The sequence below is a fragment of the Mycolicibacter sp. MU0102 genome (assembly GCF_963378105.1).
In the GTDB taxonomy this organism is placed as follows: Bacteria; Actinomycetota; Actinomycetes; order Mycobacteriales; family Mycobacteriaceae; genus Mycobacterium; species Mycobacterium holstebronense.
Genome location: NZ_OY726398.1, coordinates 456,320 through 912,440 on the forward strand (window position 1 = coordinate 456,320; position 456,121 = coordinate 912,440).

Consider the following 456,121-nt stretch of genomic DNA (forward strand, 5'->3'; position numbering starts at 1 on the left):
TCGCGCCGAGTTCCGCAGCGCGCTGGGTGCTGGGCATCGGGAGGGGCAACATGTCGGCTCCCTCGACGGCACACCGGTGGGGCTCAATCCCCTGCAGTACCTCGACGAGAAGTTCAGCGGCTACCTCACCGAGCGACGGCGGGAACCTCGTGGTGACGTTCTCAGTACCCTGGCCGCCGCCACCTACCCCGACGGTTCCACGCCGGAACTGCTGGAGGTGGTGCACCCGGCCACCTTCCTGTTCGGTGCCGGTCAGGAGACCGTCACCAAGTTGCTGGGGGCGGCGGTGCAAACCCTGGGCGATCAACCCGAGCTCCAGCAGACGTTGCGCGACAACCCCGCACTGATCCCCGCCTTCATCGAGGAGGCGCTGCGAATTCAGAGTCCCACCAAGATCGACTTTCGGCTCGCCCGTAAGACCACCACGTTAGGTGGGGTGCCGATCAAAGCCGGCACCGTGCTGATGCTGTGTCTGGGTGCGGCGAACCGGGATCCACGCAAGTTCTCCAATCCCGACGAGTTCCGACTGGACCGCAAGAACGTGCGTGAGCACATCGCTTTCGGCCGTGGCATCCACACCTGCGCCGGCGCTCCGCTGGCCCGGGTCGAGGGGCGTATCACGATTCACCGGATGCTGGACCGGATGCGTGACATCAGGATCAGCGAGGCCCACCACGGGCCCGCCGGTCAGCGGCGCTACTCCTATGAGCCCACGTTCCTGCTGCGCGGGCTGACGGCGCTGCACATCGAATTCGACCCGGTGGGCTAGTTCCCGGCGGCCCACTCCTGCGTGACGCGCTGCTTCTGTTCCTCGATCACCTGCATCAGCCGGGAGGCTTTTGCCCAGCCGTAATACGCGCCGAAATGCAGTGCAACCTCGTCTATCTCGTCGAACGAGACGTCCCTGCTTTTCAGTGCGGCATAGACGTGGCTGAGGATCGGGTACGGCGCGTCCTGGAACGCCACACACGCCACGGTCACCAGGCGCCGCTGTTTCATGCCCAGTCCGGGCCGCAGCCACATCTCGCCGAAAACGAAATTCAGAATGCCCGCTCCCGAATACGGGTCGTCTCGCACCGGCGCGAAGGGCAGACAGTTGACGTCGCGGAAGGCCTGCTCGCCGGTCTGTAGCCGCGCCTCGGGGTCACTTGGCGTGGTCAGCGGCAGCAGTGGCGCCGCAGGCGGAATGGGCTCGCCGCGCTCGCCATGGATGCGTGCCCATTGCTCGTCGACGGTCATGTTGAACAGTGATGCCTTGGGCCAGCCCGAATACACCGCGAAATGCAGGACGGTTTCGCGCATCTCCTCGATCGTCACGTCGCCGTTGATCAGGGCGGCGTAGATGTGGTCGCGCAACGGCTGCTCGGTGTCGGCGGCGGCAACGCATGGCAGCGCGACGAACCACCGGTCCCGGCGACTCAATCCTGGACGTTGCCAGACCTGCGCGAACACGAAATCCAGCAGGGTCGCCGCCGCGGTCGTGGTGTCCGCGGGAACCGGCAGCTTCAGCAGCTCGGCGAAGGCGTGGGCACCGTGCCCCGCCTCACCGCAGGGTGACGCCGGCATCGACTTTGAATTCCAGTCCGGTCACGTGCCGAGACTCGTCGGAGACCAAGAACAGCACCGCGTTGCTGACATCGCGCGCCTCGGTCATCACGATCGGCAAGGCGTTACTGAAGATCGGGGCCAGATCGGAGCGCGTCTCGGCCAGCAGCCCGTGCAGCCCGTCCGGGCGCATCCCGGTCTCCACCCCGGTGGGGTGCACGGTGTTTACCCGAACGTTCACCGCGGCAAGCTCATTGGCCAGTGCCCGGCTCATGCCGACGACACCGTGTTTGGAGGCGGTATAGGGCGTATGCAAAGGGCTGCCCTTCAGCCCGGCCACCGAGCTGATGTTGACCAGGCTGCCGCCGTGGGAAACCAGATGCGGCAGCGCCGCCGCACAGGTATTCCACGTGCCGATCAGGTTCACATCGACAACGGTGCGCCACTGCGCCGAGGTGGTGGTGTCCCAGGTCCCCGCGGTGATCACGCCGGCATTGGCGATCGAGGCGTCCAGGCCGCCCAACTGGGCGACACCCTCGGCGACCGCAGCGGTCAAGGCCGCGGCGTCGCGCACGTCCACGACGTGGGTGACGGCGCGGCGGCCAAGCTGTCGCACCAAATCTGCGGTCTCGTCGAGATCTTCGATCGTGGCCAGCGGATAGTCGACCTCGGGCAGTGATGCGCAGACGTCGACCAGGATCAGGTCGGCGCCCTCCTCGGCCAGGCGCACCGCGTGGCTGCGTCCCATCCCCCGTGCGGCTCCGGTGACCAACACCTTCTTGCCGGTTACGCGCCCGGTCATAGCTTGTTGCAGAACCCTGCGTCGACGGGCAGCGTGACCCCGGTGACGTACTTCCCGGCGTCGGACACCAGGTAGGCGATAGCGGCGCTGATGTCCTCGGGCTCGAGCAACTGCACCGGCAGCGGATTCTGAAGGTGTGGTCCGCCGCCGGGATAGTTCTCGAGGAATTCGGTCATCGCCGGGTTGGTCGCCATCATGGTGTTCACCCCGGTCGGGTGCACGCTGTTGACCCGAATGCTGTGCGGGGCCAGAGCATTGGCCAGCGTGCGCATCAGGCCGACGATGCCGTGCTTGGACGCGGCGTAGCCCAGGCCGCCGCCTTGCATGCCGCCGAATCCGATCAGCCCGGCAGTCGAGCTGGTGAACACGATCGAACCGCCCCGATTGCCGGCGATCAGGTGCCCAATCGCGGCCTTGGCGGTGTGGAACGCGCCGACGAGATTGACGTCGAGCACGTCGGTCCACAGCTGTAGATCTTCGTCGTCGGTCAGCTCGCGAAACGCCATCGTGGCGATACCCGCGTTGGCGCAGACGATGTCGAGGCGGCCGAAGTGCTCGACGCCGGCATCCAACGCAGTCTTCAGGGCCGGAAAGTCGCGGACGTCGGCGACCGATGCGAGCATCTTGCCGCCCTGGGCTTCCACCAAAGCCACGGTCTCGTCGAGCTCTGCTGCCGAGCCCATCGAATAGCCGGTGGAAGAGATATCGGCGCAGATATCGACCCCGATGATGTCGGCGCCCTCGGCGGCCAGTCGCACCGCATGACTGCGGCCCTGCCCTCGCGCCGCGCCGGTGATGAACGCAACCTGCCCACTCAGAGAACCCATGCGGCTACGGTAACCTGGTTACTCATCGGCGGCAAGGGGTGATTGATGGACAGTGCGGAAGGCCGGATCTTGGCCATCGTGGTCGAGATTCTGGAGACCGAGGGCTATGACGCGGTGCAGCTGCGTGAGGTCGCCCGGCGCGCCCGGATGTCACTGGCGACCATCTACAAGCGCTATGCCACCCGCGACGAACTGATCCTGGCGGCGCTGGACACCTGGATGCAGCAGAACCGCTACTCGGGTATCGCGCCGCACGCACGCGAGCCCGGCGAATCCATCTATGCGGCGCTGATGAGCTTGTACCGCACCATCTTCGAGCCCTGGGAGCGGCATCCGGCGATGCTGACGGCTTACGTGCGGGCACGGTCGGCCCCCGGCGGTGACGCCTTGGTTCGCCGCGGCCTGGACGCGGTGGGACCGGCAATGCTGGCGGCGATGTCCGGCGTCGACGAATCCTTCATCGCCGACCTGGACGTCATCATCTCCAACCTGGTGTACGGGTTGTCCGCGCGGTTCGCCGCCGGCGAGATCGCCATCACCGACATGCTGCCCAGCCTTGATCGGGCGGTGTATTGGCTCACCAGCGGATACGAGCAGCAGCGCGGCCGCTAGCCGTTGGTGCCTCGACGTACGCTGACGCTATGGCCGACATCGAGTTCACCTCGGTCGCACCGATCATTCCCGTGCGAGACCTCGACGCTGCGCTGGAGCGCTACCGCCGGCTCGGCTTCACCGTCAATCACTACAGCGGCCCGGCCCGATACGGATTCGCCGATCGCGGACCGGTTTCGTTGCACCTTTCGGAGTGGGCCGAGCATGATCCGCTGCGCACCGCCGCCAGTGTGTACTTCTATGTCGACGACGCCGACGCGCTCTACGCGCAATGGTCGGCGTCGGGCGTGCCGGGGCGCTTCGTCGAACCGGTCGACACTGACTACCAGCTCAGGGAATTCGCCTATGTCGACCCCGAAGGCACCTTGCATCGGGTCGGCTCGGCACTGCCGGCGAAGGTCGTCAGCTCCAGCAGGGTGATCGCGGCGCCGGCGAAGCTGATCTTCGACTTCATCGCCGACCCGGCCCGGCAGCCACGCTGGGACGGCAACGCGAATCTGGCCGAAGCCGCACCGGGCCAACGAGTTCATGCCGTCGGGGACGTTTTCACCATGACGCTGACCATGGGAACGGTCCGGGAGAACCACGTGGTGGAGTTCGAGGAAGGACGCCGTATCGCCTGGCGCCCAGCGGCCCCCGGGTGTGCGCCGCCGGGCCACCTGTGGCGGTGGGAGCTCGAGCCGCTCGGGCCGGCGCGCACTCGAGTAACCCACACCTACGACTGGTCGGAGCTATCCGACCCGAACCGCCTCGCTCGCGCCCGGGCCACTACCGCGGACAAGCTCGCGGCCTCATTGTCCCGGCTTGCCGCGCTGGTCGAAGTGTCCTGAACTCGCCGTACTGAGAGCTCAGCGGTTGTCTGCGAACGAACGCAGCGCGTCGACCTGAGCGGAATCCAGTGAGGGACGGATATTTTCGCGTGCCGCAGCGATGTCGGCTACGGTGACGTCGGCGGCGTCGATACTGCGCCGCATGGCCGTCAGTGCGGCTTCGCGCAGCAGTGCCACACAGTCCGCGGCGCTGTAACCCTCCAGATCCGCGGCCAGCGCGTCGAGGTCGACGTCACCATGCAGGGGAACCGATTTGCCGGACACCCGCAGGATCTGGCGGCGGGCATCGGCATCCGGCGGTTCGACGAACACCAGCTTCTCCAGCCGGCCCGGACGGGTCAGCGCCGGGTCGATCAGCTCGGGGCGGTTGGTGGCGCCGACCACCACTACGTCGCGCAATGGGTTGACGCCGTCGAGTTCGGTGAGCAGCGCGGCCACCACCCGGTCGGTGACCCCGGAATCGAAGCTTTGCCCGCGCCGCGGTGCCAGGGAGTCGATTTCGTCGAGGAACACCAGCGAGGGCGCCGAATCGCGGGCGCGCTGGAACAGATCCCGTACCGCTCGCTCGCTGCTGCCCACCCATTTGTCCATCAGCTCCGCGCCTTTGACCGAATGCACGCTGACGCGACCAGACCCCGCCAGGGCGCGCACCACGAAGGTCTTGCCGCAGCCGGGCGGGCCGTAGAGCAGCACGCCGTGTGGCGGGTCGACGCCCAGGCGGGTGAACGTGTCCGGGTGCTGCAGCGGCCACAGCACCGCTTCGGTCAGTGCCTGTTTGGTGGCGACCATGTCGCCGACGTCGTCGAGGGTGACCGAGCCTACGGAAACCTCGGCGGCCGCCGAGCGCGACAGCGGCCGGATCACGCTGAGCGCTCCGAGCAGGTCCTCCTGGGTGAGTTTGGGTTCCTCATCGTTGTCGCTGGCCCGCGACGCCGCCCGCAGCGCCGCCTCGCGTACCAGTGCGGCAAGGTCTGCGGCCACGAAACCCGGTGTGCGTTCGGCGATCTCACCCAACGTCAGCTCCGCGGTGGGCACCGAGATGAGTAGGGTGGCCAACAGCGCTGCCCGGGTCGCGCCGTCGGGAAGACTCAGCCGGATCTCGCGATCGCACAGTTCGGGCGCCCGCAGTCGGGGATCGACATGGTCCGGAAGCGCCGAGGTCGCGATGAACGCCACCCCTTCGGTGGACACCACGTTGCGCAGTTCGGCGAGGATCAGCGTTGCCACCGGCTCCGACGGTTCGGGCAACAGCGTGTCGACATCGGCGATCAGCAGCACCCCGCCGCCATCGCAGACCTGCGTAGCCGCCGAACGCACCGCGGCCAGCCGCTCATCGGCGGCCAGCGCCCCGATCTCGGGGCCGTCCAGCTCGATGAGCCGGCGGCCCTCGCACACCGCCCGGACCAGGGTCGTCTTTCCCACCCCGGCCGGACCCGACACCAGCACACCGAGGTTCGTTCCCGCCCGCAGGGTTTTCAACAGCTGCGGTTCGTCGAGCGCGAGCTTGAGCCACTCGGCGAGCTTGGCGGCCTGCGCCTCGCAGCCCTTGAGTTCATCGATGGCGACGCGGGCCGGGACGGGCGGCTTGGCGATGGTCGTCACCGGGGCGGTGGGGGCGCTGCCAAAGGTGACCAGCGAGTTGGGCTGCACGCTGACCGGCCCGGCTGGATCCACCCCGGTGACCGTCAACAGTTCCGAGGTCCAGCTGATGCCGACCGCCGACGCCAATGCGGTGGCAGCCGCCCTGGAACCGGGGATAGTGGACGTGCCGGGCCCGAGGTCGCGGGGCAGCAGGGAGACCGCGTCGCCGACCGTCATCACCTTGCCCAGCAGCGCCTGGCGCAACGTGGTGGGCGATAACGTCTGGGAGGCCAGCGCTGACCCGCTCAGCGTCACCGACCGGGCGCCGTAGACGGTCACCGCGGCCACCACGACCTGGGTGCCGTCACGCAGGCCGGCGTTGGACAGCGTCACGTCGTCGAGCAGCGCCACGCCGGCAGGGGCGTTCGGCCCCGTCAGCCCCGCCACCGCCGACGTCGTGCGCGAACCGGCCAGCGAGACCGCATCCCACTCCCGGATGCCCAGGGCAGCAACGGCTTCGGGGTGCAGCCGTACCACCCCGCGGCGGGCGTCGACGGCGGAGGTGTTGAGCCGGGCGATCAGCGTCAGGTGCCGGGATGAGGTCCGCGAAGCATCGCCGCTCCGGTGCTCTTCAATAGAACCCATGCGGTCATTATCGACATACGCCCGCCCGCTGACGCTGGCGATCGGCGCGGTTGCGCTGCTCGCGGCACCGCCAGCGGCCCGCGCCGACAGCACGCTGGCCGACCTGGTGGACGCCGCCGCCCAGCGGCTGCAGGTCGCCGACGACGTGGCGGCGATCAAATGGCAGACCGGCGGCGCCATCGAGGACCCCGCGCGGGTCGACCAGCAACTGGCGAAGCTGGCGACTGAGGCCGCCGGGAAAGACCTCGACCCCGACTACGTGCGGCGGATCTTCGCCGACCAGATCGCCGCGACCGAAGCCGCTGAGCACTACCGGTTCTCCCAGTGGAAGCTGGACCCGGCGACCGCCCCATCCACCGCTCCCGAACTGGTGGCCTCGCGGGCGCGCATCGACGGCTTCAACCAGGTCATGCTGGCCCAGATCGGCCAACGGTGGGGGCTGTTGCACTCAGCGGATTGCGCCGGGCAACTCGACGAGGCAACCCGAGCCGTCAGCGAGGCGCGCCAGCTCGATGAGTTCTACCGGCGCGCATTGGCGTCGGCGACGCAGGATTACTGCGCCCGGTAACGGCGCCGCTACCGACCCGGCTTGCGCAGTCGCAACCGGGCCATCGACTGCCCACTGGGCCGTCGGATGCCCCGCCGCACGCCGGGGCGGCGGCTCGGCTGCGCCCGGCGGATTGCCCGCCGCGCTGCCCGGCGCTCCTTGGGGGCGTCTTCCCACGCCTCCGGATGTGCGGCAACCCAGCGCTGGCTGCGGACCGAGAACGGAATGGTGCACAGGTAGGCCCCGATCAGCACCAGGACCAGCACGTAGGGGAACAGGAACGCGGCGGCGGCCACCAGCGCCAGCACCGCCAGCAGCGCGGCGGCCAGGTGCGGCGGTACCGAGACGGCGTGCATCTTGCGCATCGGGATTCGGCTGACCAACAGCATCGACGTGCCCACCACCCAGGTGCAGGTGAACCATTGCGACGTCCACCATCCGTCGCCGAACTCCAGCTTGGCGGCCAGCAGGCCCATCAGTGTGATGGCACCGGCCGGGGCGGGCATGCCGACGAAGAACTCCCGGGTGTAGGCCGGCAGGGTGGCGTCGTCGAGCAGGGTGTTGAACCGGGCCAGCCGCAGCACCACGCACACCGCATACAGCAGCACCACGATCCAGCCCGCCGGCTGCGTCGACAGCAGCGTCACATAGATCACCACCGCGGGCGCCACCCCGAAGTCGACGGCGTCGGCCAGTGAATCGATCTCGGCGCCCATCCGCGACTCGGCGTCCAGGATGCGTGCCACCCGGCCGTCCAGGCCGTCGAGGATGGCCGCGGCGGCGATCAGGGCCATCGCGAGGTGCGGCTGCCCGTCCAGCGCGTACTTGATCGAGGTCAGTCCGGCGCAGATCGCCAGCACCGTCATCGAACTGGGCAGGATGTGCAGACCCACCGGGCCCCGGCTACGGGCCTGCTGGGCAGGAGTGGTCATGACAGGTCGGCCAGGACGGTCTCGCCGGCGACCATGCGCTGGCCGACGCCGACCAGCGGCTGCGTCCCGACCGGCAGGTAGACGTCGAGTCGCGAACCGAAGCGGATCAAGCCGTAGGTATCGCCGATCGCCAGATGATCACCGGGCCGGGTTTCGCAGAGGATGCGCCGCGCCACCAGCCCGGCGACCTGCACGGCGATCACCTCGGCACCGTCGGCGGTGCGGATCCGCACGCTGTTGCGCTCGTTGTCTTCGGCGGCTTCGGCGCGGTCCGCGGACCCGAACCGGCCGGCCCGGTGCAGCACCTCGATCACCTCACCGCCGATCGGAGCCCGTTGCACGTGGGCGTCGAAGACCGACATGAAGATGCTCACCCGCGGCAATGGAGTATCGGGCAGGTCCAGCTCCGGCGGCGGAGGTGCCGAATCGACCAGGCAGACCACACCATCGGCGGGGGCCACCACCACACCGGGACGGGTGGGGGGCACCCGGTGCGGATGCCGGAAGAACCCGGCGCAGGCGCCCGCGGCCAGCAGCCCGGCACCGCGCAGCCAAGGCCGTTTGCGGCCCAGCAGAGCCACGCCCAGCGCACTGCCGACGAACGGCAGCCCGGCACTGTGCATCGGCGGCACCGTCGAGCGCACCAGCTCGATCAGGTGCCGAAGACCGCCGGGATCATCTGCTGCGCGGGGGCGTCTGGCCATTGGGCCATCTTAGAAGCTGGGCGGTTCAGCCGGTGAGGTCCCAGACTTCCACCTCGGTGCCCACCGGCAGCTCGGTCACTTCGTCGGCGATGTCCAGGAGGCAGTTGGCCGAAGCCAGGTAGCGCAGATGGTGCGAAGCCGGCGGCCCATAGTTGGTGACCGTCCCGGTTTCGTAGTCGAGCAGCCCGCGCCGGAACTGCCGCTTGCCGGCCGGTGAGACCAGTTTCTCGCTCAGTATCGCGGTGCGGCGCGGGCGATCCGCCTTGGACAGACCCATCGCGCGGCGCAGCGCGGGCCGGACGAAGACCTCGAAGGACACTTGGGCGCTGACCGGGTTGCCCGGCAGCGTGATGATGGTGGCTCCGGACCCAGGCGAGCCGACGCGGCCGATGCCCTGCGGCATCCCGGGCTGCATCGCCACCTTGACGAAGTGCACTCCCTGGTCGCCGTCGCGGCCGAAGACGTCCTTGACCACCTCGTAGGCTCCTGCGCTGACTCCGCCGCTGGTGATCACCAGATCCACCGCCCCCTCCCGCACGCCGTAGCGGTTGAGGACGTCGGTGAACGCGGCGGTGTCGTCGGCGACCGTCACCGCGGCCACCACCTCGGCGCCGGCGTCACGTACCGCGGCCGACAGCATCACCCCGTTGGATTCATAGATCTGGCCGGGCGCCAGCGGCGTGCCGGGTTTGATCAGTTCGGAACCGGTGGAGATCACCAGCACGCGTTGGCGGGGCCGCACCGTGAGCTCGGCCAGACCCAGTGCCGAAGCCAGGCCGGCCGCCGGCGCGCTGACGAGTTGCCCCGCCCAGAGCACGGTGGCGCCCTCGGCGACATCTCCACCGGCCCGACGGATGTGGCGGCCCTTGGCGGTGGCGGCGTTGATCTGGACCACATCGATGCCGCCGTCGGTGGCCTCGACGGGAATCACCCCGTCAGCGCCGTACGGGATCGGTGCCCCGGTCATGATGCGGTGCGCGGTGCCCGGTGTCAGCGTGGGGATATCGGTGCGTCCGGCCGGAATGTCTTCGGTGACAGGCAAACTCACCGGCGATTCGGGTGTCGCGTCGGCGATGTCATCGGCGAGCACGGCATAGCCGTCCATCCCGGAGTTGTCGAAGACCGGCAGCGAGATCGGTGCGATCACGTCCGCGGCCAGTACCAGTCCCTCGGCATCGGCCAGTGCGACCGTGACCGGTGGTCGGGCCGCGATCAGGTCGGTGACGGCCCGTTGGTGCTCTTCGACGGATCGCATCCCGACAGTCTGACTCAGACCGGGAAGGTGATTCCTGTCAGCTCCTGCGAGACCGTCCACAACCGCTGCTGCAATTCGACTTCGTGCGCCTGCTTGCTGGCGTCCACCAGCTTGGGATATCCGCGCTGCTCACCGATGCCGCTCGGACCGTAGTACTGCCCGCCGGTCACCTCTGCGTCGGTGGCGGCGCGCAGCGTGGGCAACGCGCCCATCGCGGCGCTCTGCACGACCAGAGGCATCAGCAAGCGGTCCGCGGGACGCAGTAATGGCGGCAGGTGCCGGTTCAGTTCGGTGTTGGCGGTGCCGGGGTGCGCCGCGACGGCGATGGTCGAGCGGCGTTTGGCGGCCAGTCGGCGCTGCAGTTCGTAGGTGAACATCAAGTTGGCCAGCTTGGACTGCCCGTAGGCGGCGATCCGGTTGTAGCCGTGCTCCCACTGCAGGTCGTCGAAGTGGATCGCGGCCATGATCCGGTGCGCCATGCTGCTGACGGTCACCACGCGGGACCCCTTCACCCGCATCATCCGCGGCAGCAGCAGGCCGGTCAGCGCGAAGTGCCCCAGATGGTTGACGCCGAACTGCAGCTCGAAGCCGTCGTCGGTGCGCTGTTTAGGGGTGTACATGACGCCGGCGTTGTTGATCAGCAGATCGATCCGGGGATGGGCGGTGCCCAAGGCCTCGGCGGCTTCGCGGATCGACGCGAGCGAACTGAGATCGAGTTCCTGGACCTCCACGCGTGCCTGCGGGCTGGCGCTGTGGATCCGTTTCGCCGCCGCGTCGCCCTTCTCGAGGTCGCGCACCGCCAGCACCACCAACGCGCCGTGCCCGGCGAGTATCTCCGCGGTGTGATAGCCGATTCCGGTGTTGGAGCCAGTGATTACCGCGACGCGGCCGGTTTGATCCGGCACGTCTTCCGCAGCCCACTTATCCCGGCTACTCATGTGACAAACGATACTCACGTGACGCATCGTGCGCCGGATGGTTTTTCGCCGGTCGCGCGGTCGCGCGGTCGACGGTGCGGCCGGGCCTGCGTCCTGACATCCTCTCCTACATGGCGCAGCACGCAGACGGGTCCCCGGCGATCAGCCTGGTCGATCCCACCAATAAGCCCAGCTCCCGAGCGCCGTTGGTCTGGGCGCTGGTCGGTGCGGTGCCCTGGTTGTTTCTGGCGCTGTTACAGGTGGGTTGGGCGCTAGCCGATGAGCGGTTGGCCTGGCTGCACACCGCCGCTCTGGCGGTCACCGCGCTGGGGCTGCTGGTGTCGGCGGTGATCGCCCCGCTGTGGCGCTACCGGGTGCACCGGTGGGACGTCAGTGACCAGGCTGTGTTCACCCGCACCGGCTGGATGGTGCAGGAGCGCCGGATCGCGCCGATCTCGCGGGTGCAGACCGTCGACACCTACCGGGGCCCGCTGGACCGGCTGCTGGGGCTGGCCAATGTGCGGGTCACCACCGCGTCGTCGGCGGGCGCGGTGCACATCGTGGCGCTGGATGCCCCCGTCGCCGACCGCATCGTGGCGCAATTGACCGACATCGCGGCGCTGGGTCCCGAGGACGCCACGTGATGGTCAGGGCCGAATTCGGCGGCTAGCCACAACGAGCAAGCTTTCCCCGATCACTCCATCGAGCGATCACCTGGCCGGCGAAATCGAGCATCTCGTCGAGGGTGGGAAACATGGCGAAGGCGTCCACGATCGCCTCATCAGCACCGGTGCCGGCGAGGCGCTCGAGTTTGCCGGCAACCGTGTCAACCGATGTGCCCGGTTCGAGGTTGATCCGCATGGCTGTTCTGAGCGCGTCCGGATCGCGGTCCGCGTCCTTGGCGGCATGGCGCGCGATCGACCACAGGTGGTCGGTGACCTCGTCCTGCAGCCCCTCGACACCGAGCCAGCCGGTACCGCTGCGGCCGACCCTGCGCATCGCGGCCTCGCTGGCACCGCCGATCCAGATGGGCGGACCACCGGGCTGCACCGGGCGCAGGTCGGCATGGACCGGAGGCAGCGAGAAGAACTCGCTGTCCCAGGACACCGGGGTGGTCGTCCACCACTCGTGCAGGAACGCCAGCACGTCATCGAGCATCTGCCCGCGTCGGTGCCAGTTCGCGCTGCGGGCGATGTCGTGTTCGTCCTTCATCCATCCGATTCCCACACCCACGTCGAGGCGGCCTTCGCTGAGTACGTCGAGTGTGGTCAGCAGCCGGGCCAGGTGCACCGGCTCGTAGTAGAACGTGCTGAGCGTGCTGGCGTTCAGTCGAATCCGGCTGGTCGCCGTCGCGGCGACGGTCCACACCAGCACCGGGTCGAGGTAGCGGGTCATCTGCGGCGGGTACGGCTGCTCTTTGCCCGGATAGGTGCTCTGCATATCGACCGGCGTCACCAGGCGATCGCCGACCCACAGCGTGTCGTAGCCAAGGTCCTCGAGTCCACGGCAGAACTCGCCCAGCCCGGCGGCGCTGCTGACAGCGGGTCCGACGAACGGAAGTGCGAAACCAAGTTTCATCATAAATCCTTTCAGTGATTCATCAACCATTGCTGGGGCGTGCAACGCCCCTGCTCGCTCATGGCTTGGATCGGCGGCGCTGCGGTTCAGGCGGCGGCGGTGGCGCCGAGGGCGAAGTCGTAGTTCCCCACCCCGTGGCGGGCCAGGCCCATCATGACCAGGCCCGTTCCTTCCAGCCAGTGCGCCATGTTCAGGCCGCCGACATCCAGCGGGCGCAACGCCAGGCTCTCGATGAACTCCGCGACGGCCGCCTTGGCGCGCGCGTCGTCGCCGGCGAGGAAGACGTCGAGCGGCCGGCCCTGGGTCAGGACAACACCGAAGATGGTGTTGAAGGCCTTCACCACGCTGGCGCTGGCCGGGGCCGCCTTGGCGACTTGCTGCGCGATCGAGGTGCCCTCGGGGGTGGCCAGCCCGTCGGCCGCAGGGTTGAAGGGGTTGCTGATGTCGACGATGACTTTGCCTGCCAGGGCGTCGCCGTACTGGGCGACGACCGGAACGACGTTGGCGTACAACAGCGAAACGATGACGATGTGCCCGGCCGGTACGGCGCCGAACTCTCCAGTTGTGGCGCCGCCGCCGAGAGTCTTGGCCAGGTCGGCGGCCTTGGCCTGATCGCGGCCGATGATCTCGACGGTGTTGCCGCCCGCTACCGCGAGCTCGCCGATGGCGCGGGCCATGTTCCCGGTGCCGATGATGCTGATGCTGTTCATGAGGTGTCCCATCTATACTGACGCTCGAAAAGGTTGATTCTTCAACCTTAAGTCCGGTTTGGTGATGTGTCAACAAATATGGGGGAGGTGCGGAGACCGATGGAACCGAACTGGCTCAACCCGCGTGAAGACCGCGCGTGGCGGGCCTTCGTGCACGCGCATCAACAGATCGAGGCTCACCTCAACCGCCGCCTGCAGAAATCAGGCCTGTCCGGGGCCGACTACGAGGTTCTGGCGGTGCTTTCGGCTCTCGACGAAGACCGCATGCCCGCCCATGCACTGTGCAAAGCACTGAGCTGGGAGAAGAGCCGTCTCTCCCATCAGGTGCGGCGCATGCAGAAAGACGGGCTGATCAGTCGGGAGCCCAACCCCGAGGACGCCCGCAGCACCATGGTCTGCCTGTTGCCGGCTGGCCGCGCCGCCATCGAGAAGGCAGCGCCCGGCCACGTGGAGGACGTGCGCCGAAATTTCATCGATCTGCTCACTCCGGCTGAGCTCGACATGTTCGCCGCTCTCAACGAACGAATCCTGCACCACCTGGCCACCGACGACGATGCCGCCGGCGAAGACGAGGCCTCGTAGCCTTCGTGCGGTTACGGTTCCATGCAGGGCGCGGCGAGATGCCGACCGGCAGGCGGATTTTGCCCAGGTACGGAGAAGGCGAATGAACAGCACACAGCGCGCTGATCAGTGGCAGCGGCTGAGCCCCCGGATGCTGCTGGTGCATCCGCTGCACGAAGTGCTGCGTGAACTGCCGCTGCTGATCGCGGTGGTGGTGTTCGGTTCGGCGACCGACAACCGGCCCTGGGTGCTGGCGGTGGTGTCGGTGATCGCCGTGGTGGGTGTGACGCGCTGGTTCACCACCACCTACCGCATCGAGCCTGACCCTGAGGCCGGCCGGGTGCAGCTGCGCTCCGGACTGTTGCGCCGCAAGGTGCTCTCGGTGCCCCGCAACCGGATTCGCTCGGTGGAGACCGACGCCCGGCTGTTGCATCGGATCCTGGGACTGACGGTGTTGCGAGTCAGCACGGGTCAGCATGCCGCCGCGGATAGCGCCTTCGAGCTGAACGCGGTCGAGAGCAGCGAGGTCCCTCGACTGCGCGCGACGTTGCTGTCCCACACCGGACAAGCCGCGGGGGCTGCGACCGGAGCGGCGCCCGCCCCAGCGACGGTGCTGGCGCGGTGGCGGCCGTCGTGGTTGCGCTACAGCCCGCTGAGCCTGTCCGGGCTGGTGATGGTCGGGGCCGCGGTGGGGGCGCTGTACCAGAGCGGAGTCTGGGCGGCGCTGGAGGATTCGCCGGTGAGCCGGTCTTGGCTTCAGGCCGCTGAACAGTTCGGTGTCCAGCAGAGCCTGACGCTGATCGCTGCCCTGCTGGTGGTGCTCTCGATGCTGTTGGCGGTGCTGCGCTCTTTGGTGACCTACGGAAACCTGGTGTTGTCCCGCAGTTCCGGGACAAGCGGTGATGTCCTGGCGTTGAGCTACGGCCTACTGCGGGTGCGCGAGCACAACTACGACATGCGCCGGTTGCGCGGCGGAACGCTACGCCGGCCGCTGCTGGTGCGGCTGTTCGGCGGCGCGCGGCTGGACGCGGCGATGACCGGGGTCAACGGGGAAGGGGAGTCATCGATCCTGCTGCCGCCCTGCCCGCGGGCCACCGCCGAGGGCGTCTTGACCGGCTTGGTCGCCGACCCCGTGGTGGTCACCGGCCCGCTGCGCAAGCACGGCCCGGCGGCGACTCGTCGGCGCTGGACTCGGGCGCTGCTGCTGCCGGTGGCTATTGGGGCCGGCCTCGCGATCGCGACGGCATTCGTTGAGCTACCGACGTGGTGCTGGCCGGCTTGGGGGGTAGTGACGGTGGTTGCCGCGCTGCTGGCCGTCGACCGGGTGCGCGCCCTGGGGCACAGCGTCGATGCGCACTGGCTGTCGGCGCGCACCGGCAGTTGGGAGCAGCGGCGTTACTGCATCGCCACCGCGGGCATCGTCGGTTGGACGGTGCGCCAGAGCTGGTTTCAGCGCCGCGCCGGGGTGGCCACCCTGATCGCGGCCACCGCCGCGGGCGTCAAGGCCTACCGGGTGATCGACGTGCCGCAGGAGTGGGCGTGGTCGGTGGCCGCGCGGGCATCGCCCTGGGTGGCGCATAGCGCCTGGGCGCGACAGGGCTGAGCCCTCTTCAGCCTGGTGGCGCCCACTCACCGGGTTAGGGCGTGCCGTCGGATCCCTGGCTTCCCGGGGCGGCGTCGCCGGTTCCGGAGGTAAATGCGACACCGCCCCGACCGCCGATGCCTCCGCCTGCCGCGCCGTTACCGCCGTCACCGCCGACGGCGTCCTGCGTCGATGCGCCGTTGCGGATGGTCGCGTTGCCGCCGTTGCCGCCGTTGCCGCCGTTGCCGCCGGTTCCCGCACCGCCAGCAGCGCCGTCTGCTCCGTTGGCGGCGATGGCCTTACCCTTCCCGTAGGTCTCCGCGTTGCCGCCGTTGCCGCCGTTGCCGCCGCCGGCTGCACCGCTCCCGGCGGTACCGGCTTGGCCGCCGACGGCGTCCTGCGTCGATGCGCTGTTGTGGATGTACGCACTGCCGCCGTTGCCGCCGTTGCCGCCGGTTCCCGCACCGCCAGCAGCGCCGTCTGCTCCGTTGGCGGCGATGGCCTTACCCTTCCCGTAGGTCTCCGCGTTGCCGCCGTTGCCGCCGTTGCCGCCGCCGGTTGCACCGCTCCCGGCGGCCCCGGCCTGGCCGCCGACGGCGTCCTGCGTCGATGCGCTGTTGTCGATGGCCGCGGTGCCGCCGTTGCCGCCGTTGCCGCCGGTTCCGGTGCCACCGTCAGCGCCGGCTGCTCCGTTGGCGGCGATGGCTTTGCCTGTGCCCTCGGTGTACGCGCCACCGCCGTTGCCGCCGTTGCCGCCGCCGGCTGCACCGCTCCCGGCGGCCCCGGCCTGGCCGCCGACGGCGTCCTGTGTCGAGGCGCTGTTGCGGATGGTCGCGTTGCCGCCGTTGCCGCCGTTGCCGCCGGTTCCCGCACCGCCAGCAGCGCCGTCTGCTCCGTTGGCGGCGATGGCCTTACCTTTCCCGTAGGTCTCCGCGTTGCCGCCGTTGCCGCCGTTGCCGCCGCCGGCTGCACCGCTCCCGGCAGCCCCGGCCTGGCCGCCGACGGCGTCCTGTGTCGAGGCGCTGTTTTCGATGGCCGCGGTGCCGCCGTTGCCGCCGTTTCCGCCGGTTCCCGCACCGCCTGCGCCGCCGTCTGCTCCGTTGGCGGCGATGGCCTTGCCTGTGCCCACGGTGTACGCGTTGCCGCCGTTGCCGCCGTTGCCGCCGCCGGCTGCACCGCTCCCGGCGGCCCCGGCCTGGCCGCCGACGGCGTCCTGTGTCGAGGCGCTGTTGCCGATGGTCGCGTTGCCGCCGTTGCCGCCGTTGCCGCCGGTTCCCGTACCGCCTGCGCCGCCGGCTGCTCCGTTGGCGGCGATGGCCTTACCGGTCACGCTGGAGGTGTACGCGTTGCCGCCGTTGCCGCCGTTGCCGCCGCCGGCTGCACCGCTCCCGGCGGCCCCGGCCTGGCCGCCGACGGCGTCCTGCGTCGAGGCGCTGTGGATGGCCGCGTTGCCGCCGTTGCCGCCGTTTCCGCCGGTTCCGGTGCCACCGTCAGCGCCGGCTGCTCCGTTGGCGGCGATGGCTTTGCCTGTGCCCTCGGTGTACGCGTTGCCGCCGTTGCCGCCGTTGCCGCCGCCGGCTGCACCGCTCCCGGCGGCCCCGGCCTGGCCGCCGACGACGTCCTGCGTCGAGGCGCTGTGGATGGCCGCGTTGCCGCCGTTGCCGCCGTTGCCGCCGGTTCCCGCACCGCCTGCGCCGCCGGCTGCTCCGTCGGTGGCGATGACCTTACCCATCCCGTAGGTGAGCGCGTTGCCGCCGTTGCCGCCGTTGCCGCCGCCGGCTGCACCGCTCCCGGCGGCCCCGGCCTGGCCGCCGACGGCATCCTGCGCCGATGCACCTTTGTAGATGTACGCGCCGCCGCCGTTGCCGCCGTTGCCGCCGGTTCCCGCACCGCCTGCGCCGCCGGCTGCTCCGTCGGTGGCGATGACCTTACCCATCCCGTAGGTGAGCGCGTTGCCGCCGTTGCCGCCGTTGCCGCCGCCGGCTGCACCGCTCCCGGCGGCCCCGGCCTGGCCGCCGACGGCGTCCTGCGTCGATGCACTGTTGTAGATCTCCGCGTTGCCGCCGTTGCCGCCGTTGCCGCCGGTTCCGCTGCCCCCGTCGGCACCGGCTGCTCCGTTGCTGGCGATGGCCTTGCCCGTCCCGGTGGTGTTTGCGTTGCCGCCGTTGCCGCCGTTGCCGCCGCCGGCTGCACCACTGCCGGCGGCCCCGGCCTGGCCGCCGACGGCATCCTGCGCCGATGCACCTTTGTAGATGTACGCGCCACCGCCGTTGCCGCCGTTGCCACCGGTTCCCGCACCGCCTGCGCCGCCGGCTGCTCCGTCGGTGGCGATGACCTTACCCATCCCGTAGGTGACCGCGTTGCCGCCGTTGCCGCCGTTGCCGCCGCCGGCTGCACCACTGCCGGCGGTACCGGCTTGACCGCCGACGGCGTCCTGCGTCGAGGCGCTGTTGTAGTTGTACGCACTACCGCCGTTGCCGCCGTTGCCGCCGGTTCCGCTGCCCCCGTCGGCACCGGCTGCTCCGTTGCTGGCGATGGCCTTGCCGGTCCCGGCGGTGTTTGCGTCACCGCCGTTGCCGCCGTTGCCGCCGCCGGCTGCACCACTGCCGGCGGTACCGGCTTGACCGCCGACGGCGTCGTGCGCCGAGGCGCTGTTGTGGATGTACGCGACACCGCCGTTGCCGCCGTTGCCGCCGGTTCCGGCGCCACCGTCAGCGCCGGCTGCTCCGTTGCCGCCGATGGCCTTGCCCGTCCCGGTGGTGTCTGCGTTACCGCCGTCGCCGCCGTTGCCGCCGCCGGCTGCACCACTGCCGGCGGTACCGGCTTGACCGCCGACGGCATCCTGCGCCGAGGCGCTGTTGTAGATGGACGCGACACCGCCGTTGCCCCCGTTGCCGCCGGTTCCGGTGCCACCGTCAGCGCCGGCTGCTCCGATGCCGCCGATGGCCTTGCCCGTCCCGGTGGTGTATGCGGCACCGCCGTCGCCGCCGTTGCCGCCGCCGGCTGCACCACTGCCGGCGGTACCGGCTTGACCGCCGACGGCATCCTGTGTCGAGGCGCTGTTGTAGATCTCCGCGCGGCCGCCGTTGCCGCCGTTGCCGCCGGTTCCGATACCACCCGCACCGCCGTGGCCGCCGTTACCGGCGTGGGGTCGTGCATCGCTACCGAAGGCGCCGTTGCCGCCGTTGCCGCCGCGGATTCCGGTCGCGGCGCTCGGGGTGCCAGCGGCGCCCTGTGCGCCGTCTGTTCCGCCGGTGCCGCCAGCACCACGGAGTCCCCCTAGTCCGGCTTCACCAGCTGCGCTAGTGCCGGCATTGCCGCCGTCACCACCGGCACCGTTAGCACCTTCGGAACCAGTCTTGCCCCACTGCCCGGCGGCCCCGTCGCCGCCGCTGCCGGGTGTGCCCGCGTCACCACCACTGCCGCCGTTGCCGCCGTCACCGCTGACCCCTGCAGTGCCGAACAGGCCCCGGCCACCGCCGGCACCACCGGAACCGCCGTTGCCGCCGCCGCCGCCGGTCCCGCCGTTGCCGCCGTCCTGCCCGGCCCCGTCGCCGGTGACAAACGACCCCATTGCTCCGGTGATGCCCTCGCCGCCCGTGCCGCCGTTGCCCCCATGGCCCCCGGCCCCACCGTTGCCGCCGGCGCCGAACCACCAGCCGCCGTGTCCACCGGAACCGCCGTTGCCCCCGACAACGCCGGCCAGCCCGTCGCCTCCGGAATCCCCGGCAAACACGCCATCGATACCATCGGCACCGGTCGCCCCAGCCCCACCGGTTCCCCCGTCACCGCCATTGCCGAACAGCCAACCGCCGGACCCACCCGTCCCGCCGTCACCGGCGACATCGTTGTTGTCCCAGGCGTTTAGGCCGGAGCCCCCGTCACCACCGTTGCCGAACATGCCGGCCATTCCACCGACGCCGCCGGTGACGCCGAGGCCGCCGTCCCCGGCCAGGAATCCGCCGTCGCCGAGGTCGCCGAACCACCCGGTCCAGCCCAACAGGGAGGTGTTGGCCCCGTCGAATTCGTCGATACCGTCACCGATCAGATCCCGGCCGAACACCCACACGGAGGGCATGTTGATCAGGTCCAGCCACCAGGAGTTGGCGGAATTGGCGAGCAACGCATCTACTTGGCCATGCAGATCCAGGTAGAGGTCACCCAGCCAGTCGGTGTCGGCCGCCGGCAGGGCATCGACTGGCAGCGTCTCCACCGGGGGCGCCCAGGCCGAGGGATCCATCCAGGTGGACCACACAGTCGGGTCGAACAGGTCATCCAGAAAATCCGCCTGGGCCTGCGGTGCACCGGTGGTCAACGGCACCATGCCCAGTGCTAGGTATGCCCCGAGTGCCGTACCGGCACCTGCCACGCGCACACCACGACGTCCCCTGCGGCTATCGGCCATGCTGCCTGCCCCTATCCTCGAATCCTAAGAATCCCTGAGCGAAAACTAGCGGCGAAGACGCAGCAGGGATACAGGGATTTCCCTGGACTTACCTAGGAACCATGGCTTCCGCCGCGGTTCGAAGGGGCACATTGATCCTCTGGCATTCCAGCGGGCTATATGGGCGGTGCATGCTTCGAATGTGCGGATTGGTCGGCAAAATCAGCGAATTGGCAAACGAATCCGCACATTCGGAGGGCAGTGAGGTGCCAGTCGAGAGCTACGACTCGCGATTGAACTGCCGAATGGCCACGATCCGCGCCCGCAGCTGATCCGATGTCGCGGCCGCCACCGGGGGGCCGCCGCAACGCCGGCGCAGCTCGTTGTGAATCCAGCCGTGCGGCTTGCCGAGCCGATGATGGGCCGCCGACACCAGCGCGTTGAGTTCGTGGCGCAGTTCGCGCAGCTGACCATGCGTGGTGACCGGCACCGGAACCCCGCCGCCGTTGACTGCCTTGGATCGCCGGTCCAGCTGCTCTTCCTGGCGCTGACGCAGCAGGTCACGCATCTGGTTGGCGTCCAGCAACCCGGGGATACCCAGGTAGTCGGCCTCCTCGTCACTGCCGGCCGGGGTCGCGGTGCCGAAGGAGGCGCCGTCGAAGATCACCTGGTCCAGCTCGGCGTCGGCCCCCAACGACTCGAACTTGTTCTCCATCTCCGACGGCTCGTCGCGCCGGCGCTGCGCTTCCTCGAACTCGTCGCGTTCGGATTCCCGGTGCGGTTTGCCCAACACGTGGTTGCGTTGCTGCTCCAGCTCGCTGGCCAGGCCCAGCAGCGACGGCACCGACGGCAAGAAGATGCTGGCGGTCTCGCCGGGCCGGCGTGAGCGGACGAATCGGCCGATTGCCTGCGCGAAGAACAACGGGGTGGAGGCACTGGTGGCGTAGACCCCGACCGCCAGGCGCGGCACGTCAACACCCTCGGAGACCATCCGCACCGCCACCAGCCAAGGGCTGGTGGCCGCGGAGAACTGGGCGATCTTGTCCGACGCGGTCGGATCGTCGGAGAGCACCACGGTGGGTTCCTCGCCGGTGTGCCGTTTCAGCAGCACCGCATAGGCGCGCGCGGCCTTCTGGTCGGTGGCGATGATCATGCCGCCGGCGTCGGCCATGCCGCCGTCGCGCAGCTGGCGCAGCCGGGTGTGCGCGGCGGTGATCACCGCGGGCATCCATTCCCCGGTCGGATCCAGCGCGGTGCGCCACGCCCGGGCGGTGTGCTCGGCGGTCAGTGGTTCGCCGAGTCGGGCCGCGTGCTCCTCGCCGGCGCTGTCGCGCCAGCGGGCCTCGCCCGAGTAGGCCATGAACACCACCGGGCGCACCACGCCGTCGGCCAGCGCGTCGGTGTAGCCGTAGCTGTCGTCGGCTACCGAGCGCAGGTGGCCGGCGCCGTCGGGCTCGTAGTTGACGAAGGGGATGGGGCTGTCGTCGCTGCGGAACGGGGTTCCGGTCAATGCCAGCCGGCGGGTCGCGTCGTCGAACGCCTCGCGGATGCCGTCGCCCCAGCTTTTGGCGTCGCCGCCGTGGTGGATCTCGTCGAAGATCACCAGGGTCTTCGCGGCCTCGGTACGCACCCGGTGCCGGCTGGGGTGGCTGGCGACCTGCGCATAGGTGACGACCACGCCGTGGTACTCCGAGCTGGTCTGCGAGTCGGAGTTGGAAAACCGCGGATCCAGCGCGATGCCGTGGGAGGCAGCGGCCGAGGCCCACTGCACCTTGAGGTGTTCGGTGGGCACCACGATGGTGATCCGCTCGACGGTGCGGTCGGCCAGCAGCTCGGCGACGATCCGCAGCGCGAACGTCGTCTTACCGGCGCCAGGGGTCGCCACCATCAGGAAATCTCGCGGCTTGGCGGTCAGATAGCGCACCAGAGCCCGGCGTTGCCAGCCCCGCAAAGCCCGGGTGCTGGGCGCTGCTTCAGCCCGCACCCGGTCTCCTATCTGATCGAGATGCAGTCTAGGGCAAGCCGATAGGATCGCTGGCGTGTCCACCCCGCGCGAGCCGGAATCCGTCCGTGTCGAGCGGCTTCGCGACGCGCAGGCCAAGGCCGTCGCACTGTTCGACGAGATCGAGCGCCGCGGCATGGTTCGCCCCGGAGTCGGCGAGCGGCAGCTCTCCGATGAGATCCGGGACCTGGCCGCCGACATGTTCGGGGTGACGCGGCACTGGCATCGGCGGGTGGTGCGGGCGGGGGAGAACAGCCTGCTGCCGTTTCACGCGGACCCGCCCGACCGCGTCATGGCCGACGATGACATCGCCTACCTCGACCTGGGTCCGATCTTCGAGGAGTGGGAGGCCGACTTTGGTCGCACCTTCGTGCTCGGTGACGATCCGGACAAGCTGGCGCTGCGCGACGCGCTGCCGCGGGTGTGGAACGCCGGCCGGGCCTTCTTCGAGACACACGCCGAGATCACCGGTGCGCAGCTGTTCGACCACGTCGTCGGCCTGGCCCAGGACGAGGGCTTCGAGTTCGGCGCTCCCATCGCCGGGCACCTGCTCGGGGAGTTTCCGCATAAGAAGATCTCCGGAGACGACGCCCGGTTCTACGTCGCGCCCGGATCCGACGAGCCGATGCGCCGCACTGACCCCACCGGCCGGGTCTGTCACTGGATCCTGGAGGTGCACCTGGTGAACCGGGCCCTCGGGTTCGGGGGCTTCTACGAGCAGTTGCTCGACATCGAGTGAGACCGAGTCAGCTGATCGGGTAGATCACCCCGGTCAGTTCCTCGGAGACGGTCCAGAGGCGTTGTTGGACGTCCACGTCGTGTGACTTGCTGCTCGACTCGACCACCTTGGGGTAGCCGCGCTGCTGACCCCAGCCGTCGGGGCCGTAGTACTGCCCGCCACGCACAGCGGGATCGGTTGCGGCACGCAGCGTCGGCAGAGCGCCCATGTCGGCTCCCTGGAAGAGGGGCTCGATCAGCGGCGTGATCCGCGCGAGCAGTGGGGGCAGGTTGCGGGTCAGCTCGGTGCGGGAGCCTCCGGGGTGCGCGGCTGTCGCGATAGTCGTGGCTTGCGGGGCCAAGCGCCGCTGCAGTTCGTAGGTGAACAGCAGATTGGCGAGCTTGGCCTGCCCGTACGCTGCCACCCGGCTGTAGCTCCGCTCCCACTGCAGGTCGTCGAAGTGGATGTCGGCGCGGATGCGATGACCGATGCTGCTGACCGTCACGACCCGCGAGCCGGGGACTGGCAGCAGCCGATCCAGCAGCAGCCCGGTGAAGGCGAAGTGGCCCAGGTGGTTGGTTCCGAACTGGAGCTCGAAGCCGTCCTCGGTGGTCGACTTCGGCGTCCACATCACCCCGGCATTGTTGATCAGCAGGTCGATGCGGTCGTGGTCGGCGCGCAACTGTGCGGCGGCGGTGCGGACGGAGTCCAGTGACGTCAGGTCGAGTTCCTGCAGCGCCACGCTGGCTCCGGGGCTGCGCTTACTGATCAGGGTCGCGGCGTCCTTGCCCTTGTCGAGATTGCGCACGGCCAGCACCACGTGGGCGCCCCGAGCGGCGAGCGCCAAGGCGGTTTCGTAGCCGAGGCCGGTGTTGGCTCCGGTGATCACGGCGACCCGACCGGTCTGGTCGGGGATATCGGTGGTTGTCCATTTGGCCATGGGAGGCTCCTGAGCGGTAGGGTAAACGGGGCGGGCGCTCCGGTTGATTCGACTATACGGAACGCACGCCCCGTTTTGTCAACCGATTGGGGCTGTCACGTGGCTGAGCAGGCACGACCGTTGCGCGCCGACGCGGCGCGCAACCGTGCGCGTGTGCTGGAAGTGGCCTACGAGACCTTCGCGGCCGAAGGCCTGTCGGTGCCGATCGATGAGATCGCCCGGCGCGCCGGAGTCGGGGCCGGGACCATCTACCGCCACTTTCCGACCAAGGAAGAGTTGTTTCGCGCGGTGGTCCAAGACCACATCCGGCGCCTCATCGAGGGGGGCTACGCCCTGCTGGAGTCCGACGGTCCAGCTGAAGCCCTCTTTGGCTTTCTGCGCTCGATGGTGAGGTGGGGGGCGAAAGACCGCGGCGTGGTCGAGGCGCTTGCCGGACTCGGCATCGACGTAGGGCAGGAGGCCGAGGAGGCATTTCTTGCCCTGCTTGGGGAGCTGCTGCGATCTGCCCAGAATGCCGGCACCGCGCGCCGCGATATCGGCACGCGCGACGTGAAGTCGCTCCTGGTCGGATGTCAGGCGATGGAGTCGTACAACCCGGAGTCTGCTGAACGAGTGACCGACGTCGTCATCGACGGTCTGCGCGCTCCGAGGTAGGGCCCTCCGACCTTGCACTCTCCATAGGCGAGTGCTAAAAATGACGTTGGCACTCGCGACCAGTGAGTGCTAGGTCGGGACGGTGAGGTACGGGGCCGCACCTGCGGAGCACACCCAAAGCCGTCCGTCGCGGGCACTGCACCCGACCAACAAGACGTGCACCCCCTAACCGGAGGAATCACTTCGCAATGGCTAAGCAAATTGCGTATGACGAAGAGGCCCGTCGCGGCCTCGAGCGGGGCCTGAACGCCCTCGCCGACGCGGTCAAGGTGACGCTGGGCCCCAAGGGCCGCAACGTCGTCCTGGAGAAGAAGTGGGGCGCCCCCACGATCACCAACGATGGTGTGTCCATCGCCAAGGAGATCGAGCTGGAGGACCCGTACGAGAAGATCGGCGCCGAGCTGGTCAAAGAGGTCGCCAAGAAGACCGACGACGTCGCGGGTGACGGCACCACCACCGCCACCGTGCTGGCCCAGGCCCTGGTCAAGGAAGGCCTGCGCAACGTGGCCGCCGGCGCCAACCCGCTGGGTCTGAAGCGCGGCATCGAGAAGGCCGTCGAGAAGGTCACCTCGACCCTGCTGGCTTCGGCCAAGGAGGTCGAGACCAAGGAGCAGATCGCGGCTACCGCCGGTATCTCCGCGGGCGACCAGACCATCGGTGACCTGATCGCCGAGGCCATGGACAAGGTCGGCAACGAGGGTGTCATCACCGTCGAGGAGTCGAACACCTTCGGGCTGCAGCTGGAGCTCACCGAGGGCATGCGCTTCGACAAGGGTTACATCTCGGGCTACTTCGTCACCGACGCCGAGCGTCAGGAAGCCGTCCTGGAGGACCCCTACATCCTGCTGGTCAGCTCGAAGATCTCGACCGTCAAGGACCTGCTGCCCTTGCTGGAGAAGGTCATCCAGTCCGGCAAGCCGCTGCTGATCATCGCCGAGGACGTCGAGGGCGAGGCCCTGTCGACCCTGGTCGTGAACAAGATCCGCGGCACCTTCAAGTCCGTTGCCGTCAAGGCCCCGGGCTTCGGTGACCGTCGCAAGGCGATGCTGCAGGACATGGCGATCCTCACCGGTGGCCAGGTCATCAGCGAAGAGGTCGGTCTGTCGCTGGAGAGCGCCGACGTCGCCCTGCTGGGCACCGCCCGCAAGGTCGTCATCACCAAGGATGAGACCACCATCGTCGAAGGCTCGGGTGACTCCGACGCCATCGCCGGTCGGGTGGCTCAGATCCGCGCCGAGATCGAGAACAGCGACTCCGACTACGACCGCGAGAAGCTGCAGGAGCGCCTGGCCAAGCTGGCCGGCGGTGTTGCGGTGATCAAGGCCGGGGCTGCCACCGAGGTGGAGCTCAAGGAGCGCAAGCACCGCATCGAGGACGCAGTGCGCAACGCCAAGGCCGCCGTCGAGGAGGGCATCGTCGCCGGTGGTGGCGTGGCCCTGCTGCAGGCCGCTCCCTCGCTCGACGAGCTCAAGCTCGAGGGTGACGAGGCGACCGGTGCCAACATCGTGCGTGTCGCGCTGTCGGCTCCGCTGAAGCAGATCGCCTTCAACGCGGGCCTGGAGCCCGGCGTTGTCGCCGAGAAGGTCACCAACTCCGCCTCGGGCACCGGCCTCAACGCCGCCTCTGGCGAGTACGAGGACCTGCTCAAGGCCGGCGTTGCCGACCCGGTGAAGGTGACCCGCTCGGCGCTGCAGAACGCGGCGTCCATCGCGGCACTGTTCCTGACCACCGAGGCCGTTGTCGCCGACAAGCCGGAGAAGGCGGCCGCACCTGCGGGCGACCCGACCGGTGGCATGGGCGGCATGGACTTCTAAGTCTGAGCACGAAAGAGCCCGGCTCCCCGCGGTGGGGGCCGGGCTTTTTCGTACCTGTGCCGGCCGTGCGCGAGGATGAGTGCATGGAGATCCTGCTGCTGGGCACCGGCAGCGCCGACGGCTGGCCGAATCCGTTCTGCCGCTGCGCGTCCTGCACCTCGTCGGCGACGCAGGTGCGCGGCCAGACCGCCGCGCTGGTCGACGACGTGCTGCTCCTGGACTGCGGCCCGGAGGCACCGCGCGCCGCGATGCGCTTGCGGCGGTCACTGGCGAACGTTCGCCACATCCTTTTCACCCACGGCCACCCCGATCACGTCGGCCCGGCGGCGCTGCTGATGCGGCACTGGACCGGGGCGGTCGAACCACTGGACCTGGTCGGCCCGGCCAGCGCGCTGGAACAGTGCCAGCACTGGGTGGGACCCGACGATCCGGTCCGATTCGTGACGGTGCAGGCCGGTGACCGGATTGCGCTCGGGGACTACGACGTGCGGGTGTTGGCCGCCGCCCATGGCGCCGACATCGGCGGTGACGCAGTGCTTTACGACCTGGAATCGGTTGGCGGCCGGATCTTCTGGGCCACCGATACCGGGCCACTGCCTGAGGAGACACACGCTGCGGTGGCCGGGGCCGGCTACGACGCGCTGTTTTTGGAGGAGACGTTCGGGACCTACACCGACCACGGCACCGAACACCACGACCTGCCGGCGTTTGCGGCAACCGTGGCGCGGCTGCGCTGCTCGGGGGCCGTCACCGACACCACCGATGTCGTCGCGGTACACCTGAGTCACCACAATCCTTCCGAGCCGGAATTGACTGCCGTACTGTCGGATTCAGGCGCCCGACCCGGGCGCGACGGTGAGGTGGTGCGAGTGGGCGCAGCAGACGGTGGTGCCACCCGCACCCTGGTGCTCGGCGGCGCGCGCTCGGGCAAGTCCGCGCACGCCGAGGCGCTGCTGGCCGGGGAGCCCGCGGTGACCTATTTGGCCACCGGCGGCGTCCGCGAAGGCGATCCGGAATGGGCCGAGCGGGTGCGGCTGCACCGGGCGCGGCGGCCCGACTCTTGGCGCACCGTCGAGACCACCGATGTCGCGCAGGAACTGCGGTCAGCACCCCATGCGCTGCTGCTGGACTGCCTCGGTACCTGGCTCACCGCGCGGATGGATCTGCACCACGTGTGGGACGGTGGCGACGGATTGGACGCCGTCTCGGCCGATATCGACGAACTGGTGTCGGCGTGGCAGGCCTGCCCGGCGCCGGTGGTGGCGGTGAGCAACGAGGTGGGCAGCGGGGTAGTCCCGGCCACCGCGTCAGGTCGGCTGTTCCGTGATCTGCTGGGAGTGCTCAACGCGCGGATCTCCGCGGCCTCCGACGAGGTCGTGCTGATGGTGGCCGGGCGACCGCTCAGGCTCCCTGCGGACTGACTTTAAGGTCGACGCAGTCGCTGTAACAGGGTGTCTCGCCGGGTGATTCGGGCGTGGCGACCCTGATCAGAACGGCACGGGTGGGGGAGATCGTCACACTGGCCAGCTCACCGGTGTCGGACACCGCGGCGGTGCCGTCGACGATGACGGTGTAGCCGCCCGGGACCGGAGGCGGCCACATCACGGTCACCTCCGCGGTACGTGCCAGATTCGCCCGGCTGCGCCGACCGCCCAGCGCACCGATATGCACGGTGTCGCCGCGCAGCACCGGCATCACCGGCACCGGATGCGGACGATTCTCCGCGTCGACGGTGATCAAGTAGGCGTAGTCGTGGCCCGCCAGCTTCTTGGCGAGTCGATCGAAATCCACGGTAGAACTCATGAATTCGAGCCTAAACCTGCGGGCTGTCAATCCGCCTTGAGTTGTACGCAATCGTGGGCGGTGCCGACCGCCTGCTGGGTACCGGGTTCGAACACCGGCCGGTGCAGCAAGGCCTTGGTCGGGGTCACCAGTACCGGGCCGGCCGGATCCTCGGGAAGCTCGGCCTGGCCGTCGACGAGCAACGAGTATTCGCCGACGTCGCGGGCTGGCCAGACCAGGCTGACGGCGGTGCGGCGCGACAGATTCGCCCGGCCGTGCGACCCCACCGGCCCGATGTTCAGCCGGGTGCCGTCGAAACTGGGGGTGATCGCGGTGGTGCGGACCCGGTAGTCGTCACCGACGGTGACCAAGAACGCGAACCGATAACCGCCCAGCAGCTCGGCCAAGCGTGCGAGGTCGACGGAGCGAGCCATGGGTCCAGGATAGTGATCGACGCACGAGACATGTCCCAGTGTCGTGAGCCATGATGGCTTTATGGAATTTCGCTACCTGGGCAACTCCGGCCTGCAGATTTCGGAAATCACCTACGGCAACTGGCTCACCCATGGTTCACAAGTCGAGAACGACGTCGCCACCGCGTGCGTGCACGCCGCGCTCGATGCTGGAATCACCACCTTCGACACCGCCGACGTCTACGCGAACGGGCGTGCCGAGGAGGTGCTCGGCGCCGCGCTGAAGGGGCGCCGGCGTGAATCGCTGGAGATCTTCACCAAGGTCTACTGGCCGATCGGGCCGGCCCCCTTGGGCCGCAACGACACCGGCCTGTCCCGCAAACACATGCTGGAGGCCATCGACGGCTCGCTGCGCCGGCTGGGGACCGACTACGTCGACCTGTACCAAGCGCACCGCTATGACTCCTTCACTCCGCTGGAAGAGACCATGCAGGCCTTCGCCGACATCGTCCGGGCGGGCAAGGCGCTCTACATCGGCGTCAGCGAGTGGACCGCCGAACAGATCCGCCAAGCCCACGGAATGGCCCGCCAGCTCGGCATATCGCTGATCTCCAGCCAACCGCAGTACTCCATGCTGTGGCGGATCATCGAACCCGAGGTGGTGCCGACCTGCCAAGAACTCGGCCTGAGCCAGATCGTGTGGTCACCGATGGCCCAGGGCGTGCTGTCCGGCAAATACCTGCCGGGTCAGCCGCCGCCGGCCGGCTCGCGTGCCACCGACGAGAAGGGCGGCGCGAATTTCATCAAACGGTTCATGACCGACGAGGTGTTGACCCGGGTCCAGCAGTTGGCGCCGATCGCCGCGGAGCTGGAGCTGACCACAGCGCAGTTGGCGATCGCCTGGGTGCTGCAGAACGACAACGTCGCCGCCGCTCTGGTCGGGGCGTCGCGCCCGGAACAGGTCACCGAGAACGTCAAGGCCGCCGGTGTGCGGATCCCTGCGGAACTGTTGGCTCGCATCGATCAGGTGCTGGGCGATGCGGTGACCAGCGACGCCGAACTGGTCGCGCGCTCCACTCCACCGAACCGGCTGATCTAGGGAGTCATACCCGGCACAGCAGCTGGCTGTGCAACAGCGCCAACCAGCCGTCGGGGTGGGCGGCCCAGTTTCGCCAGGCCTGCGAAATCGCCTGCAGCTTCGCCTGATCGGCGGCACCACTGTCGAGCAGTTGCTCGGCGATGGCCGATTGCAGGATCCGGTCGGCCCACATGCCGCCCCACTGCTCCCGGTCGGCGGGTGTGCCGTAACAAGTCGCGCTCGTGGTCGGGGTGATGTCGGTGAACCCGGCCGCGTGCGCCCAGGCCAGTAGGTGCCGGCCCGCGTCAGGCTCGCCGCCGTTGGCTCGGGCGGCGTCGCGGTAGAGGCGAAGCCAGTCGTCCAGCTCCGCCGACGCCGGATACCAGGTGAACGCCGCATAGTCGCTGTCGCGCACGGCCACCACCCCGCCGGGTTTGCAGACCCGACGCATCTCGGTCAGCGCGGTCACCGGGTCGGCAACGTGCTGGAGTACCTGATGGGCATGCACCACGTCAAAGCTGTTGTCACCGAACTGCAATGCGTGCACATCGGCAACCACGAAGTCGATATTGTGCTGCCCTCGCTCGGCTGCGAAGGTGCGGGCCAGATCCAGTGCCTCGGGGACCGGCTCGATGGCGGTCACCCGCCCCGGCGCCACCAGGGCGGCTAGATCCGCCGTGATGGTTCCCGGTCCACAGCCGACATCGAGTAGCTGCAAGCCGGGCGCCAGCGAACCCAACAGATAGGGCGCGGAGTTCTCCGCCGTGCGGGTGCGGTGGGCGCGTAGTACCGATTCGTGGTGGCCGTGGGTGTATTTGGGCTCAGCGGGCTCAGTCACATGGGAAACGGTACGCCGAGTGGACTCGGCGGGCGGTCAGGACGGCGCGGGTTGACGGCCGCGCACCAGCCTGCCGGGCCGGGCCGCGGTGGGCTTGCCGTTCTCGGCGATGACCTCGCCGGAGACGATGGTCGCGACGTAGCCGTCGGCGGTCTGATCCAACCGGCGTCCACCGGCGGGGAGGTCGTAGGTGACCACCGGCTTGTGCAGCCGCAGGTTCTGGTGGTCGATGACGTTGAGATCGGCCTTGTAGCCCACCGCGATGCGACCCCGATCGTCGAGTCCGGCGATCCGGGCCGGTGTGGACGTCAGTTCGCGGATCGCCGCTTCGACGCTGAGTCGGCCGGACGTGCGGTCCCGGGCCCAATGGGTCAGTACATAGGTGGGAAAGCTTGAGTCGCAAATCATTCCGTAGTGCGCGCCGCCGTCTCCCAAGCCCAGAACGACGTCGTCACGACGCATCAGAGCGCTGACGGTGTCCAGCGAATTGTTCTCGAAATTGGCCAGGGCATCGAGCAGGATCGCGTGCCCGTCATCGTCGAGCAGCCGATCGTATGCTTCCTCGACCGGGGAGACGCCGCGTGCTCTGGCCCGTGCCGCAATGCTTTTCGACGGGTCCGGTTCATAGTCGGGGTCATCGCCGAGCGGGAAAGTCCACTCCCAGGACTGGGCCAGGTAGGCGAGCGGATTGGTCGGGACGATCGTCGGGCGATCGGACAGAATCTGTTGCCGCACCTCCGGTTTGCGCATCTCGGCGACTCGCTCCGTCAGCGGCATGCGAGCGATCTTCTGGTAGCTCGGGTACAGCACGAACGGGTGGATGCTCAGGTCCAATCCGACCATCAGTCCGATCGGGCGCGGAAAAATCTGTGCGGTGATCGCGGCTCCGGATCCGTTGGCCTTCTCCACCATGGCCATGGCGTCCCGCCAGAGCTGCGCACCGGCGTTGCCGATCAGCAAGCTGAACGTGACGGGCAGCCCCGCTTCGGTAGCCGCGTCGAAAACCTGTTGCAGGACAGGCTGGTAGGTGCCTTCGGGCAGATCCGGAACGAACTGGATCAGCCCGCCCCCGCCGTCGGCCAGGCCGCGGCTGATCGCGAGGATCTCGGCATAGGAGGCGTCATAGCTGGGGATCTGGGTGCCGGTCTTGGTGCGGTGAGTCATCAACCGTGAGGATGAGAACCCCAGTGCGCCAGCCTCCGCGGCCTCTTGGGCCAATCGGCGCATCTGCGCCAGATCTTCTGGTGTAGCCGGTTCGCGGTCCACGCCGCGCTGGCCCATCACGTAGACGCGCAGCGGTGAATGCGGCAGGAACGCCGCTACATCGATATCGCGGTGACGCTTGTCAACGGCATCCATGAACTGCGGAAAGGTCTCCCAGGTCCACGGCAGACCGTCGGTCATCACCACGCCGGGAATGTCCTCGACGCCGGCCATCAGATCCACCAGCACGTCGTGGTCGGCGATTCGACACGGTGCGAAACCCACTCCGCAGTTGCCCATCAGGGCCGTCGTCACGCCGTGCGCCGAGGAGGGATTGAGCCGATCCGACCAGATGGACTGTCCGTCGTAGTGCGTATGCAGGTCGACGAATCCCGGTGTGACCAGCAGTCCCGTGGCGTCGATGACCTGGTGCGAATCGTCGGCTATCTCGCCGATCTCGGTGATGACGCCGTCACGGATCGCAACGTCGCCGACGTAGGGTTTCCCGCCCAGTCCGTCGACAATCGTGCCGTTGCGGACCACGACGTCGGGGCTCATCTAGTTAATCTACGACCCGGCGCTTCCTCATGCCAGGATGTATTCCGTGATCGACCACGTGGGCATCAACTGCATCGACTACGCCAAATCGCAGAAGTTTTACGACGCAGTGCTTGGCGTCCTGGGCTATTCGCGGCAACTGGATGTCGGTGTGGCTCTCGGCTACGGACGAGACGGAAAGCCGACGTTCTGGATCGCCGACGCCGGCGCGGGTGATGCCTCGGGCCCCAACCGCGAGGTCCACGTCGCGTTCAGCGCCGCTGACCCCGCGCAGGTGCAGGCGTTCTACGACGCGGCCGTGCAACTGGGTGCCGAGTCCCTGCACGCGCCGCGGCTGTGGCCCGAGTACCACCCCGGCTATTTTGGCGCCTTCGTCCGTGACCCGGACGGCAACAACATCGAGGCGGTCTGCCACCAGGCGTAGCGTCGGGCGGTATGACGGAGAACGACACAAACGCCGCTCTGCAAGTGCTGCTCCGCGACGCATTCACCCGGCTGATCGAGCACGCCGACGACCTCACCGACGGGCTCACCGATGAGGTGGCCGACTATCGGCCGACGGGGCAGGCCAACAGCATCGCGTGGCTGCTTTGGCACAGCGCGCGGGTGCAGGACATTCAGATTGCCCAGGTCGCCGGCGTCGAGCAGGTGTGGACCCGCGACGGCTGGGTGGACCGGTTCGGCCTGGACCTGCCGCGTGATGACAGTGGCTACGGACATAGCCCCGACGATGTCGCCAAGGTTCATGCCCCGGCAGACCTGCTGGCGGGCTATTACCGCGACGTGCATCAGCTGACCCTGGGCTACCTCGACGGCATCACCGCCGACGAGCTGGCCCGGGTCGTCGACACCCATTGGGATCCGCCGGTGACGGCGGGGGTCCGGCTGGTCAGCATCATCGATGACTGCGCCCAGCATCTGGGGCAGGCCGCGTACCTGCGGGGCTTAAGAAGCTAGGTTTCCCCAGACTTGACACGTGTCGAGGCCCGGTGCGATCCGGGTCACAGCTCGGACTAGCATGGCGCCATGACCGCCACCAACTCAGTTGCCGCCTTCACCGGCACCGGAACCGTGTTCAGCCCCGCCACCGGGGAGACTGCCGGCGAGGTCCAGTGGACCGACCCTGCTGACGTCGAAAAGATCGCGGCCGGGCTGCGCACCGCCCAGCGGGAGTGGGAGCACCGCGGCGCCAAGGGCCGGGCCAAGGCCCTGGCCCGTTTCGCCGTGTGGCTGGGCGAGCACCGGGATGAGATCGAGAAGCTGCTGATCGCTGAGACCGGCAAGTCCGGCACCGACGCCGCGCAAGAGGTGCCGCTGCTGATCATGATCCTGTCGTACGTGATCAAGGTGATGGAGAAGGCGGTGGCCCCGGAGACCCGGCCAGCGCCGCTGCCGGTGATGAGCATCAAGAAGATCGCCATCCATTACCGTCCCCGCGCGGTGGTCGGCGTGATCGCGCCGTGGAACTACCCGGTGGCCAACGCGCTGATGGACGCCATCGGCGCTTTGGCGGCCGGCTGCGCGGTGCTGCTCAAGCCGTCCGAGCAGACCCCGCTCACCGCGGAAGTCCTGCGCCAGGGCTGGCTGGCCTCCGGCGCGCCGGACGTGTTCGCGGTGGTACAGGGTGCGCGCGAAGTGGCCGAAGCGGTGATCGACAACTCCGACTACGTGCAGTTCACCGGCTCCACCGCCACCGGGCGCAAGGTCGCCGAGCGGGCCGCAAGCCGGCTGGTGCCGGTCAGCCTCGAACTCGGGGGCAAAGACCCGATGATCGTGTGTGAGGACGCCGACATCGACCTGGCCGCGCACGCCGCGGTGTGGGGCGCGATGTTCAACGCCGGGCAGACCTGCGTATCGGTCGAGCGGGTGTACGTGCTGGAGCCCGTCTACGACAAGTTCGTTGCCGCGGTCGTCCGCGATGTCGAGGCGCTGCAGATGGGCACCGGCGAGGGCAAGCACTTCGGGGCTCTGATCAGCGACCAGCAACTCGCCATCACCGAGCGGCACGTCAAGGAAGCCGTGGCCGCCGGGGCGCGCGCACTGACCGGTGGAGAACGCGCGAACGGTCCGGGCAGCTTCTACCCTCCCACCGTGCTGGTCGACGTCGACCACTCGATGGCCTGCATGACCGAGGAGACCTTCGGCCCGACCCTGCCGATCATGAAGGTCGCCAGCGTCGACGAGGCGATCCGACTGGCCAACGACAGCTCCTACGGGTTGAGCGCCTCGGTGTTCTCCCGCGACGTTGCACGGGCCAAAGACATTGCCCTGCAGCTGGACTGCGGAGCGGTGAACGTCAACGACGTGATCTCCAACCTGATGTGCACCACAGCGCCGATGGGTGGCTGGAAGACCTCGGGCATCGGAGCGCGCTTCGGCGGTGCGGACGGCATCCGCAAGTTCTGTCGGCAGGAGACCGTCGTCGTGCCGCGCACCAACGTCGGCGCGGGCGGGAACTTCTACCACAACTCGCTGAAGACGCTGGCCCGAACCAACCGGATGCTCACCAAGCTGGCGCTGGCGCGGCCGCGCCGCACCGCAAAATAGTGCGCGTCTTCACCGCGACGCTGTTCTGGCTGCTCGCCACCGCAACTCTTGCGGTGGCGCTGCCGACGGCGTGGGCGCAGTACAACCTCATCGATGCCGACGGGTACGCGCGGTTGGCGGCCCGTGCCGCGGCTCAACCGGCCCTACAAGACGCGGTGGCGGCTGAACTCAGTGCTCAGACGGTGCAGCTGATCCGGGGGAGCGGCTTTAACATCGACCCGTCGGAGGTACGACAGGCCGCCCGCCAATTCACTGCCGGGCCGTCGTTTCCGGCGCAGTTCGTCCGGGTCAACCGGGACGGACATGCGTGGTTGCTCAACGTCGGCGATCCCGGTCCCTGGGAGATCGACGTGATACCGATGCTGCGCGACGACGCGTTTGCGTCGCTGTTGTCCGACTACCCCATTACGTTGCCCGCCTCGTTGACGGTGCCGTTGACCTCGACGTCCACTGAGGTGATGCGTCCCGGTGGGTTGCACCGACTCGCGGTGTGGGGGCCGCTGCTCACCGTCGTACTGGGGGCAATGGCCGCACTGTGCGCGGTCCTGACGCTGATCTCGGCACGGCACCGTGGCAGGGCCCTGGCGAGCCTGGGTGTGTCGGCGCTGCTGGTGGGCGCGGTCGGATGGTCGGGAGTCGAAGTGGCGCGGCGCCTGCTGAACCAGGTGCTCAGCCAGGCGACCGGCGACATTCGCCGGATCGCCGATGCCCTGGCCGATGTGGCCGAAGGGAGCCTGCACCTGTGGCTCAATCTGACCCTGGCGACCGGTGCGGTATTGGTACTGGTTGGGGTGGGAATCGCGCTGGTCGGCGGCCTGCGCAAGTCCTGACATTCTAAGCCCGCGGCCGGGTGACCGGCGTTGTCAGTCCTGCCTTCCCAGCATCCGCCAGAGGAACGAAAAGCTCAGCGCCGACTTGAACGCCGCCTGCGCGTTGTCGGCCGCCCCGCCGTGCCCGCCCTCGATGTTCTCGTAGTACCAGACCCGATGCCCGGCGTCCTGCAGCGCCGCTGTCATCTTGCGGGCATGCCCCGGATGCACCCGGTCGTCTCGGGTGGAGGTGGTGATCAACACCGGCGGGTAATCGGCATCGGCTGAAATGTTCTGGTACGGAGAGTATTTACTGATGAAGTCCCACTCGTCGGGATCGTCCGGGTCGCCGTACTCGGCCACCCAGGACGCTCCGGCGAGCAGCAGGTGGTAGCGGCGCATGTCCAGCAGCGGCACCTGGCACACCAGTGCGCCGAATAGGTGTGGGTAGGCGGTGAGCATGATGCCCATCAGCAGCCCGCCATTGGAGCCGCCCACCGCGCCGAGCTGCTCGACACGGGTGATGCCGCGGTCCACCAGATCGGTTGCCACCGCAGCGAAATCCTCGGCCACCAGGTGCCGGCCGCCACGCATCGCCTGGGTGTGCCAGCCCGGCCCGTACTCGCCGCCGCCCCGGATGTTGGCCAGCACGTAGGTCCCGCCGCGCTGAAGCCACAGCCGGCCCAGCACGCCGTCATAGCCCGGGGTGCGCGCCACCTCGAATCCGCCGTAGCCGCCCAGCAGTGTCGCGCCGGTGGCGTTTGCCGGGCGCACCACGAAGTACGGGATCGCGGTGCCGTCTTTGGAGGTGGCGAAGTACTGGCGGACGTCGAGTCCGTCGGCATCGAAAAACGCCGGAGCAGACTTGATCTCGGTCAGCGTCCCATCCACGGCGCCGTGTAACAGTCGCGACGGGCGATCGAATCCGCTTGAGTCCAAGAAGATCTCGTCGCCGGTGTCGTGAGCTGCCGCGATCACGGTGTTGGTGTTGGCCGGTACCTCAGCGATGGGTCGACGCTGCCAGTCGCCGGGCCTGACCACCTCCACCCGGCTGGCGACGTCGTGCAGGGTGACCAGGATCAGTCGATCGCGGGTCCACGCATAGTGGTGCAGCGCGGTGTGGTCGTCCGGTTCGAAGATGACGCTGCACTGCGCTGTGCCGGCAAGGAATTCCTCGTAGTCAGCGGCCAACAGTGAGCCGGCCCGATATGTCGCGGCGCCGGTGTCCCAGTCGGTGCGCAGATCGATCAGGATCCATTGCCGGTGGACCGACACCGAGGCGTCGGCAGGCGCGTCGATGCGGATCAGCTCTTGCTGACCGGGGAGGCCGCGCAACTCGTAGACTTCGTCGTTGAAGAAGTCGATCGCCCGCGACACCATGGTTCGTTCGAATCCCGGGGTGCGGTCGCGGCCCGCGGCGACCACCACATCGGTGGCCGACCCGGTGAACACCGTCTCCGCCTGCGCCAGATCCTGGCCGCGGCGCCATCGCTTCACCATCCGGGGGTAGCCGGACTCGGTCAGCGAGTCGACGCCGAAATCGGTGCCAACCAAGACGGTGTCGTCGTCCTCCCAGCCGATCCGCGTCTTGGCCTCGGGCAGTTCGAAGCCTTGACCGTCGGGTCCGACGAATTCCCGTGTTGTCATGTCGAATTCACGAACCACCACGGCATCCGATCCGCCGCGCGACAGCGATATCAGGGCCCGAGTGTGGTGGGGTTCGATCACATTGGCGCCGCCCCAGACCCAGTTCTCGTCGTCGGTGCGGGCCAGCTCATCGAGATCGATCACCACATCCCACTCCGGGCTGTTGGTGCGGTAGCTGTCCAAGGTGGTGCGTCGCCACAACCCGCGCGGGTTGGTGGCATCACGCCAGAAGTTGTAGAGGTACTCGCCGCGACGTCGCACGTAGGGGATCCGGGCGTCGGTGTCGAGCACCTCGCGCGCGGTGGCGCGCATCGTCTCGAAGTCGTCGCCGGCGAACTCCTCGACGGTCGGATCGTTGTGGGCGCGCACCCAGTCCAGTGACTGCTCACCGGTAACGTCCTCCAGCCACAGGTACGGGTCGTCGAAGTCCTTAGCAGGCTGAGTAGACATAGCAGTCATTGTGACCGCGACGGTAATGTGAGTTGAGTAACACCCACGGCTAAGGAGCAGCATCGATGACCGTTTTCGCACGTCCGGGTTCCGCAGGCGCGCTGATGAGCTACGAGTCCCGCTACGGGAACTTCATCGGGGGGCAGTGGGTGGCGCCGGTCGGCGGTGAGTACTTCGAGAACACCACACCGGTCACCGGTCAGCCGTTCTGCGAGATCCCCCGCTCCACGGCGGCCGACATCGATCTGGCGCTCGACGCCGCGCACGCCGCCGCCCCGGCGTGGGGCAAGGCGTCCCCGGCCGAACGGGCGGACGTCCTGACCAAGATCGCCGACCGGATCGACCAACACCGCGAGCAGCTGGCCGTCGCCGAGGTGTGGGACAACGGCAAGCCGGTCCGGGAGACGCTGGCCGCCGACATTCCGCTGGCCGCGGATCACTTCCGCTACTTCGCCGCGGCGATCCGCACCCAAGAGGGTGCGCTGAGCCAGCTCGACAACGACACCGTCGCTTACCACTTCCACGAACCGCTGGGCGTCGTCGGACAGATCATCCCGTGGAACTTCCCGCTGCTGATGGCTGCTTGGAAGCTGGCGCCGGCCCTGGCTGCCGGCAACGCGGTGGTGCTCAAGCCGGCCGAGCAGACCCCCGCCTCGATCCTGTTCCTGATGAGCCTGATCGGCGACCTGCTACCGGCAGGAGTCGTCAACGTGGTCAACGGATTCGGTGTCGAGGCGGGCAAGCCGCTGGCGACCAGCAACCGGATCGCCAAGATCGGCTTCACCGGCGAGACCACCACCGGCCGGCTGATCATGCAGTACGCCAGCCAGAACATCATTCCGGTCACCCTGGAGCTGGGCGGTAAGAGCCCCAACATCTTCTTCTCCGATGTGCTGGCAGCCAACGACGACTTCCAGGACAAGGCGTTGGAAGGGTTCGCCGGGTTCGCCCTCAACCAGGGCGAGGTGTGCACCTGCCCGTCGCGGTCGTTGGTCCAGGCCCCCATCTACGACGAATTCCTGGAGCTGGCCGCGATCCGCACCAAGGCGATCCGCCAGGGCGATCCGCTCGACATCACCACGATGATCGGGGCGCAGGCCTCCAACGACCAGCTGGAGAAGATCCTGTCCTACATCGCGATCGGCAAGGAGGAGGGCGCCACCACCGTCACCGGCGGCGAACGCGCCGAGCTGGGCGGTGAGCTGTCCGGCGGCTATTACGTGCAGCCGACGATCTTCGCCGGCCACAACAAGATGCGGGTCTTCCAAGAGGAGATCTTCGGTCCGGTGGTGTCGGTGACGTCCTTCACCGACTACGCCGACGCCATCGCCATCGCCAACGACACCATCTACGGGCTGGCCGCCGGGGTGTGGAGCCGCGACGGCAACACCGCCTACCGGGCCGGCCGCGACATCCAGGCCGGGCGGGTGTGGGTCAACTGCTACCACGCCTACCCCGCGCACGCGGCGTTCGGCGGTTACAAGCAGTCCGGCATCGGCCGGGAGAACCACAAGATGGTGCTCGACCACTACCAGCAGACCAAGAACCTGCTGGTGTCCTACTCCCAGTCGGCGAACGGTCTGTTCTGATGGGCGCACCGGACCGGGTGCTGATCACCGACGTGGCCGCCGAACTGGTGGCGCGGTTGGTGGCGCGCCACGGTCCGGTGATGTTCCACCAGTCCGGCGGCTGCTGCGACGGGTCGGCGCCGATGTGCTACCCCGACGGCGACTTCATCATCGGTGATCACGACGTGCTGCTGGGCATCCTGGACCTGGAAAACGGGGGAGCCGGCATCGAAGTGTCGGTCTGGATCTCCGGTCCACAGTTCGCCGCCTGGAAGCACACCCAGCTGATCATCGACGCGGTCCCGGGCCGCGGGGCCGGGTTCAGCCTGGAGGCACCTGAGGGCATCCGGTTCCTGACGCGCAGCCGGGCCTTCACCGAGGACGAGAACACGCTGCTGGAAACAATGCCGGTGATTACCGGGTCGTTACCGCGCTGACCGGCGCGATCGCCGTAAAATCTGGTGGTGTGATTCCGCTGCCACGCCCCTGGTTGTTGAGCAGCGCCATGCTGGTCGGGGTAGCGGTCGGCGTCTTGGCCGGGATCGGCTTGAGCCTGGTCATCACCGCTCCGCTGCGCCCCGACGTCGCGATCACGCTGGTGCTCGGTGCGCCCAGCATCGCGGGCCTGGTGCTGGTGTTCGTCTCCTCGCGTCGGTGGGTAACCGCCCTGGGTGCGTTTTTGCTCGCGATGGCGGTCGGGTGGTTCGGCGCACTGGCCGCGATTCAGGTGGTGTCGGGTGCCTGAGACCACCGACACCGGGTCACTGCCCATGACCGAGCCGCATATGGCTCCGATCTTCGACACCGGGCCGCACCCGGTCCCGCTGCCCGGGCCGGCCGAGGCGCTGGACGAACCGAACACCGGTGACGAGCCGATTCCGTGGCCTGAACCGGAGAGCCCCACGCCGGCGTCCGCGTCGTTGCCGGCCAAACCGCCCAAACCGGTGGTCCTCACCGGCCAATACCAATTCCTGAAGTGGTGGCAGCTGGCCCTGGTGCTGTTGGCGGTGTGGATTCCAGCAGCCGGGATCGGACTGGGACTGTTCTCCTGGTGGTACAGCCTGGCCGACAAGACACCGGCCGTCTTCGTGGTGCTGATCTTCGCCGCGGTGTGTGTGGTCGCCGGGCTGATTGTGGCGATGGTGGGGGAGAAACCGCTGGTGTCGGCGGTGGCGATTGCGCTGATATCGGCGGTGTTCGCCGCCGCGGTCGCCGCGGCGCCGCTCTACGGGCACTACTACTGCCAGCATGTGGAGCGCTGCGCCGCCGGGGTTCTGCCGTACTGAGCTGACGGGCAGCTCGTTCGCAATACCTATTTCACCAGGGTGAATTGATTGACGTCGACCTGACGCTGCCGGAACATCTTCGCGCAGCCCGTCAAGTACTTCATGTAGCGGTCGTAGACCTCCTGCGACTGGATTGCGATGGCCCGCTCACGATGCGATTCCAGCGCTTGCGCCCAACAGTCCAAGGTCCTGGCGTAGTGCGGTTGCAACGACTGCACGCGGGTGACGGTGAAGGCGGCCTCGGTAGCGCGCTCCTCGACCATCGAAACCGACGGAAGCCTGCCTCCGGGGAAGATCTCGGTCATGATGAATTTGATGAATCGGGCCAGCTCGAACGTCAGTGGAATGCCTAGTTCTTTGGCGTACTTGGGATTGGGGCCGCAGATGGTGTGCAGCAGCATCACGCCGTCGGCGGGAAGCGCGTCGTAGGCCATCGAGAAGAACGCGGGGTAGCGGTCGTGGCCAAAGTGCTCGAAGGCCCCGATAGAGACAATCCGATCTACCGGCTCGTCGAACTGTTCCCAGCCCTCTAACAGCACCCTCCTGCTGCAGGGGCTTTCCATCGCGTCGAAAGTCTGCTGAACGTGGGCGGCTTGATTCTTTGAGAGAGTCAGGCCGATGACGTTGACGTCGTAGCGTTCGATCGCCCGGCGCATGGTGGCGCCCCAGCCGCACCCGACATCGAGCAGCGTCATTCCGGGCTGTAACCCGAGCTTGCCCAGTGCCAGGTCGATCTTGGCGAGCTGGGCCTCTTCGAGTGTCATGTCATTACGTTCGAAGTAGGCGCAACTATAGGTCTGCGACGGGTCCAGAAACAGCCGGAAGAAGTCGTCGGACAAGTCGTAGTGCGCCTGGATGTCCTCGAAATGGGGGCGCATAGGCCTATTGCGAATCGATTCCTTAACCATCGACCGACTTCCTTTCGGAATACCGCGAACGTGCCGGAGTGCTATTTCTGGCAGGTGAACTGGCAGACGTCGGTGTTGCCATTTCGAAACAGGTCGGCGCAGCCGGTGAGATATTTCATGTAGCGCTCGTAGACCTCTTTGGACTGGATTGCAATCGCCTCGTCCTGGTGGGCTTCCAACGCCGTCGCCCAACTGTCCAAGGTGCGCGCGTAGTGCAGTCGCAGCGGCTGAACCCGGGCGATGCGGAAGCCGGCGGCGGCCGCATGCCGCTGCACTTGTGCCACCTGTGGCAGCCGGCCCCCCGGGAAGATCTCTTCCATGATGAACTTCACGAACCGCAGCAACGGCATCGTCAACTTGAGCCCACGCTCTTGGAACTCTTCGCTGCTGGCCGCCACGATCGTGTGCAGCAGCATCACCCCGTCGGCCGGCATTGCGCCGTAGGCGAACTGGAAGAAGTCGTCGTAGCGGTCGTAACCGAAGTGCTCGAAGGCTCCGATCGACACGATCCTGTCGACCGGCTCGTCGAACTCTTCCCAGCCCTGCAGCAGCACGCGCCTGCTGCGCGGACTGTCCGTCGCGTCGAAAGCTGCCGCTACGTGGACGGCCTGGTTCTTGCTCAAGGTCAGCCCGATCACGTTGACGTCGTAGCGCTGCACGGCTCGGCGCATCGTGGCCCCCCAACCGCAGCCGACGTCAAGCAGCGTCATCCCGGGCTGCAGCCCGAGCTTGTCCAGCGCCAGATCGATTTTCGCGAGCTGGGCCTCCTCCAGACTCATATCGTCGCGTTCGAAATAGGCGCAACTGTAAGTCTGCGTCGGATCCAGAAACAGCTGGTAAAACTCGTCGGACAGGTCGTAATGCGACTGCACATCCTCGAAATGCGGTCTCAGTGAACTCGTCATGAAAGTGTTCCCCCTCAAATTGTTTACGCGGTCGGTCAGACAAGTGACCGCGACTTCCCCCCGCTCGGCGGCGCCGGGCTATCTGTGATGCATGCAGCCCCCGCAGCAGCAGTTCGAATCGGATACCGGGTCAGGCGGGCGCCGTTCCGGCGAAGTCCAGAGCGCACGGCGGCTCTCCCGCAGCCGCCCGCCCACTCCTCGCCGGGGGCGGCCGATGGCTGCGGGGCCCGGCGGCGGGCAGTCGCTTCCCGCTAGGGTGAAGCCGTGACCCACTATGACGTCGTCGTTCTTGGAGCCGGCCCTGGCGGATATGTCGCGGCCATTCGTGCCGCCCAGCTGGGCTTGAACACCGCCATCATTGAGCCGAAGTACTGGGGCGGGGTCTGCCTCAATGTCGGCTGCATTCCGTCCAAAGCGCTGCTGCGCAACGCAGAGCTCGCGCACATCGTCACCAAGGAAGCCCAAACCTTCGGGATAAGTGGCGAAGCCACGTTCGACTACGGGGCGGCATTCGACCGAAGCCGCAAGGTTGCCGAGGGCCGGGTGGCCGGCGTGCACTTCCTGATGAAGAAGAACAAGATCACCGAGATCCACGGCTACGGCACGTTCACGGATCCGAACACACTGTCGGTGGCTCTCAATGACGGTGGCACTGAGACGGTTACGTTCACCAACGCGATCATTGCCACCGGGTCGAGCACCCGGTTGGTGCCGGGCACGTCGCTGTCGGACAACGTCGTCACCTACGAGCAACTGATCCTGAGCCGGGAGCTGCCGAGCTCGATCATCATTGCCGGCGCCGGCGCCATCGGCATGGAGTTCTCCTACGTGCTGGCCAACTACGGCGTGGACGTCACCGTGGTTGAGTTCTTGCCCCGGGCGCTGCCCAACGAGGACGCCGACGTGTCCAAGGAGATCGAAAAGCAGTTCAAGAAGCTGGGCGTCAAGATCCGCACCGGAACCAAGGTCGAGTCCATCGTGGACAGTGGCGCCGGCGGCCAGGTGACGGTCACGGTCAGCAAGGACGGTCAGACCGAGGAAATCAAGGCCGACAAAGTGTTGCAGGCCATCGGATTTGCCCCCAACGTCGACGGCTACGGGCTGGAGGCGGCGGGCGTCGCGCTGACCGAGCGGCGCGCCATCGGTGTCGGCGAATACCTGCAGACCTCGGTGCCGCACATCTATGCCATCGGTGATGTCACCGGCCTGTTGCAGCTGGCGCACGTCGCCGAGGCGCAGGGCGTGGTGGCCGCCGAGACCATTGGCGGGGCCGAAACCATGTCGCTGGGCGATTACCGGATGATGCCGCGGGCCACCTTCTGCCAGCCACAGGTGGCCAGCTTCGGGCTCACCGAGGAGCAGGCCAAGGCCGAGGGCTACGACGTCAAGGTGGTCAAGTTCCCGTTCACTGCCAACGGCAAGGCGCACGGTGTCGGCGACCCGAGCGGGTTCGTGAAACTGATCGCCGACGCCCGTTACGGTGAACTGATCGGCGGTCATCTGATCGGCCACGACGTCTCCGAGTTGCTGCCCGAACTGACCCTGGCGCAGAAGTGGGATCTGACGGCCAACGAATTGGCCCGCAATGTGCACACGCACCCGACCATGTCGGAGGCGCTGCAGGAATGCTTCCACGGGCTGACCGGACACATGATCAACTTCTGATTCCCTGTCAGCCCTTGACGAGCGTGAACTGGGCGACATAGCTGACATTGCGTTGAAAGAAGTCTGCGCAGCCCAGCAGGTACTTCACGTACCGCTCGTAGATCTCTTGAGAGGTCACTGCGATCGCCCGCTCACGGGCCGCTTGCAGCCTGGTCGCCCAGGTGTCCAGAGTGCGTACGTAGTGCGGCGTCAGATCCTGGCGGTCGGCGATGGAAAACCCCGCGGCGCCGGCGAATTCGACGATATCCTCGTCGCACGGTACCGAGCCGCCGGGGAAGATCTCCTTGCCGATGAAGCGCATGAACCGCAGGTCCGTCATCGTGATCGGGATGCCCAATTCCGGCCAGCGCTTGAGCGGGTGGCCCATGATGGTCTGCAGGACCATCCGCCCCTCCTCGGGCATCAGGCGGTGGCACATCTCGAAGAACGCGGCGTAGCGCTCTTTGGGGAAAGCTTCGAAGGCTTCGATGCTGACGATACGGTCGACCGGTTGGTCGAATTCCTCCCATCCGCGCAGCAGAATCTGGCGTGAGCGCTCGCTGTCGACGTCGTCCAGCAGTCGCTGGCCCAGGCTGCACTGGTTTCTGCTCAACGTCAGCCCCAGCACGTTGACGTCATGGGTTTCGATTGCCCGCTGCATGGCAGAACCCCATCCGCACCCGACGTCGAGCAGCGTCATCCCCGGTGCGAGATCCAGCTTGGACAGGGCGAGATCGATTTTGGCGAGCTGGGCCTCTTGTAGCGACATGTCCTCGCGCTCGAAGTAGGCGCAGCTATAGGTCCGGGTCGGGTCTTGGAACAAACCGAAGAAGTCGTTCGAGATGTCGTAGTGAGCCTGCACATCGGCGTAGGCCACCGCCATCTTCGGTGCACCGGTATCGGCCATCTGCCGACCTCCTATCCGCCCCGGTGAACCCGGAAGCCACCGCCAAACCCGGTCATGCGGGCGCCTTCTCACAGGTGAACTGGACGACGTCGGTATACCCGGTATCGAACAGTTCGGCGCAGCCGGTGAGGTACTTGTGGAACCGCTCGTAGATCTCTTCCGACGTGATGGCGACGGCCTCGTCCTTCTTGGCCTCGAGGTTGGCCGCCCAGGTGCTCAAGGTGCGAACGTAGTGCGGCTGCAGGTGCTGCTCGCGGGTCACGGTGTAGCCGGTGTCGGCCGCGTGGTCGGTTATCTGCGCGGCCAAGGGAAGGCGTCCGCCGGGGTAGATCTCGTCCATGATGAACTTGATGAACCGCAGCCGCGACATCGTCAGCGGCAGCTTCTTGGCCTTGATCTCCTCGTCGCTGGGGATGACGATGCTGTGCAGCAGCATCACCCCATCGTCGGGCATCCAGCTGAATGTCTTCTTGAAGTAGTCGTCGTATTTGTTGAAGCCGAAGTGCTCGAACGCACCGATCGACACGATCCTGTCGACCTGCCCGTCGAACTCCTCCCAGGGCTGCAGCCGCACTTCCATGTGGCGCGTGCTGGTCGAGTTCGCGAACACGTTGTCCTCGATGTGCTGCTTCTGGTTCTCCGAGAGGGTCAGACCGATGACGTTGACGTCGTAGCGCTCGGCGGCCCGCCGAATCGTCGAACCCCACCCGCAGCCGATGTCGAGCAACGTCATCCCGGGTTCCAGGCCCAGCTTGCCCAGCGACAGGTCGACCTTGGCCAGCTGCGCTTCTTGCAGCGTCATGTCCTCGCGCTCGAAGTAGGCGCAGCTATAGGTCCGGGTCGGGTCTTGGAACAAACCGAAGAAGTCGTTCGAGATGTCGTAGTGAGCCTGCACATCGGCGTAGGCCACCGCCATCTTCGGTGCACCGGTATCGGCCATCTGCCGACCTCCTATCCGCCCCGGTGAACCCGGAAGCCACCGCCAAACCCGGTCATGCGGGCGCCTTCTCACAGGTGAACTGGACGACGTCGGTATACCCGGTATCGAACAGTTCGGCGCAGCCGGTGAGGTACTTGTGGAACCGCTCGTAGATCTCTTCCGACGTGATGGCGACGGCCTCGTCCTTCTTGGCCTCGAGGTTGGCCGCCCAGGTGCTCAAGGTGCGAACGTAGTGCGGCTGCAGGTGCTGCTCGCGGGTCACGGTGTAGCCGGTGTCGGCCGCGTGGTCGGTTATCTGCGCGGCCAAGGGAAGGCGTCCGCCGGGGTAGATCTCGTCCATGATGAACTTGATGAACCGCAGCCGCGACATCGTCAGCGGCAGCTTCTTGGCCTTGATCTCCTCGTCGCTGGGGATGACGATGCTGTGCAGCAGCATCACCCCATCGTCGGGCATCCAGCTGAATGTCTTCTTGAAGTAGTCGTCGTATTTGTTGAAGCCGAAGTGCTCGAACGCACCGATCGACACGATCCTGTCGACCTGCCCGTCGAACTCCTCCCAGGGCTGCAGCCGCACTTCCATGTGGCGCGTGCTGGTCGAGTTCGCGAACACGTTGTCCTCGATGTGCTGCTTCTGGTTCTCCGAGAGGGTCAGACCGATGACGTTGACGTCGTAGCGCTCGGCGGCCCGCCGAATCGTCGAACCCCACCCGCAGCCGATGTCGAGCAACGTCATCCCGGGTTCCAGGCCCAGCTTGCCCAGCGACAGGTCGACCTTGGCCAGCTGCGCTTCTTGCAGCGTCATGTCCTCGCGCTCGAAATATGCGCAGCTGTAAGTCTGCGACGGGTCCTGCCACAGCTTGAAGAAGTCGTTGGAGATGTCGTAGTGGAACTGGACCTCGTCTTTGTCTGATCCGCGGGTCTGCGCCGCGGAGTTCGACAGCCATTGGGATTTGGCTTTGGGTCCGGCGCTTGGGGAATGTGCCACCGTGGGTCCTCCCGGGAGAGACCTATGTCAGAGAAACGACGTGCTGGTGGCTCAACACTTGGGCCGACACTACGCCCCCCAAGGTAGGAGTGCCCTGTGAGTTTTTGGCCCGAGCGCGCCGGGTAAACGGTGCTGAGGCGGGATATTGCCGGGCGATGCTCGGACGAGCGAAACACCGTCGGCGGCCGGCGAGCCGCCGAATCAACCCCCGAACAGCTCGAAAACCCCGAATCCCACCACCATGCCGGCCACGTTCGCGCAGGCGTTGACCGCGTCGTTGCCCATCCATCGCCAGCCTGTGGACGCCGTTGCCGGCACGCCGCAGTGCAGGCCGTCCTCTACGGTGGCGCCGCACGTGGCGCAATGGAAGCGGGCCTGCACGGTGGCCCCGATCAAGGTGTCGACCAGGGAGCCGACAACGCCGGCCGCTAGGCCCACCGGCACCATCGCGAGACCACCGAACAGGGCTCCGAAGGCGCCGACGGCCAGTGCCCCCAGCACCGTCGCGGCCGAACCCAGTGGGGAGACCGCCCCCGAGGTGCCCTTGGGCACCCGCGTCCAGGTGCGCAGCGACAGCGGCTCTCGGGAGGAGAAGCGGCCGATCTCCGAGGCCCAGGAGTCGGCGATGCCGGCCGCGATCCCGCCGATCGACACGGCGTACCAGAGCGGGTCGCGGGTGAACGCATAGCCGATCACCGGAATCAGCACCGGCAGGCCGGCATTCACCGCCACCTGGCTCATGGCGCGCATGCCCCCAGTCCGGACGGGGCGGCGATAGGCGGTGAGCAGGCTGGTCAGCGAGAAGAACAACGCGGCTGGGATGATCCAGGCCCACCCGCCGAGGCCGACGGCCACTGCCGCGATCAGGCCACCGCTCAGTGCGCCGGGTAGATCCAACCACCGCATCCGCAGCATGAAAGGCACGATGGCGCAGCCGAATACCACTGCGGCCAGCCACCGTAGCGCGTCGTCGGTCGACAGCTCCCGCGCCACGTGCAGTAGCAGCGCAACCCACGGTGTGATCAGCAGGTTGTCCGCCGCGGGTAGCACCAGAAGTTCCACCGCGGCTGTGGTCATCGCAACGAACAGCGAAACCGACACCGCCATAAACATATTCAGTTCAAGGCCGACACGGCAGAACACCCACGACACCGCGAACGCGATGACCACGAAGGCCACCGACCCCTCCAGTGAGCGCACCCCGCCACCGGCTTCGACCCGGTGCCTGCCGTAGCGGTCCCCGATCAGTGCCGCACCGGCGTCGGCCAGCCCCAGCACCACCACACCTGCTGCGATGGCGACCCGATCCGGCCAGAACGCCAGCACCGCGACCAACGCCCCGGCGGCGAAACCCACCAGCCCGTAGTCGCGCGACCGTGTCCCGTCGAAGACGCCGGGCACCGGGATCAGGCCGCGCTCCACGATGATCGTCAAGGCCACCGTCGCTGCCGCCAGTACGCCGGCCACCACCACTCCGTGCGAGAGCTGGAAGGCCGCCAGGGCGGCGAACAACCCGCACAGCGCGTGGGGGATCTTGCGGGTGACCAAGGGGCTGGCCCCCCGTCGTGCCAGTGCGCGCCCGACCACGATCAGGACCGCTGCGATCAGCAGCACCCCGCCCCCGGCGACGGCCAGGTCGTGGCTAACGGTAGCGGTCACGCAGGACTACTCATCGAAGTCCAGCGGAACCCGCAGTGCGCTCAAGGTGGCGGCCAGCGCATCGTATTGGCTGGCCAGCATGACGAATTCGATCAGCCGGGGACGATCCAGATGTTCGGCCAGCTGCGCCCAGGTGGCATCGGAGAGCGTGCGGGTCTGCACCAGTTCGTCGACCCCGGTCAGCAACACGCGCTGCCGGTCGGTGAGCCCGTCCGCGCTGGGCCCTTCGAAGATCCGTGCCTGGGTGGCGTCGTCGAGACCGACCGCCCGGCCCATCCGGCGATGGTGCTGCAGTTCGTATTGACTGTCGCGCAGGTGCCCCACCCGCAGGATCACCAACTCGGTGTCGCGGTTCGGCAGCTTGCCGCCGCGCATCAGCACCCCGCCGAACGGCAGCCAGGACCACATCAGCCGCCGGTGCTGGCCGAGGGTGGTGAACAGGTGCGCCCGGGGTACGCGTTGGCGCAGGGCGACGACTTTGCAGACCAGCCAGTTGGCGACACCGAGGTCGCGTAGGCCGGGGGAATCGGGGATACGAACAGTCACCGCTGTTGCTTTACCAGATACGGAGAGACAGTGCTGCGATGTTCGTTGAGATCCAGGTCACGGCCGAGCGCGGGGAAGGCCCGCTGTGGGCAGTTGTCGTGGTCACATACTCGGCAGCCCACCCCGATCGGGGTGGCTGGGACGTCGTGGCCTGCCGCCAGATCCAGGCCTTCGGAATAGACCAGCCGGTGGGCGTGGCGCAGTTCGCAACCGAGCCCGATCGCGAAGGTCTTGTCCGGCTGGCCCCAGCGGGAGGCCCGGCGTTCGACGGTGCGCGCCACCCACATGTACTTGCGGCCGTCGGGCATCTCGGCGATCTGCACCAGGATCTTTCCCGGGTTGCCGAACGACTCGTAGACGTTCCACAGTGGGCAGGTACCGCCGCTGGAAGAGAAGTGAAAGCCGGTGGCTGACTGCCGTTTTGACATGTTGCCGGCCCGATCGACCCGGACGAAGGAGAACGGCACACCCCGCATCGACGGCCGCTGCAGGGTGGACAGCCGGTGGGCGATGGTCTCGTAGCTGACCCGGTAGAAAGCCGACAACCGTTCGATGTCGTAGCGGAACGTCTCGGCACTGTCGTGGAACTGCCCGTACGGCAACACGATCGCCGCCGCGAAGTAGTTGGCCAGCCCGAGCCGGGCCAGCGTGCGGGAGTCCTTCGAGGTGAACTTCCCCTCTTCCACCATGGCCGAGATCTGATCGTCGAACTCCAGGTAGGCCAGTTCGGCGGCCATCTTGAACACGCGCTGCCCCCAGGACAGGTGGTTGGAGATGTCCAGGGTGCGAGTTTCCGCGTCGTAGCGGTGTAGCACCCTTTCGCCCAGATCAATGCGACGGTTGATGTGCACCCCGTGCACCTCGGTGAGCCGATTGGCCAGCTCGACGGCCAATTCGCCCTGGTGCCTGCGCATCCTGGTGGCCAGATCTTCTGCGGCGGTGTCCAATTCGTGCAGGTAGTTCTGGCGTTGATAGAAGTAGTCCCGGACTTCCTCGTGCGGCATGGTGATCGCGCCGGTGCCGCTGCCGTCGGAGAAGCGCTCCTCGGTGGCCGCGGCGAGTTGGGCTGTGGTGATGCGGTAGCGGCGGTGCAGGTTGACCATCGCGTGGGCCAATTTGGGGTGGGCACTGACCATTTCGGCCACCTCGGCCAGGTCCACGTCGATGTCGAGGTCGCGATCCATGGCGACCTCGCGCAGCTCGGCGACCAGCCGGGTGTCGTCCTGGGAAGCGAAGAAGCTGGCGTCCACACCGAAGACCTCGGCGATTCGCAGCAGTACCGCGACGGTCAGCGGACGAACGTCATGCTCGATCTGGTTGAGGTAGCTCGGTGAGATCTCCAGCATCTGGGCCAGTGCAGCCTGGCTGAACCCGCGTTCGCTGCGCAGCTGGCGCACCCGGGCGCCGACATACGTCTTGGCCACCCCATCGAGCCTACCTGCTGCGAAGGCCGCATTCGCATTGTTGGCATGGCATGATCCGCTCAGGGAGAGACCACGGGAGCACCGATGCACCAGACACAGGAGCCGACCGGCCTGGCCAAGGCTTTGATGCCAGTGCCGGACCCACATCCCGACGTGTTCGATCGGCAGTGGCCGCTGCGGGTCGCCGACATCGACCGCCTGGGCCGCCTGCGGATGGATGCGGCCGCCCGCCACATCCAGGACATCGGCCAGGATCAGTTGCGCGAAGGCGGATATCAGGAGACCCACCCGCTGTGGATCGTCCGGCGCACCATGATGGACCTGATCCGTCCGATCGAGTTCCAGGACATGCTGCGGATACGGCGTTGGTGTTCGGGCACCTCCAACCGCTGGTGTGAGATGCGGGTTCGCATCGATGGCCGCAAGGGCGGGCTGGTCGAATCCGAAGCGTTCTGGATCAACATCAACCGCGAGACGCAGGGACCGGCGCGGATCTCCGAGGACTTCCTGGCCAGGCTCAAGCGCACCACCACCGTCGACCGGCTGCGCTGGAAGGCCTACCTGAAGGCCGGTGGTCGTGAGGACTCGGACGAGATCCACGAATACCCGATTCGGTTCACCGACATCGACCTGTTCGACCACATGAACAACTCGGTGTACTGGAGCGTGGTCGAGGACTACCTGTCGGGTTACCCCGAGCTGCTCGACGCGCCGCTGCGGGTCACGCTGGAACACGATGCGGCGGTCGCACTGGGCGACAAACTAGAGATCGTCTCCCACGTCCACCCGGCTGGATCGACTGATCAGTTCGGGCCTGGACTGGTCGATCGCACTGTTAGAACGCTCACATACCTGGTGGGTGAAGAGGTCAAAGCCCTCGCCGCAATCTTCCCGCTGTAACACGTTCTAGTCAGTACGGGCGTACTGCTAAAACGTGCGCTGACCAGTGTGGATATGTTACCGGCCGGTAGCTTTTGGGCTGATTTCGCGACGGGGTTTCCCTATGGTTCTTCGCAAACTTTGCAATTTGTTCGCGATGCATGGCTGAACTTGGCAATGGAAACGGCTGGACCTGGGGAGATGTCCTGTGCCAAGGTCGCATTAACACACCAGTGAATCGATCGGGGTGTTAGCAAAGCCGGGAAGCAATTCTCGGGTCCGGCGACCCCGGCCGATCGAGAACGCAAAGGAGCGCATCCTATGTCGACCGTTGGCACGCCGAAGAGCCCCGAGCAGATCCAGCACGACTGGGACCACAACCCGCGTTGGAAGGGTGTCACCCGCACCTACTCCGCAGCGGATGTTGTCGCGCTCCAGGGCCACGTCGTCGAAGAGCACACCCTGGCCCGTCGTGGCGCCGAGGTGCTCTGGGAGCAGCTGCACGACCTGGACTACATCAACGCCCTGGGCGCGCTGACCGGCAACATGGCCGTCCAGCAGGTCCGGGCCGGCCTGAAGGCCATCTACCTGTCCGGTTGGCAGGTCGCCGGTGACGCCAACCTGTCCGGCCACACCTACCCCGACCAGAGCCTCTACCCGGCCAACTCGGTGCCGCAGGTGGTGCGCCGGATCAACAACGCACTGCTGCGTGCCGACGAGATCGCCAAGGTCGAGGGCGACACCTCGGTGGACAACTGGCTGGCCCCGATCGTGGCCGACGGCGAGGCCGGCTTCGGTGGCGCGCTCAACGTGTACGAGCTGCAGAAGGCGATGATCGCCGCCGGTGTCGCGGGTTCGCACTGGGAGGACCAGCTGGCTTCGGAGAAGAAGTGCGGCCACCTGGGCGGCAAGGTGCTGATCCCCACCCAGCAGCACATCCGCACCCTGACCTCGGCCCGTCTGGCCGCTGACGTCGCCGACGTGCCGACCGTGGTGATCGCCCGGACCGACGCCGAGGCCGCCACCCTGATCACCTCCGATGTCGACGAGCGCGACCAGCCGTTCATCACCGGTGAGCGGACCGCGGAGGGCTTCTACTACACCAAGAACGGTCTGGAGCCGTGCATCGCGCGGGCCAAGGCCTACGCGCCGTACGCCGACCTGATCTGGATGGAGACCGGTACCCCGGACCTGGAGCTGGCCAAGAAGTTCGCCGAGGGCGTCAAGTCGGAGTTCCCGGACCAGATGCTGGCCTACAACTGCTCGCCGTCGTTCAACTGGAAGCAGCACCTGGACGACGCGACCATCGCGAAGTTCCAGAACGAGCTGGGTGCCATGGGCTTCAAGTTCCAGTTCATCACCCTGGCCGGCTTCCACGCCCTGAACTACTCGATGTTCGATCTGGCCCACGGCTACGCCCGCAAGCAGATGAGCGCCTACGTCGAGCTGCAGGAGCGCGAGTTCGCCGCCGAGGAGCGGGGCTACACCGCCACCAAGCACCAGCGCGAGGTCGGTGCCGGCTACTTCGACCGGATCGCCACCACCGTCGACCCGACCTCGTCGACCACGGCGCTGGCCGGCTCGACCGAAGAGGGCCAGTTCCACTAGGCCGCAAGGGAAGAGATTTCCCGGGGTGGAAGTCGGATTGCACCGCGGGGGAGTTGACAGCGCAGGCCCCGCCCAGCCAGCCTGGGCGGGGCCTGTTGCTGCCGTTGACTGAAAGGGAGACCGTGTCGATCCAACGAGTAGGTGTTATCGGGGCCGGGCAGATGGGCGCCGGAATCGCCGAGGTGTCGGCGCGTGCCGGCGTCGAGGTGAAGATCTTCGAGACCACCGACGCGCTGGTCACGGCGGGTCGCAACCGGATCGTCAAGTCGCTCGAGCGCGGTGTGAGCGCCGGCAAGATCACCGAGCGCGAGCGCGACGACGCCGTCGGCAACCTGACTTTCACCACCGACCTCGGCGAGCTGGCGGACCGCCAGCTGGTCATCGAGGCCGTCATCGAAGACGACACCGTCAAGGCGAAGATCTTCGCCGAGCTGGACCGGGTGATCACCGACCCGGACGCCGTGCTCGCATCAAACACTTCGTCTATCCCGATCATGAAGATCGCCGCTGCCACGCAGAACCCGCAGCGGGTTTTGGGTCTGCACTTCTTCAACCCGGTACCGGTGCTGCCGCTGGTCGAGCTGGTCAGCACGCTGGTCACCGACCCCGCCGCCGCCGACCGCACCGAGCAGTTCGCCAGCGCGGTGCTGGGCAAGCAGGTGGTGCGCTGCTCGGACCGCTCCGGCTTCGTGGTGAACGCCCTGCTGGTGCCCTACCTGCTGTCGGCGGTTCGCATGCTCGAGTCCGGGTTTGCCACCGTCGAGGACATCGACAAGGCGATCGTCGCCGGCCTGTCGCACCCGATGGGCCCGCTGCGGCTGTCCGACCTGGTCGGCCTGGACACGCTGAAGCTGATCGCGGACAAGATGTACGAGGAATTCAAGGAGCCGCTCTACGCCGCGCCGCCGCTGCTACTGCGCATGGTCGAGGCCGGCCAGTTGGGCAAGAAGTCCGGTCGGGGCTTCTACACCTACTGATCCGCTAGTGCGTGGGGCTCACGCCGAACGCGAACCAGCACGGTTTGCCTTCCATGGGTGAGTCGAACGGCGACGCAGTGCGGGTCAAGCCGCTCGGCGGTATCAGGGTCGGAACCCCGTTGAAGATGATGCAGGCGGAGTTGGTGATGAGGTCCTGTGGGGGCCGGTCACCGGGCGAGTTGGTTTGGCCGTTCTGACCGTTCTGGCCGGCAGCGCGGGCTGCCTGGTCGGCGGCGTTCTGGGCCTCACCGATGGCTCGATTGGCGATACCGGCGCCGCATGCCTGCGGGTCCTGCATTTGCTGGCCCTGGTCGCCGCTTGCGCAGGCGTCCTGCCCTTGCCCGCCCGGCTGCTCGGGGTCGTCCGCGTAGGCCGGTGCGGGACAGCTGAGGAATGCTCCGGCAGCGATCAGTGCCGCCAGGACCGTCTTGGCGGGCAGCCTGTAGTCCTTCGTCGACATCGTTCAGTCGCCTTTCATGCTTAGCGGATCTACTCCGCGTCGCTATTTGCGTCGAGAGTGGAAATCAGCCGACCTTGGCAAGCTGAAAAGAATTGCCGTTGGCAGATCCGCTCAGAGTGTTGTTGTCGATCACCACCTGATCGCCGCCGTCCACACCCGGAGCGATCCAGGAGTCGCCTTGTAGATGAAGCTCCGTAGCCCCGTATGGGCCAACGATCTGGCCCACCTTGCAGCCGGCACCACATGAGCTGACATTGAGAATGCTCGGCTGTTGCGCCGGGTTTCTCAAATAGGTCAGCTCGTAGCTGCCGTCGACAAGCTCGGCCGACGCCGGAGCCGCCAGCCCTAATGTCCCTGCAACGGCTATCGCTGCCAGAGTCAGAATTCGTGTCATCTGCATGTCAGTTGCCCTCCCACCGGACGGCGATCCGCGTCGCCCCACCCCCTGCGACGGTAGGAGATTGCGCCGCCCAAGAGATACAGGGATTTCCCTGGTAATTGGCGGTGCCTCGTTGGGCAGATCAGCGCGCAGATTGCGCGCGGGACGCCCGTCGCCACGGCAGCACCGGCGACGGATGCGGGCCCGCATTGAACTTCTCCAGCGATCCACCCACCTCGACGATGCCGCACAGTGCATTCCAGCTCAGCATCGTCAGGTAGTCGATCAGGTCGTCGGCGCTCATTCGGGGATCCAGCAGCCACGAGTGGGTGGCCAACTGCACCCCGCCGACGATCATGTAGGCCCACGGATCCACGCCGTGGGTGTCCATGCCGACCGATTTCATCCGGCGGCGCAGCATCACCGCGAGCATCCGCGCGATGATGCGCTCGGAGTCGGCGATCACCTTGCTCTTGCTGGCCGAGCTGTTGGCCATCACGAACCGGTAGGGCTCGGGCTCGTTGGCCACGGTCTGCACGTACACCCGGATGATCTCGCGAACCAGGTCGAACCCGTCCAGGTTCGCCGACAGCGCCGCCGCCATATTGGGGATCAGCGTGGTCTGCGCGAAGCGCATCATCACCGAGGTGGTGAGGTCGTTTTTGTCGACGAAATACCGGTACAGGACCGTCTTGGACACGCCGATCTCTGCGGCGATCTCGTCCATGCTGACATAGCGGCCGCGGCGCCGGATCGCCTCGATCGTTCCGTCGATGAGGTCGTTTCGGCGGTCGACCTTGTGCTGGTGCCAACGCCGTTTGCGACCGTCGGTCTTGGCGGTGCTGGCCTTGAGCTGTTCTGCCACTATCGCGGATTCCCATTCCCTAGACGCAATAGATAATACGGGCTTGTCCAGCAAACTTTGTGGACCGGTAACAGTTACCGGTGGTTTAGCGAGGCTCGCCGGAGGCGAGTCGAAGCTGGAACCGCCGCATATACCCGGTGGTTTAGCGAGGCTCGCCGGAGGCGAGTCGAAGCTGGAATCGCCGCATATACCCGGTGGTTTAGCGAGGCTCGCCGGAGGCGAGTCGAAGCTGGAATCGCCGCATATACCCCGCCGGGCAGATGGCGGATGATGGTGGAGTGGTGCATCCAGAGAACCAGTCGAGTTGGCCGGGCGCTGCGCAAGCCGTGCAGTCGTTGGCGGAGTCGTTCGCGGGCGCCGACCCAGACGCGGACGCGGTCCGATTGCGTGATCTGCGCCGGATGAAAGTGGTGGCGCTGAGTTTCCTGCTCGGCGCCACTGTGGTCTTCCTGCTGTGTCGATGGGCAGCCACCCACGGGGTAGAAGGCACAGCCCCCACCTGGGTGGGCTACGTCGGTGCGGCGGCCGAGGCCGGCATGGTCGGCGCGCTGGCGGACTGGTTCGCGGTAACCGCACTGTTCAAGCACCCGCTGGGGATACCCATCCCGCACACCGCGATCATCAAGCGCAAGAAAGATCAGCTCGGGGAGGGGCTGGGCACGTTCGTGCGGGAGAACTTCCTGTCACCACCGGTGATCGAGACCAAGCTGCGGGACGCGCAGGTCGCCGGCCGGGTGGGTAAATGGCTGTCGGAGCCGGCGCATGCCGAGCGGGTGGCCGCCGAGACCGCGACCGTGCTGCGGGTCCTGATCGAGATGCTGCGCGACGACGACGTCCAGGACGTGATCGACCGGATGATCGTTCAGCGCATCGCCGAGCCGCACTGGGGTCCGCCGGTCGGCCGGGTGCTGGGTTCCCTACTGGCGGAGAACCGGCAGGAGGCGTTGATTCAGCTGTTGGCCGACCGGGCCTTCCAGTGGTCGCTCAATGCCGGCGAAGTCATCCAGCGGGTGGTGGAGCGTGACTCGCCGACCTGGTCGCCGCGATTCGTCGATCACCTGGTCGGCGACCGCATCCACCGTGAACTGATGGATTTCACCGACAAGGTGCGCCGTAATCCCGATCACGAACTGCGGCGCAGCGCGACCCGGTTCCTGTTCGAATTCGCCGACGATCTGCAGCACGACCAGGCGACCATCGCGAAGGCCGACGCGGTCAAAGAGCAGCTGATGGCGCGCGAAGAAGTCGCCAACGCCGCGGCCACGGCCTGGCGGACGCTCAAGCGACTGGTGCTCGAAGGCGTCGACGACCCGTCCAGCGCGCTGCGGACACGGGTGGCTTCGACTGTGGTCCAGGTCGGAGAGTCGTTGCGCGACAAGGCCGAACTGCGCGACAAGGTCGACAACTGGATCGTGCGGGCCGCCCAGCATCTGGTGGGCCATTACGGCGTGGAGATCACCGCGATCATCACCGAGACCATCGAGCGCTGGGATGCCGCCGAGGCGAGCCGACGCATCGAACTGCACGTCGGGCGTGACTTGCAGTTCATCCGGATCAACGGCACGGTGGTCGGCTCGCTGGCCGGCCTGGCGATCTACGCCATAGCTCAACTTATGTTCTGACCTGCGCTAGCAAGTGCTTGCAAAAGTTAGCACTGGGCCGTATCGTGGCACGTGTCAGCACTCGCCAGTCCACGAAAGGGGTCACCGGTGTCGCAGGATGACAAGCTCACCGCGGTGGTCTCCACGGCTGCGGCGGATATCGGTAGCTTCATTCGGTCCCAGCGCGAAGCCGCGCAGGTGTCCATGCGTCAGCTGGCCGACAAGGCCGGCGTCAGCAACCCGTATCTGAGCCAGATCGAACGTGGACTGCGCAAGCCTTCCGCTGACGTCCTCAACCAGATCGCCAAGGCCCTAAGGGTTTCCGCCGAGGTGCTCTACGTCCGGGCGGGAATTTTGGAGCCGAGCGAGAAGAGCGAGGTCCGTGACGCCGTCATTGCCGATGCAGCGATCACGGAACGGCAAAAGCAGGTTCTGCTCGACATCTACACCTCCTTCGTCCAGCAGAACGAAGCCGACGGTGAGGAGACGCCAGCTGACTGATCCTCTGTCGTTCTCCTGACCGATCTACCTACGCACGATTTCAACCCGAAAGGAACCCGACATGGCCGAGAACCCGACCATCGAAGAACTGAAGGCCCCGCTGCTCGCCGCGCTCGGCGCAGCCGACCTGGCGCTGGCCACCGTGAATGACCTCGTCGCCAACCTGCGTGATCGCGCCGGCGAAGCCCGCGAGGACGCCAGCACCCGGGTTGAGGAGAGCCGCGCTCGCCTGACCAAGCTGCAAGAGGACCTGCCCGAGCAGCTCGCCGAGCTGCGGGAGCGCTTCACCGCCGACGAGCTGCGCAAGGCCGCCGAGGGTTACGTGGAGGCTGCCAGCGACCGGTACAACGACCTGGTGGCGCGCGGCGAGGCCGCTCTGGTGCGCCTGCGCAGCCAGTCCGGTCTGGACGACGCCTCGGCCCAGGTGGAGGGCTACGTCGACCAGGCCGTCGAGCTGACCCAGGAGGTGCTGGGCAACGTCGCGTCGCAGACCCGCGAGGTCGGTGAGCGCGCCGCCAAGCTGGTCGGCATCGAGCTGCCCAAGAAGGACGAGCCCGCGCCGGCTCCCGCCAAGAAGGCTCCGGCTGCCAAGAAGGCCGCCCCGGCTGCCAAGAAGGCTCCGGCCAAGAAGGCCCCGGCCGCCAAGAAGGCACCGGCCAAGAAGGTCACCCAGAAGTAGTCGCAGTTCGACGCCCGGGACGGTGCCCGCCTAGGCTTGCAGCGTGATCGCTGCGAACCTGGTGGGTACCGTCCTTGGCGTTTTGCAGATCGCCGTCTTCGCGACGTCGGTGTACGCCTTCGTCCACGCCGCGATGCAACGCTCTGACGCCTACACCGCCGCCGACAAGCTCACCAAGCCGGTCTGGCTGGTGATTCTCGGGGTGTGCGGGCTGCTGGCATTGGTGTTGCAGGTGATGGGGATGGCGATCGCGGCCTGCGCGGCCGGGGTCTACCTGGTGGACGTGCGCCCCCGACTCCTTGAGGTCCAAGGCAAGTCCCACTAGCCCCATGCTGCGTGCGTTCGTCCTTGCGGCCTTGGGTGCCGCGGCCGCGGTGCTGGGTGCGGCGCCGGCCACCGCTGACACCGGGTTGTTCGGCTTTGTCGACCACACCGAGTGGGTCAGCTACGACGGCCGGTCGAGTCTGCGGGTGTACCCGACCTCCTCTGCGCGGGCGGCGGCGCTGCGGCTCGACACCGACGGCGCGGGTGAACAGGCTTGGCGGGAGGTGCTCGTCAGCGCCCCCGACGCCGATACCCCCGGCATGCGCGACCAATTCCTCTGCCACTTCAGCTACGCCGAGTTCGCCCGACCCGGCAAGACCAGCTGGAACCTTGAGCCGTGGCGCCCCGTCGTCGACGGCGTGACCATGCTCGAATCCGGATGCAATCCGGGTGCCGCCGAGGAGGCCTTCTGATGCCCACCACCCGCTGGGACCGCGACCAGGTGGCCAAACTGGTCGACCACACCCTGCTCAAACCCGAAGCCACCGCGGAGCAGGTGATCGCCGTTGTCGCCGAAGCCGCCGAACTCGGGGTGGCCGCGGTGTGTGTATCGCCGTCGATGGTGGCCACTGCGGCTGGGGCCAACCCCTCCGGCGTCCCGATCGCCGCGGTCGCAGGATTCCCGTCCGGCAAGCATCTGTCGGTGGTCAAAGCCCAGGAGGCCGCATTGGCCGCAGCGGACGGGGCGGCCGAGATCGACATGGTTATCGACGTCGGCGCGGCACTGGCGGGTGATTTCGCCGCGGTGGACGCCGACATCGCCACCGTGCGCGCCGCGGTGCCCCAGGCGGTGCTCAAGGTGATCGTCGAATCCGCCGCGCTGCTGGAGTTCGCCGGCGACGCCGCTCTGGTCGCTGCCTGCCGGGCCGCCGAAGATGCCGGCGCGGATTTCGTAAAGACCTCCACGGGATTTCATCCGTCCGGCGGGGCGAGTGTGCACGCGGTGGCACTGATGGCCGGCACGGTCGATGGCCGGTTAGGGGTCAAGGCCAGCGGCGGTATCCGCAATGCCGACGATGCGCTGGCCATGCTCGAGGCCGGAGCGACTCGACTGGGACTATCCGGCACTCGTGGGGTGCTCGACGGACTGGGGTAGCCCGGCTGGGTGACTACCCAAGTCGGGCGACCGCCGATAGCCTTTGCGGCTATGCCCGATGCGCGTGGTGCATTCGCCGATGCCGCGCGTGCGCGCGAGCAGGATTTGGCGCAACGCCTGGCGACGGCTGTCGAGGTGGATCGCGCTTTCGTCGAGGCGCTGAGTGGGGCGTGCCGAAAGGCGGTGTGGGGACGGCGACGCCTGGACGCCATTGGGGTCGAGATCAGCGACGTCGTGGCCCGGCAAGGCGTACTCGGCCTCGACACCCCGGCGGGCGCTCGGCAGTTCCAGGCATTCCTCGCCACAAAGGCCAGAGAGATCCACCGGGTCGTGGACGAGGTCTCCGCTGACAGCACGAGCAGAACGGGGACGCTGCGGTCGCTGCGGTATCCGATGGGTGACGGCGCGCCGCTGTCTCCCCCGATCGATACGCTCGGCGGCCAACACCGGTGGACCGACAAAGATCTATACCCGCACGACCCGACCGCCGCCGACGTGAAGCAGGACAGCGTCGGGGATTGCTATCTGGACGCCACCATGGGCGCCATCGCCAACGCCAACCCGCACGGATCAAAGATCGCATTCAATTCGACGACCAGACGGGGACTTTCGACGTCACCCTCTGGGATGGGCGGGAGTGGAAGCACATCGGCGTCACGCAGGCCGACATCGACACCGACATCAAACACAACGGCGCAAGCTGGCTCGACAACGGCCGGCCCGACGCGGCGTTGTGGCCGACGGTGCTGGAGTCGGCGTACGCGAAACTCAAATACCCGGACCGGGACCTCGGCGACGCCCTCGGCAACGACGTGGGGATCGGGCAGGGTGGCTATGCCAAGGATGCGCTGGAGGCGCTGACCGGCAACCGCGGCACGGTAATCAACCCCGAGAGCGTCTGGTTGACCAATCAGCATATCGACCAAGCGATTTCCGGGGCGTTGTCCAATCATCAGCCGGTGACGATCTCCACTTCTCCTGAAGGAGCACCGTTGACGCAAAGCCATGTCTATGTGGTCGAAGGCATCAGCGGTGTCGGCAGCGATGCCATGGTGACGCTGCGAAATCCGTGGGAGACCAATATCGGAACGCCGATCGACACCCCCGATGCGCTGGTCACCGTCCGGCTCGGCGACCTGATCGGGTCCGGGCTGCCCGGTCCCCTCGGCAAGCACCCGATGTCGGGCGTCAACATCGGTTCACTCGGATGAAGGCAAGCAAGGCGATGGTGATAAGCGCAGCGGTGGTCGTGGGGATCGTCATAGTCCTTGCCGGATATGTCTTCTGGCAGTACCGAAGCGCTGCGCCGCCCGCGCTGGGTGACAGTCGGGTGTACGCCCAGAGCGCCGACATTCCCGTCACATCGGTGCCGGATCATGCCGGCGCCGAGAAGCAGTTGCGCGAATTCGCCGACGGCATAGCGCCCGGCTACCGGGTGGCCGACGAACGGTTTCTCGCTTCCGGGGTCCCACTGGTGTGGGATGCGTTGCGGCACTTCGTCGGGCCGGACCTCTCGCGGTCCGGCTACGCGCTGACGGCGGATGGTTTCGCTACCGACTTCGCCATCGAATACAGCGTGTACGGACACAGCGGCGGAATTCGGCGTTGGTTCAACGACGACCTGATCCTGATCGCGGGCTTCAACCGCCCTGCGGTACCGGCAGCGGCAGACCCGGACGCCTACCTCTACGGATACTTCCGGCTCGCCCGGACCTGATGACTTACAGCGAGTCGAAGCATTGACTCGACGAAGACCCCTGCTGGATGGCGGCATTCTGGGTCGAGAATTTCACCACCACACCGGAATCGGTGACTGCCACGCTGTCGAGGTGGATGCCCAGCGGAAGGTTGTCGGTCACCTTTGCGGTCAGTTCGTCGAGGCGGCGCTGCACGGTATCGGTGTCGAGGTCGTGGCCCAGCGCCTCCAGATCGACCACCTGCAGCGACAGCCCGTTGTTCACCAGTTGCGGCTTGACGGTCGCCTTGTTGAGCAGGCCCTTGAGTTGGACGGTGCCGGCACCCGGGTCGGCGGTGACACTGCCGGTGACGATGCTGCCGATCATCGGGACCACGTCCTGAATCGACTGCTTGATCCCGTCGGCCGGCCAGGTGATGGTGCCCTCCAGTGACCCGATGGTGCCTTTGGAGTCCGAGGCACCCGCGCCCTTGTTCAGCCGGACGTTGCGGATGTCCAGATCGAGCTGCATGCCCTTGGCCTGCCGGATCTGGTTACCGGCGGTCTTGACCGAGATGTGGGAGTACTCGCCGTTGAAGTACTGCGCTAGCACCGGGGGAGTGGTCCCGAAGGACACGGTGGCGTCGTCCTGCGCCTCGCATTTGACGGCTTCGGCGACCAGGGTGTTCGCACGGTGGCGGGCGTAGAGCTCACCGCCGAGCATTCCTACCAGTGCTATTGCGAGCACCGCGGTCAAGGCCAGCATGATCGCCGGCAGGCCGGAAAACCGATGTGTGGGTCCGGGTGCGCTCATTGTGCAAGGTTACAGATGCGCGAAGCAGGGGTCATCCGTCCGCGGAATCGAGGCGTTATGGGTGGAGAACCGCGCCACCACACCGGTATCGGTGACCTCGATGCTGTCGGCGCGCAGACCGAGCGGATAGCGCTTGGTCAACTCCGTGGCGAACCGGTCCAACTCGGGTTGCAGCGACTCTCGCGGCAGAGTCAGGGCGCCTAGGCCGGTCAGTTTCTGCACCTGCAGGGATAGACCCCCGTTGACGACTTCGGGCTTGACCACGACGGTGGCCAGACCGAACGCACCGCGCAGCTCGACGGTGCCGTCCTGTGCATTGGTCTTGAGGTCGGAGACCAGGTTGCCCAGGATCGGCACCATGTTCTGCACGGTCTCTTTGATCCCGGCCGACGGCCAGGTCAGCGTCGCCTGCAGGGAACCGATGGTGCCCCGCGAGTCGCCGGTGCCGTGCAGATCGACATCGGAGATGCTCAGGTCGGCGGTCATCTGCTTGGCGTCTTTGACCTGATTGCCCGCAGTGTGGATGGAGATGTTGGTGTAGTTGCCGGTGATGTGCTGCCACAAGAACGGCGGCGTCACCCCGAACGAGGCGCTGGCCTTGTCGTTCACCACGCACTCGGTTGCCTTGGCCACCTTGCTGTCGCCGATACGGCGGGCGATCAACTCGGCGCCGATCACCCCCGCCAGCGCCAGCGCGATCACTGTCACCAAGATCAGGACCAGGGCCAGCGGGTCACGTAGCACCGAAGCCGACCGTGACGGGGCGTCCGGGGCTTCGATCACGGTGGTGGGCGCCTCAGCGGCCTGCGTCGGCGCCGGCTGCGGCACCGGGTCCGTGGGCGGCGACCCGGCGCCCTGCGCGGGCGCCGGGGTCTGCGGCGGCACGGGAGGGTGTGCAGGTGCCGCGGGAATCCGGGTGGTGGGCTCTTCACGCCCGCCCGCCGGCATCTGCTGGGTGGGCGAGGCGGACGGCTCCGGCGGACGGGGCGGCGTAGCGCTGCCTTGGGGTTCGGGCTGGCCGGTGGGGCGAGCCCAGGGTGACTCGTCTTGGGGAGGTCCGGGCGGATTGCTCACCCGCGCGATTGTGCCTTACCGACCTGAAGGAAGCTCGCACGATTGCTCAACACCGCTAGCGTCCGGCGGGCGGTGGAGACCGCGTCGAGGTCGATGTCGCAGACCAGTAGCTGCGGCGATGCGCCGGCAGCGGCGATCACCTCACCCCACGGCGAGGTGATCATGCTGTGGCCCACTCCGGTCGGCGCGCCCGAGGAATCCTCGGCAACGCCTGGGTCGGCCTGCCCTACCGCGACGACATAGCTGGTTGAATCCAGCGCCCGGGCCCGAGCCAGCAGCTCCCACTGGGACAGCTTTCCCGGGCCGGCGCCCCACGAGGCGCAGACCGCGATCAGCTGTGCGCCGCGGTCGGCCAATTCGGTGTACAGCGCCGGGAACCGGATGTCATAACAGGTCGACAACCCGACGCCGACGCCGTTGACATCGATCACCACCGGCTCGAATCCCGGTGCCACCGTGCGTGATTCGGTGAAACCGAAGGCGTCGTAGAGGTGGACCTTGTGATAGTGCGTGTCGGTTCCGGGGCCGACCGCCAACAACGTGTTGGTGACGCGTCCACCATCGGCCGGGGTGAACATTCCGGCGACCACGGTGATCTGAGCTCGCGCGGCGACTTCGCGAACCTGCGTGGCCCACGGCCCGTCGAGAGGCTCGGCAACCGGGCCCAGCGGCACCCCGAACCGGCACATCGCCGCCTCCGGGAACACCACCAGCGACGCCCCCTGCTCGGCGGCCCGTTCGGTGTAGTCGGTCACCAGTTGCAGATTCGCGGCCGGGTCGGCGCCGCTGAGTATCTGCGCACAAGCAATCCGCATGGATCCAGCCTATGCCGTCGGTGTTGCGCCGCCCTGCCGCAGCCACGTCGCGGTGAACCGCTGCTCGCTGGTCATCAGCTCGGCCAACTGCCCGCCGATGAAACTCTCGATCTTGCCGCCCACCAGCGGGATGTCGACCTGCACGGTCGCGGTCAGCCGCAGCTCACAGCCGCCGGATGCCGGCGCCAGGATCGCGTCGCCGGACAGCTTTGCCGGTGCGCCGACGACCTTGCCGGTCACCTGGGCGCGTGCGCGCCCGTCGCGCACCGGATGCCATGTCTCGTGCCGCGCCACATCCAAATTGCCCGGATGAAACTGGGCCGCCAGCGCGGGCAGCTTCTCCCGGTGAATGCCCTGCGTGGTGGCGACGTCGACGCCGCCATCGGGGCCGACGGTCATCGCGTCCAACGCCACGACATCGGCTCCGGAGTCGGCCAGCCGGGCTCGCCAGTAGTGCTCGTCGGCGAAGACGGCATACACCTGCTCGACGGTTGCCGAGTAGTGCTCGGAGAGCGTGAATGTACGCGGCATAGCTGGTCACGCTACCGTTACCGGCCGTGGCGGGTTCCGAGTTCGCGGGCGCGCGTGTCGCTGAGGCGGTGCCGCTGGCGCCCTTGACCACCCTGCGGGTGGGACCGGTCGCCCGACGGGTCATCACGTGCGCCGACACCGAGCAGATCGTGGCAACGCTGGGTCAACTCGACGCGGCCGGTGACCGTCCGCTGCTGCTCGCTGGCGGCTCCAACGTGCTGATCGCCGACGACCTCGAAGACCTGACCGCCGTCGTGTTGGCCAACGACGGCATCACCATCAACGGCACTCTGCTGCGCGCCGAAGCCGGCGCAGTCTGGGACGAGGTCGTCGCCCGCGCGGTCGCTGCGAACCTGGGCGGGCTGGAGTGCTTGTCGGGCATTCCCGGCTCGGCGGGCGCTACCCCGGTGCAGAACGTCGGGGCCTACGGCGTCGAGGTCGCCGACCGCCTGACCCGGGTTCTGCTGCTGGATCGGCGCAGCGGCGAGGTGCGCTGGACACCGGCGGCCGAGCTGGAACTCGGCTATCGCACCAGCGTGCTCAAGTACTCCGATGCGGTGGTGGTGCTGGAGGTCGAATTCGAACTGGATGCGGGTGGGCGCAGCGCGCCGCTGCGATACGGCGAGTTGACCACCGCGCTGCAGGCCGCCGACGGCGAGCACCGCGACCCGGCAGCGGTCCGCGCCGCGGTGCTGGCGCTGCGCGCGGCAAAGGGCATGGTGCTCGACGCCGATGACCACGACACCTGGAGTGTCGGCTCGTTCTTTACCAATCCGGTTGTGTCACAAGATGTCTACCGCGGCGTGGCTGATCGGGAAAGCGGATCGGTGCCGCACTGGGAAGCCCCGAGTGGGGTGAAGCTGGCGGCCGGCTGGCTGGTGGAGCGGTCCGGTTTCAGCAAGGGCTATCCCGGGCCGGATGCGCCGGCGCGACTGTCCACCAAACACGCGTTGGCGTTGACCAACCGGGGCGGGGCCACCTCCGCCGACATCCTGAGCCTGGCCCGCGTCGTGCGTGACGGGGTGCGGGACGCGTTCGGTATCACCCTGCACCCCGAGCCGGTCCTGGTCGGGTGCGCGCTGTAAACCGGGTGTAAGCAGCATCGCAGGTGGTCAGGCGGCTGGGCCGGTATCTTGGAATGCCGTGACCCTGAACCGGCGACGTGCGTTGGCGGCGCTGGCTGCCGGGGTTGTGGCGCCGACCACATTGGCCGGATGTTTCGGTCAGCCCGGGAAGAGCGCCGAGAAGGCGCCACAGTCTGCGCCTGCCCTGACGTTTGAGCCCGCCCTGGAACACGGAGCGGTGGCCGACGTGCTGCCCACCGCCGCCGTCGCCGTCACGGTGCGCGACGGCTGGTTTCAGCGGGTGGCGCTGACCAGCCCGGCCGGAAAGGTGCTCAGCGGAACGTTCAACCGGGAGCGCAACCGCTACACCGTCACCGAGCCGTTGGGCTATGACTCCGTCTACACCTGGAGCGGGTCGGTGGTGGGGCACGACGGCAATGCGGTGCCGGTCAGCGGCAGCATCACCACGGTCGCGCCCGCCGTCGTCATCGACGGTGGCTTTCAGCTGGCCGATGGACAGACGGTGGGCGTCGCCGCGCCGGTGATCTTGCAGTTCGACGGGCCGATCGCCGACAAGGCGGCCGTCGAGCGGGCATTGACCGTCATCACCGAGCCGCCGGTGGAAGGCAGCTGGGCCTGGTTGCCCGACGAGGTGCAGGGGGCCCGGGTGCACTGGCGCAGTCGGGACTATTTCCCGGCCGGAACCAAGGTCAGCGTCAACGCCAAGCTGTACGGACTGGCGTTCGGCGACGGCGCCTACGGGGCCCAGGACATGTCCCTGGACTTCGCGATCGGCCGGCGCCAGGTGGTGCGCGCGGAAGTCTCGTCGCACCGCATTCAGGTGGCCCGCGACGAGGGCGTGATCATGGACTTCCCCTGCAGCTACGGCGAAGCCGACAAGCCGCGCAACGTCACTCGCAACGGCATCCACGTGGTCAGCGAGAAGTACGCGGACTTCTACATGTCCAACCCGGCCGCCGGCTACAGCAACATCCATGAGCGCTGGGCGGTCCGCATCTCCAACAACGGCGAGTTCATCCACGCCAACCCGGCCAGTGCGGGCGCTCAGGGCAACACCAACGTCACCAACGGCTGCATCAACTTGTCGACAGACGACGCCGAGCAGTACTTCCACAGCGCGATCTACGGCGACCCCGTCGAAGTGACCGGCAGCTCGATCGAGCTGTCCTACGCCGACGGGGATATCTGGGACTGGGCGGTGGACTGGGACACCTGGGTCTCGATGTCGGCTTTGTCGAGTTCCGAACCACCCCGGACCTCACTGCCCCGCACCGCGCCGGCCACCCCGACCGACGCGCCGACACTGTCGGGCACGCCCACGACTACGACGAGCTCGAGTCCTTCACCCGGCGGTTAGCCCGGGTCGCAGATGCCTGGTCGCGGGGGCGGATGACGATCTGGTCGAGGTCGACGTGCGGCGGCCGGGAGGACACGAACCCGATCACCTCGGCGATGTCGGCCGCCGTCAGCGGCGTCAGGCCGGAATAGACGGCGTCAGCGCGGTCGCGGTCGCCTTCGAAGCGCACCAGCGAGAACTCGGTGTCCACCATGCCGGGAGCGATTTCGGTGAGCCGCACCGGCTTTCCCAGCAGTTCGCCGCGCAGCGTGCGGTGCAGTGCGCTTTGAGCGTGCTTGGCCGAGGTGTAGCCGGCGCCACCGTCATAGATTTCGAACGCCGCGATCGAAGTCACCGTGACCACCAGGCCGTCCCCGGACGCGACCAGTTTCGGCAGCAGCGCACGCGTCACCTGCAGGGTGCCCAGCACATTGGTCTCCCACATCCAGCGCCAGTGCTCGAGATCGGCCTGTTCTACCGATGCCAGACCCTTGGCGCCGCCGGCGTTGTTGACCAGCACGTTTATTGAACCGGAGAGCGACTCGCAGACCTGTTCGCACCTCTGGGCCAAGTCGGCGACGGCGGCCGGGTCAGTGACGTCGGTCACTACTGCGGTGCCGCCGATCTCGTCGGCCAGCGCGGCGATCCGATCGGCGCGGCGGGCCGCGACGATGACGTGAAAGCCTTGTCCGGCAAGGGTTCTCGCGGTCGCCTCGCCGATGCCTGAGCTGGCGCCGGTGACCACCGCAATGCGCTGAGCGTGCGCAGATGTCGTCATCGCGTCAACCTTAGTGATCGTGATAGATTCTCAGCTATGTCTCGCAGTGCCCGCTTTCTGACAGCGGTCTGTCTGGTCGCCCACGGCGCGTGTTGTCGCGCGTGTTGCTGCGCCTGACCTGCTGCGAGTAGCGCTCCTTAGGAGAATCCGCCGGGTCGTAGGCGTAAACGGCCCTCATTCGGATTTTTCTCCAGACAAGGACATCTCGTGCGTACTACCTCTCTCACCGCTCACCTGGCCAGCCACCGCAACGGTCGCCTCCGTTCTCACCCGCGCGTGGTAGCCCCGGCCCTGCAGCTCGCCGACAGCGCCGGCGCCGAGGTGTTCGCCGCGGTTCGCCAACATGGCCCGGTCGCGCGGGAGGCCATCGCCGGCGTCACCTCGCTGAGCGTGGCCACGGTCAACCGCCAGGTCAGTGCGCTGCTGGAAGCCGGATTGCTGCTGGAGCGCGCCGACCTGGCCACGTCCGGGGCGATCGGGCGGCCGCGTCGGCCGGTGGTGGTCAACCACGAACCGTTCCTCACCCTGGGCCTGCACATCGGGGCCAAGACCACCAGCATTGTGGCCACCGACCTGCTCGGACGCACGCTGGACGTCGTCGAGACCCCGACACCGAACAATGGCGCGACGCCGGCGCTGGCATCGCTGGCCGCCAGCGCCAGCCGGTACCTGACCCGCTGGCAGAAGCGCCGGCCGCTGTGGGTCGGCGTGGCGACCGGTGGCGCAGTCGACGGGGCCACCGGCCACGTGGACCACCCGCGGCTGGGCTGGACGGCAGCGCCGGTCGGACCCGTGTTGGCCGAGGAGCTGGGCCTGCCCGTATCGGTGGCCTCCCACGTGGATGCGATGGCCGGGGCGGAACTGCTGTTCGGGGTGCGGCGGCCGACGGCCAACAGCACCACCAGCCTCTACGTCTACGCCCGCGAAACGGTCGGCTACGCCCTGGTGATCGGCGGCCGGGTGCACAGCCCGGCCAGTGGTCCCGGCACCATCGCCGGGCTGCCGGTGTACTCGGAACTGCTCGGGGGCACCGGGCATCTGGAGTCCACCGTCAGCGATGAGGCGGTACTGGCCGCGGCTCGTCGGTTGCGGCTGCTGCCCGAGGGCAAGGGCGCCGTGTCGGCGGCGGTGACCACCCTGGTGCGCGAGGCGCGCGGCGGTGACGAGCGAGCGGCGGCACTGCTGACCGAGCGGGCCCGCGCACTGGGCGAAGCGGTCGCGCTGTTGCGCGATGTGCTCAACCCCGATGACCTGGTGGTCGGTGGCCAGGGTTTCACCGAATACCCCGAGGGCATGGTCGAGGTGGAGCGGGCATTTACGCAGCGCTCAGTGCTCCCGCCGCGCAGCATCCGCGTCACCGCGTTCGGCAACCGGGTTCAGGAGGCCGGCGCCGGCACCGTGGCACTGGGCGGACTCTACGCCGACCCGGTCGGGGCGATGCGTCGCTCCCGCGGGCCGGTCGCCCGCGTGGTCCCGGAAGTGTCCGCCTGACCGCACCTGTAAAGATGGCGGGGTGGGCTATGGCGTCGGAGGGGTCGGAGGCAGCAGAGCCGATGTGCACCGGGTAGCGCTGCTGTCGGTACACACCTCGCCGCTGGCCCAACCCGGCACCGGCGATGCCGGCGGAATGAACGTCTACGTCCTGCAGAGCGCGCTGCATCTGGCGCGCCGCGGGGTCGCAGTGGAAGTGTTCACCCGCGCCACATCGTCGATCGACCCGCCGGTGCAGCACGTCGCGCCCGGCGTGCTGGTGCGCAACGTCGTGGCCGGGCCGTTCGAAGGCCTGGACAAGAACGACCTGCCCACGCAGCTGTGCGCGTTCGCCGCCGGGGTGCTGCGCGCCGAGGCCGCTCACGAGCCCGGCTACTACGACGTCGTGCATTCGCACTACTGGCTCTCGGGTCAGGTCGGCTGGCTGGCCGCGGACAGGTGGGCGGTACCACTGGTGCACACCGCGCACACCCTGGCCGGCGTGAAGAACGCCGCCCTGGCTGCCGGGGACGCCCCGGAACCGCCCCTGCGCGCGGTCGGCGAGCAGCAGGTCGTCGATGCGGCGGACCGGCTGATCGTCAACACCGACGACGAGGCACAGCAACTCATCGCCCTGCATGAGGCGGACCCGCGCCGGATCGACGTGGCGCACCCGGGCGTCGACCTGGAGGTGTTTGAGCCCGGCGACAAGTTGGCAGCGCGGCAGGCGCTGGGGTTATCGGCAGGCGAACCGATCGTGGCGTTCGTCGGCCGCATCCAGCCGCTCAAGGCGCCCGACATCCTGCTGCGTGCGGCCGCGAAACTGCCCGGGGTACGCGTGGTGGTGGCCGGCGGACCGTCGGGCAGCAGCGGTTTGGCGGAACCGGGCGGTCTGGTTCGGCTGGCGGCGGAACTGGGTATCAGTGACCGGGTGACATTCCTGCCACCGCAGTCCCGCGCGGATCTGGCGACGCTGTTCCAAGCCGCCGACCTGGTGGCGGTGCCGAGCTACTCCGAATCGTTCGGTCTGGTGGCGCTGGAGGCGCAGGCCTGCGGGACGCCGGTGGTTGCCGCGGCCGTCGGCGGGTTGCCGGTGGCGGTGCGCGACGGGGTCACCGGGCGACTGGTCGACGGGCACGGGATCGAGGCGTGGGCAACCGCTCTCGACGAGCTGCTGCGGCTGTGTTCGGGACCTCGCGGATGGGCGATGCGCCGGGCCGCCGCCAGCCACGCGGCGCAGTTCTCCTGGGAGCGCACCGTGGACGCCCAGTTGGCCAGCTACTCCCGCGCGATCGAAGACTTCGCCGCGGCCCGGGGTGGGCGGATGCGGGTGCTCGGATCGGCACGCCGGCCTCGCCGCTGGCCCACCCGGCGCGGGGCACGCGCGTGAGCTGCCTGGCAGCACTGCGCGTCCTATCGGCGCCGAGTGTGCGGTTTGCGAGGTGCGCCCCGGTGTATTGCCGAGTAAACCGCACAGTCGACGCGCACAGGAGGCAGTGGTGGGCGTGAACCGGGGCGATGTCCAGGAGCTCATCGAGAGCACGCTGCAGGCCGCCGAGCTGATCTACTCGCCGACGCCGGGCTCCCACGGCGGGCTGCCGGGGCTGATCGTCGAACTGCCCGGCGAGCGCAAGCTCAAGACCAACACCATCCTCAGCATCGGGGAGCACTCGGTGCGCGTCGAGGCGTTCGTCTGCCGCCAGCCCGACGAGAACCACGCCGGTGTCTACCGCTACCTGCTCAAGCGCAACCGCCGCTTGTACGGGGTGGCCTACACCCTGGACAACGTCGGCGACATCTACCTGGTCGGCCGGATCTCGCTGACGTCAGTGACCGCCGAGGAGATCGACCGAGTGCTCGGGCAGGTGCTCGAAGCCGTCGACTTCGACTTCAATACGTTGCTGGAGTTGGGATTTGCCACCTCGATCCAGAAGGAATGGGAGTGGCGGGTGTCCACCGGACAGTCGCTGAAGAACCTGCGGGCGTTCGAGCATCTGCGCCCGACGACGATTCAGAGCGCGCAGCGCGATGCGGAGGAGTCGGGCAGTGACATCGACACGGATGGTGACGACGCGACGTCGTAGCCAGCCGACCACCGGTCAGTGCAGGGTGACGTCGCGATTCGCGTTGGCTTCGATGCGGCGGGCGGCGACCGCCGCGGCGTCGGCGGGCATGCTGTTCGTCGGGTAATCCAGATGCCCGAACGGGATGCCGTCAGTGCCGTCGCAGACGGCGTCATTGTGAGCGCAATACTCGCGGGTCTTGGCCGCGTACAGCGGGCCGACCTGGACCGGCGGCGCGTCGTAGCGCCGGATGAACGTTGCCGAGGGCTTCCCGAACAGGATCACCGCCGCGACGTGGTCGGCCACCACATCGGGCATCGGCCGCGGCAGATCCGGCACCAACTCGTCCGGTAACCCGGTCGGCACCGACTGCGCCGTCGCATAACCGGTGACCGCTGCGCCCTGGGAGTAGCCGCCCAACACGATCTGGGTGTCCGGACAGTCCAGGGCTGTCCACTCGATGTGGCTGACCTCGTCGCGGATCCCGGCGATGACGCTTCGGTCGAAGTCGAGACCGCTGGAAAAGCCACTCGCGGCGGCGTAGTTGACCGGATATACCGCCAACGATCGGTCGGTGAGCGTGGCGCGCAGCGCCTTGACGAAGGCCTGCCCGACCTTGCCGACGCCGGGCGGTTCCTCGCTGCCCCGGGCGAAGACCACTTCGACGTCGGCGCACGGTGTGGCGCGCGCAGCTGGCGACGCGCCGGTCAGCGGTACTGCCGCGATCGTCAGCAGCGCGGCGGCCAGGAGGCAGGGAAGCGGCCGCAGTCGGGGCACGTGCACACCACACCCCCGATCCCGGTTGTCGGACCTTCCTTCGACGGTAACCCGAATCAGTGCCCGTGAGACACTGACGCCCATGTCTGACACTGCCACCTTGGTGCTCCTGCGCCACGGCGAAAGCGAATGGAACGCCAGCAACCAGTTCACCGGCTGGATGGACGTCAACTTGACCGACAAGGGCCGCGCCGAGGCGGTCCGTGCCGGTGAGCTGCTGGTCGAGCACAACTTATTGCCGGACGTGCTCTACACGTCGCTGCTGCGCCGGGCGATCACCACCGCGAACCTGGCGCTGGACGCCGCCGACCGGCACTGGATCCCCGTGCACCGCACCTGGCGGCTCAACGAGCGCCACTACGGGGCGCTGCAGGGCCTGGACAAGGCCGCCACCAAGGCGCGCTACGGCGACGACCAGTTCATGACGTGGCGGCGCAGCTACGACACTCCGCCGCCGTCGATCGAAGCCGGCAGCCGGTACAGCCAGGACACCGACCCCCGTTACGCCGACATCGGCGGCGGCCCGCTGACCGAGTGCCTGGCCGACGTGGTGGCGCGCTTCCTGCCGTACTTCACCGACGTCGTCATTCCGGACCTGCGGTGCGGCAAGACGGTGCTGATCGCGGCGCACGGCAACTCGTTGCGGGCGCTGGTGAAATACCTCGACGGAATGTCCGACGAGGAAGTCGTCGGGCTGAACATCCCGACCGGCATCCCGTTGCGGTACGACTTGGATGCCGACCTGCGCCCGAAGGTTGCCGGCGGCGTCTATCTGGACCCCGAGGCCGCAGCTGCCGGGGCTGCTGCGGTCGCGAGCCAGGGCGCCAAGTAGCGGTTTTGGGCCGCCCAGCGTGAATGCCGGGTGGAGCCCGGGTGAAATCTTCGCGTTGAATTCACATTCGGCGCACGTCACGGTCGAACGCTGGTCAGCTCACGGTGCCGGACTGCGTACGATTTTGCCGTGGCTGCGACCTCGGCGCTGACGCTTGCTGCAGCGTCGGCGATTCCTGCGCTGGCGGCAGGCGTGGCGGCTGGCGTGTGGCTATCGCCGCGGCTGGCCGAACGACGCCGCAAGGCCGCGACCGAGCGATCCGGGATCACCGTCGCGGAGATGCTGCAGCAGATCGTGTCGCACGCCTCGCTGGGGATCGCGGTCGTCGACTCCCACCGCGACGTCGTCTACCTCAACGAGCGCGCCACCGAGCTGGGACTGGTGCACGGCCGGTTGCTCGACGACGAGGCCTGGGCGGCCGCGCAACGCGCTCTGGACGGCGAGGACGAAGTCGTCTTCGACTTGACGGTGGCCAAGCGGGCGCCCGGGGCCACCCGGTCGGATCTGTCAGCCGTGCGTGGTTACGCCCGGCTGCTCTCGGAGGAGGATCGCCGGTTCGCCGTGGTGATCGTCGATGACCAGTCCGAGCAGGCCCGTATGGAGGCCAGTCGGCGCGACTTCGTGGCCAACGTCAGCCATGAGCTGAAGACCCCGGTGGGGGCGATGGGGCTGCTCGCCGAGGCGCTGCTGGCGTCGGCGGACGACCCCGAGGCGGTGCGGCCGTTTGCCGAGCGCGTGTTGGTGGAGGCCAACCGGCTCGCCAGCATGATCGGTGAGCTGATCGAGCTGTCCCGCCTGCAGGGCGCCGACCCGCTTCCGGACCTCGGCGTCATCGACGTCGACGCGGTGGTCAACGAGGCGATCTCCCGGCACAAGGTGGCCGCCGACAACGCCGAGATCACGATCACCACCGATGCCCCGAGCGGGCTGCGCGTACTCGGCGATGAACCATTGTTGGTCACCGCGCTGGCCAACCTGGTGTCCAATGCGATCGCCTACTCGCCGCACGGTTCGCCGGTATCGATCAGCCGGCGTCGCCGGGAGGGTTTCATCGAGATCGCCGTGACCGACCGGGGCATCGGTATTGCGCCCAAGGATCAGCAGCGCGTGTTCGAACGGTTCTTCCGCAGCGACAAGGCCCGATCGCGGGCCACCGGGGGTACCGGGCTGGGGTTGGCGATCGTCAAACACGTGGCGGCCAACCACAACGGCACCATCACGTTGTGGAGCCAGCCGGGCACCGGTTCGACATTTACCTTGGCGATTCCCGCTTACCAGGGCAGTCTGAACCCAGAGAAGGAGGAGCAGTGATGACACCCGCTGTCGACCACACAGAGGGTAGCTACGGGGAAGGGCAGCGTCGATGACACACGTCTTGATCGTTGAGGACGAGGAATCGCTGGCCGACCCGTTGGCATTTCTGCTGCGTAAAGAGGGTTTTGAGGCCACCGTGGTCGGCGATGGAACCGCCGCCCTGGCCGAATTCGACCGGGCCGGCGCCGACATCGTGCTGCTGGATCTGATGCTGCCAGGGATGTCGGGCACCGACGTCTGCAAACAATTACGCGCGCGTTCCAGTGTGCCGGTGATTATGGTCACTGCCCGCGACAGTGAGATCGACAAGGTCGTCGGACTGGAGTTGGGCGCCGACGACTACGTGACCAAGCCGTATTCGGCCCGCGAACTGATTGCCCGGATCCGGGCGGTGCTGCGCCGCGGCGGCGACGACGAGGGCGGCGTCGGCGAGGGCGTGCTGGAGTCCGGCCCGGTGCGCATGGACGTCGAACGGCACGTGGTCATGGTGAACGGCGAGCAGATTACCTTGCCGCTCAAGGAGTTCGACCTTCTCGAATACCTGATGCGCAACACCGGCCGCGTGCTGACCCGCGGCCAGTTGATCGACCGGGTCTGGGGTGCGGATTACGTCGGCGACACCAAAACATTGGACGTCCACGTCAAACGACTTCGGTCCAAGATCGAGGCCGATCCTGCCAATCCAGTGCACCTGGTTACCGTGCGCGGACTCGGGTACAAGCTGGAGGGCTAAACCCTCTCGCGCCCTCCTGCACCCCCTCGGTCGCCCCTTGATGGGGTCTCCTAACTTGCTCGGCGGGGTCTTCGTCGCCGAAAATCACGGACTGGACGTCTGACTTCTTAAGGTAGCCTTAATCAAGGTTGCCTACGGAATCCTTGGGCCCCATCCAGAACCCTTCTTCGTCAGTTACACGGGAGACGCGATCGATGAGCGGGCCGGACGGCACAGTGCACACCCTGCGCACGTTGGTTGATCTGCTGACGCAGCGCGCGGCGAAGTACGGCGAAAACTTGGCGTTCACCTTCTCGCGTGACGGCGACGAGAACGAGATCAGCCAGGTGACCTACCGGGAACTGGATCGGCGTGCCCGCCAGATCGCCGCTGACCTGCAGAGTCAGGGCGCCACCGGGCAGCGCGTGCTGGTGTTGTGTCCCCCGGGGCTGGACTTCCTGGCCAGCTTCTTCGGCTGTCTGTACGCCGGAGCCATCGCGATCCCTGTGCATCCGCCCATGCGCGAACACTTGCTGCCGCGCGTCGAGTCGATCATCGCCGATGTCAAGCCCGGCTATGCGCTCACCACCAGCGAGATCGAATCCAAGATCAAGCCCGCGATCGACGGCCTGCCCGGCGGCCAGGCGCTGCGCTGGACGATCATCGACAGCGACGTCACCAGCAGCGAGGCGTCCTGGGTGGAACCGCAGATCGATGGTGACAGCATCGCGATGCTGCAGTACACCTCGGGGTCGACCAGTGCGCCCAAGGGCGTCGTGCTGACCCACGGCAACCTGGTGCACAACCTGACGACCATCGCCGAGGCCTGGGGCGCGAACCCCGACATGCCGTACGTGACCGGCGTCTTCTGGCTGCCGCCGTACCACGACATGGGCCTGATCGGCGGTTTGTTGGGCACGATGTATGTCGGCGGCAATTCGATCCTGATGCCGCCGACGGCGTTCATCAAGCGGCCGATGCGGTGGCTGGAGGCCATCTCGCGGCACCGCGCCATGATCACCGCCGCGCCGAACTTCGCCTTCGACCTGTGTGTCGAGCTGAGCACCCCGCAGGAGCGGGCCGCACTGGACCTGTCCAACTGGTCGGTGGCGCTGTGCGGTGCCGAACCGGTGCGCACCGCAACCCTCGACGGGTTCGCCGAGTTGTTCGCGCCGTCCGGCTTCCGGGCCGAGGCGTTCTACCCCGTCTATGGACTGGCCGAGGGCACCCTGCTGGTGTCGGGTGGTTCGGACCTGCCGGTGCCGATGGTGCAGCACGTGGACCGGGTCGCGCTCGGCGACAATCGGGTGATCGACGTCGCTGCCGACGACCCCAACGTGGCGACCATGGTCGGGTGCGGCAAGCCGCGCGGTGGCCAGCGGGTGATCATCGTCGACCCCGAGACCCGGCTGGAGTGCGCCGGCGACCAGGTCGGCGAGATCTGGGTGTCCGGGGGCAGCGTCGCGCACGGTTACTGGGGCGCCCCCGAGCTGTCCGCGGAGACGTTCGCTGCGACGTTGGCCGACACCGGTGAGGGTCCGTTCCTGCGCACCGGCGACCTTGGATTCCTGCATTCCGGCGAGCTGTTCGTCACTGGACGTCGCAAAGACCTGATCATCATCCGCGGCACCAACCACTACCCCAACGACATCGAGCTGACCGTCCAGAACACCAACCCGGCGCTGCTGCGCGGCCGCGGCGCAGTGTTCTCGATCGCCCCCGAACCGGGCGCGGCCGAGCAACTGGTCGTGGTCCAAGAGGTGGACCCGAGCCGCCTGGCCGGCGAGCAGGCCGACGAGGCCATGCAGGTCATCCGCACCGCGGTCACCCAGAACCATTCGGTGCGCACCCACGCCGTCGTGCTGGTCCAGCCGCTGCAACTACCCACCACCTCCAGCGGCAAGATCCAGCGCAGCGCCTGCAAACAGCAATACCTCGACGGCGAGCTGCCGGTGGTGGCCCAGTGGCCGTCGGCGGCCGGCGCGGCGCAGCCAGAGGCTCAGCTCGAACCGGCCCCAGTGGCGGCGCAGGCCCAGCCGGGCGCCCACAGTGCGGCCCAGATCAGTGCCTGGCTCATCGAGCGGCTGGCCCAAGACCTCGAGCTGCCGATCGCCGAGATCGACCCGGCCAAACCGTTCGCGTTCTACGGACTGGACTCCATCCACGCGGTGCGGCTCTCCAGCGCCCTCGAGGAGTGGCTGGGCTTCGAGCTGGTCCCCACCATCGCCTACGAATACCCCTCGATCGACATCCTGTCGGCGCATCTGGCCCGGGTCGCCGCGAAAACTCCGGCGGTTCCGGGTGCCGGGGCCGCCACTGAGAGCACCGAGCGGCCGGCCGCCGACGAGCCGATCGCGATCGTCGGTATCGGCTGCCGTTTCCCGGGTGCTGACGGTCCCGAGGGTTTCTGGCGGCTGCTCTCGGGCGGTTCGGACGCCACCAGCGACGTCCCGGCCGACCGGTGGGACGTCGACGCCTTCTACAACCCCGACCCGTCGGTTCCAGGAACCGCGGTCACGAAGCGGGGTGGCTTCCTGGGGCAGGTCGACCAGTTCGATTTTCAGTTCTTCGGGATCTCGCCGCGCGAGTCGGCGCAGATGGACCCGCAGCAGCGGCTGCTGCTCGAGGTGGCGTGGGAGGCGCTGGAAGACGCCGGTCAGGTACCGGACGAGCTGGCCGGCAGTCGCACCGGCGTGTTCGTCGGCATCTCCACCAACGACTACGGCTTCCTGCGGCTGGGCCAGCCGCAGCTCGTCGACGCCTACACCGGCACCGGCAACGCGCTGAGCATCGCCGCCAACCGGCTGTCTTACACGTTCGACTTCCACGGGCCGAGCATGTCGATCGACACCGCCTGTTCGTCCTCGCTGGTGGCCGTCGACTTGGCGTGCCGCAGTCTGCGCGACGGCGAGTGCTCCATGGCGCTGGCCGCCGGAGTGAATGTGATCCTGTCGCCGGCGCTGGCGATCAACTTCAGCAAGGCTCGGGTGATGGCGCCCGATGGCCGCTGCAAGACGTTCGACGCCGACGCCGACGGCTACGTCCGTGGCGAGGGTGCCGGAGTGGTCGTGCTCAAGCCGCTGAGCAAGGCGCTGGAGGACAACGACCCGGTGTACGCGGTGATCCGCGGCAGTGCCACCAACTCTGACGGCCGGACCAACGGCCTGATCGCCCCCAGCGGGCGGGCGCAGGAGGGTGTGGTCGCCGAGGCGTTCCGCCGGGCGGGCCTGCCGGCCGGCGCGGTCCAGTACGTCGAGGCGCACGGCACCGGCACATCGATCGGCGACGCCATCGAGGCCAACGCTTTGGGTACCGCGCTGGCCGAAGGCCGGCCGGAGGGCAGTCGCTGTCTGGTCGGCTCGGTCAAGACCAACATCGGCCACCTGGAGGCGGCCGCCGGTATCGCCGGCCTGATCAAGGTGGCGCTGTCGTTGCAGCACCGGGAGATCCCGGCCAGCCTGAACTACACCGAGCCCAACCCACACATCGGATTCGACCGCCTGCCGCTGGAGGTGGTCGAGAAGCTGACCCCGTGGCCGTCGGGCAGCCGCGCGATCGCCGGGGTCAGCTCGTTCGGGTTCGGTGGCACCAACGCCCACGTTGTGCTCACCGAGGCCCCACAGGCCCGCAGCAGCTACCACGACGACACCGCGGCACCGCGCGCCGAACTGCTGGCGCTGTCCGCACGATCGCCGGAGGCGCTGACGGCGTTGGTCGGCGAGTACGAGATGGCGCTCTTCTCGGGCGGACTCATGGGCGGCGCCGCGCTGACCGACCTCTGCTACACCGCCGGTGCCCGCCGCGGCCACCACGACTACCGGCTCTCGGTGGTCGGGGACTCCCCGGCGGCGATGTTCGAATCGCTGTCGGCATACCGGCAGGGCGAATCGCGGCCCGGATTGTCGGTGGGGCACTGCGCCCCGAGCCGACCCGGCCCCGGCGTGACGTTCGTGTTCTCCGGCCAGGGTTCGCAGTGGCACGGCATGGCACGACAGCTGCAGGCCGACGAGCCGGTGTTCGCCGACGCCCTGGCGGCCTGCGACAACGCGCTGTTCCCGCATCTGGGGCATTCGATCCTCAAGGAGCTGGCCGCGCAGGACGGTCCCGAGGAGCGCTCCAAGCTCAAAGACATCGGCATTCTGCAGCCGACCATCTTCGCGATTCAGGTGGCCCTGGCGGCGCTGTGGCGGTCCTGGGGCGTCGAGCCCGCCGCGGTGGTCGGACACAGCCTCGGCGAGGCCGCGGCCGCCCATGTCGCGGGTGCGCTGAGCCTCGATGACGCCGCCCGGGTGATCTGCGCCCGTGCCCGGATGCTGCGCGGCGTTCGTGGCCGCGGGGCGATGATGGTCACCGAGACCACCATGGCCGAAGCGCAGGACCTCATCGCCGGCCACGAGCGCGAGGTGGCCGTCGCGGCGAGCAACAGCCACCGATCGACGGTGCTCGCCGGCGAGCGCAAGGTGCTCGAACAGCTCATGACGAAACTGCAGCAGCGGGATCGGTTCTGCCGCTGGATCGATGTCGACGTCGCCTCGCACAGCCCGCAGATGGAGGCCCTCGGCGCCGGCCTGCGCGGCAGCCTGGTGAAGCTGAAGCCGACCGTGCCGACCGTGCCGATGTACTCGACGGTCACTGGGGAACTGGTGGGCGAGAGGCTGCTGGACGCCGACTACTGGGTGGCGAACCTGTGCTCGCCGGTGCGGTTCTCGCCGGCGCTGCGGCGGCTGCTCGAGACCGGGCACAACACGTTCGTCGAACTCAGCCCGCACCCCATCCTGCTGACCGGAGCCCGCGAGGACGCCGAGCATCTGCACCGTAGCGCCACCCTGCTGCCCTCGATGCGCCGCGACGACGGGGTTTTCAGTGGCCGCTCCACCATGCTCGGCTCGCTGGGCACTCTCTACACCCTCGGGCACCGGGTGGCCTGGGAGCAGATCTACCCGCAAGGCAGCCGCTGCGTTCCGGCTCCGACCTACCCGTGGCAGCGGGTGCACTCCTGGCTCAACGCCGGCTCCATCGCGGCGCCGCGGCGAGGCGGCGCCGGCGGCAACGGCGGCGGCTGGCGCGGACCGATCCGGTCGGCCGCACAGCCTGGGACGGTGTTGGCCGAGGTGGACATCACGGCCGTGACGGCACTGTCGGCCGAGCAGTTGAGCGAGTTGGCACTGACCGCGGCCGAAGTCGCGTTCGGTCCCGGCACCCGCTCGGTTGCCGAGCTGACCCTGCGAGACGGTCTGGATCAGGCGCGCACCGTGCAGTTCGCCCTGACCGGAGACGCTTTCGACTGCTACGGCAGCGCTGGTGCGGACTGGTCGCTGCTGGCCACCGGCACCCTTTCTGCCGACCAGGCGCATGCCCCGGCCGTCAGCACCGCTCCGGTGGACCCGCGCGGCCGTAGCTACCGGATGCGTTGGCAGCCGGCCTCGTTGACCGACGGCGAGGGTCGACCCGCCGAGTCCGGCAGCTGGCTGATCCTGTCCGACGGCCCGGTCGCCGACAGCCTGCGCGACCACCTCGAGGCGCAGTCGCAGTCCTGCGTGCTGGTGGAGCCGGTCGTTGGGCTGGCCGAGATTCAACGGGTGAGCGCCGACAGCTACCGGGTAGACCCGGCCCGGCCCGAGCACTTCGCCGAGCTGCTGCGCGCCGCGTTCGGCGGCGATCGGCCGCACTGCCGCGGCGTGGTGCACCTGTGGAACCTGCTGACCGCACCGTCGGCTGACACCACCGAAGCGTCGCTGGCGACGGCCACCGACGTCGGATCGCTGAGTGTGGTCCACCTGATCCAGGCGCTGACGCTGGCCGGTTGGCCGGAGTCGCCACGGCTGTGGCTGGTGACGCGCGGGGCCCAGCCAGCCGGGTGGGAAGAATCTGAGTCCGGCCCACTGTCCGTCGCGCAGGCTCCGGTCTGGGGGCTGGGACGCTCCATCGACCATGAGTACCCCGAGCTGCACGCCACCGGCGTCGACCTGTCCGTCGACGGCGGCCCCGAAGAACTGCGGGGCCTGTTCAGCGAGATCTGGTCGGACAACTCCGAGACGGACGTGGCCCTGCGCGGTCAGCGCCGCTATGTCGCCCGGCTGGAGCCCCATGCGGCACCGTCGGCGCAGCCGAGCGAACTTACGCTGCGTGCTGATGCCACCTACCTGGTCACCGGCGGGCTCGGTGCCGTCGGCGGCGAGGTGGCCGGCTGGCTGGTCGAGCGCGGTGCCCGCCACCTGGTCCTGATGGGCCGCAGTGCGCCTTCGGCGGCGGCGCAGGCGACGCTGGAGGGCCTACGGGCCGCCGGCGCCGAGGTGACCATCGCCCAGGGCGATGTCACCAAGTCTGCCGACGTTGCCGCGGCACTTGCCACCATCGGTGCCTCGATGCCGCCGCTGCGCGGTGTGGTGCACGCAGCCGGCACCGTCGACGACGCGATTTTGGCGCGCCTGGACGCGGAGAAGCTGCGTTCGGTGATGGCGCCCAAGGTTCAAGGTGCCTGGAACCTGCACACCTTGACCGCCGATGCGGAGCTGGACTTCTTCGTACTGTTCTCCTCCGCGGCCTCGGTGCTGGGTTCGCCCGGCGCCGCCAACTACGGGGCTGCGAACGCCTTCCTGGACGCGCTGGCCTGGCATCGCCAGGCGGCGGGACGGCCGGCGTTGAGCGTCAACTTCGGCCCGTGGGCCGGGTTGGGCATGTTCACCAACTCGGAGCTGCACCGGCATTTCTCGCACTACGGCGTGGAAGGCCTGTCGGCGGAGAGCTACTTCGCGGCGCTGGCGGCACTGCTGGCCGATGGCGCGACCGAAGCGATGGTGCTCGACATCGACTGGTCGCGGTGGCGCCCGAGCGCACAGTCACCGCTGCTGCGCGACCTGCAGGTCACGGCGGATGTCGAGCAGGGTGTCGGCGTGTCCGGCAGTGGTCTGTTCGAGGCGGTGCAGGCCGCCGACGCGCAGGAACGCCAGCGGCTGCTGGAGACCTATCTGCGTGACCTGGTCGCGGGCAAGCTGGGCCTGGCTCCGGCCAGCCTGGACATCAACGCACCGCTGAACAGCCTCGGGGTGGACTCGCTGATCACCCTGGAACTTCGTATCCAGGTCGAGCGCGAGCTCGGTATCGTGGTTCCCGTTGCCCGGCTGTTGGACGGGCCCAGCGTGGTCAGTCTGTCCAGCTGGCTCGGTGAGCAGCTGGCCGCCGCGCCGGAGCGGGCCGTGGCTGACGAAGAATCCGCTGCACCGGATGTCGCCGAGGCGGCGTCCGCGCAGGAGATGGAGCTGCTGGCACAGGTCACCGAGCTCTCCGATGAAGCAGTGGATGCTCTGCTAGCGAAAATGATGGCCGAGGATGGGGGCAGCGCGTGACGGATCGTCCGGACGTGCCCACTGACCTCTCCAGCCTCTCGCCGGAGAAAAAGCGTGAGCTGCTTGCCCAGTTGCTGAGGGCCAAGGCGCAGGACGCGGCATCCGAGCACGAGCTGTCCTACGGGCAGCGCTCGATGTGGTTCATGCACCGGCTCGCGCCCGACAGCGCGGCCTACACCGTCGCCTACGCCGGACGCATCGACGGCGGCCTGAATGTGCCGGCCCTGGAACGGGCCGCTCAGGCGTTGGTGGACCGGCACCCGATGCTGCGGACCACCTACACCGAACGCGACGGCCAGCCCGTCGCCCTGGTCCACGCGCACTGGCCGCTGCGGATCGCTACCCACAGCATCGGTGCGGATGAGTCTGAACTCGACCAGTGGGTCCAGGCCGAGATCGACCGGCCCTTCGACCTGCGCACCGGCCCGGTGCTGCGGCTGACTCTGCTGGCGCGCCCGGACGACCACGTGCTGCTGTTGACGGTGCACCACATCGCCGTCGACTTCTGGTCCATCGACATCATCCTCGACGAGCTGCGTGCGCTCTACGCGGCCGAACACGGCGCCAACGCGCCAGAAGCGACCGCGGACCGCTACGTCGACTACTCCGCGCAGCAGTCCCGGATGCTGGCCGGCCCCGAAGGCGAGCGGCTCTGGGAGTACTGGAGCGAGACGCTGGGCGGCGAACTGCCGACCCTGACCCTGCCCACCGATCGGCCGCGGCCCGCCATCCAGACCTACGACGGTGCGCTGCACCGGTTCAGCGTCGACGCCCAAGTCACCGCCGGGATCAAGCAGGTGGCGCGGACCGTCGGAGCGACGCCCTACATGACCCTGCTGGCGGCTTACGCGGTGCTTTTGCACCGCTATAGCGGGCAGGACGACCTGGTCATCGGTTCGCCGTTCGCCTGCCGCGACCGGGCCGGGCTGATGGGCATGGTCGGCTACGTCACCAACCCGCTGCCGCTGCGCGTCGACGTCAGTGACGACCCGAGCTTTGCTGCGCTGCTGGGGCAGGTCAAAGACACCGTGCTGGGCGCGATCGGCCACCAGGAGTACCCGCTGCCGCTGCTCGTCGAGCGGCTGCGGCCGGTGCGCGACGCCGGGCGCACACCGCTGTTCCAGGTGTCGTTCGCCTGGCAGCAGGTCCGGTTGTTCGAAGACGGTGCGGGATCCGGTGACCCCAGTGTCCTGCACCTGGAGACCCTCTACATCGGCCAGGGCGGCTCACCGTTCGACATCACCATGCAGGTCGGCGAGCAGGAAGGCGAGCTTCAGCTTGCCCTGCAGTACAACACCGACCTGTTTGACGCCGCGACCATCGAGGCGCTGGCACAGCACTTCACGTTGCTGCTGACCGGGCTGGCCCAGCCCGGGGCGGCGCAAGCCCCGGTCTCGCAGCTGACGCTGCTCTCCGACGCCGAGCGCGCCGCGCTGGCGGCCTGGAACGACACCGCGGTCGACTACCAGTCCGCCCCTTCGACTCTGCACGAGATGGTCGCCGCCAGCGCCGCGCGCACCCCGGACGCCGTGGCGGTCAGCTACGACGGCCGCGACATCAGCTACGGCGAACTGGATCGGCGGGCCAACGGCCTGGCGCACCGGTTGCGCCAGTTCGGTGTTGGTGCCGGCCCGGGACCCGCTGTGGTTCCGGTGCTGCTCGAGCGCTCCGAGGACCTGGTGATCGCGCTGCTCGGCGTGCTCAAGGCCGGCGGCGTGTTCCTGCCGCTAGACCCCGCGCAGCCCACCGGCCGGATGGAGGCGATGCTCGCCGACATTCCCGAGGCCCCGGTCTGTGTCACGCACCGCGAGAATTTGCCGCACGTACCAACGGGTTTCACCGGAGCCCGGCTGTGCCTCGACCAGCCGTCCACGGCGCCTGCCGAGGAAGCCACAGCCCCCGAGACGGGCGCTACGTCAGCGGACCTGGCCTATCTGATGTACACCTCGGGTTCCACCGGGGCGCCGAAGGGCGCGCTGAACACTCACGCCGGCATTCGCAACCGGCTGCTGTGGATGCAGGACGCCTATCAGCTGACCGCCGAAGACCGGGTGCTGCACAAGACCCCGATCAACTTCGACCCGTTCGTCTGGGAGATCTTCTGGCCGTTGACGGTCGGCGCCCGGGTGGTGATCGCCAAACCCGAGGGGCACAAAGACGCCGCTTACCTGGCGCGCACCATCGTCGAACAGCGCGTCACCACAATGCATTTCGTTCCGTCGATGCTGCGCCGTTTCCTCGCCGAGCCCCAGTCGGCCTCCTGTACCGGCCTGCACAAGGTGTTCTGCAGCGGCGAAGCGCTCACCGCCGACCTGCGCGATGCTTTCTTCGCTGCGCTTCCGGCCGAGCTGTACAACCTGTACGGCCCGACCGAAGCTGCCATCGACGTCACCCATTTCCACTGTGTGCGTGGGGAAACCGAGCCGATCATTCCGATCGGACGGCCGATCGCCAACATCGCGATCCACTTGCTGGACGCGGCGGGCAACCCGGTTCCGGTCGGAGTGCCCGGCGAACTGCACATCGGCGGCGTGGGCGTGGGCCGTGGCTACCTGAACCGGCCCGAGGCCACCGCGGCAGCGTTCCTCGACGACCCGTTCAGTTCCGTTCCAGGTGCTTCGCTGTACCGCACCGGCGACCTGGCCCGCTACCGGCCCGACGGCAACATCGAGTACCTGGGCCGCCGCGACGACCAGGTGAAGATCAACGGCTTCCGGATCGAGCTCGGTGAGGTGGAGGCCGCACTGGCCCAGCACCCCGGTATCGCCGAGAACGCCGTCGTGGCACGCAAAGACGCCTCCGGCAGCACCCAACTGATCGCACACATCGTGCCGGTCGCGGCGGCTCCCGGCACTGCCGAGCTGCGCCGCTTCCTGCTGGACCTGGTGCCGGCGGCGATGATTCCCGCGGTGTTCCACACCACCGACCTGCTGCCGTTGTCCGCCAGTGGCAAGGTGGATCGCCGGGCGCTGCTCGCCCTCGACAAGGACCTCGACGCCGCACCGGTGGAGTTTGTGGCGCCCCGCGATGAGACCGAACAGGCGCTCGCCGAGATCTGGCGCGAGGTGCTCGACGTGGACCGGGTCGGCGTCACCGACGACTTCTTCGCCCTCGGCGGCGCCTCGACCCAGGCGCTGGAAGTTGCAGTGCGAGTGGGGGAGCTCGGCCTGGAACTGCGGCCGGAGTCGTTGTTCGTCTATGGCACCATCGCCGAATTGGCAGCTGAGTTCGGTCCGATCGGCGGGGCCGCCAAGACCGAGCAGACCGCCGAGAAGCCTGCGGCGCAGCCCGAACCCGTGGTGGCCGCGCCCCAACCGGCTGCGGCGCCCAAACCCGCACCGGCACCGGTGATCAAGCCCGTGCAGAACGGTCCGGCGCGCAACATCGTGATCGAGAGCCTCGGCGTGTATCTGCCGCCGCGGGCGGTCTCCACCGAGCAGGTGTTGGCGGACTGCGTCAACGAGGTGAAGATCCCGCTGGAGCGACTCACCGGCATCAAGAACCGACGGATGGCCGGTCAAGACGAGTTCTCGATCGACTTGGGCCGCAAGGCGATTGCCGACTGTTTGTCACGGTCGAGCTACGCCCCCGAAGAGATCGACCTGGTCATCGCCTGCAACATCTCGCGTTGCGACGGCCCGGAGCACATGTTCACCTTCGAGCCGAGCACCGCGTCGCAGTTCCGTGATCAACTGGGGCTGACGGGCGCCGTCTGCTTCGACATCAACAACGCCTGCGCGGGTATGTTCACCGGCGTCAGTGTGGCCCAGGACTTCCTCAAGACCGGCTTGGTGCGTAACGCGCTGGTGGTCAGTGGCGAATACATCAGCCACATCACCGAAACCGCACAGCAGGAGATTGAAAGCGCGATGGACCCGAGGCTGGCCTGCCTGACCGTCGGCGACGCCGGCGCGGCTGCGGTGCTCGAACTCGGGCCCAACGACCGGGTCGGTTTCCACGACCTGGACCTGGCCACGTTCAGCGAATTCGCCAAGCTGTGCATCGCCAAGGCCACCGAAGGCCCGCACGGCGGCGCCATCATGGTCACCGACTCGGTCACCCAGACCGCGATCGCGGTGAAGCACTCGGTTCCCTATGTCGCGGCGGTTATGCAGCGCCACGGCTGGCGGCCCGAGACGGCCGATCAGCTGCTGATGCACCAGACCTCCGAGGCGTCGATCAACGACGCCATCTTGACCATCAATCGGGTCTTCGGTGCCGGTGCCGCAAGCCGGGCTAATACCATCTGCAATCTCGCTGAGCGTGGGAACACCGCTACGACAACGCATTTCGTCGCGCTGTACGACTACATCAATGCGGGTCGGATCAATTCCGGCGACAATGTCGTGCTGTCCATCACCGGCTCCGGACAGACCATCGGCACCGGCCTCTACACGTTCGACGACCTGCCCGACCGGATGCGCCGGGCCGCGGGCGGCCAGGCGGCCCACGGCACGCGCAGCGGCCGCTCTGGCGGCGGCCGTCGGGAACTGCCGGCGACGCCGCGGGTGCGCATCGAAGGCATCGGCATGGCCTCCGAAGGGCAGGCGCCGCCCAGCTCCATCCAGTTCGCGGTCGACGCGGCCACCGCCTGCCTGGCCGACAGCGGAGTCGAGCGGACCGACGTCGGGCTGGTGATTCACGCCGGCATCTACCGCGACGACTTCCTGTCCGAGCCGGCGGTGGCCACCCTGGTAGCCGGCGAGGTCGGGATCAACGCCGAGCCGGAATCCGCGGACGCCCCCAAGACCTTCGCGTTCGACGTTCTCAACGGGGCGGTCGGTTTCCTCAACGGCTGCCATGTGGCGGCCGGCATGATCGGCGCCGGGCGGACCGGGCATGCCATGGTGCTGGCCTCCGAAGTGGAGAACAACACCCCGGAGAGTGGCTACCCGCGTAACGGCATCGCCGAGACCGGTTCGGCGATCATGCTGAGCCCCAGCCACGGCCCGGAAGGCTTCGGCCGGTTCGTCTTCGGCCACCACCCGGAGTACCGGGGCGCGCTGGCCACCTACACCCAGGAGCGCGACGGCCGGATGTGGCTGCGGATCGATCGCGACCCGAACCTGGCCGCGATCTACGTCAGCTGTCTGCCGTCGTCGGTCAAGGAGTTGCTGACGCTGGAGGGGCTGGCACCCGAGGACATCGCGCTGGTGTTCCCGCCGTACCTGCCCGGTGCCGCTCTCGATGAGCTGGCCGCGCACATCGGCGTGGATCGCTCGCGGTTCGTCGACCTGGAGGCGCAGGGCCAGACCAGTGACCCGTTCACCTCGACGCTGCCCTTCCAGATCGCTGACGCCCGCCGGCGCGGCCTGGTCAAGCCCGGCGACGTCGCGCTGATCATGGCGGTCGGCTCGGGCGTCGAGGTCGGTTGCACGACCTACCGGTTCTGATCGGCATGCGCGCATTCGTCACCGGGGGAACCGGATTCGTCGGCTCGAACCTGGTTGCCGCGCTGTTGAAGCAGGGTATGCAGGTGCGGGTGTTGCGCCGCTCGACCTCGCCGATGGCCGCGCTGGAGGGTTTGGACTGCGAGACCCGGATCGGCGACGTCAACGACGGCGTCGACGCACTCACCGAGGCGATGGCCGGCTGCGACTGGGTATTTCACACCGCCGCGATCTCGGACTACTGGCGCTACCGGACTCAGACCCGGCTCTACCGCACCAACGTCGACGGCACCCGTGACATGGCCACCGCCGCTGCGCGCGCCGGGGTCAAGCGTTTCGTCTACACCAGTTCGCTTGCCGCACTGGGGGTCCCGGATCGAGGTCACGAGCTGGTCGAGACCGACGAGTTCAACATCCGCCCCAGGCAGTTCCCCTACGGCCACAGCAAGCACCTCGCGGAGGCGGAGCTGCGCAAGGCCGCCGCGGCCGGTCTGCAGGTTGTGATCGTCAACCCGTCGGTGGTCATCGGGCCTCGCGACGTCAACCGCATTGCCAGCGCGATGCTTGTCGAAGCCAAGCAGGGCCGGCTGTGGTTCGCCGCTCCCGGTGGCACCAACTTCGTCTCGGTCGACGACGTGGTTGCGGGACATATCGCTGCCGCCGAACGCGGCCGGATCGGAGAGCGCTACATCCTCGGCGGGGAGAACCTGTCGTTCCGCGAGGCGTTCACCGGTGCCTGCGAGCTCTTCGGGCGGCGTGGGCCGTCGGTGATGTTGCCGCGCTGGTTCATTCCGGTGGCAGCGGCGGGAGTCAGCGTCGCCCGCGCCGTGGTGGGACCGCGGCTGCCGATCGACGCTCGCCAGATGAGGCTGTCGACAGCCGAGATCTTTGCCGATCCCAGCAAATCCCGCGAGGAGCTGGGGGTGCCGTTCACGCCTTTCCGCACCGCGCTTCGGGCCGCCCACGACTGGTACCGCGACAACGGCTATCTGGGTTAGCTGGGTTGACCTGAGATACAGACGGTTGACCGCCGAGTGCGGAGTGGTCCGTTGCAGCCACCGTGGGCATCGTGCGTCGTGGAGACGACTTTTATGGACGTGAGATTAGGAAATTCTTAGTCGGTGGACTATTAAGGAAAAATGCAGTGGCAGTGCGCTTCAGCGCGGATCGGTGACTCGGCTGTTGCGAGTCCACGCCTTTCAGAGCCGCAGCCGGCGATGAGTGCGGATGGCACGGCAACCGCGACTGGGCACAAGCACGGTATGCAACCGGCGGAGTTGGCGCAGGCCGCCATGACAGCGGCACTGATGACCGCCGTCGCGATCGGGTCGATGGTCCTGCCGGGTGCGGTCATCTTCGGCTGGCTCGGTGCGGTGCCGATGGGGGTGCTCTGTTATCGGCACCGCCTGCGGGCCGCTGGCGTGGCGTTCGCCGTCAGCTGCCTGATCAGTTTCATGATCGCCGGTTTCGGCGCCGCGGTGGCAGCGGTGACGGCAGCTTACATGGGCGTGATCACAGGCCAGGTCAAACGCCGCGGGCGTGGCGCGGCAACGATGTTGATCATCGCCGTGGTGTGGGGCGTGGCGATGGCCGAGATCTGTCTGGGGGTGTTCGCGGCGCTGGCCGACATGCGTGCGGTGGTACTGAATACCGTGGCCGCCAATGTCGGCGGATTCGCGGCACTGCTGCACGGTGTGCCGGTCCTCGGTGGCGCCGCGGCTGGTCTGGAGGCCGCCGTAGCGGGGTGGAGCGTGCACTGGGGCTGGTTCCTCGGCATCTCGGTCTGGTGCATTGTCGTCTTCGGCACTTCCTTCGGATGGCGCGTGCTCAGCCCGGTCCTGCGACGACTGGAGGCGGTGACGGACCTGTCGCCGGCGAACCTGCTGCCGTCCATCCCCGATGAGGGCGCACCCGGGCCGTTGCCGACGGTCCTAACCGGCGCAGGCTATCGGTACCCGGGAGCCGATCGTGACGCCCTGGCCCCGGTGACAATGCGGGTCGACGTGGGCACCCACGTGGCGGTGACCGGCGCCAACGGCTCCGGCAAGTCCACTCTGATGCGCATCCTGGCCGGTCTGGCACCGACAACCGGTACCGTCGAACGCCCGGCCGGAGTAGGCCTTGGCCGGGTGGGAGGCACCGCGCTGGTCTTCCAGCATCCCGAGAGCCAGGTGCTGGGATTGCGCGTCCGTGACGATGTCGTGTGGGGATTGGCGCCCGACCGCGAGATCGATGTCGAGGGCCTGCTGGACGAAGTGGGCCTGGGAGGGATGGGCGACCGGGACACCACCGGACTCTCGGGCGGTGAACTGCAACGGCTCGCGGTCGCCTCGGCGCTCGCCCGGGAGCCCGCATTGCTGATAGCCGACGAGGTGACCACCATGGTCGACCAAGCCGGACGCCAGACCCTGCTCAAAGTCCTCGACGGCCTCACCGCACACCACCGTTTAGGTGTGGTGCACATCACTCACTACCCCAGCGAAGCCAACACGGCCGATCGGGTGGTCGCTATCGCCGGCGGTGAGCGCGAGCCCACCCGCGCCGTACCGCGGGTGGGCTTGGAGGCAGTGTCGGGCCGGGGACCGATCCTCGATGTGCAGGACGTTTCATTCGACTACGCCGCTGGAACACCCTGGTCCACACCGGTCCTGCGCAATGTCTCGTTCCGTGTCGACTCCGGAGACGGAATCTTGCTCTACGGCGCCAACGGTTCGGGCAAGTCCACCTTGGCGTGGATCATGGCCGGCCTGCTGGAGCCATCGGCCGGTCGGTGCCTGCTCGACGGACGCCCCGCCGCAGAGCAGGTCGGCGCGGTCGCGCTATGTTTCCAGGCTGCCCGACTGCAGCTTCACCGAGGTCATGCCGGTGCGGCGGTGGCCGCGTTGGCGGGCTGGGCGGCCACTGACACAGAACAGATCCTCGGCGCGCTGGCATCGGTCGGCCTGGACTCCGACATCGCCGGGGTGCTGATAGATCGACTCAGCGGGGGACAGTTGCGCCGAATTGCGCTGGCCGGACTGCTGGCCCGCTCGCCGCGCCTGCTCATCCTCGATGAACCATTGGCCGGTCTGGATGTCGACGCCCAGGCCGATCTCATCGACCTGCTCGTCGGCATCCGCAGTCAAGGGCAGGCCATGGTGGTGATATCGCACGACACCGACAGCATGTTGCGGCTGTGCCCCCGTACCTTGCGCTTGGACCGGGGAACACTGACGCCCACCGAACCGGGCCAGCAGCCGTGAGTCGCCGCCCGCTGATGCTGATGCGCCCTGTTCCCGGGCCGTCACCTGTCCACAGCCTTTGGGCTGGCACGAAACTGATAGCGGTGCTGGCTATATCGATATTGCTGACCATCGCGCCCACCTGGTCGGTGATTGGGCTGATAGGTCTTCTGGCTCTCGGCACCGCTGCCCTCGGAGGGATCTCGCTTCGCTGCATACCGTCGGTACCGCGCGGGATCTGGCTGATCTTCGCGGTGGGCAGCCTGCTGACGATCGCCAACGGCGGCGCCCCGGAAATCGCCGTCGGGCCGGTAGCCATGGGGGTTGGCGGGTTCCTGGAGTTCCTGCGCATCACCTGCTTGGGGCTGGCCTTGATCAGCCTCGGCGCGCTCACCTCGTGGACGACCCAGGTAGCCGACATCGCCCCCGCGGTAGCGCTGCTGCTCCGACCGCTGCGGGTGCTTCGACTGCCCGTCGACGAAGTCGCGGTCGCCACTTCTCTAGCCTTGCGGATGTTGCCCATGCTGGCCGAAGAATTCCGGCTTCTGGCCGCTGCCCGCCGCCTTCAGCCCCCGCAACCGCAGAAGCCGACCCGGCGTGCCGAACTCGTCGACCTATGCACGGCTGCCATGGTGGTCGCGCTGCGCCGAGCAACCGAGACAGGCGATGCCATCACCGCCCGCGGTGGTACCGGCCGAATCGCCGATCACCCCAGCCGGCCGGGCTGGCGTGACGCCGTCGCGGTGGTGGTGCTCGGCGGTTTCCTAGCGCTCGCCGTGGTGCTTGCCTGACGGCGGTGCACGTCGCCGGGGCGGTGCCGCGGTGCTGCACCCATCCCCAAATCCGGGCCTCCACCTGCATCGACAGCCTGCGGAAGCGGCTCAGGCGCCAAGGGTCATGCCGTCGACAGCTGCACGGTATGTGGGCTGGTTGCTTGGTTTTAGGGAGGTAGGTCTGCAATTTAGGTTGTGGGTGTACTAAAGGGGCTGTTAGTCTCCCTGGTGATTGTCATGTTTTCTTCAGTTTTTTCCCAGGGAGGGTTCCTTTATGACGCTGTCGCCGCGTAAGTACACGTCTGCTTCTGTGACGGGGCGCGGTGTGCGTCGTCGGGGGGTGGGCGCGGTCAGTGCGGTGGTGGCGTTTCTGGCGTTTGGGGTGTCGCCGGTGGTGGCGGTGCCAGTGGCGTCGGCGGAGGTGTGGGATTGGGGCGTGGATTTCGGTGACCCGGGTGCTGCTGCCGCTGGTGATGTGTGGGGTGGGTTGGATCTGGCGGAGTTCGATTTCGGGGACGTTTTCAGCCAGCTGATCTACCTGCCGTTGCACGACGAGCTTCAGTCGTGGCTGGCCAGTGATCTGGGTGCGCAGGTCGCCACCTTCATCAACGAGGCCTCGGGGCTGTATCTGATCGGTAACGGCGTCGACGGCACCGCCGAGCATCACGACGGCGGCAATGCGGGGTTGCTGTTCGGTGATGGTGGCGCCGGGTTCGGCTATGACGGGTCCGGGGGTAACGGCGGTTGGTTGTTCGGCAACGGTGGTGACGCCGGCAACGCCGCCGATATTCCCGGTAGTGGTGCGGGTGCGGTGCTATTGGCGGCCTCGGCGGCAGCCACGCTGCCGGGTTCTGCTGAGGCGTCGGGCCCGATCAATGGGGCACCCGGGCATGGCGGCAATTCAGCATTCTTATTCGGCAACGGCGGCAACGGCTCCAACGGTGGGGACGGCCAGTTCGGTGGCAATGGTGGTGCCGGTGGCGCCGGTGGCGATGGCGGGGCCTTGTTCGGCAATGGCGGCCATGGTGGTGGCGGCGGCAATGGTGGTGAGGGCAGTGCACTGCATACTGCGGGTGGCAATGGTGGTGCCGGTGGTGCCGGGGGCAGTGCGGGCTTGTTCAGTACCAGTGGCAATGGTGGTGCCGGAGGCCGTGGTGGTGCCGGGTTCGCTGGTGTTGACGGTGGCGCTGGTGGTGTGGGCGGCAATGGTGGTAACGGTGGTGTCGGCGGCAACGGTGGCATCCTCAACGCGGGTGGACTCGGCGGCGCCGGCGGCAGTGCAGGTGTCGGTGGTGCCGGTGCTGAGGGCACCATGGCTGGCGGTAACGGTGGCCACGGTGGTGTGGGCGGCAATGGTGGTGCCGGTGGTGGCGGTGGCTTCCTCTACGGGGCCGGCGGCAATGGTGGTGCCTCGGGTGCCGGAGCAGCCGGTGGGCTTGGTGGCGCCGCCACCGATCCCGAGGGCATCGCCGGGTCTGCAGGTCTAACCGGTACCAGTGGACACGCCGGTGCCGGTGGCGGTGGGGGTCTGTTCGGCGGGGGAACAGGTGCAGCGGGCACGGTCACCCCGACCGACCCCGGCAACAACCCCGGCGACGGTGACGGCGACGGTGACGGTGACGGCGGGGTCAACCCCGGTGACGGCGGTGACGGCGGCGCCGGCGGATTCACCGCCGCCCAGATCGCCGAGTGGAACCGCCAGATCGAAGCGATCGGCGGCACCGCACTCACCAACGACCAATACGGCATCCTGGGCTTTTGGCTCATCAATAACGCCGTCGACGACTCCGGCGATGGCTTCACCGATGTAAACGCAGCGCTGAACCACTTTGTGGACTATGACGGCACGTACGACCTCTGTGGGATCGTCTGCAACGGCCTCGACGGCACCATGGAACACCCCGACGGCGGTAACGGCGGTCTCTTCTACGGTGACGGTGGACACGGCTGGAACAGCACCCTCGCCGGCGTCAACGGCGGCAACGGCGGCACCGCACTACTCTTCGGCGACGGCGGCGACGGCGGCAACGGCGGACTCGGAGCCAACGGCGGCAACGGCGGTACCAGCGGCGTCCTTCCGGTCATCGACCCCGACACCGGCCGCCCCGTCACTGACGTCGGATTCGGTAACGGCGGTAACGGTGGTAACGGCGGCGACAGCACAACCGGCGACGGCGGTAACGGCGGTGTCGGCGGAACGAGCAGGGCGGGTCATGGTGGTGATGGTGGTGATGGCGGTGATGGCCTCACCACTGGCGGCGCCGGGGGTGCTGGCGGCTTCGGCATCGTCATGGGCGGCAATGGCGGTAACGGTGGTAACGGCGGCGTCACCGGCGGTGCGGGGGGTGCTGGAGGCTACGGCCTCACCACTGGTGGCGGTACCGGGGGTAACGGCGGCGACGGTGGACGCGATGGCGGCGCTGGCGGATATGGAGGTTACGGGCTCGGGGCGGCTGGAAACGGTGGCGACGGCGGCGCTGGGCTCACCGGCGACGGTGGTCCAGGCGGCCACGGCGGCATTGGCGGCAACGGCCAGGCTGGCTGGCTACCGGCCGAACTTCGTGACGACCCGATCTACCAGGCGTTTCCATACAACAGTGCCGGTGACGGCGGCGCCGGCGGCCACGGCGGTGCCGGCGGCACCAACGGCGGTGCCGGCGGCGACGGCGGCTTTGGCGGTAACGTCTTTGTCCGCGTTCCCGCGACGACCCCCGGCCCCGACGATGCTTACGTGGCCCCAGGGGTTCCTGGAGTAGGGGGCGCCGCCGGCCAGGGCGGCCACGGTGGCACGGGGAGCAACGGTGCGGACGGCGCCGCCGGCCACAACGGCATCACCCAGGAAATCCACGAGGATTAGCTGCGCCCAGATCAGTCAGGCCGGGCCGGCCTTGCCAGGACATCTCGATCGGCTTGTTCGGCGCGACCGGCAAATCGGGAGTCACGGCGTCCACCGTGGCGCCTCCGTCGACGGCATCCGTGAACTGCTCGGCACCCGCCGTCGGCGACAGTGAGTCCTTCGAATTCTGGTGGGATTTCTCGGCCAGCCTTTGGTGATCTCTGATGCCCACGCCGGTCTCAAGTCGCGGTCGCCCGGCGGTTCACCGGATCACCGTGGCAAGTCGCCTGCCGCTGCCGTCTGACATCTCTATAGCCGAGCTACGCAAGGTCATCGCCGCTAGACACGCCGCGATCACCGAACCGACAGAGGAGTAGTCGCCGAATCGCAAAGCAGCCAGCATCGCTCGTTACCCATATAGCAGACCCCGAACCACCTACTATGTTGATTTGAAGTTCGTAATATGGGAATGTTGGCTGGATTCGACGACGGGGTTACCACTGATGAAGAAACTTCTATCAACAGTTAGCGCGGCCGCGGCCACTGTCGGCTTCGGTGTCGTAATAATTTCGCCCGCGCAGGCGGAGCCATTTATCCCTTGCCCTTATGACCCGGCAGTACCAGGGGCTCAGATGCAGTATTTCAACCAAAAAACTGCCGAAATCGTGGCTATGCAAAACGCTGTCAATACTAAGGTATTGGGCCCCCTTACTGGACCGGAGCGTGCAGCGTGGGCGGCAAGTCCTGAGGGTCTTGCGGAGGTCGCGCGGGAGAGGCAGGTCGTACAGGACAGAGATCACCCGCCCTTGGCGTGCTTTTCGCTGCAACCGGTTGCAGCGGCGCCAGAGTTGAATCCGCCACCACTGCAACCTGTTCCGGGTAGTCCGCTTATCGATGATATCCAGTCGGGACCGGATTCAGAAGTTGCTGCACCTGTCGACTGCACGAAACTCAGAGGTGCCTACGACGCACTTGGTCCCGTGGCGGATTCGGCGGATGCAGCTGCCAAGTTGAACCACTTGAAAATTCCTGGCATAAGTCAGGTGACAGGTACATCTCTTGCTTTATGCGGGCTCGATGCGATCCCTGCCGCTATCGCGAACCCGAGTCAAGGTAATCAGCAGAGAGTTTTTGATGGCGCTTGCGGAGCGGTCGATCAGTTCACTGGTGGCATAATCAATCCTTGTGGCGACACCCCCGTCGGTTCACATTAGTCGAGGCGGTACTCGGCCAGTATTTTTGAGAAATTTTCGATGGAACTGCGCTGGGGCACCCCGCCTCACGGACCTCTAGATATCGATACCGTTGTGGTGACATCGATATAGGTGAGATGGACGGTCTGCTGCACGGGGTAGGTCAGGTCAAGATGTCACCCATTCACGCAGCAGACACCATTTCCCAAGGTGGTGCAGATGATGGCCGAAGCCAATACCGATGTCCTGGCGTTAACCGCATTTCCGAGGGTGAACTGGCAAAAGTTCTGGTCGAACAACCTGATCGAACGGCTCAACAAGGAGATCGAGCGCCGCGCTGACGTCGTGGAGATCTTCCCGAATCCGGGGGCGTTCCTGCGCCTGGCCGCCGCCGCGGTCATCGAAGCCCACGACGGATGGCAAGTCACCCGCCGCTATCTGTCCGACATCTCCCTGGCTGAACTTTGCAACGTCATCGCCGCCAAACACGCCGCCATCACCGAACCGCTAGCCGAGCAACGCCAAAGCGCCTGGCGTCCAGGATGACTCGTTGATCGCTACGCGTGACGCACGCTGGTCCGAAGTTCGCCATCCCACGGGGCACCATCTTCGGCGCCTGTCGCCTCGGTGGATACGGGCGTCATCCGAAGTGGCGCAACGTAGAACGTTGCACTCCGGTCAACGGGTGGGGCTCGTCAACCCACCTGCGACAGCAGCGACTCGGTCGGCGGCCGGCGATGAGTCCACGGCTGCACCGACTCGATCTGGCAGGCCAGCGACACCAGGGTTGCCTCGTCGTTGGCCCGCGCCACCAGGTGCACCGCCTCGGGCACACCGTCGGCGGCGATCCCGGTCGGGACTGAAATGGCCGGCTGACCGCTGTAGCACTGCGGGAAGGTGAACGGGATGAACTTGAGCATCTTCAGCATCGCCCTGGTCGGCCCGAGTCCCTCGAAGTAACCCACCCGCACCGGCGGGATCGCCAGCACCGGGGTCATCAGGATGTCGAAATCGGCGATCCTGCGCTGCGAGCGGGCGGTGATCCGCGGTTCCGCGGCGACAGCCCGGCGAGCCAGCCAATCCGGCACCAGCCGACTGGTTCGGGCCTCTGCCTGCATACGCCGTTCCAGCAGTTCGGTTTTCGGGAGCCGCTCGATCTCGTGGGCGAACCCGTTCATGAACAGTGCGAGCACTGCGGCGATCCCCATCACCGGATAGACCGGGTCGCGCTCGATCACCTCGTGGCCCACCGAGCGCAACAACTCTGCGGTCTCCAGCACCGGGCGGCGCACCTCGTCGCTGACGGGCACCGGAACAACAGGCTTGAAGGACATCGCGATCCGTAGCCGTCGCGGATGCGCCAGCAGTGCCTCCATCAGCGGTGGCGCCGGCGGCGGCGAGGGAATCTCGTCGTCGGGTTCGGGTCCGGTCATCGCGTCGTGCAGCAGGGCCGCGTCCATGACGCTGCGGGCCAACGGCCCAATGTGGTTGAGCCCGTGGAACCGATATGCCCGCTCCGGTGACTCCTTGGTGCTCACCCGGCCGCGTTGGCCCTTCAGCCCGACCAGCCCGCAGCAGGCGGCCGGAATGCGGACCGAGCCGCCACTGTCGCTGCCGGTAGCACCGGGCACCATGCCGGAGGCGACTGCCGCGGCGGAGCCGCCGCTGGAGCCGCCCGGGGTCCGGTAGAGATCCCACGGGTTGCGGGTCACTCCCCAAGTCGCCGATTCGCTCACCGGGTAGGCGCCGAACTCCGAGAGATGGGTCTTGCCGATGATCACCGCGCCGGCAGCCCGCAGCCGTCGCACCGCGGCGCTGTCTGCACTCGCCGGGCCGACGTCAATTCCGGTGCCGCACATCGAGGAAACACCCGCGACGTCGGTGTCGTCCTTGACCGCGATCGGCACACCGGCCAACGGCAGTGCTTCTCCGGCAGCCAGTCGCTGCTCGACGTGCGCCGCCTCGGCCATCGCCTGATCACCCATCACGGTGCGGAAGACGTTCAAAACCGGGTCAAGGCGGGCGATCCGATCCAGATACAGGGTCACCAGCTCGCGCGGCGACACCTCCCGCGCGCGCACCAACTGCGCCAAGCGCGCGACGCCGGCGAAGGCCAACTCATCATCGTGCGCGGCAGACATCATTGCGTCCTTTCCCCCGCGGACAACAATACCCACCGTGCGTTGGCGTAAAAGTGTGTCGGCGTTGGCGACACACTGAGAACTACTGAGTGATCAGTTCCCCGCCGCGGGTTCGATGTTGTGATTCAAGGTGAACCGGTTGGCCGGGTCCAGGCGTGCCTTGAGTTCGGCGAGACGTTGGTATCCGGCGTCACCGAAGGTGGCGCGGATGCGGTCCTGTCCTTCGTCGCCGACGAAGTTCAGGTAGGCGCTGTCCGGGCCCAGCGGCCGCAGGATCTCGAAGGCCTGCCGGGCCCACGCCGTGCAGCGTGCGCTCTCGGCGGGGTCGGTCCACGTCGCCATCAAATGAATGATGTAAGGGTGCTGGCGGGCGACGATGGCCGTCGACTCCTCCGGAACCCGGCTGGCGTACCCGCCGAGCCGGATCAGGTGCAGCCGGGTCTGCGCCGAGGGCCGCGACCGCCCCAGCAGGGCGATGCGCCGGATCGCCTCGTCGGTGAGCTCGGTGACAAACAGCGACTTCCAGTAGTTCAGCCAGCCGTAGGGGGCCGTGTAGTCCAGGGCCTGCTGCCAGGTCGAGTAGTCCAGCTTGTGCTGCAGGGCCACCACCGGCTTGGCCGCCACGCCGCGAACGTTGAGCAGGGCGCTGACGTCGTCGCTGCCGATCTGGTCGGTCCGCGTCGAGCAGGCCAGCACATTGACCAGCGACTGGCCCGTCGTGAGGTCGGTGGAGAAGTCGAGGATGGACGCCAGGTGGTCGGGTGCGTTGTCCATCTGGGCGCGGAAGTGCCGCAGCGCCGCCTCGGCGTCGGCGTCGGGGTAGGACTGCACGCCGGCCACCACACCGTCGATCGGGTGCAGGCGCAACACGAACTGCGCCACCACGCCGAAGTTGCCACCCCCGCCGCGCAGGCCCCACAGCACGTCGGCGTTCTCGGTCTCGCTGACCGTCAGTACCTCGCCGGATGCGGTCACCAGGGTTGCGCCGATCAGGTTGTCGCAGGTCATGCCGTGGGCACGGGAGAGCCACCCGATGCCGCCGCCGAGCGAAAATCCCCCGACGCCCGTCGTCGAGACCACCCCTCCGGGGCAGGCCAGGCCGTGCCTGCTGGTGACCGGGTCCACGTCGCCCCAGGTGGCACCGGCGTCGACGTAGGCGATCCGGGCCTGCGCATCCACCCGCACCCCGCGCATCTGCGTCAGGTCGATGACGATGCCGCCATCGGTGGCCGAGTGGCCGGCGACGCTGTGACCGCCGCTGCGCACCGCGATCTGGGCACCGGAGTCCACGGCGTAGCGCACAGCGGCGACGATGTCGTCCTGCGAGCGGCACTGCAGCAACACCCGCGGCCGCTTGTCGATCAGGCCGTTGAAGACCTGGCGCACCTCGTCGTAGCGGGCATCGCCCGGGTAGACGGCGTCCCCGGTGAAACCCGGCACGGTGGGAGTGGTGGCTGTCATCGCATCCTTAACGGGTCAGCGCGGCGAGCTCACTCGTCGCGGAGTTCGGTCGCCGGAGTGGACCGAGTGCTCTTCCAGGCGGGAATGATGGCCGCGAAGACCGCGGCGACAGTGGCCAACACGGCGTAGACCACCGCGTCGGTCCAGGGGAACACCAGCGGGGTGACCAGCCCGACGTTGACGACGGCCGCCCGGCGCACCGCCTCGGAGATGGCGATCGCGAGCACCGCGCCGAACAGTCCGCCGGCGGCGCCGGCAACCACGGCCTCGATGGTGGTGATGCTGAACACGCGCAGCCGGGTGGCGCCCAGCGCCTGGATCAGCGCCACCTCGCGCCTGCGGCGGATACCGACCAGCAACAGCGTCGAGAGCACCGAGATGAAGGCGATCGCGAGCAGGCCGTACTTCAGGGTGTTCAGCGGCGTCAGATAGCGACCGATGGAGGCCGCGATGTCGGCGGCATAACCGTCGGTGTCCACCGCCGTCACCGGCTGATCGAACTGCGCGGCCTTGATGTTCTCGATGACCTGACCAGCGCTGACCCCGGACTCGGGGGTGGCGAAGATCAGACCGGCGGGCTGAGGGCCGTAGATCTGCTCGGCGATCGTGTAGGGCATGTAGATGCGGCGTCCGCCGTACTCGGGCGTGGCCACAATGGTGCCGATACTCATCGCCTGCGCGTCAAGTCCACTTCCAAATACCAGAGTGTCACCGATGTGGAGATTCTTCTCGCGTGCCAGGACGCTGCCGATGACGACCTCATTGGCTTTCTGGCTTGCCTCCGGGGATTGCCCCGCGAGTAATCCGAACGGAAATGTCGGCCGATCCTGCGCCTGAATGTGCGCCAGCGACCCGTCTTTGAGGCTGATTTCGATTTCAGCCATCCGCTCGGTCTTTTCCACCCCGGCCACCGAGTTCAGTTTGTTGACGGTCTGCGGAGCGAATCGGGCATCAATGGGGCCGTAATCGGCGAACTGTGTCGTGGTGATGGCAATGCGGCCGTCCGCCTGCGATTCGGCGACCTTGGTGGCGCCGATGTGGATCGCCACCAGGAACCCGGACAGCAGGATCGCGACCACGACGGGCACCGCGATAGCTCCCGAGATGGCCGCGGTACGTGACCGGTCCGAGCGCAGCGCGTTGAGCGCGATGGTCAGCGTGGCCCCGCTCGACTTGTCCGGCCGCGGGCGCAGGCTGGTGATCGCCTGCGCGCTCAGGTACGCCGTGGCCAACAGGAGGCCGATGAGGGCGACGACCGCCCCGATGTCGGCGATGATGGCCTGCCAGGCGACCAGCGCGCCGGACAACGTGGCCAACCGCGCCGCGATCACGCCGGTCAGTCCGATCGCCAGCAGCAGCAGTGCCTTGAACCAGATCTTGCGTTGCGTGGTCTGTTCCTGCGCCGCTCGCCCCGACAGCTCGGCTGCGATGGGAGTGTTCGACGCCGACAGGGCGGGGCCGATCGCGGCCCCCACCGCCAGCAGGATGCCGGCCAGGACGCCGACCACCAGGATCGCCGGCTTGAGGATCACCGGGACGGTGACGCCGACGAAGCGTTCGGTCAGTTCGCTGGCGCTGGCCACGATGGGTTCGGAGATCACGATGCCGGTCAGCACGCCCATCGCTGAGCCCACTGCGCCCAACAGCCCGGCCTCGCTGAGGAATCCGGTCATGATCGACGCAGGCGAGGCCCCCAATGCGGACGCGATCGCGATTTCGCGCCGGCGCTCTTCCACCGAGAGGCGGGTGATCTGGGTGATCAGGATGACCCCGACACCGATCGAGATCAGGGCGAAGATCCCCAGCAGGGGCAGCAGCACGTCGTTGACGTTGTAGCCCTTGGCCGGCTCACTGCGGGGCTGCACGCTGTAGGTGGGGCCCAGGGTGGTCTTCAGTCGCTGCTGGACCTCGTCGGCGTTGGCATCCTTGTCGAGGGTCACGTACAGCATGTCCACCCGGTCCCCGCGGGCGAACTGCACTTTCGCCATGCTCAGCGGCAGCACCGCCACCAGGCCGTTGTTGACGTCGTCGAGGTCCGATACGCGCTGGAACTTCTCCACCGACAGCTGCCCGACATCGGTGACCAGGGTCGCCGACGCGTCCAGGGAGTCGCCCAGGGTCTTCGAGATCGCCGGCGGGGGTTCGGCCTGCCCGGTCTGGCAGACCTTCGGGTCGACGATCCACTGAGCGGAGCAGTCCACGCCCAGGCCCAGCCCGAAACTCTCTTTGCCGTCGTTGCGGATCATGGTCACCCCGCGGATGACCGGCACCACGGCTGCCACCCCGGGCACCGCCCGGGAGTCTTCGACGACGGCGGGACTGACGCCACCGCGGGTGGCCGCCCCGACCACGCGCAGTGGGGCGGGCCCGGCGATCTGGTAGCCGACATCTTCGACGGCCTTGGAGACGCTGGTGACCTCGATCATGACGGCCACGACGACTGCCACACCGCCGCCGAGCGAGAATGCCGCCAGTGCGGCCCGGAATGCGTGTTTACGGACGGCGCGGAAGTTGATTATCCGCAGCAGGCCGAAAGTCGCGGCTAATGTTCCGCGAGCCATGTCACATTATTTGCCGCGTGAGCCATTCCGGTGTCGGTCTCAACTTCACCGTCGAGCAATGAAATCAGACGCGGGGCGTCATCAGCTATTTTCCGGTCGTGGGTCACCAAAACAATTGTCTGGCCGGCCGCATTCAAGTTATACAACGCGTCAATAACCCGCTGGCCATTTACGGTGTCGAGATTACCGGTCGGCTCGTCGGCGAGAATCACGTCGGGCTTCATGAAAAGCGCCCGGGCGACGGCCACGCGTTGCTGTTCGCCGCCGGACAATTCCGACGGGACGCGCTTGGACTTGGCGGCCAGGCCGACCTGGTCGAGCAGGCTCATCGCATGCGCGTGCTGGGTGCGGCCGGATTTACCTGCCAGCAGGCCCGGGAGCATCACGTTCTCGACTACCGAGAGGCCGGCCAGAAGGTTGAAGGCTTGGAAGACATAGCCGAGTGTCTGACATCGAACAGCGGCCAGCTGCTTGCGTGAGAGCTGCGAGACGCTCTGGCCGTTGATGAGGACGTCGCCACTGGTAGGCATGTCCAACAGGCCGAGGATGCTGAGCAGGGTGGACTTGCCCGAACCCGACGGGCCGACCATGGCGACGAATTCGCCGCGAGTTATCTGGATATCGATGTTGCGCAAAATCGGCGTGGCAGTATCGCCCTCACCGAACTGTTTGTTGAGTTTGCGCGCTTCAAGGACCACGGGAGGCCTAAGGACGACCGGCGGCGTGTGTCCGTTCCGGTTGAGCTCCATATCCACGGTATGCATGTCGGTCCTGATCATGAATCTCCGGCGGGCGTCGTAAAATACCGATCATGCCCGCGTTGGGCGCGTTTCTCAATTCAGTACGCACTCCGCGAAGTTGATGCGCTACGCGGCGCTATGGGCCGATCATACCGGCGTCGGTCGCCTGCCGAAAATCGTTCGGTCGTGACCCCGACCACCCGCGGCCGCCGCGCTACCTGGCCGATCCGGCTGTCAGCGGGGGTTTCCGGCGACCTTGTGCCGGCGAGAAAGTGTCTGCTGACCTGCGGCGATCCGAGTCATGAATTTGCGGCCATCCAAGTGCACGATGCTCCGGTCAGGTGTGCCGAGCCGCCCGGGTGGCGGGGTGAATAGCGACCAGGCCGAGTTCGTTACGCCGCTCGCAGATCGCTGCCAGCTCCGCATAGGCCTTGGCCCCGAGCAACTCGGTCAGTTCGGGGGCCAGACTCTGCCAGACCTGCCGGGCGCCGACGTGTGCCGCCGGGTCGCCGGTGCAGTACCAGTTCAGGTCTTCGCCGCCGGGGCCCCAGCCGCGCCGATCGAATTCGGTGATCGTGGTCTTGAGGATTTCGGTGTCGTCGGGCCGGGTGACCCAGTCCTGGGTGCGCCGGATCGGCAGCTGCCAGCACACTTCGGGCTTCATCGTCAGGGGTTCCACGCCGAGCCGGACGGCCTTGATGTGCAGGGCGCAGCCCGCGCCGCCGGCGAATCCCGGCCGGTTCAGGAAGATGCAGGCGCCCTTGACGGTGCGGGTGCGCAGTTGTTGCTCACCGTCGTTCTCGTCGTATTCCAGGTAACCCTTGCGGCCCAGACCTTTGTCGCGCAGCTGCCAGTCCTCGTCGGTGAGTTGGGCGACCGCGTCATCGAGGTTGGCCCGGTCGTCGTCGTCGCACAGGAAGGCGCCGTGTGAACAGCACCCGTCGTCGGGGCGGCCGGCCACGATGCCCTTGCAGGCGGCGGTGCCGAAAACACAGGTCCACCGGGACAGCAGCCAGGTGAGGTCGGCGGCGATCAGGTGTTCGGGGTTGTCGGGGTCGTAAAACTCCACCCATTCGCGGGGGAAGTCCAGATCGACTTCACCGGGATGGGAGCGGTGCTGCGCGGGGGTCACGAAAGTCCACGCTAGACCAGAAATTCACGTTGCCTCACCATGTCCGGGCCTCGCCCCACTAAGTTGGGTGGGTGCGATTAGGGGTGCTCGACGTCGGCAGCAACACCGTCCACCTGTTGGTGGTTGATGCCCACCGTGGCGGTCACCCGACTCCGATGAGCTCGACCAAGGCCACGTTGCGCCTGGCCGAGGCGACTGACAGTTCCGGCAAGATCACCAAGCGCGGAGCCGACAAACTGGTGTCGACGGTGGGCGAATTCGCCACGATCGCAGCGAGTTCGGGCTGTGCGGAGTTAGTGGCGTTCGCCACCTCGGCGGTGCGAGATGCATCCAACTCTGAGGAAGTGCTGGCCCGGGTGCGGTCGGAGGCCGGTGTCGAGTTGCAGGTGCTCGCCGGCGAGGACGAATCCCGGCTGACGTTCCTGGCGGTGCGGCGCTGGTTCGGCTGGAGTGCCGGGCGGATCAACAACCTCGACATCGGTGGTGGCTCGCTGGAGATGTCCAGCGGTGTCGACGAGGAGCCGGACGTGGCGCTGTCCCTGCCGTTGGGTGCCGGGCGGCTCACCCGGGAGTGGTTGACCGAAGACCCGCCTGGGCGGCGTCGGGTGGCCATGCTGCGGGACTGGTTGGACACCGAGCTGGCAGGTGCCGCTGCGGCCGTGTTGGAAGCCGGGCCGCCCGATCTGGCGGTCGCGAGCTCCAAGACGTTTCGTTCGCTGGCGCGGTTGACCGGGGCGGCGCCGTCGGCCGCCGGCCCGCGCGTCCGGCGCACATTGACCGCCACTGGCCTTAGGCAGCTCATATCATTCATCTCTAGGATGACCACGGCTGATCGGGCCGAATTGGAAGGGGTGAGCGCCGAGCGAGCGCCACAGATCGTGGCGGGTGCTCTGGTGGCGGAAGCGAGCATGCGAGCGCTGTCGATCGAAACGGTGGAGATTTGCCCGTGGGCGCTGCGGGAGGGCTTGATCCTGCGCAGGCTCGACAGTGAAGCCGACGGTGTCACCCTGTTCGGATCTCCAGCGGCGGGCATGGCCGCGGCACGGTCAAAGGGAGGGCACCGATGAGTGGACCCAAGCCTGACCCCCGCGATGCCGAGACGCGACCCATCTCCGTTGCCGAACTGCTCGCCAAGAACGGCAATATCGGTGCCCCGCCGGTCACCGGGCGACGCCGGCGCCGGCGCGGCAATGCCGACGCGGTGACGGTCGCCGAACTGACGGGGGAGATCCCGATCATCCGCGACGAGGCTCCTCCCGAGGTTGACGCCGCGTCCCCGCCCTCACCAAGTACCGACAGCGAGCCGAGCGGCGCTCTGCCCGTCGGTCCGGCACCCGGCTTTGTCGAGGAGGACCGACCTGCGACCGGGCCGCGTCCCGTGCAGCGGGTGGAAGCAGCCAAGCGGCCGGAAGCCGAGCCGCGCTGGCCCAAGTCTCCACCGCAGGCGCCACGTGGCAGTGGGCCTGAGCAAAGTGCCTACCCCCGACCCATGCGTCGGTCCGACCCGCCGGCCGCAGAGAACGACCAACCGGACGAAACCCGACCGACAGGCTCCGGTGCCGAACGGATGCGTCCGGATCCGGTTGATACCTATACCGATATCGCTGTCGACGTCATGGAGGGCGACGTTCGCGATGCCGATCTGCCGACCGGGGACTCCGCATTCGTGCGGTCGTTCCTGACCAAGGGTCGCTCCACCGGACGAGCGGGCGGCTCAGCCCTGGTTGCCGACGCTGACGGAGACACCGAGGTTGCCGGCGCCGACAGCGCCGAGGCTGCCGCTGAGGCCGAGCCCGACGACCAGTACATCGGCCGCCCGGGCGTGGTGGGCGGCTTGCTGGTGGTGCTCCAGTCGATCCTGGCGGTGGCGTTCGGCGGCGGCCTGTTCATCGTTTTCGACCAGCTGTGGCGGTGGAACAGCATCGTGGCCCTGGTGCTCACGGTCCTGGTCACACTCGGTTTGGTGGCCGCGGTGCAGGCGGTCCGCAAGACCGTCGACATCGTCAGTACCTTGATCGCGGTCGCGGTCGGTTTGCTGGTTACGTTGGGGCCGCTGGCGTTGCACGCTAATTAGCCGTTCACTATTACTTCGTGCGCCCTGCCATCAAGGTCGGATTGTCGACCGCTTCGGTCTACCCCCTGCGGGCCGAGGCTGCCTTCGAGTACGCGGCCCGGCTCGGCTACGACGGCATCGAACTGATGGTGTGGGGCGAGTCGGTCAGCCAGGACGTCGGTGCCGTGCGGCGGTTGTCGCGTAAGTACCGGGTGCCGGTGCTCTCGGTGCACGCACCGTGTCTGTTGATCTCGCAACGGGTGTGGGGCTCGAACCCGATCTCCAAGCTGGAGCGCAGCGTCCGTACCGCGGAGCAGCTCGAGGCCCAGACCGTGGTGGTGCATCCGCCGTTCCGCTGGCAGCGACGCTATGCCGAGGGCTTCAGCGATCAGGTCGCCGAATTGGAGGCGACCAGCGATGTGGCGGTAGCGGTGGAGAACATGTTCCCGTTCCGCGCCGACCGGTTCTTCGGCGCCGATCAGTCGCGGGAGCGGATGCGTCGCCGCGGAGGCGGTCCGGGAGCGGGGATCTCGGCATTTGCGCCGTCCCACGATCCACTCGACGGAAACCATGCGCACTACACGTTGGACCTGTCGCACACCGCGACCGCCGGCGCCGACGGGTTGGAGATGGCCCGCCGGATGGGCTCGGGGCTGACGCACCTGCACTTGTGTGACGGCACCGGCCTGCCGGCCGATGAGCATCTGGTGCCCGGCCGCGGTGACCAGCCCACCGCCGAGGTGTGTCAGCTGCTGGCCTCCAGTGACTTCACCGGTCACGTGGTGCTGGAAGTGACCACCTCGCAGGCGCGCTCGCCGCACGAGCGTGAGGCGCTGCTGACCGAATCGCTGCAGTTCGCTCGGACGCATCTGCTGCGCTGATCACCTGATCGCTGAGATACAAGGAGCCCCCGCGTGACCTCATCCACGTTGTTCACCGATGCCATGACCCTGGTGCGCACCGGCGGCCATGACGACAGTGACGACGTCGCGTCATTTACCGGTGAGCTCAACGAGCACTGGACCATCGGCCCGAAGGTGCACGGCGGCGCGATGCTGGCGTTGTGCGCCAACGCCGCCCGCACTGCCCACGGTGGCGGGCTGCAGCCGGTCGCGGTGTCGGCCAGCTATCTGTGGGCGCCCGATCCCGGTCCGATGCAGCTGGTGACCACGATCCGCAAGCGTGGCCGCCGGGTCAGCCTCGTGGACGTCGAACTCAACCAGGGCGAGCGCACCGCGGTGCGCGCCGCCATCACGCTCAGTGAGCCTGAGCACCACGCGCCGCCACTGCTGTCGTTCAACCCGGTGGTGCCGCTGATGACGCCGGAGCCTCCGCCCGGCTTGGAGCCGATCGGTCCGGGCCACCCGATGGAACACATCGTGCACCTGGCGCACGGCTGCGATATTCGGCCGGCGCTGACGACGCTCGGCCCCCGCTCGGACGGCGGCCCGCCGGTGATCGAGATGTGGGTGCGACCCAAGGACGCCGCGCCCGACGTGCTCTTCGCGCTGCTGTGCGGCGATGTGTCGGCTCCGGTGACCTTCGCCGTCAACCGCAATGGCTGGGCGCCCACCGTGCAGCTCACCGCCTACCTGCGGGCCATCCCGGCCGACGGCTGGCTGCGCGTGATCTGCAGCTGCGTGCAGATCGGCCAGGACTGGTTCGACGAGGACCACACCGTGGTCGACTGCGAGGGCCGAATCGTGGTGCAGACCCGCCAGTTGGCGATGGTGCCGGCGCGTTAGCGGACGACCCGCTGCGCCCGGCTCCGCCGCGCTTGCGATCGCCCGGTCCGCTAACGGACGACCCGCTGCGCCCGGCTCCGCCGCGCTTGCGATCGCCCTGGTCTTATTTGCCGGGCGACCCGCCTGCGGACTGGGCTTCACCGCACTGGCGAGCCGGGTCTGAAATGCTGTCGCCATGACCAGAATCGCGATCATCGGTGGCGGCAACATGGGCGAAGCGTTGCTGGCGGGGCTGCTGGCTGCCGGTCGCCCGGTCAAGGACTTGGTGGTCGCCGAGCGATACGGCGAGCGGGCCCGTCAGCTGTCGGAGAAGTACTCGGTCTTGGTGACCTCGGTCGCCGACGCGATCGAGAACGCCTCCGTCGTGATCGTCGCGGTGAAGCCACAGGATGTGGACGCGGTGGTCGAGGAATTCGCCCGGAGTGTCACCGCTTCCTCCGGGGACAGTGCCGAACAGGTGCTGGTCACGATCGTGGCCGGCCTCACCACCGGGTATGTGGAGTCCAAGCTCCCGGCCGGAGCCGCGGTGGTGCGCGTGATGCCCAACACCCCGGTCAAGGTCGGCGCCGGCGCCAGCGCGCTGGCAAAGGGCCGGTTCCCCACCAACGAACAGGTCAGCGAGGTCGCCGCGCTGTTCGAGTGCGTCGGGACGGTGGCAATCGTTCCGGAAGAGCAAATGGACGCCGTCACCGCGGTATCGGGCTCTGGGCCGGCCTACTTCTTCTTGGTAGTCGAGGCGCTGGTGGATGCCGGGGTTGCGGCCGGATTGAGCCGGCAGGCGGCCACCGACTTGGCGGTGCAGACGATGGCCGGTTCGGCGCAAATGCTGTTGGAGGAGCGCGGTGAGGGCGAGGGAGCGCCGAATGCGGGCATCGACACCGCCCCGACCCGCCTGAGAGCGATGGTGACTTCGCCCGGGGGGACCACCGCGGCCGCATTGCGGGAATTGGAGGCCGGTGGCCTGCGGACCTCGATCGATCGGGCGGTCCAGGCCGCAAAAACACGCTCTGAGCAGCTAAGAATTACACCAGAGTAATTCACTTATTTTTCACATATTGGCTCTCAGTAGTCGCAGGAACCCCATCCGTCCCGCTATTCTCCTCTATGTCTGTGCGTGTGGGCGCAGCGGAGGGGAAGCCGCTGAGACTGCACGTGCCTGATTGAAATGGGTAACGATGACGTCTGCGAACGGGCCTTCGGCGCGTGACACGACACAATTTCTCACCGTGGCCGAGGTGGCCGCGTTGATGCGGGTCAGCAAGATGACGGTGTACCGCCTGGTGCACAACGGCGAGCTGCCCGCGGTACGGGTAGGACGGTCTTTCCGGGTGCACGCCAAGGCGGTGCACGACCTGTTGGAGACCTCCTTCTTCGACGCGGGCTAAAAGAGCCGGTCGACAAGTAAGCGCCCCCCGGGCGTCGCCGCACGGCGACGCCCGGGGTCGGCTGTCTTGGCGGCCTTCTGGTCGGGGCCAGGTGCGGTTTTCCGGTCCGTGCCTGCCTACGGGTAAAGTAACCGGGTCGATCAAGTTCAGCAGCGCCCATTCGTCGGCGCGGGCAGAAGCAGATAGCGGAGTTCATGGGTTCAGTCATCAAGAAGCGGCGCAAGCGCATGTCGAAGAAGAAGCACCGCAAGCTGCTTCGCCGTACCCGCGTGCAGCGCAGAAAACTCGGTAAGTAATTCCGCCTAGGCCCGTCCGGGCCCCCGAGCCGCGCCGAGCGTGAAGTTACCTTCACGCTCGCGCACCGGGTGTGACGTTAGCTTCACGCTCGACAACGCGCCGATCGCCGGTATTGCTTTTCCGGCGTGGCCGTTAGGCTGGCGGGGTGGACGAGGCCGGACCCCCGAGCGACGGCACGCGAAGTGACGCCCGGCATTACCCCAAGGTTGTGTTGGTCACCGGTGCGTGCCGGTTCCTGGGTGGATTCCTCACCGCGAGGCTCACACAGAACCCGTTGATTAACCGGGTGATCGCTGTGGATGCGGTCATGCCGAGCAAGGACATGCTGCGCCGGATGGGGCGCGCTGAGTTTGTCCGTGCCGACATCCGTAACCCCTTTATCGCCAAGGTGATTCGAAACAGCGAAGTCGACACCGTCGTGCACGCAGCAGCGGCGTCGTACGTGCCGAGGTCCGGTGGTGGGGCGGCGCTCAAAGAGTTCAACGTGATGGGCGCGATGCAGTTGTTCGCCGCCTGCCAGAAGGCGCCTTCGGTGCGGCGGGTGGTGCTCAAGTCGACCTCGGAGGTCTACGGGTCGTGCTCGCGCGACCCGGTGTTGTTCTCCGAGGACAGCACCAGTCGCCGACCTCCGACGCAGGGGTTCCCCCGCGACAGCATCGACATCGAGGGCTATGCCCGTGGGCTGGGTCGGCGTCGGCCCGACATCGCGGTCACGATCCTGCGGATGGCCAACATGATCGGCCCGGCCATGGACACCGCCCTGTCGCGTTACCTCGCCGGCCCACTGGTCCCGATGGTGCTGGGCCGAGACGCGCGCCTGCAGCTGCTGCACGAGCAGGACGCGCTGGGGGCCTTGGAGCGGGCCACCATGGCCAGCAAGGCCGGCACCTTCAACGTCGGTGGCGACGGGATCATCATGATGTCGCAGGCGATCCGCAGGTCAGGGCGTATTCCGATGCCACTGCCGGGTGTCGGGCTGTGGGTTATGGATTCGCTGCGCCGGGCCAACAACTACACCGAGATCAACCGGGAACAGCTGGATTATCTGAGCTTTGGCCGGGTGATGGACACGACTAGAATGCGAACCGAACTCGGGTACAGCGCCAAGTGGACCACCGCCGAGGCTTTTGATGACTACGTGCGGGGTCGGGGGCTGAACCCGATTGTCGATCCCAAGTGGGTCCGTTCGGTGGAGCGGCGAACAGTGAGCGCAGCGCAGCGCATGGGGGATATCAGCTTCACCAGGGTGCGGGGAGGTTAGCGCTATGGCTGATGATTCGAAGGCGAAAGTCATTCCGCTGCATAAGCATTCGAGTTCATCATTGCGCAGGCATCCGTCGGCGCTGGGGGGGCCGGCAGAACATGCTTCGGCCAAGCAGGTCGCCGCGGTCGTCCGTGAACTCGGCGACCGTCGCGGCACCGCGGGGACCACCGCCGCCGCGCCCACCCCGAGCGAATTTACCCGCCGGGTGAGCGCGGTCGCCGCGTTCCTGCGGGAGCGGATCACCGGGGACTACCAGGTCGACGAATTCGGTTTCGACCCGCACTTCAACGAGGCCGTGGTGCTGCCGTTGCTGCGCGTGTTCTTCAACGACTGGTTCCGCGTCGAGGTCAGCGGCATCGAGAACCTTCCGATCGATGGGCCCGCGCTGGTGGTGGCCAACCACGCCGGGGTGTTGCCGATGGACGCGCTGATGCTCTCGGTGGCGGTGCGTGACCATCACCCCGAACAGCGGAACCTGCGGATGCTCGCCGCCGACCTGGTATTCGACCTGCCGATGATCGGCCCGACCGCCCGCAAGGCGGGCCACACCATGGCCTGCACCGCCGACGCCAACCGGTTGCTGGAGGCCGGTGAGCTGACCGCCGTCTTCCCGGAGGGCTACAAGGGTCTGGGCAAGCGGTTCAAGGACCGCTACAAGCTGCAGCGGTTCGGTCGCGGCGGATTCGTCTCGGCGGCACTGCGCACCCAGGCGCCGATCGTGCCCTGCTCGATCGTCGGCTCCGAGGAGATCTACCCGATGATCGCCGACGTTAAGCTGTTGGCCCGGTTGCTCGGCGTGCCTTATTTCCCGATCACGCCGCTGTTTCCGCTGGCCGGGCCTGCCGGGCTGGTGCCGATGCCGTCGAAGTGGCACATCGCCTTTGGTGAACCGATCGCGACTACCGACTACGAGGCCGGTGCCGCCGACGACCCGATGGTCACCTTCGAGCTGACCGACCAGGTGCGCGAGACCATTCAGCAGACGCTGTACCGGCTGCTCGCCGGTCGCCGCAACATGTTCTTCGGCTGAGCGCCCCGCAGCCGCTCTTTGAGATTGCCGTCAGGGCTGTGCATGTCGCCCCTGGGCTCAGGGGGTGGTTGCAACACTTCGTAGTTGGGGGTGTTGATGACTGGTCAACCGCAGGTGTTGTCGGTGCAGCGTCGGTTCTGGGATTTGATCGCTGCGGGATGCTCGTCGTCAGACGCTGCTCTGTTGGTCGGCGTGTCGGTGACCTGTGGCGGTAAATGGTTCCGCAGATTCGGTGGTGTGAACCCACGAATGCAGGATCCGCAGGGACGCAAACGACCGCGACTGTCACCGGACGACCGTGAACAGATCATGATCGGCACCGCTGGCGGGGAGTCGATCCGTTCAATCGCCGGCCGGCTCAACCGGGCTCCGTCGACGATCATGCGCGAGATCCACGCCAATGGCCGGTGCCGTACCGCGCCAGGTCGTTACCGAGCGAAGTACCGGTTCGGTGCTCGCCGAGCGGGCTGGGATGCCAAGTCCGGCTATTCGGCACGGATCGCGCAACGCCGCAGCGAAGAACGGGCGCGGCGCCCCAAAGCGGGAAAGCTGGCCCGCCACCGGGCGCTGCGCGAGGAGGTGCAAGCGTTGTTGGTCATGAAATACAGCCCGCAGCAGATCGCTGGGCTGTTGGCCAAGACCTACCCTGACCGCCCGGAGATGCAGGTGTCCCACGAGACCATCTACAAGGCGCTCTACGTGCAAGGACGCGGCGAGCTGCGCCGTGAGCTGACTCAGTGCCTGCGCACCGGGCGAGCGCTGCGCAAACCCCGTGCACGTACCGGCCGCCCCACCTCGCAGGGCCGGATTGCGGGCATGGTCAATATCAGCCAACGTCCCGCCGAGGCCGCCGACCGTGCCGTCCCCGGCCATTGGGAAGGCGACTTGATCATCGGCAAGAACCAGGCCTCCCAGATCGGCACCCTCGTGGAGCGCTCCACCGGATTCGTCCAGTTGCTGCATCTGCCGGCACGTCGCGACCCCGAAACGGTGGCCGAGGCGATGATCGCTGCGATCAAAACCCTGCCTGAAGCCCTACGTCGGTCCCTGACCTGGGACCAAGGCAGCGAAATGCATCACCATGCCCGTATCAGCTTCGAAGCCGACATCGACATCTACTTCTGCGACCCGCACTCACCATGGCAGCGCGGCAGCAACGAAAACACCAACGGGCTACTGCGCCAATATTTCCCGAAGGGCACCGACCTGTCAGTGCACTCCGCCGACTACCTCGCCGAAGTCGCCGCCGAACTCAACGGACGACCCCGCAAACGCTTCGACTGGGACAGCCCCGCCCAAGTCCTCAAGCGACTACTGTCACCCCCGACAGAAACCACTGTTGCAACCAAACCATGAATCCGCCGCCGCGTCCACGACCCTGGACGCAATCTCAACGAGCTTGGACGCCTACTTTTTACCCAGCGCCCGATCGCGCATCGCCTCGAGGGCGGCGATTGTCTTGGCCTCGGTGTCGGCGTCCTGGTTGACCGACTCGCCGAGCATGGTGACCACACTGGTCACCACCGGATCGCCGTTTTCGTCGGTCACCTCACTGCGGACCTCGCTGACCACCGTGCCGTGCGATTCGATGACCGAGTCCAGGTAGGTGTCGAAGAACAGCTTGTCGCCGGTCACGATCGGCCGGTGGAAGGTGAACTTCTGATCGCGGTGCAGCACCCGGGCGATGTTGATCGGGAGGTCGAACTTCTCGAAGATCTCCAGCTGCACCTGGCGCCCGGCAACCGCCAGGAACGTCAGCGATGCCACCAGCCCCGGATGCCCGGCTTCGGCGGCAGCGGCCTCGTCGAAATGGGCCGGGTGGTCATCTTTGACGGAGCGGGCGAACTCCCGGATCTTCTCCCGGCCGACCTCGAAGTAGTCCGGGAACCGGTAGTGGGCTCCGACCATCCGCTGCGATTCGGTGTGTACTGACATGCCGGTTTACCCCTCCGCTCGCCGTGGTGCTCGGCGGCGGAAGCCTATCAGCGAGCAGGTCAGGTGCGCTCGCTCCGGTGCGTCACGGTGCTTGATGCGGTCGACCGGCCTTCGCGCAATCCGCTTCGCTACCCGCGCTCGTTCCGGTGCGCCACGGCCGCAGCCAGGGCCCCGCCGACAGCCCCCAGCGCCAGCGCCGACGGCACACCGATCCGCGCCGCCCGCCGTGCGGTACGGAAGTCACGGATCTCCCATTCCCGCTTCCGTGCGGTCTCCCGCAACGCGGCGTCGGGGTTGATCGCCACCGCCGTGCCGACCAGCGAGAGCATCGGCACGTCGTTAAAGCTGTCGGAGTAGGCGGTGCAACGCCGCAGGTTCAGGCCTTCGCGGATCGCCAGTGACCGCACCGCGTGGGCTTTGCCCGGCCCGTGCAGGATCTCGCCGACCAGCCGGCCGGTGAACACCCCGTCGACCGACTCCGCGACGGTGCCCAGCGCGCCGGTCAATCCGAGCCGGCGGGCGATGGTTTCGGCCAGCTCGTAGGGGGTCGCGGTGACCAGCCACACCTGCTGCCCGGCGTCGAGGTGCATCTGGGCCAACTCGCGGGTGCCGGGCCAGATCTTGTCGGCGATGATCTCGTCGTAGATCTCCTCGCCCAGATCGACCAGCTCGGACACCGGCCGGCCTTCGATGAATGCCAGCGCTTTGCGCCGGCCGGCCGCGACGTCGTCGCTGTTCTCCTTGCCGGTGAGCTGAAACTTGGCTTGCGCGTAGACGAACCCGATGACATCGCGGTAGGTGAAGTAGTTGCGGGCGGCCAGCCCACGGCCGAAGTGCACCATCGAGGAGCCCTGGACCAGGGTGTTGTCGACGTCGAAGAACGCGGCGGCGGTCAGATCGACCGGTGCGGGCGTGTCGGCGTCGGCCACATCGGCGAGCGCCCGCTCTGCGCTGGCGTCGACCAGCGATGCGACCTCGGCCGCGGAGGCCCGGTCGGCCGGGTCCGGTGATGCCATCACCCGACTCCTTCCGCGTCTGGGCTGTAGGGCCGGTGCTCCGGCCGTCATCAACCCTATCCGGCAGCAGGGCCGATGACCCCTAGGTGATCGCGTAGATCACCTTTGAGGTCGAACATCGAGTAGTCGCGGAAACTGAACCGCCAGACGTCGTCGACCCGCTCGAACGTGTCGTGATAGCGCCCGGCGGCGATCACCTGCAGTGCCACCGCCTCGGTCTGCTGCAACACCGTGTAATACGACCGGCAGGATGCGGTCCCGGCGACCTCGTCGATGTCGAGGATCGGGTTGGTGATCACGTGCTTGGTGCGCGGCGTGCCGTCGGCGTGGATGGTGACGAGCCCGCGCCACAGCTGGAGGATTCCGGCGCTGTCGAGGATGACCGTGCCTTCGGGGTCGGCTTTGATCCTGGCGTGGGCGAACAGTGCCGCAGCACCGTCGAGGTCACCGGAGTCCATCAACTCCGCATAGCGATACAGCAGGTTGGTGATCGAGACCGCGCTGGGGTTCATGGCTTGCTCTGTCCGCCGGGGTGAGGGAGATGCGGCTTGTGGCCGGTCACACCGTAATTCAATTCAGCTGGGGTCGCCGTGACAATCCAGAGAACCCGGTGGCCGCCGCGGGCCGGCGACTGCCCTGCAACACTGGAACCATGACCCGCCACCAGGTACAGCTGCTCACCCGGGAGGGCTGCCCGGTCTGCGTACAGGTGTACGACCAGCTGACCCAGCTGGCGGCCGAGCTCGCGTTCGACCTGCAGGCCGTCGATGTCGACGCCGCCGCGGCGGCCGGTGACACGGGCCCGCGAGCCGAATTCGGCGACCGATTGCCGGTGGTGCTGCTCGACGGACGAGAGCACAGTTACTGGGAGGTCGACGAGGCCCGCCTACGTGCTGATTTGGCGGGTTCATGAGGCGGTTCCAGCTTCGCCTCTCCTTCGTCGAGCCTCGCTGAACCGCCGAATTTGGTAGGCCAGCGCTTTAGCCTCTACCGTGGAGAGAAGTTTCTTCACGGGTGACAGCAAGGAGCGGACCAGGTGATATTGCCGTGAGCGTCCTGCTCTTCGGGGTCTCGCACCGTAGCGCCCCCGTCTCCGTACTCGAGCAGCTCAGCACCGCTGAATCCGATCAGATAAAGATCGTCGAGCAGGTGCTGCAATCGCCGCTCGTCACCGAGGCGATGATCCTGTCGACCTGCAACCGGGTTGAGATCTACGCCGTCGTCGACGCCTTCCACGCCGGATTGTCGGCGATCGGACAGGTGCTCTCCGAACACTCCGGCATGTCGATGGCCGACCTGACCAAGTACGCCTACGTCCGCTACAGCGAAGCAGCCGTCGAGCACCTGTTCTCGGTGGCCAGCGGCCTGGACTCCGCGGTCGTGGGCGAACAGCAGGTGCTGGGCCAGGTACGGCGCTCCTACGCCTCCGCCGAGGCCAACAGCAGTGTCGGCCGGGTGCTGCACGAACTGGCGCAGCGCGCGCTGTCGGTGGGCAAGCGGGTGCACTCCGAGACCGGAATCGACGCCGCCGGCGCATCGGTGGTCTCGGTCGCCCTGGGCATCGCGGCCAAGCAGTGGGGCTCTGAGTTTGGCAACGACGCGCTGCAGGGCCGGACCGCAGTGGTGATCGGCGCCGGGTCGATGGGCGCGTTGTCCGCGGCACATCTGGTGCGCGCCGGTGTCGGGCACATCCACGTCGTCAACCGTTCGCTGCCGCGCGCTCAACGGCTGGCCCGCAAGATCCGCGAGAGCGGTGTCACGGCCGACGCCGTCGCCCTGGACCGGATGGCTGCCAGCCTGACCAGCGCCGACATCGTGGTGTCCTCCACCGGAGCGGTCAGCCCCGTCGTCTCACTGGCCGACGTGCACCACGCGCTGGCCGGGGGCACCCGCGACGAGGTGACTCAACCGCTGGTGATCTGCGACTTGGGCATGCCACGCGACGTCGATGCTGCGGTCGCTGGATTGCCCGGGGTGCGGGTCATCGACATGGAGCGGATTCAGCGCGAGCCCTCGGCGCAGGTCGCCACCTCCGACACCGAGGCTGCACGCAGCATCGTGGCCCGCGAGGTCGCCACCTATCTGGCCGGGCAGCGGATGGCCGAGGTCACCCCGACCGTGACCGCGCTGCGCCAGCGTGCCGCCGACGTGGTCACCGCGGAATTGCTGCGGCTGGATCACCGGCTGCCGGACCTGGAGACCGCCCAGCGCGAGGAGGTGGCGCGCACCGTGCGGCGCGTCGTCGACAAGCTGCTGCACGCGCCCACTGTGCGGGTCAAACAGCTGGCCAGCTCGCCGGGCGGCGACAGCTACGCCGAAGCGCTACGCGAGCTGTTCGAGCTCGATCCGACCGCCGTGGACGCCGTCGCGACCGCCGGTGAACTGCCAGTAGTGCCGGGAGGACTTGATGTCAGCGCCGAAACCGGGTCGGCCGGGTAGACGCTTTGGGTGAAGTAATCCGCATCGGGACCCGGGGCAGCTTATTGGCCACCACCCAGGCCGGGACCATTCGCGATGCTTTGGTGGCTGCTGGGCACCCCGCTGAACTGGTCGTGATCAGCACGGCCGGGGATGTCACGTCCGGTCCTATCGCCGACATCGGCGTGGGGGTGTTCACCGCTGCGCTGCGGGAGGCGATCCTCGACGGCCGAGTCGATGCTGCCGTGCACTCGCACAAGGACCTGCCGACCGCTGCCGACTCCCGGTTCCTGCTCGCCGCAAATCCGCCTCGTGAGGACGCTCGGGACGCGCTGGTGGCGCGTGACGGATTGGTACTGGGTGAGTTGCCGGCGGGTGCTGTGGTGGGCACATCGTCGCCGCGACGGGCGGCACAGCTTAGAGCACTGGGTCTCGGTTTGGAAATTCGCCCCCTACGAGGCAACCTAGATAGCAGGTTGAACAGGGTAAGCAGCGGCGAACTCGACGCCATCGTGGTAGCCCGGGCGGGTCTGGCCCGGCTGGGACGCCTCGACGCGGTCACCGAGACGTTGGAACCGGTACAGATGTTGCCGGCTCCGGCTCAAGGGGCACTGGCCGTAGAGTGCCGCGCCGGTGATACGGCACTGGCGGAGCTGCTGGCGGAGTTGGACGACGCCGACACCCGCCTGGCGGTTACCGCCGAGCGTACCCTGCTCGCCGAACTGGAAGCGGGTTGTTCCGCACCGGTGGGCGCGATCGCCGAAGTGGTCGAGTCCATCGATGAGGACGGCCGGGTCTTCGAGGAGCTGTCGCTGCGCGCCTGCGTAGCGGCGCTGGACGGATCCGACGTGATCCGCGCGTCCGGCATCGGCAGTCCGGACCGAGCCCGGGAACTGGGCGTGTCGGTCGCAGCGGAACTGTTCGAGTTGGGTGCGCGCGAGCTGATGGCGGACGCACGGTGAAGACGTGCGTCGGAAGTGAGTGAGAAGTGACGGGGAGTACGAAATGGCTCGCCAAGTGAGCGTGCGAGGGCAGAAGCCCAAGCCGGGTCGCATTGTTTTCGTCGGCTCGGGTCCCGGCGACCCGGGTCTGCTGACGACGCGGGCACGGACGGCGCTGACGAATGCCGCGCTGGTGTTTATCGACCCGGATGTGCCCGAGGCGGTGCTGGCGTTGGTCGGCACGGACCTGCCTCCGATCGTCGGTCCGATGCCCCCGGCCCCCAAAGCGGACAAGGTCGACGACGACGCGGCCCACCCCGACGCCGACGCCGACGATGACGCTGCCGACGAGGCTGCCGCAACCGTTCCGGGCGGCCCCGACATCCGCCCGGCGCTGGGCGAGCCGGCCGAGGTGGCCAAGATCCTGGCGGCCGAGGCACGCTCGGGCACGGACGTGGTGCGGCTGGTCGCCGGTGACCCGCTGTCGATCGACGCGGTCATCACCGAGGTAAACGCGGTGGCCCGCACCAACGTTGCGTTCGAGATCGTGCCGGGACTGCCCGCCACCAGTGCGGTGCCCACCTACGCCGGTCTGCCGCTCGGTTCATCGCACACGGTGGCCGACGTCCGCGACCCGAACGTGGATTGGGGCGCGCTGGCTGCCGCTCCGGGGCCGCTGATCTTGCAGGCCACCACCTCGCACTTGCCGGAGGCGGCCCGCACCCTGATCGAGTACGGCCTGTCGGACGGCACGCCGTGCGTGGTCACCACCTCGGGGACCACCTGCGCGCAGCGTTCGATCGAGTCCAGCCTCGGCGGCCTGACGGAGGCGTCGGCGCTGGCGAGCATCGACCCGGTCATCCTGCCCAACGGCCAGGAGACCTCGGCCGGGCCGCTGGTGGTGACCATCGGCAAGACGGTGAGCAACCGGGCCAAGCTGAACTGGTGGGAGAGCCGCGCACTGTATGGCTGGACGGTTCTGGTGCCGCGCACCAAGGACCAGGCCGGGGAGATGAGCGACCGGCTGATCGGGCACGGCGCCTCACCGATCGAGGTTCCGACCATCGCCGTCGAGCCGCCGCGCAGCCCGGCCCAGATGGAAAGGGCCGTCAAGGGTTTGGTGGACGGCCGCTACCAGTGGGTGGTGTTCACCTCGACCAATGCGGTGCGCGCCGTGTGGGAGAAGTTCGCCGAGTTCGGTCTGGACGCGCGTGCGTTCTCCGGGGTGAAGATCGCCTGCGTCGGCGAGGCCACCGCAGAGCGTGTCCGGGCGTTCGGGATCAGCCCCGAGCTGGTGCCGTCGGGTGAGCAGTCCTCGCTGGGCCTGCTCGACGAATTCCCGCCCTACGACGATGTTTTCGACCCGGTGAACCGAGTGCTGCTGCCGCGTGCGGACATCGCCACCGAGACGCTGGCCGAAGGCCTGCGCGAGCGGGGCTGGGAGATCGAGGACGTCACCGCGTACCGCACCGTGCGGGCGGCTCCGCCGCCGGCGACCATCCGCGAGATGATCAAGACCGGTGGGTTCGACGCGGTGTGCTTCACCTCCAGCTCGACGGTGCGCAACCTCGTCGGCATCGCCGGCAAGCCGCATGCCCGGACCCTGGTCGCCTGTATCGGCCCCAAGACCGCCGAGACGGCAGCCGAATTCGGCCTGCGGGTCGACGTGCAGCCGGAGACCGCTGCGGTGGGTCCGCTGGTCGATGCGCTGGCCGAGCACGCTGCGCGACTGCGGGCCGAGGGTGCGTTGCCGCCGCCGCGTAAGAAGAGCCGCAGGCGCTAACGGTGACGGCGAGCGCGGTGGCCCGATGACTGCATTTCCTCGCCAACGTCCCCGTCGGCTGCGTTCCACTCCGGCTCTGCGCCGGCTGGTGGCTCAAACATCGCTGGAGCCCAGGCATCTGGTGTTGCCGATGTTCGTCGCCGACGGCATCGACGAGCCGAGGCCGATCGCTTCTATGCCCGGGGTGTACCAGCACACCCGCGATTCGCTGCGCGCCGCGGCCGCCGAGGCGGTGGCGGCCGGCGTCGGCGGGCTGATGTTGTTCGGGGTTCCGGCAGAGGCGGACAAGGACAGCACAGGATCGGTCGGCGCGGCTCCCGACGGCGTGCTCAACACCGCCTTGCGCGATCTCGCTGCCGATCTCGGTGATTCCACCGTGCTGATGGCCGACACGTGCCTGGACGAGTTCACCGATCACGGCCACTGCGGGGTGCTCGACGAGCGGGGTCGGGTTGACAACGACGCCACCTTGAAGTGCTACGTGGAACTGGCCGTTGCCCAAGCGGATTCGGGCGCCCATGTGGTGAGTCCGAGCGGCATGATGGACGGCCAGGTGGCCGCGATCCGCGATGGACTGGATGCCGCCGGGCACAGCGACGTGGTGATCCTGGCCTATGCGGCGAAGTTCGCATCGGCGTTCTACGGCCCGTTCCGTGACGCGGTCGCCTCGACGCTGGCCGGGGACCGTCGCACCTATCAGCAGGAACCCGGCAACGCCCGTGAGGCGCTGCGGGAGGTCACCCTCGATCTCGCTGAGGGCGCCGACATCGTCATGGTCAAACCCGCCATGGGCTACCTGGACGTGATCGCGGCGACCGCCGCGGTGTCCTCGGTTCCGGTCGCCGCCTATCAGGTGTCCGGCGAGTACGCGATGATCGCGGCGGCCGCTGCCAACGGCTGGATCGACGGACGATCCGCGGCACTGGAGTCTCTGATCGGCATCCGGCGGGCCGGCGCGGACATCGTGCTGAGTTACTGGGCGGCCGAAGCGGCCGGTTGGCTGGCGTGACGGCTCCGCCCGAGGGGCCGCGGCCCCCGGCCGAGGCTCCACCGGACCGTCCCGCGGACGTCGACACCGCGTTTTGGCTGTGGCTTGCTGCCCTGCCGCTGATGACGTGCGGATACGTGGTGAACCTGCTGACCGCCCCGGAGATCCCCGCGGCGGCGGTCACCTACCCGATCGTCGCGCTGACGGCGATCGTGGTGATCGTGGTGGTGGCGACGTTTCTGATGTTGATGCGCTCCGGATATCGCTGGGCCCGCACCGTGTTGACCGGCGGAGGGATCGCCGCGGTGGTCAATGCGGTCAGCGCGCTGTGGCATGCCGATGCGAGGCCGACGGTCGCGCTGGTGGTGGCGGTCACCGGCATTGTCGGATCGGTGCTGATCGCCGCGGGCACCGTTCTACTGCACCGATCCGAGGCGCACACCTACTTCGTCCGATAGCCGGTTACCCGCTGCCTCCCGCGGCCGTCACGGTGACGGTGACGCTGGTGGCCCCGCTGTCCGAGGCGATGACGAGGACAGGGGCGCCCGGCGCGGAGACGACGTGTCCTCCGGTGACGCTGACCTGGTAGCCGTCGGGGTATTGCAGTGCAGGTACCGAGATCTCGGTTTGGGTGCCGGCGGCGAAGTGTCCTGAGCCGCTGGCCATCTCGGTGGAGTAGCTGAATTCGAAGGTGCCGTTCGCGAACGACCAGGAGTCCGGGGTGCCGCCCACGGCAAGCGGATACGGCTCGGACAGTTGCGTCAGCAGGTCCATGTTGATGTTGTCTTCGGTCATCGGCTGGTTCAGATCCCAGTACCGGAGCATGGTGTAGTCCCAGAACATCCAGTTGTAGCCGTAGCTGTTTGCCGCATTGAGGGTGTCGGCGATCGAGCCGGCGTTGGTGGTTCCGCCGTACTCGGTGATCGCCACCGGTAGGTCGTATCTTGATGCGTAGTCGTCGGCGTTGCCGTGCACGATCGTCTCCCACAGTGAGCAGCCGAAGTTGCTGTCCATGAAAGCCGTTGTGGTGCAGTAATCGTGGAACGCGAAGACGACGCGCGGATCGTCCACCTCGCCTAGGTAGGTCGGGATGGGCAGGTTGCCGGACAGGACGCTGGGTTCGATGTACAGCGGCGTGGCCGGATCGACCGAGCGGACCGCTGCGGCCAGCTGGTTGTAGAACGGGGTCAGCTGCTGGCCTTCGAAGAACGAGCCGCCGAAGATCGTCGACAACCATGTTGAGCCCGGCCACGGCTCGTTCATCAGCTCGTAGCCGATCACGTTGGGGTCGTCTTTGAAGTAATTCGCAACGACTTGCCACATCAGCGCGTAGTGGTTCTGCAGCCCAACACCGTCGGGTCCGTCGGCATTGGTCCAGAACGCATCCCAGGCGTAGTTCTCCGCGGGGCTCATGACGTAGCGGAATGGGAATGGGGTGTGGGGGTTGGGCAGGCCGCCGTCCTGGGCCGCCCACGCCGGTGCGCCATCGCCCCAGAAGGTGGTGCCGTAGTTGTCCTGGTGCATGTCCAGGACAACGCGGATGCCGTGGTTGGACAGCGTCTGGGCGGTCTGGTTGATCAGGTCCAGATACTCGTAGTCGTAGACGCCGGGTTCGGGCTCGACTCCGGCCCAGAGGATGCCGAGCCGCACCACGTTGAAACCGTTGGCGGCCAGCAGCGCGGCGTCGGCGTCGCCGAATCCCTCGGAGGCGGGGTAGAACGGCGGGTCTTTCACTACCTCGCCGAATCCGTGCAGGACTACGACTCGTCCGTCGTTGTCGACCAGCCAGCTGCCGGCGGTGGTGATGTCGGAGAGGCCGCCGGCCGGGGCGCCGTCGAGCGTGCCGAAGTGACCGTGGTCGCCGTGTGCGCCGAGTAGGCCTCCGCCGCCGCCGGCTCCGCCGAGGGCGGGTAGATCGCGTGGGCCGCTGTGGACGCCGTCGCCGGCATCACCGCCGTGGCCGCCGCTGCTGAACAGGCCGACAGCACTACCGCCGTCACCGCCGTGACCACCCACGACGCGGGACCCGCCGGTAGCGCCGTCGCCGCCGTTTCCGCCGTGGCCGCCGCTGCCGAACAGCCAGCCGGCGGCGTCGCCGCCTGCGCCGCCGGCCCCGCCGGCTCCGCCATTGAAGCCGAGGTCGCCGTCACCACCGTCGCCGCCGACGCCACCGATGCCCATCACCACTCCGCCCGCGCCACCGGCACCGCCGGAAGCACCGAGGCCGCCGTGCCCGCCGGCCCCGCCGAAGCCGAACAAGCCGCCGCTGCCACCGTCGCCGCCTGGTGTGTGGTCCACGGTGCTGTTCCAGCCGGCACCGCCGTCGCCGAACAGCCACCCACCGTCGGTGCCGTTGACGTGCAAAGGATCCCCGTCGACGCCGTCGCCGATCAGGCCACGGCCGGTCAGTGCGAGGAACGGCTCATTGATGAAGTTGTTGACCTGCTGGCCGAGATCGCTGTGGATCCAGGCTTCGATGCCGGTGTGGATCGGGGTGTAGATGTTGTGCTGGATCCATGCGGTCAGGTCAGCCGGATCGTAGGCGGCCGGGCCGGCAGCTGGACCCGGAATGCTGAGTTCACCGAAGATGGTGTTCCAGTGCGCGGGGGCGAAGAAGGTGTTCCAGGCGGTGGGGGAGAGCACCGCGTCCCAGTCGAGGTCGTTGGTGGAAGTGTCCAGGAAGGGTGCGACGGCTGCTTCGATCGCGTCGTCGAAGTCGGCTTGGGCCGCGGGTGCGGCGGCCAGTGGCGCCATCCCGAAGGTCAGAAACGCGCCTGTGGCAGTGGCAAATCCGACGGTCCGGCCGCTCCTGCGGTCTGTCATGGTGACGCGTATCTCCTAGTTTGCGGGGGTGACTGTGACGGTGATGGTGCTCGCAGCGCTGTCTGAGGCGATGACGAGGACAGGGGCGCCCGGCGCGGAGACGACGTGTCCTCCGGTGACGCTGACCTGGTAGCCGTCGGGGTATTGCAGTGCAGGTACCGAGATCTCGGTTTGGGTGCCGGCGGCGAAGTGTCCTGAGCCGCTGGCCATCTCGGTCGAGTAGCTGAAGCTGAACGTGCCGTCCGCGAACGACCAGGCGCCCGGGGTGCCGGCCACCGCCAGCGGGTAGGGCTGGGCAAGCGTGGTCAAGGTGGCGTAGTCGACGGTGTCGCCGGTTATCGGGGTGTGCAGGTCGTGGTTGCGAATCAGGGTGTAGTCTCAGAACATCCAGCTGTAGCCATAGCGGTTGGCCTCGGTCATGGTGTCGGTGATCGAGCCGGTGTTCGTGGATGCGCCGAACTCGGTGATCGCTACCGGGAGATCGTATTTCGACGCGTAGGCGTCGGCGTAGCCGTGCACGATCGTCTCCCACAGTGAGCAGCCGAAGTCGGTGCCGAACAGGGCCGTCATGGTGCAGTAGTCGTGGAATGCGTAGACGACGTTCGGGTCGTCCACCTCGCCCAGGTAGGTCGGGATCGGCAGGTTGCCCGACAGCGTGCTCGGTTCGACGTACAGCGTGGTGGTCGAGTCGACGGATCGGATCGCCGAGGCCACCTGGTCGTAGAACGAGGTCAGCTGCTGGCCTTCGAAGAAGGAATTGCCGAAGATGGTCGACAGCCACGTCGAGCCCGCCCACGGCTCGTTCATCAGCTCGTAGCCGACAACGTGGGGATCGTCCTTGAAGTAGTGCGCAACGGCTTGCCACATCTGCGCGTAGTGGTTCTGCAGACCGATGCCGTCGGGTGCGTCGGAGTTCCGCCAGAAGGCATCCCAGACATGGTTCTCCGCCGGGTTGAGCGCATATGTCCACGGCCAGCCGGTGTCGGGATCGGGCATTCCACCGGTTTGTACGGCCCAATCCGGTGCACCGTCGCCATAGCCCATGGGGCCGCCGAGCCCGGCGGCGTAGAGGTCCTGGTGCATGTCGAGCACGGTGTAGATGCCGTGGTTGGACAGTGTCTGGATGGTCTGGTTGATGGCGGCGAGGTAGTCGTAGTCGATGACGCCGGGCCGGGGCTCCACGCCTTCCCAGAGGATGCCGACCCGCACCACGTTGAAGCCGTTGGCGGCCAACAGCGCCGCGTCGGCGTCGCTGAACCCCTCGTTGTCGGCGGCGGGATAGAACGGTGCCCGCTTGTTGACCTCGCCGAATCCGTGCAGGACGACCACCCGTCCGTCGCTGTCGGTGATCCAGGAGCCGGTGGTGCCGAGGTCAGCGACGCCGCCGGGAGGCAAGCCCTCAAGGGTGCCGAAGTGACCGTGGTCGCCGTGTGTTCCGAGCAGCATGCTGCCGTTGCCGCCGGCGCCGCCGAGGGCGGGCAGTTCGCGGCCACCGGTATACACGCCGTCGCCGGCGTCGCCACCGGCGCCGCCGGTGCCGAACCATCCGGTTGCGCTACCGCCGTCACCGCCGTAGCCACCGACACCACTGTCGCTGCTGCCGCCGTCGCCACCGTCACCGCCGATGCCGATCAACCATCCGCCGTCACCGCCGTGGCCACCGATGGCGCCCGCGCCGCCGTCACCGCCCGTCCCCCCGGTGCCGAAGAGCCCGGCCGCGCCGCCATCACCGCCGGCGACGCCGACCTCGGTGCTGTCCCAGCCTGCGCCGCCGTCGCCGAACAGCCATCCACCCGCGGTGCCGTCGGGGATCGCTGCTGTTCCGTCGACGCCGTTGCCGATCACCAGCGAGCCGAACACCGTGTTGATCGCGTCGTTGACCGATTTGCCGAAGTCGCTGGTGATCCAGGCCTGCATACCGGCGTGCATTGGGGTGTAGAGGTATTGCTGTGCCCAGTCAGCGAGGTCTGTCTGATCGAAGCTGGCCGTTCCGGGCACTGCGAGGGCACCAAGTTCGGCCAGCACGCCGTCCCAGTGAGTCGGGGCCAGGAAGGTGTCCCAGGCGGTGGGGGAGAGCACGGCGTCCCAGTCGAGGGTATTGGTGGTGTCGTCCAGAAAGGGGGAGATGGCTGCTTCGATCACGCCATCGAAGTCGGCCTGGGCCGCGGGGGCGACAAGCGGTGCCAGCCCGAACGCCAGGAACGCGCCCCCACTGACACCCAAACGGACTAGGCGACGTCCGGCGTGGGCTTGGCTCCACCGGTGAGTTCGCGTAGCGGAACGCTGACGAGTCATCAACTAAACCCCTGGCGACGTAACTTCTCAGGTAATCATGACCCTGAGCAGGAATTCTAATAATTCCCTGCGCCAATCCTGGCAATCGTCAGTCGTGAACTGAAACACCAAACCGCCGCCTCATTGACAACGCCGGCGTGCTGAATCAGGCGGTTGTCGGCCGGCTCTCGATGGTGTGAACGAGCTCGGTCTCCCGGTCCCGCACTGCGAGCGCGACCTCGAGAAACTGGGCGACCAGGGGAGAGCGCTCGTCGCGGTGCCAGCCCAGGGCGATAGCCGAGCCGGGCCAGTCGTCGATCGCCAGGAATTGCACGCCCGGCAGCGGCATGAAGTTCATGACCACCGCGCTGGTCACCGCGATAGCTGCCCCGGCCGCGACCACTTGTGCTTCCTCGGTGATCGAGGTGATAGGAACCAGGCGGGCCTTGGTGGACTCGTCGCGTGCCGCCTCCAGACACCAGAACGCGCGGTAGGCCTCGTCCACGGTGTCCCCGTTGGTGATCGGATCATTGACGAGATCCCGCGCGGACACCGAACCCCGTCCGGCGAGGTGATGCGAACCCGCCACCATCGCCACGACCGGATCGACGAACAAGACCTCTGTCTCGATGTTGGGTATGCCCTTCGGCAGCCGCACAAATGCCACGTCAGTGGCACCTGATGCCAGGCCCGCCGATGAATCGTGGACCGGAAACTCTTGCATCTCAACGACTACGGCAGGGTGGCGTTCCCCGAACTCGGCCAGGATCAACGGTGTCAATTCGAGGGCGGCACCGGGGACGTAGCCCAGCCGTAGTGTGCCGGCCAGCCCGCGCGCGGCCCGTCGGGCGGCGGATGCGGCCTCATCAAGGACAGCGAGCGCGGTGCGCGCTCCCTCAAGAAAGGCTTCACCGGCGGGTGTCAACGTCACCTTGCGGGTGGTGCGCTCCAGCAACTTGGCGCCGACCAGGCTCTCGAGCTCCTTGATTTGCCGGCTAAGGGCCTGCTGGGCAAGGTGAACGCGCTCCGCGGCCTTGCTGAAGTGCAGCTCTTCGGCCACGGCCACGAAGTAGCCCAACTTGCGGGTGTTGATCTCGATGGGGCTCAGCATAGCTGGGACGGCTTGCCTAGGGGGGTCAAGCTACGCGGGTGGGCTGCCTGCAGCGCCGGTCACGGTGACGGTGACGGTGGTGGCGCCGCTGTCCGAAGCGATGATCAGCACCGGCGCGCCAGGGGCGGAGACCACATGCCCGCCGGTGACGGACACCTGATAGCCGTCCGGGAACTGGATCGGTGGTACCGAGATTTCGGTCTGGGAGCCGGCAGCGAAGTGTCCTGTGCCGCCGGCCATCTCGGTAGAGTAGCTGAGCTGGAAGGTGCCGGAGGTGAACGACCAGGAGGTCGGGGTGCCGGCAACGGCCTGCGCGTAGGGCGCCGACGTGGCTTCCAGCCTGGACCAATCGACATTGTCGCCGACGGGCGGCTTGCCCGGGTCGAAGACCAGGGCATTGCCTGGGGCGGTGCCGGTGATGGCGGGTACTCCGTTGTACGCCCACTGCGACCAGCCCCACATGCGCTGGTCGGCGGCGTTCATGACCATGATCGCTTCCGCAGCGCCGTTCCCGGATCCGAACTCCGAGATGAGTCCGGGCACGCCGTACTTGGTCGTGTATGCCTCACCGTTCTCGGCCAGTAGCTCGATGTAATCCGGGCACAGTGGTGAGAGGGCCGCACTGATGCTGGTCAACATGCAGTAGTCGTGGAATGCGAAGACGCCATGTGGGTCGTCCACCGCACCCAGCTGCGTCGGCACCGCTTCGTTGAACAGGGTGTTCGGCTCGTAGATAAACGGCGTGGTCGGATCGACGGAGCGGATGGCCGCGCTGACCTGGTTGTAGAACGGGGTCAGCTGTTGAGCTTCGTAGAAGGAGTTGCCGAATATCGTTGAGAGCCAGGTGGAACCGGCCCACGGCTCGTTGATGATTTCGTAGCCGGCGATGTGGGGGTCGTCTTTGAAGTAGTCCGCGACGGCTTGGGTCATTCGCGCGTAGTGGTTCAAAAGGCCCACTCCGTCTGGCCCTTTGGCGTTGGACCAGAACATGTCCCAGGCATGGTTCTGGGCGGGGTTGAGCGGGTAGTTGAGGCCGAAGCCGATGTCGGGGTTGGGCAGCCCGCCGGTCTGGGTGGCCCACTCCGGTGCGCCTTCGCCGCCGAAGACGGGGCTGAAGTCGTCCTGGTGGAAGTCGATGATGCTGACGATGCCGTGGTTGGCCAGGATCTGCACAGTCTGGTTGATCGAGGCCAGATAGTTGTAGTCGATGACGCCGGGCTGTGGTTCCACTCCCGCCCAGATGACGCCCAGCCGGACCGAGTTGAAGCCGTTGGCGGCCAGGAACGCCGCGTCATCGTCGCTGAACCCGCCGGCGGACGGCTCATACGGCGGAATCTTGTAGACCTCATTGAACCCGTGCAGATTAAGGACACGACCGTCGGCGTCGGTGATCCAGGTGCCGGCCGTAGTGATCCCGGCGACGGCTGCCGGGGCGCCGTCGAGGGTGCCGTAGTGGCCGTGGTCGCCGTGGGTGCCCAGCAGCATGCTGGCGTTGCCGCCGGCGCCGCCGAGGGCGGGCAGGTCGCCGGGGCCGGTGTAGGTGCCGTCGCCGGCGTCGCCGCCGGTTCCGCCGTTGCCCATCAGCCAGCCGCCGTTGCCGCCGTCTCCGCCGTGGGCGCCGAGGCCGCCGTCTGCGCCGTTGCCGCCTTGCCCGCCGTTGCCGAACATGCCGGCGTTGCCTCCGGCTCCGCCGGTGCCGCCGGATTCGGTGTTGTCCCAGCCTTTTCCGCCGTCGCCGAAGAGCCAGCCGCCATCCGTGCCGTCGTGGTGTTCGGCGGTGCCGTCGATGCCGTCGCCGATCAGGGGACGCCCGGTCAGGTCCTGGAAGGGTTGGTTGATGAGGTAGTTGACCTGTCGGCCGAGGTCGCTGTTGATCCAGTCTTCGATGCCGGTGTGAATGGGGGTGTAGAAGTACTGCAGCAGCACGGTGTTGGGGTCGGTGACCGATGGGCCGGCCAGGGCGGCGCCGCTCAGTTCGGCCAGGACGGTATCCCAATGGGCCGGTGCTAGGAAGGTGTCCCAGGCTGACGGTGAGAGCACCGCGTCCCAGTCGAGGGTGTTGGTGCTGGTGTCCCAGAAGGGTGCGAAGGCTGCGCCGATCGCGTCATCGAAATCGGCCTGCGCCGCCGGAGCAACAGTCATCGGCCCCAACCCCAACGCCAAGAACGCGCCTGTAGCAGTGGCGAATCCGGCAGCACGATGATTCTGACGTGTCTTCATGGTGGCGTGTTCCTCCTAGCCTGCGCGCGTAACGACGACGGTGATGGTGCTGCTGGCTCCGCTGTCTGAAGCGATCACGAGGACCGGGGCTCCTGGCGCGGAGACGACGTGTCCTCCGGTGACGCTGACCTGGTAGCCGTCGGGGTATTGCAGTGCCGGTACCGAGATCTCGGTTTGGGTACCTGCGTCGAAGTGGCCTGAGCCGTCGGCCATTTCGGTGGAGTAGCTGAACCGGAAAATGCCGTCGGCAAAGGACCATGACTCCGGGGTGCCGGCGATCGCCTGTGGGTAGGGCTGAGAAAGGGCAACCACGACTGGGTTGTCGGCTTGGTTGCCGACCAGGGGATCATTCAGGTTCTGGTTGAGAGCGAGTCCGTAATTCCAGAACATCCAGCCGAACCCCTGACGGTTGGCCTCATCGAAAGTCGTGGTGAGGCTAGGGATGTACCTGGTGTTGCCAAACTCAGTGATCACCGCGGGCATGTCGTTGGCCTGGGCGTACGACGCCGCGTTGCCCATGACGACCTGTTCCCACAGTCCGCAGCCGAAGATCGTGTCGCCGAACAGCGCTGTAGAGGTGCAATAGTCGTGGAACGACAGCACCGTGTTGTCGTCGTCGATCGCGCCTAGATGGGTGGGTATCGGTAGGTTGCCGACCAGCGTGCTCGGCTCTATGTACAACGGCGTGTGCGGGTCGACCGATCGGATGGCCGATCCGACCTGGTCGTAGAAGGCGGTCAACGACTGGGCTTCGAACTGCGAACTGCCGAAGATCGTTGCCAGCCACGGGGAGCCCGGCCAGGGCTCGTTCATGATGTCGTAGCCGAGCACGGAGGGGTCGCCCTTGAAGTAGTTGGCGACGTGCCCCCACATCAACGCGTAGTGGTTCTGAAGCCCCATACCGTCGGGTGCTTTGGCGTTGGACCAGAACGCATCCCACGCGTGGTTCTGCGCCGGGCCAAGGTAGCTGAACGGGAAACCCCAGTCGGGATTGGCCAGTCCGCCGGTCTGTGTCGCCCAATCTGGCGCACCGTCGGCCCCCAGCGAGGCGCTGTAGAGGTCCTGGTGCATGTCGATCAGGCTGTAGATGCCGCGGCTGGCCAGCATCTGGACGGTCTGGTTGATCGAGTCCAGGTAGTCGTAGTCGATGACGCCTGGTTGTGGCTCCACTGCTTCCCAGATGACGCCGACTCGCACGACGTTGACACCGTTGGCCGCCAGGAACACGGCATCGTCGTCGTCGAACCCCTGGGCGGACGGGTAGAACGGTGCGCCCTTATTCACCTGGTTGGTCCCGTGCAGGATGATGACGCGCCCGTCGCTGTCGGTGATCCAAGTGCCGGTTGTCGACAGCCCACCGTCCGCCACGGCGGGGGTGCCATCGAGGGCGCCGTAGTGGCCGACGGTGCCGTGGACGCCAAGGATTCCGGCGTTACCACCGGCACCGCCCAGGGCGGGCATGTCCCTGGGGCCGGTGTAGGTGCCGTTGCCGGCGTCGCCGCCGGCGCCGCCGTAGCCCATCAACCAACCACCGTTGCCGCCGTCGCCACCGTGGGCGCCGAGGCCGCCGTCTGCGCCATCGCCGCCGCGGCCACCGTCGCCGAACATGCCGGCTGCGCCGCCGGCTCCGCCCATGCCGCCAGACTCGGTGTTATTCCAGCCGTTTCCGCCATTACCGAACAGCCAGCCGCCGTCGCCGCCGTTGTGGTGTTCGGCGGTGCCGTCGGCGCCGTCGCCGATCAAGGGTCGCCCGGTGAGCAAGAGGCTGGGGCTGTTTATCAGGTCGGTGACCTGTCGGCCGAGGTCGGTGTTGATCCAGTCTTCGAGGCCGTCGTGAATCGGGGTGTAGAGATACTGCTGGATCCAAGTGGCGGGGTCGGCGACCGCGGCACCGGCAAGGGCCGGACCGCTCAGTTCGGCCAGAACGGTATCCCAGTGCACCGGGGCCAGAAAGGTGTTCCAGGCTGACGGTGAGAGCACCGCGTCCCAGTCGAGGGCCTGCGTGGTGGCGTCCAGGAAGGGCGCGAAGGCTGCGTCGATCGCGTCATCGAAGTCGGCTTGGGCCGAGGGCGCGGTGGTCAGTGGCGCCAGCCCGAAGGTCAGGACTGCCCCGGCGGTCGCGGCAACACCGACGACGTGGCTGCTCACGAGGCGATTTGCGGCGGGGCTGCTATGACGCATCATCCTGGTTTCATCTCCAAGTTCGCGGCAAACCTGTGTAAAACATGTATGTAGGCGGAAATCTAACTCTGCTTACTGACGCGTAACTTAAGAATCGCCAAAACCGGCCGGACGTTGCGGCCAGGTGCTGGGGCCTTCCGGGCCGCGTTAGGCTGACCCGACATGTCTGAGCCCCAGCCGCAAGCCGCACCGCTGTTCTTCGAGCGCGGTGCCAGCTGGTATTGGGTGCTGTTCGGGCCGATCTCCGCGGGACTGCTGGTGCTGATCCAGAACTCCGGCGGCTACGGCTTTCAGCCCTTGGTTCCGACCGTGTTGTTGGTGCTGGTTTCGACGATGCTCGCCATCCAGGTGAAGGCGGCGCGTATCCACACCTCCGTCGAGCTGACGGCAGACACGTTGCGGCAGGGCACCGAAACCCTGCGGGTCGCCGACATTCTGGCGATCTACCCCGAGGCTGAGCGCCCCACCGGCTGGGGCAAGCAGGAACCGAAGAAGTGGCAGGAATCCCGCGCGCTGGGCGAGCTGAGCGGGGTGCCCCGACGCCGGGTGGGTGTCGGGCTGAGGCTGACCGGGCGGCGCACGGTGCAGGCCTGGGCTCGGGATCATCGCAGGCTTCGTGCCGTGCTCAGCGAACTGATTCCGGAGACGGTGCCGCCAGGTGGGCCCGCTGAAACCGATGTCGAGGACGGATCGTCCTGGTGAGGGCAGCCCCGATGCTCCGGTCCGTGGTCGAGCTGGCCTTGGCCGCCGTCGCGGCAGTGGGCTGCGCGGTGAGCTGGCTGCAGGTGCGCTATCTGGTGCTGGTCGCCCCGGTCATCGACGGAGAACCGGCCACCAGCTCGGTGACCTACCACCCACGCATGCTGCTGTTGGTGTGGGTGTTGGCGACGGCTGCCGGGGTGCTGGCAGTGGTCGGCGCCGCGCGCCTGCGCCGGGCCCGTCGCGCCCCAGCGTCTGGATACCCCACTGGGGTATAGGGTATCGGGGGTATCATCGGCGAGGTGATCACTACCGACCTCGAGCTGCGGGGAATGACCTGTGCGTCGTGCGCGGCGCGGGTAGAGCGCGGCCTGAACGCGCTCGACGGGGTGCACGCCACGGTGAACTTCGCGGTCGAACGGGCCCGCGTCGAACACGATCCGAATGTTTCGGCAGCGGATCTGGTGCGCGCCGTGGAAAGCACCGGTTATCAGGCCGCGGTGGTTGGGGCGGCCGACGAGCACGCCTCCGAGCATGCCGAAGTGCCGGCCGGTCGGTTGCTTCCCAGGCTGGTCGGCTCGGCATTGCTGGCTGTGCCGGTGGTGGCGCTGTCGATGGTGATGCCCTGGCAGTTCAGCGGCTGGCAGTGGGTGGTGTTCGCACTGACCACCCCGATCGTGGCGTGGGGCGGTTATCCGTTCCACCTCGCCGCGTTGCGCACCGCGATCCATCGCGCCGCCACGATGGACACCCTGGTTTCGCTAGGCACCCTTGCGGCCTATCTGTGGTCGGCGGTCGCGGTCTTCACCGGTGCGGGCCATCTGTATTTCGAGGTGGCCGCGGTCGTCACGGTCTTCCTGTTGGCCGGCCGCTACGCCGAATCGCACGCGAAACGTTCGGCGGGCGCTGCGCTGCGGGAACTGCTGGAGCTGGGGGCCAAGGACGCCGCGGTCATGCGGCGCGAGGACGGAGTGCTGACCGAGATCCGGGTGCCGATCGCGGATCTGCGGGTGGGCGATGTCATCGTGGTCCGGCCGGGGGAGCGGGTCGCCGCCGATGGTGTGGTCATCGACGGCACCACCGCCCTGGACACCTCCGCGATGACCGGCGAATCGCTGCCCGTCGACGTGGGAGTCGGCGCCGATGTGCTGGGCGGTTCGCTCAACACCACCGGGCTGGTACTGGTCCGTGCCACCAAGGTTGGCGCCGACACCCAGCTGGCCCGGATGGCCACGATGGTCTCCGATGCCCAGGCCGGCAAGGCGTCAGTCCAGCGACTCGCCGATCGGGTCTCGGCGGTGTTCGTGCCCGCCGTGTTGGGGATCGCCGCGCTCACCCTGGCCGCCTGGCTGCTGACCGGTGCATCCGTCGCGTCGGCGTTCACCGCGGCCGTCGCGGTGCTGATCATCGCCTGCCCGTGCGCGCTTGGGCTGGCCACGCCGACCGCCATCTTGGTGGGCACCGGCCGCGGCGCGCAGCTCGGCATTCTGATCAAGAACCCCCAGGTGTTGGAGGCCGTCAAGGACATCGACACCGTCGTGCTGGACAAGACCGGCACGGTCACCACCGGCGTCATGGCTGTCGGTGGTCTCGCGGCCGCCCGCGGCGAGGACCCCGACACCGTGCTGGCCCGAGCCGCCGCCGTCGAATCGGGGTCCGAGCACCCGATCGCCGCGGCCATCGTCACCGGAGCCAAGGCCGCCGGCCTGGAGATCGGCCAGGTGACCGAGTTCGCCAGTCATCCCGGCCACGGCGTGACTGGGTTGGTCGACGGCGTGCGGGTGGAGGTCACCCGATCGGCCACCGCGCACGAGACCGGGACCGCCGTCGAGGTCTCCTGGGATGGGCTGGCGCGCGGGACGATCACCCTGACCGACACCGTGCGACCCACCAGCGCGGCCGCGGTGGCGGAGCTTCAGGCCATGGGCATCACTCCGATGCTGCTCACCGGTGATGGTGCGGCGGTGGCGCGCATGGTGGCCGGCGACGTCGGCATCGACCCGGCCAACGTCATCGCCAACGTCTTACCCGCGGACAAGGCCGAGGCGGTCAAACGGCTGCAGGCGCAGGGCCGGCGAGTGGCCATGGTCGGCGATGGCGTCAACGACTCGGTGGCGCTGGCCACCGCCGATATCGGGATGGCGATGGGGACCGGCACCGACGCCGCCATCGAGGCCGGCGACGTGACGCTGGTGCGCGGTGACCTCGGCACGGTTCCGACAGCGCTGCGGCTCTCGGCACGCACACTGCGGATCATCCGGCAGAACCTGATCTGGGCGTTCGGCTACAACATCGCGGCGATCCCGCTGGCGGCGGCCGGGCTGCTCAACCCGATGATCGCGGGCGCGGCGATGGCGGCCTCGTCGGTTCTGGTGGTGACCAATAGCCTGCGGCTTCGACGTTTCGCGCGGTAAGGTCCGAAAAAGTCGAACAGGGGGTTTGCTCCATGTCTGCACGCAACGTTTCTTCTGGGGTAATTGTGAAGGCTGGGGCGGTGTGCGTCGGTCTGGCGACGTTTGCTCTGGCGGTGTCCGGGCCGGCCGGTGCGGATCCGGCCAATCCCAGCCCCAGCCCCAGCGACTGCATCGCCAACGCGAGTGCGGTCTGCAACGCCGGTCCTTACGGCCCGGACAGCCTGACCAATCCGGCCAACATCAACAGTCCGCTGAACCCGGCGAACCCGGACAACCCGGCCAATCCGATGAACCCGGCGAACCCGGAAAGCCCGATGAACCCGATGAACCCGGCGAACCCGGCCAGCCCGATGAACCCGATGAATCAGGCCCAGTAGATCAGGAATCCAGCCAGGCCAACTCGGCCGGAAGCTGCTCGCGCCAATAGGTCACGTCATGTCCGCCGGGGGAGAACCCGCCAGCCGGCGGCGGATTCAGCTGGCCGATGAAGCTCTTGGTCGCGTACGCGAAGGGGTCCGCGGTCCCGCAGTCGACGCGCAGCGGGAACGGGGCCAGCCGCGGCGCCAGGTTGAACACTGAGTTCGTCCGCCAGTCATCGACGCTGTCGAATGCGCCGGCGGGCGCGCCGAAGTAGGTCATGTAGATCGCCGGGCTGATGGCGCAGATTCCTGCGGTGCGCGACGGACCCAGGCGGGTGGCCAGCTGCAGCGCGCCGTAGCCACCCATCGACCAGCCCATGAACCCGACTCGGGTGATGTCGATGCCCTTCTCGGGCAGCATCGGGATCAGCTCACCCAGCACCATCGCACCGGCGTCCTCCCCGGAGCTATGCCGGCGCCAATAGGTGTTGCCGCCGTCGACGGCGACCACCGCGAACGGCGGCCGGCCTGCTGCGGTCAGCTTCGCCAGCTCTTCTTCCACACCCAGATCCATCACCCAAGCCGCGTCGCCGTCCTTGCAGTGCAGGGCGATCACCGGCCGCAAGGGGGCGGTCTGTCCCGGCGGCCGGGCGATGATCCAGTTGGTCTCCACCCCGCCGCGGGCCGCGGACACGAACGAGCCGGATTCCCGGGTCGGATAGGTATTGCCGGTCGCTCGCGACTCGGCCGGGTGCCGCCCCACACCCACGCCGAACAGGCCTGCTGCCCCCGCGGCACCGACCCCGAGGCGCAAAGCAGCCCGGCGGGTCAAATCTGCCATGTACAGCATCATCGCGTGGCGCACGCTCGGTTCGGCCCGGCACGCCGCGGTGTTGATCAGGTTGATGCCGGTTCGTTAGGAACATCGGGAAGCGGTGGGCGGCCGAACTGTTGGCGAAACGCGTCCACCGTGTAACTGACGACGGTTGCCTCACGAGGGGCACGGACCGTCGCCGAGCGCGGGATCCGCACCATGGGGCCGAGCTGGCCGGCGTACTGGTCCGGTTTGCCGATCTTGAGCAGCCCGTCGCCGGCGCCCGCCGAGTCGGGGGCGATCTCCACCTCGCCTTCGGTGACGACGTAGATCAGGTCCTCGACGGTGCCCTGCTCCAGCAGTACCGAGCCCGGCCCCAGCCGGACCGGCGCCTGCTGCGGGCGCGTCGGTACGGCGGTCGGCGACAGCTGAATGACGATGTCGGCCAGCGGAACGATCCGGGTGTCGTGGGTCGCGACCACCACGACGCGATCACCGGCCGCCAGCACCCGCAGCAGTTGCACGACTTCGCCGGCCCGGACGTAGTCCAGTTGCGCGGTGGGTTCATCAGCCAGGATCAGCGGCGGATCCAGTGCCAGGGCACGCGCCACCGCCACTCGCTGCTGCTGGCCGCCGCTGAGCTGCCCCGGCCGGTGGTGGGTCCGGTCGGCCAGACCAACCCGTGACAGCAGATCCCGGGCACGTTCCTGGGCGGACCACTGGGTCCATCCCGCCGCCCACATCGGCACCATCACGTTCTCCAGGGCGGTCAAGCTCGGCACAAGATTGAACGCCTGGAAGACGATGCCGACGGTGCGCCGTCGGTAGGAGGTGATCTCGCGTCGGCTCAGTCCGGTCACTTCGGTGGCGCCGAAGTGGATCTGACCGCTCGTCGGACTCAAGATGCCGCCCAGGCACGACAGCAGCGTGGTCTTGCCGCAGCCGCTGGGACCGAGCACCACCACCAGTGACCCGGCCGGAACGTCCAGGCTCAGGCCGTGGATGGGACGGATCGGCTCCCCGCCGCCGGTGGCGTATTCGATGACCAGATCACGGATCTGCAGGTCCCCCATGCGCTACGGCCCCCCGAACGCCAGTACCGGGTCGACGGCCACCGCATGCCGCAGACCCGCCAGGCTGGCCAGCAGGCCGATCCCCACCGCGGTCAGGACCAGCAGCGTGAACGACGACCCGGTCACCGCCACCAGCATCGGGAACAGCGGTCCGATCGCCACCGCCAGTACGCCACCGAGCACTGCTGCGGCCACCGCGACGACCACCGCCTGCAGCGCCAGTCCGGCCAGCACCATCCACGTCGTGACGCCCAGCGCTTTGAACACCGCGAAGTCGCGGGTGCGTTCCAGCGCCGACAGGTAGATCAGCGAGCCCACGATCAGTGCGGCGACGCCCCACAACAGCACCGACATGTACGACAGCGCCATCTGCGCACCCGCCAAGGGGCGAACCATATCGTCGACGGCGGCGGTTCGGTCGACGACTCGGTAGCCCTCCGGCACCCGAGCGGGGCTGCCCCGCAAGCCGATAGCGGAGGCCACCGGCTGCCCCGAATACATCAGTCGTTGAGCGCCCGCCACGGTCAGAAAACCATTGGGTTGGCCGGCCAGCGTGGTCGACTTCTCTACGAGTCCGACGATCCGCAACTTTTCCGCGCCCAGTTCGACGTCGTCGCCGACGGCACGCTTGAGCGTGGTCGACATGGCGATCTCGTTGGGCTCGGTCGGAGCTCGCCCCGCAGTGAGTGGCGGCATCGCGGCTTTGGGCACACCGTAGATATTCACGTTCAGCGGTGCCTTGCCGTCCTGCAGGATGGTGTTGCCGTAGACCACGGGCATCGCCGCTTCTACGCCGGAAATCCGGGCGACGTCCCCGGCTTCGGCCTGCGGGAACCGCGATGAGCCCATGAACGGTCCTACCGCAGCCGTCTGGATCAGGTAGCCGTCGATGCCCAGCGAATCGACCACGTTCTCCGCCTCAACCCGGAACCCGTGGGTCAACCCGGCCAGCACCAGTGTCAGTGCGAACACCATCGCAGTGCCCACGGCGGCAACGATGAACCGGCGCAGTCGCCACTGCAGGTCACGAAACGCGGTGATCAACATCCGCACGCGCGAATGTTATCGCAGCGTGCGGATCTGATCGCCCGCTCGGTGCGCAGCCGGACGGGCCTCCGCAAATCCGGAATGCCCGGTCAACGGCTAGCTTTTGGGCTACAAATACACACACGCCGCTTTTTGTGAGCCCGGTGTACGCCCCAGGGAGGGGGTCGGTGATGAATTACGCTGCCCTGCCACCGGAGATCAACTCGTTGCGTCTCTACACCGGGCCGGGCTCCGCCCCGATGCGCGCCGCTGCCGCTGCCTGGGGCGGACTCTCCGCCGAACTGCACTCGGCGGTTGCGTCGTACGAATCGGTGACCGCCGAGCTCACGGCTCAGGCCTGGCTCGGGCCGTCGTCGGAGGCGCTGACCCGGGCCGCGGCGCTGTATGTGGCCTGGATGACCGCCACCGCGGCACAGATCGACGAGACGACCGCCCAGGCGAACGCGGCGGCGGCGGCCTATGAGGCGGCGCACAGCGCGACGGTGCCGCCCTCGGTGGTGGCGGCCAACCGAGCGCGATTGCTACTACTGATCGCCACCAATGTCTTGGGCACCAACACCGCGGCGATCGCCGCCAACGAGGCCGAATACGGCGAGATGTGGGCCCAGGATGCGGCCGCGATGTACGCCTACGCAGCGGCTTCGGCCGCCGCCACCGGGCTCACGCCGTTCCAGAAACCGCCGCAGACCAGCAATCCCGCCGGACCGGCCAGCCAGGCCGCCTCGGTCGGGACCGCCGAGGCCACCTCGTCCTCGTCCGACGTCCAGTCCCTGCTCAGCCAGTTGGCCTCGGGGATCTTCGGGTCGCCGAACAGCTCGCTGCTGCAGACGGCGGCGGCCACGCTGCCCGGGATCGCGCAGGGCCCCGAGGACCTGCTCGTGTGGCCGAGCCTGTCCGATCTGTTGGGCGTCAGCGCGGTGTCGATGCTCTCGGTGGTGATGTCTGCCGGCGCCTGGGCGGCGGGCGATGCCAGCACCCGGGAGATCTTGTCCGAGCAGGATCAGCTGCAGATGGTGGAGTACGAGATCCTGCGCAACATCGACCTGTTCTCCCCGTTGACCCCGTCGCGGCCGATGGTGCCGGGGGCGTCGTCGATGTCGGCGGCGATGGGCGAGGCGATCACCGCCGGGAACCTGTCGGTGCCGATCAACTGGGCGGCCAACGCCCCCGAGATTCGGAGCCTGTCCTACTCCAAGCCGCTTGCCGGGCCGGGCTTCGGCGGTGCGCCGCCGGCATCGCTGGGCGCTGCCGGCACCGCGTTCAGCCAGATGGCGCTGGCGGGCATGGGCGGCAGCGCCCTGGCGGGCTCGGTCAGTCGCGGCCGCGGGGGCGCCGACGCGGCCGCGTCTGCGCAAGTGCAGATGCCGCAGCGCGCCGCGGGCGACGCGGCGGCTGATTCGCAGGCTGGTGACACCGAGGGAGCCCCAGGCCCGTCGATGATGGGCATCGCCGCGGAGATCCGCGAATTCGCCGAGCTGCGTGACCGTGGGTTGATCACTAATGACGAGTACAACGAACAGAAGATGCGCCTGTTAGGGCACTAAACAGATTCCGTGTTTGCGGCTGTTTTTCCGTCTAAATCCCGCCCTTGTGGCTCCAAGTCTCGATGGCTAGGCTCCGGGCCACTCAGTTGTTGCTCAGGGGTGCAGTCGAGTCAGTCGGAGGGGCGGGAAATGGTTGATCGGGGCAGTCAGGGGCGTCTTGGCAGGAACCGTCACACCCTGGTGGGGGCCTGCCTGGCGCTAGGGTTGGCGCCCGCGGCACCGGCATACGCCGATTTCGACGACCTGTTCGGGTTCGATCAGCTCTTCGATGCCGCAAGCCTGGGGGCGGCGGTGCCCGACGTCGCCGCCGCGACCGACACGTTGGACCTTTCGCAGGTGGTGGGCGACGACATCTACACCTGGGCATCGGTGGTCGAGGTCGTCTTCGCCGGGCTGTTCCAGAACCAGCTCTACGCGACCGTTCACGACCTCGGTGAGATGTGGATCCAGGGCCCAGGTGTGCTGTTGGACCCGATCATCAACCCGCTCTTCGCTTTTGATGGCGCGTGCGGCCTGATCTGCAACGGCGTGAATGGCACGGTGGATCACCCCGACGGTGGCGACGGCGGCTGGCTGTTCGGTGACGGGGGCAGCGGCTACAACCCGGGCGCCTCCGAAGACACCGAACTCGGCGTCAACGGCGGGGCCGGTGGCGACGCGAAGATGATCGGCAACGGCGGCTGGGGCGGCGATGGCGGGGCCAGTGCCGACGGCGGTGTCGGCGGTGTCGGCGGCTGGCTGATGGGCAACGGCGGTGACGGCGGCTGGGGCGGCGACGGGCTCGACAGTGTGTCGGGCACCGCCGGCAACGGGGGTGACGGCGCGCTGGGCGGCGACGCCATCTCGCTGTTCGGGGCGGGCGGACGCGGCGGTGATGGCGGTGACGGCGGCTGGGGCAACGACGGCGGTGACGGCGGCAACGGCGGCGCCGCGGGTGATGGCGGCAATGCGGTGGCCGGCTTCGGCGGCCCCGGTGGGTCTGGCGGCTACGGCGGTAACGGCGGCGCCGGCACCGCCGAACACCCGAGCGGCGGTAACGGCGGAGACGGCGGCGCCTCCGGAAACGCCGGCAACCTGATGATCATGGGCAATGCCGGACCCGGCGGCTTCAGCGCTCCCGGCGGCAACGGCGGAGACGGCCTGGCCGGCTCAGCCCAGGGCAACGGCGGCAACGGCGGCCGCGGCGGCGACAGTGGCTCCGGCGGCTACGGCGGCAACCCGAGCCACGCTCGTGCCGGCGGTGCCGGCGGCAACGGCGGGGCAGCGGGATCGCCCACTGCCACCGCAGGCAACGGCGGTGACGGCGGCAATGGCGGCGACGGCATGCTCGGCCATCCCAACGGAGGTGAAGCCGGCGGAGGCGGCGCAGGCGGAACCGGTGGCGCCGGTGGCGCGGGAACGGCCGCTCACCCCGACGGCGGAGCCGGCGGGAAGGGCGGCAACGGGGGTAACGCCGGCGACGGTAACGCCGCGGCGGCCGGTGGGGCCGGGGGCACCGGAGGCGCCGGTGGCGCGGCCGGCCCCGGTGGGTCGGTCGGTCGCGGCGGCGACGGCGGCAATGGCGGTACGGGCGGTCAGGCTCCCACGCCGGGGGCGGGCGGTAAGGCCGGTAGCGGCGGAGTAGGTGACCCCGATGGCGGCGCCGGGCAGTCCGGGGCGCCCGGTAGCTGAAGCGGGTGACCAGATCCGGGTCAGTCGAGCTGATCCGGATCTTCGGGGACCTCCCAGGTGCGCGGCAGCATCGGGATGGCGGGACCCGTGGCGCTCTCGGCAAAAGTGGTCAAACCGGTTACCGCAGAGTCGGTCTCATGACGCACGGTGCCTGGGAAACCGATCGGTCCCGCGCCGTGTTGTGCGGCCGCGGTGTCCCCGGAGTCAAGGTATTCATAGCGGTTACCAGGATCGGTCAGTGCCGTGCGCTGTCGGCGCCGGCGTACCTGAACCGCGGGAGCGGCGCTGGCCGCCACCGCCTCGGCCGCGTCGCGGCGCTGATCCTGCGCGGGAGCACCTGCGCGCACCTTCATGCGCGCGCCGCTGGTCGGGCCGCCTCCTACCAGGTACGGGACGAACGCTGCCTCGGTGCCGGTGAACGGCGGCGGAAGAGTCGGGGGGCCGGCGACGCCGGCGGCCGGGGCCAACGTCGGCGGAGCCATGGCCGGGGGAGCCGCCGGGGCGGGAGCCGGCGGCGCCGACAACGCCGGTGGCGCGGCGGCGGCAGCGGGCACGGGCTGTGCTGGGTTCAGGGCGGGCAGCGCCGGTGCGGCGGGAGCGTTGATGCCCGCCAAGCCGGCCAACCCGGCGACACCGACAAAACCGCCCAGCGGCGACACGGGTGCGACCAAACCGAGCATGGTCTCGGTCAGCGCCGTGACGGCCGGCGCCATCCCGAGCACGATCTCACCCGCGTAGTGCGGTGCGATCGTCATCAGCACCGGATCGCTGATCAGGCTGGTGAACGGATTGTTGCTGGACAAGTCGGCCTGGATGGCCTCGTTGATCTCGGCGATGCGGGTGGTCCACCAGCTCTCCTGGTAGATATTGCCGAAGTCCTGGGTGGGTGCCTGGCCGCTCCGATGCTGGTGGTCGCGGTGCTGGGGGGTATCGGGATTGAGCACCGTCGGTGCGGTCGAGGCCGCCGGCGACGACGCCACCGCAGCGCCGGCCACCTCCTGATACGTCGACATCGTGGTGGCCGCCTGGACCCACATCCGGGTGTAGTCGGCCTCATTGAGCGCGATCGGAATCGCGTTGATCCCAAAGAAGTTCGTCGCCACCAGCACGGCGTGAATGGTGTGATTGGCGGCCAGTTCGGCCAGCGTCGGCATGGCGGCCAACGCGGAGGTGTAGGCGGTCGCGGCGGTCTGGTGCTGAGCGGCCAACGTCATACTGTCCGCGCCGGCTTTCGTCAGCCAAGCCAGGTACGGAACATTCGCCGCCACATAGGATTCCGCGCTCGGCCCTTGCCATGATCCCGCCTGCACCGTCGCAAGCATGGTGGAAAGTTCCTCTGCCACTTCGGTGTATTCCGTGCTCAACGCATCCCACATCGCCGCGGCCGCCAACAATGGCCCCGCGCCCGGACCGCTACTCAGCAGGGCTGAGTACACCTCCGGTGGTGACGCCATCCAGATCGGCTCCGTCATTGCCGCCTTTCGCGGGGTGATTAGACAAAAGCCTAAACCTCAAATCTTGGTCATTCCCTGGAAGTTTCCTCGGAATGCGGGACCCATATGCGGATTCGTCCGCATTTATGGAAGGCTATGTACCTCGGCGGGTTTATCGGGCGGGTGGGCGCACCAGAAAGCCGCTCATGATCAGACTGCGGGCCAGCTCAATCTGTTGTGCGGCGGCCAGTTCCGGCAGTTCGCCGACCCGGAACGGCTCGGTTCGTTCCGACACAAATCGCATCGCGGCTTCGTGGTCCAGGCGGGCGGTGACGATGAGCTGGGCGAACTGCAGGCCGACACCGTCGGGCGTCGTGGTCACCCGGGAGTACAGCGGTTGTTGCTTGCGCACCCAGGTGTCGATGTCGAGCCCGACGGTGTCGCTGACCTGCCCGACGATCGGACAGCGTGCACGCCGCACCAGGAAATCCTGCATGGCGCCAAGGCCTTCCGCGAGCGAGTCGGGGGACTCGACCGCGGCCAGGCCGGCATGGATCAGTGGGTCCAGGCTTGCCCGCACCTGCGCATCATCCAGGTGCCTCGCGGGCAACCGGGTGTGCACGACGTCGTCGCGCAGACTCAACAGGTGCAGGGCGTGGGTCAGCAGCGTAAGCACCGTCGGGACGTGGATGCCGACGGTCAGGTGCACCGACGGCTCGCCGCCCGTCTCGGCGGAGTGCACTCGGCCTCGCGGCAGGTAGAGGGTGTCCCCAGCTTCCAGCCGCAGACTCGTCGGCTCGGGAAGACCAGCCGGGTCGACCTCGTACATCTGCTGCATCCGGTGTGGCGGCACCGGATCGTCGCCGTAGAAATACCAGGTCTTGCTGCCCTGGATCTGCAGCACCAGCACGTCGTGGTGGTCGTAGTGCGGTAGGAAGCCGGTGGCGGCCGGCGGGGTGACGTAGGCGTTGACGTGAGTCGGAAAGTTCAGCTCGACCTCGACCCCATGGGTCAACGTCGACATGGCGCGCAGGTACTTCTCGATGTTGTTGCAGATGATCGTGTAGCCGTTGGCCAGCTCGGCCCGGACCCGCGCCGCGTCCAGGGTGCCATCGGGCAGCGTGTACTGCGCGGGTTCCAGGTGATCGGCGCCGCGCACCAGGCGTACCCCGGCCGGCTCGGCGACCAGCGCCGCCAGCAGCTGATCGAGCGCCGACGGGCCGCCCAGCAGCCGGTCGAAGTAGTCGGTGCGGGCCCGGGCGATGTGGTGCGGGGCGGCGCCCCACAGCTCGTCAAGGAAGGTCTGCACCGTCACCGGCGCCAGCAGCCAGGCGAGTGGGGCTTCCGGGAGCTCCCGAACTTCGAAGCTCGACACCGGCCTCAAGCGCGGGTCAGCAACAAGGTGTGCGGCACCCCGGCGCGTCCGAGCAGCTGGCGCCACGGCGCCTTCAGCAGCTCGATTGCCTCCTCGGTAGGCACCACGTGCGGGTTCTTGACGGCGAACGTCTTCCCGCCGACCTTGACCCGCCCCCCATCGGCGGCCTGCAGATTCTTCACCCAGTCGCGGCCGGTTCCGTACGGAAGCAGCACCGCGACGCCGTCTGCGGTGTGGAACATCGAGACCGGGGTGCGGTAGGTCGCGCCGGAGCGCCGGCCGGTGTGCTCGACGATCGACCACATCGGCACCCAGCCGCAGATCGGGCGGAACAGCGGATTCGTCACAACGCGGTTGAACCGGGCGCGCCGGTCCGAGAACTGCACCGCTCAGCCCTGCCGGGTGAGCAGCACCGCCTGCTCGAACGGCAGCCGGGCGAAGACCCGCCGCGCTCGCGGACTCACGTGTTCGGCCGCTTCTGCCTTGCTGACCACCCGCGGTTCGGTGACGCCGAAGGTCTTGCCGTGCCGACGCATGGTGCCCCCGCCGGCGGCCGTGATGTTCTTCAGCCAGTCGCGGTCCGGGCCATAGGTGAGCAGGATGGCCACCCCGCTATCGGTGCTGAAGACGGTCAGGGGAGTGCGGAAGGGCTTGCCGGAGCGCCGCCCGACATGCTCGAGGATTCCGAACGTCGGCGCCCAGCCTGCCCACATTCTCTGGATCGGATTGGTGACATGCCGGTTGAACCGGGCCAGCCGCTGCGGTAGTTGCATGACTGCCATCCAACTCCGAGACCTGGGTCACCTCAACCCCCAACAACTACACCCTGTAGTCGGTGACGCCGCGCGAGCTGGGACACTGGTCGTCGTGGGTAATGCGGATCGAGCCACGGCGGTATCGGAGCGGTTGTTCTCCGAGGCCTGCGCGGTGATCCCCGGCGGGGTCAACTCGCCGGTCCGGGCTTTCGCGGCGGTGGGGGGCACGCCCCGCTTCATCGCCGAGGCGCAAGGCTGCTGGCTGACCGACGTCGACGGCAACCGCTATGTGGACCTGGTCTGCTCCTGGGGGCCGATGATCCTGGGCCACGCTCACCCCGCGGTGGTCGAAGCGGTCCGCGACGCCGTCGGGACTGGCCTGTCCTTTGGGGCGCCGACCCGCAGCGAGACCGATCTGGTGACCGAGATCATCGCCCGGGTGCCCGCGGTGGACAAGCTCCGGCTGGTCAACTCCGGCACCGAAGCCACCATGAGCGCGTTGCGGCTGGCCCGCGGCTTCACCGGCCGGGCCAAGGTCATCAAGTTTTCCGGCTGCTACCACGGCCACGTCGACGCCCTGCTCGCCGACGCCGGTTCCGGGGTCGCCACTCTGGCGCTGCCGTCCTCGCCCGGGGTCACCGGCGCCACCGCCGCCGACACGATCGTGTTGCCCTACAACGACATCGACGCCGTCCGTAATGCTTTCGCCGAATTCGGCACCGAGATCGCCGCGGTCATCACCGAGGCCAGCCCCGGCAACATGGGCGTGGTGCCGCCGGGGCCCGGCTTCAACGCCGAACTGCGGACGCTCACCAGCGAGCACGGGGCGCTGCTGATCATCGACGAGGTGATGACCGGCTTCCGGGTGAGCAGAAGTGGTTGGTGTGGAGAAGGTGGTATCGATCCCATCTCTGCCGACCTGTTCACCTTCGGCAAGGTGATCAGCGGCGGGCTGCCGGCCGCGGCATTCGGCGGCCGGGCCGAGGTGATGGATCGACTGGCCCCGCTGGGGCCGGTCTACCAGGCCGGCACGCTGTCGGGGAACCCGGTGGCCACCGCCGCCGGGCTGGCAACGCTGCGCGCCGCCGACGATGGTGTCTACGCCGCACTGGACAAGAATGCCGACCGGCTGACCGCGATGCTGGCCGAAGCGCTGACGGACGCGGGTGTGCCGCACCAGATTCCGCGCGCCGGAAACATGTTCAGCGTGTTTTTCGGCGAGCAGCCCATCACCGACTTCGCTGCCGCTCGCGCCAGCGAGACCTGGCGTTTCCCGGCGTTCTTCCACGCCCTGCTGGAAGCGGGCGTCTACCTGCCCTGCAGTGCGTTCGAAGCCTGGTTCGTCTCGGCCGCCCTGACCGACGAAGCATTCGACCGGATCGCCGCTGCGCTACCTGCCGCGGCACGTGCCGCCGCCACCACCGGAGAGCCGAAACCCTGATGGCAGAAGAAACCCGCGTCCACCTGATCCGCCACGGCGAGGTCCACAATCCCGACGGCATTTTGTATGGCCGGCTGCCCGGTTTCCGGCTCTCGGACACCGGCCGCGCCCAGGCGGTCGCCGCCGCCGATCTGCTGGCCGGCCGCGACATCGTCGCGGTGATCGCCTCGCCGCTGCAGCGCGCCCAGGAGACCGCCGCCCCGATCGCCGCCCGGCACGACCTGGCCATCGACACCGACGATGACCTGATCGAGTCGGCCAACTTCTTTGAGGGCAAGCGTGTTTCACCGGGCGACGGCGCCTGGCGCAACCCGCGGTTCTGGTGGCACCTGCGCAACCCCTTCACCCCGTCGTGGGGCGAGCCCTACGACCAGATCGCGGCTCGGATGGCCACCGCGGTGAGCAAGGCCCGTGCTCGCGCCGCCGGCCACGAAGTGGTGTGCGTCAGCCACCAGCTGCCGGTCTGGACTGCGCGCCAGCATCTCACCGGCAATCGACTCTGGCACGACCCGCGCCGGCGCGAATGCGGCGTGGGTTCGGTGACCACGTTGATCTATGACGGAGATCGTCTCGTCGACGTCGATTACCAGGTTCCGGCCGGCGGCTGACGATGCGGGCAGTGCTGATCGTCGGGGCAGTGCTGGCCGCGCTGATCTCGGGCTGCGCGGTCGGCGACGACGCCGTCACCCACGGCGGCACCTTCGAGTTCGTCTCGCCCGGCGGCAAGACCGACATCTTCTACGACCCCCCGCAGGACCGCGGCCGGCCCGGCCCGATCTCCGGGCCCGACCTGATGGACCCGTCGCGCACCATCAGCGTCGACGACTTCGCCGGCAAGGTCGTCGTCGTCAACGTGTGGGGGCAGTGGTGCGGACCCTGCCGTACCGAAATCAGCCAACTGCAAAAGGTTTACGACGACACCCGCGCCCAGGGTGTGGCATTCCTGGGGATCGATGTCCGCGACCCCGAGCCGCAGGCTTCCCGCGACTTCATCTCCGACCGTCGCATCACCTATCCCTCGATCTACGACCCGGCGATGCGCACCATGATCGCGTTCGGCGGCCGCTATCCCTCGTCGGTGATCCCGGCGACCATGGTGCTCGACCGCCAGCACCGGGTCGCGGCGGTGTTCCTGCGTGAGGTGCTCGCCGAGGACCTGCAACCCGTCGTGCAGCGGCTGGCTGCCGAGGCGGCGTCGTGAGCAGCTTTACCGCCACCGCCACCACCGGTCCGCTGCTGTTGGCCGTCGCCGTGTCGGCCCTGGCCGGACTGGTGTCGTTCGCCTCGCCGTGCGTAGTGCCGTTGGTACCGGGCTATCTGTCCTACCTGGCGGCCGTGGTGGGCGTCGACGAGACTCCACGGGCCGGTGCGCTTGAGCCCCCGCCCGGAGCGAGGTGGCGCGTCGCCGGGTCGGCAGCATTGTTCGTCGCCGGGTTCACCGCGGTGTTCCTGTTGGGCTCGGTGGCCGTGCTGGGCATGACCACCACGTTGATCACCAACCAGGTGCTGCTGCAACGGGTCGGCGGCGCGGTGACGATTCTGATGGGCCTGGTGTTCATCGGATTCGTTCCCGCACTGCAGCGCCAACTGCGCTTCACCCCGCAGCAGTTGTCCACCGTGTTCGGTGCACCGCTGCTGGGCGCGGTGTTCGCGCTGGGTTGGACACCGTGCCTGGGGCCGACCCTGACCGGGGTGATCGCGGTCGCCTCGACCACCGACGGCGCCGGGGTGGCCCGGGGCGTGGTGCTGGTGATCGCCTACTGCTTGGGCTTGGGCATCCCGTTCGTGGCGCTGGCGTTCGGGTCGGCCAGCGCGGTGGCCGGGCTGGGTTGGCTGCGCCGGCACACCCGGGCGATCCAGGTCCTGGGCGGGGTATTGCTGATCGCGGTCGGGCTCGCCCTGGTCACCGGCGTGTGGGACCACTTCGTGGCCGCGGTCCGCGACGGCCTGGTCTCCGATGTCAGGCTGCCGATCTGATGACCGCCACCACTTCGCTGCTCGCGTGGATCCGCAACACCTGGCGAGCGCTGACCTCGATGGGCACCGCGCTGGTGTTGCTGGTGCTGCTCGCACTGGCCGCCATCCCCGGAGCACTGCTGCCGCAACGCAGTCTCAACGCCGCCAAAGTCGACGAATACCTGGCGCTGCACCCGGTACTGGGGCCCTGGCTGAACCGGCTGGAGGCATTCGACGTCTTCTCCAGCTTCTGGTTCACCGCCATCTACGTGCTGCTGTGCGTGTCACTGATCGGTTGTCTGACCCCGCGGACCTTCGAGCATCTGCGCAACCTGCGTGCCACCCCGGTGGCTGCACCACGCAACCTGTCACGGCTGCCCAAACACGCCACGGCGCAGCTGGTCGGTGACGCCGCCGAGCTCGGCGCCCAGATGGCCGCAGAGTTGCGCGGCTGGCGTCGGACCACCCGCTCGTCGGACAGCGCCCCCGGTGGCATTGAGATTTCGGCGGAGAAGGGCTATCTGCGCGAATTCGGCAATCTGATCTTCCATTTCGCGCTGCTGGGGCTACTGGCTGCCGTCGCCCTCGGCCGCATGTTCGGCTACGAGGGCAACGTGATGGTCATCGCCGACGGCGGACCGGGATTCTGCTCGGCGTCGCCGGCCGCGTTCGACTCGTTCCGGGCCGGCGCCACCGTCGACGGGACCAAGCTGCACCCGCTGTGCGTGCGGGTCAACGACTTCACCGCCGACTACCTGGCCTCCGGGCTGGCGACCTCCTTCACCGCGCATATCGACTACCAGGCCGGGGAGGACCTGCGCACCAATGAGTGGCGGCCCTACCTGCTGGAGGTCAACCATCCACTGCGGGTCGGCGGCGTGCGGGCGTACCTACAAGGGCACGGCTACGCGCCCACCTTCACCGTGACCTTCCCGGACGGACAGACCCGCACCCAGACGGTGCAGTTCCGCCCGGACAACCCGCTGACCCTGTTGTCGTCGGGCGCGATCCGCATCGACCCCCCGGCCGGGGTCTACCCCGACGCCAGCGAGCGCCGCAAGCACCAGATCGGCATCCAGGGCCTGTTCGCTCCGACCGAACAACTCGACAACCGGCTGCTGTCGTCGGCGTTCCCCGCCATGAACGATCCCGCGGTCGCGATCGACGTCTACCGCGGCGACACCGGGCTCGACACCGGCCGGCCGCAGAGCCTGTTCACGCTGGATTCCCGGTTGATCGACCAGGGCCGGCTGACCAAGGTGGCCCGGTCCAACCTGAAGGCCGGCGAACAGATCAGCCTCGATGACGGCACGAAGGTGCGCTTCGACGGCGCGGTGCCGTTCGTCAACATCCAGGTGTCGCACGATCCGGCCGAGATCTGGGTGCTGGTGTTCGCGATGACGATGATGGCGGGGTTGGTTGTGTCGCTGGTGGTGCGCCGCCGCCGGATCTGGATCCGGATCACGCCAACGGCGCCCGTGGGGCAGGCCGGTACGGTGAACGTCGAGCTGGGCGGGCTGGCTCGCACCGACAACTCCGGCTGGGGTGACGAGTTCGAGCGATTGAGCACGAAGCTCTTCGGCAAGGAGACATAGGTGAACACGAGTCATATCGACATCGGGCTGGCGCGCTACTCCGACTGGGCGTTCACCTCGGCGATGATCGTGCTGGTCATCGCACTGCTGTTGCTGGCCGTCGAACTGGCCTCCAGCCGCGCCCGCACGCCCGCCGAGACCGAGCTGGTTTCCGCCGGCGGTGTGCGCTCCGACAGCGCCACGCCAGGGGTGGTGGTCCCCGCGCAGCGACGGCCCCTGGGTGAGCGGGTGGGCCGCGCCGGCCTGGCCCTGGTCTATTTGGGCATCGCGCTGCTGCTGGCCTGCATTGTGTTCCGCGGCGCTGCCACACTGCGCCCGCCGTGGGGCAACATGTACGAGTTCATCAACCTGACCTGCTTCTCCGGGCTGGTGGCTTCCGCCGTCGCGCTGCGCCGGCCACAACACCGCAGCCTGTGGGTATTCGTGTTGCTGCCGGTGCTGATCCTGCTGACGGTTTCCGGGCGCTGGCTCTACGCCACCGCCGCACCGGTCATGCCTGCGCTGCAGTCCTACTGGCTGCCGATCCACGTGTCGGTGGTCAGCATCGGCTCCGGGGTGTTCTTGGTGGCCGGGGTGGCCAGCATCCTGTTTCTGATCCGCTCGTCGCGCCTGAGCGACCCCGACGCGCCGGGGGCCCTGGCGCGCCTGGTGCGCCGGCTGCCCGATGCGCAAACCCTGGACCGCATCGCCTACCGGACCACGATCTTCGCTTTCCCGGTGTTCGGCTTCGGTGTGATCTTCGGCGCGATCTGGGCCGAGGGGGCCTGGGGCCGCTACTGGGGTTGGGATCCCAAGGAGACGGTTTCGTTCATCGCCTGGGTCGTCTACGCCGCCTATCTCCACGCCAGGTCGACGGCCGGGTGGCGCGATTACAAGGCGGCGTGGATCAACGTTGTGGGGTTCGCGGCGATGATCTTCAACCTGTTTTTCGTCAACCTGGTGACCGTCGGCCTGCACTCGTATGCCGGAGTCGGCTAATCCAGCTGACAGATTCCTTTATGACAGCTGCGCTACCCTGCGGTTACCGACGTCCATTGACGTCCTAACCAGTGTGACAGGGGAGATACCAGTGTCCGACCATGCACCCGGTGATGTCACTGCGAGCCATGACGTGACGGATCATCCGACCACCCAGTTCCGGCCGCTTCAGCACGTCAACGAGGGGGCTGACGGTCCCGCGGACGCTGCGGAGGCCGGGGCCGGCGGGTCGTTCAACCAGCGGCCCGAAGGCGAGGAGACCCGCTCCTTCGGCGGCTTCCGCACCGAGCGCCGGTTCTCCGAACCGGTCGACCCGTGGCCGCCGGCGGCTGCGGAGACCCCGTCGGGGCAGCAGTCCTGGAACGCAGGCGCATCGACCACCTGGGTTCCGCAGCCGATGGATAACCCTGCTCCGGTGTACTTCGGCGGCAGCGCCGGCGGTGGTTCCGGGCAGGCGCCGTATCGCGCCTCTGAGCCCATCGCCCCGTTCTCGGATCTGTCCACCACGTCCTTGTTGCGACAGGTCAAGCCGCCGCCAACGTCGGGCTGGCGCCGCCTGCTCTACGTGCTGTCCGGCCAGCTGATCAACGTCGGCGAGAGCCCGCGCACCATCCGTTTCAACGACTTGGTGGTCCAGGTGAACCGGCCACTACAGGGCTGTCACCGGATCGCGGTGCTGTCGCTGAAGGGCGGGGTTGGCAAGACCACCATCACCGCGACCCTGGGGGCCACGTTCGCTTCCATCCGAGGTGACCGGGTGGTGGCCGTGGACGCCAACCCCGACCGCGGCACGCTGAACCAGAAGGTGCCGATGGAGACCTCCGCGACGGTGCGGCACCTGCTGCGCGATGCTGACGGTATCCAGCGCTACAGCGATGTCCGCAGCTACACCAACCAGGGCCCCAGCCGCCTGGAGGTGCTGGCCTCCGACAGCGACCCCGCGGTCTCGGAAGCGTTCAGCGCCGAGGACTACGCCAGCACGCTGCAGGTCTTGGAGCGGTTCTACAGCCTCGTGCTCACCGACTGCGGCACGGGTCTGATGCACTCCGCTATGTCAGCGGTGCTCGCCAAGGCCGACACCATGATCGTGGTGAGTTCGGGCTCAGTTGACGGCGCCCGCAGCGCCTCGGCGACGCTGGACTGGCTCGACGCGCACGGTCACGAAGACCTGGTGCGCAACTCGATCGCGGTGATCAACGCGGTGCGGCCTCGCTCGGGCAAGGTCGACATGCAGAAGGTCGTCGACCACTTCTCCCGGCGCTGCCGCGCGGTGCGGTTGGTGCCGTTCGATCCGCACCTGGAAGAAGGCGCGGAGATCGACCTGATGCGGCTGAAGCGCGAGACCCGCGAGGCGCTCGTCGAGCTGGCTGCGGTGGTTGCCGAGGCGTTCCCCGGCGACGACCGGTTCAACCAGCACTTCGTCTAGTTCGGGGGTGTGGCAGCCCTAGGGCTGGTTGTCGCCGTGGCTGATCCGCCACAGGAACTCCGGGTCATCATCCGGTCCGATCACGCGCGTCTTCGGCCGGGCACGAACGGCACGCAGGCTGAGGTACAGCAGCGTTCCCAGAGTCAGGACGAGGAGCAGGTAGAGCACTCGCGACACCTCCTGGCGCCGAATATACCGTTAGCGTCGTTCTCGCCGGTCCAGCCCGCCAGTAGGCTTGATGACCGTGGCGACAGGTCGGGCCCCGTTGGGCCGTGCGGTACTCGATGTAGCGGTGTACACCGCGGCGCGGCTGGCGCTGGTGGTGGTGCTGACGGGGGTGATCTACGGAGTGGGCCGGCTGCTCGGGCTCAGCGATTTCCCGCCGATCATCGCGGCGATGCTGGCGCTGATCGTCGCGCTGCCGTTGGGCATGTGGCTGTTCACACCGCTGCGTAAGCGCGCGACCGAGAGCTTGACCGTCGCCGGCGAACGCCGCCGCCAGGAACGCGAGAAACTGCAAGCCCGACTGCGCGGGGAGTAAACCGCCCAGAGTCAGTGCAGGGATAGCGCCAAGGCCTCCGCGATTGCCCACACCAGCATGGTCAACCCGGTGTCGCGCAGCACCGGAATCAGTGCGGTGCCACCGAGCCCGGAGCGCACCGGTGCCGCGGCCCGCAGCGCCAGCGGCGTGGCGATGAACCCGACCGCGCACCACGGGGTGGCCCGCATCAGGGCCAGCGTCAGCACCCCGGCCAACGCCACCAGCAGCTGAAACAGCACCCGGGTGCGCGCGTCGCCGAGGCGTACCGCGAGGGTGATCTTGCCGGCCGGCTTGTCGGTCGCGATATCGCGCAGATTGTTGGCCACCAGCACCGCCGACGACAGGGCACCGACGCCTACCGCCAGCGCGCCGCCGACCCAGTCCACCCGCAACGCCTGGGTGTACTGGGTGCCCAGCACCGCGACCAGTCCGAAGAACACGAACACCGCGATCTCGCCGAAGCCGGCGTAGCCGTACGGCCTCGACCCGCCGGTGTACAGCCAGGCGCCGGCGATGCAGGCCGCGCCCACCGCCAGCAGCCACGGCGCGCTGACCAGGGCCAGGGCCAAGCCGGCCAGCGCTCCGACCGACAGCGCGGCGATCGCTGCCGTCAGCACCGCGCGCGGGCTCGCCAGCCGAGCGCCCACCAGGCGCACCGGACCGGTCCGGTCGTCGTCGGTGCCACGGATGCCGTCGGAGTAGTCGTTGGCGTAGTTCACCCCGATGATCAGCGCCACCGCGACGGTCAGCGCCAGCAGCGCCTTCCACCACACCGCGGCACCCAGCCATGCTGCCGCGCCGGTTCCGGCGATCACCGGAGCGATCGCGTTGGGCAGGGTGCGGGGACGAGCCCCCTCTATCCACTGTGCGAAGCTGGCCACCGCACGATCCTTGCATGCGGGAGGAGCAGAAGTTGCTGGGCGTGATCGGCGGTAGCGGTTTCTACTCGTTCTTCGGTGACGATGCGCGCCGCGTCAGCTGCGACACCCCCTACGGGGCGCCCAGTGCAGAGATCACGGTCGGTTCCGTCGGCGGCCACGAAGTGGCATTTCTGCCGCGGCACGGGGCCGCCCACGAGTACTCGGCCCACACAGTGCCCTACCGGGCCAACATGTGGGCGTTGCGGACGCTGGGGGTGCGACGGATCCTCGCGCCTTGCGCAGTCGGCAGCCTGACCCCGGAACTGCCCCCCGGCTCGGTGGTGGTGCCCGATCAACTGGTCGACCGCACCCGGGGCCGCGCCGACACCTACTTCGATGACGGCGGCGTGCACGTCGAGTTCGCCGACCCGTACTGCCCGACGCTGCGGACCGCGGTGACCGGCTTGCCCGACGTGGTCGATGGCGGAACCATGGTGGTTATCCAGGGGCCGCGATTCTCCACCCGCGCCGAAAGCCAATGGTTCGCCGCGGCCGGATTCCGACTGATCAACATGACCGGATATCCCGAAGCAGTGCTGGCTCGTGAACTGGAAATGTGTTATGCCGCAGTAGCTCTGGTCACCGACTTGGATGCCGGAGTCGACGTCGGCAGTGGTGTGAAGGCCGTCGATGTGTTCGCGGAGTTCCAAAAAAACATCGAGCCGTTCAAGAAGCTGGTGCACGAAGCCATCGAGCGGATCGACGACGAACGGACCTGCACGCACTGCTTGCCGCACGAAGGCATTCAGTTGCCGTTCGAGCTGCCCTGAATCAACGGAGCGCTCAGAGGTGGGCGGCCGCGTACTCGGCGCCCTGCTCCGTCATGCCGTTGACGCCGTACGACGCGTGCGCAAAGGGCGGTCCGCCCGCCGGGGCGCCGTTGCAGATGGTGTCGCCGTCGGCGCACAGCTCCAAGGCCTTGGACGCATACCGCGGACCGATCCGCACCGGTGGCGCGCCGTTCGGCTGGAGGAACTCCGCTGAGGGCGTGCCGAACAACACGACAGCGGCAACGTGGTCGGCCACCGACGACGGCATCGGCTTGGGGATGTAGGAGAGGTAGTCGGCGGGGACTTCCTTGGGGATCTCGGCCGACGTGGTGTAGCCGGCCAGCGCCGCACCTTGCGAGAAGCCGCCCAGCACGATTCGGGTATTGGGGCAGTTCGCCGCGGTGTTCTCGATGTGGCTGCCGGCGTCTCGGATACCGTCGACGACGGTGCGGGCGAAGTCGACACCGCCGCCGAAATCGTTGCTGGCGGCGTAGTTGACCGGATACACCTCGAAGGAACGCTCACCCACCTTGGCGTGCAGCGCATCGACAAAGGATTGACCGATGCCACCGACCCCGGGTGGCTCGCCGGTGCCGCGCGCGAACACCACCTCCACGTCGGGACAGGGCTGCGCCGAGGCGGACGGGACGCCGGGGACCAGCAGGCCGCCGCCCAGCACCATCGCTGTAGCCAGGTACCCGGTGATGCGCCGTGTCTTCCATGCGGCCAATGCAGTGATGTCCATCGTGACCCTCATTCGTATCGTTCGCCCGACCCGGGCTCAAAAGCGGAAACGCAGTTTCGGCTACCCGCCGTCGGCGTCGGATAAACGCCTGGGTGCAGCCGTACTTGTGCTTGCCGCAGGAAGGGGCTCAGTTGCCGTTCGAGGTGCCCTGAACGACTTCGCCGTTTTGGGCCGAATCGTCGCTTCCCCGATAGATCTTCGGTCCACCCGCGGGAGCGACGGCGGGGGAGTCCGCGGACCGGAAGATCCGGGGCGTGCCCGGCTCGCCGGGCCTGGGGCGGTCGTCGGCGGGCACCGTCAAGCGTCCGACGACGATTGCCACCACCAGGCCGCACAGCGCGAGGCCACACACCACCACGTCGAACGTGCTGGTGATCTGCTGCGCGAGGCCGTTGCCGTACACCGGGTTCGCCCATGCACTGGCGCGCTGGGCTTCCGCGAGTCGTGGAGCCAGACCCACACCCACCACGACGCGGGCGATGGTGAAACCGAACAGGACGGCGCTCACCGACCAGACGGCCGCCGCCGGCACGGAGCGATTACCCAGGTTGAGCCGTAGCCAGATCGCGATGACCGCGGCCACCACGTCGAAGGAGGCCATCGCCGCGCTGTCGTACGGCGAATACGGCAGGTCCAGGCCGACCGCGACGCTCAGATCGACGATGCGCATGAGTGCCGACCCCAGAGTCCAGATCGCAATGAGCAGCAACGTGTTCCGGATGGCTCCCAGCCACGTCGTCGCCGACGCGTCGCGCGCCGCCGCCACCGCCAAGAGGGCCGCGGCGGCCACCCACACCAGGTAGCCCTCGAAGCCGACCCCGGCCGTGGAGGTGTTCTGTGCGATCCCGTGAAAGCCGTCGATGTCGCGGCCGATCGGCAGCACCCACACCAGGATCCCGGCGACCAGAGCGGCCCCGCCGAGCAGCACAACAGCGAGCTGGGACGCTTTGTCCCGCTGCAGAACCCACCGCGAGGCGACGACTACGGCGGCCCACGCCACCGCTCCGTACACCAGCGCGGTCGCAATGATCGCGACTTGTTGGCGGCCGAATCCGGTCGTGGAGTGGGCCTCCGGCAGGGCGTAGCGCACCCGCCAATACAGGTTGAACAGCACACTCAACGTGGCACCGACGATCGCTGCGTAGCCGAGCGCCCGGACCGTGCGCCGCCACAGGCGTACCGGACCGGCGAGCACCGGCTGCGCAGCGAGCAACGCCCCGGCGACGCCCGCCAACGCGCCCGGCCCGACGCCGCCCGGGGGTCGGGGGCTTCCGCCGTAGCGGACGGTCTGCACCACATCGGCGGCCACCACACCGAGCAGCAACACCAGGTACGGCGCGCAGAGCAACAGCCGCAGCCGTCCCGCGACGGCGGGATTGTTGGGCACGCGCAAGATCCGCCAGGGCCCGACGTAGGTCGCGGCGATCGCTGTCAGCGCGAGCACGGTGGCCGCAGCCAGCGCGATGAACAGTCCGGGCTTGCCAGTCGGGATGCCGGCACCGAAGTACAGGCTCCACGGCAACGCCGGCGCCGCGAGCAGCAGTGCCGCAGCGGTCGCATCGCGGCCGATATTCCAGCTCCTGGTCGACTCGGCGATCACCTGCTCACCATAACCGCGGGAGGGGCATACGCCATTGAACTGCGCAGATCGGTCCGCTCGATGGTCGATCCGCGCGGCTAGAGTGTCTAAGGAGTGGCCGCGGAAGGAGACGCGCAATGGATGTCGCGCTCGGAGTGTCGGTTACCGGCGCGCTCGCCCGCTTGGCGCTCGTCGAATCGGACGCCTACGGCGATGCCGTGCTCGACGAGTCCATGCTTGATCTGACGCGCGATCCGGTCGAAACGCTGGTCGACACGGTGACCGGAACCCACCGCATGTTGGCCGACGAGGGACACCGGCTGGCTGCGACGCGACTGTGCTGGTCGGACTCGGAATTGATGGCGCAGGTTCGCCAAGCCCTTGAGGAGGCGGGGGTCGAGAACGTCTCCGAGCAGCCCCAGGCGCGTTCGGCTGTGGCGTTGGCGCGCAACGCCTCGGGGGAGGACGGCGAGACGACGTGGCTGCCCGCTCCGGCCGGTGACGCGACGATGGCTGCGCCGGCGCTGCCGGATACCGGCGCCCCGGAGGGAACATCCACGGTGCTGGCTCCGGCGGTTGAGGGCGAACAGTCGGAACAACAGCTCGCGTACTCGATGACTGACGATGACTCCGAACTGCTGCCGGTGGAGTACGCCGAGGGCGACTACGAAAGCTACGAGGGCTACGACGACTACGGCGCCGAATACGGGGGAGACGGCACCGAAGCCGACGAGCAGGCGGCGCCACCGCCGCCGGTGGGACGGGCACTTCTGGTGGGCAGCTCGGTCGGTGGGATTCTGGTGGCTGGGTGCGCGGCGTTGGCCGTGGCCGTGACCATCGGCATTCGCCCGACGGCCGCATCCACGCCGGCGCAGCCTCCGGTGATGGCGCAGCCGCCGCAGGCCCAGCCGGTGCCCGGCAATTTCATGCCGGTACTGCCTGCCCCGAAGCCGGCGCGGATACCCGCTCTGCAGGCCCCGGCCCCTAATCCTGTTGTAGCCCCGGCAAACCCGGCCCCGGCCATCGTCGCTCCGGCGCCGGTCATTCCGGCACCTCCGGCGGCGCCCGCGCCCGCGCCGCCCGCGGTGATTCCGTTCCCGATTCCCATCCCGATCATCACCGGACCTGTTGGTGGTGGCGGCGGTTGGCTGCCCGGATCGGGCGGCAGTGGTAGCGGCGGAAGCGGGTCTGGTCGTGATCACGGCGGCGGCAGTCATTCCGGCGGCGATGCCGGTTCGGGCGGCACTGGCACAGGCGGCGCGGGCGGCAATGGTTCCGGTGGCACCGGTACGGGTGGCACCGGTCCCGGCGGCACGGGTTCGGATGGCACGGGTTCGGGTGGCGTTGGTTCCGGCGATAACGGTTCCACCGGTGGGCATTCCGGCGGCAGTGACTCTGGTGGCGGGCATTCGGGCGGCACCGGAGCGGGCGACGGCAGTACTGGTGGCCCCGGAAGTAATCCGGGCGGGTCCGGCAGTGGTTCTGGCGATAGCGGTTCGGGGGGTCATTCCGGCGGGTCAGGCGGCACCTCTGGCGGGTCCGACGACAGCGGTGCGGGCGGCTCCGGAGCGGGCAGCGGTTCGGGCGGGTCCAGTTCGGGGGATCGAGTTCGGGCGGATCCGGCAGCGACGCGGGGGATCCGGCGGTGCGGGTTCTGGTGCGTCCGGGTCGGGCAGCGGTAGTTCCGGCGGCTCTGGCAACAGTGCGGGCGGTGACGCCGGAGGCTCCGGGGGCAGCGGCCCTGGAGGCGCGTCCTCCGGTTCCGGCAGTAGCTCTGGCGGATCTGCCGGCAGTTCCGGTGGCGGGTCCAGTTCCTCGGGTTCGAGCGGTGATTCCGGGGGCAGTTCCGGCGGCGGGTCGAGTGGGGGCTCAAGCGGCGGATCGAGCGGCGGGTCGAGCGGCGGGTCTGGTGGTTCGGGCGGTGGCTCGAGTGGCGGGGCTGGTGGTTCGGGCGGCGGCTCCAGCGGCGGATCTGGCGACTGAGTCGCGGCTCCCACGACAGTCACGGCCTGATACGCGCAACCATTGCCTCTATCTGCTTGCGGTCGAGCACAACCGTTGACCCGTCAGGCAATCCGAGGATTCGGTCCGTCGCGATGCCGTGTAGTTTGACCCGCTTTACGCAGTCCTCGATGGCATGACGACGCACCTTCGCGTCCGGCGCATCGAGTATCTGCATCAGGTTTCTGCGCAAGCTGGCCGCAAAACCCTGGATCATGTCGCCGACCCCCTCGGGATCGAAGGTATTGAACGCGCCCTCGTCGACGCCTTCGCTGATGAGCTGGGTCAGCACCGGTCGGAACAGGTCCTCCCAAGTCTCCACGATCTTGGCGAACAGCCCCCGGTTGTGCGGCGCGAACAGTGCCGTCATCGCCGCGATCTGCTCGGGAGCCCCCATCGCCATCTTGACGTCATAGCTTGCCGCCAGACCGTCATTGAGGCGCTCCAGCGCGCCCGTCCCCGGCTGGTCGAAGACTGGACGCAGCGCCTCCAACGCTGCGTCGGCGCTGCGCTCGGCCAGCGCGATCACCAACGCGTCCTTGGACGGAAAGTAGTGGTAGAAAGCACCTTTCGGTATGCCCGTTGCTGCGAGGAGGTCGTTGAGGCTGACGTTGTCGTAGCCGCGTTCGAGAAAGAGCGCCAGTGCCTGGTCGAGCAACTCGGCTCGCCGGATCTCCCGAGGCTTCACGGCGCGACGCATGACGGTATTGAATCAGTCGGACTTCTTGAGCCATCCGACGTAGGTCAGGTAGACGCCGCACAGTGCAAGCAGCCCGAACCCGGCCCGCACCGTAGCGATGGCCCCACTTGATGTGCCGGTGGCGGCCTCGGCTCCCTTGACGATCAACTGTGGCGCGGCAAGCAGGACGAAACCCCGCAGCAACAGGAACCAGCCGAACAGCGAAATGATCACCGCCGCCACGCCACGCCAATATTGGTGAAACGCAATGATGAACAGCCCACCGCCGAACAGCAGTGCGCCCAGCACCCACGGCCACATCGGGTCGGCCGAGAAGCTGGACAGCTGGTCGCCGATGCTGCCGGCCCTGACCGCGATGATGGCAGGAACCACGGCGATGAACGGTCCCAGGACGCGCGCAAAGGAACGCGTGCGCTCGGCGGACGTGGTGGGTGTGTGCATGGTTCGCGTCCCCTTTCGCCAGCAGCGGCGAAGCAATTAGACCACCGGTCTATAAATTAGACCAATGGTCTAATTCGGCGCAATACCCTCGGCAGAAAACTGCTGTGCCAGTGCTTTTCGGTCGAGCTTGCCGATTCCGCGGCGGGGGAGTGCCGCAACGACATGTACCTCGCGTGGCGCTGCCGTGATGTCCAGAGACTCCGCGACGTGGGCGCGTAACTCCTCCAGCGTTGGTGGCGTCACGCCGGCTACGACGACCGCGGCGACGACACGCTGACCCAGCCGGTCGTCGTCGATCCCGAACACCGCGCACTCGGCCACGGCGGGATGCGTCGACAACACCGCCTCCACCGGACCCGGAAGAACCGTCAATCCACCGGTGCTGATCGCGTCGTCGGCGCGACCCAGCACGGTCAGGCATCCCGAGGAATCAAGGGTGCCAAGGTCATTGGTGGTAAACCAGCCTGGCTCGGCGAATGGGTCCGGCTCGACAGGATTGCGATAACCCTGGGCCAGGGTCGGGCCGCCGACCCTGATCCGTCCGTCGTCTCCGATGCGTAGCCGGACACCCGGCAACGGCACACCGTCATAGACACAACCGCCGGCAGTCTCGCTCATGCCATAGGTGCGCACCACCCGCACTCCGGCGGCCGCTGCCGTGTCCAGGATCGGTTGCGGTGCCGGACCTCCGCCCAACAGCACCGCGTCTAGCTCGGCCAGCGCGGCTGCGGACGCGGGAACGGCCAGCGCCTTGGCTAATTGGGTGGCGACCAGTGAGGTGTAGCGCCGGCCGGAACCGAGTGCTGCCACCGCCGCGGGCAACCGTGTGACATCGAAACCCGTTGCGACATCGAGCTGTACGGGGGCGGTGCCGGACACCAGGCTGCGCACCAGGACCTGGATTCCGGCGATATGGTGCGGGGGCAGAGCCAGCAGCCAGCTGCCTGGTCCGCCCAACCTGTCATGCGTGGCGGTGGCACTGGCCACGAGTGACGTCCCGGTCAGCAGGGCGCCTTTGGGTATTCCGGTGGTTCCCGACGTCGCCACCACCAGCGCGATGTCATCGCCGATGGGATCGCCCACCCGCAGCGCGGTCAGGGCAGACGGGTCGGTGTCGGGGCCTACCGGCGTGAACGCGGCTTCGTGGCCGTCCAGAACGCCCTGCAAGGAGGGCAGGAGCGTGGTGAGGGCATCACCGAGTGGGATGGCCAGCGCACGCAGGCGTGCTATGGGTTTCCTCCGTTGGAAGAGGCGTCGTTGGTGGGAGCGTCGTCCAGCAGCCAACCCTTTGCCGCCAACCGTTCTCGCACCCGTTCGACGTCTTCTGGAGCGGGCAGTTCGTTGGTCAAGCGGGCGATCAGTACCCCGATGTCGATGCGGTCGAACTCGCCGCGGCCGATCAATTCCCGGGCGACGTCTTTGACCTCATCGTTGGTCAGCCGTCGCGACAGCAGCGCCAACAGCGGAACGTAGTCGTTCTGTGGCACACCATCGGGATACCCGGCGCGCAGCCAGGCGACGATCGAGGTGAGAAATTTGTTCATACTGCGTCAACTTCCCCGCGCCGACACCGGAAGGAACATGTCAGCTGCAATATTACGTCTATTCAAGGCTCCAAACACCTCGTCCCAACGGCCCCAGTCATCCCACTGCCAGCCGATGCGGTGTTCGATGAAGTCGCGGGCAATGAACAGCACGCCGGCCAGCACCACGGTGAGCAACAGCGCGAAGATCATCCACCGCAGCAGGGTCAACTCCCGACGGTGCTCAGTCGACCCGTCGGCTGCGGCACCCAAGCGCACCCCGATGGCGAACAAGGCCGGCAGCGCGGTGCCGACCAGTAGGCCGAAGATCAGGATCTTGGCGGTGGCCACGTAGTCGAACCAGGTGCTCACGGTGGTCACGCACCGCCCCCCTCCGTGCCGATCTCGCGAGACGGACTAGGGGTAGTGGGTTGCGGTGCAATCACTTCGAGGCCATCGGTCATATGTGCACCCCACTCGGCGGTGACATTGGTGTGGTCGACCGGGACCTTGCGGGACTGCAGCCAGATGAGCGCGGAGACGCCCACCAGCAGCACCAGTCCGGTGATGGTGCCGGGGTAGCCGCCGATGCGGTGGATCAGGTGGTAGGTGCCCGCGCCGATGGCCCCGGCCAGCGGCAGGGTGATCAGCCAGGCGGTCGCCATCCGGCGGGCAACAACCCAGCGCACGTTGGCCCCGGGCTTACCCAGGCCCGAACCCAACACCGATCCCGTCACCACCTGCGTGGTCGACAGCGAGTAGCCGAAATGACTGGACAGCAAAATGATGGCCGCCGAGGATGATTCGGCGGCCATGCCCTGGGGGGATTCGATCTCAACGAGCCCCTTGCCCAGGGTGCGGATGACCCGCCATCCACCGAAATAGGTGCCGGCGGCCATCGCCACCGCACACGACACGATCACCCACAGTGGCGGCGTGACGTCGGTCTTGGAGGCCGCGCCGTAGGAGATCAGTGCGAGGAAGATCACGCCCATGGTCTTCTGGGCATCGTTGGTGCCGTGCGCCAGCGACATCAGGGCGGCAGAGAACACCTGACCCCGTCGGAAGTCTCGCAGGGTGCGCCCACGGGGGACTCCCTGCGTCAGCCGGTAGACCAGCCAGGTCCCGACGGTGGCGACCAGGGTCGCGGCGAGCACGGCGATCACCGTCGGCACCAGCACCTTCGAGACCACCCCGGGCCAGCGCACCCCGGCCGTGCCGGCCGCGGCCAGCATGGCCCCCACCACGCCGCCGATCAGGGCATGCGAGGAACTCGACGGGATACCGAACAACCAGGTCGCCAGGTTCCAGACGATGCCGCCGACCAAACCGGCGAACATGACTTCCAGCGTCACCAGGTTGGTGACCACCAGATCTTTGGCCACCGTGGCCGCCACCTGGGTCGACATGAACGCGCCGACCAGGTTGAGGGTGGCGCAGAGCGTTACCGCGGTCTTCGGCTTGAGCGCACCGCTGGCGATCCCGGTGGCGACAGCGTTGCCGGTGTCATGGAAGCCGTTGGTGAAGTCGAAAGCCAGGGCGGTGATCACGACCGTGATCAACAGGAACAGCTCCAAGGTCACCGTGCGGATTTTTGCAGCCGCACGGTGACCTTGTCGAACCGGGTTAGGCGGGCTTGGCCCCGAGCAGGTACCAGCCCAGGTGGTGCCCCAGGAAGTCGCGGGCGATGAAAAGCACGCCGACGACCGCCACGGCCAGCACTAGCAGGAAGATCGCCCAGCTGAGCGCGAGCAGCAGCGGCCGGCGCCCGCCAGTGGTGCCGGCAGTGCCGCCGGCGACCGCGGGAACGCTGTTACCTGCCACATTGACCCGCACCCCGACCGCGAACAGCGCCGGCAACAGGCCGCCGACCAGCAGTCCGAAGACGAGGATTTTCAGGGTGGCTGCAAGGTTGAACCACTGACTCATGACCGGATGACCTCACGTGAATTGGGGTCGTCGGTGGAGACGACAGTCAACTTGGCTCCCTCAGGGTCGGCGTCGAATGCCGACCGGAGGGCGTTCTCGACTTCGCGGCCGGCTTCTTCGGGTTGCACGCCGGGGGCGTCGAGACCGCCGGTGAGGGTGCCGTCCCATTCGGCGTTGACGTTGTTGTGGTCGATGCGCGCCCGGCGCGACCGCAGCCAGATCGCCAGCACCGCGGTGATCAGCAGGGCTACGCCGATGATGATCCCGGGGTAGCCGCCGATACCGTGCACCAGGCCGTATGCGCCCGAGCCGACCCCGCCGGCCATCGGCAGCGTCACCAGCCAGGCGGCCACCATCCGTCCGGCAACGCTCCAGCGCACCTGCGCGCCCGGCTTGCCGACACCGCTGCCCAGCACCGAGCCGGTGGCGACCTGGGTGGTCGACAGCGAGTAACCGAAGTGGCTGGAGAGCAGGATGACCGAGGCAGCTGCCGACTCGGCGGCCATGCCCTGCGGCGGCTTGATCTCGACGAGGCCCTTGCCCAGGGTGCGGATGATCCGCCAGCCGCCGGTGTAGGTGCCCGCCGACATGGCCAGCGCGCAGCTGACGATCACCCACAGGGGCGGCAGCGTGGCCGAGGTGCTCACCGCGCCGTAGGACATCAGCGCGAGGAAGATCACGCCCATGGTCTTCTGCGCGTCGTTGGTGCCGTGTGCCAGCGAGACCAGCGCGGCCGAGCCGATCTGACCGTGCCGGAACACCCTCTCGGACTTCTTCTCGTCGACGCCGCGAGTGATGCGGTAGACCAGCCAGGTACCGAAGGAGGCGATCACCGTGGCGATCACGGTGGCGACCACGGCCGGGACCAGAACCTTGGAGACCACCCCGTGCCAGATCACCCCGTGCCCGCCGACGGCGGCGATCATCGCTCCCACGATGCCGCCGATCAGGGCGTGCGAGGAGCTCGACGGGATACCGAGCAGCCAGGTGAGCAGGTTCCATACGATGCCGCCGACCAGGCCGGCGAAGACGATTTCGAGGGTCACCAGGTGGGCGTCCACCAGGCCTTTGGCGATCGTTGCGGCGACCGCGGTCGACAGAAAGGCGCCGACCAGGTTCAGGCATGCCGACATGCCGACCGCTGCCTTGGGCTTGAGTGCACCGCTGGCGATCGAGGTCGCCATCGCGTTGCCGGTGTCATGGAATCCGTTGGTGAAATCGAAGGCTAAAGCCGTGATCACCACAATGATTAGGAGGAGCAGTTCGAGGCTCACGGGAACATCACGGATAGATTCTGGGGCTTGCGCGGACCCTTGTCTAACGATTGTGCAGGCGAAACGCCGGTGTATGTCGAGACGTATCGAACTGTTTCCCCGTCGTTCACCTCAAGGCTTCCGGGGGCTGTCCTGGCGGGTATCGCGGCGCAGCGGATGGTCCTCGGGGATCTCCACGAAGATCAAGGTCAGGCCGTCGGGATCGGTGACATGCATCTCACGCAACCCCCACGGTTCGCGGCGCGCTTCCCGGGTGATGGGGACGCCGCGGCTCTCCAGTTCGGCCTGGGTGGCGGCGACGTCGCGGACCTGTAGCCACAGCGCCCCCGGGAAGCTCGCGGCCGGATGTTCGGGGTTGCCGTGCCCGGCGAGTTCGATCAGCGATTGTCCGGCGTAGAAGACCATTCCGGCGCCGTAGTCGCGGGCGATCGCCAGCCCAATCTCGTCGCGGTAGAACCGCAGTGAGCGTTGATAGTCGGTGGGCCGGAGCAACACCCGGCTGGCCAGAATCTCCATCAGTCCGCCATCACTCGTCGATGGGCTCGATCCGGTTCCGCTTGACGATGGCGGTGGCCCAGCCGGCGTTGAGGTTGTCCAGTGCGCGGAATGCCAGCGCCAGCCGCGGCGCGATGCGGATCGGGCGGTAACGGGCCGCGTCGATCATCCACGCGCCGGCCTCCTGCGCGGTGAGTCCGGGCTTGCCCTGGAACGCCGCGGTGGGCGCGATCATCGGGGTCTTCACCAGCGGGTAGTACAGCGTGGTGGACTGCACGCCGTAGCGGGCCCACTCGCTGTCGATGACCCGGCTAACGGCGCTGAGCGCGGACTTGGAGCCGTTGTAGACGCCGAACAGCGGCGAGGAGTCGGTGAACACGCCCCAGGTGGCGACGTTGATGATGTGGCCGTCGCCGCGCTCGCGCATCGCCGGGGCGAACCCGCGGATCAGCCGCAGCGGCGAGTAGTAGTTCAGCTGCATGGTCCGCTCGACGTCGTGCCAGCGGTCCAGGGATTCGGCCAGCGGACGGCGGATGGACCGCCCGGCATTGTTGACCAGGATGTCCACTCCGCCGAACCGCTCGTCGACGTCCTTGACCAGCTGATCGATCGCCGCGAGGTCCGACAGGTCGCACGCGATCGCGTGGGCGGTGCCGCCCGCGGCGGTGATCCGCTGGACCAGTGCGTCGAGGTTTTCCTGGCGGCGGGCGACCGCGATCACGGTGGCGCCCGCTGCCCCGAACTGTTCGGCGCCGGCTTCCCCGATGCCCGAGGACGCCCCGGTCACCAGCACCCGCTTGCCGGTCAGGTCGATGGTCTTGGCGCCGGGCCGGTGCATCAGCTGCGCGGCGACCGGGGGGCGCATGGTTGCGAGCGTGATCTGGTCGGACAGGCGGCGCAGCGGGCTTCGGCTCATGGTTAGCCAGTCTATTCGTGGATTTCGCGCCGAGCTTGGGGGCACCTTCAGCCTCGCGGAAGCTCAGAAGTAGCGGGGGAACCTGCTCCAGTCCGGATCGCGCTTCTCCAGGAAGGAGTCCCGGCCCTCGACGGCCTCGTCGGTCATGTAGGCCAGTCGGGTGGCTTCGCCGGCGAACAGCTGCTGACCCACCAGCCCGTCGTCGAGCAGGTTGAAAGCGAACTTCAACATGCGTTGCGCCTGAGGCGATTTGCCGTTGATCTCCTTGGCCCACTGCACACCGGTGGCTTCCAGCTCGGCGTGGTCGACGACCTCGTTGACCGCACCCATCTGGTGCATCTGCTCGGCGGTGTAAGTGCGGCCCAGGAAGAAGATCTCGCGGGCGAACTTCTGGCCGACCTGCCGCGCCAAGTACGCCGACCCGTAGCCGCCGTCGAAGCTGCCCACGTCGGCGTCGGTCTGCTTGAATCTGGCGTGCTCGCGGCTGGCCAGGGTCAGGTCGCACACCACGTGCAGGCTGTGCCCGCCGCCGGCCGCCCAGCCGTTGACCAGGCAGATCACCGGTTTGGGCATGAACCGGATCAGCCGCTGCACCTCCAGGATGTGCAGCCGCCCGGCGCGGGCGACGTCGACGGTGTCGGCGGTTTCCCCGGACGCATACTGGTAGCCGCTACGGCCGCGAATGCGCTGATCCCCGCCGGAGCAGAATGCCCAGCCGCCGTCCTTGGGTGCCGGTCCGTTGCCGGTGAGCAGCACCACGCCGACGTCGGGAGACATCCGGGCATGGTCCAGCGCCTGGTACAGCTCGTCGACGGTGTGCGGCCGAAATGCGTTGCGCACCTCCGGACGGTTGAACGCCACTCGCACCGTCGCGTCGGTGACGTGGCGGTGATAGGTGATGTCGGTCAGGTCGGCGAAGCCGTCGACAGTGCGCCAGATGCTCTCGTCAAAAGGGTTGCTGCTCACGACTGCGACCGTACCGGGGCGGCGCCGTCAGGTTGCCGGAGCTTGCCGGAACGCTTCGCGCAGGGTCGCGGCGTAGTCCGGCCCCTGCCCGGGGGCGGTGATCGCGTCCAGTCGGGCGACGGCGTCGTCACTGAGCACGATGTCGGCCACCTTCATGTTCTCCTCCAGATGCGCGATCGATCCGGTGCCGGGGATCAGCAGCGTGTTCGCCGAGGTGGTCAAGAGCCAGGCCAGCCCGATCTGGGCCGGGGTGGCACCGGTTTCGTCGGCGATCTCGCGGACGACGGCGTGGTCGGTGACCTTGGGGAAGCCGGGGAACGCCGAACCGAGCGGGAAGTACGGGACCCAGGCGATGCCTTCGTCGGTGCAGAAATCGAGCGTGTCTTCCTGGGTGCGATCAAGCAGGCTGTAGGCGTTCTGCACGCAGACGATCCCGGCCGGCAGGGCCCGCTGCAGTACCTCCAGTCCCACGCTGCTGATCCCGATGGCGGCGATCTTGCCCTCATCGCGCAACGCGATCATCTCGGCCAGCTGGTCGTCGAGGTCGACGTTCTGATCGCCCGCGGGGGCCGGGGCGGGACCGAGGTCATAGCGCCGCAGGTTGACCACCGGCACGGTGTCCAGGCCCAGTTGGCGGAGGTCGCTCTCGACCGCAGCGCGCAGTTCGGCTGGCTTCTGGGCGGCGGTCAGTGGCACCGGGCCGACGCCGGTGTAGGCGGCTCCGACCTTGCTGACGATGACCAGCTCGTCGCGGTAAGGCGCCAGCGCCTTACGGATGCGGTGGTTGACCTCGCCTCCGGCGTAGAAGGACGCGGTATCGATGTGGTTGACGCCCAACTCGAGCGCACGGCGCAGGACCGCGCTGGCGTCGTCGGTGGAAACCTTCTCGTCGAGCTGCATGGCGCCGTAGCCGACGCGGGCCACCTGATCTGTGCCGATTCGGGCGAGGCCGCCGGGCTGGAGTTGGTCTGTCATGGTGCTCCTAGTGAGACACTGGCAAAGATGCGGAGGGCCCTCCGCTTAAGCAGCGTAACAGAAACGGAGGTTCCTCCGCTTTGTCTGGGAGATCCGATGCCCGCCGCAACCGAGAACGGCTGTTGGCGGCCGCCGCCGCCGCGTTCGGCGACTCCGACGGGAGTCCGGTTCCGCTCGAATCGATCGCCCGCGATGCCGGCGTCGGTATCGGCACGCTCTACCGGCACTTTCCCAATCGCGAGGCACTGGTCGAGGCCGTTTACCGCGCTGAATTGGGCGATGTCGCGGCCGTCGCTGAACAGCTGGCCACCCGCCACCCGCCGAAGGTGGCGCTGCGTCGCTGGATGGACCGCTACGCCGGCTTCGTGGCGGCCAAGCGGGGGATGGCCGAGTCGTTGCGCGCCATCGTCGAGTCCGGCGCGATGGAGCCCAACGAGACACGTGAGCGCATCGTCGGCGCGGTCGATCTGCTGCTGCGGGCCGGCGCGCGCGACGGCAGCCTGCGCGCTGATGTACGCGCCGACGACGTCGTGTCGAGCCTGATCGGGATCTTCTTGACCAGCGGCTCGCCCGAGCAGACCGGACGCCTGCTGGATCTGCTCGTTGCCGGAGTGGCCGCCGCCGGCTGACCCGGTGGTTCAGCGAGGCTCGACGAAGGAGAGGCGAAGCTGGGACCGCCGCAAAAGCCCGAGCTGTCTACGGTGGGGACGATGACCATCGACGTGTGGATGCAGCACCCGACCCGGCGGTTCCTCGATCACGACATGTTGGCGTCCCTGCGACGCTGGACCGGCGGCGCGATGCCCGATGAGGAGATCCCCATCGAGGCCACCGTGTCGGCGATGGACGCCGCAGGCGTAGATTTCGGCCTGCTCAGTGCCTGGCGTGGACCCAACGGCATGGACCTGGTCTCCAATGAAGAAGTCGCCGAATGGGTCGCAGCACACCCGAATCGGTTCGCGGGACTGGCCACCGTCGACCTGGACCGCCCGATGGAGGCCGTCCGCGAACTGCGGCGCCGGGTCCGCGACGACGGATTCGTCGGGCTTCGTGTGGTGCCCTGGTTGTGGAACGCGCCTCCCACCGATCGGCGCTACTACCCACTGTTCGTCGAATGCGTGGAACTCGGAGTGCCGTTCTGCACCCAGGTCGGGCATACCGGCCCGCTGCGACCGTCGGAAACCGGTCGCCCGATTCCCTACATCGACCAAGTGGCACTGGACTTTCCGGAACTGTCCATCGTGTGCGGACACGTCGGCTACCCGTGGACCGAAGAGATGGTTGCGGTCGCCCGCAAGCATGAGAACGTCTACATCGACACCTCGGCCTACACCACCAAGCGGCTCCCGGACGAGCTGATCCGATTCATGCGAACCCGCACCGGGCAACGAAAGGTGTTGTTCGGCACCAACTATCCGATGATCATTCACGCCCATGCTTTGGACGGCTTGCATGAGCTCGGTCTCGAGGATCAGGCGCGCGTGGATTATCTGCGGGGGAACGCCGAGCGGGTGTTCAAGTTGCGAGGCGAGAACTCGGCAGTGCAGGTGACTGGCGGTAATTGCGGTTAACTTGCTAGCTTTTGCTCGGGGCTCCAACGGGAGGGGTGAGCATGGCTTCGGTGCCGATTGATCCCGCCATGATCTCAGTGCAACCAGCGCTGCTGGATACCCACGCCTCGCGGGTGGCCGACGCGACCGATGTGGCAAACGCATTCTCGGTCCGGCACGCCGGCTACCTGGGGGAATGTGCCACGGCGTGGGCCGGAAGCTCGGCGGAGGCTCTGGCTGAGTTGGCTGCGCACTGGGAGGCGGCCGACGCGGAATTGCACGGACGGGTGAGCGCGTTCTCCGAAGCAATGCGTGAGGGCGGTCGTCGCTATACGGCGATGGAGCAGGAGCACGCCAGGATGTTCACCGTGCTCGTTCCCAAAGGAACCGGCGCTTCGTAGCGCATGACGATCACCACCGACGGCATCGAGAAGTGGAATCTCGAAACCCTGGACACGGCATTCGAGATCGCCACGGAACGCTCCGCGCGTAAGGCCGATTTCGGCGGGGCGTTGGGCGATGCCGGCAAGGGGCTCAAGGACTGGGAGGGCCACGGCGGCGACGCCTTTCGCCGACAGTTGGGCAAACACCGCGCTGACATCACCGAGCACCAGACAGAGGCAGCCGCGATCGCCAACGCTTTCCATGCCGCACGGGCTGAGGTCGCGGCGTGTAAGGCGGAATGGTCCTCCATCAAATCAACTGCGTCGAGCAATAACTGGTCCATCAGTTCGGCTGGACGGTTGAGCGGGGAGGTCGTCGACAAGAAGCGTAGCGACTTCGACGCCCTGCAACGTCGGCTGACCAAGCTGATGGCCGACGCCAGCAGGACCGACCAGGATCTGGCCACTGCCATCCGGGCGGTGGTCGGCGACACCAATGTCAACGCGGACGGTCGCGCGATATTCGGCCCGCCGATGCCGAACTGGGAGGCTGGCGCATCCGGTGATGCGGCGGCCGGAAGTCTGTCGTGGCTGCTGAATCAGACGCGGCAGGGCGGTGGCTCGGTCCCTCCAGTGCTGTCGAATCCCATGGACGTGGAGTCCTTCAAAGTTCTGGCCCGGCAGGTTTTGAGGAATGACGGTGTTCCACCGGATCAGATCGAGGCGCGGATCAACGCGGCCGTGGTCGCCGCCCGACAGCCGCTGCCGCGCTATATCCCCCCGGAAACGCAGCGGGCCGCGGCACCCGGCTACGGCGACGGACTCGGTGACCGTTGGAGAGCCACTGAACAAGCCGTCAAGAATCTGCTGGGTCAGGGTGGGCCGGGCGCCCCGGGTGTTCTGGAATCCTGGGGCGGGATGGCCAAGGGCGTGGGTAGTGCCATGATCAACCCCGTCGGCGCCGGTGTGGCAGAAATCAAGGAGGCGCTCGAGGCGCCCAGCCTCGCTTACTACCTCGGCGAGAAGACCTTTGACGCCGGTTCCGCCGCGGTCACCCTTCCGTTCGCTGGGGAGGGTGCCATGGTCCGGGCAGGGCTCGGCGACATCGGCCCTGGCGTACTCGACACCGGGCCAGCCGTTTCGTCGTACGCGGAGATCGGTCTCGATACCTCGGCCGCCTACCATCCCTGGGCGGAAGGTTCGGCGATGGACCTCAATCATGCAAGTCTGCACGGAGGGCCGACCGCAGGTCTCAGTCAGGAAGTCGCTGACATGTCGACCCACTACGTCGGCCCCAATCCGGACCGGGCAGTCCTGGGCAGATTCGACGGTCAGGAGGGCGGCTACATCGGCGAGGCCAGGGCCAACGGTGGGATCTACTTCGACACCGGGAGTTCGACATGGGACGCGCTCACCAGTGGGCTCGGCACGTCCCAAGCGGACAACCTTGCGTGGCAAGTAAACGAACAGTTCCTGCTTACCCAAATGGAAAGCGGCGTGTCCCGCATTGAATACGTCCTGAGTGACGAATGCCCGTCACTTGAGTCCGTTCTTCTGAAGTTTCCAGACTCGTTCTCCGCGAGAGAGATTGAGTTCCTGGTAGGGAACGCGCCAGAGTACGGCTATCAGCGAGTTGGCAACGCATGGGTGAAGGGTTGATGTTGGTAAACGAATTCATAGAAGAAGTCCGGAGAATTGTGGATCCTTTCCTCTCGGGACTGGGATTCGCGGTCGAAGAGGTTGATGAGTTCGTTGACGAGGGGGGGCTGACGAGCTCGGTTGCTTATTACCGCGGTCCTGACTGCAAGATTCAGGTTTACCACTATTCACGCGAGGGGGAAATCAATGCGATGATCGCTCCCTTGAGCGCACCGAATGAGCTTGGCGCCTACGGTCGATCGAAAAAGTGGCGCCACCTCAGCGATTTCGCAGACACAGCTGATCTGCCGCTAGAGGTACTCGTGCGGAAGCTTCGCGAGGAGCGTGCAGCCTGCGACACGACGTCGAAACGCCTCGAATGGCTTACTCGGCGCATAGCAGAGGACTTGGATTCGGCGCGCACGGCTATCGTGCAGAGTTGATGAAGTGGTCCCTTCATTCGACGGCAATTCCGTGAACTTCAGGTCGAGATCGATCGGTTGTCCGAGGAGCTCGGAGTCCCTTCCATCCCAGTCGGACTGCGAACTAACGACGGCTAGTAGCGCACCTCACCACCCGACCGGCACCATAGACCGATGCCGCCGCCTCTAGACGACATCCTCGACCGCCTACACGTGGTGGCGCTGCCGATGCGCGTCAAGTTCCGCGGCATCACGGTGCGCGAAGTGGCCCTGATCGACGGCCCGGCCGGCTGGGGGGAGTTCGGCGCGTTCGGTGAGTACGAGCCGCTCGAGGCGACGCACTGGCTGGCCGCGGCACTCGAGAGCGCCTATCACCAACTGCCACAACCCCTGCGCGACCGCATTCCGATCAACGCAACCGTGCCCGCCGTCGACGCCGAACGAGTTCCCGAGGTGCTGGCCCGGTTCCCCGGCGCCCGCACCGCCAAGGTCAAAGTCGCCGAACCGGGCCAGACCCTGGCCGACGACGTCGCCCGCGTCGAAGCCGTCCGCGCGCTCATCCCCACCGTGCGCGTCGATGCCAACGGCGGTTGGACGCTCGATCAGGCGGTTGAGGCGGCAAAGGCATTGGGCGCATTGGAATATCTCGAACAACCCTGCGCCACCGTCGCCGAACTCGCGGAGCTGCGCCGTCGCATCGATACGCCGGTGGCCGCCGACGAGAGCATCCGCAAAGCCTCCGACCCGCTGGCCGTCACAAAAGCCGGGGCCGCCGATATCGCCGTGCTGAAAGTCGCACCACTGGGCGGCATTTCAGCGCTGTTGAAGATCGCTGAGCAGATCGGCATCCCGGTGGTGGTCTCCAGCGCGATCGACTCGGCAGTCGGTATCGCGACCGGCCTGCGTGCAGCGGCCGCGCTGCCGGAATTGCAGCACGCCTGCGGGCTGGGCACTGGATCGCTGTTCGTCGACGACATCGCCGAGACCCCTGCGCAAAAGGACGGCTACCTGCCGGTACAGCCCATAGCTCCGGACCCCGCCCGCTTGAAGGCCCTGGCCGCTTCGCCGCAGCGGCGGCAGTGGTGGATCGAACGTATCAAGGCCTGCCACCCGCTGCTGGGTGACCGCTGAATCGTTCGTCGAGTGTGCGTTTTGGTGGGCAAAACCGCGGAATCGCCTACCAAGCCGCACACTCGGCGCGTACACGGGCTTGCCGCCAAGGGCTCACACGCTGGGCAGCCGCGCGTCGATCCCGTTGGCGATCGTGACGGCCTCGTCGCTGACATAGAGCTTGCACGCCAGCACGTCGATCGCAACGTTGTTGGTCACCCGCAGGGCCCGTTGACACGACCAGCCCGCGCTGTCGTCCTGATGCTGGGTCATCCACACCGTTGAGTCGACGTCGGCCACCGTGTCGAACGTCCAGTACGTGTCCGGATAGCCGTCCTTGGCGGTCGCGAATGTCCGCTCGCCGCAGGAGTTCCAAGCGCGGGCGGTGGCGTCGAAGAAACTGCGTGCCGCATCGCGGGTGGCGAACACCGTCGCGGACTGAATGACGAAGTGGTCTTGTGCGCTCTCGCTGAGGGATTGGGTGAGGGTCGCGGTCCAGTCGGCATCGGTATACACCGACTTCTCGACGGGCATCCACGCCGCCAGGCAGTCGTGGTCGGGAAACTGGCGGCCCGAATCGAACATCCGCGTCCGGGAGTCTTTGATGCGCATACCCCGCGCACCCATGATGTCGCTGACGGTGGTCGCCTTCAGCAACAGTTCCGGCAGCATCGCGGCTGTCACCGGGCGGGGCCCGTCCTGGTCGGCTGGTACCGCCACGCCGCCGGTCACCCGTGCGCAGTCGGCCATGACGGCGGCGGCCAGCACCAGCGTGCATGCCAACCCGACGCTCCGTATCCGCATCACCGTCCCCCAGCTGCGCAGTTGCGATCCTGACACCATAAAGCGTCGAGGGGTCGCGTACCTTCACTCTGGTGACCAACCTCGCCTACGACGACCGTAATCAGGATGGGGAGCCGGTTCTGTTCATCGCCGGGCGTGGCGGCGCCGGCCGCGGCTGGCACCTGCACCAGGTGCGCGAATTCCAGCTCGCCAGATACCGCCCGATCACCTTCGACAACCGCGGCATCGGTGCTACCGAGAACGCCTCGGGATTCACCACCGAAACCATGGTGGCCGACACCGCCCAGCTGATCGAATCGCTGAACATCGGCCCGGTCCGCATCGTCGCGGTATCGATGGGCTCGTTCATCGCTCAGGAATTGATGCTGGCCCGGCCCGAATTGGTGAAATCCGCTGTCCTGATGGCCACCCGCGGCCGCCACGACCGCGCCCGGGAGTTCTTTTATCAGGCGGAGGCGAAGCTCGCCGAGTCCCGTGTGGAACTCCCCGCCGAGTATGAAGCCAAAGTGCGTCTGCTGGAGAGCTTTTCGCCCAAGACGCTCAGCGATGACGCCGCGATCAAGGACTGGATCGCGATGTTCACCATGTGGCCGGTCAAAAGCACCCCGGGGCTGCGCTGCCAGCTCGACGTGGCGCCGCTGACCAACCGGCTGCCGGCCTACGCCAACATCACCCAGCCGGTGCTGGTGATCGGTTTCGGCGACGACGTCGTGACCCCGGCGCACCTGAGCCGCGAGGTCGCCGACGCGATCCCGGGTGCGCGCTACCTGGAGATCCCGGACGCCGGGCACCTCGGTTTCATCGAGAAACCCGACCAGGTCAACAAGGCAGCCCTGGAGTTCCTTGCCGAGGTCGATGGCAAGCCCTTCCGGTGGGCGCCGATGCCTGCGGCGCACGACTAACCTGGTACCAATGACCAACCCCTCGACGGCACAGGCCCGCATCGTCGTCGACGAGCTGATCCGCGGCGGTGTCCGCGACGTGGTGCTGTGCCCGGGATCACGCAATGCGCCGCTGGCCTTCGCGCTGCACGACGCCGACCGGGCCGGCCGGCTGCGTCTGCATGTGCGCATCGACGAACGCACCGCCGGTTACCTGGCGATCGGGCTGGCGGTCAGCGCCGGAGCCCCGGTCTGTGTGGCGATGACCTCGGGTACCGCGGTGGCCAATCTGGGTCCGGCGGTGGTCGAAGCCAATTACGCGCGGGTGCCGCTGATCGTGCTGAGCGCCAACCGTCCCTACGAGCTGCTCGGTACCGGCGCCAACCAGACCATGGAGCAGCTCGGCTACTTCGGCACACAGGTGCGCGCCGCCATCAGCCTGGGGCTGGCCGAGGACGCCCCCGAGCGGATGGATGCTCTCAACGCCACCTGGCGTTCGGCGGTGTGTCGAGTGTTGGTCGCTGCCACCGGATCTCGGACCGCGAATGCTGGTCCCGTGCAGTTCGACATCCCGCTGCGCGAGCCGTTGGTACCCGACGCCAGAACAGACGGGCCACCGGAGCCGCCGGGCCGGCCAGACGGGCGTCCCTGGACTCTCACGCCGCCGGTCAGCTTCGACCAACCCCTGGACATCGACTTGTCTCCGGACACCGTGGTGATCGCCGGGCACGGTGCGGGGCCGCACCCGAACCTTGCGGCACTGCCCACCGTCGCCGAGCCGACGGCCCCGATACCGGAGAATCCGCTGCACCCGCTCGCGCTGCCGCTGCTGCGCCCGCAGCAGGTGATCATGGCCGGCCGGCCTACCTTGCATCGTCCGGTGTCGACGCTGCTGGCCGACCCGAGCGTGCCGGTGTACGCGCTGACCACCGGGCCACGCTGGCCGGACGTGTCGGGTAACTCCCAGGCCACCGGCACCCGAGCCGTCACTTCCGGGAAACCCGATCCGGCCTGGCTGCGCCGCTGCACGGAGCTGAACGCCCAGGCCAATGCCGCGGTGCGCTCGCAGCTGGCGGCGCATCCGCTCACCACCGGCCTGCACGTGGCCGCCGCCGTGGCCGACGCGCTGCGCCCCGGGGATCAGTTGGTGCTGGGCGCTTCGAACCCGGTGCGCGACGCCGCACTGGTCGGGCTGGGCAACGCCACGAGCGCCCGGGGTGTCACCGTGCGATCCAACCGCGGGGTCGCCGGCATCGACGGCACGGTGTCCACCGCGATCGGTGCCGCCCTGGCTCACGAACAACAGCACCCCGACGCCCGCACCATTGCGCTGATCGGGGATCTGACGTTCGTCCACGACAGCTCCGGTCTGCTGATCGGGCCCACCGAACCGAGGCCCCAGGAGCTGACGATCGTGGTCTCCAATGACAACGGGGGCGGCATCTTCGAGCTGCTAGAGCAAGGAGATCCACGGTTCGCCGACGTCTCGTCACGCATCTTCGGCACCCCGCATGACGTCGACATCGCCGCGTTGTGCCACGCCTATCACGTCGAATTCCAGCAGGTTGAGGCCGACGACCTGGCCTCCTCGCTCGCCGAACCCGCCGGCGGCGTGCGGGTGCTTGAGGTCAAGGCCGACCGCTCATCGCTGCGGACACTGCACGCCGCGATCAAGGCCGCGTTGTGAGACTGCCTGATTGTCGGTCCAATAGGGCCTATCGAACGTTGAAGCCGTTGCTGCGCACCTTGATTCGCGGCAATGGCGCACTGCCCCGCAACACCTGGCCCGCGCGTCTCCTGCGGTGGGCACGCACCGGAGTGGTGATCCTGGTGTCGTTGGTGACGTTGCAGTCGGTGTTGTTGGTGGCGGGTGCGTGGCGCAACGACATCACCATCGAGCGCGACATGGGCGTGGCCGAGGCCGAGGTGCTCAACGCAGGCTTTCGGCGCTCCACCATCGAGTTCGTCACGCCGGAGCGGATCACCTATCGCCCCGAGCTTGGTGTGCTGTATCCCTCCGAATTGGCCACCGGGATGCGGATTTACGTCGAATATGACAAGTCCGATCCGGACCTGGTGCGGGTCCAGCACCGTACCGCGGTACTGGCGGTCATCCCGGCAGGATCGGTGGCGGTGATCGCCTGGCTGATCGGGATCGCGGCGTTGGCGGGATGCAATGTCGCCGAACGACGGTGGGCCAGAGCGCAGTCGTAACGCGGGGTGGGGCCAAAAGTCCTCAAATTCACGCGAACGCCGATTTTTGCTGACGATCGCCAAAGTGCTTGTTAGGCTGCTGCGGATTTCGCGTTGTTCGTTTACTGCCACACGGTGGTCCTCAACGGTGAGGAGACGTTTAATGATCCGTCGCGCTGTGGTGCTTGCAGGCATTTTCGCGTTCGGGGTGGGTATCGCAACCACTCCCGTCGCCGCTGCAGAGCCGTACTACAAGAACTGCACTGAGGCCCGTAAGGCCGGTGCGGCGCCGATTCGCGAGGGCGAGCCCGGCTACCGCAGGGCGCTGGACCGCGATGGTGACGGAATCGCCTGCGAATAAACAGCGGTGGGCAGCGCTGACCGGCTAGCGCTCATTCACCAGCCGGTCGAGCCAGCCGGCGTCGTCGGTGTCCACCACGGTCTTGGTCGCCAAGTCGTAGACCGTCGGGGTGCCGGGACTCTCCGGGTTCGCCGACAGCAGCTGTACGCGATTGAACGCGTTCATCGACGTGGCGTCCACGACCTGCTGCCCGGCGGCGATCCGATCCACCACGTGATCGGGCAGGCCGCTTTCGCGCGCGGTGGTCGCGATGTCCTCCACGCTGGGTGTGCCGCCGTGGCGGTACAGGTCGGTCACGAAAGCTTGGTAGGCACCGGCCGAGGTAGCCGGATCGGCCGCTGCCATCAGCGCGTTGCCGACGCGCGCAGAGGTGTCGTTTTTGCGCCGGGCATCCAGAAACGTCATCCACCGGTAGGTCACCGCGACGTCGCCGGCGGCCAGGTGCCGGCTCAGGGCGTCACTGGAGGCCGCCTCGAACTTCGCGCACTCGGAGCACTGCGCATCGCAGAAGATCTCCAGCTGCACCGGGGCCTCTGCAGACCCCGCGCGAACACCGAAGTGATCGGCGGTGAGGGCGGTGTCGGCAGCTGTGGCGCGGGCGACGCCGGTCGCCGGCATCAGCGCGCACAGCGCGATCGTCACGACGAGCATCAGGGACCGCATGGCTGCCAGCCTAGCGACGGGCTCAGCCCTGCGCCTGTTCGGAGACCGGTTGCCACGCCTCCCAGGTCTTGAGCCGATTCTCGTAGTCGGCCTTGGCCAGTTGCAGCGGCAGCGCGCCGAAGAACACCCGCAGCGGCGGGTTCTCGGCGTCGACGACTTGCAGCAGCGCCGCGGCTGACGCCTTCGGATTGCCTTGATAGACCGCGCGGGTGGCCCGCGCCGCGTCGGCTGCGGCATGGGCCTCGGCGTACGCCGGCAGTGCGTCGGCGCGATTGGCCGACGGCCCACTCCAGTCGGTGTCGAAACCGCCCGGCTCGATCAACGTGACGTGGATACCGAACGGCGCCACCTCCTCGGCCAGCGACTGCGAGAAGCCTTCCAGCGCCCATTTCGACGCGTGGTACATACCGAGGTTGGCGAACGCGGTGATGCCGCCTATCGACGACACCTGGACGATATGACCGCTGCGTTGTTCACGCAGATATGGCAGGACAGCCTGCGTGATCCACAGTGCGCCGAACACATTCGTCTCGATCTGGTCGCGGGCCGCCCGTTCGGAAAGCTCCTCGATGAAGCCGAACTCGGCGTACCCGGCGTTGTTGACCACGATGTCGAGCCGACCGAAATGCGCGTGGGCCTGCCGCACAGCCGCAAAGTCCGCGTCGCGGTCGGTGACGTCCAAGGCGATCGGCAGTATCGCGTCGCGGTAGGTCTCGACCAGGTCGGTCAGTGTGGTGATGTTGCGGGCGGTGGCGGCGACCTTGTCTCCGCGTTGCAGTGCGGCGATCGCCCACTCCCGGCCGAATCCGCGAGACGTTCCCGTGATGAACCAGACTTTTTCGGTCATGAACGTGTGCAACGTCGTCGTCGTCGCCCCATTCCCGGATCGCGGGGGTTCACAGGTAGCGTCAAACAGATGAGCCGCGCCAGCCTGGACAAAGACCCGCACGCCGTGGCGTCGATGTTCGACGGCGTCGCTCGTCGCTACGACCTGACCAACACGGTGCTGTCGCTGGGACGCGACCGCTCCTGGCGTAAGGCCACCCGGAGAGCACTTGAGTTGCAGCCGGGGGAGAAGGTGCTCGACCTGGCCGCCGGTACCGCTGTGTCGACGGTCGAGCTCGCAAAATCTGGTGCCTGGTGTGTGGCGGCGGACTTCTCGGTGGGGATGCTGGCCGCCGGTGCCGGCCGGCCCGTGCCCAAGGTCGCCGGGGACGCCACCAAGCTGCCGTTCGGCGACGAGGTGTTCGACGCCGTGACCATCAGCTTCGGGTTGCGCAATGTCGTCGACCACACCGCGGGACTGCGGGAGATGGCCCGGGTGACCCGGCCCGGAGGCCGGTTGGTGGTGTGCGAGTTCTCCACCCCGACCGTGCCGGTGTTCGCCACCGCGTACAAGGAGTATCTGATGCGGGCGCTGCCGGCGGTGGCACGCGCGGTGTCATCGAACCCGGAGGCCTACGTCTACCTCGCCGAATCGATCCGCGCCTGGCCGGATCAGGCCGCGCTGGCCCAGCAGATCGGCGCGTCGGGCTGGTCGGACGTGACCTGGCGCAACCTCACCGGGGGCATCGTCGCGCTGCACTCGGCCCGCAAACCGCGATAGCCCTGCTCGGCCTAGGAAGCCGGGTCGAACCGGAACACCGCGATCCGGCCGGCGAGCGCCTCGACCTCGTCGGGGGTGCCCTTGTCCACCAGTCCGGCCTGCTTGAGGAAGCGGGCGCCGACGGGCACCTGCACCGGGAACGCCCGCAACACCGGGCGCGCCGCCTCCGCGGACAGCTCGACGATGCGCACCGGCCGTTCGCGGCGACCGTGGCGCAGCAGACCCGCACCGGCCGCCCGGGCATTGAGCGCCCAATCGGCCTTGGGGAAACCCGCCACCGTGTAGAGCTGCCCGTCGACGGTGAACGGCGTCATCGGGGTGCTGCGCGGTTGACCGGACTTGCGGCCCGGCACCGTCAGCACCATCGGTGGCCCGGTCGGGATGCCCAGCTTCTGCAGGCCGATCATCACCTTGTTGACCGGTTTGAGCCAGCGCGGCGGCTTCGGGTCACTCATGGCGGCGCTCCTTTTCAGCCCAGGTGCGCCGAGAGCAACCAGCCCGCAGCCGACTTGCGCCCGCCTGGCTCGTCGCGCAGTGGGACGCCGCCGAACCCGGGAAACTCGTCGGGGAACACCGCGTGCAGCCGGGCCGGCTTGATCTCGTCGATCACCCAGTACTTCGACACCACCTCACGCAGCTCGTCGGCGGTCACCGCGAACGGCGGGCCCTCGGGGATGGCGGCCTTGTCGAAGACCAGCACGAAGTACGACGCCCCGGGCGCGGCGGCCCGAACGATGGAGCGCTGGTAACCCTCGCGGGCCTCCACCGGGATCGAGTGGAACAGCGTGCTGTCGACGATGGTGCCGAAGCGTCCGTCGTAGCCGGTGAAATCGCTGATGTCGGCGACGTCGAAGGAGGCGTTGGCCAAACCGCGCCTGGCCGCTTCACGGCGGGCCAGGTCGATCGCGGTGGGCGAACTGTCGAGGCCCACTGTGGTGTGCCCGTGCTCGGCCAGATATAGCGAGATGGCGGCCTCGCCGCAGCCGACGTCGAGGACATCGCCGTGGAACTTGCCCTCGGCGATCAGGGTGGCCAACTCGGGCTGGGGCTCCCCGATGCTCCACGGGGGCTTGGTGCCCACCCCCAGCTCTTCGGATTCACCCCGGTAGACAGCGTCAAACTGGAATTCCATTGAATCGCTCATTACCCCGGTATAGCAACGCCGCTGATATATGTCAATGATGTTGATATACCTATGGCGCGACCCCCGGCGTTAGGAGAACGGGCGGCGGCGGTCGATCAACCGGGACAGCCGTCCCCCGCCGCGCCAGGCCCGCGCCACCAGATCCGCGTCGTCGTCGGTGACCAGGTTGGCCATCACCCGCACCGCCACCCGCATCAGCAGCGTCGAGCGCATCGCCAGCGGGCCGGTGGCGGGCAGGAACCGGGGGAACGTCAGCAGCAACGCCAGTCGCCGGGCGACCGAGAAGCCGCGCGCGTAGTGGGCTGCCAGCAACTCCGGCCACGCCTGGGTAAGGTCGGCGCCGCCCGCATTCTCCAGTAGCTCGACGGCCAGCCGCCCGGTCTCGAGGCCGTAGTCGATGCCCTCGCCGTTGAGCGGGTTGACGCAGGCCGCGGCGTCGCCGATCAGCATCCAGTTAGGCCCGGCGACACCCGAGACCGCGCCGCCCATCGGCAGCAGCGCGCTGGCCGGCGCACGCACCGGGCCCTCGAATCCCCACTCCTCGCGACGCAGGTCGGCGTAGTAGGACATCAACGGCCGCAGCGCCACATCGGCGGGCCGTTTGACGGTGGCCAGTGCGCCGACCCCGATATTCACCTCGCCGTTGCCCAGCGGGAAGATCCAGCCGTAGCCCGGCAACACCTCGCCCTCCGGGGATCGCAACTCCAGATGCGATGTCAGCCACGGTTCGTCGCTACGCGGTGAGGCCAGATAGCCGCGGGCGGCCACCCCGTACACCGTCTCCTGGTGCCACTGGCGACCCAGCACGCGGCCCAGCGTGGAGCGGGCTCCGTCGGCAACGATCAGCGCCGTACAGGCGATCTCCGTACCGTCGGCCAACACCACCGAGCGCACTCGTCCGGCCGCGTCGTGGTGGGCGCCGACGGCCTTGACGCCCAATAACATTCGGGCACCGGACTCCTCGGCGACCTTGCGGATGCGTTCGTCGAGTTCGGTACGCGGCGCCGCGCTGCCGGTTGACGGGAACGAGGGGCCGGGCCAGTCCACTTCGATCTCGCCGCCGAAGCCGGCCATTCGCAGACCCCGGTGCCGGATATGGCTGTCCAGCCACTCACCAAGCCCCAGCAACTCCAGCTGTTCGACCGCCCGCGGGGTCAGTCCGTCACCGCACGGCTTGTCCCGCGGGAACGCCGCGGAATCGATCACCAGCACGTCGCGGCCCGCTCGCGCCGCCCAGGCGGCTGCCGCCGACCCCGCCGGCCCCGCACCGACTATCACCACCTCGGCCACCGTCTCAGCGCTGGAATTCACACTGACCAGTATGTTGGAGCCGTGAGGACACCGGCGAACGTGGTGGCGGGGTTGGATTTCGGCGGCTTGGGTGACCCGGGTTTCGCGGACCGGGTCCGCGATGGGGTTGCCCGCATCGAAGAGCTGATGGACACCGAGTTGCGCGGTGGAGACGGCCTGATGACAGAGGCTGTGACGCACTTGTTCGACGCTGGCGGAAAGCGGTTCCGTCCGCTGTTCACGGTGCTGTCGGCGCAGCTGGGGCCCGAGCCGGATGCCTGGCAGGTGACGGTGGCCGGTGCGGTGATCGAGCTGGTGCACCTGGCGACGCTGTACCACGACGACGTGATGGATGAGGCGCAGATCCGCCGCGGGGCGCCCAGCGCCAACGCGCGGTGGGGCAACAACATCGCGATCCTGGCCGGTGACTATCTGTTCGCCACCGCTTCACGCCTGGTGTCGCGGCTGGGTCCGGATGCGGTGCGGATCATCGCCGAGACCTTCGCCCAGCTGGTGACCGGACAGATGCGCGAGACGCGCGGGGCGGCCGAAGGTATGGACTCGATAGAGCACTACCTCAAGGTCGTCTACGAGAAGACGGCCTGCCTGATCTCGGCGTCGGGCCGCTTCGGTGCGACGTTCTCCGGTGCCGACGACGGTCAGATCGAGCGACTGGCCCGGCTGGGTGGGATCGTGGGCACCGCCTTCCAGATCTCCGACGACATCATCGACATCGATTCCGATCCCGATGAGTCCGGCAAGCTCCCCGGCACCGATCTGCGCGAGGGCGTGCACACCCTGCCGGTGCTCTACGCGCTGCAGGAGACGGGTGCCGACGCCGAGCGGCTACGAGTGCTGCTGGCCGGCCCCGTCACCGAGGACGCGGCGGTCGAGGAGGCGCTGGGGCTGTTGCGGGCGTCGGCCGGCATGGTCAAGGCCAAGCAGACGGTGGCCGACTATGCCGCGCAGGCCCGCGCGGAGCTCGCTGAGCTGCCCGAGTGCGTCGGTCGCGCGGCATTGGCCAGCCTGGTCGACTACACCGTCAACCGGCACGGCTGACCACGATTGCGGAACTCGTGCGCCCCCGGCGGCGTTTAATGAGCACGATGGTCGTTCTCCAAGGAGGAAGTCGATGACCTGGCACCCGCACCACAACACGGCGAAGACGTTCTTTCTGCTGTTCGTGATGTCGGCGTTGATCGTCTTGGTGGGCCGGGCGTTCGGACCGCAGATGATGTGGGTGGCGGTGCTGTTCGCCGTGGGGATGAACGCCTACACCTACTTCAACAGCGACAAGCTGGCGCTGCGGGCGATGCGGGCCCAGCCGGTGACCGAGGTCCAGGCGCCGGAGATCTACCGGATTGTGCGGGAACTGGCCACGACCGCCCACCAGCCGATGCCGCGGCTGTACGTCAGCGACACCAACGCGCCCAACGCCTTCGCCACCGGCCGCAACCCGCGCCACGCCGCGGTGTGCTGCACCAGCGGAATACTGCGGCTGCTCAACGAGCGTGAGTTGCGCGCGGTGCTTGGTCATGAGCTGTCGCACGTGTACAACCGCGACATCCTGATCTCGTGTGTGGCTGGCGCACTGGCCTCGGTGATCACCGGTTTGGCCAACATGGCGATGTTCATGGGCAACCGCCGCGACGGCAACCCGTTGGCGATGCTGCTGGTCGCCTTGGTGGGGCCGTTGGCGGCCTCGGTGGTGCGGATGGCTGTGTCCCGGTCGCGCGAGTACCAGGCCGACGAATCCGGTGCCGTGCTCTCGGGTGACCCGTTGGCGCTGGCGTCCGCGCTGCGCAAGATCTCCGACGGTGTCCAGGCCGCCCCGCTGCCGCCCGAGCCGGAACTGGCCAGCCAATCGCACCTGATGATCGCCAACCCGTTCCGCGCGGGGGAGAAGGTCGGTCAGCTGTTCGCCACCCACCCTCCGATGGCCGACCGGATTCGGCGCCTGGAGGACATGGCCCGCGGCTAACGCGGTCCGCCTGCTGGCCCCCGCACCCCATCTGCCACTTTCGCACCCGCGCTTGGGGATAGATGTCTTGTCGAATCGGATAGCGCATGCGCTACTACCGGGCATGAACCATTACACCTACCGCGCCGAATGGTCTCGCGAGCACGACGAATACGTCGGCCGCTGCCTGGAACTGCCCTTCTTGAAGCATTGGGCCCCGACGCTGCGGGAGGCTATCGCCGGTGTTGAGCAGGCCGTCGATGAGCACCTGGCCGAGTCTGAGGGCGATGACCTACCGCCTCCCATCACCGACCGGAACTTCAGCGGCAACTTCGTGGTCCGTACCTCACCGTCGCTGCATGCCCGGCTCGCCGTCGAGGCCGCTGACCAGCACGTGTCAATGAACCACTGGATCGTGCAGAAGTTGGCCGACCGGCCGCCGAGCAGCCTGCTCGACTGGTGATACCGGATGCGCTATCCGATTCGCACTCATCTCACCCCCGCCGCGATGGTGCGCACGAGGCACACGGGTCGGCTGCGTCCGCCGTGGAGTCGGATTCGCTGGGGACCAGCACCGTACCGCCGGTAGCGCAATGCTGCCGCAGCCAATCTTCAAGGGCCTGCTCGGCGGCGTGATCGATGTAGGTGGTCTTGATGGCGAGCGTGACGTGCGTGCCGGCGGGAATGTGTGCCAGCACATTGGTCAGCCGGGGGAGCGCCAGGAAGGTGCACGCCCCGGACACGGTCACCAGCCACTCGTCGTCCCTGCCCACGGCGGTGATCTTCATCCGGATCACCCGCCAACCGGTCAAGGCCATCGCCAGCACCAGCCCGATCAGCACCCCGTGCAGCAGGTTGAGGAACACCACGCCGGCCACCGTCGTCACGTAGACGACGAGATCGCCGCTGCGCCAGGCCGTCTCGATGTGAATCATCTTGATCAGTTGAACTCCGACGGTGATCAGCAGGCCTGCCAGCGCCGCAGTGGGAATCTGCTGCACCAAGCCCGCGAACGGCAGAGCGAACAGCAGGATCCACACGCCGTGCAGGAAGGCCGACGCCCGCGACTTAGCGCCGGCGTTGACGTTGGTGGCGCTGCGGACGATCACCCCGGTAATCGGCAGCCCGCCCAGGAAACCCGAGGCGACGTTTGCCGTGCCTTGCCCGATCAGTTCGCGGTTGAAATTGGTACGCGGCCCGGTGTGCATCCGGTCCACCGACACCGCCGAGAGCAGGCTCTCCACGCTGGCGATCAACGCCACGGTGACCACCCCGACGAAGGCGGCAGCCCAGTTGCCCTCCGGCAGCGCGGGCAGCTGCACGGCATCCAGCAGTGATCCGTCCAGGGTGATGCGACGCACCTCGAGCGAGAAGACCAAGGACAGCACCGTTGCTCCGGCGATTGCGACCAGCGGCCCGGGGATCCGGCCGAGCGGACCCGTCACCGATCGCCAGGCAAGCATGATGATGATCACCAGGATGCCCAGGATCGGCTCGGCCCCATGAGACTCGATCAGCCCCTCCGGCAGGTTGGCGAGGTTTTCCCAGGCCGAACTCGCCGAGCGGCCGCCGAGTAGGACGAGCAGCTGCTGCAGGGTGATCGTGATGCCGATGCCGGCCAGCATCGCGTGCACCACGACCGGCGAGATCGCCAGCGCGGCCCGCGCCACCCGGCTCAACCCCAATAGGACCTGCAGCACCCCGGCGCCGACGGTGATAGCGCAGGTCACCTTCCAGCCGAAGCGCCCCACCAGATCCGCGACGATGACTGTCAGTCCGGCCGCCGGTCCGCTGACCTGCAGCGGTGACCCGCCCAGGGCGCCGACGACGAGCCCGCCGACGATTGCGGCGATCAGACCGGCCAGCACCGGTGCGCCCGAAGCCACGGCGATACCCAGTGACAGCGGTAGAGCGACTAGAAACACCACCAGGGAGGCAGGCAGGTCATACCGCAGAATCGAGCGGGACCAGGCTGTTCGTGATTTGAGGCGTGATTTGACGTTGGCTTGCGCGGTCAGCATCCGGTAGTTCCCCTGCCCTCATAAGATATTGCTGAGATGCAGAGAAGTTATTCATGTCTTATTGCCAAAGGCGTAATGCGACATGTCCAGGAAGTAAACACAAGTTACACATTCGGAGCGAACGCACAGGAACCATACAGTTAGAAGCCAGAGCCGGTGACCTCATGCCCGGGCGCCTCGGCGATCAGGCCACGGTAGGCCTGCTCCACCGTCGAACCGTGGTTGATCACGCCGTCGACCTCGCGTGCGATCGGCATGCTCAGCCCATACTGCGCGGCGAACTTCATGATCACGCTGGCGGCCCGCACACCCTCGGCCACCTGATTCATCGACGCGATGATCTCGTCGATCGGCTTGCCGGAGCCCAACTGCTCGCCGACAAAGCGGTTGCGGCTGCGCTGGCTGGTACAGGTGACGATCAGGTCGCCCATCCCGGCCAGGCCCGCGAAAGTGTCGCGGGCGCCGCCCATCGCCTCGCCGAGCTTGGACATCTCGCGCACTGAACGCGACATCACCATCGCCCGGGTGTTCTCCCCGATTCCCAGCGAGTAGCCCATGCCGACCGCGATCGCGTAGACGTTCTTCAATGCGCCGGCCATCTCGACCCCGACCACGTCGTCGGTGGTGTAGACCCGGAATCGCTTGGTGCGGAACAGCGACGCCAGCTCGCACGCCAGGCCCGGGTCGGGCATGGCCAGCACCGCCGCCGCGGCATAACCCTCGGCGACCTCGCGGGCGATGTTCGGGCCGGCCAGGATGCCGGCCGGATGCCCGGGCAACACCTCGTCGACAATCTGCGACATCCGCATGTTGGTGCCCTGCTCGAGACCCTTGACCAGCGACACCACCGGCACCCAGGGGCGCAGCTCGGTGGCCAACTCCTCGAGCACTCCGCGGAAGCCGTGCGACGGTACCGCCATCACGACGACGTCGGCGCAGTGCGCGGCTTCGGCGAAATCGGTGGTGGCGCGCAGCGTGCTGGACAGTTCCACATCGTTGCCCAGGTAGCGGCTGTTGCGGTGGTTGTCGTTGATGTCGGCGGCGGTCGCCTCCGATCGCACCCACTGCAGCGTCGGCGCACGGCGCGAGCAGATGGACGCCACCGTGGTACCGAACGATCCGCCTCCGAGCACGACGACATTGGGTGTACGAGTAGCAGCAGGCATGAGCGACAGCGTATTGCCGTCGTCACGGCTGTACCCCCGGTTTGTGAACATGTCGCCTAAACGGCGGACCAGCCCCCGTCGACCGAAAGCGTGGTGCCGTGGATATTGGCGGCGTCGTCGCTGGCCAGGAACACCACGGCGGCCGCGACCTCGGCCACGGTGCTCATTCGCCGCGACGGAATCCGGGCCAGCACGGGTGCCACATGCTCTTCGAACTCCGCGCCGCGTTCGGTCCGGATCGGTCCGGGGGCAACGGTATTGACGCGCACGCCGGAGGGGCCGTATTCGTCGGCCCATGACTTGGTCAGCGAGTGGACGGTGGCCTTGGTCGCGCTGTATAGCGCTGAATTCGCCGACCCGATCAGCCCGCTGATCGAACCGACGTTGACGATCGCGCCGCTGCCGCGCTGTGCCATCGCGGGCGCGAGCGCGCCGGTCAGCAGGAACGGGGCGAACACGTTGATCGCGAACGCGTCGCGGATCTGTTGCTCGGGAACCTCCGCGGTGGGCGTCGGCATCAGCAGCATGGCTGCGTTGTTGACCAGGATGTCGATCGCACCGCCAACGGCGGCTGTTGCCTCGGCGGCCAAGCGGGTGACCTCCGCTCCGCCGGCACCCAGATCGGCGCCGATGAACGCAGCGCGGCCACCCGCTGATTCGATGCGCTTCACCACATCGGCTCCGCGTTTCGGATCGCGTCCGCTGATGAGGACCGACGCGCCGGCCTCGGCCAGCGCGGTGGCGATGCCGGCCCCCAGTCCGGCGGTAGAACCGGTGATCAATGCTGTGCGGCCTGCAAGCCGCGTACTGTTTGGACCCATGAGTCCAGATAGTTCACCTATCAAAATGGACCCGCAAGTCCAGAAATTGACCAGCAAAGGGGCGGCCACCCGCTGGCGGATCATCGAGGGCGCCGCCGCGGAGATCCGCACCGCCGGGGTCTCGGCTACCACGCTCGATGACATCCGGGCGCGCACCCAGACCTCCAAGAGCCAGTTGTTCCACTACTTTCCCGGCGGCAAGGAACAGTTGCTGCTCGCCGTCGCCGAACACGAGGCCGAGCTGGTGCTGGCCGACCAGCAGCCCTACTTGGGCGAGCTCACGTCCTGGGCGGCCTGGCAGCGCTGGCGTGACGCCGTGGTCGACCGCTACCGCCGACAGGGGCAACACTGCCCGCTGGCGGTACTGATGTCCGAACTCGGGCGGACCACGCCCGCGGCCCAAGCGGTCACCTCGTCGCTGATCCGGCAGTGGCACGCCGAGATCGCGGCGGGGATCCGCGCCATGCAACAGGGCGGCAAAATGGCGGGGCGCATCGACGCCGACTCAGCGGCAGCCGCCCTACTGGCGGGCATCCAGGGCGGCGTCGGCATCTTGCTCGCCACCGGTGATCTCGGCTTCTTGGAGGCCGCCCTGGACCGCGGCATCGCCGCGCTACGTGCCGAGACGTGACCTATCCGGCCAGCGGGATGGCCTCCCCGGCCCGCCCGAACACCATTGATTCGGTGATCTGGTCGAACCGGAAGTCCAGGGCGTCTGCGAAGTAGTTCTGCCGCACATTCCAGGGTCGTTTGGTGCCGGAGCGCGGCAGCGCGTGCGGCGCGCGCAGCACATAGCCGGCCTGGATATCCCACGCCGACTTCTCGGCCATCGGCTCGTCACCCAGGTGCGGGTAGGCGTGGGTGTAGCCGCGAGAAGTCATGTACGCCAGCAGTTTGGCGGTGGCCCGGGCGGTGATGTCGGCCCGCAGCGTCCAGGAGGCGTTGGTGTAGCCGACGCACCAGAACAGGTTCGGCACGTCTTCGAGCATGTGCGCCTTGTAGACGAATCGGTCGGTGGACTTGATCTCGGTGCCGTCCAAGCTGATCCGCACCCCGCCGAGCGCCTGCAACTGCAGGCCGGTGGCGGTGACGATGATGTCGGCATCCAGATGCGCCCCGGACTGCAAGGCGATCCCGGTGGCGTCGAAGTGGTCGATCCGGTCGGTGACCATCTCGACGCGCCCGGCGCTGATCTCGGCGTACAGATCGGCGTCGGGAATCAGGCACAGGCGCTGGTCCCACGGTTGATACGGCGGCTTGAAGTGAGTGTCCACGGGATAACCCGGCGGCAGATTCTGCACAGCCGTGCGACGCAGGATCCACTTCAACAGCGGGGGAGTCTTGCGGGCCAGGAACCAGACGTAGCCCTCGAACAGGGCCATCACAAACCGGATGATCGGGTGACCCACCTTGCGGGGCAAGAGCTTTGCGACCACGTCAACGAAGCGGCTGTACATGCTCGCCGAGACCAGATAGGTGGGCGTGCGCTGCAGCAGGGTCACGTGACCGGAGCGCTGCGCCAACGCCGGCACCAGGGACATCGCAGTGGCGCCGCTGCCGATCACCACCACCTTCTTGCCGGTGTAGTCCAGATCTTCGGGCCAGTGCTGAGGATGCACCAGCGTCCCCGCGAACGTCTCCGATCCCGGGAAGTCTGGGGTGTAGCCCTCGTCGTAGTTGTAGTAACCGGAGCCGAAGAACACGAACCGGCCGCGGTAGGTCCGCTGCGTCCCGTTGTCGTCCGCCGTCACCGTCCAGGTGTCGGTCGCCGAATCCCAGTCGGCCGCGGTGACGTGGTGGTTGAACCGGATGTGGTCGTCGATGCCGTGCTTGCGCGCGGTGTCGGTCAGATAGTCGCGGATCTCGTCGCCGTTGGCGACCCGTTCGCGGCGGGTCCACGGTTCATACGGCAGGCACAGCGTGAAGATGCTGCTGTCCGAGCGCACCCCGGGATAGCGAAACAGGTCCCAGGTCCCGCCGATGCGCTCACGCCGTTCCAAGATGACGTAGCGGGTGCCGGGGTTGCGCTCGGCGATGCGATACGCCGCGCCGATACCGGAGATGCCGGCTCCGATGATGACGACGTCCACGACCTCTTCGGTAGTCACGAGCCCCAGCCTAAGCACGCAGCGGCGGCCGGACCAGCGGTACCGGTTACCGGTAATTCACGAACTGCAAGGCCACATCCAGGTCGGCGCCCTTGAGCAGCGCCTGGACCGCCTGCAGGTCGTCGCGCTTCTTCGAGGACACCCGGATCTCGTCGCCCTGGACCTGGGACTTGACGCCCTTGGGGCCCTCGTCGCGGATCAGCTTGTTGATCTTCTTGGCGTGCTCGGCGTCGATGCCCTGCTTGAGGCTGCCGCTGACCTTGTAGGTCTTGCCCGACGGCTGCGGGTCCCCGGCGTCGAACGCCTTCATGGAGATGTCGCGTCGGATCAGTTTCTCCTTGAACACATCGACAGCGGCCTTGACCCGCTCCTCGGTGGAGCTGACCAGCTCGATGTTCTCCTCGCCCTTCCAGGCGATGGTGGTGTCGGTGCCGCGGAAGTCGAACCGGGTGGCCAGCTCCTTGGCGGCCTGGTTCAAGGCGTTGTCGACCTCCTGCCGGTCGACCTTGCTGACGATGTCGAACGATGAGTCCGCCACGAGACCTGTCCTCTCCTTGAGTTGTGCTGGCCGTTTGTGTCTGAGGTACATCCTCGTTGTAGTCTGCTAGGCGCACTACGGCAGGTTGCCCGAGCGGCCAATGGGAGCGGACTGTAAATCCGTCGGCGGAAGCCTACACAGGTTCGAATCCTGTACCTGCCACACCTGATCAGGCCCCCTTTCGAGGGGGCCTGATTGTTTTCACCGAGAACTGGCCGGCCTGATCCCGTGGTGTAGTTCGGCGACGTCGGGGTGGGCCCGGGTGCGGGACTTCCACGCGTTCTCACCGTAGGTGTCGAAGATGGGGTTGTCCGGATCGGTCTCCACACCCCGCGCCAGCACTGCGAGCTCAGCGGGCAGGGTGATGCGCGGAACGGTGGCATCCAGGGCCGGGTTGAGAAAGTACGGAACAGATATCCGGTCGGTGCCGGGCCCAGGCGAGCGCACCCGGTGCCGGGTGGCCCGCAGGTAGCCGTCGGTCGCGACTTCGAGCAGTTCGCCGATGTTGACGATGAAGGCACCGGCCAGCGGGGGAACATCGACCCAGTCGCCGGGTGAGATTTCCACTTGAAGCCCTTCGGAATCCGGCTCGACGAGCAGCAGGGTCAAGACGCCCGAATCCTTATGAGCGCCGACCCCTTGGCCAGCCTGCGGGCTTGCCGGATAGCGAACGACCTTGATCAGGGTCGCCGGCGATGCGGCGAATGCGTCGTCGAACAGGTCTTCGGCGGCTCCCAACGACGCCGCCCAGTGCCGGAGCAGTTGCAGGCCCACCGAAGACAGCGATCGGTCCCACGCTTCGAACGCCGAGCGGAAGGCTGCGGGCCGCGCGGGCCACAGGTTCGGGCCCTGCAGGTGCCAGTACCCCTCCGCTGCGGGTAGAACCGGACGTTCAGGGCCGATGTCGATCTGCTCTCGCCAGTCGACACGCCCGTTCGTCAGCTCTCCGCCCAGACGTGAATAGCCCCGGAAATGCGGGCTTTTCAACTGGCTGATCTGGTTCTTCTCCGCCTCGGGCAGTCCGAAGAACTGCCGGGCCAGCTGGAGGATCTCGGTGCTCTGCTCCTCGGGTATGCCGTGGCCGGTGAGGTAGAAGAAGCCGCAGGTGTGCGCGGCCTCCCGTAAGGCCAGACGAAACACCGCGGTGTCGGTATCGGCGTCGGCCAGGTCCAGCACAGGCAGCATCGGCCAACCGCCTACAGGTCGCCGGAGAAGTCGGCGGTCAGCCAGCGGTCGGGCCGGATGGTGAAGAGCACGCTGGATGCACCGTCCATGTTGGCGGCGAATGCCCGGCCGCCTTCTTGGCCCAGGTAGCGGATCGCGATGGCCTCGCGCTGCGGCAGCGGAGCCGGCGTGACCGCATTGACCACGGTGCCTTCGACGATCACATATTGGTAGGGCAGTTCTTCGCGCTGCACCACCAGCGTCACCGCACCGGCCTGCTCGATGAGCTTGGCTTTTCGTCGGCCGGCGCCGGTATTGACCAGGATGTCGCCGCCGGGGGTGTAGTCGTACCAAATCGGGACGCTGGCCGGCGGGCGGCCATCGGCGGCGGCGACGGATAACACGGCCACGTGCTTGTCGGCGAGAAACTGCTGGCGTTCGTTCTCGGTAAAAGGTTTGGGCATACCGGGTCGAACAGTGCGGGGCTGGGGGCTATTCCACTTACACTCCGGCGATGTCTGCCGAGAAGGAGCCCGGAATGCCCGTAGCGGATCTCGTCGTCATCGGCACGGTGCTCACCGTCAATGACGCGCAACCGACCGCCGAGGCGCTGGCCGTCGCCGACGGGCGCATCGTCGCGGTCGGCGACCGCAAGGACATGGACGGCCTCATCGGCCCTGACACCCGGGTGCTCGACATCGGTGACGGTTGCCTATTGCCCGGTTTCGTCGAGGCGCACGGGCATCCCCTGATGGAGTCGGTCGTGCTGTCCGGCCGGATGGTCGATATCCGGCCGGTCACCCTGACCGATGCCGACGCCGTTGTGGCACTGATCCACCAGGAGGTCGCCGCCCGCGGCGCCGACGGGGCCTACGCGATCGGCTGGGACGCGCTGCTGCAGCCCGGGCTTCCCGAACCCACCCTGGCTTGGCTGGACGCCGTCGCCCCGGAGCACCCGCTGGTGATCGTGCACAACTCGGGCCATAAGGCGTACTTCAACGGTGCGGCCGCCCGACAGGCCGGGCTGAGCCGCGACACCCCCGACCCGATCGGTGCGAAATACGGCCGCGACGCCACCGGCGAACTGGATGGGACCGCCGAGGAGACCGCGGCGCTCATTCCGCTGCTGGGTAAGGCGATGCTGCCCGGCGACGCCCCGGCGATGCTGCGCGCCGAATGCGCGCGGCTCAACCGGGCCGGCCTGACAACTATTTCGGAGATGGCGTTTTCGCCGCAGTTCCGGCCGCTGGTTGAGCACCTGCGCAACGAGCTGACCGTGCGGCTGCGCACCTACGAGATCTCCAACGAGGCGTTGCACACCGATGCTTCGCCCGGGGACGGCGACGACATGGCGCGCCAGGTCGGGATCAAGATCTGGGTGGACGGCTCACCCTGGATCGGCAACATCGACCTGTCGTTCCCGTACCTGGACACCGACGCCACCCGCACCATCGGCGTCGAGCCCGGATCGTGCGGGCACGCCAACTACACCGGTGCGGAACTGACCCGCATCGTCGAGGCGTACTTCCCACGCGGCTGGCAGATGGCCTGCCATGTCCATGGCGATAACGGGGTCGACACCATCCTCGATGTCTACGAGGACGTGCTGGCGCGGCACCCGCGGCCCGATCATCGGCTGCGCCTCGAACACGTCGGCGCCATCCAGCCCGCGCAGTTGCGCCGCGCCGCCGCGCTGGGCGTCACCTGCAGCCTGTTCGTCGACCACCTGCACTACTGGGGTGATGTTCTGGTCGACGGACTGTTCGGCGAGGAACACGGCTCGCGGTGGATGCCGGCGGCGTCCGCCGTCGCGACGGGTATGCGCATCTCACTGCATAACGACGCGCCGGTCACCCCCGAAGAGCCGTTGCGCAACATCAGCGTCGCCGCCACCCGGATTGCGCCCAGCGGGCGGGTCCTGGCGCCCGAAGAGCGGCTCACCGTCGAGCAGGCGATTCGGGCGCAAACCCTCGACGCGGCCTGGCAGCTGTTCGCCGACGAGGTGACCGGCTCCCTCGAGGTGGGCAAGTACGCCGACCTGGTGGTGTTGTCGGCCGACCCCCGCACCGTCGCCCCGGAAGCGATCGCGGATCTAGAGGTGCGCGCCACCTTCCTGGCCGGCCGCCAGGTGGTCTGAAACGACAGGCCATCCGGCCATTTACAGGAGATTTAGGGGTCTAAAGTCCCCTAGCGGGCTCAAGGCTGGTAAGGCTAACCTTCGTTGCATGAGCCTGCCGATGCCCGACCGCAAAACCGCTGATCTGCCCGGCCACTGGCTGTTCGCCCGCCTGGGCAAACGGGTGCTGCGGCCCGGCGGGCTGGAGCTGACCCACCGGATGCTGGCCGATGCGCAGCTGGCCGGCGCCGACGTCGTAGAACTCGCACCCGGCATGGGGCGCACCGCGAAGGACATCCTGCAGAACAGCCCCGGCACCTACACCGGCGTCGAGGCCGATGAGAACGCTGCCGGCGTGGTCCGCTCGGTGGTCGGCGAACGGGGACGCGTGGTCACCGGCGAGGCATCGAAGACCGGCCTGGACGCCGACAGCGCCGACGTCGTCATCGGCGAAGCGATGCTGACCATGCAGACCAACGCGCACAAGGCCGAGATCATCGGGGAGGCCTACCGAGTGCTGCGCCCCGGCGGCCGCTACGCCATTCACGAGATGGTCCTGCAGCCCATCGACGTGCCCGAGGCCGTCAAGGACGAGGTCCGCACCGCGCTGGCCCGCTCCATCAAGGTCAACGCCCGCCCGCTGACCGCCGCGGAGTGGACCGAATTGCTCACCGAGGCCGGCTTCACCGTGGAGAAGATCTCGTATGCGCCGATGGCACTGCTGGAGCCCCACCGGCTGATCGCCGACGAGGGTCTGGTCGGGGCGCTGCGTTTTGTGTTCAACGTGCTGCGCGATGCCGACGCCCGGGCCCGGGTGCTCAACATGCGCGCGACGTTCCGTCGCCACCGCAACAACATGGCCGCTATCGAGGTGATTGCTGCCAAGCCCGCCTGACCGCGCCACCTCTGCCACCTCTGCGCCGAGCCGGAATCTGGCGACGCGACACGCCAGTTGGGCGTCGCCAGATTCCGGCTCGCGGCATGATGAGCCCATGACAACCCGCGACCGCGACGATTCGGGCCGCCCCCGTAACGCCCGCCCGCGTGATCGGCTGGGCCGCCCGCTGCCCCGCGGCAGCCAGGGCGGGGTCGAAGGTGTTCCCGACGACCTCGATCTACCGCCGACCCAGATGCTCGCCTATGCGCAGCTGTTGCTGGACGATGGGCTGGCGTTCAACGCCCACGAGGTGCTGGAAGCCGCCTGGAAGCATCGGCCCGCCGCCGAGCGTGAACTGTGGCAGGGCTTGGCGCAGCTGGCCGTCGGCGTCACCCACGTGCAGCGGGGCAACGTCGCCGGCGCGGTCAGTCTGTTGCGCCGCGGTGCCGAACATCTGGCGACGGTGGCGCCCCCGGCCCCGTTCGGGATCGATCTCGCCGGATTGCTGGGCTTCGCCGCGCATTTGGCCGACGACCTGGCGGCCGGCGTCGAGATCGCCCCGCAGCGGCTGCATCCGCGGCTGGTCGCGTGAGCGCCCCGATTCGCTGGACGCTTGCCGACGGCCGCGACCTCTTGTTCTTCGCCCTGCCCGGCCGTGCCCCGGTGCCGGTGGCAGACCTGCGGCCGCTGTCGCCTCGTGACCCCGAGCCGTCGCAGTTGCGCTTCGACCGGACCACCGGCCAGTGGGTGATCATCGCCGCGCAGCGCCAGGACCGCACCTACAAGCCCCCCGCCGAGGCCTGCCCGCTGTGCCCGGGACCGAGCGGTGAGACCAGCGAGGTGCCGGCGCCCGACTACGACGTCGTGGTCTTCGAGAACAGGTTCCCGAGCCTGGCGGGATTTCGGCGCGATAATGACCGATCAGCGGGAGAAACCGCGCCGAATTCGTTCATCTCGGCCCCCGGCAACGGCCGTTGCGAGGTGATCTGCTTCTCCGCCGATCACACCGGTTCGTTCGCCGACCTGCCGGCGGCACATGCCCTGCTGGTGGTGCAGGCGTGGCGGCATCGCACCGCTGATCTGTTGGGCCGTGCGGGTGTCGAGCAGGTGTTCTGCTTCGAAAACCGCGGCGAGGAGATCGGGGTGACGCTGGCTCACCCGCACGGCCAGATCTACGGCTACCCCTACCTGACCCCGCGCACCGCCGCGATGCTGGATCAAGCGCGTGCGCATCGAGTTACGCACGGCACCAACCTGTTCGCCGATCTGTTGGCAGCCGAGCGTGCCGAGGGCACTCGGATCGTGGCGCAGACCGACCACTTCACCGCGTTCGTGCCGTTCGCCGCTCGTTGGCCGGTGGAGGTGCACCTGTATCCGAATCGGTGGGTGCACAACCTGACCGACCTGACCGATGACGAGCTCGACGACTTCGCGGCCGTCTACCGAAACCTGTTGGGTCGCTTCGACCGTATCTACGACGCCCCGCTGCCCTATATGGCCGCACTGCACCAGTACCGCAGCGACGGTGCGCAGGCCGACGGCTATTTTCACGTCGAGCTGATGTCGATCAAACGCAGCGCCACCAAGCTGAAGTTTCTGGCGGCCTCGGAGTCGGCGATGGACGCGTTCATCGCCGATGTCACCCCGGAGTCGGTGGCGGCTAGGCTGCGTGAGCTGTGATCACCTACTCCGCGCCGGGCCGGGTCAACCTGATCGGCGAACACACCGACTACAACGGCGGTTTCGCGCTGCCCATCGCGTTGCCGCAACGCACCAGCGTCACCTTCACCCCGGCCGAGACCGACACGCTCACCGTGCTCAGCGACCGCGCCGACGCACCGGTGAACATTCCGCTGAACACCACACCCGGGAAGACCCCCGGCTGGGGCGCGTATGCCGCCGGGGTGATCTGGGCGCTGCGAGACAGCGGGTTTGCGGTCCCCGGCGGAACCATGGATATCCGCAGCGACGTACCGATCGGCTCGGGCCTGTCGTCGTCGGCGGCGCTGGAATGCGCGGTGCTCGGCGCCTTGGCCTCGGCCGCTGGGCTGAACATCGATCGGATCGAGCAGGCCCGGATCGGCCAGCGCGCCGAAAACGACTATGTCGGGGCGCCAACGGGGTTGCTGGATCAGCTGTCGTCGCTCTTCGGGGAGGTGTCCAGCGCGCTGCTGATCGACTTCCGCGATGTCGCCGTACACCCGGTGCCATTCGACCCGGACACTTCGGGGGTGACCCTGCTGCTGCTCGACTCCGGGCAGCGGCACGGCCACGTCGACGGTGAATACGCTGCCCGGCGCGCCTCGTGTGAGCGGGCCGCCGCAGCATTGGGAGTCGCATCGCTGCGCGAGGTCCAGCACCGCGGTGTGGAGGCGCTGGATGTGCTCGCCGATCCGGTCGATGCCCGGCGCGCTCGGCACGTGCTGACCGAGAACGAGCGAGTGCTGGATTTCGTTGCGGCGTGCGCCGAGCTGGATTTCGCCTCGGCCGGAGCGTTGTTCACCGCGTCGCATGCCTCGATGCGCGACGACTTCGAGATCACCACCGAGCACATCGACCTGATCGCCGACAGTGCGGTGGCCGCCGGCGCGCTCGGCGCCCGGATGACCGGCGGCGGGTTCGGTGGCTGCGTTATCGCGCTGGTGCCCGCCCAGCTCACGTTGAAGGTGGGCGACGCGGTGCGCGCGGCGGTCAGCGATGCCGGATACCCCGAACCGGAGGTGAGTCGGGTGTATGCGGCGGCGGGGGCTGGATAGCCTTCCGGCTCAGATCATTTCGTTTTCGGTCAGCCACCGCATCACCGGCCAGCCGATGAAAACCGGCAGCCAGCAGGTCAGGACCCGGTAGAGCAGCACGGACGGGACCGCCAGCGCGGCGGGCACACCGAACGCGGCCAGCCCACCGATCAGAGCGGCCTCCACGGCTCCCACTCCGCCTGGTGTCGGCGCCGCGGAGGCCAGGGTGCCACCGACCATCGTCACCACCGTGACCGTCACGAACGACGTGTTGCCGCCGAAGGCCTCCACGCTGGCCCACAGTGCCAGCGCCGCACCCAATGTGGTGCCGGCTGCCCCCAGCACGATCAACGCCAGCCGCTTGGGCTCGCGGGCCAGATCCATCAGGTCCCCGGTGACTTCCTTGAGGCGCGGCCGCAGCGCCGTGGTCAACCACCGGCGCAGGTTGGGTACCAGCAGCACAATGCCTGCCAAACCGAGCGCCACACCGGCGATCAGGTACAGCATGGTCGCGCCGGGTACGAAGTGGGACAGGTCCGTTGAGGCGCCCGCGGCGGTGGTGAAGATGACCAGCAGGATCACGTGCACGATCACTTGCACCGACTGCTGCAGCGCGACCGCGGCGGTGGCGCGCAAGGTGCTCAGGCCACCCTTTTGCAGGAATCGGGTGCTCAGCGCCAGACCGCCGACCCCGGCCGGGGTGGTGGTGGCCGCAAAGGTGTTAGCCACCTGCATGATCGCCAGATTGCGGAAGCTGACCAAGCCGTTGGCGCAGGCCCACAGAGCGCCCGCGGCGCCGACATAGGTCAGCGACGAGACGATCAGCCCGACCAGCGCCCACCACCAGTTCGCCTGCCGCAGTTGGGAGAAGAAGGTGGGCACCTGGCTGATGAAAGGGTAGGCCACATACACCAAGGCAACGAGCAGGATCAGCTGAATCAGCTGGCTGCGGGTGAACCGGGTGATGGTCTTGGTCTGGATCTGATCGGTGTTGGTCTGACGCTTGACTTCCTCGCGGGCGGCGGCGATCACGGTGCCGACATCGGGGACGGCACTGCGAAGCCGCGCGGGTACCGCGGATTTGGTGAGGCGTCGGGAGGCGGCCAGCACCGAGGTGCGGCCGAAGTACTCGATCGCCGCCTCCACCGCCGCGGCCGCGTCGTACAGCGATGATGTCGTCACCAGAAGCTGGGCGATGTCGGATTGCAGCTGGGTGTCGGTGGCGCCGTACTCGGCGTTGCCGAAGCCGCCGAACAGCACCTGGCCGGCATCGACGGTCATCTCCTTGGCGCGCAGGTCGCCGTGTGAGATCTGCTGGTCGTGCAGGCGCCGCAAGGATTCCCAGGGCTGGGCCACCGGCGTGGTGGCGGTGCAGTCAGCGATCGGCGTGCCCCGGGGCGGGGTGTGGGCGTACAGCGTCCAGCCCCGGTCGAGGGAGGCGACCGCGACGGTGTTGGTGTTGGCGAACCCGGCGTCGGCGATGGAGATCGCCATCAGTGCGCGATGCTCCACGGCCCGGTGCAGCGAGGCGTGCAGCGGCGCGGTCTCGGTGGTGCGCAATCGGAATTTGCGCCAGAGCTGGCGCAGCGCGCCGCCGCTGCGCTGGTTGGGGCCGTACAACTCGATGATCACCTGGTGGGCGCCGACGGTGGACAGCACCAGCGGGCCGGGCCCGGCCGGCCGGATGACGGCGAGTTCGGAGACGGTGTGACCGCGGCGGGCCAGGGCGCGGACAGTGCCGTCCAGCGGCACTTCCAGCGCGGGGGTGCCGACGATCAGGATCACCAAGGCCCCGACGAACCAGCCGACGGCCAGCCCCAACAGCGAGCGCGCCGGGACGATCGCGCTGACCACCAGGTGGATCGGTACGAACGCCAGCAGCAGTGCCCACCACCAGCGTCGCCAGCGGGCCGGCAGCCAGGGGCCGGAGACGGTGAGCATGGCGGCGAGCATGGCGATCCACCGCGGGTCATCGAGGAACTGCGCCAGCGTGGTGGCCAGCCGATCAGAGAGGTCGAAATGCCAGTTCGGTGCGGCCATGCCGGTGCTGCGGATCGACAGTGACACCACCGCGAGCAGTCCGGCCACGGCATAGGCTCCGAGCAGCTTCCATTGCTGGGAGACCACCAGCCCGATCAGAATCGCGAACGGCAACACCAGGATCGCGATGCCGTAGGCGAGGTAGACAAGGTTGGCGTGGACGGGCGAGAGCACCCCGACGATCTGGGATACCGACCGCTCGAGTGCCACCCACTCGTAGCGGGTGACCAACGAGCTGGTGATGACGGTCGCGAGGAAAAATGCGGCCAGCACCAGACGCAGAATGTCGTTGGTGCGTCGGGTCAGCGGCTGCAGCAGGTTGCCGGTGACGGCGACGTCGCGCCCCTCAACTCGCATGATCTCTTTCGGTCCGTCTCATGCCGCATCACGCGGCGGCTCGCCACAACTTAACCGGTGAGCTGCGGTATCACGGTGGATTGTCGGCGACATTGGGGCCGCGTCGGCCCGCGTGAGTCCCATGCGTCACACCCGTCACCACCGGGACCGGCATGAGGGGTGCCCGGCTTGCAGCGACGCGCGGTTCAGAGCGGGTAGCTGACCCCGGTCATCTTCTCCGACTCCTCCCACAGCCGCAGCCACAGCCGCTGATCCTTCGAGAGCTTGTTCGACGGGCACGGTCCCATCGCGCCGCGAGATTGGTTCAGCTTGGTGGGGCCCCAGTAGGTGTCCGGGTCGGCGTCGGGCACGGTCGCGGCAAACAAGGTCGACTCGGCGCCCCGCTCCGGCGGCTGGCCGACCAGCGGTAGGCCGTACTTGGCGATCAAGCCGACGACGGTCTTGTCGTTGTCGAACAGGTCGGTGGTCGACACCCCGGGGTGCACCGCGTAGGAGCGCAGCGGCGAGCCGGCCGCGACCAGCCGCCGCTGCAGCTCGCGGGCGAACATCAGGTTGGCCAACTTGGACTGTGCGTAGGCGAGGTTGCGTTGGTAGGGGCGGTGCTCGTAGTTGAGGTCGTCGACCCAGAACTTGGGGGTCTGCTTGTGCGCGATGCTCGACACCGTGACCACTCGGTCGCTGATCCGGTCCAGCAGCAGGCCGGTCAGCGCGAAGTGGCCCAGGTGGTTGACCCCGAACTGCGTCTCGAAGCCGTCCACGGTGCGCCGCATCGGGATGTTCATGATCCCGGCGTTGTTGACCAGCACATCGAAACCGCCCTGCTGCGTGGCGAAATCGCGCACCGAGGCCAGACTGCCCAGATCCAGCGCCGCCACCCGGACGTCACCGTCGATGCCGTCGGCGATCTCCTGGGCCTTGGTGGTGTTGCGGCAGGCCATCACCACGCTGGCGCCCTTGGCGGCCAGGGTGCGGGTGACGACCTCACCCAGACCACCGTTGGCGCCGGTCACCACGAAGGTGCGGCCGGACTGATCGGGGGTGTCCGCGATTGAAAAAGACATGCTGGTCACCGTACCTGCCGGTGGCGCTCACGCCGTAGCGCTGTTCGGTAGCCGGACAGCTCAGATGGTGTCTACCAGCGACAGGAAAATCAGTGCCCATGGCACGCCGCCGGCCAAGAGTGTCAGGCCGGATCCACCGACGGCCAGCCCCAGGCCGCGCCGGCGCGGTGACTGCGAGCGCAGCATCCACGCACCGATCAGCAGTGATGCGAACGCCGTGATGGTGAATGTGGCGGCGAACATGATGCGATATCCGGCGTGGCTGTCTATCGGAAAATGACCCAGTAGCCAGCCGACGCCGAAGGCCGTCGCGAACACGACCTGGACGACGATCGGCGCTGATCGGGTGGCCGTCCGCCAGACGTCGTTGTCCTGTACACGAATTCGTGCCCGCAGTTGATTGAACATGCCCGAGTCCTCTCAGTGCAGGTGCTGCAGCAGCTGGTAGATCACGGTGGCGGGGATGACGGTGACGGCGATGGTCAGGGGAGTTGCGAGGTAGCCGATGAGGATGCCGCGCCCGACCTGGCCAGCCTCGCCGGGCAGTTCGCGCATGAACAGTCCAGTCGGCACCACCACTACCGTTGCGATAACAAAGAAGAAAACGCTGGCGAACCAGAGCGGCAGCCAAGCCCACGTCGCAGTCTCAACGATCGCGATGGTCGCCAACGCGGCCAGGAAGCCGCGCGGTCCGTAGCGAGCTGCCGGGTCAGGGGTGGTCATGACGGCTCCTTCAACGGTGCTTAGCTGATTGGTCTCGACGAGACGAAAGGCGGAGCATAGACAGGCCCGAATTCGCGGGCCGTCGCATCGTCGAACGCGGCGAAGCGCGAACTGCCGACGCCGATCTCGTGGTGGATCGGCAGATTGGTGACCGGGCCCAACCAAGTGTTGCCGGAGTGTGCCGGATCGATCAACACCGTGCGGGTGCCGCCGCTCGGCAGATCCTGGTAGACCTCCAGCGACGGGTAATTGGTCCGTGTTCCGTCGATATAGACGCCGTCGTGTCCCGGAGTGAACACCAGATCGCCGTTGACGCTGAGCCGATTGTCGCGCAGTGGGCCGTGCGCATCCGTTGTGAAGCCGGGCACCAGCGGGTTCCCGGCGTCGTATTTGATGCGCACCGACCCGTCAGCGGCTTGCGCGATGCTGCCCTGGGGGACGCCGACTGCCACTTTTCCAGGGCCGCCACTGCCGTTGAGTTCAACCGACGGGTTCTGTCGCATCACCACGATTCCGTTCTCGTAGTCGATGTAGGTGGTGACCTTTGTGTCCTCGGGATCAAAGTGCGCATTAGGTCCACGATCGTTCCCAAAATCGCGAGAAAGTAAACCGCTCTTGACATCTCGCTGTGGGATCCATTGCGATGCACGCACAACTCCTTGCCCCGGCACCGGATCGATCCGGGCCACCCGAACCTCGGAGTTCACCCCCTGGAACTTGGAGTCGTAGGTGCTCGGGTCCAAGGCCGCCGCAGTAGCCCAGTCGGAGGCTGATACCGGGTCTCGCCCGAAGACCTCCCGGAAGGCGTCGATCTGGTTGAGCCGGCGTTCCTCATCGGTGGCCGGGCCTCGTTTGAAGGAGTGGTCTACAGCCTGGATGGTCGGCCGGTGCTCGACCGAGTAGCCGCCATTCAAGGTGCGCACCGACTGCGCGCGGGCCTGACTGTCAGCGGCGGTGTCGGCGATCACCTGGTGAATGTCATGGGTCTTGGCGGTCAAGAACCGCTGGAACTGCCGGGCTCCGGCGGGAGTGTCCAACGCGAGTGCGCGATGGTGGGCCAACGCCTCGCGGATCTCGGCCTCGATGCTGTCGAGACGCCGGTGTCCCTGCAGGGCTACCTGCGTGGCACCGCGCACCGTCGCCAGGAAGGCCCGGTCGGCCTGTACGGACTGCCGCAGTCGCCGCGCCAGGACATCCTCGCGTGCTCGCGCGGCATCGGCATGGGCGCCGAGTTCCTCGGGCATACCGGCGACGCTAGTTCAGTGACGATGATCCCGGTATTCACCCGAGGTCGAGTCGTGAGCGTCAGTCCTTGAAATACACCAGCTGATGTGTGCTGGCCAGCAGCTGGCCCGCCCGCGACCACAGGTGCGCACTCTGATCGAAGTAGCCGCGCGAGAAACGATTGGCGTGCGCGCTGGCCAGCAGGAAATCGCTTCCAAGCGTATCGATTTCGCCTTGGTCGGCGTGAAAATAGGTGGTCAGCGAGATGGTGCCGGCCGGCAGGAAACGGCCGCTGCGCAAAAACACCCGAGGAAAGAACACGTCCGACAGGCACGCCAACGCCGCGAAGTCCAGCGGCCGATCCTCGGCGTCGCGCACCCACAACGTGGTGGTCGACGAAGTGCTGGGCTCGACCGTCTTGAGGGGCACCGGGCCGTCGGTGAAGCGCATGTCGTAGCGCTTGGCCCAGACGATGGCATCGACGAACGCGCCGGGGGCGACGTCCTCGGGAGCGGGCGCACTCGGCGGGTGGGACTCGTCGTCGGCCCAGGTGTCGCGATGCAGGCCGAACAGTGCGGTGGCGGTGGTCTTGACCTCGTCGCCCTGGCGCAGCTCGAGCACCCAGTGCTGGTTGCTGCGGTTGGTCCGGGCGGGGCGCAGCGAGATGTCGAACTCGCCATCGGCGATCGGTGCGGCGAAGTTGACAGTCAGCGCCAGCGGGTCACCGATGCGCTCGGGGTGAGATTCGACGGCGCGCAGCAACACCGCCGCGGTGATCCCGCCGAATGGCCCGACCATGTTGGCCCACTCCGGGTGGGTCACGCCACGAAAAGTGCCGGCGTCGACGGTCTCGAGCTGCATGGCACGGTCGAAGGGGTGTGCTGTCACGGGAGTCCTTACCGGTGATCGGAGCGGTCCCGATCACGCTATCGCGGTGACCACCCAGGTGCGGCCCGGGAACTGCACCACACCGTCGACCCGTTGGCGGCGCAGCTCGTCACGCAGTTCCTCGACCGCCCCGGCCCAGCCATCGGCACCCAGCCTGGCTTCCAGTTCGGCGCGGGCCTGCTGCCCGGTGCGGTTTGCCAGGATCAACGCCAGTCGTTCCTCGACGCCGTCACTACCGTCGATCCCGAAATTGCAGACCCCGTCGAAGGCTTCCAACGCAATGTCATTCCAGCCGGCGTTGGTCAGGATTGCTCGCACCCGCTCGGGATTGCCGAATGCCAGCGGACCCGGCGCCGTGGGATCCAGCGCGGCAGGAGGTGACTCCAGCTTGGCGGCAAGCACATCGGTGCCCGCGGTGAACATCGGATTGTCGCCTTCGCGCCAGCACACGAACGCCAGCCGGGAGCCCGGGGCAGTGGCGGTGCGGATGTTGGTGAACGCCGCCACCGGATCGTCGAAGAACATCACTCCGAACCGCGAGATGACCCGATGAAACGATGCCCCACCCGCAGCCCGGTGCAGGTCCATGGTCTGGGCGTCCCCGAGGATCACCGTGGCCTCGGGAACCCGCCGGCGCGCCGCGTCCGTCATCGGCTCGGAGATGTCCACGCCGAATGGAATGGCGCCCAGGTCGGCGGTGCGCTGCAGCAATGTGCCGGAGCCGCAGCCGATGTCGAGCACCCGCTGACCTGCGGTGATGTCGGCCGCCTCCATGACCGCGTCGGCGAATGGTGCCAGCACCGCCTCGAAGGTCGCCGCGTTGTCCACCCAGTCGATGCCCTGGGCCGCCCAGGCCTGCTGCTGTTCCTCGTTCGCCATTCGTTCAGCGTAGGGAGCGGCGGGCGGCGGGAAGGATTAGGGGAGTCGCCCGCCTTGCAGCGACAACCGACGTTATGTCAGGCCCGCGACCGGGATTGTCGCGCAGAGGCGGGCATCACCCCACATGGTCCCGCCGCGTCGCACGCGACCCAGCCCGAGGCTTGTGGATCGCGCGTCGCCCATGATGTTGTTCTAGGTCAACACCCCGGCGAAGGAATCCCACATGCCCGACGCTCCGCTGCGTGACGATCACCTTGAGCTGCTGCGCCGTCGCGCACTGACCGAGGACGCGGCCCGACCGCACGCGGTGCAACGCCGACACGACGCCGGGGCCCGTACGGCCCGCGAGAACATCGCCGACCTGGTCGACCCCGGGACCTTTGTGGAATACGGGCGATTCGCGATCGCGGCCCAACGTGCCCGCCGCGACGTCGACGATCTCATTGCCAACACCCCCGGCGATGGCCTGCTGGGGGGAACCGCCACGATCAACGGCGCGCTGTTCGGACCCGAACGTGGCGCCTGCGCCGTGTTGTCCTACGACTACACCGTATTGGCGGGCACGCAGGGCGCGATCGGCCACTTCAAGAAGGACCGTCTGTTCGAGCTGATCGAACGGATGCGCCTGCCCACGGTCTTCTTTGCCGAGGGCGGCGGTGGCCGGCCCGGTGACACCGACTATCCGACGGTGTCGTCACTGGGTGTGCCGGCATTCGCCTTGTGGGCCAAGCTGTCCGGGCTGGTGCCGCGTATCGCGGTGGTCAAGGGCCGCTGCTTTGCCGGCAACGCTGTGATCGCAGGCGTTTCGGATCTGATCATCGCGACCGCCGACACGTCGATCGGCATGGCGGGCCCGGCGATGATCGCCGGCGGCGGATTGGGCCACGTCGCACCCGATGACGTGGGCCCGTTGTCCGTGCAGGCACCCAACGGCGTCGTCGACGTTGTGGTGGCCGACGAAGCCGAAGCCGTCGCGGTGACCAAACAAGTCCTGGGCTACTTCCAGGGCGCTACCGCCCCCGGCTCGGCGGCAGACCAGACCGCCTTGCGCACCATGACTCCCGAGCGGGCACGGCGGGCCTATCCGCTCAAGCCGATCATCGAGACCCTCGCCGACGTCGAGTCGGTGACTTTCCTGCGGGAGAAGTTCGCGCCCGAGATGGTCACCGCACTGGCTCGTATCGACGGCCGCCCGGTCGGGATCATCGGCAACAACACCATGGTGATGGCCGGAGCCATCACCGCCGCCGCCTCCGACAAAGCCGCACGTTTCCTGCAGTTGTGCGACGCCTTCGGACTGCCCATCGTGTCGCTGGTCGACTGCCCCGGCTACATGGTCGGGCCCGCCGCCGAAGCAGAAGCACTGGTACGGAGGGCATCTCGGCTGCTGGTGGCCGGCGCGGCGCTGCGGGTGCCGCTGATCGGGGTGATCCTGCGCCGTGGCTATGGGCTGGGCGCGCAAGCCATGCTCGGCGGCAGCCTGCACCAGCCGGTGCTGACGGTCGCCTGGCCGGGCGCGCATCTGGGCCCGATGGGGCTGGAAGGCGCGGTGCGTTTGGGGCTGCGCAAGGAACTCGACGCCATCGCCGATGACGACGAGCGCGAAGAACGCGTCCGCCAAGCCACCGCTGCCGCCGAAGAACACGCCAAAGCGCTCAACGCCGCAACGCTTTTCGAAATCGACGATGTCATCGACCCCGCCGAGACTCGCGGTCTGATCGTCGCAACGCTGGCGGCGTCAGCCGGGTTCGGCCAAGACGTGCCACCCCGGCGGTTCGTCGACACGTTCTGAGGAGCCGCCTGCATCAGAGCAACCGGCCGAGCACCACGAACGCCGCCACAGCGAACAGCACCGCGTTCAGCGCCACGCTCTTGGGCTCCTGCAGTCGGGAATGCGCCCAGGCCGCCCCGACCATAACGACGCACAACCCCGCGGCGGCCAGCGGTGTCAGCGCCTGACCCATTCCCGTGAGGCCGGGCGCTACCAGCCCCAGGGCCGCCAGAAGTTCCATCGCCGCGGTGAAACGCACCACCGGCATGGGAAACATCGCCACCCCGGTCTGGCCGGTGTCCAGCAGCCGCTGGCGCGTCATGGTGAGTTTGGCGCCACCGGAGGCGGCGAATATCGCGGCCAGCGCGAATTGGGCTGTCCACAGTGCGATGTTCATGATCTCGGTCCTTCCTGTTTTCGGTGTTCATCTGCTAGGACGGAAGGAGGCCGGCGAATGTGACAGTTCGCTGGTGTCACACTCGCCCACGCGGAATCGTCTACATGACATGAGCAGGTACCAGACCATTCGCTATGACCGCAGCGAACACGTCGGAGCCCTGACGTTGTCGCGACCCGAGAAGCGCAACGCGATCAACCCGGCAATGCGCGCGGAATTGAACCACCTCGGCAGGCAATTGCTGTCCGACGAGACCCTTCGCTGTCTGATCGTGACCGGCGACGGCCCGTCCTTCTCTGCGGGCATCGACCTGGTCGAAGACATGGCCGGGACGTTGACCGCATTCGCCGATCGACCCCTCGATGACGAGACTGTGGAGCTCGGGCTCCGGGTGGCGGGGGCCTTCGAGTGGATTCCCCGGCTCGGCTGTCCCAGCGTCGCAGCGGTCCGGGGGCACGCCTACGGGGCGGGCCTACAGCTGGCACTGGCCTGCGACTTCCGCATCTTCGCCCACGATGCCCGGGTCGGTTTGACCGAAACCCGCTACGGCCTGTTGCCCGACATGGGTGCCACGTTTCGACTCCCACGACTCATCGGGGAGGGGAGAGCACGCGAGCTGATCCTGTTCGGCGAGGTCATCGATGCCGCCGAGGCGCTGCGCATCGGACTGGCCAACCGTGTGGTCGGCGACGACGAACTCGATTCCGCGGCCGGTGAATTCGCTCAACGTCTCGCGAGTCAACCGCCGATCGCGGTCCGTGGGGCGCGGCGTGCCATCGAGGCCGGCCGAACCCTCGACGACGCCGCCAGCCTACGAGCCGCAGTCACCGAACAGGCCCGCTGCCTGGCGTCCGACGACTTCCAGAAAGCCACCCCAAAGCAGACAAGGTGATCCCATGACCATCGACCTGCCCTACATCGACGAGCACACGCTGCGGATCGACGCGCCCCGCAATCGGGTTTGGAGCGCCCTGCAACGCTACGTCGAGGCCATGTTGCGTGACAACGAACGCAATCGGATGCTCGCGCCGCTTGGCCTGCAGCCCCGCGCCGGCTTCGAAGTGGCTGAAAGCGTTGAACCGCAACGGATCGGATTGGTCGGACAGCATCGCTTTTCGCGCTACCGGCTGGTGTTCGAGCTCACCGACGACCAGGCAGGCGCGACGCGCGTGCACGCCCACAGTTACGGGGCCTTCCCCGGACTACACGGTGGCATCTATCGCGCCCTGGTCATCGGGACACGGATGCACGTCGTTGCGACGAACCACTTGTTGCGCGGGATTCGCGCCGCGGCAGAAACGGGATAGAAGTCGCGTTCGCCGATCACGCCGCCGAGCGCAGATCCGGCCGATTCCGCAGCGGCGCCCATCCCACGTAGGTCAGGTACAGTCCGACCAGCGCGAACAGGACGTAGGCGGCGCGCGCCCAACCCTCGGCGCGCATCGCGATGTTCACGCTCGATAAACCGGCGTAGGGAAACACCGTCAACGCAAGCCCCTTGAATAGGGTGATCCAGCCCGTCACCGAGACGCAGATGGCCGCTGCGCCGCGCCAAAGCGGGTGCAGGGCCACCACCACCAATCCGGCCAGCAGGGTGAACGCCCCAGCCTCCCAGAGCAACAACGGATCGGGTCCGAAGTCCGAGGCCTGCGCCCACACCTGCGGGATACGAGATAGGGCCGCCACAGTGACGATGACCAGGAACGGACCGATAACGCGGGCGAACAGCCGCGTCCGGGTCGAAGATTGCTCTGACACGCTCATCGCCCTGCCCTCCTGGACCTTGTTTCACCAGGTTACGGGCATTGTGTGACGGCCACCACCACTGGCCGTATCAGCGGCCGGTGGTGGTGTCCAATGTCAGGTCCCAGGCCGACAGCCATGGCGTGATGGTCTGGGCGATCGAGAAAGGGTGCGGATCTTCGCACTTGGGCTCGGAATAGGTGCCGTCGGACACCGCGATATAGATGCCGACCGCCTCGGCGGCGCCGTCGTCGCGCAGTCGGTAGACAGGCCCGCCGGAGTCGCCGCAGGTACCGCCGGCTTCAAACCGGACCTTGTTCGCCTCGCTGGCCACCACCGGCCCGCACACCGGCCCGCCGCTGCGGATTCCGTAGTGACACAGCACATCACCGACCGATACATATTCGGCTACCCCGATCACCGGATGCCCATCGATCAGCGAAGTCAAGGGAATCTTGCCCGGATCGTCCAGGGTGATCAGCCCGATGTCGTAGTCATCCCAGTTGCTGCCGTCGCTGACGGTCTCGGTGAAGGTGCCGATGGTGCGGTAGGCGAAGGCGCCGCCGTGGCGGATCACCGCCTGCCCGGGCCCGCCGCCCGGGTTGCAGTGCCCGGCCACCAGCAGCCCGGATCGGCCGTCGCGGGTGTGCACCAGGAACCCGGTGGTGCAGCTGACCGCGCGTTCGTCGCCGCCGGGGGAGACGTTGATGCCGATGCCCGGCCCGATCGCACGCGCCATCGGGACCGGGATCACCGGGTGCGCCGGGTGGGTGCGGTTCACCTGGTACAGGCCGATGAAGATCGCGGCGACGACGACGGCGGTCCCGATCCGCCACGCCGCCGTCTTCAGCGTCTCCCAGCGGCCCCGTTCCGTCACCGTGGCAACGGTAGCGGGTGCGTAGGCTGGCCAGATGGCGTCCCCGATATTGACCGCCGACTTTGCCCGCGAGTTCCCCGAACTCGCCCAGCCCTGGCAGGCCGCCACTCCACCGGAGCCGAAGCTGCTGGTGCTCAACGAGAAGCTGGCCGCCGAACTGGGCCTGGATCCGGCCTGGCTGAAAAGCGCCGAGGGCCTAAAGCTGTTGACCGGGACCAACGTTCCCGACGGCGCTACCCCGGTGGCCCAGGCCTATGCCGGACACCAATTCGGCAACTACGTGCCACTGCTCGGCGACGGGCGCGCACTGCTACTCGGCGAACTCGCCGGCGACCATCGACACGACATCCACCTCAAGGGTTCCGGGCCGACTCCCTTCGCCCGCGGCGGCGACGGTTTGGCCGTCGTCGGCCCGATGCTGCGCGAATACGTCATCAGCGAAGCCATGTACGCGCTGGGGATCCCCACCACCCGCTCGCTGGCCGTGGTGGCCACCGGAGCCCAGGTGCAACGTGAGGCGCCGGTGCCCGGGGCGGTACTGACCCGCGTTGCCGCCAGCCACCTGCGGGTCGGCAGCTTCCAGCTGGTCGCCCAGCAGGCCCGGGCCACCGGTGACCTGGGGTTGCTGCGCCGGTTGGCCGATTACGCGATCGCCCGGCATTATCCCGATGCCGCACAGGCCGAGAACCCTTACCTCGCACTGTTTCAAGCGGTCGTCGAAGCCCAGGCGTCGCTGATCGCACGCTGGATGCTGGTCGGCTTCGTGCACGGCGTGATGAACACCGACAACATGACGATCTCCGGGGAGACCATCGACTACGGGCCGTGCGCATTCATGGAGGCCTACGACCCGGCGACGGTGTTCAGCTCAATCGACCATGCCGGGCGCTACGCCTACGGCAACCAGCCGCTGGTCGCGCAGTGGAACCTGGCCCGATTCGCCGAAACCATCCTGCCGCTGTTTGCCGCCACCGAGGAGCTGGCGCTGTCGGTGGCGGTGGAAACCCTCGAAGGGTTCATGCCGCGCTATCACGGGCTCTGGTCGGCGGGGATGCTGGCGAAGTTCGGGCTGGCCGGCAGTGTGGAAGCTGCCGCGCTGATCGACCAGGCGTTGGCGCTCATGAATGAAAACCACGTCGACTACACCTCGTTCTTCCGGCAGTTGGCACGGGCCGGACGGGGCGACCCCGACGCACTTCCGGTGGTGTTCGCCGACTGGCTGGGGCGCTGGCGGGCCATGCAGCCCGACGTCACCGCGATGGACCAGATCAATCCGGTCTACATCGCGCGCAATCACCTGGTGGAGCAGGCGTTGACCTCCGCGATGCGCGGCGACCTATCGACGGTGGAACAGCTGCTGGACGTGATCGCCGAGCCCTACCGGCAGCGCGATGGGTTGGCGGCATACGCCGCGCCGGCACCGCCGGAATTCGGGGCCTACCGCACGTTCTGCGGGACCTGACTAGTGTCGGCCGCGAGCTGAGCACCAAGGTACCATCTGAGAGGTAGAAAGGTACCAATCATGGCGTTGAACATCAAAGATCCTGCGGTTCACAATGCGGTCAAAGAAATCGCCAGTATCACCGGCGAATCCCAAGCGCAGGTGGTCGCCGTCGCGGTACGGGAGCGCCTGGCCCACCTGCAAGCCGACGCCGCTGCAGCGCGGTTCCTCGACATCGGGCGCCGTGCCGCAGCTCGGATGACTCCGGAGACCAAGCGGCTGGACCACGGCACACTGCTCTACGACGAGCGCGGCATGCCGGCATGATCGTCGACACCTCGGCGATCATCGCGATCCTTCGCGATGAAGACGATGCCCCTGCCTACGCCCACGCCATCGCGAATGCGACCACACGCCGACTGTCTGCTGCCTCCTACCTCGAATGCGGGATTGTCCTGGACTCCCAACGTGATCCGATCATCAGTAGAGCATTGGATGAACTCCTCGACGAAGCCGAATTTCGCATCGAACCGGTAACCGAACGGCAGGCGCGGCTCGCGCGTCGGGCCTACGCGGATTTCGGCAGGGGAAGCGGCCATCCGGCCTGTTTGAACTTTGGGGACTGCTTGTCGTATGCCCTGGCGGCAGATCTTCGTGAACCATTGCTGTTCAAGGGCGACGACTTCGAGCACACGGGAATCCGTTCCGCTCTCGACGAATAGGCCGGAGAACAACTCGACAGAGTCCTGGCCGGCCAGCGAAATTCGTGCTCACTCCGGCGTCGACAACGCGGCCTGATGGCTTCCGTGAGCAGCCCGATGCGCGCCATGATGCGACGGCACGTGCGGGCTCCGGAGCCCCGGGGGCGCGGCATGGCGCCCCGTTGAACCGCCGTTCTCGCTGATCTCGAATCGCCGCGCCAGCCGGGCCAGCGGTGCGGGCGCCCACCAGTTCCAACTGCCCATCAGGTGCATGAAAGCCGGCACCAACACCATCCGGATCAGCGTGGCATCCACCAGCACCGCCAGCGTCAGACCGAGGCCGAGCATGCGCATGAACGACACCTGTGCGGCGATCAGCGCCGCGAACGAGATCGACATGATCAGTGCCGCGGCGGTGATCACCCGAGCGGTATGCGCCAAGCCCTGCGACACGCTCTCGTCGTTGTCGGCGCGGGTGCGCCCCGAGGCCAGCCAGTACTCCCGGATCCGGGACACCAGGAATACCTCGTAGTCCATTGACAGCCCGAACGAGATGCAGAACAGCAGCACCGGCACGTTGGCGACCAGCATCCCGGTGGGCGTCGTGCCCAGCGCTCCCAGGTGCCCGTCCTGGAATATCCAGACCAGCGCCCCGAACGCGGCGCACAACGACAACACATTGAGGATCAGCGCCTTGATCGGCAGCACCACGCTGCCGGTCAGCAAGAACAGCAGCGCGAACGTGATGGTGGCGATCAGCCCCAACACCAGCGGCAGCCGGTCGGTGATCGCGTCGACGCTGTCCCGGTTGATCTGCGCCAGTCCGCCCATCTGCACCGTCCGCTGACCGGGTGTCGGCACCTGATGCAGCAGGTCGAGCTGGGTGTCGGAACGCTGCGAAAACAGCGGGGCGGCGCTGGCGACGGTCAGCAGCACGGTGTCGTCCTTGATCCCGGTTGCCGCCGAGGGATCGCCCACCCGTTCGCCGCCGACGAAGGTGCCGGTAGGTGCCGACACTGAGGACACCTCCGGCACCCGGGACAGCTCGGCGGCGTAGCGGTCCAGCTCCTGCGGCGCGATGCCGTTCGCGTCACGGACCACGATCGGTACCGCCCGGTCGGAGTCGTCGGCGAACTGCTCGCGCAGCGCGTCGCCGACCTGATGCGCCGACGCGCTTCGCGGCAGCACCCGGTCGTCGGGGTAGCCCCACTTCACCCCGAGGAAGGGCACTCCGACCGCCACCAACAGGGTGACCACCGCGAGACCGATCGGCACTGCGTGGCGGGAAACGAATCTTGTTGAGCGGTACCAGAATCCCTCTTCGATCGGTTTTGCGACGGGTTCAGGACGCCGCAGCAGCCGCCGAATCGGGCGGCGCAGGTTCAGTGCGTCGAGCCGGGGCCCCAGCAGGGCGATCGCCGCCGGGGTCACCACGATCGCCGCGATCGCCACGAACGTCACCGTCGCCACTCCGGCGTAGGCGAACGACTTGAGGAAGTACATCGGGAACAACACCATGGCCGCCATCGACAGCGCGACGGTGATCGCCGAGAACAGCACGGTGCGACCCGCGGTGGTCATCGTCCGGATCAGCGCTCGATCGGGGGCAACACCCCCGGCCAGTTCGTCGCGGTAGCGGTTGATGATCAACAGGGTGTAGTCGATCGCCAGCGCCAAACCCATGGCGGTGGTGAGGTTCATCGCGAAGATCGACACATCGGTGCCCAGGGTGATCAGCCGCAGCACCGCCATCGAGCCGACGATCGCGAGTCCACCGAGCGCGACCGGCAACGCCGCCGCCAGCAGACCGCCGAAAACCCACACCAGCACCGCGAAGCTCAGCGGGATCGCGATCGACTCCATCAGCAGCAGATCATGTTGATTCTGGTGATTGATCTGGGCATAGACCATCGCGCCGCCCCCGGCGCGCACGCTCACCCCGTCCCGGTCGTGGGTCACCTGGTCGGCCAGGGTGCGGGCGTACTTCTGCGCGTCGTTCTCGCCGCCGCGCAGGTTGGCCACGATCAGACCGGCGGAGCCATCGGTGCTGGTCAGTCGGGCGGCCGCCGACGGCGGATCCGTCCACGGCGAGGCGACGTTGAAGACGTGCGGCGAACGCTGCAGGACTCCGGCGATCTCGGTGCCTACCGAGCGGGCCCGCTCGCTGTCGGCTCCGTCGGGCGAACTCACCAAAATCAGCAGCTGCTGGTCACTTTGGCCGAACTTGTCGGTCAGCAACGCGGTGGCCTGCGCGGACTCCGAACCGGGGTCCTGAAATCCCCCCGCGGACAGGCTGTCGGCCACGGGAATCCCGAACACCGCGGCGGCGACCATCACCAGCCCGGCCAGCGCTAGGACGCGGCGTGGAGCGGCGAGGGCCAGCAGGGCGATCCGGTGCAGCACGTAGTGACCTTCCGCTGAAATGGTCCACCGAAGGTACCTACGGCACCCCTACGGACAAGATACGTAGTGGATGGCCCAACCGTTCAATATTCGCCGGCTGCGCCGCGCCGTTGAACCACGGCCGCGGCGGCACCGTGACCTCGACATGGACAACACTCCGACCGTGGCCGCCGTGGCCGTGGAATTCCCGTCTCACCAACACCGTCAAGGTGAGGTGATGGCCGCCCTGTCGGACTTCGCCGGCCCCGACTTTCAGCGCTTCGCCGCCCACAGTGGCGTCGCGACCCGTCAGCTGGCGCTGCCGTTGGCGCGGTACTCCAAGCTCAGTGGCTTCACCGAGGCGAATGACGAATACCTAGACATCGCACTCGATCTGAGTGAACGGGCGCTGCTGGCGGCGCTGGATCGCGCCGACATCGCGCCGGGTGATATCGATGTGGTGTTCTCGACGACGGTCACCGGCCTGGCCGTACCCTCGCTGGAAGGCCGATTGATGTCGCGGGTCGGGCTTCGGCCCGACGTCAAACGTGTCCCCCTGTTCGGCTTGGGCTGTGTCGCCGGCGCGGCGGGCCTGGCCCGGGTCCACGATTACCTCCGGGCGTTCCCGACTCACGTGGCGGCCCTTATCGCGGTCGAGCTCTGCTCCTTGACGGTTCAGCGCGAAGACCTTTCAGTACCAAATCTTGTTGCCGCCAGCCTGTTCGGTGACGGCGCCGCCGCGGTGATCGCAACAGGCGCCCGACGGTACGCGAGCGGGCCCAGGCTCTTGGCCACTCGAAGCCAGACCTATCCCGACACCGATGACATCCTGGGCTGGAAGATCGGCAGCGAGGGATTCAGCATCGTGTTGTCTGTGGAGATCGCCACTGTCGTGGAGAAGTACCTCGGTGACAACGTCCGTGAATTCCTGGCTGATCATGGATTGGTCAGCGACGACATCTCGACCTGGATCGTGCATGCCGCCGGCCCGAAGATCATCGATGCGGTCGAGAACGTGCTTCGCCTGCGGTCGGATGCGCTGACGCCCACCCGAAATTCGTTACGTGACCACGGGAACCTGTCCTCGGTGTCGGTCCTGGATATTCTTGACGGCATCGAGTCCAATCCGCCGCCGCCTGGATCCCTTGGCCTCATGATCGCGATGGGGCCGGGCTTCTCCGCCGAACTCGTACTGTTGGAGTGGTAGGCATGTACTACTTACTGGTCCTGGCGGTGGGCGTTGAACGGCTCATCGAATTGGTGGTGGCCAAAAACAACGCACGGTGGGCGTTCGCCAACGGCGGCGTCGAATTCGGGCACAGCCACTATCCGGTGATGGTCAGCATCCACTCGGCGCTGCTGGTCAGCTGCGTTGCCGAGGTGTGGGTGCTGCACCGACCGTTCATTCCCTGGCTGGGCTGGCCCATGTTTGCGGTCGCGGTCTTGAGTCAGGTGCTGCGCTGGTGGTGCGTGCGCACGCTCGGCCGGCGTTGGAATACTCAGGTGATCGTTCTGCCGGAAAGCCCGCTGGTGCAAGGCGGGCCGTATCGCTGGATCCGTCATCCCAACTATGTGGCAGTGGTACTCGAGGGGTTGGCGCTGCCGTTGATCCACACCGCCTGGCTGACCGCGCTCTGGTTCGGCCTGGCCAACGCGGCGGTGTTGCGGGAACGGATTCGGGTGGAGAACGTCGCGCTGGGGTACCGGTGATCGGCTTCGACACCGACCTGCTGATCGTCGGTGGCGGGCCGGGGGGAATCGCCGCCGCGTTATGCGCTCGGCAGCAGGGACTTTCGGTAGTCGTTGCCGATCCCCGGGCCAGCCCGATCGACAAGGCCTGTGGGGAGGGCCTGATGCCGGGCGGGCTGGCCGTGTTGAAGTCGCTCGGGGTGGATCCGGTCGGTATGCCGCTGCGCGGCATCAACTATCTCGACGAGCAGCGCCGGGCCGAGGCGCCCTTTCGCAACGGCCCGGGGCGCGGCGTGCGGCGTACGACGTTGCACGCCGCCATGACCGATCAGGCCAAGCAGAACGACGTCGACTGGATCGCGACGAAGGTGGACGACGTACGCCAAGATGCTGAGGGCGTCACGGCGGGCGGCATTCGGGCCAGATGGCTGATCGCCGCCGACGGACTGCACTCTGTTGTTCGCCGCGCCGTCGGGATCTCCTGTGTCGCGGGCTCTCCGCGGCGCTACGGGCTGCGCTGGCACTACCAGGTTCCGGCCTGGTCCGAGTTCGTCGAGGTCTACTGGTCACGGTGGGGCGAGGCCTACGTGACGCCGGTGGAGCCGGGCCTGGTGGGGGTGGCCATCTTGTCGCCGCACCGCCCGCAGCTCGACTGGTTTCCGTCCCTGGCCGCCCGCCTCGCCGACTTTCAGCGCGGCCCTGCTCGCGGCTGCGGACCGATGCGGCAACTGGTTTCGCGCCGCGTCGCCGGGCGGGTGCTGCTGGTCGGTGACGCCGCCGGCTACGAGGATGCGCTGACCGGTGAGGGCGTGAGCCTGGCCGTCAAACAGGCCGAGGCCGCGGTGGCGGCGATCGTCGGTGACAACCCCATGTCCTATGAGCGCGCCTGGCACTCGATCACGCGCCGCTATCGCCTGCTCACCCGCGGTCTGGTGCTGGCCAGCGCGTGGCAGCCGGCCCGACGCGCTGTGGTTCCCGCCTGTTGTGCACTGCCGGCGGTGTTTGACCGCGCGGTGCATCTGCTGGCGCACTGAGTGTCCGCATTGAGGCGCTACTCGATGGCGGACAGCACCATCTGAGTGGAGCCGCGGGAGCCGACGGTGATGCGCACGGCTCCGTCGGGATAGTTCCGCACCCGCAGTCCGCTGTCGGCGAAGACCTCGCTCCACGGCCGGCCCGCCGCCGGCAGGTACACAAAGTTCGCGTGGGAATCGGTGGTGTACACCCCGGAGGCGCGCAGCCGGGTCCGCAGGTAGCTGCGTTCGGCGACGATATGGGCGATGCGCTGCTCCAGTTGTGCTTCTGCCTGGTAGGAGGCGGCCACCGCCACCGTGCAGCCGGCGCTGATACCGAACGGCAGCTGCATCGACCACAGCAGGCCGGCCAGCTCCGGTGCCGCCAATGCGTAGCCGATTCGGAGCCCGGCCAGACCGTAGGCCTTGGAGAAGGTGCGCAGCACAATCACATTCGGGAAGCGCGCAATGAGCCGCGGGACGTCGATGCGCTGGTGCGGGGCGACGAATTCGATGTAGGCCTCGTCGAGCAGCACGATGGTGTCGGCAGGAACGTCGGCAACCAGCCGTTCGACGTCGGCGATGGTCTCCAAGGTCCCGGTCGGATTGTGCGGGCGGCATAACACCACCACCCGGGCATCGTCGGCGGCCCGGGCCATCGCGGTCAGATCGAGATGCCCATAGCCGTCGAGGGGGACGTCCACCGCGGTCAGACCGGCCATCTGGGCGAAGGCGGGATAGCCCTCAAAAGTGGGCTTGCTCAATACGATCCGTTCGCCAGGAGTCGCCGCCGTCTGCAGCACCCGCATGGCCAGCCCGGACGCCCCCGGGCCCAGCGCAACATTCTCCTCGCTCACCCCGGCATGCTCGGCCACCAGTCGGCGTAGCCGGGTGGGCAGGAATTCCGGATACCGGTTGGCGGCGCCGATGAAGTCAACCAGCGCTGCATGCACCGCTGGCAGCGGCGGTAGCGGGTTCTCGTTGAGGGCCAACGCATACGGGTCGACGGCCGGCGGGAGTGCGTTGTCAGGATGCGTGGTGGCCGAATCCGCTCGCGCTGCCGAGGTCATTGCGGTCGTCCGCCCCAGCGGATGGCCGCCGCGCCGGCGAAGTCGCCGGCGTGTGCGAAGCCGGCCATCACCACCACCTGGCCCGGCTGCACCCGGTTGCCGGTGATCGCCCGATCCAGATTGATCGGGATGCCGGCGCCGAACAGGTTGCCGCACTCATCGAAGGTGTCGACGTGTCGTGATTCGGGCACTTCGAGCGCTTCGCGCCAATTGCGCAGAAAGACCCGGTTGGGCTGATTGGTGACCAGGAGTCCGATATCCGAAGGAGACAGGCGGTTGCGATGACAGACCGCGAGCGCGACTTCGGGAACCTGCCGGTTCCCTCGTGCGAGCACCTTGGTGATCTTGTCTTCGGTGAATCCGATGTAGGCGGCGCCGGGACCGGGCTGCCACCACTTGCGGGGCGGGTCGGTGTTGTAGGTCATGTCGCCGGCGTACTGGCCGTAGGTCCGGCACTCGACGTCGATGATCGGGGACTGATCTGATCGGGTCAGCAAGCCGACGGCGGCGCCGTCACCGGGAACCGACGCCTGCGATTTGCCGCGCACGGCGGGCTGATCGAAGACCTGGCCGGCGGCGTTCTGCGCAATCGCGATCAACGCGGTTTGCCCCGCGCCGGCCGCCAACAACTGCCGGGCCACGTTGATCCCCAGCACGAAAGCGGCGCATCCGCCGTTGTGCAGGTCCAGCACCGTAGACGGGCGCATCCCCAACCGGTGGGCGACGCCGCCGCCGGCGCCGCAGAACGGGATGTCCGGCAACTGGGTGTGGGTGATCAAGATATCGACGTTCTCTATGACCTCGCGACCGTGGCGCTCGATGATTCCCTGCGCCGCCCGCTCGATCATGTCGGCCGCGGTCTCGTCTTCTCCGACGTGATGGCGGAATCGGGGCGCGCGGAACATCAGGTTGTCGCGCAACGTGTCGGACTCGGCGAACTCCGTGTAGTAGTCGGCGGCGATGGGCTCGCCGGGAAGGTAGCTGGAGACGTCGATCAGGCTGACTTCGGTTTCGCTGGATTGATTCATGATCGCCTCATCGCATCCAGAACGGGGTGACCGGCAGGTCATTGTGATGGCGGTATTCGGCAATCGCCTTCAGGTTCTTCATTTCCAGCAGGTGGCCGGCACTGAACATGTCCCAGAAGTCGCCGACCCAGACCGGGCGCTCGGGCGGAGCAGCGTCCGGATAGGGGTTGTGGTCGTAGAACGGGTGGTGGCAATTGGTCCACAGCACAACCGATCCGGGCTTGTTCAGTACGACCTGGGCGTCGACGATTCGGATCAGGTAGATCATCCACAGGTGGTCGGGCTGGTCCCATGCGCAGTGGTAGTCCACCGTGAGGGCTTCCCGGTTGGAGACGGTGCGGGTGTAGATCTTGGTCTCCGAACCCAGCCGGTCGTAGGCGAGCCAGAGGCCCTCCTCGTCGGTGGGGGTGAAGCCACGCAGGCTGTAGGTCCACTCTTCCAGGCATCGCGTATCGGAGAGATAGTCGAACAATTCGTCCGGCGGACAGTCGATGTAGTCGTTGACGGTGCAGTAGTCGCCGAACACCACATCGTGGGGGTAGACCGAATGCATCATCTCCATGATGATCGGGGTGGCGACCTCCCGGGGGCTGGTCTCGACCCGGACCAAGCCGTCGATGGGACCGGGCGTACCGGCGTGAACGCTGATATCAGCGAGGGCGGGCAGCGACATCGAATTGATCCTCCTCGTCGGTTGGAACATTGCCGTTATGACTAACTGAAGCAGTGGATTTCGCCGACGCGTCGGCCGAAAGGAACGGCGCGAACGGTGGAATCTCGTCGGCGGCGCATTCGATGCTGATCACCGTGGGCCCTTCGCGGTCCAAGGCCGAGGCCACGGCCGCGTGAAATGTTTCGGCGTCGTCCACGTCGATCGCGCTGAGCCCGGGAAACATCGACGCCAGGCCGTCACCGAGCTGGCTGGGAGTGAAGCGGTTGTAGCTGTAGAAGCCGTCGTAGAACAACTGCTCGCGGGTGACGCACATGGCGTGCGCGTTGTTGTTCAGCAGTACGAACAGCACCGGAAGCCGGTACTGCACGGCGGTGTGGATCTCCATGCCGTGCATGAAGAACGCACCGTCGCCGGCGATCACCACGGTGCGCCGGCTGCGGCCGAAGGCCATCCCGATCCCAGCCCCGAAGCTGTAGCCCATGCCGCCCATCCCCAATGCGACCAGGAAACGCCCGTCGCGCCGCGGCGGCAGGTAGTGGATGGCCGCAGCGCCGGTGTTGCCCGCATCGACGACGATGTCGGTCCCGGCCGGCAACGCTCGGTCCAGCACGGCCATCGCGTCGCGATAGCGCACCCCGGGGCCGGTGTAGGGCGGGGGACTCAATTCGGTGTGCGGCACCGTCTCGGGCACCCGCAGCCACCGGGGGCGCCCGGCTCCCGAGAGCTCTCGGCAGATCGAGCGCAGGGAAACCCGCAGATCGGCTGTCTGCACGTGCGTACACGGAACATAGGGCGGTGCCGAACCGATCGAGACCGTGTGGATGGAGCTCAGTGCCGCCTCGAGGCCGGCGCGGGCAGTCATCGTCAACCGGGTGCCCACCACCAGGCACACCGCACTGCCGGTCAGGGCATCGGCGACCGCGGGGTGGCCCATGATGCCGGCCACGCCCAGTGTCGACGACGACCCCAGTCCCGACGTGCCCGAGACGTCCTTGGCGTCGGGAACGCACACCACTCGAGCCCGCAACAGTGCCCGCAGGTTCTCGAGGTCGGTGCGGGCGTCGTCGCGGGCCACCTGTTCGCCGGCGATGATCGTGACCGGTCCATGGGCGTTGCGCAGCGCGTGGATGATCGGATGCGGGTCGCTGATAACGACGGGATCGGCCTGGGCGTCGCCGTTGCGGTACGGACTGGCCGTCACGAAGCCCTGCTGAACGTCCTTGGGCAGCAGCAGCACCGCGGGCCCGCCGCCGCGTGCCGCGGCGATCGCGCGGGGCAGGGCAGTCACGATGTCTTCGGGGTTCATCACCCGCTCGCAGAAGACCGACACCGCCGAGAACAAAGCCTGCGCGTCGAGCGCACCGTTGCGACCACTGGTGTCTTGGAAACTGCCTCGACCGTCCAAGACGATCGGGGCCTGGCCCACCAGGGCCAGCACCGGAACTCGGCTGGCCAATGATTCCCCGAGTCCGGCAATCAGGTTCAGGGCGCCGCCACCCGACGTCGCGGCGACCACACCCAACCCGGCACCGCTTCGGCTGTAGCCGTCGGCCATGGTGGCGGCCGAGAACTCATGCTTGGCCAGCACCGCCGTGATGTCCGGACGGAAATACGCCGCATCGTAGAGATCTTCGATGTTCGCGCCGTCGACGCCGAAGATGTGACCGACCCCCATTGCCGCCAGCTGGGCGACGATGAAATCGACCACGGAAGCGATCCTGGACATCTGCCCACCTAACTCGTGACGATGTCATTGACACGGTTTCCGTCGGGCATTGGTTCGAAGGAGGCAACGGCGGGGCCGATTCCCCGGGGTTGTTACAGCGTGCGCTCCAGCAGGACCTGGCCGTTGTCTGCGGACACCACCTGAACCGAGGCGATCTGATCTGACGGTGTCGAGATGCTGGCGGCCGGCGTCGCGGTGCGCCCGGGTTCGGCGACCCAGGTCGCCAGCCGGGTCTGGCTGCCATCGCGGCCGACCACCACCAGCGCCAGGGTGTCGTGGTGAGCGTTCACCGGCGCCAGGCAGACACAACTCAAATCGATGTAGCTGCCCCAGGATTCATCCTTGACCGCGACCGTCGAGGCGAGCGCCGTCGTCCCGACCTGTGCCATCGGCACCGCATCGTGATGTGGGGACGGCGTGGTCACCGAGCCGATGCCGAGCAGGACACCGACCCCGAGTACGGCGGCTGCCGCAGCCGATGCCGTCCACGTCATCAGCCGGGTACGCCGGCGCCGCCGGTGGACCTCGGTCAACAGGGCCGGGAGCAGGTAGGCCGGCGGGGGCGGCTCTATCGCGTCGGACTCGCTGATCGCAGCCACACACGTGCCGTCGAGCTGCGAGAGCAGGGCGGGCACGCCGCTGATCTCGGTCACGGCGTCCCGGCACTGCGGACAGCCGGCCAGATGCCCCTCGAATTCCCGGCGGTCGGCCGCAGACAGCGAACCGAGCACGTAGGCGGCATCCCACATTGCGTAAGGGTGTTCAGTCTCGACCGACCCGCAGGCCGAGCCGAACTCTCGCGGCGACGTCATCGTGTCACCCCCATCTCCTGCAGGGCGAGTCGCAGAGCCCGCACCGCGTAGTGCAGGCGTGATTTCACCGTTCCCTCGGCGATCCCGAGGTCCGCGGCAGTCTGGCCCGTGCTCCAGCCACGGTAGTAGGACCGTTCGATCACCGCCCGGTGCTCCGCCGACAGGTTGGTCATGGCGTCGGCGATCAACATCCGGTCCAGGGCGGTGTCCACCTCGTCGCGGGTGGGTTGCTCGGGCACGGTCGAGTCATCGAGCGGCGTGGCAACGGCATGGCGGTACTGCGCGCTGCGCCGTTCGTCGATGATCATGTTGCGCGCCACGGTGCACATCCAGGCCCGTGGTGACCGTTCGGTGTCGCCGATGACCTCCGGGTGCTGCCAGGCGCGCAGCAGCGTCTCCTGCACGACGTCTTCGGCGCGGCTGGCGTCACCGGTCAGGCGCAGCGCGTAGCGCCACAGCACCGCGGCGTGCTCGTCATAGAGCGCCTTCATCAGCGCGGCTTCGTGATCTGGCGGTATGCCAATGCGAGGCAATCTGATCACCTCCTGCCTAATGACACGACGTGGGTGCCCGTCGGGTTCATACGGTTCCTGCTCGATCAGGGATCCAGCTCCCGTGAAAACCGTGCGGAACGCGCCGCGGAAGCCGCACCCGGGCCACCGGTTCGGCGTCGAACTCCGACGCGCTCAGGATCACCAGTTCGCTGCACTTGCGGACGGGGCTGTAGACGTAGGTCAGATACCAGCCGGCCGATTCGTCCGTGTACCCCGGTGCTGGAGCGAACACCGCCTCATCCGGTGCGCCTGCCATGCCGTTGACGCCGAACCGGTGGACTTCGGCGCTGTCGCGGGCCAGGTCGTAGCGGACCAGTCCGTCTGTGCCGACGGCGACGGCGTAGCGGGCCTGTGCGCCGACGCGCCGGTCGTCGACGCGGGGGAACTCGATGTCACGGTCGTCGAGCTGAACCTCCTGCACGACGCCCGTGTTCAAGTCGATCGTCCAGCGCCACAGTGCGGCGTCGGTCTCAAAATCACTGTTGCCGCGCCAGATTTCCGGGTAGCGAACCACCTGCATGACGATCGCGTCGCCCTGGGCCGACGCCACATCGAACGCGTTGGCGACGTGGAAGACGTAACACGGGTTGATGTCGAACCACCGAACCGGGCCGAAGGGGTCATCGCGGCGCAGCACGCCCAGGCGGGCGCCGTAGTCGTCGTCCCACCGGTACGGCAGGTCGCGCTCGATGGGCCGGGTGAGCGCAACCTGCGGATTGAACACCAACGGCAGGTCCAGGAACACCACATGTTGTGCGGTCAGGGCGAAGTCGTGCATCAACGTCAGACCGGGAACATCGATCGGACGGCGAACCTGGACGGCGCCGTCGGCGCCGGCGCGGTAGTAGTTGATGTGCGGGTGGCTGAGGTCGCCGTATCCGAAGAAATGCAACTCGCCGGTGACGGGACAGACCTTGGGATGCGGCGCCATGGAATCGATCAGCTTGCCGGCGAAGTCGTAGGCACCCAGCGTGTCCAGATCGGGGGTGAGCTCATAGGGCAATGCGGTGTCCATCAGCGCCAGGGTCTTGCCGGCGTGCCGGATCACGTGGGTGTTGGCCGCGCTGGAGTGCAGATTGCGGCTGCCGTCCGGGTTGAACAGCGGCAGGGGGCGATCGAAGCTCTCGGTGCGCACCCAGCGGTTGCGATACCAGGCCGCTCGGCCGTTCTCCAGCCGAACCCCGTGCACCATGCCGTCGCCGGTGCACCAATGACCGCCCGCTTCGCGGGGGTTGGGCCCGTTGCGTAGGTACCAGCCGTTGAGTTCGGGCGGGATGTAGCCGTCGACGGGCAGATCGAAGGCGGTGAGCTCGTCGGGGACCGGAGCGTAGTTGCCGGGGCGAAAGACTCCGAAGACCGTCTCGGGCGGCTGAATGACCGCTACCGCTGCGTGGGACTTGCGGTGGTCTTGCGCTCCGTTGGCCCGATGGACGACGCCGGCCGCCGCGAGACTTCTGCTGAGTTCGCTGTCGATGGCTGCTGTCACGTCGGTGGATTCCAGGTCGGGTTCGGTGAAGTCCTCTTGATCCAGCAGCGACAGCACCGCCGGCATCTCGGACAGTTCGGTGACGGAGTCCTGGCATAGCGGACACTCGTCGAGGTGCGTCTCGTACTCGCGATAGTCGGAATCCGAGAGTGACCCCAGCACGTAGGCGGCATCCCACATGCCGTACTCGTGGTCAAACGTCATTGCACCGTTCCCATGATTCGCAGTGTCTGTTGCAGTGCCCGTAGCGCGTAGTGCAGTTGGGTCTTCACGCTGCCTTCCGCGATCTCCAGATCGACCGCGATCTGCTCGGTGCTCCATCCGTAGTAATAGGCACGACGTAGCAAAGCCCGGTGTTCAACGGAGAGCCGCGCCAGCGCGGCGGCGACCGTGGCTCGATTCGGCGTGAGGTCGCGGTGCAGGGCACTTGAAGCGCTGTCGAAGCGGAGCCGGGCCTGGTCGTCGGTGGTCATGGCGGCTCAGGCCCTGCCGGTACGCGCAGACGTGTCCGGCCGTGGTGTGCCCGCGGTCGCGAATCGATCTTCCGCTGGTTTTCCTCTACCCATGCACCAGCCTCCCGGAAGTGACACGGCGCAGCGTCCCGTCTGGTTCAGTGTCGCGCGTGCGGGACGGCCGCGGTAGAGGCTTTTAGGTGGTGGTGACCAGCGTCAGCTGCCAGGCCTGCAGCCACGGCTTGATCAGCTGCGCGACGGAGGACTCTTGCGGGTTGTCGCAGGCCGCCTCGGGATCCTCACCGTCGGAATCCACGGTGAGGATGCCGACCGCTTCGGCGGTGCCGTCCGGGCGCATCCGGTAGGCGGGGCCACCGGCGTCGCCGCAGGTGGTAGTCGCGCTGAACCTGACCTTGCCCTTTTCGCTGGCAGATACCGAACCGCACATCGGCTCGCCGCTGCGGACTCCTAAATGACAGAGTGTGTCGCCGATGTCGACGCGCTCGGCCACGCCGCTCACCGGATGCCCATCGACCTCGGAGGTCAACGGGAACTTGTCGGGGTCGTCCAAGGTGATCAGGCCGATGTTGTTGCCATCCTTGCCGTCGTAGACGCTCTCGGTGAAGGCGCCGACGGTGGGGTAGAGGGCACCGTTGTGGATGGACACCGTGCCGGAGCCTCCCGGCTTGTTGCAGTGCCCCGCCGACAGCAGTCCCGGCCGGCCGTCCTTGCTGCGTACCAGGAAACCCGCGGTGCAGCTGGTGGCCTCGGAGCTGCCGGTAGAGGACACATTGATGCCGACCCCGGGACCGATCGCCTCGGCCGGCGGCTGCGGGATGAGCTGCTGCACTGGCTGAGCACGGCTGACCCAGACCATGCCCGCCAGGACTGTGAGTACGCCGGCCGCGATGGACAGGCGCTTGAGCAGGGTTTTGGGCGGGGGTCGTCGGAAGGCGGCCATTTAGGCGAGGGTACCGAGGGTGGGGGAGTGTGCGGGTGGGGCGGTTACGCGGAGGGCGAACAAGGGGACGTTGTGAACGGCGTCATCGGCCCTCTACGCCGAGCCCTGACCGATCGCTGATCATCCCGACGCCGGATTCCGTCCGGGCCTGCCGCAGTTGCGGTCACGTATGAACACAGCGCTGAAGCGGCGGGCGACGTAGTGTGCAACGCGCTACGCGGGGTCGGAGTAGTGGACCACCGTAGTCGGTCGTGGCCGCTAATCTCCGTCGCATGGACACCGGCGTCTACGAATCCCTGCTCACCGAGCAGTTGACGGCGCAGCTCGCGCGCCGCACCGACCTGCTCGGCGATTTTGGCACCGTCGACGAAGCCGAGCACTCATTGACTATCGCCCGCTACCTCGCGCCTATCATCGAACGGTCCCTGCACGCGGCGCGCACCGTCGAAGACCGCGTGGCCCTGACCCACCGCATCCTGGACGTACTACCCGACACCTACACCGACGGTGCCGCACTCCATGCGGGCGAGCCAAGCAAGATCATTCGCCTCGACGAAGTTCGACGGGCAACGGCGCTGAGCGCCACCAGACTCCCACGTCCAGCCACCCCGTTCTCCGACGCCGCGCTAATGACTAATGGCCGTGGTGAGCCGACCCTGGCTGCCGAGCTGCGCGCTGAGCTGGCCAGTGCCGACCAGGTGGATCTGCTGTGCGCCTTCGTCAAATGGCAGGGCCTGCGCCTACTGGAGAAGGAACTGACGGAGCTGCGCGAGCGGAACATCCCGCTGCGCGTCATCACCACCACCTATCTCGGCGCTACCGACGCCCGCGCCCTGGACGCGCTGGTGACCGAGTTCGGCGCCGAGGTCCGGGTCAACTACGACACCGCCATCACCCGCCTGCACGCCAAGGCGTGGTTGATGCGGCGCAACACCGGCTTCCACACCGCCTATGTCGGCTCCAGCAACCTGTCGCACGCCGCCCTGGTAGACGGGCTCGAATGGAACGTGCGCCTCTCGGCAATCGGCACCCCGCACCTGTTGGAGAAATTTCGGGCCACCTTCGACTCCTACTGGGAAAACCGTGATTTCGAGCCGTACCGGCCCGGCCAAGACGGCGAACGGCTCCGCCAAGCCCTGCAGACCGCATCCGGGGAGCCCAAGCGCGATTCGCTGGCGGTTACCTTGTCCGGTCTGGAAGTGCGACCGAAACCTTTTCAAGCCGAGATGCTGGAACAACTCGATGCTGAACGCACCCTGCACGATCGGCACCGCAACCTGATCGTGGCCGCTACCGGAACTGGCAAGACCGTGATGGCCGCGCTGGACTACCGCCGGCTGGCTCGCGACATCCACAGTCGCGACCTCACCCTGCTGTTCGTAGCTCACCGCAAGGAAATCCTCGGGCAGGCACAACGCATGTACCGCGAGGTCCTCACCGACGCCACCTTCGGCGAACTCCTCGTCGACGGCCAGCAGCCGACCAAGTGGCGGCATGTGTTCGCCAGCATCCAATCGTTGGCGGCGAGCCGGTTGGCTGGCATCGATCCCGATCACTTCGACGTCGTCGTGGTCGACGAATTTCACCACGCAGAAGCCGCTTCCTATCAACGACTGCTCGATCATGTACAGCCGATCGAGTTGCTGGGTCTCACCGCCACCCCGGAGCGTGCCGACGGTGCGGACGTGCGCGCCTTTTTCGACGGCCGCATCGCTGCTGAACTGCGCCTCTGGGAGGCGCTGGAACAAAACCTGCTCTGCCCGTTCCACTACTTCGGGATTCACGACGGCACTGACTTGGAAACGGTCCAGTGGAAGCGCGGGGGCTATGACCTCGCCGCACTGAGCAGCGTTTACACCGCCAATGACGCCCGCACGCGCATCGTGTTAAAGCAACTGCGCGACAAGGTTGGAGACGTTGCAGCGATGCGCGCGTTGGGATTCTGTGTCAGTATCGACCACGCCCACTACATGGCGCAGTGTTTTAACGATGCCGGGATCCCGGCCTTGGCGGTCTCGGGCGAGACATCCGCAGATGAGCGTCGCGCTGCCCTTGCCGCGCTGCGCAACCGCGAGATCAACATCGTCTTCGCCGTCGACTTGTTCAACGAGGGGTTGGACATCCCCGAGGTCGACACCGTGCTGTTTTTGCGCCCTACTGAGAGCGCTACTGTCTTCCTGCAGCAATTGGGTCGCGGACTACGACTTACCCACGGCAAGACAGTGCTGACCGCGCTGGATTTCGTCGGTCACCAGCGCCGAGAGTTCCGCTTCGACCAACGCTTCCGCGCCCTGACCGGTACGGCTGGCAAGGCGCTGCAGCATCAGGTTGAGCAAGGCTTTCCGTTCCTGCCATCTGGCAGCCAGATCGTGCTCGACCAAGTCGCCCAGAAACTGGTGCTGGACAACATCAAACAACAGGTTGCGCCTCGCTGGTCGGCGTTGCTCTCCGAAGTTCGGACACACCCGGATGACCGGCTCGCGGGCTACCTCAACGAGTACGGCCGGAGCCTGCCCGACGTCGTGAAGAACAACCGGTCTTGGACCACACTCTGCCGTGAGGCCGGCAAACTATCCGCCGACGCCGGTCCCCGCGAAACGGAACTGGTCAAACGAGTCCGTGCTCTCGCACACGCCGATGATCGGCTGCGCTGGCAGACGTATCAGGCCATCCTTGATGGAACCGTCGACCTGAGCGGCCCGATCCAGCGACGACTAGCTGCGATGCTGTTCTACTCGCTGTTCCCCAACGGAGGCGGGTTCGCTGATATCGCAACCGGGTTCGATGCCCTGGTCGGAGAGCCTGTTGTCGACGAGATGCGCCAGGTCATTGATATGGCCTTCTATACCGCCCGGCGCACCACCTACGATATGGGTCGCCTCGTCCCGTCGCTGGCTGAGGTTCCGCTGCAGGTGCACGCCACCTACTCGCGCGAGGAGATTCTCGCTGCGTTGGACTACGCGTCGCAGAACCGCACCCCGAGCACCATGCGTGAGGGTGTCGTTTGGCGCCGGGATCTCAACACCGATGCCTTCCTGATCACGCTGAAGAAATCCGAGACTGACTACTCGCCGACTACCATGTACCGCGACTTTGCCCTCAGTGACCAGTTATTTCACTGGGAGTCCCAATCAACCACCTCGGTGGCCTCCCCGACCGGGCAGCGTTATATCCACCACCGCGAAAACGGCTCGCATATCCTGCTGTTCGTGCGCGCTGCGAAAACCAACGCGCTCGGTGCCGCGCCCTATGTATTCCTTGGCCCGGCTGACTACGTTTCGCACGAGGGGGAGAAGCCGATGGCGATCACCTGGCAATTACGCCAGCAGATGCCGGCTGAAATTTTCCAGGCGTCGAGCGTGGCGGTGGCGTAGGTCTACCGCCATACACTCACTCGCCGGTAGAACCATCTGATCGAGCCGGCAATAGTGCGTTGCCAGCTGCCTACATCCTCGGGCCGGTGTCGCGATGCGCCGCGCCCAGCCCACCAACACCCACCCGAATCCACCACTGCGGGTGGCTAATGTCCAAACGCGCGCTCTGCTGGTAGCCCTCCCACGTCGGAACCCCCGGCGCCTGGCCGCGGTAGATCCCCCGCGCGGCGGCGACCACCCGCTCGAATTGGGTCGGCCAGCTGATGTCGGAGGCGATCTGCTCGAGCACCGCGCGGTCCCGTCCGAGCACCCGGTCCACGATCTGCAGCGACGGCAAGGCGTGCCGCTTGTCGCCATTACACCGCGGGCAGGCCAACACCAGGTTGGCCAACCCATCGATGCCGACCAGTGACCACGGCAATACATGGTCGATCGGATTGTCGGCCCGTAACGCACTGTCGCAGTAGAAGCATCGTGCTCCAAACACATCTTTAAACGGTTCGCGCACTGCGGCCATCGAGATCCGTCCTCGCCCGAACAGGTGGCCGCTTACGTCCGGTACGTCAGCATCGAGGAACTTGTTCATCCGGCGCACATCGTCGACCCACATGATCTCCAGTGCGGGTTTGAGCAGCCCGGCCAACCGCGCCAAGGCGTAAGCGACGCCGGGCTTGAGTTCGACGGCGTCACCGTGAGCACGCAGCGCGGCCCGGGAGATATGGTCGTGCAGAAACGAGTCGTCGTAGAGGAACCGGTCACCGGCGGCGCCGCCGGGCAGATGCTGCAAACGGTGCAAGGGTTGTTGGGCCAAACACAGGGTGATGTCGTCGATCGCTGCGCGGTAGGGCTGCGGGGCGCGTTCCATCGTGACCGCGAGTGCCGAACCGCTATGGCCGGCGCCGGACTCCTCACGAAACCTTGTGGTGGCGGCGAGGATCCGTGCGCGCGGCTGTGTCGACTGACGAAGTTCGTGGCCGTCGAAGGGCCGCACTTGCCGCCAGTAGATCTCCAGGACGCGGTGCGCCAGGTCGGGGATCGGCACCGTCAGCGGTGCGTCCGGCTCATCGGGGAGGTGCTCGATGCAGTGCTCGATCAGCGCCGTGATGGTGGCGAGTTTGTAGGTCGCGGTCCGCAGGCCGGTCTCCAGAATCGCGACCACCCGCTGGCCGAGCAGTAGCGGGTCGATCAGCCCGTCAGCCACCGCAGGTCCTGGTACCGGTGCGACGTCGAGCCGGCTGCGCTGTCTGGGCACCGGCGATAGGACGACACGAAACGCAGTATGGCAGGAAGGGGCGATGCCCACTGGCAAGCTGGTGCGGGCCAAGCAGGCGCGAAACGCGGCCCAGAAGGTCGTCGGCGTATCGGTAGATGAACACCGCGTTCCCGCGCCCCGCTATCCCCCAAGTACCCCGCCCTCACCCCTGCGACCATGTACCGATGACCGCAACACTCGTCGCCAAGAACATCGCAGGCGGCTTCGCGCACCGCACCCTGTTCGAGGGCGTTGACCTCACCGTGGCGCCGGGCGACGTCGTCGGCGTCGTGGGCGCCAACGGCGCCGGCAAGAGCACCCTGTTGCGGATCCTGGCCGGCGATCTGGAGCCGCTCGAGGGTGCGGTCAACATCGCTCCGGCCGATGCGTTCGTCGGTTGGCTGCCGCAGGAGCACGAGCGGGTCGAAGGGGAGACCGTCGCCGCCTACATCGCTCGCCGGACCGGCTGCGCACAGGCGGCGCAGGCCATGGACGCCGCGGCCGCCGCCTTGGCCGATCCGGATCTGGCTCCCGCGCATACCGATCCGGCCGAGGCCTACTCCATCGCGCTGGACCATTGGCTTGTCACCGGCGCGGCGGACCTCGACGACCGGCTACCGGCAGTGCTGGCCGACCTCGGACTGGACTCCGAGGCGGTGCAGCCCGAGTCGACGCTGATGACCGGCTTGTCGGGTGGCCAAGCCGCCCGGGTGGGCTTGGCCGCGCTGATGCTGTCGCGGTTCGACATCGTCCTGCTCGATGAGCCGACCAACGATCTTGACCTGGACGGATTGGCTCGGCTGGAGCAGTTCGTCCGTGATCTTCGTGGCGGGGTGGTGCTGGTCAGCCACGATCGGGAGTTCCTGGCCCGCAGCGTCACTCGGGTCCTGGAATTGGATCTGGCGCAGAACACCACGACCGTCTTCGGCGGCGGATACGACAGCTATCTCGAGGAACGCGAGATCAACCGCCGGCACCGCCGTGACCAGTACGAGGAGTTCGCCGAGAAGAAGGCCGACCTGGTCGCGCGCGCCCGCGTCCAGCGGGAATGGTCCAGTCAGGGCGTCCGTAACGCCATACGTAAGGCCCCGGACAACGACAAGATCCGCCGCCGCGCCGCCACCGAGTCCAGCGAGAAGCAGGCGCAGAAGGTGCGTCAGATGGAGAGCCGGATCGCCCGCCTGGAGGAGGTCGTCGAACCCCGTAAGGAATGGACGCTGCAGTTCACCATCGGGGAGGCACCACGGTCGAGTTCGGTGGTTGCGACGCTCGACAATGCGGTGGTGCGGCAAGGCGATTACGTCCTCGGACCGGTGTCGCTGCAGGTGGATGCCGGCGAGCGGATCGGCATCGTGGGCCCCAACGGGGCGGGAAAGTCGACGTTGCTGCGCCTGCTACTCGGCCGTCAGCAGCCTGACGCGGGCCGCGCAAGCCTGGGCGCCAGCGTCGCCATCGGTGAGATCGACCAGGCGCGCGCCGATTTCACCGGCCCCGCCCGGCTGGTCGATCGCTTCGAGCAACGGGTCCCGGACTGGTCGACCGCCGACGTGCGAACCCTGCTGGCGAAGTTCGGGCTGACCGCCGACCACGTGGAGCGCGCGGTCGACGACCTTTCGCCCGGGGAGCGCACTCGCGCCGGCCTGGCGTTGCTGCAGGCCTGCGGCACGAACGTGCTGGTCCTCGACGAACCGACGAATCATCTCGATCTGCCCGCGATCGAACAGCTTGAGCAGGCGCTGGACACCTACGACGGCGCGCTGTTGTTGGTGACTCACGACCGCCGGATGTTGCAGAACGTCCGGTTGGACCGCACGTGGCGGGTCGAAGCCGGGGGTGTTACCGAGCTGTAGGCGGGAGGGCGTTGCCGCGCTCATGGAGTGGTTGCCGATGTCAGCAGCGACACCCCTGAAGCGTCTACGTTGATCACCCCCAGAGTGAGCAGATCGGCGCGGCGACAACGCGATCGGCAAGCGGATAACGGCGAGGCCCGGAGTGCAACACCGCACCGCCGAGGAATCGCTCGCCTAGCTCATCGCGGAGCCAGCACAGGTGCTTGGCATCGTCAGCACTTGGCCCGCTACTGGACTTGATCTCGAATCCAAACACGGAGCCGTCGGCGTACTCAACGACGATGTCGACCTCGTGGCGACCTTGTTCGGAGCGCAGGTGATACAGGGTGGGTTCTGTTTCGCTCACGGCAGCGTCGGCACGCAGTTGCGCCATGACGAAGGTATCCAACAAGCGTCCCAGCAGGTCGCCGTCGCGGCGGACGCCCGCGAGGTCAAGACGGAGCTGCGCTGCAACGATGCCTGGGTCGAGGACGTATCTTTTCGGGGTCCGCACCAGCCGCTTGAGTCGATTAGTCCACCACGCCGGCACTTCCTCGATCACCAGCAGATTGGTGAGCAGCCGGTCGTAGGCCAGTGCGGTCTTCCGATCTACACCGGCGCTTTCGTAGATGGTTTGGGCAGCAACGACACCCGCAGTGTTCAAACACAGCGCATGGAAGTAGCGGCGCAGCCGTATCGGGTCGCGACCGTGCTCGACCGTCTCGGCATCCCGCGTGAGCAACTGATCGACGTAGGCTCGAAGCCATTGGCGGCGAAGCCGATCCGAGGCGGCCAGCACCGCATCGGGAAACCCAGACCGCAACGCACGCGCGATGTACTCGTTGAGGACGGGTGACTCCTCGGAGGTTGGCAAACCATCGACGCCGTGGGCCGGGAGCCGATCGAGTAGTGATCCCGTGGTGCAGTCACCATGGATCTCACGCTCGGTCATCCCATACATTTGCACCCGCAACGCGCGGCCGGTCAGTGGCCACCCCGAACTCTCCAGATCGGAGCGCACCGATCCGGTGATCAGGAAACTGCCGGACCCCGGGCGTGCGTCGACCGCCCGCTTCACGGCGGCCAGAATCGCGGGTGCCAGCTGCCACTCGTCGAGCAGCACGGGCCGTGCAACGTCCAACGCGCCATCGGGATCAGCGCGAACCGCCGCAGCTTCTGCTTCGCGGTCGAGCCGAACAATGGTGCGAGCGTGTCGGGCTGCCGTTGTCGTCTTCCCGCATGCTCGTGGTCCCACCACCAGCACAGCGGGAAAGCCGGCCAGCAGCTCGGCGATCATTGAATCGACCATCCGGGGTACATACGGCGTGGTCATGCCGGGAGAGTACCAGTTATCGGGCGCTGATTCCCGATATTACGCAGCTTCTAGTACCGGTTTACCGCAGCTCTTGATACCGATATTCCGCGCTGGGCGTGGCAGAGATCTGGCACGCGGCCGCATCGCCGTGGCGTTCCCTCGTGCCGATACGGAAGCTGGCCGTAGCGGCGGCGAGTTTGACGGGACTGGCATTTTCCTTAGAGATATGATGTGGTGTAGACCACGTTGGAATCGTAGATGTGATGCACACCACAGGAGATAGGGCGATGACCACTTTTCTGAGCGGCTTGGCTGCCACCGCTGCCACCGCGACCGTCGGCGCCGGCATGATGGGTCACGCCACCCTGGCGTTGTGTGTGGGCCTGGTGTCGGCCGCCTTCTTCGCCGGCCAAATCTGCTGATTCACGAGATGGGCACGCTTTCCCGCGCGTGACCTACCGGCAGCCATAGGCCGCCGGCATATATCCGATGCCCCGCCGTGGTGTGAGGCGCCGACAACTATCGTCGAGCGATGACACCCGAGGAGCGGCTGACCGCGCTCGAACAGATCGAGGCGATCAAAGCCCTCAAGCACCGCTACTTCCGGGCCTGCGACGCCAAAGACCCCGAGACCTTCCGGGCCTGCTTCATCGCCCGCGGTGCCGACATCCACTACGGACCGCTGGGCGGGTTCGACGACGCCGACCAGATCGCAGAGGTCTTCACCCGGATCGCGCTGCACAAGGTGGACGGCAAACCGGCGATCCTGGACATGCACCACGGCATGCACCCCGACATCACCATCACCGGCCCCGGCACAGCCACCGGACGATGGACGCTGAAATTCCGCCAGCTCAACATGATTGAGCGCACCGAACGCCTGCTCACCGGCGAATACGACGACGACTACGTGATCGAGGACGGCGCCTGGAAAATGGCCCGCAGCCACTTCCGCCAGCTCTGGGTGATCACCCGACCGCTCGGCGACGACACGATTGTGGAGGCCTAGAGATGACCACCCGCATCGCCTTGGTCACCGGCGCCAGCCGCAGCGTCGGCAAGGGCATCGCGTTGGCGCTCGGCTCGCACGGCTGGACCGTCTACGTCACCGCGCGGCATCAGGGCCCGCTGGACGAGACCGCCCAAAGCATCACCGAACGCGGCGGGCGCGGCATCGCCGTGCAGTGCGACCACCGCGACGACGACCAGATCGCCGCGCTGTTCGCCCGCATCGCCGACGAGCAGAACGGCCGGCTGGATCTGCTGGTCAACAACGTCTGGGCGGCACCCAAGGGGTTCGGTGGATTCGCCGAGAAGTTCTGGCAGCGCCCCCTATCGGACTGGGACACCCTGATCGGGGTGGGCCTGCGCGCCCACTACGTCGCCTCGGTGCACGCCGCGCAGCTGATGGTCCCGCGCGGTGCCGGCCTGATCGCCAACATCTCCTCGTTCGGAACCCGCGGGCACCTGCACTCGGTGCTCTACGGCATGTCCAAGGCCGGGCTGGACAAGATGGCCGCCGACATGGCCGTCGAACTGACCGGAACCGGGGTGAGCGCGGTATCGCTGTGGCCCGGACTGGTGAAAAACGAAGTCATGCAGGGCTTTATGGCCCGTGGCCTGGACAACTTCCAAGGCTTCCCGCTGGCCAACGCCGAAACCCCGGAGTTCATCGGCCGCGTCGTCGCCGCCCTGGCCAATGACCCCGACCTAGCCGCCCGCAGCGGCCACACCCTGATCACCGCCGAGACCGCGCTCGACTACGGCATCACCGACCTCGAGGGAAACCAGCCGGACTCGCACCGCGAACTGTTCGGCGGCGGGCCGCTGTACTGACCGGCTACCAATTACTCGGCGCGTAATCCTTGAGGAAGCACCCGTACAGATCTTCGCCGGCTTCCCCGCGCACGATCGGGTCGTAGACCCGGGCGGCGCCGTCGACCAGATCCAGCGGGGCGTGGAAGCCCTCCTCGGCCAGGCGCAGCTTGGTGGGATGCGGGCGCTCATCGGTGATCCAGCCGGTGTCCACCGCGGTCATCAGAATGCGATCGTTCTCCAGCATCTCGCCGGCGCTGGTGCGGGTCAGCATGTTCAGCGCTGCCTTGGCCATGTTGGTGTGCGGGTGGCCCGGACCCTTGTAGCGACGGCTGAACTGTCCCTCCATCGCCGACACATTCACCACGTACTTACGGCGGGCGGGAGCCGCCGCCATGGCGGGCCGAAGCCGGCTCACCAGGATGAACGGCGCGGTTTGGTTGCACAGCTGCACCTCGAGCAGCTCCAAGGCGTCGACCTCGTGCACCCGCTGGGTCCAGCTGTTGATCGGGGCGGTGTCGGGCAACAGCCCGCCCGCGTCGATCGCGGTACCGGCGGCGATCCGCTCCGGCGACGCGCTGCGGGCGGTCAGGGCCAGTTCGGTCAGTGCGTGCGGTGTCTGGTGCTCGGCGAGGCTACCGGCCAGGGCCGCCGGGTGGGCGTCGCTGACGTGGTCGAAGGTGATCACGTCCACCAGCTCGCCTGCGGGGGTGCGCTCGGCCTCGACCAGGGCGGCATACGAGCCGGGTGCGCGCCGCACCGTCTGTGCCGCGTTGTTGATCAGGATGTCCAACGGGCCCTGGGCGGCCACCGTGTCCGCCAGCGCGACGACCTGCGCCGGGTCACGCAGGTCAATACCCACCACCTGCAAGCGATGCAGCCAGTCGGCGCTGTCGGGCATCGCGGCGAAGCGCCGTACCGCATCGTTGGGGAACCGGGTGGTGATGGTGGTGTGCGCGCCGTCGCGCAGCAGCCGCAGCGCGATGTACATGCCGATCTTGGCGCGCCCGCCGGTGAGCAGGGCGCGTCGTCCGGTGAGGTCGGTGCGAGCATCACGCTTGGCCCGGCTCATGGCGGCGCAGCCCGGGCAGAGTTGGTGGTAGAACGCGTCGACCTGCGTGTAGTGGGTCTTGCAGATGTAGCAGGCCCGCGAGCGCAACAGCGTGCCCGCCGACGCCCCGACGGCGGCAGACACCAGCGGAATGCCCTGCGTCTCGTCATCGATGCGGCCCGGTGCTCCGGTGGCCGTGGCGGCGATGACGGCCTGGTCGGCGGCGGCCACCGCGTCGCGTCGGGCGGTCCGGCGGGCCTTCTTGACCGCCTTGAACATGCGGGCGGTGGCCCGGCGCACTGCGACGGCGTCGGGGTGCTCGGCCGGCAGCGAGTCGATCTCGGACAACACCTGCAGGCAGGTCGCGAGTTTCTCCGGGTCGATGACGGTCACGCCTGGTAAGGGTACGGCCCCGTAACGACCGGCAAAAACACGACAGACCCACGAACAGGGTCAAGGTAGTGCCACGCGGCCAGATCGTCAGGTAATCTAACGACCGTTCTACGCGCGGAACTCAGGTTCCGTATGGGTTGGCGACAGGTTTTCTTCGCCTGAATTGGGCGTTGCGCGAGCCGGGTTGCCCCGTCTGGATCTGATCGACCCGAACGACCGAGAGGCATGCACCCGGTGTTCCGATTAATGAGGCGGTTCTGGATTCCGCTACTGCTGGTGGTTGTCGTGGCACTGGGTGGGTATGCCATTTCCCGGATTCGCGCATCTCTGGGCCACCAAGGCCCGAACCTGGCAGAGGGTTCGGCAATCACCGAGAACTTCAATCCGAAGCACATCACCTACGAGGTCACCGGGACCGGTGGGACCGCAAACCTCAACTACCTCGACGAGAACGGGCAACCGAATCTCATCGAAAACGCGTCGCTGCCTTGGTCGTTCACGATCGTGACAACGCTGCCGTCGATGTCGGCCAACATCATGGCCCAGGGCGATCGCAACACCCGCGACCTTCGATGCCGGGTGACCGTCGACGACGAAGTGCGCGACGAGCGCGCCAGCGACGACACCATCAAACCGTTCATCTACTGCTTGGTGAAATCCGTATGAGCGAGCCGCAGACCCGCCGCCCCTTCTTAGGCCGGATGGTCCGGGTCTTCTCGCTGCCGATCATCCTGTTCTGGGTGCTCCTGGTGATCGTCCTGGGTGCGGTGATCCCGTCACTGGGCGAGGTCGCGGCCACCCGGTCGGTCCCGATCAGCCCTACCGGCGCGCCGTCGTACGCGGCAATGCTCAATATCGGCAAGGTGTTTCAGCAGTACGATTCGGACTCCACGGCGATGGTCGTGCTCGAAAGTGATGAGCCGGTCGGGGAGGCCGCGCACGAGTTCTACGACCAGATCGTCGCCAAACTCGAGGCCGATCACGAGCACGTGCAAAACGTTCAGGACTTCTGGAGTGATCCGCTGACCGCGGCGGGTTCACAGAGCGTGGACGGCAAGTCCGCCTACGTGCAGATCTTCCTCAATGGCTCGCAGGGCACCACCGAAAGCCATGAGTCGGTGGCGGCGGTGCGCGACATCGTTGCGTCGGTGACCCCGCCGCCGGGTATCAAGGCCCATGTCGCGGGCAACACGGTCCTCAATGCCGACACCAGTGTGGCCGGTCATCAAAGCATGCATCGGCTGGAGTTTGTGTCGGTCGCCATCATCATCGTGATGCTGCTCGCCATCTACCGCTCGGTGGTGACGATGCTGATCTCCATGGTCGCGATCGGCCTGGGACTGTTTGCCGCAATGAGCGTTACGGCCGCCGCCGGCAACATGAACATCATCGGCCTGACCCCGTATGCGGTGAGCATGGTGACGATGTTGTCCATTGCCGCGATCACGGATTACCTGATCTTTCTGCTCGGCCGATATCACGAAGAGCGAGCGAAGGGCCTCGATCCCGAAGAGGCGTTCTATGTTTCCTATAGCGGTGTCTCGCACGTCATCCTGGGCTCGGGGTTGACCATCGTCGGTGCCCTGATGTGCCTGAGCATGACCACGTTGCCCTACTTCCAGACCATGGGTCCGCCCTGCGCGATCGCGATTCTGGTCGTCATCGCCGCATCACTGACCCTGGCCCCGGCGATACTCACCGTCGCATCGAAGTTCGGGCTGCTCGACCCCAAACAGAAACTCTCGACGCGGAACTGGCGCAAGGTCGGTACCGTCACGGTCCGCTGGCCCGTCCCGGTCATCCTGATGAGCAGCGCCCTTGCCGTCGTGGGCTTCATCAGCTTGCTGACGTATGTGCCGCAGTACAACGATCAGAAGTTCACCCCTGCCGACATGCCGGCCAACCTGGCCATGGCGGTCGCGGACCGGCATTTCTCCCAGGCCCGGATGAACCCCGAACTGTTGATGCTCGAAACCGATCATGATCTGCGCACTCCCGCGGACATGCTGGTGATCGAGAAGGTCGCCAAGAGCGTCTTTCGCATGCGGGGCATCGATCGGGTGCAGACCATCACCCGCCCACTGGGCGCGCCGATCGAACACAGCTCGATCCCATTTTTGCTCGGTGCGCAGAACGCCGGCACCCTGCAGGCCGCGAAGTTCAACAACGACAACTCGGCTCAGATGCTCGAGCAGGCCGACGAAATGAGCAAGACCGTCGCCAACATGGAGCGCATGTACGCGATCACCAAAGAGATGACCGAAGTCACGCACAGCATGGTCGCCAGGACCCACGACATGGCGGACACCACCGATGAATTGCGCGACCACATCGCCGATTTCGATGATTTCTTCCGGGTGTTCCGCAACTACTTCTACTGGGAACCGCACTGCTTCGACATTCCGATCTGCAACTCGCTGCGATCGATCTTCGACACCATGGACGGCATCGACCAACTCGACGAACAGATACAAGGTCTCACCGTCGACATGGACCGTCTCGATAAGTTGCTGCCGCAGATGTTGCCGGTTCTGCAGAACACCATCGACTCGATGACGACGATGCGCGACTTCATGCTCGCGACCCACAGCACCATGGCCGGAACCCAGGCCCAGCAACAGGAATTGGCCAAGGGCGAGACGGAGATAGGTCTGTACTTCGATCAGGCCAAGAACGATGATTTCTTCTACATGCCGCCGGATGTGTTCGACAATCCTGATTTCAAGCGTGGCATCAAGATGTTCATGTCGCCCGATCACCAGTCGGTCCGGATGATCATCACCCACCAGGGCGACCCGGCCTCGGTGGAGGGCATCGCACATGTCCGGGACCTCAAAGACGTTGTCGCCGACGCCCTCAAGGGCACCCCGCTGGCCAGCGCGAAGGTCTCGCTCGCCGGTACTGCATCGCTGTACGCCGATATGCAGGACGGCGTCGTCATCGACCTGATGATCGTGCTGATCGCGTCGCTGATCCTGATCTTCGCGATCATGCTGATCATCACCCGCAGTGTGGTGGCCGCCCTGGTGATCGTCGGCACCGTGGCCGCGTCCTTGGGTATCGCGTGCGGATTGTCGGTCCTGCTCTGGCAGGACATCCTGGGCCTGGGCGTGCAGTGGATCGTGATCCCGTTGTCGATGGTGATCCTGCTGGCAGTGGGTTCGGACTACAACCTCTTAGTGGTCTCGCGCCTGCGGGAAGAGATCACCGCCGGGCTCAACACCGGCATCATCCGAGGTGTGGGGGCTACCGGGCGTGTCGTCACCGCGGCGGGCCTGGTGTTCGCCTTCACCATGATGGCGATGATCGTCAGTGACCTGCGCGTGGTCGGCCAGCTCGGTACCACAATTGGTATCGGCCTGATCATCGACACGTTGATCGTCCGGGCATTTATGACACCGTCGATCGCTGCGGCGCTGGGTCGGTGGTTCTGGTGGCCGCTCAACACTTTTGAGATCACCCGGCGGGGCCGCGGCGGTCCCGGACCGCGGCCGGCCGATGACAACACCGCGCCCATTCCGCAACCCACATCGTAGGTGTCGAGCGATGGCAGACACCGAATCGAAATTGCGCAGGCGCACCGATGGGCGACTCGATCGGTCGCGTGATCCCGCGATCCTCGATGCCGCGTTGGCCGCCTTGGCCGAGAACGGCTACGACGACACCAACATGAACGACATCGCGGCGCGAGCCGGTGTAGGCAAGGCCGCCATCTACCGCCGTTGGTCGTCGAAGGCTGCGTTGATCGCCGATGCGCTGGTGTACTGGCGGCCCGACCTGATGGACGACGACGTCGCGGACACCGGCAGCCTTGCCGGCGATTTCGACGCGTTGGTGGGGCGGATGGCGCGCACCGACGAGGCGATGATCCCCAACGACGTGGTGTTGCGGGTTGCGGTCGAGGCCGCCCATGATCCACACCTGGCCTCGGCGCTCGACGACATGCTTCTGCTCAAGGGCAGGCGGGTGGTGACCACCATCCTGCAGCGGGCGGCGGACCGTGGCGAGGTGGCACCCGGGCGTGACTGGTCGCTGGTCGCCGATGTGCTGGCCGGGGTGGGTCTGATCCGGGTCATGAGCGGTCAGAGCTTCGACGCGAAGTTCGCCCGGCAGGTCATCGACACGCTGGTCCTTCCCGCTGTCCTCGCGGCGAGCGCCGATTAGTGATTCGCTCAAGGTCGCAAATACAATCGCTGGCGCAATGACCGAGATCTCCGCTGAAGCGGGCCGACGCCGCACCTTCGCCGTGATCAGCCACCCCGACGCCGGCAAATCGACTTTGACCGAGGCTCTGGTGCTGCATGCCAAGGCCATCACCGAGGCCGGCGCGGTGCACGGCAAATCCGGTCGTCGTGCCACGGTGTCGGACTGGATGGAGATGGAAAAAGCGCGAGGCATCTCCATCACCTCGACGGCCCTGCAGTTCCCGTACCGCACCCCCAAGGGGCAGGACTGCGTCATCAACCTGCTCGACACTCCCGGCCACGCCGACTTCTCCGAAGACACCTACCGGGTGCTGACTGCCGTCGACTCCGCGGTCATGCTCATCGACGCCGCCAAAGGCCTCGAGCCGCAGACCCTCAAGCTGTTCCAGGTGTGCCGCCATCGCCGGATCCCGATCATCACGGTGATCAATAAATGGGACCGCCCCGGCCGCCATGCCCTGGAATTGATGGACGAGATCCACACCCGCATCGGACTACGTCCCACCCCGCTGACCTGGCCGGTCGGCATCGCCGGAGAATTCGACGGGGTGCTCGATCGCCGGTCCGGAAACTTCATCCGGTTCACCCGTACCGCCGGTGGCGCCACCGCAGCACCCGAGGAGCACATCGCCGCGGCCGACGCGCACGCCGCGGCCGGAGCCGACTGGGACACCGCGGTCGAAGAGTGCGAGCTGCTGTCCGCCGACGGATCCGACTTCGACCGCGAGGCGTTCCTGGACTGCACGGCGACACCGGTTCTGTTCACCTCGGCGGCCTTGAACTTCGGCGTGAATCAGCTGCTCGACGTGCTCACCGAGCTGGCGCCGGCGCCCAGCGGGGCGCTCGACGTCGACGGCGGCCGGCGCGCCACCGATGCACCGTTCAGTGCCTTCGTGTTCAAGGTGCAGGCCGGAATGGACTCCGCCCATCGCGATCGCATCGCTTTCGCGCGGGTGTACTCGGGAACCTTCGAACGTGGCGATGTTCTCACCCACGCTGCGAGCGGCAAACCCTTTGTCACCAAGTACGCCCAGTCGGTGTTCGGCCAGCAGCGTTCCACCTTGGACACCGCCTGGCCCGGTGATGTGATCGGGTTGGCCAACGCCGCCGCCCTGCGTCCCGGCGACACGTTGTATTGCGATGTGCCCGTGCAGTACCCGCCGATCCCGAGCTTCTCGCCCGAGCACTTCTCGGTGGCGCGCAACGTCGATCCCAGCAAGCACAAGCAGTTCCGCCGCGGCATCGAACAGTTGGACCAAGAGGGTGTCGTGCAGGTGCTGGTCTCCGATCGCCGCGGTGAGCAGGCGCCGGTGCTTGCCGCGGTAGGCCCGATGCAGTTCGAGGTGGCCGCACACCGGATGGCCGGCGAAATGGGTGCGCCGATCACGCTGGAGCCGCTGCCCTATCAGGTCGCGCGGATCGTGGACGCCGGCGATATCGACTTCTTGAGCAAACAGTCGTTGGCGGAAGTCTTGACCCGCACCGACGGCGTGCACCTGGTGCTGTTCTCCAACGCGTGGCGCTTGCAGGGTTTCCAGCGAGACAACCCCGACGTGCAGCTGCGGTCCTTGGTGGCCGCAGAGGGGTAACTGAACCGCCGCTGTCAGCGGTCAATCACACAGCGCGGCAAGCAGTTCGGGAAGCGGCACGGTGGCGATGCCGATGGCGGCGTCGCCGATACCGTAGGGCAGTACCAGGGTGTCGGCATGGACCAGAGCGCCACAGGAGTAGATCACATTGGGCACATAGCCGTCCTGCTCGTCGGTGGCGGGGCTCAGCAGCGGTTGGCGTAGCCGACCGACAATCCGAGTCGGATCGTCGAGATCGAGCAGGATCGCTCCGATGCGGTAGGTACGCATCGGGCCCACGCCGTGGGTGAGCACCAGCCAGCCCGCCTCGGTCTCGATGGGAGGACCGCAGTTCCCGAGTTGCACCGCCTCCCACGCCTGCGCCGGTCGCTGGACGGGAACCGCGCTCGGCCACACGGATAAATGATCGGAGTAGGCGATCGCATTCGACTCGCGGTCGGCCCTCGACAGAGCCGCGAATCGCCCGTGGATCCGGCGCGGAAACAACGCCAGACCCTTGTTGGCTGCGGCGCGTCCGACGATCGGTGTAGAGGTAAAGGATCGAAAATCCTTTGTCTCCAACAGCTGTTGGTTGATATGGGTTCCGCTGTAGGCCGTGTAGGTGGCTAGCCACCTGATGGTTCCGTCATCGTCGATGAAGCGGACGAAACGGGCGTCTTCCATCCCGGCCTGCTCAACCTCGATCGCCGGCCATAGCACCCGTTCGGACAGCGGCATGCTGTCAGCGAAATCGACCGCGTAGGTTCGCTCGGCGACGGCGCGGATCACCGAGATCGTTTCTCCAGCACGTCCACGGGTACTCAGTCGGGTCTCCATCGTGGCGAGTCGCTGATCGAGTTCCGCGCGGGTGAATCGATCACCGAGCGCATCGAGTACGTAGCGACTGGCTTCGCCCGCGTCGTCGAGGCGGGCGAGCTCACTACGGAAGACGGCCGCGTCCAGCAGGGTCGGTCTGGCTGTCCCGGCGCTGGCGAAGTGGCTCCGATCGTCGAGGGTGGCGCATCCCGCCGCGTCGATGACGCCGGTGCGAAACTCGATCGAGGAACGGTGTCCTTCCCCGATGCCCCTCATGCTCATAACGAATCGCAGGCAGCCCCCTGCCGTTCCCGCCTGGTCGGGGTGCGCCACGATACTGGGGTTGCACAACGCGGCACCCTCAATGGCGTACTCGTTGGTGAACGCCGCACCCAGTAGCAGCATCCGTATTTCGGAGAGATAGCTGTTGGGGTCAAGCCGGTCGGCGAGTTCCCGGGCGTGCCGGGCGAAGGTACCGACCAGATCGCGGTGCCGTCCGTCGAAGCGGGACACGACGTCGTTTAGTGACGCCAGCACCTCGTCCTCGTCCAAGGCCAGGATCCGGGCCAGCACTGCGCCTGCGCGGGACTCCTGGTACTCGAAACCTTCCTGGCCGGGCACGAAGAGCCGGGTGATGACCCGAGAAGGGTCGGCCGCGAGCCGCCGGGGGCTGCGCACGATCAGTCCGTCAAGGACCGAAGTCATTGTGGCACAGTCGAGAAGTGCTGAGCCTGCTGCAGGGTAGACAGCACAGCCAGGGTCGACTCCGCGCCCTGATTACGGTTCACCCCGCAGGCCTGCAGACCGTCGAATCCGCCGCCTGTCACGGGATCCCACATCGGCTGTCCCGCGTCGTTGGCGCCCTGGAACCAAGCCGCAGCTGCTCGGACCCCGTCCGGCCAGATCTGCCTGGCGTCGACGCCAGCGGCGCGTGCACACGCGTCGGCGAGGGTGGACACCTCGATCGGCTGCTGGTCGAATCCGGGTCGAAGGTCGGTAGGGCCCCGTCCCGCCGCCGGGGTGGGGGAAAGGTGCCCGTCGCTCGTTTCGTATCCGACCAGCCACTCCAACAGATCCAGACCGCGCCCCCACAGCGCCGGCGTGTCGAGCGCAACGCCTGCGGCGATCATCGCGTCGGCTAAGACCGCATTCGCGTAGGTCAGTCGTTCCTCGGGCCAAGGCCAGGCGGGGTTGCCGTTTGGTTCGGCGACGGTGGCGGCGTAGTCGGTGACGAGTTCGCGGGCCGCGCGATGGTCGGGATTGACGGTCAGGAGTTCTGCAGCCCCCAACGTCGCGAAGGCCATGGCCCGCGGCCAGTTCGACCGCCCCTGTGCGGCGCGCTCGAACTGCACGATGGCCGACTGGCGCACCCAGCCCACTTCGCTGTGCGCGGCGGCCGTCCCGAGTCCCCAAACGCACCTGCCCCAGCAATCCTCCAGGGTCGGCTCGTCGGTCCAACCGCCGGAGCTGTCCATCCGATTGCGGCACGCGCCGGTGAGGGACTGCGCCTCGTTCAGGAACCGCACCGCAACACTGGCGAGGCGATGCACGTCCCCGTCCGCATGGGGCTGGCGGGCGGCAACGACGAGAACGCGGCTCATGTCGTCGGCGCAGTAGCCGTGGTCGCGCCGAGGCTCGGCGAAACAAGCGTGCTCGAAGGTGCCTCTATGATCCGTCATGCGCAGCAGATGGTCGAAGATCGGGGCTGGTGCGGTGGTGGTCATACCGATGCCGGCCGCTGCGCGATATGGCGGCGCGCCAAGCCCAGATACGCAGTGGCGACGCTCGTCCAGGCCATGGTCGGGGCCAGTCGGCGGGCCTCGGCGGCCATCGAGCCGGCCACGCGTGGGTCGGTCAGCACTCGGCGCAGGGCCGCAGCCAGTGCGTCGGGATCATCGTGCCCGACGACGATGCCCGCCCCGGTGCCGAGAAGCTCAATGGCGTGCGGGAAGGCGGTGGCGACCACCGGCCGGCCACACGCGATCGCGTCGACCAGCACACCGGACGTGACCTGATCGGTGGAGTCATAGGGCAGGACGACCGCCGCCGAGGACTGCACCAGTGCGACCAGTGAGGAAACGCCGCGATAGGCGGGGTCGAACGACACCGAGTCTTCTACACCGCTGCTGCGTGCCTGTGCGGCGCGCGCGTCACGGTAGGCCTCGCCATCGGCGGCCAGAACCTTCGGGTGCGTCCGACCGGCTACCAAGTAGCGCGGACGTCCAGGCAGATCATGCAGGGAACCCATCACTTCGATCACCCGCTCGATGCCCTTGCCCGGCCCTAGCAGCCCCCAGGTCAACAGGGTGGGTCGGCCCGAACGCTTTAATGCGGCATGTCTTGGCACGGCCGCGCCATGCGGGATCGTGGTGACCTTGCGGCGATCGATGTTGAAGTCGTTGCGTAGACGCTGACTGGCGACCTCCGACATGACGACCACCTGATCCGCCCTGGCCGCGATCGCTTCGAATACCGAACGCTGATGTGGGGTAGGGCTTTTGAGGATCGTGTGCGCGACGACGATGGAAGGGATACGCAACCCACCGATCAGGTCCAGCACTTCTTCCCCGTCGGCGCCGCCATAGATCCCGTACTCGTGTTGGATGATCGCGACATCGCTCTGGTTGAGCAGTTCTGCGCAGGCCTCCACCGAGCCCGCCGACCCGTTGACCAGCTCCCCGACGACCCGGGCACTACTGGACGGCATTCCGTCCGCAATGCGCACGACGCTGACCTCGGCGCCATGGGCGGACAGTCCGTCGCACAAAGCAGCGGTGAAGGTCGCCAGCCCGCACGGGGTCGGTGGATACGTACTGACGATGCCGTAACTGGGGGGACTCGAAAATCGTTGTTCCGTCTTAGGAGCGGCAAAAGGTTGGCAAGCGAACAGAGCATTCATGGTGATCCCGACGTACTGTCGTCACCGGTATGCCCGGTGCGAGCGATTGCTCTACAAGATCAACGGCGAAATGCTGACTCATCCCGGACTGGCTCGGCTCCCAACATTCTCGAGCGTACACCCAATTCAGCCGGCTTATCCGCGAAGCCGTACCTTCCGCGTCGTCGAACTCTCGTCGAGCTCCACCAGGTCCGAGTACGACCGCAGGAAGTCGCTGAATGACTTATAGCCCAGGGTCTTCTCGCTGAACGACGGATCCATGCGCTTCATCTGCGCCTTGACCGACGAGTTGTGCAGCCACTCGACGTCGTCCTTCTCCAGGCCGATCCGCAGCGCGCGGATGAGAAGTGCGGTGGCGGTGTCCTGCGGATCCGGTTGTGGCAGCTCCTCGGGCTCCCCTTTGGCTTGGCGGGCGCGCCGCTTCGGCTCGGCGTCTGCGTCGGCAGTGACTGGCGCGGGCTCGAACACCGGCACGCCGGGCAGCGCGTCGTAGCTGACGAAGTCGTCGCAGGCCGCGGCCAGTGCGCGGCTCGTCGAGCCGGCCACGCCGATGCCGACGACGTAGCGGCCCAAGCGTTTACAGCGCTGCGCCAACGGGATGTAGTCAGAATCGCCGGCCACGATCACCACGTGGGTCAGATCCGGAAGCCGGAACATGTCCTCGACCGCGTCGACCGCTAACCGGATGTCGGCGCCGTTCTTGCCGTAGGCCGCGGCTGGGAACAGCTGCACCAGGTCGACCGCTCGCCCCACCAGCTGCGCGCGGTAGCCGGTGTTGACCTCCGCCGACCAGTCGGCGTAGGCGCGGGTGAGCACCAGCGTCCCGAACGACGAGGCGAAGTCGATGATCGCCCCGACATCGACGGTGGCCCGGGCAAGGCGCTCCGGCTGCTTGGCCAATCCCTTGGACTTGTCCTTTTGAAACGAACCACGGCCGTTGACCTGGTCGTAGCGCGAGATCACGATGTTGTCGAAGTCGAGGTAGACCGCGACCCGGGTATCGCCGGATTCCGTCATGGTCCCAGTGTGGCGCACCACCGGCCCCATCCATAACGGCTTGGCGGGGATGGGGGAGGTGCCCGCCTTTGAGCGACAAGCCCGCGGGTCGCGCGGGGTGGGTGCGACTTGTCGCTCAAAGGCGGGCAACGGTCCACATGGTCCGGCCCGGCAACGCGCCTAACAGCCCGGCACCAGCGACTAACCGGCCCGGTACCAGCGCGGAATCAGCTCCGGGCCCGGCACCGGGTACTGCCCGAGAAACCTCACGCCTCCCGCAGCCGCAACGCCAGCCCGGACGCGCGCACCACCCGACGGCCCAGCGCCGCCCGCACCGAGGCCTCCGACCCCACCACCCGCACCTTCGTCTTGGCCCGGGTCACCGCGGTGTAGAACAACTCGCGGGTCAACAGCCGCGACTCGACGGGCGGCATCAGCACGGTCACCTCGCCGGCCTGGCTGCCCTGGCTCTTGTGGATCGTCATCGCGTACATGGTCTCGACCTCGGCGAGCCGGCTGGTGGCGAACTCCAGTGGCCCGGACGCCGTCGAGATCACCGCGCGCAGCCCCTCGTTGCGGACCACCACCGCCCCGGTATCGCCGTTGCGCAGCCCAAGCCCGTAGTCATTGGCGGTCACCAGCAACGGCCGTCCCGCATACCACTCGGTCCACATCGGATCACCGGTCTGCTCGGCCACCAAGCGGCGGATCTGCTGGTTCCAGTGCCGCACCCCATGCAGGCCCTCCCGGTGCGCACACAACAGCCGGTGCTCGTCCAGCGTCGCCGCCGCTGCCGTGGCATCACCGAGCAGCGCGGCCTGGCGCACCGCCAACGCGTGGGGCACCACCAGCACCGCCAACCGCTCGGCCACGTCGCCCGCGTGGTCGGTATCGATCCACTCCACGTGCTCGCCGCCGGCGGCCAGCAGCGCGATCGCCTGGTCGGCGTCGCCGTCGCGGATCGCCACCGCCAGCGCCCCGATCGACTCGCCGAATCGGTGCGAGGTCCGCAGCGTCGCCACCCGGGTGTCCGGTCGCGCCGCGAGCCCGTCGACCAGATCGGCCAGCACCGCACCGGCTTCCACCGACGCCAGCTGGTCGGCGTCGCCCACGAGAATCAGCCGGGCATCCGGGCGCATCGCCTCCAGCAGCCGGGCCATCAGCGTCAGCGACACCATCGACGTCTCGTCGACGACGATCACATCGTGCGGCAGCCGGTTGGCCCGATCGTGGCGGAACCGCACCGAGCTATCCGGCCGCGAACCCAACAGCGTGTGCAGCGTGGTCGCACCCAGTCCGGCCAGCCGCACCTGATCCACCGGCTCCAGCTCGGCCACCTCGGCGGCAACCGCCTCGGTCAGGCGGGCCGCGGCCTTACCGGTCGGGGCGGCCAACGCGATCCGCAGCCCGGGCGTCCCCGACCGTTCGGCGTGCTCAGCCAACAGCGCCAACAAGCGCGCCACCGTGGTCGTCTTGCCGGTGCCCGGCCCGCCGGTGAGCACCGTAACCGGCTGCGACAACGCGATTTCGGCGGCCGCACGCTGCTCATCGAACTTGCCGGGCGGAAAAAGTCGCTCAAAGGCCGGCAGTTCCGCCGGTACCGTCCCCGGCGCCGACAACGCCAACAGGTCCGCGCAGACCTGCTTCTCCTCGCGCCAATACCGGTCGAGGTAGAGCAGCCCGCCAGAGGGAATGTCATAGACCCTCAGCACCTGTGCCTGCACCAGCTGGCTGTCTCGCACCGCGGCCAGCCAAGCCCCCGGCTCGGGCCAGGACACCTCTGCGTCGTCGGTGTCGGCGGCCACCGACGCCAGATCCAGGCACACCGAGCCGTGCCGCAGCGCCCGCACGGTCAGCGCGAGCGCCAAGCCCACGGTCTCATCAGGTTCACCACCTAACGCCGTGATGCGTTGCGCAGCATGCACATCGGCGGCATCCAGCACGCCAGCCTGATTGAATTCCCGCAACAGCCCGGTGGCGCGCGCGGCCACTCGCCACTCCAACAACTCGCTCATGCCGCCCGCCTTGCGTGCAACAGGTCCGACAATGCCACCACCAGCGCCGTCGGCGGCCGCCAGTCGAACACCCCGGCACGATGCCCATCGACCACCGGGGTGTCCGGCCCGCACATCCCGCGCACGAACAAATACAGCACCCCACCCAGATGCTGCTCGGGGTCGTAGCCGGGCAGTCGCCAGCGCAGGAACCGGTGCAGCACCGCGGTATACAGCAGCGCCTGCAGCGGATAGTCCGAATGCAGCATCGCCGCGGTGAGCCGATCGAAGCCGTAGTCGGCTGCGGTGTCGCCGAGCCGGTTGGTCTTGTAATCGACCACCAGGAAGCGCTGCTCGGGCACCCGCAGCACCACATCGATCGACCCGGACAGATAGCCGCGCAGCGGCTGGCCACCCAGTGCCTCGGTCGCCAGCCGGTCGGCATACGGAGCGAACGGATCGTCGGCGGACAAATGCTCGCGCAACAGCATCCCGACCTCGGCCAGCCGCACGTCCGGTGCCACGCCCCGAACGTCCCCGCCGGCCAGCGGAATCTCGAAGTCCAGCTCCCGCAACCGGTCTCGGGTGCCAATGTCGCGCAGGGTCAGCCCGCCGGCCAGCGGCCCCAACGGGGTGTCGTGCAAGGGCACCAGCGCGGCGGCCAATACGGCAGGCTCGGCGTCCACCGACCACCAGGCCGCGTGCTCGCGTACCTGGGCCTCCAGCTCGGCCGCCAGGTCGGCGGCGAACGGATCGGCGGTCTCCAACACGGCGTGCACCAGCGAACCGAACGCCGCCCCCGCGGGCAGCTCGGCCATCGGCGAGACGAGATCGGCGCCGACCGGCGGCGCCGCCACCGCCACGGGAACGTCGTCGGCCTCGTCGTCGCGGGCGGTCAACTCCGGTTCGCTGTGCACCCCGGACGCCGCACCTGCCACGTCCTCACTGGCATGCCGGATCAGCCCGGAATACGACGTGCGCCGCCAGCCGGTATCGATGTGCCGGTGGAAGTGTCGTGCTTCCAAGTTATCTGGAGGCTGCGGCGGGGCGACCGGGGCCAACGGGGCGATCACCGATTCCTCGATGACCAGACCCCCGGCGGCCTCCCACTCCCGAAAGCAACTCAGGGCCTCGTCATCGGAGGGCTTCGGCTCGCAGCGGTCCGGCACCGGCGCCTCACCGCGGCACCGGCCCCGCAGCAGCCGAGATAGGCCGCCGTTGGGCTCGTCGTAGGAAGCCGACCACCACGCCACCACCTGCGACTGCGCCCGGGTCAACGCCACATAGGCGAGCCGAATGTCGTTGCGGGCGGCCTCGGCCAGGCTCAGCCGCTGCACCTCGGTGTGATCGGAACTGTCCGGGCCGCCGACATGCCGGCAGCGGACACCGGCTTCGTGGTAGAGCGGGATGGCCTCGTCGAACATGTGCCGGTTGAATGCGAACGGCAGGTACACGATCGGGAACTGCAAGCCCTTGGAGCCCCACACCGTCAGGATCTGCGCGGCGGCGGCGTCGGAGTCCAGCCGACGGTTGTGCTGCCCGCCGCCCGTACCTTCCGTGCACCGGCGACGTAACCAATCCCGCAATGCCGGCAGGCCGAGCCGATCGCGGTGCGCGGCCTCGTGCAGCAGCTGCGCCACATGCGCCAGATCGGTCATGGTGCGTTCCCCGCCGTACTCGCCGAGCAGCCGGCGCTTCAACCCGGCCAACTGCGCCGCCTCGAATACCGCGGCCGGCCCGTGTAACCGCAACTCGTCGGACCAATCCCGCAAGGTCGACGCCACCTGGTCGGTCAACGCGTCACCGCCCTCGGCCAGTGCGGCGGCGGTGTGGCCGAAGAACACCGTCGCCGCGGCGGCCCGCACCAGCCCGGCGCGGTGGGTCGCTTCGAACGCCTCCAGCAGACACAACCAGTCGGCGGCCGCAGCCGAGGAGAACACGTCTGCGTCGCCGGTGAACACCGCAGGAATCCCGGCCCGCAGCAAGGCTTCTTGGCAGGCGGCCGCATCCTTGCTGTTCTCGACGATCACCGCCACGTCACCCGGGCCGATCGGCCGGCCGTCGAAAGTCGCGCCGCTGGCCCACAAGGCGGCGACGTCGGCGGCCAGATCATCGGGGATGTGGCGACGCAGCTTGGGCATGGGCACCACCCGGTCCGCACTGACGCCGAAAGTCGCGCGGCCGACCACCCGCAGCCGGAACGGCGCGGTGCTGGGCGCGCCGGCCAGCCGGGACCCGCCGACCGCGGCCTCGACGTCGTGGACCACGATCTGCGGATCGCCCAGTGCCGCACCACCCATCACGGTCTGCAGCGCATCTACCAGCGCCGAGTCGCTGCGCCAGTTCACCGCCAGGGTGCGCTGCTGCCCGGCGGTGCGGGCCGCCCGCAGATAGGTGTAGATGTCGCCGCCGCGGAACCCGTAGATCGCCTGCTTGGGGTCGCCGATCAGCACCACCGCCGAATGCCCGACGAAGCCGCGTTCGATCACCTGCCACTGGATCGGGTCGGTGTCTTGAAACTCATCGACCATCACGATCGGCCAGCGTTGCCGCATCCGTTCGCGGGCCGGCGAATCTTGAGGTTCCAACGCACCAGCCAGCCGACGCAGCAGGTCGTCGTATCCCAACACGCCGAGCTGGCGTTTGCGCAGCTCCAATTCGGTGCAGACCGCGTCGACGAAGCGCAGCCGCACCTCGGCCATCGTGTCGGGTTCGGGATCCTGCGGGCGCAGTTGGGCATACGGGTCGGAGACCACCACCCGCGCCAGTTTCAGTGCGTCGGCGTAGCTCAGTGCCACCTCGTCGCGCTGCGTGCCGAACTTGGCCAGGTACAGGTCGTCGACGACCCGGATCACCAGGTCGTCAAGGCTTTCCACCAACTCGACGCCGGCGCTGGTGTCACCGGCGATACCCAGCGATTTCAGCACCAGATGACAGAACTGGTGGGTGGTGGCGATGGTCGCGGCATCGAAACCGGCCAACGCATCACGCAATCGGCGCCGGCGCAGCTCCCGCTCGTCGGCGCTGCCGCTGCACAGATGCGCGACCAGATCGTTGGGTTGCTGCGCGGCTGTGCCGTCGAGGGCGGCCAATGTCTCCACCAGTTGGCGACGCACCCGGTCACGCAACTCCCGGGTGGCTGCGCGGCTGAAGGTGATCAGCAGCATCTCGTCCAGCGTGGCGTGCCCCTCGGCCAGATAGCGGGTCACCAGGCCGGCCAGCGTGAACGTCTTGCCGGTGCCGGCGCTGGCCTCCAGCACCGTGGTGGTGCCGCGGGCCGGCAGCGGGCCCAGCAGATCGAAGCGTTCCATCAGCGCATCCGCCGTTCCGCGCGCAGCAGCGGCAGCCACAGCCGGGCCGCCAGGGCGCCCAGCCGGGTGTCCTCGCCGTCGATCTCCTCACCCGGGCGTGGCGGGCCAGCCAGCACGTCGAACGGTGCGCGCGGTCCCCAGACCCGGACGCTGGCGGGTTCGGCGTCCTCGCCGGGATAGCGCTGGGTGGCCCACTTGCTGCTGGCATACCAAACCGGGTCGCGACCCGCGTGACGTTTCTCGGCCCACGCGAACGACGTCTTGATCGGCAGCGGCAGCGGTTCGCAGCGCCCGATGTCGTAGAGCCACAACAGCTCCCGCAGCGTTTCGACCGGGTTGGGTGGCGGCCCGAACACCCGCTGCAGGGCGCGTTCGCCGCCTCGGTCCCGGCCGATGCAGCGAGCGGTCCACTCGACGTCGGGACGCTGGGCGGCCAGCGCCACCAGCGGAATCCAGGCCTGCAACAGGTGGGTGTCCCGCAGCTTGGAGTAGTTGACCGACACGGTGGTGGCGTCGAATACCGGGGTGACGGTGCCGGTCAGCCGGCGCCCACCCCCAAGGTCCAGATCGATGTCGTAGGTCGCCGGAGCACCTTGGCGATGCTCGAGCGCCGCGGCCGCCAATTGCACCACTCGGTCCCGGATCTGTTTGGCGGTGCGCCAGCCCAGTTGCCCGGGCGGCAGGCTGCCGCGCCGCCACTCGGCCGCGATGGCATTGGCGGGGTCGGTGCCCAGCAGCATGTCGTGCAGCATTCGATTGCCCACCGCCCATTCGCCAAGCGCGTCGATCTCGACGGGCATACCGTCTTCGACCTCGTCGACCTCCCACGGCAGCGTGTAGTTCAGCGCACTGAAGAAGCCCTTGACCGGGTCCTTGAAGAACTTCAGCAGGTCGACGAGCGCAACGTCTCCCGGCGGCGGTGCAGGCAGCGGCTCGGCAATGAACCGCGGTGCGGCACGGCGGGTTCCGGCGGCGGCTCTGGCGGCCAGCGGCACGGTCGGGTCGAACGTGAACGGCACATCGGGGATCAGCCGGCCGGGTTCGACGTTCTTGACGTCGAACGGCTGCAGCGGATGCTCCACAACAAGGTGTTCGCGCACCGGCTGCGGCGTGGTCTGGTCCAGGGCGTCGATCAACTCGGCCAGCGGGACGGCGGGCGGACGCGGGTGGCCGCTGTGTTCGTCGGCGCCGGTGTAGGTGATCACCAGCTTGTCGGTGGCGGCGGTGATCGCATCCAACAGCAATTGCCGGTCCTCAGAACGGATGTCACGTTCCCCGGTCATCGGGCGCCGCGCCAGCACGTCGTCGCCGTCGGGCAGGTCCAGCCGGGGGAACACCCCGTCGTCGACCCCCAGCAGGCACACCACCCGGTGTGGCACCGACCGCATCGGCACCATGGTGCACACCGTCAGTGTTCCGGTGCGGAAGTTGGCCCGGGTCGGGCGCCCGGCCAGATGCCCGGCCATCAACACCCGCACATCGGGCAGCCGCAGCTCGGTGTCGCTACGGGCCGCGGCGTCGTCGAGCACCTGCGCCAACTCCCGCTGCAGATGCGCGCTCTGCCAGGCATCCGTGCCGGCATCGGCCAGCTCGGCGACCCCGTCGCGCAGCGCGGCGATCCACTCCGCCAGCGGGCGCGTGCCGTCCAGCTTGTCGACCACCGACTGCAACCGTGCGACGAACTCGGCTAGCTTTCCGGCCAGCTCCACCTGACTGCTGCCGACGTCGTCGAGGGGGAGCGCGGTATCCAGCCAGGCCTGCGAATCATCGGACATCGCCACCCCGGTCAGGATGCGATCCAGGCCGAAACGCCAGGTGTTGTGCACGATGTGCGACAGCCCGTAGCGCTCGCGGGTGTGCGGGTCAAAACCCCAGCGGATGTTGGCGGTACGCACCCAGGTGGTGATCTGGGCCAGATCGTTGTCGGTGAAGCCGAAGCGTGCCCGCACCGGGTCGGTGTGGGCGAGGTTGAGCACCGCCGTGGCGGTGGCGCGACTGCCGGCGATCTCGAGCAGTTCGGCCGCCACCGCCAGCAGCGGATTGGTCTGGGTCAATGCCCGGTCGGCGAGCTGCACCCGCAACCGATGCGCCGGGTGGGTATCACCGGCCAGCTCGCCCAGCCCGAAATCGGCGACGATCAACGGCGCATAGGTTTCGATGTCGGGGCACATCACCACGATGTCACGGGGCTCCAGCGTCGGATCGTCGTGCAGCAGCCCGAGCAGGACTTCGCGCAGCACGTCGACTTGGCGGGCCGGGCTGTGACAGCTGTGCACCTGTACCGAGCGGTCGGATGCGGCGCGGTTGCGGCCCTCGGGGCGCAGTGCGTTGGCGCCCAGATCGGATTGCAGCCAACCCAAGAGCGTGTCCGGTCGCGTTGTGGCACGCAGGTATTCGTCGCTGTCGGGCGCAGCGGGCAGGCCGCGCTGCAACTCCCGCAGATCGCGGCCCAGGGTCTCCAGCAGCGGATGGTGTGCCCGGTGCCGGGTTTCGTCGTCGCTACGCGCAACGGCGCCGTGCACGTCGCCGAGCGCGCGCCACAGTGCATCGGAGGGATGCGGCAACCACAGATGCAGGTCGTGATGGGCGGCCAGCGCTTCCAGCAACTCGATGTCGGTGCACGCCAAGCGGGTGTGGCCGAACAACGACAGCCGGGCCGGCAGCGTGTCGGTCGGCGTCCGGCGCAGCCGCTCGACCGTATCGCGATGCCGAACGTGCGGCGGATCGATCCCGATGGCAGCCACCAGCGCCCGCCACAGTGGCGGTTGCCAGCCCAAATCGTCGTGCAACGCGCCGCCGGCACCGTCGGTGGCCTGGCCGGCGCTCCAGTCGACGAGCAACTGCGGGCGCTGCCGGGCATAGGAGGCGAACAATCCGGCCAGCCGGCGCGCCACCGCATAGCGCCGGCCGCGGCGCAGCTCACCTTCTTCGCTGGGGTCGTCGTGGCCCAAATGCTTTGCCAGCGTGGCGCACCAGGGCGCCTGCAGGTTCGCGTCGATCACCGCTAGCAGCGGCCAGGTCATGGCATCCGGCGACCACGGATCGTCGTCGCCGGCGCCGGTGATCTCGGCGATCAGCGAGCTCGGATTGCGAAACTCCACGCCGGCGCACACCCCGTCGCCGCCGGGACCGGCACCCAACACATGGGACAGGCGCTGGGACAGCCAGCGCTCGACCCCGCGCGCCGGCACCAGCACCAGTTCCTGGGCGAACGGGTCGGCCGGCGGCGTCGCCAACAACGCACCGAGGCCGTCGGCGAGGACGTCGGTGCGCTCGGCGCGGTGCAGGTGCAGTGCCATCGCGGCCACCCTAAACCGCGGCCCCGACGCTTGGGCTGAACCATCGGCCGGTCGGGTTCGTGGTGCCTTACATGAGGATCTACACGCTGGTACTGGCCGCTGTCGCCGCACTGATTGTCGGGCTGGCCGCCCCGCCGTCCGCCACCGCCGCCGACGACCGGTTGCAGTTCACCACCACAACTATTGATGGGGCTCCATTCAATGGCGCCAGCCTGCAGGGCAAACCCGCGGTGCTGTGGTTCTGGAGACCGAGTTGCCCGTTCTGCAACGCCGAGGCGCCTTCGGTGAGCCAGGTCGCTGCCGCCAACCCCCGGGTGACCTTCATCGGGGTGGCGGGGCGCTCGGATGTGGCGTCGATGCAGGACTTCGCGGCCAAGTACCACCTGAACTTCACCAATCTCAACGACGCCGACGGCTCGATCTGGGCGCGTTTCGGCGTGCCGTGGCAGCCCGCGTACGTCTTCGAGCGCTCCGATGGCACCTCGACCTTCGTGAACAACCCGACTTCGGCGATGTCGCAACAGGAGTTGGCCGACCGGGTAGCGGCGCTGACGTAGGTGAACCAGAACCTGCCGGCACTGGCGTTCGCCGCAGGCTTGGTGGCGGCCCTGAACCCGTGCGGCTTCGCCTTGCTGCCCGCCTACCTGGCGTTGGTGGTGCGCGGCGAGCGGGCCAGTGGGTGGGAGGCAGTGGGTCGGGCCTTGGCGGCTACCGCGGCGATGACCCTGGGCTTTCTGGCGGTGTTCGGCACCTTTGGGCTGCTCACCGTCACGGTGTCCACGCGGGTGGAGCGCTACCTGCCGTACGCCACGGTGGTGATCGGCATCGTGCTGGTCGCGCTCGGGGTTTGGCTGCTGGCGGGCCGCCGGCTCGCGGTCGCCTCGTTCGGCGGACGATGGGCGCCCACCGCCCGGATCGGGTCGATGCTCGGCTACGGGGTGGGCTACGCCTGCGCGTCGCTGGGCTGCACGATCGGCCCGTTTCTGGCGGTCACCGGCGCGGCCTTGCGCGGTGGCCGCGACGCGGTGACGGTCTATCTGGCGTATGCGGCCGGGTTCGGACTACTGGTCGGGGTATTGGCGATCGCGGTGGCGCTGGCTCGCTCCGCGCTGATCGATCGGATGCGCCGAATCACCCGCTACGCCAGCCGGATCAGCGGCGCGCTGCTGGTGGCCGTCGGACTCTACGTCGGCTACTACGGCTACCACGATGTTCGCCTGTTCGAGAGCGACGCCCGCGCCGACGATCCGGTGCTGGCCGCCGCCGGACGGCTACAGGGCACGCTCGCCGGGTGGGTGCACCACTACGGAGCCTGGCCGTGGCTGGCGGTGTTGGCGATCCTCCTGGTGGGCGCCCTCGTAGGCTGGAAATTGTGAAAGCCGTCAGCTGCAGCAACAGCGAACTCGAGCTCGTCGACCTACCCACTCCGATCCCGGCCAGAGGCCAGCTCCTCATCGACGTGCTGCGGTGCGGCATCTGCGGATCTGATCTGCACGCTCGCCAGCACTGCGACGAGGTCGCCGATGTCATGGCCGCGACCGGATACGACGGCTTCATGCGCTCGAACCAGCAGGTGGTGCTCGGGCACGAAGTCTGCGGCGAAGTGCTCGATCACGGTCCCCGCACCCGCAAGGCGCCGCGGCCCGGCACCCGGGTGGTCGCGATCCCACTGTTGCGGCGCGGCGAGGACGTCCATGCGGTCGGGCTGTCGGAATCGGCGCCGGGCGGCTACGCCGAACAGATGCTCGTCGAGCAGTCGCTGGCCCTGCCGGTTCCCAACGGGCTGTCGGTGGACGCGGCCGCCCTCACCGAGCCGATGGCGGTCGCCTGGCATGCCGTGCGGCGCGGCGAGGTGCGCAAACGCGACGTGGCGATCGTGATCGGCTGCGGACCCATCGGCCTGGCGGTGGTGTGCATGCTCAAGGCGCGCGGCGTACGCACGGTGATCGCCAGCGACTTCTCGCCCGGTCGGCGCGCGCTGGCCACCCGATGCGGCGCCGACATCGTCGTCGACCCGGCACAGGACTCGCCGTATGCGGCGGCAGCGGGCCACGGGCACCTGGAGAAAGCGCCGGATGCGCTGGGCCTGGCGGTGGGCACCGTCGAAAAGCTGTACAAGGCGCGGTTGCCGTGGTGGCACGTCTGGCGGGCCGCCGAAGCCGTCGGCGCCGCCACCCCCAACCGCCCAGTGATCTTCGAATGCGTGGGGGTACCGGGTGTCATCGACGGCATCATCGCCGGCGCGCCACTGTTCTCCCGGGTGGTCGTGGTCGGGGTCTGCATGGGAACCGACGCGTTCCGGCCGGCGATCGCGATCAACAAGGAAACCGACCTGCGGTTCGTATTGGGATACACACCAATGGAATTCCGCGACACCCTGCACATGATCGCCGAGGGCAAGGTCGACGTTTCACCGCTGATCACCGGCACCGTCGGACTGGGCGGGGTGGCGAACGCGTTCGACGTGCTCGGTGACCCGGACCGGCACGCCAAGATCCTGATCGATCCCAAGAGCCCGGTGGGGGAGGTCCAGGGGTGACGGCGAGCATCAAGCGCATCGCGATCAGCACTGGTGGCGGTGACGCGCCCGGCCTCAACGCCGTCATCTACGCCGCCACCCTCGCCGGCCGAAGCCGGGGCTGGGACGTGGTCGGGATCCGCGACGGCTACAACGGGCTGCTGCTGGGCGACGAATACCCCGACGGCGGACTGATCGAGCTAACCCGTAACCGAGTGCGCGGCATCATCCACCAGGGCGGCACCATCTTGGGCAGCACCAACCGCGGCAACCCGATCGCGTACCCGGTACAGCAGCCCGACGGCAGCTGGAGTGAACAGGACCGCACCGACGAGCTGCTCGAGCGCATCGCAGCGCACGAGATCGATGCGCTGATCACCATCGGCGGCGACGGTTCCCTGGCGATCGGCAACCACCTGCACGAGGCTGGGCTGCGGCTGGTCGGGGTGCCCAAGACCATCGACAACGATCTGGAAGGCACCGCGGCGACGTTCGGCTTCGACAGCGCAGTCGGTTTCGCCTCGGAGTGCATCGATCGGTTGTTCTCCACCGCGACCTCGCACAGCCGGATCATCGTGGTGGAGGTGATGGGTCGCTACGCCGGCTGGATCGCGCTGCACGCCGGGCTGGCGTCCGGGGTGCATGCCATCCTGCTCCCGGAGATCCCGTATCGGCTTGAACCGGTGGCCGAGCTGATCAGCGAACGCGCACAACGGGGTTCGACGTACTCGATTGTCTGCGTCGCCGAAGGCGCCAAGCCGGTGGATGGCGAGCTCACGGTGGCGGGAAAGGCGGTGGGCCAGGCCGAACGCCTGGGCGGGGTGGGCGCCAAGGTTGCCGCCGAACTCGAGGCGCTCACCGGGCGCGAGTCTCGTGCCGTGGTGCTCGGGCACCTGCTGCGCGGCGGTTCGCCGACATCGGTGGACCGGCTGTTGGGGCTGCGGTTCGGCGCTGCCGCGGTGCGGGCCCTCGACGAGGGGCACAGTGGCGTGATGGTGGCGCTCAACCCGCCGACAGTGGATTACGTGCCGTTGGCTGATGCCACTCGGCAGCAGAAAACCGTTCCGCTGGATTGTGATTCGATCCAGACCGCCCGCGACCTGGGTATCAGGTTCGGCGACGAGAGCCTTCGCCGGGACTGAGGTGGGCCGGCGTGGCGGTGACTGCGGCATCGACGGATCGTTTCACCGGGTGCCGCTGGGCTGGCGAATGTGGTACGGCGGGCCGTGGACTTCGACCCGGTTGGTCACCGCGACGAAGCCGGGCTGAGCGCCGGGGCTCGGTCACGTCTGCCTCAGGCGTCACGCGTGGGCGGCGGTGTGGTGTGTGCCCGCCTCTGAGCGACAAGCGGTGTTATGTCAGGCAGAAGAAGGGCCCGGGCGGGAAAGTGGGCGCCGGCGCGCCAAACGTCAGTTGACATAACCGACGTTGTCGCTCAGAGCCGGGCACACGCCCGCATCCCCCGGGCCTGTGACGGGTGGGGCGGTCGGTCTCGGGCTCAGTACGCGACGGTAAACCCGTGCCGCAGTATCAGATCCGCGGTCACCTCCGGTCGTTCGGCGAGCGGCCAGCACTCGACCGCGAATGCGCCGACGTCGAAGAACGCGTAGTTGACCGAAGTCTCCGGGGTGGTGCGCGAGCGGTAGACGATCGCGTCCGGGCACTCGTCGGGCTCGGGCCACCAGCGCCGCAGGGCATCTGCCAGGTGCTGGCAGGTGGCCCACACCGCGTCGTGCTGGCCGGTGCTGATCTGGTCGTCGACGCCGAGCGCATCCAGATTGCGCTCGGTGCGCAGATCGAGCACCCGCAGGTGTCGGACGGCGGTGAGTCGCACCAGGTGGTGGCGGGCGTGATCGCCGGGGATCATCAGCCCGGTCAGTCGGTAGCGTTCCCGGAACGCGCCGACGAGATCGGTTGCCGCGTAACGGGTGCGGAACCCACCCGACGGTGGATCGAAGCGATAACGCGGTTGACCGAAACCGCCCCAGGTCCACTGGTCGGGATGCTCGGCGTCGAGGCGCCACAGCTCTGAGCCGGCAGCGATCCGCCGGCGGCGCAGCCCGCTGGGCCGGGCATCGGGCAGGGGCGCCCGATAGCCGGCCGGGAGTTCAGGCACCGAGCGAGGTGAGCAGTCGACGCGCGGCCGGCGCGGTCTCGCTGTGGCGCAGCGCCTCGGCGATCGAGACTCCGCCCAATTCGTCATGAGTGAGCCGCATGATGCGGTCGGCGGCCAGCGGGTCGGTGGTGAACCGGCCGAGCAGTTCCAGGATGTCGGGCAGCTCCGGGCGCAGCCGGGCGTCGTCGAATTGCCAGGCCGGGAACCAGGTCTGGTTGCCCACGGCCGCGCCGATCAGCTTGCCTCGGCTGCGCAGCCGGTGCACCGCCTGCGGTGTGCCCAGCCGCAGGAGATCCTGGACCTTCGGGGTGGGCAGCGCCCCGGCCACGAAGTCATCGACGAGGGCCGCGCGGCGCTGGTCGTTCAGGGCGTGGGCGGCGATGCGCTCCAATGTGCCCTGCGGTGCCGTGGGTGCCTCCAGCAGCGCGTCGAGGACCAGGGCGAACCCGGCGTCGGTGCGGGCGCGTTCGGCGACCTGACGGGCGATCGGGGCGACGGCGGTGGGCATGCGCCCAATACTACCCGTCGCTACCCAAGATTGAAACAATCGAAACAATCAGTCGGGCGTGGCCCGGTGCCGGCGTCGCAGCGCTCGCCAGCCTAGTGCGCCGGCCACCAGCGCCACGATCGCACCCAGCAGCGGCCAAACACCCAGTGCGTCGACCTGATCGGCCAACCAGGACTGCACGGCACCCGCCGCGCCGACCACCGGATCATCGGCATCGCCCCCGGCGAAGTACAAGCGGATTTCGTAGTAGCCGTAATAGCTGACGTACAACCCGGTCAGCAGCACAATCACCCCGGCGATGCGTCCCACGTACGGCAGCACCCGCCGCAACGCGGAGCTGGCAGTAGACCCCGTCACAGCCACCGCCAGCGCCGCAACGCCGACGGTGATGCTCATACCCGCCGCGTAGGCGATGAACGCCAACACCCCGGCCACCGTCGAACCTTGCCGAAACGTCGTGCTGATCACCGCCAGAAACGGCGCGATCGTGCAGGACAGTGACGCCACGGCGTAGCCGACGCCGTAGCCGTACATCGACCCCAGACGTGCCGTGGGTGTCCCGCCCGCCGTCCCGGGCAGCAGCAGTGGGATCTCGCGGCCGGACAACAGCCAGACGCCCATCGCCAGCAGCGCCATGCCGATCACCACGGTGGCGAACGGCAGATACTGCTGCGCCGAAGCGATCAACGGCGAGACGGCCAATCCGAAGATTCCGAACACCGTCAGGAATCCGGTAGCCATCACCATCGTCGCCAGCGCTGCTCGGGCTAGTGCGACCGGTCGTGAGGTGTCACGGCTGGTGGCGATCACCAGACCCAGATAGCCGGGGAGAAAAGCGAATCCACACGGGTTCAGCGCCGCCACCAGCCCTGCCCCCAGGGCAAAGCTGAGTGCGGCGGTGTCGATCACGAACCCGTCAGGGCCTGCAGCCGCCTGTTCAGCTCGGCTTCGGCCAGCGAGCCCGTCACTACCTCGATGCGGCCGTCCGGTCTGATGAAGGCGTACGCCGGCTGTCGCGTCACGCCGAACCGGGCCCACACCGCGGCGTCGGTGTCGGCCAACTCGGTGAACTCGTCGACGCCGTACCTGTCGACGAACGCCCGTAACGCGTCGAGCCGGTCCTGCGCGCCCACGCCGACGAACGTCACCTTGGGGTGCGCGGCGGCCAGCCGAGCGACCATCGGTGCATCCCGTTGGCACAGCGGACACCAGGGCGCCCAGAACCACAACACGGCCGGCCGGCCGACCAGGCTCGCGCCGGAAAATGGTCGGCCGTCGAGGGTTTGGGCGGCGAAATCAAGTTGGGTGTTCTCGGCCCGGGTTTGCGATCCGCAGCCGAAGAGCAGTACGGCTATCGCCGCCACAGCCATGAGCAGTACGGCCGATTGGCGACGCCCCGAGGCCTTGTCGTGCGGCATACCGGCGAGTATGCCACCGCAACCTGCGGGGCTAAGGTGCTGCCATGGCACGCGGACGCCTAGAGCACACCGCCGACATCGCTGCGCCGCCCGAGGCCGTTGCGGCGTTTCTGGCCGATCTGGTCAACTACGAAGCCCTGCACCCGATGTTGGTGGACGTGCGGCAGATCCCTGGCGGCGCCGACGGCGTCACCCGATACCTGGCCCCGCATCGCATGCGTCTCTACGGAATACCGATCCGGTTCACCTGCCGGGTGGACCTGCGCAAAAGCGCGCCCGACGAGATCCGCACCCACACCCTGCAGCGGCCGGGTATCGAGATGTGGTCGACCATGGCGGTGCGCCCGCATGCCGGCGGCACCCGTCTGCACGAACTGGTCGACATCAGTGCCCCACGGATGTTGATGAAGACCGTGCTGCGCGACGGCGGCAGTTCCCACGCCGCGATGTGGGAGAACCTGCGTCGCTATTTCGAACAGTGAGCGCGGCAGGCATGCTGGAAGCCATGAACCGAAGCCAGATCACCGAGCAGATCATCGCCGCCCGCCTCGCCAAGGGACTGACCTGGCAGGAGTTGGCCGACGCGATCGACAAGCCGGTCGTGTGGACCACCTCGGCTCTGCTGGGCCAGCATCCCATTCCCGCCGAATCGGGCAAGGTCCTCGCGAGCCTGCTCGGACTGGACCCGGCGGTGGTGCCGGTACTGGCCGCGGTACCGGTGCGCGGCGGGCTCACTGGGCCGCCCACCGACCCGACCATCTACCGGCTCTACGAAGCGGTGGGCGTTTACGGCCCGGCGATCAAGGAATTGATCCACGAGCAGTTCGGCGACGGCATCATGAGCGCCATCAACTTCAGCATGGACATCGAGCGCAAACCGCACGCCGGCGGTGACCGAGTGGTCATCACCTTCGACGGTAAATTCCTTCCCTACGAATGGAATTCAGCGGACTAGCGCCAGTCGATGGCCACTCGTCGAGCGCGTGACACCCAACCGCTGACCGCCGACCTGGTGCTGTCCGGTGGGGGAGTGCGCTTCGTCGGGCTGGTCGGAGCGGTGGTCGCGCTGATGGAGGCCGGCTACTCGGTGCAGCGCATCTCCGGGGTGTCCGGCGGCTCGGTGGTGGGCACGATTCTGGCCGCCGCGGCCCAGGGCGACCAGCTGACCGCGGCACAGGTCAAAGACCTGGCGCTGTCGGTACCGCTGCACACCTGGCGCGACGCGGGGCCGATCCCGGTGGTCGGACCGGTGTGGGGGTTCCTGCGCGACAGCGCCCTCTACCGCGGCGACGTCGCTCACGAGTGGATCCGCAGTGAGCTGGCGAACCTGGGGGTGAGGACCTGGGGAGATCTGGCCTACCCCGCCGACAACCTGATGCCCGAGCGCCGCTACCGCGCCGTGGTCACCGTCACCGACGTGACGACCGGGCAGCTGGTTCGGCTGCCATGGGACTACCGGCGGGTGTACGGGCTCGATCCCGACGAACAGTCCGTCGCCGACGCGGTGCGCGCCTCGATGGCCGTCCCGTTCTTCTACCGCCCGGTGACGCTGACCAGCGCAGCCGGGTTGCGCTCCACCCTGGTCGACGGTGGGGTGCTGTCGAACTTCCCGATCTACACCTTCGACCGGCTCGACGGCCGAGCACCGCTGTGGCCCACGTTCGGGGTCACCGTGGTCCCGGAGATGTCCGACGGGATCGGCGCCATGGTTCCGGTGCTGCGGCCGCTGCGGCTGTTCGGACAGTCACTGCTGCTGGAGAACCTGATCAGCACCATGCTGGTCGGCCACGACCAGACCTACCTGAACCAGCCGTGGGTCAGTGTGCGCGCCATCAAGGTCAACTCCACCGATGTCAGCGTGCTGGACTTCGACATCTCCCGCGACCGGCTCGAGAAGCTCTACGACAACGGCTACACCGCAGCGAGCGAGTTCTTGTCGACCTGGGACTGGGACGCCTACCTGCGCCGGTTTCGGGCGTCGCACTACCCAAGCCAGGGCTCAGCCAGAAGCGACTGATGCCGGTGCTTGTGCGGCGGTTCCAGCTTCGGGTCTACGGGCGGTGCTTGCCCAACTCGGCGCTGGCGTCACCGAGCCGCACCGTGATGTCGGTGTTGCCGGCCGCTTCCAGCTGCTCGCGACCGCGCAATCGGTCCTGGATCTCGCGGGCTGCGCCGTTGATCCGCTCGATCTCGCCGCGGAACACGTCCGGGCGGGTCTCCTTGCTGGCGTAGTGGAAGTAGCTGAGCAGACTGCGCAGCAGCTCCAGCTTCTGCTTCTCGCGCTTGGCCAGGTCGTGCGTCGTCATCAACTCGACCCGCCGCACCGGGGGCAGGTCACCCCAGTCGAGGACCACCTTGTTCTCGTACCGCGGCTGCTTGCCCCGCCGCCCGAACCAGCCCTTGGGCTCGTCGGGGCTGTCTGCGTAGCTGATCGTGCCGGTGAACCGTGACTCGATGCCCTCACCAAGCTCGGCCCGGTCGATCGCCGAGTCCCACACCGTTCGCCATTCCTGGTTTGGCGCCAGCAGCGTCAGTTCTTCGGGCAGTTGCAGCGCGACGACGTCGGCGTAGCCGTCCGAGGCGGTTTCGTAGCGGGCCACCGTCGGTGGCTGGTCGAACGCGAATCGGATGTCGTAGGCGGCGGTCTTGCCGAAGTTGCGGACCACCAGCTCGATGACGTGCCAATCGGCGGCGTGCGGCTCCATGAACATCGCCACGTGCGGGCGGGTCTGCTCGGCGGCCAACCGGCGGTTGCGCTGCAGTTGACGGTTCAAATAGAACAGCGCCAGCACGGTGATGGCGATGGCCAGCCAGGCGGCCCAGGCCAGCCAGGTGTCCGCGCCCGCGTGCGCGACGTCGTACAAGCGGTCCTCAACTGATCCCATCAGCTATCCCCTCATCCGCCCATCAGCATGCGCCACCGGTCCAGGCTTCCGGCGCTGAATACGTAGTTGGATCGCTTCACCTCGGAAAGTGCCGCGCTCGGGTCGGCCGAATACCAGTGGCCGGGGAACACCGTCGGGTCTCCCGGCAGGGCGGCCAACTGCTGCAGACTGCGGTACATCTCGTCGGAGTCGCCGCCCGGGAAGTCGGTTCGCCCGCAGCCCTCCAGGAACAAGGTGTCGCCGGCGACCAGTCGACCGTCCAGCAGGAAGCACTGGCTGCCGGGAGTGTGGCCGGGTGTGTGCAGCAGCTCGATCTCGATGTCGCCGATGCTCACCTTGTCGCCATGTTCGTGCGCGGTCAGATCCGACATCGGAATTTCGGTCACCCGCGAAACCCACTGTGCTTCATGGGTATTCACGTGAACTGGGACGCAGACTCGTTCCAGCAGTTCGGCCAGGCCCTTGAGTTCGAAGCCCATCATCTTGCCGCCGACGTGATCGGGGTGGTGATGGGTGACCAGTACGCCCGACAGGTGCATACCGTCGGCCTCGATCGTGTCGAGCAGATCGCCGGCGGCGTAGGCCGGGTCGACCACGACGGCGTCGCCGGTCTGCCGGTCGCCGATCAGGTAGGCGAAGTTGCGCATCTGGGCGGCTATCGGGTCACCGGCCGCGAAATCGCGTCCGGAGAGCAGCTGGCGGAAATACAGCCGGTCGGATTCGGGCACGCCCTCCAGCCTAAGGCAGCGGCGATTGCAAGCGCGGCGAAGCCGGGCGCAGCAGATCGCCGCCATAGGACCAGGCGATTGCAAGCGCGGCGAAGCCGGGCGCAGCAGATCGCCGCCATAGGACCAGGCGATTGCAAGCGCGGCGAAGCCGGGCGCAGCAGATCGCCGCGCTAAGTCCCCACTAAGCCAAACGGGCTCTGGCCAGCGCCTGTCGTCGCGGTTTGGTGACCTCGTGGGCAAGGTTGTAACCTTCTACAGGCTTGCAGCACCCGAAAGGGTCGCTGTGGGTGACCGCCCCCTTAGCTCAGTCGGCAGAGCGTTTCCATGGTAAGGAAAAGGTCAACGGTTCGATTCCGTTAGGGGGCTCGGTGGACGCCAGTCGGTGCGCCGACTAGCGCCGATCGGGGCGGTGTAGCTCAGCTGGTTAGAGCGCACGACTCATAATCGTGAGGTCGGGAGATCGAGCCTCCCCACCGCTACTGCAAGCAATTCGACATGTGAAGAAGGACGACAGACGTGGCCTCCAGTACTGATGTGCGGCCGAAGATCACCTTGGCCTGTGAGGTGTGCAAGCACCGCAACTACATCACCAAGAAGAACCGCCGTAACGACCCCGACCGGCTGGAGCTGAAGAAATTCTGCCCCAACTGCGGCAAGCACGAGTCGCACCGCGAATCTCGCTAAGTAGGTCGAGTCGTGTCGTTGGCCGACCGCCTCGTCGGGGCGCACTACCGCTATCCCGACCACTACGACGTGGAACGGGAGAAGATCCGCGAATACACCCGCGCGGTCAAGGCGGTGGACCCGGCCAGTCTTAACCTGCGGGCGGCAGCTGACCTCGGCTACGACGGGCTGGTGGCCCCTCTGACCTTCATCTCGGTGTTCGGCCACATGGCGATTTCGGGTTTCTTCGAATATTGCGGTGTCACCACCGACGACGCTCAGATCGTCCAGGTCGACCAGAAGATCGAGTTTTACCAGACGATCAAGGAAGGCGACCGACTGTATTGCGACGTGTCGGTCGACTCCGTTCGCCGCGCGCACGGCACCGACATCATCGTGACCCAGCAGGTGGTCACCAACCACGCCGGTGAAATCGTGCAGAAGACATATACGACGTTGGCGGGCCGCGCCGGCGAGGGAGATAAGGGTTTCACCGATGGCGTTGCGTGAGTTCAGTTCGGTCAAGGTCGGCGATCAGCTGCCCGAGCGGGTCATCCCGCTGTCGCGGCAGGATCTGGTCAACTACGCCGGCGTGTCCGGCGACCTGAACCCGATTCACTGGGACGACGAGATCGCCCAGCAGGTGGGCCTGGACACCGCTATTGCTCACGGCATGCTGACCATGGGGCTCGGCGGCGGCTACGTCACGGCTTGGGTCGGCGACCCGGGCGCGGTGACCGAATACAACGTGCGTTTCACCTCGGTGGTGCCGGTGCCCAACGATGGCAAGGGCGCTGAGATCACCTTCAGCGGCCGGGTGAAGTCTGTCGACACCGAATCGAAGCTGGTGACCATTGCGATCACCGCCACCACCGGTGGCAAGAAGATCTTCGGGCGGGCGGTCGCCTCGGCCAAGCTGGCCTAGGGGCGCGCAGCGATGGCGATCAAAACTGATATCCGAGGCATGATCTGGCGCTACCCCGAGTCGTTCGAGGTGGGGCGCGAGAAGATCCGCGAATTCTCCCGGTCTATCAAGGCTGAGGACCCTGCCTGTTTCGACGAGGCGGAGGCGGCCAAGCTGGGCCACGACTCGCTGGTGGCGCCGCTGACCTTTGTGGCGATTCTGGCGAAGCTGGTGCAGTCCGACTTCTTCCGCCATGTCGACACCGGGTACACCACCATGCAGATGGTCCAGGTCGACCAGGGCTTCAAATACATCAAGCCGATCAAGGCCGGCGACACGCTGTACGCCCGAATGGAGATCGCCTCGGTCGTTGAGCGTTTCGGTGCTGACATCGTGACGACCCGCAACATCTTGACCAACCAGCATGGCGATGTGGTGCTCGAAGCGTTCACCACAATGATGGGTCACGACGGCGACGATTCGGTCAACCTCCGGTGGGACGCCGAATCCGGTCAGGTCGTCCGAACAGCCTGATTAGTAACTGGCCGTAGCGGCGAGGTACACTCGGACTTCGGGGTTTTCCCAGCATTAGCGCGCTTTCCGTGATGCGAACGGGGGGCGCGCGAATTGTGTGAGCCGGAGACGGTGAACAGGTGAAGCATCCGAACCCGCAGGTTGGTGCGCCAACCGCGAAGGGGCGTAGCTCAACTGGCAGAGCAGCGGTCTCCAAAACCGCAGGTTGCAGGTTCAAGTCCTGTCGCCCCTGCTGACGTGCCATGGTGGACACTGGACACCATGCGCGGTACGGCAATGAGGTAAGCGCGAACAACGAAGGAGCATGCGGTGACCGACGAGCTCGACCGTCCCGACGCCGCAGCCGACGGCGATCGCGATGCCGAATCCGGCAGCAGCAGTCGCACGGCCGTGGTGAGCAGGCAGGTCGGCGACCCGCTGCGGCCAACCGGCAAGCGTTCGCGGCGTCGTGGTGCCGATGATGGCGCAGGCGACGTGGAATCCACGGCTACCGAATTGGACGCGGAAGACGCCGCGAAGGCCAAAAAGAAGGCTAAGAAGCAGCCTGAAGGGCCTTCGCGCAACCCGTTCGTCTTCATTCTGAATTTCCTCAAGCAGGTCGTCGGCGAACTTCGCAAGGTGATCTGGCCGAACCGCAAGCAGATGGTCACTTACACCGCGGTGGTGCTGGCCTTCCTGGTCTTCATGGTGGCGTTGGTCGCCGGGGCAGACTACGGATGGGCCCGGCTGGTGCTGCTGGTGTTCGGCGAGTGAAGTTATAGGAAGGACTGAAACCGTGACTACCTTCGACGGCGATACGCCCGCGGGCGAGCCGGTCGACGTGGCGGAGACCACCGAGGTTTCCGCTGAGGACTCCGCACTGGAGGCCACCGAGTCCGCCGAGACCGAGGCCACTGAGGCTGAGGACACCGAGGCCCCCGAGGATGCCGAGGCGGCCCAGGACGAGCCGGCCGAGGAACTCGACCCCGCGGTGGCGCTGAAGGCCGAACTGCGCTCCAAGCCGGGTGACTGGTACGTAATCCACTCCTACGCCGGGTACGAGAACAAGGTGAAAGCCAACCTCGAGACCCGTGTGCAGAATCTCGACGTCGGCGACTACATCTTCCAGGTGGAAGTGCCCACCGAAGAGGTCACCGAGATCAAGAATGGCCAGCGCAAGCAGGTCAATCGCAAGGTGCTGCCGGGCTACATCCTGGTTCGGATGGACCTGACCGACGACTCGTGGTCCGCGGTGCGTAACACGCCGGGCGTCACCGGGTTCGTCGGCGCCACTTCGCGGCCGACCTCGCTGCCACTGGACGACGTGGTCAAGTTCCTGCTGCCGCAGGGTGCGGCGAAGAAGCAGGCGCGTGGCACGGCGAGCACGGCGGCGGCGGCCTCCGAGGGCGGTCTGGAGCGGCCGGTCATCGAGGTCGACTACGAGGTCGGCGAGTCGGTCACCGTCATGGACGGCCCGTTCGCCACGCTGCCCGCCTCGATCAGCGAGGTCAACGCCGAGCAGCAGAAGCTCAAGGTGCTGGTGTCCATCTTCGGTCGCGAGACACCAGTGGAACTGGGCTTTACCCAGGTCTCCAAGATTTAGTACGTAGGAAAGGAAACACCCCCTCATGGCCCCGAAGAAGAAGGTCGCCGGGCTTATCAAGCTTCAGATCAAGGCTGGCGAGGCCAACCCCGCGCCGCCGGTCGGACCCGCGCTTGGTCAGCACGGCGTGAACATCATGGAGTTCTGCAAGGCGTACAACGCCGCGACGGAAAGCCAGCGCGGCAACGTCATCCCCGTGGAGATCACCGTCTACGAGGACCGCAGCTTCACCTTTGCGCTCAAGACCCCGCCCGCGGCACGGATGTTGCTCAAGGCTGCCGGCATCGCCAAGGGCTCGGCCGAGCCGCACAAGACCAAGGTCGCCAAGGTGACCTGGGACCAGGTGCGCGAGATCGCCGAGACCAAAAAGGCCGACCTCAACGCCAACGACATCGAGGCCGGCGCCAAGATCATCGCCGGTACCGCCCGCTCCATGGGCATCACTGTCGAGTAGTAGCAGTACCCCGTGGGAGGGCCAGCTTCGGCCCGTTAACCACAACCAACCACCTGAGATTGGATAACCAATGAGCAAGACCAGTAAGGCTTACCGCGCCGCCGCCGAGAAGGTGGACCGCGACAACCTCTACACCCCGCTGCAGGCGGCCAAGCTGGCCAAGGAGACGTCCTCGACCAAGCAGGACGCCACCGTCGAGGTCGCCATCCGGCTCGGTGTCGACCCGCGTAAGGCCGACCAGATGGTCCGCGGCACCGTCAACCTGCCGCACGGTACCGGTAAGACCGCCCGCGTGGCGGTGTTCGCGGTCGGTGAGAAGGCCGAGCAGGCCATCGCCGCCGGCGCCGACGTGGTCGGCAGTGACGACCTGATCGAGAAGATCCAAGGTGGTTTCCTCGACTTCGACGCCGCGATCGCCACCCCGGACCAGATGGCCAAGGTCGGCCGTATCGCCCGCGTGCTGGGCCCGCGTGGTCTGATGCCCAACCCGAAGACCGGCACCGTCACCCCCGACGTCGCCAAGGCCGTTGCCGACATCAAGGGCGGCAAGATCAACTTCCGTGTCGACAAGCAGGCCAACCTGCACTTCGTCATCGGCAAGGCGTCGTTCGAAGAGGCCAAGCTGGCGGAGAACTACGGCGCCGCCCTCGACGAGGTGCTGCGGCTCAAGCCGTCGTCGTCCAAGGGCCGTTACCTCAAGAAGGTCACCATCTCGACGACCACCGGCCCCGGCATTCCGGTGGACCCGGCCGTCACCCGCAACTTCGCGGCTGAGTAAGACTCCACGAAAAAGCCCCCGCACGCTTCGGCGTGGCGGGGGCTTTTTCGTGTGGCTTCTTGCGCCGTTGCCCGTGGCTAGGGCGCTTGCTTGGTGTAGGTCACCAGGCTGACGTCCAGCGCTTCATCGGCGAAGTAGTACTCGCAGCCGCGCAGGTACTTCATGTAGCGCTCGTAGACCTCTTCGGACTGGATGGCGACCGCTTCGGCGTGGTTGGCCTCCAGTGCGTCGCCCCAGATCCTGAGCGTTTTGATGTAGTGCGGCCGCAGCGAAAGCGCTTCGGGCACAGTGAAACCCGCCTTTTCGCCGTGTTCCACCATCATCTGGGTGGTGGGCAGCCGTCCGCCCGGGAAGATCTCCGTCAGCATGAACTTGATGAACCGCGCGGTCTCGAACGTCAGCTTCTTGCCGCGCGCGTTGAGCTCGTAGGGGTGGAAGCCCACGCTGCTCTGGATCGTCATCCGGCCGTCGTCCGGCATGATGTCGTAGCAGTTCTTGAAGAAGCTGTCGTAGTTCTCGAAACCGAAGTGCTCGAACGCCTCGATCGAGACGATCCGGTCCACCGGCTCGTCGAACTGTTCCCACCCCTTCAGCAGGACCCGACGTGACCGGTCGGTGTCGATGGCGTCCAGCAGGCTCTGCGAGTAGGCGTGCTGATTCTTCGACAGGGTCAGGCCGATGACGTTGACGTCGTACTTCTCTACGGCGCGCTGCATGGTCGCACCCCAGCCGCAACCGATGTCGAGCAGCGTCATCCCCGGGCGCAGGTCCAGCTTGTCCAGGTTCAGGTCGAGCTTGGCCAGTTGGGCTTCTTCCAAGCTGGCGTCCGCCGGCTCGAAGTACGCACAGCTGTACATGCGGGTCGGGTCCTGGAACAGCGCGAAGAAGTCATCGGATAGGTCGTAGTGGGCCTGGATGTTCTCAAATTTCGGGCGCATGTCCGCGGTCGGAGTCGATTTGTCCACCATCTGTGACTGATTGCCTTCCTGATGAAACCCGCTGTGACCGGCCGTGATAGCCGTTCTGTAGTTCCGTGCCGGTCAACTGTTGCAGCTTAGCGGGTCGAGGGTGAATCGGTTGATGTGAAATGTGGCCAAGCCTCGCGGCAGGCCGATCCGACTATTTCTGCAGGGTGTACTGGTGGACGCTGGTGTTTCCGTTGCGGAACAGCGCCACGCAGCCGTTGAGGTACTTGTCGAAGCGGTCGTAGGCCTCCTGGCCCTGCACCTCGATCGCCCGCTCCTTGTTGGCCGCCAACATCGCCGCCCAGTCCTCCAGGGTGCGTGCGTAGTGCGGCCCGATTTCGTCGTCGCGGGTAACAGAGAAACCGGCGTCGGCGGCGTACTTGCGCGGCAACCACGCCGACGGAAGCTGCCCGCCGGGGAAGATCTCCCTCATGATGAACAGCGTGAACTTGGCCAGCGACATGGTCATCGGAATGCCCTTGGCCTGCGCCTCGTCCTGACCGCTGATCGCGGTGATGGTGTGCAGCAGCATCCGACCGTCGTCGGGCAGCGCGTTGTAGGTGATGTCGAAGAAGGCCGGCCAGCGGTCACGGCCGAAGTGCTCGAACGCGCCGATCGACACGATCCGGTCCACCTTGTCAGTGAACTCCTCCCAGCCCTGCAGGCGCACCTCCACGTTGCGGTTGGTGTCCACCTTGGCCAGCTTGTCGATGGCGTACTGGCGCTGCTCGCCACTGAGGGTGAGCCCGATGACGTTGACGTCGTACTTCTCCAACGCGTGCTGCATGCAGGCCCCCCAACCGCAGCCGATGTCGAGAAGGGTCATGCCGGGCTCCAGGCCCAGTTTGCCCAGCGCCAGGTCGAACTTGGCGATCTGGGCCTCGTCGCAGGTGGTGTCCTTGTTGGGGTAGAACCCGCAGGTGTAGCCCATCGTCGGACCTAGGAACAGCTCGTAGAACTCATTAGAGATGTCGTAGATCGACTGCAGTTCCTCGTACTTCGGTTCCAGCTTGGGCATGGCTCAGTTCACTCGCGATCTTCTAAATGAGGGGAGGGTGTGCATAGACTACCGTTGCCGGTCTGTCATGGGCACTTCGGTGTGGTCTTGGACACCTCGACGCTACTCGGCAGTAGCAAATGTCGTGGTCAGCTCGCTGATCACCGGATCCCACAGCTCTTCGGGCAGGTCGTGGCCCATGCCCTCGAACAGCACCAGCCGGGCGCGGTCGATGGCGTCGGCGACGGCCCGTCCTCCCGAGGGGCGCATCAGCTTGTCGGCCAGGCCGTGGATGACCACAGTCGGCGCGGTGATCAGTCGGTCATAGGCGGCCAGGCTGCCGCTGGCCAGGATGGCGCCGAACTGCCGGGCGATGCCCCAGGGGTAGTAGCTGCGCTCGTAGGCCTCGATGATGTTGGCCCGAAGTTGGTCCTCCGGTGCCGGGTAGCGCGGACTGCCGATGATCCGGCTGGCCCGCACCGCGTTGTCGATGATCACGTCGCGGGGGGAGTCCGGTGACGGACCGGTCAGCAGCGCCATCAGCGCGCGCGGCGCCGGCGGGGGAAGGAAACGCCGGTTGTTGCTGGAGAAGATGACGGCCAGCGAACGGGTCCGGGGCGCGAACCGTGCGGCGAACACCTGCGCGATCATGCCGCCCATGGATGCGCCTACGACGTGCGCTTGCTCGATTCCCAGGTGATCTAGCAGGGCGGCGGCGTCGTCGGCCATGTCTTCGAGGGTGTAGACGGCCGGGCTGGGCTTGCCCAGCCAGAATCGCGCCATCCGCGGGACCAGCGCGCCACGGGCATGTTCGCGACCCAGCTTGCTGGACAAGCCGACGTCGCGGTTGTCGTAGCGGATCACGCGCAGGCCCTGGGCGACCAGCTTCTCGCAGAACCCGGTGCGCCACAGCAGCAGCTGGGCGCCCAGTCCCATCACCAGCAGCACTGGCGGATCCTCGGGGCTTCCCAGGTCTTCGTAGAAGATCTCCAGATCGCCCGAGCGGGCGGTGCCGCTGCGCATCTCCACCAAGGTCATACTCCCGGGTCGTCGTCGTTGGTGTCTTTGTGCTCGCGGCTGACGTCGACCATGAAGTTGGCGAAGTAGCCGGTCAGCTGCGGGTCGGACATCATCTGCCAGCGCGGCGCCAGCAGTTTCATGTAGCGCTCCACGTAGAGGAACTGCTTGCCGATGAGCACCAGCTCGCGGGGCAGCTTGACGTCGTAGGCATCGGCCAGCGCTCCGAGCTGCTTGCCGATGTCGGCGTAGGACATGTCGCCCAGCGACTTCATCGTCAGCGGGGTCGCGAACGCCTCGAGATCCTTGGCGGCCTGGCCCTCGGGTTTGACGGTGCCCACCGCACCCATCAGCACCACGATCTTGCCGGCCGCGGCGTGGTCCTTCTTGACCAGCAGCGCGTAGACCAGCTCGCGCAGCAGCCACCGGGTGCGCGGGTCGATGCGGCCCATGATCCCGAAGTCCAGGAACACCACCCGGCCCTCGTCGTCCACCAGCAGATTGCCGGCGTGCAGGTCGCCGTGGAACAACCCGTGCCGCAGCCCGCCCTCGAAGGTGGAGAACAGCAGCGCTTTGACCAGTTCCACGCCGTCGAAGCCGGCTTTGCGGATGGCGGGGGCGTCATCGATGCGGATGCCCGCCACACGCTCCATCGTCAGCACCCGTTCGCTGGTGAAGTCCCAGTGCACGTCGGGCACCTTGATGTTCTTGCCCAGCGGGGAAGCATGCAGGTGCGACACCCAGGTCTGCATCGACTGGCCCTCGATACGGAAGTCCAGTTCCTCGGCGAGGTTGTCGGCGAAGTCGGCGACCACATCGCCGGCCGACAGTCGCCGACCCAGCTTGGCCAGCTCCACCAGCTGGGCGAAGCGTTTGAGGATCTGCAGGTCGGCCGCGACCCGTCGGCGGATGCCGGGCCGCTGGATCTTAACCACGACCTCCTCGCCGCTGTGCAGGGTGGCGAAGTGCACCTGGGCGATCGAGGCCGACGCGATCGGGGTCTCGTCGAACTTGGCGAACAGCTCCTGCGGCTGCGCGCCCAATTCCTCGACAAATAGGGCATGTATCTCGGCCGGGTCGGCCGGCGGCACGGAGTCGAGTAGTCCGCGGAACTCCCGCGACAGCGGTTCACCGAACGCGCCGGGGCTCGAGGCGATGATCTGGCCGAACTTGACATAGGTGGGTCCCAGGTCGGCGAACGTCTGCGGCAGCTCGCGGATCACCTTCTGCTGGATCGGCCCGGGCCCGAGCAACCGGGTGAAGACTCGGGCGGCCGCGCGGGTGAGCTGCCAGCCCGTTGCGCCGATGCGGGCCGCCTCAACCGGCAACGGCACCCGGTCCAGCTGGGCCACCTGGCGGGGTGGGGTCGAACTCATTGCTGCAGTCTGCCAAATCACCGGCGGAAGTTCTCCGCCAGCGCACCGCCTTAGGCCGTGGCGCCCGGTTGCCAGGGGGTCAGCCATGCGGTCGGTTCGGCGCCCTCGAACGCCGCGATCAGTTCGTACATGGTGGCGCCATCAATGCTTTCCCGCATGATGTCGGCGTGCCCGGCATGCCGGGCGAGCTCGTTGATCAGGTGATGAAACACCCAGCGCACCGTCCACGCGTCGACGTCGGTGGGGAACCACGGTGCGTCGCGCGGCACCGGCACCGCGGCGTCGAGGTCTGCGGACTCCAACAGGCGTAGCGTCTCGGCGTTCTGCGCCGCGAACGCCTCCAACGCCCCGGCCAGGGTTTCGTCCTGGCGCAGCAGGTACTGGTCCTGATATTCGCGGGCCCTCTCCTCGCCCGGGCGGCTGTCCGCGGGCGGCGCGGCCGGGGCGGCGGCGACCCGGGACATCCAGGTGTGTTGCATCCCGGTGGCATGTTTGATCAACGCGCCGATCGACAAGGCGCTGGCCGTCGGGGTGGCCCGGGCCTGCTCATCGGTCAGGCCGTAAGCCACCGCGAAGTAGGCGCTTTGGTGGTAGGCCACAAATTCGCGCAGCGCGTGCCGTTCGTCGGTCACCGGCGGGGCAAGTCCGGGCATGGTCAGTCCTTTCGATCCGGCCGGTGCGCGTACAGATCGCGCAGGCAGGCGATTTCGGCTCCGTGATGGATGGCTTCGCGGTGGATGTGCAAGACCAGCTCCGCCATGGTGCGGTCGGCCCACGGCCCCTCCGCCGCGCCGACGGGCCGAGCCAATGCGGATTCATCGAGGCCACGCACCCCGGCGATCCAGCCTGCGTAGGCGTCATCGAGCTGGCGCAGCGCGGTGGCGACGTCGAGGGCGTACGGCCAGCTCTGGTAATCGGCCGGCGGCCCGCCGAAGTGGTGGTGGTTGCGCACCGCGAACACGCCGACGATCACGTGCGCCATCCGCCAGGCGATGGTGGTGAACGGCGCCGGCTCGGGCGCCGGGAAGGCAAAGTCGATGCCGTCGGGGCGTACCGACCAGCAGCCGGCCACCGGCTCCCACCGGTACTCGTCGTCGGTGAGGCCGTCCAGCCGCGAGCGCAGCTGGTTTGTCCAGTGCCAGTCGAGCTGATCGGCCAGCAAGTCACTCCAGGCGGGCATGACCCGAGCCTGCCAGCCCCGTCCGACATCGGCCACGCACACCGAAATATGGCCGGTCACCGAAAGGCTCCGCTCGGCGGGCGCGCATCCGTAGGTTTGTGTCATGCGGATCCTCGACGTCGAATCGACCGAGAAGTTCGTGGGGCCGGCCGACTCGCCCGCGCAGCTGGTCCGGGTCGACTATCGCGACGCCGACGTGGCGACCCCGCTGCGTATCGACGGTGACGGACTGGCCGGGGAGGCCATTGCCGAGCCCGGAAGCGGTGTCGTCGAGGTGCCGGTGATCGTCGACAACCCGGTGCCGGGGCAGCAGCGGGCCGCCCAGGTCAACGGCAACCGTTTCACGTTCACCGTGGCCGAACCCGGCTGGACCATGTTCATGATCGGCCACTTCCACTACGACCCGGTGTGGTGGAACACCCAGGCCAACTACACCAGCGTGTGGACCGAGAACCCGCTTGGCGCGTGCCGGCAGACCAACGGCTTCGATCTGGTACGCGGGCACCTGGACTGGGCCCGCGACAACCCCGAGTACAAGTTCGTGCTGGCCGAAGTCGACTACCTCAAGCCGTATTGGGACACCCACCCGCAGGACCGGGCCGAGCTCCGCCGGCTGATCGCGCAAGGCCGGGTCGAGGTGATGGGCGGCACCTACAACGAACCGTCGACCAACCTCACCGACGCCGAGACCACGATCCGCAACCTGGTGGCCGGGATCGGCTTTCAGCGCGACATCATGGGCGCCGCACCGGCGACGGCCTGGCAGCTCGACGTGTTCGGCCACGATCCGCAATTCCCCGGGCTGGTCGCCGACGCCGGACTGTCCTCCAGCGCCTGGGCGCGCGGGCCGTTTCATCAATGGGGTCCGATGGCCGATCGGGGCGATCCGCGCCGCATGCAGTTCGCATCCGAGTTCGAATGGATTGCGCCGTCCGGGCGCGGCCTGCTGACCCACTACATGCCCGCGCACTACGCGGCCGGCTGGTGGATGGACGCGAATACGACCCTGGCCGCCGCCGAGGACGACGTCTACCGCTTGTTCACCGAGATGAAGAAGGTCGCCGCCACCCGCAACGTGCTGCTGCCGGTGGGCACCGACTTCACCCCGCCGAACCGCTGGATCACCAAGATCCACCGGGACTGGAACGCCCGCTACACCTGGCCGAAGTTCGTCTGCGCCGTGCCGAGCGAGTTCTTCGCCGCGGTACGCGCCGAACTGGACCAACGCGGTGTGCACGCGTCCCCGCAGACCCGGGACATGAACCCGATCTACACCGGCTGCCACGTCTCCTATATCGACACCAAGCAAGCCAATCGGGCCGCCGAGCAGGCGGTCCTGGGCGCCGAGCGCTACGCGGTGTTCGCCGCGGCGCTGACCGGCGTGGACTACCCGGAGGCGGCACTGGCCAAGGCCTGGGCGCAACTGTCCTACGGCGCCCACCACGACGCCATCACCGGCTCGGAAGCCGACCAGGTCTACCTGGACCTGCTGACCGGCTGGCGCGACGCCTGGCAACTGGGCGCCGACGCCCGCGACAGCGCACTGACGGTGCTGTCTGCTCTGGCCGATACCGGCCAAGGCGACAGTGCAGTGGTGTGGAATCCGGTGGCCCGCGACCGCACCGACATCGTCACCGTGCACCTAGAGACACCGCTGTCGGGCGGGGCGCGCGTGGTTGCTCCCGACGGCACCGAACTGCCTACCCACGTCGAGCACGGCGGCAGCACCGTCAGCTGGCTGGCCCGCGGCGTGCCGTCGCTGGGTTGGCAGGCCTACCGGCTCATGCCCACCGCGGACGCCGACGGCTGGCACCCGGTGGCCCGCACCCGCATCAGCAACGAGCACCACCAGCTGACCGCGGATCCGGATCGCGGCGGCGGGATCACCTCGTGGCGCCACCAAGGCCGCGAAATGATCATCGACGGAGGCTTGGGCAACCAGCTCGCCGTCTACGACGAATACCCACGGCACCCGCAATCCGGGGAAGGCCCGTGGCACCTGGTGCCCAGCGGCAACCTGTTCACCTCCGCGGTCGCACGTGACGTGACGGTGCAGGCCTACCGCGGGCCGTTGGGGGAGCGGCTGGTGGTGTCCGGACGGATCCGCAACGTGCTGGCCTACACCCAGACCCTGACGCTGTGGCACGGCGTCGACCGGGTGGACTGCTCAACCACCATCGATGAGTTCGCCGGCGCCGACCACTTGCTGCGGCTGCGCTGGCCCTGTCCGGTGCCCGGCGCCCTGCCGGTCGCCGAGGTGGCCGACGCCGTCATCGGCCGCGGCTTCGGCCTGCTGCACGAGCCCAGCGGACGCTCGGTGGACACCGCGCAGCATCCGCGGACCCTCGACACCCCCGCCCACCGCTGGTTCGGGCTGTCGGCCACCGCGCGGATCAGCGTCGGCGACGGCAGCAGGGCGGTCGCGGTGGCGGAGATAGTCACCGCGGGCACGCCGGCGCGGGAGCTGATGGTCGCCCTGGTGCGTGCCGGGGTCACCGCCACCTGTTCGGACGCCGACGGACCCCGCTACGGCAACCTCGACGTCGACTCCAACCTGCCCGACACCCGTATCGCGCTGGGCGGGCCGGACCGCAACGCCTTCACCCGGGCTGTGCTGGACGCCGCCGATCCGGCCTACACCGCCGAGCTGCGACGCCAGCTCGATCGCCACGGCCGGGCCCGGGTGTGGGTGCCGGCGGCCAAACCCCTCACCGAGGTCTGGCTTCCCGGGGCGGACCTCACCGGCCCGCGTGCCCTGCCGGTGCTGGTGATCGCCGGCCGCGACGACGACAGTTTGGTGGCCGAGATCGCCGGGGTGGCCGACGACCTGGCCGACGCCGAGATCGTGGTGGACCAGGACGCCCGCGCCGAGATGGAGCCCTTCGAGGCGCGCACCGTCGCACTGATCAACCGTGGCGTGCCCAGTTTCGCGGTGGACTCCGCGGGCACGTTGCACACCGCCCTGCTGCGATCGTGCACCAGCTGGCCGTCGGCGGCCTGGGAAGACGACCCGCGCCGCGCCGCGCCCGACGGCAGCGCCTTTCAACTGCAGCACTGGACGCACACCTTCGACTACGCGCTGGTGGCCGGCGACGGCGACTGGCGGCAGGCGGCAATCCCCGAGCGCAGTGCCGAGTTCGCAGACCCGTTGCAGGCCGTGGCGGTGACCGGGGGCCACGGCCGGCTCCCGGCGAGCGGCTCGCTGCTGCGTATCGATCCCGCCGACGGGGTGGGTCTGGGGGCACTCAAGGCGGCCGGCAACCCGATGGCGCGCGGCAGCGTGCAGCCCGTCGACCCCAACACCGTCACGCTGCGTTTGGTCGAGACCCGCGGCGCCGACGCCGCTGTCACGCTGCGCAGCGACCTGGGCCCGGTGACCGTGTTGGGGCGGGCCGACCTGCTGGAGCAGCCGCGCGAGCACCCCGCGCCGGACCGGCTGCACGGCTACGAGATCGCCACCGTCACCGCTCGCCTCGATGTCGAAAACGTGGGCGCCGCTGGGTCTTTGGGGCCCGAATCCGAGGCAGCCCAACCGCTCTACGCCCGCTATTGGCTGCACAACCGCGGGCCGGCCCCGCTGGGCGCCCTGCCGGTCACCCCGGCGCTGCACCCGCACCGGGTCGACGCGGACGCGGGCGCACCGCTGAACCTGGACCTGACGGTGGCCAGCGACTGCGTCGACGCGACCCTGTCCGGTGCGGTGACGTGGCAGTGCCCGGCCGGCTGGGCGGTCACGCCGGCCGAACAATCAGTGCAGCTGGCGGCCGGGGAGCACACGCTCATCCCAGTGCGGGTGACGGTCCCCGCCGACGCTGATCCGGGGCTCTATCCGCTGCGCGCTCGACTGGACCTGTCCGGCGACGTGCCGCGGGCTTGGCGCCAGCCGGTCGAAGACGTGGCGGTGGTGCGCGTCGGCGATCCGGGTCCCGACCGGCTGCTGTATGTGGACGACCCGTCCGCCATTGAAGTCACCGCCGGACGCTCTGCCCGGCTGAGCGTCCTGGTCGGCACCGACGCACACGCCGACCTGGCGGTCGAGGCCCACCTGATCAGCCCCTGGGGCACCTGGGAATGGGCCGGGCCGGCGGCGCGGGGTGCGGTGGTGCCGGCTCGTGGCCAGGTGGAGCTGAGCTTCGACATCGCCCCGCCGGTGTGGGCGACACCAGGCACCTGGTGGGCGCTGGTTCGGGTGGGCGGAGCGGGTGCGCTGGCCTATTCGACCGCGGTGCGACTGGCGGTGCTGGCGCCCGTCACGGTGGGTGTCGACTGATGGCCGCGGTCCTCGCGCTGGATGTCGGTGGCACCAAAATCGCCGCCGGCCTGGTCGATCCCGACGGCTCACTGACCTACTCCGTCACCTTGCCCACCCAGGCTGATCAGGGCACCGAGGTGGTGTGGGCGGTGGCCGCCGAGCTGATTGAGAACGCCCTGGAACGAGCCGGTGGGCGGGTGGATGCCGTGGGTATCGGCTCGGCCGGACCCATCGATGTCGACGCCGGAACGGTCAGCCCGGTCAACATCGCGGGTTGGCGCGGGTTCGCACTGCGTGACCGGGTGGCCGCCGCGGTGCCCGGTGTTCCGGTCCGACTGGGCGGCGACGGCGTCTGCATGGCGCTCGGCGAATACCGGCACGGCGCCGGGCGCGGCACCCGATCCATGCTGGGCATGGTGGTCTCCACCGGCGTGGGCGGTGGTCTGGTGGTCGACGGCGCGCCGTTGCACGGCCGTACCGGCAACGCGGGCCACGTCGGGCACGTCATCGTCGATCCCGACGGTGAGCGGTGCCGCTGCGGTGGCCGCGGCTGCGTGGAGACCATCGCCTCCGGCCCGGCGATGGTGCGCTGGGCGCTGGCCAACGGTTGGACGCCGGAAGCTTCCGCAGCAGACGCCAAGGCCCTCGCCGCGGCCGCCGACTCCGGGGACCCCGTGGCGCTGCGGGCATTTCGGCGTGGCACCGATGCGCTGGCGGTGATGATCACCTCGGTGGCGGCGGTGTGCGACCTGGATCTGGTGGTGATCGGTGGGGGAGTCGCCCGCTCCGGTGCCTTGTTGTTCGGCCCGTTGCGGGCGGCGCTGGCCGAGCGTGCCGGGTTGGACTTCCTGGTCGGCCTGCAGGCGGTGCCCGCCGAACTCGGCGGCGACGCCGGGTTGGTGGGGGCGGCCGTGCTGGCCACCCTGGTCTGACTCGGCTTAGGGGGTTTGCGTCGTCGCGTGGCTCGGGAGGGCGCAGATCGCGTCCAGGCCGAAGACCCTGTTCAAGCGGCCGAAAGCCAGCCAGGCACCCAGGGACATCGTCAGTTCCACGGCCTCACGCTGGTCGTAGTGGGCCTGGAAGCGGGTCCAGAACTCGTCGTCCAAGCCGTGATGGTCCAGGACGTAGCGTTCCGCGTACTCCGCGGCCAAGCGTGCCCTGTCGTCCAGGAGGTCTGTGGTGCGCCAGTGCTCGACTGCCTCGGCGAACTCTTCTTCCACCTTGAGGCCGTCGCGTTCCGTTCTCCAGTCCTGGCAGAACAGGCAGCCGTTCAACTGGGCTATGCGCAGTCGCGCGGCCTCGAATTCGCGCAGGCCCAGCGTCGAGTGGGCGTAAACAGCCAGGGAGAAGTTCGCCGCCGCCGGGCCGATTCCGGGGACCAAGGAGCCCCAGACGTACTCGATGGCGTCCTGGCCCTCGGGGATGTCGATGTTCACTTCGTGCCTCCGAAGGTTCGGCCGGGGATCCAGCGCAGCGGGACGTCGAGGGCGTCGTACAGGCCGGGCTCGGCGGCGACCAGCCAGTCGATGGCGCCGACGATGCGGCCGACCGCGGTGGCGTTGCCGCCTTCGGAGCGGTTGCCGTTCTCGGTGGCCTCGACGGTCACCTCCACCCGGGGGCTGCCTTCGATGATGACGCGGTGCGCGCCGTCGTCGCCGTCCGGCGGCTGCGGCCAGTCGGGCGCGCAGGACGGGTGAATGCGGGTGACATGTTCGATGACGATGCGGGCCTCGCCGTCGACGATGCCCTGGACCTCGAACCGCACGGCGCCCTGGGTGCCCGCTTCGAAGTCGCCCATCGCGACGGTCGTGACGGTGGCGTCGAGGGCGCGGCGTTCGACGTGCTCGCGTACGTCGTCGAGTTCGATGCCCAGCGCGCGGGCGATCAGCCGGATCTGCCCACCCCACACCATGGACGGGACGGTCGCCATCAGCATCGGCGGCTGGTAGTCGAGCGGGTGCCCCATGCCGACGAGGTGGCGGACGGAGTCCGGCTGGTCGTAGGTCGTGTAGTCGAAGATCTCCTGGCAGCGGATCCCGTCGACACGGGCGGCGAGCCCGCTGACGAGCAGCGGCAGGATGTCGTTGCCCCAGCCGGGGTCGATGCCGGACACGAACAGCGAGCCGCCACCGTCGGCGATGGCCTTCTCGACGGGTTCGCGCACTTCGGGCGGGGCGCTTCGGTGGTCGTACAGGGCATAGAGGGATGGTGTGACGACCACAGCGCCGGCGCGGATCGCGCGGCAGATGTCGGCGAGGGCGTCGTCGGGGCGGATGTCGCCGGAGGCGGCGTAGACGACGGCGCGGGGGCCCGCGGCGAGCGCGGCTTCGACGTCGTCGGTGGCGGCGACGCCGAGCGTGCGGTCGAGTCCACCGAGATCGCCCGCGTCGCGGCCCACCTTGGCCGGGTCGTGAACGATGACGTGGGCGAGTTGGAGTTCGGGGTGGGCGTCGACGGCGCGGATGGCCAGTCGTCCGACGTTCCCGGTGCCCCAGACGAGGGTGGGGATAGTGTCGCTCATCACAGGAGCCTAGCAAGCGATTGGTTGGTCACCTCGAGCCCTGAGTTAACGCGAAAGGTGGATGCGGCCCCAGTCGCACAGCTGGCCCAGCACCGGGGCCAACGTCTTGCCGTATTCGGAGATCGAATAGTGCACACAGGGCGGCACGGTGCCGGCGTCGTGACGTTCGATGATCCCGTCGGCGACGAGCTCGTGCAGATGGCGGATGAGCATTCGTTCGGTGATGCCCGGGATGCTGCGACGGAGCTCCGCGGTGCGCAGGGGCCCGTCGGCCAGCCGCCAGAGGATGGTGCCCTTCCAGCGGCCGTTGATGACCGACAGTGCGGCGTCGATCGGGCAGTCACTGACGATTGTCTTCGATGCCGCCACCAGCGCTCCTTATGCTGACTAATTTGTCAGTACCTTGTTTTTTGTCAGCATAGCCATCACAGTCGATTGTCGTGAAGCAGATTCTGGAGACACTTGCGCTGCTGGTGGTCGGGACCCTGGTCGGTTCGGAGTTCGCGGTGGCGGCGTTCGTTCGCCCCATCCTCGGGCGCCTGCCCGACGACGCCTTCTGGGCCGCCCGCGGTGACGGCGCCGGGCTGCTGGGGAAGGTGATGCCGTTCTGGTACCTGGCCTCATTCGCGCTGTTGGTGGGGGTCGCCGCCGTCGCGGGCTCGCAGCGCTGGCTCATCGGTGCCGGCGCAGGCTTGATGGTGGCGGTCGTCCTGCTTTCCGTGCTGGTGCTGGTGCCGATCAACAACAAGATCGCGGCGTGGCGCACCGCCGACGACGTGTCCCGGGGGCTGACCGCGCGTTGGGATCGGCTGCACTGGTTGCGCGTGGCGCTGCTGGCGGTGATCTTCGTGTTGCTCGCGATCGGCGTCGTGAATGCCTAGCTGCCGCCGGGCCGGTGGACGCCGTTTTGGCTGATCGGCCCTCGTCACGCTATGGTGTGTGGCGATCCACCACAGACCGTCGGTCACCGAGCAATCGGTTGAAGGTCCGGGAACATCCCGGCGGCCCACGCAGGAGGACGAGGCACCGGCACCGCCGGCACACATTGTGACGCCCCGACCGCATCCTGCGTCGGGGCGTTCGTTATTTCCCGGGTGGAACAAAACTTGAGACAACAACAGCGACACCGAGGAGGTATGCATGGCGCGGGCTGACAAGACCGCCGCCGTCGCGGAGATCGTCGAGCAGTTCAACGGCTCGACTGCCACCGTGATCACCGAGTACCGCGGTCTGACGGTTGCGAACCTGGCGGAGCTGCGGCGCTCGCTCAGCGGTGCGGCAACCTACGCGGTGGCGAAGAACACCCTGGTCAAATTGGCCGCGGCCGAGGCCGGAGTCGAAGGACTCGACGAACTGTTCGCCGGCCCGACGGCCATCGCGTTCGTTCAGGGCGAGCCGGTCGACGCCGCCAAGGCGATCAAGAAGTTCGCCAAGGACCACAAGGCGCTGGTCATCAAGGGCGGCTACATGGACGGTCGCGCGCTGACCGTCGCCGAGGTGGAGCGCATCGCCGACCTGGAGTCGCGCGAGGTGCTGCTGGCCAAGATGGCTGGTGCCATGAAGGCCAACCTGTCCAAGGCCGCCGGCCTGTTCGCCGCACCGGCGTCGCAGATGGCTCGCCTGGCAGCCGCACTGCAGGAGAAGAAGCCCGCGGAGGCAGCACCTGCTGCCGAGGCTCCGGCAGAGGCTCCCGCGGAGGCCGAGGCCCCGGCCGAGACCGAAGCTCCGGCGGAGACCGCCGAGGCTCCGGCCGAAGCCGCCGAGTAACTAGGCACAACCCCAACCCAACTTCCCTAACCGGAATCAGAAAGGACCGAAATCATGGCCAAAATTTCCACCGAAGAGCTGCTCGACGTCTTCAAAGAGATGACCCTGCTGGAGCTGTCGGAGTTCGTGAAGCAGTTCGAGGAGACCTTCGACGTCACCGCTGCGGCTCCGGTCGCCGTGGCCGCCGTCGCGGGCGCTGCCCCCGCCGCTGAGGCTGGCGAGGAGCAGAGCGAGTTCGACGTCATCCTGGAGTCGGCTGGCGAGAAGAAGATCGGCGTCATCAAGGTCGTCCGCGAGGTCGTGTCCGGCCTGGGTCTGAAGGAAGCCAAGGACCTGGTCGACAGCGCTCCCAAGCCGCTGCTGGAGAAGGTCGCCAAGGAGGCTGCCGAGGACGCCAAGGCCAAGCTCGAGGCGGCTGGCGCCACCGTCACCGTCAAGTAGCTTCGACTACAGCACTGAACAGGGGAAGCCCCCGGGACCCGCGAGGTCCCGGGGGCTTCTGCTATTTCCGGCTATTGCGGGCTGTTCAGCTCGGCCTGTGCGGCCGCCGCGGCCAGCGACTGTGCCGCCCGCTCCGGGGTGTCGCCCAGGGCAACCAGCAGACTGAGCGTCATCGGGCTCAACACCTGGATTGCCGCCGCTAGCCCGTCGTTCACGTCGCCGAAGAAGCCGGCCAATTCCAACATCATGAAGCCGTGCATCACCGTCCAGAACTGCGCAGCGGCCGCCACCACGGCGGTATCGCCGTGATCCACTGTGAGCCGGCCGGCCGTTATCGATCGGTGTACGCCCCGAACCAGGTGCGCGAAGCTGGGCACCTCGACGTCGATCTGGGCGGTGTCGAGCGTGAGCATGTTGTGAGCCGGCGCGTTGATGCCGTGCGCGCTGGTGCTGCCGAACATCAGCCGGTAGAGGTGCGGCCGTTCGATCGCGAAATTGCGGTAGGCGATCCCGGTGGCCAGTAGGTCGGCGACCGGATCATCGGTGGCGGGGATCGTCAACGCCACATCGAACTGGCGCAGGCCCTCCTCGGCGATCGCGGCGATCAGCTGCGGCATTCCGCCGAAGTGGGTGTAGACCGCCATCGTCGAAGTCCTAGCGGTGCTGGCTACTCTGCGGGTCTGCAACGCGTCGGGTCCATGCTCGTCGAGCAGCCCGAGGGCCGCGGCAAGCAGGTCCTCGCGTACGGTCCGCTCGGGCTGCGAAGTCACGGTTGCCATCGTTTCACAGCCAGCGTACGGTACCTATAACGTTGAAATAACAGTGTTATAGGAGCGGGTATGACCACCAGTGAGGCAGCCCCCGTCGCCAACCCTTATTTGGAGGGCGTCATGGGGCCGGTGCAGACCGAGCTGACCGTCACCGACCTCCGCGTCACGGGCCAGATCCCGGACTATCTCGACGGCCGCTACCTTCGCAACGGTCCGAACCCGGTGGCCGAGGTCGATCCGGCCACCTACCACTGGTTCACCGGCGACCCCATGGTGCACGGCGTGGCGCTGGGCGACGGCCAGGCCCGCTGGTACCGCAACCGCTGGGTGCGCACGCCGGCGGTCTGTGCCGCGCTGGGCGAACCGCGACCGGCCCGGCTGAACGTGCGGGCCGGGATGCAGTCCGTCGGGCCCAACACCAACGTGCTCGGCCATGCCGGCAAGACGCTGGCGCTGGTAGAAGGTGGCGTCGCCAACTATGAGCTCACCGAGGACCTCGACACGGTGGGCACCTGCGACTTCGACGGCACCCTGGCCGGGGGCTACGCGGCGCACCCGCACCGCGACCCGCTCACCGGTGAGTTGCACGCCGTGTCCTATTCGTTTGCGCGGGGCAAGACCGTGCAGTACTCGGTGATCGACTCCGCCGGGCGGGCGCGGCGCACCGTCGACATCGAGGTGACCGGGTCGCCGATGATGCACGACTTCTCCCTGACCGAGAAGTACGTCGTGGTCTACGACCTGCCGGTCACCTTCGACTCGGCGCAGGTGCTGCCGGTGAGCATGCCGCGCTGGCTCAAGGCGCCCGCGCGGATGGTGCTGAGCAGCCTTGTCGGCAGGGTTCGGATGCCCAGTCCGATCACTGCGATGGTCAACCGCGACAGCCGGCCGCCGGGCGGGCTGCCGTACTCCTGGAATGCGGACTATCCGGCGCGCATCGGAGTCATGCCGCGCGAAGGTGAGCCGACAGTGCGGTGGTTCGACGTCGAACCCTGCTATGTCTTCCACCCGCTCAACGCCTACACCGAGGTCTCGCCGACCGGGCAGGAACTGCTGGTGCTTGACGTGGTGCGCTACGCGAAGGTCTTCGACGTCGACCGGCGCGGCCCCGGTGACGCCCCGCCGACCCTGGACCGCTGGACCATCAACCTCGACACCGGCGCGGTGCGCGCGGAGTCTCGTGACGACCGGCCGCAGGAATTCCCCCGGATCAACGACTGTCTGCTGGGGTCCAAGCACCGCTTCGGTTACACGGTCGGGATCGACGGCGGCTTCATCGGAGACGTCCAGGCGGAGATGTCGACAGCGCTGTACAAACACGACTACCTGACCGGCTCGAGTATCACCGCGCCGATCGACCCGCAGCTGGTGCTCGGCGAGATGTCGTTCGTGCCAAGGCCTGGTGGGCGCGACGAGGACGACGGCATTCTGATCGGGATGGGCCACCACCGCGGCCAAAACGAGGGACAATTAGTGATACTCGACGCCGCGACCTGTGAGTCGGTCGCCACCGTGCACCTGCCGCAACGGGTTCCGATGGGCTTCCATGGCAATTGGACACCCACCGACTGAGGCGGACCGCCGATAAGGGTCGCACCTGTGCGCTACAGTGGCCCAAGCCACAAGCCAGTCGTGGCACGAACGACGTTGCGGAAGGACCTCACTAATGGGTGTCGCCATCGAGGTACAGGGGCTTACCAAGTCCTTCGGATCGGCCCGGATCTGGGAAGACGTCTCCATGACGATTCCCGAGGGAGAGGTCAGCGTTCTGCTCGGGCCCTCCGGTACCGGCAAGTCCGTGTTCTTGAAGTCGCTGATCGGCCTCTTGCGCCCCGAGCGCGGTTCGATCGTCATCGACGGCACCGACATCCTGCAGTGTTCGGCCAAGGAGCTCTACGAGATCCGCACGCTGTTCGGCGTGCTGTTCCAGGACGGCGCGCTGTTCGGCTCGATGAACATCTACGACAACACCGCCTTCCCGCTGCGTGAGCACACCAAGAAGTCCGAGAAGGAAATCCGTGACATCGTCATGGAGAAGCTCGAGATGGTCGGTATGCCCAACGACGGCTACAAGTTCCCGGGTGAGATCTCCGGCGGTATGCGCAAGCGTGCCGGCCTGGCCCGCGCCCTGGTTCTCGACCCGAAGATCATCCTCTGTGACGAGCCGGACTCCGGTCTGGACCCGGTCCGCACCGCGTACCTGAGCCAGCTGTTGATCGACATCAACGCCCAGATCGACGCCACCATCCTCATCGTCACGCACAACATCAACATTGCCCGCACCGTGCCGGACAACATCGGGATGCTGTTCCGCAAGGAGTTGGTGATGTTCGGGCCCCGCGAGGTGCTGCTGACGTCTGAGGAGCCGGTGGTCCGCCAGTTCCTCAACGGACGGCGTATCGGACCGATCGGTATGTCCGAGGAGAAGGACCAGGCGACCGCGGCGGCCGAGGAGGCCATGATCGCCGCCGGCCAGAGCGACGGCGGCGTCGAAGAGATCGAGGGCGTGCCGCCCCAGCTCAGCGCGACCCCCGGCCTGCCGGAGCGCATGGGCGTGGCACGCCGCAGGGCTCGGGTGCGCGAGATTCTGCACACCTTGCCGCCCAACGCTCAGGCGGCCATCCGGGACGATCTCGAGGGCACCCACAGGTACGCCGTGCACCAGTTCCCGGCCGACGAAGAGGCTCCCACTGCATCGATCCCGACCCCGCCCGGCTAAGACTTTGCCGTCCCTGCCGGTCCTGCGCCGTGTCAGCTCTTGACGGACGGACCTAAACGGTCCAATCTGGTCACCAGTACACGTGCGGAGAGCCCGGCGGAGATCAGCCAGCGCCGATAGGGTCCCGGCACATCGCAGTTGAGGATTGCGCCAGCCTGCGCTATTGTTGGACGTTGCGCTGGCTTCCTCCTGCCCATCCCTTACCCGCACCCGAACACCGCAGTACAGCCTGAGTCACGTTTATTGATTCGTTTAAGGCCTGTTACCTCGTGGTTTGGCTGTGCGTGAGACCGGACAGATTGTTCGCCAGCCGAACCAACGGTCGAATATTCGCAGCGAACGGGATCCGGTGAGAGCCGGGATCCGCTGGCCGCATTAGGTGCTGGAAGGATGCATCTTGGCAGTCTCCCGCCAGAGCAAAAAGAACGCTTCAGGTACTACCACCCAGAATTCTCCCAATAGTTCTGTGCCCGGGGCCCCGAACCGGGTCTCCTTCGCCAAGCTGCGTGAACCCCTCGAGGTTCCGGGTCTGCTCGATGTGCAGACCGACTCGTTCCAGTGGCTGATCGGGGCGTCGGAGTGGCGCGAGAAGATGGCCGCGCAGACCGGTTCTGCGCCCAAGGGTGGCCTCGAAGAGGTTCTCGAAGAGCTGTCCCCGATTGAGGACTTCTCCGGCTCAATGTCGCTGTCGTTCTCTGACCCGCGGTTCGACGAGGTCAAGGCCCCCGTCGAGGAGTGCCGCGACAAGGACATGACGTACGCGGCCCCGTTGTTCGTCACCGCGGAGTTCATCAACAACAACACCGGCGAGATCAAGAGCCAGACGGTGTTCATGGGTGACTTCCCGATGATGACCGAGAAGGGCACCTTCATCATCAACGGCACCGAGCGTGTCGTTGTCTCCCAGCTGGTGCGTTCGCCCGGTGTGTACTTCGACGCCAACATCGACAAGTCGACCGAGAAGACGCTGCACTCGGTGAAGGTGATCCCGGGCCGCGGCGCCTGGCTGGAGTTCGACGTCGACAAGCGCGACCTGGTCGGCGTTCGTATCGACCGCAAGCGCCGTCAGCCGGTTACCATCTTGCTCAAGGCGCTGGGCTGGACCTCCGAGCAGATCCGCGAGCGCTTCGGCTTCTCCGAGATCATGATGTCGACGCTGGAGAAGGACAGTGCCGCCAGCCCCGACGAGGCGCTGCTGGACATCTACCGCAAGCTGCGTCCGGGCGAGCCCCCCACCAAGGAGTCCGCGCAGACTCTGCTGGAGAACCTGTTCTTCAAGGAGAAGCGCTACGACCTGGCGCGCGTGGGTCGCTACAAGATCAACAAGAAGCTGGGCCTGACCGCCAACCCGGGCGAGTCGCAGCCGACCACGCTGACCGAAGAGGACATCGTGGCCACCATCGAGTACCTGGTGCGTCTGCACCAGGCCGCTCAGGAGGGCGTGTCCGCCACCATGACGGTGCCGGGCGGCGTCGAGGTGCCCGTCGAGGTCGACGACATCGACCACTTCGGCAACCGGCGTCTGCGCACCGTGGGTGAGCTGATCCAGAACCAGATCCGGGTCGGGCTGTCCCGGATGGAGCGCGTGGTCCGCGAGCGGATGACCACCCAGGACGTCGAGGCCATCACGCCGCAGACCCTGATCAACATCCGCCCGGTGGTCGCCGCGATCAAGGAGTTCTTCGGCACCAGCCAGCTCTCCCAGTTCATGGACCAGAACAACCCGTTGTCGGGTCTGACCCACAAGCGCCGTCTGTCGGCGCTGGGGCCGGGTGGTCTGTCGCGTGAGCGGGCCGGCCTGGAAGTTCGTGACGTGCACCCGTCCCACTACGGCCGGATGTGTCCGATCGAGACCCCGGAAGGCCCCAACATCGGTCTGATCGGGTCCCTATCGGTGTACGCGCGGGTCAACCCGTTCGGCTTCATCGAGACCCCGTACCGCAAGGTCAACGACGGTGTGGTCAGCGACGACATCGAGTACCTGACCGCCGACGAGGAGGACCGCCACGTTGTGGCGCAGGCCAACTCGCCGCTGGAGGACGACGGCCGCTTCACCGAGGACCGCGTTCTGGTCCGCCGTAAGGGTGGCGAGGTCGAGTACGTGTCGTCGGCGGAGGTCGACTACATGGACGTCTCGCCGCGCCAGATGGTTTCGGTGGCCACGGCCATGATTCCGTTCCTCGAGCACGACGACGCCAACCGTGCCCTGATGGGTGCCAACATGCAGCGTCAGGCGGTTCCGCTGGTGCGCAGCGAGGCACCGCTGGTCGGTACCGGCATGGAGCTGCGCGCCGCGATCGACGCCGGCGACGTGATCGTCGCCGACAAGACCGGTGTCATCGAGGAGGTGTCCGCCGACTACGTCACGGTGATGGCCGATGACGGCACCCGGCAGACCTATCGGATGCGCAAGTTCAACCGGTCCAACCACGGCACCTGCGCCAACCAGCGTCCGATCGTCGACGCCGGCCAGCGTGTCGAGGCCGGCCAGGTGATCGCGGACGGCCCGTGCACCGACAACGGCGAGATGGCCCTGGGCAAGAACCTGCTCGTGGCGATCATGCCGTGGGAAGGGCACAACTACGAGGACGCGATCATCCTGTCCAACAGGCTGGTCGAGGAGGACACGCTGACCTCGATTCACATCGAGGAGCATGAGATCGACGCCCGCGACACCAAGCTGGGCGCCGAGGAGATCACTCGGGACATCCCGAACGTCTCCGACGAGGTGCTGGCTGACCTCGACGAGCGGGGCATCGTCCGCATCGGCGCCGAGGTCCGCGACGGCGACATCCTGGTCGGCAAGGTCACCCCCAAGGGTGAGACCGAGCTGACGCCCGAGGAGCGGCTGCTGCGTGCGATCTTCGGCGAGAAGGCCCGCGAAGTCCGCGACACCTCGCTGAAGGTGCCGCACGGTGAGTCCGGCAAGGTCATCGGCATCCGGGTGTTCTCCCGCGAGGACGACGACGAGCTGCCCGCCGGGGTCAACGAGCTGGTGCGCGTCTACGTCGCGCAGAAGCGCAAGATCTCCGACGGTGACAAGCTGGCCGGTCGCCACGGCAACAAGGGCGTCATCGGCAAGATCCTGCCGGCCGAGGACATGCCGTTCCTGCCGGACGGCACCCCGGTCGACATCATCTTGAACACCCACGGTGTGCCGCGACGTATGAACATCGGTCAGATCCTGGAGACCCACCTGGGCTGGATCGCCAAGACCGGTTGGAACATCGATGTGGCGGCCGGTGTGCCGGACTGGGCGGACAAGCTCCCCGAGGAGCTGTACTCCGCCGGAGCCGACACCCGCACCGCGACCCCGGTGTTCGACGGTGCGCGGGAGGCCGAGCTGCAGGGCCTGCTGTCCTCGACGCTGGCCAACCGCGACGGCGAGGTCATGGTCAACGGTGACGGCAAGGCGATGCTGTTCGACGGTCGCTCTGGTGAGCCGTTCCCGTACCCGGTGACCGTCGGCTACATGTACATCATGAAGCTGCACCACCTGGTGGACGACAAGATCCACGCGCGTTCCACCGGTCCGTACTCGATGATCACCCAGCAGCCGCTGGGCGGTAAGGCGCAGTTCGGTGGCCAGCGGTTCGGTGAAATGGAGTGCTGGGCCATGCAGGCCTACGGTGCGGCGTACACGCTGCAGGAGTTGCTGACGATCAAGTCCGACGACACGGTCGGCCGTGTCAAGGTCTACGAGGCGATCGTCAAGGGCGAGAACATCCCCGAGCCGGGTATCCCGGAGTCCTTCAAGGTGCTGCTCAAAGAGCTGCAGTCGCTGTGCCTCAACGTTGAGGTGCTGGCGAAGGACGGTGCGGCGATCGAATTGCGCGAAGGCGAGGACGAGGACCTGGAGCGGGCAGCCGCCAACCTGGGAATCAACCTGTCCCGCAACGAATCCGCTTCGGTGGAAGACCTCGCTTAATTACCAGCTACTAAACCCGCAAGGGGAAAGGGAGTTACGTGCTCGACGTCAACTTCTTCGATGAGCTCCGCATCGGCCTGGCGACCGCGGAGGACATCCGGCAATGGTCCTACGGTGAGGTCAAGAAGCCGGAAACGATCAACTACCGCACGCTCAAGCCCGAGAAGGACGGCCTGTTCTGCGAGAAGATCTTCGGACCGACTCGCGACTGGGAGTGCTACTGCGGCAAGTACAAGCGGGTGCGCTTCAAGGGCATCATCTGTGAGCGCTGTGGCGTCGAGGTAACTCGCGCCAAGGTGCGTCGTGAGCGGATGGGCCACATCGAACTGGCCGCCCCGGTCACCCACATCTGGTACTTCAAGGGCGTTCCGTCGCGCTTGGGCTACCTGCTGGACCTGGCGCCCAAGGACCTCGAGAAGATCATCTACTTCGCGGCCTACGTCATCACCAGCGTCGACACCGAGATGCGCCACAACGAGCTGTCCACGCTGGAAGCCGAGATGGTCGTCGAGAAGAAGTCGGTCGAGGACCAGCGGGACGCCGACCTGGAAGCCCGCGCCCAGAAGCTGGAGGCCGACCTGGCCGAGCTGGAGGCCGAGGGCGCGAAAGCCGATGTGCGCCGCAAGGTTCGCGACGGCGGCGAGCGCGAAATGCGTCAGCTGCGCGACCGCGCCCAGCGTGAGCTGGACCGCCTCGACAACATCTGGGACACCTTCGTCAAGCTGGCTCCCAAGCAGCTGATCATCGACGAGACCGTCTACCGCGAGCTGGTGGACCGTTACGGCGAGTACTTCACCGGTGCCATGGGTGCGGAGTCGATCCAGAAGCTGATCGAGACCTTCGACATCCACGCCGAGGCCGAGCTGCTGCGCGACATCATCAAGAACGGCAAGGGGCAGAAGAAGCTTCGTGCTCTCAAGCGCCTCAAGGTGGTCGCCGCATTCCAGCAGTCGGGTAACTCCCCGATGGGCATGGTCCTCAACGCGGTGCCGGTGATTCCGCCGGAGCTGCGTCCGATGGTGCAGCTCGACGGTGGCCGCTTCGCGACCTCCGACCTCAACGACCTGTACCGCCGGGTCATCAACCGCAACAACCGCCTCAAGCGACTGATCGACCTCGGCGCTCCCGAGATCATCGTCAACAACGAGAAGCGGATGCTGCAGGAGTCCGTCGACGCGCTGTTCGACAACGGCCGTCGCGGCCGGCCGGTCACCGGCCCGGGCAACCGCCCGCTGAAGTCGCTCTCCGACCTGCTCAAGGGCAAGCAGGGCCGGTTCCGTCAGAACCTGCTCGGTAAGCGTGTCGACTACTCGGGCCGTTCGGTGATCGTGGTCGGTCCGCAGCTCAAGCTGCACCAGTGTGGTCTGCCCAAGCTGATGGCTCTGGAGCTGTTCAAGCCGTTCGTGATGAAGCGACTGGTTGACCTCAACCACGCGCAGAACATCAAGAGCGCCAAGCGGATGGTGGAGCGGCAGCGTCCCCAGGTGTGGGACGTCCTCGAAGAGGTCATCGCCGAGCACCCGGTGCTGCTCAACCGTGCACCCACGCTGCACCGCCTGGGTATCCAGGCCTTCGAGCCGCAGCTGGTGGAAGGCAAGGCCATTCAGCTGCACCCGCTGGTGTGTGAGGCCTTCAACGCCGACTTCGACGGTGACCAGATGGCAGTCCACCTGCCGCTGAGTGCCGAGGCGCAGGCCGAGGCCCGCATCCTGATGCTGTCGAGCAACAACATCCTGTCGCCGGCCTCGGGTCGTCCGCTGGCCATGCCGCGACTGGACATGGTTACCGGGTTGTACTACCTGACCACCGAGATCGAGGGTGAGACAGGCGAATACGCCCCGGCTGCCAAGGACCGTCCGGAGACCGGCGTGTACTCCTCGCCGGCCGAGGCGATCATGGCCGTCGACCGCGGTGCGCTGAGCGTGCGGGCCAAGATCAAGGTGCGTCTGGACCAGCTGCGGCCGCCGGCCGAGGTGGAGACCGAGCTGTTCGGCGTGAACGGCTGGCGTCCGGGCGGCGCCTGGATCGCTGAGACCACGCTGGGCCGGGTGCTGTTCAACGAGCTGCTGCCGACCGGGTACCCGTTCGTCAACAAGCAGATGCACAAGAAGGTTCAGGCCGTCATCATCAACGACCTGGCCGAGCGCTACCCGATGATCGTGGTCGCCCAGACCGTCGACAAGCTCAAGGACGCTGGCTTCCATTGGGCCACCCGTTCGGGGGTCACGGTCTCGATGGCCGACGTGCTGGTGCCGCCGCGTAAGAAGGAGATCCTCGACTCTTACGAGGAGCGTGCCGACAAGCTGGAGAAGCAGTTCCAGCGTGGCGCTCTCAACCGCGAAGAGCGCAACGAGGCGCTGGTGGAGATCTGGAAGGAAGCCACCGAGGAAGTGGGTCAGGCGCTGCGTGACCACTACCCGGCCGACAACCCGATCATCACGATCGTCGACTCCGGTGCTACGGGTAACTTCACCCAGACCCGGACGCTGGCGGGCATGAAGGGTCTGGTGACCAACCCGAAGGGTGAGTTCATCCCGCGCCCGATCAAGTCCTCGTTCCGTGAGGGCCTGACGGTGTTGGAGTACTTCATCAACACCCACGGCGCCCGAAAGGGCTTGGCGGACACCGCGCTGCGTACCGCTGACTCGGGTTACCTGACGCGTCGTCTGGTCGACGTTTCGCAGGACGTGATCGTGCGCGAGCACGACTGCGGCACCGAGCGCGGCATCATCGTCGACTTGGCCGAGGCTCAGGCCGACGGATCGCTGATCCGCAACGCGTTCATCGAGACGTCTGCCTACGCCCGCACGTTGGCCGTTGACGCGGTCGACGAAAAGGGCAAGGTCGTCATCGAGCGCGGTCATGACCTCGGCGACCCGTCGATCGAGGCGCTGCTGGCTGCCGGCATCACAGGCGTCAAGGTGCGTTCGGTGCTGACCTGCGCCACCGGTACCGGGGTCTGCGCCACCTGCTACGGCCGATCGATGGCCACCGGCAAGCTGGTCGACATCGGTGAGGCGGTCGGCATCGTCGCCGCCCAGTCCATCGGTGAGCCCGGTACTCAGCTGACCATGCGTACCTTCCACCAGGGTGGCGTCGGTGACGACATCACCGGTGGTCTGCCGCGTGTCCAGGAGCTGTTCGAGGCCCGAATTCCGCGTGGCAAGGCGCCGATCGCCGACGTCGCCGGACGGGTGCAGCTGGAAGAGGGCGAGAAGTTCTACAAGATCACGATCGTGCCGGATGACGGTGGCGAGGAAGTGGTCTACGACAAGCTGCCCAAGCGTCAGCGGCTGCGTGTGTTCAAGCACGAGGACGGCTCGGAGCGGTTGCTGTCCGACGGCGACCACGTCGAGGTCGGCCAGCAGCTCATGGAGGGCTCGGCTGACCCGCACGAGGTGCTGCGCGTGCAGGGCCCGCGTGAGGTGCAGATCCACCTGGTCAACGAGGTCCAGCAGGTCTACCGGGCCCAGGGTGTGTCGATCCACGACAAGCACATCGAGGTGATCGTCCGGCAGATGCTGCGCCGGGTGACCATCATCGACTCGGGTGCCACGGAGTTCCTGCCCGGTTCGCTGACCGAGCGGGCCGAGTTCGAGACTGCGAACCGTCGTGTGGTGGCCGAGGGCTTGGAGCCCGCGGCCGGACGTCCGGTGCTGATGGGTATCACCAAGGCGTCGCTGGCCACCGACTCGTGGCTGTCGGCGGCTTCCTTCCAGGAGACCACCCGCGTGCTGACCGATGCGGCGATCAACTGCCGCAGCGACAAGCTGCAGGGCCTGAAGGAGAACGTGATCATCGGCAAGCTGATCCCGGCCGGCACCGGCATCAACCGGTACCGCAACATTGCCGTGCAGCCCACCGAAGAGGCCCGGGCCGCTGCGTACACGATCCCGTCCTACGAGGATCAGTACTACAGCCCGGACTTCGGCGCCGCCACCGGTGCCGCGGTTCCGCTGGACGACTACGGATACAGCGACTACCGCTAGTCATCAACGAGAAAGGCCCCGGGGCGTATACCCCCGGGGCCTTTTTCGTATCTGGGCTCCGAAACGGAGAACGGCGACGTCGCCGCGGCGTGTCGCGTCGCAGGATTCCGACTCGACGCGCCCGCAGGTTGCGGCCTGCCAGCAGACCAGGTTGCATCGTTGAGATGGGGGACGAAGTCGACCGCACCAGCTACTCGCGCACCCAGCGCCGCCAATACCGGCTCAAGATTCAGCAGTGCCTGGATGTTTTCGAGACGATGCTGGCGCAGGCCAGCTTCGAGTGTGAGCCGCCGCTGACGGGCATGGAGATCGAGGGCAACCTGATCGACGACGACCATCGGCCGGCTATGTCGAATGCCGGTGTGTTGTCCTCGATCGACGATCCGGCGTTCCAACGCGAATTGGGTTCCTACAACATCGAATTCAACGTGCCGCCCCGTCAGTTCACTGCGCGCGCGGCGCTGGAACTGGAAGCCGAGGTGCGTGCCAGCCTCAATGAGGCGCAGGCCAAAGCCCGCGCAAACGACGCAGGCATCGTGATGATCGGCATCTTGCCCACCCTGATGCCCGAGCATCTGGCCGGTGACTGGATGAGTGATTCGGCGCGATACGCGGCACTCAACGACTCGATCTTCGCCGCGCGCGGCGAAGACATCGACATCGACATCGACGGCCCCGAGCCGCTGAACCTGCATGCCGAGAACATCGCACCGGAATCGGCGTGCACCAGCATGCAGTTGCACCTGCAGGTTTCGCCGGCCGACTTCGCCAACCACTGGAACGCCGCCCAGGTACTGGCCGGCCCGCAACTGGCGATCGGCGCCAACTCGCCCTACTTCTTCGGCCACCGCCTGTGGGCGGAGACCCGGGTGGAGTTGTTCGCGCAATCCACCGACACCCGGCCCGACGAACTGAAGAACCAGGGGGTGCGGCCCCGGGTGTGGTTCGGCGAGCGGTGGATCACCTCGATCTTCGACCTGTTCGAGGAGAACGTGCGTTACTTCCCGTCGCTGCTGCCCGAGGTCTCCGAGGAGGACCCGGCCGACGAACTGGCGCAGGGACGCACCCCGCAACTGGCCGAGCTGCGTCTGCACAACGGCACGGTGTACCGCTGGAATCGCCCGGTCTATGACGTCGTCGACGGACGGCCGCACCTCCGGGTGGAGAACCGGGTCCTGCCCTCGGGTCCGACGGTCGCCGACATGGTGGCCAATGCGGTGTTCTATTACGGCCTGTTGCGCAGACTGGCCCGCGATCAGCGCCCGCTGTGGACACAGATGAGTTTTGCGGTGGCGCACGACAACTTTCGGCGGGCCGCGCGCCACGGTATGGACGCCCGACTGTTCTGGCCGGAGCTGGGCGAGGTGAGTGTGCCCGAACTGACCCAGCGCGAGTTGTTGCCGCTGGCCCGCCAAGGGCTTGACGAGTGGGGTGTGGCTGCCGAGGTGACCGACCGGTTCCTCGGCATCATCGCCGACCGGGTGGCAACGGGACGCAACGGCGCTACCTGGCAGGTGTCGACGGTCCGAGCGTTGCAGGCGCAGGGCCTGAGCCGGACGGCCGCGCTGGCGGAGATGCTGAGCCGGTACTGCACGCACATGCACACCAACGAGCCGGTGCACACCTGGCCGACCGACATGGGTTGACTAGGCTGGCCGCCGTGTTGATCGGATCCCATGTGCGCCCGCAGAATCCGCTGGCCGCCGCCGAGGCCGATGGCGCCGACGTGGTGCAGATCTTCCTCGGCAACCCGCAGAGCTGGAAGCCCCCCAAACCACGTGAGGACGCGGCGCAGCTTCGCGCGGCGGCGCTGCCGATTTACGTGCACGCGCCGTACCTGATCAACGTGGCCTCCCCGAACAACCGGGTGCGCATCCCGTCGCGCACCATCTTGCAGCAGACCTGCGACGCCGCCGCCGACATCGGCGCAGTCGCGGTGATCGTGCACGGCGGCCACGTGACCGCCGATGACGACGACCCGCAAGCCGGATTCGCGCGGTGGCGCAAGGCGCTGGACCGTCTGGAGACCACCGTCCCGGTGTACCTGGAGAACACCGCTGGCGGCGACTATGCGATGGCGCGGCACTTCGACACCATCGCCAAGCTGTGGGACCACATCGGCGACACCGGCGTCGGGTTCTGCCTGGACACCTGCCACACCTGGGCGGCCGGGGAATCGCTGCCCGACGCCGTGGAGCGCATCAAGGCGATCACCGGCCGCATCGACCTGGTGCACTGCAACGACTCCAAGGACGCACCCGGCTCCGGACGGGACCGGCACGCCAACTTCGGTGACGGCCAGATCGACCCGGACCTGTTGGTCGCGGTGGTCAAGGCCGCCGACGCCCCGGTGATCTGCGAGACCGCCGAAGAGGGCCGCAAGGCCGACATCGCGTTCCTCAAAGACCGACTGCGTTAACCGCACCCGCGCGCGTGGTGGTTGCCGGTGCGGCCGACTGGCGCTGGTGGGTCCGCGTAGGTGGACGCATATCAACCCGGGCGCCGGACCCACCTGGCAGCTGAGAGGTGCCTGGCCGGTACGCCAAAAAACATCCGATTTGGACCATTTTCCGCTTAGGAGGCGACATTGGGTCGGTTGTGTGCTACAACTTTGCTAGGCGCCGTGACCGCGGCAACTGCGCACACGACTCAGGACTGGAGGGGGTCCAAATGCCTGAGCGACACCAACACGGTGTGGGGGGAGTGCGCAGCCCATAGTCCGGCGCCCCAAAACGACGGCGGTCACAGCCTGGAACCTCCCGACTCCGGGCCGTGACCGCCGTTTTTTGTTTGCCGGACACCAATTTGATTACACCCATTGTGCGTGCGTGCAAAAACTGTAATATTCGGCTATGGCCGACACGCATATCGTCACCAACCAGGTCCTTCCGCTGGAAGGCTATAACCCGGCGTCGTCCCCGGTCCTCATTGAATCGCTGATCCGTGAGGGCGGCCAATGGGGCGTCGACGAGGTCACCGACCTTGGGGCATTGTCCGGGTCTAAGCAGGTGCAACGCTGGGGCGAGCTCGCCGACCGCAACCGGCCGGTGCTGCACACCCACGACGTCGTCGGTAACCGGATTGACGAAGTGGAATACGACCCGGCGTACCACGAGCTGATGCGCACCGCGATCGCCCACGGCCTGCACGCCGCTCCGTGGGCCGACCCGCGCCCCGGCGCGCATGTCGTCCGCGCCGCCCAAACCGGGGTGTGGACCGCTGAACCGGGTCACGTCTGCCCGATCTCGATGACGTATGCGATCGTGCCCGCGCTGCGTAACAACGCCGAGCTCGCCAAGACTTACGAGCCGCTGCTGACCAGCCGGGTCTACGACCCCGAGCTGAAGGTGCCGGGCACCAAGGCCGGTATCACCGCGGGCATGTCGATGACCGAGAAGCAGGGCGGCTCCGACGTGCGCGCCGGAACCACCCAGGCCGTGCCGAACGCTGACGGCAGCTACACCCTGACCGGGCACAAGTGGTTCACCTCCGCGCCGATGTGCGACGTGTTCCTGGTGCTGGCGCAGGCTCCCGGCGGGCTGAGCTGTTTCTTCCTGCCCCGGATCCTGCCCGACGGCACCCGCAACCGGATGCGGCTGCAGCGGCTCAAGGACAAGCTCGGCAACCACGCCAACGCCTCCAGTGAGATCGAGTACGACGGCGCGACCGCCTGGCTGGTGGGCGAGGAGGGCCGCGGGGTCTCGGTCATCATCGAAATGGTCAACCTCACCCGCCTGGACTGCGCATTGGGCAGTGCCACCAGCATGCGGATGGGTCTGGCCCGCGCCATCTACCACGCTCAGCACCGCAAGGCGTTCGGCGCTTACCTGATCGATCAGCCACTGATGCGCAACGTGCTGGCCGATCTGGCCGTGGAGGCCGAAGCCGCCACCATGGTGTCGATGCGGATGGCCGGTGCCACCGACAGGGCGGTCCGCGGCGATGAGCGAGAGGGGCTGCTGCGCCGGATCGGGCTGGCGGCCACCAAGTACTGGGTGTGCAAACGCGCCACCCCGCACGCCGGCGAGGCGATGGAGTGCCTGGGCGGCAACGGCTACATCGAAGATTCCCTGATGCCGCGGCTATACCGCGAGGCGCCGTTGATGGGAATCTGGGAGGGCTCGGGCAACGTCAGCGCCCTGGACACGCTGCGCGCCCTGGCCACCCAGCCCCAATCGGTAGCCGTGCTCTTCGATGAGCTGGCCGAGACCGCCGGGCAGGATCGCCGCCTCGACGCCCACGTCGACGGGTTGAAGACCCAACTGGCGGGCCTGGGCGCTGACGTGGTCGCCGCCCAGTACCAGGCGCGCAAGATCGCCGAGGACATCTGTCTGGCGTTGCAGGGCGGGTTGCTGGTGCGCCACGGCCACCCGGCCGTCGCCGAGGCGTTCCTGGCGACGCGGCTCGGCGGCCAATGGGGTGGTGCGTTCGGCACCCTGCCGGCCGGCCTCGATCTCGGGCCGATCATCGAGCGTGCGCTGGTCAAGGGCTGACCCCGGCATGCGCCATCACATCGCCCCGGTCGAGTTCGACAACCTGCGGACGATGACCTACGAGGTCACCGACCGCATCGCCCGGATCACCTTCAACCGCCCGGAACACGGGAACGCGATCACCGCTGACACCCCGCTGGAATTGTCGGCGCTGGTGGAACGCGCCGATCTGGATCCCAACGTGCATGTGATCCTGGTGTCGGGCCGCGGCGAGGGATTCTGCGCCGGTTTCGACCTGGGCGCCTACGCCGAGGGCTCGTCGTCGGCGGGCGGGGAGAACTACCGGGGCAGTGTGCTCGACGGTAAGACGCAGGCCACCAACCACCGCTCGGATCAGCCGTGGGACCCGATGATCGACTACCAGATGATGAGCCGATTCGTCCGCGGCTTCGCCTCGCTGATGCACGCCGACAAGCCCACCGTGGTCAAGATCCACGGCTACTGCGTCGCCGGTGGCACCGACATCGCCCTGCACGCCGACCAGGTGATCGCGGCGTCCGACGCCAAGATCGGCTACCCGCCGATGCGGGTGTGGGGGGTGCCGGCGGCCGGCCTCTGGGCACACCGGCTCGGCGACCAGCGCGCCAAACGCCTACTGCTGACCGGAGATTGCATCACCGGAGCTCAGGCCGCCGAGTGGGGGCTGGCGATCGAGGCTCCCGAGCCCGCTGATCTCGACGAGCGCACCGAACGCCTGGTGGCCCGGATCGCCGCGATGCCGGTCAACCAACTGATCATGGCCAAACTCGCCCTCAACACCGCACTGCTGCAGCAGGGCGTGGCCACCAGCCGCATGGTCAGCACCGTGTTCGATGGGGTGGCGCGACACACGCCGGAGGGGCACGCCTTCGTCGCCGACGCGGTGCAGCATGGGTTCCGTGACGCGGTGCGACACCGCGACGAGCCGTTCGGGGATTACGGCCGAAAGACCTCCGGGGTCTAGGCGGTCACCCGATGTCCGACACAGTGCGTATGACGGCCCGCTCGGTAGTTCTGTCGGTGCTCCTGGGCGCCCACCCAGCGTCGGCCACCGCAGCTGAATTACTGCGATTGACAACAGATTTCGGTATCAAAGAAACAGCCCTGCGAGTAGCCCTGACCCGGCTGGTCGCTGCCGGCGACTTGGTCCGATCGGTCGAAGGGTACGGACTGTCCGAACGTCTGCTGGAGCGTCAGCGTCTACAGGACGTGGCGCTGAATCCGCAGACCAGGCGCTGGGACGGCAACTGGCTGGCCGTGGTGATCACCACCATCGGCTGCGACGCGCGAACCCGGGCCGCCTTGCGCTCGGGGCTGACCGAACGGCGGTTCGCCGAGCTGCGCGAGGGATTCTGGATGCGTCCGGACAACATCGACGTCGAGTTGGGTGAGGGTCTCAGGGGGTATACCCGGCTGCTCACAGCGCGTGACGAGAAGCCCGCCGAACTGGCAGCCACGCTGTGGGATCTGACGGCGTGGGCGCAGACGGGCCACGAGCTGCTTGCCGCGATGGCCGACGCCGAGGACGTGCCAAGCCGCTTCGTCATTGCCGCGGCCATGGTCCGCCACCTGCGTCGTGACCCGGTGCTACCGCCCGGACTACTTCCGGCGGACTGGCCGGGGGAGCGAATCCGCAGTCGCTACGCGGAATTCGCCGACGAACTGGTCGCGCGACGCGACGCGGACCGAGAGGCGGTGCTGCGATGAGTGCGGTGCGCGTGGAGCGCAATGGCCCGGTCACCACGGTGATCTTGGATCGGCCGCATGCCCGCAACGCCGTCGACGGCCCGACCGCCGCCGCGCTGTATCAGGCCTTCGAGGAGTTTGACCGCGATGCGAGCGCGTCGGTGGCCGTGCTGTGGGGCGACCACGGAACTTTTTGCGCCGGTGCCGATCTCAAAGCCTTGGGTACGCCGAACGCCAATCAGACCCATCGCAGCGGGCCGGGGCCGATGGGACCAACTCGAATGATGTTGTCCAAGCCGGTGATCGCCGCGGTCAGCGGCTACGCGGTTGCCGGTGGCCTGGAGTTGGCGCTGTGGTGCGACATGCGGGTGGTTGAGGCCGACGCGACCTTCGGCGTCTTTTGCCGGCGCTGGGGCGTTCCGCTCATCGACGGCGGCACCGTGCGATTGCCCAGACTGATCGGCCACAGTCGCGCCATGGACATGATCCTCACCGGCCGAGCGGTGAACGCCGAGGAAGCGCTGGCGATCGGACTGGCCAATCGTGTTGTCCCGACCGGAGATGCGCGAGGCGCAGCCGAGCAGCTGGCCCTCGAACTGGCCGAGCTGCCGCAGCGTTGCCTGCGCTCGGATCGGTTGTCGGCGCTGCGACAGTGGGGCATGACCGAATCCCACGCGCTGGACTCCGAATTCGAAAGCATCGAGCGGGTAGCCGACGAGGCGCTGCGCGGGGCGGGCCGCTTCGCCGGCGGGGCCGGCCGCCACGGCGCTAAAGCCTGACTCCCCGTCAGCGCTTGTCGGCGACGGTGTTGCCCGACCCGCGGTTGTCGACTTTGGGATCGCCGCCGCGATAGGTGATGGAGTTGTTGAGCCCGGTGATCGTCAGTGTCTTGTCGATACGCTCGATGGTGATGCGATTGTCGGCACCGCCTACGTTCACCGCTTCGCACCGGCCGCGTACCGTCAGCTTGTTGTTCGAACCGGCCACGTTCAGCGATTTGCCGTCGGCGCAGTCCAAAGCCGATGTCGCGCCGAACGACTCGTATCGGATCGTGTTGGCGAACCGGCCGTCGTAGTTCTGCGAGATCCGCGAGGACTTGGGCGGTGCGTCTGCCTCGCAGCCGGTGAGCGCGACTGCGAGCAGCGTCATTCCGCCGGCCAGCAGCGAGCAGAGGTTTACCCGGAGAACGGGGGTCACGCCGGTACGCGTTGGAGCCGGTTCGTCATCCCCAACTCGCGTCCGCGGTCGAACAGCAACGGGTCGCCGTTATGGAAGTACACGGTCGTGTCGTTGCCGTAGACGGTGACGTCGTTGACGATGGTGTCGGCGATCACGGTGTTCTGCGAGCCCTGCGTGGTCACCGCGTAGCAGGTGCCCATCGCGTGGATGGTGAGGTTGACGCCGTTGATGAACAGCGTCCCGCCGTTGCAGTCCAGGGTGTGGGTCTCGTGCACCCCGTAGATGTGGATGTCGCCCGGCACGGCGCCCGCCGTCGCGGCTGCCCCCAGTGAACCGGCGGCCAGACCCAGCAGCGCACTAGCCAGCGCGGTCCATTTCATCTCCGAGCCCCTCTCGCCGGACGCAATCTCGGCAAAGCTTACGTCGCACCGGCTGGCGCGTACTCGGGTTCCCCTACTAATCGGTCGATTAGAGTTCTGTGCTGTTCTCCTCCTGCCGCACCCTACGAAGGGCCTACGCCATGTCAGCTCGACCAGACCCGCCCGCCGCGGGGGGTCGCTCGCGCGCCAACGGCAAAGCGGGGGCGCGCCCGGTCAAGCTGAGTCGCGAAGTCATCGTCAATGCGGCCCTGAACTTCCTGGACCGCGAGGGCTGGGACGCTTTGACCATCAACGCGTTGGCAACCCAGCTGGGCACCAAGGGCCCGTCGCTGTACAACCACGTGCACAGCCTGGGCGACCTGCGGCGCGCCATGCGGATGCGGGTGATCGACGACATTCTGGAGATGTTGACCCAGGTCGGGCAGGGCCGCGCCCGCGACGATGCGGTGCTGGTGATGGCCGGCGCCTATCGCAGTTATGCCCATCACCACCCGGGCCGGTATTCGGCGTTCACCCGGATGCCGCTGGGCGGCGACGACCCGGAATACACCGCCGCGGCCACCCGGGCCGCCGCCCCGGTCATCGAGGTGTTGGCGTCCTACGGACTCGAAGGGGACCGGGCGTTTCACGCGGCCCTGGAGTTCTGGGCGGCCATGCACGGATTTGTCCTGTTGGAGATGACCGGCGTGATGGATGACGTGGACACCGACGCCGTCTTCTCCGACATGGTCCGCAGGCTGGCCTCGGCGATGGACAGCCGTACCCAGTAGTCGCGGAGCGGGCGGGAGGGGCTGCGTCGACGCGCTTTGACCTGCCGGAGTGCTGCCGGGTATTGTGGTAGCTCGTGCCTGGCCACCGAGGCGCGTTTGGTGACATAACGCGCGCGCCTGGCCCAATTCGCATGTCCATTATGCAGCGGAGGAATCCGCAGCGGCCCATGCGACACGCCCGACCGCGGGGTAGCGGTGGGGCACAGACCGCGGATTTACGACAGTTTTGAACAGCGATACAGGAAGCCGGTAGATGCCAACCATTCAGCAGCTGGTCCGTAAGGGCCGCCGCGACAAGGTCGCCAAGGTGAAGACCGCGGCCCTCAAGGGCAGCCCGCAGCGACGGGGCGTGTGCACCCGCGTGTACACCACCACCCCGAAGAAGCCGAACTCGGCGCTTCGCAAGGTGGCGCGCGTGAAGCTGACCAGCCAGGTGGAGGTGACTGCCTACATCCCGGGTGAGGGTCACAACCTGCAGGAGCACTCGATGGTGCTGGTGCGTGGTGGTCGTGTGAAGGACCTGCCGGGTGTGCGCTACAAGATCATCCGCGGCTCGCTGGACACCCAGGGAGTCAAGAACCGCAAGCAGGCCCGCAGCCGCTACGGCGCTAAGAAGGAGAAGAGCTAATGCCGCGCAAGGGCCCCGCACCTAAGCGTCCGCTGGTCAACGACCCCGTCTACGGGTCGCAGCTGGTCACCCAGTTGGTCAACAAGGTGCTGCTGGACGGCAAGAAGTCGCTGGCCGAGCGCATCGTCTACGGCGCTCTCGAGCAGGCTCGGGACAAGACCGGTACTGACCCGGTCGTGACGCTCAAGCGTGCAATGGACAACGTCAAGCCGGCCCTCGAGGTTCGCAGCCGCCGCGTCGGTGGTGCCACCTACCAGGTTCCGGTCGAGGTGCGCGCCGAGCGCTCCACCACGCTGGCGCTGCGCTGGCTGGTGAGCTTCTCGCGGGCTCGCCGGGAGAAGACCATGATCGAGCGCCTGGCCAACGAGATCCTGGACGCCAGCAATGGCCTGGGTGCCGCCGTCAAGCGGCGCGAAGACACCCACAAGATGGCCGAGGCCAACCGGGCGTTCGCGCACTACCGCTGGTGATCACCCCGGCGTAACTGCCGGACACTTGCGACAACAAGCAATTGAAGTAACCGAAAGAGTGGGAAGACTGCTGTGGCACAGGATGTGCTGACTGACCTGAACAAGGTCCGCAATATCGGCATCATGGCGCACATCGATGCGGGTAAGACGACGACGACCGAGCGGATCCTGTACTACACCGGCGTCAACTACAAGATCGGTGAGACGCACGACGGTGCCTCCACGACCGACTGGATGGAGCAGGAGCAGGAGCGCGGCATCACCATCACCTCCGCCGCGGTGACCTGCTTCTGGAACAAGAACCAGATCAACATCATCGACACCCCGGGCCACGTCGACTTCACCGTCGAGGTGGAGCGCTCCCTGCGGGTCCTTGATGGCGCCGTTGCCGTGTTCGACGGCAAGGAGGGCGTGGAGCCGCAGTCCGAGCAGGTGTGGCGGCAGGCCGACAAGTACGACGTGCCCCGGATCTGCTTCGTCAACAAGATGGACAAGCTCGGTGCGGACTTCTACTTCACCGTGCGCACCATCGAAGAGCGCCTCGGTGCTCGCCCGCTGGTGATCCAGCTGCCGATCGGCGCGGAGAACGACTTCGAGGGCATCGTCGACCTGGTCGAGATGAACGCCAAGGTGTGGCGCGGCGAGACCAAGCTCGGTGAGACCTACGAGACCATCGAGATCCCGGCCGACCTGACCGACAAGGCCGACGAGTACCGGACCGCTCTGCTGGAGGCAGTCGCCGAGACCGACGAGGCCCTGCTGGAGAAGTACCTCGGCGGCGAGGAGCTCTCGATTGAGGAGATCAAGGGCGGCATCCGCAAGCTGACGGTCTCCTCCGAGCTCTACCCGGTGCTGTGCGGCAGCGCGTTCAAGAACAAGGGTGTCCAGCCGATGCTGGACGCGGTGATCGACTACCTGCCGTCGCCGCTGGACGTCGAGTCCGTGCAGGGCCACGTGCCCGGCAAGGAAGACGAGGTCATCAGCCGCAAGCCCAGCATCGACGAGCCTTTCTCGGCGCTGGCGTTCAAGATCGCGGTGCACCCGTTCTTCGGCAAGCTCACCTACGTTCGGGTGTACTCGGGCAAGGTCGAGTCCGGCACGCAGGTGGTCAACTCGACCAAGGGCAAGAAGGAGCGGCTGGGCAAGCTGTTCCAGATGCACTCCAACAAGGAGAACCCGGTCGACTCGGCGTTCGCCGGCCACATCTACGCGATGATCGGCCTGAAGGACACCACCACCGGCGACACCCTGTGCGACCCGAACAACCAGATCGTGCTCGAGTCGATGACGTTCCCGGCTCCGGTCATCGAGGTGGCCATCGAGCCCAAGACCAAGAGTGACCAGGAGAAGCTGAGCCTGGCCATCCAGAAGCTGGCCGAAGAGGACCCGACCTTCAAGGTCCACCTCGACCAGGAGACCGGTCAGACCGTGATCGGCGGCATGGGCGAGCTGCACCTGGACATCCTGGTGGACCGCATGCGCCGCGAGTTCAAGGTCGAGGCCAACGTCGGCAAGCCGCAGGTGGCCTACAAGGAGACCATCCGCCGCAAGGTGGAGAAGGTCGAATACACCCACAAGAAGCAGACGGGTGGCTCGGGCCAGTTCGCGAAGGTCCTCATCGACATCGAACCGTTCACCGGCGAAGACGGTGCGACCTACGAGTTCGAGAACAAGGTCACCGGTGGCCGCGTGCCCCGCGAGTACATCCCCGCGGTGGACGCCGGAGCCCAGGACGCCATGCAGTACGGCGTGCTGGCCGGCTACCCGCTGGTCAACATCAAGGTCACCCTGACCGACGGTCAGTACCACGACGTCGACTCCTCCGAGATGGCCTTCAAGGTGGCCGGCTCGCAGGCGCTGAAGAAGGCTGCCGCTGCCGCGCAGCCGGTGATCCTGGAACCGATCATGGCCGTTGAGGTCACCACGCCCGAGGACTACATGGGCGATGTGATCGGCGACCTGAACTCCCGCCGTGGCCAGATCCAGGCCATGGAGGAGCGCAGCGGTGCGCGCGTCGTCAAGGCGCAGGTGCCGCTGTCGGAGATGTTCGGCTATGTCGGAGACTTGCGGTCGAAGACCCAGGGCCGGGCGAACTACTCCATGGTGTTCGACTCCTACGCCGAAGTGCCGGCGCAGGTGGCGAAGGAGATTATCGCGAAGGCAACGGGCGAGTAACCAGCTTCCCGCCCGTGCCGCTACGGTGGCACAAACCCAAAAAGATCAAACCTGCTGTAACTCAGCACCAACAAGTCCAGGAGGACAAGAAGTGGCGAAGGCGAAGTTCGAGCGGACGAAGCCGCACGTCAACATCGGGACCATCGGTCACGTTGACCACGGCAAGACCACGCTGACCGCGGCTATCACCAAGGTTCTGCACGACAAGTACCCGGCCCTCAACGAGTCGCGTGCGTTCGACCAGATCGACAACGCGCCCGAAGAGCGTCAGCGCGGTATCACGATCAACATCTCCCACGTGGAGTACCAGACCGAGAAGCGGCACTACGCCCACGTCGACGCGCCGGGCCACGCTGACTACATCAAGAACATGATCACCGGTGCCGCCCAGATGGACGGCGCGATCCTGGTGGTCGCGGCCACCGACGGCCCGATGCCGCAGACCCGCGAGCACGTGCTGCTGGCCCGTCAGGTCGGTGTGCCCTACATCCTGGTGGCGCTGAACAAGTCCGACATGGTCGACGACGAGGAACTCCTCGAGCTCGTCGAGATGGAGGTCCGCGAGCTGCTGGCTGCCCAGGAGTTCGACGAGGAGGCCCCGGTGGTCCGGGTGTCGGCTCTGAAGGCGCTCGAGGGCGACGAGAAGTGGGTCAAGTCCGTCGAGGACCTGATGGAGGCCGTCGACGAGTCCGTTCCGGACCCGGTTCGCGAGACCGACAAGCCGTTCCTGATGCCGGTTGAGGACGTGTTCACGATCACCGGTCGTGGCACCGTGGTCACCGGTCGTGTCGAGCGTGGCGTGATCAACGTGAACGAGGAAGTCGAGATCGTCGGCATCCGTCCGGAGACCACCAAGACCACGGTCACCGGTGTGGAGATGTTCCGCAAGCTGCTCGACCAGGGTCAGGCCGGTGACAACGTCGGTCTGCTGATCCGTGGTATCAAGCGTGAGGACGTCGAGCGTGGCCAGGTTGTGGTCAAGCCCGGCACCACCACCCCGCACACCGAGTTCGAGGGTCAGGCCTACATCCTGTCCAAGGACGAGGGTGGCCGCCACACGCCGTTCTTCAACAACTACCGTCCGCAGTTCTACTTCCGGACCACCGACGTGACCGGTGTGGTGACCCTGCCCGAGGGCACCGAGATGGTTATGCCCGGTGACAACACCGAGATGAGCGTCAAGCTGATCCAGCCTGTCGCCATGGACGAGGGTCTGCGGTTCGCCATCCGTGAGGGTGGTCGTACCGTCGGCGCCGGCCGGGTCGTCAAGATCATCAAGTAGTTCCTGCGCTAGCAGTCGTAAGGTCCCCCTTTTCCTTCGGGAAAAGGGGGATTTTGCGTTTGCGCGGCAACGCAGTGTTAGACGCTGGTCACGTGATGTTGTGGCGATACGTCAAGGCCCAGTTGCTCGTCCTGCTGTGCGGGGGCTTGGTCGGGCCCATTTTCCTGATTGCCTACTACGCCATCGGCGAATACGAGATGACGCGGTGGATGTACTACAGCGGTATCGCGATCACCGTGGTCGACGTGCTGGTGGCCCTGGCGCTCGCGTACTTCGGAGCGCGATCGGCCAGCGATGCCGCAATGCTGGAGCGCGACGGGGTGTTGGGGCTCGCGCAGATCAACGGCATCACCGAGACCGGCACGCGGATCAACGACCAGCCGCTGGTCAAACTGCAGTTGCACATCACCGGTCCGGGCTTGACGCCGATGGACACCGAGGAACGGGTCATCGCCAGTGTCAGCCGATTGGGCAACATCACCGCCCGCAAGCTGGTGGTCCAGGTAGACCCGGTCAGCGGCAAGCACCTGATCGACTGGGAACGCAGCGCGGTGGTCAACGGGCTGGTGCCTGCGCAGTTCAACGTTGCCGAAGACGGCCAGACCTACGATCTGAGCGGTCAATCCGGCCCGCTGATGGAGATCCTGCAGCTACTGAAGTCCCACGGCGTGGGTCTGAACCAGATGGTGGACGTGCGGTCGAATCCTGCACTGCGACAGCAGATCAGCGCGGTGGTGCGCCGAGCGGTCGACCAGCGGTCGGCGGCGGCCGAGCCGCCAGTCGCACCCGGTGAGCAGCCGTCCGTCGGTGAGCGGTTGCAGGAACTGACGGCACTGCACGCGGCGGGCACGGTGACCGACGAAGAGTACGCCCAAAAGCGGGCCCAGATCATCGCCGACCTCTGAGGGTACGGAATTAGAACACGTTCCATATGTAGCTGCTAGCCTCGTCGAGTGAGCGAGAGCCAGAACCACAATCTGCAGGGCAAGGTGGCCTTTGTTACCGGTGCGGCGCGCGGCCAGGGCCGTTCGCATGCGATCCGGCTGGCGGCCGCCGGCGCCGACATCATCGCCGCCGACATCTGCGCCCCGGCGTCTGACTGCATCACCTATCCGGCGGCCACGCCCGAGGAATTCGCCGAGATGGTCGCCGGGGTCGAGGCCCACGGCCGCAAGGTGCTGGCCCGCGCGGTCGACGTTCGTGACGATGCCGGGCTGCGCAAGCTGGTCGACGACGGTGTCGAGCAGTTCGGACGCCTGGACGTGGTGGTGGCCAACGCCGGCGTGCTGAGCTGGGGCCGGCTGTGGGAGCTCACCGACGAGCAGTGGAACACCGTCATCGACGTGAACCTGACCGGCACCTGGCGCACCATCCGGGCGGCGGTGCCGGCAATGATCGAGGCCGACAACGGCGGTTCGATCGTGATCGTCAGCTCATCGGCCGGGCTGAAGGCCACACCGGGCAACGGACACTACGCGGCGAGCAAGCACGCCCTGGTGGGTCTGACTAACACGCTGGCTCTCGAGGTCGGAGCACACCGGATCCGGGTCAACTCGATTCACCCCTACTCGGTGGACACCCCGATGATCGAACCGCAGGTGATGGCCCAGATCTTCACCGAGCGCCCCGACTACCTGCACGCCTTCCCCCCGATGCCGCTGCACCCGCAGTCCTTCATGACCCCTGACCAGGTCTCCGACGTGGTGGTTTGGTTGGCCGGCGATGGCTCTGGAATCCTGACGGGAGTCCAGATCCAGGTCGACAAGGGCGCGCTCAAGTACTGATCGCCCCTGGCCGGGAGAAACAGGGGGATCGTGGTGCCCGACAACGGGATCGTTATCGTCGGTGGCGGCCTGGCGGCTGTCCGCACGGCCGAGGAATTGCGGCGCGAAGAGTACGCGGGGCCGATCACGATCGTCTCCGACGAGACTCGCCCGCCCTATGACCGGCCGCCGCTGACCAAAGAGGTGCTGCGCGGCGAGCGCGACGACACCACGCTCGAGCCCCCGGAGTTCTACGAATCCCACGACATCAGCCTGCGGCTGGGTTGCGGTGCTCGCAGTGTCGACACCGCGGCGCAATCGGTGACGCTGGCAGACGGCACCGTGCTGGGTTATGACCACCTGGTGATCGCCACCGGTCTGGTGCCGCGGCGTATCCCGAGCTTCGGCGACCTGGACGGCATCCGGGTGGTCCGGTCCTTCGAGGACAGTCTGGCGCTGCGCGAGGACGCGGCCGGCGCCAGTCGCGCCGTGGTGATCGGCGCCGGATTCATCGGCTGTGAGGCGGCGGCCAGCCTGCGCAAGCTGGGCGTGGACGTCGTGCTGGTCGAGCCGCAGCCCACCCCGCTGGCCGCCGTCCTCGGTGAGCAGATCGGCGAACTGGTGGCGCGGCTGCACCGGACCAACGGCGTCGATGTCCGCAGCGGTATCGGTGTCGCCGAGGTTCGCGGCACCGGCCGCGTCGAGACCGTGGTGCTCACCGACGGCACCGAGCTGGCCGCCGACGTCGTGGTGCTGGGCGTGGGTTCGCGGCCGGCGACCGAATGGCTGGACGGCAGCGGGATCGACATCGACAACGGAGTGCTGTGCGATGCGACCGGGCGCACCAGTGCGCCGAACGTCTGGGCCGTCGGCGACGTGGCGTTCTGGCGGGGCCGCGACGGGCACCAGGTGCGCGTCGAGCACTGGAGCAATGTCGTCACCCAGGTGCGAGTGATGGTCCCGACCATGCTGGGTCGGGAATCACTGCATGACGTGGCGGTGCCGGCGTACTTCTGGAGCGACCAGTACGACGTGAAGATCCAGTGCCTCGGTGAGCCGGAAGCCACCGACACCGTGCACCTGGTCGAGGACGACGGTCACAAGTTCCTGGCCTACTACGAGCGCAACGGCGTGCTGGCCGGCGTGGTCGGTGCGGGCCGGCCCGGCAAGGTGATGGGTGCACGGGCCAAGATCATCGCCGGCGCGCCGATCTCCGAGGTGCTTACCTGACGCACGTCAGTGGGGATCGGATCGCCCCACAAACACCACCATTACCAATCAATCGTTGAGATTGCCTCCAGGGCTGTAGATTTCGTCGATCCACGACCCTGGGCGCAATTTCAAACGTGGTCTGGTGCTGTCGCTTGGAGAACGCTATTCTCTGCACAGAGATTGCGAGGTGCATGCGATGGCGGATGGACAGGCGGCACAGCTCGACAGCGGCGCGTTGGGGCGATGGCTCGACGCCCGTGGTGCCCCCGGCTGCGGTGAGCAGCCGATACTGGAACCGCTCAGCGGCGGCTCGCAAAACACCCTGTACCGGGTGCGTCGAGGCGAAGCCACGATGGTGCTGCGAATGCCGGACGCCCGGGCGGACTCCGCCCGCATCGACGGGCTGCGGCGTGAGATCCGCCTGGTACGGGCGCTGTCGGGAACCGATGTCCCGCACGCCCAATTGATTGCCGCCGACGACAGCGGTGAGCTGCTCGGCACGCCGTTCTACGTGATGGCCGAGGTGGACGGCTGGAATTCGACCGGCAACGCCTGGCCGGGGCCGTACGACGCCGACCTGAATGCGCGCCGCGGCCTGGCCTTCGAGCTGGTTGAGGGCGCCGCGCGGCTCGGTCGAGTGGACTGGCGGGCGCAGGGCCTCGACGGGTTCGGCCGCCCGGACGGCTTCCATGAGCGCCAAGTGGACCGCTGGCTGGCCTTCCTGGACAGCTATCGGGTGCGGGACCTGCCGGGCCTGGACGAGGCCTCCGACTGGTTGCGCCGCAACCGGCCGGCGCACTACACGCCGGGCATCATGCACGGCGACTACCAGTTCGCCAACGTGATGTACGCCCACGGCGCCCCCGCGAAGCTGATCGCGATCATCGACTGGGAGATGACGACCATCGGCGATCCGCTACTGGACCTGGCTTGGGCGCTGCTGGGATATGACGGCGAAAACCCGCGCACCCAAGGGTATTACGCCGACCTCGCGGGTATGCCGACCCGATCGGAGTTGCTGGAGCGCTACGAGCAGGTCAGCGGCCTGTCCACCGAGAACATCGACTACTACCTGGTGCTGGCCAACTGGAAGTTGGGCATCGTGCTGGAGAAGACCTACGCCGCCTCGGTCACCGGTGATCGGGTCGACCCGAAGATCGCCGCCGCGATGGGCCCGATGATCCCGCAGTTGATCAGCGCCGCGGCCGAACTCGCCCGTTCCCTGCCGGCAAAGCGAGGTTGACATGGGGTATGCGGATTCGCTCTTCGACCTGACCGACCGGGTGGTGCTGGTTACCGGCGGCAGTCGCGGCCTGGGCCGTGAGATGGCGCTGGCGGCGGCCCGGTGCGGCGCCGATGTGGTGATCGCCAGCCGCAAACTCGAGGCCTGCCAGGCCACCGCCGCCGAGATCGAGGCCGAGACGGGCCGCGCAGCCATGCCATACGGGGTGCACGTCGGGCGCTGGGATCAGCTCGACGGCTTAGTCGATGCGGCCTACGAGCGGTTCGGCCGGGTCGACGTGCTGGTCAACAACGCCGGTATGTCGCCGGTCTACGACAAGCAGACCGACGTCACCGAGAAGATGTTCGACGCAGTGGTGAACCTCAACCTCAAAGGCCCATTTCGGTTGTCGGCGTTGATCGGTGAACGGATGGTGGCTGCGGGCCGGGGATCGATCATCAATGTCAGCACCCACGGCTCGGTGCGCCCTCATCCGTCGTTCATCCCCTATGCCGCGTCCAAGGCCGGCCTCAACGTCATGACCGAAGCGCTGGCCCAGGCGTTCGGCCCGACGGTGCGGGTCAACACCTTGATGCCCGGGCCGTTCCTCACCGATATCTCCAAGGCGTGGAATTTCGGTGAAGCCGACAACCCGTTCGGCGCCGCCGCATTGCAGCGTGCCGGGAATCCGCCGGAAATCGTCGGTGCGGCACTGTTTTTGATGTCGGACGCCTCCAGCTTCACCACTGGATCGATCGTGCGGGCCGACGGCGGCTCGTGATCTGCGAGCCTGAGCACCCCCGATAAGGAGCAGATGATGGCGTGGGACTTCTCTACTGAACCGGATTTCGAGGCGAAGCTCGAATGGATCCGGGCGTTCGTGCGCGATGAGGTGGAGCCGCTGGAGGTGCTGTTTCCCGGCTGCGAATACCTGCCGCTGACCGAGGAACGCCGCCGGATCGTCGACCCGCTCAAGGCGCGGGTGCGCGAACAAGGCTTGTGGGCACCGCATCTGGGGCCGGAGCTCGGCGGCCAGGGATTCGGGGCGGTCAAGCTGACCCTGATCAACGAGATCCTGGGCCGGTCCAGCTGGGCGCCGATCGTGTTCGGCACCCAGGCCCCCGACACCGGCAATGCCGAAATCCTGGCCCGGTTCGGCACGACCGAGCAGAAGGACAGCTACTTGGCCGGGTTGCTGTCGGGGGAAATCTTCTCCTGCTTCTCCATGACCGAGCCGCAGGGCGGCGCCGACCCGCGGGTATTCACCACCCGCGCGGTCCGTGACGGCGACGACTGGGTGATCACCGGCCGAAAGTACTTCTCCTCCAACGCCTCGGTGGCGTCGTTCTTCATCGTGGTCGCCATCACCGACCCGGACGTGCCGGTGCACCGCGGCGCATCGACGTTCCTGATCCCGGCCGGAACCCCGGGCCTGGTCATCGAAGCCACCCACCACCTGGTGGGATCGCATCCGCACGAAGCCGGCCATTCACTGGTCCGCTACGACAATGTGCGGGTGCCGGCCGATGCGATCCTGGGTGAGCCCGGTCAAGGCTTCCTGATCCTGCAGAGCCGGCTGGCCGGCGGCCGTCTGCATCACGCGATGCGCTCGATCGGGGTGGCCCAACGTGCCATCGACATGATGGCCCGGCGCGCGAAAAGCCGCTTCACCCAGGGTAGTTCGTTGGCCGACAAGCAGCTGGTGCAGGCGTTCATCGCCGACTCCTACGCCGAGCTCATCCCGTTCCGGCTCACGGTGCTGCACGCGGCATGGCTGATCGACTCCGGAGACGAGAAGGCGGCCCGTGCCGAGATCGGGGTCTGCAAGATCCTGGCGTCGCAGGTGCTCAAGTCGATCGGATTGCGCGCCATCCAGGTCCACGGTGCGATGGGCCTGACCGAACAGTTGCCGCTGACCAATGTGCTCCTTGGCGGGGTGGCGCTGGGCCTGGCCGACGGCCCCACCGAGGCGCACAAGGTGAACCTGGCCCGGTTGCTGCTCAAGGACTACGACGCCGAGGACCCGGAGTGGCCCAGCGAATTCCTGGACAACCGCATCGAGGCCGCCCGCGCGAAGTACGGCGACCGGCTCGACCGGATCCCTGCGGTGCCATGACCACACGTGTCGACGCCGCGGTGCACCGCGCGCTCGACGACCGCCAGCGCGAGGCCACCGCCGAGGTGGAACGGATCCTGGCCGCGGCGGTGACGGTGTTGCAGCGCAGTGCGCCCGACCCGCCCCGGGTGTGCGACATCGTCGTCGAGGCGGGCTCGTCCAACAAGGCGTTCTATCGCTACTTCGCCGGTAAGGACGACGTGATCCTGGCGGTGATGGAGCGCGGTGTCGCGCTCGTGGTGTCCTACCTGGAGCATCAACTGGCCAAGGAGCCCACACCGGAAGCCAAGGTCGCGAGTTGGATCCGGGGCGCCCTGGCGCAGCTGTCCGACCCGCACCTGCTGAGCTTGAGCCGCGCCGCCAGCACCCAGCTGGCGGGCAGTGCCGACCGGCCGCGCTCGGATGAGGACATCCTGGCGCCGTTGCGTGATCTGCTCACCGCACCGATCAGCGAACTCGGCGGCGACGACCCCCACCGGGATGCCGATCTGGTCTTTGGCGCTACCTTGTCGACCATGCGTGGCTACCTCAATGCCGGCCGGCGACCGAAGCGGGCCGATGTGGATCACCTGGTGTCGTTCTGCCTTCGTGGGCTGGGGGTGGCCTGATGCGCGCGATCGTCTGCGAGCAGTACGGGCCGCCGGAAGATCTGGTGCTGCGGGAGCTGCCCGACCCGACACCCGGACCCGGCACGCTGGTGGTCCGGGTTCGGGCCGCGGCGGTCAACTTCCCCGACGTGCTGCTGATCGACGGCAAGTACCAGCTGAAGATCCCGGCACCGTTCACGCCCGGCAGCGAACTGGCCGGTGACGTGATCGCGGTCGGCGATGGCGTGCCCTTCGCGCCCGGCGACCGGGTGGTCGGCACATCGTTCGTGGGTGGCTTCGCCGAGCAGGCGCTGGTGCCCGCCGCGGCAGTGAGTGCCATCCCCGACGGCATCGACTACGCGGCCGCGGCCGGATTCGGAGTCACCTACCGCACGGCGTATCACGCGCTGCGATCGGTTGCCCAAGTGGCAGAAGGTGATTGGGTGGTGGTGCTGGGCGCGGCCGGCGGTGTCGGGCTGGCCGCCGTCGACCTGGCAGTGGCGATGGGCGCCAAAGTGCTTGCCGTGGCGTCCAGCCCGGAGAAGCTGGAAGTGTGCCGCCAGCGCGGTGCGGCCGCGACGGTCGACTACGACCGGGAAGACCTCAAGGCGCGGATCCGTGAGATCACCGGCGACGGCGCACAGGCCGTGCTCGACCCGGTCGGCGGTTCCTACGCCGAGCCGGCGCTGCGCAGCCTGGCCCGCGGCGGACGCTTCATTACCTTGGGTTATGCCGCCGGATCGATTCCGGCGATCCCGCTGAACCTGGTGATGCTCAAGGGCATCACGGTGCAGGGCATGGAGATCCGGACGTTCGCCACTGACTTCCCGGCGGAGAACGAGCGCGACCTGGCCGAACTGCAGCAGCTGTTCGCCGAGGGCAAGGTCAGCCCCTACATCGGCGCCCGCTTCCCGCTCGCGCAGACCGCGACCGCTTTGCGCTACGTCGCCGACCGCAAAGCGGTCGGCAAGGTCATCATCGACGTCTGACCCAGACCAGGGTGTTGTGCGTCGTCACACCGTCGTTGGTGGTCGTCGCCGACAGCGTCAACCGATCGCCGTCCACGCGTGCCTGCCGCAGCTGCGGGCTCGCCAGCAGCTCCGGCAGCATCGAGACGCTGACTTCGTGATGCACGGTCGCGGTGTCCTCGTCGACGCGGAATCGGCCACCGTAGGCGATGTAGGCGGGTAGGGCGGCGTCGGCACTGCCGGTCAGCTGCGCGGACATATAGCCGTCGGCGGTGTAGAGGATCAGACCGCGCGGCGCGGTGCCCAAGGGGTGTGACACCGCGCCGGTGCCGGCATCGACGGGCTCATGCCGCGGTCCCAGCTTCGCCTCTCCTGCGTCGAGCCTCGCTGGACCGCGGGACTCGAACGACGACAGCTCCCAGCCGCCCAGCAGCGCTTCTCGCAGAGTGCTCATCAGGGCATGATGACGGTTCGGGTCACCGGCTCGGCGGCGGCCTGGCGGCTGCGCAGCCCGCGCTGCAGGGCGGACAGCAACGCGTCGCGGGTCTCGCGGGGATCGATGAGCTCGTCGAAGCCGAGCTGCTGGGCGGAGTGATACGACGCCTGAAGTTCGGTGTCGCGCAGTTTCGCGGCCAGGTCCTCCCCGGCGTGCGTGGCCGAGCTGAGGGCGGCCGCACTCATCGCGCCCATCGTCGCCCCGGGATAGGCGAACGTCGCCACCTGGGAGTCGAATCCCAGCAGCGACATCACCATGGAGCCGAAGCCGTAGGCCTTGCGCAGGGTCAGATGCAGTTTCACGGTGCTGGCTGCGGTCTGGGCGGCGAACATCCGCGCGCCGGCCCGCAGCACCCCGGCTCGCTCGGAGCGGCTACCGGGCAGCATGCCGGGGTTGTCGGCCAAGAACACGATCGGCAGGTGGAAGGAATCGGCCACCATGATGAAGTGCGCCGCCTTGTCCGCGGCATCGGTGTCGATCGAGCCGGCCAGCACCTGCGGCTGGTTGGCCACCACCGCGACCGGGTGGCCACCGAGATGGGCCAGCGCGCAGATGATCGCCCGGCCGAAGCGCGGCTGCACCTCGAACCAGTCGGGCCGGTCGAAGACGACGTCGAGCACCGACCGCATGTCGTAGACCCGGCGGTTGTCGCGCGACACGATGTCGAGCAGCTCGGGAGTGGGCCGCGATTGCGCGGCCGCGTCCGGCGACAGCGCCGTGGGGTAGGACCATGCGCTGGACGGGAAGTAGGACAGATACCGGCGGATGTCGTCGAGCACCGTCTCGTCGTCGGCGCCGAAGTTGTGCACCACACCGCTGTTCAGTGCGACCTCGGGACCGCCGAGGTCCTCCTTGGTGATGTCTTCGCCAGTGGACTCTTTGACCACTGGCGGGCCGGCGGTGAAGATCGCGCCGTGCGGGCTCATGATCCGGAAGTCGCAGACCGGACCGACCAGGGCGCCGTGCCCGGCTGAAGGACCCATTACCGCGGCGACGGTCGGCACCTTGCCCGAGCATTGCGCCTGGGCAAGCAGGTCGGTCGGGGTGCGCCCGTAGTGCTCACCGGTGGGACGGAATCCGGCGCCCTCCAACAGCATTACCAGCGGGATCTTGTCGCGCAGCGCCAGTTCGGCGATCCGGTAGCGCTTGGCGTTGCCGCCGGGTCCGATGCTGCCCGCCAGGGTGGTGAAATCTTCGGCGCCCACCATCACCGGGGAGCCGTTGATCAGCCCCGAGCCCACCACGATGCCGTCGGCGGCGATCTGCCCGCCGACCATGGTGCCCAGTTCGCGGAAGCTGCCCGGGTCCAGCAGGTGCCCGATTCGGGCGCGGGCGTCGAGCTTGCCCTTGCCGTGGTGTTTGGCGACCCGCTCCGGACCGCCCATGGCCCAGGTGTGCTGGCGCCGCCGGTCGAGGTCCTCCAGGGTCTCCTGCCAGCCGTTCGTCATCTGCGGCGCCTCATTTCGTTGACCATACTGAAATTCTTACTGTAGCGTCTCCCGGCGTGGGCGGAATTGGCCGCCCGGACGGGCTTTGACTATGAGTTCCCTTGCGCCGGAGTGCGACCGATGACTTCCGTACGACAGATACCGCGCCATCCGCACGACGTGACCAGTCAGTGGCTGTCGGCCGTGTTGAGCTCCCGCGGCGAACCGATTGAGGTGGCCTCGGTCGACGTCACCCCGGTCGGCACCGGCCAGACCGGGGCCACCTATCGGGTGGCGGCCCGCTACACCGACAACCCGGGCGGCCTGCCGGCCAGCTTCGTGATCAAGCTGCCGGCCGGCGACGACGCCGTCCGCGATCGCGTCGTCCTGGGCTATCGCAGTGAGTGCGCTTTCTACAGTGAGGTGGCCGGCGGCGTCAAGATTCCGATACCGCAGTGCTTCCACTGCGAAATCACCGATGACGCAACCGAGTACGCCCTGCTGCTCTCCGATCGAGCGCCGGCGGTACAGGGCGATCAGCTGGCCGGTTGTGGTGAACGCCAGGCCCGGCTGGCGGTGACCGCCCTGGCCGGGTTGCACGCGCCCACCTGGTGCGACCAGCGCTGGCTGACCTTCCCGGGGCTGGCTATGACCCAGCTGGACGAGGCCGGCGCCAAGGGCATGGGTGACATCGCCCGGATGTGCGCCGAGACCACCGTGCAGCGGCTCGGCGCCCAGCTCGGCGACGCCGACTGCGCGACGTTGACCGCGGCGCTGGACCTGATCACCCCGTGGGTGTCGGCGCCGCTGGGCCGGTTCGCGTTGATCCATGGCGACTATCGGCTGGACAACATGCTGTTCAGTCCCGACGGGGACCAGGTCTGGGTGGTCGATTGGCAGACGCTGGGTGTGGGGCTGCCGGCGCGCGACCTGGCGTTCTTCACCGGCACCAGCTTGGCGCCCGAGCTGCGCAAAGAGATCGAAGCCGACCTGGTGACCGACTATCACAGCGCGCTGCTGAGCCACGGCGTCAGCGATTACGACCGGGAAACCTGTTGGCAGGACTACCGGTTCGGTGCGCTGCAGGTGCCGCTGATCTGCGCGCTCGGGTTGGTGTTCGCAACCGATACCGATCGCGGTGACGACATGTTCGTCACGATGCTGCAGCGCGGATGCCAGGCCATCCGCGACCTGGCCACGCTGGAGCTGGTGGGCGAGCTGGCCGGCTGAGCCCGGGTCGTCCGCGCCGAAGAAGGAGAGATCGGGGTCTGATGGAAGCTCACGCACAGGGGCAGGCCTCGTCGGGCCCGCCCGCCGGTGATTGGCTGGGAACGCCGTACCTGACGTTTCGGCGGGAGGGCCCGATCGCGGTCTGCACCCTGGACCGCCCCGAGGCCCGCAACGCGATGACGCCGGCGATGTACTTCGGCCTGCGCTATGCGGTGGGCCGAGTCAATCAGGACCCGGAGCTGGCCGGACTGCTGATCACCGGTACCGCAGACGTATTCGCTCCTGGTGGAGACATGGGCGGCGGCGGGGCGGACGACTGGCTCACGTTCGGGGCTGCACTGGGCATGGACATCACCCCGTTCGACACCCTGCGCAGCTCGGTCAAACCGGTGGTCTCCGCGGTCAACGGGCTGTGCCAGGGCGGCGGGCTACAGATCGCACTCTGCAGCGACGTCGCCGTCGTCAGCGACCGAGCCATCTTCCGGGTGCCCGAGCTGTTCCGCGGCATCGCCGACACCTATTACAGCCAGATGCTGGCGCGGGTGATCGGGCCCGTGCGAACCCGCGACCTGATGTTCACCGGCCGCACCTTCGGCGCGCAGCAAGCCCTCGACTGGGGCATGGTGGCACGTGTGGTTCCGCACGAGGAACTGGCTGACGCCGCGCGCGACGTATTGGAGCAGTGCTGCCGCACCGCGCCGGCCGCGCGCGCCGTGGTCAAGTCCAGCCTGGATTCCTACCTCGGCCTGTTCGACCGGATCGGGATGAACACCAGCCTCGGTGCACCGGAGGCCGTCGAAGGGTTCCGCGCCTTCAAAGAGCGCAGGTCACCGGCGTGGGTGCATCCCGAGCTGAGGATCGACGGACGATTATAGATGAATTGCGTGCTCTAAATTGAGAATGAGTGTGCACAAAAATTAGAAGCCGGTATCGCACAATCTGCTAATCGGATAGTATCCACACGCATCGTTAGCGCCCGTTCGGAGGAGCCTGCCCCATGGGGATGAAGGACCTGATCCGCTGGTCCCCGGAATCGGCGATGGTTCGCCTGGCTGGGCCGATGGAGGCAGTCGGCGGGCTCTTCACCATGTCGGTGGACGCCGTCAGGTTCTTGTTCAAGCGCCCGTTCCAGGCCCGGGAGTTCATCGAGCAGTCCTGGTTTGTCGCGCGCGTGTCGCTGGCGCCCACGTTGCTGGTGGCCATTCCCTTCACGGTCCTGGTCAGCTTCATCCTCAACATCCTGTTGCGCGAGCTCGGCGCGGCCGATTTGTCCGGTGCCGGTGCGGCGTTCGGCGCGGTCACCCAGGTCGGGCCGATGGTGACGGTGTTGATCGTGGCGGGGGCCGGGGCCACCGCGATGTGTGCTGACCTGGGGTCGCGCACCATTCGCGAAGAGATCGACGCCATGGAGGTCTTGGGTATCAACCCGGTGCAGCGGCTGGTGACACCGCGGATGCTCGCCGCCGGACTGGTGGCGTTGCTACTCAACAGTCTCGTGGTGATCATCGGCATTCTCGGCGGCTACGTGTTCTCGGTCTTCGTTCAAGACGTCAACCCGGGCGCATTCGCGGCCGGGATCACCCTGTTGACCGGGGTGCCCGAGCTGGTCATCTCCTGCGTCAAAGCAGCACTGTTCGGGCTGATCGCCGGAATGGTCGCCTGCTACCGCGGCCTGACGATCTCCGGCGGCGGCGCCAAGGCCGTCGGCAACGCGGTGAACGAGACCGTGGTGTACGCCTTCATGTCGCTGTTCGTGGTCAACGTGGTGGTCACCGCGATCGGCATCAAGATGACGGCGCGCTGAGCCGTGGCGCTTCGTGCCCTGGCCGCCGTCTATCCCGGTGTCACCCGGCAGCTTCGACGACCGATCGCCGCGATGGGGCGCATCGGCGACCACACCCTGTTCTACGGCAAGGCGATCGCCACCACCCCGTTCGCGTTCGCGCACTACCGCCGCGAGGTCATCCGGTTGATCGCCGAGATCAGCATGGGCACCGGCACGCTGGCGATGATCGGCGGCACCGTGGTGATCGTCGGCTTCCTGACCCTGGCGGCCGGCGGCACCCTGGCGGTACAGGGATACAGCTCGCTGGGCAACATCGGCATCGAGGCCCTGACCGGATTCCTGGCGGCGTTCATCAACGTGCGCATCTCGGCCCCGGTGGTCGCCGGGATCGGCCTGGCCGCCACCTTCGGCGCCGGTGTCACGGCGCAGTTGGGGGCCATGCGGATCAACGAGGAGATCGACGCGCTGGAATCGATGGCCATCCGCCCGATCGCCTACCTGGTCAGCACCCGGATCGTCGCTGGGCTGGTGGCGATCGTTCCGCTGTATGCCATCGCGGTGATCCTGTCGTTCGTGGCCAGTCGTTTCACCACGGTGTTCTTGTTCGGGCAGTCGGCCGGCCTCTACGACCACTATTTCCGCACGTTCCTCAACCCCATCGACCTGTTGTGGTCGTTCCTGCAGGCCTTCTTGATGGCGATCACCATCTTGTTGATCCATACCTACTTCGGCTATTTCGCCGCCGGTGGCCCGGCGGGGGTCGGTGTCGCGGTGGGCAACGCGGTGCGGACCTCGTTGATCGTCGTCGTCTCGGTGACGCTGTTGGTCTCGCTGTCGGTCTACGGGGCCAGTGGCAACTTCAATCTGGCCGGGTAGCTGTCGGCATTTCCGCACGTCGCGCTAGTGGTATTGGCATTCTCCTTTTTTGCAAGTACCGTATCCATCGATGAGCGACCCAGTGCAGACCTCCTCAGGGATCCCGCTGAAACCGGTGTACGGCCCGGACGACCGGCGCGAAGAGCCGCCGGCGCCGGGGACGTATCCCTTCACCCGCGGAAACTTCGAGTCCGGCTACCGCGGACGGTTGTGGACCTTCCGTCAGTACTCCGGCTTCGGCACCGCCGAGGAGTCCAATCGGCGCTACCAATACCTGCTGAGCCAGGGCGGCACCGGACTGTCGGTGGCGCTCGACCTGCCGACACAATGCGGCTACGACTCCGATGACCCCGAGGTTGGCGAAGAGGTCGGCCGGGTCGGCGTGGCGGTAGACACCCTGGCCGACGCCGAGGTCCTGTTCGACTCCATCCCGCTGGACAAGATCAGCACCAGCTTCACCATCAACGGCACCGCCGCCATCCTGCTGGCGTTCTACGTGGCAGCCGCCGAGCGTTCCGGAGTGCCACGGGCCAAGCTCACTGGCACCATCCAGAACGACATCCTCAAGGAGTACGCCTCGCGCGGCACCTGGATATGGCCGCCCGAACCGTCGCTGCGGCTGATCGCCGACACCATCGAGTTCTGCGCCGCCGAAGTACCGCGGTTCAACGCGATCTCGGTGGCCGGCGCGCACTTCCGCGACGCGGGCGCCAATGCGGTGCAGGAGATGGCGTTCACGCTCGCCGACGGCGTCACCTACTGCGACACCGTCGTAGAGCGCGGCCGGATGAGCATCGAGCAGTTCGCCCCGCAGGTCTCGTTCTTCTTCTACACCCACGGCGACTTCTTCGAGGAGGTCGCCAAGTACCGGGCCGGCCGGCGCCGGTGGGCCACGATCGTGCGGGAACGCTACGGCGCCGAGGCCGACAAGGCATCGATGTTCCGCTTCGGCTGCGTGGCCGGCGGTGCCTCACTGTTCGCCCCGCAAGCCCAGAACAACCTGGTTCGGGTGGCCTATGAGTCGATGGCCGCAGTGCTCGGCGGGGTCCAATCGATGTTCACCGCCGCCTGGGATGAACCGTTCGCCCTGCCCAGCGAGGAGTCCGCGACGCTGGCGCTGCGCACCCAACAGATCCTGGCCTATGAGACCGGAGTGACCCGGGTGGCCGATCCGCTCGGCGGCTCCTACTTCGTCGAGGCGCTCACCGACGCCACCGAAGAACGCATCATCGAGATCATGGCCGACCTGGAGAACCACGGCGGCATGGTCCGCGCCATCGAAGACGGCTATCTGCAGGGTCTGATCGCCGACGAGGCGTTCAAGATCCACCACGAGATCGAGTCGGGCACAAGGCCGGTCGTGGGCGTCAACAAGTTCACCAGCGACGAGCCAGCGCCGGAGATCGCCACCTACGAACTGGACGCCGAAGGCCGTGACGTCCAGCTCAAGCGGCTGGCGCGGGTCAAGGCCGAACGCAACGCCGACGACGTCGCCGCCACCCTCGCGGCGCTGTCGCGCGCCGCCGAGGGCGACGTCAACCTCATGCATCCCCTGATCGACTGCGCCAACGCCTACTGCACTGTGGGTGAGATGGTCTCGGCGCTCAAGAACGTCTGGGGCGAATTCCAGCAACCGGTGGTGTACTGATGACTTCTCCGCATTCCCCCTCCGCAGCAGCCGTCCCGGCCCGTGTCCTGGTCGCCAAACCCGGTCTCGACGGCCACGATCGCGGGGCCAAGATCGTCGCCCGCACCCTGCGTGATGCCGGTTTCGAGGTCATCTACACCGGCATCCGGCAACGCGTCGAGGACATCGTCGCCACCGCACTGCAGGAGGACGTGGCGGTGGTGGGGCTAAGCATCCTGTCCGGCGCGCACGTGGCCTTGACCGGTCGCATCGTCGAAGCGTTGCGTGCCGCGGACGGCGGGGACATCGCCGTCGTGGTCGGCGGCACCATCCCGCAGGGCGACGTACCCAAACTGTTGGAAGCCGGTGCCGCAGCGGTCTTTCCCACCGGAACGTCTTTGGATGATCTGGTGACCGGGGTGCGCGAGGTGGTCGAGAAGGCGGAGGCGCGCTAGTTATGCGACTTGGGGTGATGATCGGCGCCGAACGCGGCGATATGGCGCGCAAGGTCAAAAAGCTGATCTCCGACATCGAATGGGCTGACTCGGCGGGGCTGTCCACCGCGTGGATGCCGCAGGTGCCCGATGATTTCGACCTGCTGACCATGGTGGCGCTGATGGCATCGCACAGCACCCGAATCGAACTCGGCACTGCCGTGGTGCCCTTGCAAGCCCAGCACCCCATCGCGCTTGCCCGCCAGGCGCTTTCGGTGCACGCCATGTCCGGCGGCCGGCTGGCTCTGGGTGTGGGGCCGTCGCACCACTGGATCATCCGCGACATGCTCGGTCTGCCGTATGACAAACCGGCCGCTTACACCCGCGACTATCTGCAGGTGCTGAATGCGGCCATTGCCGGCCCGGGGCCGGTGGAGGTGGAGAACGACCACTTCACCGTGCACAACCCGACCGCACTGGGCGCCGACACCAAGATGCCGGTGCTGGTGGCAGCGCTGGGCCCGGTGATGTTGCAGATCGCCGGCGAGCACGCCGACGGCACATCGCTGTGGATGGCCGACGAGAAGGCGATCGCCGAGCACATCGCGCCGAAGATCAACAAGGCCGCGGCCGATGCGGGCAAACCGCAACCGCGCATTGTCGCCGGTATCCCCGTCACCCTGTGCGCCAATTCCGAGATCGAGGCCGCCAAGGATCGCGCCAACCGCATCCTGGCCGAAGCCGAGACCTCGCCCAACTATCAGCGGCTGCTGGACCGCGGTTCGGCCCGCAATGTCGGCGACCTGTGCGCGGCCGGCGACGAGGAATCAATCCTGAAGCGGTTCAAGCAGTTCGCCGACGCCGGAGTGACCGATCTGTCGGTGCGGCTGCTGCCGATCGGCGACAACCGCGACGAGCTGATCGCCTCGAAGTACCGCACCCGCGAGGTGATCGCCGAACTCGCCAAGGCGGTCTAGGTGAGCGGACCGCTCGCGGGGATCCGCATCCTCGAGGTGGGGGTGATGCTGGCCGGGCCATACGCCACCATGCTGCTGGCCGACCTCGGTGCCGAGGTCATCAAGATCGAACCGCCTGGCGGGGAAATCTCCCGCCAGGTCGGCCCCAGCTACTTCGCCAGTCTCAACCGCAACAAGACCAGCATCCAGCTCGATCTGGCGTCGGAGGCCGGGCAGGCCGCGCTGGGCGAACTCGTTGCCGAATCCCATGCGCTGCTGGTGAATATGAAGCCGTCAGTGATCCGCCGCCTCGGGCTCACCTATTCGGCGCTGTCGCGCTTCAATTCGAAGATCGTCTGCGTTGCGCTGACCGGGTTCGGCCTGGACGGCGGTGACGAGCCGGCCTTCGACTACGTGATCCAGGCCGCCACCGGGATCGCGGCGATGACCGGCGACCCGGATGCGCCACCGACCCTGCCGGGCTACTCATCGGCCGACAACTCCACCGGACTGACGGCGGCGCTGGGTCTGCTGGCGCAGATCGTCAGCGGCCGCGGCGGGCAGGTGGAGGTGTCGCTACTGGATGTGATGCTGTCGCAACTGAACTACCGCGCGTCGGCCTACCTCAACGACGGCGTCGAACCCCAGCGGCACCCGCACGGTGCGCACTCGTATTACGTACCCGCGCAGCTATTCCCGACCGCTCAGGGGTATCTGGCGTTGTTCGTCACCCATGACGGGTTCTGGGAGTCGTTCGCCACCGAGGCAGGTATCGACGGTTTCACGACGATGGCCGAGCGCGCGGCCCGCCGTGACGAGGTGCTCGCGGTGGTCACCGCCGCGCTTGCCGGCGACACCGCGGCGGGCTGGGAGGCGCGGCTGCGTCCCCTAGGCATCCCGGCGGCAGCGGTGCGCACGCTGCCCGAAGCTCTCCAGGCGCATCCGGAAATGGTCGTCACCGCAGGCGATTTCCGCCTGGTGGGCAGCCCGATCCGAATCGCCGGGTATGAACCGTCCTACCGGCCGCCGCCGGGGTTGGGCGATTAGCGCTTCGGCGCCGGCTCAGACCGTGACGATCGATGCCGACGCCGTGCCGGGCGCGCCGTAGACCTGCGCGAATCCCACCTTCGGGTCCCCAGGCACCTGACGGTCACCGGCCTGGCCGCGCAGTTGCAGCACCAACTCGTGCAGCTGACGCAGTCCCGAGGCGCCGATCGGTTCGCCGTTGGCGATCAGCCCACCATCGGTGTTGACCGGCAGTGACCCGCTGATCTCGGTGGCGCCGTCGGCGAGCAGCTTCTCCTGGTCGCCGTCGGCGCAGAAGCCGCACTCTGCCATGTGGATGATCTCGGCTCCGGCGTCGGTGTCCTGCAACTGGACCACGTCGACGTCGTCCGGTGTCACGCCGGCCTTTTCGAAAGCGGCGCGGGCGGCGTAGACCGTCGGTGATACGTCTTCGGTGATCGGAGCTGACGTCCCGTGGACTTCGTAGGCGCCGTAGGTGCGGGTGCGGATCTCGGTGGCCTGCAGGTAGACCGGCTTACCGCTGAAACGGTGTGCGATGTCGGCGCGACACATGATCACTGCGGCCGCGCCCTCATCCGGTGCGCAGAACATGAACTGGGTGAGCGGGTAATTCAGCACCGTCGAATCGAGGATGGCGTCCTCGGACATCGGCTTGCGCCGAAATGCGTTGGGGTTCAATGCGCCGTTGCGGAAGTTCTTGGCGGCGACCTTGGCCAGCGTGCGCGCCGAGATGCCGTGGTTATGCAGGTAGCGGTTCGCTTTCATGCCGAAGAACTTGGTGGTGACGAACTGCCCGTTCTCGGCGTACCAGGCCGGCAGGGCCAGCTTGGCCGGGTCGTCGGTGAACGCGCCGCGGGGGTGCTTGTCCATGCCGATCGCGATGCCGATGTCGTACTTGCCGGACCGGATGTTGTCGGCGCAGACCTGGGTGGCGGTGGCCGCGGTGGCGCAGGCGTTGAACACGTTCGTGAACGGGATGCCGGTCAGGCCGACCAGCCGTGTGACCGCATCGGGATTGGAGATCTCGTAGCTGCCGCCCACGCCGAACTGGATGTCCTTCCACTGCGCCCCGGCATCGGCCAGGGCCAGGTGGATGGCCTCGGCACCCATCTGCATCGCGGACTTGTCGAAGCGGCCGAAGGGGTGCAGGCCGACCCCGATGATCGCCACATCGTTGTTCGCTACCGTCATTGTCCAGGTCTCCTTAGACGGGCTGGAATGCCCAGGTGAGAATCTCGGTTCCGTCGTCGTCGACATAGAACGGCACCATGGTCAGTTCGACGTTCATGCCGAATTTCAGCTTGGCGGGATCGGATTCGGTCAGCCGAGCCTCGACCTGGACCACGTCGCCGAGTCGGACCAGCCCCACCCCGTAGGGAGCGAAGCCCTCAGCGGTCTCGCCGCCGGCATAGGGCAGCTTCGGGACGAAACCCTGAGTGGTCCAGGCCTCCAAGGTGCCCTGGCGGGGCAGCAACAGGTCCTGCATCTGCGGGCCGCTGCATCGCGGACAGTGATCCTGGCGGGGCCACACCGTGGCTTGGCAATCCGTGCACTGGCTGCCGATCAGGGCCAGGTTCTCGTCGGGCCAATTCGTGACGTCGGGGGCGAGGGCCTTACGCATTGGCGGCGGCCTTCCAGGCGGACACGCACAAAGTGGAAATCACATTCTCGATTAGAGCATACGTGCGTACTGCTAGGGAAGCCCGAACGAACCGTCCAGGATTCGCGGGTGGGTGTACCGGGCGCGCGAGCGTGCGCAAAATGTCAATTCTTCGCGGCGTGTCGCGTGCACGCTCGCGCCAGAAAGCGGGAAGGGCCCAGCTCGCGTCAGGGAAGCAGGGGCTACTTGGCGAGGCCGTGGGCGCAGAAGTCCCAGACCTCATCGGCGGTGATCGGGTGGGCCGCCGGGTCGTCGGAGTCGGCACTGGACTGCGCCACGAACATGACGGTCTGCATGATCATGGCCGCCATACGCCGGGCGTTGACGCCCTTGCGCAGCTCGCCGGCCGCGTCGGCGGCTTCCATCAGTTCGGTGAGCAGCGTCAACAGCGGCGTGAAGGCCACCCGCACTTCGGTGGGGTGGGAGACCAGCAGGCGCGGCGCGAAATCGGTGAACAGCGGTCGCTTGGCGGAGGGGTCCGGTCGAGACAGCTCGAAGAGCAGCTCGATCGCCACTTTCAGCTGCTCGAGCGGCTTGGCCTGGCCCTCAGTGGCGGCACGGATCTGGTCGGATGTGCGCACCAGGGCGTCTTCGAAGAGGGCCAGCAGCAGCTCGTGCTTGCCGTTGAACTGCAGGTAGAAGCTGCGCAGCGACTGCCGGGAGCGCTCGACGACCTCTTGGACGGTGAAGTCGGTGCTGCCCTTTTCGATGATGATGGCTTGGGCTGCGTCCAGGAAGCGTTGAACGCGCTGGGCGGCCCGCAACCGGGCGGTCTTGATCGACCGCTCGACCGCCCGCTGCTTCCAGACGGGCTCTTCTTCCGGGTTACTCACCAGCGGCTCCGATGGTTGCCTTTTTGGGAGAACACGAATGCACCCTACCGGAGAACAGGCCCGGATTGACGTGGGCTGTCGCGGCGCTGCCATCCCGGTGGGGAAGATGGTAACTTCCCTGGTATGAGAAGGGCATTCTCATCAGTTGTCGGCGCAACCTGAAGGACGCTCATGTACATCGACTACGAGGTCGCCGATCGGATCGCGACGATCACCCTGAACCGGCCCGACGCCGCCAACGCCCAGAACACCGAGCTGCTCGACGAGCTCGACGCGGCCTGGACGCGCGCCGCCGACGACGATGACGTCGCCGTCATCGTGTTGCGCGCCAACGGCAAGCACTTCTCGGCCGGTCACGACCTCAAGGGCGGCGGCCCGGTGCCGGACAAGATCACGCTGGAGTTCATCTACAAACACGAGTGCAAGCGCTACCTGGAATACACGCTGCGGTGGCGCAATGTGCCCAAGCCGTCGATCGCCGCGGTGCAGGGCCGCTGCATCTCGGGCGGGCTGATGCTGTGCTGGCCGTGCGATCTGATCATCGCCGCCGACGACGCGCAGTTCTCCGACCCGGTGGTGCTGATGGGCATCGGCGGCGTCGAATACCACGGGCACACCTGGGAACTGGGGCCACGCAAAGCCAAAGAGATGCTGTTCACCGGTCGGGCCATGACCGCGCAGGAAGCCGAGCAGACCGGCATGGTCAACCGGGTGGTTCCGCGTGAGCAGCTGGACGCCGAGACCCGCCAGCTCGCCGAGCACATCGCCACCATGCCCTCGTTCGCCCTGCGCCAGGCCAAACGCGCGGTCAACCAGACACTCGACGTGCAGGGTTTTCATTCGGCGATCCAGTCCGCGTTCGACATCCACGAAACCGGTCACGGCAACGCGCTGTCGGTGTGCGGATGGCCGATTCTGGTGAACCTGGACGAGATGAAGTCTCAGGTCAAATAGTCACTCCGCCGGATCCGGCCTCGCGATTTGGTTCTCGGGGAATCTAACGATTGAGGCGAGCGGCACCTCATGGCACGGTGGTACCCACATGTACCGACTGTGTGGAAGGTGTTGGAGTGGCCGAGAAGACGACCGAGCCGGTGCGGCTGCCGCCGGTAGCGCCGATCCCGAAGCCGCTGGCGGCACTGCTGTTTCTGACCGCTCGCAAGACTGCGATGCGGGCATTGGGGAAGCGCTACGGTGGCGCGTTCTCGCTGCGGCTGCCGATCGTCGGACATGCGGTGGTGCTCAGCGATCCGGTGTTGGTCAAAAGCCTGTTCACCACCCATAGCGACCTGGTAGGTCGACCCGGCAATCTGGGGGCGGTCCTGGGGCCGGGTTCGACCTTCAGCCTGAACGGTGCCCCGCATCTGCGGCGCCGCAAACTGTTGGTGCCGCCGTTTCACGGCAAACGGATGAGCGGATACGAATCCATCGTCGAAGAGGAGGTGCTGCGCGAAATCGCAGCGTGGCCGCAAGGCCGCGAGTTCGCCACCCAACCGTCGATGATGCGCATCACGCTCAACGTGATCCTGCGTGCCGTATTCGGGGCTCAAGGAGCAGAATTCGACGAACTGCGCGAAGTGCTCCCAACACTGGTGGAGTTGGGCTCCCGGCTGGCGGTGCTGCCACCGCGGGCGCGACGCGATTATGGCCGACTGAGCCCGGGCGGGCGCTTCCACGACTATCGCCGACGCTACGACGCATTGATCGCGAAACTGATCGACACCGCGCGCAACTCGCCCGACTTTGCCGAACGAACCGACGTGCTGTCCCTGCTGTTGACGGCCCGCTACGACGACGGGCAGCCGATCAGTGACGTGCACATCGCCGATGAGTTGCTGACGTTGCTGGCTGCCGGTCACGAGACGACGGCGACCACGCTGGCGTGGGCGGTGGAACGACTCCGCCGCCATCCGGACGTCTTGAATCGTTTGGTCGCCGAAGTCGATTCCGGCGGCTCGGACCTGCTCCAGGCGGTGATTTGGGAAGTGCAGCGGACCCGATCTGTCGTCGAGGGGACCGGGCGCATCACTCGTACGCGGATCAAACTGGGCCCGTGGGTCATTCCGGAGAACCACGCGGTGGTGGTGGCTTTCCGGTTGGTGCACTTCGCCGAGGGCAACTTCGTCGACCCCGAGGTCTTCGATCCGGATCGGTTCGTCGGCAATCCGCCCGACACGGCACTGTGGATCCCCTACGGCGGCGGGGTGAACCGTTGCGTGGGTGCCGCGTTCGCCAACATGGAGATGCTGGTCACGCTACGTACGCTCTTGCGCCACTACGAACTCGTTCCGACCACGGCCAAGGGGGAGCGTCACCACTCCCGAGGTGTCACTACCGCCGCGGGACGCGGGGGTCTGGCGGTGGTGCACCGGCGCGAAACCGGCTGGCCGGTGGTCGCCGACCTCACCGCAGCTGGGAACGCAGCTGGCGTTTGAGCACCTTGCCGTAGCTGTTCTTCGGTAGCGCGTCGACGAACTCGTAGCGCTTGGGGCGCTTGAAGCGCGCGATACGTTCCAGCAGGTGACTGTCCAACTCGGCAACCGAGGCGTCGCCCACGATGAACGCGACCACGATCTCGCCCCACTCGGGGTCGGGGGCTCCCACCACGCCGGCCTCGCTCACGCCGGGATGGCTCAACAGTGCCTCCTCGACTTCACGGGGGTAAATGTTGCTGCCACCGCTGATCACCACATCCTTCGAGCGGTCGCGCAGGGTGAGACACCCGCGGAGGTCGAACGAACCTTTGTCACCGGTGAACAGCCAGCCGTCCCGGATGGCCTCGGCGGTGGCGTCCGGATTGTTCCAGTAACCGGCCATGACGACGTCGCCGCGACAGACGATCTCGCCGACTTCGCCGGCGGGTGCGGGGGTGCCGTCGTCGCGCAGAACCGCGACCTCGACGCCGGTTCGCGGCCAGCCGACTGAGCCCAGGATCGCGTCGTCGCCCAGGTGGTCGGCGCGGCTGAGGCCGGTGATCGTCATCGGGGCTTCGCCCTGGCCGTAGAGCTGGGCGAACACCGGACCGAACGCGGTCATCGCCCGCTTCAAGTCCCCGAGATACATCGGCCCGCCGCCGTAGACGATGGTGCGCAGGTTGGCCGGGCGTCCGCGGCCGGCGGCTACCAATCGGCTGACCATCGTCGGCGCCAGAAAGGCGGTGGCGCCGCGATGATGCCCACACAGGTCGAGGAATTCGGTCGCGTCGAACGAGCCCGATGCCGGTACCACTTGGCGGGCTCCGCGCAGTACGTAGGGCGCGATGTAGAGCCCTGATCCGTGCGACATCGGCGCGCCGTGGATCAGGCTGCAGTCAGCGTCGGGGTCATCCAGGTCGGCCAGATGCGCCAGCGTCATCGCCATCAGGTTGCGGTGGGTGAGCATGGCGCCCTTGGAGCGCCCGGTGGTGCCGCTGGTGTAGAACAGCCACGCCAGCCGGGACGGATCCGGGTTGACCTCTGCAATGGGAGGGCCGGCAAACCGGTCCAGATATGTGGCGCCGCCGATGATCTCGACGGGTGCGCCAACGGCCCCGGCCAGCGCAGAGGTCAGCCCTGGGGCCAGTTTCGGGGACGCGAAGACCAGTGCGGCACCGGCATCGTCGATGATCTGTGCCATTTCCCGCGGGTGCAGCTTGTAATTGAGCGGAACCACAACGCAACCGGCCGCCCAGGTGGCGAACATCAGCTCGAGGAGCTCCGGCCGGTTCTCGCTGGCGATCGCGATCCGGGCGCCGGCTCCCGCCACCCGACGCAGCGACGTCCCCAGCCGCCGTGCGCGATCGGCCAGCTCGCTCCAGGTGTGCAGCCGGCGCTCGCCGTGATACACCGCGCCCCGCTCGCCGAACCGGGTCGCGGCCTGATGCAGCACCGTGAACAGGTTCACCGCTGCACCCAGTCGGAGTCGAGGCCGAAGTCGGACAGGTATTTGGTCGAGCTCCAACCCCCGTCGACGACGATGGTCTGGCCGTTGATGAAGGAGCCGGCCTCCGAGCACAGGAACGCCACGGTGCCCGCGATGTCGTCCACCCGGCCCAGTCGCGGAGACGGCGTCATCTCGGCGTTGAGCTTGCGGAACCGGTTGTCGGACAGGCGTTGCTGCACCATCGGGGTCACGGTGACTCCGGGGGCCACCGCGTTACAGCGGATGCCCTGGGCGCCGTACTGGCAGGCGATGTGGGTGGTCAGCGCGGTCAGTCCGCCTTTGGCCGCCGAGTACGCCCCACCGCGTAGCCCGCCCACCACGGCGAAGGTGGAGGTGATGTTGATGATCGCCGATCCGGGCTGCAGGTGCGGCAGCACGTCGCGTGCCAGCCGGAACGGCGCCCGCAGCATCAGATTCAGGAAATGGTCCAGGGCCTCGTCGTCGGTCTCGTGCAGCGGTTTGGGGCTGCCGATACCGGCGTTGTTGATCAGGTAGTCCACCCGGCCCCACCGGGACAGCGCGGCCTCGATGATCTGCTGTGGCGCCTGCGTCGTGGTCAGGTCGACGGCCACGGTGGCGATTCGGTCGGGCTCGACTCCGGATTCCTGTAGCTCCGCCGTCAAACCGGCCAGACGTTCGGTGTCGCGGCCGGTTGCCAGCACCGCCATCCCGGCCTCGGCAAGTTTTGCCGCGCAGCCGAACCCGATACCACTGCTGGCCCCGGTCACGATCGCCACCTGCATGATCTACTCACCTACCTCTGCGTGGGACAGCTCTGCCCGGATCTGCTGCTTGACCACTTTGCCGGCGGCGTTCTTGGGCAGCGCATCCCAGATCAGCACCTGCTCAGGGGTTTTGAACAGCGCGACACCGTGTTCGGCCAGCATGGCGCGCAGCTCGGCGACACCCGGAGGGGTCTGGCCGGCCGGCACGATCACCGCGCAGGCACGCTCACCGGTACGGGCATCGGGTATCCCGACCACCGCGACCTCAGCGATCTGCGGATGACCGATCAGGATGTCCTCCACCTCGCGCGCGGAGATGTTCTCGCCGTTGCGAATGATCACGTCCTTGAGCCGCCCGGTGACGAGCAGGTAGTCCTCATCGACCCACCGGCCGAGATCGCCGGTCGCGAAGTAGCCCTGCTCATCGAAGCAGTCGAGCTCGTCGTCGCGGTGCTGGTAGCCCAGCAGCATCTGCGGGCCACGGACGTAGATCTCTCCCTCGCCGGGCGGAGCGCCGGGGTGAGGGACCAGCTTGATGTCGGCGATCCCGGGTCGACCGTCGGTCTCCGCGGCGTGGGCAAGGTCGCGGGCGCCCAACGATCCCACCGTGCTGACCGGAACCTCGCTGGACCCGTACACGCGGGTGACGACGGCGGTGTGAAAATAGCCCGCCGCGTCGCGGATCAATGATGCCGGGACCGAGGCACCGCCGCAGATGAAGAGCTTGAGATCGGGCAAGCGGGTACCGGCATCGCGTGCGGCGGCGAGCAACTGGGCCAGAAACGGCGTCGCTCCCGCGACATGGGTGCAGTGCTCGGCGAGCATGAGCGCTACCGCGGCATCGGGATTCCAGGTGTCCATCAGCACGGCGGTGGTGCCCAGCAGTAAGGGGACTTCGAACGCGTAGATCGATCCGCCGATGTGGGCGATGGGGGACGGGACCAGGAAACGATCGCCGGGCTCGATCATCCAGTGCCGGCCCAGCTGGCAGATCAAGGCGTTGATCGAATTATGACTGTGCAGAACACCTTTGGGATGTCCGGTGGTACCGGAGGTGTACAGCAGCATTCGGGCCGCATCGGCATCCACGGTCGGCAGCGCGACGGGTTGGCGGGCGCTGTGCAGCAGGGTGCGGTAGTCGGTGTGCCCGGTCGAGGACCCACGTACCACCACCACTTCGGGCGGATCGGCAAGGTCCGCGGTCACCCGGGTCAGCATCGCCGCGTAGTCGTGGCCGCGGAACCGTTCGGGCACGAACAGCATTCGGGTGCTCGAGTCGGCCAGGATGAAGGTCAGTTCCGCATCGCGCAGCGACGGCAGGATCGGGTTGATCACCATCCCGGCCTGTGTCGCGGCCAGATACACCGCGGCGGCCTCATGCCAGTTCGGCAGCATGAATGACACCACACTGCCGGGGGCCATCCGCGCGAGCATCGCGCCGGCCAGCGCCGTCGCCGCAGTGTGCAGCTCCCGGCAGGTCAACCGGGTGTTGCCGTCGATCACCACGACGCGGTCCGGCGTCTGCTCGGCCGCCTCCTGCAGGGTGTCGGCCAGGGTGGTCACGGGCCGCTCGGTCCGGGCACCCGATGCAGCGTCATCGAATACCGATAGTCATCGCCGGCATGGGTATTCACCGTCACCTGGGCGATCTCACCTTCGGAGGTGGTGTAGCTGCGCTGCATCTGTAGCCCGGCGGTGCCAGGCTCGACGGCCAGGGCAGTGCTGAGTTCGGGGGTGATGATCACTGCCCGGATGTGCTGGCGGACTTCGACGACGCTGACCCCGAACACGTCCTCGATCAAGGGGAAGATCGGGCCGGAGTGGCGCTGCAGCAGCCGGCCGACTCCGGCGAACGCCCGGTTGATGTAGTACTCGGTCCGACAGATCGGCGCGGCATGCCCCTGAGTGCGGCGGTTGCCGCGCACGGTCAGCCATTCGGTGCCCACCGGCAGGCCGGTGCGTGCGGCGACATCCGCGTCGAGGGTGACCATGGCGTTGGAGTCGATCTCGAACCGTGCACCGGCCGCGAAGGCCACCAGGTCATCGATCGAGACCACGTCTTGGGCGTAGCAGTTGGTCGCGGCGCGGGGGATCACCACGGTCCCCGCGCGGGGCCGGGAGACGACGAGGTTGTCCTCGCGCAGTCGTCGCAGCGCCTCGCGGACCGTGTAGCGGCTGACATTGAACCGTTCGCACAGTTCATGTTCGGTGGGCAGCTGCGAACCGATCGGATAGACCCCGTCGGCGATCTCCTTGCGCAGCGTCCGCGCGACCTTGAGATAGCGGTGGTCGGTCACGAGCCGACCGGGTGCAGTGCCAGCACGCTGCCGTCGCCGTCGGCCGAGATGAACAGGGTGCCGTCACGACCGCGCGCGATGCCGGCGAACGGGCCTTGGGGGCCGGAGAACGGCGGCATTCCATTGAGCGGTTTAGGTGTCACGCCCGGTGGCGGCCCGATCGGGAGCCCCTCGGCGATCACCTGCCGTGTACCGGTGTCGAGGTCGACGGCGAGCACTTGGCGGGTTCCGGCGTCCACGACGTAGAGCGTGCGGTCTGCCAGTGCAATCCCTTGCGGCCGAACAAGTCCGTCGACTACCGGCGCCGCCCCCGAGCCGCTGATGCGCAGCACCCGGCCCGCGCCGGATTCGGCCACCAGGTAGGTCCCGGCTTCGGCGTCCTGGGCGACCGCGATCCCGACCGGGCCGGCTAGGTCGCGGGCCAACACTTCCACCGCACCGGCGCGCACCCCCAATACCCGGCCGGTGCCGAACTCGGTGACCGCGATACCGGCGGGTCCCACCGCCACCCCGTAGAGCTGGTCGAAACCGTCGGCGAGCACCTCACTGGATGACTGCGCCGGCACATAGCGGGCGACCTGCCCGCCGGAGGTGGTGACGACGAACTCGCCGGGCCCGACCGCGGCCACGCCCCGCACGAATCCGGGATAGCCGGGGCTGAATAGCATGCCGAGCGTTTCCAGCCGCCCGCCCGCACCGACGGCATAGAAGTAGGTGCCGTCGGCGACAAACAGGGCGCCGGCCTCATCGATGGTGAGGTCCAGCGGCCAGTTCAGCCCGCCCGGCAACATCGTGGATGTCTTGCCGGCGCCGGCGATCTCGGTGATCTCGCCGGTGAAGTTGGAGACGAACAGCCGCCCGTCGACGAAAGTGCAGTTGTCCAGTCCGGGATGCAACTGCGCCAGCACGGTGGACCTGCCGGTGCGTGGATCGATGCGCAGCACCTGTCCGCTAGCGGCTTGGGTGGACACGATGAAACCGTCGGCGTCGAACTTCACCGAATCCGGTACGCCCAGATCGCCCGCCACCCGCTGCGGGGCGGCATCGGTGGCGAAGGGATCGATGCGCCAGATCTCGTTGGCGGTCATCACCGGGAAGTACAGCAGGCCGTCAGGCCCTACCTCCATGGCGTTGGGCGACGGCAGGTTCTCGGCCAGGATGCGCCTGCCGCCGGTGGCCCGGTCGAGTTCCATCAGGCGCCCGCCCTCGCGGCATTCGCCGACGAACAGCCGGTCGTGGTGCACGGTGATGCCGTTGGCGCAGGGCAGGTCGTCGCGCAGGACACGGCTGCGGCCGGAGGCGTCGAGCGCACTGACCCGGGCGTCCATCACCTCGGTGGCGTACAAGGTGCCGCTGGCATCGAAGGCGACATCGTCGGGGGCGACGACGTCGCCGCCGCGCGCGCTGACGACCGCCAACTCGCCGGTGGTCACGTCCAGTGCGCTGATCTGACTGCCGGTTACCTGCGCGATGTAGACCCGCCCGTCCGGTCCGGTGCGCAGCCCGTTGGCGCCGAACAGCCGGCTCGGTTCGGTGATCCGTTCCAGCCGCCAGCCGGGTGCCGCGGCGGGGGTGCCGGCCAGCTCGCGAGGGAGTGGCGGGGAGGCAGTCATGACTCCGGACGTTATCAAGCTCAGTTAGTCCAGACAATAGTTGGCAGAAAGGCGGCTATCCGACCTTGACGCATGAATAACCCCTGCGGAATAGTGTTCTGCATTACGCAGAACGGAGTATTTTGTCCGAACAAATGATGGCGGGCGGCAACGGGGTGGCTGGGGAGGCTCCGGCGCACGGGCCGCTGAGCGGGGTTCGAGTGGTCGATCTGACGACCATGGTGATGGGCCCGTACTGCACGCAGATCATGGCCGACATGGGTGCCGACGTCATCAAGGTCGAGCCTCCGGAGGGCGACGCGACCCGCTACATCTCGGCCGGTCCCGCACCCGACATGAGCGGGGTGTTCGTCAACGTCAACCGGGGCAAACGCAGCGTCGTGCTGGATCTGCGCACCGTGGCCGGACGGACCGCGATCACCGCACTGATCGGCCGGGCCGACGTATTCATTCACTCGATGCGGGCCAAGGCGATGGCCAAACTGGGCCTGGGCTACGCCGAGGTGGCCGCGCTCAACCCGGGGATCGTCTACACCAACTGCTATGGCTACGGGCGCCGCGGCCCGGCCGCCGACCGCCCCGCCTACGACGACACCATTCAGGCCGAGTGCGGGCTGCCCGCGGTGCAAGAGCAGCTCACCGGCCGGGCCGACTACGTCGGCACCATCATGGCAGACAAGATCGCCGGACTGACCGCCCTGTACGCCACGATGATGGCGCTGTTCCACCGGGAACGAACCGGACAGGGCCAAGAAGTCGAAGTCGCCATGTTCGAGACCATGGCCTCGTTCATGCTCGTCGAGCACGCCAACGGTGCGATGTTCGACCCGCCGCTGGGCCCGGCCGTCTACCCGCGCACGGTGGCGCCTAACCGGCGGCCCTATGCCACCAGCGACGGCCAGATCGCCGCGCTGATCTATAACGACAAACACTGGAACGCCTTCATCGGTGCGGTGCAGCCGCCCTGGTCCTGCGAGCAGTACGCCACCTTGGCGCAGCGGGCCCGGCAGATCGACACCATCTACGGGCTGGTGGCGCAGACCATGAAAGAGCGCACCACCGCCCAGTGGTTGGCGCTGTTCGAAGAGCTGGAAATCCCAGCGGCCCCGTTGAACTCGCCCGGGGCGTTGTTCGACGATGCACACCTCAACGCCGTGGGTCTGTTCGAAACCGTGAACACCCCCCATGGCCCGGTCCGTTTCCCCGGGGTGCCCACCTGGCTGTCGCGGACCCCCGGCCGGGTCGCCGGCGCGGCCCCGGAACTCGGCGCGCACACCGCGGCGGTCTTCGCCGAACTCGGACTCGAGCAGGGCACCGCATGACCCTCGACTTCGACATGGGGACGCGCGCCGGCGAACTGCGGGTCCAGCTGCGCGAGCTGATCGAACGGGAGCTGCCCGAACGCTTCCCGGGTGCGTTCACCGACGACCCCGCAGATCTTGCTGCAGCACAACGGTTCTGCCAGGTGCTGGCGGAGCAGGATCTGCTGTGTCTGTCCTGGCCGGAGCAATTCGGCGGGGCGGGCGCATCGGTGTGGGAGCAGACCGTGGTGCGCGAGGAGATGTGGGCGCATCATGAGCCGCGCGGGGCGCAGTACATGGGGGTGAACTGGGTCGGGCCGATCATCATGCGGCACGGCACCGCCGCGCAGCAGCGCCGCCACCTGCCGCCGATCGCGGCCGGCGAGGTGATCTGGTGCCAGGGCTTCTCCGAACCCGAAGCCGGGTCGGACCTGGCCTCGTTGCGCACCCACGCCCGACGCGATGGTGACGGCTGGCTGATCAACGGTCAGAAGATCTGGACCTCCTACGCGACCATGGCGCAGTGGTGCTTCCTGTTGGTGCGCACCACCCGGGTCGGTGAAGGATCGGTCACCAAGAAGCAGCAGGGCCTGACGGTGTTCCTGGTCCCGATGGACAACCCCGCCATCACCGTCCGGCCACTGGGCACCATGATGGGCCCGCACCACCTCAACGAGGTGTTCTTCGACGACCTGCGCGTCACCGACGCCGACGTGCTCGGCGAACTCGACGCCGGTTGGTCGATCGTGGCCGACGTGATGGCTTTCGAGCGAGTCGGAATCGCTCGCTACGCGCGCTGCGAACGGCTGCTTGCCGCGGCGCCGAATGCCCTCGGACAGCGCTGGCAGGCCCTGCCCGGCGAGGTGATCGCCCGATGGGTCCGCATGCTCACGCACTGCCGCCGGGCTCGGCTGATGGCCTACCGGGTGGTGTCACTGCAGGCCAGCGGCCGCATAGCGCCCGGTGACGCCGCCGCCTACCGGATCGCGGTCACCCGGCTGGACCAGGAGAGCGCGGAGGTGCTGATGGAGATCGCCGCCGAAGCCCCCGACAGCCCACCGGGGCAGTGGTATCGCCAGGAGGTCGAAGACCACTGGCGCTACTCACAGGCGGCCACGGTGTCCTCGGGCAGCATCGAGATGCAGCGCATCCTGCTGTCGCGCGCCCTGCTGGCGGAGGCGCGATGAATCTCGAACTCGGCGCGGACGCGCAAGAATACGGTCGGGCAGCGCTGCGGGCATTTGAAGCCGGCGGCGGCGACGAGTTGGTGCAGCACGCAGACGCCGACCCCGGCCTGCGGGAGCAATTGGTCGGCCCGATCCTGCGGGGGCTGGGAGCCGACGAGCTGAAGCCCCGCGCCGACGCCGACGAACTCGAAGCCGCCGCCGCGCTGTGCCGCGCCGCCGGGTACTGGGCGCTGCCGTACCCGGTGGCTGAATGCCTCTCCGCACCAGCTGATCTCGACGTTGACGGGCTGATCGTGGTCGCCGACCATGCCCCCGCCGGCGTGGTGGCGGGACTGTCGCAGCGGTGGGCTACGGTCACGCTGGCCGGGGTGCGCAGCACGGTCGTGGCGCAGACCGACACCGGGCCGGCCCTGGTGGCGGGCCTGACCTTGGCGCAGCTTGACGACGCCGGCGCCGGCGATGTCGCGCTGGCGCTGACGCTGCCCTGCTGGACGCTGCTGGGGATGCTGGACCGGGCAATGGATCTGACGATCGCCCACGTGCGGCTGCGCGAACAGTTCGGCCAGGCGCTGTCGGCGTTCCAGGGCGTGCAGTTCCAGCTCACCGACGCCGAGGTGGAGCGCGCCGGGGTGGACATGCTGGCCAAATACGCGCTGTGGAGCATCGCGACCGGGCGACCCGAAGCCACCGATGACGCGCTGGCGCTGCGATCGGCGGCGCTGGAAGCCGCCGAAGTGGTGTTCCGCATCTGCCACCAACTGCACGGCGCCGTCGGGTTCTGCGACGAGACCGCACTGTCGTGGCTGTCGCGCTACAGCCAGCCGCTGCGCCGCCTGCCGTGGGGACTGTCGGCCACCCGCGACCGGCTGGCCAGCCGCGCCCAACAGACCGGTCTGACGGGACTCTACGCATGAAATACGACCTGCCCCAGGAGATCACAGTGACCGGCGATGGCCCGGTCCGCACCGTCACGATCAACCGTCCCGACGAGCTGAACAGTGTCAACGCCAACCTGCACTGGGGCCTGGCCAATGTGTGGCGCCGACTGGCGGCCGATAAGGCAGTCCGGGTCGTGGTGCTGACCGGCGCCGGGCGGGCGTTCTCCGCCGGCGGCGACCTGAACTGGATCACCACCTTCCTGCACGACGACGCCGCCCGAGACGAGAGCATCCGCGAAGGGGCGCAGATCGTCGAAGAGATGCTGCGGTTCCCGCTGCCGATCATCGCGGCCGTCAACGGCCCCGCGGTCGGATTGGGCTGCAGCGTGGCGGTGCTCTGCGACATCGTGTTGATTTCGCAGAGCGCCTATCTCGCTGACCCGCACGTCGCGGTCGGGTTGGTCGCCGGTGACGGGGGAGCCGCGCTCTGGCCGCTGATCACCCCGATCTTGCGATCCCGCGAATACCTCTACACCGGCGATCGCATCGATGCGGCCACCGCCGTCGAGCTGGGACTGGCCAGCCGCACGGTGGCCCCCGAAGAGCTGCTGCCGCAAGCACATCAGCTGGCCGACCGCCTGGCGGCGCAGCCGCCCGAGGCGCTGCAGGGCACCAAGCGGGTGGTCAACATGTATCTGTCGCAGGTGCTGGCCGGGCCGCTGCAAGCCGGGTTCGCCGCCGAGGTGACGACCATGAAGTCCGACGAACACCGGCAGCGTTTGCTCGCCTTCGCAGAGCGGGCGAGGAAGACATGACCGCCGACAACGACTTTCGCCTTCAGGTGCGCCAGTGGTGCCGCGACAACATCCCCGCGGACTGGCGCCGCGCCCAGACCGGCGTGAGCGAGCAGGAGTTCGTCGACTTCCAGCGCAGCTGGTTCGCCACCCTGCACAGCGCCGGGTTCGCGGTCCCGCACTGGCCGCGCGAATGGGGCGGCGGGATGTCCGTGGCTGACCAGGCCGTGCTGTACCAGGAGCTCGCCGTCCACGACGCGCCCCGGCTGGTGCTGGCCTTCGTCGGCATCCACCACGCGGCCGCCACCTTGCTGGCGGCCGGAACACCGGAGCAGCGCAGCCGGCATCTGCCCGCGATCCTCGACGGCGAGATCTGGGTGCAGGGCTTCTCCGAACCCGAAGCCGGCTCGGATCTGGCATCGCTGCGCACCACCGCGCGCCGGGTGGGCGATGACTATGTGGTGAACGGCCAGAAGTTGTGGGCCAGCGGCGCGAGCCACGCCCAATGGTGTCTGCTGCTGGCCCGTACCGACCCGCACGCCCCCAAACGCAAAGGCATCTCGTATTTCCTGCTGGACATGGCCACCCCCGGCGTGCAGGTGCGGCCAATCCGCAACGCCGTCGGCGACCAGCATTTCTGCGAGATCTTCCTCGACGACGTGGTCATCCCGGCGGCCAACCTGATCGGGGCGGAGAACGCCGGCTGGCAGGTGGCGCAGGCGACCCTGGGCGCCGAGCGCGGGATGACCATGCTCGAGCTCGCCGAGCGATTGGGCTGCGCCGGTTTTCGGTGGCTGGCGCAATCCGCGCCGAGCGATGACCCGGTGGTGGCCGATCGGCTGGCGCAGCTGGAGACCGAGATCACCGGACTGCGCGGCATGTGCCGCCAACTGGTGCACGACGTCGAAGCCGGCACCGCCGGGCCGGCCGACGCTTCGATCGTGAAGCTCTTCTACAGCGAGGTACTGCAGCGGCTCACCGATTTCGGTGCCGAGATCGGTGGGCCGGCGGCCCACGCCGTGCTGAACAAGCCGCTGTCCAGCGGCTGGGAATCGGGATCGTGGGTACTGGACTTCATCGGCTCGTGGGAGTGGACCATCCCCGGCGGCTCCAGCGAGATCCAGCGCACCATCATCGGCGAACGCGGTCTCGGCCTGCCGAGAGAGCCGAGCATGCCATGACCACAATCGATTTCGCCGAACTGCACGACGACCTGCGCGCGGTCGCTGTCGATCTACTGCACCGTGACCCCGCGGTCGACTGGTCTGCCGTCGTCGACGCCGGCTGGGCGGGTCTGGAGGTTCCCGAAGCCCTCGGCGGTGCGGGGGCGAGTTTCGCCGAAGTCGCGGTGATCTGCCAGGAACTGGGCCGCGCCGCCGCAGCATCGCACTACCTGGGCTCTGCGGTGCTGGCGGTGGGCATGCTGAACAGCCTGCAGGACAGCGAGGTCCGCGACGGACTGCTGGCCGACGTCGCCGCCGGACGGGCCCGCGTTGCTGCGGTGATCGGGGGATCGTTCACCCTCGACGCCGAGCGGCGGCTGACCGGCCGTGCGGATTTCGTGCCGGACGCCGACGGCGCCGACCGGCTGCTGGTAGTGGCGACCGATACGTCCGGTGCTGATGTCGCGGTCGTCGTCGAGACGCTGAGCGTCACCGCGCAACCAGTGCTCGACGAAACCCGCCACGTCGCCGCCGTTACGGCCGAGCGGATCGAGGTGGCCGACGCGGCGGTGCTGCGGTTCGCCGGCAGCGCGCCGACGTTGGGGCATCGTGCGGCGGTCGCGGTGGCGTGCGACAGCCTCGGTCTGGCCGAGGCCATGCTCGCCGCGACGGTGTCGTATGCGCAGACGCGCGAGCAGTTCGGCCGGCCCATCGGCTCCTTCCAGGCGGTCAAACACGCCTGTGCGGACATGTTGGTGAAGGTCACGGTGGCCCGCACCTTGGTGCGCGATGCGGTCCAGTCGGTGGCGACGGGCGGGTCCGACGGCTCAGACGTGGACGCCGCCGTCGCCATGGCGAAGTCCTACGCCTGCGTTTCCGCCGTCGACGTGGTCGGCAAAGCGCTGCAACTGCACGGCGGCATCGGCTACACGTGGGAGAGCGGCATCCACATGTACCTGAAGCGCGCCACGTTCAACCGGTCGCTGTTCGGATCCCCGGCAGCGCACCGTCGTCGTCTCGCTCAACGGTATTAACAAGTCAAGCAAGGAGTTTCGAGAAGTGGGTGTGCCCGTCTATCGCCGGATCCTGGAACTGTTCGAAGCCGAAGGCGTCAACACGCTGTTCGGCATCCCCGACCCCAACTTCGTACACATGTTCGTCGAGGCCGAACAACGGGGTTGGTCGGTGGTGGCGCCGCACCACGAGGAGAGCGCCGGGTTCATGGCCGAGGCCGCCTCGCGGATGACCGGCCGGCCGGGCCTGTGCATCGGCACCCTGGGCCCGGGGGTGGCCAACATCGCCGGCGCCATGATGTGCGCGAAGGTCGAGAACTCCCCGGTGGTGTTCCTCGGCGGGCAGCGCGCCCGCATCACCGAGCGCCGAGTGCGGCGCGGGCGCATCCAATTCGTCCGCCAGGAAGAACTTTTCACGCCGTCGGTGAAGTACAGTGCGTCGATCGAATACGCCGATCAGACCGACGAGATCGTGCACGAGGCCATCCGCCGCGCTATGTCGGGCACTCCCGGTCCGGCCTATATCGAATACCCGTCGCACGTCATTCTCGAAGAGCTCGACGTCGCCGATCCGCCCGAGCCGCACCGCTACCGGCTGGTGAACCAGCGAGCCGGCGCGCCCGAGGTCGAGCAAGCCGCCGAGATCATCCGCAAGGCGTCCAGCCCCATCCTGCTGGTGGGCCACGGGGTACACACCTCGCGCAGTGCGCCTGCGGTCGCCGAGCTGGCCGAGCTGATGGCCTGCCCGGTGATCCAGACCTCCGGTGGCACCGCGTTCATCCCGGGCCTGGAAGAACGCACCTTCCCCTACGGCTTCTCCACCGCGGCCGTTGAGGCAGTCGCCGGGTCGGACGTCTGCGTGGCGCTGGGCACCGAACTGGGCGAGCCGGTGCACTACGGCACCACCCGCCATTGGGCCGACAAGAACGGCGAGCGCAAGTGGATCTACGTCGAACAGGACCCGCTGGCGATCGGCGTGAACCGGCCGGTGGACGTAGCCCTGGTGGGTGACCTGCGCGGCATCGTTCCGCAGTTGGTCGAGGAGCTCAAAGGCAATCCCCGCACCCCCTCTGCCGACCTGGACCGGTGGATCAAACAGGACGCCGACCAGCTTGCCGAACTGGCCGAAACCGCCCCGGCTGGTCGTTCCCCGGTGCACCCGGCGCGTTTCGTGGTCGAGGCCACTCGGGCTTTCCCGGCCGAGGGCATCATGGTCCGCGACGGCGGGGCGACGGTGATCTTCCAATGGACCTATTCGCAGGCCAAGCCGCACGACGTGATGTGGAACCAGAACTTCGGGCACCTGGGCACCGGGTTGCCCTATGCCGTGGGCGCCTCGGTCGCCGAGGGCGGCAAGCGGCCGGTGATGCTGCTGACCAGCGACTCGGCGTTCCTGTTCCACATCGCTGAGCTGGAGACCGCGGCCCGGCTGGGCCTGCCGTTGGTCTGCGTCGTGGGTGTGGACCACCAATGGGGTCTGGAAGTCGGCGTCTACAAGCGGACCTTCGAGCAACCCTCGCCGCAGCCCGGCGTGCACTGGGGCAAGGACGTCCGATTCGACAAGATCGCCGAGGGCATGGGCGCACGCGGGGAGTTCGTCGACGACGAAACGCAGATCGGGCCGGCCATCGAGCGTGCTCTCGCCGCCGGCGGGACCGCGGTGATCCACGTCTGCATCGACCCCAAGGCCAACTCCGAAGAGATGCCCAACTATGCCGAGTTCCGTACCTGGTACGCCGAAGGAACCCAGTAAACGAGAATGCTATTCTCGTTTCCGGCTAACAACGTGCACGCGCTGATGGGCTGGAGGAAACCATGTCCGGCGGAATGAGCTTCGAACTGACCGAGGATCAGCAGCTGATCCGGCAGTCGGTCGCCGAACTCGCGGCGAAATTCGACGACCACTACTGGATGACCAAGGACCAGGCGCACGAATTCCCGCAGGAGTTCTACGACGCCATCGCCGGCGGCGGCTGGCTGGGCATGACCATCCCCGAGAAATACGGCGGCCACGGTCTGGGCATCACCGAGGCCACCATCCTGGCCGAGGAAGTGGCGCGATCGGGCGGCGGGATGAACGCCGCCAGCTCGATCCACATGTCGATCTTCGGCATGCAGCCGGTCGTGGTCTTCGGCTCGGACGAGATGAAGGCCGAAACCCTGCCCCGTATCGTCAATGGCGACCTGCACGTGTGCTTCGGCGTCACCGAACCGACCGCGGGCCTGGACACCTCCCGCATCACCACCTTCGCCAAGCGCGATGGCAGCGATTACGTGGTGAACGGCCGCAAGGTCTGGATCTCCAAAGCCCTGGAGTCCGAGAAGATCCTGCTGCTGACCCGCACCGAGTCCCGCGACGACGTGGAAAAGCGCGGGGCCAAACCCACCGATGGTCTGACCCTGTTCCTCACCGACATCGACCGCGACCACGTCGACATCCGGCCGATCACCAAAATGGGCCGCAACGCGGTGTCGTCCAATGAGGTGTTCATCGACGACCTGCGCATCCCGGCCGAACACCGGATCGGTGAAGAGGGCAAGGGTTTTTCCTACATCCTGCACGGGCTCAACCCGGAGCGCATGCTGATCGCCGCCGAGGCGCTGGGCATCGGCCGGGTCGCACTCGACCGTGCGGTCAAGTACGCCAACGAGCGGGTGGTGTTCGACCGGCCGATCGGCATGAACCAGGGGATCCAGTTTCCGCTCGCCGACTCACTGGCCCGCCTGGACGCCGCCGAGCTGATCCTGCGCAAGGCCACCTGGCTCTACGACAACGGCAAGTCCTGCGGCCGTGAGGCCAACATGGCCAAGTATTTGTGTGCCGATGCAGGTTTCGCGGCCGCCGACCGAGCTTTGCAGACTCACGGCGGGATGGGCTACTCGGAGGAATACAACATCTCCCGGTTCTTCCGCGAGTCCCGCCTGATGAAGATCGCACCGGTCAGCCAGGAGATGATCCTGAACTTCCTGGGTTCCCATGTGCTCGGCCTGCCGAGGAGCTACTGATGGCCGGCTACTTCGACCTGACCGGCCGAAGCGCGGTGGTGACGGGGGCAGCCGGCGGCATCGGCTCGGCAGTGGCGGCCGCACTCGCCGAAGCCGGTGCGGCGGTACTGGTCACCGACGTTGACGGAGATGCGGCAGCCGCGGTGGCCGAACGGATTTCGGCCTCTGGTGGGCGGGCCGCATCGGTGGCGCTCGATGTCACAGACCGGGACTCGGCCGAGGCGGCCGCCGCCAAGGCCGCGGAACTGGCCGACGGGAAGGTCCACATCCTGATCAACAATGCGGGGGTGACCCGCCCGGCGATGTTCGACAAGCTCACCGCCGAGTCGATGCGACTGCTGCTCGACGTGCACACCGTCGGCGCCTTCAACTGCACCCAGGCCGTGCTGCCGTATGTCCCCACCGACGGCACCGGCCGCATCGTCAACGTGACCTCGGCGGCGGGCCTGACCGGCACCCTCGGGCAGGTCAACTACTCGGCGGCCAAGGCGGCACTGATCGGCTTCACCAAATCGCTGGCCCGGGAACTGGCGACCAAACAGATCTGCGTCAACGCGCTGGCGCCGCTGGCGGCGACCCCGATGACCGAGACCATCCGCACCAATGAGAAGTTTGCGGCCAACATGATGAACCGCATCCCGATGAAGCGCTGGGCCGAGCCCGGCGAGGTCGCCGGCGCGTTCGTCTTCATGGCCTCCGATGCCGCCTCCTACGTCACCGGGCAGGTACTGCCGGTCGACGGCGGCATGGTGATGTGATGCCGCAGCCCTCAACCGCACCGCTGGCCGGCATCACGGTGGTGGCGCTGGAACAGGCGGTGTCGGCGCCGATGTGCACCCGCGCCCTGGCCGACTTCGGTGCGCGGGTCATCAAGGTGGAAAACCCCGACGGCGGTGACTTCGCCCGCTACTACGACGACGTGGTGCACGGCCAGGCGGCGCACTTCGTCTGGGTCAATCGGGGCAAAGAGTCAGTGGCCTTGGACCTGAAGAGCGAAGCGGGACGCGATGTCCTGCGCCGCATCTTGGACCGCGCCGACGTGCTGGTGTCCAACCTCGCGCCGGGTGCCACCGCACGGCTGGGTCTTTCCCCCGAGCAGATGGCGCACCGGCACCCGAACGTGATCGCCGTCGAGATCGACGGCTACGGTGCCGGCGGACCACTGTCGCACAAACGGGCCTACGACCTGCTGGTGCAGGCCGAATCGGGAGTGTGCTCGGTGACCGGCAGCCCGGGTGCCCCGGCCAAGCCGGGCCCGCCGGTCGCCGACGTCACCACCGGCCTGTACGCGGCGCTGTCGATCATGGCGTTGCTGGTCGGCCGCAAAGGAGCAGGTGCCCACGCTGATTCGCCGGCGCCGTCGGTCAGCGTCAGCCTGTTCGACACGATGGCCGAGATGATGGGCTACCACCTGACCTATGCCCGGCACTCCGGGATCGACCAGCAGCCGCTGGGCATGAGCTCCCCGGCGGTGGCGCCCTACGGCGCGTATCCGACCGCGGACGGCCACACCGTGGTGCTGGGCACCACCAACGACCGCGAATGGCAGCGGCTGGCCCGGGAACTGCTGGGCCGCAACGATCTCGCCGATGATCCACGTTTTTCCGGCAACGCCGACCGGGTCGCGAACCGGGCGATCCTGGACGAGGCGATCGCCGCGTGGTGCGTCCGTCACGAGTTGGCTCACATCCAGGACGCCGCCGATGCCGCCGGGATCGGCAACGCCCGCTACAACACGCCCAGCGACGTGCTGGCGCATCCCCAACTGGCCGCCCGCGACCGCTGGCACAGCATCGACACCCCGGCCGGCGCCATCCCGTCGTTGTTGCCGCCGCCGGTGATCTCCGGCTACCAGTCGCCGATGGGGGCGGTGCCGGGCCTGGGCGAACACACCGACACCGTGCTGGACGAACTGGGTCTGACCGGCGAGGAGATCGTCGCCCTGCGCGCCAACGGTGTCATACGGCAGGCTGGGCGCTGATGGCTTCCGACGAAGTACTGCTGCGCGCCGACCGTGATGGCGTGCGGACGCTGACCCTGAACCGGCCCGCCCGTAAGAACGCGATCAACCCGGAGCTGTGGCGTGCACTGCGCGACGCGCTGCGCGACGCCGCCGACGACACCGACCTGCGGGCCCTGGTGATCACCGGTGCCGGTGGGGCGTTCTGCTCGGGCGCCGACATAGGCACCCCCGACCCCGTCCACCCGGTGGAGAAGCTGCGTCGTCTTTCCGACGTCGCACTGGCCCTGCACGAGTTGACCATCCCCACCATTGCGAAGGTGGCCGGCGTCGCGGTGGGGGCCGGCTGGAATCTGGCGCTGGGCTGCGATCTGGTGGTGGCGACACCGGAATCGACGTTCTGCCAGATCTTCTCGAAGCGTGGGCTCTCGATCGATCTGGCCGGATCCTGGTTGCTGCCCAAACTCGTCGGGCTGCAACAGGCGAAGCGGCTCGCACTGCTGGCCGAAACCATCGACGCCGACGAGGCGCAGGCGTTGAACCTGGTGACCTGGGTGGTGGGTGCCGCCGAGATCGACGCCTTCGTCGACGACCTCGCCGACCGACTGGCCGCCGGCCCGCCGCGAGCGCTGGCGCAGACCAAGGCGCTGCTCAATCAGGGTGCCGATGCCACCCTGCCCGAGGCCCTGGCCAATGAGGCGCGGGCCCAGATCGTGAACTTCGCGGGCACCGATGCCGCGGAAGCCTATGCGGCGTTCGCCGAGAAACGTCCGCCGCGCTTCACCGGCGGGTGGCCGCCGAAGTCAACGAGATCGGAGTAGTCAGATGCGACCCACGGTGATCGTCGGAGCGGTGCGCACCCCCGTCGGAAAGCGCAACGGCGGGCTAGCCGGCACCCACGCCGCGGACCTGTCCGCGATCGTGCTCAACGAACTGATGGAGCGCACCGGAACCGACCCCGGCACCGTCGACGACGTGGTGTGGGGCTGCGTGTCGCAGGTGGGCGATCAGTCCTCCAACATCGGCCGGTACGCGGTGCTGGCCGCGGGCTGGCCCGAGCACGTCCCGGCAACCACCGTCAACCGGGCCTGCGGCTCCAGCCAGCAGGCGCTGGACTTCGCCGTTCAGGCCGTGATGTCGGGCCAACAGGACATCGTGGTCGCCGGCGGCGTGGAGGTGATGAGTCGGGTTCCGCTCGGCGCGGCCCGTGCCACCGGCGAACCCTTCGGCCCGAAAGCGCTTGCCCGCTATGACGGTTTCCAGTTCAACCAGGGCATCGGCGCCGAGATGATCTGCGAAAAGTGGGGCTTTGACCGCGCCCAGGTCGATGAGTATTCGGCGCGCTCCCACGAGTTGGCCGCCGCCGCCCAGGACATCGGTGCGTTCCGCGATCAGATCGTCCCGGTCGCGACCGACGGCGCCGTGGTGGACGCCGACGAGGGCATTCGTCGCGGCACCACCGCGGAGAAGCTCGCCGGACTCAAGCCGGCCTTTCGTGACGACGGATTGATCCACGCCGGCAACTCGTCGCAGATCTCCGACGGCGCCGCAGCACTTTTGGTGATGAGCGAGGACGAGGCCGCCCGGCGCGGGCTGACCCCGCTGGTGCGCTACACCGCCGGCGCGGTGACCGGCGCCGACCCGGTGCTGATGCTCACCGGGCCCATCCCGGCGACTGCGAAGGTGCTGGGGCGTGCCGGACTGGGCATCGATGAGATCGGCGTAGTCGAAGTCAACGAGGCCTTCGCCCCGGTGCCGATGGCGTGGCTGGCCGAGACCGGAGCCGACGCCAAGCGGCTCAACCCGCTCGGCGGGGCGATCGCGCTGGGTCACCCGCTCGGCGCGTCAGGGGCGGTGCTGATGACCCGGATGATTCACCACATGCGCGACAACGGGATTCGCTACGGCCTGCAGACCATGTGCGAGGGCGGCGGTACCGCCAACGCCACCATCGTCGAGCTGGTCGGCTAGGGGAGTAGTTCCATGCGTCGCGATCTGTTCACCCAAGACCACGAAGCGTTCCGGGAACTGGCCCGCGACTTCATCGAGAAGCACGTGGTGCCCGAATACCCCAAGTGGGAGAAGGCCGGCCGGATGCCCCGCGAGGTGTTCGAGCACCTGGGATCACTGGGGATGCTGGGCATGGCCATCCCCGAGGAGTACGGCGGTGCGGGCGTCGAGGACTACCGCTACAACGTTGTGCTGCAGGAGGAAGCGGCGCGCGCCCTGGTCACGCTGTCCACGGTCCGCACCCAGCTCGAGGTGATCCTGCCGTATTTCCTGCACTACACGAACACCGAACAGCGGGCGCGCTGGTTCCCCGGGATGGCGGCCGGCAAGCTGCTCACGGCGATCGCGATGACCGAGCCCGGCACCGGATCGGATCTGGCTGGGATGCGCACCACCGCCGTGCGAGACGGCGACGACTACATCCTCAACGGAGCCAAGACGTTCATCACCGGCGGCATCCAGGCCGATCTGGTGATCGTGGTGGCGCGCACCTCGACCGACCCCGACAACCGTCGCAGCGGGCTGACCCTGCTGGTGGTCGAGGAGGGCATGGCCGGCTTCGAGCGCGGCCGCGAGCTGGACAAGATGGGCTGCAAGGTTCAAGACACCGCCGAGTTGTCCTTCACCGATGTGCGGGTTCCGGTGGCCAACCGGCTTGGGGCCGACGGCGAGGCCTTCAGCTACCTGGGCCACAACCTCGCCCAGGAGCGGCTCACGGTGGCGGTCGGGTCGGTCGCGCAGGCCCGCTCAGCGCTGGCGGCGACCATCGACTACGTCCAGAACCGCAACGTGTTCGGCTCGCCGGTCGCGTCGTTCCAGAACACCAAGTTCGAGTTGGCGGCGGTCTCCACCGAGATCGAGGCCGCCCAGTGCATGCTCGACCGGGCGGTCGCCGACCACGTCGAGGGAGTGTTGTCGGGCGCCGACGCCGCCCGCACCAAACTGTTCTGCACCGAGATGCAGGCCCGGGTCATCGACCGCTGTCTGCAGCTATTCGGCGGCTACGGCTACATGATGGAATACCCAATCGCGCGGCTGTACACCGATGCGCGGGTGGCCCGGATCTATGCCGGGACCAGCGAGGTGATGAAGATGATCGTCGCCAAGTCGCTGGGTTTGTAGACCGGGACCCCGCGGTTGTGAGCTCGTAACCGAAATTTGTTGGATGAGACCCTTGTCACAGCGGGCCTAACCAACCTACTGTGTGTTCACTTGGTTGGTTAAGTGAAGGAGACCGGTGACATCACCCCGGCCGTACGCCACACTTCTCGCCAAAGGCGAGGACCGCAGGCAGCGGATTCTGTTGGCGGCTGAGCACCTGCTGGCGCGCAATGGCTGGCGCAACACCTCACTGGCGCAGATCGCCCGCAACGCCGGCGTCAGCGCCGCCGGCCTGTTGCACCATTTCGCCTCCAAGGAACAGCTGCTGCACGCGGTACTCGATGCCCGCGACGCCGACGACGACATTCACGCCGACCGCAGCGGCGACCTCATCGAGGAGATCCAGCGGGTGGCCGAGCGGTTCACCCGGGCGCCCGAAATGGTCGGCACCTTCACCGTGCTGCTCGCCGAGAACGTCCTGCCCGAGGCGCCGCTGCACGACCGGATGCTGCACCGGTACCGCAGCGCGCTGGAGATCGTGGCCGACCTAATCCGGCGCGGCATGGACGACGGCCGCTACCGCACAGACCTCAACGCGACCGTCAAGGCCGCGGAGATTATCGCCTTTATCAATGGAATGGAGATGTCATGGCTGCTGGATCCCTCAATACCCCTGACCGAAGTGTTCGAGGGGTACGCGGAAACGCTGGCCCGCGACTTCGCTCCGCAGGAAAAGGACGCCCAGCGGTGAGCGGGGCCGGGGAGCGGGACATGCGCTACCGGTTCGACATCGTGGGCCGCAGCGTCGTCGACGTCGTGATGGCCGCAGGCGGCTGGCTCTATGACCGTGCGACGGCCGGCTGGGACGTCACGGTCTTGATCGATGACGCCTCAAAGGAGCAAGACACCCGCCCCCTGGAGATCCTCGGTGCCAAGGTGCTGGACCTGGCGTCGGTGCTCACCCAGTGGGAGCACTGGCCGCACCCGCAGACCATCGCGGTGTGCGCCGAGATGTTCGACGGCCACGCCCAAGTACGTCAGGGTGTGATCGACGCGCTGGAGCACAGCAGCACCGAGGTGACGTTGTGGGGCGACGTGCCGGCCGAGTTGGACAGCGACGTCGACGCCCGCCATCACCGGCTCAGCGCGGCCGCTCGCGCCTTCAAGGCGCAGGCGCTGCGCGCGGCCGGCATCGACCCGGCGAGTTCGCACGCCTGGGACGCCCACATCGAGACGTTCCGCTGCGGGCCGGCGGCATGTACCTCGGTCGCGGCGGACCTGAGCCCAGCCAGTTGAGGGGCACAGGCGGCGCGCGACCGAAATGATGCCTGACCCGCTGGCACGCTCCCTGGTGCTGGTGACGGACTATCGGGTGCCGGATCCGGCCAGGGTCTGGCCGCTGATGCAGCGACACCGCGACAGCCTTGCCCACCTGGGCGCTCATCACGTTCTGGTCTATACCTCGACAGTGGATCCAGGCCGGGTGCTGGCGGTGATGGCGATCCACGCCGCGCAGCCGGTGGTCGACCTGCTGCGCGATGAGGCCTTCATGGCCTGGTTCGACGCCGTCGGCGTCAGCGACATCCCGGCGGTGTTCGCCGGATCATTGGTGGAGCGCATCGATCTCACCGATCCGCAGTTCGAACCGCCGGGTGTCGTGGTCGCCGCGGTGGCCGAAGTCGGCGATACCCAGGCGCTGATCTCGCATGTTCACGCCACCGAGAAACACTTCACCGCGGCCGGTATCCGAAAGATCCTGATATTCCAGGCCTTCGACAACCCCCGCGAGATTTTCATGCTGCAGGAAGCCGACGACGAACTCGGCGCCGGGCAGTGGATCAACGAACCCGAGTTCGCCTCTGAGTGGATCACTCGAGCCGGCGTCGGGATCTACCCGCCGGTGTTCGTCGGTCGCCTGGCGCACCTGATGCGCGTCGGCGACGAATCCGAAACGGCCGACGAGCCGGCCAGTTGAGCGCTAGTCGCTGGCCGGCAGCGGCTTGGCTTCCTTGATGCTCAGCGGCGCGGTACCGATGCTCAAGGTTCCGGCGCCGGCCTTGGTCACGAGCACCTCGGCGCCCGCCTCGTCGACGTAGCGTTTGCCCATCACCGCACCGCCGGAGAAGTCCGGGTCCAGCGTCGCGCCCGCGGAAGTGGTGTCATCCAGCGGCACCATCGGGGCGCCGCCGGCGCGCAGATCATCGAGGCTGTCGGCGGTCTTGACGACGATTACCTGGGTGTCGCAGACCTGACTCTTCAGGCGAGTACCGGACTTGATCATTGCGCCCCTTCGGCATTGGCGGTTTGCAGTGCGTCGATTTCAGAGACGAGTTCCCGGCGCAACACCTTGCCGGTCGGGGTGGTCGGCAACTCCGACCGGAAGACGATCCGGTCGGGGGTGCGGGATCCTCGCAACTGCTGTCGAACATACTCGCGCAGTGCCTCGGGATCCGGCGACGCACCAGGTGCCGGCACCACGCAGGCGACGATGATCTGTCCCCACTCCGGGTCGGGTGCGCCGACCACCGCGACGTCGCGGACTTCGGGATGTTCGACCAGTACGTCCTCGATCTCGGCGGGGGCGATGTTCTCCCCGCCCCGGATGATGGTGTCGTCGGAGCGCCCAACGATGAACAGGTAGCCGTCCTCGTCGAGCACAGCAAGGTCGCGGGTGGGGAACCAGCCCTCGGCGTCGAGCACAGATCCGATGCCGGTGTATTTGCCTGAAACCTGTTCGCCGCGTACGTACAGCTCGCCGGGTTGTCCGGCTTGCAGCACCCGGCCCTCGTCGTCACGGATGACGGCTTCGATCCCGGGCACCGCGCGCCCGACCGACCCCAACCGCTTGCGGACGGCTTCCTCGCTGGAGCCGTAGGCAGTCCGGTGGTCTTCGGGAGTCAGCACCGCGACCGTCGAACTGGTCTCGGTCAGACCGTAGGCATTGACGAAACCGACTTCGGGCAGCAGATCCAATGCCCGGCGTACCAGCGGCAGCGCCACTTTGGAGCCGCCGTAGGCGAGGTTGCGCAGGGTGGCCAGCGGGGTCGGGCGGGCTTCCAACTCGGAGACGATGCGCTCCAACATGGTTGGGACCACGGTCGCGGTGGTCACCGCCTCGGTGTTGACCAGCCGGATCCACTCCGCGGCGCTGAACCGGCGCAGATAGACCGCTTTGCGACCGGCGTAGAGATTGCTCAGCGCCGCGCCGACGCCGGCGATGTGATACGGCGGCACGCAGATCAGCGCGGCATCCAAGGGATCCGCGGAGCCGAACTCGACCGTCTGTGTCACGTAGCTGGTCAGGTTGTTGTGGGTCAGCTCAACGGCTTTGGGCTTGGAAGTGGTCCCCGAGGTGAACAGCACCACCGCCACATCGTCGGGGTCGGGCCACTGCACCGTGGGTGTCGCCGTCTGGGCGCGGGCGCAGAAAGTGTCGGAATCCATGACCGCGACACCGATCTCGCCGGCCTCGCCGATCATGTCGCGGTATTCCTTATCCACCACGACCAGCGGCTGCGGAAGTCGCTCGATCAGCTCCCGCAGCGCCTGCCCGCTGAGTCGGTAGTTCAGCGGTGCGAACGGGCGCCCGGACCGCGCCGCAGAGAACAGCAGCAGCGGCAGCATGTCGCCACCCATTCCGACGTAGGCCACGCTGCCCGCACCGGTCTCCTCGATCACTCCCGCGCCGGCGTCGGCGAGGGCGTTGAGCTCTGCGGCGGTGTAGCGGGTGGTCTCGGAGACGACCGCGACCCGATCCGGGTCGGCGGACACCGCCATCTCCAGCAGCAGCGAAATACTCACCGTTGCGCCCTCCGAACAACCATGAGAACGACATTATCATTTTTCGGTAGTTTCGATATCGTACGGGCTGTGGCAACACCGCCGCTGGGTACGCTGACGTGCGACATGATCGAAACGGTCGACCTCGACGCCCCTGCTCCCGACGCCGCGCCCGGCGCAGGGATCACCATCGCGACAGGCGCTCGCTTCGGCACCGCGCACGCCGAACACTGCCTGCAACACGCCACCTTCACCCTCACCGAGACCGAGACCACGGATCGCCGCGTGATCAGAGTCGCCTCGGTGCCCGAGGCGCTTGCCGAGATCACCGACCGCTGCACGCGCTGGCCCCAAGCCGCGGCGATCTGTGACGACGTGCTGCGCGCAGTGGACCCGTCGGCACCGGCTTGGTCCGGGGTGGTCACCGAATCGTTGGCCTACTCGGTGCTGCAAGCCGGTCCGGAGTTCGCCGGCTGGCTGGCGGCCCGCGGCCCGGCCAGCGTGCCGGCGGTCGCCGATCCCATGCTGCTCGACCGCGACGGCGACACCTTGCGGCTGCGGTTCAACCGGCCGCAACGTCACAACGCGTTCGACAATGCGACGCGGGCCGTCCTGCTCGACGGGCTGGCCGTGGCCGCCGCCGACCCCTCGATCGACGAAATGGTGCTCAGTGGTGTCGGGCCGTCGTTCTGCAGCGGTGGCGACCTCGCCGAGTTCGGCGGGTTCACCGACGTGCCCAGCGCGCATCTGGCCCGCACCCGGCACAGTCCGGCGCTGGCGCTAGAGGCGCTGACCACACGGCTGGGGGCGCGCTGTCGCGCCGAGATCCACGGTCAGGTGCTGGGCAGTGGCCTGGAGATGGCCGCCTTCTGCGGCTGGGTGCGAGCACACCCCGCCACGCTGCTGGGCCTGCCCGAGCTGAGCCTCGGCCTGATCCCAGGCGCCGGCGGCACCGTCAGCGTCACCCGCCGCATCGGCCGGTGGCGCACCGCCTATCTCATCCTGTCCGGCCGCACCATCGACGCGGCGACCGCGCTGCGCTGGGGCCTGGTCGACGAGATCGCGTCATGACTGCAAAGGAAGCCTGGGGTGCGTCCGGGCTGGCCTGGCTGACCGGTCAGCCCGACGGCCGTCCGGATTTCTCCCGGGCCGCGGTGCTGCAGCGCGCTGCGCAGGTGCTGGGCCGCTTCACCGCCGCGACCGGCGCCCAGGCCGACGCCGCGGAGCTGCTGGCCGGGCGGGCCGGGCTGCTGGGCTGGACGCGTGCCGGGCGGATATCGGCCGGGGGAGCCTCGCGGCTGCTGGCCGCCGCGGACGGCTGGTGGGCGCTTACGCTTTCGCGCGCCGACGACCTCGACGCCGTGCCCGCCCTGATCGAATCCGAGTGCTGCGAGCCGTGGGCGGGGATCGCCGGCTGGTCTTCGACGCGGCCGGTGGGCGAGGTCGTGGCGCGGGCGCGGCTGCTGGATCTGCCCGCCGCCGCGCTGGGCGAGACGGCCCCTTCCGCACCGGTGGTGCGCCGAGTGGGGCCGGTGGGCCAGGTCCGCGGTCTGCGAGGCGCGCTTGTCGTCGACCTGACGTCACTGTGGGCCGGACCGCTGTGCGGACGACTGCTGGCCCAGGCCGGGGCGACGGTGATCAAGGTGGAAAGCCCGTCGCGCCCGGACGGCACCCGCGTCGGGCCCAGCTCCTTCTTCGGCTGGATGAACGGCGGAAAGCTTTCCTGTGCCGTGGATTTCGACCGCGACACCGCGATCTTGGCGCAGTTGCTCAGCGTCGCCGATGTGGTGTTGGAGGGCTCTCGACCGGCCGCCCTGGCCCGCCGCCGCCTGGGTCCGCTCGACGTGGCCGGCCGGCCGGGGCGGGTATGGCTGCAGATCACCGCGCATGGCGCCGAGAGCGGCTACGCCGGGTTCGGCGACGACGCCGCGGTTGCCGGGGGATTGGTGGGTGATGGTCCGGTGTTCTGCGCCGACGCGATCGCCGACCCGCTGACCGGGATCGAAGCCGCTGCGGCGGTTGCCGATTCGTTGGCGCGCGGCGGCGGCGAGCTGATCACGGTGGCACTGGCCGCCGTCGCCGCCAACTACGCCGCCCTGCCCGGGCACGCTCCGGCCTGTGAGGTTGCGGCCCTGCCGCCGCCACTCCCTCGCATTGAGGGCGCCGGGCCGGCGCTGGGGTCCGACAACGCCCGAATCAGCGACCTGGTGGCGGCGCGGTGCTGATTCGGCGAGCGGTACTGCTGGACGGGTCGCGGGTCGACATCCGGCTCGGCGACACCATCGAGGAAATCGCACCGGCATTGACGGCGCACCGCGGCGAAGACGTCCTCGACGCGTGCGACGCCACCGTGATTCCCGGGCTGCACGACCACCACGTGCACCTGCGGTCGGCGGCCGCGGCACTGGATTCGCTGTGCCTGGGCCCGCCGATGGTGCGCACCTTCGATGAACTGGCCGCCGCATTGCGGGCTGCCACACCCGACTCCGACGGCTGGGTGCGTGGCTACGGCTACCACGAATCCGTCGCCGGCGAACTGACCGCCGCACTGCTGGATCGGTTCTTACCGCAGCTACCGGCGCGGGTGGCGCACCGCAGCGGCGCGCTGTGGGTGCTGAATTCCGCCGGCCTGGCCCGCACCGGGATGACCGACCACCCCGACGGGCGACTCTTGCGCGCCCATGGCGATCCCGCGCCCCAGCTGCCGCACCGCGAACCCTCACTGGCCCGGCTGAGCCGGCAGCTGGCGGCCCGCGGAGTCACCGGAATCACCGACGCCACCCCAGGCCATGGCGACGCCGATATCGCCGCGTTCGCTGCCGCCCGCGGCTCGGGTGAGTTGCTGCAGCGGCTGCACTGCCTGGCGCCCGCCGCGGCCATTGCGGCGCCCGGTATCACGCTCGGGCCAACCAAGATCATCCTCGACGACGACCGACTGGATCTGGATGCGCTGATAAAAGCGTTGTCCGACAACCACAACCGCGACCACGGTGTGGCACTGCACTGTGTCACCGACGCCCAGCTCACCGTCGCGATCGCCGCATGGCAGGCCACCGGGCCGCACCGCGGCGACCGCATCGAACACGCCGCGGTCGTGCCCGACGACCGGCTGGCCGATCTCGCCGCACTCGGGATCACGGTCGTCACTCAGCCGAACTTCGTCGCCGAACGCGGCGACGACTACCTCGCCACCATCGAAGCCGAGCGCCACCACGAACTGTGGCGGGTTGCCTCATTGCAGCGCAACGCCATTCCGGTGGCCTTGTCCACCGACACGCCCTTCGGCGACGGCGATCCCTGGGCGGCCATGCGCGCCGCTGTGCACCGGGCAACACCCAGTGGAGCCGTGCTGGGGCCGGGGGAGCGGATCTCGGCCCGTGCCGCGCTGCAGGGCTTCACCGGCCGGGCCGATCGGCCCGCGACACCGCGCAGCGTCGCCGTCGGCGAGCCCGGGGACCTGTGTGTGCTCAGCGGTGATCCGGTCGCCCTCGACGCCGCCCTGGTGACGCTGACGATCGTCGCCGGTGCCGTGGTACACAGTGGTCGGTAGCCTGGCTAGATAGTTTGAGTAACCGAAAGAGGCATCGCGATGGCGCGTACGGACAGTGACAGCTGGGACTTGGCCACCAGCGTGGGGGCAACCGCGACCATGGTGGCGGCGCAGCGCGCCCTGGCCACCTCGGGCCCGGACAAGCTGATCAACGACCCCTGGGCGGCACCGCTGGTGCGCGCGGTCGGCATCGACTTCTTCACCCGGATGGTCGACGGCGACATCCCCGTCGTCGAGGGCGGTGAGTTCGACCCGATCCGGATGGGCCACGGCATGGGCGTGCGGACCCGATTCTTCGACGAGCACTTCCTGTCGGCGACGCGCAGCGGCATCCGCCAGGCCGTCATCCTCGCTTCTGGACTGGACTCCCGTGCCTACCGACTGGACTGGCCGGCGGGCACCGTGGTCTACGAGGTCGACCTGCCGGAGGTGATCGAGTTCAAGACCAACACGTTGCGTGACCTGGGCGCCGAGCCCACCGCCGAGCGCCGCACCGTCTCGATCGACCTGCGTGACGACTGGCCGACGGCCCTTAAGGCCGCCGGCTTCGACCCGCAGGCGCCCACCGTGTGGAGCGCCGAGGGCTTGCTGATCTACCTGCAACCGGACGCCCAGGACGCCCTGTTTGACACCATCAAGTCGCTGAGCGCACCGGGCAGCCGGGTGGCTTGTGAGTTCATCAGCGACACGTCGGTGTTCGCCAGCCCGGCGTGGCGTGAACACCGAGAGAAGATGTCGGCGCTGGGGTTCGAAGTGGAGATCGGCGACCTGATCTACCACGGCGAACGCAACCACATCATCGAGTACCTGACCGGCGCGGGATGGACGGTAACGGGTCGCCAAGTCCGTGACCTCTACGCCGAGTGCAGCCTGGAGTACGGCGATGACGAACTGGCGATCGCGTTCGACGAAATGACCTACTTGAGCGCCGTTCTGCCCGGTGCCGCGGTATGAATCGGATCACAGCGGGCGGGCCCGCCGATGTGGCGGATGGACGGTGGTGTGGTGCCCCCAGCAGGGCTCGAACCTGCGACCTGCGGATTAAAAGTCCGTAGCTCTACCAACTGAGCTATAGGGGCCGTGCTGGAACAGAATACTGCCTGCCCGATCGTGCTCGATGGGGGCCGGGTTTGAGGATTCGGGCTCCTGTGCCCTAAGCTAGCCAAGCTCCCAACGTGAAGCGTTGTGAGTGCCTCGGAGAGATTCGGTTCTGGCCCCCATCGTCTAGTGGCCTAGGACGCCGCCCTTTCACGGCGGTAGCACGGGTTCGAATCCCGTTGGGGGTACTCGCATCCGGCGGAAACGCCGGGAGTGAAGCAGTGCAAGCAAGGCCCTGTGGCGCAGTTGGTTAGCGCGCCGCCCTGTCACGGCGGAGGTCGCGGGTTCAAGTCCCGTCAGGGTCGCTTTTATTTACGGCGAGGCACCTGGTGCCTTCCGGCCAGGTAGCTCAGTTGGTACGAGCGTCCGCCTGAAAAGCGGAAGGTCGCCGGTTCGATCCCGGCCCTGGCCACCACGAGGACCACCTGGTAGCAGGTGGTTTTCTTGCTTTGCGGGCACGTTCAAGCCCTGGGATTAGCTGCCCTCGGCGGTGCCATTGCGAGGGTGGTGCGGACATGTCAGCCATCAATTCCTTCGAGTTCTCTTCGCTTGCTGGCCCGGAACAGTCGGGCGATCGCCTGGTCCATGCTTCGGCGGCTAGGCCACCCGGCCTCGACCGCAGCCTCGTTCCAGGTGTCACCCGCGAGTACGCGTTGTGCGGCGTGAGTGAGTCGGTCCCCACTGGGCCGTTCGGGCATGGAGGCCAGAGCCGCGAGTATCCGTTGCGCGCGATCGAGGTGAGCGCGTGCGTCCGCCCACCCGGCGAACGAGCCCTTCCGTCCTTGTGCAACCGCGTCCCAAGCCGGTCCGTCTTTCACGATGAGAGGGTCCGTTGCGCGGGTAGTGGGCTTTTCGGTGACCCACGCGGTGATTACGTGCTCGAAAGCGAGAACGATCCAGAGATAACTTTTGGACTCGAGTTTGCGGCGCAGCGACATGTAGGTGACGCGGCCGGTGCGCACCGCGGTCTCCACGGTGATCACCTCCCAGCACTCCGGCTGGAAGTCTGTCAGGTACGGCAGTGGAACTCCGCGTTCATCGAAGCGGGCTTTTGCATGCGGTATCTCCAGATCCAGGCCGTCCAATCCTTTCAGCTGCTCACGCGCTTTGTCGAACAGTGCGGCGGGGCCAAATCCGGTGTGGAATCGAAGAGTTCGTACTTTCCTTATCGCCGGTGAGGTTGCCAGCAGCTACCGACAAACTTCGCTCGTCTGGCACCGGTGCCCTCCAGCCACACACCCAGTTGCTACGCACTCGCCCGCTTACCGCACGCCGGACATGGCCGCGCTGACCTCGTGCGCCGCCACCCAGATCCGCTGCGGGTCATACTCTTCGCGCACCCGCTGCAGCCGGCTCCAGACCGCCTCGGGGAAGGCCGTCGAGGCATCGCCGGGGCGCTCATCGAAATTGCCCAGCGACGCTCCGGTGGACCAGGGCGCCAGTGCCGCGACGACGTCGGCGGTGTCTTTCAGCCCCAGCGCCGCCAGTTCGGGGCTCGCCGCTATCGCCGCGGTGAACAACGCGTATTCGGCGTCGATGCGGGGAAGCGCGGCGTCGATGGTGCGTCGGAAGGCGCCGCCGAGGTGCCGCAGCTCGGCGAACATCAGTGAGGTCTGCGCGTCGGGTCCCGCTACGGACAGCAGTGCGGCGACCGCCCCGTCGGAAAGCTCGCCGAGGAGTGCGTGATCGGTCACCGTCGGCGTCGGGCCGGGCGGATCCATGTGCACAGCGAGCAGGGCGTGCGACGGTATCCGCCCGAAGGAGTCGAGTTCGGGCCGCAATGCTCGCAGTGGCGCCAGGAGTGCGTCGGCCTCGGCATCCGAGCCGAGCACCGCGCCGTCGACGACCACCAGTTGGCGACCACGCACGGCGTCGGGCAGTTCGGGTGTCGGGGGGAACCGCATCAGCCGAAGCGCAGTGGTGGCGGACTCCGGTGCGGTGGCGCTCCACCGCACCCACGCGGGGAGCACGTGTGGCGCCTCGGCCAGATCCCACAGCAGCATCCCGCCCACCACATCCGGGAGCTCGAGCAGCTCGACCTCGATCGAGACCACCACACCGAAGCTGCCGCCACCACCGCGGATCGCCCAGAACAGGTCGGGCTCGCAGGTGGCGGACACCCGCCGCAGCACCCCGTCGGCGGTCACCACTTCGATTGCTCGCACCGTCGACGAACCCAGGCCGTACGTCCGGCCATAGAACGAGATGCCACCGCCGAGCAGGTAGCCCACCACGGACACATCACCGGCACTGCCATGGACAGCGGTCAGCCCGTGCGGCGCGCAGGCTGCCAGCACCTCGCTCCACAGCGTACCGCCGAGGATCCGGGCGGTGCGGGTGCGCGGGTCGACGTCGACACCGGTCAGTCGATGCAGCCGCAGCAGCAGGGTGCGATCGAGTGCGTCGGGGGCGAGCGCGGCGGCCGCGTGCCCCGTGGCCTGCGGAGCAACCCGCAGCCCGCAGGCCACCGCGGCCTGCACCAACTGCACCACCTCGGCCACCGACCTGGGCACGCCCACCACCGGCGGCCGCTGCGCGACCGCGACGTTCCATGGCAGGCAGGCGAGCTCGTACTCCGGCTGGCTCGGCAGGTAGGCGGCGCCGGCCAGCACGAGTGCACCGAGGTCGGTGGGGCTGATCGTCATGGAGCTCCTTTCTCGACGAACCAGCTGGTGAATCGCTGGACGTGCACCAGCCTGGTCCGCGCCGCGGGCACCCGCCATCCCGCCGGCTGGGGGAATTTCGGCCCCCAGACATCTGGGATGGTCCCCGGCGGGCAGGGCCGCAATAATGACCCGCATGATCGCGGGCCTGACCGCCGAACGGGTGCGGGGCGACATCGACGTGCTGTCGCGCGCCGGACTCGACCTGGATCACTTCGTGCAGGAGGCGGTTGGTGCGGTCGGCCGCGCGGTGCCGTGGGTCGGTGCGTGCGTGGGTACGCATGACCCGGCGTCGCTGATGCTGACCAGCGCGCGCAAATACGGAGCACTCACCCCGAACCGCGACGACGACCTGCTCTTCGGCCAGTTGGAGTACGGCTTCGGCGAATTCACCTCCTTCCGCTCCCTGGTGCACCACGACATCCGCGCGGTGTCGATGCTTCAACTGCCCAAGGACGTCGTCGACGGGTCACCGCGCACCCACCAGCTGATCCGGCCGGTCTACGGATTCACCGACGAAGCGCGCCTGCTAATGCGCGACGACACCGGAATGTGGGGCTGCCTGGCACTGTTCCGCGACGACGGCGCCCCGTTCGCCGAGGACGACCTGACGTTCCTGGAATCGCTGTCGGCGGCGTTCGCCCGCGGAGTGCGCAGCGGAATCCTGACCCGGCTCGGCGCCGCGGAGACCGAGGCCCCGTCGGCGCGCGGTCCCGCGGTCGTCGTCGTCAACGCCGCCGGGGAGATCGCACAGATCAGCCGAGGCGCGACACAGGTGCTCGAGGAGCTCGCCACACTGGGCGACGCCGGCGCCCCCTACGGCATCATCGCCGGGATGGCCAGCGCGGCGCGGGCGATGGCGACCGACTCCGAGGTGCCGTTGCCCACCGCACGGCTGCGGATGCCGTCGGGTCATTGGCAGGTGCTGCATGCGTCGCCGATGGACGGCCCCGACGGGGCTACCGGCGACGTCGTGGTCACGATCGAGGAGGCCAGACCACCCGAGATCGTGGCCCTGGTGGTCGCGGCGTTCGGTCTCACACCCCGGGAACGCGAAGTGACCCGCATGGTGCTGCAGGGCTGCGACACCAAGGCGATAGCGGTGGCGCTGCACGTCTCGGCGTACACCGTCCAGGACCACCTCAAGTCGGTGTTCGCCAAGGCCGGCGTGCGCAGTCGCCGCGACCTCATCGCGCGGGTGTACTTCGATCAGTACGTACCCCGGATGGGGGCGGCGGTGGGGCCGGCCGGCTTCTTCATGTGACCCCGGCGATCTGCCAGTAGGCCGTCCGTCGGCGTTGGTTCCCCGGCAGCACGGCGTCACGCCCATAAACTGAACCGCTGTGCCTCTCGCAGTCATTCGACGAACCGCCCTAGCCAGTGTCGTGCTCGTCGCCTCCGCCGGGCCGCCCACCGCTGCTGCGGTAAGTGACAAGATCCAGCTCGGCGGCGGTGCCGCGATCGTGCTGCACGACGACACACTCTGCACCCTGACCGCGATGGGGCACGACAGTGCCGGCCGGCTGATCGGTTTGACCGCCGCGAATTGCGGTGGGCCGGGCTCGTCCGTGGTCGTCGAGGGAGCCGAAGACCACGGCGCTGTGGGCACGGTGGTGGCCGCCGACGAGGGACTGGGCTACGCCGTGATCGAGTTCGATCCGGTCAAGGTGAAGCCGATCGGCGACTACGAAGGCTTTGGGATCTTCGGCCTGGGTCCGAAAGAGCCGGAACCTGCCGCCCAAGAACCCGCGGGCGCAGAACCCGCCACCACCCAAGAACCCGCCGCCCCAGAACCCGCCACCGAAGAACCCGCCGCCCCGGAACCTGCCGCCCCCAAACAGGCCTGCAAGCTCGGCCGCGGCACCGGCCTCAACTGCTACGACCTAGCGCCTGCCGGCGTGGACACCGCCGGTGAAGAGTGGTGGAAGCCCGGTGATGACGGGTCGCCGATCACCATCGACAACCTGCTGATCGCCATGGTCCGCGACGGAAGCTTCCCGACCGCGCCGCTGGACCAGTCGGGGCCGGGGATCGTCAGGTTCAAGGCGATCCTGGACGACCTCAACACCAAGGGCGGCCCGGGCGCCGGGTTCGGCCTCGGCTAAGCCTTAGGGCCGCAACGTCTCCGGGCAGATCTCGGCCTGCGCCGCCTGTATCTGAACGTCGGCGGCTTCGGGGCTGTAATAGAAGGTGTTGGTCAGCTGACGCACCAGGTCACCCGGCGAGATGCCGGAGCGGTAAGTCCCGGTGTGGCCGTACATCCGCAACTCGGCGCAGATGTAGTGCCCTGAGGTCACCTTGACGTGATCGGCGACCGGGATCGCCACCGGGGCGGCGTTGACCCGGGCCAGGTAGCTCGCGTCATCGGCGTGGGCGGCCGGCGCGGCGGTCAGTGCCGCGGCGGCCAGCAGGGGTGCGGCAATCCGGACGGTCACATGCATGACCTCCATCGTGCCACCGCCACCCGGTGATGGGGCGACTCTCGGGCGGCCCAAATCCCCACACATCACCGCCCGCGTGGTTAGGGTGCCTGCCATGGCAGTCAAGGATTCCCGCGAGGTGGTTATCGAAGCGAGCGCGGAGGAGATCTTCGAGGTCCTCGCCGACGTCGAGTCTGTTCCGTCCTGGTCGCCGCAGTACCAGAGTGCTGAGGTGCTCGACACCTACGACGACGGTCGCCCGCGTCGGGTGCGGATGAAGATCAAGGCGGCGGGCCTCACCGACGAGCAGGTCGTCGAGTACAGCTGGACCGACGACAGTGTCGGCTGGACCCTGGTGTCGGCCGGTCAGCTCAAGGCGCAGGACGCCAAGTACACGTTGACGCCGCAGGGCGACAAGACCAAGGTGCGGTTCGACATGGATGTCGACCCGTCGATCCCGATCCCGGGGTTCCTGCTCAAGAGCACGCTCAAGGGCGGCATGAAGACCGCCACCGACGGCCTGCGCGACCAGGTGCTCAAGATCAAGAAGAGTCGCTGACTTCACCTGCGATGAAATCCCGCCGCCGGGAGGGCTCGGCGTTAGGCTCGATCTAGTGGCTGTTCGAGCATCGCGGGAAATTGTGATTGACGCGCCGCCGGAGAAAATCCTCGACGCGCTCGCTGATGTGTCCGAGTTGGCTTCGTGGTCGCCGGTGCACAAGCGCATCGAAGTCCTCGACAAGTACGAGGACGGCCGTCCCCATCACGTGCTGGCCACCATCAAGATTCTGGGCTTGGTGGACAAGGAGATCCTGGAATACCACTGGGGTCCGGACTGGATGGTCTGGGATGCCAAGGCGACGGCCCAGCAGCGCGCCCAGCACGTTGAATACACCCTGACTCGTGAAGGTCCCGACAGCACGAGGGTGCGCTTCGACATCACCGTCGAGCCGTCCGGGCCGATCCCGGAGTTCATCGTCCGGCGCGCCAGCAAGCTGGTGCTGAGCATCGCCACCGAACGGCTGCGTCAGCAAATCATGGGCGACGACGCCCCTACCGAGCCGTAGCCGGCCCGTCGCGCAGCGTCTCCAGTCGCCGGATCGCCTCGTCGATGGTGTCCTCACGTTTGACGAAGGTGAACCGCACCAAGTGATTCCAGACATCGGGAGCGGTCGCTTCCGAACCGGGCACGCAGAACGCCGACAGTGGGATCGCGGCCACCCCGGCCCGGTGCGGCAGCTCGGCGCAGAACGCCGTGCTGTCGTCATAGCCCAGCGGGCGGGGATCGGCGCACAGGAAATAGGTGCCGAAGCTGTCGTGCACCTCGAATCCGATGCCCCGCAAGCCGTCGGTCAACCGGTCGCGGCGCGCCTGCATGGTCGCGCACAGCGCCGCCACCCAGGCTTCCTCGGTGTTCAGCGCCAGCGCCACCGCCGGCTGAAACGGCGCACCGCCGACATAACTCAGGTACTGCTTGGCGGCCCGCACCCCGGCCAGCAGCTCGGCCGGCCCGCACGCCCACCCGATCTTCCAGCCGGTGCAGTTGAACATCTTCGCCGCACTGGAGATGGTGATGGTGCGCTCCGCCATCCCCTCGAAGGCGGCCAGCGGGTGATGGGTCCGTCCTTGGGAACCCGGGTAGACCAGGTGCTCATAGACCTCGTCGGAGATCACCAGCAGATCGGCCTCCACCGCAATGCGCGCGATCTCGGCCAACTCGGATTCGGTGAACACCGTGCCGGTCGGATTGTGCGGTGAGTTGACGATCAGCGCCCGGGTCGCCGGGGTGATGGCGCGCCGCAACGCGTCGGCATCCAAGGCGAATCCGCGCCCGTCGGGAACCAGCGACACACTGACCCGTCGCGCCCCGGCCATGGCGACCACCGGGGAATAGGAGTCGTAGAACGGTTCGAGCAGCACCACGTCGGAACCCGGTTCCACCAGACCGAGCACCGCGGCGGCGATGGCCTCGGTAGCCCCTACGGTCACCAGGACTTCGGTGTCGGGGTCGTAGTCGATCCCGTATTTCCGGGCGCGCTGCCCGGCGATGGCTTCGCGCAGGGCGGGGATGCCGGGCCCGGGCGGGTATTGGTTGACGCCATCGATGATCGCGGCCCGGGCGGCCTCGAGCATCGCGGGCGGGCCGTCCTCGTCGGGGAAGCCTTGGCCCAGGTTGACCGCGCCGATCCGTGCGGCCAGCGCCGACATCTCGGCGAAGATCGTGGTGGCATAGGGCTCCAGCCGTGAGACCATCCGCGCCGTCATGGGACCCGAGCCTAGAGGGCGTCGTCGGACAGCCGAGCGTGAAGTTGGCTTCACGTTCAGGCTCCCAGCGTGAAGCCACCTTCACGCTCGGCGAAGGAGCGGCCGAAACCGGGCCCCCAGAAGGACCAACCATCCGGTTGATAGGCCGCCCTGTTAGGCTGGGAATTCGGGGACTACGCTCCGACCAAGACGCAGTCGATCCGCATCGAATACCAAATACTGAAGAGGAATCGCCCATGTCCGAAGAAGCCTTCATCTACGAGGCCATTCGCACCCCGCGCGGCAAGCAGCGCGGCGGCGCGCTGAACGAGGTCAAGCCGCTCAGCCTGGTCGTCGGCCTGATCGACGAACTGCGCACCCGCCACCCCGACCTGGACGAGAGCCTGATCAGCGACGTCGTTCTGGGCTGCGTCTCGCCCGTGGGTGACCAGGGCGGCGACATCGCCCGCACCGCGGTGCTGGCCGCGGGCCTGCCCGACACCGTCGGCGGCGTGCAGCTCAACCGGTTCTGCGCCTCCGGGCTCGAGGCCGTCAATGTTGCCGCGCAGAAGGTGCGCTCCGGCTGGGACGACCTGGTGCTGGCCGGCGGTGTGGAGTCGATGAGCCGGATCCCGATGGGCTCCGACGGCGGCGCGATGTTCTCCGACGTGCCCTTCACCTACGACAACTACATCGCCCCGCAGGGCATCGGCGCCGACCTGATCGCCACCATCGAGGGCTTCTCGCGCGAGGACGTCGACAGCTACGCGCTGCAGAGCCAGCAGCGGGCGGCCGCTGCCTGGTCGGGCGGTTACTTCGCCAAGTCCGTCATCCCGGTGCGTGACCAGAACGGCTTGCTGATCCTGGACCACGACGAGCACATGCGCCCCGACACCACCCTGGAAGGCCTGGGCAAGCTGCGCACCGCCTTCGACGGCATCGGCGCGATGGGCGGCTTCGACGATGTGGCGCTGCAGAAGTACCACTGGGTCGAGGGCATCAACCACGTCCACACCGGCGGCAACAGCTCCGGCATCGTCGACGGTGCCGCCCTGCTGATGATCGGTAGCGAGAAGGCCGGCGCTTCGCAGGGCCTGACCCCGCGCGCCCGTATCGTGGCCACCGCCACCACCGGCGCCGACGCCACCATCATGCTCACCGGCCCCACCCCGGCCACCGTCAAGGCGCTCGACCGGGCCGGGCTGACCGTCGATGACATCGACCTGTTCGAGCTCAACGAGGCGTTCGCCTCGGTGGTGTTGAAGTTCCAGAAGGACCTCAACATCCCCAACGAGAAGCTCAACGTCAACGGTGGCGCCATCGCGATGGGTCACCCGCTGGGCGCCACCGGCGCCATGATCACCGGAACCATGGTCGACGAGCTTGAGCGTCGCGGTGCCAAGCGTGCCCTGATCACGCTGTGCATCGGCGGCGGCATGGGCGTGGCCACCATCATCGAGCGCGTCTGAGAGGGCTTGTAAAAAATGGCAGAGAACACCATCAAGTGGGACAAGGACGCCGACGGCATCGTCACGCTGACCCTGGATGACCCGACCGGGTCGGCCAACGTCATGAACGAGCACTACCGCGAGTCCATGCACAACGCGGTGCAGCGCCTGAACGAGGAGAAGGACTCGGTCACCGGTGTGGTCGTCACCAGCGCGAAGAAGACCTTCTTCGCCGGCGGTGACCTCAAGGCGATGATCCACGTCGGTCCGGCCGACGCCCAGGCCGTCTTCGACCAGTGCGAGGGCATCAAGGCTGACCTGCGCGCCCTGGAGACCCTCGGCAAGCCGGTCGTGGCCGCCATCAACGGCGCCGCCCTCGGCGGTGGCCTGGAGATCGCGCTGGCGTGTCACCACCGCATCGCGGCCGACGCCAAGGGCAGCCAGCTCGGCCTGCCCGAGGTCACCCTGGGCCTGCTGCCCGGCGGCGGCGGTGTCGCCCGCACGGTGCGCATGCTCGGCATCCAGAACGCCTTCATGAACGTGCTGGCGCAGGGCACCCGCTTCAAGCCGGCCAAGGCCAAGGAGATTGGCCTGGTCGACGAGGTGCTGCCGACTGTCGAGGAACTGGTGCCCGCCGCCAAGGCGTGGATCAAGGCCAACCCGGACGCCGGAGTGCAGCCGTGGGATGCCAAGGGCTACAAGATGCCCGGCGGCACCCCGGCCACCCCTGCCCTGGCGGCCATCCTGCCGTCGTTCCCGGCCCTGCTGCGCAAGCAGGTCAAGGGGGCCAACATGCCCGCGCCGCGGGCGATCCTGGCCGCCGCGATCGAGGGTGCGCAGGTGGACTTCGACACCGCCAGCCGCATCGAGACCCGCTACTTCATCTCGCTGGTCACCGGCAACGTCGCCAAGAACATGATCCAGGCGTTCTTCTTCGACCTGCAGCACATCAACGGCGGCGGCAGCCGGCCCGAGGGCATTGCGCAGACCCCGATCCGCAAGATCGGTGTGCTCGGTGCCGGGATGATGGGCGCCGGTATCGCCTACGTGTCGGCCAAGGCCGGCTACGACGTGGTGCTCAAGGACGTCTCGCTCGAGGCGGCCCAGCGCGGCAAGGGCTACTCGGAGAAGCTGGAAGCCAAGGCACTCGAGCGGGGTCGCACCACCGCCGAGAAGTCGCAGGCGCTGCTGGACAAGATCACCCCGACCGCCGACCCGCAGGACCTGGCCGGCGTCGACTTCGTGATCGAGGCCGTCTTCGAGAGCCAGGACCTCAAGCACAAGGTGTTCCAGGAGATCGAGGACATCGTCGAGCCCAACGCGCTGCTGGGATCGAACACCTCCACGCTGCCGATCACCGGTCTGGCGACCGGCGTGAAGCGCCAGGAGGACTTCATCGGGATCCACTTCTTCTCCCCGGTCGACAAGATGCCGCTGGTGGAGATCATCAAGGGCGAGAAGACCTCCGACGAGGCGCTGGCCCGGGTGTTCGACTACGTGCTGGCGATCAAGAAGACGCCCATCGTGGTCAACGACAGCCGCGGCTTCTACACCTCGCGTGTGATCGGCACCTTCGTCAACGAGGCGCTGATGATGCTCGGTGAGGGCGTCGAGCCGGCCAGCATCGAGCAGGCCGGTCTGCAGGCCGGCTACCCGGCCGCTCCGCTGCAGCTCTGCGACGAGCTCAACCTGGAGCTGATGCAGAAGATCGCCACCGCCACCCGCGAGGGTGTCGAGGCGGCCGGTGGCACGCTGGCCAAGCAGCAGAACGAAGAGGTCGTCGACAAGATGATCGAGATCGGCCGTCCGTCGCGCCTCAAGGGTGCCGGCTTCTACGAGTACGTCGACGGCAAACGCACCGGTCTGTGGCCGGGCCTGCGGGAGACGTTCAACTCGGGCAGTTCCACCCCGCCGCTGCAGGACATGATCGACCGGATGCTCTTCGCCGAGGTGCTCGAAACCCAGAAGTGCTTCGACGAGGGTGTGCTGACCTCGACCGCCGACGCCAACATTGGCGCGATCATGGGCATCGGGTTCCCGGCCTGGACCGGTGGCACCGCGCAGTTCATCACCGGCTACCCGGGCGGCAAGGCCGCCTTCGTGGCGCGGGCCCAGGAACTGGCCGCCACCTACGGCGACCGGTTCAACCCGCCGGCGTCGCTTCTCTAGTCAGCTGGACAACGTGGAATCCCCCGAAACCCCGCGGTTTCGGGGGATTCTGCGTTTTCTGGACTACCGGGTCAGCGTCGGGGCACTGATCGAGGTGGCGCTGTGGCTCGGCCTGGTCTACGTGATCCTCGGCGTGGTGTGGCTGTTCCTGCACCCCGACGGCGTCGAACGGCTCCAGGCGCAGGCCGAGCGGCAGTACGGCATTCCGCCGGCCAGTGTCTACGAGGTGGCGACGGTGACCTCGGTGGCGCTGTGGCCGGTGATGCTGCTGCTGCCGGCCGACGTCTGCGTGCGCTGAGCCGCGTTAGATCGCCCCCAGGTCTGCCGAAATCCAGTGCTGGGGACGCAGATAGATGACCACCTGCTCGCCCAGTTCGGCCAGCGCGTACTCGAGGAACTTCTTGGCCCGATCGGGCGGCAGGTAGCGGTGGGCCAGCTCGGCGTGCAGTTCTTCGGTGCCGGGCTCGATGCGGCTGACGGTGCCGTCGACTGCGACGTAGCGCAGCGTCGGCTCGGTGCGCTCCACCATCAGCGAGAAGCTTCCGGCCGCCTCGATGAGCTGGGCTTTGCGCGACCCGGCCCCGGTCAACACCCAGGGCTCGCCGCCGGGAGCGTACTGGTACCAGATCGGCACCGTCAGGGGGCCGCGGCCGGCGCCGGCGTTCACCGACAGTGCGGCGATGTGCGGCTCGGCCAGAAAGTGCTCGCGCTCGTCCTTGGACAGGGCCATGTTTTTCAGGCTAACCGCGATACCGGTGCCGTGCCGGCCGGTTCCTCAGATCGCCGGACCGAGCAGGTCGTCGGCGTCGCGGATGATGTAGCCGTAGCCCTGCTCGGCCAGGAACCGCTGCCGGTGTGCCGCGTATTCGGCGTCCAGACTGTCGCGGGCAACCACCGAATAGAACACCGCGCCGCCGCCATCGGCCTTGGGACGCAACAGCCGGCCAAGCCGCTGAGCCTCCTCCTGGCGCGAACCGAAGGTGCCCGAGACCTGTACGGCCACCGATGCTTCGGGCAGGTCGATGGAGAAGTTGGCCACCTTGGAGACCACCAGGGTGGAGATCTCACCCCGACGGAAGGCGTCGAACAGCTTCTCGCGCTCGGCGGTACGCGTCGAGCCCTGGATCACCGGGGCGTCCAACTGCTCGCCCAGTTCTTCGAGCTGGTCCAGATAGGCGCCGATCACCAGAGTCTGCTCGCCGGCGTGCTGCTTGAGGATCGAGCGCACCACCGCGATCTTGGAGTGCACCGTCGAGCACAGCTTGTAGCGCTCCTCGGGTTCGGCGACGGCGTAGGTCATCCGCTCGCTCTCGGTCATGGTGACCCGCACCTCGATGCATTCGGCCGGGGCGATCCAGCCCTGCGCCTCGATGTCCTTCCACGGTGCGTCGTAACGCTTGGGCCCGATCAGCGAGAACACGTCGCCCTCGCGGCCGTCCTCGCGGATCAGCGTCGCGGTCAGTCCGAGGCGGCGGCGTGACTGCAGGTCCGCGGTCATCCGGAACACCGGCGCGGGCAGCAGGTGCACCTCGTCGTAGATGATCAGCCCCCAGTCGCGGCTGTCGAACAGCTCCAGGTGCCGATACTCGCCCTTGGTACGCCGGGTGATCACCTGATAGGTGGCGATGGTGACCGGTCGGATCTCCTTGCGCTCACCGGAATACTCGCCGATCTCGTCTTCGGTCAGCGACGTGCGTGCCACCAGTTCGCGTTTCCACTGCCGGCCCGCGACGGTGTTGGTGACGAGGATCAGCGTGGTGGCCTTGGCCTTGGCCATCGCCGCGGCACCGACCAGCGTCTTGCCGGCACCGCAGGGCAACACCACTACCCCCGAACCACCGGACCAGAACGAGTCCGCGGCCATCTCCTGATAGTCCCGAAGGTGCCAGCCGTCCTGGGCCAGGTCGATCGGATGAGCCTCGCCGTCGACGTACCCCGCCAGATCCTCTGCGGGCCACCCGATCTTGAGCAGCATCTGCTTGACTCGGCCGCGCTCACTGGGATGCACCACGACGGTGTCGTCATCGAGGCGGGCACCGAGCATCGGGGCGATCTTCTTGTTACGCAGCACCTCCTCGAGCACCGCGCGATCCAGGCTGACCAGCGTCAGGCCGTGCACCGGGCTCTTCACCAGCTGCAGGCGCCCGTAGCGGGCCATGGTGTCGACGATGTCGACCAGCAGCGGTTGCGGCACCGCGTACCGAGAATGGCTGACCAGGGCGTCGACCACCTGCTCGGCGTCGTGGCCGGCGGCTCGGGCGTTCCACAACGCCAGCGGGGTGATGCGGTAGGTGTGGATGTGCTCCGGGGCCCGCTCGAGCTCGGCGAACGGCGCGATAGCGGCGCGCGCCGAACCGGCCTGTTCGTGGTCGACCTCGAGCAGCACGGTCTTGTCGGATTGGACGATCAACGGCCCGTCAGCGCTCATGGGGCCCATTATCCGGGCTGCCCCGACATGCGTCGCTAGTGCGCTGCGTCGTCGTCGGGGGCCGACGACACCGAGGTGATGCGGTGGATCGCGAAATCCTTCATCTGCCCCGACGTCGAATCGAACGCCACCAGCCGCCCACCCAGCACCTGGGTGGGCGCCACTTCACGCTGGGTGGCCACCCCGGCGGCGTCGACGTAGCCGATCATCACCGTGGCCCGCTCCAGCGCCGCGCGCTTGAGCATGATCATCGCCGTCACCGGGTCCAGCCGGATGTTGTCGAACGGCGCCGACGTCACCGTGCGCAGGACCCGGACCAGCGCGGTCAGGCTGTCGTCACCAGGACCGGCGTGCTGCCGGTGCCCGCGGCGTTCCGCCGGGGTGTGCACCCGCATGCCGCGTGGCCGGATGTCGACGATCGTTCCGGTGGCATCCTCGGCGGCCGGGGCGAAACCGGCATCGCGCAGCGTCGCCAGCACATCGGCAAGCGGCGCCTGCGCCACCGCCACCGTCGGGGCCAGCATCCGCAGCCCCAGCGCCTCGGCGGCCGGAACGGCGACCGCCTGGGCCAGCAACGCGGGGTCCTCGCAGCGCACGAAGGAGGCCGCCAACCCGATCCGCAGCTGCCCGTGCCGGCGCGCGACGTCGTCGATCAGATAGCTGAGCCCCTGCGGCACCGGGGTCTTGGAGTGCTTCTCGAAGAACGCCCGCAGGCCGGCACCGGTACGGCCCACGTCCAAGGCGGACCGGATGGTCTGTTCGGACACCCGGTAAACCATTGCGGCGCCGGCCGATTCCACGGTCGCGACGACGGCCAACTCCTCGGCGAGGTCACGTTTCAGCGGCCCCGGCACCACCACGGTCAGGTCGGCCTGCACCAAGAAATGGTCGATCGGTTCGGGCAACGCCTTGGCCATCGCGGCCACCGCGGCGGCAACATCGGCATCGGAGGCAGCGCCGTCGGCGCCGGCGGCCAGCAGGAATCGTCCGGGGGTGCTGAGCGCGCCGCGGCCCAGCACGCCCAGGGCATGCGCCTCGTCGAGCAGTTCGCCCACCGGGCCGGGCTGGAGCCGGTTGGCCCAGCGCGGCCGGCGCCAGATCAGCGCCTGCGACGCGGTCACCGTGTCGACCCCGGCGCCCACGGGCAGCTCGGCGAGCATGCCCAGCAACAGCCGGCGATCCAGCGGGGCGGCGGTGGAGAACAGCGGGGTGGACAGCGCCGCCCGGGGTTTGCCGTCGGCGCCGCGGCTGCCGATCAGACCCGGCCGGGCTGGGAGATCCAGCCAGGTGGCTGCCAGCAGATGCCAGCGCTCCGCGGTGGACTGCTCGGCAAACCGGTCGGCGAGCACCGTCGGCGCCCAGTAGGGGCCGTCGGCATCGGGCCAGTCCCGTTGATCGACGCTCGCCGGGTCGGGAAAGTCGGCCGCGATCAGCCGCGCGGTTGCGGCGACCTCCAGCAACAGGCCGAGCCGGATTTCGTCGACTCCGGTGGCTTTGGTCAGTCGCTTGACCTCGCGCACACCCAGGCCGCCGCTGCGCAGCTCGGGCACCGGCGTTTCACCCAGATTGGCGAGGATCACGTCGAGTTCGCGCAACACGTCGATCACCGCACCAGCGGCCGCCGCGTCGACATCGGCCGCGGTGGTCTGCGACACCACCGGGTCGGGCTCGTGCAACGCGACCGGGCCGGGCTGCTCGCCCCGCAGTACCTGACCGACGAGCCGCGGCAGGATCACTGTCTCGTCGTCGACGCGACGCAGCAGTCCGGCTGCCAGCAGCCGCGGCACCGGACGCTCCGAGGGCGCGTCGGGGGCGGCATCGCGGGTGCGCCCGATCGGGGAGCCGGTCAGCAGCTTGTCCAGCAGGTCACGCTGCGGAGCGTCCAGATCGGCGATGGCTTCGACGATGTCGGCATCACCGTGCGCCGGATCTTCTCGGGTCACCTGACCCGGATGCCAGGGCAGACCGGCGCCCGCCTCGGCGGCGATGCGCAGCACGCCGTCCGGTTCGGTCGAACCCCAACACAAGCCCCGCTCGATCAGATCGGTCAGTGCTGCGCTCACCGCGTCGGCGGGGGCGCGCTCCCCGAGCAGGTCCAGTAGGTCGGCGACCGGCACACCGCTGCCGTCGGCATGCAATTCCAGCAGCGCATCAAGGACGGCGAGCCGCAGGAAATCCAGCTCGTCGGTGGCGGCCCGAACCGACTGGCGGGCCTGGGCTCGCGCGGCCAAAGCGGCGATACTGCCCGGCGGGGGTTGGGCGAGGTCGGGCCGTAGCTTCAGAAGCCGGATCAGATCCTCGTCGGGCAGGTCGGCCAGCCACGACCCCAGTGGGACACCCCGGGCGCGTTCGGTCATCGACGACCAGCGTAAGGCCCAACCGGTGAACGTCGTCGATCGCGACCTGTCAGAATGGTCCCGTGGCTGGAAACCAGGACAACAAGAACCGGTACGTCGACAACGGTTGGCCGAAGACCGACGGCGAACCCGCTGTCAGCGAGCTGCGCACCGATCGGACTGGCGCACTGTCGCCGTTCGGGGACCTCGTGTTCCCGCTGCCGTCCGACGAGCTGCCCTACGTGCATCCGGTCACCGTCGTCAACCGGTAGCGGTGACGCCATGACCGGGCCGCTCTCACACCTCGACGACCGGGGTGCGGCCCACATGGTCGACGTCAGCGCGAAGGCGACCACCAAGCGTGTCGCGGTCGCCGGCGGTGTGCTGCGCACCACCGCCGAAGTGATCCAGCTGATCTCGGCCGGCGGACTGCCCAAGGGCGACGCGCTGGCCACCGCACGGGTGGCCGGCATCATGGCCGCGAAACGCACCAGCGATCTGGTCCCGCTCTGCCACCAACTGGCTCTGACCGGAGTCGACGTGGACTTCACCATCGGCGAATCCCAGATCGACATCACAGCCTCCGTACGCACCACCGACCGCACTGGGGTCGAGATGGAAGCGCTGACCGCGGTCAGCGTGGCGGCTCTGACCCTCTACGACATGATCAAGGCCGTGGACCGCGCCGCCGTCATCGACGACATCCGGGTGCTGAGCAAGGACGGCGGCCGTACCGGGTCCTGGGAGCGCTCGTGAGCGCTCGGACCGCCCGAATCATCATCGCGTCCACCCGAGCGTCGTCTGGGGTGTACACCGACCGCACCGGCCCGATCATCGCCGACTGGCTGGCGCAGCGCGGCTTCGCCGAGGCGCAGCCGGAGGTCGTGGCTGACGGTGAGCCGGTCGGTGCCGCCCTGCGCGGCGCGGTGGCCGACGGGGTGGACGTGATCATCACCTCCGGGGGAACCGGCATTTCTCCGACCGACGACACCCCGGCGCAGACGCTCACCGTGCTCGATTACGAGATCCCCGGCCTGGCCGATGCCATCCGCCGGTCCGGGCTGCCGAAGGTGCCGACCTCGGTGCTGTCTCGTGGCGTGTGCGGGGTGGCCGGCCGCAGCCTGGTTGTCAACCTGCCCGGTTCGTCCGGTGGGGTGCGCGACGGGCTGGGCGTGCTTGCCGACGTCTTGGATCACGCCTTGGACCAGCTCGCCGGTGGAGACCACCGGTGACGGCCCCCGGCCCGCTGATCCTGCGGGCCGCCATCACCGAGCAGCCCATCGTGCTGTCCGAGCACGAGGAGCTGGTGGGCCATCGCGCCGCCGGAGCGATCGTGGGATTCGTCGGCATGATCCGCGACCACGACCACGGGCAACAGGTGCGGCGGCTGGAGTACTCCGCGCACCCGTCGGCGCAGCAGGTGATGGCCGAAGTGCTGGCCGAGGTGGCCGAGCAGGCCGTCGGGGTCCGCGCGTTGGCCGCCAGCCACCGGATCGGTGTGCTGCACATCGGTGACGCCGCTCTGGTGGCCGCCGTGGCGGCCGATCACCGCCGGGAGGCCTTCGAGGCCTGCGCGCTGCTCGTCGACACCATCAAGGAGCGGCTGCCGGTGTGGAAGCACCAGTTCTTCGCCGACGACACCGAGGAGTGGGTCGGCTCGGCCTGATGGCCGCGTGGACACAAAAAACGGGGGCCGGTGATCCGGCCCCCGTTTTTCGTAGGAGTTTGTTACTACATAACCCGGCTGGGCTGCAGCGCGAACGCGTCCAGCGCGTCGTTGCCGCTGATGTTTTCCGATCGAACGGCCTGCCACAGCTGCTGGTGGAAGCCGACCGAGACCGCTTCCTGGCGGTTGCCGTCCTGAGCGGGAGCCGGAGGGACCTCGTCGCCGGGCGCCGGGGCCTCGGGTGCCGGAGCCTCCGGGTTCCACCAAGGCGCGGGCGCCTCGGGGGCCGGTGGCGGGACATCCTCGGCGATCGGGGCCGGGGCCTCGGGTGCCGGAGCCTCGGGGGCCGGGGCTTCCGGAGCGGGTGCCTCGGGAGCCGGCGGCAGGTCCTCGGCGATCGGGGCCGGAGCCTCGGGTGCCGGGGCCTCGGGGGCCGGAGCCTCGGGGAACCAGCCGGCGGGAGCCGCCGGTGCGGCGCCTTCGGCGGGAGCCGGAGCCTCGGGGGCCGGAGCCCACCACGGTGCGGGCTCGGGAGCGGGCGGGGGAGCCATCGGGTTGTCCATGGCGACGGTCTCGCCATTGACGTCCGGGTTGTCGATCGGGGCGTCGGCCGGCGGCGCTGCCGGAACCTCGCGCTGCGATGCGCCGGACAGCCCGCGGCCGCAGACCGGCCAGGCGCCACGGCCTTGCGTTGCCAGCACGTGCTCAGCGACCGCGATCTGCTGTTCGCGGCTGGCCAGGTGTGCCGACGGGGCGTACTTGCCACCACCGTGCGAGCTCCAGGTGCTCGGCGAGAACTGCAGCCCGCCCTGGTAGCCGTTACCGGTGTTGATGCCCCAGTTGTTGCCGGATTCGCACCGGGCTACGTGGTCCCATTCGTCATCGGTAGCCGCGGCTGCGGTCCCGGCGAGGGCCAGGCTGCCGCCACCGAGCACAGCTCCGGTGAAGGCGATTTTGGCGATGTTGACGTTCGATTGGGTGGGCTTGCGATGCCGTCCACTCATACGGTGGTGAATTCCTCTCTGTCTACGCCTGCGAGGTCAGCGTCGGGTTCGGACAGGGGGGACTGCCCGGCCTTGATGCAACAGTGCGTCGTCGGCTTCACCCCGAGAGGCCGGTTAAGGCCTCAGGGCCGCTCTCGGCGGACCCGGTGGGTCCCCCGCCTCCATCCATCAGGTATTTGTGGTTTTCCTCGCCCGTTGGATGGAGCTCGGCGCTACGGGTGAAGAAAGGTGGATCGACCGGAAGATTTTCGATACACCCGGAGATGTACCGTAACCGCTCTTACCCGCTGAGTCACCCAGGACGCTCCCGGGTGTTTTCATCGCCGGTTCTTCTCAAACCACCAGGAACGGCCTGTGTTTGTGCAGGTCAAAGGCCACTCCATCAAGCTGTTGCCAGCTCGTAATCAATTCGTTATGTGACGTAGATCATGCTCAATCGCCGGGTTTGATGCCGGCGGTCCAGCTTCGTCTCTCCTTCGTCGAGGCTCGCTAACCGCCGGGTTTGATTCGGCGGTCCAGCTTCGTCTCTCCTTCGTCGAGGCTCGCTAACCGCCGGCGAATGGCGGCAGGATGTCGACCGTTTCGCCGGGCTGCAATGCCGCCTCGTGGTCGCGCACCGCGACCCCGTCGCGCAAGTAGGAGCACCGGCTCAGCACCGCCGCCAGTCGCTCATTGCGGGCGCCGAGGGCCTGCGCCAAGGCGGCCACTCCGCCCCCGGCAGGCACACTGACGTTCTCGGAATCGGCTCCGGCCGCGGCCCGTGCTGCAGCGAAGTAGCGGACCGTCACCGCGACGCCGGTATCGGTGGCGTCGGTCTGATGGGTCATGGATCAGCCGCCGATCGCGCTCATCGGGCGGTCCGGCTGGATGAAATCCGGATCGTTGATGCCATGGCCGGCCTTCTTGGTCCACATCGCGGCCCGCCACGCCTGCTCGATGGCGTCGTCGTCGGAACCGTCTCGCAGTAAGGCGCGCAGGTCGTACTCCTCGGCGGCGAACAGGCAGTTGCGAATCTGGCCGTCGGCGGTGAGCCGCGTCCGGTCGCAGTCTCCGCAGAACGGCCGCGATACCGATGCGATGATCCCGAACGTGCCCGCCGGTGTCTCCGGGCCCTCGTCGACCAGCCAGAGTTCGGCCGGCGCGGAACCGCGCGGTTTCGGATCGGGCCGCAGGGTGAACTGGGCCTGCACCGTCTCCAGCAGTTGCTCGACGCTGAGCCCGGCGTCACGGTTCCAGTTGTGGTCGGCGTCCAACGGCATCATTTCGATCACCCGCAGGTGATAGCCGTGCAATAGGCAGAAGCGCAGCAGGTGGATGATGTCGTCGCCGGTGATCTTGGGATCGAGCACGGCATTGACCTTGATCGGCCGCATCCCGGCCTGCGCGGCCGCGTCCAGGCCGGCGAGGACGTCGGGCAGGCGGTCACGCCGGGTGATCTCGGCGAAGTGGGCGCGGTCGACGGTGTCCAGCGACACGTTGATGCGGTCCAGCCCGGCCGCCACCAGGGCGCCGGCCCGGCGCGCCAGGCCCAGGCCGTTGGTGGTCAACGCGATCTCGGGCCGCGGGCGCAGGGCCGCGGCGCCGGCCACCACGCCTTCGAGATGGCGGGCCAGCAGCGGCTCGCCCCCGGTGAACCGGATGTCGGTGATGCCAAGTCGGTCGACGCCGATGCGCATCAGCCGAATCAGCTCATCGTCGCTCAGCAGGTGTTGGCTGGGAATCCAGTCCAGTCCCTCGGCCGGCATGCAATAGGTACAGCGCAGGTTGCAGCGGTCGGTCAGGGATATCCGCAGATCGGTGTGCACTCGCCCGAAGGTGTCCACCAGCGGCCCGGTGGTCGGCATCTGCGTGCCGACGGCACGTTCCACGGCTTCGTGGAAGGCGGCCTTCCGGGCCGCGTCCTGGTGGTCTGCGCCGGCAGCATCCGCATGCGGTGGCGGAGTGCCCAGACCCGCTTGCCTCAACGTCATATCCGTATCCGATTCGGTCGGCCGGGGAGCGACCGCATCGACTTCGGTGTCCGGTCCTGGTCTCCTCCAGCGGCTGCACCAGCCTACCGAGGAAACCTGGGTGTTTTGCGGGTCTGTGTCCTAGTAAGATCGGCTACTGACGCGTCCTGCGCAGGCGGGACGCTTCATTTATGTCCCCACGTACGTGACCAAGCAAGACAAGCAGGTGAGACCAGTGCCGACCGGCAAGGTGAAGTGGTACGACGCCGCGAAGGGCTTCGGCTTCCTGTCCCAGGAAGAAGGCGAGGACGTCTACGTCCGCGCCGCGGCCCTGCCGGACGGCGTAGAGGGTCTCAAGGCAGGCCAGAAGGTCGAATTCGGCGTCGCCGCCGGACGTCGCGGGCCGCAGGCGCTGACGGTGAAGCTGATCGACCCCCCGCCGAGCCTGTCGCGGACACGCCGTGAGGCGGCGCCGGCTGTCGAGCACCGGCACACCCCCGACGAGCTGCACGGCATGGTCGAGGACATGATCACCCTGCTGGAAGGCACCGTGCAGCCGGAACTGCGCAAGGGCAAATACCCCGACCGCAAGACCGCTCGGCAGATCTCCGAGGTGGTCAAGGCCGTGGCCCGCGAGCTCGACGCCTGAGCCCAGGCCGGTACTGGCGGTCCCACCGCGGGTGGCGATCGTCGCTGACTGACTACTGAAAAGACAGCAGCGGCGGAGCGTCGCCCAGCCAACTGGTCTGACCACCGGACCTCCGGCCATTTTTCGTGTTAGGGTTGCGGTCATGACCCTGCAGCGGATCAATCGGCAGTCGATACCCGACGAAATCTTCGCCCAACTCGCCGGCCAGGTGCTCTGCGGTGACCGAACGCCCGGCGACACCCTGCCGAGTGAGCGAACTTTGTCCGAGGCGCTCGGCGTATCGCGTGCCGCGGTCCGGGAGGCGCTGGGCCGCCTCGACCGGGCGCGCCTCATCCAGGTCCGCCAGGGCGGGTCCACAGTGGTCCGCGACTTCCGCGCCGAGGCCGGGTTCGACGTGTTGCCGTTGCTGCTTGTGCACGGCGGCGACGTCGACCGCGCCACCTTGGCGAGCCTGGTCGAGGCCCGCGCCATCATCGGTCCGCAGGTGGCCGCACTGGCGGCGGCCCGCGCCACCGACGACGCTCGTGCTCGGCTGCGTGCCATGGTGGACGAGTTGGAAGCCGAATCGGAACCCGTGCAACGGATGTGGCGTGCTCTGGGGTTCTGGGAACTCATCGTGGACAGCGCCGAGTCCATCGCGTTTCGGCTGCTGTTCAACACGTTGAATCAGGCATACGTGCCCGCACTCGACGCGCTCGTCAACGTGATGGCTGCCGAGGTCAACGACATCGAGCACTACCGCGCGCTTGCCGGCGCCATCGCCGCCGGGGACGCCGAAGCTGCGCGGCTGGCCGCTGCGGCGATGCTGGAGTTGGGCAGCGCCGCATTCGCTGCGCTCGCCAACCAGTTGGAGGGTCGGCAATGACCCGCAAGCAGCTGACATTGGGTGCGGCCTTCGCCGAATTCATTCGGCACCCCAGCCCCTGGATGCTCCTCACGTGGGCGGTAGCGCTGTGGACGGCACGCCTGGCTGTGGGCGGCTGGTCGATCGGTGACGCGATCATTGCCGTTGCGCTCCTTGCTTTTTCGCCCGTGGGCGAGTGGTTGATCCACACCGGAATCCTGCATTGGCGCCCGCGCACCCTGGCGGGCATCACGATCGACTCGCGCCTGGCTCGTGACCACCGTCTGCATCACCGCGATCCACGCGACATCCCGCTGATCTTCATTCCGTGGCCCAGCCTGATTGTGATCATCGCGCTGACGCCCCTGGTGTTGCTCGCCTTCGGCGACACCGGAAAAGGGCTGACGTTCGTCCTCACCGTCGCGACGTTCCTGGTGTTCTACGAATGGATTCACTACCTCGTCCACACCGACTACAAGCCCCGCCATGCGATCTACCGCGCAGTGTGGCGCAACCACCGATACCACCACTTCAAGAACGAGAACTACTGGTTCACCGTGACCAGCTCCGGGACCGCCGATCGACTGCTGGGCACCTACCCGGATCCGCGCACGGTGGAATCGTCGCCGACCGTGCGAAACCTGCACGCAGCGTCGACAACCGGTTGACCAGCCACGCGGAGAAGGCGTTTGGTTTGACACCAACTGGTTAATCCTGCCGACAGCAGCGGTCTCCGGCGGTGGCTGGTTCAGGAGGTGTCGACATGACGCAACAGATGCAGGTCAGCGAGGAGCAAGCGCGAGCCGTCGCTGAAGAGTCTCGTGAGAGCGGCTGGGACAAGCCATCTTTCGCCAAGGGGCTGTTCCTCGGGAAGTTTCCCTTGCCGCTCATCCACCCGTTTCCGCGGCCGTCCGATCATGACGGCGCGCGCACCGAGGAGTTTCTGGCCAGGCTGCGGGAGCTTCTCGACACCATGGACGGCGCGGTTATCGAGCGTGACGCACAGATCCCCGACGAATACGTCAAAGGACTGGCCGGGCTGGGCTGCTTCGGGCTGAAGATCCCCGCCGAGTACGGCGGCCTGGGCATGTCGCAGGTCGCCTATAACCGGGCCCTGATGATGGTGTCGAGCGTGCATCCCAGCCTCGGGGCGCTGTTGAGCGCTCATCAGTCGATCGGGGTGCCCGAACCACTCAAACTGGCCGGCACCGACGAACAGAAGGAGACGTTCCTGCCGCGTTGCGCGGCCGGGGCGATTTCGGCATTCCTGTTGACCGAACCGGATGTGGGCTCAGATCCTGCTCGACTGGCCTCGACCGCGAGACCGATCGAGGACGGTGCGGCCTACGAGCTGGACGGGGTCAAACTGTGGACCACCAACGGCGTGGTAGCCGAACTGCTGGTGGTCATGGCGCGGGTGCCCGCCGGTGACGGTCACCGAGGAGGCATCAGTGCCTTCGTGGTGGAAGCCGACACTCCCGGGATCACCGTCGAACGCCGAAACCAGTTCATGGGGCTGCGCGGCATCGAGAATGGCGTGACCCGGCTGCACAAGGTTCGGGTGCCCGCGCAGAACCTGGTGGGACGCGAGGGCGACGGTCTGAAGATCGCGCTGACCACGCTCAATGCCGGCCGCCTGGCCATTCCGGCGATGGCCACCGGAGCCGCGAAATGGTCTCTGAAGATCGCTCGGGAGTGGTCCCGCGAGCGGGTCCAGTGGGGCAGGCCGGTCGGCGAGCACGAGGCCGTGGCCAAGAAGATCGCGTTCATCGCCGCAACCAGCTACGCGCTGGAAGCGGTGCTGGAGTTGTCCGGTCAGATGGCCGACGAGGGCCGCAACGACATCCGGATCGAGGCGGCGCTGGCCAAACTGTGGTCCAGCGAGATGGCGTGTGTCATCGCCGATGAGCTGCTGCAGATTCGTGGCGGCCGCGGTTATGAGACCGCCGAGTCGCTGGCGGCGCGCGGCGAGCGCGCGGTGCCGGTGGAGCAACTGATTCGGGATCTGCGGATCAACCGGATCTTCGAAGGGTCCAGCGAGATCATGCGGCTGTTGATCGCCCGCGAGGCCGTCGACGCCCACCTGAGTGCCGCGGGGGAGCTCGCCAACCCCAAGGCCGGGCTGGGCCAGAAAGCCAGATCCGCCGCCGGGGCCAGCCGCTTCTACGCAAAGTGGTTGCCGCAACTGGTATTCGGCGAAGGCCAAAGCCCCATGGCGTATCGCGAGTTTGGCGAGCTGGCCACGCACCTGCGTTTTGTCGAACGCCATTCACGCAAGCTGGCCCGCAACACCTTCTACGGCATGGCCCGGTGGCAGGCCGGCATGGAGAAACGGCAGGGGTTCTTAGGGCGGGTCGTCGACATCGGGGCGGAGCTGTTCGCGATGGCCGCGGTGTGCGTGCGCGCTGAGTCGCAGCGGGTGGCCGACCGGACCGAAGGCCAGCAGGCCTATCAGCTGGCCGACGCATTCTGCGAGCAGTCCCGGCTGCGGGTCGAGGCGTTGCTTGCCGCGTTGTGGACCAACACCGACCGCGCCGACGCCCGATTGGCCGACGCAGTGCTGCAGGACCGCTACCTCTGGCTGGAGGACGGCATCCTTGATCCGTCCGAGGTCACGGGGCCATGGATCGCGCACTGGGAACCCGGCGCCTCCACCGAGTCGAACTTGGCACGCCGGTTCCTTCCCGCCCCGTAGATCAGCTCCGTCATCGGGTCCTGGGCGCTATGCTGCGGCACCACGACTTGATCCGTTCGGAACGGAGGGAGCGTATGTCCACGCCCTACCTGCCAGAACCTCATCCGCCAGGCCCCATTCCTGCCGGCCCGCCGAATTTCGGCCCCGCTCCGCAACCGACCGCGCCTCCCGTCGTGCCGAAACGCGCCCAGACCCACCAGTTTGCTTTCGACGGCGGCGCTGGCACCTACCTGGGTACTGCGGTCCTGGCCTTCTTGATCACGGTGCTCACTCTGGGGATCTGTTACCCGTTCGGCCTCGTGCTGCGGGAACGGTGGCGTGCGAAGCACTCCTACATCGAGGGCCGGCAGCTCGTTTTCACCGGAAGCGCGTGGGGACTGTTCGGCATGTGGTGGAAGTGGCTGATCTTGATCATTGTCACGGCGGGGATCTACGGGTTCTGGGTCGGACCGCGCCTGGCTCGCTGGAAATGGGAGAACACCTCCTGGGCGCAGCACAGTCCGGTGTGAACTCGCCCGGCTGGCCGGCACTTCGGGCCGTCTGCAACGCTCGAATCGTGGCACTCTGGTAGGCATGGCCAGCTACCTCGCCGGCGGCGATTTCAAGCGCGACACCAACTACATCTCCACCCGGATCACCGCCGACGGCCGTGATGGGTATCCCGTCGAACCGGGCCGGTACCGGCTGGTGGTCGCGCGGGCCTGCCCGTGGGCCAATCGCACCATCATCGTGCGGCGGCTACTCGGCCTGGAAAAGGTTATCTCCATAGGGTTTTGCGGTCCCACCCACGATCAGCGCAGCTGGACCTTCGATCTGGACCCCGGCGGCGTCGACCCGGTGCTGCAGATCCCGCGGCTGCAAGACGCGTACTTCAAACGCATTCCCGACTACCCCAAGGGGATCACCGTTCCGGCGATGGTCGACGTGCCCACCGGTGCGGTCGTGACCAACGACTTCGCCCAGATGACCCTGGACTTTTCCACCGAGTGGACGGCCTACCACCGGGACGGGGCACCGCAGCTGTACCCCGAAGCGCTGCGCCAAGAGATCGACGAGGTGGCCCGGCGGATTTACACCGAGATCAACAACGGGGTCTACCGGTGCGGTTTCGCCGGTACCCAAGAGGCCTACGACGCCGCCTACGACCGGCTGTTCACCGCGCTGGACTGGGTCAGCGTCCGTCTTGCCGACCAGCGATATCTGGTGGGGGACACCATCACCGAGGCCGACGTGCGACTGTTCACGACGCTGGCCCGGTTCGACCCGGTCTATCACGGACATTTCAAATGCAATCGGCAGAAGCTGTCCGAGATGCCGGTGCTGTGGGCCTATGCCCGGGATCTATTCCAGACACCCGGGTTCGGTGACACCACCGACTTCGTGCAGATCAAACAGCACTACTACATCGTGCACGCCGACATCAATCCGTCGCAGATCGTCCCCGACGGGCCGGATCTGGCGAATTGGCTGTCACCGCATGGACGAGAAGCGCTGGGCGGCAGGCCGTTCGGGGACGGAACGCCGCCGGGGCCGGTGCCGGACGGCGAGCAGGTGCCGGCCGGCCACGGCGTGCCCAACGTGTAATGAGCGCGAGATTCGTGGCGATTTCTCGTACTCATTACACGTTCGGCGAATCAGCGACGGTCGCTCCGGCCCCAGCGCGTGCCCACCGCCCATTCGGCGTGCGATGCCGTGAACAGCTCGCCGGTTCTGGCGTCCACGATCAGGGTGGGCAGCTGCACCACCAGCCCGCGCAGCAGACCGCGCTGCGGATCCACGGTGGGGACGGTGACTGCCAGGGTGCTGCCCGCCGGATATGTCTCTTGAGTGGTGTCGGCCGGGTTGTCGTAGAGCCGCCATAGCTGCCACGGCGCTCGGCCGATGGTCTCGTCCACCGACAGCTGCACCGGATGACGCGAATCGACCGCCAACGTGCCTTGCGCTTCGGTCAGCAGGCACTCGTCGAGGTTGAGCACGTTGCAGTACATGTACGGCCCGGTGCGGGTCAGATGCCCGTTGGAGTACGCACTGATCTGCGGCGGCAGCGGCTCCTCGGCCCGGGTGAACCACCAAGTGCCGAATCCGGCGAGCGCGGCGGTCACCACCGTCAGCGCTGCCACCAGCACGGCCGTCGAGCGTTTCACTCCTACATCACCCCTGTCTTGCCGGATCGCGGCGGGCGCCGTCCTGCTCGATCAGCACCGGCCGGTTGCCCCCCAGGCCGGGAATCAACGAGTCGCCGTGGAACGACAGGATGGTCTGGGCCAGACCCGGGATCAGCAGAGCGGTGATCGCGGTGAAGCCCACCCACAAGTCGGTATATACCAGCACGCCCAGTGCACCGCCCAACACCCAGGCCAGTTGCAGGGTGGACTCGGTGCGGCCGAATGCCGATGCCCGCGACTCTTCGGGCAGGTCGTCCTGCAGTGCCGCGTCCAGTGAGGCCTTCGAGATCGCACTGGCTCCCGACGTCACCAGTGCGGCGATCGCCGCCATCACCAGGGTCCCGGCCACCGCTGCCGCCAGCGCGACAGCGGTCACCGCCATAGTGCAGCGCACCACCAGCACCGCGGGGCGTCCCAGTTGCAGTCGAGCGCTGGTGAAGTTCCCGGCGAAATTGCCCAGGCCGGCGGCCGCTCCGATCAGCCCGAGAATGCCCAGCTGTACCCAGCCGCCGGCGTTGTGCTGCTTGGCCACGAACGCCGGATACAAGAACAAGAACCCGACCATGGCCTTGATGGTGCAGTTGCCCCACAGTGCGGCGATGATGTTGCGTCCCAGCGGTTGCCGCAGGGGTTGGCTCAGCGCCCCGCCGGCCCGCCGGACCTGTTCGGGCCAGCTTCGGGGCCGTTCGTCGAAGCGGTAGCTCAAGGTGGTCGGGATCTCGCCGGCGGTCACTTCCACCCATCGTGGGATCCGCATCGACAGGACTGCCCCGGCCACCGAGACCGCCACGAGCACCAACAACGCGCCCGGCAGCTGCAACAGCCCGGTGAAGATGTACTCGGCCGCCGCGGCGACACCACCGCCGACGATCGTGCCGCCGAGCAGACCGAACATCGTCAGCCGGGAATTGACCCGCACCAGATCGATCGACGGCGGCATGACCCGTGGCGTCACCGCGCTGCGCAAGACCGTGAACGATTTCGACAGCGCCATCATCGCCAACGCGCACGGGTAGAGCACCCAGGAGCCGAAGGTGCCCGCGACACCGTCGTAGTTGGCGATCAGCACCAGGGCCAGCAGGGTCCGCAGTGAGAACGACATGGCCAACGCCGCACGCCGGCCATGCTGGACGCGGTCCAGGGCGGGACCGATCAGCGGCGCGACCACCGCGAACGGCGCGATTGTCACCAGCAGATACAGCGCCACCCGGCCCTTGCTTTCGCCCGCGGCCGCCGCGAAGAACAAGGTGTTGGCCAGCGCGACGGCCATCGCCGCGTCCACCGCGAAGTTCGCCACCACCGGCCAGGTCAGTGCGGTCAGTCCGGATTTGTCGGCGCCGTCGGCGGTGGCGGCGCGTTGCACCAGCCCATACATCCGCGAGCCCATTTCGCGACTTCGTGCCGCGGCAGCTCGGGTGACCGTGACGCGGTCGCTGGCGCCCGAGCCACTCGGAGCCTCGGGGCGACGAGGCGTGCCGGTGTGTTCGCGCAGCGGCGGCAGGTACCGGTTGTCGCTGGGCATGGGCTTGCGCTGCCGCTGGTCACCGGTGTTGTTGCTGGGGTAGTTGGCCATGCCGGGATGCTGTCCGGCCGAGCCGTTGCGTGCACCTCGGCCGGAGCCTGGTGACGGACGGCTGCGCCGGCCCGGTTCGGGGAGATCACGACGCCGTGCAGACACATCCGCGATTCTTCCCTATGTCTGCCGCACGACCGCGGAGGCCGTGATCGTGCCTGCATGTGGCTGATGGAGCCGCGCTGCGGCAGTATAGGGACGTCATTGAACGGAAGGGACCCGCGTGACCGGACCCAGCGCAGAATCAGCCACTGCGACCATCGCCGTGCCCACGGTGCTGGCCGAGGCCGTCGAGCACGCCCGCTCGGCTGTCGCCGAGTTCAGCGGCGCCGACACTGTCGGCGAGCACCTGGGGGTCGACTACGAAGACCCGACCGCCGCGACCCACCGATTCGGTGCGGTGTTGCCCGGTTATCAGGGTTGGCAGTGGGCTGTCGTCGTGGCGGCGATCCCGGGCGCCACGGAGCCCACGGTCAGCGAGGTTGTGCTGGTGCCCGGCCCCACGGCCTTGCTGGCTCCGGAGTGGGTGCCGTGGGACCAGCGGGTGCGTCCCGGCGACTTGGGGCCGGGGGATCTGCTGGCGCCGCCCGCCGACGACCCGCGGCTGGTGCCCGGTTACACCTCGAGCGGCGACCCGCAGCTCGACGAGGTGGCCGGCGAGATCGGCCTGGGCCGCCGCTGGCTGATGAGTCCGGTGGGTCGCGCCGACGCGGCGCAGCGCTGGCACGACGGCGAGCACGGCCCGGATTCGGCGATGGCACGGTCCACCAAACGGGTCTGCCGCGACTGCGGCTTCTATTTGCCGCTCGCCGGTGAGCTGGGCACGGTGTTCGGCGTCTGCGGTAACGAAATGTCCGCCGATGGACACGTGGTCGACAACCGGTACGGCTGCGGTGCGCACAGTGACACTCCGGCGCCCCCGGGCACCGGTTCGCCGGCATACGAGCCCTACGACGACGGCGTGCTGGAGGTCCTGGAGAACACCGATGTCACGGCGGTTCCGGCCGCCGAACCGGCTGCCGAGGCGACCGAGGCGACCGAGGCGGCCGAAGCCGAGACCGAAGCGGTTGAGGCCGTCGTCGAAGCAGTGACCGTGGCTCCCGCCGAGACAGCAGCGGCGCCGGAACCGGCCGAAACCGGAACCGACGCCGAGGCTGACGCAGCGGGGACTGTCATCGAAGCGACTGCCGACATCCCCGACGCCCCAGGGGAATCCGAGGAGCCGGGCGAGCCGGAGACTTCCTAACCGAAGTTGAACAGGTACTCGCCCGGGAGCACAAAGAGCATGTTGAAGGCGGTGTTGACCACCGCTCCGGGCAGACCGACCACGTAGTTGACGATGTCCAGCGGGATGGTGGCCGCCTGACTGAAGGCCATCCCGAAGTCGAGGTTGATCAGGCTGGTGAACAAGTTCTCGAAGTCGTTGAACAACGTGAACGGCAGGCTGATGAAGCGGTTGAACAGTCCTACCGCGGCCGCCACTTCCGCGTTGAACAGGCCGACGATGTCGAACGCGTCGGCAGCACCGGGAACGTCCAACGCGTTGGCCGCGCCAGGCAGGACTTCGGACAGGTCGAAAGTGCCTGGGACGGTGAGCTCGTCAGCAATGCTGGACATGTCGAAAGGCGCGAGTCCGGCAAGGGTGTCGAAGCTGTCGACGACCGCGTTGGCGGCCAGCGTCACCTCGGCTGACACCGCGGCCACGGCGCGCGTGCTGATTTCGGGTGCCGCGACCACCGGGGTCAGGCCGGCGGCCACCAGGGCCGTTGCTGCGATGGCGATGCTCGGCAGTCGCACTGCGGATTTCACGGTTTCCATGGATTCCTCCCAGTATCCTGTCCGTTTCGTGGGACGTTACTCCGCCGCCACAGGGGCGTCAGGCGTTCTCTGCGGCGGCCTTGATCTTGCTCAGTGAAGCGTTCATACCCTCGACCAGCTCGCGTTCGAAGGTGGGCGTCCCGCCCATGAACTTGCCCACCAAAAACGCGGAGACCGCGGTGGTGTTGCCGTTTTCGACGTGCCGGCTCTCGACGACCCGAGTGCCGGTGGCGGTCGGCTCGAGTTCGTAGGTCCACACACTGTGGTTCTCGGTGACGCGGAAGGCCAGCTTGCGCTCCGGGATGTACTCGGTGATGACGGAGCTGGTGGGCCAGTACATCCGTCCACGCCGGTTGAAGTTGATCGTGCGGGTTCCCTGGCGCACCGCACCGAGCGGCTTCATCCACCGGCACTGCGGGCTCCACTCGGGCATCCGCCGGAAGTCGGAGATCAGTGCCCAGACCTTGGCCACCGGTGCATCGATGTCGACCTGTGCCGTCAACAGTGGGGCTGCCATGACGTTCCTCCTCGAATTGTCGGTTCGTAACTCTATTCGTGTTCCAGCCCGGTTTGGGCTCCGCGCGCGCCGCGTCGTGCCGCCCCGCGTTGCACCAGAAAAATTGTGGTGCCCACCATCCCGACGCCGAGTCCCGCCACGCTCACCGGCCGCCACCCTTCCAGGGCAGGCACCGTGAACGCGGCGATGGTCGCGCAGCAGAAACCGGCGACGCCGGCGCCGATCACCGGCCAGATCCGCAGCAGCGCGGTCGGCAGCGGTGGCGGCTCAAGGGAGGGCTCCGGGGAGTGCTGAGGGGTCATCGCCGTTGACGTTAGCGCCTCGCCGGTAAAGTTCCCGCAGTGGCCAGGGTCGTTGATGTTGTCGATATCGATGACCCCAGCGATTCCCGGCTGGATGACTTCCGCGATCTGAACAGCATCGATCGCCGCCCGGACTTGCCCACCGGCAAGGGGCTGGTGATCGCCGAAGGGGTGCTGGTGGCGCAGCGGATGCTGGCATCGCGGTTCACCCCGCGGGCGCTGCTGGGCACCGAGCGGCGGCTGACGGAGTTGACGCCCGACCTGACCGCACCCGACGCCCCGGACGTCCCGTATTACCGGGTGTCCGCCGAGGTGATGGCCGAGGTGGTGGGCTTTCACCTCAACCGCGGCGTGCTGGCCGCCGCTTCGCGGGTGCCCGAGCCGTCGGTGGCTGATCTGGTCGCCGGAGCCCGGACGATCGCGGTGCTCGAGGGCGTCAACGACCACGAGAATCTGGGTTCGATCTTTCGCAACGGTGCCGGGTTGGGTGTGGACGCGGTGGTTTTCGGCAGCGGCTGCGCCGACCCGCTCTACCGGCGCTCGGTGCGGGTCTCGATGGGGCACGCCCTGCTGGTGCCGTTCGCCCGTTCGACGGACTGGCCCGGTGATCTGACGATGCTGCGCGAGCAGGGTTTCCGGCTGCTGGCGATGACTCCGGACCCACGGGCCGAGCTGTTGTCGAGCGCGATGACGAAGGTGCGCGACGAGCCGGTGGCGGTGCTGGTCGGTGCGGAGGGGCCGGGCTTGTCGGAGCGGGCGATGCGCGCCAGCGACATGCGGGTCCGCATCCCGATGTCGCGGGGAACCGACTCGCTCAACGTCGCCACCGCAGCCGCGTTGGCGTTCTATGAACGCATTAGGCTGCCGGAATGACGCCCACCCCCAGTACGCCGTGGGGGACGGGTCTGACTGTGTCGGGGTTCGTCGCGGCGGTGACCGGCACCGCGATCACGGTGTTGAGCCTGGGCCTGCTGCGCGTCCACCCGGCACTGGCGGTGGTGCTCAATCTGATTGCGGTGGGCGGGCTGGCGCCCACGGTGTGGGGCTGGCGACGCACTCCCGTGCTGCGATGGTTGGCGTTGGGCGCCGGAATCGGCGTGGCGGGTGCGTGGCTGGTGCTGCTGGCGCTGGCTGCTCAGCGCTGACCGGTCGAGCGCACCCCGAGCAGGACGTCTTCCCACCCCGGAACTTCGGGCTTGCTGCGGCGGGCGCGGGTCCCCGCACGCTGCTGCACCGGCTCCTCTTCGACCACCGCGGGGGCGACCGGAGCCTCGAAGTCCAACTCGGCCACCGCGGCAACCGGCCGCAGCGGACGACCGAAGCCGGGGTCGATCAATTCCTTGGCCGCGTCGTCGACGGCGGTCACCGTCCCGCCGTGTGCGCCCGGAGTGAACCAGAAGTGCGCGACGTTGTCCGAACGGCCGGCCTTCCAGGCCAGCTGCACCGTCCAGCGCCCGTCATCGTTGCGCCATGCGTCCCAGCTGCTGCTGTCGGAGCTCAAACCCCGTGACACCAGCGCGGAGGTGACAACCTCCAGCAGGGTCGGTACCGCCGGGCCGTCGGAGAGCACCGGGTGGGCAGCGGTTGCGAGCTCCGCGGCCCGGGAGCGCTCCAGCAGCACCGGGTGGGCGAAGCGCTCGACCCGGGCGACGTCTACACCGGCCGCGGCAGCCACCTGCTCGACCGACGCGCCGGCGCGGATGCGCGCCTGGATGTCTTTGGGGCGCAGCATGCTGCTGCCCGCATCGGCCGGATTCTGTCCGACGCGATGGCCCTCGCCGCGGACAGCGCCGCGCAACCGGTCGTCGATACGCACCCGGAACATCTCGGTGTGGTCTTCGCCGTCTCCGGCGCTTTCGCAGATGATGTGCTTGCCGTCGACGTCGAGGCCGATGGCCCTCAGTTCCCGCATGACTTCTCCTTGCGAACGCCCGGTTACGTGCGGACTCTAGTCCAGTGAACGGCCCCGCCCGTCGTGACACGCGGGCGTTATAACGATCCGATTACAGACGCTCAGAGTCTTGCTCAGAGGCGTTCGACGACCCAGTCCACGCACTGGGTCAGGGCGCTGACATCGTCGGGCTCCACCGCCGGGAACATCGCGACCCGCAGCTGGTTGCGGCCCAGCTTGCGGTAGGGCTCGGTGTCGACGATGCCGTTGGCCCGAAGCACCTTGGCCACCGCGGCCGCATCCACCTCGTCGACGAAGTCGATGGTGCCCACGACCTGCGAGCGCAACGCCGGGTCGGCGACGAACGGCGTGGTGAACGACCGCTCCTCGGCCCACGAGTACAGCCGCTGCGACGAGTCCGCGGTGCGCTTGACCGCCCAGTCGAGCCCGCCGTTGCCCAGCATCCAGTCCAGCTGTTCGGCCAGCAGCACCAGGGTGGCGATCGCCGGGGTGTTGTAGGTCTGGTTCTTGGTGCTGTTGTCCACCGCGATCGGCAGGGACAGGAACTCCGGCACCCACCGGCCGGACGCGGCGATGGCCTCGATACGGGCCAGCGCGGCCGGGCTCATGATGGACAACCACAGCCCGCCGTCGGAGGCGAAGTTCTTCTGCGGGGCGAAGTAGTAGGCATCGACCTCGGTGATGTCGACCGGCAGGCCGCCGGCACCCGACGTCGCGTCGATCAAGACCAGGGCGTCACCGGCACCCTCGGGCCGCCGCACCGGCACCGCCACTCCGGTCGAGGTCTCGTTGTGCGCCCAGGCGATCACGTCGACCGACGGGTCGGACTGCGGCTCGGGGGCGCTGCCCGCGTCGGCCTTGATGACGATCGGGTCGCCGACGAAGGGGTTATTGGCCACCGCCGAGGCGAACTTCGCGCTGAACTCGCCGTAGGTCAGGTGCAGCGACCGCTTGTCGACCAGCCCGAACGCCGCGGCATCCCAGAAGGCCGTGGACCCGCCGTTGCCCAGGACCACTTCGTAGCCGTCGGGCACTGAGAACAGTTCGCGCAACCCGGAGCGGACGCGGCCGACCAAGTCCTTGACCGGCGCCTGACGGTGCGAGGTGCCGAACAGCGGCGCCGCGGTGGTGACCAGCGCGTTCAACTGCTCAGGGCGGACCTTCGACGGCCCGCAACCGAACCGTCCGTCAGCGGGCTTGATGTTGTCCGGGATCGTGAGCTGCTCAGCCATGGTCTCTAGCGTAGACAGCGGGCAGCGCGACCTCGCAGGGCAGGTTTATTGTGACGTGGATCACCCAAGGCGCTCGACACCTGTCACGCCCACAGTGTTGATCTGGAGTCTGGACGGGTACCCAGTACCTGCGGTACCGTTGTACATAAGCCTACTAAATGTAAACGACTGCTGGAGGTGTCTCCAATGGCTCAGAAAGCCGCTCGAACCCGAATCGTGCGCCGGTGGCGAGCCAACATGGAAGTGACCGACGACGCGAACTACGTCGAGATCCTCAACACCTTGTCGGAAGGGTCGGTACGCCGGAACTTCAATCCGTACACCGACATCGACTGGGACACTCCGGAGTTCAAGGTCACCGAGAATGACCCGCGCTGGATCCTGCCGGGTACCGACCCGATCGGTCGGCACTGGTGGTACCAGGCCCAGCCCGAGGACGTCCAGATCAAGATCGGCATGTGGCGCCAGGCCAACGTGGCCAAGGTCGGGCTGCACTTCGAGTCGATCCTGATCCGCGGCCTGATGGAATACGCGTTCTGGACGCCCAACGGCTCACCCGAGTACCGCTACTGCCTGCACGAGGCGGTGGAAGAGTGCAACCACACCATGATGTTCCAGGAGATGGTGAACCACATCGGCGCTGACGTGCCCGGGATGCCGCGGTTGCTCAAGTGGGTGCAGCCGTTCATTCCGCTGGTCGCCGGACCGCTGCCGATCCCATTCTGGTTCGGCATCCTCGCTGGCGAAGAGCCCATCGACCACATCCAGAAGGCCATCCTGCGCGAAGGCAAGACCCTGCACCCGATCATGGAACGGGTGATGGCCATTCACGTGGCCGAGGAGGCGCGGCACATCTCCTTCGCGCACGAGTATCTGCACAAGCGCATTCCGAATCTGCCTCGTCGTAAGCGGTTCTGGCTGTCGCTGTACGTGCCGATCGTGATGCGGATCCTGTGTTCGGCGATCGTGGTGCCGCCCAAGGCGTTCTGGTCCGAGTTCGACATTCCGCGCGAAGTCCGCAAGGACATCTTCTTCCGGTCGGCCGAGGCTCGACAGATGTTGCAGGACATGTTCGGCGACGTCCGGATGCTCTGCCACGACACCGGTCTGATGAACCCGGTCGCCAAGTTGGTATGGCGGATCTGCCGGATCCACGGCGCACCGTCCCGGTTCCGCAGCCAGCCGCAGCGTGCGCACCTCACGCCCGTTGCCGCTTCGGTCGCGTAGCGACAACCTCAGGTCATGCCGCACGTAATTACCCAGGCGTGTTGTAACGACGCGTCATGTGTGTTCGCCTGCCCGGTCAACTGCATTCACCCCACGCCCGACGAGCCCGAGTTCGCCACGTCGGAGATGCTCTATATCGACCCCGATGCGTGTGTGGACTGCGGAGCCTGCGTGCGGGCCTGCCCGGTCGACGCGATCGTCCCGCACACCAAGGTGATGGTCGAACAGTTGCCGTTCGTGGAGATCAATAAGTCGTTCTACCCGGAACGGCCCGTCGGGGTGAAGCTGCCGCCTACCTCCAAGCTGGCGCCTATCCTGCCGGCCGCCGAGCTGCATCAGCGAGGCAAGTACCCGCTGACCGTGGCTATCGTCGGCTCCGGCCCGGCGGCCATGTACGCGGCCGATGAACTAATGACCCAGCAGGGTGTGCTGGTGAATATGTTCGAGAAGCTGCCCACCCCTTACGGGTTGGTGCGGGCGGGCGTCGCCCCGGATCACCAGCGCACCAAGCTGGCCACCCGGTTGTTCGACGAGATCTCCTCGCGTCGTGGTTTCCAGTTCTTCCTCAACGTCGAGGTGGGCAAACACCTGACTCACGCGGACCTGCTGCAGCACCACCACGCCGTGCTGTACGCCTCGGGTGCGCTGCACGACCGGCGACTGGAAATCGATGGCATGGGGCTGCCCGGAACGGGCACCGCGACCGAGATCGTCGGCTGGTACAACGGGCATCCCGAGTTCGCCGACCTGCCAGTCGATCTCAGCTGCGAACGGGTGGTGATCGTGGGCAACGGCAACGTCGCCCTCGATGTGGCACGCGTGCTCACCGCCGACCCGGACCGACTGGCCCGCACCGACATCGCCGACTACGCGCTGGCAGCGCTGCGGGACTCGGCCATTTCCGAAGTGGTGATCGTCGCCCGGCGCGGCCCAGCGTCTTCGGCGTTCACCCTGCCCGAACTGGTGGGGCTGACACAGACCGCCGAAGTGGTCCTCGATGCCGAGGACCATGCCCGGGTGCGTGATGACCTGGCGACGGTTCAAGACACCTTGACCCGGCAGAAGCTGGAGATACTGAGCAAGTTGGGTGACGCGTCGGCGCCGATCACCCGTCCCCGGATCCGATTCGCCTACGAGTTGACCCCGGCGCGAGTTCTCGGTGATGACCGTTGCAGTGCAGTGGAATTCACTGTCACCGGAACCGATCAGCTGCGACGCATCGACGCCGGTCTGGTGCTGACTTCGATCGGCTACCACGGCACGCCCATCGCCGATCTGCCGTTCGACGACGCTGCCGGCGTCGTCCCGAACGAGGGCGGCCGTGTGATCGACCCGGCGACCGGTGAGCGAGTTCCGGGCGCGTACGTGTCGGGCTGGATCAAGCGCGGCACCAACGGATTTATCGGCTCCAACAAGTCTGACTCGCTCAAGACCATCCAGACGCTGGCCGCCGACTACAACGCAGATCTGCTGACGGAGCCGATCGCCGGCCCGCGGGCAGTCGCCCGGATGGTGCATGCCCAGCAACCCGATGTCATCGACGCCGCGGGTTGGAAGGCCATCGACAAAGCCGAAATCGCCCGCGGCGCAGCGCAAGGCCGCCCCCGGGTGAAGTTCACCCGGGTTCCGGACATGCTCGACGAGGTCAAGGACCACTCGGACCTGCCGCTGCTGCAGAACCTGCTCCGCGCGCTGCGGCGCAGCTGAACCGCCCGAACCCACGCACGCGCCGAGCGTGTACTCAGGGCGAAGAATCGCGCAGAATCTCGCCCTGGTTACACGTTCGGCGCAAGGGCCGGCGGATTCACGCTGTGGTGACGTGCTCCCAGCCCGCAACGGATTCCGCGCTGCGCGGCCCCGGCCCGACGTAGATCGCCGACGGGCGCACCAGCTTGCCCAGTCGCTTCTGCTCCATGATGTGGGCGCACCAGCCCGCGGTGCGGCCACAGGTGAACATCGCCGGCATCATCGCCGGGGGTACCTCGGCGAAGTCCAGGATCACCGCCGCCCAGAACTCCACGTTGGTCTCGATGGCCCGATCGGGGCGACGCTCCCGAAGCTCGGTCAGCGCCGCCTGCTCCAGGGCCGCAGCCACCTCAAAACGCGGGGCGTCCAAGCGCTTGGCGGTGGCCCGCAGCACCCGAGCGCGCGGGTCTTCGGCGCGGTACACCCGGTGTCCAAAGCCCATCAGCTTCTCGCGCCGGTCCAGGATGCCCTTGACCACTGCGCGGGCGTCACCGGTGCGCTCCGCCTCGGCGATCATCGGGATCACCCGCGCCGGGGCGCCGCCGTGCAGCGGGCCACTCATCGCGCCGATCGCGCCGGACAGCGCCGCGCCGACGTCGGCGCCAGTCGAAGCGATCACCCGGGCGGTGAACGTCGAGGCGTTCATGCCGTGCTCGGCCGCCGACACCCAGTAGGCGTCGATCGCCTCGGTGTGGCGGGGGTCGGGCTCGCCGCGCCAGCGGGTCATGAACCGCTCAGTGATGGTGGAGCACCCGTCGATCGTCTGCTGCGAGACCGCGGGCTCCTGGCCGCGAGCCGATTGGGCGACATAGGACAGCACCATCACCGACGCGCGGGCCAGCTGATCGCGGGCGGTGGCGTCGTCGGTGTCCAACAACGGTTCAAAGCCCCACTGCGGCGCCAGCATCGCCACTCCGGCCTGGGCGTCCACCCGGACGTCGCCGGTGCGAACCGGCAGCTCCAGCGGCTCGGCGGGTGCCAGCGAACGGCTGAAGTCGCCGTCGACCAGCAGGGCCCACACATCGCCGAAGCCGACCTTGCCGGCCAAGTCCTCGATGTCCACGCCGCGGTAGCGCAGCGCGCCGCCGTCCTTGTCCGGTTCGGCGATTTCAGTAGTGAAGGCAACAGTGCCTTCCAGGCCGGCGACAAAGTTCTCCGGGACCGCAGCAGTCATACCGTGGATTCTTCCACCCCGGCGCCCAGTCATTGCTACCGGCCGGTAACGACGGCTGGTCTGCGGCGCGGCGTAGCGTTGTGCGGTGCACAGGACCGGCCCCGACAACGAGCACTTGGCGGAGATGCGAGTGGAATACCAGGAGAAGGACAACAGCGGCGACCTCGACGCGGACTGGCTCGAGGCGGGCTGGGAGGTTCTGCTGCGCAATTGGATTGGCGACGCCGAGCGCGCGGGGGTCCCCGAACCCAACGCCATGGTGCTGGCGACGGTCGAAGCCGGCCGCCCGGTCAGCCGTTCGGTGCTGTGCAAGAACCTCGACGAGAACGGTGTGACGTTTTTCACCGACTCCGACTCCGCCAAGGCTGCTGAGCTGGCCGCGACACCGTACGCATCGGCCACTTTTCCCTGGTATCAGCTGGGTCGTCAGGTCCACATTCGCGGACCGGTCACCCAGCTCGCCGAGTCGGTCAGCGCCGAGTACTGGTCACACCGACCGCGGGCGTCCCAGCTGGGTTTCTGCGCCTCGCAACAGTCGCAGCCGATCGCCTCACGGGCCGCACTGCTGGCGCAGTTGGACGCGGTGACGGCCCAATTCTCCGGCGCCGAGTCGATTCCCGCGCCGCCGAACTGGCGTGGCTACCGGATCGCCCCGGAGGTGGTGGAGTTCTGGCAGGGCCGGGAAGGCCGGTTGCACAACCGGATTCGGGTGACCGGCGGGCGGGTGGAGCGACTCCAGCCGTGAGTCCGGTGTCGCTGCGGTGAGGATCTTCGCCGACACCACCCCGTTGCGCAGCCCCGACTTTCGGCGGTTGTGGGTGGCTGGAATCCCGACCGTCATCGGGGCGAACCTGACCATCTTCGCGGTGCCGGTGCAGATCTATGCGCTGACCCGCAGTTCGGCCTACGTCGGGCTGTCGGGGCTGTTCGCGCTGGTCCCGCTGGTCGTCTTCGGTCTGCTCGGCGGCGCCTGGGCCGACGCCATGGACCGCCGCAAGCTGCTGATCCTCGCCTCCTGCGGGCTGGCGGCGGCCTCGCTGCTGCTGTGGCTCCAAGCCGCGGCCGGACTCGAGAACGTGTGGGTGGTGCTCGTACTGCTGGGTGTTCAGCAGGGGTTCTATGCGGTCAATGCCCCGACCCGATCCGCGGCCATTCCGCGGCTGGTCGCGGGCAAGGATCTGCCTGCCGCCAACTCGCTGAACATGACCGTCATGCAGTTCGGCGCGATCGTCGGGCCCCTGCTGGCCGGACTGATGCTCGGCTGGGTGGATCTGTCCACCCTGTATTTGATCGACGCGGCGACGTGCATCTTCCCGATCTGGGCGACGTTTCGGCTGGCGCCCATGCCGCCGGTCGAATCGGCCGGACCGTCCAGCTTCGGGATCGCGGCCGTGCTGGACGGGTTCCGCTACCTGGCCGGCAACACCGTGGTGCTGATGTCGTTCGTGGTGGACCTGATCGCGATGATCCTCGGCATGCCGAGGGCACTGTTCCCGCAGATCGCGAGTGCGGACTTCGGCGGGCCGGTCGAGGGCGGCACCACCATGGCGCTGCTGGCCGCGGCAATGTCGGCCGGGGCGGTGCTCGGCGGGGTGTTCTCGGGGTGGCTGCCCCGGATCACCCGTCAGGGCCTGGCCGTCGTGGCCGCCATCGTGGTCTGGGGAGTGGCGATGATCGGCTTCGGGCTCGCGGTCGGGCACGGCGGCGGGCACGCGGGCCGAGCGCTGTGGGTGGCGCTGGTGTTCCTGGCAGTGGGTGGTGCCGCGGACATGGTCTCTGCGGCTTTCCGGTCGACGATGCTGCAGCAGGCCGCCTCCGACGAGATCCGCGGCCGGCTGCAGGGGGTGTTCACCGTGATCGTCGCCGGTGGCCCGCGGCTCGCCGACGCGGTGCACGGCGCCGCCGGGGCGGTGGTGGGGACGGCCGCGGCGTCCGCCGGTGGCGGGGCCCTGGTGGTGGTGGGCGTGGTGCTTGCGGCCCTGGCAGCGCCCGCATTCCTGCGCTATCGGCGGCCCGGCGATGTACACCGACCGCCGCCGTCGTCACGCCGATAGGAGATACCTCGGCCCCGGGCGGGCGCGTCGGCCCGGAACCGACTACCTTTTCCTATACACGCCCAATCTGGTCAGCCGAATAGCGCAAAGGGGTTCCTTGTGGCCGCAACCGACGACACCGCCACTCTCCGGTATCCGGGCGGCGAGCTAGAACTGCCGATCGTTAAGGCGACCGAGGGGTCCGACGCTCTCGCCATCGGTTCGCTGCTCGCCAAGACCGGCTACACCACGTTCGACAATGGCTATGCCAACACCTCGCCGGTCAAGAGCGCCATCACCTACATCGACGGTGACGCCGGCATCCTGCGCTACCGCGGCTACCCGATCGAGCAGCTGGCCGAGAAGTCGACCTTCATCGAGGTCAGCTACCTGCTGATCTACGGCGAGCTGCCCACGACCGAGCAGTTGGCCACGTTCACCGGCCGGATTCAGCGGCACACGATGCTGCACGAGGACCTGAAGCGGTTCTTCGACGGCTTCCCGCGCAACGCCCACCCGATGCCGGTGCTCTCCAGCGTGGTCAACGCGTTGAGCGCCTACTACCAGGACTCGCTGGACCCGTCGGACAACGACCAGGTTGAGCTGTCGACCATTCGGCTGCTGGGCAAGCTGCCCACCATCGCCGCTTACGCCTACAAGAAGTCGGCCGGCCAGCCGTTCCTGTACCCGGACAACTCGCTGAGCCTGGTGGAGAACTTCCTGCGGATGACGTTCGGCCTGCCGGCCGAGCCCTATGAGGCAGACCCCGAGGTTGTCCGCGCGCTGGACATGCTGTTCATCCTGCACGCCGACCACGAGCAGAACTGCTCGACGTCGACGGTGCGGCTGGTGGGCTCCTCTCGGGCCAACCTGTTCACCTCGATCTCCGGCGGCATCAACGCGCTGTGGGGCCCGCTGCACGGTGGCGCCAACCAGGCGGTTCTGGAGATGCTCGAGCAGATCCGCGACCAGCAGAACGGCAACGTCACTGACTTCGTGCGCAAGGTCAAGAACCGCGAAGACGGCGTCAAGCTGATGGGCTTCGGCCACCGCGTCTACAAGAACTACGACCCGCGGGCGCGGATCGTCAAGGAACAGGCCGACAAGATCCTCGGCAAGCTCGGCGGTGACGACGAACTGCTCAACATCGCCAAGGACCTCGAAGAGGCCGCGCTGACCGATGACTACTTCGTCGAGCGCAAGCTCTACCCGAACGTCGACTTCTACACCGGCCTGATCTACCGGGCGATCGGCTTCCCGGCCCAGATGTTCACGGTGCTGTTCGCGCTGGGCCGACTGCCCGGCTGGATCGCGCACTGGCGCGAGATGCATGACGAGGGCGACAGCAAGATCGGCCGGCCGCGTCAGATCTACACCGGTTACACCGAGCGTGACTACGTCGGCATCGGCGGACGGTAACCACCATGACTAACAGCGCCAAGCCACAGATCACCGTTCCGACCGGCCCGGCACCCGCCGACCTGGTCATCGAGGACATCGTCGTCGGGGAAGGCCCCGCGGCCGTCCCCGGTGGCGTCGTCAACGTGCACTACCTTGGCGTCGACTACGACACCGGCGCGGAGTTCGACAGCTCGTGGAACCGCGGCGAATCTCTGGAATTTCCGCTGGACGGGCTCATCGCCGGTTGGCAGGACGGCATCCCGGGCATGAAGGTGGGCGGCCGGCGTCAGCTGGTGATCCCGCCGGAGCTGGCCTACGGCCCCGACGGGACCGGACACCCGCTGGCCGGCAAGACCCTGGTCTTTGTGATCGACCTGCTCGGCACCCGCTGAGTGCGAGCCCGGCTGATCGGTGCGGCGCTGGCAACGGTGCTGCTCGCTGCGATCGGTTACGGCTTACTGGAACGCGCGCCCCAACCCGTCGCCGCCCCGCAACCCGCCGCCGGGCCGGCAGTGCCGGTGCCGGTGTCGGTGATCCGTCACGGCACTGAATTCACCCTGGCCGGGGACGTGGCCGATCCGGCAGCCAAACGAGAGCTGTTGGACGCGGTGCTCACCTCGAGTGACGACGTCACCGTCGTCGACCGCCTCGGGGTGGTGCCCGGAGCGGTGAGCGTCGATTTCTCGGGCGCGGCCCCGGTGTTCGAGGCGGCCGCGGGCATCGGCGATTTCACTTTTGAGATCACCGGCGACACCGTGACGCTGGGCGGGACCGCGGCGAAGGCGGACGAGGCGGCCGCCGTACAGGCCGCGGCCGAAGATGCCTGGGCGCGGGCCCACATCGTCAACGAGTTGGTGACCAGCTCCCAGCGCGGGGAAAAGTCCACCAAAAACAACTAATTACCTCCATCGATATATCGAAACTCCTACACTCGCGGTGTCCTGGACTCGCGGGTGTTTTTCGGTCGTCAAGGAGGATCCATGCCAGGCTCAGAAAACCCCACTGTGACTGGCTGGCGAAAGGTCTCGCGGTTCTACCGCCGACCACCCGGCTTCGGCTGGGTCTTAGCCCTGGTGGCAATTCCGTTGCTACTGGCCCTGATTGGCTACGGAGTAACCGATCGATCCAAACTCGACATCAACGGGCCGAACATCAGTACGCCGAACGTCGCCGCGCCGACCCTGTCGCTGTCGGTACCGAGTGTGAGCCCGCCGGGGTGGTCCTTCGCCCCGCTGGCGATTCTGCGCAACGGCAATGTCATCACCCTCAATGGGGATCTGCCTGACATCGCCACTCGGACCGGACTGTTCGACATGCTCAAGGGAGTGTTCGGCAGTGGTGTGCAACTGGTCGACAACCTCAACATCAAGGCCGGCGTCACCGCACCCGACCTGTCCGGCCTGGGATCGGTGTTCAAGGCCGCAGTGTCCATGCCGGACTTCAAGTTCAAGATCGTCGACGACACCCTCACTCTGATCGGAACCGCGGCTTCCGACGCAGTCAAGTTTGCCGTCGAGGCGGCATCGAAAGCGGCGTGGCCGAACCTGAAGCTGCTCAACGATATTCAGGTCTCAGCTGGTGAGACCCAGGTGGCCCCGAGTGTGAGCGAGGCGCCGACCCCCGCCCCGACGTCGGCCCCCGGTCCAACTGCTGACTGCGGCAATCTACAGGCCGACATCACCGCGCTGATGAGCACGCCGGTCAGGTTCGTCACCAATGGCTACACCCTGTCGGTGGGCACGAAGGAGCAACTGGCCCGGGTGGCGGAGAAGGTGAAGGGCTGCCACAACGCCCGCGTCGCGGTAAACGGCTACACCGACAACACCGGCAACGATCGAATCAATGTGCCGCTGAGCGCAGCCCGCGCCAAGTCCGTCGCCGACTTCCTGGTGTCCCACGGCGTCCCAGCCAACAGCGTCACGTCCAAGGGATTCGGCTCGGCCGACCCCATCGCCAGCAACGCGACACCGGACGGTCGTGCCCAAAACCGTCGCGTCGCGATCACCGTGAGCTAAGGAGAAGCTGCAATGGATTTCGTCATTCACTGGCTGTGGTACCTGCTGGCATTCGCGGTCGGCTCGGCGGTCGCCTGGTTGCTCACCGTCGTCTCGATCCGCCGCACCAGCAAGGAAGACGCCGTTGCGGCGCTTCCCGGCTCGCGTGAGATAGGAGCCCACTGATGCACGGCGTCAATTGCTGGTTGATGGGACTGTCGTTTCTGTTGGGTCTGCTGTTGACATTTGCCTTCACCATCCGGCGGGTCAAACGCGAGGTGCCGGTATCGGTGACACCCGGTACCGCCGGCCCCGCGACGAGCACCGGTTCAGGCTCGACGGCGAAACTTGCCGGCGGCACGCTTCCCTCGGAGACCGAGACCGCCGCGATGGCGATCGGCGGAGCGCCCTACGGCGTGGGCTCGGCACGTGCCGGTGCCGGCGGCGTCGGCCCGACCGGCTGGACGATCAAGGGCAACGAGGACTCGATGCTGTACCACACCACGGACAGCCCCTGGTATGACCAGACGGTCGCCGAGGTGTGGTTCGCCGAGGAGAGTGCCGCCGCCGCAGCAGGATTCACCCGGTGGGACAAGGGCACGGCCGCGCGCGGCCTCAACGGTAGAGCCAAGCTGGTCGAGGTCGAGGAGGTGCCGCCCGGCCCGTTCGGTCCGGGGTCGACCAAGGCCGGCCCGGGCGGCAGTGGCCCGGTGGGCTGGACGGTCAAGGGTAACGAGGACTCGATGCTCTACCACGCCCCGGCGAGCCCGGCCTACGACGCGACGATCGCCGAGGTGTGGTTCAAAGACGAACAGACCGCCGCGGCGGCCGGCTTCCAGCGCTGGGACACCTGGCGCAAGGACATGAAGAAGTAGAAGAAGTGACGAGCCGGGCGTAGTGCGCTCAACTCGGCGGCGGAAGCTGCAGCAGCAGACGTACTCCGCCCAGCGGGCTGTCTTCCAAAGACGCCGTGCCGCCATGCAGTTCGGCCTGTTGCGCCACCAGGGCCAGGCCGAGACCGGACCCCGAATGCGATGCCGTCGATCCGCGGGAGAACCGCTCGAAGACGATGCGGCGCTCTTCTTCCGGAAGCCCGCCGCCGTTGTCGTCGATGGCGATCTCCACGCCTTCGCGTGAGGTGACCGCCGACAACTGCACCTGGGTCGCGCCGCCGTGCTTGACCGCGTTGGCGATCGCGTTGTCCACAGCCAGCCGCAGTCCGGCGGGCAGCCCGACGATGATGCAGGTCGGCGACGGCACCAGCGAGACGTTCAGGTCGGGGAAGACCCGCATCGCGTCGTGGGCCGCCCGGTCGAGCAGATCGGTGATGTCGACCGGCACGTGATCGTCGGAGGTGGACAGTTCGCCCTGTGCCAGCCGCTCCAGGGCCGACAGTGTCGCCTCGATCCGCGTCTGGGTCCGTACGACGTCGTGCAGCACCTCCTTGCGCTGGTCGTCGGGCAGGTCCAGGGTGGTCAGCACTTCGAGGTTGGTGCGCATCGCGGTCAGCGGGGTGCGCAGCTCATGGGAGGAGACCGCGGCGAAGTCACGCGCGGAGGCCAGTGCCTCTTGGGTCCGGTCTCGCTCTTTCCAGATCCGCTGCAGCATGCCGCGCATCGCCTCGGCGATCTCCACCGCTTCGGTGGCGCCGCGCACCTCGATCTCCGGCCGTTCGTCGCCGGCGTCGATCGATCGCGCCTGCTGCGCCAGCCGCCGCAGGGGCCGTACCGCGAATGCCGTCAGCAGCCAGCCCAGCAGCGCGGCCGCCCCGATCGCGACGGTACAGAGCAGGATCACCCGGCGGTGCAGGTTGTTGGTGTCGGCGAGGGTGGCGTCGTAGGTGGCGCCGACGGCCAACGATCGTGGGCCCGGCCCGGGGATGTCGACGGTCCGCACCCGGTAGCGCACGCCGTCGATCTCGGTGTCGGCGTAGCCCGGCTCCAGCTCCGGCAGCACCACGGTGGAGTTCGACGTCACTTGGTTGGCCCGCCGCAGTGTGATCACCGCGTCGGTGGCGCCGGCCGACCGCGGCAGTTCACCCAGGCCGATCAGCGGGACGGTCAGCCCCGCCGCCTCGTCGAGCCGGCGGTCCAGCCAATACTTGCGGTCGTTGGTGATACCGACCCACACGATGGCGCCGATGATGACCGTCACGATCGCGGTGCCGATCGCCGTCACCAGCATCACCCGGGTCCGCAGCGACGGTGTTCTGGCGAAGATGCGCCGCAGCAGTTTCATGACGTTCACGCCTGCCCTCACTGCGTTCGCAGGACGAAGCCGACTCCGCGCACGGTGTGCAGCAGTCGCGGAGCGCCGCCGGCCTCGAGCTTGCGCCGCAGGTAGCCGATGAACACGTCGACGACGTTGGTGTCGGCGGCGAAGTCGTAGCCCCAGACCAGCTCGAGGAGTTGCGCGCGCGACAACACCGCGGTCTTGTGTTCGGCGAGCACGGCCAACAGGTCGAACTCCCGCTTGGTCAGGTCCACGTCCACACCCTTGACCCGGGCGCGGCGGCCCGGGATGTCGACCTCCAGCGGGCCCACCGTGATCGTCTCCGAGGAGGAGCTGGCCGCCGACCCGCGCCGCCGCAGCATCGCCCGAACCCGGGCCACCAGCTCGGCAAGCACGAACGGCTTGACCAGGTAGTCGTCGGCGCCGGCTTCCAGTCCGGCGACCCGGTCGTCGACCGAGCTGCGCGCGGACAACACGCAGACCGGCACGTCGTCACCCATTGCCCGCAGTGCGGTCACCACACTCACGCCGTCGAGTACCGGCATGTTGATGTCGAGCACGATGGCGTCGGGACGGGCTTCCTTGGCGCTGCGTAATGCTTCGGCGCCGTCGGCTGCCGTCGCCACCTCGAAGCCGGACAGGCGCAGTCCGCGTTCCAGCGAGGCGAGCACGTCGGAGTCGTCGTCGACGACCAAGACTCGGGGTGAGGCAGCGGGGTTGTCCATGGTGGCCATTTTGCCTGAACATGGCCATCCAGCGCGGGATGTGCTGCGGGTCGGCGCTATCGATCTAGGGTCAAGTCCGTGACCTCGGCATCGGCGCTGCGCAGCCTGTTGCCCTACCTGCGTCCCTACCGGGCGCGGTGGATCACCATGGTGACGGTAGCCGTGCTCAGTCTGGTCGCCACCGTGGTGATCCCGCTGATGACCAAGGCAGTCATCGACGGCCCGGTGCAGCACCGCGACCAGCCCGGGCTGTGGGTGCTTGGCACGGCCGCGACCGCGCTAGGGGTCATCGAGGCGCTGCTGTTGTTTGTGCGGCGCTGGCTGGTCGCGCCCACCACCATGGGCGTGGAAGCCGATATCCGCAAGGACCTCTACGCGCGGCTGCAGATCCTGCCGATGACCTTTCACGGCCGCTGGCAGTCGGGCCAGCTGCTGTCGCGGATCATGAACGACCTGTCCGCCGTGCGGCGCTTCCTTTCGTTCGTGGTGGTGTTCCTGGTGCTCAACACGGTGCAGATCGTGGCCGTCACGACGATTCTGCTGGTGCTCTACTGGCCGCTGGGCGCGGTTGTCTGCGCTTCGCTGATACCGGTGATGGTTGCGATACAGCACTTCCGGCGCCAGTACACCCGGTTGACGCGCCAAGCGCAGGACCAGGCGGGTCAGGTGGCCACCGTGGTCGAGGAGTCCGCGGCAGGTCTGCGCACCATCAAGGCGTTCGGACGCGAGGACTACGTGTTCGCGCGCTTCGACGCCCAAGCCGCAAAGCTGCGCGACCTGGGCGTGGAGAAGGTGGTGGTGTCCTCGAAGTTCTGGACGCTGTTGGAGGTGATCCCCAACTTCACGCTGATCGGGGTGCTCGCGGTCGGCGCGTACGCCGCCGGGCACCACCTGGTGACGATGGGCACCCTGGTCGCGTTCGTCACGCTGATGCTCTCGCTGGTCTGGCCGTTGTCATCGCTGGGCTTCCTGCTGTCGGCCACCCAGGAGGCGATGACCGCCGCCGACCGGATCGCCGAAATCTTCGATGCGCCCCTCGAGATCACCGACGGCGATGACCCGATTCCGCCGTCGGGCCGGCTGGAGTTGCGCGATGTCGGATGCCGGTTTGCCACCGAGCCGGGTACTGCCGCCCCGTGGGTGCTGCGCGGGGTCAATCTGACCGTCGAACCCGGCGAGACCGTCGCTCTGGTGGGCGCCACCGGCTCCGGCAAGTCGGTGCTGGCGATGCTGCTGTCCCGGCTCTACGACGCCGATGAGGGCCAGATCCTCATCGGCGGCCGCGACATCCGGACGCTGACGTTGGCGGCGTTGCGCTCGGCAGTGGTGACCGCCTTCGACGACCCCACCTTGTTCTCGATGTCGGTGGCGGAGAACCTGCGACTGGGCCGGCCCGACGCGAGCGATGCGGAACTGGCCCGTGCCCTGGAGGTGGCGTCGGCGGATTTCGTCTACGCGCTGCCGGCCGGGCTGGACACCCGCATCGGGGAGCAGGGCCTGAGCCTGTCGGGCGGGCAGCGCCAGCGGCTGTCGCTGGCCCGGGCACTCGTGGCGGCGCCGACGATCCTGGTGCTCGACGACACGTTGTCGGCGCTGGATGTGCACACCGAGGCCGCCGTGACCGATGCGCTGCGCCGGGTGTTGGCAACCGGGCCGCAGCCGATCACCGGGCTGGTGGTGGCCAATCGAGCATCTACCGTGGCGCTGGCCGATCGGGTGGCGCTGGTCGAGGACGGCACCATCACCGCGGTCGGTACCCACGCCGAGCTGCTGGCCGAGGTGCCGCGGTACCGCTACCTGCTGGCGGCAGACGACGAGCTCGACGACGGCGCCGAACACCTCGTCGACTGGGCGCGGCGGTGACGGCCGAGCCGGGCCGGGCCGCGGCGCGGGCCCTGCTCTGGTCGCTGTTGCGCCCGTACCGGTTCGCGGGGCTACTGATGGCGGTGGCCATTGTGGTGGAAAACGTTGCCCGGCTTGCAGTTCCGATACTCGCGCAGCGCGGAATCGACCGGGGAATCCCGCCGATCGCCGCGGACGGCTCGATCCGGCAGCTGAGCATGATCGTGATCGCGCTCGCGGTGGTGGTGTTCGCACAGGCCGTCAGCCGGATGCTGTTCCTGCAGTGGTCGGGCAAGGTCGGGCAGCGGATGCTGCTGGAGCTGCGGCGGCGCGTGTTCCGCCAGTTTCAGCGCCTGGACGTCGGATTCCACGAGCGCTACACCTCGGGCCGAGTAGTCAGCAGATTGACCAACGACGTCGACGCGATCCAGGAGATGCTGCTCACCGGATTCGACGGCCTGGTCGGTGCAGCGCTCACGATGACCGGCACGGCGGTGCTGCTCATCGTGCTGGACTGGCGGCTGGGCCTGATGTGCCTGATCGCCTTTCCGGTGCTGATGGCGTTGCTGCGATGGTTCCGAGTCGAATCGTCGAAGAACTACGCCGCGGTGCGCGAGCACGCCGCGCGGGTGATTGTGCAGTTCACCGAGACCATGACCGGGATCAAGGCGGTGCAGGCCTATCGCCGAGAGGCCCGCAATCAGGAGATCTTCACCGGAGTCGCCGACCGATACCGCTCGGTGAACGAGAAGGCGTTCCGACTGGTCGCGATCTTCTCGCCCGGGGTCAAGCTGGTCGGCAACCTCACCACCGGTGTGGTGCTGCTCTACGGGGGCTGGCGAGTGTTGCACGGGCACATGACGATCGGCACCTTCACTGCGTTCCTGCTCTATCTGCGGATGTTCTTTGAACCGATGCAGGGCATCTCGGAGTTCCTCAACACCTTTCAGTCGGCCACCTCCGCGCTCGAGAAGCTGGCCGGGGTACTCGCCGAAACTCCCGCCGTCGCCGACCCGGCTGCTCCGCAGACCATTGTTGGTGAGAGGCGCGGTGAGATCGCCTTGCGTGACGTGCATTTCGGCTACCGGGGCGGCCAGTCGGTGTTGGACGGGTTGTCGCTGAACATTCCGGCCGGCCAGACCCTGGCACTGGTCGGCAGCACCGGCGCCGGTAAGTCCACCATCGCCAAGCTGATCGCCCGGTTCTACGACCCGGTGTCGGGAGCGGTGACCCTGGACGGCGTCGACCTGCGTGCCTTCACCCAGGCGACGCTGCGTCGCCACGTGGTGATGGTCACCCAGGAAAACTTCCTGTTCACCGGCAGCGTTGCCGACAACATCCGTTTCGGCCGTCCCGGCGCGACCGACGCCGAGGTGGCCGCCGCGGCGACGAGCGTCGGCGCCGAAGCGTTCATCACCGCCCTGCCCGACGGGTACGACACCGATGTCGCCCAGCGGGGCGGGCGGCTCTCGGCGGGCCAGCGTCAACTGGTCGCGTTTGCGCGCGCTTTCCTGGCCGACCCGGCGGTACTGATCCTCGACGAGGCGACGTCCTCGCTGGATATCCCCGGTGAACGGATGGTGCAGAAGGCGCTGCGCAGCGTGCTGGCTGGGCGGACCGCGCTGGTGATCGCCCACCGGCTCTCCACGGTCGAGATCGCCGACCGGGTCCTGGTCATCGAGGGCGGGCGCATCGTCGAGGACGGGCCGCCGGCTGAGCTGATCCACGCCGAGGGCCACTACGCCGCGCTGCACGACGCGTGGCTGCGCTCGTTGGCCTGAACGGCGGCCTGCGCGCACTCTGCGACGGGTTAAATCCAAGTGAATTTAAATGCACCGACCTGCGAACATCGGGCCGTTGGGCGCAAAGATCCCGCAAACGCGAGAGTTTCCAAGCTAAATGCCCACTTAGGCTTTCCGCCGTGATCGTCACATCGAACGTTAAGGCCGCCAAGAGGGCCGCGGCTGCCAAGGCAGCTGCGTGATCGGTTCGCCCACCGCGCAGGGCTTGGCGCTCGCGTCGGCCACCAGCTTCGGGATCAGCGACTTCGTGGGCGGTGTCGCGTCGCGGCGAGTCGCCGCGCTTCGGGTGGTCTTGGTGTCCACCCCGGTCTCCATGGTGATGCTCGGAGCGCTCGCCCTGATCGGCGGCGGGCACATCACGACGAGCACGATCGTCTTGGGCATGCTCGGTGGGCTGAGCCAGGCCCTGGGCATCTGGTGGTTCTACGCCGCCATGGCCACCGGCCCGATCTCGGTGGTATCGCCCCTGGCCGCGGTGGTCGATGCCAGCGTGCCGGTATGCGTCGGGCGGATGCTGGGGGAGCGGCCCGGCATGCTCGCCAGCGCAGGTATCGCGTTGGCATTGGGCGCGGTGGTGTTGATCAGCTGGCACGCCGGCGACGACGGCGTCCATCGGCCGGGGCTCAGCCACCGCGTGCTCTTCTTGACGATCGCCTCGGGGGTGGCCCTGGGGTTGAACTTCGTCTTCCTGGACCGCACTCCATCGGATTCCGGGCTCTGGCCCCTGTTGTTCGCGCGTGGCGCGGCCACCATTCTGGTGATCGCCGTCGCGGCGATGAGCCGCAATCTCAGCGTGCCGACGGGCACACCGTTGCGGTTGGCGTTCCTGATCGCACTGCTCGACACCGCCGCCAACGTCACCATGCTGTTCGCGTTGAAGCTCGCGCTGCTGTCACTGGCCAGCGTGCTGATCTCGCTGTACCCGGCCGCCACGGTGATCTTGGCGGTCGTCCTGCTCGGGGAGCGAGTGCGTTTCCGGCAGGTGATGGGGATGGTGCTGGCAGGGGTGGCCGTAGCGATGATCACCGGCTAGTGCCATCACCGATCGCCTAAGTGATCATTCCGGGCAGGCCGATCCGGCGGTAGCGCTCCAACCGGGCCGCCATCCGCTGCTCGGCAGAGATCCCGCGCAGGGCTGACAGTTCGACGGCGATTGCCCGCGACATTCGCTTGGCGAAGTCGATCGGCTCCTCGGCGGCATCCGGGTGCTCGCCCACGATCACATCAACGATCCCGTGCGCCTGCAGATCCGCCGAACGGATGCCCTGGGCGGCGGAGAGTTCCGGGGCGTGCTCGGTATCGCGGAACACGATGGCACTGGCGCCCTCCGGCGGCAACGGCGCCAGCCAGCCGTGCAACGCCGCCAGTACCCGATCCGCCGGCACCATCGCCAGCGCCGGCCCGCCACTGCCCTGGCCCAGCAGCACCGACACCGTCGGTACCTCGAGGGTGACCAGCTCGGCCAGGCATGCCGCGATCTGGGCTGCCAATCCGCCCTGCTCGGCCTCCACCGACAGCGCCGGGCCCGGGGTGTCGATCACCAACACCAGCGGCAGCCGCAGACCGGCGGCCAGCGCCATGCCGCGGCGGGCATCGCGCAGCGCAACCGGGTCGGTCAGCCGATCGGCGCCCCGCAGCTGCCCCAACACCACCGCGGGCTGGCCGCCGAAGCGCGCCAACGCCAGCAAGATCGTGGCACCGCGTTCGGTGCTGCCGGTGCCCGACAGGAACACCCGCTCGGTGGCGCCGTGCCGCAGCAGAAACCCGACGCCCGGCCGATCTGGACGACGCGACGCACAGACGGAGTCCCACGCCGCGATGTCGGGAATCGGTCCTGGGGCCGGTTTCGCGGGAGCCGGACCCGGATCGTCGAGCATCACCTTCAACGCCCGCGAGCAGGTGCGCCGGAGCCATTTCAGCGGGATGACGCCGTCGATCACGCCATAGGCCTGCAGGTTCTCGGCGGTCTGGACATCCGGCGGGAACGGGGCACCGTAGAGCTGTTCGTAGACCCGCGGCCCCAGAAAGCCCACCAGTGCCCCGGGCTCGGCCAACGTGACGTGCCCCAGCGAACCCCACGACGCGAACACCCCGCCGGTGGTGGGGTGGCGCAGGTAGACCAGGTAGGGCAGGTGAGCGCGCTTGTGCAGCTCGACCGCGGCGGCGATCTTCACCATCTGCAGGAATGCGACGGTGCCCTCCTGCATCCGGGTGCCGCCCGAACTCGGCGACGCCAGCAATGGCAGGCGTTCGGCGGTGGCCCGCTGGACTGCTGCGGTGATCCGCTCGGCGGCCGCGACCCCGATGGAGCCGGCCAGGAAGTCGAAGTCGCTGGCGATCACCGCGACCCGGCGGCCGTTGATCCGGCCCTCGCCGGTCAGGACGGCCTCGTCGCGGCCGCTGGCAGCCCGGGCGGCCGCCAGCTCGGCGGCGTAAGCGTCACTGGTCGGCACGGCCAGCGGCGCGGCGTCCCAACTGAGGAACGAGCCGCGATCCAGCACCGCGTCGCGCACTTCATCGGCCCCGGTCCGGCTCACAGCGTCAGCGTAATTAGGCTGGGATCTCATGATCGGTGTTACCCGCGATGAAGCCGTCACGACTATCGAGTTGCAGCGCCCCGAGCGTCGCAACGCCTTGAACTCCCAGCTCGTCACCGAGTTGCGGGAGGCGGTCTTGGACGCCGCCACCCACGACGTCCGGGCCATCGTGCTGACCGGGCAGGGCACGGTGTTCTGCGCCGGCGCGGACCTGTCCGGGGACGCGTTCGCCGCCGACTACCCCGACAAGCTGGTCGCGCTGCACCAGAGCATCGCCGACGTCCCGGTGCCGGTGATCGGCGCCATCAACGGCGCGGCGATCGGCGCCGGCCTGCAGTTGGCCATGGTCTGTGATCTGCGGGTGGCGGCCCCCGAAGCGTTCTTCCAGTTCCCGGTCGCCAAGTACGGTCTGGCGCTGGACAACTGGAGCATCCGGCGGCTGACCTCACTGGTCGGCTACGGGCGGGCCCGGGCGATGATGCTGACCGCGGAGAAGTTGCCCGCCGACGCGGCACTGCTGACCGGGATGGCCAACCGGATCGGCACCCTTGCCGACGCGCAGGCCTGGGCGCACGAGATCGCCGGGCTGGCGCCGCTGGCGCTGCAGCACGCCAAGCGGGTGCTCAACGACGACGGCGCCTACGAGGAGCAGCAGCCGGTGCATAAGGAGCTGTTCGACAAGGCGTGGGGTAGCCAGGACGTCATCGAGGCCCAGGTGGCGCGGGTGGAGAAGCGGCCGCCGAAGTTCCAGGGCGCCTAACGAGGGACCGGCGCGGTGACCGCAAACGCGGCGGAGCCCGCGGGTCGCCACCATAGACTCGTCGTCATGCTGCGTGGGGCACTTCGACTGGCGGGAACCACAGCGTCGCTGGCCGCTGGTGGCTGGACGCTTCGTGCGCTGCGCGGCACGCCCGCCGCGTTGGGCGCGGCACCCACCGCGATCAATGCGGTGGCCACCCGCTCCAGCAACTACCGCGACGGCATCTTCCACAACATCGAACGCGCCGCAATGGTCAACATGGACCGTGAGCAGCAGCGGCTGATGGTGCGTGAGCTGTTCGCCGATCGCATCGGGCGACGGCCCTCGGCGCCGATCCCGCTGGAGGTGCCCGACTTCGGTGTCGCCGTCGAGCCGCTGGCGATCACCTGGCTGGGACACGCGACGGCACTGGTGGAGATCGACGGTTATCGCGTACTGACCGACCCGGTGTGGAGTGAACGCTGCTCGCCGTCGGATGCGGTCGGGCCGCGACGGCTGCACCCCCCGCCGGTGGGGCTCGCGGCGCTGCCTGCGGTCGACGCGATCGTCGTCAGCCATGACCACTACGACCACCTCGACATCGACACCGTCACCGCGCTCGCCCGCAGCCAGCGGGCGCCGTTCATCGTCCCGTTGGGCGTCGGAGCGCACCTGCGTGCGTGGGGCATTCCCTCGGAGCGGGTGATCGAACTCGACTGGGACGAGAACACCACGCTGGGCGAGCTGACGCTGACCTGCACCCCGGCTCGGCATTTCTCCGGACGATTCCTGACCCGCAACCAGACCCTGTGGGCGTCGTGGGTGATCGCCGGCCCCGGCCACCGGGTCTACTTCGGCGGGGACAGCGGCTACACCGGCAGCTTCAGCACGATCGGCGCCCAGCACGGCCCGTTCGACGCCACACTGTTGCCGATCGGGGCCTACAACACCGCCTGGCCCGACGTCCACATGAACCCGGAGGAAGCGGTTCAGGCGCACCTCGACTTGAATGCCTCGCCGTCGGGCCTGCTGGTGCCGATTCACTGGGGCACCTTCCGGTTGGCGCCGCACCGCTGGGCCGAGCCGGTCGAACGGCTGCTGGTCGCCGCCGATGCCGCGGGGATTGCGACGGCAGTGCCCAGGCCCGGTGGTTCAGTGCGGCCCGGCGCCGCCGCGCCTATGGCGTGGTGGAGGCTCTAGCGCCATGACCAGGTGGGCGGCCACGGCCGGGGCCACTGTGCTGGCCGTTGCTTTGAGCGCGTGCACTCCGGCGGCGACTCCGGCCGCGCAGCACGACACCCCGCCCAACGAGGTGTCTGGCGTCGACATTCCGGCGGGTCGCGTCGATGCCGCGGTGGCCAAACTCGACGGCCTGGCGCAGGACCTGATGGCCAGCACCGGAATACCCGGGCTGGCGGTCGCGGTCGTCCACGGTGGGAAGACCGTGTACGCCAAAGGCTTTGGGGTGCGCGATACCCGCAAGGGTGACCGACCGGACAATGCGGTCAACGCCGACACGGTGTTCCAGGTGGCTTCGATGTCCAAACCCGTCGGCGCCACCGTGGTGGCACAGCAGATCAGCGCGGGGACCATCGCCTGGGACACCCCGGTGGTGACACAGCTGCCCTGGTTCGCCCTGTCGGACGCCTACGTCACCGACCACGTCACCATCGCCGACCTGTACGCCCATCGGTCCGGGCTGCCCGATCACGCCGGCGACCGACTCGAAGACCTCGGCTACGACCGCCGGGAAGTGCTGCAGCGGCTCAGATATCTGCCGCTGGCCCCGTTCCGTAGCAACTACGACTACACCAACTTCGGGCTGACCGCCGCCGCCGAGGCGGTGGCCGCCGGCGCCGGCGTGCCCTGGGAGCAGCTGTCGGCCGACGTGCTGTACCGGCCGCTGGGGATGGCCTCGACCAGCTCCCGCTACGCGGACTTTCTGGCCCGACCCAACCGTGCACTCACCCATATCAAGACCGACGGCAGTTATCAGCCGCGGTACCAACGCAATCCGGACGCCCAGTCACCGGCCGGCGGAGTCAGTTCCTCGGTGAACGACATGGCCCGCTGGCTGGCGATGGTGCTGGCCAACGGCAGCCACGACGGCACCCGGATCATCGCGCCCGAAGCGTTGCTCCCCGCAATCACGCCGCAGGTGATCAGTGCCCCCGCCGGGGTCGGCACCGCCCGGCCCGGCTTCTACGGCGAGGGATTCAACGTGTCGATCACCTCATCGGGGCGCACCCAGTACGGCCACTCGGGCGCTTTCCTGCTGGGCGCCGCGACCGCGTTTTCGGCTCTGCCGTCGCAGGACGTCGGAATCGTCGTGCTGACCAACGCCACCCCGATCGGGGTCCCCGAGACCTTGATCGCCCAATTCCTGGACCTGGTCCAGTACGGCGAGATTCGGGAGAACTGGCCGACGCTGTACCGACAGGCGCTGGCGCCGATGTCGCAACCCGAAGGCGCGCTGGTGGGTGCCCCACCACCGGCCCATCCGGCTCCCGCCCGGCCACTGTCGCAGTACGTCGGGGAGTACGCCAACAGCTATTGGGGACCGGCCACGGTGACCGAGGACCATGGTGCGCTCGATGTGACGCTCGGGCCGCAACACCAACGATTCCGGTTGAGCCACTACGACGGTGACACCTTCACCTTCGCCCTGCAGGGCGAGAACGCTGCGGACGGAACGGTGTCTAAAGCCACCTTCAGCAAGGACGCGGTGGAGCTGGAGTACTTCGATCACGACAAGCTGGGAAGGTTCACCCGTTGACGACAGCGCGAACCGCAGGTCTCACCGACACGCAAGTCGCCCAGCGGCGCGCGCAGGGCCAGACCAACGACATCCCTGCCCGCGCCGCGCGCAGCGTTCTCGAGATCATCCGAGCCAACGTCTTCACTCGGATCAACGCGATCCTGGGTGTGCTGTTGGCCATCGTGCTCACTACCGGCTCACTGATCAACGGGCTGTTCGGGTTGCTCATCGTCTTCAACAGCGTCATCGGAATGGTGCAGGAGATCCGGGCCAAACAGACGCTGGACAAGCTGGCCATTGTCGGCCAAGCGAAACCGTTGGTGCGCAGGCAGTCCGGGACGCAGCAGCTCCCGCCGGGGCAGGTGGTGCTCGATGACGTCATCGAGCTGGGCCCCGGCGACCAGATCGTCGTCGACGGCGAGGTCCTGGAGTCATCCGACCTGGAGGTCGACGAGTCCCTGCTCACCGGTGAAGCCGACCCGATCGGCAAAGACCTGGGCGACCAGGTGATGTCGGGCAGTTTCGTGGTGTCCGGCAGCGGCGCCTACCGGGCCACCCGGGTGGGCCGCGAGGCGTACGCTGCCAAACTTGCCGAGGAGGCCAGCAAGTTCACCCTGGTGAAATCCGAACTGCGCACCGGTATCAACCAGATTCTGAAATTCATCACCTACCTGTTGATCCCGGCCGGGCTGCTGATCATCTACACGCAGTTGTTCACCACCGACGTGGGCTGGCGGGCGTCGGTGCTGGCGATGGTGGGTGCCCTGGTGCCGATGGTTCCCGAGGGTCTGGTGCTGATGACGTCGCTGGCGTTCGCGGTCGGGGTCGTGCGGCTGGGGCAACGGCAATGCCTGGTGCAGGAACTGCCCGCGATCGAAGGCCTGGCCCGCGTCGACGTGGTCTGCGCCGACAAGACCGGCACCCTCACCGAGAACGGGATGCGGGTCTCGGAGGTCGCAGAACTCGATGGCGCCGAAGGCCTTCCGGTACACCAAGCGCTGGCCGCGCTGGCCGCCGAAGACGCCCGCCCCAACGCCAGCATCCAGGCCATCGCCGAGGCGTTCCCGACATCGCCGGACTGGACGTCGAGTGCCTGCGCGCCGTTCAAGTCGGCCACCAAATGGAGCGGTGTCTCCTTTTCCGAGCACGGCAACTGGGTGATCGGGGCGCCCGATGTCCTGCTCGAACCGTCCTCGGCGGCCGCCGAGCAGGCCGAACGGATCGGCGCGCGCGGCCTGCGTGTCTTGTTGCTGGGGGTCTGCGACCAACCCGTCGACCATCCTGAAGCGCCGGGACAGGTGACTCCGGCGGCGCTGGTGGTGCTCGAGCAGAAGGTGCGACCGGACGCCCGTGAGACGTTGGATTATTTTGCCGCGCAGGACGTGTCGGTGAAGGTCATCTCCGGCGACAACGCGGTCTCGGTGGGCGCGGTGGCCGCCGAACTGGGGTTGTCCGGAGAGGCGATGGACGCCCGCAAGCTGCCCACCGAACCGGACCGACTGGCCGGTGCGCTGGAGGACCACACCGTGTTCGGCCGGGTGCGCCCCGATCAGAAGCGGGCCATGGTGCACGCCCTGCAGGCGCGCGACCACACGGTGGCGATGACCGGCGACGGCGTCAACGATGTGCTGGCGCTCAAGGACGCCGACATCGGTGTCGCGATGGGGGCGGGCAGCTCAGCGGCTCGCTCGGTGGCCCAGATCGTGTTGCTGGACAACAAATTCGCCACCCTGCCCTACGTGGTGGGGGAGGGGCGCCGGGTGATCGGCAACATCGAGCGGGTGGCGAACCTGTTCTTGACCAAGACGGTGTATTCCGTGCTGCTCGCACTGCTGGTCGGGCTGGTCGGGCTGGCGTCGGCCCTGTTCGGCACCAAGCCGTTGCTGTATCCGTTCCAGCCGATCCATGTCACGGTCGCAGCGTGGTTCACCATCGGCATCCCCGCGTTCGTCCTGTCGCTCGCGCCGAACAATGAGCGGGCGCACCCCGGCTTCGTACGGCGGGTGATGAGCGGGGCACTGCCGGCTGGCGTGGTGGTGGGCATCGCCACATTCGCGTCCTACCTAGTGGCCTACCGGGGCAGCGAGGCCACCTCGGTCCAGCAGATCCAGGCCTCCACCAGCGCGTTGATCACTTTGCTGACCACCGCCGGATGGGTGCTGGCGGTGGTGGCGCGGCCCTATCAGTGGTGGCGTCTGCTGTTGGTGATCAGCTGCGGGCTGGCCTACGTGGCGATCTTCGCGATGCCGCTGACCCGAGAGAAGTTCCTGCTGGACCCCTCCAACGTGGCACTGACGCTGGAGGCGCTCGGTATCGGCGTGCTCGGCGCGGCCGCCATCGAGGCGATGTGGTGGGCCCGGGGCGGCATGCTCGGTGAGCGGCCGAAGTTGTGGCGGGAGTCGGCAACGACCACAATGACCCAGCGATAAACCGCGACACAAGGGGAAAGCACGACATGGCCAAGCTCTCCGGATCCATCGACGTCCCGCTGCCTCCCGAAGAGGCCTGGGCGCACGCCTCGGATCTGTCCCGCTACAAAGAGTGGCTGACCATTCACCGGGTATGGCGCAGTGCGCTGCCCGAGACCCTCGAAAAGGGCACGCAGCTGGACTCGATCGTCGAGGTCAAGGGCATGCTCAACAAGGTCAGGTGGACGATCGTGAACTACAAGCCGCCCACCGGCATGACCCTCAACGGTGACGGCAAGGGCGGGGTCAAGATCAAGCTGCTTGCCAAGGTCGCGCCGGAAGGCGACGGCTCCAAGGTCAGTTTCGACGTCCACCTGGGCGGTCCGGCACTGTTCGGCCCGATCGGCATGCTGGTGGCTGCCGCACTCAAGGGCGACATCAACGAGTCGCTGCGCAAATTCGTCACGGTTTTCGCGCCGAGTTAATTCGGTTGCACGCCGCGCCATCCCGCAGCTAGGGTGGCGGCCGTACGTTCACAGGAGGTCATGACATGACAGGCATCGTCGGTCTCACGCCGCTGTCCGCGCGCTGATCACCGCCGAGTTGCCGTAGTCCGGTCCCGGTTGTCAGCGCTCCCGCTGACCTTCCCGGAGACCACATGTCCTTCCCTTTTTCTGACTCTCAGGCTGTCGTCACCCTGACCGATGTCGGCTTCACCTGGCCCGACGGCAGTGCCGCGCTGGCCGGCGTCACCGGCTCGTTCGGTAGCGGCCGCACCGGCCTGGTGGGCGCCAACGGCGCCGGTAAATCCACCCTGCTTCGGCTCATCGCCGGCCAACTGCGGCCGACAACCGGGCACATCACCACGGTCGGGCAGGTGGCCTACCTGCCGCAGCTGCTCACCCTCGATGGCGAGGTCTCGATCGCCGAGTTGCTCGGCGTCGCCGATCGACTCGCCGCACTGCGGGCCATCGAGGGTGGCGATGCCGCAGAGACGCATTTCGAGGTGGTCGGTGACGACTGGGATATCGAAGCTCGCGCCGATGCGGCACTGCGCGACATCGGGTTTTCCTCGGGCAACCTCGATCGCCGAGTCGCCGAACTGTCCGGCGGGGAGGTCATGCTGGTGGCGTTGACCGGGCTGCGGCTGGCGGCCGCACCGATCACCCTGCTCGATGAGCCGACCAACAACCTGGACCGGGCCGCGCGCACCGGGCTGGCGCGGCTGGTCGAGGAGTGGCCCGGTGCACTCATCGTGGCCAGTCATGACACCGCGCTGCTGGAGCAGATGGACTGCACCGCCGAGCTTTACGACGGGCGACTCACCACATTCGGCGGCCCCTACAGCACCTGGCGGGCCCACTTGGAGGCCGAGCAGGCCGCCGCCCGGACGGCTGCCCGCACTGCGGAGCAGGTGGTCAAGGTGGAGAAGCGGCAACGCGTGGAAGCCGAGACCAAACTCGCCCGACGCAACCGGGCGGCCCAGGTCGCCCAACAGAACAAGCGCGCCGCGAAGATCGTGATGAACCAGAACGCTGCCAATGCCCAGGTGGCGGCGGGCAAGCTGCGCGGGCATCTTGACGGTCGGGTCCGGGACGCCCAAGCAGATCTGGACGCCGCATCCGCCCGGGTTCGTCGCGAGGAGCACATTCGCGTCGATCTGCCCGATCCGGAGGTGCCCAACAGCCGCCGGCTGGCCGAGCTGCCGGGAGCCGATGGACCGATCATCGTGCAGGGGCCGGAACGCATCGCGTTGGACGGCCCGAACGGGGTGGGCAAGACGACGCTGCTGCAAGCACTGCTGACGGGCGATGCCGGGCGACTGCTGACCGACCGGGTCGGATACCTGCCGCAACGCCTGGATCACCTGGACGACACCATGTCCGCGTTCGACGCGGTATCGGCGGTCTCCGGCAGGCACCCGCAGGCGGTACGGGCCCAACTGGCCCGGTTTCTGCTGACCGCCGACTGTGTGGCCCGGCCGATCGGCACCCTGTCCGGTGGTGAACGCTTCCGCGTCGCGCTGGCCCAGCTACTGCTCGCTGATCCACCGCCGCAGCTGTTGCTGCTCGACGAGCCGACCAACAACCTCGATCTGGACAGCGTCGGTCAGCTTGTCGACGCGCTGGGAGGCTATCGCGGAGCCTTCATCGTGGTGAGTCACGACGACGACTTCCTGGCGCGGCTCGGCCTGAGCCGAACGTTGACGATGCCGCGCAACGGCGTGCTGGTTGATGCGAGCTAGTGTCACAACATGACTCGCTCGCGTCCCGGTTGGCTGATTGCGCTGTGCGCGGCCCTTCTGTCGGCCAGTGCATGGCTGCCGTGGCTGACCACATCGGCCAACGGCGGCGGGCATGCCAGTGCGATCGGCGGCAGCGCCGGTGCCATCGCGCTGCCGCCTCGATTTGGAGTCGGTCAGCTGATCGTGCTGCTCGCCTCCGTTCTGCTGGTGGCCGGTGCGATGGTGGCCCGGGAACTCTTCACCCGGCTGGCCGCGGTCGTCGCAGTGCTGGACTCTGCGGTCATCGCTGCACTGGGCATCTGGTACTACCGGTTGAACGTCGCGGCGCCGATCACCGCCGGCTATGGCCTCTACATCGGCGCCGTCGCCGTAGTGGGTGCGCTGGGCTTTTCGGTGTGGGCGCTGGTGTCGGCGGTGCGTCGCGGCTAGTCAGGCGGTGAAGCCGCCGTCGACGTTCCAGTTCGCCCCGGTGACGTAGCCGGATTCCGGGCCCGCCAGGAAGCTCACCGCGGCGGCAATGTCACCGACCTGCCCGTAGCGTCCCAGTGCCGTTGTCTTCTTCAGGATTTCGGGGAATTCACCGCCGTCGTCCGGGTTCATCTCGGTGTGGATCGGACCGGGCTGCACGTTGTTGACGGTGATGCCGCGCGGGCCGAGATCGCGGGCCAGGCCCTGGGTGAACGACGCTACTGCACCCTTGGTCATGCCGTACACCGACAATCCGGGGACCGGAATCTGCTCGGCGTTGATGCTGCCGATGTTGATGATCCGCGCGCCTTCACCCAGGTGCTTCACCGCGGTGCGCACCGCCCAGTACATTCCGCCGATGTTGACCGCCACCAGACGGTCGAACTGTTCGGCCGGAAACTCATCGATCGGCGCCCAGTATCCGACGCCGGCATTGTTCACCAGCACATCCAGGCCGCCCAGTTCGGCGACGGCCTCCTCGACCGCGGCCGCGACCTGGGTGGGTACCGCGGCGTCGGCTTGGATCGCAATCGCCGTGCCGCCGTCCCCGGCGACTTCGGCGACGAGTTTCTCGGCGTCGGCCGGTGAGGACGAATAGGTGAAGGCCACGCTGGCGCCGTCGGCGGCCAACCGCCGGACGATCTCTCGGCCGATTCCGCGCGATCCTCCGGTGACCAGTGCGCGCCGTCCGGCCAGGGTTGCTGTGCTCATGTCGTTAGCCTCCAGGTAATTACGAACCGAGACGTTACTTAGTACGATCAGGTCAAGCTGATATTGCTACCGGTCCATTCCCGGTGTGATCGACGTCTCATGGAGAAACGCGCAATGGCGGTGGGAAGACCACGGGAGTTCGACCCCGATCAGGTCGTGGACGAGGCGATGAAGCTGTTCTGGGCGCGCGGCTACGACGGTGTTTCGATCTCCGATGTCACGGCTGCGACCAAGGTCAACCGGCGCAGCATCTACGCCGAGTTCGGCTCAAAGGAGAATCTGTACCAGCGGGCCGTCCAGCGTTACCTCGCCGGACAGGGAGGCTATGTCGTTGAAGCGCTGGCCTTGCCGACCGCCCGTGATGTCGCCGAAGCAATGGTGCACGGCGCGGCCGACACGGTCAGTGGCAACCCGCAGGGTTGCCTGACGGTTGACAATGGACCGGGTCTGGCCGAAATTCGCGAGGCCACAGTGCATCAGATCGCTGAACGATTCGACGCCGCGGTGACCGAAGGCGAACTGTCCGGAGTCGACACCCTGGTGCTCGCGCGGTGGATCGCTGCGGTGTGTCAGGGCATCGCAGTTCAGGCGCGCAGCGGAGCGCGCCGCGCCGATCTGCACGCGCTGGCCGACCGGGCATTGGCGGGCTGGCCCGAATCTCGGTGAGGTGGCGACGCCACTTGGCGGCGCGAGTGCCGCCAGTTCACCCTGGCGCGGCGATGACCTCAGCGAATACATCAGTGCTCGCGAGCCGGACACGTGCCGGGCCTGCCCAGGACTGTCACAATGCTGTGCGATGGTGACGTCATGACGCAGTCGAGGTCCGTAACGACGGCCGAGGTTCTTGAACGGGCCCAAAGGTTTCCTCGGCTGCGCTACATGGGCTCGAAATACCAACTGCTGCCGCACCTGGAGCGGTTGTTCGCCGATCTTGGCGGCGAAACGGCGGTCGATGCGTTCTCCGGCTCCGGGGTGGTCTCGTACCTGTTAAAGGCGCAAGGGTTCTCGGTCACGAGCAACGATTTTCTCGCGTTCCCCGGCATGATCACCCGTGCGACTGTTGCCAACTCGTCGGTGCGACTCACTGCCGGCGACATCGACCTGATCTGCGGACCGGCTGCCGATGACCGTGACTTCATCCAGACCAAGTTCGACGGGCTGTACTACACGCCGGAGGATCGTGCGTTCCTCGATTCGGCGTGGTCGCACATCGACCAACTGGCTGGATTCAAACGAGACATCGCGATCTCAGCGCTGGTGCTCTCCGCTGCTCGACGCCAACCTCGCGGAGTGTTCACCTTCACCGACTCCAGCAAGTACGCTGACGGCCGCCGCGATCTCCGCATGACACTGCGGGAGCATTTTCGTCGTGCTGCCGCGGAGTACAACGCCGTCGTGTTCAGTAACGGAAGCAAGAGCCGCACGGTCACCGGCGATATCTTCGACCTGGACGTCGAGACCCCAGACCTGGTGTATCTGGACCCGCCCTACGCGCCGCCGCGTGACGATGCCGACTACATGAAGCGATATCACTTCCTCGAAGGATTAAGCGTCTACTGGCGCGACGTCACGATCATGGAAGAGACAAAGACCAAGAAGATAGCGAAGAGATTCACCCCGTTTGCGTACAAGCGCACCATCGAGGACGCGCTACTGCGGACCTTTGAGCGGTTCGAGGATGCGGGCGCGATCGTGCTGTCCTATTCCTCGAACGCGCTTCCCGATGCCAGCCGGATCGTCGACCTGCTGGGCAAGGTGAAGACTGACGTCCGGAAGATCGCCGTCGACCACAAGTACAGCTTTGGAACGCACTCGGCGGCCACCCGCCGCGATGTGTCCGAGTACCTGTTTGTCGGAACCAATGCATGAGCGACGCCGTTCCGTTCCCTGATTACCTCGGTGCGCTCGGCCGATTGAGCGCGCACATCGATCCGCTCGCCGCTACGACCGAGACCGACGCCATCCGTCGCGCGGTCGTGTCGCTGGCTGCCCTGCCAACGATCGATCGCGCGTCGCTCACGGCCTGGGTGGCCGCCAACCCCCATGACGTACCCGTGCTGGCACTCTTCACCGGCCTTGGCCAGGAGAAGCTCAAAAATGCGCTCAAACATGAATTTGATACCTCCGGCTGGGTGCTGCTCGCCCGCAACCGAGCTTCGGAGCTGATCGACTGGCTCGACGACGCGTACTTTCTGGTAGCGCAGACCGTTGCGCAACTACACGCGCAGTACGGGGCCGCGGATGTACTCATCGCGCGTGCAGGTACCCGGGCCGCGGCGGCCGCCGCCGGGCAGCAGGGGCGCCACGTAGAAGACGAGATCGAAGCCGTCGTCAAGGGACTCGGCCTGCCCTATGAGACGCGCACGCGGTTCGTCGGGCGCAGCGGGCGTACCGCGCCGTGTGACCTGGTCATCCCTAACGGCAGCGCCGCAGAGATCGTGGTCGCCGCGAAGGGCTACGACTCGACGGGGAGCAAGCTCACCGACGCGGTCCGGGAAATCGAGGAGATGGCAGAGGTCCGCTCGCCACGGCAGTTTGTGATCGCAGTGATCGACGGGATCGGCTGGAAGAATCGCGTCTCGGACCTGCGGAAGATCCACCAGCTCTGGGATGATCGGGCGATCGACGGCATGTACACGTTGAGCACCCTCGACAAGTTCCGCAGCGATATCGAGGATGCTGCCCGGTTGCGAAAGTTCCTGTAACCAAAGCACTCTCGTGCGCAGGCAGTGTGCACTGGTCACCGCAGCGCGGCGATGACCTCCGCGAAGGCCTCAGCGTGCTCCTGCTGGACGGTGAAGTAGCTGATCCCATAGCGGCGGCGGCGTTCGCGCAGCGTGTCGGCCATCTCGTCAACCGACCCGGACAGCACCGCCGGTGAGGCCAGCAGTTCCTCATCCGACAGTGTCGGCGCGAATCGGCGGGTCAGCGACAGATTGGGCACCCCGGAGCCGTCGGTCGGCACCGCCGTGATGGCCAGGTTCAGCTCGAGGGCATCGAACCGGTTGCCGGCGGCCGCGCGGACGAAGTCGATCCGCTCGGCCAGCGAATCGTCGGCGCCGTCCACCCGCGACCCGGTCAATCCGATGATGTCCGCGTGGCGAGCTGCCGCCGTCAGTAGCCGGTCACCACTGCCGGCGATCAGGATGGGCACGCGCGGCTGGTGTGTCGCCACATATTTCGTCACGTGCTCGAGGTATTCGACGCGGCGACCGGCGCTGGGGAAGGGCAGCTCGGCGGCCTCGAACTCCGCGCGCACGTAGCCCGCACCCAGACCCACCTCCAGCCGCCCGCCCGAGAGCACGTCGGTGTCGGCGATGTCGCGGGCCAGCAGCGCCGGCTTGTAGAAGCAGGCGTTGAGCACGTAGGTGCCCACCCGGATCGTCGAGGTGGCCGCGGCAGCGGCGACCAGGACCGGAAACGGGGCCGGGGCGCCAAGGTGGTCGGGCACGTGCAGGACATCGAAGCCGAAACCCTCCAGCCGCCGCGCGGTCTCGGCGAGTTCGGTCGCCGACCGGATCGGGTTCAGGCCCACGCCGAAGCGAAACTGCTTGTCCACCAACTACCTCCTCAACCGGCTTTGCCGCGTGCAGGCCCCGCGGTCAGCGTGCCGGCCGCGACGGCGCCGGCGCGGGACTGGGCGGCGGTGCCGGAGACCGGGTCTCGCCGCTCGCCGACTCTTCCGGTTGCGCCGCCGGGAAGACCCACTTGCCCGACAATATTTCCTTGTCCGGTTGGTAGAGCCGGACCATGTAGTTCCATCCAGGCGTGGTGGGCAGGCAATTGGCTGTGTTGTCGTCCGAACAACCCCCGAACTGCACGGTCACCGATCCGTCCGCCGCTTTGTCCGCGGTGATGTTGTTGACCGAGTACGCCTGCTGCGGATTCTCGGTGAAGTAGCCGTTCTTGTTGTAGACGGTGACCGACCAGAATGCTTTCACCGGAACGTCTTTGACGGTCAGGCGGTAGACCGTGTTGCCGTCGTTGCGGGCCGGGGTGATGTTGAGGTACAGCGCCTCCTTCTCGGAGTTGCCGCCCCACGCCGCGGCCGCCCCGATCAAGTGCCGCACCGGGTCCGTGTCGGCCTCGGTGCCGAACATGCCCCGGGTGTCGGGGATGGTCTGGGCCAGCTCCAACAACGCGTCGGTGACCTTCTTCTGGCTGACCGGATCCCAGCGGGGCACGTCGAAGCTGCCGGTGTCGTCTTGTTGCGCGGTGATCGCGTCCTGCAGGCGGTGTGCTGCGGCCAGGTCGGCCGGATCGTTGGGATCGGCCAGGATGCGAATGGCGACGGCCACGTAGCGGGTTCCGGCATGTTGCTGATCCAGGGTGTGCTCGCCGCCGCCGTAGAACATGTCCGTGACGTATTCGTCCTGGTTGATCACCTGCGCTGACATGTACCGCTGGCCGGGATCGGGCAGGGTCAGGGTGACCGGACTGGCCTGCAGGTCGAACACCGCAGCCGAGTACAAGGTGTCGCGGTTGGAGCGCACCACCAGCTGCCTGTCGACCGGGGTTACGTCGCGCATGTGGAAGAAACGGCCGAAGCCGTTCTCGTTGACGATGTTGGTCAATTCCTGGTCGGTGACGGCCCGCACGAAGTTGTCCGGCGACACCAACACCATGCCGTTGGGGGTGCTGCGGGGCGCCAGGTTCGCCACTGGATCGGCGCCGGTCTTGGTCACCGTCAACCCGCATCCGCTCAGGACCAGTGCCGTCGCCACAGCGCCGAACGCAGAAAGCCATCGCATGGACATGCAGCGCAACCTACCGGTCGAAACCGGTTGATGTCGGCAACGGGTTTGACGACACGATCGCCCCAAACTGCGTGACGACTATTGCACCTCTTCCGGTCCGCACGTATGGTCCCAATAAAAATCAGCCGTGATTAAAAAGAGAAAATGGTTAACGAGATCGGGGGAGTAGTGGCCGTGGAAACGACCGGCAACACCGAAGCGCAGCGCCTTTCGCGGGCTTCGTCCTGGCTCCGCTCCTCGGGTCACGCACGGCGATTGGCGACCGCAGCAGTGGCGGTCGGCGGCGTGCTGTCGATGGTCATGGGCACCCCGCTGGGCACCGCCGGTAGCTCCGCACCTGCGGTGACGTTGACCGCGGGATATCAGCAGGCCCTCGATGCCCTGCTCGACGCCATGAAACAGGCACAGGCTTACGACCTGTCACTTCCCTATGCCTCGCCCGGCGACGCGGACACGCTGATGACGATGCTGCGCAACACCAACTACCAGCTGATCACCACCGGATTGTCGCGGGTCACCGAGCTGTTCAACGGAGTGTTCTTCCAATCGCCCGAAGTGGTCGCCGGGAACGTCGCCGACTCCCGCCAGTATTTCGACTACTTCACCCCCGACATCAACTACCACGTCACCGCGGGGCTGGCTCCCGGTGCGACCTACGTGCTGACCGGAACCCTCGGCGGGGCCACCGAGCACATGTCGATCAGCACCATGGCCGTCACCGGTGCCACGGCCCACACCATCGAGGACCTGGAACTCAACCACGGCCTGGTGGTCGACGACAAGGGCAACTTCACCATCTACATCGGGCCGGAAGCACCGGCGGGTGCGGTCAACTTCTTGGACTCCACGGACGCCACCGTCGGCGGCGCCGCGTCCCTGCTGATCCGCGACATGACGGGCGACTGGGCCAAGGGTCCGGCCAATATCAGCCTGCAATGCGTGGCCGACTGCCCGCCGTTCTTCTCCATCCCAGCCGGCGGATTCTTCCCCACCGAGGGGGGCGGAACCGACGTGCCGACCGAGCCGGCCAAGATCGGCTCCGTCGACGACGTGTTGAACATGCTGTTCAGCGCGTTCGCCCAGATCGTCGTGCCGTTCAACCAGCGCAGCATCGAAGGTGGGGCATCGGTGGGTATGGAGGTGCCCGCCAACACGATGATGACGCTGGCACCGGAGACCAGCTACGGAGTCGGTCTGGAGTCCGCGGTCGTCACCGGCGGCAACTGGGATCTGGATCCCGGCGAGGCGCTGATCCTCAAGGTGCCGAACGTCGAGGCGGCCTACAGCGGCATCGAGCTGATGAACGTCTACGGCGGCGCGCTGCCCTATGTCATGGCTCAGACCACCCTCAACCACACCACCACCTTCCACGCCGACGACGGCTACACCTATTACGTCATCAGCGCGACGAATCCGGGGGTGGCCAACTGGCTCGACACCGGTGGACTCGCCACGGGTGAGATCTTCGCGCGTTTCGAGAACGTCGACGATCGTGACGCCGCGATCGGCCTGGGGGTGACGGCGCAGGTGGTGCCGGTCGGCGACATCGCCCAGTACCTGCCCACCGACACCCCGACCGTCAGCCCGGAGGAGTTCGCCGCCGACATGGCCCGGCGGGTGATGTCATATGACTACGCGATGGACGTGTCCCGGATCCACGCCCAGCCCGCCTGGGTGCTGCAGCATCTGGAGCTCAACGCGCTGTCGGCGTTGATGGGCAGCGATAACTTTGAGTCGGTGTTCGGCAGCCAGCCCTCCACCCCGATCGAGCTGCGGTTCACCGACGCGCTGAGCCCGGACTGGGATGCCGTCATGCGCAGCATCATGGACCACCCGATGGAGAGCCTGACGTCGGTGTGGAACGCCCTGCCGGTGCTGACCAGCGACATCACGCTGCCGATCACCCTGGCGCTGGCCCAGACCGCCATGTCGGTGCTGATGCCGCAGATGTTCATCACGGCCATCGACGACGCGCTGTTCAACCCGAACACCAGCATCCTGGCGGGACTGCTCAACGCTCGTGACGACTTCGCGACGGTGATTTTGAGCGGTAACGACGACTGGCCGACCGAACTCAGTGCCCAGGCGGCCCAACAGTGGGCGAACATGTCCGACTTGATCGCCAACACCCCGAGCTTCAGCCTGGCGGATCTGTTCGGCTGATCCGGCGGGGCGTGCGAGTCTGTCGACTTGCTGTGGCTCTGAAATGTATTAGCTGGAGCTTCTTGACGGCCTAGCGGCGCCTGAGGATTGTCAGGACCATGGCTCTTCGGCGGCTGAGGATGGGGATGACGGGCGCGGCCAGCGCGTTTGTGGCGCTGGGGCTGGGGCAGCTGGCGTCTGCGCCCGACGCCCATGCCGACGACTTCGACATGCTCATCGACCAGGTCCTCAATTCGATGACGAGTTTCCTCGAGATGGGCTCGGTCAGCAGCGTGTTGGGGCCGCAGGTGGACACCGAACTCATCAGCTGGCTCGGCAGCCTCGATCCGATTGCCCCACTCAGCGCCGACACGCAATTGATGAGCCAGAACCTGCTGGTCAACCCCGGCTTCGAAACAGCCGATCCTTCCGGGTCGGGCTACAGCGGGGTGACCATCCCGGGCTGGACCGAGACCGGCACCCCGACGGTGATCGCCTACGGCACCCCGATGGGTTATCCGTCGCCGGTGTCGACTCCCATCCCCGCGTGGTCGAGCTTTCCGCAGACCGCGCCGCCGGGCGCCGGTGACAACTTCGCCGGCGGCGGACCGGTGGGCACCTCGAGCATCAGCCAGACCGTCGATGTCGCCGGTGCGGCGGGGACGCCGTACGCGCTGAGCGCGGATCTCGGCGGCCAGGGCTGGGACTCGTCCTCGGCTTCGGTGCAGGTCACCTTCTACGACGCCCACGGCGACGTGGTGGGCACCGGCCCGCTCGCGCCGGTCTCGGTATGGGATCGACTGGGCTTCACCGGGTTTGAGGACCGCTCTATCACCGGGACCGTCCCCGAAGGCGCCGTCTCCGCGCAGGTGACCACGACCTTCACCGACAGGGACTGGGTCCTGGGCAACTACAACGGCGCCTACGCCGACAACGAGTCGTTCACTGTCGGTGATCCCAGCCTTACCGCCGCCCCGCTGGTGGCACCCACGTCCGACGTCGGTCAACTGGACCACGTGTTCGTCATCTACATGGAGAACAAGGGAGCCGCCGACATCGTCGGCAGCCCCAACGCGCCGTACATGAACAGCCTGATCAACACCTACGGCTATGACGACAACTACTACGCGCTGGGCCACCCCAGCGACCCCAACTACTTCCGGATCCTGGGCGGATCGGACTTCGGCATCGACTACAACTCCGCCTTGAACTCCATCGACGCACCGAACCTCATGCAGGAAATGGATCAGGCGGGCATCTCGTGGGCCGGCTACGCGCAGAGCATGCCGAGCGCCGGTGACCTCGTGTCATCCGGTGACTACTCCGCCGACGAACTGCCGTTCGCCCAATTCGGTTACGTCTACGGCAACACCACCCCTGACTATCTGCCGGACCACCTGCTTCCGCTGACGCAGTTGTCCACCGACCTCGCTGACCCGAGCAAGTTCCCCGGATTCACCTGGATCGCCGCCAACGAGGACAACAACGGGGAAGGCCCGGTCGACACGCTCAGCGGTGTTCTCCAGTTCATCGCCACCCAACTCGGAGACCATCAGTACAACGTCGCGGCCGCCGACCAGTTCGTCCAGCAGGAGGTCTCCACCATCGAGAGCTCCAAGACGTGGACCGATCCGAACGAGAAGGACGCGATCATCATCGTCACGGACGAGGACAACAACAACCTCTCACTGGGCTTCGGCAACCAGGGCAATAACGTTCCGATGATCGTCATCCCGAGCGCGGGCGCGGTGACGTACGGGGGGATGCAATCCGGCAACTTCACCACCGACGCCTATTACAACGAGTACAGCCTGATGGCCACCATCGAAGACGCCTTGGGTCTGGCCCCGCTCACGGACAACGACATGTACGCCCAGGCCATGAACGCCTTCTGGAAGTAATGGTCGCCGGTCGCCATACCAAAAAACGGCTTGGTGCCTCAACCCCTCATCTAGGGAGTGTCAAGGATCAACCGAAGCCGCTGTCAAGCATCACCCGAAACACCGTCAAGCAACACCCGACACCGAAACGTCAAGCATCACCCGAAGTCATACAGTCAGGTCGTGCCCCTGTTGAGTGTCGGTTGATGGTTGACGGATCTGTGTCGGTTGATCTTTGACACTCTTGTGTTGTGGTTTAGGTCTGTGCGCTGGTGCGCAAGGCCCGTTTGTTTCGTACCGTGCCGGTGCTGGTGCGGGCGGCGGTTTTGACGAGTTGGTTTCCGATCCAGAACCGCAGCAGCTGGCCGTCGACATGGACATCGCAGCGGGCCCCGGCGTAGTGCCGACCGACGCTGACCTGCTGCCAGGACACGCACACCACCCCGTTGGTGGTCACCGTCCGCGACACCCAGTCATCCCCGGTGCGGTCATTGCCGGGGGCCGTCGCCGTCGCGCTGGGACTGACACCCCGCGCACTGGTGGTGAAGCGTTCGGCCGGGGTGGCCATCTTCAACGACTGATGCGGACGAACAGTGTTGTAGTGCTCCACCCATGCATCCAACGCCCGCTGGGCCGCCTTCAACGTGGGGAAAGGCGCTGCATTGCCCAGGAACTCAGCTCGCAAACTGCGGTGAAACCGCTCGATCTTGCCGGTGGTGGTCGGCGATCGTGGCGCCGTCAGCAGATGCTCGATGCCGCGTTCGCGGCAGATCGCGTCGAAGAGCACCTCCACCGGCGGATGGTTGAACCGCCCAGTGAAGACCTTGCCGTTGTCGGTCAAGATCTGCTCGGGAGCCCCGTAGGTCGCCAACGCATCACGCAGTCCCTCGCAGACCGCACCGGTACGTTCCCGGACCATCAACCGGGCGCAGACACACATCCGTGAGTGATCGTCGATCCCGGTCAGCGCTTTGGCGCTGGTGCCATCGGCCAGCGGGAAGCCACCCACGACATCCATCTGCCACAGCTCCATCGGCGCCCCGCGTTCCCAGCGTTTCCACTTACGCGAACGCCGATCCCGCAACGTCGGATCGATCAACCCGGCCCGCAGCAACGCCCGATACACCGCCGACGCCGACGGCAGCGGAGACACCTCACGTTTGGCCAGTTCGAACACCAGCCGCCGCGGCCCCCAAGTACGGGCGCGAGCGCCGCAACTCCAACACCACCGCCTCCACCGACGCCGGCATCTGATGCGGACACGACACCGGCCGATGCGACCGGTCAGCCAACCCCTCTAACCCCTCGGCCTCATAGCGGGCCAACCACGCATGCAACGTCTGCCGCGACACCCCGACCTTGCTGGCCACCTGGCATACCGACAAACCATCACTGATCACCGCCAACACGGCCTGATACCGCTGCTCGACCACGCTCAACTCCCTCATCTAGGGAGTGTCAAGGATCAACCGAAGCCGCTGTCAAGCATCACCCGAAACACCGTCAAGCAACACCCGACACCGAAACGTCAAGCATCACCCGAAGTCATACAGTCAGGTCGTGCCCCCGGCAGGATTCGAACCTGCGACACCGGCTTTAGGAGAGCCGTGCTCTATCCCCTGAGCTACGGGGGCGGGAACCTACCCATGTAGGCGCTGGAACCCATAGGGACAGCTCATGGTAGTCGGCGAGCTGGCGTTTGTAGGTACTGGGCTCGCGATATTCGCGCCTCCGGAGGTCACTCGCCGGTCGTGGTTTTGCTCCGCTCGTAGTGCCGGCGCGCCTTCATGCGGTTGCCGCAGATGGCCATCGAGCACCACCGTGCCGTGTTGGGCTTGCTGCGATCGATCAGGAACAGCTGGCATTCGGAGTTGGCGCAGGGGCGCAGCCGGCCGGGGCTGGAGATCCGTAAGCCGTCCCACGCGAGTATCACCCGCGCGACGGCTTGCGAGGTCTCGCGCGCGGACAGGGTCCAGGCGATGCCGTCGTCAGAGACGACGGGGGATAGCTCAACGCCGTTGAGGAATGGCTGCACGGCCTGCGGAGCCAGCTCGCCACGCACCACCGCCTGCAACGCGGCCCGGACGTCACGGAGTTCCTGAAGCTGCCCCCTGGTGAGAGCGATGCCGTGCGCATTCAGCCATGCCTGCGCGCTGGCCGGATCGTCGAGTTCATCGTGTGACACGCCATCGACGACCGGAGTGCTGTTGAGCAGGTCCAGGAGCAGGGCCTCATCGGCGGGCCCCGCCACAACAATCTCCATATAACCTCCAAAATCCTATTGACAGGTTACACCACGAGTGTTTGACTACTAACTATCAAAATCTATTTAGGGGGTTAGTGATGGTTACTTCTGTCCGGCACCAGTACGCCACCGTCGACGGGCGACGATTGTTCTACCGGGAGGCGGGAAGCGCCGGCGCGCCCGCGATCGTGCTGCTGCACGGCTTTCCGACCAGCTCCTACATGTTCCGGGACCTCATCACCCGCTTGGCGGACGACTACTACGTGATCGCTCCCGATCACCTTGGCTTCGGCTACTCGGACATGCCGCTGGTCACCGAGTTCGACTACACCTTCGACAATCTCGCCGCACTCACCCAGGGGCTGCTGGATCACCTCGGGCTCCAGCGTTACGCGATCTACGTCCAGGACTACGGGGCGCCGATCGGTTGGCGGCTGGCGCTGAACCGGCCCGAATCCATCAGCGCGATCATCACGCAGAGCGGCAACGGCTACGACGAGGGCTTCGTCGAGACCTTCTGGAAGACCGTCTGGGACTACCAACGTGAGCAGACGGCGGCGACGGAGGCGGCCATCCGCACGGCGCTGGATGTCGAGTCGATCAAATGGCAGTACCTGACCGGCGTGCCGGACGAGTCGCTGGTCAGCCCGGATACCTGGACCCTGGACGCCGCGCTACTGACTCGCCCGGGCAATGACGAGATTCAGCTCAAGTTGTTCCGGGACTACGCCACCAATTCGCCGATGTATCCCGCTCTGCACGACTACCTGCGCACCAGCGGAGTTCCGGTGCTGGCCGTTTGGGGACAAGGGGACCCGATCTTTGGGCCGGCGGGCGCCCGGGCGTTCGACAGGGACGCGCGCAATGCCGAAATCCATCTGCTCGATGGCGGTCACTTCTTACTGGAGACCGCCGCCGACGAAGTCGCCGAACTGATCAAGAACTTCCTGCGTCGCACCGGACAGTGACAGCTGTCCTCGAAAAATCCAACACACCAACAATATTCACTAGGAGATGACACCAATGGACACAACGCAGACATCGGGTGTTCCGACCGCGCCCGCAGTGGTGCGCGAAGTGCCAGGCGGCCCGGCCATGCGGGCCATCATTCTCGACGGATTCGGTGGCCTGGACGCGTTGACCTACACCGACATCCCCAAGCCGCTGCCGAAGCATGGTGAGGTCGTGATCAGGGTCAAGGGATTCGGCATCAATCACGCCGAAATGCACATGCGTCGAGGCGAGTGGGCCGAGGCCGCCGAAGTCAGTGGTATCGAATGCGTCGGCATTGTCGATGCCTGCCCCGGCGGCGAATTCCCGGTCGGCGCCAAAGTCGCTGCGCTGATGGGCGGGCTCGGCCGCACCATCAACGGCAGCTACGCCCAATTCACCCGGGTGCGCGCCGCGAACGTGGCGCTGATCGAGACGGATCTGCCGTGGGATCAGCTGGCCGCGCTGCCGGAAACCTACGCCACCGCATGGACCTGTCTGTTTCGCAACCTCGACCTGACCGCCGGGCAGACCATCGTGATCCGCGGGGCGACATCGTCTTTCGGGCAGGCTGCCGTGAAGCTGGCGGTGGAGGCCGGTGCGCGGGTGATCGCCACCACCCGCAACCGGGAACGGTTCGGCTTGCTGACCTCGCTCGGTGTCGAACGTGCCGAGCTGGAGATTCCCGATCTGAGTGCGCACCTTGCCGAGGCCAAGCGCGTCGACGCCGTCCTCGATCTGGTGGGCAACAGCACGATCCTCGACTCTCTGAACATCCTGCGCCGGGGCGGTACGGCGTGTTTGGCCGGCTGGCTCGGCGGACTGGATCCGATCGCTGACTTCAACCCATTGCTGCAGATGCCCAGCGGTGTCAACCTCAGCTTCTTCGGCAGCTTCGTGTTCGGCACTCCCGGCTTTGCGCTGGCGGATGTTCCGCTGCAGGACATCGCCGACAAGGTCCGTGCGGGGCGCCTGCAAGCCGCGCCCTCGCATGTCTTCGCTTTTGATCAGATCCGTGAAGCGCATCGCGTCATGGAAGCCGGGGAGGCCGGAGGCAAAATGGTGGTATTGGTCGACTGACATCCAGGCAAGTAGAAGGATGCACTCATGAAGATCGCGGTTGCCGGCGGTACCGGCAAGACCGGACGCAAAGTAGTCGAGCATCTCCACAGCCAGGGCCACCACCCAGTGATCCTCGCCCGCGCCCACGGGGTCGACCTGATCCAGAACACCGGAATCGATGCCGCGCTCGACGGCGTCGAGGCCGTCATCGACGTCTCCGACTTCGCGACCATGAACGCCAAGAAGGCACAGGCCTCCTTCGGCGCAGCCACCACCAATCTGCTGGCCGCCGCGCAGCGCAACGGAGTTCGCCACCACGTCACGCTGTCGATCATCGGCATTGACCGAGCAACCAGCGGCTACTACCAAGGCAAACTGCGGCAAGAGGAAGTGGTGAAGGCCGGCGCCGTCCCGTGGACGATTCTGCGGGCAGCCCAGTTTCACGAATTCGCCGACCAAGTCCTGGCGCAGGTGCCCGGGCCGATCGCCCTGGTGCCGAAAATGCAGTCGCAACCGATCGCGGTCAGCGAAGTCGCCGCTCACCTGTGCGGCCTGGTCACCGGCGAACCCCAGCAGATGGCACCCGAACTCGCCGGCCCCCGCGTGGAATCGGTCGTCGACATGGTTCGGCAGCTGATCCGGCGGCGCGGGCAGCACCGGCCGGTCATCGGACTGCGGATTCCCGGTGCGGCTGGGAAGGGCATGGCAAACGGCGCGCTGCTGCCGACCCAGCCCGGGCCCCGCGGCCACCAAACCTATGCCGAGTGGCTGGCCGCGCTCACACAGGACAACAGGTAAGGAAACCGGATGTCACAAACGCGCCCGCCGCGTCGTCAACCGAGCATGAATCCCAACGTGCATCGCGTATGCCTCATCTTGTTGACCATCGTCGGCATCAGCCTCGGAGCGTGGGCATACTTCGCTCCGCTGAACTGGTACAGCACATTCCCCGGCATGGGCATGCACTGGTTGCCGGTGCTCGGCCCGTACAACGAGCATTTCGTGAAAGACGTCGGCTCCTTGTTCTCCGGGCTCGCGGTGCTCAGCGCCCTGGCGCTGTACTACCTGGGCAACCGGCCCGTCGTCGTGATCACGGGGGTCAGCTGGTCGGTCTTCAATGTGCTGCACCTGATCTACCACGTCGGCATGCTGCACATGTACGGCCCGCGTGATGCGGTACTGAACGTCGTCAGCCTCAGCCTGCTGCTGGTGTTGTCGCTGACCCTGCTCATCCCCGCACGCAGCCGCGCCACCGAGGATCACGCATGACATACGACTACGACGTTGTGGTGATCGGTTCGGGATTCGGCGGCAGCGTCGCGGCGCTGCGGCTGACCGAGAAGGGTTATCGCGTCGGTGTGTTGGACATGGGCCGCCGCTGGGCCCCCGCCGATTTCCCGCCCAACAACTGGCACGTACGCAAGGCGATGTGGGCACCGAAACTGGGCTGCTTCGGTCCGCAACGGCTGACCGTGCTGGGTAAGACGTTCATCGCCAGCGCCGTTGGGGTCGGCGGCGGGTCGTTGATCTACGGCAACACCCTCTACGAGCCTTTGGAACGGTTCTTTCATGACCCGCAGTGGGCGCACATCACCGACTGGAAGTCCGAGCTGGCGCCGTATTACGAACAGGCCCGCCGGATGCTCGGGGTGACGCCTACCCCGCACACCACCCCGGCCGATGAGGTGCTGCTGGCCGTGGCCCGCGACCTGGGGGTCGAGCACACCTACCACCCGACCAACGTCGGAGTCTTCTTCGGCGACGAACCCGGCAAAACCGTTGCGGACCCGTTCTTCGGCGGGGCAGGGCCGGACCGCGCCGGCTGCATCGGTTGCGCGCAGTGCTTCACCGGTTGCCCGCACAACGCGAAGAACACCACCGAGACCAATTACCTGTATCTGGCCGAGCGCGCCGGCGCCCAGATCCACCCGATGACGATGGTCACCGATGTGCGCCCCGACGGCGACGGGGGCTATGTGGTCAGCACGGTGCGCACCGGCCGGTGGGTGCGCAAGCGCAAACGGGACTTCACCGCCGGCCAGGTAGTGTTCGCCGCGGCCTCGCTGGGCACCCAGCGGCTGCTGCACCAGCTGCGCGACACCGGATCATTGCCGCATCTCTCGCCGCGCCTGGGCGAGCTGACTCGCACCAATTCCGAAGAGGTGCCGGTGGTGTTCACGCCCGATCGTGACGACTTCGCCCAAGGCGTGGCGATCACCTCGTCGATCCACCCGGAGGCCAACACCCACGTCGAGGTATGCCGCTACGGCAAGGGGTCCAACCTGTTGTCGATGATGGGCACCCATCTGATTGACGGCGGACCGTGGCGATTTGCCCGGCTGATGCTGACCATTGCACGCCACCCGGCGATGATGTTGCACAGCATGTTCCCCCGCAACGCCTCATCGCACTCGATCATCGTGCTGGTGATGCAATCGCTGGACAACTCGCTGACCACCTACCGCAAGCGCGGCCTGTTCGGCACCCGGATGACGGCGAAACAGGGTGTGGGTGAACCCAATCCGGATTGGATCCCGACCGCCCACGATGTGGCTCGCCGAATGGCCGAAAAGGTCGGCGGAATAGCGGGCGGCACCTACCTCGATGCGCTCAACATCCCGTTGACCGCGCACTTCATCGGCGGTTGCCCGATCGGTGAATCCGCGGATACCGGGGTCATCGACCCCTATCAGCGCGCCTACGGACATCCGGGCGTGCACGTGGTCGACGGGTCGGCGATCACCGCCAACCTGGGCGTGAACCCGTCGTTCACCATCACCGCGCAAGCCGAGCGGGCGATGGCGTTGTGGCCCAACAACGGTGAGCCTGATTCCCGCCCGCCGCTGGGCCAGCCGTATCGGCGCATCGCGCCGGTGGCCCCGCGCCATCCGACCGTTCCCGAAGGGGCGCCGGGCGCGTTGCGGTTGCCGCTGTCGCCGGCCTGAGGGCTCGGGCTTCGCAGAATGCCGGTCCTGCTGTGGTATCGCCGCGATCTGCGGGTGGGTGATCTGCCGGCCCTGTCGGCTGCGATCGCCGACGACCCCGAGGTGCTGTGTTGTTTTGTGCTGGACCCGCGGCTGGAGACCTCGTCGGGGCAGCGCCGACTACAGTTCCTCGGTGACTGTCTGAGGCATCTGCGCGACGACCTCGACGGCCGGCTGTTGATCACCCGCGGGCTCCCGCAGCAGCGGATCCCACAGCTCGCCGCCGAGATCTCGGCGACGGCCGTGCACGTCTCGGACGATTTCGCACCGTTCGGGCGCCGTCGTGACCAGCGGGTCCGAGCCGCGCTCAGCCAGATCCCGCTGGTGGCAACCGGATCGCCCTACCTGATCTCGCCGGGCCGGGTCGTGAAAGACGACGGCAGCCCGTATCGGGTCTTCACGCCGTTCTTTCGGCGGTGGCGCGAACACGGCTGGCGCCGTCCGGCGCTGTCACGCTCCGAATCGGCGCACTGGATCGACCCCACGGCGCTGTCCGGCAAGGGTGCGCAACCGGTGGAGATCCCCGACTTCGGCGGACCGGCCGATGTCCCGGCCGGGGAAGCCGCCGCGCGTGAGCATTGGAAAGCGTTTGTGGCCAGCGGGTTAGACCGCTACGACCAAGACCGCGACCTGCTCGGCCGTAACGGGGCTAGTCGGATGTCGGCCTACCTGAAGTTCGGCAACATCCACCCGCGCACCATGGCCGCCGACCTCGACCACAGCCCAGGGGAGGCAGCCTATTTGCGGCAGTTGGCCTTCCGGGATTTCTACGCCGCGGTGCTGCACCACTGGCCACGCAGTGCCTGGGAAAACTGGAACACCGAGTTCGACGCGATCCAGACCGATACCGACGCCGAGGCGCAACGGCGCTTCGAGCGCTGGAAGGCCGGGACAACGGGCTTTCCCCTTGTCGACGCGGGCATGCGTGAACTGCTCGCCACCGGATTCATGCACAACCGAGCGCGAATGATCGTGGCCTCCTTTCTGGTCAAGGACCTGCACCTGCCCTGGCAGTGGGGTGCCCGCTGGTTTCTGGATCAGTTGGTCGACGGCGATCTGGCCAACAATCAGCATGGCTGGCAATGGTGTGCGGGCACCGGAACCGATGCGTCGCCGTACTTTCGGGTGTTCAATCCGACGCTGCAGGGCCGAAAGTTCGATTCCGACGGGTCCTACGTGCGTCGCTGGGTTCCGGAGTTGGCCGATGTCACCGATGCCCACCTAGTGCGGTGCGGGCGCCCCCCGGGTTACCCGGAGCCGATCGTCGACCATGGTCACGAGCGCGCCGAGGCGCTGCGCCGGTATCAACGGATCAGTACGTAGCGCCGCCGGCACGCCCCAACAGATGCCGCAGTAGCGGTTCGAGTTCGCGGGAACGGAAACGATGTTCGGCCCGGCTCAGACGCGCCGGCAGTACTCGCTGGCTCGCGCAGGCCAGTTCGCGCGCGCCTTGGGCGCCGAGCAGCAGGCGTGGCCCCAGTTCCGGCACCGGAAGAATCGTGGGCCGGCGCAGCACGCGTCCCAGTGTCTCGGTGTACTCGCTGTTTCGTACCGGATGCGGAGCGACGGCGTTCACCGGTCCAGAAAGCCCGGTGTCCCACAGGGCTCGGTGATAGATGTCGATCAGGTCGTCGATCCCGATCCAGGGCAGCCATTGTCGGCCGCTGCCCAACCGACCGCCCAGGCCCGCGGCGAACAGCGGCCGCATCAACCGCAGCGTCCCGCCGCGCGGCGACTGCACTATGCCGGTGCGAACGCGCACGACGCGCTTCCCCGACTTCTCCGCCGGCGCCAGCGCATCCTCCCAGTCGGCGACGACGTCGGCCAGGTAACCGTCCCCGCGCTGACTGTCCTCGGTGAGGACATCGTCGCCGCGGTCATAGCCGTAATAGCCGACCGCCGAAGCACAGATCAGGGTGCTAGGCCCGGCAGCCGTGGCGGCAACGAGCTCGGCGAGTCTGCGCGTCGGACCGATTCTGCTGTCGCGGATCACCCGGCGATGCTGTGCGGTGAAGCGTCCCGCGATCGACGCACCGGCCAGATGAATCACCGCATCGATGCCGGCCAGCAGATCGCGATCCGGATCGTCGGGATTCCACTGCCGCTCGTCGGGGTTGCCGGCGGTGCGCCGCACCAGCCGGATCACCCGATGCCCCCCGGTGCTCAAGAAAGCCGTCAGCGCCGAACCCACCAGCCCGGATGCGCCGCTGACCGCCACCGTAAGAGGCTGTAGGCCATGGGCTTTGGCGCGCTGGTGCGCCGCGAGGTCATCGGCAAGCTGGCGATGCCGATAGACGAACATCGGCCGCAGCAACGCCCCGGGCACCGGCGTGTCGACCCGGTCGGTCATCAGCGTCCAGCCGCCGCCGAGATCGTCGAACTCGTGGATGTGTTGCCACTTCATCACCCACCTCGCCGGAAGTGACGCCAGGCCGCCGCTGCCGAGCTCGTCGGCGAATTGCCGGGGCGGGTCATAGCCGCTCGCCTGGTGTTCGGCCACCCAGCGCAGCCCACCCGGCAGAGCCAGTTCGGCGGTGCCGTCGCGCAGCGAGTCGGCTTCGCGTCGCAAGCGCATCGCCTGCCACGGCGGGCTCAGCCGCGTGAAGGCCCCCGGCCTGGCGTGCCAGGCGAAGACCTCGTCACGCGGTGCCTCGAGCTCGCTGGAGAAGACCAGACTCATGTCACGACGCTACCCGGATCGAGCAGTCCGCCGCCGCTACGAGCCGTACTGCTTGCGCAGCTGAGGTTTGACCACCTTGCCGCTGGCATTGCGGGGCAGTGCGTCGATCAGCACCAGTTCCTTCGGATGCTTGTAGCGGGCCAGGCGCTCGTTGAGGAAGGGTTCGAGGTCTTCCAGTGTCAGTGGTGCCTCGCCGGCGACTGTTGCCACTATGGCCACCGGAACCTCGCCCCACTTGTCGTGGGCACGCCCGATCACGGCGGCCTCCTGGATCAGTGGGTGCTCGAACAGTACGTTCTCCACCTCGGCGCAGTAGATGTTCTCGCCGCCGGAGATGATCATGTCCTTCTTGCGGTCGACGACGTAAACGAAGCCTTCGTCGTCGACGCGGACCAGATCCCCGGAGTGGAACCAGTCGCCGGCGAACGCCTCGGCGGTCGCCTCGGGCTTGTTCCAGTAGCCCTGCATCATGGTCGGCCCGCGGTAGACGATCTCGCCGATCTCACCGGGTGCCACGTCGTTCATGTTCTCGTCGACGACCCGCGCCGAGATGGTCGGGATCACCTTGCCCACCGAGCCGAGTTTGCGGATCGCGTCCTTGCCCTGGAGCACGCAGGTGATGGGTGACATCTCGGTCTGGCCGAACACCGCGACGTTGAGCGCGTCCGGGAATGTCTCCGCCATGGCCCGCAGTACGGTGTCGGATGCCGGAGCCGCCCCCCAGCTGATCACTTCGAGCGCCAGGTCGCGTTGCGGCACAGTCGGATCGGCACAGATGACCTGCCACTGAGCCGGTACGAGGAACACCGAGGTGGCGCGCTCGCTCTCCCAGGCGTCGAGGGTGTCGGTGGCGTTGAACGCACCGAGCGGGTGAATCACCGTCTTGGTGCCCAGCATCAGGTTGGGTGCGATGCTGCCCAGGCCGGCGATGTGGAACATCGGTGCGGCGCAGAAGTACACGCTGTCCGGGCTGATCTGCAGCGCCTGGATGCAGGTCAGCGACTGGGCCAGCAGGTTCGAGTGGGACAGGATGGCGCCCTTGGGACTTCCGGTGGTTCCCGAGGTGTACATGATCAGGGCCGGGGTGTCTTCGGGAACGTCAGCGCCGGGGTGCGGGTCGCCCGGCTCGGCGATCAGCGATTCGTAGTCGTCGCCGAGAACCACGGCCACGTCGAGTCCGGGGGTGTTCTTGCGGACGGCCTCCATCAGCGGTGCCAGCAGCTGATCGGTGATGACGCCCTTGGCGCCGCTGTCGGTGACGATGTAGCTGATCTCGGGGTCGGTGAGGCGGAAGTTGACCGGTACGGCGATGGCACCCAGGGCGTTGATCGCCAAGGTCGCCTCGATGTATTCGGTGTGGTTGAGCATCACGATCAGCACCCGGTCGCCGAAGGAGATGCCGCGCCGGAACAGTGCCCCGGCCAGGCGCTCGGAGCGATCGTGCAGTTGTTGCCAGGTGGTGTCGTTGCCGCGACAGCGGAAGGCAACGGCGTCGGGACGCATTTCGGCGTGGGTCGCCACCTGATTCATCCAGTGGTTGCGGCGAGAACGCAGCGGCTGAGCGATCATTCGCCGAACACCGCCTTGCGCTTCTGCAGCATCGCGGCGGCGCCCTCGAAGAAGTCGGGCGAGCCGAGCAACTCCACCTGACCGGCCTTCTCACGGGCCAGCGCGGCGTCGAGCGCTGCGAGGTTGGTGGCGTTGAGCGCACGCTTGGTCAATTCGATGGCGCGACGCGGTCCGTGGGCCAGTTTCTCGGCGGCCTCGTTGACCCGGGCGTCCAACTCCGCCTCGCCGAGCACCGCGTTGATCAGACCGGCATCGCGGGCGGCGGTCGCCGACAGACGCTCACCGAGCAGTGCCATCTCGTTGGCCACGGCCCGTCCGGCAGCGGCCGCGATCAGGGCGGTGGTGCCGCCGTCGGGCATCAGGCCGATGTTGGTGAACGACAGCAGGAAGTAGGCGCTCTCGGCGGCGTAGATCAGATCCGCGGCCAGCGCCAGACCTACGCCGACGCCGGCGGCCGGCCCGTTGATCCGCGCGATCACCGGCACCGGGGTCTGCGCGACCGAGTTGACCAGCCGCGAGGCGCAGTCCATCACCTCCTCGGGGCTGACGCCGCCGGCCGTGGCCGACAGGTCGGCGCCGGTGCAGAAGGCCTTGCCTTCGCCGGTGATGACGATGGCCCGCACACCGGGGTCGTCGGCCGCGCCGGCGATGACGTCACCGAGGCCCGCCATGGTGGCGTAGTCGATCGCGTTGAGCCGGGCGGGGTTGGTGATCGTCACCCGCAGCACCCGGCCGTCGCGGGTCGCGGTGAGTTTGGCGGAGCTGGCGTTCTCGGACACGGTCAGACCTGCCCTTCGATGAACCGGGATTGCAACACGTCACTTCCTCCGTGGATGAAAACGTAAATTGTGGTTAACGTATGGGCGGCGGGTCCAACAGTCAACACGGGGGAGAAAATGGCCATGGCTGCGGGATCGGTCACTGCGGTGCAGCGTCGCCCCAAGGACCGCAAGGCGCAGATCGTCCGTGCCGCGGCCCGTGCGTTCAGCGATCGCGGCTACCACGCGGTCGGGGTCGACGAGATCGCCGCGGAGGTCGGTGTCTCCGGACCTGCGCTGTATCGGCACTTCGCCAACAAGTACGCGCTGCTGGTCGCGACCGCCCAGCACACGGCGGGGGTGCTGGTGAGCGCCGCTCGCTCCGCCGACGATCCGAGCCGGCCTGCGCCGGAGCGGTTGCGCGCGATCACCGCGGCGCTGATCGAGACCACGATCGGGACGCGGCGCGAGGGCGCGTTCTATCGGTGGGAGCGGCGCTACCTGCAGCTGCCGGATCGCAAGGAAATCCGGGCCGGCTACGACGCGCTCAACGCCGCGATCGCCGAGCCGCTGGCGGTTATGCGCCCAGAACTTCCCGAGGCCGACACGGCGATCTTGGCCGCTGCCGCCCTGAGCGTGATCGGCAGCATCTCCGCGCACCGAACGCGGTTGCCTGCTGCCGCACTTGCGGACCTGCTCGGCGAGCTGTGCTGGGCGGTTCTCACCGTGGAGCTGCCGCCGGCGCCGTCGGGTCCTGCGCCGCGACGACCGGAGCGGGGTCTGCCCAGCACATCCAAGCGAGAACGGCTGCTCGCCGAGGCCATCCGCATGTTCGGCCAGCGCGGCTTCTACGAAGTCAGCATCGAGGAGATCGCCGCCGCGGCCGGACTGAACGGCTCCAGTGCCTACCGCTACTACCCGAGCAAGGCGGCCTTGCTGGCCGTCGCCTTCCATCGGGCCAACGGCCGCGTGCTGATGGCCATCACCGATTCCCTGGCCGAGTCGACCAGTCCAAGGCAGGCGGCCCTGCGCATCGCCGAGCGCTATACCGCACTGGCATTCGCCGCGCCCGAGCTGATCAACATCTATTTCGCCGAGTTCGCCAACTTGCCCGAACCCGACCGAATTGAACTGCGCGGTCTGCAGCGGCAGAACGTCGACGAATGGGCTCACCTGGTGAACCAGGCCGGCGCGGGCGATACCGAAGCGGTGTTCCGTGTCCACGCGGCGCTTGCTCTAGTCGTCGATATAGGACGCCTGGTTAACTTTGATGATCGAGACGAACAGCGGTCCCGGATTCACGCCTTGATGGCGGCTGTACTTTTCGGCACCGGCGGCCGGTGACTGCAGACCGCCAGGCTGGCTACGATCGAGCGATGACTGCCGCACCGACAGGACAGCGAAACGCCGCCACCGCCGCGCGAGGGCTCGCCGGGCTGCTGCTGGGCGCCGGGGCAGGACATTTCGTCGTCCCTCAACCGTTCGACGCGATCGTTCCGCCGGAGTTGCCGGGCAGCGCACGCATGTACACGTATCTGTCGGGAGTCGCCGAGCTGGTCATCGGTGCCCTGCTGTTGTCGCCGCGCACCCGCCGCATGGCCGGGCTGGCCGCGGCCGCTCTGTTCGTTGCGGTGTACCCGGCGAATATCCACTCGGTCCGGTTGTTCTGGGCCAAACCCTGGTTGCGGGCCGGGGCGATCGCGCGCCTGCCGTTGCAGATTCCGATGATCATCGCGGCGCTGCGGGTGTGGCGCGCCGGTTAGTCCGCCCGGCAGCGGTGGATTCAGGAGGAATGGGTGGCCTACATCAAGGCGACCGAGCGTGAGGGGCAGATTGTCGCGGCCGCAATGCGCGTACTGCGTGACGTTGGCGTAGCGGGCACGACGTTGCGTGGGGTTGCCGCTGAAGCCGGAATCCCACTGGGCACATTGCACTACGTCTTTCCGTCCAAGGACCTGCTGCTGCGTGCAGTGATCGCCGCGGTCATGGACGACGTTGTGGACGCGGTGCGCGCCGATCTGCAGCTCGACCGGGGGGTGGCCCATGCGCTGCGGCAGGGGGTGACGAACTTCTGGACCACGTTGGTGGAAAGCGACACCGGCCTGCAGATCATGCAATACGAGCTGGCCATGTACTCGGTGCGCAGCGAAGGCTCCGGCGGCCTGGCCCAGCTGCAATATGAGCGCTACACCGCGCTCGTCACCGAGTTCTGCTCCCAAGCCGCGCAGGCGGCGGGGGAGCGCTGCGCCGTCGATTTCGACAGTCTCGGACGGCTCGCGCTTGCCCTGGTGGACGGCCTGATCGTGCAGTACGTGACAAACCCGGACTCCGAGCGGGCACGACGCGACCTCGACCGCGCCGTGGACATGGTCGTGCGATTCGCCGATCCGCAGCCCGTCGGCAAACGCCCGCGCCGCACCGGCTGAGTCCATCGACTACTGCCCGCCGATCAGCATGAATCCTTGACTCGGTCGGTTGACCGACTTAGATTACGGGGCGTGAAGTCAGACGACGGAGCGATGGCCAGCACGGTGGCCGTCGTGGGTGCGGGGATGTCCGGACTGACAGCTGCCCGCGAGCTGCACCGCGCCGGCGTCGACGTGCTCGTTTTGGAGGCCGCGGACCGGCTCGGCGGACGGGCCATGACCGAGACGAGCGCGTTGGGGTCACGGGTGGACCTCGGCGGTCAGTGGATCGGCCACGACCACCACCGGCTCAAGGCGCTGGCTTCTGAACTGGGCGCCACGCAGTTTCGAATGCACTCTCGGCCGTTGCCCATCGTGGTCGACGGATCGCGGAGAGTGCGGGCAGCGGCGCCCTCGATGTTGGCGACCCTTCTCGTGCTCGTCGGCGTCGAAGCCCTGTCTCGCATCGCCAAGACGCAACGGTGGAATGCCACCACGGTGCAGGCCTGGCTGCGCCGAGTCCCGGGGCGCGCTCGGCGGCTGCTCGAAGTGCTTGCGTACATCTCGTGGACCGCTGACCTTAATCGCTGCTCCATTCACGCGATGGCGCAGAGCATCCGCCAGCAGGGCGGGCTGCGAACCATGTTGGCGACGGCCGGGGGCGCCCAGGAGTCCTTGGTCGCCGAAGGGATCGGCTCGCTGATCGAGGGCCTGGCCGCCGAACTCGGTCCGCGAGTGCTTCCGGGGCGCCGGGTCACCTCGATCGTGCAGAGCGGCGATGGCGTCACCATCGGAACGACCGCGGGTGACGTCCGTGCCGCGAAAGTCATTGTGACGGTGCCGCCGCCACTCACCGGACGAATCACCTACGAGCCGCCGCTCCCGCCCGGCCGTGCCGCCTTGGCGTCCGATACCTATATGGGTTCGGTGTACAAGGGCGTGGCGGTCTATTCACGCCCGTTCTGGAGGGATCGAGCGGGCGGCGAGTTCCTGGTCCTGGATAAACCCGGACGCGCAGTGTTCGACACCGGCGCGCCGGGCGGCCCCGGCCATCTGTGCGTGCTGGTGGGGGGACCGGAGGCGCGCGAGCTCGACCGACTGGAGGCCGCCGAGCGGCGCAACGCGGTGCTCGGTGCGCTGGCCCGCTACGTCGGTCCCGACGTTCTCGAACCGGCGAGCTGGCACGAAAAATCTTGGCACCTCGATGAATACGTCGGCGGCGGCTACGTCGCACTGGCGCTGCCCGGGACTACCGACGGTATCCCGCCGATCGAGTGCACCCCGACCGGCGACATTCATTGGGCGGGTACCGAGACGGCGCGCGAGCACGCGGGTTACATCGAGGGCGCCATCGAATCGGGCACCCGGGCGGCCCGTGAGGTGCTCGAGGCGCTGTCGGTCTCCTGGTGAAGCACGGCGCGGTCAGGCCTGGCGTTGTCCGTAGCGGCGGCGGAACTTCTCGACCTGCCCGGCGGAGTCGACGATTCGGCTGTTTCCGGTCCAGAACGGATGTGACGCCGCGCTGATCTCCACGATCACCAGCGGGTAGCTGCGAGGGCCCGCCGGGGTGGGCCACTCGATGGTGCGGTCGCTGGTCACGGTGGAACGGGTCAGGAACGTCTGGCCGGTGGTGGCGTCCTGGAAGACGACGGGGTGGTAGTCGGGGTGGATGCCGGGTTTCATCGCTGGTCTCCGTCTTGAGTGCGGTACGGGGAAATATCTGCTGTGGCCGTTGGGGTCTCGTCGCACGGTTCCTGGTGGTGGTCGCCGAACGGGTCGGGGTAGCCGGCCCACTGATGCGTGCTGCGCAACTCGTCGTCGGTGAGCAGAGCCTCCGACAGGGTTTCGCGGATCTGCTCGGGTCGGGCGCCGCAGACCAGAACCACCAGCGAGGTGTGCCGGTCGCCGTAGCGGTGGTCCCAGATCAGATCCGCGAACGCATGCCGCTCCGGGGACACGCGGGCGGCCTCCTCCGCTGTCATCGCGGCCAGCCACTTGCCCACCGCGCAGGTATGCAACCCGCCACCCGCGGACTCCAGCCAGATCGCTCGCTCGCCCCGGTTGGCCAACCACAGCCGCCCGCGTGCCCGGATCACCCCGTCGAGTAGCGCATCGAGGGCCGCGTGCAGGCGTTGCGGATGAAACGGTCGGCGGGCGTGGAATTCGATCAGCTCAACCGCGCCGTCGGGCCGCAGCGGCGGTTGACCGGCCAGCAGCGGGGCGTGTGGATCATCGGCTCGACCGCGGCGGGCGCCGTCGTCGAGGTGGGTCAGTGCCTGTTCAAGGCGATCGGTTCCGGCGGTGATGCGTGCCAGCGGAGCCAACCGGCGCAGTACCGCCAGAGCCGTCGGGTCTGGGGCGTAAACCACCAGGGCGTCGGCGGATTCGGCCTGGCCGACCACCACCTGGGCGATGGTGCGGCCGTCGTCGAGTTCGTCGTCGCCGAGCGCTTGCGGCAGCCACGCGGTGGCATCCAGGCAGGTGACGACCGCGGCGACCGCCACATCTCGACCGGCCGGTCCATCGATGTATCCCGGTCCCACGCGGACCCGCACGTTGCGGATCGCCCAGCAGATGGGCTGCGGCTCCAGCCAATTGGGCAGCTGAACGACGATGCGTTCAACGCCGGCCCGCCGGTGCAGTCGGCGCAACAGGACCAGCAGGTCGTTGCGCAGGGTGCAGGACACACAACCGTGCGCCAGCTCCAGGGCCAACGTCGTGGCAACCGCTGTCGTGCTGGTGGTTTCTCGCACCACCACGTGACCGTCCAGGCCGTAGGCGACGGTCACCGTGCCCGCCTTGGCCTGCAAGGCTTTGGTCGCTGCGTCGGTGCCGTACTGCCCGGCCACCAGGATCACCGGAGTCCGCATCATCCTCCTATTGAAAATCATTGTCATTAAGGCCGTTCCTACGGTAGCCTCCAGCGCGTCGCTTGTCGACAATCATTGTCAATAAGGGTTGAAGGAGAGCTCCGTTGTCTGCACGCTGCCAAGTCACCGGCCGGGTGCCCGGATTCGGGAATGCGGTGTCGCACTCGCATCGCCGCACCCGGCGCCGCTGGTCGCCGAACATCCAGGTCAGGACCTACTACCTGGCGTCGCAAGACCGCCGGATCCGGCTACGGGTCAGCGCGAAGGGCATCAAGGTCATCGACCGGGACGGCATCGAGACCGTGGTGGCCCGGTTGCGACGCGAAGGTGAGCGGATCTGATGGCGCGCACCGACATTCGTCCCATCGTCAAGCTGCGCTCCACCGCGGGCACGGGCTACACCTACGTCACCCGCAAGAACCGGCGCAACGACCCCGACCGCCTGGTGCTGCGCAAGTACGACCCCGTGGTCCGTCGCCATGTCGACTTTCGGGAGGAGCGCTGAGTCATGGCCAAAAAATCCAAGATCGTGAAGAACGAGCAGCGCCGCGTGCTGGTGGCCCGCTACGCCGAGCGGCGCGCTGAGCTCAAGGAAATCATTCGGTCGACGTCGAGCAGCCCGCAGCAGCGACTGGCCGCCCAGAGCGCGCTGGCGCGCCAGCCGCGCGATGCCAGCCCGGTCCGGTTGCGCAACCGCGACAGCGCCGACGGGCGCCCCCGCGGCTACCTTCGCAAATTCGGACTCTCGCGCGTGCGTATGCGCCAGCTCGCGCACGAAGGCCACCTGCCCGGCGTCCGGAAGGCGAGCTGGTAGATGGCGATCAAACCCAAAGATTCGCGGCGTGTTTCGCGGAGCGCGCCCAGGTCTGTCAAGCCGAACCTGCTCGCCAAACTGGGCCTGCCGGTGGTCGACTACAAAGACACCGCGACCCTGCGCATCTTCATCTCTCCGCGCGGCAAGATCCGTTCACGTGCCGTCACCGGCCTCACCGTTCGTCAACAACGCCAGGTCGCGTGCGCCATCAAGAACGCCCGCGAAATGGCACTCCTGCCGTATCCGGGTGTCATCGCCGAGTAATCGGTTGACGGCTCCCTAGCTCAGCCGATGTGGAACACGACCTCCAGAGCCAGGAATCCGAAGACGAGCAGTCCGAGGATTCCGGCGAGTACCGGAAGGAGAAGTACTGGGTCTTTCATGGATGGAGACGTTATACAGCCGTTGGTTGTAAAAAAAGGGAAAAGTGTTGCCGATCACGCGATCTCGGGACTTTGGTCTGTGATCGCCGTCACTGCGATTGGCTGCGGTCCTCAGGTGTAGGCGACGTGAACCCGGTGGATGTTCCCCTCGAACGGGAACGGTGCGCGCTCCCGGTAGTCCAGGGACACCGGCGAGCCCAGGCAGGTGCCGATGTCGAGGCAGTCGTTGGCGGTGAACAACAACGGTGCGCTGACGGGCACTTGGCCCTCGGCAACGGTGTCGCCGTTGACGGCGACGGTGATATCGAGCGGTCCGGCCGGGCGAGGCTCCGAATACTGCGTGGTCACGGCAATGGTGGCGCGGCTGGGCGGCACCTTGCTCGCCGTGCGGATCTTGGTGCGCGACAAGATGAACAGGTTGTACTCGTAGCAGAGATAGCCGTCATCGAAATAGCACGTCAGGCCGCCGGCGCCGGCTCCGAGGGCATAGAGCACCCCGTTCGCGTCGGCCGGGATGTCGGCATCGATGGTGACCACGTTGTTCTTGTTGCCAAGCGCCGGCGCGCAGAATTCGGGCATCCGCACGGTATCGCCGGTGAAGTCCCACTCGGTGTAGGGCGGGGCGATGCGCAGCTCGGGGTGATAGACGGGCACCCACAGGCCACCGCCGATGGGCAGCACCGCATTGCGGGCTGCCTCCACCATGAACATCTCGCGCAGCTGGGCGAGCTTCTCGGGCAGCTGATCGGCCAGGTCGTGGGCTTGTGACCAGTCCTCGTCGAGGTTGTAGAGCTCCCACGCATCGGCATCGGGGGTCCAGGTGGCGATGCCGCCCGGTTGGCCGGGCACCCACGGCAGCCGGGGCCCGCGAGCCGACGCCATCCACCCGTCGTGGTAGATCGCCCGACTGCCCATGATCTCGAAGTACTGGGTCTTCTTGCCGCCCGGCGCTTCCCGGTCGGCCAGCGTGCGCGCGAAGCTTGCTCCGGCCAAGGCCATCTGTGGTTGTCCGTGCACCGTCTGCGGTGCTGCGATCCCGACGACTTCGTAGATGGTCGGCACCACGTCGTTGCAGTGCAAGAAGACCTCCCGCGGCACCGGGTCGGCAGCGATCTTCGCTGGCCAGCGCACCACCATCGGGTTGCGGGTGCCGCCCAGATGCGATGCCAGCAGTTTCATGCCCTTGTACGGGGTGGATCCGGCCCAGGCCCAGCCCGCGTGGTACTGGTTGTCGACCAGGGGAGATCCCAGCACGTCCAGGCCGCCGAGTGCGTCGAGGGCATCGATGTGCTGACGCACGGTGGTGGGGATCCCGTTCTGGGCCAGCAGTTCCGAGATGGTGCCGTTCTGGCCTTCGCCGGAGGAGCCGTTGTCGCCCCAGATGTACAAGAACAGTGTGTTGTCGGCGTAGCCGAGGGTTTCCAGCTCGTCGGCGATGCGGCCGACCTGAACGTCGACGTGCTCGGCGTAACCGGCGGCGACCTCCATCAGCCGGCGTTGGAACGGCTTTTCATCCTCGGGGATGTCGTCCCAGGCGGTCAGGGTCTCGTCGCGTTCGGTGAGCGAACAGTCCTGGGGAATCCAGCCTTTGGTCTTGGCTCGTTCGAACACCCGCTGGCGGTAGGCGTCCCAGCCGTCGTCGAACTTCCCGGCGTACTTGTCGGCCCACTCCTTCATGACGTGATGCGGGCCGTGCAGGCATCCGCTGGCCCAGTACATGAAGAACGGTTTGCCGGCGTTGAAGGCCTTGTGTCGGCGCAGCCAGGAGATGGCGTCATCGGCCAGGTCCTCGGACAGGTGATAGCCCTCTTCGGGTGTCCTCGGTGGGGCCACCACGGTGGTGTTGCGGACCAGGTTGGGCTCATACTGCGATGCCTCCCCGGCCAAGAATCCATAGAAGTATTCGAAACCCAAACCGGTGGGCCAGTTTTCGAAGGGGCCAGCGGCGGTGGTCTCTTCCGCGGGAGTGTTGTGCCACTTGCCGAAGGCCGACGTGGCGTAACCGTACTGCTTGAGTACTTCGGCCACGGTGGCGCTCGACGCGGGGATCTTGCCGGCGTAGCCGTCCCAGTCGTTGGCCAACTCGGCGATCTGTCCGTTGCCGATCTCGTGGTGATTGCGGCCGGTGAGCAACGACGCCCGGGTGGGTGAGCACATGGCTGTGGTGTGAAACCGGTTGTAGGACACGCCTTGGCCGCAGATCCGGTCGAGGGTGGCGGTGTTCACCTCGCCGCCGAACGTTGACGGCAGCCCGGGGCCGGCATCGTCGATAAGCACGATCACCACATTGGGCGCATCGGCGTGCAGCCGTTGCGGGACCGCCCGCGGACTGTAGGTCGACTCCTGCAGGGTCCGGCCCGCGACACTGCCCGAGCCGACCGGCGGGAACGGCAACACCGCGCCGTTGGGCAACACCGGAGCCACTACTTGATCGCCCAACGCCAGTCTCCTTATCTCGGGTGCACCGTCCACGGCCTCGAAGACATCGTCGTATGCCGCAGGCCGTTCAGCTACTCGAACCGCCTCGTGGCGGGTCGGGCGCCAGGCTGCCATCCGGGGCGATGTGGGCGAAGATCTGCTGGAGCAGGGTCAAGATGTGCGGGTCATCCACGGTGTAGATGTGGTGGCGCCCGTCACGGCGTGCATTGATCAGCCCGGCCAATCTCAGCTTGGTCAAGTGCTGGCTCATGGTGGCGACGTTGACGCCGGCTCGGCCCGCCAGGGTTGTCACGTCGTAGGCGTCCTGGGCGGCCAGCCACATCACGTGTAGGCGTGCCGGACTGCTGAGCAGCGCGAACGTACTCGCGGCGGAGGCCAGTTGGGGTTGGGTGGGCTCGTCGTGCCGGGTGACTGAACTGATTTTTTCGGGCAGCCGTTCTTCATCTTTAGACATGTCGGCATTCATTTTGTCCCAACTCCCATGGCGGGATTCGCCGAACGACACATTCATATAGTTGCGCAATCGCCAAAGTATCGCCAGAATTGGGCAGTTCACGCGGCATATTGGCCGCCCGGCGGGTGTGACCGAAGCCCGCTGTCAGACCACAGGATTGGTTGCTGCCGAATTGATTCCGACATCATTGCTGCTGCGTCCGGCCACCCTGGGAATCCGTGCGGCCTCGGCCGTCGTCGGCGCGGCCGCCCGTGGTGCATCGGCTACCACCGAGGCGGTGGGGGCCATCACCTCGGCTGGACTGCAGGTCGCCGCGCTGCCGATTCGCGAAGCCAGTCGGGTGCTGTCCGGCGAGTCCACCACGGCGACGCTGACGCGCAGGTGCTGGCGCGGGGAGAACCGCGCTTGGATCGAGGTCCGTGGTCTGAGTGAATCTCCCGAACTCGGCCAGCGGGTGCTCGACGCTCTCCTCGCTGAAGCCGGTGTGGTGTCGGCGCGGCTGAACCGCCCGCTGTCTCGGGTCGTGGTGGAACTGGCGGCCGAGGGCGAGCAGGTTTCACTGAATGACCTGTGCCGCCTGATCTCCGGGGTCGAACGCGGCTACCGTCGCTCCGAAGGCGGTGCAGCTCCGGTCGGTGCCGAACCGGCTACCGTCCTGCCCGGCGACGGGTTGTTGCTGATGGCGAGGGGCGTGATGGTCGGCGTCAACGCCGCCGGGCTGGCCATCGCGGTCGCCGGGCGCGCGTTGCGGCTGCCACAGGCACCGATCACCGTCGACGCCGTCGCGGCGCTGGCGAACTACCAGCCGTGGCTGCGCAGCCAACTCGCCGACCGAATCGGCCGGGGCCCTGCCGACACGGTGCTGTCGTTGATCTCCACCGGAGCGCGCATCGCCACCCTCTCGCCGGCCACGCTGGCGGTGGACCTGGCGTTGCAGGGAGTCAAGGCCGCCGAATCTGCCGCCGCGGCGCAGGCCTGGATCCGCCACGAACCGCACCTGGCCCGGCACGCCGATCAGGCGCAGGTACACGTGTCATCACGGCCGGTGCCCCTACCGGAGGGCGCGGTCGACCGGCACGGCCGGCGGGCGGGCTACGTCCAGCTGTTCGGGGCCGGCCTGGTAGGAGTGCTCACCCGCAACGTCACCACAGCCGCCACCGCAGCCGTGGTCGCCGGCCCGAAAGCCATGCGCACCACCACCGAATCGTTCGCGGCCACCCTGAGCCGGTCACTGGTCGAACAGCACTCGGCGCTGCCGCTGCGCCCCGAAGGCGTGCGCCGCCTCGATCGCGTCGACTCCGTGCTCATCGATCCGCGACTGCTCTGCACCGCGGACGTGCGCCACCCGCTGGCCACTGCACTGCTGGCCGAGGCGCGGGCGTCCGGCGCCGAACTGGTCACCCTCGACGTCGAGGCCCTGGGTGAACTGCGCCCCGCGTTCGACGAACTGGCGCCAGTGGCTATCGCCGCCGATGACGAACAACTCGACGAGGCGCTGGCCGCCGCACTGGCGGAACGTCAGCAAGACGGCCGCACCGTTGCGGTGCTGACGTCGACCGGCGCGCAGGCACTCGCCGGCGCCGATGTGGGCCTGGGGATCCTGCCCGACGACGCGGAGGCGCCGCCGCCGTGGGAAGCGGATCTGCTGCTGGCCGACCTGGCCGGCGCCTGGCGGGTGCTGCACGCGATACCGGCGGCGCGCGCGGCCGCCCAGCGCGGCATCTCGCTGTCCACCGGGGCATCGACGATCGGCGCGCTGCTGATGGTTCCCGGAGTGCGCACCGGCCGGCGCAGAGGAGGCCCCGGGCCGGTCACCGCTGGGGCGGCCACCGGATTGCTCTCGGGATACCTGCTGGCTCGCCAGGTGGCGCGGACGCCGGCGCCACGACCCGCACCGTCTTACGAGTGGCACGCGATGTCGCTCGACGAGGTCCGCGCGATCCTGCCGGTCCCCGACGTCGCCTGTACCGCTGCCGAACTCGACACCGCACCGCCGCACATGGCGTGGCAGTTCATCAAGGCGGTGCGCGCCGAACTGTCGGATCCGCTGATGCCGGTGCTGGCGCTCAGTTCGGTGGCCACCGCAATGCTGGGCTCGCCGGTGGACGCGATGATGGTCAGCACGGTGCTGATCGGCAACTGCATGCTCGCGGCAGCCCAGCAGTTGCAGGCCGAGAACCGGCTGAACCGGCTGCTGGCCCAACAGACCCCACCGGCGCGCACCGTCGAGCCGGGCACCGACCGCTACGCCGAGATCGTCGCGGACCGCCTGATCCCCGGCACCGTGATCGAGGTCCGCAGCAACGAGGTCGTACCCGCCGATGCGCGGCTGATCGAGGCCGCCGATCTCGAGGTCGATGAATCCTCGCTCACCGGCGAGTCACTGTCGGTGGACAAGCAGACCGCGGCTGTGCTGCCCGGTGCTGAACTCGCCGAACGGCGCTGCATGCTCTACGCCGGTACGACGGTGATCGCCGGCACCGCACTGGCCGTGGTGACCGCCGTCGGCGCCGACACCCAGGCTCGTCGTGCCTCCGAGCTGGCCGCCGGGGATCTGCCGGTGGTCGGCCTGCAGCACCAGCTCAGCCAGCTGATGAGTCGCGCGTTCCCGGCCAGTGCCGGCGGCGGGCTGATGGTCGGCCTGCTGGGGATGCTGCGCGGCGGTGGACTGCGGCTGGCCCTGGGCAACGCGATCGCGGTCGCGGTGGCGGCGGTGCCCGAGGGCATGCCGCTGATGGCGACCCTGGCCCAACATGCCTCGGCCCAGCGCCTGACCGATTCCGGTGCGCTGGTCCGCATTCCCCGCTCGGTGGAGGCCCTGGGCCGGGTCGAGG

The 456,121-nt window shown here is 67.5% G+C and carries 426 protein-coding genes, 9 tRNA genes, 4 pseudogenes and 1 riboswitch (2 of these 440 cut by a window edge); of the genes and pseudogenes, 259 read left to right on the forward strand and 180 right to left on the reverse strand.

Going from position 1 to position 456,121, the window contains the following annotated elements; all coding sequences use genetic code 11:
- A protein-coding gene (locus RCP37_RS02165) for a cytochrome P450 (protein WP_308486902.1) crosses the window boundary here: on the forward strand, positions 1-769 show its 3' portion. The gene continues 512 nt to the left of window position 1, outside the view; the window shows 769 of its 1,281 coding nt (coding positions 513-1,281); its start codon lies off the left edge, out of view; the stop codon is at positions 767-769.
- Here the strand turns inward: RCP37_RS02165 and RCP37_RS02170 are convergent.
- From RCP37_RS02170 to RCP37_RS02180, 3 genes are read right to left on the reverse strand one after another with little or no spacing between them, the layout of a single operon-like run.
- On the reverse strand, positions 766-1,566 hold the full coding sequence (locus RCP37_RS02170) for a carboxymuconolactone decarboxylase family protein (protein WP_308485412.1): 801 nt from the start codon (positions 1,564-1,566) through the stop codon (positions 766-768). The genes RCP37_RS02165 and RCP37_RS02170 overlap by 4 nt on opposite strands.
- A complete protein-coding gene (locus tag RCP37_RS02175; protein WP_308485413.1) occupies positions 1,544-2,347 on the reverse strand; it encodes a mycofactocin-coupled SDR family oxidoreductase in 804 nt (267 codons plus the stop codon). Before RCP37_RS02175 ends, RCP37_RS02170 begins: the two co-directional genes overlap by 23 nt.
- Positions 2,344-3,174, reverse strand: coding sequence for a mycofactocin-coupled SDR family oxidoreductase (locus RCP37_RS02180; protein ID WP_308485414.1), 831 nt, complete (start codon positions 3,172-3,174; stop codon positions 2,344-2,346). Before RCP37_RS02180 ends, RCP37_RS02175 begins: the two co-directional genes overlap by 4 nt.
- Positions 3,175-3,219: 45 nt before the next feature.
- Between RCP37_RS02180 and RCP37_RS02185 the strand changes: the two genes are divergently transcribed.
- The 3 genes and pseudogenes from RCP37_RS02185 to RCP37_RS02190 all read left to right on the forward strand — a co-directional run bounded on the left by RCP37_RS02185 (position 3,220) and on the right by RCP37_RS02190 (position 4,616).
- Complete coding sequence (locus tag RCP37_RS02185) at positions 3,220-3,786, forward strand: TetR/AcrR family transcriptional regulator (protein WP_308485415.1); 567 nt, start codon at positions 3,220-3,222, stop codon at positions 3,784-3,786.
- Between the two features lie 38 nt (positions 3,787-3,824).
- A pseudogene (locus RCP37_RS22160) lies at positions 3,825-4,169 on the forward strand (bleomycin resistance protein); the annotation flags it as partial.
- A gap of 3 nt (positions 4,170-4,172) precedes the next feature.
- Complete coding sequence (locus tag RCP37_RS02190) at positions 4,173-4,616, forward strand: SRPBCC family protein (RefSeq protein WP_373693151.1); 444 nt, start codon at positions 4,173-4,175, stop codon at positions 4,614-4,616.
- 18 nt (positions 4,617-4,634) lie between these two features.
- Here the strand turns inward: RCP37_RS02190 and RCP37_RS02195 are convergent, their stop codons facing one another.
- The gene (locus tag RCP37_RS02195; protein WP_308485416.1) at positions 4,635-6,842 is read right to left on the reverse strand and encodes an AAA family ATPase; all 2,208 of its coding nucleotides are present in this window, start codon (positions 6,840-6,842) and stop codon (positions 4,635-4,637) included.
- Between RCP37_RS02195 and RCP37_RS02200 the strand changes: the two genes are divergently transcribed.
- Positions 6,841-7,410 (forward strand): chorismate mutase, encoded by a 570-nt coding sequence (locus RCP37_RS02200; protein WP_308485417.1) that lies wholly within the window; start codon positions 6,841-6,843, stop codon positions 7,408-7,410. The two genes, RCP37_RS02195 and RCP37_RS02200, sit on opposite strands and share 2 nt — an antisense overlap.
- Positions 7,411-7,418: 8 nt before the next feature.
- Here RCP37_RS02200 and pssA read toward each other — a convergent pair whose 3' ends face one another.
- From pssA to RCP37_RS02220, 4 genes are read right to left on the reverse strand one after another with little or no spacing between them, the layout of a single operon-like run.
- On the reverse strand, positions 7,419-8,321 hold the full coding sequence (gene pssA, locus RCP37_RS02205; protein WP_308485418.1) for a CDP-diacylglycerol--serine O-phosphatidyltransferase: 903 nt from the start codon (positions 8,319-8,321) through the stop codon (positions 7,419-7,421).
- Positions 8,318-9,025, reverse strand: a complete 708-nt coding sequence (locus RCP37_RS02210; RefSeq protein WP_308485419.1) for a phosphatidylserine decarboxylase — start codon at positions 9,023-9,025, stop codon at positions 8,318-8,320. Before RCP37_RS02210 ends, pssA begins: the two co-directional genes overlap by 4 nt.
- A 25-nt stretch (positions 9,026-9,050) precedes the next feature.
- Positions 9,051-10,280 (reverse strand): molybdopterin molybdotransferase MoeA, encoded by a 1,230-nt coding sequence (moeA, locus tag RCP37_RS02215; protein ID WP_308485420.1) that lies wholly within the window; start codon positions 10,278-10,280, stop codon positions 9,051-9,053.
- A 14-nt stretch (positions 10,281-10,294) separates the two neighbouring features.
- Positions 10,295-11,218, reverse strand: a complete 924-nt coding sequence (locus RCP37_RS02220; RefSeq protein WP_308485421.1) for an SDR family NAD(P)-dependent oxidoreductase — start codon at positions 11,216-11,218, stop codon at positions 10,295-10,297.
- Positions 11,219-11,328: 110 nt separating this feature from the next.
- Here RCP37_RS02220 and RCP37_RS02225 point away from each other — a divergent pair, with 110 nt between their 5' ends.
- Positions 11,329-11,841 carry a PH domain-containing protein gene (locus RCP37_RS02225; RefSeq protein WP_308485422.1) on the forward strand — a complete coding sequence of 171 codons (513 nt, stop codon included), beginning with the start codon at positions 11,329-11,331 and terminating at the stop codon, positions 11,839-11,841.
- Between the two features lie 22 nt (positions 11,842-11,863).
- Here the strand turns inward: RCP37_RS02225 and RCP37_RS02230 are convergent, their stop codons facing one another.
- Entirely contained in the window at positions 11,864-12,775 is a 912-nt protein-coding gene (locus RCP37_RS02230; RefSeq protein ID WP_308485423.1) for a TIGR03619 family F420-dependent LLM class oxidoreductase, read from the reverse strand.
- Between the two features lie 86 nt (positions 12,776-12,861).
- A complete protein-coding gene (locus RCP37_RS02235) occupies positions 12,862-13,485 on the reverse strand; it encodes an NADPH-dependent F420 reductase (protein ID WP_308485424.1) in 624 nt (207 codons plus the stop codon).
- A 99-nt stretch (positions 13,486-13,584) separates the two neighbouring features.
- On the opposite strand from RCP37_RS02235, the gene RCP37_RS02240 reads away from it, so the two are divergent.
- Positions 13,585-14,067 carry a MarR family winged helix-turn-helix transcriptional regulator gene (locus tag RCP37_RS02240; RefSeq protein ID WP_308485425.1) on the forward strand — a complete coding sequence of 161 codons (483 nt, stop codon included), beginning with the start codon at positions 13,585-13,587 and terminating at the stop codon, positions 14,065-14,067.
- Positions 14,068-14,149: 82 nt separating this feature from the next.
- A complete protein-coding gene (locus RCP37_RS02245; RefSeq protein ID WP_308485426.1) occupies positions 14,150-15,649 on the forward strand; it encodes a PH domain-containing protein in 1,500 nt (499 codons plus the stop codon).
- 34 nt (positions 15,650-15,683) lie between these two features.
- Here the strand turns inward: RCP37_RS02245 and RCP37_RS02250 are convergent, their stop codons facing one another.
- Both RCP37_RS02250 and RCP37_RS02255 read right to left on the reverse strand, forming a co-directional pair.
- Positions 15,684-19,997, reverse strand: a complete 4,314-nt coding sequence (locus tag RCP37_RS02250; RefSeq protein ID WP_308485427.1) for a PE family protein — start codon at positions 19,995-19,997, stop codon at positions 15,684-15,686.
- Between the two features lie 295 nt (positions 19,998-20,292).
- A complete protein-coding gene (locus RCP37_RS02255; protein WP_308485428.1) occupies positions 20,293-21,996 on the reverse strand; it encodes a DEAD/DEAH box helicase in 1,704 nt (567 codons plus the stop codon).
- A 55-nt stretch (positions 21,997-22,051) separates the two neighbouring features.
- Between RCP37_RS02255 and RCP37_RS02260 the strand changes: the two genes are divergently transcribed.
- On the forward strand, positions 22,052-22,753 hold the full coding sequence (locus tag RCP37_RS02260; protein WP_308485429.1) for a M24 family metallopeptidase: 702 nt from the start codon (positions 22,052-22,054) through the stop codon (positions 22,751-22,753).
- Between the two features lie 7 nt (positions 22,754-22,760).
- Here RCP37_RS02260 and RCP37_RS02265 read toward each other — a convergent pair whose 3' ends face one another.
- On the reverse strand, positions 22,761-23,672 hold the full coding sequence (locus tag RCP37_RS02265) for an SDR family NAD(P)-dependent oxidoreductase (RefSeq protein WP_308485430.1): 912 nt from the start codon (positions 23,670-23,672) through the stop codon (positions 22,761-22,763).
- A gap of 99 nt (positions 23,673-23,771) precedes the next feature.
- Here RCP37_RS02265 and RCP37_RS02270 point away from each other — a divergent pair, with 99 nt between their 5' ends.
- The 3 genes from RCP37_RS02270 to RCP37_RS02280 all read left to right on the forward strand — a co-directional run bounded on the left by RCP37_RS02270 (position 23,772) and on the right by RCP37_RS02280 (position 27,561).
- A complete protein-coding gene (locus tag RCP37_RS02270) occupies positions 23,772-24,326 on the forward strand; it encodes a TetR/AcrR family transcriptional regulator (protein ID WP_308485431.1) in 555 nt (184 codons plus the stop codon).
- Positions 24,327-24,514: 188 nt separating this feature from the next.
- Entirely contained in the window at positions 24,515-26,140 is a 1,626-nt protein-coding gene (gene groL, locus RCP37_RS02275) for a chaperonin GroEL (protein ID WP_308485432.1), read from the forward strand.
- Between the two features lie 83 nt (positions 26,141-26,223).
- Entirely contained in the window at positions 26,224-27,561 is a 1,338-nt protein-coding gene (locus RCP37_RS02280; RefSeq protein WP_308485433.1) for a bifunctional adenosylcobinamide kinase/adenosylcobinamide-phosphate guanylyltransferase, read from the forward strand.
- Here RCP37_RS02280 and RCP37_RS02285 read toward each other — a convergent pair.
- Together RCP37_RS02285 and RCP37_RS02290 are read right to left on the reverse strand one after the other, a co-directional pair.
- The gene (locus RCP37_RS02285; RefSeq protein WP_308485434.1) at positions 27,542-27,943 is read right to left on the reverse strand and encodes a pyridoxamine 5'-phosphate oxidase family protein; all 402 of its coding nucleotides are present in this window, start codon (positions 27,941-27,943) and stop codon (positions 27,542-27,544) included. The genes RCP37_RS02280 and RCP37_RS02285 overlap by 20 nt on opposite strands.
- Before the next feature lie 26 nt (positions 27,944-27,969).
- Positions 27,970-28,356 carry a pyridoxamine 5'-phosphate oxidase family protein gene (locus RCP37_RS02290; RefSeq protein WP_308485435.1) on the reverse strand — a complete coding sequence of 129 codons (387 nt, stop codon included), beginning with the start codon at positions 28,354-28,356 and terminating at the stop codon, positions 27,970-27,972.
- A 61-nt stretch (positions 28,357-28,417) separates the two neighbouring features.
- On the opposite strand from RCP37_RS02290, the gene RCP37_RS02295 reads away from it, so the two are divergent.
- Positions 28,418-29,434 carry an aldo/keto reductase family protein gene (locus RCP37_RS02295; protein WP_308485436.1) on the forward strand — a complete coding sequence of 339 codons (1,017 nt, stop codon included), beginning with the start codon at positions 28,418-28,420 and terminating at the stop codon, positions 29,432-29,434.
- Between the two features lie 4 nt (positions 29,435-29,438).
- Here the strand turns inward: RCP37_RS02295 and RCP37_RS02300 are convergent, their stop codons facing one another.
- Together RCP37_RS02300 and RCP37_RS02305 are read right to left on the reverse strand one after the other, a co-directional pair.
- Positions 29,439-30,251, reverse strand: coding sequence for a class I SAM-dependent methyltransferase (locus tag RCP37_RS02300; protein ID WP_308485437.1), 813 nt, complete (start codon positions 30,249-30,251; stop codon positions 29,439-29,441).
- Between the two features lie 36 nt (positions 30,252-30,287).
- Complete coding sequence (locus tag RCP37_RS02305; RefSeq protein WP_308485438.1) at positions 30,288-32,012, reverse strand: N-acyl-D-amino-acid deacylase family protein; 1,725 nt, start codon at positions 32,010-32,012, stop codon at positions 30,288-30,290.
- Between the two features lie 46 nt (positions 32,013-32,058).
- Between RCP37_RS02305 and RCP37_RS02310 the strand changes: the two genes are divergently transcribed.
- From RCP37_RS02310 to RCP37_RS02325, 4 genes are all read left to right on the forward strand, one after another.
- Positions 32,059-32,436 (forward strand): VOC family protein, encoded by a 378-nt coding sequence (locus tag RCP37_RS02310; RefSeq protein WP_308485439.1) that lies wholly within the window; start codon positions 32,059-32,061, stop codon positions 32,434-32,436.
- An 11-nt stretch (positions 32,437-32,447) separates the two neighbouring features.
- On the forward strand, positions 32,448-32,969 hold the full coding sequence (locus tag RCP37_RS02315) for a mycothiol transferase (protein ID WP_308485440.1): 522 nt from the start codon (positions 32,448-32,450) through the stop codon (positions 32,967-32,969).
- A gap of 69 nt (positions 32,970-33,038) precedes the next feature.
- A complete protein-coding gene (locus tag RCP37_RS02320) occupies positions 33,039-34,559 on the forward strand; it encodes an aldehyde dehydrogenase family protein (RefSeq protein ID WP_308485441.1) in 1,521 nt (506 codons plus the stop codon).
- A complete protein-coding gene (locus tag RCP37_RS02325) occupies positions 34,559-35,389 on the forward strand; it encodes a hypothetical protein (protein WP_308485442.1) in 831 nt (276 codons plus the stop codon). The genes RCP37_RS02320 and RCP37_RS02325 overlap by 1 nt, the downstream gene beginning before the upstream one ends.
- Before the next feature lie 33 nt (positions 35,390-35,422).
- Here RCP37_RS02325 and RCP37_RS02330 read toward each other — a convergent pair whose 3' ends face one another.
- Positions 35,423-37,465 carry a prolyl oligopeptidase family serine peptidase gene (locus tag RCP37_RS02330; protein WP_308485443.1) on the reverse strand — a complete coding sequence of 681 codons (2,043 nt, stop codon included), beginning with the start codon at positions 37,463-37,465 and terminating at the stop codon, positions 35,423-35,425.
- 65 nt (positions 37,466-37,530) lie between these two features.
- Here RCP37_RS02330 and exaC point away from each other — a divergent pair, with 65 nt between their 5' ends.
- From exaC to RCP37_RS02350, 4 genes are read left to right on the forward strand one after another with little or no spacing between them, the layout of a single operon-like run.
- Entirely contained in the window at positions 37,531-39,054 is a 1,524-nt protein-coding gene (gene exaC / locus RCP37_RS02335; RefSeq protein WP_308485444.1) for an acetaldehyde dehydrogenase ExaC, read from the forward strand.
- A complete protein-coding gene (locus RCP37_RS02340) occupies positions 39,054-39,470 on the forward strand; it encodes a DUF779 domain-containing protein (protein WP_308485445.1) in 417 nt (138 codons plus the stop codon). Before exaC ends, RCP37_RS02340 begins: the two co-directional genes overlap by 1 nt.
- A gap of 29 nt (positions 39,471-39,499) precedes the next feature.
- Entirely contained in the window at positions 39,500-39,778 is a 279-nt protein-coding gene (locus RCP37_RS02345) for a putative holin (RefSeq protein WP_308485446.1), read from the forward strand.
- The gene (locus RCP37_RS02350) at positions 39,771-40,319 is read left to right on the forward strand and encodes a hypothetical protein (protein WP_308485447.1); all 549 of its coding nucleotides are present in this window, start codon (positions 39,771-39,773) and stop codon (positions 40,317-40,319) included. The genes RCP37_RS02345 and RCP37_RS02350 overlap by 8 nt, the downstream gene beginning before the upstream one ends.
- Before the next feature lie 26 nt (positions 40,320-40,345).
- Here the strand turns inward: RCP37_RS02350 and RCP37_RS02355 are convergent, their stop codons facing one another.
- Together RCP37_RS02355 and RCP37_RS02360 are read right to left on the reverse strand one after the other, a co-directional pair.
- Complete coding sequence (locus RCP37_RS02355) at positions 40,346-41,197, reverse strand: cyclopropane mycolic acid synthase family methyltransferase (RefSeq protein WP_308485448.1); 852 nt, start codon at positions 41,195-41,197, stop codon at positions 40,346-40,348.
- A 71-nt stretch (positions 41,198-41,268) separates the two neighbouring features.
- Positions 41,269-42,132 (reverse strand): cyclopropane mycolic acid synthase family methyltransferase, encoded by an 864-nt coding sequence (locus RCP37_RS02360; RefSeq protein WP_308485449.1) that lies wholly within the window; start codon positions 42,130-42,132, stop codon positions 41,269-41,271.
- Positions 42,133-42,396: 264 nt separating this feature from the next.
- On the opposite strand from RCP37_RS02360, the gene lpdA reads away from it, so the two are divergent.
- Positions 42,397-43,797 (forward strand): dihydrolipoyl dehydrogenase, encoded by a 1,401-nt coding sequence (gene lpdA, locus RCP37_RS02365; RefSeq protein ID WP_308485450.1) that lies wholly within the window; start codon positions 42,397-42,399, stop codon positions 43,795-43,797.
- 7 nt (positions 43,798-43,804) lie between these two features.
- Here lpdA and RCP37_RS02370 read toward each other — a convergent pair whose 3' ends face one another.
- From RCP37_RS02370 to ramB, 6 genes are all read right to left on the reverse strand, one after another.
- Entirely contained in the window at positions 43,805-44,683 is an 879-nt protein-coding gene (locus RCP37_RS02370; RefSeq protein ID WP_308485451.1) for a cyclopropane mycolic acid synthase family methyltransferase, read from the reverse strand.
- A 52-nt stretch (positions 44,684-44,735) separates the two neighbouring features.
- Positions 44,736-45,623, reverse strand: a complete 888-nt coding sequence (locus RCP37_RS02375) for a cyclopropane mycolic acid synthase family methyltransferase (protein WP_308485452.1) — start codon at positions 45,621-45,623, stop codon at positions 44,736-44,738.
- 52 nt (positions 45,624-45,675) lie between these two features.
- Positions 45,676-46,608: a cyclopropane mycolic acid synthase family methyltransferase gene (locus RCP37_RS02380; protein WP_308485453.1), complete on the reverse strand. Its 933-nt coding sequence runs from the start codon at positions 46,606-46,608 to the stop codon at positions 45,676-45,678.
- 201 nt (positions 46,609-46,809) lie between these two features.
- Positions 46,810-48,267: a DUF92 domain-containing protein gene (locus RCP37_RS02385; RefSeq protein WP_308485454.1), complete on the reverse strand. Its 1,458-nt coding sequence runs from the start codon at positions 48,265-48,267 to the stop codon at positions 46,810-46,812.
- Between the two features lie 6 nt (positions 48,268-48,273).
- Entirely contained in the window at positions 48,274-48,813 is a 540-nt protein-coding gene (locus RCP37_RS02390; RefSeq protein ID WP_308485455.1) for a carboxymuconolactone decarboxylase family protein, read from the reverse strand.
- Complete coding sequence (gene ramB, locus RCP37_RS02395; RefSeq protein WP_308485456.1) at positions 48,810-50,237, reverse strand: acetate metabolism transcriptional regulator RamB; 1,428 nt, start codon at positions 50,235-50,237, stop codon at positions 48,810-48,812. The genes RCP37_RS02390 and ramB overlap by 4 nt, the downstream gene beginning before the upstream one ends.
- An 84-nt stretch (positions 50,238-50,321) precedes the next feature.
- Here ramB and RCP37_RS02400 point away from each other — a divergent pair, with 84 nt between their 5' ends.
- From RCP37_RS02400 to RCP37_RS02410, 3 genes are all read left to right on the forward strand, one after another.
- Complete coding sequence (locus tag RCP37_RS02400) at positions 50,322-51,137, forward strand: acyl-[acyl-carrier-protein] thioesterase (protein ID WP_308485457.1); 816 nt, start codon at positions 50,322-50,324, stop codon at positions 51,135-51,137.
- Positions 51,138-51,437: 300 nt separating this feature from the next.
- Positions 51,438-52,724 carry an isocitrate lyase gene (gene aceA, locus RCP37_RS02405; RefSeq protein WP_308485458.1) on the forward strand — a complete coding sequence of 429 codons (1,287 nt, stop codon included), beginning with the start codon at positions 51,438-51,440 and terminating at the stop codon, positions 52,722-52,724.
- A 122-nt stretch (positions 52,725-52,846) separates the two neighbouring features.
- On the forward strand, positions 52,847-53,701 hold the full coding sequence (locus tag RCP37_RS02410; protein ID WP_308485459.1) for a 3-hydroxybutyryl-CoA dehydrogenase: 855 nt from the start codon (positions 52,847-52,849) through the stop codon (positions 53,699-53,701).
- A gap of 4 nt (positions 53,702-53,705) precedes the next feature.
- Here RCP37_RS02410 and RCP37_RS02415 read toward each other — a convergent pair whose 3' ends face one another.
- The 3 genes from RCP37_RS02415 to RCP37_RS02425 form a co-directional block, all read right to left on the reverse strand.
- Entirely contained in the window at positions 53,706-54,161 is a 456-nt protein-coding gene (locus tag RCP37_RS02415; protein WP_308485460.1) for a hypothetical protein, read from the reverse strand.
- 64 nt (positions 54,162-54,225) lie between these two features.
- Positions 54,226-54,561 (reverse strand): hypothetical protein, encoded by a 336-nt coding sequence (locus RCP37_RS02420; protein ID WP_308485461.1) that lies wholly within the window; start codon positions 54,559-54,561, stop codon positions 54,226-54,228.
- Positions 54,562-54,682: 121 nt separating this feature from the next.
- Entirely contained in the window at positions 54,683-55,405 is a 723-nt protein-coding gene (locus tag RCP37_RS02425; protein ID WP_308485462.1) for a TetR/AcrR family transcriptional regulator, read from the reverse strand.
- Positions 55,406-55,665: 260 nt separating this feature from the next.
- On the opposite strand from RCP37_RS02425, the gene RCP37_RS02430 reads away from it, so the two are divergent.
- From RCP37_RS02430 to RCP37_RS02465, 9 genes and pseudogenes are all read left to right on the forward strand, one after another.
- The gene (locus RCP37_RS02430) at positions 55,666-57,027 is read left to right on the forward strand and encodes a DUF445 domain-containing protein (RefSeq protein WP_373693095.1); all 1,362 of its coding nucleotides are present in this window, start codon (positions 55,666-55,668) and stop codon (positions 57,025-57,027) included.
- Between the two features lie 87 nt (positions 57,028-57,114).
- Positions 57,115-57,507 carry a helix-turn-helix domain-containing protein gene (locus tag RCP37_RS02435; protein ID WP_308485463.1) on the forward strand — a complete coding sequence of 131 codons (393 nt, stop codon included), beginning with the start codon at positions 57,115-57,117 and terminating at the stop codon, positions 57,505-57,507.
- A 61-nt stretch (positions 57,508-57,568) separates the two neighbouring features.
- Positions 57,569-58,186, forward strand: coding sequence for a heparin-binding hemagglutinin (locus RCP37_RS02440; protein WP_308485464.1), 618 nt, complete (start codon positions 57,569-57,571; stop codon positions 58,184-58,186).
- A gap of 43 nt (positions 58,187-58,229) precedes the next feature.
- A complete protein-coding gene (locus RCP37_RS02445; protein WP_067966687.1) occupies positions 58,230-58,511 on the forward strand; it encodes a DUF2516 family protein in 282 nt (93 codons plus the stop codon).
- A gap of 4 nt (positions 58,512-58,515) precedes the next feature.
- Positions 58,516-58,923, forward strand: coding sequence for a DUF2599 domain-containing protein (locus RCP37_RS02450; RefSeq protein ID WP_308485465.1), 408 nt, complete (start codon positions 58,516-58,518; stop codon positions 58,921-58,923).
- Entirely contained in the window at positions 58,923-59,606 is a 684-nt protein-coding gene (gene deoC, locus RCP37_RS02455) for a deoxyribose-phosphate aldolase (protein ID WP_308485466.1), read from the forward strand. Before RCP37_RS02450 ends, deoC begins: the two co-directional genes overlap by 1 nt.
- A gap of 51 nt (positions 59,607-59,657) precedes the next feature.
- Positions 59,658-59,981, forward strand: a pseudogene (locus RCP37_RS22165) (DUF4226 domain-containing protein); the annotation flags it as partial.
- 143 nt (positions 59,982-60,124) lie between these two features.
- Positions 60,125-60,817 (forward strand): C2 family cysteine protease, encoded by a 693-nt coding sequence (locus RCP37_RS02460; RefSeq protein ID WP_308485467.1) that lies wholly within the window; start codon positions 60,125-60,127, stop codon positions 60,815-60,817.
- Positions 60,814-61,323, forward strand: coding sequence for a hypothetical protein (locus RCP37_RS02465; RefSeq protein ID WP_308485468.1), 510 nt, complete (start codon positions 60,814-60,816; stop codon positions 61,321-61,323). The genes RCP37_RS02460 and RCP37_RS02465 overlap by 4 nt, the downstream gene beginning before the upstream one ends.
- Positions 61,324-61,327: 4 nt before the next feature.
- Here RCP37_RS02465 and RCP37_RS02470 read toward each other — a convergent pair whose 3' ends face one another.
- Genes RCP37_RS02470 through RCP37_RS02485 form a run of 4 tightly spaced genes read right to left on the reverse strand, consistent with a single transcriptional unit; the run spans position 61,328 to position 64,515 of the window.
- Complete coding sequence (locus RCP37_RS02470; RefSeq protein WP_308485469.1) at positions 61,328-62,095, reverse strand: LmeA family phospholipid-binding protein; 768 nt, start codon at positions 62,093-62,095, stop codon at positions 61,328-61,330.
- Positions 62,096-62,104: 9 nt separating this feature from the next.
- Complete coding sequence (locus tag RCP37_RS02475; protein WP_308485470.1) at positions 62,105-63,169, reverse strand: LmeA family phospholipid-binding protein; 1,065 nt, start codon at positions 63,167-63,169, stop codon at positions 62,105-62,107.
- Entirely contained in the window at positions 63,166-63,984 is an 819-nt protein-coding gene (locus RCP37_RS02480; RefSeq protein ID WP_308485471.1) for a carbon-nitrogen hydrolase family protein, read from the reverse strand. The genes RCP37_RS02475 and RCP37_RS02480 overlap by 4 nt, the downstream gene beginning before the upstream one ends.
- 9 nt (positions 63,985-63,993) lie before the next feature.
- A complete protein-coding gene (locus tag RCP37_RS02485) occupies positions 63,994-64,515 on the reverse strand; it encodes a DUF2505 domain-containing protein (protein ID WP_308485472.1) in 522 nt (173 codons plus the stop codon).
- A gap of 26 nt (positions 64,516-64,541) precedes the next feature.
- Here RCP37_RS02485 and RCP37_RS02490 point away from each other — a divergent pair, with 26 nt between their 5' ends.
- The gene (locus RCP37_RS02490) at positions 64,542-65,600 is read left to right on the forward strand and encodes a UDP-N-acetylmuramate dehydrogenase (protein ID WP_308485473.1); all 1,059 of its coding nucleotides are present in this window, start codon (positions 64,542-64,544) and stop codon (positions 65,598-65,600) included.
- Between the two features lie 58 nt (positions 65,601-65,658).
- The gene (locus RCP37_RS02495; RefSeq protein ID WP_308485474.1) at positions 65,659-66,957 is read left to right on the forward strand and encodes a L,D-transpeptidase; all 1,299 of its coding nucleotides are present in this window, start codon (positions 65,659-65,661) and stop codon (positions 66,955-66,957) included.
- Here RCP37_RS02495 and RCP37_RS02500 read toward each other — a convergent pair.
- Entirely contained in the window at positions 66,923-67,714 is a 792-nt protein-coding gene (locus tag RCP37_RS02500; RefSeq protein WP_308485475.1) for an SDR family oxidoreductase, read from the reverse strand. The genes RCP37_RS02495 and RCP37_RS02500 overlap by 35 nt on opposite strands.
- Before the next feature lie 207 nt (positions 67,715-67,921).
- Here RCP37_RS02500 and RCP37_RS02505 point away from each other — a divergent pair, with 207 nt between their 5' ends.
- From RCP37_RS02505 to RCP37_RS02515, 3 genes are all read left to right on the forward strand, one after another.
- Entirely contained in the window at positions 67,922-69,205 is a 1,284-nt protein-coding gene (locus RCP37_RS02505) for an ROK family protein (protein ID WP_308485476.1), read from the forward strand.
- Positions 69,206-69,227: 22 nt separating this feature from the next.
- Positions 69,228-70,574 carry a D-inositol-3-phosphate glycosyltransferase gene (gene mshA / locus RCP37_RS02510; RefSeq protein ID WP_308485477.1) on the forward strand — a complete coding sequence of 449 codons (1,347 nt, stop codon included), beginning with the start codon at positions 69,228-69,230 and terminating at the stop codon, positions 70,572-70,574.
- Between the two features lie 115 nt (positions 70,575-70,689).
- The gene (locus RCP37_RS02515) at positions 70,690-71,268 is read left to right on the forward strand and encodes a type III secretion system chaperone family protein (protein WP_308486905.1); all 579 of its coding nucleotides are present in this window, start codon (positions 70,690-70,692) and stop codon (positions 71,266-71,268) included.
- Between the two features lie 15 nt (positions 71,269-71,283).
- Here the strand turns inward: RCP37_RS02515 and RCP37_RS02520 are convergent, their stop codons facing one another.
- Positions 71,284-72,024 carry a cutinase family protein gene (locus tag RCP37_RS02520; protein ID WP_308485478.1) on the reverse strand — a complete coding sequence of 247 codons (741 nt, stop codon included), beginning with the start codon at positions 72,022-72,024 and terminating at the stop codon, positions 71,284-71,286.
- Between the two features lie 82 nt (positions 72,025-72,106).
- Between RCP37_RS02520 and RCP37_RS02525 the strand changes: the two genes are divergently transcribed.
- The 10 genes and pseudogenes from RCP37_RS02525 to RCP37_RS02570 form a co-directional block, all read left to right on the forward strand.
- Positions 72,107-72,856: a phosphoglyceromutase gene (locus tag RCP37_RS02525; protein ID WP_308485479.1), complete on the forward strand. Its 750-nt coding sequence runs from the start codon at positions 72,107-72,109 to the stop codon at positions 72,854-72,856.
- A 129-nt stretch (positions 72,857-72,985) separates the two neighbouring features.
- Complete coding sequence (locus RCP37_RS02530) at positions 72,986-74,167, forward strand: sensor histidine kinase (RefSeq protein ID WP_308485480.1); 1,182 nt, start codon at positions 72,986-72,988, stop codon at positions 74,165-74,167.
- Positions 74,168-74,219: 52 nt separating this feature from the next.
- Complete coding sequence (gene regX / locus RCP37_RS02535; RefSeq protein WP_024443448.1) at positions 74,220-74,903, forward strand: two-component sensory transduction protein RegX; 684 nt, start codon at positions 74,220-74,222, stop codon at positions 74,901-74,903.
- 194 nt (positions 74,904-75,097) lie between these two features.
- Positions 75,098-82,228 carry a type I polyketide synthase gene (locus RCP37_RS02540; RefSeq protein WP_308485481.1) on the forward strand — a complete coding sequence of 2,377 codons (7,131 nt, stop codon included), beginning with the start codon at positions 75,098-75,100 and terminating at the stop codon, positions 82,226-82,228.
- A complete protein-coding gene (locus tag RCP37_RS02545; protein ID WP_308485482.1) occupies positions 82,225-87,621 on the forward strand; it encodes a non-ribosomal peptide synthetase in 5,397 nt (1,798 codons plus the stop codon). Before RCP37_RS02540 ends, RCP37_RS02545 begins: the two co-directional genes overlap by 4 nt.
- 5 nt (positions 87,622-87,626) lie before the next feature.
- On the forward strand, positions 87,627-88,616 hold the full coding sequence (locus RCP37_RS02550; RefSeq protein ID WP_308485483.1) for an NAD-dependent epimerase/dehydratase family protein: 990 nt from the start codon (positions 87,627-87,629) through the stop codon (positions 88,614-88,616).
- 264 nt (positions 88,617-88,880) lie between these two features.
- Positions 88,881-90,860, forward strand: a complete 1,980-nt coding sequence (locus tag RCP37_RS02555) for an ABC transporter ATP-binding protein (RefSeq protein WP_308485484.1) — start codon at positions 88,881-88,883, stop codon at positions 90,858-90,860.
- A gap of 14 nt (positions 90,861-90,874) precedes the next feature.
- Entirely contained in the window at positions 90,875-91,630 is a 756-nt protein-coding gene (locus RCP37_RS02560; protein WP_308486906.1) for an energy-coupling factor transporter transmembrane component T family protein, read from the forward strand.
- A 307-nt stretch (positions 91,631-91,937) separates the two neighbouring features.
- Positions 91,938-94,469 carry a PGRS repeat-containing protein gene (locus RCP37_RS02565; RefSeq protein ID WP_308485485.1) on the forward strand — a complete coding sequence of 844 codons (2,532 nt, stop codon included), beginning with the start codon at positions 91,938-91,940 and terminating at the stop codon, positions 94,467-94,469.
- 1,373 nt (positions 94,470-95,842) lie between these two features.
- Positions 95,843-96,187, forward strand: a pseudogene (locus RCP37_RS02570) (transposase); the annotation flags it as partial.
- Between the two features lie 149 nt (positions 96,188-96,336).
- Here the strand turns inward: RCP37_RS02570 and RCP37_RS02575 are convergent.
- The 5 genes from RCP37_RS02575 to RCP37_RS02595 form a co-directional block, all read right to left on the reverse strand.
- Positions 96,337-97,782, reverse strand: a complete 1,446-nt coding sequence (locus tag RCP37_RS02575; RefSeq protein ID WP_308485486.1) for an amidase family protein — start codon at positions 97,780-97,782, stop codon at positions 96,337-96,339.
- A gap of 93 nt (positions 97,783-97,875) precedes the next feature.
- Complete coding sequence (locus RCP37_RS02580) at positions 97,876-99,243, reverse strand: FAD-binding oxidoreductase (protein WP_308485487.1); 1,368 nt, start codon at positions 99,241-99,243, stop codon at positions 97,876-97,878.
- Between the two features lie 29 nt (positions 99,244-99,272).
- Complete coding sequence (locus RCP37_RS02585; RefSeq protein ID WP_308485488.1) at positions 99,273-101,804, reverse strand: FtsX-like permease family protein; 2,532 nt, start codon at positions 101,802-101,804, stop codon at positions 99,273-99,275.
- Entirely contained in the window at positions 101,786-102,583 is a 798-nt protein-coding gene (locus RCP37_RS02590; protein ID WP_224975074.1) for an ABC transporter ATP-binding protein, read from the reverse strand. The genes RCP37_RS02585 and RCP37_RS02590 overlap by 19 nt, the downstream gene beginning before the upstream one ends.
- A gap of 298 nt (positions 102,584-102,881) precedes the next feature.
- Entirely contained in the window at positions 102,882-103,676 is a 795-nt protein-coding gene (locus RCP37_RS02595; RefSeq protein WP_308485489.1) for a DUF3109 family protein, read from the reverse strand.
- 71 nt (positions 103,677-103,747) lie between these two features.
- Between RCP37_RS02595 and RCP37_RS02600 the strand changes: the two genes are divergently transcribed.
- From RCP37_RS02600 to RCP37_RS02645, 10 genes are all read left to right on the forward strand, one after another.
- A complete protein-coding gene (locus RCP37_RS02600; RefSeq protein ID WP_308485490.1) occupies positions 103,748-104,743 on the forward strand; it encodes a Ppx/GppA family phosphatase in 996 nt (331 codons plus the stop codon).
- Positions 104,740-105,750 carry an Rv0497 family membrane protein gene (locus RCP37_RS02605; protein ID WP_308485491.1) on the forward strand — a complete coding sequence of 337 codons (1,011 nt, stop codon included), beginning with the start codon at positions 104,740-104,742 and terminating at the stop codon, positions 105,748-105,750. Before RCP37_RS02600 ends, RCP37_RS02605 begins: the two co-directional genes overlap by 4 nt.
- Positions 105,751-105,767: 17 nt before the next feature.
- Positions 105,768-106,610 (forward strand): sugar phosphate isomerase/epimerase family protein, encoded by an 843-nt coding sequence (locus RCP37_RS02610; protein ID WP_308485492.1) that lies wholly within the window; start codon positions 105,768-105,770, stop codon positions 106,608-106,610.
- Between the two features lie 33 nt (positions 106,611-106,643).
- Positions 106,644-107,474 carry a thioesterase family protein gene (locus RCP37_RS02615; protein WP_308485493.1) on the forward strand — a complete coding sequence of 277 codons (831 nt, stop codon included), beginning with the start codon at positions 106,644-106,646 and terminating at the stop codon, positions 107,472-107,474.
- Positions 107,475-107,649: 175 nt separating this feature from the next.
- Complete coding sequence (gene proC, locus RCP37_RS02620; protein WP_308485494.1) at positions 107,650-108,510, forward strand: pyrroline-5-carboxylate reductase; 861 nt, start codon at positions 107,650-107,652, stop codon at positions 108,508-108,510.
- 139 nt (positions 108,511-108,649) lie between these two features.
- On the forward strand, positions 108,650-108,859 hold the full coding sequence (locus RCP37_RS02625) for a helix-turn-helix domain-containing protein (protein WP_024442553.1): 210 nt from the start codon (positions 108,650-108,652) through the stop codon (positions 108,857-108,859).
- Positions 108,860-109,053: 194 nt separating this feature from the next.
- Positions 109,054-109,155, forward strand: a complete 102-nt coding sequence (locus RCP37_RS02630; protein ID WP_003402602.1) for a 30S ribosomal protein bS22 — start codon at positions 109,054-109,056, stop codon at positions 109,153-109,155.
- A gap of 146 nt (positions 109,156-109,301) precedes the next feature.
- The gene (locus RCP37_RS02635) at positions 109,302-110,417 is read left to right on the forward strand and encodes an SDR family oxidoreductase (RefSeq protein WP_308485495.1); all 1,116 of its coding nucleotides are present in this window, start codon (positions 109,302-109,304) and stop codon (positions 110,415-110,417) included.
- Between the two features lie 4 nt (positions 110,418-110,421).
- Positions 110,422-111,450, forward strand: a complete 1,029-nt coding sequence (locus RCP37_RS02640) for a lysophospholipid acyltransferase family protein (RefSeq protein WP_308485496.1) — start codon at positions 110,422-110,424, stop codon at positions 111,448-111,450.
- Positions 111,451-111,546: 96 nt separating this feature from the next.
- Complete coding sequence (locus RCP37_RS02645) at positions 111,547-112,806, forward strand: IS30 family transposase (RefSeq protein ID WP_308483379.1); 1,260 nt, start codon at positions 111,547-111,549, stop codon at positions 112,804-112,806.
- Between the two features lie 51 nt (positions 112,807-112,857).
- Here the strand turns inward: RCP37_RS02645 and RCP37_RS02650 are convergent, their stop codons facing one another.
- From RCP37_RS02650 to RCP37_RS02660, 3 genes are all read right to left on the reverse strand, one after another.
- The gene (locus RCP37_RS02650; protein ID WP_308485497.1) at positions 112,858-113,385 is read right to left on the reverse strand and encodes an FAS1-like dehydratase domain-containing protein; all 528 of its coding nucleotides are present in this window, start codon (positions 113,383-113,385) and stop codon (positions 112,858-112,860) included.
- A 128-nt stretch (positions 113,386-113,513) separates the two neighbouring features.
- Positions 113,514-114,401 (reverse strand): HAD family hydrolase, encoded by an 888-nt coding sequence (locus tag RCP37_RS02655; RefSeq protein ID WP_308485498.1) that lies wholly within the window; start codon positions 114,399-114,401, stop codon positions 113,514-113,516.
- A 56-nt stretch (positions 114,402-114,457) separates the two neighbouring features.
- A complete protein-coding gene (locus RCP37_RS02660; RefSeq protein WP_308485499.1) occupies positions 114,458-114,913 on the reverse strand; it encodes a nuclear transport factor 2 family protein in 456 nt (151 codons plus the stop codon).
- Positions 114,914-115,053: 140 nt separating this feature from the next.
- Here RCP37_RS02660 and RCP37_RS02665 point away from each other — a divergent pair, with 140 nt between their 5' ends.
- From RCP37_RS02665 to RCP37_RS02690, 6 genes are all read left to right on the forward strand, one after another.
- Complete coding sequence (locus RCP37_RS02665; protein ID WP_308485500.1) at positions 115,054-115,314, forward strand: glutaredoxin family protein; 261 nt, start codon at positions 115,054-115,056, stop codon at positions 115,312-115,314.
- A 134-nt stretch (positions 115,315-115,448) separates the two neighbouring features.
- Entirely contained in the window at positions 115,449-116,840 is a 1,392-nt protein-coding gene (locus RCP37_RS02670) for a glutamyl-tRNA reductase (protein WP_308485501.1), read from the forward strand.
- A gap of 5 nt (positions 116,841-116,845) precedes the next feature.
- A complete protein-coding gene (gene hemC, locus RCP37_RS02675) occupies positions 116,846-117,781 on the forward strand; it encodes a hydroxymethylbilane synthase (RefSeq protein ID WP_046286981.1) in 936 nt (311 codons plus the stop codon).
- 43 nt (positions 117,782-117,824) lie between these two features.
- On the forward strand, positions 117,825-119,543 hold the full coding sequence (locus RCP37_RS02680; protein WP_308485502.1) for a bifunctional uroporphyrinogen-III C-methyltransferase/uroporphyrinogen-III synthase: 1,719 nt from the start codon (positions 117,825-117,827) through the stop codon (positions 119,541-119,543).
- Positions 119,544-119,568: 25 nt separating this feature from the next.
- The gene (gene hemB, locus RCP37_RS02685; RefSeq protein WP_308485503.1) at positions 119,569-120,552 is read left to right on the forward strand and encodes a porphobilinogen synthase; all 984 of its coding nucleotides are present in this window, start codon (positions 119,569-119,571) and stop codon (positions 120,550-120,552) included.
- Positions 120,549-120,989 carry a hypothetical protein gene (locus RCP37_RS02690; protein WP_308485504.1) on the forward strand — a complete coding sequence of 147 codons (441 nt, stop codon included), beginning with the start codon at positions 120,549-120,551 and terminating at the stop codon, positions 120,987-120,989. The genes hemB and RCP37_RS02690 overlap by 4 nt, the downstream gene beginning before the upstream one ends.
- A 4-nt stretch (positions 120,990-120,993) precedes the next feature.
- Here the strand turns inward: RCP37_RS02690 and RCP37_RS02695 are convergent, their stop codons facing one another.
- From RCP37_RS02695 to RCP37_RS02720, 6 genes are all read right to left on the reverse strand, one after another.
- Positions 120,994-123,354, reverse strand: a complete 2,361-nt coding sequence (locus tag RCP37_RS02695) for a cellulase family glycosylhydrolase (RefSeq protein ID WP_308485505.1) — start codon at positions 123,352-123,354, stop codon at positions 120,994-120,996.
- A gap of 15 nt (positions 123,355-123,369) precedes the next feature.
- Positions 123,370-123,663, reverse strand: coding sequence for a hypothetical protein (locus tag RCP37_RS02700; protein ID WP_308485506.1), 294 nt, complete (start codon positions 123,661-123,663; stop codon positions 123,370-123,372).
- A gap of 69 nt (positions 123,664-123,732) precedes the next feature.
- Positions 123,733-125,577 carry a glycoside hydrolase family 5 protein gene (locus tag RCP37_RS02705; protein ID WP_308485507.1) on the reverse strand — a complete coding sequence of 615 codons (1,845 nt, stop codon included), beginning with the start codon at positions 125,575-125,577 and terminating at the stop codon, positions 123,733-123,735.
- Positions 125,578-125,794: 217 nt separating this feature from the next.
- The gene (locus RCP37_RS02710) at positions 125,795-126,739 is read right to left on the reverse strand and encodes a LysR family transcriptional regulator (protein WP_308485508.1); all 945 of its coding nucleotides are present in this window, start codon (positions 126,737-126,739) and stop codon (positions 125,795-125,797) included.
- A gap of 30 nt (positions 126,740-126,769) precedes the next feature.
- The gene (locus RCP37_RS02715) at positions 126,770-128,959 is read right to left on the reverse strand and encodes a cellulase family glycosylhydrolase (protein WP_308485509.1); all 2,190 of its coding nucleotides are present in this window, start codon (positions 128,957-128,959) and stop codon (positions 126,770-126,772) included.
- A gap of 15 nt (positions 128,960-128,974) precedes the next feature.
- Positions 128,975-131,107 carry a cellulase family glycosylhydrolase gene (locus RCP37_RS02720; protein WP_308485510.1) on the reverse strand — a complete coding sequence of 711 codons (2,133 nt, stop codon included), beginning with the start codon at positions 131,105-131,107 and terminating at the stop codon, positions 128,975-128,977.
- A gap of 195 nt (positions 131,108-131,302) precedes the next feature.
- Here RCP37_RS02720 and RCP37_RS02725 point away from each other — a divergent pair, with 195 nt between their 5' ends.
- From RCP37_RS02725 to RCP37_RS02740, 4 genes are read left to right on the forward strand one after another with little or no spacing between them, the layout of a single operon-like run.
- Positions 131,303-131,842 (forward strand): transport-regulating membrane protein Mce1N, encoded by a 540-nt coding sequence (locus RCP37_RS02725; protein WP_308485511.1) that lies wholly within the window; start codon positions 131,303-131,305, stop codon positions 131,840-131,842.
- 11 nt (positions 131,843-131,853) lie between these two features.
- Entirely contained in the window at positions 131,854-132,117 is a 264-nt protein-coding gene (locus RCP37_RS02730; protein ID WP_308486907.1) for a hypothetical protein, read from the forward strand.
- Between the two features lie 54 nt (positions 132,118-132,171).
- The gene (locus RCP37_RS02735) at positions 132,172-134,253 is read left to right on the forward strand and encodes a heavy metal translocating P-type ATPase (RefSeq protein ID WP_308486908.1); all 2,082 of its coding nucleotides are present in this window, start codon (positions 132,172-132,174) and stop codon (positions 134,251-134,253) included.
- A gap of 32 nt (positions 134,254-134,285) precedes the next feature.
- Positions 134,286-134,630: a hypothetical protein gene (locus RCP37_RS02740; protein ID WP_373693096.1), complete on the forward strand. Its 345-nt coding sequence runs from the start codon at positions 134,286-134,288 to the stop codon at positions 134,628-134,630.
- A 1-nt stretch (position 134,631) separates the two neighbouring features.
- Here the strand turns inward: RCP37_RS02740 and RCP37_RS02745 are convergent, their stop codons facing one another.
- From RCP37_RS02745 to RCP37_RS02755, 3 genes are read right to left on the reverse strand one after another with little or no spacing between them, the layout of a single operon-like run.
- Entirely contained in the window at positions 134,632-135,465 is an 834-nt protein-coding gene (locus tag RCP37_RS02745) for an alpha/beta hydrolase (RefSeq protein WP_308485512.1), read from the reverse strand.
- Positions 135,466-135,509: 44 nt separating this feature from the next.
- Entirely contained in the window at positions 135,510-136,499 is a 990-nt protein-coding gene (locus RCP37_RS02750; RefSeq protein WP_308485513.1) for an ABC transporter ATP-binding protein, read from the reverse strand.
- 3 nt (positions 136,500-136,502) lie between these two features.
- Positions 136,503-137,546 carry an ABC transporter permease gene (locus tag RCP37_RS02755; RefSeq protein ID WP_308486910.1) on the reverse strand — a complete coding sequence of 348 codons (1,044 nt, stop codon included), beginning with the start codon at positions 137,544-137,546 and terminating at the stop codon, positions 136,503-136,505.
- Between the two features lie 170 nt (positions 137,547-137,716).
- Between RCP37_RS02755 and RCP37_RS02760 the strand changes: the two genes are divergently transcribed.
- Together RCP37_RS02760 and RCP37_RS02765 are read left to right on the forward strand one after the other, a co-directional pair.
- Positions 137,717-139,090, forward strand: a complete 1,374-nt coding sequence (locus tag RCP37_RS02760; protein WP_308485514.1) for a PPE family protein, SVP subgroup — start codon at positions 137,717-137,719, stop codon at positions 139,088-139,090.
- Positions 139,091-139,219: 129 nt separating this feature from the next.
- Positions 139,220-140,761 (forward strand): PGRS repeat-containing protein, encoded by a 1,542-nt coding sequence (locus tag RCP37_RS02765; RefSeq protein WP_308485515.1) that lies wholly within the window; start codon positions 139,220-139,222, stop codon positions 140,759-140,761.
- 20 nt (positions 140,762-140,781) lie between these two features.
- Here the strand turns inward: RCP37_RS02765 and RCP37_RS02770 are convergent, their stop codons facing one another.
- The 4 genes from RCP37_RS02770 to RCP37_RS02785 all read right to left on the reverse strand — a co-directional run bounded on the left by RCP37_RS02770 (position 140,782) and on the right by RCP37_RS02785 (position 144,342).
- Positions 140,782-142,233, reverse strand: a complete 1,452-nt coding sequence (locus RCP37_RS02770) for a PPE family protein (RefSeq protein WP_308485516.1) — start codon at positions 142,231-142,233, stop codon at positions 140,782-140,784.
- A gap of 133 nt (positions 142,234-142,366) precedes the next feature.
- Positions 142,367-143,569: a JmjC domain-containing protein gene (locus RCP37_RS02775; protein WP_308485517.1), complete on the reverse strand. Its 1,203-nt coding sequence runs from the start codon at positions 143,567-143,569 to the stop codon at positions 142,367-142,369.
- A gap of 5 nt (positions 143,570-143,574) precedes the next feature.
- Positions 143,575-143,955, reverse strand: coding sequence for a nitroreductase family deazaflavin-dependent oxidoreductase (locus RCP37_RS02780; protein ID WP_308485518.1), 381 nt, complete (start codon positions 143,953-143,955; stop codon positions 143,575-143,577).
- Positions 143,956-143,958: 3 nt separating this feature from the next.
- Positions 143,959-144,342, reverse strand: a complete 384-nt coding sequence (locus tag RCP37_RS02785) for a nitroreductase family deazaflavin-dependent oxidoreductase (protein WP_308486911.1) — start codon at positions 144,340-144,342, stop codon at positions 143,959-143,961.
- Between the two features lie 94 nt (positions 144,343-144,436).
- On the opposite strand from RCP37_RS02785, the gene hemL reads away from it, so the two are divergent.
- The 7 genes from hemL to RCP37_RS02820 all read left to right on the forward strand — a co-directional run bounded on the left by hemL (position 144,437) and on the right by RCP37_RS02820 (position 151,720).
- A complete protein-coding gene (gene hemL, locus RCP37_RS02790; RefSeq protein ID WP_308485519.1) occupies positions 144,437-145,765 on the forward strand; it encodes a glutamate-1-semialdehyde 2,1-aminomutase in 1,329 nt (442 codons plus the stop codon).
- Positions 145,765-146,373 (forward strand): histidine phosphatase family protein, encoded by a 609-nt coding sequence (locus RCP37_RS02795; RefSeq protein WP_308485520.1) that lies wholly within the window; start codon positions 145,765-145,767, stop codon positions 146,371-146,373. The genes hemL and RCP37_RS02795 overlap by 1 nt, the downstream gene beginning before the upstream one ends.
- Before the next feature lie 2 nt (positions 146,374-146,375).
- Positions 146,376-146,966 (forward strand): TlpA disulfide reductase family protein, encoded by a 591-nt coding sequence (locus tag RCP37_RS02800; protein WP_308485521.1) that lies wholly within the window; start codon positions 146,376-146,378, stop codon positions 146,964-146,966.
- The gene (locus RCP37_RS02805) at positions 146,963-147,742 is read left to right on the forward strand and encodes a cytochrome c biogenesis CcdA family protein (protein ID WP_308485522.1); all 780 of its coding nucleotides are present in this window, start codon (positions 146,963-146,965) and stop codon (positions 147,740-147,742) included. Before RCP37_RS02800 ends, RCP37_RS02805 begins: the two co-directional genes overlap by 4 nt.
- Positions 147,742-149,316 carry a cytochrome c biogenesis protein ResB gene (gene resB / locus RCP37_RS02810; protein WP_308485523.1) on the forward strand — a complete coding sequence of 525 codons (1,575 nt, stop codon included), beginning with the start codon at positions 147,742-147,744 and terminating at the stop codon, positions 149,314-149,316. The genes RCP37_RS02805 and resB overlap by 1 nt, the downstream gene beginning before the upstream one ends.
- Positions 149,317-150,294 carry a c-type cytochrome biogenesis protein CcsB gene (gene ccsB, locus RCP37_RS02815; protein ID WP_308485524.1) on the forward strand — a complete coding sequence of 326 codons (978 nt, stop codon included), beginning with the start codon at positions 149,317-149,319 and terminating at the stop codon, positions 150,292-150,294.
- 91 nt (positions 150,295-150,385) lie between these two features.
- Positions 150,386-151,720 (forward strand): MinD/ParA family ATP-binding protein, encoded by a 1,335-nt coding sequence (locus tag RCP37_RS02820; RefSeq protein WP_308485525.1) that lies wholly within the window; start codon positions 150,386-150,388, stop codon positions 151,718-151,720.
- 18 nt (positions 151,721-151,738) lie between these two features.
- Here RCP37_RS02820 and RCP37_RS02825 read toward each other — a convergent pair whose 3' ends face one another.
- Positions 151,739-151,888 carry a hypothetical protein gene (locus RCP37_RS02825; RefSeq protein ID WP_308485526.1) on the reverse strand — a complete coding sequence of 50 codons (150 nt, stop codon included), beginning with the start codon at positions 151,886-151,888 and terminating at the stop codon, positions 151,739-151,741.
- Between the two features lie 70 nt (positions 151,889-151,958).
- On the opposite strand from RCP37_RS02825, the gene RCP37_RS02830 reads away from it, so the two are divergent.
- Positions 151,959-152,261 (forward strand): DUF4229 domain-containing protein, encoded by a 303-nt coding sequence (locus RCP37_RS02830; RefSeq protein WP_046283223.1) that lies wholly within the window; start codon positions 151,959-151,961, stop codon positions 152,259-152,261.
- An 11-nt stretch (positions 152,262-152,272) separates the two neighbouring features.
- On the opposite strand, the gene RCP37_RS02835 is transcribed toward RCP37_RS02830, so the two are convergent.
- Positions 152,273-153,142, reverse strand: a complete 870-nt coding sequence (locus RCP37_RS02835; RefSeq protein ID WP_308485527.1) for a 1,4-dihydroxy-2-naphthoate polyprenyltransferase — start codon at positions 153,140-153,142, stop codon at positions 152,273-152,275.
- 14 nt (positions 153,143-153,156) lie between these two features.
- Between RCP37_RS02835 and RCP37_RS02840 the strand changes: the two genes are divergently transcribed.
- Positions 153,157-153,951 (forward strand): S-methyl-5'-thioadenosine phosphorylase, encoded by a 795-nt coding sequence (locus RCP37_RS02840; protein WP_308485528.1) that lies wholly within the window; start codon positions 153,157-153,159, stop codon positions 153,949-153,951.
- A 13-nt stretch (positions 153,952-153,964) separates the two neighbouring features.
- Here RCP37_RS02840 and RCP37_RS02845 read toward each other — a convergent pair whose 3' ends face one another.
- Positions 153,965-154,696, reverse strand: a complete 732-nt coding sequence (locus tag RCP37_RS02845; RefSeq protein ID WP_373693098.1) for a cutinase family protein — start codon at positions 154,694-154,696, stop codon at positions 153,965-153,967.
- 127 nt (positions 154,697-154,823) lie between these two features.
- A complete protein-coding gene (locus RCP37_RS02850; RefSeq protein ID WP_308485529.1) occupies positions 154,824-156,296 on the reverse strand; it encodes a DUF7937 domain-containing protein in 1,473 nt (490 codons plus the stop codon).
- Positions 156,297-156,412: 116 nt separating this feature from the next.
- Here RCP37_RS02850 and RCP37_RS02855 point away from each other — a divergent pair, with 116 nt between their 5' ends.
- Positions 156,413-157,957 (forward strand): DUF7159 family protein, encoded by a 1,545-nt coding sequence (locus RCP37_RS02855; protein ID WP_308485530.1) that lies wholly within the window; start codon positions 156,413-156,415, stop codon positions 157,955-157,957.
- 320 nt (positions 157,958-158,277) lie between these two features.
- Here the strand turns inward: RCP37_RS02855 and RCP37_RS02860 are convergent, their stop codons facing one another.
- The 12 genes from RCP37_RS02860 to RCP37_RS02915 form a co-directional block, all read right to left on the reverse strand.
- Positions 158,278-158,976, reverse strand: a complete 699-nt coding sequence (locus RCP37_RS02860; RefSeq protein ID WP_308485531.1) for a TetR/AcrR family transcriptional regulator — start codon at positions 158,974-158,976, stop codon at positions 158,278-158,280.
- A 12-nt stretch (positions 158,977-158,988) separates the two neighbouring features.
- The gene (locus RCP37_RS02865; protein ID WP_308485532.1) at positions 158,989-159,417 is read right to left on the reverse strand and encodes a hypothetical protein; all 429 of its coding nucleotides are present in this window, start codon (positions 159,415-159,417) and stop codon (positions 158,989-158,991) included.
- A gap of 69 nt (positions 159,418-159,486) precedes the next feature.
- On the reverse strand, positions 159,487-160,572 hold the full coding sequence (gene menE / locus RCP37_RS02870) for an o-succinylbenzoate--CoA ligase (RefSeq protein ID WP_373693152.1): 1,086 nt from the start codon (positions 160,570-160,572) through the stop codon (positions 159,487-159,489).
- A 71-nt stretch (positions 160,573-160,643) separates the two neighbouring features.
- Positions 160,644-160,961 (reverse strand): DUF3349 domain-containing protein, encoded by a 318-nt coding sequence (locus RCP37_RS02875; protein WP_276760393.1) that lies wholly within the window; start codon positions 160,959-160,961, stop codon positions 160,644-160,646.
- Positions 160,962-160,967: 6 nt separating this feature from the next.
- Positions 160,968-161,312: a hypothetical protein gene (locus tag RCP37_RS02880; RefSeq protein ID WP_308486914.1), complete on the reverse strand. Its 345-nt coding sequence runs from the start codon at positions 161,310-161,312 to the stop codon at positions 160,968-160,970.
- A gap of 5 nt (positions 161,313-161,317) precedes the next feature.
- A complete protein-coding gene (locus RCP37_RS02885; RefSeq protein ID WP_308485533.1) occupies positions 161,318-162,523 on the reverse strand; it encodes an inorganic phosphate transporter in 1,206 nt (401 codons plus the stop codon).
- Between the two features lie 43 nt (positions 162,524-162,566).
- On the reverse strand, positions 162,567-162,869 hold the full coding sequence (locus tag RCP37_RS02890; protein WP_308485534.1) for a hypothetical protein: 303 nt from the start codon (positions 162,867-162,869) through the stop codon (positions 162,567-162,569).
- Positions 162,866-164,143: an inorganic phosphate transporter gene (locus RCP37_RS02895; protein ID WP_373693099.1), complete on the reverse strand. Its 1,278-nt coding sequence runs from the start codon at positions 164,141-164,143 to the stop codon at positions 162,866-162,868. Before RCP37_RS02895 ends, RCP37_RS02890 begins: the two co-directional genes overlap by 4 nt.
- A 111-nt stretch (positions 164,144-164,254) precedes the next feature.
- Positions 164,255-164,659, reverse strand: coding sequence for a VOC family protein (locus tag RCP37_RS02900; protein ID WP_308485535.1), 405 nt, complete (start codon positions 164,657-164,659; stop codon positions 164,255-164,257).
- A 10-nt stretch (positions 164,660-164,669) separates the two neighbouring features.
- A complete protein-coding gene (locus RCP37_RS02905) occupies positions 164,670-165,554 on the reverse strand; it encodes an SDR family oxidoreductase (protein ID WP_308485536.1) in 885 nt (294 codons plus the stop codon).
- A gap of 63 nt (positions 165,555-165,617) precedes the next feature.
- Positions 165,618-166,520 carry a 1,4-dihydroxy-2-naphthoyl-CoA synthase gene (locus RCP37_RS02910; RefSeq protein WP_024442597.1) on the reverse strand — a complete coding sequence of 301 codons (903 nt, stop codon included), beginning with the start codon at positions 166,518-166,520 and terminating at the stop codon, positions 165,618-165,620.
- 27 nt (positions 166,521-166,547) lie between these two features.
- Positions 166,548-167,495 carry an aldo/keto reductase gene (locus tag RCP37_RS02915; protein WP_308485537.1) on the reverse strand — a complete coding sequence of 316 codons (948 nt, stop codon included), beginning with the start codon at positions 167,493-167,495 and terminating at the stop codon, positions 166,548-166,550.
- An 80-nt stretch (positions 167,496-167,575) separates the two neighbouring features.
- Between RCP37_RS02915 and RCP37_RS02920 the strand changes: the two genes are divergently transcribed.
- The 6 genes from RCP37_RS02920 to RCP37_RS02945 all read left to right on the forward strand — a co-directional run bounded on the left by RCP37_RS02920 (position 167,576) and on the right by RCP37_RS02945 (position 172,619).
- The gene (locus tag RCP37_RS02920; RefSeq protein WP_308485538.1) at positions 167,576-168,124 is read left to right on the forward strand and encodes a TetR/AcrR family transcriptional regulator; all 549 of its coding nucleotides are present in this window, start codon (positions 167,576-167,578) and stop codon (positions 168,122-168,124) included.
- An 81-nt stretch (positions 168,125-168,205) separates the two neighbouring features.
- Positions 168,206-169,066 (forward strand): amidohydrolase family protein, encoded by an 861-nt coding sequence (locus RCP37_RS02925; RefSeq protein ID WP_308485539.1) that lies wholly within the window; start codon positions 168,206-168,208, stop codon positions 169,064-169,066.
- 50 nt (positions 169,067-169,116) lie between these two features.
- A complete protein-coding gene (locus RCP37_RS02930; RefSeq protein WP_308485540.1) occupies positions 169,117-169,446 on the forward strand; it encodes a hypothetical protein in 330 nt (109 codons plus the stop codon).
- Positions 169,447-169,449: 3 nt separating this feature from the next.
- Positions 169,450-171,087, forward strand: a complete 1,638-nt coding sequence (locus RCP37_RS02935; RefSeq protein WP_308485541.1) for a hypothetical protein — start codon at positions 169,450-169,452, stop codon at positions 171,085-171,087.
- Complete coding sequence (locus tag RCP37_RS02940; RefSeq protein ID WP_308485542.1) at positions 171,072-171,509, forward strand: hypothetical protein; 438 nt, start codon at positions 171,072-171,074, stop codon at positions 171,507-171,509. The genes RCP37_RS02935 and RCP37_RS02940 overlap by 16 nt, the downstream gene beginning before the upstream one ends.
- 153 nt (positions 171,510-171,662) lie before the next feature.
- The gene (locus tag RCP37_RS02945; RefSeq protein WP_308485543.1) at positions 171,663-172,619 is read left to right on the forward strand and encodes an o-succinylbenzoate synthase; all 957 of its coding nucleotides are present in this window, start codon (positions 171,663-171,665) and stop codon (positions 172,617-172,619) included.
- Between the two features lie 93 nt (positions 172,620-172,712).
- Here the strand turns inward: RCP37_RS02945 and RCP37_RS02950 are convergent, their stop codons facing one another.
- On the reverse strand, positions 172,713-173,402 hold the full coding sequence (locus RCP37_RS02950) for a sensor domain-containing protein (RefSeq protein WP_308485544.1): 690 nt from the start codon (positions 173,400-173,402) through the stop codon (positions 172,713-172,715).
- Between the two features lie 71 nt (positions 173,403-173,473).
- Here RCP37_RS02950 and RCP37_RS02955 point away from each other — a divergent pair, with 71 nt between their 5' ends.
- The 4 genes from RCP37_RS02955 to RCP37_RS02970 all read left to right on the forward strand — a co-directional run bounded on the left by RCP37_RS02955 (position 173,474) and on the right by RCP37_RS02970 (position 176,837).
- Positions 173,474-174,304 carry an alpha/beta fold hydrolase gene (locus tag RCP37_RS02955; RefSeq protein WP_308485545.1) on the forward strand — a complete coding sequence of 277 codons (831 nt, stop codon included), beginning with the start codon at positions 173,474-173,476 and terminating at the stop codon, positions 174,302-174,304.
- Between the two features lie 10 nt (positions 174,305-174,314).
- The gene (gene menD / locus RCP37_RS02960; protein ID WP_308485546.1) at positions 174,315-175,970 is read left to right on the forward strand and encodes a 2-succinyl-5-enolpyruvyl-6-hydroxy-3-cyclohexene-1-carboxylic-acid synthase; all 1,656 of its coding nucleotides are present in this window, start codon (positions 174,315-174,317) and stop codon (positions 175,968-175,970) included.
- Positions 175,971-176,008: 38 nt separating this feature from the next.
- Entirely contained in the window at positions 176,009-176,497 is a 489-nt protein-coding gene (locus RCP37_RS02965) for a DUF3592 domain-containing protein (RefSeq protein WP_373693100.1), read from the forward strand.
- 142 nt (positions 176,498-176,639) lie between these two features.
- The gene (locus RCP37_RS02970) at positions 176,640-176,837 is read left to right on the forward strand and encodes an excalibur calcium-binding domain-containing protein (protein WP_046283245.1); all 198 of its coding nucleotides are present in this window, start codon (positions 176,640-176,642) and stop codon (positions 176,835-176,837) included.
- Between the two features lie 24 nt (positions 176,838-176,861).
- Here RCP37_RS02970 and RCP37_RS02975 read toward each other — a convergent pair whose 3' ends face one another.
- Together RCP37_RS02975 and RCP37_RS02980 are read right to left on the reverse strand one after the other, a co-directional pair.
- Positions 176,862-177,500 carry a DsbA family protein gene (locus RCP37_RS02975; RefSeq protein ID WP_308485548.1) on the reverse strand — a complete coding sequence of 213 codons (639 nt, stop codon included), beginning with the start codon at positions 177,498-177,500 and terminating at the stop codon, positions 176,862-176,864.
- 22 nt (positions 177,501-177,522) lie between these two features.
- A complete protein-coding gene (locus RCP37_RS02980; protein ID WP_308485549.1) occupies positions 177,523-178,347 on the reverse strand; it encodes an SDR family oxidoreductase in 825 nt (274 codons plus the stop codon).
- A gap of 69 nt (positions 178,348-178,416) precedes the next feature.
- On the opposite strand from RCP37_RS02980, the gene RCP37_RS02985 reads away from it, so the two are divergent.
- Positions 178,417-179,106, forward strand: a complete 690-nt coding sequence (locus RCP37_RS02985) for a demethylmenaquinone methyltransferase (protein WP_308485550.1) — start codon at positions 178,417-178,419, stop codon at positions 179,104-179,106.
- 11 nt (positions 179,107-179,117) lie between these two features.
- Here the strand turns inward: RCP37_RS02985 and RCP37_RS02990 are convergent, their stop codons facing one another.
- The 3 genes from RCP37_RS02990 to menJ form a co-directional block, all read right to left on the reverse strand.
- Positions 179,118-179,561, reverse strand: a complete 444-nt coding sequence (locus RCP37_RS02990) for a nitroreductase family deazaflavin-dependent oxidoreductase (protein ID WP_308485551.1) — start codon at positions 179,559-179,561, stop codon at positions 179,118-179,120.
- Positions 179,562-179,575: 14 nt separating this feature from the next.
- Entirely contained in the window at positions 179,576-180,250 is a 675-nt protein-coding gene (locus RCP37_RS02995; RefSeq protein WP_308485552.1) for a class I SAM-dependent methyltransferase, read from the reverse strand.
- A 69-nt stretch (positions 180,251-180,319) separates the two neighbouring features.
- Positions 180,320-181,540 carry a menaquinone reductase MenJ gene (gene menJ / locus RCP37_RS03000; RefSeq protein ID WP_308486915.1) on the reverse strand — a complete coding sequence of 407 codons (1,221 nt, stop codon included), beginning with the start codon at positions 181,538-181,540 and terminating at the stop codon, positions 180,320-180,322.
- Positions 181,541-181,582: 42 nt separating this feature from the next.
- Here menJ and grcC1 point away from each other — a divergent pair, with 42 nt between their 5' ends.
- The 3 genes from grcC1 (at position 181,583) to RCP37_RS03015 (ending at position 183,963) form a co-directional block, all read left to right on the forward strand.
- The gene (gene grcC1, locus RCP37_RS03005; RefSeq protein WP_308485553.1) at positions 181,583-182,599 is read left to right on the forward strand and encodes a nonaprenyl/(2E,6E)-farnesyl/geranylgeranyl diphosphat synthase; all 1,017 of its coding nucleotides are present in this window, start codon (positions 181,583-181,585) and stop codon (positions 182,597-182,599) included.
- A gap of 73 nt (positions 182,600-182,672) precedes the next feature.
- A complete protein-coding gene (htpX, locus tag RCP37_RS03010; RefSeq protein WP_308485554.1) occupies positions 182,673-183,521 on the forward strand; it encodes a zinc metalloprotease HtpX in 849 nt (282 codons plus the stop codon).
- A 103-nt stretch (positions 183,522-183,624) separates the two neighbouring features.
- Complete coding sequence (locus RCP37_RS03015) at positions 183,625-183,963, forward strand: type II toxin-antitoxin system HicB family antitoxin (RefSeq protein ID WP_308485555.1); 339 nt, start codon at positions 183,625-183,627, stop codon at positions 183,961-183,963.
- Between the two features lie 31 nt (positions 183,964-183,994).
- Here RCP37_RS03015 and RCP37_RS03020 read toward each other — a convergent pair whose 3' ends face one another.
- The 3 genes from RCP37_RS03020 to RCP37_RS03030 all read right to left on the reverse strand — a co-directional run bounded on the left by RCP37_RS03020 (position 183,995) and on the right by RCP37_RS03030 (position 187,508).
- Positions 183,995-185,521: a SulP family inorganic anion transporter gene (locus tag RCP37_RS03020; RefSeq protein ID WP_308485556.1), complete on the reverse strand. Its 1,527-nt coding sequence runs from the start codon at positions 185,519-185,521 to the stop codon at positions 183,995-183,997.
- 140 nt (positions 185,522-185,661) lie between these two features.
- The gene (locus RCP37_RS03025) at positions 185,662-186,687 is read right to left on the reverse strand and encodes an NAD(P)H-dependent glycerol-3-phosphate dehydrogenase (RefSeq protein WP_308485557.1); all 1,026 of its coding nucleotides are present in this window, start codon (positions 186,685-186,687) and stop codon (positions 185,662-185,664) included.
- Positions 186,688-186,743: 56 nt separating this feature from the next.
- Entirely contained in the window at positions 186,744-187,508 is a 765-nt protein-coding gene (locus tag RCP37_RS03030) for an SDR family NAD(P)-dependent oxidoreductase (RefSeq protein ID WP_308485558.1), read from the reverse strand.
- A gap of 25 nt (positions 187,509-187,533) precedes the next feature.
- On the opposite strand from RCP37_RS03030, the gene RCP37_RS03035 reads away from it, so the two are divergent.
- Positions 187,534-188,139 carry a TetR/AcrR family transcriptional regulator gene (locus tag RCP37_RS03035; protein WP_308485559.1) on the forward strand — a complete coding sequence of 202 codons (606 nt, stop codon included), beginning with the start codon at positions 187,534-187,536 and terminating at the stop codon, positions 188,137-188,139.
- A gap of 1 nt (position 188,140) precedes the next feature.
- On the opposite strand, the gene RCP37_RS03040 is transcribed toward RCP37_RS03035, so the two are convergent.
- Together RCP37_RS03040 and RCP37_RS03045 are read right to left on the reverse strand one after the other, a co-directional pair.
- Entirely contained in the window at positions 188,141-189,625 is a 1,485-nt protein-coding gene (locus RCP37_RS03040; protein WP_373693153.1) for a flavin-containing monooxygenase, read from the reverse strand.
- 37 nt (positions 189,626-189,662) lie between these two features.
- Positions 189,663-190,154, reverse strand: a complete 492-nt coding sequence (locus RCP37_RS03045) for a YajQ family cyclic di-GMP-binding protein (RefSeq protein ID WP_067966930.1) — start codon at positions 190,152-190,154, stop codon at positions 189,663-189,665.
- Between the two features lie 79 nt (positions 190,155-190,233).
- Between RCP37_RS03045 and RCP37_RS03050 the strand changes: the two genes are divergently transcribed.
- Positions 190,234-190,316 (forward strand) — tRNA-Tyr (locus RCP37_RS03050).
- A 39-nt stretch (positions 190,317-190,355) separates the two neighbouring features.
- Here RCP37_RS03050 and RCP37_RS03055 read toward each other — a convergent pair.
- Both RCP37_RS03055 and RCP37_RS03060 read right to left on the reverse strand, forming a co-directional pair.
- Entirely contained in the window at positions 190,356-191,339 is a 984-nt protein-coding gene (locus tag RCP37_RS03055; protein WP_308485562.1) for an isopenicillin N synthase family dioxygenase, read from the reverse strand.
- A gap of 11 nt (positions 191,340-191,350) precedes the next feature.
- Positions 191,351-191,782, reverse strand: coding sequence for a pyridoxamine 5'-phosphate oxidase family protein (locus RCP37_RS03060; protein ID WP_308485563.1), 432 nt, complete (start codon positions 191,780-191,782; stop codon positions 191,351-191,353).
- Between the two features lie 74 nt (positions 191,783-191,856).
- Here RCP37_RS03060 and RCP37_RS03065 point away from each other — a divergent pair, with 74 nt between their 5' ends.
- The 5 genes from RCP37_RS03065 to RCP37_RS03085 all read left to right on the forward strand — a co-directional run bounded on the left by RCP37_RS03065 (position 191,857) and on the right by RCP37_RS03085 (position 197,067).
- Positions 191,857-193,455: an amidohydrolase gene (locus RCP37_RS03065; protein WP_308486916.1), complete on the forward strand. Its 1,599-nt coding sequence runs from the start codon at positions 191,857-191,859 to the stop codon at positions 193,453-193,455.
- Positions 193,456-193,543: 88 nt separating this feature from the next.
- Positions 193,544-194,329 (forward strand): class I SAM-dependent methyltransferase, encoded by a 786-nt coding sequence (locus RCP37_RS03070; RefSeq protein WP_308485564.1) that lies wholly within the window; start codon positions 193,544-193,546, stop codon positions 194,327-194,329.
- Between the two features lie 97 nt (positions 194,330-194,426).
- Positions 194,427-194,903 (forward strand): DUF309 domain-containing protein, encoded by a 477-nt coding sequence (locus tag RCP37_RS03075; RefSeq protein WP_308485565.1) that lies wholly within the window; start codon positions 194,427-194,429, stop codon positions 194,901-194,903.
- Positions 194,900-195,991 carry a galactose-1-phosphate uridylyltransferase gene (gene galT, locus RCP37_RS03080; protein WP_308485566.1) on the forward strand — a complete coding sequence of 364 codons (1,092 nt, stop codon included), beginning with the start codon at positions 194,900-194,902 and terminating at the stop codon, positions 195,989-195,991. The genes RCP37_RS03075 and galT overlap by 4 nt, the downstream gene beginning before the upstream one ends.
- The gene (locus RCP37_RS03085) at positions 195,988-197,067 is read left to right on the forward strand and encodes a galactokinase (RefSeq protein ID WP_308485567.1); all 1,080 of its coding nucleotides are present in this window, start codon (positions 195,988-195,990) and stop codon (positions 197,065-197,067) included. The genes galT and RCP37_RS03085 overlap by 4 nt, the downstream gene beginning before the upstream one ends.
- A gap of 9 nt (positions 197,068-197,076) precedes the next feature.
- On the opposite strand, the gene RCP37_RS03090 is transcribed toward RCP37_RS03085, so the two are convergent.
- The 7 genes from RCP37_RS03090 to RCP37_RS03120 all read right to left on the reverse strand — a co-directional run bounded on the left by RCP37_RS03090 (position 197,077) and on the right by RCP37_RS03120 (position 204,218).
- Positions 197,077-199,443, reverse strand: coding sequence for a lysylphosphatidylglycerol synthase transmembrane domain-containing protein (locus RCP37_RS03090; RefSeq protein WP_308485568.1), 2,367 nt, complete (start codon positions 199,441-199,443; stop codon positions 197,077-197,079).
- 185 nt (positions 199,444-199,628) lie between these two features.
- Positions 199,629-200,504, reverse strand: coding sequence for an oxidoreductase (locus RCP37_RS03095; RefSeq protein WP_308485569.1), 876 nt, complete (start codon positions 200,502-200,504; stop codon positions 199,629-199,631).
- A gap of 60 nt (positions 200,505-200,564) precedes the next feature.
- Positions 200,565-200,912, reverse strand: coding sequence for a hypothetical protein (locus RCP37_RS03100; protein WP_308485570.1), 348 nt, complete (start codon positions 200,910-200,912; stop codon positions 200,565-200,567).
- 12 nt (positions 200,913-200,924) lie between these two features.
- Entirely contained in the window at positions 200,925-201,227 is a 303-nt protein-coding gene (locus RCP37_RS03105; RefSeq protein ID WP_308485571.1) for a hypothetical protein, read from the reverse strand.
- A 20-nt stretch (positions 201,228-201,247) separates the two neighbouring features.
- Entirely contained in the window at positions 201,248-202,471 is a 1,224-nt protein-coding gene (locus RCP37_RS03110) for a DUF4226 domain-containing protein (RefSeq protein ID WP_308485572.1), read from the reverse strand.
- 61 nt (positions 202,472-202,532) lie between these two features.
- Complete coding sequence (locus RCP37_RS03115; protein ID WP_308486917.1) at positions 202,533-203,312, reverse strand: acyl-CoA thioesterase; 780 nt, start codon at positions 203,310-203,312, stop codon at positions 202,533-202,535.
- A gap of 60 nt (positions 203,313-203,372) precedes the next feature.
- Complete coding sequence (locus RCP37_RS03120; protein ID WP_308485573.1) at positions 203,373-204,218, reverse strand: class I SAM-dependent methyltransferase; 846 nt, start codon at positions 204,216-204,218, stop codon at positions 203,373-203,375.
- Positions 204,219-204,441: 223 nt separating this feature from the next.
- Here RCP37_RS03120 and RCP37_RS03125 point away from each other — a divergent pair, with 223 nt between their 5' ends.
- Entirely contained in the window at positions 204,442-206,010 is a 1,569-nt protein-coding gene (locus RCP37_RS03125) for an acyl-CoA carboxylase subunit beta (protein WP_308485574.1), read from the forward strand.
- Positions 206,011-206,023: 13 nt separating this feature from the next.
- On the opposite strand, the gene RCP37_RS03130 is transcribed toward RCP37_RS03125, so the two are convergent.
- Entirely contained in the window at positions 206,024-206,386 is a 363-nt protein-coding gene (locus RCP37_RS03130; RefSeq protein WP_224975214.1) for a DoxX family protein, read from the reverse strand.
- Positions 206,387-206,495: 109 nt separating this feature from the next.
- Between RCP37_RS03130 and RCP37_RS03135 the strand changes: the two genes are divergently transcribed.
- On the forward strand, positions 206,496-207,278 hold the full coding sequence (locus RCP37_RS03135) for an enoyl-CoA hydratase/isomerase family protein (RefSeq protein WP_224975215.1): 783 nt from the start codon (positions 206,496-206,498) through the stop codon (positions 207,276-207,278).
- A gap of 4 nt (positions 207,279-207,282) precedes the next feature.
- Positions 207,283-207,693, forward strand: coding sequence for an SRPBCC family protein (locus RCP37_RS03140; RefSeq protein WP_224975216.1), 411 nt, complete (start codon positions 207,283-207,285; stop codon positions 207,691-207,693).
- 16 nt (positions 207,694-207,709) lie between these two features.
- On the opposite strand, the gene RCP37_RS03145 is transcribed toward RCP37_RS03140, so the two are convergent.
- Both RCP37_RS03145 and RCP37_RS03150 read right to left on the reverse strand, forming a co-directional pair.
- Positions 207,710-208,150 carry a hypothetical protein gene (locus tag RCP37_RS03145; RefSeq protein ID WP_224975217.1) on the reverse strand — a complete coding sequence of 147 codons (441 nt, stop codon included), beginning with the start codon at positions 208,148-208,150 and terminating at the stop codon, positions 207,710-207,712.
- 70 nt (positions 208,151-208,220) lie between these two features.
- Positions 208,221-209,006 (reverse strand): chymotrypsin family serine protease, encoded by a 786-nt coding sequence (locus tag RCP37_RS03150; protein WP_308485576.1) that lies wholly within the window; start codon positions 209,004-209,006, stop codon positions 208,221-208,223.
- Between the two features lie 34 nt (positions 209,007-209,040).
- On the opposite strand from RCP37_RS03150, the gene RCP37_RS03155 reads away from it, so the two are divergent.
- Genes RCP37_RS03155 through RCP37_RS03165 form a run of 3 tightly spaced genes read left to right on the forward strand, consistent with a single transcriptional unit; the run spans position 209,041 to position 211,169 of the window.
- Entirely contained in the window at positions 209,041-210,468 is a 1,428-nt protein-coding gene (locus RCP37_RS03155; RefSeq protein WP_308485577.1) for a protein adenylyltransferase SelO, read from the forward strand.
- Between the two features lie 60 nt (positions 210,469-210,528).
- Entirely contained in the window at positions 210,529-210,774 is a 246-nt protein-coding gene (locus RCP37_RS03160) for a type II toxin-antitoxin system VapB family antitoxin (RefSeq protein WP_308485578.1), read from the forward strand.
- A complete protein-coding gene (locus RCP37_RS03165) occupies positions 210,771-211,169 on the forward strand; it encodes a type II toxin-antitoxin system VapC family toxin (RefSeq protein WP_308485579.1) in 399 nt (132 codons plus the stop codon). Before RCP37_RS03160 ends, RCP37_RS03165 begins: the two co-directional genes overlap by 4 nt.
- A gap of 48 nt (positions 211,170-211,217) precedes the next feature.
- Here the strand turns inward: RCP37_RS03165 and RCP37_RS03170 are convergent, their stop codons facing one another.
- Complete coding sequence (locus tag RCP37_RS03170) at positions 211,218-213,551, reverse strand: MMPL family transporter (protein WP_308485580.1); 2,334 nt, start codon at positions 213,549-213,551, stop codon at positions 211,218-211,220.
- A 145-nt stretch (positions 213,552-213,696) separates the two neighbouring features.
- Between RCP37_RS03170 and RCP37_RS03175 the strand changes: the two genes are divergently transcribed.
- From RCP37_RS03175 to RCP37_RS03185, 3 genes are read left to right on the forward strand one after another with little or no spacing between them, the layout of a single operon-like run.
- Entirely contained in the window at positions 213,697-214,737 is a 1,041-nt protein-coding gene (locus RCP37_RS03175) for a type III polyketide synthase (RefSeq protein WP_308486918.1), read from the forward strand.
- Between the two features lie 2 nt (positions 214,738-214,739).
- Positions 214,740-215,240, forward strand: a complete 501-nt coding sequence (locus RCP37_RS03180) for an isoprenylcysteine carboxyl methyltransferase family protein (protein ID WP_046283345.1) — start codon at positions 214,740-214,742, stop codon at positions 215,238-215,240.
- Complete coding sequence (locus RCP37_RS03185) at positions 215,237-216,253, forward strand: NAD(P)/FAD-dependent oxidoreductase (RefSeq protein ID WP_308485581.1); 1,017 nt, start codon at positions 215,237-215,239, stop codon at positions 216,251-216,253. The genes RCP37_RS03180 and RCP37_RS03185 overlap by 4 nt, the downstream gene beginning before the upstream one ends.
- A 17-nt stretch (positions 216,254-216,270) precedes the next feature.
- Here the strand turns inward: RCP37_RS03185 and RCP37_RS03190 are convergent, their stop codons facing one another.
- From RCP37_RS03190 to RCP37_RS03230, 9 genes are all read right to left on the reverse strand, one after another.
- Complete coding sequence (locus tag RCP37_RS03190; RefSeq protein WP_308485582.1) at positions 216,271-217,302, reverse strand: pyridoxal phosphate-dependent aminotransferase; 1,032 nt, start codon at positions 217,300-217,302, stop codon at positions 216,271-216,273.
- On the reverse strand, positions 217,299-218,330 hold the full coding sequence (locus RCP37_RS03195) for a 3-oxoacyl-ACP synthase III family protein (protein WP_308485583.1): 1,032 nt from the start codon (positions 218,328-218,330) through the stop codon (positions 217,299-217,301). Before RCP37_RS03195 ends, RCP37_RS03190 begins: the two co-directional genes overlap by 4 nt.
- Before the next feature lie 7 nt (positions 218,331-218,337).
- Positions 218,338-219,003, reverse strand: a complete 666-nt coding sequence (locus RCP37_RS03200; RefSeq protein ID WP_308485584.1) for a DUF8713 domain-containing protein — start codon at positions 219,001-219,003, stop codon at positions 218,338-218,340.
- Positions 218,981-220,729, reverse strand: a complete 1,749-nt coding sequence (locus tag RCP37_RS03205; RefSeq protein WP_308485585.1) for a thiamine pyrophosphate-binding protein — start codon at positions 220,727-220,729, stop codon at positions 218,981-218,983. The genes RCP37_RS03200 and RCP37_RS03205 overlap by 23 nt, the downstream gene beginning before the upstream one ends.
- Before the next feature lie 92 nt (positions 220,730-220,821).
- Positions 220,822-221,541 (reverse strand): anti-sigma factor family protein, encoded by a 720-nt coding sequence (locus tag RCP37_RS03210; RefSeq protein WP_308485586.1) that lies wholly within the window; start codon positions 221,539-221,541, stop codon positions 220,822-220,824.
- Entirely contained in the window at positions 221,538-222,032 is a 495-nt protein-coding gene (locus tag RCP37_RS03215; RefSeq protein WP_308486919.1) for a sigma-70 family RNA polymerase sigma factor, read from the reverse strand. The genes RCP37_RS03210 and RCP37_RS03215 overlap by 4 nt, the downstream gene beginning before the upstream one ends.
- Before the next feature lie 88 nt (positions 222,033-222,120).
- Positions 222,121-223,785 (reverse strand): carotenoid oxygenase family protein, encoded by a 1,665-nt coding sequence (locus tag RCP37_RS03220; protein WP_308485587.1) that lies wholly within the window; start codon positions 223,783-223,785, stop codon positions 222,121-222,123.
- On the reverse strand, positions 223,782-224,054 hold the full coding sequence (locus RCP37_RS03225) for a sigma factor-like helix-turn-helix DNA-binding protein (RefSeq protein ID WP_373693102.1): 273 nt from the start codon (positions 224,052-224,054) through the stop codon (positions 223,782-223,784). Before RCP37_RS03225 ends, RCP37_RS03220 begins: the two co-directional genes overlap by 4 nt.
- 175 nt (positions 224,055-224,229) lie before the next feature.
- Entirely contained in the window at positions 224,230-224,994 is a 765-nt protein-coding gene (locus RCP37_RS03230) for a chymotrypsin family serine protease (protein WP_308485588.1), read from the reverse strand.
- A gap of 272 nt (positions 224,995-225,266) precedes the next feature.
- Between RCP37_RS03230 and RCP37_RS03235 the strand changes: the two genes are divergently transcribed.
- Positions 225,267-228,368, forward strand: coding sequence for a DEAD/DEAH box helicase (locus tag RCP37_RS03235; protein ID WP_308485589.1), 3,102 nt, complete (start codon positions 225,267-225,269; stop codon positions 228,366-228,368).
- Positions 228,369-228,438: 70 nt separating this feature from the next.
- On the opposite strand, the gene RCP37_RS03240 is transcribed toward RCP37_RS03235, so the two are convergent.
- Positions 228,439-229,569, reverse strand: coding sequence for an HNH endonuclease (locus tag RCP37_RS03240; RefSeq protein ID WP_308485590.1), 1,131 nt, complete (start codon positions 229,567-229,569; stop codon positions 228,439-228,441).
- A 236-nt stretch (positions 229,570-229,805) separates the two neighbouring features.
- On the opposite strand from RCP37_RS03240, the gene RCP37_RS03245 reads away from it, so the two are divergent.
- Positions 229,806-231,470: an ABC-F family ATP-binding cassette domain-containing protein gene (locus RCP37_RS03245; protein WP_308485591.1), complete on the forward strand. Its 1,665-nt coding sequence runs from the start codon at positions 229,806-229,808 to the stop codon at positions 231,468-231,470.
- 73 nt (positions 231,471-231,543) lie between these two features.
- Here the strand turns inward: RCP37_RS03245 and RCP37_RS03250 are convergent, their stop codons facing one another.
- Complete coding sequence (locus tag RCP37_RS03250; RefSeq protein ID WP_065038899.1) at positions 231,544-232,782, reverse strand: ATP-binding protein; 1,239 nt, start codon at positions 232,780-232,782, stop codon at positions 231,544-231,546.
- 269 nt (positions 232,783-233,051) lie between these two features.
- On the opposite strand from RCP37_RS03250, the gene RCP37_RS03255 reads away from it, so the two are divergent.
- The 3 genes from RCP37_RS03255 (at position 233,052) to RCP37_RS03265 (ending at position 234,600) form a co-directional block, all read left to right on the forward strand.
- A complete protein-coding gene (locus RCP37_RS03255; RefSeq protein WP_268811455.1) occupies positions 233,052-233,186 on the forward strand; it encodes a hypothetical protein in 135 nt (44 codons plus the stop codon).
- 110 nt (positions 233,187-233,296) lie between these two features.
- The gene (locus tag RCP37_RS03260) at positions 233,297-233,773 is read left to right on the forward strand and encodes a nuclear transport factor 2 family protein (protein WP_308485592.1); all 477 of its coding nucleotides are present in this window, start codon (positions 233,297-233,299) and stop codon (positions 233,771-233,773) included.
- Between the two features lie 2 nt (positions 233,774-233,775).
- A complete protein-coding gene (locus tag RCP37_RS03265; protein ID WP_065038901.1) occupies positions 233,776-234,600 on the forward strand; it encodes an SDR family NAD(P)-dependent oxidoreductase in 825 nt (274 codons plus the stop codon).
- Positions 234,601-234,604: 4 nt separating this feature from the next.
- Here the strand turns inward: RCP37_RS03265 and RCP37_RS03270 are convergent, their stop codons facing one another.
- Positions 234,605-236,023 carry an SDR family NAD(P)-dependent oxidoreductase gene (locus tag RCP37_RS03270; RefSeq protein WP_308485593.1) on the reverse strand — a complete coding sequence of 473 codons (1,419 nt, stop codon included), beginning with the start codon at positions 236,021-236,023 and terminating at the stop codon, positions 234,605-234,607.
- Positions 236,024-236,248: 225 nt separating this feature from the next.
- Between RCP37_RS03270 and RCP37_RS03275 the strand changes: the two genes are divergently transcribed.
- The 4 genes from RCP37_RS03275 to RCP37_RS03290 are packed head-to-tail and all read left to right on the forward strand — an operon-like array spanning position 236,249 to position 241,817.
- Positions 236,249-236,689 carry an MmpS family transport accessory protein gene (locus RCP37_RS03275; RefSeq protein ID WP_065038903.1) on the forward strand — a complete coding sequence of 147 codons (441 nt, stop codon included), beginning with the start codon at positions 236,249-236,251 and terminating at the stop codon, positions 236,687-236,689.
- Positions 236,686-239,559, forward strand: coding sequence for an MMPL/RND family transporter (locus tag RCP37_RS03280; protein ID WP_308485594.1), 2,874 nt, complete (start codon positions 236,686-236,688; stop codon positions 239,557-239,559). The genes RCP37_RS03275 and RCP37_RS03280 overlap by 4 nt, the downstream gene beginning before the upstream one ends.
- A 10-nt stretch (positions 239,560-239,569) precedes the next feature.
- On the forward strand, positions 239,570-240,187 hold the full coding sequence (locus tag RCP37_RS03285; protein ID WP_308485595.1) for a TetR/AcrR family transcriptional regulator: 618 nt from the start codon (positions 239,570-239,572) through the stop codon (positions 240,185-240,187).
- 37 nt (positions 240,188-240,224) lie between these two features.
- Positions 240,225-241,817 (forward strand): peptide chain release factor 3, encoded by a 1,593-nt coding sequence (locus RCP37_RS03290; RefSeq protein WP_308485596.1) that lies wholly within the window; start codon positions 240,225-240,227, stop codon positions 241,815-241,817.
- A 21-nt stretch (positions 241,818-241,838) separates the two neighbouring features.
- On the opposite strand, the gene RCP37_RS03295 is transcribed toward RCP37_RS03290, so the two are convergent.
- From RCP37_RS03295 to recC, 7 genes are all read right to left on the reverse strand, one after another.
- The gene (locus RCP37_RS03295) at positions 241,839-243,317 is read right to left on the reverse strand and encodes a glycoside hydrolase family 130 protein (RefSeq protein WP_308485597.1); all 1,479 of its coding nucleotides are present in this window, start codon (positions 243,315-243,317) and stop codon (positions 241,839-241,841) included.
- Positions 243,314-244,336 carry a glycosyltransferase gene (locus RCP37_RS03300; RefSeq protein WP_308485598.1) on the reverse strand — a complete coding sequence of 341 codons (1,023 nt, stop codon included), beginning with the start codon at positions 244,334-244,336 and terminating at the stop codon, positions 243,314-243,316. Before RCP37_RS03300 ends, RCP37_RS03295 begins: the two co-directional genes overlap by 4 nt.
- Positions 244,333-245,511 carry a glycosyltransferase gene (locus tag RCP37_RS03305; protein WP_308485599.1) on the reverse strand — a complete coding sequence of 393 codons (1,179 nt, stop codon included), beginning with the start codon at positions 245,509-245,511 and terminating at the stop codon, positions 244,333-244,335. Before RCP37_RS03305 ends, RCP37_RS03300 begins: the two co-directional genes overlap by 4 nt.
- Before the next feature lie 135 nt (positions 245,512-245,646).
- On the reverse strand, positions 245,647-246,528 hold the full coding sequence (locus tag RCP37_RS03310) for an NYN domain-containing protein (protein ID WP_308485600.1): 882 nt from the start codon (positions 246,526-246,528) through the stop codon (positions 245,647-245,649).
- Positions 246,529-246,773: 245 nt separating this feature from the next.
- Positions 246,774-248,522: an exodeoxyribonuclease V subunit alpha gene (gene recD / locus RCP37_RS03315; RefSeq protein ID WP_308485601.1), complete on the reverse strand. Its 1,749-nt coding sequence runs from the start codon at positions 248,520-248,522 to the stop codon at positions 246,774-246,776.
- Positions 248,519-251,812 (reverse strand): exodeoxyribonuclease V subunit beta, encoded by a 3,294-nt coding sequence (gene recB / locus RCP37_RS03320; protein WP_308485602.1) that lies wholly within the window; start codon positions 251,810-251,812, stop codon positions 248,519-248,521. Before recB ends, recD begins: the two co-directional genes overlap by 4 nt.
- Positions 251,812-255,111, reverse strand: a complete 3,300-nt coding sequence (recC, locus tag RCP37_RS03325) for an exodeoxyribonuclease V subunit gamma (RefSeq protein ID WP_308485603.1) — start codon at positions 255,109-255,111, stop codon at positions 251,812-251,814. The genes recB and recC overlap by 1 nt, the downstream gene beginning before the upstream one ends.
- Before the next feature lie 71 nt (positions 255,112-255,182).
- Between recC and RCP37_RS03330 the strand changes: the two genes are divergently transcribed.
- The 4 genes from RCP37_RS03330 to RCP37_RS03345 are packed head-to-tail and all read left to right on the forward strand — an operon-like array spanning position 255,183 to position 258,771.
- On the forward strand, positions 255,183-255,668 hold the full coding sequence (locus RCP37_RS03330) for a disulfide bond-forming protein DsbE (protein ID WP_308485604.1): 486 nt from the start codon (positions 255,183-255,185) through the stop codon (positions 255,666-255,668).
- Positions 255,669-256,487, forward strand: coding sequence for a cytochrome c biogenesis CcdA family protein (locus RCP37_RS03335; RefSeq protein WP_308485605.1), 819 nt, complete (start codon positions 255,669-255,671; stop codon positions 256,485-256,487).
- Positions 256,484-257,650 (forward strand): zinc-binding dehydrogenase, encoded by a 1,167-nt coding sequence (locus RCP37_RS03340; RefSeq protein ID WP_308485606.1) that lies wholly within the window; start codon positions 256,484-256,486, stop codon positions 257,648-257,650. The genes RCP37_RS03335 and RCP37_RS03340 overlap by 4 nt, the downstream gene beginning before the upstream one ends.
- Entirely contained in the window at positions 257,647-258,771 is a 1,125-nt protein-coding gene (locus tag RCP37_RS03345) for a 6-phosphofructokinase (RefSeq protein ID WP_308485607.1), read from the forward strand. Before RCP37_RS03340 ends, RCP37_RS03345 begins: the two co-directional genes overlap by 4 nt.
- 356 nt (positions 258,772-259,127) lie before the next feature.
- On the opposite strand, the gene RCP37_RS03350 is transcribed toward RCP37_RS03345, so the two are convergent.
- The 4 genes from RCP37_RS03350 to RCP37_RS03365 are packed head-to-tail and all read right to left on the reverse strand — an operon-like array spanning position 259,128 to position 261,671.
- Positions 259,128-259,745, reverse strand: a complete 618-nt coding sequence (locus RCP37_RS03350; RefSeq protein WP_308485608.1) for an RES family NAD+ phosphorylase — start codon at positions 259,743-259,745, stop codon at positions 259,128-259,130.
- Positions 259,738-260,253, reverse strand: coding sequence for a hypothetical protein (locus tag RCP37_RS03355; RefSeq protein WP_308485609.1), 516 nt, complete (start codon positions 260,251-260,253; stop codon positions 259,738-259,740). Before RCP37_RS03355 ends, RCP37_RS03350 begins: the two co-directional genes overlap by 8 nt.
- A gap of 48 nt (positions 260,254-260,301) precedes the next feature.
- Positions 260,302-261,162, reverse strand: a complete 861-nt coding sequence (locus RCP37_RS03360) for a cytochrome c biogenesis CcdA family protein (RefSeq protein WP_308485610.1) — start codon at positions 261,160-261,162, stop codon at positions 260,302-260,304.
- A complete protein-coding gene (locus RCP37_RS03365; RefSeq protein ID WP_308485611.1) occupies positions 261,159-261,671 on the reverse strand; it encodes a redoxin domain-containing protein in 513 nt (170 codons plus the stop codon). The genes RCP37_RS03360 and RCP37_RS03365 overlap by 4 nt, the downstream gene beginning before the upstream one ends.
- Before the next feature lie 44 nt (positions 261,672-261,715).
- Here RCP37_RS03365 and RCP37_RS03370 point away from each other — a divergent pair, with 44 nt between their 5' ends.
- From RCP37_RS03370 to RCP37_RS03380, 3 genes are read left to right on the forward strand one after another with little or no spacing between them, the layout of a single operon-like run.
- Positions 261,716-262,153, forward strand: coding sequence for an SRPBCC family protein (locus RCP37_RS03370; protein WP_308485612.1), 438 nt, complete (start codon positions 261,716-261,718; stop codon positions 262,151-262,153).
- A gap of 23 nt (positions 262,154-262,176) precedes the next feature.
- A complete protein-coding gene (gene cynS / locus RCP37_RS03375) occupies positions 262,177-262,626 on the forward strand; it encodes a cyanase (RefSeq protein WP_465270684.1) in 450 nt (149 codons plus the stop codon).
- A gap of 9 nt (positions 262,627-262,635) precedes the next feature.
- On the forward strand, positions 262,636-263,688 hold the full coding sequence (locus RCP37_RS03380; protein ID WP_308485613.1) for a patatin-like phospholipase family protein: 1,053 nt from the start codon (positions 262,636-262,638) through the stop codon (positions 263,686-263,688).
- Positions 263,689-263,722: 34 nt separating this feature from the next.
- Here the strand turns inward: RCP37_RS03380 and RCP37_RS03385 are convergent, their stop codons facing one another.
- Together RCP37_RS03385 and RCP37_RS03390 are read right to left on the reverse strand one after the other, a co-directional pair.
- Positions 263,723-264,556, reverse strand: coding sequence for a DUF8453 domain-containing protein (locus RCP37_RS03385; RefSeq protein WP_308485614.1), 834 nt, complete (start codon positions 264,554-264,556; stop codon positions 263,723-263,725).
- An 11-nt stretch (positions 264,557-264,567) separates the two neighbouring features.
- Positions 264,568-265,284: an MBL fold metallo-hydrolase gene (locus RCP37_RS03390; RefSeq protein ID WP_308485615.1), complete on the reverse strand. Its 717-nt coding sequence runs from the start codon at positions 265,282-265,284 to the stop codon at positions 264,568-264,570.
- Positions 265,285-265,577: 293 nt separating this feature from the next.
- Between RCP37_RS03390 and RCP37_RS03395 the strand changes: the two genes are divergently transcribed.
- The 11 genes from RCP37_RS03395 to rplA all read left to right on the forward strand — a co-directional run bounded on the left by RCP37_RS03395 (position 265,578) and on the right by rplA (position 270,199).
- Positions 265,578-265,650, forward strand: a tRNA-Thr gene (locus tag RCP37_RS03395).
- 39 nt (positions 265,651-265,689) lie between these two features.
- Positions 265,690-265,763, forward strand: a tRNA-Met gene (locus tag RCP37_RS03400).
- Positions 265,764-265,800: 37 nt separating this feature from the next.
- Entirely contained in the window at positions 265,801-265,968 is a 168-nt protein-coding gene (rpmG, locus tag RCP37_RS03405) for a 50S ribosomal protein L33 (RefSeq protein WP_024440978.1), read from the forward strand.
- 12 nt (positions 265,969-265,980) lie between these two features.
- The gene (hadA, locus tag RCP37_RS03410) at positions 265,981-266,457 is read left to right on the forward strand and encodes a (3R)-hydroxyacyl-ACP dehydratase subunit HadA (protein ID WP_308485616.1); all 477 of its coding nucleotides are present in this window, start codon (positions 265,981-265,983) and stop codon (positions 266,455-266,457) included.
- A complete protein-coding gene (gene hadB / locus RCP37_RS03415; RefSeq protein ID WP_308485617.1) occupies positions 266,444-266,872 on the forward strand; it encodes a (3R)-hydroxyacyl-ACP dehydratase subunit HadB in 429 nt (142 codons plus the stop codon). The genes hadA and hadB overlap by 14 nt, the downstream gene beginning before the upstream one ends.
- A 12-nt stretch (positions 266,873-266,884) precedes the next feature.
- Positions 266,885-267,385 carry a (3R)-hydroxyacyl-ACP dehydratase subunit HadC gene (gene hadC, locus RCP37_RS03420; RefSeq protein WP_308485618.1) on the forward strand — a complete coding sequence of 167 codons (501 nt, stop codon included), beginning with the start codon at positions 266,885-266,887 and terminating at the stop codon, positions 267,383-267,385.
- Between the two features lie 159 nt (positions 267,386-267,544).
- Positions 267,545-267,617: transfer RNA gene (locus tag RCP37_RS03425), tRNA-Trp, on the forward strand.
- Positions 267,618-267,694: 77 nt separating this feature from the next.
- Entirely contained in the window at positions 267,695-268,138 is a 444-nt protein-coding gene (secE, locus tag RCP37_RS03430) for a preprotein translocase subunit SecE (RefSeq protein WP_308485619.1), read from the forward strand.
- A 22-nt stretch (positions 268,139-268,160) separates the two neighbouring features.
- Positions 268,161-268,967 (forward strand): transcription termination/antitermination protein NusG, encoded by an 807-nt coding sequence (gene nusG / locus RCP37_RS03435; RefSeq protein ID WP_308485620.1) that lies wholly within the window; start codon positions 268,161-268,163, stop codon positions 268,965-268,967.
- Positions 268,968-268,992: 25 nt separating this feature from the next.
- Positions 268,993-269,421 carry a 50S ribosomal protein L11 gene (gene rplK / locus RCP37_RS03440; RefSeq protein ID WP_024440984.1) on the forward strand — a complete coding sequence of 143 codons (429 nt, stop codon included), beginning with the start codon at positions 268,993-268,995 and terminating at the stop codon, positions 269,419-269,421.
- A 70-nt stretch (positions 269,422-269,491) separates the two neighbouring features.
- A complete protein-coding gene (gene rplA / locus RCP37_RS03445; RefSeq protein WP_308485621.1) occupies positions 269,492-270,199 on the forward strand; it encodes a 50S ribosomal protein L1 in 708 nt (235 codons plus the stop codon).
- 77 nt (positions 270,200-270,276) lie between these two features.
- Here the strand turns inward: rplA and RCP37_RS03450 are convergent, their stop codons facing one another.
- The 6 genes from RCP37_RS03450 to RCP37_RS03475 form a co-directional block, all read right to left on the reverse strand.
- Entirely contained in the window at positions 270,277-271,167 is an 891-nt protein-coding gene (locus tag RCP37_RS03450; RefSeq protein ID WP_308485622.1) for a cyclopropane mycolic acid synthase family methyltransferase, read from the reverse strand.
- A 151-nt stretch (positions 271,168-271,318) separates the two neighbouring features.
- Positions 271,319-272,182 (reverse strand): cyclopropane mycolic acid synthase family methyltransferase, encoded by an 864-nt coding sequence (locus RCP37_RS03455; protein ID WP_308485623.1) that lies wholly within the window; start codon positions 272,180-272,182, stop codon positions 271,319-271,321.
- A gap of 102 nt (positions 272,183-272,284) precedes the next feature.
- On the reverse strand, positions 272,285-273,190 hold the full coding sequence (locus RCP37_RS03460; RefSeq protein ID WP_308486921.1) for an alpha/beta fold hydrolase: 906 nt from the start codon (positions 273,188-273,190) through the stop codon (positions 272,285-272,287).
- A gap of 5 nt (positions 273,191-273,195) precedes the next feature.
- Positions 273,196-274,554: an ABC1 kinase family protein gene (locus RCP37_RS03465; RefSeq protein ID WP_308485624.1), complete on the reverse strand. Its 1,359-nt coding sequence runs from the start codon at positions 274,552-274,554 to the stop codon at positions 273,196-273,198.
- Positions 274,555-274,604: 50 nt separating this feature from the next.
- Complete coding sequence (locus RCP37_RS03470) at positions 274,605-275,207, reverse strand: DinB family protein (RefSeq protein WP_308485625.1); 603 nt, start codon at positions 275,205-275,207, stop codon at positions 274,605-274,607.
- Between the two features lie 2 nt (positions 275,208-275,209).
- The gene (locus RCP37_RS03475) at positions 275,210-275,734 is read right to left on the reverse strand and encodes a DinB family protein (RefSeq protein WP_308486922.1); all 525 of its coding nucleotides are present in this window, start codon (positions 275,732-275,734) and stop codon (positions 275,210-275,212) included.
- A 103-nt stretch (positions 275,735-275,837) separates the two neighbouring features.
- On the opposite strand from RCP37_RS03475, the gene RCP37_RS03480 reads away from it, so the two are divergent.
- Positions 275,838-280,004 carry a glycoside hydrolase family 38 N-terminal domain-containing protein gene (locus RCP37_RS03480; RefSeq protein WP_308485626.1) on the forward strand — a complete coding sequence of 1,389 codons (4,167 nt, stop codon included), beginning with the start codon at positions 275,838-275,840 and terminating at the stop codon, positions 280,002-280,004.
- Positions 280,004-280,918 carry an ROK family protein gene (locus RCP37_RS03485; protein WP_308485627.1) on the forward strand — a complete coding sequence of 305 codons (915 nt, stop codon included), beginning with the start codon at positions 280,004-280,006 and terminating at the stop codon, positions 280,916-280,918. The genes RCP37_RS03480 and RCP37_RS03485 overlap by 1 nt, the downstream gene beginning before the upstream one ends.
- 6 nt (positions 280,919-280,924) lie before the next feature.
- On the opposite strand, the gene RCP37_RS03490 is transcribed toward RCP37_RS03485, so the two are convergent.
- The 3 genes from RCP37_RS03490 to RCP37_RS03500 are packed head-to-tail and all read right to left on the reverse strand — an operon-like array spanning position 280,925 to position 282,876.
- Positions 280,925-281,422, reverse strand: coding sequence for a carboxymuconolactone decarboxylase family protein (locus RCP37_RS03490; protein ID WP_308485628.1), 498 nt, complete (start codon positions 281,420-281,422; stop codon positions 280,925-280,927).
- Complete coding sequence (locus RCP37_RS03495; RefSeq protein WP_308485629.1) at positions 281,419-282,507, reverse strand: NAD(P)H-dependent amine dehydrogenase family protein; 1,089 nt, start codon at positions 282,505-282,507, stop codon at positions 281,419-281,421. The genes RCP37_RS03490 and RCP37_RS03495 overlap by 4 nt, the downstream gene beginning before the upstream one ends.
- Positions 282,508-282,552: 45 nt before the next feature.
- Positions 282,553-282,876, reverse strand: a complete 324-nt coding sequence (locus tag RCP37_RS03500; protein WP_308485630.1) for a winged helix-turn-helix transcriptional regulator — start codon at positions 282,874-282,876, stop codon at positions 282,553-282,555.
- 71 nt (positions 282,877-282,947) lie between these two features.
- On the opposite strand from RCP37_RS03500, the gene RCP37_RS03505 reads away from it, so the two are divergent.
- The 3 genes from RCP37_RS03505 to rplL all read left to right on the forward strand — a co-directional run bounded on the left by RCP37_RS03505 (position 282,948) and on the right by rplL (position 284,715).
- A complete protein-coding gene (locus RCP37_RS03505; protein ID WP_308485631.1) occupies positions 282,948-283,388 on the forward strand; it encodes an anthrone oxygenase family protein in 441 nt (146 codons plus the stop codon).
- Positions 283,389-283,647: 259 nt separating this feature from the next.
- Positions 283,648-284,274, forward strand: coding sequence for a 50S ribosomal protein L10 (gene rplJ / locus RCP37_RS03510; protein ID WP_308485632.1), 627 nt, complete (start codon positions 283,648-283,650; stop codon positions 284,272-284,274).
- 54 nt (positions 284,275-284,328) lie between these two features.
- On the forward strand, positions 284,329-284,715 hold the full coding sequence (gene rplL / locus RCP37_RS03515) for a 50S ribosomal protein L7/L12 (RefSeq protein ID WP_308485633.1): 387 nt from the start codon (positions 284,329-284,331) through the stop codon (positions 284,713-284,715).
- Between the two features lie 71 nt (positions 284,716-284,786).
- Here rplL and RCP37_RS03520 read toward each other — a convergent pair whose 3' ends face one another.
- Positions 284,787-285,485, reverse strand: a complete 699-nt coding sequence (locus RCP37_RS03520; protein WP_308486923.1) for a TetR/AcrR family transcriptional regulator — start codon at positions 285,483-285,485, stop codon at positions 284,787-284,789.
- 69 nt (positions 285,486-285,554) lie between these two features.
- On the opposite strand from RCP37_RS03520, the gene RCP37_RS03525 reads away from it, so the two are divergent.
- The 10 genes from RCP37_RS03525 to RCP37_RS03570 all read left to right on the forward strand — a co-directional run bounded on the left by RCP37_RS03525 (position 285,555) and on the right by RCP37_RS03570 (position 303,058).
- Positions 285,555-287,057 carry a carotenoid oxygenase family protein gene (locus RCP37_RS03525; protein ID WP_308485634.1) on the forward strand — a complete coding sequence of 501 codons (1,503 nt, stop codon included), beginning with the start codon at positions 285,555-285,557 and terminating at the stop codon, positions 287,055-287,057.
- A 94-nt stretch (positions 287,058-287,151) separates the two neighbouring features.
- Positions 287,152-288,204, forward strand: coding sequence for an ABC transporter ATP-binding protein (locus RCP37_RS03530; protein WP_308485635.1), 1,053 nt, complete (start codon positions 287,152-287,154; stop codon positions 288,202-288,204).
- Positions 288,205-288,583: 379 nt separating this feature from the next.
- Positions 288,584-292,132 carry a DNA-directed RNA polymerase subunit beta gene (rpoB, locus tag RCP37_RS03535; protein WP_308485636.1) on the forward strand — a complete coding sequence of 1,183 codons (3,549 nt, stop codon included), beginning with the start codon at positions 288,584-288,586 and terminating at the stop codon, positions 292,130-292,132.
- Positions 292,133-292,170: 38 nt separating this feature from the next.
- A complete protein-coding gene (locus RCP37_RS03540) occupies positions 292,171-296,121 on the forward strand; it encodes a DNA-directed RNA polymerase subunit beta' (protein ID WP_308485637.1) in 3,951 nt (1,316 codons plus the stop codon).
- 164 nt (positions 296,122-296,285) lie between these two features.
- On the forward strand, positions 296,286-297,767 hold the full coding sequence (locus RCP37_RS03545; protein WP_308485638.1) for a glutamate-cysteine ligase family protein: 1,482 nt from the start codon (positions 296,286-296,288) through the stop codon (positions 297,765-297,767).
- Positions 297,768-297,781: 14 nt separating this feature from the next.
- On the forward strand, positions 297,782-298,540 hold the full coding sequence (locus RCP37_RS03550; RefSeq protein ID WP_308485639.1) for a deoxyribonuclease IV: 759 nt from the start codon (positions 297,782-297,784) through the stop codon (positions 298,538-298,540).
- 433 nt (positions 298,541-298,973) lie between these two features.
- Complete coding sequence (locus RCP37_RS03555) at positions 298,974-300,614, forward strand: acyl-CoA dehydrogenase family protein (protein ID WP_308485640.1); 1,641 nt, start codon at positions 298,974-298,976, stop codon at positions 300,612-300,614.
- Positions 300,615-300,621: 7 nt separating this feature from the next.
- Complete coding sequence (locus tag RCP37_RS03560) at positions 300,622-301,557, forward strand: crotonase/enoyl-CoA hydratase family protein (RefSeq protein ID WP_308485641.1); 936 nt, start codon at positions 300,622-300,624, stop codon at positions 301,555-301,557.
- A 29-nt stretch (positions 301,558-301,586) separates the two neighbouring features.
- Positions 301,587-302,300: a PaaX family transcriptional regulator C-terminal domain-containing protein gene (locus RCP37_RS03565; RefSeq protein ID WP_308486924.1), complete on the forward strand. Its 714-nt coding sequence runs from the start codon at positions 301,587-301,589 to the stop codon at positions 302,298-302,300.
- On the forward strand, positions 302,297-303,058 hold the full coding sequence (locus RCP37_RS03570; RefSeq protein ID WP_308485642.1) for a crotonase/enoyl-CoA hydratase family protein: 762 nt from the start codon (positions 302,297-302,299) through the stop codon (positions 303,056-303,058). The genes RCP37_RS03565 and RCP37_RS03570 overlap by 4 nt, the downstream gene beginning before the upstream one ends.
- 7 nt (positions 303,059-303,065) lie before the next feature.
- Here the strand turns inward: RCP37_RS03570 and RCP37_RS03575 are convergent, their stop codons facing one another.
- Together RCP37_RS03575 and RCP37_RS03580 are read right to left on the reverse strand one after the other, a co-directional pair.
- Positions 303,066-303,476 (reverse strand): DUF3060 domain-containing protein, encoded by a 411-nt coding sequence (locus RCP37_RS03575; protein ID WP_308485643.1) that lies wholly within the window; start codon positions 303,474-303,476, stop codon positions 303,066-303,068.
- Complete coding sequence (locus RCP37_RS03580) at positions 303,473-303,838, reverse strand: DUF3060 domain-containing protein (protein WP_308485644.1); 366 nt, start codon at positions 303,836-303,838, stop codon at positions 303,473-303,475. The genes RCP37_RS03575 and RCP37_RS03580 overlap by 4 nt, the downstream gene beginning before the upstream one ends.
- Positions 303,839-303,978: 140 nt before the next feature.
- Between RCP37_RS03580 and RCP37_RS03585 the strand changes: the two genes are divergently transcribed.
- The 13 genes from RCP37_RS03585 (at position 303,979) to RCP37_RS03645 (ending at position 317,052) form a co-directional block, all read left to right on the forward strand.
- The gene (locus RCP37_RS03585; RefSeq protein ID WP_308485645.1) at positions 303,979-304,608 is read left to right on the forward strand and encodes a TetR/AcrR family transcriptional regulator; all 630 of its coding nucleotides are present in this window, start codon (positions 303,979-303,981) and stop codon (positions 304,606-304,608) included.
- A 253-nt stretch (positions 304,609-304,861) separates the two neighbouring features.
- Positions 304,862-305,236 carry a 30S ribosomal protein S12 gene (gene rpsL, locus RCP37_RS03590; RefSeq protein WP_007767794.1) on the forward strand — a complete coding sequence of 125 codons (375 nt, stop codon included), beginning with the start codon at positions 304,862-304,864 and terminating at the stop codon, positions 305,234-305,236.
- Positions 305,236-305,706, forward strand: a complete 471-nt coding sequence (gene rpsG / locus RCP37_RS03595; protein WP_024441009.1) for a 30S ribosomal protein S7 — start codon at positions 305,236-305,238, stop codon at positions 305,704-305,706. The genes rpsL and rpsG overlap by 1 nt, the downstream gene beginning before the upstream one ends.
- Positions 305,707-305,778: 72 nt before the next feature.
- Positions 305,779-307,881, forward strand: a complete 2,103-nt coding sequence (gene fusA, locus RCP37_RS03600) for an elongation factor G (protein ID WP_308485646.1) — start codon at positions 305,779-305,781, stop codon at positions 307,879-307,881.
- A 91-nt stretch (positions 307,882-307,972) separates the two neighbouring features.
- The gene (gene tuf / locus RCP37_RS03605) at positions 307,973-309,163 is read left to right on the forward strand and encodes an elongation factor Tu (RefSeq protein WP_308485647.1); all 1,191 of its coding nucleotides are present in this window, start codon (positions 307,973-307,975) and stop codon (positions 309,161-309,163) included.
- A gap of 95 nt (positions 309,164-309,258) precedes the next feature.
- Positions 309,259-310,068 carry an SHOCT domain-containing protein gene (locus tag RCP37_RS03610; protein ID WP_308486925.1) on the forward strand — a complete coding sequence of 270 codons (810 nt, stop codon included), beginning with the start codon at positions 309,259-309,261 and terminating at the stop codon, positions 310,066-310,068.
- A 48-nt stretch (positions 310,069-310,116) separates the two neighbouring features.
- A complete protein-coding gene (locus RCP37_RS03615; RefSeq protein WP_308485648.1) occupies positions 310,117-310,947 on the forward strand; it encodes a mycofactocin-coupled SDR family oxidoreductase in 831 nt (276 codons plus the stop codon).
- 30 nt (positions 310,948-310,977) lie between these two features.
- Positions 310,978-312,156, forward strand: a complete 1,179-nt coding sequence (locus tag RCP37_RS03620; protein WP_308485649.1) for an NAD(P)/FAD-dependent oxidoreductase — start codon at positions 310,978-310,980, stop codon at positions 312,154-312,156.
- A gap of 178 nt (positions 312,157-312,334) precedes the next feature.
- Entirely contained in the window at positions 312,335-313,381 is a 1,047-nt protein-coding gene (locus tag RCP37_RS03625) for a phosphotransferase family protein (protein ID WP_308485650.1), read from the forward strand.
- 1 nt (position 313,382) lies between these two features.
- A complete protein-coding gene (locus tag RCP37_RS03630; RefSeq protein WP_308485651.1) occupies positions 313,383-314,141 on the forward strand; it encodes an SDR family NAD(P)-dependent oxidoreductase in 759 nt (252 codons plus the stop codon).
- Positions 314,142-314,177: 36 nt separating this feature from the next.
- Complete coding sequence (locus RCP37_RS03635) at positions 314,178-315,476, forward strand: acyl-CoA dehydrogenase family protein (RefSeq protein ID WP_308485652.1); 1,299 nt, start codon at positions 314,178-314,180, stop codon at positions 315,474-315,476.
- A complete protein-coding gene (locus RCP37_RS03640; protein ID WP_308485653.1) occupies positions 315,473-316,084 on the forward strand; it encodes a TetR/AcrR family transcriptional regulator in 612 nt (203 codons plus the stop codon). The genes RCP37_RS03635 and RCP37_RS03640 overlap by 4 nt, the downstream gene beginning before the upstream one ends.
- Positions 316,084-317,052 (forward strand): NADPH:quinone oxidoreductase family protein, encoded by a 969-nt coding sequence (locus tag RCP37_RS03645; RefSeq protein ID WP_308485654.1) that lies wholly within the window; start codon positions 316,084-316,086, stop codon positions 317,050-317,052. Before RCP37_RS03640 ends, RCP37_RS03645 begins: the two co-directional genes overlap by 1 nt.
- Here RCP37_RS03645 and RCP37_RS03650 read toward each other — a convergent pair.
- Together RCP37_RS03650 and RCP37_RS03655 are read right to left on the reverse strand one after the other, a co-directional pair.
- On the reverse strand, positions 317,039-317,485 hold the full coding sequence (locus RCP37_RS03650; protein ID WP_308485655.1) for a lipocalin-like domain-containing protein: 447 nt from the start codon (positions 317,483-317,485) through the stop codon (positions 317,039-317,041). The genes RCP37_RS03645 and RCP37_RS03650 overlap by 14 nt on opposite strands.
- Entirely contained in the window at positions 317,485-318,975 is a 1,491-nt protein-coding gene (locus RCP37_RS03655) for an acyl-CoA carboxylase subunit beta (protein ID WP_308485656.1), read from the reverse strand. The genes RCP37_RS03650 and RCP37_RS03655 overlap by 1 nt, the downstream gene beginning before the upstream one ends.
- A gap of 120 nt (positions 318,976-319,095) precedes the next feature.
- On the opposite strand from RCP37_RS03655, the gene RCP37_RS03660 reads away from it, so the two are divergent.
- From RCP37_RS03660 to RCP37_RS03695, 8 genes are all read left to right on the forward strand, one after another.
- Positions 319,096-320,184: a phosphotransferase family protein gene (locus RCP37_RS03660; RefSeq protein ID WP_308485657.1), complete on the forward strand. Its 1,089-nt coding sequence runs from the start codon at positions 319,096-319,098 to the stop codon at positions 320,182-320,184.
- Between the two features lie 41 nt (positions 320,185-320,225).
- Positions 320,226-321,059 carry an enoyl-CoA hydratase/isomerase family protein gene (locus tag RCP37_RS03665; protein ID WP_308485658.1) on the forward strand — a complete coding sequence of 278 codons (834 nt, stop codon included), beginning with the start codon at positions 320,226-320,228 and terminating at the stop codon, positions 321,057-321,059.
- 128 nt (positions 321,060-321,187) lie between these two features.
- Positions 321,188-321,988, forward strand: coding sequence for an MlaE family ABC transporter permease (locus tag RCP37_RS03670; RefSeq protein WP_105294824.1), 801 nt, complete (start codon positions 321,188-321,190; stop codon positions 321,986-321,988).
- A 72-nt stretch (positions 321,989-322,060) separates the two neighbouring features.
- A complete protein-coding gene (locus RCP37_RS03675) occupies positions 322,061-322,846 on the forward strand; it encodes an ABC transporter permease (protein WP_174549759.1) in 786 nt (261 codons plus the stop codon).
- A gap of 70 nt (positions 322,847-322,916) precedes the next feature.
- Positions 322,917-324,494 (forward strand): methylmalonyl-CoA mutase family protein, encoded by a 1,578-nt coding sequence (locus RCP37_RS03680; RefSeq protein WP_308485659.1) that lies wholly within the window; start codon positions 322,917-322,919, stop codon positions 324,492-324,494.
- Positions 324,494-324,928 (forward strand): cobalamin B12-binding domain-containing protein, encoded by a 435-nt coding sequence (locus tag RCP37_RS03685; RefSeq protein ID WP_308485660.1) that lies wholly within the window; start codon positions 324,494-324,496, stop codon positions 324,926-324,928. Before RCP37_RS03680 ends, RCP37_RS03685 begins: the two co-directional genes overlap by 1 nt.
- A gap of 2 nt (positions 324,929-324,930) precedes the next feature.
- A complete protein-coding gene (locus RCP37_RS03690) occupies positions 324,931-325,884 on the forward strand; it encodes an LLM class F420-dependent oxidoreductase (RefSeq protein WP_308485661.1) in 954 nt (317 codons plus the stop codon).
- Positions 325,885-326,910 carry a CaiB/BaiF CoA transferase family protein gene (locus RCP37_RS03695; protein ID WP_308485662.1) on the forward strand — a complete coding sequence of 342 codons (1,026 nt, stop codon included), beginning with the start codon at positions 325,885-325,887 and terminating at the stop codon, positions 326,908-326,910.
- A 15-nt stretch (positions 326,911-326,925) separates the two neighbouring features.
- Here the strand turns inward: RCP37_RS03695 and RCP37_RS03700 are convergent, their stop codons facing one another.
- The 3 genes from RCP37_RS03700 to RCP37_RS03710 form a co-directional block, all read right to left on the reverse strand.
- Positions 326,926-328,080 carry a thiolase family protein gene (locus tag RCP37_RS03700; RefSeq protein ID WP_308485663.1) on the reverse strand — a complete coding sequence of 385 codons (1,155 nt, stop codon included), beginning with the start codon at positions 328,078-328,080 and terminating at the stop codon, positions 326,926-326,928.
- Positions 328,081-328,093: 13 nt separating this feature from the next.
- Entirely contained in the window at positions 328,094-328,510 is a 417-nt protein-coding gene (locus RCP37_RS03705) for a Zn-ribbon domain-containing OB-fold protein (RefSeq protein WP_308485664.1), read from the reverse strand.
- A 221-nt stretch (positions 328,511-328,731) separates the two neighbouring features.
- A complete protein-coding gene (locus RCP37_RS03710) occupies positions 328,732-329,382 on the reverse strand; it encodes a TetR/AcrR family transcriptional regulator (protein ID WP_308485665.1) in 651 nt (216 codons plus the stop codon).
- A gap of 171 nt (positions 329,383-329,553) precedes the next feature.
- Here RCP37_RS03710 and RCP37_RS03715 point away from each other — a divergent pair, with 171 nt between their 5' ends.
- Entirely contained in the window at positions 329,554-330,336 is a 783-nt protein-coding gene (locus tag RCP37_RS03715) for an enoyl-CoA hydratase (RefSeq protein ID WP_046282619.1), read from the forward strand.
- Between the two features lie 116 nt (positions 330,337-330,452).
- Positions 330,453-331,817: a cytochrome P450 gene (locus RCP37_RS03720; protein ID WP_308485666.1), complete on the forward strand. Its 1,365-nt coding sequence runs from the start codon at positions 330,453-330,455 to the stop codon at positions 331,815-331,817.
- On the opposite strand, the gene RCP37_RS03725 is transcribed toward RCP37_RS03720, so the two are convergent.
- From RCP37_RS03725 to RCP37_RS03745, 5 genes are read right to left on the reverse strand one after another with little or no spacing between them, the layout of a single operon-like run.
- Positions 331,786-333,264, reverse strand: coding sequence for an AMP-binding protein (locus tag RCP37_RS03725; protein WP_308485667.1), 1,479 nt, complete (start codon positions 333,262-333,264; stop codon positions 331,786-331,788). The genes RCP37_RS03720 and RCP37_RS03725 overlap by 32 nt on opposite strands.
- The gene (locus RCP37_RS03730) at positions 333,261-334,046 is read right to left on the reverse strand and encodes an SDR family NAD(P)-dependent oxidoreductase (RefSeq protein WP_308485668.1); all 786 of its coding nucleotides are present in this window, start codon (positions 334,044-334,046) and stop codon (positions 333,261-333,263) included. Before RCP37_RS03730 ends, RCP37_RS03725 begins: the two co-directional genes overlap by 4 nt.
- 3 nt (positions 334,047-334,049) lie before the next feature.
- Positions 334,050-335,591, reverse strand: a complete 1,542-nt coding sequence (locus RCP37_RS03735; protein ID WP_308485669.1) for an AMP-binding protein — start codon at positions 335,589-335,591, stop codon at positions 334,050-334,052.
- Positions 335,588-336,325 carry a GntR family transcriptional regulator gene (locus tag RCP37_RS03740; protein WP_308485670.1) on the reverse strand — a complete coding sequence of 246 codons (738 nt, stop codon included), beginning with the start codon at positions 336,323-336,325 and terminating at the stop codon, positions 335,588-335,590. The genes RCP37_RS03735 and RCP37_RS03740 overlap by 4 nt, the downstream gene beginning before the upstream one ends.
- Positions 336,322-337,938: an SMP-30/gluconolactonase/LRE family protein gene (locus tag RCP37_RS03745; protein ID WP_308485671.1), complete on the reverse strand. Its 1,617-nt coding sequence runs from the start codon at positions 337,936-337,938 to the stop codon at positions 336,322-336,324. The genes RCP37_RS03740 and RCP37_RS03745 overlap by 4 nt, the downstream gene beginning before the upstream one ends.
- A gap of 185 nt (positions 337,939-338,123) precedes the next feature.
- Here RCP37_RS03745 and RCP37_RS03750 point away from each other — a divergent pair, with 185 nt between their 5' ends.
- The 16 genes from RCP37_RS03750 to RCP37_RS03825 all read left to right on the forward strand — a co-directional run bounded on the left by RCP37_RS03750 (position 338,124) and on the right by RCP37_RS03825 (position 354,326).
- On the forward strand, positions 338,124-339,260 hold the full coding sequence (locus RCP37_RS03750; protein ID WP_308486926.1) for a CaiB/BaiF CoA transferase family protein: 1,137 nt from the start codon (positions 338,124-338,126) through the stop codon (positions 339,258-339,260).
- On the forward strand, positions 339,257-340,426 hold the full coding sequence (locus RCP37_RS03755; RefSeq protein ID WP_308485672.1) for an acyl-CoA dehydrogenase family protein: 1,170 nt from the start codon (positions 339,257-339,259) through the stop codon (positions 340,424-340,426). Before RCP37_RS03750 ends, RCP37_RS03755 begins: the two co-directional genes overlap by 4 nt.
- Entirely contained in the window at positions 340,423-341,340 is a 918-nt protein-coding gene (locus RCP37_RS03760; RefSeq protein ID WP_308485673.1) for an acyl-CoA dehydrogenase family protein, read from the forward strand. The genes RCP37_RS03755 and RCP37_RS03760 overlap by 4 nt, the downstream gene beginning before the upstream one ends.
- Entirely contained in the window at positions 341,337-342,119 is a 783-nt protein-coding gene (locus tag RCP37_RS03765) for an enoyl-CoA hydratase/isomerase family protein (protein ID WP_308485674.1), read from the forward strand. The genes RCP37_RS03760 and RCP37_RS03765 overlap by 4 nt, the downstream gene beginning before the upstream one ends.
- The gene (locus RCP37_RS03770) at positions 342,116-343,279 is read left to right on the forward strand and encodes an acyl-CoA dehydrogenase family protein (protein ID WP_308485675.1); all 1,164 of its coding nucleotides are present in this window, start codon (positions 342,116-342,118) and stop codon (positions 343,277-343,279) included. The genes RCP37_RS03765 and RCP37_RS03770 overlap by 4 nt, the downstream gene beginning before the upstream one ends.
- Positions 343,276-344,295, forward strand: coding sequence for an acyl-CoA dehydrogenase family protein (locus RCP37_RS03775; RefSeq protein ID WP_308485676.1), 1,020 nt, complete (start codon positions 343,276-343,278; stop codon positions 344,293-344,295). Before RCP37_RS03770 ends, RCP37_RS03775 begins: the two co-directional genes overlap by 4 nt.
- Before the next feature lie 25 nt (positions 344,296-344,320).
- On the forward strand, positions 344,321-346,027 hold the full coding sequence (locus RCP37_RS03780) for a thiamine pyrophosphate-binding protein (RefSeq protein ID WP_308485677.1): 1,707 nt from the start codon (positions 344,321-344,323) through the stop codon (positions 346,025-346,027).
- Between the two features lie 62 nt (positions 346,028-346,089).
- Complete coding sequence (locus RCP37_RS03785) at positions 346,090-347,280, forward strand: acyl-CoA dehydrogenase family protein (RefSeq protein ID WP_308485678.1); 1,191 nt, start codon at positions 346,090-346,092, stop codon at positions 347,278-347,280.
- Entirely contained in the window at positions 347,280-348,038 is a 759-nt protein-coding gene (locus RCP37_RS03790; protein WP_308485679.1) for an SDR family NAD(P)-dependent oxidoreductase, read from the forward strand. Before RCP37_RS03785 ends, RCP37_RS03790 begins: the two co-directional genes overlap by 1 nt.
- Positions 348,038-349,261: a CaiB/BaiF CoA transferase family protein gene (locus RCP37_RS03795; protein WP_308485680.1), complete on the forward strand. Its 1,224-nt coding sequence runs from the start codon at positions 348,038-348,040 to the stop codon at positions 349,259-349,261. Before RCP37_RS03790 ends, RCP37_RS03795 begins: the two co-directional genes overlap by 1 nt.
- Positions 349,261-350,061: an enoyl-CoA hydratase/isomerase family protein gene (locus RCP37_RS03800; protein ID WP_308485681.1), complete on the forward strand. Its 801-nt coding sequence runs from the start codon at positions 349,261-349,263 to the stop codon at positions 350,059-350,061. The genes RCP37_RS03795 and RCP37_RS03800 overlap by 1 nt, the downstream gene beginning before the upstream one ends.
- A gap of 4 nt (positions 350,062-350,065) precedes the next feature.
- Positions 350,066-351,211 (forward strand): thiolase family protein, encoded by a 1,146-nt coding sequence (locus RCP37_RS03805; protein WP_308485682.1) that lies wholly within the window; start codon positions 350,066-350,068, stop codon positions 351,209-351,211.
- A 12-nt stretch (positions 351,212-351,223) separates the two neighbouring features.
- Positions 351,224-352,372 (forward strand): acyl-CoA dehydrogenase family protein, encoded by a 1,149-nt coding sequence (locus tag RCP37_RS03810; RefSeq protein ID WP_308485683.1) that lies wholly within the window; start codon positions 351,224-351,226, stop codon positions 352,370-352,372.
- A 115-nt stretch (positions 352,373-352,487) separates the two neighbouring features.
- Complete coding sequence (locus tag RCP37_RS03815) at positions 352,488-353,102, forward strand: TetR/AcrR family transcriptional regulator (RefSeq protein ID WP_308485684.1); 615 nt, start codon at positions 352,488-352,490, stop codon at positions 353,100-353,102.
- A 20-nt stretch (positions 353,103-353,122) separates the two neighbouring features.
- Positions 353,123-353,647 carry a hypothetical protein gene (locus RCP37_RS03820; protein ID WP_064887920.1) on the forward strand — a complete coding sequence of 175 codons (525 nt, stop codon included), beginning with the start codon at positions 353,123-353,125 and terminating at the stop codon, positions 353,645-353,647.
- 28 nt (positions 353,648-353,675) lie between these two features.
- Positions 353,676-354,326: a fatty-acid--CoA ligase gene (locus RCP37_RS03825; RefSeq protein ID WP_308485685.1), complete on the forward strand. Its 651-nt coding sequence runs from the start codon at positions 353,676-353,678 to the stop codon at positions 354,324-354,326.
- A gap of 3 nt (positions 354,327-354,329) precedes the next feature.
- Here the strand turns inward: RCP37_RS03825 and RCP37_RS03830 are convergent, their stop codons facing one another.
- Positions 354,330-354,632 carry a hypothetical protein gene (locus tag RCP37_RS03830; RefSeq protein WP_308485686.1) on the reverse strand — a complete coding sequence of 101 codons (303 nt, stop codon included), beginning with the start codon at positions 354,630-354,632 and terminating at the stop codon, positions 354,330-354,332.
- Positions 354,629-356,152 carry a class I adenylate-forming enzyme family protein gene (locus RCP37_RS03835; RefSeq protein WP_308485687.1) on the reverse strand — a complete coding sequence of 508 codons (1,524 nt, stop codon included), beginning with the start codon at positions 356,150-356,152 and terminating at the stop codon, positions 354,629-354,631. The genes RCP37_RS03830 and RCP37_RS03835 overlap by 4 nt, the downstream gene beginning before the upstream one ends.
- Positions 356,153-356,257: 105 nt before the next feature.
- On the opposite strand from RCP37_RS03835, the gene RCP37_RS03840 reads away from it, so the two are divergent.
- From RCP37_RS03840 to RCP37_RS03855, 4 genes are read left to right on the forward strand one after another with little or no spacing between them, the layout of a single operon-like run.
- Positions 356,258-357,202: an enoyl-CoA hydratase/isomerase family protein gene (locus tag RCP37_RS03840; protein WP_308486927.1), complete on the forward strand. Its 945-nt coding sequence runs from the start codon at positions 356,258-356,260 to the stop codon at positions 357,200-357,202.
- Entirely contained in the window at positions 357,199-358,356 is a 1,158-nt protein-coding gene (locus RCP37_RS03845; RefSeq protein ID WP_308485688.1) for a CoA transferase, read from the forward strand. The genes RCP37_RS03840 and RCP37_RS03845 overlap by 4 nt, the downstream gene beginning before the upstream one ends.
- Positions 358,350-359,681 (forward strand): amidohydrolase family protein, encoded by a 1,332-nt coding sequence (locus tag RCP37_RS03850; RefSeq protein ID WP_308485689.1) that lies wholly within the window; start codon positions 358,350-358,352, stop codon positions 359,679-359,681. The genes RCP37_RS03845 and RCP37_RS03850 overlap by 7 nt, the downstream gene beginning before the upstream one ends.
- A 39-nt stretch (positions 359,682-359,720) precedes the next feature.
- On the forward strand, positions 359,721-360,635 hold the full coding sequence (locus RCP37_RS03855; protein ID WP_308485690.1) for a class I SAM-dependent methyltransferase: 915 nt from the start codon (positions 359,721-359,723) through the stop codon (positions 360,633-360,635).
- A 49-nt stretch (positions 360,636-360,684) separates the two neighbouring features.
- Here RCP37_RS03855 and RCP37_RS03860 read toward each other — a convergent pair.
- Positions 360,685-360,760 (reverse strand) — tRNA-Lys (locus RCP37_RS03860).
- A 134-nt stretch (positions 360,761-360,894) separates the two neighbouring features.
- Here RCP37_RS03860 and RCP37_RS03865 point away from each other — a divergent pair.
- The 3 genes from RCP37_RS03865 to RCP37_RS03875 all read left to right on the forward strand — a co-directional run bounded on the left by RCP37_RS03865 (position 360,895) and on the right by RCP37_RS03875 (position 361,194).
- Positions 360,895-360,967: transfer RNA gene (locus RCP37_RS03865), tRNA-Glu, on the forward strand.
- Between the two features lie 43 nt (positions 360,968-361,010).
- Positions 361,011-361,084: transfer RNA gene (locus tag RCP37_RS03870), tRNA-Asp, on the forward strand.
- A gap of 33 nt (positions 361,085-361,117) precedes the next feature.
- Positions 361,118-361,194: transfer RNA gene (locus tag RCP37_RS03875), tRNA-Phe, on the forward strand.
- 103 nt (positions 361,195-361,297) lie between these two features.
- Here RCP37_RS03875 and RCP37_RS03880 read toward each other — a convergent pair.
- The gene (locus tag RCP37_RS03880; protein ID WP_308485691.1) at positions 361,298-361,753 is read right to left on the reverse strand and encodes a hypothetical protein; all 456 of its coding nucleotides are present in this window, start codon (positions 361,751-361,753) and stop codon (positions 361,298-361,300) included.
- Between the two features lie 288 nt (positions 361,754-362,041).
- The gene (locus tag RCP37_RS03885) at positions 362,042-363,424 is read right to left on the reverse strand and encodes an FAD-binding oxidoreductase (RefSeq protein WP_308485692.1); all 1,383 of its coding nucleotides are present in this window, start codon (positions 363,422-363,424) and stop codon (positions 362,042-362,044) included.
- 145 nt (positions 363,425-363,569) lie between these two features.
- Here RCP37_RS03885 and RCP37_RS03890 point away from each other — a divergent pair, with 145 nt between their 5' ends.
- On the forward strand, positions 363,570-364,706 hold the full coding sequence (locus RCP37_RS03890) for a helix-turn-helix transcriptional regulator (protein ID WP_308485693.1): 1,137 nt from the start codon (positions 363,570-363,572) through the stop codon (positions 364,704-364,706).
- Between the two features lie 79 nt (positions 364,707-364,785).
- Positions 364,786-365,547, forward strand: a complete 762-nt coding sequence (locus tag RCP37_RS03895) for a chymotrypsin family serine protease (RefSeq protein WP_308485694.1) — start codon at positions 364,786-364,788, stop codon at positions 365,545-365,547.
- A gap of 3 nt (positions 365,548-365,550) precedes the next feature.
- Here RCP37_RS03895 and RCP37_RS03900 read toward each other — a convergent pair whose 3' ends face one another.
- On the reverse strand, positions 365,551-365,883 hold the full coding sequence (locus tag RCP37_RS03900; protein ID WP_308485695.1) for a DUF732 domain-containing protein: 333 nt from the start codon (positions 365,881-365,883) through the stop codon (positions 365,551-365,553).
- A gap of 94 nt (positions 365,884-365,977) precedes the next feature.
- On the opposite strand from RCP37_RS03900, the gene RCP37_RS03905 reads away from it, so the two are divergent.
- Together RCP37_RS03905 and RCP37_RS03910 are read left to right on the forward strand one after the other, a co-directional pair.
- The gene (locus RCP37_RS03905) at positions 365,978-366,421 is read left to right on the forward strand and encodes an SRPBCC family protein (protein WP_308485696.1); all 444 of its coding nucleotides are present in this window, start codon (positions 365,978-365,980) and stop codon (positions 366,419-366,421) included.
- A 55-nt stretch (positions 366,422-366,476) separates the two neighbouring features.
- The gene (locus RCP37_RS03910; protein ID WP_308485697.1) at positions 366,477-366,929 is read left to right on the forward strand and encodes an SRPBCC family protein; all 453 of its coding nucleotides are present in this window, start codon (positions 366,477-366,479) and stop codon (positions 366,927-366,929) included.
- Here RCP37_RS03910 and RCP37_RS03915 read toward each other — a convergent pair.
- Entirely contained in the window at positions 366,916-368,115 is a 1,200-nt protein-coding gene (locus tag RCP37_RS03915; RefSeq protein WP_308486928.1) for a pyridoxal phosphate-dependent aminotransferase, read from the reverse strand. The genes RCP37_RS03910 and RCP37_RS03915 overlap by 14 nt on opposite strands.
- A gap of 248 nt (positions 368,116-368,363) precedes the next feature.
- Here RCP37_RS03915 and RCP37_RS03920 point away from each other — a divergent pair, with 248 nt between their 5' ends.
- The 3 genes from RCP37_RS03920 to RCP37_RS03930 are packed head-to-tail and all read left to right on the forward strand — an operon-like array spanning position 368,364 to position 372,021.
- Positions 368,364-369,575, forward strand: coding sequence for an acetyl-CoA C-acetyltransferase (locus tag RCP37_RS03920; protein ID WP_308485698.1), 1,212 nt, complete (start codon positions 368,364-368,366; stop codon positions 369,573-369,575).
- 15 nt (positions 369,576-369,590) lie between these two features.
- Positions 369,591-371,723 carry a 3-hydroxyacyl-CoA dehydrogenase NAD-binding domain-containing protein gene (locus RCP37_RS03925; protein WP_308485699.1) on the forward strand — a complete coding sequence of 711 codons (2,133 nt, stop codon included), beginning with the start codon at positions 369,591-369,593 and terminating at the stop codon, positions 371,721-371,723.
- A 13-nt stretch (positions 371,724-371,736) separates the two neighbouring features.
- Positions 371,737-372,021 (forward strand): hypothetical protein, encoded by a 285-nt coding sequence (locus RCP37_RS03930; RefSeq protein WP_308485700.1) that lies wholly within the window; start codon positions 371,737-371,739, stop codon positions 372,019-372,021.
- 6 nt (positions 372,022-372,027) lie between these two features.
- On the opposite strand, the gene RCP37_RS03935 is transcribed toward RCP37_RS03930, so the two are convergent.
- Genes RCP37_RS03935 through RCP37_RS03945 form a run of 3 tightly spaced genes read right to left on the reverse strand, consistent with a single transcriptional unit; the run spans position 372,028 to position 376,508 of the window.
- On the reverse strand, positions 372,028-372,453 hold the full coding sequence (locus RCP37_RS03935; RefSeq protein WP_308485701.1) for a pyridoxamine 5'-phosphate oxidase family protein: 426 nt from the start codon (positions 372,451-372,453) through the stop codon (positions 372,028-372,030).
- 45 nt (positions 372,454-372,498) lie between these two features.
- A complete protein-coding gene (locus RCP37_RS03940) occupies positions 372,499-374,151 on the reverse strand; it encodes a DNA repair helicase XPB (protein WP_308485702.1) in 1,653 nt (550 codons plus the stop codon).
- A 35-nt stretch (positions 374,152-374,186) separates the two neighbouring features.
- The gene (locus tag RCP37_RS03945) at positions 374,187-376,508 is read right to left on the reverse strand and encodes a helicase-associated domain-containing protein (RefSeq protein WP_308485703.1); all 2,322 of its coding nucleotides are present in this window, start codon (positions 376,506-376,508) and stop codon (positions 374,187-374,189) included.
- Positions 376,509-376,570: 62 nt separating this feature from the next.
- Between RCP37_RS03945 and RCP37_RS03950 the strand changes: the two genes are divergently transcribed.
- From RCP37_RS03950 to RCP37_RS03965, 4 genes are read left to right on the forward strand one after another with little or no spacing between them, the layout of a single operon-like run.
- The gene (locus RCP37_RS03950) at positions 376,571-376,759 is read left to right on the forward strand and encodes a hypothetical protein (RefSeq protein ID WP_308485704.1); all 189 of its coding nucleotides are present in this window, start codon (positions 376,571-376,573) and stop codon (positions 376,757-376,759) included.
- 10 nt (positions 376,760-376,769) lie between these two features.
- Positions 376,770-377,243 (forward strand): cyclic pyranopterin monophosphate synthase MoaC, encoded by a 474-nt coding sequence (gene moaC / locus RCP37_RS03955; protein WP_308485705.1) that lies wholly within the window; start codon positions 376,770-376,772, stop codon positions 377,241-377,243.
- Positions 377,240-377,719 (forward strand): MogA/MoaB family molybdenum cofactor biosynthesis protein, encoded by a 480-nt coding sequence (locus tag RCP37_RS03960; protein ID WP_308485706.1) that lies wholly within the window; start codon positions 377,240-377,242, stop codon positions 377,717-377,719. Before moaC ends, RCP37_RS03960 begins: the two co-directional genes overlap by 4 nt.
- 14 nt (positions 377,720-377,733) lie before the next feature.
- Positions 377,734-378,153, forward strand: a complete 420-nt coding sequence (locus RCP37_RS03965; protein ID WP_308486929.1) for a molybdenum cofactor biosynthesis protein MoaE — start codon at positions 377,734-377,736, stop codon at positions 378,151-378,153.
- A gap of 65 nt (positions 378,154-378,218) precedes the next feature.
- Here RCP37_RS03965 and RCP37_RS03970 read toward each other — a convergent pair whose 3' ends face one another.
- From RCP37_RS03970 to moaA, 3 genes are all read right to left on the reverse strand, one after another.
- The gene (locus tag RCP37_RS03970; RefSeq protein ID WP_308485707.1) at positions 378,219-379,157 is read right to left on the reverse strand and encodes a transglycosylase family protein; all 939 of its coding nucleotides are present in this window, start codon (positions 379,155-379,157) and stop codon (positions 378,219-378,221) included.
- A 9-nt stretch (positions 379,158-379,166) separates the two neighbouring features.
- Positions 379,167-379,342, reverse strand: a riboswitch (cyclic di-AMP (ydaO/yuaA leader).
- Between the two features lie 360 nt (positions 379,343-379,702).
- On the reverse strand, positions 379,703-379,984 hold the full coding sequence (locus RCP37_RS03975; protein WP_308485708.1) for a MoaD/ThiS family protein: 282 nt from the start codon (positions 379,982-379,984) through the stop codon (positions 379,703-379,705).
- 3 nt (positions 379,985-379,987) lie between these two features.
- The gene (moaA, locus tag RCP37_RS03980) at positions 379,988-381,001 is read right to left on the reverse strand and encodes a GTP 3',8-cyclase MoaA (RefSeq protein WP_373693154.1); all 1,014 of its coding nucleotides are present in this window, start codon (positions 380,999-381,001) and stop codon (positions 379,988-379,990) included.
- Between the two features lie 340 nt (positions 381,002-381,341).
- On the opposite strand from moaA, the gene RCP37_RS03985 reads away from it, so the two are divergent.
- The 6 genes from RCP37_RS03985 (at position 381,342) to RCP37_RS04010 (ending at position 386,878) form a co-directional block, all read left to right on the forward strand.
- Positions 381,342-381,755 carry a cold-shock protein gene (locus tag RCP37_RS03985; RefSeq protein ID WP_083026809.1) on the forward strand — a complete coding sequence of 138 codons (414 nt, stop codon included), beginning with the start codon at positions 381,342-381,344 and terminating at the stop codon, positions 381,753-381,755.
- Positions 381,756-381,897: 142 nt separating this feature from the next.
- Positions 381,898-382,620, forward strand: coding sequence for a FadR/GntR family transcriptional regulator (locus RCP37_RS03990; protein WP_308485709.1), 723 nt, complete (start codon positions 381,898-381,900; stop codon positions 382,618-382,620).
- Positions 382,617-383,267, forward strand: a complete 651-nt coding sequence (locus tag RCP37_RS03995; protein ID WP_308485710.1) for a sterol desaturase family protein — start codon at positions 382,617-382,619, stop codon at positions 383,265-383,267. Before RCP37_RS03990 ends, RCP37_RS03995 begins: the two co-directional genes overlap by 4 nt.
- A gap of 95 nt (positions 383,268-383,362) precedes the next feature.
- The gene (locus tag RCP37_RS04000) at positions 383,363-385,294 is read left to right on the forward strand and encodes an acyl-CoA dehydrogenase family protein (protein WP_308485711.1); all 1,932 of its coding nucleotides are present in this window, start codon (positions 383,363-383,365) and stop codon (positions 385,292-385,294) included.
- Between the two features lie 173 nt (positions 385,295-385,467).
- On the forward strand, positions 385,468-385,803 hold the full coding sequence (locus RCP37_RS04005) for a DUF898 family protein (RefSeq protein WP_308485712.1): 336 nt from the start codon (positions 385,468-385,470) through the stop codon (positions 385,801-385,803).
- A 64-nt stretch (positions 385,804-385,867) separates the two neighbouring features.
- Complete coding sequence (locus RCP37_RS04010; protein WP_308485713.1) at positions 385,868-386,878, forward strand: glutathione S-transferase family protein; 1,011 nt, start codon at positions 385,868-385,870, stop codon at positions 386,876-386,878.
- A 50-nt stretch (positions 386,879-386,928) separates the two neighbouring features.
- Here RCP37_RS04010 and RCP37_RS04015 read toward each other — a convergent pair whose 3' ends face one another.
- Entirely contained in the window at positions 386,929-387,438 is a 510-nt protein-coding gene (locus RCP37_RS04015) for a DUF2771 domain-containing protein (protein ID WP_308485714.1), read from the reverse strand.
- A 7-nt stretch (positions 387,439-387,445) separates the two neighbouring features.
- The gene (locus RCP37_RS04020) at positions 387,446-389,032 is read right to left on the reverse strand and encodes an MFS transporter (RefSeq protein WP_308485715.1); all 1,587 of its coding nucleotides are present in this window, start codon (positions 389,030-389,032) and stop codon (positions 387,446-387,448) included.
- A gap of 223 nt (positions 389,033-389,255) precedes the next feature.
- Between RCP37_RS04020 and RCP37_RS04025 the strand changes: the two genes are divergently transcribed.
- Complete coding sequence (locus RCP37_RS04025; protein WP_308485716.1) at positions 389,256-390,278, forward strand: DUF3027 domain-containing protein; 1,023 nt, start codon at positions 389,256-389,258, stop codon at positions 390,276-390,278.
- Here the strand turns inward: RCP37_RS04025 and RCP37_RS04030 are convergent.
- The 3 genes from RCP37_RS04030 to RCP37_RS04040 are packed head-to-tail and all read right to left on the reverse strand — an operon-like array spanning position 390,275 to position 391,669.
- On the reverse strand, positions 390,275-390,850 hold the full coding sequence (locus RCP37_RS04030) for a hypothetical protein (protein ID WP_308485717.1): 576 nt from the start codon (positions 390,848-390,850) through the stop codon (positions 390,275-390,277). The genes RCP37_RS04025 and RCP37_RS04030 overlap by 4 nt on opposite strands.
- A gap of 58 nt (positions 390,851-390,908) precedes the next feature.
- Positions 390,909-391,367, reverse strand: coding sequence for an SRPBCC family protein (locus RCP37_RS04035; protein WP_308485718.1), 459 nt, complete (start codon positions 391,365-391,367; stop codon positions 390,909-390,911).
- Positions 391,368-391,399: 32 nt separating this feature from the next.
- Positions 391,400-391,669, reverse strand: coding sequence for a DUF2530 domain-containing protein (locus RCP37_RS04040; protein WP_308485719.1), 270 nt, complete (start codon positions 391,667-391,669; stop codon positions 391,400-391,402).
- 39 nt (positions 391,670-391,708) lie between these two features.
- On the opposite strand from RCP37_RS04040, the gene RCP37_RS04045 reads away from it, so the two are divergent.
- Together RCP37_RS04045 and RCP37_RS04050 are read left to right on the forward strand one after the other, a co-directional pair.
- The gene (locus tag RCP37_RS04045; RefSeq protein ID WP_308485720.1) at positions 391,709-392,542 is read left to right on the forward strand and encodes a TrmH family RNA methyltransferase; all 834 of its coding nucleotides are present in this window, start codon (positions 391,709-391,711) and stop codon (positions 392,540-392,542) included.
- Positions 392,539-392,814 carry a DUF2537 domain-containing protein gene (locus tag RCP37_RS04050; protein ID WP_308485721.1) on the forward strand — a complete coding sequence of 92 codons (276 nt, stop codon included), beginning with the start codon at positions 392,539-392,541 and terminating at the stop codon, positions 392,812-392,814. The genes RCP37_RS04045 and RCP37_RS04050 overlap by 4 nt, the downstream gene beginning before the upstream one ends.
- On the opposite strand, the gene sepH is transcribed toward RCP37_RS04050, so the two are convergent.
- Positions 392,805-393,581: a septation protein SepH gene (sepH, locus tag RCP37_RS04055; RefSeq protein WP_308485722.1), complete on the reverse strand. Its 777-nt coding sequence runs from the start codon at positions 393,579-393,581 to the stop codon at positions 392,805-392,807. The genes RCP37_RS04050 and sepH overlap by 10 nt on opposite strands.
- Before the next feature lie 113 nt (positions 393,582-393,694).
- Positions 393,695-394,813, reverse strand: a complete 1,119-nt coding sequence (serC, locus tag RCP37_RS04060; protein ID WP_308485723.1) for a phosphoserine transaminase — start codon at positions 394,811-394,813, stop codon at positions 393,695-393,697.
- 186 nt (positions 394,814-394,999) lie between these two features.
- Between serC and RCP37_RS04065 the strand changes: the two genes are divergently transcribed.
- Both RCP37_RS04065 and RCP37_RS04070 read left to right on the forward strand, forming a co-directional pair.
- Positions 395,000-396,040: an AurF N-oxygenase family protein gene (locus RCP37_RS04065; protein ID WP_308485724.1), complete on the forward strand. Its 1,041-nt coding sequence runs from the start codon at positions 395,000-395,002 to the stop codon at positions 396,038-396,040.
- Between the two features lie 15 nt (positions 396,041-396,055).
- Positions 396,056-397,747 (forward strand): FAD-dependent oxidoreductase, encoded by a 1,692-nt coding sequence (locus tag RCP37_RS04070; RefSeq protein ID WP_308485725.1) that lies wholly within the window; start codon positions 396,056-396,058, stop codon positions 397,745-397,747.
- 97 nt (positions 397,748-397,844) lie between these two features.
- Here RCP37_RS04070 and RCP37_RS04075 read toward each other — a convergent pair whose 3' ends face one another.
- Positions 397,845-398,960 carry a citrate synthase 2 gene (locus RCP37_RS04075; RefSeq protein WP_308485726.1) on the reverse strand — a complete coding sequence of 372 codons (1,116 nt, stop codon included), beginning with the start codon at positions 398,958-398,960 and terminating at the stop codon, positions 397,845-397,847.
- Positions 398,961-399,045: 85 nt separating this feature from the next.
- On the opposite strand from RCP37_RS04075, the gene pdxH reads away from it, so the two are divergent.
- The 8 genes from pdxH to arfC all read left to right on the forward strand — a co-directional run bounded on the left by pdxH (position 399,046) and on the right by arfC (position 405,263).
- Positions 399,046-399,705 carry a pyridoxamine 5'-phosphate oxidase gene (gene pdxH / locus RCP37_RS04080; protein WP_308485727.1) on the forward strand — a complete coding sequence of 220 codons (660 nt, stop codon included), beginning with the start codon at positions 399,046-399,048 and terminating at the stop codon, positions 399,703-399,705.
- Positions 399,706-399,721: 16 nt separating this feature from the next.
- Positions 399,722-401,014: an MFS transporter gene (locus RCP37_RS04085; RefSeq protein ID WP_308485728.1), complete on the forward strand. Its 1,293-nt coding sequence runs from the start codon at positions 399,722-399,724 to the stop codon at positions 401,012-401,014.
- Between the two features lie 99 nt (positions 401,015-401,113).
- A complete protein-coding gene (locus RCP37_RS04090) occupies positions 401,114-402,412 on the forward strand; it encodes a citrate synthase (protein ID WP_308485729.1) in 1,299 nt (432 codons plus the stop codon).
- 5 nt (positions 402,413-402,417) lie between these two features.
- A complete protein-coding gene (locus RCP37_RS04095; protein ID WP_308485730.1) occupies positions 402,418-402,786 on the forward strand; it encodes an FKBP-type peptidyl-prolyl cis-trans isomerase in 369 nt (122 codons plus the stop codon).
- Complete coding sequence (gene arfA, locus RCP37_RS04100) at positions 402,787-403,293, forward strand: channel-forming protein ArfA/OmpATb (RefSeq protein WP_308485731.1); 507 nt, start codon at positions 402,787-402,789, stop codon at positions 403,291-403,293.
- A gap of 81 nt (positions 403,294-403,374) precedes the next feature.
- On the forward strand, positions 403,375-404,409 hold the full coding sequence (gene arfA / locus RCP37_RS04105) for a channel-forming protein ArfA/OmpATb (protein ID WP_308485732.1): 1,035 nt from the start codon (positions 403,375-403,377) through the stop codon (positions 404,407-404,409).
- Between the two features lie 12 nt (positions 404,410-404,421).
- Positions 404,422-404,574, forward strand: a complete 153-nt coding sequence (gene arfB / locus RCP37_RS04110) for a channel accessory protein ArfB (RefSeq protein WP_308485733.1) — start codon at positions 404,422-404,424, stop codon at positions 404,572-404,574.
- On the forward strand, positions 404,574-405,263 hold the full coding sequence (arfC, locus tag RCP37_RS04115) for a channel accessory protein ArfC, sunset domain variant (RefSeq protein WP_308485734.1): 690 nt from the start codon (positions 404,574-404,576) through the stop codon (positions 405,261-405,263). The genes arfB and arfC overlap by 1 nt, the downstream gene beginning before the upstream one ends.
- Positions 405,264-405,291: 28 nt before the next feature.
- Here the strand turns inward: arfC and RCP37_RS04120 are convergent, their stop codons facing one another.
- Positions 405,292-406,626 (reverse strand): HAMP domain-containing sensor histidine kinase, encoded by a 1,335-nt coding sequence (locus tag RCP37_RS04120; RefSeq protein ID WP_224975460.1) that lies wholly within the window; start codon positions 406,624-406,626, stop codon positions 405,292-405,294.
- A gap of 17 nt (positions 406,627-406,643) precedes the next feature.
- Positions 406,644-407,345, reverse strand: a complete 702-nt coding sequence (locus RCP37_RS04125) for a response regulator transcription factor (RefSeq protein ID WP_046283624.1) — start codon at positions 407,343-407,345, stop codon at positions 406,644-406,646.
- 147 nt (positions 407,346-407,492) lie between these two features.
- Between RCP37_RS04125 and RCP37_RS04130 the strand changes: the two genes are divergently transcribed.
- The 3 genes from RCP37_RS04130 to RCP37_RS04140 all read left to right on the forward strand — a co-directional run bounded on the left by RCP37_RS04130 (position 407,493) and on the right by RCP37_RS04140 (position 412,022).
- Entirely contained in the window at positions 407,493-409,208 is a 1,716-nt protein-coding gene (locus tag RCP37_RS04130) for an ABC transporter ATP-binding protein (protein WP_308486930.1), read from the forward strand.
- Complete coding sequence (locus tag RCP37_RS04135) at positions 409,205-410,968, forward strand: ABC transporter ATP-binding protein (RefSeq protein WP_308485735.1); 1,764 nt, start codon at positions 409,205-409,207, stop codon at positions 410,966-410,968. The genes RCP37_RS04130 and RCP37_RS04135 overlap by 4 nt, the downstream gene beginning before the upstream one ends.
- 199 nt (positions 410,969-411,167) lie before the next feature.
- Positions 411,168-412,022 (forward strand): DMT family transporter, encoded by an 855-nt coding sequence (locus tag RCP37_RS04140; RefSeq protein WP_308485736.1) that lies wholly within the window; start codon positions 411,168-411,170, stop codon positions 412,020-412,022.
- Between the two features lie 16 nt (positions 412,023-412,038).
- On the opposite strand, the gene RCP37_RS04145 is transcribed toward RCP37_RS04140, so the two are convergent.
- Complete coding sequence (locus RCP37_RS04145; RefSeq protein WP_308485737.1) at positions 412,039-413,526, reverse strand: carboxyl transferase domain-containing protein; 1,488 nt, start codon at positions 413,524-413,526, stop codon at positions 412,039-412,041.
- Positions 413,527-413,554: 28 nt separating this feature from the next.
- On the opposite strand from RCP37_RS04145, the gene RCP37_RS04150 reads away from it, so the two are divergent.
- The 7 genes from RCP37_RS04150 (at position 413,555) to RCP37_RS04180 (ending at position 422,105) form a co-directional block, all read left to right on the forward strand.
- On the forward strand, positions 413,555-414,286 hold the full coding sequence (locus tag RCP37_RS04150; protein WP_308485738.1) for an enoyl-CoA hydratase: 732 nt from the start codon (positions 413,555-413,557) through the stop codon (positions 414,284-414,286).
- A 66-nt stretch (positions 414,287-414,352) separates the two neighbouring features.
- Positions 414,353-415,465 (forward strand): MBL fold metallo-hydrolase, encoded by a 1,113-nt coding sequence (locus RCP37_RS04155; RefSeq protein WP_308485739.1) that lies wholly within the window; start codon positions 414,353-414,355, stop codon positions 415,463-415,465.
- A 4-nt stretch (positions 415,466-415,469) separates the two neighbouring features.
- Complete coding sequence (locus tag RCP37_RS04160; protein WP_308485740.1) at positions 415,470-417,041, forward strand: serine hydrolase; 1,572 nt, start codon at positions 415,470-415,472, stop codon at positions 417,039-417,041.
- The gene (locus tag RCP37_RS04165) at positions 417,038-419,452 is read left to right on the forward strand and encodes a cation-translocating P-type ATPase (RefSeq protein ID WP_308485741.1); all 2,415 of its coding nucleotides are present in this window, start codon (positions 417,038-417,040) and stop codon (positions 419,450-419,452) included. The genes RCP37_RS04160 and RCP37_RS04165 overlap by 4 nt, the downstream gene beginning before the upstream one ends.
- Positions 419,453-419,478: 26 nt before the next feature.
- Entirely contained in the window at positions 419,479-419,916 is a 438-nt protein-coding gene (locus tag RCP37_RS04170; RefSeq protein WP_308485742.1) for a type II toxin-antitoxin system Rv0910 family toxin, read from the forward strand.
- 173 nt (positions 419,917-420,089) lie between these two features.
- Positions 420,090-421,676 carry an ABC-F family ATP-binding cassette domain-containing protein gene (locus tag RCP37_RS04175; RefSeq protein ID WP_308485743.1) on the forward strand — a complete coding sequence of 529 codons (1,587 nt, stop codon included), beginning with the start codon at positions 420,090-420,092 and terminating at the stop codon, positions 421,674-421,676.
- Between the two features lie 9 nt (positions 421,677-421,685).
- Positions 421,686-422,105, forward strand: a complete 420-nt coding sequence (locus tag RCP37_RS04180; protein ID WP_308485744.1) for a hypothetical protein — start codon at positions 421,686-421,688, stop codon at positions 422,103-422,105.
- Here the strand turns inward: RCP37_RS04180 and RCP37_RS04185 are convergent, their stop codons facing one another.
- Positions 422,106-422,855: a 3-oxoacyl-ACP reductase family protein gene (locus RCP37_RS04185; RefSeq protein WP_308485745.1), complete on the reverse strand. Its 750-nt coding sequence runs from the start codon at positions 422,853-422,855 to the stop codon at positions 422,106-422,108.
- A gap of 114 nt (positions 422,856-422,969) precedes the next feature.
- Between RCP37_RS04185 and RCP37_RS04190 the strand changes: the two genes are divergently transcribed.
- The 3 genes from RCP37_RS04190 (at position 422,970) to RCP37_RS04200 (ending at position 425,560) form a co-directional block, all read left to right on the forward strand.
- Entirely contained in the window at positions 422,970-423,521 is a 552-nt protein-coding gene (locus tag RCP37_RS04190) for a TetR/AcrR family transcriptional regulator (RefSeq protein WP_308485746.1), read from the forward strand.
- 141 nt (positions 423,522-423,662) lie between these two features.
- A complete protein-coding gene (locus tag RCP37_RS04195; RefSeq protein ID WP_373693156.1) occupies positions 423,663-424,724 on the forward strand; it encodes a DNA adenine methylase in 1,062 nt (353 codons plus the stop codon).
- Positions 424,721-425,560, forward strand: a complete 840-nt coding sequence (locus RCP37_RS04200; RefSeq protein ID WP_308485747.1) for a hypothetical protein — start codon at positions 424,721-424,723, stop codon at positions 425,558-425,560. The genes RCP37_RS04195 and RCP37_RS04200 overlap by 4 nt, the downstream gene beginning before the upstream one ends.
- A gap of 35 nt (positions 425,561-425,595) precedes the next feature.
- Here the strand turns inward: RCP37_RS04200 and RCP37_RS04205 are convergent, their stop codons facing one another.
- The gene (locus RCP37_RS04205) at positions 425,596-426,414 is read right to left on the reverse strand and encodes an LLM class F420-dependent oxidoreductase (RefSeq protein ID WP_308485748.1); all 819 of its coding nucleotides are present in this window, start codon (positions 426,412-426,414) and stop codon (positions 425,596-425,598) included.
- A 43-nt stretch (positions 426,415-426,457) separates the two neighbouring features.
- Complete coding sequence (locus RCP37_RS04210) at positions 426,458-427,471, reverse strand: DUF1214 domain-containing protein (protein WP_308486932.1); 1,014 nt, start codon at positions 427,469-427,471, stop codon at positions 426,458-426,460.
- A 285-nt stretch (positions 427,472-427,756) separates the two neighbouring features.
- Here RCP37_RS04210 and RCP37_RS04215 point away from each other — a divergent pair, with 285 nt between their 5' ends.
- The gene (locus RCP37_RS04215) at positions 427,757-429,775 is read left to right on the forward strand and encodes a hypothetical protein (protein ID WP_308485749.1); all 2,019 of its coding nucleotides are present in this window, start codon (positions 427,757-427,759) and stop codon (positions 429,773-429,775) included.
- A 125-nt stretch (positions 429,776-429,900) separates the two neighbouring features.
- Positions 429,901-431,655 (forward strand): alkaline phosphatase family protein, encoded by a 1,755-nt coding sequence (locus tag RCP37_RS04220; RefSeq protein ID WP_308485750.1) that lies wholly within the window; start codon positions 429,901-429,903, stop codon positions 431,653-431,655.
- A gap of 235 nt (positions 431,656-431,890) precedes the next feature.
- Here RCP37_RS04220 and RCP37_RS04225 read toward each other — a convergent pair.
- From RCP37_RS04225 to RCP37_RS04235, 3 genes and pseudogenes are all read right to left on the reverse strand, one after another.
- A pseudogene (locus RCP37_RS04225) lies at positions 431,891-433,082 on the reverse strand (IS481 family transposase).
- Positions 433,083-433,195: 113 nt separating this feature from the next.
- Positions 433,196-433,268 (reverse strand) — tRNA-Arg (locus RCP37_RS04230).
- 104 nt (positions 433,269-433,372) lie between these two features.
- Positions 433,373-433,897, reverse strand: a complete 525-nt coding sequence (locus RCP37_RS04235) for a CGNR zinc finger domain-containing protein (protein WP_308485751.1) — start codon at positions 433,895-433,897, stop codon at positions 433,373-433,375.
- Positions 433,898-433,977: 80 nt separating this feature from the next.
- Here RCP37_RS04235 and RCP37_RS04240 point away from each other — a divergent pair, with 80 nt between their 5' ends.
- From RCP37_RS04240 to RCP37_RS04265, 6 genes are read left to right on the forward strand one after another with little or no spacing between them, the layout of a single operon-like run.
- Positions 433,978-434,847 (forward strand): alpha/beta fold hydrolase, encoded by an 870-nt coding sequence (locus RCP37_RS04240; protein WP_308485752.1) that lies wholly within the window; start codon positions 433,978-433,980, stop codon positions 434,845-434,847.
- A 55-nt stretch (positions 434,848-434,902) separates the two neighbouring features.
- Positions 434,903-435,949, forward strand: a complete 1,047-nt coding sequence (locus tag RCP37_RS04245) for a zinc-binding alcohol dehydrogenase family protein (RefSeq protein ID WP_308485753.1) — start codon at positions 434,903-434,905, stop codon at positions 435,947-435,949.
- A 27-nt stretch (positions 435,950-435,976) separates the two neighbouring features.
- Positions 435,977-436,729, forward strand: a complete 753-nt coding sequence (locus RCP37_RS04250; protein ID WP_308485754.1) for an SDR family oxidoreductase — start codon at positions 435,977-435,979, stop codon at positions 436,727-436,729.
- Positions 436,730-436,738: 9 nt separating this feature from the next.
- Entirely contained in the window at positions 436,739-437,200 is a 462-nt protein-coding gene (locus tag RCP37_RS04255; RefSeq protein ID WP_308485755.1) for a hypothetical protein, read from the forward strand.
- Complete coding sequence (locus RCP37_RS04260) at positions 437,197-438,876, forward strand: GMC oxidoreductase (RefSeq protein ID WP_308485756.1); 1,680 nt, start codon at positions 437,197-437,199, stop codon at positions 438,874-438,876. Before RCP37_RS04255 ends, RCP37_RS04260 begins: the two co-directional genes overlap by 4 nt.
- 18 nt (positions 438,877-438,894) lie before the next feature.
- Positions 438,895-440,238, forward strand: a complete 1,344-nt coding sequence (locus RCP37_RS04265) for a cryptochrome/photolyase family protein (RefSeq protein ID WP_308485757.1) — start codon at positions 438,895-438,897, stop codon at positions 440,236-440,238.
- On the opposite strand, the gene RCP37_RS04270 is transcribed toward RCP37_RS04265, so the two are convergent.
- From RCP37_RS04270 to RCP37_RS04280, 3 genes are read right to left on the reverse strand one after another with little or no spacing between them, the layout of a single operon-like run.
- Complete coding sequence (locus tag RCP37_RS04270; RefSeq protein ID WP_308485758.1) at positions 440,228-441,595, reverse strand: TIGR01777 family oxidoreductase; 1,368 nt, start codon at positions 441,593-441,595, stop codon at positions 440,228-440,230. The genes RCP37_RS04265 and RCP37_RS04270 overlap by 11 nt on opposite strands.
- Before the next feature lie 36 nt (positions 441,596-441,631).
- On the reverse strand, positions 441,632-443,164 hold the full coding sequence (gene fadD5 / locus RCP37_RS04275) for a fatty-acid--CoA ligase FadD5 (RefSeq protein WP_308485759.1): 1,533 nt from the start codon (positions 443,162-443,164) through the stop codon (positions 441,632-441,634).
- Entirely contained in the window at positions 443,161-443,943 is a 783-nt protein-coding gene (locus tag RCP37_RS04280) for an enoyl-CoA hydratase (protein WP_308485760.1), read from the reverse strand. Before RCP37_RS04280 ends, fadD5 begins: the two co-directional genes overlap by 4 nt.
- 123 nt (positions 443,944-444,066) lie before the next feature.
- On the opposite strand from RCP37_RS04280, the gene RCP37_RS04285 reads away from it, so the two are divergent.
- The 4 genes from RCP37_RS04285 to RCP37_RS04300 are packed head-to-tail and all read left to right on the forward strand — an operon-like array spanning position 444,067 to position 447,737.
- A complete protein-coding gene (locus tag RCP37_RS04285; RefSeq protein ID WP_308485761.1) occupies positions 444,067-445,266 on the forward strand; it encodes a TetR/AcrR family transcriptional regulator in 1,200 nt (399 codons plus the stop codon).
- A gap of 32 nt (positions 445,267-445,298) precedes the next feature.
- Positions 445,299-445,685: a DoxX family protein gene (locus RCP37_RS04290; protein WP_308485762.1), complete on the forward strand. Its 387-nt coding sequence runs from the start codon at positions 445,299-445,301 to the stop codon at positions 445,683-445,685.
- Positions 445,686-445,718: 33 nt separating this feature from the next.
- On the forward strand, positions 445,719-446,348 hold the full coding sequence (locus RCP37_RS04295) for a TetR/AcrR family transcriptional regulator (RefSeq protein WP_308485763.1): 630 nt from the start codon (positions 445,719-445,721) through the stop codon (positions 446,346-446,348).
- 36 nt (positions 446,349-446,384) lie between these two features.
- Positions 446,385-447,737, forward strand: coding sequence for a flavin monoamine oxidase family protein (locus RCP37_RS04300; protein WP_308485764.1), 1,353 nt, complete (start codon positions 446,385-446,387; stop codon positions 447,735-447,737).
- A gap of 12 nt (positions 447,738-447,749) precedes the next feature.
- Here the strand turns inward: RCP37_RS04300 and RCP37_RS04305 are convergent, their stop codons facing one another.
- Positions 447,750-448,010, reverse strand: a complete 261-nt coding sequence (locus tag RCP37_RS04305; RefSeq protein WP_220695731.1) for a type B 50S ribosomal protein L31 — start codon at positions 448,008-448,010, stop codon at positions 447,750-447,752.
- Positions 448,007-449,197 (reverse strand): ribosome hibernation factor-recruiting GTPase MRF, encoded by a 1,191-nt coding sequence (gene mrf, locus RCP37_RS04310; protein WP_308485765.1) that lies wholly within the window; start codon positions 449,195-449,197, stop codon positions 448,007-448,009. The genes RCP37_RS04305 and mrf overlap by 4 nt, the downstream gene beginning before the upstream one ends.
- 104 nt (positions 449,198-449,301) lie before the next feature.
- Between mrf and rpmB the strand changes: the two genes are divergently transcribed.
- Genes rpmB through rpsR form a run of 4 tightly spaced genes read left to right on the forward strand, consistent with a single transcriptional unit; the run spans position 449,302 to position 450,275 of the window.
- Positions 449,302-449,538, forward strand: coding sequence for a 50S ribosomal protein L28 (gene rpmB, locus RCP37_RS04315; protein WP_308485766.1), 237 nt, complete (start codon positions 449,302-449,304; stop codon positions 449,536-449,538).
- Positions 449,538-449,702 (forward strand): 50S ribosomal protein L33, encoded by a 165-nt coding sequence (gene rpmG / locus RCP37_RS04320; protein WP_024441797.1) that lies wholly within the window; start codon positions 449,538-449,540, stop codon positions 449,700-449,702. Before rpmB ends, rpmG (RCP37_RS04320) begins: the two co-directional genes overlap by 1 nt.
- 3 nt (positions 449,703-449,705) lie before the next feature.
- Entirely contained in the window at positions 449,706-450,011 is a 306-nt protein-coding gene (gene rpsN / locus RCP37_RS04325) for a 30S ribosomal protein S14 (protein ID WP_308485767.1), read from the forward strand.
- Positions 450,012-450,275, forward strand: coding sequence for a 30S ribosomal protein S18 (rpsR, locus tag RCP37_RS04330; RefSeq protein WP_308485768.1), 264 nt, complete (start codon positions 450,012-450,014; stop codon positions 450,273-450,275).
- Positions 450,276-450,505: 230 nt separating this feature from the next.
- Here the strand turns inward: rpsR and RCP37_RS04335 are convergent, their stop codons facing one another.
- Both RCP37_RS04335 and RCP37_RS04340 read right to left on the reverse strand, forming a co-directional pair.
- Positions 450,506-452,833, reverse strand: coding sequence for an arylsulfatase (locus RCP37_RS04335; RefSeq protein WP_308485769.1), 2,328 nt, complete (start codon positions 452,831-452,833; stop codon positions 450,506-450,508).
- Between the two features lie 67 nt (positions 452,834-452,900).
- Positions 452,901-453,287 carry an ArsR/SmtB family transcription factor gene (locus RCP37_RS04340; protein WP_308485770.1) on the reverse strand — a complete coding sequence of 129 codons (387 nt, stop codon included), beginning with the start codon at positions 453,285-453,287 and terminating at the stop codon, positions 452,901-452,903.
- A gap of 157 nt (positions 453,288-453,444) precedes the next feature.
- Here RCP37_RS04340 and RCP37_RS04345 point away from each other — a divergent pair, with 157 nt between their 5' ends.
- On the forward strand, positions 453,445-456,121 hold the 5' portion of the coding sequence (locus RCP37_RS04345; RefSeq protein ID WP_416223196.1) for a cation-translocating P-type ATPase. Its footprint extends 1,670 nt past the window's final position; 2,677 of the gene's 4,347 nt are visible here — the first part of the coding sequence; its start codon is at positions 453,445-453,447; its stop codon lies off the right edge, out of view.

Bases quoted from the DNA above. Each gene is read 5' to 3' on its own strand.
- RCP37_RS02765 (WP_308485515.1), top strand. From the start codon at position 139,220: ATGGTTGATCGGGGCAGTCAGGGGCGTCTTGGCAGGAACCGTCACACC.
- RCP37_RS02525 (WP_308485479.1), top strand. From the start codon at position 72,107: ATGTCTGACACTGCCACCTTGGTGCTCCTGCGCCACGGCGAAAGCGAA.
- RCP37_RS03570 (WP_308485642.1), top strand. From the start codon at position 302,297: ATGAGTGCGGTGCGCGTGGAGCGCAATGGCCCGGTCACCACGGTGATC.
- RCP37_RS03245 (WP_308485591.1), top strand. From the start codon at position 229,806: ATGACCGCAACACTCGTCGCCAAGAACATCGCAGGCGGCTTCGCGCAC.
- RCP37_RS02755 (WP_308486910.1), bottom strand. From the start codon at position 137,546: ATGTTGATCACCGCGTTTCGTGACCTGCAGTGGCGACTGCGCCGGTTC.
- RCP37_RS02970 (WP_046283245.1), top strand. From the start codon at position 176,640: ATGATCCGTCGCGCTGTGGTGCTTGCAGGCATTTTCGCGTTCGGGGTG.
- RCP37_RS03745 (WP_308485671.1), bottom strand. From the start codon at position 337,938: ATGACTGCCTCCCCGCCACTCCCTCGCGAGCTGGCCGGCACCCCCGCC.
- RCP37_RS03635 (WP_308485652.1), top strand. From the start codon at position 314,178: ATGGCGTGGGACTTCTCTACTGAACCGGATTTCGAGGCGAAGCTCGAA.
- RCP37_RS03125 (WP_308485574.1), top strand. From the start codon at position 204,442: ATGCCCGACGCTCCGCTGCGTGACGATCACCTTGAGCTGCTGCGCCGT.
- RCP37_RS02550 (WP_308485483.1), top strand. From the start codon at position 87,627: ATGCGCGCATTCGTCACCGGGGGAACCGGATTCGTCGGCTCGAACCTG.
- RCP37_RS04175 (WP_308485743.1), top strand. From the start codon at position 420,090: ATGTCCTTCCCTTTTTCTGACTCTCAGGCTGTCGTCACCCTGACCGAT.
- RCP37_RS02740 (WP_373693096.1), top strand. From the start codon at position 134,286: ATGTCTGCACGCAACGTTTCTTCTGGGGTAATTGTGAAGGCTGGGGCG.
- RCP37_RS03140 (WP_224975216.1), top strand. From the start codon at position 207,283: ATGACCATCGACCTGCCCTACATCGACGAGCACACGCTGCGGATCGAC.
- RCP37_RS03470 (WP_308485625.1), bottom strand. From the start codon at position 275,207: ATGCCCGGACTTGCCCCGCCGGTGACCGACGAACGGCACGCGCTGCGC.
- fadD5 (WP_308485759.1), bottom strand. From the start codon at position 443,164: ATGATCGCTCAGCCGCTGCGTTCTCGCCGCAACCACTGGATGAATCAG.
- RCP37_RS02770 (WP_308485516.1), bottom strand. From the start codon at position 142,233: ATGACGGAGCCGATCTGGATGGCGTCACCACCGGAGGTGTACTCAGCC.
- RCP37_RS02640 (WP_308485496.1), top strand. From the start codon at position 110,422: ATGGCTGATGATTCGAAGGCGAAAGTCATTCCGCTGCATAAGCATTCG.
- RCP37_RS02175 (WP_308485413.1), bottom strand. From the start codon at position 2,347: ATGACCGGGCGCGTAACCGGCAAGAAGGTGTTGGTCACCGGAGCCGCA.
- RCP37_RS04200 (WP_308485747.1), top strand. From the start codon at position 424,721: ATGAGCGACGCCGTTCCGTTCCCTGATTACCTCGGTGCGCTCGGCCGA.
- RCP37_RS02415 (WP_308485460.1), bottom strand. From the start codon at position 54,161: ATGTCGACGAAGGACTACAGGCTGCCCGCCAAGACGGTCCTGGCGGCA.
- RCP37_RS02655 (WP_308485498.1), bottom strand. From the start codon at position 114,401: ATGGCATCACCGGACCCGGCCGACCGGGCCTCCGCGGCCGAGGTCGCA.
- RCP37_RS04250 (WP_308485754.1), top strand. From the start codon at position 435,977: ATGAAGATCGCGGTTGCCGGCGGTACCGGCAAGACCGGACGCAAAGTA.
- RCP37_RS02305 (WP_308485438.1), bottom strand. From the start codon at position 32,012: ATGAGCCCCGACGTCGTGGTCCGCAACGGCACGATTGTCGACGGACTG.
- cynS (WP_465270684.1), top strand. From the start codon at position 262,177: ATGAACCGAAGCCAGATCACCGAGCAGATCATCGCCGCCCGCCTCGCC.
- RCP37_RS03795 (WP_308485680.1), top strand. From the start codon at position 348,038: ATGCCGCAGCCCTCAACCGCACCGCTGGCCGGCATCACGGTGGTGGCG.
- RCP37_RS03565 (WP_308486924.1), top strand. From the start codon at position 301,587: ATGACGGCCCGCTCGGTAGTTCTGTCGGTGCTCCTGGGCGCCCACCCA.
- RCP37_RS03295 (WP_308485597.1), bottom strand. From the start codon at position 243,317: ATGACTTCGGTCCTTGACGGACTGATCGTGCGCAGCCCCCGGCGGCTC.
- RCP37_RS02235 (WP_308485424.1), bottom strand. From the start codon at position 13,485: ATGAACAGCATCAGCATCATCGGCACCGGGAACATGGCCCGCGCCATC.
- RCP37_RS04245 (WP_308485753.1), top strand. From the start codon at position 434,903: ATGGACACAACGCAGACATCGGGTGTTCCGACCGCGCCCGCAGTGGTG.
- RCP37_RS04070 (WP_308485725.1), top strand. From the start codon at position 396,056: ATGCCGCACGTAATTACCCAGGCGTGTTGTAACGACGCGTCATGTGTG.
- RCP37_RS02680 (WP_308485502.1), top strand. From the start codon at position 117,825: ATGGCTCGCCAAGTGAGCGTGCGAGGGCAGAAGCCCAAGCCGGGTCGC.
- RCP37_RS03760 (WP_308485673.1), top strand. From the start codon at position 340,423: ATGAATCTCGAACTCGGCGCGGACGCGCAAGAATACGGTCGGGCAGCG.
- RCP37_RS04150 (WP_308485738.1), top strand. From the start codon at position 413,555: ATGATCGGTGTTACCCGCGATGAAGCCGTCACGACTATCGAGTTGCAG.
- RCP37_RS03355 (WP_308485609.1), bottom strand. From the start codon at position 260,253: ATGCCCACCGCCGTCGCCCCGATCGCCCGTCAGGTCGCCGAACGCGCC.
- RCP37_RS04120 (WP_224975460.1), bottom strand. From the start codon at position 406,626: ATGAAACTGCTGCGGCGCATCTTCGCCAGAACACCGTCGCTGCGGACC.
- RCP37_RS02915 (WP_308485537.1), bottom strand. From the start codon at position 167,495: ATGACAGACCAACTCCAGCCCGGCGGCCTCGCCCGAATCGGCACAGAT.
- RCP37_RS03300 (WP_308485598.1), bottom strand. From the start codon at position 244,336: ATGACCACCACCGCACCAGCCCCGATCTTCGACCATCTGCTGCGCATG.
- rplK (WP_024440984.1), top strand. From the start codon at position 268,993: ATGGCCCCGAAGAAGAAGGTCGCCGGGCTTATCAAGCTTCAGATCAAG.
- RCP37_RS04285 (WP_308485761.1), top strand. From the start codon at position 444,067: ATGGCTGCGGGATCGGTCACTGCGGTGCAGCGTCGCCCCAAGGACCGC.
- RCP37_RS03225 (WP_373693102.1), bottom strand. From the start codon at position 224,054: ATGACCACCGACGACCAGGCCCGGCTCCGCTTCGACAGCGCTTCAAGT.
- RCP37_RS03095 (WP_308485569.1), bottom strand. From the start codon at position 200,504: ATGTCTTTTTCAATCGCGGACACCCCCGATCAGTCCGGCCGCACCTTC.
- rplA (WP_308485621.1), top strand. From the start codon at position 269,492: ATGAGCAAGACCAGTAAGGCTTACCGCGCCGCCGCCGAGAAGGTGGAC.
- RCP37_RS04130 (WP_308486930.1), top strand. From the start codon at position 407,493: ATGGTGACGGTAGCCGTGCTCAGTCTGGTCGCCACCGTGGTGATCCCG.
- hadC (WP_308485618.1), top strand. From the start codon at position 266,885: ATGGCGATCAAAACTGATATCCGAGGCATGATCTGGCGCTACCCCGAG.
- RCP37_RS03805 (WP_308485682.1), top strand. From the start codon at position 350,066: ATGCGACCCACGGTGATCGTCGGAGCGGTGCGCACCCCCGTCGGAAAG.
- RCP37_RS03660 (WP_308485657.1), top strand. From the start codon at position 319,096: ATGACTTCCGTACGACAGATACCGCGCCATCCGCACGACGTGACCAGT.
- RCP37_RS02230 (WP_308485423.1), bottom strand. From the start codon at position 12,775: ATGAAACTTGGTTTCGCACTTCCGTTCGTCGGACCCGCTGTCAGCAGC.
- RCP37_RS02845 (WP_373693098.1), bottom strand. From the start codon at position 154,696: ATGGACATCACTGCATTGGCCGCATGGAAGACACGGCGCATCACCGGG.
- RCP37_RS03210 (WP_308485586.1), bottom strand. From the start codon at position 221,541: ATGACGTCGCCGCGAGAGTTCGGCTCGGCCTGCGGGTCGGTCGAGACT.
- RCP37_RS03655 (WP_308485656.1), bottom strand. From the start codon at position 318,975: ATGACGAACGGCTGGCAGGAGACCCTGGAGGACCTCGACCGGCGGCGC.
- mrf (WP_308485765.1), bottom strand. From the start codon at position 449,197: ATGCGGACTCCGGTGATCCTGGTGGCCGGGCAGTACGGCACCGACGCA.
- RCP37_RS02730 (WP_308486907.1), top strand. From the start codon at position 131,854: ATGCTCCGGTCCGTGGTCGAGCTGGCCTTGGCCGCCGTCGCGGCAGTG.
- RCP37_RS03070 (WP_308485564.1), top strand. From the start codon at position 193,544: ATGAGCCTGCCGATGCCCGACCGCAAAACCGCTGATCTGCCCGGCCAC.
- RCP37_RS02285 (WP_308485434.1), bottom strand. From the start codon at position 27,943: ATGAGTTCTACCGTGGATTTCGATCGACTCGCCAAGAAGCTGGCGGGC.
- RCP37_RS02795 (WP_308485520.1), top strand. From the start codon at position 145,765: ATGGCAGAAGAAACCCGCGTCCACCTGATCCGCCACGGCGAGGTCCAC.
- RCP37_RS02220 (WP_308485421.1), bottom strand. From the start codon at position 11,218: ATGAGTAGCCGGGATAAGTGGGCTGCGGAAGACGTGCCGGATCAAACC.
- RCP37_RS02170 (WP_308485412.1), bottom strand. From the start codon at position 1,566: ATGCCGGCGTCACCCTGCGGTGAGGCGGGGCACGGTGCCCACGCCTTC.
- RCP37_RS03020 (WP_308485556.1), bottom strand. From the start codon at position 185,521: ATGCTGACCGCGCAAGCCAACGTCAAATCACGCCTCAAATCACGAACA.
- RCP37_RS02750 (WP_308485513.1), bottom strand. From the start codon at position 136,499: ATGGGGGACCTGCAGATCCGTGATCTGGTCATCGAATACGCCACCGGC.
- RCP37_RS03840 (WP_308486927.1), top strand. From the start codon at position 356,258: ATGATCGAAACGGTCGACCTCGACGCCCCTGCTCCCGACGCCGCGCCC.
- RCP37_RS02480 (WP_308485471.1), bottom strand. From the start codon at position 63,984: ATGCGGATTGCTTGTGCGCAGATACTCAGCGGCGCCGACCCGGCCGCG.
- RCP37_RS02540 (WP_308485481.1), top strand. From the start codon at position 75,098: ATGAGCGGGCCGGACGGCACAGTGCACACCCTGCGCACGTTGGTTGAT.
- proC (WP_308485494.1), top strand. From the start codon at position 107,650: ATGACCAGAATCGCGATCATCGGTGGCGGCAACATGGGCGAAGCGTTG.
- RCP37_RS03450 (WP_308485622.1), bottom strand. From the start codon at position 271,167: ATGGTGGACAAATCGACTCCGACCGCGGACATGCGCCCGAAATTTGAG.
- RCP37_RS03205 (WP_308485585.1), bottom strand. From the start codon at position 220,729: ATGTCCAGGATCGCTTCCGTGGTCGATTTCATCGTCGCCCAGCTGGCG.
- RCP37_RS03305 (WP_308485599.1), bottom strand. From the start codon at position 245,511: ATGAATGCTCTGTTCGCTTGCCAACCTTTTGCCGCTCCTAAGACGGAA.
- RCP37_RS03625 (WP_308485650.1), top strand. From the start codon at position 312,335: ATGGCGGATGGACAGGCGGCACAGCTCGACAGCGGCGCGTTGGGGCGA.
- RCP37_RS03890 (WP_308485693.1), top strand. From the start codon at position 363,570: ATGACCCGCATGATCGCGGGCCTGACCGCCGAACGGGTGCGGGGCGAC.
- RCP37_RS03555 (WP_308485640.1), top strand. From the start codon at position 298,974: ATGGCCGACACGCATATCGTCACCAACCAGGTCCTTCCGCTGGAAGGC.
- RCP37_RS02650 (WP_308485497.1), bottom strand. From the start codon at position 113,385: ATGTCAGTACACACCGAATCGCAGCGGATGGTCGGAGCCCACTACCGG.
- RCP37_RS03370 (WP_308485612.1), top strand. From the start codon at position 261,716: ATGGCACGCGGACGCCTAGAGCACACCGCCGACATCGCTGCGCCGCCC.
- RCP37_RS04050 (WP_308485721.1), top strand. From the start codon at position 392,539: ATGACGCCCACCCCCAGTACGCCGTGGGGGACGGGTCTGACTGTGTCG.
- RCP37_RS03065 (WP_308486916.1), top strand. From the start codon at position 191,857: ATGCCCGTAGCGGATCTCGTCGTCATCGGCACGGTGCTCACCGTCAAT.
- RCP37_RS02875 (WP_276760393.1), bottom strand. From the start codon at position 160,961: ATGAACAAATTTCTCACCTCGATCGTCGCCTGGCTGCGCGCCGGGTAT.
- RCP37_RS03915 (WP_308486928.1), bottom strand. From the start codon at position 368,115: ATGGTCTCACGGCTGGAGCCCTATGCCACCACGATCTTCGCCGAGATG.
- RCP37_RS03090 (WP_308485568.1), bottom strand. From the start codon at position 199,443: ATGCGAGTTGAGGGGCGCGACGTCGCCGTCACCGGCAACCTGCTGCAG.
- RCP37_RS04160 (WP_308485740.1), top strand. From the start codon at position 415,470: ATGACCAGGTGGGCGGCCACGGCCGGGGCCACTGTGCTGGCCGTTGCT.
- RCP37_RS02580 (WP_308485487.1), bottom strand. From the start codon at position 99,243: ATGACAGCCACCACTCCCACCGTGCCGGGTTTCACCGGGGACGCCGTC.
- RCP37_RS02240 (WP_308485425.1), top strand. From the start codon at position 13,585: ATGGAACCGAACTGGCTCAACCCGCGTGAAGACCGCGCGTGGCGGGCC.
- RCP37_RS02860 (WP_308485531.1), bottom strand. From the start codon at position 158,976: ATGCGTCGCGCCGTGAAGCCTCGGGAGATCCGGCGAGCCGAGTTGCTC.
- RCP37_RS04265 (WP_308485757.1), top strand. From the start codon at position 438,895: ATGCCGGTCCTGCTGTGGTATCGCCGCGATCTGCGGGTGGGTGATCTG.
- hemB (WP_308485503.1), top strand. From the start codon at position 119,569: ATGACTGCATTTCCTCGCCAACGTCCCCGTCGGCTGCGTTCCACTCCG.
- RCP37_RS03060 (WP_308485563.1), bottom strand. From the start codon at position 191,782: ATGCCCAAACCTTTTACCGAGAACGAACGCCAGCAGTTTCTCGCCGAC.
- RCP37_RS03680 (WP_308485659.1), top strand. From the start codon at position 322,917: ATGAGCGACCCAGTGCAGACCTCCTCAGGGATCCCGCTGAAACCGGTG.
- RCP37_RS03385 (WP_308485614.1), bottom strand. From the start codon at position 264,556: ATGGGATCAGTTGAGGACCGCTTGTACGACGTCGCGCACGCGGGCGCG.
- RCP37_RS02355 (WP_308485448.1), bottom strand. From the start codon at position 41,197: ATGCGCCCCCATTTCGAGGACATCCAGGCGCACTACGACTTGTCCGAC.
- RCP37_RS03110 (WP_308485572.1), bottom strand. From the start codon at position 202,471: ATGCCCGAGGAACTCGGCGCCCATGCCGATGCCGCGCGAGCACGCGAG.
- RCP37_RS02945 (WP_308485543.1), top strand. From the start codon at position 171,663: ATGCCGCCGCCTCTAGACGACATCCTCGACCGCCTACACGTGGTGGCG.
- RCP37_RS03255 (WP_268811455.1), top strand. From the start codon at position 233,052: ATGACCACTTTTCTGAGCGGCTTGGCTGCCACCGCTGCCACCGCGACC.
- RCP37_RS02245 (WP_308485426.1), top strand. From the start codon at position 14,150: ATGAACAGCACACAGCGCGCTGATCAGTGGCAGCGGCTGAGCCCCCGG.
- RCP37_RS02265 (WP_308485430.1), bottom strand. From the start codon at position 23,672: ATGGCCAAATGGACAACCACCGATATCCCCGACCAGACCGGTCGGGTC.
- RCP37_RS03200 (WP_308485584.1), bottom strand. From the start codon at position 219,003: ATGTCGCTGCCCGCCCTCGCTGATATCAGCGTTCACGCCGGTACGCCC.
- RCP37_RS03685 (WP_308485660.1), top strand. From the start codon at position 324,494: ATGACTTCTCCGCATTCCCCCTCCGCAGCAGCCGTCCCGGCCCGTGTC.
- RCP37_RS02465 (WP_308485468.1), top strand. From the start codon at position 60,814: ATGAAGGCAAGCAAGGCGATGGTGATAAGCGCAGCGGTGGTCGTGGGG.
- RCP37_RS03055 (WP_308485562.1), bottom strand. From the start codon at position 191,339: ATGCTGCCTGTGCTGGACCTGGCCGACGCCGATACCGACACCGCGGTG.
- RCP37_RS03380 (WP_308485613.1), top strand. From the start codon at position 262,636: ATGGCCACTCGTCGAGCGCGTGACACCCAACCGCTGACCGCCGACCTG.
- RCP37_RS02935 (WP_308485541.1), top strand. From the start codon at position 169,450: ATGACGATCACCACCGACGGCATCGAGAAGTGGAATCTCGAAACCCTG.
- RCP37_RS03035 (WP_308485559.1), top strand. From the start codon at position 187,534: ATGGACCCGCAAGTCCAGAAATTGACCAGCAAAGGGGCGGCCACCCGC.
- RCP37_RS02560 (WP_308486906.1), top strand. From the start codon at position 90,875: ATGCTGATGCGCCCTGTTCCCGGGCCGTCACCTGTCCACAGCCTTTGG.
- RCP37_RS02735 (WP_308486908.1), top strand. From the start codon at position 132,172: ATGACCTGTGCGTCGTGCGCGGCGCGGGTAGAGCGCGGCCTGAACGCG.
- RCP37_RS03165 (WP_308485579.1), top strand. From the start codon at position 210,771: ATGATCGTCGACACCTCGGCGATCATCGCGATCCTTCGCGATGAAGAC.
- arfA (WP_308485732.1), top strand. From the start codon at position 403,375: ATGCCAGGCTCAGAAAACCCCACTGTGACTGGCTGGCGAAAGGTCTCG.
- moaA (WP_373693154.1), bottom strand. From the start codon at position 381,001: ATGCCGACCACCGGGCCGCTGGTGGACACCTTCGGGCGAGTGCACACC.
- RCP37_RS02990 (WP_308485551.1), bottom strand. From the start codon at position 179,561: ATGAGTGACCCGAAGCCGCCGCGCTGGCTCAAACCGGTCAACAAGGTG.
- RCP37_RS03775 (WP_308485676.1), top strand. From the start codon at position 343,276: ATGACCACAATCGATTTCGCCGAACTGCACGACGACCTGCGCGCGGTC.
- RCP37_RS03260 (WP_308485592.1), top strand. From the start codon at position 233,297: ATGACACCCGAGGAGCGGCTGACCGCGCTCGAACAGATCGAGGCGATC.
- RCP37_RS02470 (WP_308485469.1), bottom strand. From the start codon at position 62,095: ATGAGCGCACCCGGACCCACACATCGGTTTTCCGGCCTGCCGGCGATC.
- RCP37_RS03495 (WP_308485629.1), bottom strand. From the start codon at position 282,507: ATGAGCGACACTATCCCCACCCTCGTCTGGGGCACCGGGAACGTCGGA.
- RCP37_RS04125 (WP_046283624.1), bottom strand. From the start codon at position 407,345: ATGGACAACCCCGCTGCCTCACCCCGAGTCTTGGTCGTCGACGACGAC.
- RCP37_RS04220 (WP_308485750.1), top strand. From the start codon at position 429,901: ATGACGGGCGCGGCCAGCGCGTTTGTGGCGCTGGGGCTGGGGCAGCTG.
- RCP37_RS02500 (WP_308485475.1), bottom strand. From the start codon at position 67,714: ATGACGACATCTGCGCACGCTCAGCGCATTGCGGTGGTCACCGGCGCC.
- RCP37_RS04255 (WP_308485755.1), top strand. From the start codon at position 436,739: ATGTCACAAACGCGCCCGCCGCGTCGTCAACCGAGCATGAATCCCAAC.
- RCP37_RS03160 (WP_308485578.1), top strand. From the start codon at position 210,529: ATGGCGTTGAACATCAAAGATCCTGCGGTTCACAATGCGGTCAAAGAA.
- RCP37_RS03970 (WP_308485707.1), bottom strand. From the start codon at position 379,157: ATGAGTGGACGGCATCGCAAGCCCACCCAATCGAACGTCAACATCGCC.
- RCP37_RS04170 (WP_308485742.1), top strand. From the start codon at position 419,479: ATGGCCAAGCTCTCCGGATCCATCGACGTCCCGCTGCCTCCCGAAGAG.
- RCP37_RS04040 (WP_308485719.1), bottom strand. From the start codon at position 391,669: ATGACCCCTCAGCACTCCCCGGAGCCCTCCCTTGAGCCGCCACCGCTG.
- RCP37_RS02905 (WP_308485536.1), bottom strand. From the start codon at position 165,554: ATGAGCCGAAGCCCGCTGCGCCGCCTGTCCGACCAGATCACGCTCGCA.
- RCP37_RS02925 (WP_308485539.1), top strand. From the start codon at position 168,206: ATGACCATCGACGTGTGGATGCAGCACCCGACCCGGCGGTTCCTCGAT.
- recB (WP_308485602.1), bottom strand. From the start codon at position 251,812: ATGGAACGCTTCGATCTGCTGGGCCCGCTGCCGGCCCGCGGCACCACC.
- RCP37_RS04185 (WP_308485745.1), bottom strand. From the start codon at position 422,855: ATGAGCACAGCAACCCTGGCCGGACGGCGCGCACTGGTCACCGGAGGA.
- exaC (WP_308485444.1), top strand. From the start codon at position 37,531: ATGACCGTTTTCGCACGTCCGGGTTCCGCAGGCGCGCTGATGAGCTAC.
- RCP37_RS04155 (WP_308485739.1), top strand. From the start codon at position 414,353: ATGCTGCGTGGGGCACTTCGACTGGCGGGAACCACAGCGTCGCTGGCC.
- RCP37_RS02210 (WP_308485419.1), bottom strand. From the start codon at position 9,025: ATGGCCAGACGCCCCCGCGCAGCAGATGATCCCGGCGGTCTTCGGCAC.
- hadB (WP_308485617.1), top strand. From the start codon at position 266,444: ATGGCGTTGCGTGAGTTCAGTTCGGTCAAGGTCGGCGATCAGCTGCCC.
- RCP37_RS04095 (WP_308485730.1), top strand. From the start codon at position 402,418: ATGACTAACAGCGCCAAGCCACAGATCACCGTTCCGACCGGCCCGGCA.
- RCP37_RS03925 (WP_308485699.1), top strand. From the start codon at position 369,591: ATGGCAGAGAACACCATCAAGTGGGACAAGGACGCCGACGGCATCGTC.
- RCP37_RS03115 (WP_308486917.1), bottom strand. From the start codon at position 203,312: ATGCAGCTCGAGACCGTCGACGCCGGCACTTTTCGTGGCGTGACCCAC.
- RCP37_RS02715 (WP_308485509.1), bottom strand. From the start codon at position 128,959: ATGAAGACACGTCAGAATCATCGTGCTGCCGGATTCGCCACTGCTACA.
- RCP37_RS02440 (WP_308485464.1), top strand. From the start codon at position 57,569: ATGGCCGAGAACCCGACCATCGAAGAACTGAAGGCCCCGCTGCTCGCC.
- RCP37_RS02630 (WP_003402602.1), top strand. From the start codon at position 109,054: ATGGGTTCAGTCATCAAGAAGCGGCGCAAGCGCATGTCGAAGAAGAAG.
- RCP37_RS02800 (WP_308485521.1), top strand. From the start codon at position 146,376: ATGCGGGCAGTGCTGATCGTCGGGGCAGTGCTGGCCGCGCTGATCTCG.
- htpX (WP_308485554.1), top strand. From the start codon at position 182,673: ATGACCTGGCACCCGCACCACAACACGGCGAAGACGTTCTTTCTGCTG.
- RCP37_RS04035 (WP_308485718.1), bottom strand. From the start codon at position 391,367: ATGGCAGCCCCACTGTTGACGGCACAGGTCGACATCGATGCACCGGTG.
- RCP37_RS02665 (WP_308485500.1), top strand. From the start codon at position 115,054: ATGACCCGCCACCAGGTACAGCTGCTCACCCGGGAGGGCTGCCCGGTC.
- RCP37_RS03485 (WP_308485627.1), top strand. From the start codon at position 280,004: ATGGCCGCGGTCCTCGCGCTGGATGTCGGTGGCACCAAAATCGCCGCC.
- RCP37_RS02605 (WP_308485491.1), top strand. From the start codon at position 104,740: ATGAGTGGACCCAAGCCTGACCCCCGCGATGCCGAGACGCGACCCATC.
- RCP37_RS02360 (WP_308485449.1), bottom strand. From the start codon at position 42,132: ATGACGAGTTCACTGAGACCGCATTTCGAGGATGTGCAGTCGCATTAC.
- RCP37_RS02430 (WP_373693095.1), top strand. From the start codon at position 55,666: ATGGCGGATGATGGTGGAGTGGTGCATCCAGAGAACCAGTCGAGTTGG.
- RCP37_RS03190 (WP_308485582.1), bottom strand. From the start codon at position 217,302: ATGACCTCGGCAGCGCGAGCGGATTCGGCCACCACGCATCCTGACAAC.
- RCP37_RS03820 (WP_064887920.1), top strand. From the start codon at position 353,123: ATGCGCTACCGGTTCGACATCGTGGGCCGCAGCGTCGTCGACGTCGTG.
- groL (WP_308485432.1), top strand. From the start codon at position 24,515: ATGGCTAAGCAAATTGCGTATGACGAAGAGGCCCGTCGCGGCCTCGAG.
- RCP37_RS02760 (WP_308485514.1), top strand. From the start codon at position 137,717: ATGAATTACGCTGCCCTGCCACCGGAGATCAACTCGTTGCGTCTCTAC.
- RCP37_RS04030 (WP_308485717.1), bottom strand. From the start codon at position 390,850: ATGGAAACCGTGAAATCCGCAGTGCGACTGCCGAGCATCGCCATCGCA.
- RCP37_RS02645 (WP_308483379.1), top strand. From the start codon at position 111,547: ATGACTGGTCAACCGCAGGTGTTGTCGGTGCAGCGTCGGTTCTGGGAT.
- RCP37_RS03265 (WP_065038901.1), top strand. From the start codon at position 233,776: ATGACCACCCGCATCGCCTTGGTCACCGGCGCCAGCCGCAGCGTCGGC.
- rpsN (WP_308485767.1), top strand. From the start codon at position 449,706: ATGGCCAAAAAATCCAAGATCGTGAAGAACGAGCAGCGCCGCGTGCTG.
- RCP37_RS02315 (WP_308485440.1), top strand. From the start codon at position 32,448: ATGACGGAGAACGACACAAACGCCGCTCTGCAAGTGCTGCTCCGCGAC.
- RCP37_RS03945 (WP_308485703.1), bottom strand. From the start codon at position 376,508: ATGACCGAACGCGCCCGGGGTGTCCCACTGGGGTCGTGGCTGGCCGAC.
- RCP37_RS02375 (WP_308485452.1), bottom strand. From the start codon at position 45,623: ATGGCCGATACCGGTGCACCGAAGATGGCGGTGGCCTACGCCGATGTG.
- RCP37_RS03525 (WP_308485634.1), top strand. From the start codon at position 285,555: ATGACCACCAGTGAGGCAGCCCCCGTCGCCAACCCTTATTTGGAGGGC.
- RCP37_RS02340 (WP_308485445.1), top strand. From the start codon at position 39,054: ATGGGCGCACCGGACCGGGTGCTGATCACCGACGTGGCCGCCGAACTG.
- RCP37_RS02830 (WP_046283223.1), top strand. From the start codon at position 151,959: ATGACCGTGGCGACAGGTCGGGCCCCGTTGGGCCGTGCGGTACTCGAT.
- RCP37_RS02695 (WP_308485505.1), bottom strand. From the start codon at position 123,354: ATGACAGACCGCAGGAGCGGCCGGACCGTCGGATTTGCCACTGCCACA.
- RCP37_RS02625 (WP_024442553.1), top strand. From the start codon at position 108,650: ATGACGTCTGCGAACGGGCCTTCGGCGCGTGACACGACACAATTTCTC.
- RCP37_RS04240 (WP_308485752.1), top strand. From the start codon at position 433,978: ATGGTTACTTCTGTCCGGCACCAGTACGCCACCGTCGACGGGCGACGA.
- RCP37_RS03585 (WP_308485645.1), top strand. From the start codon at position 303,979: ATGTCAGCTCGACCAGACCCGCCCGCCGCGGGGGGTCGCTCGCGCGCC.
- RCP37_RS02400 (WP_308485457.1), top strand. From the start codon at position 50,322: ATGCACCAGACACAGGAGCCGACCGGCCTGGCCAAGGCTTTGATGCCA.
- moaC (WP_308485705.1), top strand. From the start codon at position 376,770: ATGACCGGGCCGCTCTCACACCTCGACGACCGGGGTGCGGCCCACATG.
- RCP37_RS02745 (WP_308485512.1), bottom strand. From the start codon at position 135,465: ATGATGCTGTACATGGCAGATTTGACCCGCCGGGCTGCTTTGCGCCTC.
- RCP37_RS04270 (WP_308485758.1), bottom strand. From the start codon at position 441,595: ATGAGTCTGGTCTTCTCCAGCGAGCTCGAGGCACCGCGTGACGAGGTC.
- RCP37_RS03030 (WP_308485558.1), bottom strand. From the start codon at position 187,508: ATGGGTCCAAACAGTACGCGGCTTGCAGGCCGCACAGCATTGATCACC.
- RCP37_RS02980 (WP_308485549.1), bottom strand. From the start codon at position 178,347: ATGACCGAAAAAGTCTGGTTCATCACGGGAACGTCTCGCGGATTCGGC.
- RCP37_RS02785 (WP_308486911.1), bottom strand. From the start codon at position 144,342: ATGCAACTACCGCAGCGGCTGGCCCGGTTCAACCGGCATGTCACCAAT.
- RCP37_RS03015 (WP_308485555.1), top strand. From the start codon at position 183,625: ATGAACCATTACACCTACCGCGCCGAATGGTCTCGCGAGCACGACGAA.
- menD (WP_308485546.1), top strand. From the start codon at position 174,315: ATGACCAACCCCTCGACGGCACAGGCCCGCATCGTCGTCGACGAGCTG.
- RCP37_RS03230 (WP_308485588.1), bottom strand. From the start codon at position 224,994: ATGGCCGCCTTCCGACGACCCCCGCCCAAAACCCTGCTCAAGCGCCTG.
- RCP37_RS02985 (WP_308485550.1), top strand. From the start codon at position 178,417: ATGAGCCGCGCCAGCCTGGACAAAGACCCGCACGCCGTGGCGTCGATG.
- RCP37_RS03940 (WP_308485702.1), bottom strand. From the start codon at position 374,151: ATGAGCGCTGACGGGCCGTTGATCGTCCAATCCGACAAGACCGTGCTG.
- RCP37_RS03730 (WP_308485668.1), bottom strand. From the start codon at position 334,046: ATGCAGGTGGCGATCGTGACCGGGGCCAGCAGTGGTATCGGGTTCGGC.
- pssA (WP_308485418.1), bottom strand. From the start codon at position 8,321: ATGACCACTCCTGCCCAGCAGGCCCGTAGCCGGGGCCCGGTGGGTCTG.
- RCP37_RS03610 (WP_308486925.1), top strand. From the start codon at position 309,259: ATGTTGTGGCGATACGTCAAGGCCCAGTTGCTCGTCCTGCTGTGCGGG.
- RCP37_RS02950 (WP_308485544.1), bottom strand. From the start codon at position 173,402: ATGCGGATACGGAGCGTCGGGTTGGCATGCACGCTGGTGCTGGCCGCC.
- RCP37_RS04065 (WP_308485724.1), top strand. From the start codon at position 395,000: ATGGCTCAGAAAGCCGCTCGAACCCGAATCGTGCGCCGGTGGCGAGCC.
- RCP37_RS03025 (WP_308485557.1), bottom strand. From the start codon at position 186,687: ATGCCTGCTGCTACTCGTACACCCAATGTCGTCGTGCTCGGAGGCGGA.
- RCP37_RS03705 (WP_308485664.1), bottom strand. From the start codon at position 328,510: ATGCGTAAGGCCCTCGCCCCCGACGTCACGAATTGGCCCGACGAGAAC.
- RCP37_RS03810 (WP_308485683.1), top strand. From the start codon at position 351,224: ATGCGTCGCGATCTGTTCACCCAAGACCACGAAGCGTTCCGGGAACTG.
- RCP37_RS02585 (WP_308485488.1), bottom strand. From the start codon at position 101,804: ATGGCTCGCGGAACATTAGCCGCGACTTTCGGCCTGCTGCGGATAATC.
- RCP37_RS03900 (WP_308485695.1), bottom strand. From the start codon at position 365,883: ATGCATGTGACCGTCCGGATTGCCGCACCCCTGCTGGCCGCCGCGGCA.
- RCP37_RS02975 (WP_308485548.1), bottom strand. From the start codon at position 177,500: ATGCGGTCCCTGATGCTCGTCGTGACGATCGCGCTGTGCGCGCTGATG.
- RCP37_RS03545 (WP_308485638.1), top strand. From the start codon at position 296,286: ATGGGGGACGAAGTCGACCGCACCAGCTACTCGCGCACCCAGCGCCGC.
- RCP37_RS02865 (WP_308485532.1), bottom strand. From the start codon at position 159,417: ATGCACACACCCACCACGTCCGCCGAGCGCACGCGTTCCTTTGCGCGC.
- RCP37_RS03290 (WP_308485596.1), top strand. From the start codon at position 240,225: ATGACCGAGATCTCCGCTGAAGCGGGCCGACGCCGCACCTTCGCCGTG.
- RCP37_RS02420 (WP_308485461.1), bottom strand. From the start codon at position 54,561: ATGCAGATGACACGAATTCTGACTCTGGCAGCGATAGCCGTTGCAGGG.
- RCP37_RS03990 (WP_308485709.1), top strand. From the start codon at position 381,898: ATGACCCTGCAGCGGATCAATCGGCAGTCGATACCCGACGAAATCTTC.
- RCP37_RS04195 (WP_373693156.1), top strand. From the start codon at position 423,663: ATGACGCAGTCGAGGTCCGTAACGACGGCCGAGGTTCTTGAACGGGCC.
- RCP37_RS02185 (WP_308485415.1), top strand. From the start codon at position 3,220: ATGGACAGTGCGGAAGGCCGGATCTTGGCCATCGTGGTCGAGATTCTG.
- resB (WP_308485523.1), top strand. From the start codon at position 147,742: ATGACCGCCACCACTTCGCTGCTCGCGTGGATCCGCAACACCTGGCGA.
- RCP37_RS03120 (WP_308485573.1), bottom strand. From the start codon at position 204,218: ATGGCGAACGAGGAACAGCAGCAGGCCTGGGCGGCCCAGGGCATCGAC.
- RCP37_RS03180 (WP_046283345.1), top strand. From the start codon at position 214,740: ATGTACTACTTACTGGTCCTGGCGGTGGGCGTTGAACGGCTCATCGAA.
- RCP37_RS02320 (WP_308485441.1), top strand. From the start codon at position 33,039: ATGACCGCCACCAACTCAGTTGCCGCCTTCACCGGCACCGGAACCGTG.
- recD (WP_308485601.1), bottom strand. From the start codon at position 248,522: ATGAGCGAGTTGTTGGAGTGGCGAGTGGCCGCGCGCGCCACCGGGCTG.
- RCP37_RS02200 (WP_308485417.1), top strand. From the start codon at position 6,841: ATGCGGTCATTATCGACATACGCCCGCCCGCTGACGCTGGCGATCGGC.
- RCP37_RS04290 (WP_308485762.1), top strand. From the start codon at position 445,299: ATGACTGCCGCACCGACAGGACAGCGAAACGCCGCCACCGCCGCGCGA.
- RCP37_RS03670 (WP_105294824.1), top strand. From the start codon at position 321,188: ATGAAGGACCTGATCCGCTGGTCCCCGGAATCGGCGATGGTTCGCCTG.
- RCP37_RS04190 (WP_308485746.1), top strand. From the start codon at position 422,970: ATGGCGGTGGGAAGACCACGGGAGTTCGACCCCGATCAGGTCGTGGAC.
- RCP37_RS04305 (WP_220695731.1), bottom strand. From the start codon at position 448,010: ATGAAACCCGGCATCCACCCCGACTACCACCCCGTCGTCTTCCAGGAC.
- rpmG (WP_024441797.1), top strand. From the start codon at position 449,538: ATGGCGCGCACCGACATTCGTCCCATCGTCAAGCTGCGCTCCACCGCG.
- RCP37_RS03145 (WP_224975217.1), bottom strand. From the start codon at position 208,150: ATGAGCGTGTCAGAGCAATCTTCGACCCGGACGCGGCTGTTCGCCCGC.
- RCP37_RS03765 (WP_308485674.1), top strand. From the start codon at position 341,337: ATGAAATACGACCTGCCCCAGGAGATCACAGTGACCGGCGATGGCCCG.
- sepH (WP_308485722.1), bottom strand. From the start codon at position 393,581: ATGCGGGAACTGAGGGCCATCGGCCTCGACGTCGACGGCAAGCACATC.
- RCP37_RS03700 (WP_308485663.1), bottom strand. From the start codon at position 328,080: ATGACGGTAGCGAACAACGATGTGGCGATCATCGGGGTCGGCCTGCAC.
- RCP37_RS03790 (WP_308485679.1), top strand. From the start codon at position 347,280: ATGGCCGGCTACTTCGACCTGACCGGCCGAAGCGCGGTGGTGACGGGG.
- RCP37_RS03975 (WP_308485708.1), bottom strand. From the start codon at position 379,984: ATGACCCATCAGACCGACGCCACCGATACCGGCGTCGCGGTGACGGTC.
- RCP37_RS04010 (WP_308485713.1), top strand. From the start codon at position 385,868: ATGGCCAGCTACCTCGCCGGCGGCGATTTCAAGCGCGACACCAACTAC.
- RCP37_RS03530 (WP_308485635.1), top strand. From the start codon at position 287,152: ATGGGTGTCGCCATCGAGGTACAGGGGCTTACCAAGTCCTTCGGATCG.
- RCP37_RS03250 (WP_065038899.1), bottom strand. From the start codon at position 232,782: ATGACCACGCCGTATGTACCCCGGATGGTCGATTCAATGATCGCCGAG.
- rpsG (WP_024441009.1), top strand. From the start codon at position 305,236: ATGCCGCGCAAGGGCCCCGCACCTAAGCGTCCGCTGGTCAACGACCCC.
- RCP37_RS04235 (WP_308485751.1), bottom strand. From the start codon at position 433,897: ATGGAGATTGTTGTGGCGGGGCCCGCCGATGAGGCCCTGCTCCTGGAC.
- RCP37_RS02195 (WP_308485416.1), bottom strand. From the start codon at position 6,842: ATGGGTTCTATTGAAGAGCACCGGAGCGGCGATGCTTCGCGGACCTCA.
- RCP37_RS04020 (WP_308485715.1), bottom strand. From the start codon at position 389,032: ATGGCCAACTACCCCAGCAACAACACCGGTGACCAGCGGCAGCGCAAG.
- RCP37_RS03755 (WP_308485672.1), top strand. From the start codon at position 339,257: ATGACCCTCGACTTCGACATGGGGACGCGCGCCGGCGAACTGCGGGTC.
- RCP37_RS04075 (WP_308485726.1), bottom strand. From the start codon at position 398,960: ATGACTGCTGCGGTCCCGGAGAACTTTGTCGCCGGCCTGGAAGGCACT.
- RCP37_RS02890 (WP_308485534.1), bottom strand. From the start codon at position 162,869: ATGAGTCAGTGGTTCAACCTTGCAGCCACCCTGAAAATCCTCGTCTTC.
- deoC (WP_308485466.1), top strand. From the start codon at position 58,923: ATGCCCACCACCCGCTGGGACCGCGACCAGGTGGCCAAACTGGTCGAC.
- RCP37_RS02370 (WP_308485451.1), bottom strand. From the start codon at position 44,683: ATGGCCGATACCGGTGCACCGAAGATGGCGGTGGCCTACGCCGATGTG.
- moeA (WP_308485420.1), bottom strand. From the start codon at position 10,280: ATGCGATCCGTCGAAGAGCACCAACGGGCCGTCACCGACCTGATCGCG.
- RCP37_RS03845 (WP_308485688.1), top strand. From the start codon at position 357,199: ATGACTGCAAAGGAAGCCTGGGGTGCGTCCGGGCTGGCCTGGCTGACC.
- RCP37_RS03100 (WP_308485570.1), bottom strand. From the start codon at position 200,912: ATGTTCAATCAACTGCGGGCACGAATTCGTGTACAGGACAACGACGTC.
- RCP37_RS03800 (WP_308485681.1), top strand. From the start codon at position 349,261: ATGGCTTCCGACGAAGTACTGCTGCGCGCCGACCGTGATGGCGTGCGG.
- RCP37_RS02295 (WP_308485436.1), top strand. From the start codon at position 28,418: ATGGAATTTCGCTACCTGGGCAACTCCGGCCTGCAGATTTCGGAAATC.
- RCP37_RS03630 (WP_308485651.1), top strand. From the start codon at position 313,383: ATGGGGTATGCGGATTCGCTCTTCGACCTGACCGACCGGGTGGTGCTG.
- RCP37_RS03665 (WP_308485658.1), top strand. From the start codon at position 320,226: ATGGAAGCTCACGCACAGGGGCAGGCCTCGTCGGGCCCGCCCGCCGGT.
- RCP37_RS02555 (WP_308485484.1), top strand. From the start codon at position 88,881: ATGCAACCGGCGGAGTTGGCGCAGGCCGCCATGACAGCGGCACTGATG.
- RCP37_RS02330 (WP_308485443.1), bottom strand. From the start codon at position 37,465: ATGTCTACTCAGCCTGCTAAGGACTTCGACGACCCGTACCTGTGGCTG.
- RCP37_RS03280 (WP_308485594.1), top strand. From the start codon at position 236,686: ATGAGCGAGCCGCAGACCCGCCGCCCCTTCTTAGGCCGGATGGTCCGG.
- RCP37_RS03465 (WP_308485624.1), bottom strand. From the start codon at position 274,554: ATGAGTTCGACCCCACCCCGCCAGGTGGCCCAGCTGGACCGGGTGCCG.
- RCP37_RS03830 (WP_308485686.1), bottom strand. From the start codon at position 354,632: ATGATCAAGTCCGGTACTCGCCTGAAGAGTCAGGTCTGCGACACCCAG.
- RCP37_RS03560 (WP_308485641.1), top strand. From the start codon at position 300,622: ATGCGCCATCACATCGCCCCGGTCGAGTTCGACAACCTGCGGACGATG.
- serC (WP_308485723.1), bottom strand. From the start codon at position 394,813: ATGGCTGAGCAGCTCACGATCCCGGACAACATCAAGCCCGCTGACGGA.
- RCP37_RS03885 (WP_308485692.1), bottom strand. From the start codon at position 363,424: ATGACGATCAGCCCCACCGACCTCGGTGCACTCGTGCTGGCCGGCGCC.
- RCP37_RS02450 (WP_308485465.1), top strand. From the start codon at position 58,516: ATGCTGCGTGCGTTCGTCCTTGCGGCCTTGGGTGCCGCGGCCGCGGTG.
- RCP37_RS02725 (WP_308485511.1), top strand. From the start codon at position 131,303: ATGTCTGAGCCCCAGCCGCAAGCCGCACCGCTGTTCTTCGAGCGCGGT.
- RCP37_RS03715 (WP_046282619.1), top strand. From the start codon at position 329,554: ATGTACATCGACTACGAGGTCGCCGATCGGATCGCGACGATCACCCTG.
- RCP37_RS02485 (WP_308485472.1), bottom strand. From the start codon at position 64,515: ATGCCGCGTACATTCACGCTCTCCGAGCACTACTCGGCAACCGTCGAG.
- RCP37_RS03220 (WP_308485587.1), bottom strand. From the start codon at position 223,785: ATGACGTTTGACCACGAGTACGGCATGTGGGATGCCGCCTACGTGCTG.
- RCP37_RS03645 (WP_308485654.1), top strand. From the start codon at position 316,084: ATGCGCGCGATCGTCTGCGAGCAGTACGGGCCGCCGGAAGATCTGGTG.
- RCP37_RS03475 (WP_308486922.1), bottom strand. From the start codon at position 275,734: ATGCCCGCCTGGAGTGACTTGCTGGCCGATCAGCTCGACTGGCACTGG.
- RCP37_RS03175 (WP_308486918.1), top strand. From the start codon at position 213,697: ATGGACAACACTCCGACCGTGGCCGCCGTGGCCGTGGAATTCCCGTCT.
- rplJ (WP_308485632.1), top strand. From the start codon at position 283,648: ATGGCGCGGGCTGACAAGACCGCCGCCGTCGCGGAGATCGTCGAGCAG.
- RCP37_RS03455 (WP_308485623.1), bottom strand. From the start codon at position 272,182: ATGCCCAAGCTGGAACCGAAGTACGAGGAACTGCAGTCGATCTACGAC.
- RCP37_RS03920 (WP_308485698.1), top strand. From the start codon at position 368,364: ATGTCCGAAGAAGCCTTCATCTACGAGGCCATTCGCACCCCGCGCGGC.
- RCP37_RS02180 (WP_308485414.1), bottom strand. From the start codon at position 3,174: ATGGGTTCTCTGAGTGGGCAGGTTGCGTTCATCACCGGCGCGGCGCGA.
- RCP37_RS02900 (WP_308485535.1), bottom strand. From the start codon at position 164,659: ATGGAGATTCTGGCCAGCCGGGTGTTGCTCCGGCCCACCGACTATCAA.
- RCP37_RS03770 (WP_308485675.1), top strand. From the start codon at position 342,116: ATGACCGCCGACAACGACTTTCGCCTTCAGGTGCGCCAGTGGTGCCGC.
- RCP37_RS03135 (WP_224975215.1), top strand. From the start codon at position 206,496: ATGAGCAGGTACCAGACCATTCGCTATGACCGCAGCGAACACGTCGGA.
- RCP37_RS02940 (WP_308485542.1), top strand. From the start codon at position 171,072: ATGGGTGAAGGGTTGATGTTGGTAAACGAATTCATAGAAGAAGTCCGG.
- aceA (WP_308485458.1), top strand. From the start codon at position 51,438: ATGTCGACCGTTGGCACGCCGAAGAGCCCCGAGCAGATCCAGCACGAC.
- RCP37_RS02855 (WP_308485530.1), top strand. From the start codon at position 156,413: ATGGATGTCGCGCTCGGAGTGTCGGTTACCGGCGCGCTCGCCCGCTTG.
- RCP37_RS03995 (WP_308485710.1), top strand. From the start codon at position 382,617: ATGACCCGCAAGCAGCTGACATTGGGTGCGGCCTTCGCCGAATTCATT.
- RCP37_RS02575 (WP_308485486.1), bottom strand. From the start codon at position 97,782: ATGTCTGCCGCGCACGATGATGAGTTGGCCTTCGCCGGCGTCGCGCGC.
- regX (WP_024443448.1), top strand. From the start codon at position 74,220: ATGACACACGTCTTGATCGTTGAGGACGAGGAATCGCTGGCCGACCCG.
- RCP37_RS03580 (WP_308485644.1), bottom strand. From the start codon at position 303,838: ATGAAATGGACCGCGCTGGCTAGTGCGCTGCTGGGTCTGGCCGCCGGT.
- RCP37_RS03365 (WP_308485611.1), bottom strand. From the start codon at position 261,671: ATGCCGCACGACAAGGCCTCGGGGCGTCGCCAATCGGCCGTACTGCTC.
- RCP37_RS03310 (WP_308485600.1), bottom strand. From the start codon at position 246,528: ATGACGGAATCCGGCGATACCCGGGTCGCGGTCTACCTCGACTTCGAC.
- RCP37_RS03235 (WP_308485589.1), top strand. From the start codon at position 225,267: ATGGACACCGGCGTCTACGAATCCCTGCTCACCGAGCAGTTGACGGCG.
- RCP37_RS03640 (WP_308485653.1), top strand. From the start codon at position 315,473: ATGACCACACGTGTCGACGCCGCGGTGCACCGCGCGCTCGACGACCGC.
- RCP37_RS04215 (WP_308485749.1), top strand. From the start codon at position 427,757: ATGGTTAACGAGATCGGGGGAGTAGTGGCCGTGGAAACGACCGGCAAC.
- RCP37_RS04340 (WP_308485770.1), bottom strand. From the start codon at position 453,287: ATGTCTAAAGATGAAGAACGGCTGCCCGAAAAAATCAGTTCAGTCACC.
- RCP37_RS03690 (WP_308485661.1), top strand. From the start codon at position 324,931: ATGCGACTTGGGGTGATGATCGGCGCCGAACGCGGCGATATGGCGCGC.
- RCP37_RS03285 (WP_308485595.1), top strand. From the start codon at position 239,570: ATGGCAGACACCGAATCGAAATTGCGCAGGCGCACCGATGGGCGACTC.
- RCP37_RS03130 (WP_224975214.1), bottom strand. From the start codon at position 206,386: ATGAACATCGCACTGTGGACAGCCCAATTCGCGCTGGCCGCGATATTC.
- RCP37_RS02710 (WP_308485508.1), bottom strand. From the start codon at position 126,739: ATGCTGAGCCCCATCGAGATCAACACCCGCAAGTTGGGCTACTTCGTG.
- RCP37_RS04260 (WP_308485756.1), top strand. From the start codon at position 437,197: ATGACATACGACTACGACGTTGTGGTGATCGGTTCGGGATTCGGCGGC.
- RCP37_RS03105 (WP_308485571.1), bottom strand. From the start codon at position 201,227: ATGACCACCCCTGACCCGGCAGCTCGCTACGGACCGCGCGGCTTCCTG.
- RCP37_RS02840 (WP_308485528.1), top strand. From the start codon at position 153,157: ATGCGGGAGGAGCAGAAGTTGCTGGGCGTGATCGGCGGTAGCGGTTTC.
- RCP37_RS04180 (WP_308485744.1), top strand. From the start codon at position 421,686: ATGACTCGCTCGCGTCCCGGTTGGCTGATTGCGCTGTGCGCGGCCCTT.
- RCP37_RS03825 (WP_308485685.1), top strand. From the start codon at position 353,676: ATGCCTGACCCGCTGGCACGCTCCCTGGTGCTGGTGACGGACTATCGG.
- RCP37_RS03195 (WP_308485583.1), bottom strand. From the start codon at position 218,330: ATGAATCAATCCAGCGAAACCGAAGTCAGCCTGATCGACGTCTCCAGC.
- rpsR (WP_308485768.1), top strand. From the start codon at position 450,012: ATGGCGATCAAACCCAAAGATTCGCGGCGTGTTTCGCGGAGCGCGCCC.
- RCP37_RS02590 (WP_224975074.1), bottom strand. From the start codon at position 102,583: ATGATCAGGACCGACATGCATACCGTGGATATGGAGCTCAACCGGAAC.
- rpsL (WP_007767794.1), top strand. From the start codon at position 304,862: ATGCCAACCATTCAGCAGCTGGTCCGTAAGGGCCGCCGCGACAAGGTC.
- RCP37_RS02660 (WP_308485499.1), bottom strand. From the start codon at position 114,913: ATGAACCCCAGCGCGGTCTCGATCACCAACCTGCTGTATCGCTATGCG.
- recC (WP_308485603.1), bottom strand. From the start codon at position 255,111: ATGGCACTGCACCTGCACCGCGCCGAGCGCACCGACGTCCTCGCCGAC.
- RCP37_RS02280 (WP_308485433.1), top strand. From the start codon at position 26,224: ATGGAGATCCTGCTGCTGGGCACCGGCAGCGCCGACGGCTGGCCGAAT.
- RCP37_RS02225 (WP_308485422.1), top strand. From the start codon at position 11,329: ATGGCGCAGCACGCAGACGGGTCCCCGGCGATCAGCCTGGTCGATCCC.
- RCP37_RS03155 (WP_308485577.1), top strand. From the start codon at position 209,041: ATGGCGTCCCCGATATTGACCGCCGACTTTGCCCGCGAGTTCCCCGAA.
- arfB (WP_308485733.1), top strand. From the start codon at position 404,422: ATGGATTTCGTCATTCACTGGCTGTGGTACCTGCTGGCATTCGCGGTC.
- RCP37_RS02995 (WP_308485552.1), bottom strand. From the start codon at position 180,250: ATGAGCGATTCAATGGAATTCCAGTTTGACGCTGTCTACCGGGGTGAA.
- RCP37_RS03935 (WP_308485701.1), bottom strand. From the start codon at position 372,453: ATGGCCCTGTCCAAGGACGAGCGCGAGCACTTTCTGGCCGAGCCGCAC.
- rplL (WP_308485633.1), top strand. From the start codon at position 284,329: ATGGCCAAAATTTCCACCGAAGAGCTGCTCGACGTCTTCAAAGAGATG.
- RCP37_RS03215 (WP_308486919.1), bottom strand. From the start codon at position 222,032: ATGAAGGCGCTCTATGACGAGCACGCCGCGGTGCTGTGGCGCTACGCG.
- RCP37_RS03275 (WP_065038903.1), top strand. From the start codon at position 236,249: ATGCACCCGGTGTTCCGATTAATGAGGCGGTTCTGGATTCCGCTACTG.
- RCP37_RS03785 (WP_308485678.1), top strand. From the start codon at position 346,090: ATGTCCGGCGGAATGAGCTTCGAACTGACCGAGGATCAGCAGCTGATC.
- RCP37_RS03480 (WP_308485626.1), top strand. From the start codon at position 275,838: ATGCGGATCCTCGACGTCGAATCGACCGAGAAGTTCGTGGGGCCGGCC.
- RCP37_RS03855 (WP_308485690.1), top strand. From the start codon at position 359,721: ATGGCGCGTACGGACAGTGACAGCTGGGACTTGGCCACCAGCGTGGGG.
- RCP37_RS03905 (WP_308485696.1), top strand. From the start codon at position 365,978: ATGGCAGTCAAGGATTCCCGCGAGGTGGTTATCGAAGCGAGCGCGGAG.
- RCP37_RS03675 (WP_174549759.1), top strand. From the start codon at position 322,061: ATGGGGCGCATCGGCGACCACACCCTGTTCTACGGCAAGGCGATCGCC.
- arfC (WP_308485734.1), top strand. From the start codon at position 404,574: ATGCACGGCGTCAATTGCTGGTTGATGGGACTGTCGTTTCTGTTGGGT.
- RCP37_RS03330 (WP_308485604.1), top strand. From the start codon at position 255,183: ATGAGGATCTACACGCTGGTACTGGCCGCTGTCGCCGCACTGATTGTC.
- RCP37_RS03650 (WP_308485655.1), bottom strand. From the start codon at position 317,485: ATGAGCACTCTGCGAGAAGCGCTGCTGGGCGGCTGGGAGCTGTCGTCG.
- RCP37_RS03075 (WP_308485565.1), top strand. From the start codon at position 194,427: ATGACAACCCGCGACCGCGACGATTCGGGCCGCCCCCGTAACGCCCGC.
- RCP37_RS02290 (WP_308485435.1), bottom strand. From the start codon at position 28,356: ATGGCTCGCTCCGTCGACCTCGCACGCTTGGCCGAGCTGCTGGGCGGT.
- RCP37_RS04000 (WP_308485711.1), top strand. From the start codon at position 383,363: ATGACGCAACAGATGCAGGTCAGCGAGGAGCAAGCGCGAGCCGTCGCT.